We start from the raw sequence: 442,756 nt of genomic DNA on the forward strand, positions 1-442,756 counted from the left end.
CTGATGCCAGTACCCTACGTTAAAGAAAGTAGGTTGTGGAGAAAAAAGTAATGTCTGGACAGGTAATTTTATAACCGGGGGGATGCTTTAGCATCGCCCCGGAAAAAAATTAGAGGATGCGAGAAGCTAGAACATTTGTTCTTTTTGGCGGGAAATCTATTAAGGATAATAAAATTAAGAAAACAAAGGTATTAGACAGTGGAAAAATGGTGTTTTATAATAAGGATGTAAAAAAATAATGGGTTTAAAGTATGGTAGGAGGTAATCAATATGGCAGTAAAGCAAACAGCGGGACGCAGAGATCTTGGAGAATTCGCACCGAAATTTGCAGAATTGAATGATGATATTCTGTTTGGCGAAGTATGGAGCAGGGAAGAAAAGCTGTCGCTACGGGATCGTTCTCTTGTGACAGTGGTGGCATTAATGGCTCAGGGGCTTACGGATTCTTCTTTTCAATATCATCTGATAACAGCAAAGCAGAACGGCGTCACCCGGTCAGAGATTGCCGAGATTCTTACTCATGCGGCATTTTATGCGGGATGGCCGAAAGCATGGGCGGCGTTTCGAATTGCGAAAGAAGTATGGAAAGAAGAAGAGGATGAAAAGGGTGGGGGTCTGTTCGGACTTGGTGAGCCGAATGTGGCCTTTGCACAGTATTTTGTAGGCAAAAGCTATTTGAAGATGCTGACTACAGAAGGCGTTCCGGTAGCTAACGTGACATTTGAGCCGGGATGCCGAAATAATTGGCATATTCACAGAGCGGACAGAGGAGGAGGTCAGATTCTTCTTTGCACGTCCGGACGGGGATGGTACCAGGAATGGGGAGGGGAGGCCCGGGAACTGCATCCGGGCGATGTGGTAACGATTCCGGCTGGTGTTAAGCGCTGGCATGGAGCGGCAAAGGACAGTTGGTTTACCCATCTGGCAATAGAAGTTCCAGGAGAAAAGACCTCCAATGAATGGCTTGAAACGGTGACAGACAAACAGTATCAGATTCTGAAATAAGGCTAAAAAGGAATGATCCGGGCAGGCAGAGCAAAAACTCCGGTCTGCCCATTTTTCTAAAAAAATTGTTAAATCCACTGGTTTTTCACGGATATTTCATAGAAAAATTGCATTTTTATGTGCTTTCTGATATGATAAACTCCGTATGAGCGGTTGGGCCCTCCGGTGCAATCGCATAAAATCAGTGAAAATATAAACGAATGGATCAACATGGTTTCCGAAGAGGGAGAACTTCGGAGAAACATAGTGCAGGAGGTTTCGAGTAATGAATGAAAATCTGTCGGGGCTGTCGGCCCGGGAAGTAGAGGAGCGCAGGGCCCGTGGCGAAGGCGGTACGGGCGCCGCAAAGATTACGAAGACGAAGCCGCAGATTGTGCGGGAGAATCTTTGTACGCTGTTTAACTTTCTGAACTTTTTGATTGCAGTACTGCTGTTTCTGGTTGGGGCATACTCCAATATGCTCTTTATCGCCATTATCATTTTAAATATTGTGATCGGGATAGCGCAGGAGTTTAAGGCGAAGAAACTGGTGGACGAGCTGTCGATTCTGAACCGCCCAACGGTACGTGTACGAAGAGACGGTCGCGAAATGACCGTGGAGATGGAAGAGATTGTAAAGGATGATCTTGTAGTATTAGCAAGCGGGAATCAGATCTGTAATGATGCTGTTGTTGTGAATGGGATGCTGGAGGTCAATGAGTCTTTGCTGACCGGGGAGAGCGACGCGATTATTAAAGAGCAGGGAGCAGAGCTTTTTTCAGGAAGTTCAGTCATATCCGGAAAGGCATATGCCAAAGTAATCCATGTCGGAAACGAGAATTATGCGACCAAACTGGCAAATGAAGTGAAGCAGGAGAAACAGATTCATTCCGAACTGCTTGGATCCATGCGTAAGGTGACGAAGTTTACAAGTTTCCTTATCATTCCTCTTGGGATTATTTTGTTTCTGGAAGCATATTTCCTGCGGCAATCCCCGCTCGATGAATCCGTGATCTCCTCTTCAGCAGCTCTCCTTGGTATGCTGCCGAAAGGGCTGGTACTTCTGATTTCCGTTTCTCTTGCGGCAGGAGTGATCCGGCTTGCAAGGATGAAAATTCTTGTGCAGAATATTTATTCTCTTGAGACGCTTGCTCACGTGGACACGATTTGTCTTGATAAGACAGGAACGATTACAGATGGAAAGCTGAGAGTACATACCGTTTTACCGCTTTCTGATCTCACGGACGGGGAGGCGCTGGTGAAATCCTACATGGCAGCCAGTGACGACAATAATGCGACGTTCCAGGCGTTGAAGGTGAAGTTTGAGCCGGAGCCGAAGTATCGTCCGGAGCATAAAATTTCTTTCTCCTCTAAGAGAAAATGGGGATGTATCAGCTTTGAGGGCGCCGGAAGTATTTTCGTGGGGGCGCCGGAAAGATTGATGGATAAGCTGCCGGATCATCTGGAACAGGAACTGGAAAAGGGTCGCAGAGTGATTATTATTGGTTATTACGGACAGACATGGGAAGATGATGAGAAACTTCCGGAGGGTATTCGTCCGGTTTACAGTGTCGTGCTGGAAGATACGATTCGGAAAAATGCGGAAGAGACGCTTGGCTTTTTCCGGCGCGAGGGGGTAGACGTGAAAGTGATTTCCGGAGACCATGTAAAGACTGTGGCGATGATTGCAAAGCGTGCTGGCCTGAAACGATGGCAGGATGCTCTGGATATGTCTACGCTTGGGGAATCTCCTGACTACGATGCCCTTTGTCAGGATTATGCGGTGTTTGCCAGAGTGACTCCGAAACAGAAACAAGAGCTTGTAAAGGCTTTGCAAAGGCAGGGACACCAGGTAGCCATGACAGGAGACGGGGTCAACGACCTGCTGGCTCTCAGAGAGGCGGACTGTTCAATTGCGGTTGCGGACGGAAGTGACGCAAGCCGTCAGATTGCCCAGGTGGTGCTTCTGGATTCCGATTTCACCAATTTGCCGCATGTTGTGATGGAGGGCAGAAAGGTAATCAACAACGTGACAAGAACGGCCCAGGTCTTCTTTATCAAGACAATTTATTCGGTGCTTGTATCGTTCTTCTGCCTGTTCTCTAATCAGCCATTCCCGTTTATCCCGATTCAGGTGACATTGATTGATGCCTGCATTGAGGCATATCCGTCTTTCGTATCGATTGTGGAATCGGATATCCGGCGTATTCGGGGAAGATTTCTGCCGACAGCACTTTCCCATGCGGCTCCGTTTGGTATCACGGTTGCTGTTATGATCTCGGTGTTTTCGTTGCTTGCACCGTTTGGCGTGGAGCAGAGGCAGACAACGATGTATATGCTTTTGATTCTTATTTCTATGGGAGCTGTCATTAAGAGTTGTATTCCGCTCACTTGGCTTCGCACATTTGTGTGTGTGACTATGGTGGGAGGCACTTTCTTTGCGCTGGCGATTCTGCCGTCGCTGTTTGAGATCACGGCGATTACGATTCCGATGGCAACCGCGGTTCTAATTGGTGCGGCAGCTTGTCTTGTGGCGATTTTGATTCTGGAACAGGTGCGAAAGACGATGGTAAAATAAAAGTGGAATGTGTGTAAATTTGAAAGGGGAGAAAAAGGAAAAGACAGATGGAAATTATAAAAGCAGTCTTATTTGGAATTGTGGAGGGAATCACAGAATGGCTTCCGGTCAGCAGTACGGGGCATATGATCCTTCTGGATGAGTTTATACAATTAAAGGGGAACGAGGAGTTTATCAATGTATTTTTGGTGGTGATCCAGCTTGGAGCGATTTTTGCGGTTGTTCTTCAGTTTTGGAATCAGTTATTCCCGTTTCAGTGGAAAGATAAAAGAAAACCGTTTGTTGAGATGGATAAGATGATTCTCTGGGGAAAGATTCTGCTTGCCTGTATTCCGGCGGCGATCATTGGAATCCTTTTTGACAGTGTATTCGAAGAACTGTTCTACCATGCCGTTCCGGTTGCGGTTGCGCTGATTGTGTTTGGTATTGCTTTTATTATCATCGAAAGGTGGAATAAAGGCAGAAAGCCGAAGATTCGTACGGTCGATGATTTGACGGTTTCAGCAGTGCTGATCATTGGTGTGTTCCAGCTTCTGGCGGCGGTCTTCCCGGGGACGTCCCGTTCCGGGGCAACGATCGTAGGAGCCCTCCTGATTGGGGTTTCCAGAAAAGCGGCGTCAGAGTTTACCTTTTTCCTGGCTGTCCCGGTAATGCTTGGGGCAAGTCTTCTGAAAGTTCTGAAATATGGATTTGCGTTTAGTGGATCAGAGCTTTTAGTACTTGGAGTTGGTATGGTGACGGCTTTTTTCGTCTCCATCGTAGTGATCCGTTTCCTGATGGATTATATTAAGAAGCATGACTTTCAGGCATTTGGATGGTACCGTATTGCACTCGGGATTGTTGTGTTGATTGGCAGTATGGTAGGGCTTGTGCAGGTTTAATCGATGAAAATGAAAAGAAAGAATGAGGAAGAGAACTGATCGGTTTACTCTTCCTCATTTTTTGTACTGGCGACCGCATATAATCCAGGAATGTGCCTTTTGGCGCTTCCAATGATTAGAATGGTGCTTGACTTATAAATCTTACAAGTGTAATATTAAATCATCAAAACGTTTAAAAAGACAAAAGGGGAGAACAAAGTGAACTGGAAAAGATGGATGATAGCAGGACTTCTCATTATAGTTGTGGGAAGTGGCTGTGGGTATGGAGCAGAGAGAAGAACAGATCAGAAAACCGAGGAGATCAAAGAACCGGAATCTGAAGAGAATCGGAAAGAGGACTCCCTGCGGCTGGCTGAGAGACTAAAGGATCTTTATGAACAGGAAAAGGATACGGAAACGATTCAGGAAACTATCATCCGGGCGATTGGAGAGCAGGGATATGCGGCCGTGGATACGGACAATCAGATCAATATGGTGAATTATAGCCAGATGGAAACTTTCTGTCAACAAGCAGAAGAGGGGAAAAAGGCAAAGGCAACTCTGTTCTGTGTGACAAAGGAGGGGGGATGGATCCGTTATGATCTGGAAGCAGAGCAAGGAGGCTTAAAGGCAGCGGTGAGCTCTCTTCAATGGGGGGAAAAGCCGAAAATCAATTATTACAACGAGTTTGAAACAAACTCCTGGGAATATACTCAGAAAGGTTATCTCTTTCTGGAAGAGGCCCGACCTGCAGGGTACGACGGGCCGCCCGGACAAAAAGCTTTTCGAGTGAAACCACTGGATTCTGTGTGCAGGAAAGCCTGCCGCGTCTATGTGACACCGATAGGATATGACCGTAACAATCTATTGATTACGGATTGGAATGAAAAGGAACCGGAAAAGTTGGATTTTTACGATCTGTATGAACGGCTTTTTTATGTGAAATTCGGTGAGCCGGTTCCATATGAGGCTTCCTGGGGGGCGGAGTATCAGGTACCGGAACAGGAAGTAGAAGAAGTACTGCAAAATTATTTTTCGTTTCATACAGCCACCATCCGGGAAAACATGATGTATCAACCAGAAAGCGGAACATTTCTGTATCGTCCGAGAGGACTTAAGGATGGGGGAAGTCCTTACGGTCCATACCCGGAGGTTACCGGCTATGAAAAGCTGGATGATGGTACAATCCGTCTCACAGTGGAGGCGGTATGGACATGGAAGATGCTGGACTGTGCGGTAAAAAGCGAGCTGATTGTAAGACCTGGGCAGGAGGGAAGTTTTGATTATGTCTCCTGCCGGGTCCTGTCCTGGGACGAGCGAGTGACAAATTCATGGTATAAACCAAGATTTACAAAGGAAGAGTGGGAAGCATACTATGGAAAGAAATAGACATTGGAGACGCAACGTGGGGCTGCTGATTTTGCTCCTGATTGTCATTATTCTTGGAAGCCGGATTCTGGACCGGGAGGAATCACGTCCCGAGGATACGTCCGGGGAGAAGAAAAAGACATGGGAAAAGCAAAAGCTGCAGGGATACGATCTTCCGGTTGGTAAAAGAGAGAGGGAAGAGGCGGAAGCAGCTTGTAAAAAAGCAATGAATCTTACGGGGGCATGTTACCGTAAAGCAGAGAAAGGAGACGCGTCCAATGGGGTGCTCTCTGATGCAGATCTTATCAAAATGAAAGAAATCTTGAAAAAGAGTGGGCTGACCGTGAGTGGCGCAGATGCATATTCTACAATGGAACATTGGACAAAAATGGATCGATTTCTTTTAAACTGCCAGGATCAAAAAGCAGGGGAGATTGTTATGTATCAGATAAAAGCGGGCGGTGGATTAAACCGGATGAAATTTGTATTTGACGGGAAACAAATGGAGATTCTGGAGACGATCGCAGAATGGAGTCAGGAGGGAAAACCTGTAGTTACGGAAACGATCCGTACCCGCATCAAAAAATGGAATTATACTGAAAAAGGCTGGTTTTCTTATGAGTTATGTGCGCCTGAACCACCGGAAGTAAGTGAGGTGGTCGATGCGGGGACCATGATTCGGATCCGGCCCATGGACAAGAAGTGTAAAGAGTTATCTATCGCGTGTGTTGAGAAACTTGGATATCAGGGGAACAATCTTTTGTGTTCCCGCTGGAATTTATCAGATTTGTCAAAACTGGATTATAATGGAGTGTTTGAGTCGTTCTATGAGATGAAATACGGGAAGAAAATCGATTATGACCGCTATGCGGATGGGATTCCGGAGGAAGAGTTTGAAACTCTGATTATGGATTACATTCCGGTAACAAAAGAGGAGCTTCGTACATTTGCAGAATACGACAGGGAAAGACGGACCTACTTATGGGTACGTCTTGGAACCGGCAACTACGTTCCGACAACCTTCGGTACTTCTTTGCCGGAGGTCGTAGATGTGAAAGAAAATGCTGACGGCACCACAGCACTGACTATTGAGGCGGTATGTCTGGGGAGTGGAAATGACTGTGCTCTGCATCATACGCTGAAGGTACGATTCCGACAGAATGGAACATTCCAATATCTGGGAAATGAGATTTCGGATGAGGAACTGGGGAGGATTCCTCCTTATCAGTACCGATTAGGAACACAGTGGAAAGAAGCGGACAACGGGCAGTGAACCCGTAAGGTCCGCTTTTTCCACTGATTAGAGGGATGGATCCGTATAGATTCCACGATCCGATAAAATAGCAAGAGTCCGGGAGGCAGCCTCGCTGCCACAGGCGCCCTCCCCGGTCAGATTCATCGCAAAAAACACTGTATGTCCCGAAGATTCAACAAACCCGATAAACCAGCCATTTCTGTTTTCTCCATTGACCTGCCCGGTTCCGGTTTTTCCGTAAAGGGAACCGTCAGATGAAGAGGCAAGGCAGATGGCGTTTTTAACTGCTTTCACGTATTCCGGGTGCAGATTCCATTCATTGTGATAGAACCCGGTCAGTAGCTCTACCTGTTCTAACGGGGAAATCAAAAGGGAGGATTCCATCCAGTAAGAGTCAAGATTACCCTGCAAGGCTTCATTCCCGTATTCGATCCGCTGCAGCCAGGAACGAAGAGTGGATTTGCCCATCTGCTGGTCCAGCGCCTGGAAGTACCAGTTGACAGAGCAGGTCAAAGCACTTGATAGTGTTTGATCCCGGTTCCATTCGTCAAAAGGATATCTGGTACCGGACCAGGAAAGGGCCGAGTGCTCCGGAGTAATCAGACCTTCTTCTAGGGCAAATAAGGCGTCATAAATCTTGTAGGTAGAATCCGGGGAGACCCTTGTGCGGGCCAGAGTTTCATTGTATACGGTCCAGCCGTCCGTCTCCGAATCATAGAGGACGAAACTTCCATCATATCCGGTAAAATAAGCCGAAAGTCCTCCATCAGAATCAGAGTGTTTGCCAGGGCTTATACTGGAATCCCAACCGGAAGATGGGGTGGCAGAAGTACTTTTTCTGCCGGTGTCTATCGCGTTTGGAGACAGAGAAGCGGACGCAAAGGAGAGGAGAGGGACACATGCCATAAAAACGGGAACAATCAGAAAGCAGATGCATACAGATCGAAGCCGTATGGAAAAGCTGGGCTTTCGATAAGAGGCAATATGCTGGATGCGGGTTCGGATCTGCGGTCCTTTCTGTCCCAGTCCGGCGGCAAAAGGCAGGGAGGAGCCTTGAGCAAACCGGAGAAGTGTCAGTCCATAGTCTTCATAAGCTGTTTCTTCCAGAACAGACAGAACACGGGCATCGCACGCAAGTTCACGGTCTGTTCTCATGGCCCGCAAAGATACCCATACAAGCGGATGAAACCAGTATAGAGTTCCGGCCAGGTTCATCAGATAACCGGTGATCGCATCGAGATGACGGTAATGGGTGAGCTCATGGAGCAGAATGTACCGTAAATCTTCTTCATGATAATCGGAGAGCAGTCGAATCGGAAGATAAATCCGAGGTCGGAGAACGCCTGTCATCACAGGCGACCGTAAAAAGGCAGTACTGTACACGGCCACTGGTCTTTGAATATGCAGGGTGTCCAGGCAGGACTTGAAAAGTTCTCTGGCTTTTGGATGCTGGAGAGGAAGAGCCGAATAATGGAGAGTACGCAGTTTTAGTGCTGACCGGATCCCGGAAAGGAGGGCGAGTATGGCTCCGGTAGTCCAAATGATAAAAAGGAACTTCCAAAGAAACGCTGGTGTGCTTTTGCTAACAGACTCGGTAAAATCTTTCATCCAGACAGAGGCAGAGACCACTGTAGTATCAGCCTTGGTTTTCTGCAATCCGGAAATGGAAGATGAGATTTCCGGAGAAATGCAGGTCGGGTCTGCCAGGATGGGAAAAGAAGACTGTGGCAGAAAAGGAACCGCCAAAAGAATGAGCAGGAGGAGCCAAAGGCGGTACTGCAAATGTGCGCCCAACAATCTGCCCAAAAGCCTGCGGATGCCGAAGAATATACCAATGATTCCGCACAGCAAAAGGCTGCACAGCAGAAACCGACTCATAAATCCATTGATAAATTCTGTCATATTCAGTGTTCTCCTTTCTTTTGAGATAACAGCAAGCGAAGCTCTTCCAGTTCTTGATCGGAGAGTCGCTCTTCCTCAAGAAAGGATGAAACCATAGCCGTCAGATCACCGTGGTAAAAACGCTTTAAAAAGGAAGAACTTTCCTGTTCAATATATTCTTTTTCTCCGACCAGAGGGGTGTAGACAAAGATCCGCCCCTGCTTCTCATAGGAGAGGGCTCCCTTTGTGACAAGACGTTTGATTAAAGTGTGAATCGTTTTGGGACTCCATGTGGTCGCTAGCCTAAGCCGTTCTGTGATTTCATTGGTATTGATCGGCGCATACTTCCATACGATCTTCATTACCTCAAATTCTGCCTCGGAAATCTGTGGCAGATGATTCATAATCAATTCCTCCTTTTTTTCTTACACTTGTAATACCCAGTATAGAAAATCTGCCTGTAGTTTGTCAAGAACAGGTCCGGACAAGATTCGGGGAAAACTCCGCTCATCAGGCAGACGTTACAAAGTGTCGTCCAGAGCCAGGGATTCCTTCAGAATGGCAATAAACTTTTCTACCGGTTTGGAAAAGACCTGGTATTTTTTCCAGATGACAAACATTTCCGTTTCCAGTGGAGGATTCAGGGGCCGGAAACAAAGGGAACTGTCTCCGGAAGTATGAATGAGTTTGTCAAAAGCAAGTGCGTATCCTAACCCCTCGTCCACGAGCCGGGAAGCATTGTAAATCAAATTGTAGGACGCTGTAATGTGAAGCTTTGCAGGATCTCTTTTCAGCCACTGCAGCACCTGGCCTCCGGCAGACTCCTGCTGGGACACAATCAGCGGCAGATCCCACAGATCTTCCCGGCGGATCGACGTTTTTTCTGCGAGAGGATCGTCTTTTCGCATGAGGACGCCCCAGGTATCTGTCGCCGGAAGTTTCAAAGTGTGGTAGGAAGTCATATCCACCGTACCGAATATGATTCCAAAATCAATCAGCCCACGGTCCAGGGACTCTTTGACATAGACGGCATTTCCGCTGGAAATGTGAAACTGGATGCCTGGATAGCGGAGCTGCATCTGCTTTGCCGCCCGTGCGACCAGACGGATACTGTCTGTCTCTCCGGCACCGATGTAGATATCTCCCATAAGCATATCGTCCGATGAGGCAATCTCTGTCTCCGTCTTGTGAACAAGTTCCAGAATCTCTTCCGCACGTTTCCGAAGAATCATACCCTCCTCGGTGAGTGTGATCCGACGGGGACCCTTGCCACCTCGGATGAAAAGCTGTTTGCCGAGCTCTTCCTCCAGTTTTTTGATCTGCGTTGATAAGGTAGGCTGCGAAAGATGCAATGACTTTGCCGCCAGGACAATACTTTGTTCCCTGGCAACGGCAAGAAAATACTGAAGTACGCGAAGTTCCATCATTACCTCCTATATAAGAATGCTGAATCATATGTTTGATCATTACTATACCCCAAGGCTAAATAGGTTTCAACTATATATGTGAATAAAATATAAGTATTTGCGATTTTGATTCTGGTTTTCTATACTAGAATAAAAGGAATAGATAGAAGCAGGAATGAAAGTTCTACTGCCCGGATTACTTATCTATGAGATGAAACAAGAGAGGGGATTAAGATGAAAGAAGAAGAGACGATAGTACTGGAAACGTTTTTGGAGCATGTAAACAAGGGGAGGCCGGTGCGGGCAGATTCCCCGATGCAACAGTATATGACAAAGATGGCGTTTGAGGCGATGAAGATCACATTTGAATTAAATTCGTCCTTTCATACACCGGAGGAAATCCGGAAACTGTTCTTCCAACTGACTGGACAACCGGAGGAGGAGACTTTCCGCATGTTTCCTCCGTTTACTACAGACTGCGGCAAAAACATCCGTGTCGGTAAAAACGTGTTTATCAATTCCGGTTGCCGCTTTCAGGATCAGGGGGGCATTACTCTGGGAGATGAGACGTTGGTAGGACATAATGTTGTGTTTGCTACGCTGAATCACGGATTTGCACCGGAAGATCGGGGGACGACTTATCCAAAACCGATCCGTACAGGCAAAAAGGTGTGGATTGGAGCCAATGCGACGATTCTGCCGGGAGTGACGATCGGGGATCATGCCATTGTGGCGGCAGGCGCAGTCGTGACAAAAGACGTTCCTGCGAATGTGATCGTAGGAGGCGTGCCGGCAAAAGTGATTGGCATTGTTGGAGGAGGAGATAAAAAATGATGCAGAAAAAGGAAATCAATCAGAGCTATTTAGAAGGAGAACGTCCGCTTTTTCAAGGAAAACATCTGGAGATCCATGATACTATTTTTGCAAAAGGGGAATCACCGCTTAAGGAAAGCCAGGATATTTCACTTTATACCACCATATTTCAGTGGAAATATCCGCTTTGGTACAGCAGGCAGATTTATGCGGAGGACTGTACCTGGTTCGAAATGGCGAGGGCAGGTGTTTGGTATACCCAGGATATTACGGTCAAGCGGGCGCTCATTGAAGCTCCGAAAAACTTCCGCCGCTGTAGGGGCGTAGTGTTGGATGATGTGAATTTTCCGAATGGGTTCGAAACACTCTGGAGCTGTAGTGACGTGCAGATGGATCATGTCAAGGCAAAGGGTGACTATTTTGCCATGAACAGCCAAAATATGGTGATCCGTGATTTTCAGCTTGTGGGCAATTATTCCTTCGACGGAGTGAAAAACGTAGAGATCCATAATGCGAAAATGCTTTCCAAAGACGCGTTTTGGAACAGTGAAAATGTGACGGTCTACGATTCTTTTATTTCCGGGGAATATCTTGGATGGAATTCAAAGAATCTGACACTTGTGAATTGCACGATTGAGAGTCTTCAGGGGATGTGCTACATTGATAATCTGGTAATGAAAAACTGCCGTCTCTTAAATACGACATTAGCGTTTGAGTATGCGTCGGTGGATGCGGACATTCAAGGAAAGATCGACAGTGTGTTCAATCCGTCGGGCGGAACGATTCGGGCGGATGCAATCGGAGAGCTGATCCTGGAAAAAGACAAGGTGGACCCTGGAAAGACGAAGATCTGGTGCTCTGATATCCGGGTGACGAGTGAGAAATTCTGTGCATAGAGACAAGGGGGGACATCATGGATTATCAGTTTGACAAACCAATCAACAGACGGGGGACTCTGTCCATGAAATGGGAGGTGGGAGAGTCGGAACTACCGATGTGGGTTGCGGATATGGATTTTGAGACGGCCCCGGAGATCCACGAAGCCATTCGGAAACGGGCAGAACACGGGGTATTCGGCTACACAATCATTCCTGAAGAATGGTACGACTCTATCCGGGAATGGTGGAAGAAGCGCCACCACTTTCATCTGAAAAAAGAATGGCTGATCTTCTGTACCGGAGTGGTTCCGGCCATCTCTACAGCCGTGCGGAAACTCACGTCGGTGGCGGAAAAGATTGTCCTTTTGACGCCGGTCTATAATATTTTTTTCAACTCTATTGTCAACAACGGACGAAACGTGGTGGAATGTCCGCTTACTTATGATGGTGAGAGTTACGGGGTGGACTTTGAAAAACTGGAAAGGGTGCTTGCAGACCCTCAGACTACCATGCTGATCTTCTGTAATCCGCACAATCCGGTGGGAAAAATATGGGAAAAGGGAACGATGGAGCGGATCGGGGCGCTCTGTTGGAAACATCATGTGGTAGTCATTTCCGATGAGATTCACTGTGAACTGACGGATCCGGGGAAAGAATACATTCCCTTTGCCTCGGTATCGGAGGAGTGCAAAAAGAACAGTATCACCTGCATTGCCCCGACCAAGGCGTTCAACCTGGCGGGGATCCAGACGGCGGCCGTCATGGTGCCTGATCCTTACTTGCGGCATCAGATGGGGCGGGCGCTCAATACCGATGAGGTGGCAGAACCGAATGTTTTTGCCATGACTGCGGCGATCGCGGCCTACCGAGAGGGAGGACCATGGCTGGATGGGCTCCGGGCATATCTGTATGAGAATAAGCAGACGGCAAAAGCATTTCTGGAACAGGAACTTCCGGACATTCATCTGGTGGAGTCCGAGGCCACGTATCTTCTCTGGCTGGATTGTAGGGAGCTTGTGGAGGATACGGAGGAATTGGAACAAGTTCTCCGCAAGGAGACAGGGCTTTATCTCTCCAACGGAGGTCAGTACGGGGAGAGCGGCAAATCCTTTTTGCGGATGAATATTGCCTGCGCCCATACGGTTCTGGAAGATGGACTGGAAAGACTGAAAACAGGGGTGCAAGCCTGGAAGGATTGCAGAGCAGACGGACGGAATCCAGAACCTTACCTGGGGATGTGATATATTTTATAGATCACTTATACAGAAGCACAATCTTTTTATCATATTGTACAGAAAAAGCGCTCATGGATGGCGCTTTTTTCTATGCTCTGGTAAAATAATTGTATCAAACTATTCTAGGCATCATCCGTAATCCCAGAGATTATGGAAAAGGAGGTTTTCAATGAGCGAAGAAAAGCAGACAGTCTGCGGAGCCATCAGCAAAGTGACGTCCGCACAAAGAGACGCTGAAAGGCACCATATCGTGCAGGTGTCTTTTCAGGAAGGGATCCGGGGGACGATCACCTTTCTGGAAGAGAAGATTTTCCGCTATGACGTCAGCAGAGAAGGCAGCGTCTCAGAGTACGCTGCACCAAGAGATGAGGCGCATACGGCGAAGATCCAGCAGCGCCCGGACAGTTCGGACGCATATATGAAGCCGGAGGCAGAAGTTACAGAGGATCCGGTATCGGTATGCATCCGGTGCAAAGAGACATGTATTGTCTTTGAAAAAGAGACAGGCAGGATGACGATCTATGTGGGAAAGCGTAAGATTCTTGAAGAGGCCAAGCCACTGGAGTTTACGGGGGATGAGACGATCCAGACATTGGCGCGCCACGAGAAAGAGCAGTTCTACGGAGGCGGTACACAGAACGGCCGTTTCGTACATACTGGGAAAAAAATTCAGATTGTCAATGAGAGCGCCTGGATGGACGGAGGAGTAGCGTCCCCAAATCCATTCTACTATACGACAGCAGGATACGGGGTTTTGAGAAATACATTCTCCGATGGAACGTATGACTTTGGTGAGACGGACGAAGGGCTTGTCCTTGCGTCTCACAAAGAGCACCATTTCAGCGCATACTATTTCCTAACAGAAAAGGAAAACGGGCGCGAGTCGGCAAGGGCGTTATTGCGTGCGTATTACCATGTGACAGGAAATCCAATGCTGCTTCCGGAATACGGATTTTACGAGGGACACTTAAATTGCTATAACCGTGACGCCTGGTCCGATGAATCCGGGGACAAAGCCTGGACGGTCAAGGGAACGGACTCCCATCTCATGGAGGGAAAGACCCGTTATGAGAGCGGAATGGCGACCGGATATCGCCTGTCCGAGGGACAACATTCCGAATCGCTGAATGGGGAGGGACCGGTAGTTGGGGCAGAACATTATCCGGCAAACGTGGACACCCCGTATGAATATTCCGCAAGAGCGGTACTGGATGAGTATCTCCGGTACGATATGCCGCTTGGCTATTTCCTGCCAAATGACGGATATGGCGGAGGATATGGACAGAACGGGTACTATGTGCAGGGCGGCGTCAATGAGGACGGATCCAGTTCCGAAGAACGGATTGCGGCGGTGGACGCCAATGTAGAAAATCTGGCACGGTTTACTGAGTACGCCAACAGCAAAGGAGTGGCGTCCGGTCTCTGGACAGAAAGTAATTTAAGTCCGGATTCTGATGAGAAGACTTACTGGCATCTGCTCCGAGATTTTCGCAAGGAAGTAACAAAGGGCGGAGCGACGACACTGAAAACGGACGTAGCGTGGGTCGGTCCGGGGTATTCGTTCCAGTTAAACGGCGTCAAGACAGCCTATGATATCGTAACGACTTCAGAGAATTTCCGCCCGAATATTATTTCTCTGGACGGTTGGGCAGGTTCCCAACGGTTCAACAGTGTGTGGAGCGGGGATCAGACCGGGGGCAACTGGGAGTATATCCGGTTCCACATTCCGACCTATATCGGAAGTTCTCTGAGTGGGAATCCGAATATCGGAAGTGATATGGACGGAATTTTCGGCGGAAAGGCGCTGATTGCGGCGAGAGATTACCAGTGGAAATCCTTTACTCCGCAGATGCTCAATATGGATGGATGGGGCACATACATGAAAGCGCCATTTACCTTTGGAGATCCGTATACCGGGATCAACCGGATGTACATGAAGATGAAATCAAGATTGATGCCATATATTTATACATGTGCGGCAGCGGCAGCCAACCTGGATACCGGAAATGGCGATACTGGTCTTCCGATGGTAAGGGCCATGTTTTTGGAGTATCCGGAGGACGACTATGCGTACAGCCGTTCCATGCAGTACCAGTTCATGCTCGGTGAAAGCATCCTTGTAGCGCCGGTTTATCAGAATATAGACGGGGACGAAATGGGAAATGATGTGAGGAATCACATTTATCTTCCTGATTCCAATCAGATCTGGGTAGATTATCTCACCGGAGAGCTGTACCATGGAGGACAGGTGATCAATAACTTTGACGCGCCGCTTTGGAAGCTTCCTGTTTTTGTAAAACAGGGTGCCATTCTTCCAATGTACGAGGAAAATAACACGCCGGACGCTATCTGTAGAGAGAAGCGGCTGATTGAAGTGTGGCCGTCAGGAGAGACGTCTTATACGGTATATGAGGATGATGGAAAGTATATTTCCAATGAGACAGAGGAAGCGGAAGGATATGGAACGATCGATCACATTTCCTATGGGGATCATGTCTCCACCACATACACATCCAAAGTGGAAGGTGACAAGGCGATTCTGACAGCGGAAGTTTCCAAGGGGAATTATGAGGGATACAGTTCCCGTAGAGAGACGACCTGGATTGTGAATCTTTCCTGTAGACCGGAAGCGATTCTTGCGTCAAATGGAGAGAAAAGCCTGGTTGTAAAAGAAGTTATAGATCAGAAAAACTTTGAGGAGCAGATCCCGGCGCAGGGCGAAGCCTGGTTCTTCTATGATGAGGCTCCAAGACTTCGGACATACGCTTCAGAAGCGGAGACAGAGCTTTTGAAGATGACAGAAAACGTGCGGACAATGCCAAAACTTTATATCAAGATGGCAGCGGCGGACGCAAAGACAATGGCCCAGCGTGTGGAGATTCTGGGATTCATCTATAGAGCCAAGGAAAGAAAAGAACAGGAAAATGTCAAGCTTTCCGTACCGGAATTGACGATTCCGGAAGAGAAGAAAACATCTTCTTCCATCTGGCTTCATTGGAACAAGATAGAAGGTGCAGAGAGCTATGAGATGCAAATCGACGGACAGCTCTATACGATGGGAGATGCAGACTCCTATCTGCACGATGACCTGGAGTATCATTCTGAGCATTGTTTCCAGATCCGTTCCAGAAATGAAGAAGGATATTCTGCATGGAGCGAGATGATTACATCCATGACACTGTCTGATCCATGGAGAAATGAAATCGGCGCCGCGGGAACAGTAACCTGGACCGGCAGCGACGAGGCAGGCCCGATCAAATATGCGACAGACCATAGTTTCCGGGGACTCTTCTTCTCGGCAGACGACGTTGTCAAAGAGAAGACTCCGTTTATTTATGATTTTGGCGCGGCTTACGAGCTGGATAAGTTTGAATATTATCCAAGAGACAGCTACGGAAGCGGAACCGTGGAGAGGATGAATGTCTACTCCAGTATGGACGGCAGACACTGGAAACTGGAGTGGAACGGAGCCGAACAGGAGGTGTGGACATACAACACGGACCTGGATGTAGAGGACAATGGAAAGGCAGTATCGCTGAACGGTGTCCTCGCAAGATATGTGAAGCTGGAAGTTGTACAGTCGCGGAAAAACTATTTTGCGGCACACGAACTGCCAGTCTATAAGAAAGACGGCACGAAGCCGTTTGCGGTCGGAAGTACGAATAAGAACGAGGAAGTGGCAGAGGGCGATTACACCAACATGAAGAACTACCTCGGAACTTCTGTGAAAGACGGAGCCAACTTTGTGGATCAGATCCAGAAACGAGGCGGCGATATCAACATGAATGGCGTGTACGATGTTTACGACTATGCGTTCACAATGTTTAAGCTGGACGGCGGGACGAAGCAGACAGGAGCTGCGGCAGGAAGTGTACGTTTAGCACCGGAGAAAGAGGAAGTTAAAGCAGGAGAGACTTTCCGAATCTTTGTTTTGGCAGAACAGACAGAGAATATCAATGCATTTGGAAAGGTTATTGATTATGATCCGGAAAACCTGGAGTTCATATCAACGGAGAAAGCAGAAGGGATCGCCTCCATGGAAGATCTGACCGTCAATAAGATATACAGCGATGGTACGGCTTATGTCAACCTGGCATTTGCAAACCGTGGCGACAAACCATTATACCACGGAGACGGACAGCTTGCTGTTATCACCATGAAAGCACGGACCGACTTACGTCCGGCAGAGGAGATGGAGCTTGGAGATGTATTGATCCTGGGCCCAGATCAGATTCAGTAAAACAGATAGAAAAAGGGGCATGTTTCCGGTAAGATGGAAACATGCCCCTTCATATGTCATATAATAGAAAAGAATAAGTCGGTAATTAGCCCACAATCCGCCATTTCTTTTCTACAGAGTTCAAAAGCTCGTGTCCGTCTTCGGTTACGAGAACGAGATCCTCGATACGAACTCCGTATTTACCTTCAATGTAGATACCTGGCTCAATGGAGAAGATCATACCCGGCTCAGCCTCATTCTTGTTGATCGGACTGACGTCGCCGTATTCGTGGTCTTCCTGTCCGATAAAATGACCAAGACGGATCTTCCAGTATTCGCTATAGCCTTTTTCATCGATGTAATCCCTTGCCTGTGCGTCGATATCACAGAACTTAACTCCTGGTTTGATCACAGACTCGGCTCTTAACACAGCCTCGCGTACAATGTCGTGGATTTCCGTCTGTTCCGGATCTGCGGATTTGCAGTAAAATGTTCTTGTCATATCGGAGCAGTATCCCTGCCATACGCATCCCATATCGATCAGGACACATTCGCCAGCTTTCAGTGTACGGGTATCACTTGGCGTATGGTGCTGATCCGCGGCATTTGGCCCAAAGCATACGATGGTGTCAAAGCTTGTTCCGCTTGCACCTGCTTTGAGATACTCAGAATCGATAAAGTCTGCGATCTGCTTTTCTGTCATACCTTCTTTGATGTAATTCGCGGCCTTTTCCATCACCATATCGTTGATTTCGGAAGCTTTTTTCATAATAGCGATTTCTTCTTCATTTTTTACGGCACGAACACCATCTACACAGTCGGATCCCCAGACGGTCTTCAACTGTGGGAGTTTCTCCTGAAGCGGGATCAGGAAACGTGCCGGCCATGTCTTGTCGATACCAAGCGTCTGTTCCGGATCGATCTGGTCTGCGATAATGGAGATCTGATCTTCCATATCGGAGAACCATACTTCCTCAAACCCGGTATCCTTTACAAAGTAGAGATAGTTCAGAAGCATAGTGTGCTTTCCGCTCGTTCTGAGGATAAGGGCGTAAAGTCTCTCGCCCGGATTTACCATGATTCCTGTCAGGAACCGGATGCTCAGAGGATCGGAGACGATCAACTGTGTGAGGCCTTTCTCCTCCATTTTCTTTAATACACGTGAAATTCTGTCATTCATTGGTAAGATACTCCTTTCGTGTCTATAACATATTCTGGAAATAGTATAGCATAAATGGGGAAAATCTCAACTGTTTTTTGTGCAAATTGTTTATACTCTGGTATGAAATTCTTGAAGAATCCGCCGGAGGACTTTGCCGGTCTCATCTGGACTATAACAAAAGTTCTCTTTCAGATAAAGCAAAAAATCATAAAAGGACGACACGAGGTGAGATTCGGTGATGTCCAGGTAAATCTGTTCGCAGGAGTCCGCCTCATTGCAGACCGGTAGAAACAGGTAGCCGGAATGAGGCGAGGAAAAAATGCTGATGCTCCGGTTGGAATAAAAATAGTTTTTCTTCAGCATACAAAGCTGCTGTGGCAAACATTTTTTCATTATTTCCTGGATGAGAAACATCCGGTCCCGTATGGAAAACGGTGCGTACACATAGTCGGGATAGTCCGGGACACGTCCGGTTTCCAGAAAATCCCGGACACCTTGCTCGGTGAAAAGGAAGTAGGGACGCCGTTCCGAGAAAGAATCTTTCGTTCGGCGGATGAAGTCCGATAACATTCCCAGTACATGCTCCCGGCCCGGAAGATCCGGGTAGAGGTACCGGTCCAGAAATTCTTCTGGCAGACAGTAAGTCAGACACGGAAGAGGCTGGAAAATATAAATGTCTTTTTCCCCAAAATCAAAAGAAATCAGTCGCTGAATCTGGGAGATCACGTCCGTTACTTTATCGGCGAAAGAGGAGACGCTCGGATAAAAGCGCTCAAATATATTTCGGTAAAGCTGTACAGATGCACGGTTGCCAAAGAGAATTCCCTGGCTCCGGTCTCTGGTAAACAAAAGTGCATACCGGGACGTGATCAGCATCACGGAGAAAATTTCCAGAGTATTTTTTCGGGTGAACATTGTATCATAAAAATAATAAGCATTGTAAAGACACCCGCACGTGTAAAGCGGGAGGATCTGTTCCAGACAGTAGAGATTATAATTTTGTCCGTTATCCATCAACTGTTGGGTGTTATCCATGCAGAAGATATGCTCAATCTGCAGGCTGTGGTTCCGACAGCCAAGGGACGCCAGATAATCGATAATGGACGAAAAATCGGGATCCATGAAAATCTGGATCTTTCCCTGTTCCTCCTGTGCCTCTTGAGCGAGAATCTCAAACATACAGTTTGTAATTTGAGATTGTCCGTCCAGCACGGTCATTTCTGCAAGGGGGGGGGGGGTAGAATGGGCCCCTGTCTTTGTGAAATTGACAGGGAGAGCGCTGATATACTTTCCTGGATTTTGGAGGAATTTCCAGATGTATTTCCGCCGGAAATAGATTTCCGGGCCTACAAGGGAAATCCGGTACGCCTCTGAGAGAAGCTGGTATTCCGCCGGAGTCAGCAGCATAAAATCGGCCATCTTCCGGACAAGGGAGATGGAAGACGGGCGCCGTTTCCCATTGATAAACTTATACATGGTGGAACGATCCAAATCGCAGAACTGCGCCATGGAATATACATTCACATTTTTCTCGTGTATATAGTCGGATAGTACTTTTGCAAAATCAGGTATCATATTTTTGCACTCCTCTGAATGTAAATCAATTATGTGAAAACATTATATAAAAATATGTTCCGAAAAGCCAGCAGAAGAAAGCAAATAATTTGTCCACAAAAAGCGCCGCATATTGAGAAAAAGGAATTGAAACGATAAACTGAGTTTTAATGATTGTAAAAAAGTTGCGCTGCCAAAAGAAGCGCTTTGCAGAAAGAGGAGAAAAGATATGGGCAATCCAGAGGAAAACCGTAACCGGACCGGGAAGGGAACCGGTGAAATTCCTGATTTGAAACTGACGGCAAGGACAGACCGGTTTATTGGAAAGTATGGAAGAATGAGAGAGATCTATCTGCGGGAGCATGAGCCTGTATTTTACAGCAGGCTGGTGCTGGACGAGAAGATATATCCTTATTTAATTGAGACGGAACAGAAAGTACAGGAGCGTATGGATCATATATTGCCGGAACTGATGGAGGAAGCGGGGATTCAAGAAGGTGGGAAGTACAGTAATTCGACGGACTGGATTGAACGGATGGAGAAACTTCGGAGAGCTGCGGAAAAGCAGGCGGTGAGAGAACTCGTGTATTGCTAGAATACAATATAGAAAAAAGATGGCTGTTGGGGCGGCACTCATAAGACAGTATTAGAAATGTTTTCGGGAAACGGCGTAGCTTGCGGGCTATGCCGTTTCTCTATTTTGCAGCTCATTTAGTAAAGACGCGGGGAGTATTCCCACAAGGTCATAGGAAATGTCAATCTGCTGTTCCCTATATCCCTTTGACTTGTCCGGCGCGTGGACGTACACCGCTTTTACCATGTCGTTTAAAACAGCGGGCGTTAATTCGTCCAAGTTAAGATATTTCCGTACTTTGCTGATGAACCTGTCAATGTTCTCGGATTGTTCTTCCTGTTCGCTAATTTCTTCATTCAATCGCAACAGCTTTTCCCGCAGTTTTTCCTGCTCCTGTTCGTAATCGTCAGAGAGCATTTGAAATCTGCTGTCAGATAATTTCCCGCCTACGTTGTCCTCGTAAATACGCTTGAATAATCGGTCAAGTTCTTCTATCTGCCGTTCCGCCTGCGTCAGTTGCCGCCGCTTCGCCGCCAGTTCCTTTTTCGCTTCGGCTTTCTGCTTCGCGCCCATAGCTTTTCGGAATTGTTCTTCATGGTTAGCGACACAGGCAATCGTCAATCTCATGTGAGCGAGTACGCCCTGTTCCAAGACAACGGCGCGGATAAAATGAGTAGAGCAAACCGCTTTTCCTTTGAGCCTTGAAGTAGAGCAGACGAAATGGTCTTGCCTTGCTTCAAAGTTCTTGCTTGTGCAGTAATACAGCTTTTCCCCACAGTCGGCACAGCGCACAATACCGGAGAACATATTTGTCTTTCCCGTCCTCGTCGGGCGGCGTTTGTTCTTCCGCAATTCCTGTACTCGTTCCTATGTGTCAGCGTCAATAACCGCTTCATGGGTATTCTCAAACATAAGCCATTTTTCCTCTGGATTGTAACAGGTCTTTTTGCTCTTGTAGGATTGCTTATAGGTTTTGAAGTTTACCGTATGCCCTTGATATTCCGGTCGTTCCAAAATATCCGCTATGGTATCTCCTGTCCAGTTGTAGGGATTGTCCGGCGGCGCGTTCCTTGTTGTGCGTCCTATCTGCATGAAATGGATTGTCGGCGTTAAGACCTGTTCCTCTTTCAGAATACGGGCAATTTGTGTCGGACCGTAACCCTCTAAGCAGAGCGCAAAAATCCTTTTGACTACTTCGGCAGCTTCTTCGTCTACAACCCAACGCTTTTTATTGTCGGGGTCTTTCATGTAGCCATAGGGCGGATTGGTACAGAGGTGTTCCCCTGCTTCGCCTTTGGACTTCATCACAGCGCGGATTTTCTTGCTTGTGTCTTTCGCATACCATTCGTTGATGATATTCAAAAATGGAGTAAAATCGCTGTCCGTTTGGTTTACGCTGTCTATGCCGTTATTGATAGCGATAAACCGCACGCCTTTCTCCACAAACAGGACTTCCGTATAAAAGCCGACTTTCAGATAATCACTCCCCAAACGGGACATATCCTTGACAATCAGAACGCCGACCTTTTCATCTTCAATCAGAGCGACCAGTTCACTTCAAGAGGGACGGTCAAAGTTCGCCCCCGAATACCCGTCGTTCACAAAAAATTGAGGATTAGGAAAATGGTCTCCTTTGCGTATTTACTTAAAATCGCCTTTTGATTAACAATGCTGTTGCTGTCCCCCCCCTGTAATTCGTCGTCGCGCGATAAGCGGCAATAGAGGGCGGTAATTCTGTCAGACTGCCTTAACATAATTTCTGCTCCTTTCCCCGTCATAGCTGCCCGTAAAGCGATAAAGCGTCCTGCCGGATTTTATCGTTACTTCATGCGTAGGCAGTTCTTGAAACAGCGGATTTTTTACCACGATATGTCCGTCTTTGATTTTTTGTTGACCTTCCACTCTTTTCCCTTCCTTTCCGTATTTGATAAAGTGAGAAGTTTCGGAGCAAGCATAGGAAAAGAGTACCCTTTTCCGAAAATGTTCTGCATTTTGCTTGTTGGGAAGTATCCCAAACCCTCTGAAAATCCTTTCGATACCTACTACACCACACATGGCGATTTTGCCAAAGATTTCGGGGAGATTTAAGAAAAAATTGAAAATACCAAAGGCAAAAAATAGAAACACATTTGTGTAAGTTTGTCAAACATATGTTACACCATACTGAATAAATCCCTTGGGATAGTCTGTGGTGATTTCCAGCCTAACAGACGCATAGGGAACTGATTATAATCCTTATGATTGTATGTCTTGAGCTGTTTTGAAAAATCTTCAAAAGAGTAGAACGTATGGCTGGCATAGAAACGTTCGTTATCCTTGCGGTGGCTTCTTTCTACCTTCCCATTATGCCTTGGGGTAAATGGACGGATCAGTTTATGCCGGATTCCATATTCCTGTAAAACACGCTGAAATAAGGTCAAAGTCTCCTTCCTAGAAGTGGAAAACGCTTTGTAAACTCTGTCCCATTGTCTGTCTGGACACATTCAACAGGCATAGGAAAACGTTCCAGGAAATGGCGCAAAAATACCGCGGAAGAATAGGTGCTGTGTTCTTCAAAGGCTTCCACATACCGCCAGCGGGAATATTCATTAATAGCGGTATACTGATAAAAACGTTTGCCTTTTGCTTCATTGACCAGGCAGCAGGCGGGAACGAACCTTACGTCAATCTGGACTCTCTGTCCGGGATAGGACATCTGTTCATAAGGTTTGGGAATGTACTTAGGATTTGGAAGCTTTTGAGCAGTCATTCCTTGTTTCATAAGGAACCAATAAAGTCCTGGGATCGAGCGTTGATAGCCCCGCTGCATGAGCTTGCCCCAGAATACGACCGACCAGACCAGCATGAGGGTTACGCCTGCGCATATCCTGAATGAGCTTGATCTCAGCAAGGGTATGATGATTTGGATGAGAATGGGGACGTCTGGAGCGGTCTCTGAGGGAATCCCAGGAACCGTCATAGCGGTTCTTCCAACGATAGATAAACTGCCGATTTGTCTTATATTTTCTGGCAGCATTGGAAACACCAAAACGTTCAGTGTATTTAATCAGTGATAGACGAAATCTCATATCTTGTGTTATACTTGCCATGCGAGGAAGCTCCTTTATGTATTTTTGTTTTGTGGTGATTCAAATATAACACAAAGAGAGTCTATCCTCGCTTTTTAATTATTCAGTTGTAACACATGTATTGTAATCCTACAAAAGGAAAAAATAGAAACACATTTGCAGATTGATATACTTCTACAAAGGTGTTATAATTTTTTATATGTAATTGTCGCTATTAAGGCAGTTATCTAATACATAAGGAGGATTTGACGTGGCTTATTATGATAAAGAGCATAGAGATAAAATAGATTGTTTCAACGATATGTGGTCAAAACTTGACGATATAGAGGAATTAGCTAAAACTTATCAAATTGCAGATATAGCGCAAGACAACAATTTAAAGCTGCTGCAAACTTTGGTGCTATTCGATTTTGACAATCAGCCCGGTAGAGAGGGGAGCGATGCTATTGATAGATACGGTCATGCTTGGGAGCTTAAAACGGTTAATATAGATCTTACAAGCAGCTTTTCAACAAATCATCATACAAATTTAGAGCGTATCAATGTTTTTAGGCAAGAACGGTGGCTATTTAGTTCATATAAAGGAATTATACTACAAGAAGTTTACGTTGTAAATCCTCGACATCTTGAGACATATTTTTCAAAATGGGAACAGAGTGTTAAAGAAAAAATCGCAGCAAACATTGAAAATGCACATTTGAACAACCCTAAAATACCTCTCAAATATGTTAAAGAAGTCGGAACAAAAGTATATCCTATTTCTACACCTCTTGACCCTGCTGAAGTACTTAAAACCTTGTAGGCAAAGGGAATGTCTTGTAAGGCATTCTCTTTGCCTATATTAACAAGTCCTGCTTATCCATTATCTCATTAAAATATTGATTTGCCATTTCTACATTGTCAGCAAACCTAAACACACTACTAGCTACATACTCAAGGTTAAAGTCAATACTCAACCATTTTCTCCCTAAACATTCAGATGCTTGTCCCGTAGTATTTGAACCGCTAAATATGTCAACAACGAGATCGTTTTCATCCGTCAACATCTTAATAAAAAATTCTGGAAGCTTTAACGGGAATCTGGCGGGATGCCCTTTTATACCAATTATTTTACAGTATCTAAGATACTGACTATTACTTTCACTATTGCTAATTTGCAGCAAATTTGAGGGAATTGCTCCACCATTGTTTTTTGCCCAAGACTTCATTCCCATTACATGTCCTGATGGTCTAACTGTACCCTCCTGTTTCACAAAATCTTGAGGACGCTCTATTAGATTTTTCATTCGCGATGAATATGGGACAAGCACATTCTTTATATTAGATTTAGGACTATTTGTTTTACTAAACCACCATACGGTATTTACAGAAGTTTTACACCTTATCTTTCTTTTATTTACCCATTCAATAGGGGTAGGCAAAGCAGAAGGATTATGCCAATAGAAATCTTGCGCTAATTTATATCCTAATTCGTCACACATTCGTATCATAAATCTAAACGGATATAATGCCTTTATTGGTTGCCCTTTTTGGTATGCGCCACCAATATCAATAACAAAAGACCCCGTATCTTTTAGCTTACTATGTGCAATAGAGCCAAATTGCAAAAGCCAGTCCACATATTCGTTTTGCGCTACTTCGCCATAGCTTTTATGCCTTTGCAAGCTAAAAGGCGGGGACGTTATAATTAAATCTATACTATTATTTGATAAAGTATGTAGTATCTCTAAACTATCACCTTGAATACATTTACCTAATTTTGTAGAATATCCAGCCATATAAACACCTCAATAATGCTCAATTATATCTTCTACACCACATTCAAAGTAGTTGCATAAGCGGTCAATAATATCCATTGATACTTGTTCGCCGCGTCCCATTTTGTCCATAGTTGATTTAGAAATCCCAGTTGCTTGCATAAGTGCCTTTTTTGTCATTTCCTTATCAATCAACAATTTCCATAATGGTTTGTAAGAAAAAGACATATTTATCACCTCATTTAAAATATAGCACAAAAGTATTTAGAAGTCAATATTTTTATATTTATTTCTCGGGATATTAAATTGTGATAGCAAAAACAGAAAAACCGTCAAGGATAAAATGCACGCTTGCGCGTCCTTGACGGTTTTCTCTGCCTTTGCTGTTGGGCAGCTAAGAGAGCACAATCGGATAAACCGCTTACGCTCTCAATTCATTATGGAGTAATACGCGATAGAGTGCTTCTTTCGCTTGATTTAAGCGCATTTCAGCGACGATAAGGAGAGGGGGAAGGTTTTATACTCCCACCTTTCAAAATGGCGTTCTATTGCGTAACATAGCAAATGATATTTCTTTATGTCGCTATTTCCCTTCTATTTCCCTCCATTCCGACGGCTCTGCCGCTTTGCTCCAAAGGAGAGGGATTAGGGAAAGGATAGGAAGGGAATCGGTATTTGATTGAATCCGTATTTGATTTTTCTTTAGTTAGTTATATCTTTATTTAATTGCGTTGGATTTTCCAACGTAGGCTTTTCCAACATAGGGAAAACCGAGATAGACGGTCTATGCTCCCTCGGATAATTACCATCGTTTTGTTACGCAGTAGAAAGGTGTTTTTGAGGAAAAAGGTATAATTCCCTTGCCAAGCGAGAAACGCGCCCGCAAAGCCGCCTGTATCAATGCTTTTTCAGCCCCTACTGCGTAACAAAGGGCATGAAAAAAAGCGGGCAAGAAACGATTTGTTTCCTACGCGCCTTTTTCTACACCCTGCATGACAGCTACCCTATTTCAGTTTGTCGGTTGATACTGTTTTATAAGTAGCTACCCTTGGGGTCATCTTTTTCTATATCGTTTTTTACAGTGTCTTGCCTGTCAGCATCTCGTATCCCTGTAAGTAGATATCGATTGTTTTCTGTACAACGTCCTGCGGAAGTGTCCAGTTGTTATCCGGGTTCGCTTTCAGCCAGTCGCGGGCAAACTGCTTGTCAAAGGACGGCTGTCCATGTCCAGCCTCGTAGCCGTCAGCCGGCCAGAAGCGGGAGCTGTCCGGTGTGAGCATCTCGTCGCCAAGTACGATGTTGCCGTCTTCATCCAGACCAAATTCAAACTTGGTATCCGCAATGATGATGCCACGGGTTAAAGCGTAGTCAGCGCACTTTTTATAAAGAGCGATGGTATAGTCCCGAAGTTTTGCGGCATATTCTTCGCCTTTGCCCGGGAAATATTTCTCCAGGTGAGCAATGCTTTGTTCGTAGGAGATGTTCTCATCGTGCTCACCGATCTCAGCTTTGGTGGACGGTGTGTAGATTGGCTCCGGAAGCTTATCGGACTCTTTGAGACCTTCCGGAAGACGAATGCCGCATACGGTGCCGTCTTTCTGGTAACTTGCCCAGCCGCTGCCTGTGATGTAGCCACGGACGATACACTCAATCGGAAGCATGTTGAGCTTCTTGCACATCATGCTGTTACCGTCAAACTGCGGCTGGCGGAAAAATTCCGGCATATCTTTTACATCTGCGGAAATCATGTGGTTTGGCAGGATATCTGCTGTCATATCAAACCAGAACTTGGACATCTGAGTCAGTACAGTACCTTTCTTTGTGATCGTATTGTTTAAGATCACGTCAAAACAGCTAATACGGTCTGTGGCCACCATAATCAGGCTGTCGCCGTTATCGTAGATTTCACGTACTTTTCCTTCTTTGATCGGTTTCATTTCTCATACCTCGCTTATCTGATTTCGTTTTTGTAACTATTCAGCCATGCGTGAAGATTTAGCTGCGAATCTGAGCCGTATGACTGAATCGTTGCCAGTTTGTAGCTTTCATATAATAGGATAAGCAGAAACGATTAAAAAAGCAATCCTTTTTCTGGTTATTTTTATCGAGTCAGTTTTAATATACAACATGAGCGCTAAATAAACAGGTACAAGGCAGAGGCATGAGAAATACGATCTGCCTTGTAGGAAAGCGTAGAATATTATAAAGTCTTTAAAAAATTAAGCAGGGCGCTGTATTGTTCCGGACTAAGTTTTGCTGCATAGTCCAACAGTAGTTTTTGGCGTTCTGTAATATGAATAGTGTTTCCATCATCCTCAAGGAAAAACTGAGAAAGCGTAAGACCGAATGCATCACAAATTTTAATAAGTGAGGGAATTGTAGGCAGCATATTTTTACGATACCAGGTAGAAATCGTAGACTGAGTCAGACCGGATTTTTCAGCTAACTGATATTCGGACCAATTGCGTTCTAGGCAGAGCCAGGTTATTTTGTCTAATACATTCACAAGAAACACCTCCGAAAATGTGAGTCAATATTTTACCCAAAATTCAAATCGAGTCAATCAAAGATCTCAGAAAATACCAAAATAGTATTAAGCATTAATTCATTATACTGGAAATCTATATTGCAAAATGGTACGATAAAACGTATAATATTTTTATAAACCTAATGAAAATTTGAGAAAGGAAATGGGTGGAAAGATTTAATAATACGGCTCAGTTATTGACATGACTAAAGAAGTTTTTACGCAGTTAAATAATATTTTGATAGAATATTGTTCCGAATCAATCCACGATATGCTTCATGTATATCGTGTTTTATCATTTGTTTTAGATATTGCCCAGAATGAAAAAGAAATTGTTGATATGGATATTTTAATTACAGCAACACTTTTACATGATATTGCACGTGAAGAGGAAAGATTAGATCCATCTGTTTGTCATGCTAAGCGAGGTGCTGAGCTTTCAGAAAAAATTTTAAGTGAATTTTCATATACATCTGTACAAATCTCTCATGTTCAAGAATGCATCCGAACACATCGTTTCCGAGGGATGGAGCGACCAGAAAGTATTGAGGCTAAAATATTATTTGATGCAGATAAATTAGATGCGACGGGATGCATAGGAATTGCACGAACACTTATGTATAAAGGTATTATAGGAGAGCCTTTGTATTCTTTTGATATGGATTCTTTGGCAATAGATTATGATTCTCCTTCATTTATTCGAGAATACAATTGTAAACTTTCAAAAATTGGTCAACAATTATATACAAAACGGGCGCTGGAATTATGGGAAATGCGAAATAGTCATGCGCATAAGTTTTATGAAGAATTGCTTTTTGAAATACAAGAGATATCTGTGTTAAAAAATTTCCGTGAAAAATTGAACTAATGCAAAAGAACATATTGGTAAAAGAACTGTATATAAAATAGACTGCCAATCATTAAATGGCAGTATGTTTTGCAAATTGACAAAATTTTAGGGAGTATTCCAAAATGGATCTGTTGACAAATTAAAGAGAAATGGCTTCCTGTATGGTATACTTATTATATCCATTGCAGGAGGCTATTTTCCCAACAAACTCACTTTTTCAGTGTTTATTTCTGCATGTTTTCTTGAAATGCCATAAAACAGCTGGTAAATTCGGTTATTTAAACCGCTTTTACCAGCCGTTTTAGATTTAACGCCGTTGCCGATAAGAGGCATTCTTCTATCGCTTTCTGAAGGCCTCTTTTCTGGATTTTATTTAATTTATGTCCTCGTTTTAAAACTGCGAATGTTCCTTCTGCCCATATCTTCCTAAGCCTCATGACTCTCAGATAATCACTGGTCCCTACTTTCTTGCTATTTCGATAAAAAGAGGGATAATAAGCACTCGCATTGATTCTGACTGTACCGAGATCTGTGGCACAAGCTGAAAAATTCGGGCAGTTTTTACATTGTTTTTTTGAACGGCTATATAAACGGTAATAGTTCTCCGTTGACTTTTTATAAATTAATTTCTGAAATGCTAAATATTCTCCCTGTCTACATACAAAGCGGTCTGTTTCTTCCTCATAACAGAATCCTTTTTCATTGCATTGTTCTGATATTCACGTATCGCTGTATAACCTTGGACCCCTAATAACTCCAGCCCTCTGTGTACCGCTCCTATATCATATCCGCCATCTAATCCAATTTCCTGATAGTTTACAAGGCTGTCCTTTCAAATGTTCCAGGATAATATCACTTTTCCTCTGGTTAGCTGGATAACAGTCCACCCCCGTAATAATGCCATGCCTGGTACCCACTGTCATCTCCGTCAGATAACCCAGCCCCTTTTTACGAGCCTGGTGGATATAACCATACTCTGGATTTGTCCGCTTTGCTTTCCCATCATAAAAAATGACCTCCTGCAATTGATATAATAAGTATACCATATAGAAAGCCATTTCTCTTTAGTTTGTCAACAGGTTCATCTTGGGATACTCCCATAGTGATGGCTGTTGTAATCTTTCCAAATCAATCCCCCACCCCAAAATCGGTATTTTCATAAAGCACTTCGATGGATGGATCGTGTTCCAGTTCGCGGTATTCCTCCAGAAACCATTTCACCAGTTCTTCATCCCTTTTCACATCGGTGGAATTGTTGGTGAACACATTGATAGTGCCGAGCTTAAAAAACTGTTTTAAAAGTCTGATATCGTTTCGGATCATCTCTTTTGTCTGCCCCTGGATGCCGACCATCAGGCAAGGGGAGTCAAAGTAACGGCTCAGTTCCTCGGCATCACGAAAATCAGCGTGTTTATTCAGGTAGTGCTCCCGAAAATGATAGTCAAAAGTTTCGGCGCCGGTCTTGTATACAATCGGGATGCCGAAAAATTCTCTCATTTCATCCAGGCGGCTGCGGTAGATCCAGTGAGCCTCAAAAAACAGCTTTTGGATGTGCTTTTCCCGAACGACGGTACGGATGTCGGTAAGCGTTTCCTTTGGAAGCTCAAAACAGCTTCCGGAGTTTATCACTTCCAGTACGCCGAACTCTCCGGTGACGTGGGAGAGCACGTCCCGGTTTAGGGTAATCATCGACTCCCTGTCTCTGGAATTGTCCTCAATATAATCACAGAAGCGACACTTGCCCCAGGCACACGGAAGAGCTTTCAAAAGTACAATCTCCCGCTTATTTTTATTGGTGATCTTACTATATCGATCCATAAGTACGGTCTCCTTTCTTTAAAACAGTCAATACGGAAACGGGTAAAATATGCAGGACTGTCAGAGACAGGGCCAGCATGACGGTCCGGTCAATAAAATCGGTAACAAGCTGTACGCAAAATACGCTTACAGTAAGATTCAGTCCCAGATGATGAAAGAGTTGTACCATGACTGTGGAGCCGGATGAGGTAATTCCTTCAAATAAAAATGCCGTAATGCAGGAGGAAACAATCGTTCCCGGTAAAGTAACGACAAACGCATACAGCGGAATCCGGTATTTTCCGTTCCGAAATGATTTTTCATAGAAAAAGAGTCCGGCGGTCAGTCCGGTGAGGAGCTGGACCGGAAGATAAAACAGGGAATAAATATCCGTTGTCATTCCGGTCAGAATCCCACTTAAAAATCCCGGAACCATTCCGTAAAACGGACCGAACAAAATGGCGGCAAGGAAGGTTCCCAGTGTATCCAGATACAGTGGAATCCGGATCAGAAGGGCAAGATTTGCCCCGGCAATATTCAATACAGCGGCCAGTGCCAGAAACGACATCTGAAGTACAGTCAGTTTTTTCGGATATCTCATACTGTCACCTCCCCGGAAAGAATCTGGGGAAGAATCGATTCCGCCTGTGCCGGATTGGCACCGAGTACCTTACAGAAAAACATCAAGAAGAAGCGATAAGGATCTGTCTTGGTGAGAATGTGACTGTTATGTGGTTTCTTCCAGATTTCGTGGTCATCCACCAGTGTCTGTCCAAAGCTTAAGCCCTCTGTCTCCACAGAGGTGTAGGCGTCAAAGCCATCGCAGAGAGAAGGATCGGCAAAATAAGCAACAGCCAGCGGGTCGTTGATGACACATCCGATGATGCCCTCCTGTTCCCAGTGGAAATCCATATAGAACCGGGTGATCGATTCCATTACGGAACCAAGATGCGGATTGATCCGTTTCATGTAGGCTGCAAGATTTGGCGTCAGGACAATTTTACGTGTCACATCCAGTCCAATCATGTGGATCCTTTTTCCGGCAAGTTCCGGCAGAGAAGCATAGGCTTCATAGACAACGGCGGCGGCGTCAGGATCGCACCAGTAGTTATATTCGGCTACAGGGGAACAGTTTCCGTGGGCTTTGTATGTACCACCCATGGACACAAGATTATGAATACGCGCAAAGGCGTCCGGGTACTCCTGTCTGAGTCTGGCAAGATTTGTCAGTGGACCGAGCGCAATGACGGAAACATCGTCCTGTGACAGTAGAATGTCGGCAAGAAAACGGACAGCATCGCCCTTGGCCTGTCCCACTGTGGAGTCGGCTAGCCCTGATTCGCCAAGCCCGTCCCGGCCGTGGGTATCCATGGCATCGACATAAGGACGAATAAGCGGGGTTTCTTCCCCCGCATAGACTCCAATCTCTGTACGATTCATAAGTTCAAGGATTTTCAAAGCGTTTTTTACGCCCTTTTCGACGGGAACATTCCCGCAGACAACTGTGATCCCGACAACATCAAGTCCTGGAAGGGACAGAGCGAGCATCAGTGCAAGCGCGTCGTCGATTCCCGGATCGCAGTCCAGAATTACTTTTCGTGCATTCATTCTCCAATCTCCTTTGTATGTTTCATTTGAGATACTTGGTTTTTTATACTGGGAAGTTCACGAACCAGTCCGGGCGAAACACCCGATTGTATAAATGCAGAATCTAGTATAGCAGAAGACAGGTGGAAAGGGAAGAGAAACTTTCCACCTGCAGAGAATCTCTTAATTTAAGAAATAGATACCAAGATTCAGATATCCGGCAAATGTGATCCATAAAAGATAAGGGATCATCAGAGCTCCGGCGGTTTTGGAAGCCGACCAGAAGAGCCGGATGGTCTGGTAGACCAGAAGCCACAGTGCCACAAGCCAGATAAAGGAAAACAGGTAAAGATTAAGGTTGAAAAAGAGAATCGGCCACATAAAATTCACGGCAAGCTGGATACCATAGGCTTTCAGGGCAATATCGTCTGGTTTTCCGGAGGTTAGAACCAGATAGGACGCAATTCCCATCAGCACATAGAGAATGGTCCAGACGACAGGAAAGAGCCAGCCCGGTGGTGAGAGCGGCGGTTTGTTCACCATCTCAAAGGTCTCCATGCTGCTCTGAGTCAAAAGAGCGGACAGTCCGCCGACGAGAAGTGGTATGGCAATACAGATTATTAGTTTTTTCCATTGAATTTTCAAATCATCACCCCCTAGTACTGTATGTGAAAAACGTCTGTTTTATTCAGAAGAGCAAAAATGGCACATACATAAGTTATGAGACTGATGTATGTGCCAAAGAAACTATATAAACTTTTTGGAGGACATGTCTTTTACGGCCAGATCGCTCTCGCTGATTTTGCGTCAACGACGCGTTTGAGCGCGATCAGGTAGGCGCCCATGCGGAGTGTCGTATGCTTCTCCTGAGCCAGATCCCACACGGATGCGAAAGCAGCATCCATGATTTCCTTGAGCTTCTTGTTGACTTCATCTTCTGTCCAGCTTACGGACTGGATGTTCTGTACCCATTCGAAGTAGGAGACGACAACGCCGCCGGCGTTTGCAAGAATATCCGGTACGATCAGGATTCCCTTTTCGGCGAGAACCGGGTCGGCTTCGGAGGCGACCGGTCCGTTTGCGGCTTCAACGATCAGTTTCGCCTTGATCTTGTCTGCGTTGTCTGCATTAATCTGGTTCTCCAAAGCGGCAGGGATCAGGACAGTGACATCCAGTTCTAATAGTTCTTCATTGGAAATATGGATCGTGCCTTCTTCGTTGAAATCTTTCAAAAGGTTTCTGCGGTCTGCGGCAAGATAAGCAAGGATTGCTGGAATATCCAGGCCTTCTGGATTGTAGATACCGCCGGACACATCGCTAATGGCAACGACTTTCATTCCAGACTGATAAAGCAGTTTTGCGGTGACACTTCCGACATTTCCGGCACCCTGGACAGCGACGGTTGTACCCTCTGCCGAAATGTCGAGTTTGCCGAGGATATTGTGTGTTGTAAACATTACGCCGCGTCCTGTTGCGTCATTTCGTCCAAGTGCCCCGCCAAGTTCGAGAGGTTTTCCCGTGACAACGCCGTGGATACAGTGCCCTTTCAACATGCTGTAGGTATCCATGATCCAACCCATCACAGCCGCGTTGGTTCCTACGTCCGGCGCCGGGATGTCCTGCTCCGGTCCGATCAGTGGAGCGATGGCAGCTGTATATCTTCTTGTGATCGCGCGGATTTCGTTTTCGGTAAGCTTGGTCGGATCGCATACAACACCGCCCTTACCGCCGCCGTAAGGGATATTTACAACGGCACATTTGAAAGTCATCCAGGCGGCAAGCGCACGGACTTCGTCCGCGCTAACGTCTGGATGGAAACGGATTCCGCCTTTTGCAGGTCCGCGGGAAGTGGAATGTTGGATTCTGTAGCCCTGGAATACGTGGGTCGTTCCGTCGTCCATCCGAACCGGAATGGAGACTTTGAGTTCTCTTTCCGGATACTTAATGGCTTCGATATCGCTGTCGCTGTAGCCAAGAATATCAGCGGCCTGCTGTACTACCTGGAGTACGTTGTCATAAGGATTGTACGTCTGATTCATAATGTTTCTCCTTCTTTCTTGATCGTTCTATTTCGGCTGGATTCCCAGCTTGTTTTCAATATAGGCAAGTTTCACACAGAGTATTAGGATGTCCATAGCCTGGGACAGCTCCCCTACGGAAGGGTAGGATGGCGCGATCCGGATGTTGCTGTCTTTCGGATCCTTTCCATACGGATAAGAAGCTCCGGCTCCCGTGAGGGTCACACCGGCTTCTTTGGCAAGTGCTACTGTGCGTTTGGCACATCCCGGAAAGACGTTTAAAGAGACGAAGTACCCGCCTTTCGGATGGCTCCAGGAGGCAACGGGAGGGCTTGCTCCCAGACCGTCTTGCAGTTTTTGAAGAACAATGTCGAATTTTGGCTTCAGCAGAGCTGCAAGTTTTGTCATGTGGTTATGAATATTCTCCGATGTGCCGAAAAACTGTACATGCCGGAGTTGATTTAGCTTGTCGTGACTGATCGTCTGAGCAGACATATGCCCAAGCAGTTCTTTTACATTGTCCGGGCTTGATGCAATAAGCGATACGCCGGCGCCAGGGAATGTAATTTTCGAGGTGGAGAAGAAGTAATAGCACCGGTTTGGATATCCGGCCTTCTCACAGGCTTTCAGAATATTTTTCAGAGGAACTTCCTCGTATATATGATGTACTCCATAAGCGTTATCCCAAAAAATACGGAAGTCATCGGCTGCGGTCGTCATGGATGCCAGCGTGTCTACGGTTTTGTCACTGTAGCATACACCCTGAGGGTTCGAGTGGAGCGGCACACACCAGATTCCCTTGATTTGTTCATCTTCTTTCACGAGCCTAGTTACCAGATCCATATCTGGACCGTCGGAAAGCAGTGGTACTGGAATCATTTCCACGCCGAGTTCCTCGCAGATAGTAAAATGACGGTCATATCCGGGAACCGGACATAAGAATTTGACCGGGCGACCTTGTGCACGCTCATCTGCCCACGGTTTTTTCCCTTCTGTTCCAAAGAGCAACAGGAACGCAAGAGTGTCAAACATTAAATTCAGGCTTGCGTTTCCGCCCATAATGATCTGGTCTGCGGGAATATCAAGAAGATCGCCGAAGAGACGGCGGCACTCCCCAATTCCCTGCAGGACGCCATAATTTCTTGCGTCAGTGCCGTCCGCCAGTGTATAGGATTTGGGAAATTGGAGCAGTTCCATGGAAAGATCCAACTGTTCCGCGGACGGTTTTCCGCGGGACATATTCAGATGCAGGTCTTTTGTCTGTTCCTGTTTATAAGTGTTCCAAAGGGAAGAATGAAGATCTTCCAGATCTTCTTTGGAAAGTGTTGTAAGAGATGCCATGATCGTTTCCTCCTTGTTTCTGCCCTTATTATAAAAATCCAGCCTGAAAAAAACAAATATTTATATCTATATAAACTTTATAAGCTAAAAGTTATATAGAAGAATAGTATACAGAAAAATTCTGGAAAATAGGCAAAATTGTTTTGAAAAAAATACAGTTATCGAATATGATATAAATAAAAGATTATAGAATCTATATATACCCCTTATGAAAAGCTTATAATTATTGCTGCAAAGAAGGGGTGCAGGGCGTATGAGAGGAGATGGGAACGCCATGGAAGAAGAGAGAAAAAGAGAATGGTGCTATAGGATGATGACCAGTGATCCCAGACTTGCAAGAATGATCTTGACTTACTTTAACGAGGATGATTTTCAGAGGATTGAGGATCATAAGACCGGAGACGGCGTCATCGGCGGGAAATCTTGCGGATTTCTTCTGGTGGAGAAAATGATGGAAAAGCTTCTTCCTGAATACAGAGACAGATGGGAGCCATGTCCGTCCTGGTTTGTGGGGACAGGGATTTTCTGTCAGGTTCGTGATGGGAGACCGATTCGGGTGTTTGCGGAGGAGTTTCGGAAGATTCTCGACTATTTCGATGGCGCGCCGTTTATTGTGCGTTCCAGCAGTCTGATGGAGGACGGGTATGACAATGCGTTCTTTGGAAAGTACGAGTCTGTCTTTTGTGCTAACCAGGGTGCCAGGGAGGACTGTCTGGAGGCGCTTCTTTTGGCGGCTGGCCGGGTCTATGACAGCGTAAAGAATCAGGAGGCCATGGAGTACCGGAGAAAATGGCATCGGCCAGACCAGGAGGAGCAGATGGGTCTGCTGATTCAGAGAGTCGCGGGGGAACGGATCGGCGATCTGTATTATCCAGCGATTGCCGGTATGGGATGTTCCTACAATCCTTATAAATGGATGGAGCATATCAACCCGGAAGCCGGGATGCTTCGGATGGTGGCAGGACTCGGGACAAGGGCTGTTACGAGAACTCCGGGGGATTATCCAAGGCTTGTGGGATTGGACTGCGCCCAGGGTAATCTCTGGGGATCGGTCGGGGAGAAGCACAAGTATTCCCAGCGCCAGGTGGATGTGGTGGATCTGGCCAAAAAGGAGGTTTGTACAAAGCGGCTTTCGGAACTTATCGATGGGATGCCAAAGTCATACCGGAGGCTGATCCTGGAGCGGGATACGGATGCGGAAGAGATGCTTTCAAGGCGGGGTGATTACAGGAAGATCTACTTTGCGGACTGCCAGGGAATGGTGGAAGACCGGATTTTTATTCAGATGATGAAGAGACTGTTAAAGAGCCTGGAGGAGAATTATCATCAGCCGGTAGACATTGAGTTTGCCGTCAATGCCGTAGGGGACAAGGATTGGAGCGTCACTCTCGTACAGTGTCGACCGTTACGTTCCGGAATTTCGGATCAGGTTAAGATACCAAAAGACGTGGATGAGGAGTTTTTGTTTGATGTGCGCCGGACGTCCATGAGACGGTCTAAGGAGCAGAAACTGGATTATATTGTTTGGGTGGATCCACAGGCTTATTATGAGTATCCATATAAGAAGAAACCGGACGTGGGACATGTAATAGGAAAGATCAATCACTATCTGGAAGAGTCAGAGGAGAAAGCACTTCTTCTGGCTCCGGGGAGAATCGGGACTTCCTCACCGGAGCTCGGCGTCCCGGTGTCCTATGCGGACATCAGTAGTTTTGGCGCCATCTGTGAAGTGGCCTACGGAAAGGCCGGATATCGCCCTGAGCTGTCGTACGGGAGCCATATGTTTCAGAATTTGGTTGAGGCGGACGTCTACTACGGCGCTATCAACGAAAATAGTAAGACAAGAATCTACCGGCCGGAGATTCTGAAAGCATATCCTGAAGTGATGACGGAGCTCGTAGGAGAGATTACACAGGAATTGCTTCATATTATAAAAATATTCCGGGTGAAAGAGGCTGCCATTCTTTATCTGGACGCGGCGGATGGACGGGCTGTCTGCCGGCTGATAAAGACAGAAACAAAAGAATGAGAAGGGGAAAACGATGAAAGAAAATATGTTCGCGAACATGGATTATGTCTATGAGGTATATAAAGAGGGGAGTTTTTCCAAGGCGGCGGCCAATCTGTACATCTCACAACCGGCGTTGAGCGCAACGGTGAAGAAGATCGAAAAGAAAATAGGGATGCCGCTTTTTGACCGGAGCACAGTCCCTGTTCAGTTGACAGAGTGTGGGAAGAAGTATATGAAAACGGCGGAAAAGATCATGGATCTTGAGGAGGATTTTCAGTGTTATGTCGGCAATCTCAATGAACTGCGGACAGGGCGGCTCACGATCGGAGGAACGTATCTCTTTATCTCTTTTGTACTCCCGCCGATTGTCAAGAAGTTCAAGGAACGTTTTCCGAAGATTAAGCTGAATCTTGTGGAGGCAAATACCTCCCAGATTGAGAAGAAACTCTTCTCTGGAGAGATTGATCTGATGCTGGACAATTATCCGATGGATGAGGAGATCTATGATAAGAGGTTCTTTATGAAAGAAGCTTTGCTTCTGGCAGTTCCTGCCTCCTTTGAGAGTAACAAGGCAGCCGGTGCCTGGGGGATGACTTCCGAGGACATCAGACAGAATGTTCATCTGAACCCTGAAGTCTATGGCGTTGCGCTCAAACTGTTTGAGAACGATCCATTTCTGATGCTTCGCTCCCATAACGACACTCGGGAACGGGTAGACGCCATTTGCAGAAGAGCGGGATTCACGCCAAAAGTAGCCTTTAAGATGGATCAGATCTTGTCGGTACTATCTTATACAGAAAGGGAAATGGGGATTTCGATTGTGAGTGATACGGTAGTGAAAGGATTTCCTTATAACCGGAACATGATTTATTATAAAATCGATGACCCGGCGGCTCAGAGGAACGTTTACTTTTACTACAGAAAGAATAAATATTTCACAAAAAGCATGGCAGAATTTATGAAAGTTGCTGTGGAAGAGAAGGCAATTATAAACAAAAATATATAAATAGTATTTGAGAAACAAATAAAAAGCTCTGCAATATGATCGGACAGTTTGCGATCCTGATTTTGAGTATTGATGCTCCGCTCCGTATGCTGCTTGACAACGATCAGACAAAAGAGTTTATCCCGGAGAAACTTCGTAAGCAGAACAAATATGGTGCGTTTAGCAACGGAATCTGGCTGGTAGTGATTCTTTCCGGAGCGATTATTCTGATCCAGACAGTAATGCCGGGGGCGGCGTCCGTGCTCCAGCAGCTCACAAGACTCAATTCGGTTTGTATGCCTTTGCGCTATTTGTGGGTATTCGTAGCATATATTGCGCTGAGAAAGGCGATCAGGAAGATTGACGTGGAATACCGGTTTGTAAAAAATCAGAAAATTGCCTACTTTTTTGGCGGATGGTGCTTCCTTATTACCGCTGCTTGCTGTATCATGGGAATGTACAATAAAGATCCACTTACCATGGCGCTCAACATTATTACACCGATTGTGCTGACTGCGCTTGGTCTGATTCTCCCGATGATAGCAAAACGGGAGCAAAGAAAGGAAAGTTAGAAGATGGATAAGAAGGAAACAGTCAAATACAGGGAAGAAGCGATGGAACTTGCGGCATTTATTAAAGAGTCACCGACTCCGTTCCATGTGACCGCCAATATTGGAGTGATCCTGGAAAAAGAAGGTTTTATGCCGCTTCAGGAGAGCAGAAAATGGGAGATGAAAGCCGGCGGGAAATACTATGTGACACGAAATCATTCTAGTATCATCGCTTTTGAGATCGGGGAAGATCCGGCAGATTATAATTTTCAGATTGCTGCTTCCCACAGCGATTCTCCTACCTTTAAGGTAAAAGAGAACGCGCAGATGGAAGTCAGAGGCCACTATACCAAACTGAACACAGAAGGATATGGCGGGATGCTTTGCGGACCATGGTTTGACCGGCCGCTTTCTCTTGCGGGAAGGGCGGTTGTCAAAGAAGAGGGCGGACTCAAAGAATGTCTGGTGAAAATAGACAGGGATCTTTTGATGATTCCCAGCCTTGCCATTCATATGAACCGTCAGGCCAATGAGGGGCAGAGCTTCAATAAGCAGACAGATATGCTTCCGTTGATTGCCGGCCGCGTGTTGGAGGAAGGCGAAGTGAAGGCGGAGATCGCCGGAGAGATCGGCGTAAAGCCGGACGAAATTCTGGGGATGGATCTATTCCTTTATAACAGAATGGAGCCTTCTATTTGGGGAATGGATGAAGAGTTCCTCTCCTGTCCGCAGTTGGATGATCTCCAGTGCGCCTACGCTTCCCTGAAAGGATTCCTGGCAGGAAAGAACCCGAAAGGGGTGAATGTCTTTGCCTGCTTTGATAATGAAGAAGTGGGATCCGGGACGAAACAGGGTGCGGCTTCCACTTTTCTGGCGGATGTGTTAAAGCGTATCAACAGCGGTCTCGGAAAGACAGATGAGGACTTCTGCAGGGCGGCCGCGTCCAGCTTTATGATAAGCTGTGACAACGCACATGCGGTGCATCCAAATTACACGCAGAAGACAGACGAAGGAAACTGTGCTTACATCAATGAGGGGATCGTGGTCAAGTCCCATGCGGGACAGAAGTACACGAGCGACGGCGTGAGTATCGCGATCTTCAAGGCGATTTGTGAGAAGGCAGGCGTTCCTCTTCAGTATTTTGCCAATCGTTCTGATATGGCAGGCGGAAGTACCCTTGGAAATCTTGCGATGGCACAGGTATCTATGAAAGCGGTGGATATCGGACTGCCTCAGCTTGCAATGCACTCGCCGTTTGAAACGTCCGGGGTCCTGGATATCGAGTATCTGAAAAGAGCGGCAGAATGTTTTTTCCGGACTCACATACACGAGGATGCGGACGGGGCGATCCGGATGGAAACAGAGTAACTGTAGCTTTTTTGAAAAATATATTGACAACCATAAAAACCCATGCTATAGTTACGGAGTAACTGCCGAAGACAGTAGGTGCCGGATGGCATAAGGATTAAAACGCCTACCGAGGAAGACACAATTCATTACTTGAATGTTGACCTCTCTGCCTTTGTGCGGAGAGGTTTTTTCTGGCAGCTCACAAATACTACAAGGAGGTGCGTTAATCGTGGCAAAAGTGGAATTAAAACAGCCAATCGTGCAGGCGATCGCTGATGACATCAAAGACGCTCAGTCTGTTGTCCTCGTTGACTACCGTGGACTTACAGTAGCACAGGATACAGAACTGCGTAAACAGTTAAGAGAAGCAGGTGTCATTTACAAAGTCTGCAAGAACACAATGATGAAAAGAGCTTTTGAAGGAACAGAGTTCGCGGGCCTGGAAGAATATCTTGAGGGACCGAGCGCTCTGGTTGTATCCAAAGACGATGCTACAGCTCCGGCAAGAATCATCTGCAAGTTTGCTAAGACAGCAGAGGCTCTGGAAGTAAAAGCCGGCGTAGTAGAGGGTAATGTTTACGATGCGGCAGGAATCAATGAACTGTCCAAAGTTCCTTCAAGAGAAGAGCTTCTTTCCAAATTGCTTGGAAGCTTACAGTCACCTATCACAAATCTTGCTCGTGTACTTAATCAGATCGCTGAACAGGGTGGAGCAGGAGCATGTGAAGCAGCGGCTGAGGAAGCTCCGGCAGAAGAACCGGCTGAGACACCGGCTGAGTAATTAATTCAAAGAGAACAAACCGAAACAAAATATGGAGGTAAATGAAATGGCAAAATTAACAACAGCTGAATTTATTGAAGCTATCAAAGAATTATCTGTATTAGAGTTAAACGAATTAGTAAAAGCATGTGAAGAAGAATTTGGTGTATCCGCAGCAGCAGGCGTTGTTGTAGCAGCAGCAGGCGGAGAGGCAGCAGCGGCTGAAGAAAAGACTGAGTTCGACGTGGAGCTTGTAGCAGCAGGCGCTTCCAAAGTTAAAGTTATCAAAGTCGTTCGTGAAATTACAGGACTTGGATTAAAAGAAGCAAAAGACCTTGTTGACAACGCTCCGAAGGTAGTAAAAGAAGCAGTATCCAAAGAGGAAGCTGAAGAAATCAAAGCAAAACTCGAAGGAGAAGGCGCAGAAGTTAACGTTAAATAATTTTTGCAAAGCAATCAGGCAGGATTCCGATGGGATCCTGCCTCTTTTGGTTTTTAGACGGCCGGGGGCTGGTCAGAGTGGGCTGCTCCTGGTAAAATGGAAGAAAGGACCGATACTTCAGAAGGTCATAGGACGGTATAGGGAGGGCGAGATAAGATTGAGCAGAAACAGAAAGAAAAAGGCAGAATTCCGGTATTACCGGATGCCGGAAAACCGGACGGTAATGGCTCTTTTGGGAGAAAAGTGGCGTCAGAACTACGGGCGCGATATTGATTATCTCCATTTCCATAATTATCTTGAGATCGGCTATTGCCATGAGGGGAAGGGCGCAATGGTGATCGGAGATGACGAATATTATTTTGAAGGAGAAGGTGAACTGACGGTAATCCCGAGTAATTATCTGCATACAACCAACAGTGATCCGGGAAATATCAGCTATTGGGAGTATCTGTTTGTAGATGTGGAGCAGATGCTGAACAAGATGGTTCCCGGATCACCGAGGTACGTAGAGCAGATGCTGCACCAGGTCAACCAGAGGGCGATTTTTACTAACCGTGGTAAGGCCCCGGAACTGACGGAGAGTATCGAGAATATTATTGAGATTATGCGAAGAGGAGAGCCGTTTTATCAGGAAGAAGCAGAAGGGGAGATGCTTGCCTTTCTTTCCAAAATTGCAAGAGAAAATGGAAATATACAAGGGGGAGGAAGCGTAAATATGCGTGAGAAAGCCAAGATCAGCAATCTGGTCTCCAGATCCCTCGATTATATCAGTGATCATTACCGGGAGCAGATCAAGGTCGGTGATATTGCCAAGCGTCTTCACCTGAGCGAGACGCATTTTCGAAGGGTGTTCACACAATACATGGGCGTAAGCCCTCTGGAGTATATCAATATAGTGAGGATTCGGTCTGCGTGTGAATATCTGATCAAGACGGATGATTCGATTGCCGCGATCGCGGAGAAATGCGGATATTATACAAGCTCTACATTTAACCGCAATTTCCACAAGACCGTAGGGATGACGCCGGAAGAGTGGAGAAAGAAACCGGAAAATTTTGAACGGAAGCTGCTGGAATTCAACGTACATTCAGAGGAGGGATGGTAGCATGTATGCAATAAGAATAACAGAACAGGTGACAAGAAAGAAAAAGGCGGGGGCAGGTCTTTTGAAGGTGTTGATGATCGCCTTTGGTGTGTTTTTTGTGCTTTTGGGGATTGTTTTTTCCAGGGGATTTATGCTGTCGGGATTTCTGTTGATCTGTCTTTACCTGGCTTATGATTTTTTTAGCCAGAAGGAATATGAGTACACGATGGAAGGAACACATTTTTCGATTGATATGATTACAGGGAAGCGTCATCGCAGACAGATGCATGAACTGGATCTGAACAAACTGGAAGTTGTGGCTCCGCACTGGCATGACAAGGTTGCAAAGTACCGGAAAAAAGGTGGAACAGAGCACATTCCAAAGTATGATTACACATCGTATGATGATGATATCCCGTACTACACGATGATCATAGGGGAGGGGCGGGAGAAGGTGAAGCTTCTACTGGACTTAAATGACGAGATGCTGCGTGCATTAAAAACGCTTTTTCCTGAGAAAGTCTTTTTTGCATAAAGAAAAGGAAACGAATCGGATCCAAAAGATAAAAAAAACGGAAGATCAGATAAAAACAGAAAGAATATGAGGGGATAAGAAAATATTTTCAGCCTAATAGTGTGCAAAGTGGATAGAAAAAGCGGGAAAATGAAGAAAAAAGTGTACTGAGCAGACAAAAATGGTTGAAAATGCATAATATATGTGTGAATATGCGTAAATTGGGAAAGCGTGTCTTGATATAATTAATTTTAGGAGATGTCCGGAGAGACAGAACCGGACATGAAGATAGGAGGTAATATTATGAAAAGAAAGTGGCTTTCCGTTTTACTCGTTGGAGCAATGACACTGTCCCTTGCGGCTTGCAGCGGATCTTCTGACAGTAAAAAAGAGGACAAGAAAGGTAGCGAAGAAGGCGGACACAAATTATCAATTATGGCTTGGGATCCGGCGTTCAATATTCCGGCGATCCAGGCTGCGGCGGACGACTACAAAGAAAACGTAGACTCCGAGTTTGAACTGGAAATTCTGGAGCAGGCCGCATCTGAGGATATTGAAACGGCAATCACAACGGCCGGATCAGCAGGAGATTATTCCAACCTTCCAGACATCGTACTCTTCCAGGATCACTACATCCACAGATATGTAGCTGATTATCCGGACGCATGGACGCCGCTTGGCGACATCGATATCAATTGGGATGACTTCGCTGCGGAGAAGATTGACTACTCTACGATTGACGGGGAGCACTACGGAGTTCCGGTTGACAATGGAACTGTTGTATGTGCATACCGTACCGATCTTCTTGAGCAGGCCGGGTATACCATTGATGACCTGACAGGATGTACATGGGACAAGTTTATGGAAGTTGGTAAAGCAGTTAAGGAAAAAACGGGAAAAGCCCTGCTTTGTATGAATTCCGATGGTAATGACCTTCCTTACATCATGCTGCAGGCAGAGGGCGTATCCCAGTTCAAGGACGGCAAACCTTACATTACAGAGAACGAAACGCTTGTAACCATCGTCGAGAAGCTCGTTGAGATGGCAAAAGAAGGGATCCTTCTGATGCCGAACAGTTGGTCTGATTATACAGACAAGGCAATTCAGGGTGATCAGGTGGCCGGTATTATGAATGGTAACTGGATTCTTCCTACAATCGAAAAAGTAGAGGCAAACAGCGGTAAATGGGAAATCACTACCATGCCGACACTGGAAGGCGGAGAAGGATATGCAAGTAACGGCGGCTCATCCCTTTATATTACATCCAACTGTGGAAATGTTGATCTTGCAAAAGATTTCCTCGCTTATACATTCGGCGGAAGCACAACAACATATGACAATGCTCTGAGAGACGGCGGCGTGATTTCTACTTATGCTCCGGCAGGTGAGACAGAAGTCTACAATGAAGGTGTTGAATTCTTCAACAATCAGCCAATCTATGCTGATATCGTTGAGATGGGAACGCATGTACAGAAAGTAGAGCAGAGTGATTTCCACTATGCGGCACGTGATTATGTCGGATCCGCAATCGTAAAGATCATTAACGGAACAGATACGATGGATGCGCTGAAAGAAGCAGAAGATCAGTTGAACTTTGATATGGGCAACTAATCGTAGGCAATCATTGTAATAAAAAGTATCAGATAACGAGGGGCGAGTTTTCGTTCCTCGTTGTCATTGAAGCGAAGGAAAGGAAGGGACTCCAGTGAAATCGAAGAAAAAAATGAATCTGCTGGCAAAACAGTCGGCATCCGGATGGGTTTTCCTCACCCCGGCGACGATTTTGATCGCGGTCATGGCATTCTGGCCGATGATTCAGGCGTTCATTATGTCACTTCAGACCGGTTCCAGCGCGAACATGAAATGGTCTGATCCGATTTTTAACAACTACACAAGGATGTTTTCAGATAAGCTGTTTCTGACATCGGTAAAAAATACGTTTCTGTATCTGCTGATCCAGGTGCCGATCATGTTGGTACTCGCCATCCTGCTGGCTCAGCTTCTGAACAATAAGGATCTGAAGCTAAAAGGATTTTTCCGTACATGTATTTTCCTCCCATGTGCTACGTCACTGGTATCCTATTCTTTGATTTTTAAATCATTGTTTGCGACAGATGGTTTGATCAACTCTATTCTGGTTCATCTGGGAATTTTAGAATCCAACTATAATTTTCTCGGGAATGCGGCAAGCGCAAAGGTCGTTATTATTATCGCCCTGATCTGGAGATGGACTGGATACAATATGGTATTCTACCTTGCCGGCCTGCAGAATATCGAATATTCTGTGTACGAGGCGGCGAAGATTGATGGAGCTAACGGATGGAAGACGTTCTGGAACATCACTGTTCCGCTTTTGAAGCCGACGATTATTATGACATTTATTATGTCCATCAACGGAACTTTACAGTTGTTCGATGAGTCCGTCAACCTGACAAACGGCGGTCCGGCAAACGCAACAATTACAATGTCACACTATATTTACAACAGTACGTTTGGAAAGGGTGTCGCGAACTTCGGATATGCGACCGCAATGTCGTTCTTTGTATTTGTTATTGTCGCAATTCTGGCGTTGATCAATATAAAGGTAGGTGATACGCGTGACTAAGAAAAAGAATAGAAGTATGGTTCAGAGAAGATTGATTCCTACATATATATTCCTCGTTATTGTAGCGTTTTTCTCAGTTTTCCCGTTTTACTGGATGATTTCCGCAGCCACGAATGAATCTATCGATGTGGCCAGGGGGAAACTTGCGATTGGCGGACATTTCATGGAGAATTTCCACAATCTGGTATCTGGCAATGATCTGTGGGGCGCGATGGGAAATTCTGCGCTGTATGCGATTACCCAGACAGTGCTTGCTATTTTGATCTGCTCTCTGGCAGGGTTTGGATTTGAGCTTTACCACGATAAGAAAAAGGATATCCTGTTTTCGGTCCTGCTGCTTGCGATGATGATTCCGCAGGTCGCAACGATGATTCCTCTGTTTAAATTTTTATCCGGTGCTAAACTTTTGAACTCTGTATGGGGGTTTGTGCTTCCGTCTCTGTCGACGCCGTTTTTGATTATGATGTTCCGGCAGAATTCGCGTAATTTTCCGATCGATGTGATGGAAGCCGCGCGTATTGACGGCCTGAGTGAGATTGGTATTTTTGTAAAAATGTATATGCCGATGATGAAAGCGACTTATGCGGCGGCAGGGGTTATTACATTTATGAATGCATGGAATTCATATCTGTGGCCGAAGGTAATTATGACAACTCCGGATTCACAGACAATGCCGATGCTGATTGCGAATCTTTCGGGCGGTTATACGACGGATTATGGGGTTTTAATGGTAGGGGTTCTTTTCTGCTCTATTCCTACGATGATTGTTTTCTTCATTCTCCAGAAGCAATTTGCAGAAGGTATTACAGGAGCTGTAAAATAATAGACAGAGTACCCGCATAAAGCAGTAGGCTGCCGCAAATGCGGCGGCCTGTTTTAGTATAATAAGACACCATATATCATAGAAAAAGAGAGGTAAATATGAACAGACAATTTGATTACGCAAATGTAAAAAATCCGGAATATTTCTGTGACGGTAGAATGGAGGCTTATTCTGACCATGCATACTATGCGTCCGAAACCGATATGTTGGATGGGGAAAGCCTGTTTGCCGAAAGTTTAAATGGGATTTGGAAATTTCACTATGCGAGGAACTATGGCGCGGTGATCCGGGGATTTGAGAAAGAGGAATACTGTTGTTCATCCTGGGATGATATCCGGGTGCCGGCTCATATCCAGATGGAAGGGTATGACGTCCCACAGTATGCCAATACACAGTATCCATGGGAAGGCCGGGAGGATATCCGGCCGGGGGAGATCCCGGAATATTTTAATCCGGTGGCAAGCTATGTGAAATATTTCTCTGTCCCGGAACGGATGAAAGGGAAGAGGATCTTCGTTTCCTTCCAGGGAGCGGAAAGTGGTCTGGCAGTTTGGTTGAATGGAGTTTTTATAGGGTACAGTGAGGACAGTTTTACACCTTCTGATTTTGAGTTGACAGGCTATCTGAAAGAGGGGCAAAATAAACTGGCGGTTCAGGTATATAAGTGGACAGCCGGAAGTTGGTGTGAGGATCAGGATTTCTACCGTTTTTCCGGACTTTACCGGGACGTATTTCTGTACACTGTACCGAATGTACATATCCGTGACCTCAGGATCAGGGCAATTCCGGACGAGACACTTCAGAAAGCAGAATTGGAGATTGTTTCCTGCACCTGGGGAGAAGGAAAAGCGAGATTTGTCCTTTCGCGTCACGGAAAAGTATTTGTAGATGAGGAAAAAGAGCTGAACGGAGAAAACCGATTTGTGTGGGAGGTAGACCACCCTGCGCTCTGGAGTGCGGAAGTGCCGAATCTTTATGATCTGATGATTACAGTAACCGGAAAAGACGGGGCTGTGACAGAACTGATTCCGGAGAAAGTCGGATTTAGAAGATTTGAGATGAAAGACCACATGATGACTTTGAACGGAAAGCGGATTGTGTTTAAGGGAGTGAACCGCCACGATTTCAGTTCTGTCGGGGGACGTCATGTATCCGAGGAAGAGCTGCGGAAGGATCTCACAGTGATGAAGCAGAATAATATAAATGCGATCCGTACAAGTCATTATCCGAACGGTTCCCTGCTTTATCGTCTCTGCGATGAATATGGCCTCTATCTGATTGATGAAACCAATATGGAAACACATGGGAGCTGGGATACGGTTCGCGCAGATGGCGACGACGACTATATTGTACCAAATGACAGGCCGGAATGGCTGCCGCTTCTCCTGGACAGGGAGAATTCCATGTACCAAAGAGATAAGAACCATCCGTCGATTCTCATCTGGTCCTGCGGAAATGAGTCCTACGGTGGAAAAGATATTTACGAAATGTCACAGTTTTTCCGCAAGGAGGATCCGACCAGGCTGGTACATTATGAAGGTGTATTTAACGACCGCAGATATAATGATACGAGCGACATGGAAAGTCAGATGTATACTCCGGTGGAGAAAATCAAAGAATTTCTTGCAAAAGACAGGAGCAAGCCGTTTATCTGCTGTGAATATACCCATGCCATGGGGAATTCGTGCGGAGCAATGCATAAGTATACGGATCTGACGGACACAGATCCATTGTACCAGGGAGGCTTTATCTGGGATTATATCGATCAGACCATTTATAAGAAAGACCGGTATGGACAGGAATTCCAGGCGTATGGAGGAGATTTTGGCGAGAGGCCGACCGACTATAATTTCAGCGCGAACGGCATCGTCTATGGAGGAGACAGAGAGCCGTCCCCGAAGATGCAGGAAGTAAAATATAATTATCAGAATATTACGGCGAAGGTTTCCGAAAACAGGGTGACGATCATCAATAAGAATCTGTTTCTGAACACGAACGAATTCGACTGTGTTGTTCTCGTGGAGAGAAATGGAAAAGCGCTTCGACAGATCAAGATGGAGACGGAGGTAGAGCCGCTTGGTGAAAAGACCTATCCGCTTCCGTTTGCGAAGGAAACTCTGCCGGGAGAGTATACGGTTACCGTTTCTTTCCGGCTGAAGGAAGATCAGATCTGGGCAAAAGCCGGACATGAGGTGGCGTTTGGACAGTATGTCTACCGTAACCAGGGGGAGAAAAAGCTGTGTAAGCGTCCGGTTAAAGTGATCCGGAGTAAACATAATATTGGGGTCAGAGGTGAGTGTTTTGAAGTGATTTTCTCTGTTTTGGATGGTGGACTGGCATCCTACCGGTATGCCGGGAAAGAGATGATTAAAGAAATACCGAAGCCAAACTTCTGGAGGGCGCCTGTGGACAATGACCAGGGTAACCAGATGCCAAAACGTTATGCACAGTGGAAGATTGCCAGTATGTATGCCGGACACAAAGATTACCGAGGCGCTGACTGCTGTAAAGTCTTGGAGCCGAAAGTGGAGGTAAAAGAGTATTCGGTCCGTGTGACCTACACATATTTGATGCCGACGACCCCGGACAGTCAGTGTCAGGTGGCGTATGAAGTGTACGGAGATGGAACTGTGCAGACGACACTTTCTTATGATCCGGTAAAGGAGCTGGGCGATATGCCGGAATTTGGTCTGATGTTCAAGCTGGACGCGGATTATGACCATGTGACCTGGTATGGCTTGGGACCGGAGGAGACTTATGCGGACCGAAAGAAAGGGGCAAAGCTTGGAGTATATCAAAATCTTGTTCAGGATAATTTGGCAAGGTACATTGTGCCGCAGGAATGTGGGGCAAAAGAGGAAGTCCGTTATGCATCTGTGACAGACAGAAGCGGAAGGGGTATGCTGTTTGAGATGGACGAGAAGAGCGGACCGATGATGTTCTCCGCGCTCCCATATACGCCGCATGAAATGGAAAACGCGAAACATGTGTACGAATTGCCTCAGGTGCATTACACGGTGGTACGTGCGGCGCTCGGGCAGATGGGAATTGCGGGAGACGACAGTTGGATGTCCTTTACTCATCCGGAATACTTACTGAATGTAGAGGGAAAGATGGAATTTACGTTCCGTTTCCGTGGAATATAGGAATGACAGGGAGGACGATTGATGTTAGGTGGGAGAATCCTTTACGGGGGTGACTACAACCCGGATCAGTGGCTGGAACATCCGGAAGTACTGGAACAGGATGTGCGGCTTATGAAAGAATCGAAAGTCAACTGCGTAAGCCTGGGCATTTTTGCCTGGGCTGCGCTGGAACCGGAGGAAGGAGTCTATCAGATGGACTGGCTTGACCGGCTTATCACCAGAATGGAGGAGGAAGATATTCAGGTCATTTTAGCTACTCCATCTGCCGCCATGCCGCACTGGTTGACGCAGAGGTACCCGGAAGTAATGCAGGTACAGGCGGACGGCCGCCGCAACCTGCCGGGGAAACGTCACAATTTCTGCTATACTTCTCCTGTCATGCGTGAAAAGACGAAGGCGATAGACAGAGAACTTTCCAGGCGGTTTGGCAGAAGGAAGAATGTGATCTTGTGGCATATTTCCAATGAGCTGGGCGGAAATTTTGCGGACTCAGTCTGCCATTGTGAGTATTGTCAGGCTGCGTTTCGCAAGTGGCTGAAGAAAAAATATGGGACGCTGCAAAATCTTAACCAGGCGTGGTGGAATTATTTTTGGAGCCATAATTATACGGATTGGAAACAGATTCACAGCCCGGTGCCGAATGGGGAGACGACCAGCACGGCACTTCTGCTGGACTGGCGGAGATTTTCGACCGAGCAGATCCATGATTTTTATCAGATGGAAGTGCAGGCGGTCAGAGAATACTCGGAACTTCCGGCGACAACCAATTTTATGTATTTCTTTAAGGGGCTGGATTACAACAGGATGAAACACGGAGTGGACGTCATTTCTTGGGACAATTATCCGTTTTGGCATAAACGAAAGGATGAAGTGTCCGCTGCGGTGAAAGCGGCGGCCAATCATAATATCATGCGGGCGCTGAAAAGGCAGCCGTTTCTCCTGATGGAGAGCACGCCTTCGGCTGTAAGCTGGAGGGAGTACAATCCTCTGAAAAGGCCGGGTATGAATATGTTGGCCGGGATGCAGGCCATCGCTCATGGTTCTGATTCCGTTTTGTATTTCCAGTGGAGAAAGGGACGTGGAGGATATGAAAAATTCCACGGTGCGGTGCTTGACCATAAGAATGGGACAAATACGAGAGTATTCCGGGAAGTGACTGAGCTGGGAGAACGGCTTGCAGGATTGGGAGAAAAGATCCAGGGAACAGTCAACAGGCCAAAGGCCGCTATTCTTTTCGATTGGGAGAACTGGTGGGCGGTAGAGGACACTCAGGGACCGCGGTTGGATATCAAGTATGTGAAGACGATTCTTTCTCATTATCGTGCGTTCTGGGAGCAGGGGATTGAGGCAGACCTTATTGGGATGGATGAGCCGCTTGATGATTATCTTCTTGTATCGGCCCCGATGAATTATCTGTACAAAGATGGATATGCGGATCGTGTTCGTGCGTTTGTGGAATCTGGCGGCGTGTTTGTAACAACCTGTTTTAGCGGGATGGTGAATGAGACGGATCTTTGTTTTACAGAGCAGCATCCGCTGGAGGACGTGCTTGGCGTCATACAAGAAGAAATTGACGCACCGTCCGAGGAGTTTGAGAACAGCTTTTACTATGATGGAAAGACGTATCCGGCAAAATTCCTGTGTGAAATCTCGCATGCGAAAGAGGATACGGAGGTGCTTGCGTCTTACGAGGAAGATTTTTATGCAGGGTATCCGGCTGTGACCTGTCATCCGTTTGGAAAGGGATCTGCCTTTTATCTGGCGGCAGGTTCCGATCAGGAGTTTTTGAGGGTGTTTTACCGTGATGTGTTCCGAAAAGCCGGAGTGGAAAATGCCCTTCGGGCAAAGCTTCCATATGGGGTGACAACGGCAGAACGTATTGCGGATGATGGAACGAGGATTGTATTTGTGATGAATTTCAAAAATGAACCGGTCATCGTGGAAGATATCGGAATCTGGACAGATGCGGAAACTCAGGAACAGTATGAGGATGCTCTGCAGATGAAGCCATTCGAGTGCCTTGTACTGACAAAACAGAAAACGGATGGTAATTGAGCTTGATTGCAAAGAGAGCGTAAACATAATAAGATAGAATGACCAGGGAGACGTGTTCTGATGAAAAGGAGCGCGTTTCCCTGGTCTTTTCATTGGTGTGAGGGATGGATGAGTTAGATTACGGAGCCGAGGACTTCTTTTAATTCGGTAGCAGAGCTTTTGAGTTTTTCCAGCTCGTCCGTACTAAGGGGGATCTCAAGCACCTGTTCAGCCCCTTTTCCGGATACGATAGTAGGTACGCTGATACAGAGATCACGTAGACCATACTCGCCGTTTAGAAGACTGGAAACAGGGAGAACGGAATGTTCGTTGCGAATGATGGATTCGGCGATCCGGCTGACAGCCATAGCAACACCATAATAGGTAGCTCCCTTGCGGTCGATGATTTCATAGGCACTGTCACGGACCGTATGGTAGATTCGGTTCATGGCTTGTTCATGGTCGTAATGTCCCCGAAGTTCGCAGAAGTCGTTGATGCTGATGCCGGAGACATTGGAACTGCTCCAGACGGCAAGTTCACTGTCGCCGTGTTCGCCGATAATATAAGCATGGACACTGCGGCTGTCTACGGTGAGATGTTCGCTTAAGAGGTAACGAAAACGGGCGGAATCCAGGACAGTACCGCTTCCAAGTACCCGTTCTTTTGGGTAGCCGGAAAGCTTCAGGGCCGCATAGGTCAGGATGTCTACCGGATTGGCGACGATCAGCAGGATGCCTTCAAAGTCTCGTTTTGTGATCTCCGGGATAATGGTCTTGAAAATGGCGATATTTTTGTGGACAAGATCAAGCCTTGTCTCACCCGGTTTTTGATTGGCACCTGCGGTGATGATGATCAGAGCGCAGTCGCTGATATCATCATAGGATCCTGCGTAAATGTGCATTGGAGAAGTAAAAGGTCTGCCGTGGCTTAAATCCATGGCTTCACCCTCCGCTTTTTTTTGATCGGCATCGATAAGCACAAGTTCTGAAAATAATCCTTTGTGTACCAGACTGAATGCAGTGGACGCTCCCACAAATCCACACCCAATGATGGCGGCTTTTCTGATATTGATCATATGGTTGACCTCCTTGAGTATATTCATTGATAAAAACAATAATAGTTTCTGTTTCAAAGTAGCATAAAGGATAATGTAAGACAAGGGGGCAAAAAAAGAAAAAAATCCTTGACACACGGAAAGGGCTTGTGATACAATAAAATGCACTATTGTGGGGAGGTGGGCTGTAAAAAGGGCTGAGATAGCACTTTAACCCCCACAATATACTATGAAAACTGGTGATTTTCACGAGAATAATAATACAAGGAGTGAAACGTCAATGGAGAAAAACAGAATTCGTCCCATGAAAAGCGGAAGAAGTTCCCGGATGACCTATTCCAGACAAAAAGAAGTTCTGCAGATGCCAAATCTGATTGAAGTTCAGAAGGATTCTTATCAGTGGTTTCTTGATGAGGGTCTGAAAGAAGTGTTCGATGATATTTCACCGATCACGGATTACAGCGGACAGTTGAGTCTGGAATTTGTTGATTTTACATTATGCGAAGATGATGTGAAGTACACGATCGAGGAATGCAAAGAGCGGGATGCGACTTACGCAGCGCCTTTGAAAGTAAGAGTAAGGCTTTATAATAAGGAAACGGATGAGATCAACGAGCACGAGATCTTTATGGGCGATCTGCCTATTATGACAAAGACAGGCACCTTTGTTATCAATGGTGCGGAACGTGTTATCGTAAGCCAGCTTGTGCGTTCCCCTGGTATCTACTACGGAATCGCGCACGATAAGATTGGTAAAGAGCTCTATTCCTGTACAGTCATTCCGAACCGTGGCGCATGGCTGGAATATGAGACAGACTCTAATGACGTTTTCTATGTAAGAGTAGATAGAACAAGAAAGGTACCGATTACTGTGCTGATCAGAGCGCTTGGTGTCGGCACAAACCCGGAAATCCTTGAGATGTTTGGCGAGGAGCCGAAAATCCTTGCAAGCTTTGGCAAAGATACGGCAGAGAACTACCAGGAAGGCCTTCTTGAGCTCTACAAGAAGATTCGTCCGGGTGAGCCGCTTGCGGTAGACAGTGCGGAGAGCCTGATTACAAGTATGTTCTTTGATCCGAGACGATATGATCTGGCGAAAGTCGGACGTTACAAATTTAATAAAAAATTACTCCTTAAAAATAGAATCACGGGACAGATTCTCGCGAGAGAGGTGTTCAGTCCATTGACAGGTGAAATTCTCGCTGAGGCGGGAACTGAGGTGACAAGGGAACTCGCTGACACGATTCAGAACAATGCAGTGCCGTTTGTATGGATCAGCCGTGAAGGAGAAGACAGAGATATCAAGGTTCTTTCCAATATGGCGGTAGATCTGAAAGAAGCAGCCGGCATTGATCCTGAGGAAGTAGGCGTTTCCGAGCTTGTATACTACCCTGTCCTTGCGGACCTAATGGAAGAGGCGGCAGGTGATGCAGAGGAGCTTAAGGAAGCCATCAGAAAGAATCTTCACGAGCTGGTTCCGAAGCATATTACAAAGGAGGACATCTTCGCGTCCATCAATTACAATATGCATCTGGAATACGGCCTTGGAAATGACGACGATATTGACCATCTTGGAAACAGACGTATCCGGGCGGTTGGAGAGCTGTTGCAGAACCAGTACCGGATCGGACTCTCGCGTTTGGAAAGAGTTGTCCGTGAGAGGATGACGACCCAGGATCTGGAGGGAATTTCTCCACAGTCTCTGATCAATATTAAGCCGGTGACGGCTGCGGTGAAAGAATTTTTCGGTTCCTCCCAGTTGTCCCAGTTCATGGATCAGAACAATCCGCTCGGTGAGCTGACGCACAAGAGACGTCTGTCCGCACTCGGACCGGGAGGTCTTTCCAGAGACCGTGCCGGATTTGAGGTCCGCGACGTTCATTATTCCCACTACGGAAGAATGTGTCCGATCGAGACTCCGGAAGGTCCGAATATCGGTCTGATCAACTCCCTTGCGACATATGCCAGAATCAATAAATACGGATTTGTCGAGGCTCCGTACCGGAAGATTGACAAGACGAACCCGGAAAATCCGGTCGTAACAGACGAAGTAGTCTATATGACGGCGGACGAAGAGGATAATTACCATGTGGCTCAGGCGAATGAGCAGCTCGATGCGGAAGGACATTTTGTGAGAAAGAATGTTTCCGGTCGTTACCGGGAAGAAACGCAGGAGTACGAGAGAAGCAAGTTCGACTACATGGATGTGTCTCCGAAGATGGTATTTTCCGTTGCGACAGCACTTATCCCATTCCTGGAAAATGACGATGCCAACCGTGCGCTCATGGGATCAAACATGCAGCGTCAGGCAGTACCGCTCCTGACAACAGAAGCTCCGGTAGTCGGAACAGGCATGGAAGAGAAGTCCGCGGTAGACTCCGGTGTCTGCATTGTTGCGGAGGAGGCAGGCGTCGTAGAGAGAGCGGCTTCCACAGAGATCATCATTCGTCAGGACGATGGCGTGAAGAAAACTTACAAGCTTACGAAGTTTTTACGAAGCAATCAGTCCAACTGCTACAACCAGAGACCGATCGTATTCAAGGGCGACCGTGTGGAGAAGGGTGACGTTATTGCGGACGGACCGTCAACATCCAATGGCGAGATGGCGCTTGGAAAGAATCCGTTGATCGGATTTATGACATGGGAAGGATATAACTACGAGGATGCTGTTCTTTTGAGCGAGCGTCTTGTTCAGGACGATGTGTATACATCCGTTCATATTGAGGAATACGAGGCAGAAGCACGTGACACCAAGCTGGGACCGGAAGAGATCACACGAGATATCCCGGGCGTCGGCGATGATGCGCTGAAAGATCTCGACGAGAGAGGAATCATCCGGATCGGTGCCGAAGTGCGTGCCGGAGATATTCTTGTCGGAAAGGTAACTCCGAAAGGAGAGACCGAACTGACGGCCGAGGAGCGTCTCTTAAGAGCGATCTTTGGCGAGAAAGCCCGTGAAGTGAGAGACACTTCTCTGAAAGTACCTCACGGAGAATATGGTATTGTTGTAGACGCCAAAGTATTTACAAGAGAAAACGGAGACGAGCTTTCTCCAGGTGTGAACCAGGCAGTGCGTATCTACATTGCCCAGAAGAGAAAGATTTCCGTTGGTGACAAGATGGCCGGACGTCATGGTAACAAGGGTGTCGTTTCCCGTGTGCTTCCGGTAGAGGATATGCCATTCCTTCCAAATGGCCGTCCGTTGGATATCGTGTTGAATCCTCTGGGCGTACCTTCCCGTATGAATATCGGACAGGTGCTTGAGATCCATTTAAGCCTTGCGGCAAAAGCTCTTGGCTTTAATGTAGCGACGCCGGTATTTGACGGAGCAAACGAAAATGATATTATGGATACACTTGACCTGGCGAATGATTATGTCAATCTTTCCTGGGAAGAGTTTGAAGAAAAGCATAAAGAAGAGCTTCTTCCGGAAGTGATGCAGCATCTTTACGACAACAGGGAGCACAGAAAGCTATGGAAAGGCGTGCCGATTTCCAGAGATGGTAAAGTACGCTTAAGAGACGGACGTACCGGCGAGTATTTTGACAGTCCGGTAACGATCGGACACATGCACTATCTGAAGTTGCATCACCTCGTTGACGATAAGATCCATGCACGTTCTACAGGTCCTTACTCCCTTGTAACGCAGCAGCCTCTCGGTGGTAAAGCACAGTTCGGCGGACAGCGTTTCGGAGAGATGGAGGTATGGGCTTTAGAGGCGTACGGCGCTTCCTATACACTGCAGGAGATCCTGACAGTAAAATCCGACGACGTCATCGGACGTGTGAAGACATACGAAGCCATCATCAAGGGCGACAATATTCCGGAGCCTGGTATTCCGGAGTCCTTTAAGGTGCTCTTAAAAGAGCTGCAGTCTCTTGGCCTGGATGTCCGTGTACTCAGAGAGGACAATACAGAAGTGGAGATTATGGAGACCTCCGATTACGGCGAGACGAACTTAAACGCAATCATCGAAGGGGACAGAAGATACTCCGGCGACAGAGAATCCTACGGCGAGCATGGTTTCTCACAGCAGGAATTCCAGGGAGAAGAATTAGTTGACATCGAAGAAGGACAGGATGAGGAAGAACTGGATTTTAACGACGAAGACTTTACGATTGATTTTGACGAAATGTCAGACGAAGAATAGAAAGGGGTGCCGTAATGACGGGAAACAATAATGAAGCGACGTATCAGCCGATGACCTTTGACGCGATCAAGATCGGGCTGGCATCACCTGAAAAGATTCTGGAGTGGTCAAGGGGAGAGGTCACAAAACCTGAGACGATCAACTACAGAACCTTAAAGCCGGAGCGTGACGGACTGTTCTGCGAGCGGATTTTCGGGCCGAGCAAGGACTGGGAATGTCACTGTGGTAAATATAAGAAGATCCGTTATAAAGGTGTGATCTGTGACCGCTGCGGTGTTGAAGTGACGAAATCCGCAGTACGCCGTGAGCGTATGGGACATATTGCGCTGGCTGCCCCGGTATCCCATATCTGGTATTTTAAAGGTATCCCAAGCCGTATGGGACTGATCCTGGATCTTTCTCCGAGAACTCTGGAGAAAGTACTGTACTTTGCTTCCTATATTGTACTGGACAAAGGGGAGACGGACCTGCAGTATAAGCAGGTGCTCTCCGAGCAGGAGTATCAGGATGCGAGAGAAAAATGGGGAAGTGCTTTCCGTGTCGGTATGGGTGCGGAAGCAATTCAGGAGCTTTTAAGAAGTATTGACCTCGAGAAAGAATATCATGAATTAAGAGAAGGTCTGGAGGGCGCTACCGGACAGAAGCGTGCGAGAATCGTGAAGCGTCTGGAAGTGGTAGAAGCGTTCCGGGAGTCCGGAAACAAGCCGGAGTGGATGATTATGACAGTTATCCCGGTCATTCCGCCGGATCTGCGTCCGATGGTTCAGCTTGACGGTGGACGTTTTGCGACATCCGACTTAAACGACCTATACAGAAGAATCATCAATCGGAACAACCGTCTGAGAAGACTTCTGGAGCTTGGTGCCCCGGATATCATTGTAAGAAACGAAAAGAGAATGCTTCAGGAGGCGGTAGACGCCCTGATCGACAACGGCCGCCGTGGCCGTCCGGTCACAGGACCTGGAAACCGCGCTCTCAAATCTCTTTCCGATATGTTAAAGGGAAAGTCCGGACGATTCCGTCAGAATCTGCTCGGAAAACGTGTCGATTACTCCGGGCGATCCGTTATCGTCGTAGGACCGGAGTTGAAGATATATCAGTGCGGTCTTCCGAAAGAGATGGCAATCGAGCTGTTCAAACCGTTTGTAATGAAAGAGCTTGTTGCGAATGGTACAGCGCACAATATTAAAAATGCGAAGAAGATGGTGGAGAGACTTCAGACAGAAGTTTGGGACGTTCTGGAAGACGTGATCAAGGAACATCCGGTAATGTTAAACCGTGCCCCTACTCTGCATCGTCTGGGAATTCAGGCTTTTGAGCCGATTCTCGTAGAAGGAAAAGCGATTAAGCTTCATCCCCTCGTATGTACCGCTTTCAACGCGGATTTCGATGGCGACCAGATGGCAGTTCATCTTCCGCTTTCTGTAGAAGCTCAGGCGGAGTGCCGCTTCCTTCTCCTTTCACCGAACAACCTGCTGAAACCGTCAGACGGTGGTCCGGTAGCCGTTCCTTCCCAGGATATGGTACTTGGTATCTATTACCTGACACAGGAAAGACCAGGAGCCAAAGGAGAGGGCAAATCATTCAAGAGCGTAAACGAAGCGATTCTTGCTTACGAAAACCAGGCGATCACCTTACATTCCAGAATCAAGGTACGTGTCTCCAAGACACTACCGAATGGAACGGTGAAATATGGAATCGTAGAGTCTACACTGGGACGGTTCCTCTTCAACGAGATTATTCCGCAGGATCTTGGTTTTGTAGACCGTGAAGCAGAGGGTAATGAGCTGCTTTTGGAAGTCGATTTCCATGTCGGGAAGAAGCAGTTAAAGAAGATCCTGGAGAAGGTAATCAATACCCACGGCGCTTCTGCGACAGCAGAAGTACTTGACAATGTAAAAGCCATTGGATACAAGTTCTCCACACGGGCAGCGATGACGGTATCTATTTCTGATATGACGGTACCTCCGCAGAAGCCTGAGATGATCCAGCAGGCACAGGATACGGTGGATAAGATTACACGGAACTTTAAGCGTGGTCTGATTACCGAAGAAGAGCGTTACAAAGAAGTCGTAGAGACATGGAAAGCAACAGATGATGCCTTGACAGAGGCTCTGCTTTCTGGTCTGGATAAATACAACAATATCTTTATGATGGCGGATTCCGGAGCCCGTGGTTCTGACAAGCAGATCAAACAGCTTGCCGGTATGCGTGGTCTGATGGCAGATACGACAGGACGGACTATCGAGCTGCCGATCAAGTCCAACTTCCGTGAAGGTCTGGATGTACTGGAATACTTCATGTCGGCCCATGGAGCACGTAAAGGTCTTTCTGATACGGCTCTTCGTACAGCTGACTCCGGATACCTGACAAGACGTCTTGTTGACGTTTCCCAGGAGCTTTCTATCCGTGAAGTAGACTGTGTTGCCAAAGGAGAAGAAATTCCTGGTATGTATGTCAAAGCATTTACGGATGGAAACGAAGAGATTGAGAGCCTTCAGGAGCGTATCACAGGACGCTACTCCTGTGAGACGATCTGCGACAGTGAAGGAAATGTCATTGTAAAGGCAAACCACATGATTACACCGAAGCGTGCGGCGGCGATCGTCACAAAAGGTGTGGATGAAAACGGCGGCGAAATCAAGAAGGTGAAGATCCGTACGATCCTGACCTGTAAATCTCATCTTGGCGTCTGTGCGAAGTGTTATGGAGCAAACATGGCAACAGGTGAACCAGTCCAGGTTGGAGAGGCGGTCGGAATCATCGCCGCACAGTCTATCGGTGAGCCTGGTACACAGCTTACGATGCGTACTTTCCATACGGGTGGAGTTGCCGGTGACGATATCACGCAGGGTCTTCCTCGTGTCGAGGAGCTTTTCGAGGCAAGAAAGCCGAAGGGACTTGCAATCATCACAGAGTTTGCGGGAACCGCAACGATCAACGATACAAAGAAGAAGCGTGAGATTATTGTCACCAACAATGAGACAGGAGAATCCAAGGCATACCTGATTCCGTACGGTTCCAGAATCAAGATTCAGGACGGTGTGCAGCTGGAGGCCGGAGACGAGCTGACGGAAGGTAGTGTTAATCCGCATGATATCCTGAGAATCAAAGGACTGCGTGCAGTACAGGATTATATGATCCAGGAAGTACAGAGAGTATACCGTCTCCAGGGTGTAGATATCAACGATAAGCATATCGAAGTTATTGTGCGTCAGATGCTGAAGAAAGTCCGCATCGAGGAGAATGGAGATTCTGAATTCCTTCCGGGAACTATGGTAGATACCCTCGAATTTGAGGATAGAAATAAAGAGCTTGTGGCTGACGGAAAAGAGCCGGCGACAGGTGAGCAGATCATGCTTGGTATCACCAAGGCTGCGCTTGCGACGAATTCCTTCCTCTCCGCCGCATCCTTCCAGGAGACGACGAAAGTCCTCACTGAGGCGGCAATCAAAGGGAAAGTCGATCCGCTGATTGGCCTGAAAGAAAACGTCATCATCGGAAAGCTGATTCCGGTTGGTACGGGCATGAGCAAGTACCGTGACATCCGGCTGAATACCGACGCTATGATTGCGGCCAAGAAAGAAGAGGAGGAACGTCTTCGCCATGAAGCGGAAGAAAAGGCGGAATTCGAACAGGAGGCAGCAGTAGAGTCTGAGGGCGAGAATGCAGATGAGATAGAAGCAGCAGATACAGAGATGGAACTGACAGAAGAAATCTCTGAGGAAACAGAGGAAGATCTGGATGACATGTCCGGCGAGTCGGACGACGAAGATATGGAAAACGTCGAATCGGCGGAATAAAATCCGAAATAAGATCCGCAAGTTGAGTTGGAGATTATAATGTTAAGAAAATGGCTTACAGATTGTAAGCCATTTTCTATGTATAAATAGATTTATTTCCGTTCCAGTGTCGTCCCTTTGCGGAACCGTTCACAGGACTTCATGTACTTCATGCAGAAGTAGAATACGAGTCCGGTAGGTATGGTTGCGGTAAAGAAAGACACGTCAACATTAATCAGACCAATCAAAGCGCCGACAGCAATGGCGATGATTGCGGCCCAGTTGACGCCAGCATGATTGCCCTTTGGATCGTATAGATCCGCCAGAGCGGCGTCACTGTATTTCCTTTTGTGCAGAATGAAAAAGTCTGTAATCAGTACCGCAAAGATCGGTCCGAAGAATGCGGTGTAAATCTTACTGAACATGGCAAGGCCTGCGGCGGAACTGTCGTTTGTCAGAATCCACGGGCAGGTGCAGACAGCCAGAATACCAATGAGGATGACTGCTGTCCGGTGCTTCATCTTGAAAGCGTCCATAAATGCATAGGCCGGCGGGATGACGTTGCTGGCCAGGTTTGTGGTAAGCTGTGCAAAGATGATGAAGGATAGAGTGACGATCATAACGACCTTATTATCTACCATCTGCGCAAATGCGTTGATCGGGTTTGCCACTCCTGTTGCTGTAGAAGCCATGGCTCCAATGACACCAAGAAGGATCGTTGCAGGAACCATTGCCAGGAAGTAAGAGGCACCTCGTTTCATAACGGACATTCCTGACTTCATCTCACGAGAGTAGTCACCGGCATTGAGCATAACCGTCGTACTGTTTCCGAAGAAGGCGATGATTGCCGCTACAAACGGCATACCCCAGGTGCCGGATTTCTGCATCAGATTCTCGCTGACAACAGTACCGTACTGGGTGACGCACAGATAGAGAAGATATAACATGGCGATGGAGATGACAACGCCGCCAATATTACCGATCCATTTTGCGCCCTGGAATCCTTTAATGGAAAGGAGAATCTGGATGATCTGGAACACGAAGAACCACAGCCAGATATTGTCAAATCCAAAGAGGGCGATGGTGATATTGTTGATGGCCGCGCCGCCAAGCCAGGTCTGGTACCCATACCATACGATAGCAGGAAGTCCACGGATCAGACTTGGAACAACATTTCCCTTCGTACCGAACGCGCTTCGAAGCTGTACAGCGTACGGAGCGCCGGTCTTGTAGCTGAATTGATCGTTCAGCGCAATGCCGACGACCAGGATCAGGGAACCAATGGCAACAGCCAGAAACAACTGTGTCAGGTTCAGCCCAGCTTCAAGCTGTGCAGAACCCTGTGCCAGCGTACCAATAGAGATACAGCCGCCAAGCCAGAGCATTGTATTGGAGCCCCAGCTCATAATCCGTTTCTCCGCAGGAATCGGATTTAAGGAGGCACTTTCCTGCTTTACTTCATTATTTTTTTTTGCTTCGCTCATATTGTTTTTCCTTCCTTATGGTTGCTAATTAACAGGGGTGATGTATTCGCCGTACCCTATTGCGTCCGGAATGTAAGTCTGGCCGTCTGCCACAACTTTTCCGCGGATCACCGTGCATACAGGAGCGCCCTTTCCTTCCAGACCATCGAAACAGGATACGTGGCCCTTGGTGAGCAGCTTGCTCTGGTCACATTTCCATGATTTGTCCGGATCGACAATGACAACATCGCCGTCAAATCCAAGCTCAAACGCTCCTTTGCGTCCATAAAGCCCGAAGACTTTTGCAGGATTGTAGTCCATGACTTTGGCAATCAGGCTTGGGCTGAATCCTTTTTTATGTACGACCATATCGAACATCATTGGAAGGAAGAACTGAATGGAGTTCAGGCCACCCCAAGCGTGCCAGATATCTTTGGTGGCATTATCTTTCTCCTCATCGGCCGCCGGAGAATGATCGCTTCCGATACAGGAAAGTGTGCCATCCAGTACATAGTCCCAGAGCTTTTCCATTGCCTCTTTGTTTCGCATCGGGGGTGTGCATTTTGCGGGAGCGCCTTTCTCAAATACAAAATCCTCTGTAAAACCAAGATAATGCGGGCAGGTCTCAGCAGTGATCGGAAGACCTTCGTGGATGGCGTCCTTTACAACCTGGGCAACCATCGGGTGGCTGACATGGCAAATGTGGACACGTCCGCCGGTGGCCCTTGCCATATCAATCACATTCTTTGTCGCTACATATTCTGTCCAGACATCGTGAGAATCCAGAAAATCACGAATTTTCTCTTCGTTTGTGCGGTTCTCTTTGGACTTGGCTTCTTTTTCCCGTTCCAATACCTGTCCATATTCCTCGCAGTGGAAACCACAAAGTGCGTTGTACGGCTTCAGAATCTCGAGAGCTTTCCGCACATTTCCGAGGTTGACGGTAGGGAAGAGGTCCCCGTTCGGACAGGTGAATCCTTTGAAAGCGGCAACGCCACAGTTGTAAAGATCCACCAGATCGTTTATGTTGTTTTTGACGGAATCTGGCTTGTTGTCGTAATCTCCTACAAGTCCGCCCCACAATGCGTAGTCTACGAGGGAATGATGGCTGACTTTGCTTAGCTTCAAGTCAAAGATTTCCTTGTTCATCATGGACGGATCGTTGTTCAGCGGCATATCGATCAGACATGTACAGCCGGCAACAACAGCGGCACGGGAACCAGTCTCAAAATCCTCGCGGTACTCAAATCCAGGTTCGTTCAGGTGTGCGTGACAGTCGATAATTCCGGGGAAGACATAATTTCCTTTGGCGTCGATCACTTCTTTTGCTTCAGCCTCGGTGCCTTTTGCAAGAAAGGCCGCGTACTTGCCGTCCTGAATAGCAATATCTGCCTCGTAGATCCGATCCGGTGTTACAAGTTTTCCGTTTCTTACCAACAAATCGTACATACATTTTCCTCCTATAAATTTTCTGAATATTTTTTGAAACAGATGCAAATTCAAACAAATACAATGTTTCAAAATAATTATATAAACAATATATTATTCCAAAAACATAAAAAAAACAATGGAGGAAAATCGGGAAAATAAAAGGGAATTTTATCTATTATGTATAAAAAAGTTTTTATGGTTTTACTAAAATTGGTGAAAATGAAAAATATAAACTGTTGCCGGATAGGCATTGCGTCCGCTTATTTTTGTGTTATACTTAAAAACAAAGACAAAAATACGAGACAGAACAAATGAGAAAGGATGATGAAGTAATGAATCAGTTTCAAGGGTTGACGGCGGATGACCTTGCAGGATTTGAGGCAAAGTATATGGACAGTGCGCTCTGCCGCGCGATTACGAATGTACTTTATAAACATTCGGTAAAGGATGCGGCATTTTGCCATGAGGGCCTTGCGAAATCCCAATATGCTTTTTCCATAGACATCCCGACCATGCCAGTTACAAATCAGAAAGCAAGCGGACGCTGCTGGATCTTCTCTGCGCTCAACGTGCTTCGGGAAGTGACGGCAAAGAAATGCAATCTTGAGAAATTTGAGCTGTCCCAGAACTATACCGCATTCTGGGACAAGTTTGAGAAAGCCAATTATATGCTGGAGAGTATCATCAATTTAGCGGATCGTCCGGTGGATGACAGGATTGTCTGTCACGTTCTTTCCGAGGGTGTAGGTGACGGCGGACAGTGGGATATGTTTGTCAATCTGGTGGAAAAATACGGAGTTGTTCCAAAGAGCGCCATGGAGGAGACATACCAGAGCAGTAATACGAGAGATATGAATGGGCTGTTGAATTCCAAGCTCCGTCAATGTGCGGCCGCGCTTCGCCAGACTATCAGAGAGGGAGGCAACCCACAGGCGCAGAAAAAAGAAATGATGTCCGAGATCTATGGATTCCTCTGCATGTGTTTTGGAAAACCGCCGAAGAGTTTCGATTTTGAATATGTGGATAAAGATAAGAAATACCATGTAATACGTGGATTAACACCGCGGACATTCTATCAGGAATATGTGGGACTGAATCTCCGTGAGGATTATGTCAGCATTATCAATTCCCCGACGAAAGACAAGCCGTTTGGGAAGAGCTATACGGTGGATTACCTTGGAAATGTAGCTGAGGGTGCGCCGGTACGTTACTACAACATTCCAATGGACACATTAAAAGAACTGATTATCCGCCAGCTTTCTGATGGTGAGATCGTGTGGTTTGGAAGCGATGTTGGAAAATACGGGGAGCGTGATATGGGACTTTGGAGCACAGACTGCTATGACTTTGAGGGTACATACGGCATCCATTTTGATATGGAAAAAGGAGAAAGCCTGGACTACCGGGAGAGTGCCATGAATCATGCCATGGTGATTACCGGTGTGGATCTGGACGAGAAGGGCAAAGCCCTGAAATGGAAGATCCAGAACAGTTGGAGCGACGAGCATGGTGAGAAAGGCTACTATCTGATGGGAGCCGAGTGGTTCGATCGTTTTGTATATCAGGCTGTGATTCATAAAAAATATTTGACAGAGGCTCAGATTGCCGAGGCAAATGCGGAGCCGATCCATCTCAATCCATGGGATCCGATGGGAACACTTGCAAGGTAAAACAGCAGAACGAAATCAATAAAAATTTTTATGGCGCCGGAAAACTGATCCGGCGCTGTAAAGTTTAAAAATAAAAAAGCAGGAGGAGAGAATCATGGTGATGACACGTGAGAGGGCACATGAGATTTTACACAAATATATGGAAGGGGAGCGCTATCTGGAACATTCCTATGCGGTGGAAGCGATCATGCGTGGAGTCGCCGCAAAGCTGGCTCCGGACGAGGTGGAATACTGGGGGATTGTAGGGCTTCTCCATGATTTGGACGAGGAGCACTGCCCTTGGAAGGAGCATCCGGAGACACACGGACCGACATCGGTCGAGATCCTGAAAAAAGAAGGCGTTGAGGATCCGGTTCTGTTTGACGCCATTTGCGCCCACAATCCGGAGAGCGGAGTGAAGGCAAAGACAAAGCTGCAGTACGCAATTCTGGCCTGTGATCCGATGAGCGGATTTTTAAAAGCAATCGCCCAGATCTATCCAGACAAAAAGATCGCAAGCGTCAAGCACAAATCCGTGCAGAAACGATTTCGAGAGCACCGTTTTGCGGCAGGCGCTAACCGGGATTACATGGAAGCGATTGAGTTTACGGGAATGGATTTTGACGAGTTTATTGATATCGCGCTGGAAGCAATGCGGGAAATTGCGGACCAGATCGGGCTGTAGAAGGAGGGTTTTGCTTTCCGTATCAATCATCATTCTTTATATCATGGATTGCGGACTCAGAAGAGTCCGTTTTCTGTTTTGGACAAAAAAGTGGAGCGGCTGCTCTGGCAGATTACAGATCTACTGTAGCATCAGCCCCACCCGGTTTTATTGATCTAATTTTAAGCCATCTTTAAATGCTTCGCCAACTCGTTCGGTTACTTTATAGTATCCATGAGTATAAGGATCAAAAGCGATAGCGTTTACCAAAGTCATATCAGGCTTATCGCTAACCATAATGCGCTCATCAGCGGTAATATTGACAACTTTTCCAATCACACCGCATCCATATTCGTTTTTCTGGTATTCAATAAATTCGCACTCTAAGCAGATAGGAAATTCGTTGATGACAGGTGCGTCCACCATCTCGGCTTTACTTGTAGTCAGCCCGCTTTTTTCAAATTTATGTACGACTTTGTTGCCGGATACAACACCAAAATAGTCTGCCTCAACTACATGATCGGCGTCCGCGATACTAACTGTAAAAGAGCCTCTGGCCCGGATGTTTTTAACCGTTTTATGGGATTCTGTTAATTGAAGAGCCACGGTATTTCTGGACTGCATGGTTCCCCATGCGGCATTCATAACATTGACGCTGCCATCTTCGTTATAAGTGGTTACCATTAAAACAGGCATTGGAAAAATACCTTCCGTTAATTTTAATTTTTTTCTCATGCTGTCTGCCTCCTTGTCTGAAATTGACTTAAGTCCTAATCTTGCATATAATTATAGCAAGTAACAAAGAAAAGACAAGTACTGTCAAAAAAGACAGGTACTATTATTAAGGAAAGTATACATGATAAAAAAATACATTGAAAATTCAAATTTTGAAGAGACGGGATTTTATTACACGCTATCGCTGATTTCAGGGAAGCACAAGATGATTATTCTTTATTGTCTGATGGAATTTGAGGTTGTACGTTTCAACGAATTGAAACGCTATTTAAAAAAGATAACGGATAAAACTCTTAGCAATAATTTAAAAGAACTGGAAGCAAATCATCTTATCATTAGAAAAGAGTATCCTCAAATACCTCCAAAAGTCGAATATCGTTTGAGTGACAGAGGCAGGTCCTTGATGAAAGTATTAGATCAGCTATGTGTTTGGGGAGAAAATAACCGAGAAGAGTGAGTACGGGAATTCAAATTGGATGATTTTGCGGGCCGGAAAGCTGACAGAGAATGAGTAAGAGTGCTGTTTCGTGCTAAAATAGATGAAGCAGCATAACGGGGGGAACGGCAAATGGTTTTTGAAAAGATGCTGACGATGCAGGGGATAATGTTCTTCTTTGTGATCATTGGCTTTATTGTGAGAAAGAGAAGAATTGTAGGGACGACAGGTCGGCTCAATATGGTGGATCTGTGTCTTTATGTGTTGCTGCCTTTTAATATTTTTCATGCCTTTTTAGTACAGCCCCATCACGATGTGTGGGGACCGGTGGTGATTACGATACTGTTGTCTGTACTCTACAATGTAATCTCGGTGGCGTCTGCCTTTCTGCTTTACAAAAAGACGGACGAGGAGAAGAAAAAGCCGCTCCGTTACGGAACCATCGTTTCTAACGGGGGATTCCTTGGCAATCCGGTGATCGAGAGCATTTACGGAACGTCCGGGCTTTTGTACGCAGCGGTTTTCATGCTTCCAGTGCGGGTGGTGATGTGGTCGGTGGGCGTCTCCTGCTTCCTTCCGGGACAGAAAAAGAACGTGCTGAAAAAGGTGATCACTCACCCATGTATTGTCGCGATCTATCTGGGACTGATTGTGATGGTGCTCCCAGTGGCATGGCCAGATTTTTTCCTGAATGGGGTGGAGGGCTTAAGCAGCGCTAACACGCCGGTCAGCATGATGCTCATCGGAATGATGCTGGCGGAGATGGATCCGAGAGGGCTTGTCGACCGGACGATGGTATGGTATACGGCAGTGCGGCTGATCTTTATTCCGGCAGTTGTATTTGGGGTGACGGCGCCAATGACACTGGATCCGGTACTGAGGGGGATCACGGTGATTATGGCCGGGATGCCGGCTCCGGTGACGACAGCGCTTCTTTCCTCTAAGTACCATGGGGACGAGCGGTACGCAACCGGTATGATTTTTTTAAGTACACTTTCGTCTCTTGTGACCCTGCCGCTCTGGTGTTTGCTGCTCGGATAGGAGATAGAAAAAACTGATAAAGAGAAAGAAATTGTCTATAAAATAACTGATAAATTATTAACCGATAAGTTTATTTTTTAACGCTTGACGAAAGAAGGTGTGAATTTTATAATAAATTTAAAGTTGAATGAAGAATCTGTGAGATACCACTATGGTGCGATGTGCAGCACGGAAATGATAGCCGGAGCCGAAGGGGCATGCAAGAAACTCTCAGGCAAAAGGAACAGGTTCGGACAACACTCTGGAGAACAATATGATTGTACCGAAGAAGTAATCTGACCGGCAGCACAGCAACGTGTCAGATAATCTTTCAGGTAAAAGGACAGAGGCAGATTTGAGAACTTCTCGTAAAGAGGGAAGGCTCTTGATCTGTCTTTTTTGATGCGCCGGATTTTCGGCCGGAATCCGCTGTGGCAAAAAAGACATGGACAAGTAACAGTTCAGCCATAACCGTTCAGACATAACAGCCAGGACGAGCCGCTATGCGGCTTTTATCGCCACTTGCGTGGCTGAACTGTTGCCAGCATATTGATTGAGGAGGAATTACGAATGAGTATGGTAGACGATGTAACAACTTACATCAAAAAGTATGACCCTGAGGTCGGAGCGGCACTGGAACAGGAGCTGGGAAGGCAGAGACGGAATCTGGAGCTGATTGCGTCGGAAAATATCGTAACTCCGGTTGTAATGATGGCGATGGGGACGGTGCCGACGAACAAGTATGCAGAAGGATATCCGGGGAAACGGTATTACGGCGGATGTGAATACGTGGACGTGATTGAAAATCTGGCCATTGAAAGGGCTAAAAAGCTCTTTGGAAGCGAGCATGTATGTGTACAGCCTCATTCCGGAGCGAGCGCGAACATGGCAGTGTACCAGGCGTTTTTGAAGCCGGGGGACACAGTAATGGGACTTAACCTGGATCATGGAGGACACCTGACACACGGATCACAAGTCAATATGTCCGGGATTCTCTACCACTTCGTACCGTACAGCATCAATGACAAGGGATTTTTGAATTACGACGAAATCCGCCGCATTGCCAAAGAATGTCAGCCGAGGATGATCGTGGCAGGCGCGTCAGCTTATCCGAGGGCGATCCGGTTTGATTTGTTTGCGGAGATCGCAAAGGAAGTCGGAGCGATTCTCTTCGTAGACATGGCGCACATTGCGGGACTGGTAGCGGCAGGACTTCACCAGAGCCCGGTGCCATACGCGGATGTGGTGACAACGACGACCCACAAGACGCTGCGGGGACCAAGAGGCGGCATGATTCTGTGCAAGGAAGAACACGCAAAGGCAATCAACAAAGCGGTATTCCCAGGCACCCAGGGCGGTCCGCTGGAGCACGTGATCGCAGCCAAGGCTGTCTGCTTCGGGGAAGCGTTACGACCGGAATTTAAGACTTATCAGGAGCAGATCCTAAAGAACGCAAAGACACTTGCGGATGCGCTCATGGAAGAGGGATTCCAGCTTGTCAGCGGCGGAACGGACAATCATCTGATGCTGGTAGATCTCCAGAACATGGGAATCACGGGAAAAGAGCTTCAAAGACGGCTTGACGAAGTGTATATCACAGTCAACAAAAATGCGGTGCCGAACGATCCGGCAAGCCCGTTCGTGACAAGCGGAATCCGTATCGGTACTCCAGCAGTCACAACGAGAGGACTCAAAGAAGAAGAGATGAGAACGATTGCCAGACTAATTAAGATGGCTGTGACGGACTTTGATACAAAGGCGGATGAGATCCGTGGCACAGTAAACGAAATCTGTGGAAGATATCCGTTATACGAGTAGAAAGGAGTGAGGGGATGGAATTAAAAACACCACTTTATGAGGAACATGTAAAGGCGGGCGGCAAGATCGTGCCGTTTGCGGGCTACCTGCTTCCGGTTCAGTACCCGGCGGGAGTCATCAAAGAACATATGGCGGTACGTACCCAGGCCGGACTCTTTGACGTTTCCCATATGGGAGAAGTACTCTGCACCGGACCGGATGCCAAAGCAAACTTACAGATGCTTCTGACAAATGATTATACAAAGATCAAGGACGGGCAGGCAAAGTACAGCCCGATGTGCAATGAACACGGCGGCACGGTGGACGATCTGATCGTTTACCGCAAATCAGAGGAAGAATATCTGATTGTCGTCAATGCAGCAAACAAAGAGAAAGATTATCAGTGGATGCTGGATCATCAGTTTGGCAATGTGACGTTTACCGACGTCTCCGAACAGTATGCACAGCTTGCGCTCCAGGGACCAAAAGCGCTTGACATTTTAAGAAAACTGACAAAGGAAGAATGGATTCCGCAGAAATACTATCATGCGGTATTTGACGCCGAGGTGGCAGGCATCCCTTGCATTGTATCCAAAACCGGGTACACCGGAGAGGACGGTGTGGAACTGTATCTGGCGTCCGAATATGCGGCGCAGATGTGGAACGCCCTTCTGGAAGCTGGAAAGGAAGAAGGCCTCATTCCATGCGGGCTGGGAGCGAGAGATACCCTCCGGATGGAAGCGGCGATGCCATTGTACGGACACGAGATGAACGAGGAAATCAGCCCTGTGGAGGCGGGACTTACCTTTGCGGTGAAACTGGCAAAAAAGGACTTCATCGGAAAAAAGGCATTGGAAGAGGCAGGAGAGCCCAAGCGGGAGCGCATCGGCCTTAAAGTGACCGGAAGAGGCATTATCCGGGAAGAGCAGACCGTAATCTGTGCGGGAGAAGAGATTGGAACGACGACCTCCGGGACACATTGCCCATACCTGGGATACCCGATCGCCATGGCGCTTGTGCAGGCCGGTAAAGTAGCACCTGGGGACAAAGTAGAAGTCAATGTGCGTGGACGAAATGTTGAGGCGGAAGTAGTAGAACTTCCATTTTGTAAAAGAGCGAAATAAACAGAGAAAAGGAGAAGAATCATGGAAATCAGAGAAGAATTAAACTATGTCAAATCACACGAATGGGTAAAAGAAGAGGGAGAAGTCGTAACAATCGGTCTGACGGATTATGCACAGTCAGAGCTTGGTGACCTTGTTTTTGTCAATCTTCCGGAAGAAGGAGATGAAGTGAGTGTGGGCGAATCATTCGGTGATGTGGAGTCTGTCAAAGCGGTATCTGACGTTTATTCCCCGGTGAGCGGCGTTGTGTGCGAGATCAACGAGCGGCTCCTTGACGAACCAGAGTACATCAACGAAGCTCCGTATGACGCATGGTTTATCAAAGTCAAAGACGTCACCGAAAAAGAAGAGCTGTTATCAGGAGATGAATACAAAGCATTTGTAGAGAGCGAAAAAGAATAACGGAGAGGCGGTGAATTCGCATGGGCGGCTATGTACCAAATACAAAAGAGCAAAGACAGGACATGCTTAAGGCAATCGGACTGTCCTCCATGGAAGACCTGTTTGTGGATATCCCGCAGGAAGTCCGTCTCAAAGGAGAACTTGAGATCCCACAGGGCAAGTCCGAGCTGGAAGTGAAACGGGAGATGGAAGATCTGGCAGGCAAGAATCGGGTGTTCCGCACGATTTTCCGTGGCGCGGGGGCGTACCGTCACTATATCCCGGCAGCGGTCACAAGCATCATTTCCAAGGAGAATTTTCTGACGGCGTACACACCGTATCAGGCGGAAGTAAGCCAGGGCATCCTGCAATCGATTTTTGAGTATCAGACGATGATTTGTGATCTGACCGGGATGGACGCATCCAATGCGTCGGTTTATGACGGAGCATCTGCGGCAGCGGAAGGTGTTGCTATGTGCAGAGAGAGGAAGCGGGCGAAAGCGCTGATTTCGGGAGCGACGTCTCCGTATGTGATTCAGACCATTCAGACCTATTGCCATGGAAACGGAATGGAGATGGAAGTGATTCCGGAAAAGGACGGAAAGACCGATTGGGAGAAACTAAAGGCACGCCTGGATTCCGGGACAGCCTGCGTCTACATCCAGCACCCGAATTTCTACGGAAATCTGGAAGACGCAAAAGAGATCGGAGAGCTGACGCATGAGGCGGGAGCGAAATTCGTGATGGGCGTCAACCCGATTTCGCTTGGAATGTTAAAGACTCCGGCGGAGTATGGAGCCGATGTAGCAGTCGGAGAAGGACAGCCTCTCGGACTTCCACTGGCGTTCGGGGGACCATACATCGGATTTATGGCATGTACGGACAAGATGATGCGCAAGCTTCCGGGAAGAATCGTCGGGCAGACGAAAGACCGGAATGGAAAGACCGGATATGTGCTGACGCTCCAGGCAAGAGAGCAGCATATCCGCAGAGAAAAAGCGTCCAGCAACATTTGCTCCAACCAGGCGCTCTGTGCGCTGGCGGTGACAGTCTACCTTTCCTCCATGGGGAATGAGGGGCTTCGGGAGGCGGCTTTGCAGTCCGCATCCAAGGCACACTATCTGTCAAAAGAACTGGAAACCATCGGATATCACACAGAAAATCAGGGAACTTTCTTCCATGAATTTGTGACGACGTCAAAGGTATCCGCAAAAGAGACGTTAGACGCGCTGGAAGCGCAAGGGATTCTGGGCGGATATCCTCTGGATGAGCACCGGATTCTCTGGTGCTGTACCGAGGTCAATACAAAAGAAGAAATGGATGACGTGATCCGGATTCTGAAGGAGGTGCAGTCATGTTAGTGTTTGAAAAGAGCAGACAGGGACGCGGAAATGGGATGCTCCCGAAATGGGAAGGAGAAACCTTTGAACTCCCAAAGACAGAACAAAGACAGAAAAAGCTTCACCTGCCGGAGATTGCGGAGGGTGATCTGAGCAGACATTACAGTGAGCTTGCAAGAAAATCCCACGGAGTCAACGACGGATTTTATCCGCTTGGTTCCTGTACTATGAAATATAACCCGAAGATCAACGAGACGGCAGCGGCCCTTCTGGGATTTACAGAGATTCATCCGTTACAGCCGGAATATACGGTGCAAGGATGTCTGGAAGTGCTGAAAACAGCGGAGGAAACGCTGTGCACTATTACAGGAATGGACCATATGGTCTTCCAGTCGGCAGCAGGGGCCCATGGGGAATTTACAGGGCTGCTTCTGATCCGTGCCTACCATGAGAGCCGGGGCGACGTAAAACGGACGAAGATCCTCGTCCCGGATTCTGCGCACGGTACAAACCCGGCAAGCGCGGTGATGGCAGGATACAAGGTCGTCAGCGTCCCGTCTGGCTCGGATGGATGTGTGGATCTGGAAAAATTAAAAGAAGCTGCCGACGATGAGACGGCGGGCATTATGCTGACAAACCCGAATACCCTTGGGATTTTTGAGAAACAGATTCTTGAGATTACAGAAGTGATACATGGCTGTGGAGGCCTCTGTTACTATGACGGCGCCAACTTAAACGCTGTGATGGGAACGGTCCGTCCGGGAGATATGGGATTTGACGTGGTACATTTAAACCTCCACAAGACTTTCTCGACTCCACACGGAGGCGGTGGTCCGGGAAGCGGTCCGGTAGGATGCAAACAGATTCTGGCGGACTTTCTCCCGTCCATCCTGGTAGAGGGCGAGGATGTCTTACATATGAAGAAACCGGAGCACAGCATTGGAGAGATGAAAAGCTTCTACGGCAATTTCCTTGTTGTTGTAAGGGCGTTGGCTTATCTGAAATCCCTTGGAAAAGAGGGAATTCCGGAAGCAAGCCAGAATGCGGTGCTCAACGCAAACTATATGCTGCACGGTCTTGCAGATATCTTCCCGGCCGCCAATGGAACGAGGTGTATGCATGAATTTGTCATTAGCCTGTCTGGCCTGAAGAAGAAAACCGGCATTTCCGCCATGGATATTGCAAAAGGACTTCTGGACAACGGCATCCATCCTCCGACTATGTACTTCCCGCTGATCGTGGACGAAGCACTGATGATCGAGCCGACGGAGACAGAATCCAGGGAGACGCTGGATGAAGCCCTGGAAGTCTTCCGACAACTGTATCAGCAGGCAAAAGCACAACCGGAGCGCCTGCACCTGGCGCCTGTTAGCACACCGGTTACAAGACTTGACGAGGTGGAGGCGGCCAGACATCCTGTGCTGAAGTATGAATTTGAAGAATAGGGTGAAACGACATGTTGGAAAAGCTGACTTACATAGAAAGCAACACAACCAATCCATATCATAATCTTGCTCTGGAGGAAGCGCTTTTGTTCGGGTGCGGGAAGGAGGAATGTATCCTCTACCTCTGGCAGAACGAGAAGACCGTTGTCATCGGGAAAAACCAGAATGCCTGGAAAGAATGTCGTACGGAAAAACTGGAACGGGACGGGGGACACCTGGCACGGCGGCTCTCAGGGGGCGGAGCCGTCTACCACGATCTTGGAAATCTGAATTTCACCTTTCTCGTTTCCAGAGAGCATTACGATTTGGACCGGCAGCTTGCAGTGATCCAAAGGGCGCTGGAACATCTGGGACTTCGTGCTGAAAAGTCCGGGCGAAATGATCTTTTGATCAACGGAAAGAAATTTTCCGGAAATGCCTTTTACCGCCATGGAGACCACTGTTATCACCACGGAACCATCATGGTGGCGGTGGACAAAGAGAGGCTGGGTTCGTATCTAACGGTTTCTACGGCAAAGCTTCAGTCCAAAGGGGTGGATTCCGTACGCTCCAGAGTGGCGAATCTGACGGATTATCTTCCGAATCTGGCGATCGACAGCCTGAAAGAAGCGCTCCGGCAGGCGTTCGGGGAAGTTTACGGGCTCCCGGTAGAAGAAAGAAGCCAGGATGAAGAAGAACTTGCAAAACGGACAGAATTCTTTGGCTCCTGGGAATGGCTCTATGGACGGAGAATCCCGTTCCAGCACGAGAGAACGAAGAAATTCCCGTGGGGCGAAGTGACGATCCAGTTTGAAGTGGAAAAGGGCAGAATCCGGGAGGCGGCAGTCTATTCAGACGCCTTAAAAACCGGACTGATTGAGGTGCTGCCAGAATATCTGAAAGGAGTCCGCTTTCAGAGCAGCAGCATCTGGACTGAGCTCGGTCTCTACTGGTCTGCGGATCCGGAGGAAGAGCAGATGATGATGGATATCAGAAAATGGATGAAAGAAGAGGAATGGTAGATGGAAGGACAATTTGATCTGATTGTAATCGGAGCAGGACCGGGCGGCTATGTGGCGGCTATCAAGGCGGCAAAACTTGGCCTTAAGACTGCGGTCATCGAGAATAGGGAAGTGGGCGGAACGTGCCTGAACCGTGGGTGCATCCCGGCCAAGGCGATGATCCATGCGTCTTCTGTGTACCGGGAGATGCAAAGCAGTGAGGAAATCGGAATTTTCGCCTCACAGGTTACCTACGATTACGGCAAGATACTAGAATATAAAGAAAGGACGACCAGGCAGCTCGTCCAGGGAATCGGGCAGGTATTAAAGGCAAACAGCGTGGAGATCATCTGCGGAACCGGAACACTCCTTCCGGAAAATGAGGTGAAAGTTACCTCCGAAGAAGGAGAACAGATGCTGAAAGCAAAAGACGTTTTGCTGGCGTCCGGCTCCAAGCCGCTCCGGATTCCGATTCCTGGCATTGATCTGCCGGGAGTGATCACAAGTGATGACCTGTTCCGGATGAAAGAAGTACCGGAAAGCCTTGTTATTATCGGGGGAGGCGTCATCAGTGTGGAATTCGCAACCGTATACGCAGCCCTTGGGACGAAAGTAACGATTCTGGAAGCCATGCCGAGACTGATCCCGAATATGGATAAAGAAATTTCCCAGAATCTCAAGATGATTCTGAAAAAGCGGGGAATCGAGATCCACACTGCGGCAGCGGTGCAGTCCATTGAGCAGGACACAGACGGATATTTCTGTCATTATACAGAGAAAGAAAAAGCGCGGCAGGCGAAAGGCGCTTATGTGCTTTGCGCGGTAGGACGGTGCGCCAACACGGACGGCCTGCTTGGCGAAGACATGACTTTGGAGCTTGCAGGGGGCCGTGTCGTGGTAGATGAACACTTTGCCACGTCTATGCCACATGTCTATGCCATCGGAGATCTGATCGGAGGAGCGCAGCTCGCTCATGCGGCAAGCGCCCAGGGCGTTGCTGTGGCAGAGCGTCTGGCAGGAAAAGAGCGTTCCATCGATGTGAATGTGATACCGGGATGTGTGTATACAGATCCGGAGATTGCTTCCGCAGGTCTGACTGAAGACGAGGCGAAAGAAAAAGGAATCGAAGTAGAGACAGGTAAGTTTATTATGAGCGCCAACGGGAAATCTATCATCACAAAAGAAGAGAGGGGATTCATCAAGGTGGTGGCGAACAAGGAAAGTCATGTGATTCTCGGAGCCCAAATGATGTGTGCAAGGGCTACCGACATGATTGGGGAATTCGTGACCGCCATCACGAACAAGATGACGGTATCTCAGCTTCTGAAAGGTATGAGGGCACATCCGACCTACAATGAAGGGATCGGAGAGGCGTTGGAAGAGCTGGAAGGCGGCGCCATCCATGTCCTTCCGAAGAAAAAACGGTAAGAAAAAGAGACTTGTCAGATGTCGGAAAAAGAAGTAAAGTAATATGGAAATATACGAGGAAGATGAAAGAGGAAGAGATATGATTGATTACAAAAATGATGAAGCAAAACGTCAGAATGTGATTCAGTTTGTCAGGGCGACGCAGGAGATTATGGAGAAAGAAGGTATTAAAAAGGTTTCCATCCGTAAGATCGCGGCTGTTTCGGGCTTCCATAATTCTACTATTTATTTGTATTTTAAAGATCTGGACGAGCTTATAATGCTGTCGTCCATCAGACACTTTCAAAAATACAGCAGTGATCTGGAAAAATTAAGTAACCGACATGTTGACGCCTACGAAAATTTCTTCGCGATATGGGAGTATTTTGCGGATTCAGCCTTTCAATATTCATGCGTATTCTATAATTTCTTTTTCGGGAAATACAGTGATGATCTGACCGTTTTTTTGAACCGCTACTATGATCTGTTTCCGGAAGAAAAGAGTGCGCTCAGCGAGGAAATCGAAGCTATGTACCTGGGACGCAATTATCAGGAACGATGCATGAAGATCCTGGCGCCGTTGATCGGAGATCCGCGGACACGTGTGACAAAAGAAAACGCGGAGATTGTAAATGACATCAGCGTCTGCTTTTGTATGGATCTGCTCAATAAAAAGTGTGCGAATCCGGAAATGGATAATGAAGTATTGAAAAAGCATATGATGGATATGCTACGATTTATTATTGAAAAATAGAAGAATAGAAGAGTTGAAAAAGCCTTCCGTGGGAATCTGAATGGGATTCTTACGGAGGGCTTTTTTGCTGCTAACACAGTGAAGGTTTCACTTTTGGATGAATCGTTGTGCCTGAGATTGAAATAATCTATAAACCTATTGACAATAATCGCGATTAGTGATAAGTTAATCGTATAAATTATTAAATAATCGCGATTATAAAGAAACTATATTGTGCAAAATGCACAATTCATTTGTGCGCATTTTTTAGAAGGAGGATTTGAGATGAGACTGGAAATCGGGAATTTCTATGTGCGGAATATCATCTTTGGAGAAAAATTATCGTTTGAAAGTGGGATTCTAACGATCAATAAGGACGAAGCGCTTACCTATATCAGAGCAGATGAGCGCATCACAGAGGCGGAACTCTATATTGCAAAACCTGGGGATCCGATTCGGATATGTCCGGTAAAAGAGGCCATTGAACCTCGTGTCAGACCGGACGGGAGAGGCGTATTTCCGGGGTATACAGGAGATCTGGAGAGGGCCGGAAACGGTACCGTACATGCACTTAAAAATTGCAGCGTACTCGTCGTAGGCAGACACTGGGGAGGTTTCCAGGACGGTCTGATTGATATGAGCGGAGAAGGACAGAAATATACTTACTTTGGGCAGTTGAATAATATCGTCCTGGTGGCGGACACGAACGAGGTGTTTGAGCAGAGAGAGCAGCAGAAAAAAAACGACGCGCTCAGGAGAGCAGGGCATAAACTGGCGGAATATATTGCACAATGTGTAAAAGAACTCAAGCCGGAGGAGACGGAAGTCTACGATCTGGATGCCATGATCCGGAGAGGTGCGGATGTGGAAACCCTTCCATCTGTGGTCTATGTGATGCAGCCACAGTCCCAGATGGAAGAACTCGGATATAACGACCTTGTGTATGGCTGGGATATGAACCGCATGGTGCCGACTGTGATGCATCCAAATGAGATTTTGGACGGGGCTTTGGTGTCAGGAAGTTTCATGCCGGTTTCCTCCAAATGGTCCACTTATGATTTTCAGAATTGTCCGAATATCAAGGCACTTTACAGAGAGCATGGAAAGACCATCAATTTCCTTGGCGTGATTATGTCGAACTTAAATGTGGCGTTGGAGCAGAAAGAGCGGGCGGCGCTCTTTGTGGCACAGATTGCGAAAACACTGGGAGCGGATGGCGCTGTTGTGGCGGAGGAAGGATACGGAAACCCGGATGCTGATTTTGTAGGCTGTATCGTTGCTCTTGAGGATGCGGGAGTCAAGACAGTGGGGATTTCCAATGAATGTACTGGACGTGACGGACAGTCCCAGCCGCTTGTCACGCTGGATGAAAAGTGCGATGCCATTGTATCCTGCGGAAATGTATCGGAACTGATTGAACTTCCGCCGATGGAGATTGTGCTTGGGGAACTGGAGGCTCTTGGAAGAGACGGGTTATCCGGGGGATGGGCGACCGATGAGAAACTGGGGCCTTCCGTCAGAGAAGATGGATCGATCATTATGGAGAACAATTCCATGTTTTGTGGAGATCAGGTCTGTGGCTGGTCCCCGAAAACAATGAAAGAATTTTAAGGAGGTGCGGCAATGAAAAAGGCGATTTTATATATCAATCAGTTTTTCGGGCAGATCGGAGGAGAAGATCAGGCCGATTTTGCTCCGGCCATAAGAGAAGAAAAGATAGGTCCGGCGCTGGAGTACGCAAAAACACTACATGCGGAAATTACACATACTATTATCTGCGGCGATAATTACATGGGATCTCATACGGAAACGGCAGTCAATGAAATCCTTGAAATGCTGGCTGATAAAGAGTTTGACCTGTTTCTGGCAGGGCCGGCGTTCCAGGCAGGGCGGTATGGCGTGGCGTGCGGTACGATCTGTAAAGCAGTAAAGGACAGATATCACGTTCCAGTGCTGACTTCTATGAACGAAGAAAATCCGGGAGCGGAAATGTTTAAGCACGATATGTGTATTTTAAGAGGCGGTAATATCGCTTCCAAGATGCGAAAGGATGTAAAGACGGTCACTAGTCTGGCAAACAAAATTCTGGATGGAGAAGAAGTCGGAAGTGCGGAAGAAGAGGGATATTTCGGACGTGGTATTCGTAGACAGGTATGGAGAAAGGATGCCAAACCGGCGTCTGAGCGTATGGTGGAGATGCTTGTAAAAAAGCTAAATGGGGAACCGTTTGAGACGGAACTTCCGATGCCGAAACTGGACCGTGTACCGATTGCTCCGGCAGTCAAAGATCTGAAGAAAGCCAGAATTGCTCTGTTAAATACAGGAGGCATTGTTCCAGTTGACAATCCGGACAGGATTCAGTCAGCGTCGGCGACCCGGTGGGGTAGATACGATATATCCAATACAGACCGTCTGGAGAGCGGCGTGTACAAGACGATCCACGCAGGATTTGACCCGGCGGCAGCAGATGCGGATCCGAATGTGGTAGCACCTGTAGACGCATTGAAAGTACTGGAAAAAGAAGGTGCTTTTGGAAGCCTGCATCCGTATTTTTATACAACTGTGGGGACTGGTACGACACAGGCGGAGGCGCAGAGAATGGCAAGAGAAATCCTGCCGTATCTGATGGAAGACCACGTAGACGCTGTAATTATGGTTTCTACATGAGGCACTTGTACTCGTTGCGGCGCAACGATGGTAAAAGAAATCGAAAAAGGAGGACTTCCGATTGTACAGATGTGTAATCTGATTCCTGTTGCCAAGACGGTAGGAAGCAACAGGATCGTGCCGACAATCTCGATCCCGTACCCGCTGGGAGATCCGGCGACTTCCAAAGAAGAGCAGTGGAAACTCAGATATCACAGGACAAAGGTAGCGCTGGAAAGTCTGGCCACAGACATCAAAGAGCAGACAGTATTCAGAGTATAAGGAGGCGGATTATGGAGAAAAGAAAACAGAAGAACAGCGTGTTCTATATCTCTCTGATACTAATCGCGATCATGGCGGTCTGGTCGGTTGCCTTTAATGAAAGTTTTACAAAAGTTTCTGATGTGGCGTTCGCGTTTTTGACAACAGATTTCGGCTGGCTCTATCTCCTGGCAATGATCGTATTTCTGGTGTTCGTATTGTACGTGGCATTTGGCCGGTATGGGAAAATCCGGCTTGGAGGAGATGACTCCAGGCCGGAATATAGTAACCTGACATGGTTTGGACTGCTTTTCGGCTGTGGCATGGGGGTGGGGCTTGTATTCTGGGGAGTAGCAGAGCCTTTGACACACTACCTGAACCCAGTGGGCGTGGAGAGTGCAACGCCGGAAGCAGCGGATTTTGCAATGAAATCTTTCTTTATGCATTGGGGGATTCTTCCGTGGGCGAACTATGCTGTGATCGGTCTGGCTCTGGCTTACTTTATGTTTCGGAAGAACAAGAAAGGTTTAGTCAGCAGTATCCTGGAACCGTTATTAGGCGAAAAAATGACAAAAGGATGGCTGGGAAAACTTGTGGATATTCTGGCGGTTTTTGCTACAGTGGCAGGTATCGTAACGTCTCTGGGGCTTGGGACGATGCAAATTAATGCAGGATTTAATAAATTGTTCGGGATTCCGACCACATTACTTGTACAGATTGGAATTGTAGTGGTTGTTTCGATTCTCTATATCGGGTCCGCCGTATCCGGTATTGAAAAGGGAATCAAGGTGATTTCAGATACCAATCTATATGTAGCGATCGGTCTGTTGCTCGTATGTTTTCTGGTAGGGCCAAAGATAGAGATACTTGACAGCTTTGTTAATGGCATTGGACAGTATATCGGAGATTTTATTCCGGATGCTCTAAAAGTCGGGGCATACGGGGATAATAGCTGGCTGGGAAGTTGGAGACTGTTTTACTGGGCGTGGTTTATCGCATGGGCTCCGTTTGTAGGCGTTTTTATTGCCAGAATCTCAAAGGGAAGAACAATCAGAGAGTTTGTCCTTGGAGTCGTCCTTGTACCGGCATTTGCGTCCTGCATCTGGGGAGCGGTATTTGGAAGTCTTGGAATCAATCTGGGAGAGACGGGGGTTCTTAGTTTGGATGTATTAAATGAAGTGGCGGCTACGCCGGAAGTTGGACTTTTTGTAGTCCTTCAGAAATATCCGCTTGGTTTTGTACTTTGCATTGTGGCACTTGTATCTCTCTGCGCGTTTTTTATTACGTCGGCTAATTCCGGGGTATACGTTCTGTCCATGCTGACGACAGATGGGGAGATTAATCCGCCGAACAGTAAAAAAATTCTCTGGGGAATGATCCAATCGGTGATGGCGGTCGGTCTTCTGATGGCAGGGGGATTAAAACCGCTCCAGACAATCTCATTGGCTGCGGCATTTCCGTTTATTCTGATCATGTTTGCGGCGTGTGCGGCATTTATAAAAGCAATTAAGAAAGAAAAAATTTGATAACCCTCCTGAAAAATATTACGGCCTTTTTGCAAGGAGACCGTAATATTTTTCGTATTCTATAGGAAAGCCCTCGGGGTAGAATGGGCACACCGCAATCAGGGATATTACCGCTTTGTGGTATTACGGCGGTGTGCAAAGTGTTTAAGCCCGGGGATGGAGGAGAAAGAGACATTGAGGTGGGATTGCCTACTTCGCTTCTATGAGAAGGGAGAAACGATGGGATATCTGATTGGGTGGACGAGGCAGACTGCTGAAGTCCTCAAAGAATTGGAAACGACAGGGGAATACCGGGTGAAAGAGGAGTATATCCGGAAAAAGAACGGAGATATCGCAGGTTATTATCTGGAACTGTACCGGTGGTATACGGAAAAAAGCAGGGCGTATCTTCCGGCGGCCGTGGAGGGAGAATTTCCGATCTGGTTTTCCCTCAACAGTGATTACCGACTGCAGAAGACGGAGGGAACAGTGATCATCAGAGCCAGAATCCCCGGGGAAATGGCGCTTGTCATCGACGCTGGAAGATGGGACAGCAGGGGAAACCATATGTATATCTGCAAAAATGCCAAGGACAGGGCTGACTTTGAAAAGCTTTTGAACACCTACGGGATATATGACGAGACCATTCTGGTGGACAGGAAAGGGATTTTCTATCCGATGCTCAGAAAGAGAATGATGGAGAGCTGGGAGAGGCTCTTTACGATGCCGCCGGACAGACCGGAAAATGGATACGCTACTACATGGGTATTAAAACAGGAATGGATTGAGGAAATCATACTTTAAATAAAAATAAAAATCCTTTATTATAGAAGAAAAAGAATTTACAGGAGGGATTTTTATGTCAGAAATTACTTACAGAGACGCAAGAGTAGATGATGCAGAACAGATTGTCGCTTTCTACAATGAGGTGGGTGGAGAGACGAGTTATCTAAGCTTTGAAGCGGACGAATATCCAATGACAGTCAGTGAACAGAAAGACGAAATTCGTTCCCTGGAAGGAAACAAGACAAACCGGATGCTGCTTGCTATGGACGGGGATGAGATCGCGGGGATCGCAACGATCCATTCTTCCCATAAGATCAAGGCACGACATGACGGCGAGCTTGGAATCGTGGTGGCAAAGAAATATCAGAAGCAGGGCATCGGAAGTGAACTGATCCGGATACTGATTGACTGGTGCAAAGGAAACGGTGTGACGACAAGGATCAGTCTGGATACCCGCGCGGATAATATTCCGGCTGTTGCCCTTTATATGAAATTCGGCTTTGAAATCGAGGGATGCCGCAGAAATTCCACGCTTCTCAATGGCATGTACTACGATCTTTATGTGATGGGAATGATGATTGACGAAGCATAACGATTCAGCTATGCAGCTCAGATTTGCGGCTTGCGCCGCTTTTCCACTGCTAATACAGCTAAATCTTCGCTCATGGCGAAGCGCCATATGTCCGGGGACACGGGAAAACCATCTGCAAGCAAGCTTGCGCTGGATTTTCCGTGTCCCCGGCCGCATGGCTGAATCGTTCACATGAAAATTCCTGTAAAAACCCTTGACTTTTACGAATGGACGTAATACAATGACAAATGCGTGTGGAAATACGTGATATTTTTGCGTGCAAAAGAATTTTTTAAGCAAACCTATTAATTATTCGTAGGAGGTGAAAGGAATGCCAACATTCAACCAGTTAGTAAGAAAAGGACGTGAGGTTTCTGTAAAGAAATCTACAGCTCCGGCACTTCAGAAGGGATACAATTCCCTGAGAAAGAGACCTGTCGACGCATCCGCTCCGCAGAAGAGAGGAGTATGTACGGCGGTTAAGACAGCGACACCTAAGAAGCCAAACTCAGCTCTTAGAAAGATCGCCAGAGTTCGTCTGTCTAACGGAATCGAAGTAACAAGCTACATCCCGGGAGAAGGACACAACCTTCAGGAACACAGTGTTGTTCTGATCCGTGGTGGCCGTGTAAAGGATCTGCCAGGTACAAGATACCACATCGTCCGCGGAACACTTGATACAGCAGGTGTTGCTAAGAGACGTCAGGCACGTTCCAAATACGGTGCTAAGAGACCGAAAGACGCAAAAAAATAAGTAAAAGTTTTTAAGTAACAAAATCGTTATCGTATCACAGGACTATGAAATTAGTAGGTTGCGGATTGACATACACGGGTATGTTCCAGCCGCACGAACGCAAACTGTGAAGCGAGTACTGATGATTTAATCCAATTATGATTAAGGAGGGAAGGACCGTGCCACGTAAAGGACATACTCAGAAAAGAGACGTATTAGCGGATCCATTATACAATAACAAAGTTGTTACAAAGCTTATCAACAACATCATGTTAGATGGTAAGAAAGGTGTAGCACAGAAAATTGTATATGGCGCATTTGAGAGAGTTGCCGAGAAAGCTGACAAACCGGCGATCGAAGTATTTGAAGAGGCAATGAACAACATTATGCCTGTACTGGAAGTAAAGGCGAGACGTATCGGAGGTGCCACATATCAGGTGCCGATCGAAGTACGTGCAGACAGAAGACAGGCATTGGCACTTCGCTGGCTGACCATGTTCTCTCGTAAAAGAGGCGAGAAAACAATGGAGGAAAGACTGGCCAACGAAATTCTCGATGCTGCAAATAACACAGGAGCATCTGTAAAGAGAAAAGAAGATATGCACAAGATGGCAGAGGCAAACAAGGCGTTTGCTCACTATCGTTTCTAGGATCTTCCTGGAGACAGCTCTGCCGGATTTGGCAGGAAACAGTCGATCTTATTAGTTTAGGAGGAAAAAGTCTTGGCTGGAAGAGAATATCCATTAGAGAGAACAAGAAACATCGGTATCATGGCTCACATCGATGCTGGTAAGACGACGCTGACAGAGCGTATTCTCTACTATACCGGTGTAAACTACAAGATCGGTGATACACACGAAGGAACTGCTACCATGGACTGGATGGAGCAGGAACAGGAAAGAGGTATCACGATCACTTCAGCTGCTACCACATGTCACTGGACCCTGGAAGAAAAGACGAAACCGAAGGCGGGTGCTTTAGAGCACCGTATCAATATCATCGATACTCCGGGTCACGTTGACTTCACCGTAGAGGTTGAGCGTTCCCTGCGTGTACTTGACGGTGCCGTAGGTGTGTTCTGTGCAAAGGGTGGTGTAGAACCTCAGTCAGAGAATGTATGGCGTCAGGCAGACACATACAATGTACCTCGTATGGCTTTCATCAACAAGATGGACATCCTGGGTGCAGATTTCTACAACGCAGTTGAGCAGATTAAAACAAGATTAGGTAAAAACGCAATCTGTCTTCAGCTTCCAATCGGAAAAGAAGACGAATTCAAAGGTATCATCGACCTGATGGAAATGCAGGCATATATCTACAATGATGACAAGGGTGACGATATCACTGTCTGCGAGATTCCGGAAGAAATGAAAGATGACGCTGAGTTATATCATACAGAGCTCGTTGAAAAGATCTGTGAGCTGGACGACGACCTGATGATGCAGTATCTGGAGGGTGAAGAGCCGTCTATCGAAGATCTGAAGAAAGTGCTGAGAAAAGCAACTTGTGAATGTACGGCTGTCCCGGTATGCTGCGGATCTGCTTACAGAAACAAAGGTGTTCAGAAACTTCTGGATGCGGTTCTTGAGTATATGCCGGCTCCGACAGATATCCCGGCTATCCAGGGTGTTGACGAAGACGGAAATGAAATTGTGAGACATTCTTCTGACGAGGAACCATTCTCAGCTCTCGTATTCAAGATTATGACAGACCCATTCGTAGGTAAGCTTGCTTACTTCCGTGTGTACTCTGGTGTTATGAACTCCGGTTCTTACGTGCTGAATGCCACAAAAGGCAAAAAAGAGCGTGTCGGACGTATCCTTCAGATGCACGCCAACAAAAGAGCAGAGCTCGACAAAGTATACTCCGGAGATATCGCTGCCGCAATCGGATTCAAATTCTCTACAACTGGAGACACCATCTGTGATGAGCAGCACCCGGTAATCCTTGAGTCCATGGAATTCCCGGAACCGGTTATCGAACTTGCAATCGAGCCTAAGACAAAAGCTTCCCAAGGTAAACTTGGTGAATCACTTGCAAAACTTGCTGAAGAAGACCCGACATTCCGCGCTCATACAGATCAGGAAACAGGTCAGACTATCATTGCTGGTATGGGTGAGCTCCATCTTGAAATTATTGTAGACAGACTTTTACGTGAGTTCAAGGTGGAAGCAAATGTAGGTGCCCCGCAGGTTGCTTACAAAGAATCTTTCACAAAAGCAGTAGATGTGGACAGCAAGTACGCAAAACAGTCCGGTGGACGTGGACAGTACGGACACTGTAAAGTTAAATTTGAACCAATGGATGTCAATGGAGAAGAGACATACAAGTTTGAATCCTCTGTTGTCGGCGGTGCTATTCCGAAGGAATATATCCCGGCAGTAGGAGAAGGTATTGAAGAGGCTATGAAGTCCGGTATCCTCGGCGGATTCCCGGTTGTTGGTATCCACGCAAATGTATATGATGGATCCTACCATGAAGTCGATTCCTCCGAAATGGCATTCCATATCGCTGGATCCCTTGCGTTCAAGGACGCGATGGCAAAGGCAGCTCCGGTACTTCTTGAGCCTATTATGAAGGTTGAAGTAACAATGCCGGAAGAATATATGGGTGACGTTATTGGTGACATCAACTCCCGTCGTGGACGTATCGAAGGAATGGATGATCTTGGCGGCGGAAAGATTGTACGCGCATATGTACCGCTTTCTGAAATGTTCGGATACTCCACAGATCTTCGTTCTAGAACACAGGGACGTGGTAACTACTCTATGTTCTTTGAAAAGTACGAACCAGTACCGAAGAACGTACAGGAAAAGGTATTATCCAATAAAAAAGCCTAAAAAGGCTTGAAAATTCGGCGGATTTGAAATATAATCAAATGTAGCTGAGTAAACTTTTAAATTTAAGAAATTGCCCTGCTTGAGGGTAGAATTAAGGAGGATTATTCAAATGGCAAAGGCTAAATTTGAAAGAACAAAACCACATTGTAATATTGGTACAATCGGTCACGTTGACCATGGTAAAACTACTTTAACAGCTGCTATCACAAAGACTCTTGCTGAAAGAGTTGAAGGTAACGCTGCCGTAGATTTCGAGAATATCGATAAAGCACCGGAAGAAAGAGAACGTGGTATCACAATCTCCACAGCTCACGTTGAGTATGAGACAGAGAAACGTCACTACGCACATGTTGACTGCCCAGGTCATGCCGATTACGTTAAGAACATGATCACAGGTGCTGCTCAGATGGACGGAGCTATCCTTGTTGTAGCTGCTACAGATGGTGTTATGGCTCAGACAAGAGAGCACATCCTTCTGTCCCGTCAGGTAGGTGTACCTTACATCGTAGTATTCATGAACAAATGTGACATGGTAGACGATGAAGAACTTCTTGAACTCGTAGAGATGGAAATTCGTGAACTCCTTGACGAGTACGAATTCCCGGGAGATGACACACCGATCATCAAAGGTTCTGCTCTGAAAGCTCTGGAAGATCCGAACGGAGAATGGGGCGATAAGATTATGGAGCTTATGGATGCTGTTGACAGCTATATTCCGGATCCGGAACGTGACACAGACAAACCGTTCCTTATGCCAGTCGAAGACGTATTCTCTATCACAGGACGTGGTACTGTTGCTACAGGTAGAGTAGAGCGTGGTACACTTCATGTATCTGATGAAGTAGAAATCGTTGGTATCCACGAAGATACACGTAAAGTCGTTGTAACAGGTGTGGAAATGTTCCGTAAGCTTCTTGACGAAGCTCAGGCTGGTGATAACATCGGTGCTCTGCTTCGTGGTGTTCAGAGAACTGAAATCGAAAGAGGACAGGTTCTTTGCAAACCAGGTTCTGTAACATGCCATCACAAATTTACAGCTCAGGTTTACGTTCTGACAAAAGATGAAGGTGGACGTCATACTCCATTCTTCAACAACTACCGTCCGCAGTTCTACTTCAGAACAACAGACGTAACAGGTGTTTGCGAACTTCCGGAAGGAACAGAAATGTGCATGCCTGGAGATAACGTAGAAATGACAGTTGAACTGATCCATCCAGTAGCTATGGAGCAGGGACTTCGTTTCGCTATCCGTGAAGGTGGACGTACAGTAGGATCTGGACGTGTTGCTACAATCATCGAGTAATTGAAGATTGCGATAAATAAAGGGATTGCCGAAAGGCAGTCCCTTTTATGATACTATTTTGATACTAAAATTGAGTTTAAACGGTCGGAAACCTCACTTTGCTTATTCGGGTACAGATGCCCGTAAGTGTTATTTACCATTTGTACAGTGTCCCCGATTCTGTCAGCTATTAAATGCGGGGAAAAGCCCAATTCAATTAACAGTGAAACATGGGAATGCCGTTACGGTATAATAACGACAAACGGAAAAAGCCTTTATTTTCAAGGGGTTTGAGCGTTTGCCGTCATTTATTCAATTCCTTTTCCAAGTTGAAATATGACGAGAAAATTATCAAATAAAGGAGGCTGTTTCATTAACGACAAAATTTAATAGTGCCAGCGGTCCGGTATATTGCCGGATCGCTGATTGCCGTGGGCGTTTCACTTTTGCAGGTGGGCGCCCTTTTTTCATACCCATTTTCAGGAGAAAGGAGATTCACATGGAATTAAATGAAATGGAAAAACGGCTGCTGTTTCAGGTTGAGGGTGACTATCAATCCAAAGTCCTGAACGAGCTTTACATGACCGCCCGGTACACAAAGAATCCCGAACAGCGGAAGGCAGCGGAGAATCTGATGGCAAAGCTGCGCGTTCTGACGGATGCCGAGTGCATGGACATCGTGCGGGATATTCAAAAAAATTACCGTCTGCCTTACCCGCCCCGGACGATTGGGGAAAAGATTGCCGAGGCCAGGCAGCAATCCGGCGCGGAGAAATTGAAGGGACATGACATCATGGCGTTGGAACGCTTCGACCCGGAGGTACGCCACATGATCGTCTTTGATGTGCTGTCTTATGATTCCCCTGTGGGTGATAAGGGCGATAAGATGCGTCTGTTCCTTACGGATGTCGGCTATCAGAAATTTTTGGACAGCCAGGAACGGGGCGAAGTCAAACTGAAAAACCATGCGAAGGTTTCAGGCGGGCACCTCCACTATGACCGCAGGGACCGCGCCTTGTAACGAAATAACCGGAGAAAGGAGGCTGTGAAATGGCTGTATTCCGGGTAGAAAAAACGAAGGACTTCACGATCATGTGCAACCACCATCTGCGCAATACGGAACTGTCCTTAAAGGCAAAGGGGCTTCTCTCCCTCATGCTGTCGCTGCCGGAAGATTGGGACTATACCACAAAGGGACTCGCCCATATCTGTAAGGACGGTGTGGATTCAATCACTACCGCCCTGAAAGAGCTGGAGCGGCACGGGTACCTCACCAGGCAGCGCCTCCGCTATGAGAACGGGCAGCTCGGAGATATCGAGTATACGATCCACGAAAAGCCTGTAAATGCCGAAAAACAGGAGTATTCACCTAAACGGGAAAATCCAAGACAGGTAAATCCAGGACAGGCAAAACCTGAACAGGCGGAACCTGGACAGGAAAATCCCGCACAATTAAATACTAATCCACAAAGGACTAAAAAATCAAAAACGGATATATCAAGGACCCATCAATCAATCTATCCGGCAGAGCCGGAGGCGGCAGGCCGCCCGGATGGGATGGATCGGATTGGATTGATAGACGCATACAGCAAAATCATCAAAGAAAATATCGAGTATGACTGTATGGTCTCCCGGTATGGGAAGGAACGCTTAGACGAGACTGTGGAACTTATGCTTGAAGTGGTTTTATCCAAACGGCCATATATCCGTATCGCCGGGGATGATTTTCCCAGGGAGGTGGTAAAGAGCCGTTTCCTGAAGATCAATTCCGGCCACTTGGAGTATGTCTTTGACTGTATTGACAAGAACACCACAAAAGTCGGGAATATCAAGGCATACCTGCTGGCGGCGCTGTATAATGCCCCGGCAACAATGGACAGTTATTACCGTGCCGAGGTCAACCATGACCTGTACGGCTGTTAGGCGCCTCTGGGCGTCTTTTTCATCACGGAAAGGAGGCAACGCACGATGAAAAGAAATTCTGTGCCGGTATCATGCCCGGCGTAACCAAAGAACAGATTCAGGCGGCACGGGAGGCGGACCTTTTCGCATACCTGCAATTCCATGAGCCTGGGGTACTGAAACGGGACGGGCCCAATTACCGGCACAAGGAACATGACAGTCTGGTCTATGTGACCGGGAAAAGGTACTGGTACTGGAACAGCCGGGGCCGGAGTATCAACGCCCTGGATTATCTGATCCAGATTCGGGGCTACGGGCTGGTGGATGCGGTCCATACGCTGGTCGGCGGGGAAATCCAGCAGACACCGGCCTATCGGAGTACAACGATAACAGCCCATGTGCAGAAAGAATCGGAGAAGAAAACATTTTCCCTCCCTTGGGCCAGACGGTGCGCTACCTCTGCCGTCTCCTATTTGCAGCGGCGCGGGATTAGCCCTGATGTGATCAGCCGGTGTTTCCGGGAAGGGCTGTTCTACGAAGCGCGGTATCATGGCGAGCCGGTCTGTGTGTTTGTGGGAAAGGATGAAGCTGGTAAAGCGAAGTTTGCCTGTATGCGGAGCATTACCGGAAACCTCAGAAAAGATGTTTACGGCAGCAACAAGGAATATAGCTTCTGCTATCAACCGAAGAATCCGGGCAGCCGCCATGTGGCGGTGTTTGAGGCGCCCATTGACGCCCTCTCCCATGCCACGCTGCAGGAATTGGAAGGCTGGAAATGGGACGGCTACCGGCTATCGCTGGGCGGTACTTCCCATGTGGCGCTGATTGCATTTCTTAAGCGCCACCCGGAAATCCGGCGCGTCAATCTTTACATGGACAATGACCTTGGCGGCCTTAAAAATGCCAGGAGAATCAAGGCAATGCTCCATGAGGATCGGCGTTTCAAGCATATCCGTGTGGGGATCAACCCGCCCCGCACAGGGAAGGACTACAACGAAAAGCTGCTGCAGGTCAGGGAGCAGATACAGGAACGCCAGCAGCCACGCCGCCAGAAAGCGGCGGCTGTTTCTATTTAAGGGGGATTTGCTTATGAATGAAGCTCAGCAGATTTGCTTTACGGACAGCACAGGAAAAAAACTGTTTTCACTTCCAGACAACGGCGTACTCTGCCTTTCCTATGGGAACGGCGATACGCATTTTTCTCTCTGCCGGTTCCTGGACCAGACCCATGCGGAGATTGACGGAGTGAAATATGCCGTCCAGGATTTTGCCCGGAGGATGGAACACAACAAAATCAGCTTTGCCCCGGCTTAACAGCGAGGGGCCAGAAGAACAGGAGGAATTTACAATGACAAATACAGAAAATACCGCTTTACAGATGATTGCCGAAGCTGCCCGGTGCCCGGATTATGGCCCCGATATGGTTAAGGCGCTGATGAAAAAGCTGGATATGAACGAGAAAGGCTTTGCGCTTCTGATGAATGTTGCCCCTTCCACGGTCCGGCTCTGGACCAGCGGTGCCGCGCAGCCATGCGGAACGGCCAAGCGGCTCATGCAGATTTACGAGACCGGGCCGGAGATTGTCAGCAAGATTGCCGGAGGGCAGCCGCCGGCAGATGGGAGGAATCTATAAATGGCACAAGCCACAATGAAAGAGGACGCGCTTCCGCAGATTCACTTCGTCCGCGATACGGATTTAGGCGTGTTTGGCTATGAGCTTCATATCCTTGCCGGAGATTTTCTGCGGGAAAGTGAATTCAACCTGCACTCATTGGCAACCAACACCGGACCGGATTCGATTGCGATTATGGGAAAAAACCATATGTGGCTCTCGGATGCGCTGCTTGCCTACTGCCCTTCGGCGGAGCTTTACCGGATGGCTGTCACAACAGAATACCCCGCCGCCAGAGCTTTTCTGTTCCACACGGAACGCAGGGAGGACGGGCGCCTGTATGGGGACGTCCTGATGATGGACCTTGACACGCTGCGGCAGGATATAGAAAGAAATACCCTCTACCCTTACGGCGTCAGCATGGAATACCGGGACGGCACGAAGGCGGAGGCGGACATTGAAAAATGGGAATCAATGGAGCTGTGCGAAAAGGACGCCCTGAAAACCTGGCGATACCTTTATGCGCCGGAGCAAGTGACGGAATGGCAGTACCGCTATTCTAACCGGTTCAGCCAGTGGAAGGCGCAGGCATTTTCTTATATGCCGCAGGATTTGGAGGAACGGCTGAATGTGGAATATATGGAGGCCGCCCAGAATCCCGATATGGATATGTACCGCATACCGATGGAAACAGCCAAACAGATGCTTCTCTATGACGAGGCCCCGGTCTACCGGCTTCTCCCCGGAGGGCCGGAAAAGGTACCGCCGATTGCAGCGGTCACAGCGGGTCTCTGGTATGAGCATTACCGGGAGTTCGCCGTTACCCCGGAGGACCTGGGAGCACTTGACCGGCTGGTACGCAGGGAAACGGATCGGCTCATGGGAATACGCCCGCAACCGGATAAATCACAGGAACGCCGCCCTTCCCCGGAGCGGTGATTTTTTATGACAGACTGGAGGTGATATTGATTGGCGGATAACATACAGCATGAAGATTTCGGGGAAAAGATCGGCGGCGCGAAAAAGGATTTATGGAAGGACCGTGGACTTTATGTGAACGACCTGGACGCCATGAATGAGCGTGAAGCCGAGAAATTCGTAAAAAAAGATAATATCTGGAAGAAACCGGATTATGAGGCCATGCTGGAGGATGGGATTCCCCTTGGCGTGGTCTATTTCATTAAAAAGGCACGGGACGGATTAAATGCCTCCCCACAGTATTACCGCAGGGATGATACGCCGGAGAAACGCCTTGCAAGGCAGAAAGAATATATCCAGACAGTACGGGAGCTGCAGAGCGTGGTTTCGGAGGTTCGCACCGTGGAGGACGCCATGCAGGTCTATGACCGTTTCTTTGTGGAAAACGGATATTTGGAACAGGTGCAGGGCTGGGGCAGCGGCCCCCATTACCGGGCCACAGAAAAGGGCCAGGAGAACCCGGCCATTACAAACAAGCTGTCCAATGCCCTGATCATCCGCTCGGCAGGATATTTTGAGCGGAACTTTACACAGAAAGCAAAGGAGGAACAGTTTGGCGTTTCCAAAGACCAGAAGGTGCCGAAGGGCTATGCGATCCATTTCAACGATGGGAAGAATACCTATTCAAAAAACGACGACTGGAAACCCGGCACTTACTATGTGACAAAAGGCTATTCCATTCTGCAAAAGAACTTTGAAACGCGGGAGGCTGCCCTGAAATGGGTGCAGGCGTTGACAAAAGGGCGCAGCAAAAGCGGAAAGACGCGGTTTGTGCCTCCACAGCTTATCGCTGTGAGGCGGACCGGGCCGGATTACAGAAACGGCGCAGAGATTACCGGGCAGCACTACCTTGATACTTTCGGTTTCCGTGGAGGTGAGTTTGGAAACTGGATGAACCAGAATGACCGGCAGGCTTCCCTCAACATGGGTTTTGAAGCGCTCAAGGATTTGGCGGCTGCCCTGCAGATCAGCGATAAAGATATTGCCTATCAGGGAACGCTTGCTATCGCTTTCGGCGCCAGGGGCAGCGGTAACGCGGCAGCCCACTATGAACCGCTGCGCAAGGTCATCAATCTCACGAAGATGCACGGAGCCGGCTCTTTAGCCCATGAATGGTGGCACGGATTTGACGATTATCTGGGTACGAAAATGGGCGCAAAGGGGATGCTCTCAGAACAGCCCCGTCTCTATGCTCCATTCCAGAAACTAATTGAAACCATAAAATATAAGCCGGAGACACCGGAGCAGGCGGCGAAACGCACCGAAGCGCAGACAGAGCGCACCCGGAAAAATGCGGCAAGCTGGCTAGATTCGGCGGTACTCGGTTCCCTGAAACGGCATGGCAATGAGGCACAGATGGAAACCTACGCGGTTCTCAGGGAGGCATTTTTGTCCGGCGAGGCCGGCTCCGTGGAACAGTTAAACGCCTTTAAGAAATCTGTCACCGGGCGGGTGATCCCAAAAAGTGAGCGGGAACGGCTGGAAATATTCGAGCACATGCTGTCCGGGATGCAGGCACAGGAGGCCCCACAGATTGGGCGGGTAGAAACTGATTTCTACCGAAATTCCGTGCGCATGGGTAAGGAATGTGAAAAGGATGGCGGCTATTGGGACAGCAATACAGAAATGACTGCCAGGGCCTTTGCCTGTTACATCAAGGATAAGCTGCCCTACAATTCCGATTATTTGGCGGGCCATGCGGATTGTGCTGTTACCTTCGTGACAGATAAAAGCGGAGAAATGGAAGTTTTGAAAGCCTATCCTGAAGGTGAGGAACGCAGAGCCATCAATGCGGTGTTTGACGAGATCGTGGCAGACCTGAAACGGGAGCAGATACTTACCCATTCGGATGTGACGCTGCCCCTTCCGGTGCAGCCATTGGCGGAGAATGAGCAGATTTCCATATTTACAGAGGATCGGCCTTCGGTCATGGCGCAGCTTGCAGCGGCAAAACCGGCAGAAAAAACTTCTCCGGCACAGGCGGTTCCAAAAAAGAGCCATGCGCCGGAGATTTAAGGAGGTGTGAAAGATTTTGGAAGAAAATAAAGATTACCGCGCTTACCGGTACGGCGATCATTTAGAACCAGGTGCAGAGCTGAAAATCGAGCACAGTGTTTCTTGTGAAGATGTGGATATTTCCTCCCTGATTACAATGGGCGCCGAAAATCTGGAGGCCATGCGCCAGGGAAGTATCGACGGTGAACAGAAAGCCTATGAGATTGTGGTCGCGGCGGCAAAGCAATGGGAAAAACAGGCAGCCGCCACGCAGATGATCAACCGGGCGCTTTCTTACCTGCGAACCCCGGAGGTGACGCATACCGCAAATGAATGGCGCAAAACCGACAACTGGCGGAATGACGAAGAAATCAGTAACCGCGTCTACCGTATGAGCTGTGGCATTTGGGAAGATACCAAATATGACCGGGAAACCAAACAGAGCGTACCGGTTGCCTGGTATGTGACCTGGGATGTCTATGTGAACTCCCCAAAGCAGGGTTATGGCGAAAAGATTGCCGGGCAGAATCAGAAACGCTACACGGACAAAGCCGCCGCTGAAAAGTATCTGGAAGGCCGGAAAAAAGCCTACTCCCATTTATTCACGGAAATTTCCCCGCAGATACCAAAACAGTATGAGCGCCATTTTACCGTGTATGGAGCGCTCCTGCCAGGGTACACAGTGGAGGGCCAGGAACCGGTAAAACCAGAGCGCACCGCCGCCGAAGTTTCGGAGGGCGGTATTTCTATGCCTGAAAAGCCGGAGAAACCTTCGGTGCTGGGAAAGCTGTCTGCGGCCAAAACGCAGGAGAAAACACCTGCTGTTCCCGGTGCGGCAAATAAAAAGAAGGAGGATATGCAGCTATGAAGGTGTTAATGGTAGAGCCGGGCAAATCGCCCTATGAGACTGAAATTGAGGGCGGGCTGGAATCCTTGCAGGCTGCTGTCGGCGGAGATATTCAGGCAACTTATCCCTTTGATGATCTGGTTGGGCTGATCTGCAATGACGAAGGCAAGCTCTTAGGGATGCCCTTAAACCGGGCGCTTTATGATGATGAGGGCCATTTGTACGATATTGTTGCCGGAAACTTTTTGATTGTTGGGCTTGGAGAGGAAGATTTCACCGACCTTTCCCCTGAACTGATGAAGAAATTCAGCGAGCAGTTTAAGCACCCGGAGAAATTTGCCCGGATTGCCGGAGAGATCATTGCAGTCAAGCAGCCGGTCACAAATGAGCACCAGGAAAAAACGCCCAAACATTCCGGCATGGAATTGTAGGAAGGGAGGGATGGCATATGCTGATGGCAGTAGACGGCCCCTATGCGCTGATGGTGCAGCCGGACGATATTTTAATCTCTCCCCGTGAGGTAGACGAACATTTCGGGACAATGGCCTGCTTTCACTCCCGCTATGCGCTGGGTGACAGCCACAATTACATGGATAAAGACGATTTCCTGCGGGAGATGTATTTAGATACCGTGGGGCATGATGAAGCGGGTCTGAAACGCTATGAACACATGGTGAACATTGTGAGCAGCCGGTTCCAGCACGGACCAAAGACGGAGGAACGGGCGGTTGATGACGCCATGCTGAAGGTGATCTCCGAAAAATACATTACGCTGCCCCTTTATCTCATGGATCATAGCGGCCTTGCCATGCAGACCACAAGTTTCAATGATCCCTGGGACAGCGGGCAAGTTGGTTGGATTTATGTTTCCAAAGAGGATGCCCTGAAAGAGTTCGGCGGTGAAAAAATGACCGGCGCTATTCGGAAAAGGGCGGAGGATCTGATGCGCAGCGAAGTAGCGGCTTATGATTCCTACCTGCGCGGCGAGTGCTATGGATTTGAACTTTACAAAAACGGTGAACTCACGGATAGCTGCTGGGGCTTTATGGGAGACCTGGCCGATGTCTGTAAAGATATGGCGGATTACCTGCCGGACGAGTGCAGGGGCATGGTGGAACACCTGGAGGAACAGGATCACCCGGCGACCATCATTAAGACACTTCTGAAACATGCGAAAATCCAGGTAGACCAGGCGGCAAAAGCCTTTGAGCACGCCCCGCGCCAGCAGGTGATCGGGGATGCCCGTTAAACAGTTATTTCCTATTTATAATTACAGATTCTATCAGGAAGGAGGATGCTTATGCAGGAAGATTTGGAACAGCGGACCGTATCGGTCTCCATCCAGGCGGCAAAGCTGTCCGGGCGGGTGCTGCGTTCTGCGATTGCCGCCGTGCTCCGTAAGATGGAGCAGGAACGCACTACCCCGAAAGTCGGAAGGAACAGCATGAAACGGCTGACCTATAAAGACCCAGGGGCCAATACCATTGAAGTGTCCGGCAGAATCCGTTCTTTTGAGCGGTACGCCAGGAAACACCAGGTCCGCTACCATATTGAAAAAGAGCTGGGGACTGATCCACCGAAGTGGACAGTCTATTTCAAGGCGAACCAGGCGGACGCGCTGACAGCGGCTTTTAAGGAATATACGCAGAAAGACCTTACCCGCAGCACCAGGCCGTCGCTTCTTTCGCAGCTTCATAAGTTCAAGGAGCTGGCACAGGCGCTTGGCCGTGACCGGGTAAAAAACAAGGAACACGGAGGGCCAGAACGATGAAGATAGATACCGACACTCTGAAAAAGCAGGTGATCCTTCATCTGCCCTATCTTCTGTTCCTTCTGGTATTTGCGAAGCTGGGCGAGGCGGTGCGCCTTGCCCCCGGAGCGGACGCCTCACAGAAATTATTGGGGCTTTCCGAAGGCTTCTCACTGGCCTTTCAGAGTATGTGGCCCGGTGCAGCGCTGGACTGGCTGGTGGGATTATGCGGTGCGGTGATTGTGCGGCTGGCAGTCTATCTCAAAGGGAAGGACGCCAAAAAGTACCGCAAAAATGTGGAATATGGGAGCGCCCGCTGGGGTAACAAAACAGATATTGCCCCTTTTATGGACCCGAAACCGGAAAACAACATTATCCTGACGCAGACCGAGGGGCTTATGATGTCCGGCAGGCCGAAGAATCCGGCCCATGCCCGCAATAAAAATGTGCTGGTGGTCGGTGGTTCCGGCTCTGGCAAGACGAGATTTTTTATCAAGCCCAATCTTATGCAGATGCACTCAAGTTATGTCGTTACCGATCCCAAAGGCACGGTCTTGATTGAGGTGGGAAAGCTGTTAAGCCGCGGCACTCCCAAACTGGATAAGGACGGCAACCCGGTCCGGGGAAAGAATGGAAAAATCGTGTATGAGCCTTATAAGATCAAGGTATTCAATACGATCAATTTTTCAAAAAGTATGCACTACAACCCTTTTGCCTACATTCACAATGAGAAAGATATTCTGAAACTGGTAACGGTGCTGATCGCAAATACCAAAGGGGAAGGAAAATCCGGCGACGACTTCTGGGTCAAGGCCGAAACTTTGCTTTACACAGCGTTGATCGGCTATATTTATTATGAGGCCCCCACAAACGAGCAGAATTTTTCCACCCTGGTAGAAATGATAAACGCTATGGAGGTCCGGGAGGATGACGAAAGTTTCAAAAATGCCGTTGACCTTCTCTTTGACGCACTGGAACAGAAAGACCCGGATCACTTCGCCCTCCGGCAGTATAAGAAATACAAACTTGCGGCGGGCAAGACCGCAAAATCGATCCTTATTTCCTGCGGTGCCAGACTTGCCCCCTTCGACATTAAGGAAGTCCGGGAGATCACTATGTACGACGAGCTGGAGCTTGACCTGGTCGGGGATAGGAAAACGGCGCTGTTCTTTATTATCAGTGATACGGATGCGACTTTCAATTTCCTTGTCAGTATGGCTTATACTCAGTTATTTAACTTGCTGTGTGAGCGTGCCGATGACAAGTACGGCGGCAGGCTGCCGGTACATGTGCGGTGCCTGATTGACGAGGCCGCCAATATCGGGCAGATTCCGAACCTGGAAAAGCTGATGGCAACGATCCGTTCCAGGGAGATTTCGGCCTGTCTGGTCCTGCAGGCGCAGAGCCAGTTGAAGGCGCTTTATAAGGACAACATGGACACCATCATCGGCAACTGTGACGCTTCCCTTTTCCTGGGAGGCAAGGAAGAAACTACTCTGAAAAGCTGGAACTCCCTGCTTGGGAAAGAGACTATCGACATGTATAACACCAGCGTCACGAAGGGCACCCAGGAATCCCACGGCCGGAATTTCCAGAAGTTAGGAAAGGATTTAATGTCGGTGGACGAACTGGCCGTCATGGACGGCGGGAAATGCCTCCTGCAGATCAGGGGCGTCCGGCCTTTCCTCTCCCGCAAGTATGATATTACCAGACACCCGAACTATAAATATCTGTCGGATTATGCCCCTAAGAACGCTTTTGACATTGAAAAATTCTTATCTACAAAAATGCCGATGCGTCCTGACGAGCTGTACCGCAATTATGAGGTCACAGCGGAGGATTTGGAGGCTCCGGCTGCAGGATGATGTAGCTGCCTGTTAAAGTTTCTGGCTTTGACGGGTTTTTTCTTTTCACCGGAAGGAGGTTTTATTGAGGATTCGTGCCCCTCCCCTGACAACTGAATACTTTCCAGGTACGCCCTGGACTATGCCGCCCCTGTGCTTGATGTAAATTCTCTTGAAGCACAGGGGCGTTTTTTCGTTTCCGGCCTGAAACGGCCAGACCACAAAAACAATATTTCTTAAATTAAAGGAGGAACTATATGGCTTTTTTTGCAAGTGCGATTGATACCCTGAAAATCCTGGTTATTGCTCTGGGCGCCGGCCTCGGCGCATGGGGCGTCATCAACCTTCTGGAAGGTTATGGCAACGACAACCCTGGCGCCAAATCCCAGGGCATGAAACAGCTTATGGCTGGCGGCGGCATTGCGCTGGTGGGTGCCACGCTGATCCCGCTGCTCTCCGGCCTGTTCGGTTAATAGCCGATGGGCAGTCTGTTTGAAAGGATAACAGACTGGATTAAAGAGGGCTTAATCGAAGCGATTACAGGACAATACACCGGTATCTTTGAGTCCGTCAACAGCCAGGTCTCGGATGTGGCCTCGCAGGTAGGCCAGACGCCGCAGGGGTGGAATGGCGGCGTGTTCAGTATGATCCAGAATCTTTCTGAAACCGTCGTCATTCCCATTGCGGGAATTATCCTGACTTTTGTTCTTGTCTATGAACTGATTCAAATGATTCTTGAAAAGAACAACATGCACGATTTTGATACGTTCAACATCTTCAAGTGGATTTTCAAAACCTTTGTTGCCACATACCTGCTCACCAACTGCTTTACTATCGTCATGGCGGTGTTTGACGTCGCCCAGAATGTGGTGAGCCAGAGCGCCGGCGTGATAAACGGGAATCTGGACGTTACCGCTGCGCTGGCCGACCTGGAGACGCAGCTTGAAGCAATGGGGATGTGGGAGCTGATCGGCCTGTGGCTGGAGACCAACATCATCAACCTGTGCATGTGGGTGTTGTCCATCGTGATCTTTGTCATTGTGTATGGCCGTATGATTGAAATCTATTTGACGGTCAGCCTGGCACCCATACCCTTTTCCACAATGGCAAACCGTGAATGGGGGCAGATGGGGACAAATTACCTGCGCTCCCTGTTTGCTTTAGGTTTCCAGGGGTTTTTGATCCTGGTCTGCGTTGCAATTTATGCGGTGCTGGTCCAGTCGATCCCTTCCTCCGGCGACATTCACGGCGCGATCTGGGGTACGGCAGGCTATACGGTCCTGCTGGCCTTTGCCCTGTTTAAGACAGGCTCGCTATCCAAAAGTATTTTTAACTCGCATTAGCGTGTAACCAACCTACATTTTAACAAGAAGGAGGACTTTTCTATATGAGTAAGACAAACAACGAACCCATGCAGCCGGAGGCTCAGACGGGCGAAGGCTTGAAGCTGGATGTAAATGTACGCCCGATTGCCCCAATGGGGAACCTTCTGGCTTTCGCCAATGTGACGATTGGGGACTGTTTCAAGATTGACGGCTTCCGTATCTGCTCCGGTGAAAACGGCCTGTATGTCAACATGCCTTCCACCCAGGATAAGCAGGGAAAATGGAGGGATGTCTGCTGGCCGGTGACGGCAGATTTCCGCAGGCAGCTTAACGACGCCCTGATCGACGGGTACGGCCAGGCGATTGAAAATCTGCAGGCCACCCTTGAAGCGACAAAGGGAGCGGCGGAGAAACCTTCCCTGACCGGCGCCCTGAAGGATAATGCCGGCAAGGTCAAGACGCAGCCGGCAAAGCCAGCTCCCGCCAAGAATGAGCAGGCCCGATAATGCCGGAGGCCGGAAAATATGGCATCGTGTATGCGGACCCGCCCTGGCGTTATGACAGGAAACGCGGCAACGGGGTGGCGGAAAACCATTACCCTACCATGAGCATAGAAGAAATATGCGCACTGCCGGTTGCAGACCTTGCGGCCAAAGACAGTGCGCTTTTTCTATGGGCCACCTTCCCGCAGCTCAATGAAGCCTTCCGGGTGATCGAAGCATGGGGATTCAAATATAAAACACTGGCCTTCCTCTGGCTGAAACAGAACCGCAAGGCGGATTCCTGGTTTTATGGGATGGGGTTCTGGACCCGCTCAAACGCGGAGGTGTGCTTACTGGCGACCAGGGGACACCCGAAACGCCAGTGTGCGGGAATCCACCAGTTTGTGATCTCCCATATCGAACAGCACAGCAAGAAACCGGACGAGGTGCGGGATAAGATTGTGAAGCTCATGGGCGACCAGCCCAGGGTAGAACTGTTCGCAAGGCAGCAGACCCCCGGCTGGGATGTGTGGGGCAATGAAGTGGAATCCACGGTCACGATGCAGGAACGTAATCAGTAAGATACAGCATGCTAGGAGGTGAATTTACATGCCCTATGTACCCGTACCCAAAGACTTAACAAAAGTCAAGACCAAGCTGGCGTTTAACCTGACGAAGCGCCAGCTCATTTGTTTCAGCCTGGCCGCGCTGGTGGGGCTGCCGGTATATTTCCTTACCCGCGGCGCTATCGGCAACTCGGCGGCGGTGCTGTTGATGATCGGGCTTATGATGCCCTTTTTCTTTTTCGCCATGTATGAGCGGGACGGGCAGCCAGCGGAGAAACTTCTGAAAAACAGGCTCCGCTATAAGCTCTGGCCGAAGAAACGGCCATACCGGACGGAAAACCTGTATAAATCCATGTCAGAAAAGGAGGTTATGAGGATTGCCAAAAACCAAGCAGCAAGAGGCCCAGGAAAAACGTCTGCAAAGAAACATCAGGCAGGCAAAAAAGACCAGGGCCGACGCAAAGACAAGCGGAAATAAGACTGTCCGCACCAGGCCGCCTAAAAAGGGCGGCTTTTTTGCCGGGCTGAAAACGGACGCCCCGCAGACGGTCCAGCAGAGTATTCCCTATAAGGAAATGTACCGGGATGGAATCTGCCGGCTGAATGATAAGCTCTACACCAAGACGGTGCAGTTTTTTGATATTAACTACCAGCTTGCACAGGCGGATGACAAAGCGCAGATTTTTGAGGGCTACTGTGATTTCCTCAATTATTTTGACGCTTCGATCCATGTGCAGCTTACTTTCATCAACCAGCGGGCCAATATGCAGGATTTCGCCCGCAGTATCGACATTCCCATCCGCGGCGACGAATACGACGGAATCCGCAGGGAGTATGGGGATATGTTAAAGGGCCAGCTCCAAAAAGGCAACAACGGCCTTACCAAGCGGAAATATATCACCTTCGGCATTGAGGCTGACGACCTCCGCACCGCGAAGATGCGCCTGAAGCGGATCGAGGCCGACGTGCTGGCGAATTTCAAGGCCCTGGGAGCACAGGCAAAGCCATTAGACGGTCTGGAACGCCTGGAGCTCCTTCACAGCCAGCTCCACCCGGACGGGCAGGAAAAGTTTCATTTTACCTGGGCGGACCTGCCGAAAACCGGGCTCTCCACAAAGGATTTTATTGCGCCCTCCGGCCTGTCATTCTCGAATGACGGAAAGACCTTCCGGGTGGCCGACCATTCCGGGGCGGTGTCCTTTTTGCAGATTTTAGCACCGGAGCTGACGGACCGGCTGCTGGCGGAGCTTTTAGACCTGGACGATGCCGTGACGGTGAACCTGCATATCCAGTCCATCGACCAGGCCCAGGCGATCAGGAACATCAAGCGCAAGATGTCCGATTTGCAGAAAATGACCATTGAGGAACAGAAGAAAGCGGTCCGCGCCGGGTATGACATGGACATCATACCTACCGACCTTGCCACCTACGGCGAAGAAGCGAAGAATCTTTTACAGGATTTGCAGAGCCGGAATGAGCGTATGTTTTTAGTCACGGTACTGGTGGAGAATATCGCTTCCAAACGGCAAAAGCTGTTTAATGACATCCTTTCTGCTTCCGGTATTGCGCAGAAGTATAACTGTGCCCTGAAACGTCTGGATTACCAGCAGGAACAGGGGCTTATGTCCTCCCTTGCCTTAGGGTTGAACCAGATTGAGATTGAGCGGGGGCTTACGACAAGCAGCACCGCCATTTTCGTGCCGTTTACGACCTGCGAGCTGTTCCAGGAGGGCGAGGCACTTTATTATGGCCTGAACGCTTTAAGCAACAACCTGATTATGGCGAACCGCAAGAACTTAAAGAACCCCAACGGCCTGTTCCTGGGAACGCCCGGCAGCGGCAAGTCCTTCTCTGCCAAGCGTGAGATCGTGAACGTGTTCCTTTTAACGGAGGATGACATCATTATTGCAGACCCGGAAAATGAGTACGGGCCTCTGGTACAGCAGTTTGGAGATCAGGGGCAGGTCATTGACATTTCCCCGACTTCCACCAACTATATCAATCCGATGGACATTAACCTGGACTATTCGGACGATGAAAACCCCATCACACTGAAAAGCGATTTTATCCTGTCGCTGTGTGACCTGATTATCGGCGGCAAGGAAGGGCTTTCCCCGATTGAGAGGACCATCATTGACCGTTGCACGAGGCTTGTGTACCGGGATTATTTGCAGGACCCACGCCCGGAAAATATGCCGGTCCTGGGCGACTTGTATGAGCTGCTTTTGAAACAGGCGGAGCCGGAGGCGCAGAATATCGCTACGGCGCTGGAAATCTATGTCAATGGCTCCCTGAATGTGTTCAATCACCGTTCCAACATTGATATGAACAACCACCGGGTACTCTGCTTCCAGTTAAAGTCTCTGGGCAAGGCCCTGAAAGAGATCGGGCTTCTCATTATGCAGGATGCCGTGTGGAACCGTGTTACCGCCAACCGCTCGAAGCACAAGACGACCTGGTTCTATATCGACGAATTCCATCTCCTTTTGAAAGGCCAGACCGGAAGTTTCAGCGTGGAAATCTGGAAAAGATTCCGTAAATGGGGCGGCATACCGAGCGGCTTGACGCAGAATGTAAAGGATCTGCTGGCCTCCCGTGAGATTGAGAATATTTTTGAGAACTCGGATTTTATCTACATGCTGAACCAGGCACAGGGAGACCGGCAGATTTTGGCGAAGCAGTTGGGGATTTCCCCGCACCAGCTTTCCTATGTGACCCATTCTGGCCCCGGCGAGGGGCTTCTGTTCTTTGGGAATGTGATTATCCCCTTTGTCGATCATTTCCCGAAGGACACCCTGTTATACAGCGTACTTACAACACGGCCTGATGAAGTGGCAGGTGCGTAAATTCCCGAAAAATAAAAATGACTGGAGGTGATAACAGTGCCGCGGGAAAAAGAATTTCAGAGGAAAAAGAAAGATGCCCGGATGCCGGTCCGTGATTCCCATGCGGAGGAACGGATAGACACCCGGCAGAGCGAACAGGATTTTAACCTGCTGCGGGCCAGGGACGCCCCTTCTTCTCCGGGAACGGCCCGGAGCCGGAGGTATGAAACCGCAGCACAGCAGGCAGCGGATGATACACAGCCTTCCACAGCGGATATACCGCAGCAGACGGATATTTCCATACCGGAATACTCGGAAGGCAGGGATATGGATCATGAGCCGGTGCGGGCACCTGAAACACAGAACCATTTGGAACCGGGAACTTCTGCACCGGAACCGCGCCGGAAGGATTTCAGATATGAAGATTCCCGGTGTGCGGATTCTGACAGTGGCAATTCTGGTACAGAACGCCACACACAGGGAGAACCCGGTCAGGCAGAACGCCGCCACTGGATGCACCAGCACGGCAACAAATACCAGCAGCGTTTCCAGGAGGCGGCCAAAGCCGAGGAACCAAAGGAGAAACCACCGGAGGCAGTCGAAGGGGAACCGAAACGGCCTTCCAAGCTGGAATTTACCGCTGACGAGCTACCACCGGAAACAGCGGATAAAAAGCTCACCCAGGCAAGACGGAAAGCAGAACGGACAGCGGAAAAGCTGGAACAGGCGGAAAACCGCCTGCCTGCCCGCCGTAAGCTGCGGATGGAAACATCTTCTGACCCTGATACGGGTAAAGCAAAAAAACGCCTGAAATTTGAAAAAGCGGTGAAATCCCAGCGGACCCATGTAAAGGGTCCTGCTCCGATGCGCCCGGTAAAGGCCGGCGCAAATATGGTGGTTGGTTACGCCCATAAAAAAATCTACCAGACAGAGGATGAAAATGTCGGCATTAAAGCGGCCCACCGTACCGAGCTTGCGGGCGAAGGGGGTTTACGCTATGCCTACCATAGACATAAGACCTCACCATACCGCAGGGTGGCAAAATTACAGCAGAAATCAGCCAGGGCCAATGCCCGGCTTGCCTACCGGCAGGCATTACTGGACAACCCAGAGCTGAAGAAAAACCTTCTTGCCAGGATGTGGCAGAAACAGAAAATAAAACGCCAGTATGCCAAAGCAGCCAGAGAAGCGAAAAAAGCGGGAAAGTGCGCAAAGGACACCGCCGTTACAACAGAAAAGATCGCTGCCGGCGTGGTTCATGCCATCAAGCGCCACCCAGTTATATGCGGAATCGTGATCCTGCTCCTTTTGGTATTTTTCCTGATTACCTCCCTCTTTTCTTCCTTTTCTAATCTGGGAACCGGAGGGCTGGGGAGCCTTGCCGCCTCTACTTATCTGGCGGACGACGCGGACATCAATAATGCGGAGCTTGTCTATACCGAGTGGGAAACGGACCTGCAGATGCAGATCAACCGTGTGGAATCGGACCGGCTCGGTTATGACGAATACCGCTATAATATCGGTCCCATTGAGCATGACCCTTATGTTTTGATGGGGTATCTCACCTCTGCGTACCAGGATTTTACCTATGCACAGATCGAGAGCGTCCTCCGGGAGCTTTTTAACGGGCAGTATTCCCTATCCTTCACAGAGGAAACGGAAATCCGCTACCGGACAGAGACCCATGTGGACCCGGAGACCGGCGAGGAAACGGAGGAAGAAGTGCCTTATGAGTGGCACATCTTAAATGTAACGCTTACTTCCATGCCGCTTGAAAACCTGGTGGTTTCACGCATGGACGCAGACCAGAAGGAAATCTGCGAGATTTTATTGCAGACCAAAGGCAACCGGCAGTATGTGGAAAATGTATTCGGAACGAACTGGCTGCCCTATGTCACCAGCTACTACGGCTACCGGGTACACCTGATCAGTGGGGAAAAGAACTACCATACCGGCGTTGACATTGGGATGCCCCAGGGCACGGAGATTTTGGCCGGGCATGACGGCACGGTCACGCTGGCAGGAAACGCGGGCGGCTATGGCCTGTGCGTCGCCATTGAGGGCGAGGCTTATGAGGGGCACTCCCTTACCACCAAATACGGCCACTGTTCGCAAATCTTAGTATCTGCCGGACAGGAGGTAAAGGCCGGGGATGTGATCGCAAAGGTCGGCAGTACCGGAAATTCCACCGGGCCGCACCTGCACCTGGAGGTGCTGGTTGACGGCCAGTATATGAATCCCGTGTATTTTGCCGATACCGGCGATACCAGTGAGCGGCATTTGCCGGAGGTTTCAGCAGGAGGCGGCGGGAATTATTTCAATTATGATGTTCCACCGGAGGCCCTTGCGGATGAAAAATTTGCGGCTATGCTCGCGGAGGCTGAAAAGTATTTAGGCTATCCGTATGTGTGGGGAGGCGCAAGCCCTTCCACTTCCTTTGACTGTTCCGGCTATGTTTCCTGGGTAGTCAATCACTGTGGCGTGGGCTGGAACTTCGGACGCCTGACCGCAGACGGGCTTTTAGGCGTGTGTACTCCTGTATCAAGCGCGGATGCAAGGCCCGGCGACCTGATCTTCTTCCAGGGCACCTATAACACCAGCGGCGCAAGCCATGTGGGAATCTATGTAGGTAACGGGATGATGATCCATTGCGGGGACCCAATCTCCTACGCGAACATCAACACAAGCTACTGGCAGCAGCACTTTTATACATTTGGGCGTCTGCCCTGACAGATTGGAGGTAATAAATTGAACCCTAAGATTGAAAAACTGGAGAAAGAGATCGACAAGACGAAAAACAAGATTGCGGAGATGCAGGCCAGGCTCCGCGACTTGGAAAAACAGAAAACAGAACTGGAGAACACGGATTATGTGGCGATTGCCCGCAGCTTCCATCTGACGCCCCAGCAGTTGGCCGAATTTCTGAAATCGCAGCAGGCCGCTCCGTCCGGGGATGGCCCGCTTAAGAAACAGGAGGATAGGAATGAGGACTAAAAAAATTTCTCTGCTACTGGCGCTTGTGCTTGTCATAAGCGCCATCGCTTTGCCCCTGACGGCTTATGCCGCCGGGGACAAAGATACCACACCGCCGGAGCTTGCGGCTTCCCTGGACGGCGATACGCTGAAAATAGAAAGCAGCGACGACAATTCCGGCGTGGAGGCGGTCTTTGTGGACGGGAACCGTATCAATTCCCTAACCAATGGGGCGGCTTCCGTCACCTTAAAGGATTATGCCGGCACAGGAAAACAGGTAAGCGTGTACGCCCAGGATTATGCCGGGAACCGTTCAAAGACCGTGAAGTTTGAGAATCCCTATTATGAGGAACCGGCTCCCACGGAGAAACCTGCTGCCACGGTACCGCAGAACCAGAGCAGCACGCCGGTAAAACCAGCACAGGCCCAGGCTGCTTCTTCCGGCAGTACCAATCATAACGCCCAAAGCAGCAATTCAGGCAGTCATTCTTCCGGGAATGGCTCTAATGCGGGTACGAATACGGGCGCCAATGGCGGCAGCAATACAGCCTCCGGCACAAATAACGGCAGCTCCAATTCCCAGGAGGAAACAGGAACCACTTCCTCTATCCCGGCTGGCGCGTTTACCCCGGAGGGAACCGGCACAGTGCTGGATGAAGCTACCGGCGAGGGTGATGATAAGCAGTTTTATACCATTACCACCGAGACCGGGAATGTGTTCTATCTTATCATTGACGGCAAGCGTGACGACAACAACGTCTACTTCCTGAACGGTGTTACCGAGGCTGACCTGATGGCCCTGGCGGAAAAGAACGAGGGCACCATGAGCGTGATCCCGGCAGAGGACGTCTGCACCTGTACGGATAAATGCGAAGCCGGCGAAGTCAATACCGCCTGCCCGGTCTGCAAGAACGATCTGAAAGGCTGCACCGGAAAGGAAAAACCTGCGGAAACAGAGGAACTCGCACAGACCGAACCGCCGAAAAAGGACAATGGCAGCGTCGGCACGATTATCTTTATTATCGTTGCCCTGCTTGCGGTAGGCGGCGTTGGCTATTATGTGAAGATCGTCCGTCCGAAGCAGCAGGCAGAGGATGACGGGGATTTCGAGGATGACGGCTACGGCGAAGGCTTTGACCCGGATGAAGCCTATGGAGAGCCGGAATATCTCTCCGAAGATGATTTTGATGACAGGATTAATAAGGAACAGGAGGACGGCGAGTAAAGCTGTCCTTTACTATTTTAAGAAAGCGAGGATTTTTCATGGAGAAAACAAATACCCATTACCGCAGCGGCGTAAAGCGGCTGCTGGCATTTCTTCTCTGCGCAGTATGCGTCTTTGGGATGATCCCTACTCAGGCGTTCGCGTTTTCGCCTGGACAGAAAGCAAGCTCCTGGCTGGGCGATCAATATGTGGGGTCTGACGGACAGCATTATTACAGCCCGGCGCCTTATACCTACCTTGTTTACAATTCTGACGGAACGATGGATGTGCGTACCAGCTCCGGGGGCAACGCCTACCGGCATTACATGCTGACAGCTTCGGATGGGAGCAGCCAGCAGGTATATTGTGTGGAAAGCGGCATTGCCTATAACGCTTCCGACAATACCTATACGTCGGAAAGCGGCACCAACAGCAATTACTTAAACCTGCTCCCTTCCGAGGCAAGACGGGGGATCACCCTCACGGCGATCTACGGCTGGAAACCCGGCGCCTCCCTCCCTGTGTCCGGCATTAACGAGGACGATTATAAAATGGCGACGCAGATCATCCTCTGGGAATACCAGCAGCAGCTTCGCAGCGACCCATACAGCCGGCACGGGAACGGCCATGCAAACGCAGACCAGTATTTCAGCGTGATTGCCGGACGTCCTGCGGAAAAAGCCTACAACTGGATTTTGTCACAGGTTGCTTCCCATTCCACGGTTCCCTCCTTTACTTCCACAAAGAAAAGCAAAGCCCCGGAACTGGAACTGAAATGGGACACGGAGAAAAAAATTTATACCCTGACCGTCACGGACACCAATAACCTGAAAATCAATCTGGAGACTTTGAAAGGCAGTGGTGTTTCCGTCACAAGAAACGGGAACAAGTACACATTTACCAGTAAGAACATGATTATGGACCCGGTGACTTTTGAATTCCGAAAGGATATTCCGGTTGCCAACGATATGCTGATCTGGGGCCGTCCCGGTTATCAGACCATGATGACCGGTGCCAGCGACCCGGTTTCCTTCTTTGTAAAGATCAAGACCGAAACCTACGGCACCGCAAAGATCGTCAAGACCAGCGAGGACGGTATTGTGTCCGGGATCACCTTCAACATTTCCGGCACGGATATTCTGGGAAATAAAGTGGATGAAACCGTCACTACCGGAGAAAACGGGCAGATCAAAGAAAAGCTGCTGCCCGGCACCTATCTGGTGAAGGAGCTGCCGGTGGACCGCTATGTGGCCCCTTCCGCGCAGTATGTCACCATTGAAAGCGGACAGACCTCCACGGTGCATTTCAGCAATATCCTGAAAAAATTCCGTGTCCATGCGGTAAAGAGCGACGCTGATACCGGTACCGCCCAGGGCGACGCGACACTTGCCGGGGCAACCTACGGAATTTATAACAATGGCGAGCTGGTGGACACCTACACCACCGGGCCGGACGGCAGCTTTATGACCCGGTACTATGTCTGCGGTGATAACTGGACTGTCCGGGAGATTGATCCCAGCACTGGCTACCTCTTAAACGATACGGTCTATGAGGTGGGGGCTTCCCCGACCCTGTATGAAGTGGAACTGAACACCACCGAGAACCAGGTGACAGAAACAGTTATTTACGGAAATATCCAGCTCGTAAAGCATACGGACGACCTGGACCCGGATGTGTCCGGGGATGAAAATACGGACGAACCCAATGAGGGCGTCATTGAACGCCCGGAGGCCGGTGCGGTCTTTGAGGTTTACCTGAAGGCGGCAGGCAGCTATGATGCGGCAAAGGAAAGCGAGCGTGATCTGCTCACCACCGATGGAGACGGCTTCGCTTCCTCCAAAATGCTCCCTTACGGCCATTATACAGTCCACCAGGTTTCCGGGGAGGAAGGCAAGGCGTTTATCCCGGACTTTACGGTATTCATTTCTTCTAACGGTCAGACCTACAGCTATATCTTAAACAATCGCACCATCACGGCAAGGCTGAAGGTGGAAAAATGCGACGCGGAGACCGGAAACATTATTCCCATGACCGGCACGGGATTCCAGATCAAAGACCTCTCCACCGGGGAATTTGTCACCCAGGATATTTACTATCCGAACCCGGAAACCCTTGATACCTTCTATGTATCGGATGAAGGCTGGCTGATGCTGCCGGAGCCTCTGCACACCGGGGATTATGAGCTTTACGAGGTGGCGGCACCTTACGGGTATGTACTTTCCAGCGAGCCGGTGCCGTTTACCATTGACGGCAGCGAGGCCGTTGTCACGGTTACGCAGTACAATATGCCGCAGAAGGGGCAGCTTACCATCACCAAGACCGGCGAGGTATTCGCTTCCGTCCAGGAGAACGATGGCCTGTACCAGCCGGTGTATGAGGTCATGGGGCTGCCGGGCGCAGTCTATGACGTGATCGCGGATGAAGATATTTATACCGGTGACGGAACGCTCAGGGCGGCAAAAGATACCGTTGTGGAAACCCTTACCACCGGGGAGGATGGAACCGCCCAGAGCGGGCTTCTCTATCTGGGGCGCTACCGACTGGAGGAACGCCAGGCGCCGGAGGGGATGGTCTTAAACACCCAGCCGGAATATGCCGAGCTTACTTATGCGGGTGAAACTGTGGAAGTAACGCAGACCGCCATCGGACTTTATGACGAGCGTCAGAAGGTGGATGTGAGCCTGTTCAAAGCACTGGAAACGGACGATCTTTTTGGGCTTGGCATGAATGAGGAATACAAAGATATTTCTTTCGGCTTGTATGCTTCCGCAGACCTGACGGCTCTTGACGGCAGCGTAATTCCGGCTGGCGGGCTTTTAGAGGTGGTTTCCGTTGACCCGAATGAGGCGGGCGGCTATGACGCTTCCTTTGCTTCCGACCTGCCTTTTGGCAGCTACTATGTGAAGGAATGCACCGCAAACAACGCCTATATCCTCTCTGATACCGAATATCCGGTTGTCTTTGAGTATGCCGGCCAGGAGGCGGCGCTGGTGCAGATTCTTGTAAATGAGGGCGAGGCAGTTTCCAATGACCTGCTGCGCGGGCGTGTGGACGGCGTGAAAGTCGGTGAAAACCCGGAGGGCGGCGAAGATGTGAAGCTGTCCGGGGCACTGATGGGATTATTCAGGCCGGACACGGAAGAATTTACCGAGGAAAACGCGCTGCTTACTGTCACCACCGCCGAGGATGGCAGCTTTGCCTTTGAGAATATCCCTTACGGCCACTGGATCGTAAAGGAAATTTCCTCTCCGGCGCTTTATACGGTAAGCCCGCAGCAGCACCATATCTATATCGGTGTGGACGGCCAGCGCATTGAAATCAAAGTGGAAAATACCCTGATCCGCGGCAGCGTGCAGGTGATGAAAACCGAGGCAGTAGACGAGCCTTCTTCTGTGGAGAAGGAGGACAAAGATAACAACACCTTCCTGCGTTTCCTCTCCGGCGCGGTATTCGATCTGTATGAGGACACCAATGGCAACAAGGAATTTGATTCCGAAGATATGAAGATCGGTACCCTGAAAGAATCGGAGGCGGGCTACCACACCGCGGAGGGCCTTCTGGCAAAGGGCTACTTTGTGAAAGAAAGCAAGGCACCAGAGGACTACCAGCTTGACGAGAACGCCTACTACTTTGCCATCACAGAGGACGGCCAGGTGGCGGTTGTGGAAAACGGTGAGACCGGACGTGGCTTTACCAATGAGGCATACCGCGGAAATCTGAAAATCACGAAGGATTCCAGTGACGGGCGCAAGGATGGGTTTGCTTTTGAAGTTAAGAATGCGGACGGTTCCTACTGTGAGACTTTTACCAGCCCAAAATCCGGCGTGATCGAGGTCAAGGGGCTGCGCATTGGCATTTATACCGTAACAGAAATCTCCAACCGGGCAAGCAAGGACTATATCATTCCTGACGCTGCCACCGTGGAGATCAAGGCAGACGAAACCGCAACGGTCCAGTTCTTCAATGAAAAGCCAGAGAAACCGGCTACCCCGGATAACCCGGATAATCCGAAAACACCGTCCAATCCGTCCACACCATCTAACCCTGATAAAGCGGTACCGCAGACCGGGGATGACAATTTCATTTTCCTGTATGGCGGGCTCCTGGCGCTGGCTGTGATCGGCGGCGGGCTGTTTGCCGCAGCCTATTTCAAAAAGGGCAAGTACAGCAGAAATACCCCAAAGAGAAAAGTTGTTGGTATTGCGGTGGTTTCCCTCTGCGGGTTGTTGGCACTTGGCAGCGGGTTTCTGATGGTACGCGACCTTAACCAGTATTCCGAGAGCGCCGGGGCCTATGAGGACATCGCTTCCCATGTAGAACTGCCGGAGCAGACCGAAGCGCCGGAAGACGATAATACGGAAACGGAACCTGCCGGTGAGGACCCTTCTGTAGTCCTCCCCACAGTGGATTTTGATGCGCTCCGGGAAACCGGGCCGGACATCATCGGGTGGCTTACCCTTCCTGATACGGCCATTAACTACCCGGTCACGCAGACAGACGACAACGAGTATTACCTGCACCACCTGTATGACGGTACCTATAATAAGACGGGCTGCCTGTTTGCGGATTATGAAAATCAGGAGGATTTTTCGGACCGCAATACCATTATCTACGGCCACAATATGCGGGACGGCTCCATGTTCGCCACGCTGAATGAGTATGACGAACAGAGCTATTATGACGGACACCCGCAGATGTATCTTGTCACCCCTGACGGCGGCTATGTCGTGGAAATTTTCACGGCGTTTGTAGCAAAACCCAGCGAGTCCGGCAGCGACACTTCCCCCTGGAGGCTTAGCTTCAAGGATGACGGGGCCTACACCACATGGCTTTCTGAAATGGCGGGCCGTTCTGTCATTAAAACCGATGTTACGGTGACTTCCAGTGACAAGGTGCTGACCCTTTCCACCTGTACGCCCGGAGGCGCGAGCCGCTTCATTGTCATGGGAAAACTGGCGGCTGTAAACGATTAACAAGAATATGGGAAACCGGTGCGGGGGCTGTCTGCTCCCGCACCTGCTATTTAGGAGGATTTTTCTATGGTGAATGCCATTATTCCAATACCCGGCTACGTCCATCTGTACCGCTCCCTTTTGCGGTTCTATGATATGCCGGAAAATGAGGTCCGGGAAATGCTCTATCTTTTGAACACGGCAAACCTGGACTGCTACGAGTATTACCACCCGGAGCGTGATGTGATCCAGAGCGGGCCGGTAGCCTTTAGCAACTGGCTGGAACATATGAACTGCCGCCCTTACCGGACAGAGGTACAGCTTTATAAATCCCTGCTGTTCTTAAAGCGCAGCATTGACCGGGATCTGATTGTGACCTCACAGCGGGAGGCGCTACAGACACTCCGTTGTATCATTTCTAATCTGGAATACCGCTTCTATAAGGCGTATGGCATGGAGATTGAGGACAAACGGACCGTGTATGGGGAATGTACCTACCACATGGTTCCCAGGGAGGACGAACCCAGCGTTTGCCTGATGCATGACTGGATTTATCTTCCCAGCGCATAATGCCGGGAACTTTATGTAAATTTGTCCCGAATAATAGATAAAATTCGGGACGATCCATTTTTCAAAGGAGGGATGCCATATCACACAAAAGGAAGTCAATGCTGCCTTTGACGAGCAGGTGGCTTTATGCAGGGAAATCCTGCAACGGAAAACCAAAGAATATACCGGGGACGATACGGACCGGTTGGGGGCTTTTAAGGCGGCGGCAGCTTTGCAGCACACCACGCCGGAGCGTGCCCTTGCCGGGATGCTGGCGAAGCATATCGTCTCCCTGTATGATATGTGCTTTGATGGTGATACGGATTACGATATAAGCACATGGAATGAAAAGATTACAGACAGCCTCAACTATCTGTTCTTACTGAAAGCTATTGTAAAGGAGGGACATACCAATCAACCAAATTGAAGTGAAGATTTTGAACTGCCAGGCGGTTGCGGAGGCCGAGAAGAACATGGTCTTTGCCGCCCGGCTCACCCAAAGGGGCCACCGGATCGCCACAATGGACGACCTGATGGCTCTTTATGAAAAATCGTTCAGCGAGAATACCGTGGCGGCAATCAGCGGCCTTCCGCACCCAACGGTCCAGAAATTTGCGGTCATTACCGTTGCTGTTGTGGGAGCAAGCCGGCGTTTTCTGGCACAGATCACCAGACACCAGAACGAGGTAAAATTTATGAGTGCGTCCTTACAGTACAGCAATTATACGGGGCAGGCAGATTTTGCCGTACCTTATGAGATTCTGACCGCCCCGGCTGCGGTCAGGGAACTGTACTTAAAAAGCTGTCACGAAGGCATGGACTGTTACGAAAAGCTGTGTGCCGAGGGGATCGGCCATGACGCGGCGGGCTATGCCACACCCCAGGGGCTTCGGAATGTGCTGGTTATCAGCGCCACGCCCTATCAATGGAAACATATCATCGGCCAGCGGGTATGCCGGCGCAATACGGACGAGACCAGGATCGTGCTCTTGGAAATCTGGCAGGAGCTTTATACTTTAAGCCCGGCGCTGTTTGCCCCTGGCCTTACAGGGCCGTTCTGCCAGCAGGACAAATGCCTGGAGGGGAAAATGACCTGCGGCAGAAAAATAGGCGCGGACATGACGCCGGAGGATCTTCTGAAAGCGGACTATCCGGCACTTTTTGAAGGAGGCGGCACATGAAGATCAAACTGATTGACTTTGGCGTGCCGGAGAGCCGCCGTCCATTCCGTCCGCATGGGAACGATGCCGGCGCGGATGTTTATATGCCCTTTGACTGTACGTTGCAGCCGGGCGAGATCGCAAAGGTTCCTCTTGGGTTTGGAATCGAGGTGCCGGACGGATATGCGGGCTATGTGTTTCCACGCACCAGCATGGCGGTAAAAGGACTGGTCTGTGAACTGCCTCCTGTGGATTCCGGCTACCGTGGGGAGATTCATGCGATCATCAGTAATGTAAGCAATCAGACACAGGAGCTTTCCAAAGGCTCCCGCGTGGGCCAGCTTGTGATTACCCCGGTTGTGATTGCAGACTTTGTTTCGGAGCTTGGCGAGCAGCGCGGCAAAGGCGGATTTGGAAGTACAGGAAAATAAAAAAGTGACTTTTAGAGAGCAATTCGGGAATTATCGCCGGTAGTGAGATTGGGCATATCGGGAGGATTGCAGGGTACAATAAAAGAAAGGCAGCAAAAGGCGGTACACTGTCATAGCGTACCGCCCTGCTGCTTAAAACTGCTTTAATACGTCGTGATGCCCTACGTCCACCAGGATAATCATTTTGTCGCCTTCGTAATACCAGATAATGCGGATGTCCATGTTGACGCTGCACTCAAAAAGGTCTGTGGTTCCCTGGATGCGTTTGGTGCGCAGCGACGGGTGGGAAGGATTTTCGGCCAGAAGTTCCAGCTTGTTTTTAAGCTGCTTCTTCTCCTGTGCGGTCAGGCCCTTAAAATGCTTTTGGAAACGGGGCGTAAAGGTAAACTCATACGCCATCATTCCGCCTCCAATTTGTCAAACAGGGCGTCCACGCTGTCAAAGACAGGCTGCTCCCCGGATGCGATTTTTGCTTTTACATCCCCGATTTCTTCTTTAAGCTCGCTTAAATATTTTTTGGGGTAGACAACCACCGGCATGATGCAGATGGAACCGTCCTTCTCGAAGATGTCCAGTTTATCGCCTTCGGACAGACCGAGTTTAACGATGATTTCCTTTGGAATTGTGACCTGGGCTTTTTGACGCAATTCGGCCAGCATACGATCATCTCCTTTGTTTTGAGTTTGAAAGTAGGAAATTCTCACTTTCTCACTTATAGTATATCCACTTTGAGGGATTTATGCAAGGGGTACGAAAAAAATTTACAAATAAAGCGGCCAGCACCGTGACCGCTTACTTTCTGCTATTGAGTTCTTTCATAATACCGAGGATATACTGCATGGATTTGGAGTCGAGCTGTTTCGCCTCTGCGGTAAATTCCCGCAAGGCTTCGGGGCAGGTGTTACCCTCATCAAAGAATTCCTGCGGTGTTACGCCTAAATATTCGCAGATATAGAAGAAAGACTGCATGGCGGGAAGTGACTTTTTGTTTTCAATGTTATTGATGTAGTTGTTTGCCTGTCCTAACGATAAGGACATATCGCGCGCAGATACGCCTTTCTGTGTCCGCAGCTTTGCCAGCCGTTCCGGGACAAAATCTTCATACATCGCCTTCACCTCCCATTCTGTAATAGATTGTACCTCACACCCTTGTATTATTCGCAAAGGGAAAAGGGGTGTTTTCGTTGACTTGCTAAATTAAATCTATTACAATATGGAAAGTGAAGAATAACACCTATCGAATGGAGGAATAGAAATGGAAGGAAAGACTTGTTGTGTCACCGGGCACAGAGATTTACCACAGAAAGAGATTAACCATGTAAAGGCAGCCCTGCGGCGTGAAATTGATTCAGCGGTTGCGGACGGGTTTACCCGCTTTATGAGCGGTTTTGCTGACGGCGTGGACCAGTATTTTGCCGAGATCGTGCTGGAGAAGAAAAAGACAAATCCCGCGCTGGAGCTGATTGCTGTCATTCCCTATCAAAAGCGCCTGGACAGCCTGATGGCAAAGGGCCGGACTTATGAAATGCTGGAGGCTTGCGCGGATGTTGTTGTTATGCAGGAGAAATGCCACCCCAGCGTCTATTCCCACCGGAACCGCTACATGGTCGAACACTCAGACCGGGTGATCGCTGTGTATGACGGGAGGGAAAAAGGAGGCACGGTTAGGGCCATCCGGTTTGCGCATCAATTTCGGAAAGAACTGCGGGAAATACCCATAGGGCTGATCTTGGACAAAAACAGGACAAATCTTGGACAAAACCGGATATGAAAAAGTGGAGATACAGGCTGCTCTATGGTATAATGAATATTCAACTGTGAAGGCCAGTGACAAATTCGGTTGGACTTACAGAGAATTATAGATAACCTTTTGTGGAAATGGGAAACCACAGTTTGAAAGGAGTATTTGCATGAAACATGTATGTATGCTTATATCGGTGGCCGACATTAACGCCGCAAGAAAATTTTATGAGGATTTGTTTGGATTAGAGGTATTCCAGGATTATGGCAGAAACATTGCTTTTACCTGCGGCCTGGCATTGCAGCAGGATTTTGACTGGCTTGTAGATCTGCCAAAAGAAAAGATATTAAAGAAATCCAACAATGCGGAAATCGTCTTTGAGGAACAGGACTTTGACGGTTTTCTGAACAAATTGAAACACTACCCGGACATCGAATATCTGGGAGAAGTGATTGAGCATAGCTGGGGCCAGCGGGTGATCCGGTTTTACGATTTGGACGGACACATCATTGAGGTTGGCGAGGATATGAAAATGGTGATAAAGCGTTTTCTTGCTTCCGGCATGACAATGGAAGAAGTCTCTGTGACAATGGGCGCTTCTATTGAGGATTTGGCAAAACTCCTAAACAGCTAATATATGATAGACGAATAAACAAATTGGCGTTTGCATGTCATAAACTGCGTGAAAAAACAGCTAAACCAAAGGTTTATCTAATTAAACTGTTGGTCGGTTGTATAATCAGGGAAGAAGCGGTACAATGCAGGCATCAAAAAAAGAAAGAGAGCAAAAATAAATGAGTAAAAAAACGCTTGGAATGATGATTGCATCATTGAGAAAAGAAAAAAGGATGACACAGATTGAACTTGCTGAAAAAATGGGTGTAACAGATAAAGCTGTTTCAAAATGGGAAAGAGATCTTGCTTGTCCTGATGTAAGTACTTTGCCAAAACTGGCAGAAGTCTTTGATATCAGTGTGGATGAACTGATGCAGTGTAAGGCAGAGTCACAAAATGAAAAAAAGAAAGATTTTACGCCGATGATTCATATGATAATGAAAGCAGTAGCACTTGCTATGGGTGTCGGAGTTGTAGTTTTGTCCATATTGAAAGAGTTAGAAGTTGATTCTGGAATGGCGATGCTGGGAATAGGGCTGGCATGTCTTGCGATTGCTTCTTTAGCAAAGAAAGATGAGAGATAAATTCCAGTTTAAGGAGGAATAATTATGGAGCGTTTTAAAAAGATTTATCAGCAGGGAAAGATTGATGTGGTTGAAATTTGGGTTGATACACAAACTGGTGTAAACTATGTTTTTCATAGAAATGGAAATGCGGCAGGATTTACTCCATTGCTTGACAAAGATGGAAAGCCAGTAGTAAGTCAATAGTAACCTATAAGTTCCAGTTTATAGAATTGAACAAATCGGGATTTGGGGAGGAGATAAGAACATGATAAATAAGCCGTTAATAAAAAGGATTTCCTCGATTGTATTAATAATTCTTGGTGTTGTGTTCGGGGGTACTTGGGGTAGTATAGGGGTTTGCGTCGGAGATAATATATTTTCCGTATTTGGACTTTCAGCTTGGTCTAATGGCACAAATGGCACTCATTATCCAGCGATTGTTGGCATGATTATTATTTTAATAGGGATTGGCGTATTGAATACTACATTGTCAAAAAAAGCGCGATTGTGGGTATGGAGTATTGCCATTATACTTCTCGTTATTATGGGGCTTGCTTTCGCCCATGTGTGAAATGCAAATTGCCTTTGATAGCTACTAAGCACTTCCAGTTTGATGGAGATATTAGTATATGTGGAATAACAACTGATTTATAAAAAACAAAAAGAAATAACTTTTACTTTTTCGGACATAAGAATACATTATCAAAGAGTCAGACGTCTATGAAGGGATATAATGAAGTGGATAGATACATACAAGAAACGAATATGCTTGATTATTCAAATACCCATATTCAGAAGTTAATACAAAACAGAGGCTGGTTGGAATTATCTGATTTTGATCGTATAAAGGCAATCTATAACTATGTGAGGGACGAAATCCTGTTTGGATATAACATAGACGACAGTATTCCCGCATCCAAAGTTCTTGCTGACGGTTACGGTCAGTGTAATACAAAAGGCACTTTGTTTATGGCGCTGCTCAGAGCCTGCAATATTCCATGCAGGGTACATGGATTTACGATTGACAAGAAACTGCAAAAAGGGGCAATGACAGGATTGGTTTACAGGTCAGCTCCGAAGAATGTATTGCATAGTTGGGTAGAGGTATTCTTTGAAGATATTTGGTATGAATTGGAAGCGTTTATTTTAGACAACGAATATTTCTCTAAATTACAGCAGATACACAGCGATTGTGTCGGGGCATTCTGCGGCTATGGCGTTGCCGTAAAAGACTTTCAGCATCCTGTCATTGATTTTGACGGGAATAACACGTATATACAAAGTGAAGGTATCAATCAGGATTTTGGAATATATGACTGTCCGGATGATTTGTTGAAAGAGCACCGGCAGGAAATATCTGTTATAAAGGCATTTGCTTATAGAAATTTAGGACGCCATCTTATGAACAGAAATGTAAAGAAAATACGAAATTCCATTTGAATATAAATTTGTTTATTAGGAATTCCAAATCGGAAAATCAAAATTTGCAAAGGAAGTGAAAATGAAATGTGCGTGGAATGTTATGTTGATGAAAATAGAAAAACGCCATTGTTAAATCCATTGGATTGTTTAGAAAATCACACACAATACATTTGTGGTACTTGCGGGCGGTGCATTTGTATTGAACACGATCCCCATCGTGGATTACAACGATGGAATTTCCCTTTTAAGTCGTTAGAAATTGCAAAGTTGTACTTGCGTACTGCTGATTACAGTATGAAAAAGCCATGTGGTATTTATAAACTGAAAAGCGAAAATGGCAGATTTTCATACAAAATCTTTGCAGGCAACGAGGATTTGCAGTTATATCTAAAAAAGAATAAAGGAAAAACTTGTGAAGATATGAACCCTATTTTCATTGTTGAAGAATATAGAGAGTATGCAAATACGCGGATAAGAAAATTAACACCTGACGAAATACAGAAATATATGTCAGAGCGATAACTTCTCGTTTGTCGGGGAATAACACAACAGAAAAATAAATTAAAATTTAGGGAGGAATACTTATGGAGCGTTTTAAAAAGATTTATCAGCAGGGAAAGATTGATGTGGTTGAAATTTGGGTTGATACACAAACTGGTGTAAACTACGTTTTTCACAGAAATGGAAATGCGGCAGGATTTGCCCCTTTGCTTGACAAAGATGGAAAGTCAGTAGTAAGTCAATAGTACCTATAAGTTCCAGTTTATAGAATTGAACAAATTGGAATTTGGGGAGGAGAAATTATGCTTGAAAATATACCATCTCAGTCAATTATGACTGAATTGCTTGGACAGCCCTTGTATGAAATTTGGCAAGCGTTATGTTCGGCTATTGATGAAAAATACGATATGGAACGGGTATGGAATACCGGTGGAAAAAATTGGGCTTACGAGTATAAGTATCGCAGAGGTGGAAAAACCCTTTGTAGTTTATACGCAAAGAGTAATTGTGTTGGTTTCATGATTATTTTTGGAAAAGATGAGAGGGCAAAATTTGAAGCTATAAGAGATACACTTTCCAGTGCCATTTGTAGGCAATATGATGAAGCCCAAATCTATCATGATGGGAAATGGGTAATGTTTAAACCGACCAATACAACTGAATTTGCTGACTATATGAAATTGCTGGCTATTAAAAGAAAACCGAATCGGAAATAACCATTTCATTTTATCATTACACCGCTAATCCATGAAATAGTTTCCTAATCGAAAAGGACTCAATCAGCAGCAATTTTAGGTATAAGAAAGAGGGATGTTTTGATGATAGATAAAAATATGATAGCCTTTTGCGGTACATATTGCGGAGTGTGCGAATGGAAAGATAAAATCGGCTGTAAGGGATGTAAAGCCAATAAAGGAATTATGTTTTGGGGCGAGTGCGATAAAGCAAAATGCTGTATAGAAAAAGGTCTTGAGCATTGCGGAGAATGTTCAGATATGCCCTGCCAAAAGCTAAAAGAACTGTTTGATGACCCGGAGCATGGTGATCGTGGAGCAAGAATCCATAACTTGAATAATTGGAAAGCCGGAAACTATGTCTATGAAAAATTGGGTAATTCAGCACAAGAGAAGGCAAAAAGTTTGAATGAGGGGGAAGGATTTAATGAGGAAATTTAGTCGAGAAGCCGAACAGATCCTAATTGAACGCTTTGGAAAAGACGCAATTATAGCAATGGCAACAACAGAAAATGGAACGCCTTATGTGCGATATGTAAATGCCTATTACGAAGATGGTGCATTTTATATCATTACCCATGCCCTCTCAAATAAAATGAAACATATAAAAGATAACTCTGTTGTTGCAATCGCCGGCGAATGGTTTACAGCGCACGGGAAAGGTGTTAGCCTGGGTTATTTCGGAAAAAAAGAAAACTGTGTGATTGCTGAAAAGCTGAAAAAAGTCTTTGCAGAATGGATCGATAACGGCCATACTGATTTTGACAATGAAAACACCATCATTCTGTGTGTGGAATTAACAGACGGCCTGTTGCTCTCGCATGGTACAAGATATGAGTTTTAAGATTTCAAATTTTCTACTTTGCTATGTCGAGTATTATCAGAGCTTGTCTTGAATATTTGCAGGCAGGCTGTTTAAGGAGGTTCCATGAAAGGATTTAACCGACCAAATCAATTATTCGCTCTATGTGGGTTGAATTGCGGGCTTTGCCCCATGTTCTTGAATAAAAACTGCCCCGGCTGCGGCGGCGGTGAAGGAAACCAGTCGTGTAAAATTGCAAGGTGCAGTATGGAACATGGCGGTGTTGAATATTGTTTCCAATGCAGCGAATATCCCTGTGAAAAATACAGTCATATTGACGATTTTGATTCTTTTATAACACACCGAAACCGAAAATCCGATATGGAAAAGGCCAAACGATTCGGGATAGACGCTTATAATGCAGAGCAGGCGGAGAAGGCCAACATTCTGGAGGTTTTATTATCCAATTATAATGATGGCTGCAAAAAGACACTCTTTTGTGTAGCCGTCAACCTGCTGGAACTGCAAGAGCTGCAAACGGTACTTAGAGAAATTGATCGTAAACCTGATATGAAAACAATGACGATCAAAGAAAAAAGCGCATTTGTTGCCGGATTACTGCAGGATGCGGCGGCAGAGAAAAATATTGACTTAAAGCTCCATAAGAAAAAGGGATAATTTGAATATGCTATGATTTTTACACATGAATCAATGCTTATAGATCATCTAATCTTCCCTTCCCCCAATTAAATATCTTTGAAACTGCGCCACATATTTTTGGTGGCGCCTTTTCTTTGTAATAAAACGCAAAGGTGTTGAAAGCCTTTGCGTTTTTTATTAACCAAACTCAATAAGGAGGCGATTTTTATGTGGAACATGATTACACACTTTCTTACATTCACCGGAGGAATGTCTGCCGGCGTTGTGCTGATGTGTCTTTTGCAGACAGGAAAGCAGGCGGACGAAGAATTTGAAGATATGCAAAGGAGGTCTGAACATTGAAATTAGTGATTGCGGAAAAGCCCTCCGTCGCCATGTCGCTGGCGGCGGTTCTGGGTGCGAATGAGAAAAAAGACGGCTACCTGGAGGGCGGCGGGTATCTGGTGAGCTGGTGCGTGGGGCACCTTCTGGAACTGGCGCAGCCGGAGGCATATGGGGAACAGTATGCCAAATGGCGTTATGGTGATCTTCCAATCCTGCCCGAAGCATGGAAATATGAGGTGCCGAAGGACAAGAAAAAGCAGCTCGACCTTCTGTGCCGTCTGATGAAAGACAAGCGGGTGGATTCCGTGGTATGCGCTACGGACGCCGGGCGTGAGGGTGAACTGATCTTCCGTCTGGTCTATGAGCACGCCGGATGTAAGAAACCGATGGAACGCCTCTGGATTTCCAGTATGGAGGACGCGGCGATCCGTGACGGGTTTGAGCACCTGCGTCCTGGCAGCGACTACGATAAGCTCTATGACGCGGCGGTCTGCCGGGCCGGGGCCGACTGGCTGATCGGCATTAACGCCACCCGGCTTTTTTCTGTCCTGTATGGCGTCACGCTCAATGTGGGGCGCGTCATGTCACCCACGCTGGCCCTTCTGGTACAGCGGGAGGCAGATATTCAGGCATTTGCGAGCAAGTCTTTTTATGTGCCGGAGATCACCTGCGGCGGCTTTACTGCCTCCGGGGAAAAGCTGTCCGGGAAAAATGAAGCTGAAAAAATCCGCAGGGATTGTGACGGGCAGGATGTTTCTGTGCTGTCCGTGGAGAAGCAGGTCAAGACGGTGCAGCCGCCCCGCCTGTATGACCTGACAACTTTGCAGCGGGAATGTAACCGCATCTATGGCTATACGGCCCAGCAGACCCTTGACTATGTGCAGTCCCTTTATGAGAAAAAGCTGGCGACCTATCCCCGGACGGACAGCCAGTATTTGACCGAGGATATGCAGGCAACCGCCGCTTCCCTGGTTCTCTGGCTGCGGGAGCATATGCCCTTTGGGAAAGGCTGCGCCGGGGAACCTGATATTGACCGTGTAACGGACGGCAGCAAAGTCACCGACCATCATGCGATTATCCCTACGGTGGAGATTGCCCGGACGGATTTATCGGAGCTCCCTTCCGGGGAGCAGGATGTCCTGACGCTAATCGCCGCAAGGCTGCTCTCTGCCACGGCTCAGGCGCACCGGTTCGAGGCGGTGACGGCGGTTCTGGACTGCCAGGGTAATTCCTTTACAGCAAAGGGAAAAACCGTATTGCAGGCCGGATGGAAGGAAGTAGAATGTCTCTACCGCATGGGATTAAAAGAATTCAAGCCGGAGGATGACGGGAACACGGATGCCTCCCTCCCCGTACTGCAGGAGGGGCAGATTTTTGAAACGGTTTCTGCCAGCGTCCGGGAGGGCAAAACATCACCGCCAAAACACTATACGGAGGATTCCCTTCTGGCAGCTATGGAGACAGCCGGCGCCAATTACAGGGTTCCCACAAAGCGGACAGACTTTGTGGGAAAAGGAGGAGCAGCGGAGAGAGCGAGCTTTTCGCCTTTAGGGGGAAACGAGCGATGCGGAGCTTGTGACGACGCGCCGGAGGACGCCGAGCGCAAGGGGTTAGGCACCCCGGCCACCCGTGCGGCTACACTGGAAAAACTGGTCTCTGCCGGATTTGTGCAGCGGAAGAAAAAGCAGCTTATCCCTACGGAAAAAGGTACGAACCTGATCCGGGTCCTGCCGGACAATATCAAATCGCCTACGCTCACCGCAGAATGGGAATCCATGTTGAAGCAGGTGGAATGCGGCGAACTGGCTGCAGAATCCTTTATGGGGCAGATTGCGGATATGAGCCGGACGCTGGTAAAAGAGCATACCGCCCCGGAGGAACGCTTTGCCGGCCTGTTCCCGGATGCAAAAAGAAACGGGCGTGAGGCTGTCGGCACCTGCCCTCGCTGCGGCGGAGCCGTATATGAAGGCAAGAAAGGGTTCTTTTGTGATAACCGGGACTGTGCCTTTGCGCTGTGGAAAGACAATAAATTCTTTTCCGGCAAGAAAAAATCCATAACAAAGTCTGTGGCGGCGGCCCTTCTGAAAGAGGGCCGCGTTTCCATGTCCGGGCTTTACAGTGAAAAGACGGGAAAGACTTATGATGCCGTGGTGCTGCTGGATGATACCGGCGGAAAATATGTGAAATTCAAGCTGGAATTTCCGGCTAAGAAAGGCAGGAGGAAATGATCGGGCCGCCCTCACGGGAATTAACCAGGCAGGAACGGGCGGCGATCCGAAAGCTGGTAACAGACCTTTGCGCCAACTATGACAATCAGGAAAGGCTCTGTCTCCCCTTAGACTGCCCCTGTTATATGCTGCATAAATGGCGGACCGGCTCTTTCTGCCGGTACTTTCAGGAGGCGGTGCTGCCGGTGGACCCGGCGCTGGAATCTGCCATTACCGGCGAGGACACTTCCCTGAAACAAAAAACCTGCCCGGTCTGTGGGAAAGCCTATCTGCCTACTACCAGCCAGGCCTATTGTTCGGATTCCTGCCGCGCCTTTGCCAGACGGAAATCCGAGCGGGAACGCAAGCGCCGGATCAGGAAAAATTAAGGGTAATATGTCTGCAACTTAACCAAAAAGAGGCTTGATTTTCAAGGCTTTCGGAACCCGGTTTGAGGGGCGGCTGTATAAGAATACTCTGACGCCCTGAAACGGGTATAAGTTGCGGACAAATAAACAAATGGGAGGGATGCGGATAGAAAAGAAAGCGATTACAAAAGAGCTTATGCGGATTGATACCAGGAGGCAGATGATCGATATGCAGCAGATTGATAACCGGCGCTTTATGTATAACCCGAAAACCGGCATATTGGTCTTAGGTTATCAGTATGCAGCTATAAGTACAATGGTTTCCAGCCATGCCAACGAACTGGCCGACGCCGGGATCACAAAAGGCTATGACGATTTTGTCCGGGGCTGGATCGGCACTGGCGGGGACTATCCCAAAGGGGTGATCCACTTTGCTCCCTGTGTGGATAAGAGAAATATCACGCTGTTTGACCGGGCTTTTGACACACTGAAAATGTTTCAGGAAAACGGTGCGCTGGCGGGCACGGTGGTTCGTGGCTTCGGGGAAAGCTGGGAGCAGCCGTTATCCGATATTCTTACGGATATGCGGGAACCGGAGCAGAAACCCTCTGTCCGCAGGCAGCTAAAGAAACAGCCGGAGGCAAAAGCCACCCGGCAGAAAACGAATCATCAACAGGAACGATAGGAGGCGATTTTTTGAATATCAATGCGATCACAACCGATGACCTGCGGCGCATGGAAGGCAAAGACGGCCTGATCTTACAGGGCTGCGGCGGGGATTTGAAGGAATGGGTGGACGGAATCAATGAGATGTTCACCGAGGCGGGCATTTTGAAGGATGGCAGTAAATTTGAGGATGTTTCCACTTTCCAGTATGGGGAGCTTACCTGTCTGCTCTATCCTTTCGAGGATGTAAAGCTGGACATCGGAAAACTTGCTGTGTGGCGTTTGCAGACCCATGAGAATTTCGGGGGCACCTGGCTGTCCGATTTTGTACCGAACCGTTTGGGCGGTTTTATCGGGGAACCTTCGCCGGAGCCGGAAAAACCGGATTGTGCGCTGATCGGCCAGGACGGCAATATCTTCAATTTGGTAGGCATTGCGGCCCGTACCCTGCGTAAGCATGACCTAAAGGATCAGGCAAAGGAAATGAAAGACCGAGTGTTTGCCTGCGGCAGTTACGGGGAGGCGCTTTGTATCATTGGCGAGTATGTCAATATCACGGATTCCGAAGCGGAGCCGGAGCACAGACCTTCCCTCCGGCAGCAGATAAAAGACGCAAAGCACACGGAGACGCCCCAAAAGCAGAAACCAGCAAAACAGCAGGAACGATAAGGAGGATCAGAATGGAAAAAGAAACAACCTACGGCGTATGGGCGGTGCGCAGCGGCGCTTCTATCTTCGGCCATGCCGAGGCGTGGTGCAAGGAGGACGGAAAACCTTTGGAATTTGACACCCGCGAGGCTGCGGAGGCTTATGCCAGGGAAATGAACAGCAAAACCACCGCCAATGTCCATTATTACGCACAGGAGAAAGAACCGGAGCCGGGCGCCGTCAGAAAGACTTCCGCACAGGCACAGCCGGATTTGGATGCCCGCGCCCATGAGGAAATGACACCGAGAAATGACGGGGCAGAAAAGCAGAACGAGATTCCCGGCAGACAGGTCATGCCGGAGACGGACCCGCTAGTGGAAATCCGCTCTGCGGTCCACAGCAACTATGCGGGCATGGTCGCCATGCTGGGCGCGGATAACCGGGTGTACCTGGGGCGTGAGGAACGCTGCCACTACCAGGATATGCAGGCGTCTTATTATGACAATCAGGACGGCTCCCTGTGCTTTGTCTGCGATCAGCCGGACATGTACTATTTCCTCTATGGGGAGGGCTGGGCGCATACCCAGGGGGAAATGCTGGATCGCGGCCTTACCCTGCGCCAGTATGAGGAATTTGCAAGGCTTCGGGACGGCGTGCTCTCACAGTTTACACCGAACCGGGAAATCCTGTTCGCCGGACAGCCCTTCCAGCCGCCGGAGAGCTATCTGCATAATGCGGAGCTTTACGAGGAAGGACAGACCGGAAACTACAATATGCTGGATGGCAGGCTCAATAATGAGCCGCCGGAGCGCCCCGATCTAACGGACGGGCAGACGTATGAGGAAATCCAGGAGCTTGCCCCGGAGACGTTGCCGGAGGAAAAAACCTCCCTCATGGAAAAGCTGAAAGCAGACCGCCCGGAACATGAGGCCAGACAGGTTGCGCCTCCTGCGCCGGAAAGGGAACGCTGATGGGCACGATAAGGTTCGAGGGCGTGGACATACTGGACAGCCTGGAGCAGATCATGGAGCTACACACGCAGCATTATAAAGATGATTTTGACCTGGATAAAGAGCTGATTCCAAAGCTGGCCGTATCGGGAGAACCGGAGGACCGGCGCCTTCTCTGGCTGTCGCGGCCCTGCGGCACCTATACCCTGCGAGAATGGGAGGTCTATCTGGAAGGCAGCCATGCAAATAAAGTGTGGAATTTTTACCATGAACAGACAAAAGACCCGGTCCTTGCCTATGCCCTCTCTATCAAAGATGTGCAGGATGGAAAAGTGATCGGCAATATTTATCCGCTGGATTATGGGGCGCATGTGGAGCGGGTAAAGCTGCTGACCTGCCCTATTGGAAAAGTAGCCGTTTTGTTTGAGGACGGAGCCCGTATCAAAATTCCTTATCAGAACCAGAGCCAGCTTATAAATGAGCTGATGCCGGTACATGGGAAACCACAGTCAATAACCGGGTTGCCGGAAAGCGAGCGGGAGCTTGCCATAATTCTGAAACGGGAACGGCTCAAACGCTTTTACCATGCCACAAACGGTGACATAAAAGAGTATATTGACGGCCTGAGAAAAGGCACTTTGCGTGGAAAACTCAAAGAAACTCGGACGGCCGCCACATCCTCCCATAAGCCGCCCTCACATAAAAAGGAGCCGGAACGATGAAGGCCGGGCATAACAAAAAATCCGTCCGGGTGGAATTCGTCATGTCCGAACAGGAGGCAGAGCTGGTAAAGGGGCGCATGGCGGAACTTGGGATTACAAACCTTTCCGCATATCTCCGCAAGATGGCGGTGGACGGTTATATCATCCATCTGGATATGAGCGACATTCAGGAAATGATACGGCTCCTGCGTATCTGCTCCAATAACTTAAACCAATATACCAGACGCGCCAATGAGACCGGCAGTATTTACGCTGCCGACATGGACGATCTGCGCACCCGCCTGGACAGTTTGTGGGATGGCATGGATAAGCTGCTGCGGGGATTTGCGAACATTTCGTAAACAGGAAAAAACGCCGTTGCTTTCCGGCAGCCGGCACGGTAGAATTTTGATAGAGGGGCAAATATGTTTCTCTTTGAAACACCCTTTGGGCATACCGGAATGTCCTAAAAAACGGACATGGAAAAGGAAAGGAGGCGGGCGTATGCGTCTGATTGGTAAATTGCTGGCACTTCCCTTTGTACTGGTTACGGGGATTCTTTATCTGGTGTGCAAATTCCTTGTGGTGGTCTCCGGCGCTGTGCTGGGGATTCTATCGGGGATCGTATTTCTGGCGGCGCTGGCACTGTTCTTTGCAGCCGGATTCTGGCCGGGGCTTTCATGGCTGGGGATTGCGTTCATGATCAGCCCCTACGGTCTGCCAATGGCGGCGGCCTGGCTGGTGGGGATTATCGGCGGAGCAAACAGCGCGTTAAAGGATTTTGTATTTGGTTAAACAGTTTCGGCGGGGTTCGTTGGCAGCCCCGCCTTTTTTCTATAATTATGGCTGTCTGCTATGGCAGCTTTTTGATTGGAGGGATTTCATTGAAAGATACAACACCAATTTATTTTCATTCTGCCACCTATGCGCATGAGCATGGGGAACTGGATCAGTACCGTGCTTCCCACAAGGCAAACATTGCGTGTAAGGAGGCAATCGAACAGGCCATTGCGGACAACTACCGGGACAACCGCTTAGGCCCCGCATGTGTGCAGCAGGTCTTACAGAAATTTGATCCTGACCGGATTTTCTATGTCCTTGCCAACACGGTCCAGCAGAAAGATTATGACGGGCGGATTTCCCGTGATAACAAAGCGTGGGCGCAGACAATCCCGGTCTGTGAGGATAAGGATGGTTTCGGATATGACCGGAATGTTTGCTTTGTTGTTGACCGCAGCCATACGGGACTGATGGATTTGTTTCTCACGCAGGCAAGACGGGAGTATGCGCTGGCACAGGAGAAACCTTCTGTCCGTGACAGCCTGAATAAAAGTGTCGGGCAGCAGGCGGCTCACAGTGGTAAACCGAAAATGAAAAAAGAACAGGCACGATAACAGGGCCTGTTTTACAGTAAGGGGGTGATGGGATGGCGACCACACGGCTCATGCCGCTGCACGTTGGGAAAGGCCGGGATGTCTCCACGGCCATAGCGGATATTATTGACTATGTAGAGAATCCGCAGAAAACCGATTTTGGAAAATTCATTTATGGCTATGAGTGCGACACCCGGACCGCCGATGCGGAGTTTCTTTTATCCAAACGGCAGTATGCGAACCTGACCGGACGTAACCGGGGTGCGGATGATGTGATTGCCTACCATCTCCGGCAGGCGTTCAGGCCTGGCGAGGTCACGCCGGAAGAAGCGAACCAGATCGGGCGGGAGCTGGCATTAAAGCTGACGAAGGGAAACCATGCTTTTGTTGTCTGCACCCATGTGGATAAACACCATGTCCATAATCACATTATCATAAATTCTACCACGCTGGACTGCCAGAAAAAATTCCGCAACTTCTGGGGCTCTACCTGGGCGATCCGGCGCATGAATGACAAGCTGTGCCTGGAGCATGGGCTTTCCATTGTGGAGAATCCGAAACCCAGCCGCGACCATTACGGCACATGGATGGGAAGTCAGAAACAGCCTTCCCACCAGGAGCAGCTACGATGGGCTGTTGACGCAGCTCTGGAAGAAAAGCCGAAGGACTTTGAAGAACTTTTGAAGAAACTAGAGGCGGCTGGGATTGAAGTCAACCGGGAGCGGAAGTACCTCCGCTTTCGCCTGTCGCCGGAGGATCGATATACCCGGTGTGACACGCTAAAGGGCGACTATACCGAGCAGGCCATCAAAGAACGGATCGCCGGCACCCGGACGGTGAAGCCGCGCCGTACCTCTCCCCAAAAGCCGGTTTCCAAAGTCGGGCTGCTGGTGGATATTGAGGCGGCAATCCGTTCCGGCAAAGGTCCGGGGTATGAACGCTGGGCGAAGGTTTTTAACTTAAAACAGCTTTCCCAGGCGGTGATCTGGCTCAAAGAGCATGGCGATATGAGCTATGAGAATTTGCAGAAAAAATCAGATGCCGCTACCGCCAGCTTCAATGCGCTGACGGTACAGATCAAAGAATTGGAAACGCAGATGACCGCCAACGGGGAGCTGCAGAAACAGATTGTAAATTATGCCAAGACGCGGGCGGTCTATGTGGAATACCGGAAAGCCGGGTACAGCAAAAAATTCCGTGTGGCGCATGAGACGGAAATCCTTCTGCACCAGGCGGCGAAGAAACACTTTGACGAGCTGGGGATCACAAAGCTGCCCTCCATCAAATCTCTGCGGGAGGAATACGCCGGACTTCTGGAACAGAAACGAAAAGCCTATTCTTCTTATAAGCAGGCCAGAGCCGATATGAAAGAGCTTTATAATGTTAAAGCCAATGTGGACTATCTGTTGGGCGGGTCTGTGATGGAACGGGAGCGGGATAATGCACGCCAGTGATAGTTTTGTGTTTTTAATCAGACTGCCTAAATTATAATGCAATGTTCAGGAAAGAAATTTTTCAAAAACTATTGACTTTGACGTTCCGTCATACCGTAGAATAAGGTTACAAAATATTGAAAGGAAGTACAAAATATGAGCATCCTAAAAGTACAGGCCGTTCGCTCTGACGGTATCTACAGAAAAATCATGGAAGCGCCAGCTTCTAAAAAAAATGATATTTATCGCTATGAAATGATGAAGCCTTTTGAAAAGAAGTGGGCCTGCTACAATGTGCCAATGAAGGCTGCACAACCGAATGGCTATGATGTTATTATGGCAAGTGGTATGTTGGGCTTTCTTCTGCCAGAAAAAATTGATGAAACATGGGCCCAAAGTATTACACTGTTGGACGACAACCAATTTTGGGATAATTGTCAAAAGTCTATCGAGCGGTCATTAAAGTGTTTTTCCGATGCTGGAATAGAATTTCCTGTGAAAGAATATCTATACACTGTTTTGCTGGCTGACCCCCAAAATCCTTATTCGATAATGAATGACAATTACTGTGGAGATGGAGGTATTCCCGGCTACATTTTTACATGGCTTGTTCCATCTGAACACACTAAGAGCAGACTTCCCGTAGCGTTGGCACATGAAACAAATCATAATGTCCGTTTCCAGTTTATAAAATGGCACAATGACATTACTCTTGCTGAAATGATGATAAGTGAGGGCCTTGCTGAAAACTTTGCTACTTACCTATATGGTGAGGAAAATGTAGGACCGTGGGTAAGCAAGACAGATATGGAAACTTTGAACGGATATATTAAACCCATCATCCAGGAAGGGCTGGATGTACAAGGCTTAGATAACCTGACAGCATATCTATATGGTGATGAAATGGCTCAAATGCAAAATTATTTTCCTGTTGGTTTACCCTATTGTGCTGGATATGCTTGTGGCTATCATATGATAAAATATTATCTGAAAAAAACAGGAAGATCTATCATTGAAGCTACCATGACACCTGCTGATGAAATACTAAAAGAAGTGGAGGGATTTTGGAATGAATCCTAAAAAAATGATGATTCATGAGGTTGCAAAGCTGACCGGTATTACGATACGTACTTTGCATTATTATGATGAAATCGGTCTGTTGGAACCTACCAAAGCAGATAAGACAAAATATCGTTTATATTCCGAAAATGATTTAGAGAAGTTACAACAAATTCTATTTTACCGTGAAGTGGGGTTTTCTCTAAAAGAGATCAAGGCATTATTATCAGCACCCGTATATAATAAACGAGAAGCGCTAGAAAGACATTTAGAACTTCTCAATCTTAGAAAAAAGAAGATAGAGGGACTTATTTGCTTAGTCAACGATACTTTGGCCGGAAAGAGTGATTACTCGTTTACAGCATTTTCAAATGCAGAAATTTCTGCTCTACAAGAAAAATATAGGAATGAAGTTATCGGACGTTGGGGCAGCACCCATGAGTATCAAGAGTTTTCTTCTTTTTTTTCAGCCAGAGCCGAAAAAGAGAGAAATCAGAAGTGGAATGATTTTTTAATATATTCCCAAAATGTCTTTGAACGACTGGCGGAATATAAGGCAGAAACACCTACTTTACCCGCCGTCCAATCTATTGTTGCAGAGTGGCAAGAGTATATTTCTGAAAACTTCTATCCCTGTTCGGATGATATGCTGATGTATCTGGGCGAACTCTATCAAACAGACGAACGGTTTGCCGAGTACATCAACAGATTTGCTACATGGAATGTTGCAGAGTTTTTTGGTGAAGCAATTAAAGTCTATTGCTGTAATCGCTAATAACCTATTGTATCTACCTGGCGGTGGAAAAGAAAAACGTTGCTAAGCAGCTCCTTTCCCACGCTCCTATTACATTTTACTGACGGTAACTTTAAGAAATCAAGACCGCCATGCCGTTTTACTATAGCTATGATAAGGTTTTTTCTTTTTCTATCTTCATGTATAAAGATTTCAGCGTTCCAACGGAACGCGCAGCCATCACCGCAGGTGATGATCTCAGGGGTTTGGGGACATGTCACCAACAAGCATTTTGGCAGGAATACCGGAAACGGATTCCTGCCAAAATACGCAATCTTACGGAAGATTGCATTGCTTGCCATTTTGTGGTGACTAGGAAAAAGTTCTCATACTATGAACAGCATTGATAGACTAAACGAAAGACGGTACAATAAGGATGCAGCAAGTAACATATAAAGCTGTGATGAGATAAAAGTACAAATATAGTTGGAGTAGGTGGTGAAACGATGTTTCGGATAGGAGAATTTTCAAAGCTGACACAGGTATCTGTCCGTATGCTTCGATATTATGATGAAATGGAGCTTTTGAAACCGGCAAAGGTTGACAAGTGGACGGGACACCGGCTGTATTCGGTGGAGCAAATACCGCGTCTAAATAAAATCCTGTATTTGCGGGATAGTGGGCTGAATGTTTCAGAAATCGCGCTTGCCCTGACGATGGACGAGCAATCACTCCTTGCACAGCTCGACAAAAAGCACATAGAGATAGAAAATGCAATACAGGCCGAACGAGAAAAACTGCGTAAGATCGAACTTGCAAAAAGTGAAATACAGGGTGGTAAAGGAGAACTGCACTATAACATCTCCGTTAAGTCGATCCCGGCGTATCAGGTACTGTCCTTGCGGAAAGTTGTACCAAACTACTATTCCGAGGGCGACTTATGGAAAGAACTTACTGCTTTTACCGGTGCGCAAAAAATAGAAATAACGGGCAATACATTTTCCATTTATCACGATACCGAATTTCGGGAAACAGATGTTGATATTGAGCTATGCGCTCCGGTAAAGAAAATGGGAAAGGCAAAAGCTCCATTTTGTTTCCGTATGACAGAACCAGTCCCATATATGGCTTGCACAATGGTCTATGGAGATTTTGCAAATATAAAAGGAGCCTACCTTGCCTTTGCCGAATGGCTGCAGAAAAACAGCGGATACAAAATGGCTGACCCGATGCGTCAAATTGTGCATAGAGGCCCGTGGAATGAGAATGATCCTGAAAAATATCTGATTGAACTTCAAATACCGCTGGAATATATATGATTGTATAGGCTTTGAAATGTCCTGCTAAAAATACAGGGCATTTTATATTTTTCCCTGTTGCATCTCACATGGTGTGAGGTCTTATACTGGATTTACCAACAAATCTAGGAGGAAAATATGACCTATCAATTAAAAGCCATTGGCAAAGTAAAGAATGATGAAAACGGCACATTTATTCAGTTAAAACCGGAGTACATTCCCGGACTGCAAGCCTTAGAGGGCTTCAGCCATATCAATGTCCTTTGGTGGTTCAGCGATTGCGACAACGACGCAGACCGGAATGAATTACAGACAGAACAGCCCTATAAAGGCGCGCCCGAAGTCATGGGTGTATTTGCGACACGCTCTCCTGCACGTCCGAACCCCATTGCATTAACAGCATCCGAAATTATTAGCATTGATTTCACCAACGGCACGATTCGTGTTACATTCATTGACGCAAACGATAATACACCCGTACTCGACATCAAGCCTTACACACCGAGTTTTGACAGAGTTGAAACGCCCGGTGTTCCTGCATGGTGCAGAGAATGGCCGAAAAGTACAGAAGCGTCCGGCTGTTTCGATTGGGGACAGGTGTTCAACTTTTAAGGGGGCGGCTTATGAAATTACAGGATTTTGTTCAGGATAAACCTATTCTTGAAACGGGGCAACTTATCCTGCGCCCTTTGCGAAAAGAAGATGTTGCGGATTTGAAAGAATGGCTGGGAGACAGCTCCGTTTATCGGTATTGGGGCAAACGTCCCCGAAAAAGTGACTTAAATCCAGAATTACTTTTCCAAAAGCCGGAGAAACCTAAGAAAAGTTTTCATTGGGGTGTTGTACACAAACAGGATAATAAAGTTATTGGCGATATGTGGGTGTATCTCATTGAGAATGACCGCATGGCAAAAGTGGCATTTCGCCTTTCACCTGCCTATCAAGGCAACCGGTTTATGACAGAAGCGCTGGCGAGAGTAACTATCTTCTGCTTTGAAGAAACGGAATTACAGCGTTTATGGGCTGATGTTCATGTACAAAATATTGCATCGTATAAAACTTTGGAAAAGGCAGGCTTCAAGCGGGAGGGGCTTATCCGTGAGGGTAAAATGGTAAACATCTATTGCGATTACTATTTGTATGGTATGACAAAAGCCGATTATATTGAAATCACCGATAAGGGGCTGCCTCCTTACGAGCATTGTGAACGCTTTTTCCGAAAAAACTGAAACCATATAGACCCAATCTGAAGGTTGACGGCAAAAGAAAAAAGCCGTTGTCCGGCTTTATCTCATGTTCTGATTTTTACGGCGGCTTTGAACAATTTAAGGTTCCAATTAAGTCGATAGCATTTGAAAAATACTCTGTTTGACCTGCTTCTTGATGATCTCAAAATCTAACCCATTATGTGAAAAAGATGTTTTTTCCTGCCGTAGCGAGTCAATCAAAATACAAGAGATATATACTTTTTCAAATAGGTCAGCACAAATAATCCCTCTGGTTTTTAATATATTGGCTATATTCGAGAAATAGGTGTTCTCAAGTGCAGAAAAGTGATGGTTGATTTCTTTATCATCTGCTATCACTAAACGCAACTGGACAAGTGCAAGGTTAGATTTAGCGTATAGATCAATATAGACATCCATCCACTTTTCAATGAATGTGGACAATTCAAGAACCTCTGGTAAACTGATAAGCTGTTGTAATAATTCAGACGAAATTGCATCAAGATGCTGCTGAAATGCCTCTGTAAAGATTTGCCGTTTATCCTCAAAGTAGCTATATAATGCCCCGGTTGATACACCGGCGTATTTAGCAATTTCAGCAGTATTTGTTTTATAGTAGCCCTTTTCGCAGAAAAGATCAAAACCCGCTTTTACTATTTTCTGACGCTTTTCTATTGACCGTTTTTGTGTAGGCACTCTTGTCTTTGTCATCGTAACCCTCCTCCGTTTTTTTCATTATACCGGGGAAACATTGAAAGGTCAACACAAACAAGAAATTTTATTCGTATTTGTTGACGCAGCTACCATGTTGTGATAAGATAAGAATGTGACAAATTATTCTTGTTTGGAGGAAAGGAAAATGAAGTTTTTAGATTTGGCTAAGAGCCGGTGTACTACAAGAGGCTTTAACGATACTCCCATATCGGAAGAAGATTTACAAAAAGTATTATCGGCAAGTCGCGTAGCCCCAAGTGCTTGCAATCGCCAACCGCAAAGAATTATCGTTGTCCGTGAACCGGAAAACCTCTTAAAAGTTCAGAACGCATACAAAACCTTTGGATCGCCTTGTGTCTTAATCGTTTGCAGGGATAGGCGAAATGAACTGGTACGTCCCTTTGACAACAAATGTTCCGGCGATTTAGACATCGGTATTGTCTGCGATCACATGATGTTAGAGGCAAGAGAGTTGGGGCTTGGAAGTGTAATGGTTGGCCTGTTTGATCCTTCAATTATCAGAAAAGAGTTTGATTTACCAGAATACATAGAGCCGACTGCATTACTAATACTGGGCTATCCTGCAAACGGTTTTTTAAGTCCAGACCGTCATCATACTGAACGGAAACCTTTATGTGACACGGTTATGTTTGAGCGTTACAGTGAAAAATAAAGTAATGCTCAGCTTTTGAGCGCACAATAAAATAAATATCTATACTAACGGAGGGGATGATGACATGGGAATTATCTTCTCGATTCGCAAAAACAACAGAATAATCCCGTGTACAGCCCATTCGCCATTTCCGAAACTAATAAGGGGCAGATAACCATTGATGAACCGTTTACAGAGATTCAAATGGACGATTTATATTTCTGCCAGGAACAACGGCTTGTATGTGTTGACAAGCAGGTAATCAAATTAACGGCTAAGGAATTTGACATTCTTACTTTGTTGATCACTCACCCGAAACGGGTATTTACTTATGAGTTGATTATGGAATTGGTCTGGAATGAGGACTATTCCTACTACTCTCGTAAAGCAGTCAACAACCATGTGAGCAATCTGCGGAGTAAGCTGAAAGTTACGCAGGATTCCCCGGACTATATAAAAAGCGTTGTCGGCGTTGGTTACAAATTTGAAGTACCATAGAAAAGGTCACAGGGTAAGATTCTGCTTCCCTTGTGGCCTTTATTAGATACGGTAAGTGATGAAGAAACATTAAGGCGGCTCTACAGTCTGGGATACAAGAGAAAACTATCCCGAATTATTTTTCTAAAAGGCAAATTATAGAAATTGACAGTGTAAATGTCTAAAAAGTTATCACGAACATTTTTAAAGAAATGCCTCTATTACTGGCTTTCTATGAAGTATTCGGGATAATTTGACTTTTGGTATAGCCGGTAGTTTCAAAAACCTTTATTTAGGATATGTTCACAACGATGCCATTGCTATTATTCGGTTGACCGCCTATAATGGAGGTACAATTATCAACAGGAGGTTGGCTATGTTTGAATATATGACAGTACAAGAAGCTGCGAAGAAATGGGAATTGTCCGAGCGCCGGGTGCAGAAACTATGTGCTGAGGACCGGATTGATGGTGTAATTCACCTTAGTCGAATCTGGCTGATACCCCAAAGTGCGGAAAAACCGGCTGATAAAAGGAAAAAATAATTTTTCCGTGAGGTTTCTGTGGCATTTGGGTGCTACACTGAACATAAAGGAGTGTGATAGGATGCGTATTTTAGTAGTTGAGGACGACCACCTCTTGAACCATACCTTTTGCGGGATATACGGTGGATTCCGCATTGACAAAACAGAAGGCAGAAGATTTTCTGACGAAGCAGGACTATGATTTGATCGTGCTGGATGTAAACCTGCCGGACGGGAATGGTTTTGATTTCTGCCGGGAGACAAAAGAACGCCGCCCTGATACGGCGATTATCTTCCTGACCGCAAACGATATGGAAAGCGATATGCTCAAAGGCTACGAACTGGGCGCGGACGATTATGTGACAAAGCCATTCCCTATGAGCGTCTTTCAAAAAAAGCTGGCAGTGATGCTGGGGCGGCTTGAAAAGCAATCCAGCGGAGACTGTTATGAGGACGGTGCGCTTACAATCAATTTTCCGGAAATGACTGCTGCCCTTTCCGGCGAGCCATTGGTATTCACTCCATTGGAATACCGGCTCTTAAAGGTCATGACGAAAAATCCGCGGATTGTCTTGACCAGGCAGGTACTTCTTGAAAAGCTGTGGGACGCGGATGGCAACTTTGTGGACGAACATGCCCTAACATCTGCAATCAGCCGGGTACGGAACAAGATAGAAACAGATGGCCGCCAGTATATCAAAACCGTGTACGGCATGGGATATATGTGGATTGGAGGGTCACAGAAATGAATATGCGAAAGCTCTCCATCAATAAAGCCTGTGTTCTTTTAGGGGTTCTTCTACTGTTAGCAACAGGATTCATTTCTGCCTCTGTCTATATGCTGACCCGGAACACGGACGCCGTATGGTGTGTATTCCTGTTCAGCTTTTTTATACTGCTCTGCGTCATTTGCTTTGTGGTACTGATCCGCCGGAAGCTGGTAAAATTCTCCGATGCCTTTTGCGTTATGCTGGACGATATGCTGTCTGGGGCTGAGCAGCCACGGCAGAGCGTAGAAGAAGAAAGTCTGTTTTATAAAATAGGCTTCCGTCTTGACCGATTATATGAAGTCATGCAGGAAAATAAAAATAACATCGCAAAAGAGCGGGCCGACCTGCAGGAGTTGATTTCCGACATCTCCCACCAGGTAAAAACACCGATTGCAAACCTGAAAATGATTAACAGCACCCTGATAGACCAGGAGGTGCCGGTACAGAAGCAAAAGGAATTTCTGGCGGCGCAGACCAGCCAGCTTGATAAACTGGACTTTCTTATGCAGGCCATGATAAAGACTTCCCGGCTGGAAACGGGCGTTATCTCTTTGGAGAAGAAGGAGCAGCCAATCTATGACACCCTCGCCGCCGCATTGGGCGGCATTCTGTTGAATGCCGAAAAGAAGCAGATCGATGTTCAAGTAGACTGCCCGGAGCATTTGGAGGTGTGCCATGACCGGAAGTGGACAAGCGAAGCGCTATTTAACATTCTGGATAATGCTGTGAAGTACACACCAGAGGGCGGCGAAATCCAAGTGCGTGTAGAGTGCTGGGAAATGTATTTGAAGATTGACATTGCTGACACCGGCATTGGGATTCCAGAGCGGCACCAGGGAACGATCTTCAAACGGTTTTACCGGGAGGACGTCGTACATGATGTAGACGGGATCGGGATTGGGCTGTATCTGGCCCGTGAGATTATCTCCTTGCAGGGCGGCTATATCCGGGTGGCTTCGGAGACTGGGAAAGGTTCTGTCTTTTCCGTTTTCCTGCTCCGAAAGTAAGCCAGGAGCACCAGTATTTGAAATGTCACAGGATTGTGACATTTGGGGCCGGATTTTGCTGAAATTTTTGGTGGCTCGTGACATTTCTGCGAGGTTTGACCGTTACAATGGGTTTATCAAAAAGAAAGGATGGTGTTCTTTATGAGCATTTTGCAAACAACTGACCTCAAAAAATACTATGGTACAGAGCCGAACATCACGAAGGCCTTGGACGGTGTGACCCTCTCCATTGAGCAGGGAGAATTTGTCGCCATCGTCGGCACTTCCGGCAGCGGCAAATCCACATTACTGAATATGATTGGCGGGCTGGATGTGCCGACTTCTGGCAAAGTGATTGTAGACGGAAAAGAACTATCTGCATTAAACGATGAACAGCTCACCATTTTCCGCCGGAGAAAAATCGGCTTTATCTTCCAGAATTACAATCTCGTTCCGATGCTGAATGTTTACGAGAATATTGTGCTGCCCGTGGAACTGGATGGCGATAAGGCAGATAAAAAATTTATGGATGAAGTGGTACGGATGCTGGCGTTGGAGGATAAGCTGAACAATCTGCCGAATAACCTTTCCGGCGGCCAGCAGCAGCGCGTCGCTATCGCCCGTGCCCTGATTTCCAAACCTGCTATTGTCCTTGCTGATGAACCCACCGGAAACCTGGACAGCCGAACCAGCAGCGATGTATTGGGACTTTTGAAAGTTACCAGCCAGAAATTCCATCAAACCCTCGTGATGATTACCCACAACAGCGAGATTGCCCAGCTTGCTGACCGTATCATTCGGATCGAAGATGGCAGGATTGTGCTGTAAAGGAGGCAGGACTATGAATGACATTTTATTCGGCAATAACAATAAAGCAATCATCAAAAAACTGGCAAACCGCAGCTTCCGCAGCAACAGGATGCGAAATGTGATTGCAGTAATTGCGATTGCCCTGACAACCTTTCTCTTTACATCTGTCTTAACCATCGGTATGGGAACCAAAGGCACATTGGAATACAGTATGGCAAAGATGATGGGGTCCTCGGCGGATGTGCTGGTTCAGGGGCTTTCTGAGGAACAGTTGCAGCAGTTAAAAGAGAACTCTATGTTTGAAAAAGTAGGCCGCTGGATACCCATAGAGATCATGACTAACACCAACCGACGTGTTACAGAGGTTGATTATGCCGATCAGAACCAACTGGAACTTCGGCTTTTGACACCTCATACGGGCTCCACACCACAAAAAGCAAATGAGGTGTTGGTATCTGCCAACATACTGAAGGATCTGAATATCGAAGAAAAAGTCGGTGCAGAAATTCCTGTTGAATTCAAAAATCAAGGACAGCTTTACCATTTTGATATGGTCGTATGCGGTATTTATGACACGCCAAATGAAAAATCAGAATCGGTTATTGTTTCTGAAGCGTTTATTGAAGAAAATCAGGATTTGATGAATGCCGTTGCCGGGGAGCGTGCCGGCTGTGGTATTTATGCGGCCGATGTGGTAATGCGGGACAACTACATGGCAAAGGAGCGTATTTCAGAGTTTGTCCGTAGTATCGGAGGAAACCCGGATGACGCAAGCGCTGATAACGCTGTGCGTGTTGCGCCTAATCCTATCATGTCTAATGACGGCAATCTGGTGATCTGGCTGGCGGCCGCCGTATTTGGTGTCCTGTTTATGTTCTGTGGGTACCTGCTGATCTACAATGTATTTGAAATTGCTGTAACCAACGATGTTCGACAGTATGGTTTGCTGCGGACGGTTGGAACGACCTCCCGTCAGGTAAAGCATTTGGTCAACCGGCAGGCACTGTATCTATTCCTAATTGGTACACCATTTGGGCTGTTTTGGGGCATATTGCTTGGACGCGGCATTTTGCCCGCCGCAATTCAGACATTTGCTGTTGATTATAGCGGTGGAAACATTGAGGTTAGATCGCTTCCATATCTTGCTATTATTGCAGGCGCAATCCTGTTTTCAGGGCTTACCGTTTATATTAGCACCAGAAAGCCAGTAAAAAAAGCATCCCGTGTGTCACCTATAGAAGCAATCCGCTATGTAGAACAGGATGCTTTTTCTGTAAAACAGAAAAAGACAGACACCGGCGCAGTCATTCCCCGCATGGCGAAAGCCAATCTCCAGCGCAACAAACGCAGGACAGTTTTTATTGTGATTTCCCTAACCTTGAGTATTGTGCTTCTAAACTCGGTGTTTGTATTCAGTGGCAGCTTTGATGAAGGTACTTATATTGAAAAACAAACCCGAAGTAATTTTGTGGTTTACAATCCAGGTATTCAGGCAGCTTTTGGAGGTGAATTTGGGCACGAGAGCGCCCTTTCGGAAAAAGCAATAGAAGAAATTGAACAGCAGCCAGGAGTAATGAATGAAGTCCGTCTGTACCGCAATACTTTTGAGGACGACCATATCGCCTGTGATTGGGGTGATTCTTACTCGATTGATAATACAGATAAATATGCCTATCTGCTCCCTGATTCGTTAAATTTAGGATGGGGCAAGGATAAAAGTTATGCTGCGTTGACTACGGATAACCTGCCCCTGGGAAATGTGTTTGGCTTCTCTGAAAACCTCTTAAATAAAATGGATATGATAGAGGGAGAATCGGATCTGTCCGTTCTGAAAGACAAGCTGTGGAACGGCAATTATGTGATCCTGGTCGGCAAATATGATGACAGGGGAAACTTGAAGGGTGGTTTAGATAATCCTGCTTTTGCTGGGTTATCGGTTGGCGATATCATTCAGTTCTATGAAAATGGAACGCCGACGGAGGAATTTACTGTTGCAGCAAAAGCAGCGGTGACGGACAGTGAAATGACTTTGACCGGAGGCGGAGCCAATATCGCAACAGACATTGGCGGTCTGAATATCTATATGTCGGAAAAGAAGTTCAAAGAGATTTATGAATCCCCTACCTTGTACGGCTTTCTCTTTGATGTGGAGGCAAAGTACCAGCAGAAGATGGAAAACCATCTGGCGCAGGATACTGATATTGCCTATACGTCTATCTCGACACTGAAATCCAATGTTTCTGGCGTTAAAAATGTAGTTCTTCTGGTCGGCGGAGTGATTGGAGCCGTATTTGCCCTGGTGGGTCTGCTCAACTTCATTAATCTGGTAATGACCAACATCATTACCCGCCGTCATGAGTTTGCCACAATGCAGAGCATCGGCATGACAGACAACCAGCTCCGTAAGATGATGATCACCGAGAGTTTTTCCTATGTGCTGTTGGCAGGGATTGTCGGTACACTGACTGCGGGGGCGCTTGGCATAACATTGATAAGGGTCTTTATAGAGCAAGGCCCAACCAGCCTGATGATGTCATTCCAGATGACCTTGTTCCCGGCGCTGATAATGTTGGTTCTCTTTTTAGCTCTTGCGTTTATTGTCCCGATTGTTGCGCTCCGCTTCTTCAATAACCGAAGTGTTGTAGAGCGTCTGCGGGTGAATGAATAGTAAGAAGGCAGGGAATTATGTTTGTCGTATCTGCCATCTGTCTGATACATTACAGGAAAAAATATTCTTATTAAACAAGAAACTGTTTCCGTATTATAAGGGGATATGTTTTTATATAGTCAAGCTAACAGTGACGAATGACAACTTTATTCAGTCGAAATGAAAGCACAAATACCTACACTGATGGAGGTGACGACATGGGAAATTAGCTGTATTTGATATATCTGAACCGGGCGGCATAATTGCAGAAAAGCTGCTCATGTTATTAAGCGCCCGTCAGCGTCAGGAGTTAGTAAATTATCTTCTCGATTCTCAAAAGCAACAGAATAATCCCGTGTACAGCCCATTTGCCATTTCCGAAACTAATAAGGGGCAGATAACCATTGATGAACCGTTTACAGAGATTCACATAGGGGATTTATATTTCTGCCAGGAGCAACGGCTTGTATGTATTGGTGAGCAGATAATAAAATTAACCGCTAAGGAATTTGACATCTTTGCTTTGTTAATTACTCACCCGAAGCGGGTATTTACTTATGAACTGATTATGGAATTGGTCTGGAATGAGGATTATTCGCCCTATTCCCGAAAAGCAGTCAATAACCATGTGAGTAATCTGCGGAGGAAACTGAAAACTACATCTGATTCCCCGGACTACATCAAAAGTATTGTCAGCGTTGGTTATAAATTTGAAGCGCCATAGAAAAGGTCACAGGGTAAGATTCTGCTTTCCTTGTGGCCTTTATTAGATACGGTAAGTAATAAAGAAACATTAAGGCGGCTTTACAGTTTGTGACGCAAGAGAAAATTATCCCAAGTGTTTCTTTAAGAAATGCCTCTGTCGCTGGTTTCTATGAAATATTCGGGATAATCTGACTTTCGGTATAACCGGTAGTTTTGAGAACCTTTGTTTGGGATTTGTTCACAACGATGCCATTGCTATTATTCGGTTGACCGACTATAATGGAGATATAATTTTCAGGAGGTTGGTTATGTTTGAATATATGACAGTACAAGAAGCTGCAAAGAAATGGGATTTATCTGAACGTCGAGTGCAGAAATTATGTGCAGAAAATCGGATTGATGGAGTGGTCCATCTCAGCCGGGTATGGCTCATTCCCAAAGACGCACATAAACCGGCAGACAGTCGCAAAAAAGAAAATAGAATTTTTCGCTCATTGTAATAGTTTTCGGACATTTGCCTGTTATACTATCTGCAAATAGCAAAGGAAGTGAGGATATGAAGCAGATTTTAATTGTCGAGGACGACAGTTTTTTGAATAAGATGTTAGCCTATAACCTGACCGCAGACGGTTACGGTGTGACTTCTGCTCTAAATGCCAGAACCGCAGCCGAAGTCCTGCGACAGCGTGAGCTTGATTTGGTGCTGCTGGACATCAACCTGCCGGATGGGAACGGTTTTGAGTTGTGCAAGCTGATAAAACCCCAGTACCCGGACACCATTGTCATTTTTCTGACCGCCAACGATCAGGAGAGCGACCAGATACGAGGTTATGAGGTAGGCGCGGTGGACTACATCACAAAGCCTTTCGTGATTGGGGCTTTGCAGCGAAAAATCAAAGCTATGTTTGCTATGCTGGAACATCACAAACCGGCTAAGGATATTTACAACGATGGGCGGCTGTTTCTGGATTTTTCAGAACAGATAGCTTCTCTAAATGGTAAGCCCCTGCCCCTATCCCCGATGGAGTACAAAATGCTGAACCTGTTCCGCAAAAATCCAAAGCAAGTGTTGACCCGTGGGCAACTTTTGGAAAAACTGTGGGATATAGACGAGAAGTTTGTGGACGAACACACCCTGACAACCTCCATCAGCCGGATTCGCAGCAAGATTGAATCCGATGGCGGCGCACCCTACATCAAGACCGTTTACGGTATGGGCTATCAATGGACGGGAGGCGAGGCAAAATGAAGTTTAGGAACCTCTCGGTAAAGCGGCTGTTTGGCCGGGTGGCGCTGGGGCTTGTCCTCTCCATGTCCGGGATCACCATAGCCCTGTTTCTTGTGACAAAACAGACGGCGGCGCTGCTGACAGGCGGGGCGCTGCTGCTATGCGCCCTTGTGGGGATTTTTGTACTGACGCAGGCGTTTGGAAAGCGGCTGTCGCAGTTTACCACTGACCTGTGCCAGACCTTAGACCACATGATCGCCGGGAATGAAGCGCCCCAGCGGCCAGAGGACAGCGAAACCCAGCTTGCCAGAATTGGACACCGGCTGGCAAGGCTTTACCAGATCATGCAGGAGAACCGCCGCCGGGTGGACGAGGAACGGCAGGAGTTGCAGACCCTTGTATCAGATATTTCCCATCAGGTGAAAACGCCGGTAAGCAATCTGAAAATGGCGACGGACACCCTGTTGGAAAAGCCCATGACCGAGGCGGAGCGCACCGACTTTATCCGGGGAATCCGCAGCCAGACGGATAAGCTGGACTTTCTCTTTCAGGCCCTTGTGAAAACCTCCCGGCTGGAAACGGGCGCGATCCAGTTGGATAAGAAGCCGGGCCGCCTCTTTGATACCGTGGCACAGGCCATGAGTGGGATCGTATATGCAGCGGAGAAAAAGGAAATCGCCGTGTCCGTGGACTGCCCGGAGGATTTGACAGTTTCCCATGACAGCAAGTGGACAGCCGAAGCTCTTTTTAATTTACTGGACAATGCGGTGAAGTACACCCCGGCGGGCGGAAAAATCGCTGTGTCGGCGGTGCAATGGGAAATGTATGTAGAAATCAAAGTGGTCGACACCGGCAAGGGCATTTCCGAAAGCAATCAAGCCGCCATCTTCCGGCGCTTCTACCGGGAAGAAGAAGTACACGATCAGCAGGGCGTGGGTATTGGTTTGTATCTGGCACGCGAAATCATAACAATGCAAGGTGGTTATATCAAAGTGGTTTCGGAACCAGGACATGGTTCTGAATTTTCTATCATGCTTCCTGCAAAATAGAATGCGGCGGACGGCCATTTCCGGCTGCCACCGTAAATTTTTTTGAAATGTCCGAGCGTTGTAACATTTCACCCCGATTTTCGATGAAATTTTTTGGCCGCTGTAACATTTCGCGGACATTTGGGTTTTATAATACCCTTATCAACAGGCAGGAAGCCTTGAAAGGAGCTTTGAATATGAACGTTATGCAGACGATTGACTTGAAAAAGTATTATGGCACAAAACCAAACATCACCCGCGCCTTGGACGGCGTAAACTTCTCCGTAGACGAGGGCGAATTTGTGGCCGTTGTCGGAACATCCGGCAGCGGTAAATCCACCTTGCTTCACATGATGGGCGGGCTGGACACCCCTACTTCCGGCAATGTCATTGTCCGGGGTGAAGAACTGGCAAAGAAGAACGATGATCAGCTCACCATCTTCCGCCGCCGCAACATCGGCTTTATCTTCCAGAACTATAACCTTGTCCCCATTCTGAACGTCTATGAAAACATTGTCCTGCCTGTGGAGCTGGACGGCGATACGGTAGCTCAGAGATTCATGGACGAGATCGTGGGTATGCTGGCCTTAGAGGACAAGTTAAAAAATATGCCTAACAACCTCTCCGGCGGGCAGCAGCAGCGTGTGGCTATCGCCCGCGCCCTGATTACCAAACCCGCTATCGTTCTTGCAGACGAGCCTACGGGTAACTTGGACAGCAAGACAAGCGCCGATGTACTGGGTCTGCTGAAACGTACCAGCATGGAGTTTCATCAAACTATCGTAATGATTACCCACAACAACGAGATCGCCCAGCTTGCCGACCGCATTGTACGGATTGAGGACGGCAAAATTGTGGAATAAGGGGGTGACGGACTATGACTTGGCCTTTTGAAAATGATACCAGCGCCATTGTAAAGAAACTGGCAAGGCGCAGCTTCCAGCATGAACGGCAACGAAATTTGTTTGCTATTGTTGCTTTAGCACTAACCTCGTTTATGATAACCGCAACATTCAGCATTGGATTTAGCTACTTTGAAACCTACCAAATGCAGCAAACTCGGCTAATGGGTACTACTGCTGATGTCGGGATTACAAATGTAACGGAAGATCAGTTAGTTGAAATCGCAAAATCAAGCCTTGTCCTTGACGTGGGCATACAGCAGCGTTTAGGCAGCGTTGATACAGAACACCTGCAAAGTGCAAGATTAGGTATGGTATGGATAGACGATACAGAGTGGGAAGCCCACCGTCTGCCTACTATATCAGGTGTTGTAGGAAATTACCCGTCAAGCAAAAATGAAGTTATGCTGCCTACATGGGCGCTTGAACAGATGGGCATTTCTGATCCGCAAATAGGAATGGAAATTGCATTATCGTACCAAATCGGCAATAGCTACGATTATATTACCGATACTTTTTCGCTGTCAGGATATTATACAGACTACATTTCAACACGCACAAATAATCGTGGCTATGTTTATGTTTCAGCCGCTTTTAAGGATAGTCTAAATGTATCGCTGGACAATAGCGTTACCGCTATGCTCCGTTTCCAAGGTAATGATGATGTTGACAAAAACTGTGAGAGATTACAGCGCAAGATTGCCTTTACAGAAAAGCAAACATTTGAAATTGTACCATTAGGACAAGCAAATGGTGGGTCTATTGTTTTAGCTGTGATAGTTTTAGCAGTTTTTATTTCCTTTAGCGGCTACCTACTGATTTACAATATTCTCTATATCTCTGTCGCAAAAGATGTGCAATTTTACGGTCGCCTTAAAACGATTGGAACGACCAAGAAGCAAATCAAGAAAATAATTTATAAACAGGCCACAAAAATCTCTTGTATCGGTATTCCGATTGGCCTGTTGCTCGGCGCAGTTGTTTCTTTTGGTGTTGTTCCCTATTTTTTGAATATGATGTATTCAACAAACTCTGATGTAGGAACAAAAGTATCTTTTTCACCGCTTATCTTTATCGGAGCAGCTATATTCACGTTCATAACAGCTATGATTGCAAGCATGAAACCCGCCAAAATTGCCGGAGGCGTTTCACCAATAGCGGCACTTCGATATACAGCGGCCAGCACAAAGACCAGTATCAAAAATTGCGGCAAAATGAAGCTATCCAGAATGGCGTGGAACAATGTCTTTCGGAATGTTAAGAGTACCACCCTTGTTTTCGTGTCGCTGTTTTTCGGACTTTCTTTGTTCCTGGTCGTCACAGGGCTATTACATGGTTTAAGCCCGGAGAATTACGTGAGCCAATGGGGAGTGAGTGATTTTGCACTCACATACAGTATCCACGAAAATGAAGATTTAATTCCCAGTGAAATGGCTTCAGAAATCAGTCAGATTGACGGCATTGATAATTTGCGGCTGACCTATGCGCCTTATCCTCAAGTAACAGCAGAAGTTTTATACGATGATACCGTATTTCACGACTTCCTTATGTCGTTAGACGGAGTAAGCGACATTGATTTTTCTGATCCGGCAGAGTTAGAAAATTATCAGCAAAACTTTTTCAGCGGGATTTTTGGAATTGATAGCGCATATTTAGAAGAAATCAATAAAACCTTAAACACGCCTGTTGATATGTCTGCCTTTGAACAAGGAAATGTTGTGCTGCTGTCCCAAACGGTAGAGGGGCTTATTCAACCGGGACAGGAAATAACGATACAGACACAGAATGGACAACATTCCTTTGTTGTAGCAAATGGTTTTTTGGACGATGGCTTTCGAGCGGGGGGCGGCAATGAGCGTGGGACGGCACCTGATTTGTATATCAGTCAAGCGGCTTTGCAAGAGCTTTTCCCGCAGTATAGAATATTCCGGGTTGCCTTTGATACTGATGGGCAACAGGACGAAAATATACTGCAAGAATTGAAGCTAATCACCGCATCGCACTCTAATATTGATATTATATCCCGATATGAACGGCGAGAAGAAATACGGGATTATCTCGTTACAGCAAATGTTTTAGGAACAGGACTGTCCGTAATCTTGTTGCTGGTTGGGGTAATGAATTTCATCAATACAATGGTTGTCAATGTAAACACACGGCGCTATGAATTAGCTATCCTTGAAAGTGTTGGAATGACAAAGCGGCAAATCAAGCGGATGTTATCTATGGAGGGTTGCTACTATTGGGGCGTTTCTATTTTCCTTGTGGCAACTGTTGGAACGGCAATCTTCATCGTGCTATATGTAATATTTAGCAAAGAGGCCTCTTACGCTGTTTTCTCCTATCCTTTTATCCCGCTGATATTAGTAGCTGGACTGGTGCTACTTATCTGTCTTGTTGTGCCTATATGGGCATACATAACCGACACTAAACTATCGGTTGTGGAGCGATTGCGATTGACAGAGTAAGTTCGATTAAGCGGCAAAATATCGTTAGATTAAGGCGCAAGTCAGCTTTTTGTTCCCGACAATTACAATGAACCGGGGGTGTATAACTATGTCATTCAAGAAAAAATCCAGAATCATCGCATTGATTATGCTTGTTGTTGCAATCGCATTTTTTGCATTTACTATCTCTCATCCAACAGCAGGTTTCCCTTGGAGTAATGCCATAACATACTTCATTTATGCTGTTTACATTTTAATCATGGTGTTACTGTTTATAGCTCCTCATAAATGGGGAAAATGAATGCCACTGCGAATGAATATGCAAAGTGAAAGAAAGCACAAAAGTAAATTAGATGTTTAGTAAAATCAGTGGAGCGATTCATTAGCTGCTCCACTGATTTTTTGTTATTCCTTGATTAGATGTTTTGAAATGTCCGAGAATTGTAACGATTCAGCTTGCTTTTACCGGAAATTAGAGTCACCTCGGACATTTGTGTAATATTTGCAGTTCATACTTGTGGTAAATCAATATTGGGGGTGAGGACACATGAAAAGCTATTGAGAGTGTTGCCAGAATTGGTTGTAAATTTGAAGTATTCTAATAAAGACCACAAGGCAATTTTATTGTCTTGTGGTCTTTATCAGAATATGAGACTCTTTCATAAAATCCGTTCGAGACCGTGCTTACCTCAAAACACATTTTATATAAGCCTTACCAAAACTATGATGTTTCAGGAAAGAACATAGAATTTGCCCCTGTATAATCTCCCCAAAAGGAGGCTGATGAAGGATAAGCCTTCTGCGCTTCCTTTTCGGGGAGGGCTAATAAGTGCTGCCAAAGGGTAATATTCAACAAAATGGTTATTTTACATATAGGGCTTTATGCGCCGTAATCCATGTGGTATGGATTGCGGCGTTTTTAAGTCTGATCCCATTTGAGAAAATACATTATCATACATCTTCCTGCGCGCCCATTCTTTTATGGGCGCGTATTTCATATATAAGCGGCAGTTGCAATAAGGGTTCTCCGCGCTGCCGCTCCCCACCCTCTGATTTCGATTTTGCTTACCAATCTAAAAATCGAAATTGGAGGAATTACCCATGAAAGAAATTAACCTGCGGGATTATTACCCGTTTTATACGAAAGATACTGTTGTTGAAGTGCCTGACGAGGTGGCCGACCTGCTTCGGGAATATAAGCTGGCTGAAGCTGCCTATATTCTGCGTACATATCGGCACAAGGCATATTTTTCCCTGGACTACGATGCCAGCGTGGAGCGTGATGCGCTGGTGATCGTTCTGACACCGGCCGAAATGCTTGAACAGCAGGAGGAAAATGCCCGGCTGTATCAGGCGCTTGCTTCCCTGCCGGAGAAACAGCGAAACCGGATCACCTCGCATTTCCTGCTCGGCATGAGCCTTTCGGAAATTGCAAAGAGCGAGGGCTCCGGCGTCAGCTCTGTGCATGAAGGAATCCAGCGCGGACTTCGGCGTCTGAAAAAAGTTTTAGAAAAATTGGAAACAGACCCCGAAAATAATGCCCAAAAATGAAATGAATAATAGAGGGACATATTCGGCGGGACAAGCCTGACGGGTGTGGCCGTACAGCACATGCTCCGGCCCGCCCCAACTGAAATACTGTCATAACTGCCACGCCCCTCGCTTGCTCCTTGACAACCGAATATACGCTGTTACAGGTACTTCATTCTGTGTTCCGAGCGGCAGATGGGGCGGCGCGGCGACAGGCAGTCTAAGGAGGTGATGAATCCGGGCTGTCCGAGCGATAAACGCAACCCACGAAACCGGCTGTGGCAGGCAGGACGCGACGACGGCACAGATCACAATGGTACTTCTTCACGGCTCCCTAAGGACTTGGGGAGAGTTCCTGCGGCGTGCGCCAGCTCTGGCAAAGCGGCGGCGTATGCGGGGCTATGATGCGGTGACGCTATCCGCAGCCTGTAACAGCCCCGCCCTGGTAAATCAGGGCTTGCCGGGGGGCGTGGCAAATACGGCAGCTAATCGAAATCAGATACAATGGGCCGGGTCTGTGTCTGTATGGGCGCAGGTCCGACCTATTCATGTGGTTTTGATAACCAGGAATGTTCAGGAAGGAGTTGATATTATGGAACATGTAACTGCTGCTGGCGGAACCGGAACATTGGTAGATATTCGGGATGTTACGGTTGACAGGGAGCTTTCCCGTGAGGACCGGATTGCAGAATTTGTCCGTCAGATTAAAAACCCTTACCGCTTTAAGTGTGGGCGATTTACTGTCCACGCCAGTTTTGCCTCCGGCGGAGCCACCCTGGAGGAATGTATCAAAGGAATCCTCCGGTAAGCCGGATATTTTCCAGAAAGGGGCTGACTTTCCCGCGAAGTCGTGGTAGAATAAGAATCGGAAAAGGAATTGAATACGGCATAGCCACACTTCTTGAATTGCGGGGATTTTTCTGCGCAACGAAAGGAGTGTTTTTTATGCAGGTTTACAAAACGATTAAGTATATCCGTCTTTCTTATACGGATGACAAGTCAGTGGAAAGCGACAGCGTAGCCAACCAGCGGCGGCTGATTGATGACTACATTGCCCGGCACCCGGAGATTGAGGTTGTGGCGGAAAAGATTGACGATGGTTATAGCGGCGTTCTTTTTGATCGTCCGGCCTTTCAGGAAATGATGCGGATGATTGAGCAGGGAGAAGCCAACTGTGTGATTGTGAAGGACCTCTCCCGTCTGGGAAGGGAGTATATAGAGACTGGCCGTTATATGCGCCGGGTATTCCCGGCTTACGGCGTCCGGTTTATCGCCATCAATGACAATGTAGACACGGAAAATGACGCTGCCGATGACCTTACCGTCTCCGTCAAAAATATTATGAACGAGGCGTACAGCCGGGATATTTCCGTAAAGACCCGGAGCGCCCTGGATGTGAAACGCCGCAGCGGTGATTTTGTCGGAGCCTTTACCATTTACGGTTATGTGAAAACCGGCGACAAGCATAAGGGCCTGGAAGTTGACGAATATGCCGCGGGCGTGGTACGGGATATTTTCAGAAAGCGGCTGGAGGGGTTCAGCGCTTCCCATATCGCGGACGAACTGAACCGGATGGGCATACTCTCCCCTCTGGCTTATAAACGCAGCCACGGGATGCCCCATGCCAAAGGCGGCTATACGGACCGTAAGGACTGTAAATGGTCTGCGACTACGATTATCCGTATTTTGCAGGATGAAACCTACACCGGAACGCTGGTCCAGGGGAAACAGACGACGCCCCACTTCAAGCTGAAAGAGCGTGAGGACAAGCCTTCTTCCGAATGGATTCGTGTGGAGGGCGCCCATGAAGCAATTATCCAGAAACATGATTTTGACCTGGTGCAGAGGCTTCGCCGGATTGACACCCGGACTTCCCCAAAATCAGATAAGGTATATCTGTTCTCCGGCATTTTGATCTGTGGGTGCTGCGGCTGCCGTATGACCCGCAAGACGAACCGTTATAAGGATAAGGAATACCATTACTACTATTGTCCGACCGGTAAAAAGAACGGCTGCACTTCCTCCGTCATGCTAAAGGAAACGGACTTGATTGAGTGTGTGCAGGACAGTCTAAAGGGCCATATTGAAAATGTAGCTTCCCTGGATGCGCTGCTGTCCAGTATCAGCCAGGAGCGGATCAACCGGGAATTGGTTCAGGAATATACCGCGCAGATCAAGGCAAACGAAAGGCAGCGGGCGCAGATTGAGGGTTTCAAGACAAAGCTCTATGAAAACCTAGTAAGCGGGATTCTTACCAAAGAAGAATATCTTTCCTATAAGCGGAAATACAATGCCGACATTGAACTTCTGCAAAAAGCGATTGCAGAATGGGAAGAACGTCTGACGGATGTACTGGAGAACCACAGCGAGCGGAACCGCTGGATCAACCATTTTATGCAATTCTCAACGATGGAGGAAATTGACCGCCGTGCGGTCATGCAGCTTATCCGCAGTATTCGGGTGCTCGGCAAGGACGAATTACATATTGAATTCAACTACCAGGATGAATACAAAAAGGCCGTCGCACTGGCGGAGCAGATCGCGGAACAGGCCGCAGAAAGGAAGGTGAGCTAAATGGCAAGAAAAAGCAGGAAACAGACGGACGCTACTATGCCGGCGCCGTCCTTATATGTATATGTGGCGCTGTATATCCGGCTTTCTGTGGAGGATAACAAGAAACGCGGCTGTTCCGTGGAGAATCAAAAGCTGGTGCTGAATGATTATCTGGCGGATAAACCGGATTTTGTAGTTTATGACACATACATTGATAATGGCCTGACGGGTACGAATTTCCACCGTCCCGGATTCCAGCAGATGCTTTCGGATATTGAAGCAGGCCATATCAACTGTGTGATCGTCAAAGACCTGTCCAGGCTGGGGCGCAATTCTATTGATACCGGCTATTATATTGAGCAGTATTTTTACGCTCACAATGTCCGTTTTATTGCGGTCACAGATCAGTTTGACACGGCGGACCCCGGCAACCTTCACGGCGGCATTATGCTTCCCCTGAAGAATATGATAAACGAAGCCTATTCTCTGGATATTGGCAGGAAGATCAAGGCGCAGGCACGGCAGGCTATGAAAGACGGCGATTATATCGGAGGACGGGCGCCCTATGGCTACCGGAAAGCCCCGGATAACTGTCACAAGCTGCTGATTGACGAGGAAACGGCTCCGGTCGTGAAACAGATTTTTGACTGGGCTTATGAGCGTGTGGCGCTGAACCGCATCGTCCGTAATCTCAATGAAATGGGAATTGCGGCGCCAAGCCACTACAAGAAATCTACCGGCGAAATCACCAGCCCCGGCCTGATCGGCAGCGGAAAATGGCAGACCCGCACGGTAATGAAGATTCTGGAAAGCGAGGTTTATACCGGTGATTTGGTGCAGGGAAAAACAAAGACGGTGGACCACCAGCAGGTCAAGGCCGATGACGATAATCTGATTATTGCCCGACACACCCATGAGCCGATTATCAGCCACGAAGTTTTTGCGGCGGTACAGGAATACCGGAAACAGGTCTGTGAGGAAAGCAGGGCTGTTCCAAAGCGGCCCTATACTCCGAACATTTTCAAAGGGAAGGTGTTCTGCGCCGACTGTGGCAGGAGCCTCCACCGGCAGCGGGCGGAACGTAAGAAAGGCCCGGATATTTACTGGTTCCATTGTCTCACGAACAGCCGTGTAGCCAAAGATACCTGCAAAGGCGTGATGATGCAGGAGACAGAGCTGATTGCAACTGTCACCGCTATTTTAGAAAAAGAGCTTTCCGTTGCTTTGGGTATGTCTCTCCCTCTCTTTCAGTTGGAGGCAAGGCAGAAACAGAAAAAAGACAGTCTGAAATCCCAAGTGTCTGCCAAACGGCAGGATATAGAGAAACAGCGGCGTCTGATCCGCGGGCTGTATGAAAACTTCGTACAGGGCATTTTAACCAGCGAGGAATATTTTGAACTGAAAGCAGATTATGAGGAATCCATCACTGCTCTTTCCAATGATATTGAAACGCTTGAAAAAGGTATGGATGCCCTGGACGACCAGCTTGTACGCTACCGTGCAATGGAAAAAGACGCAAAATCACTGGCGCAGGACCATGTACTGACGGCGGAGCTGATTGACCGGCTGATTGACCGGATCGAGATCGACCACGAGCGGAATATCCGTGTTTCTTTCCGGTTTAAGAGCGAATTTCAGGGGGAGGCGGTAAAATGAAGCAGAAATATGTGATTGCCCTTTATATCCGCCTGTCTGTGGAGGACTTCAAGACGGAAAGTTTGAGTATTCCCAACCAAAAGCTGCTCCTTCGGGAAAAGGCCATGTCGCTGCAGGAATGGGATAACAGCGAAGTCCTGGAATTTGTTGATAACGGCCATACAGGAACCAACTTTGAACGTCCGGCAGTACAGGAGCTTTTGACAATGGTACAGGCCGGAAAGATTGACTGTATCATCGTGAAAGACCTTTCCCGATTTGGCCGCAACAGCATTGAGACCGGCTATTTCATTGAGCGGGTGTTTCCCCTCTACCATACCCGGTTTATCTCTGTGAGCGACGATTTTGACACCGCCAATTTCAAAGGAGATACCGGAGGGATCGACATAGCTTTTAAGTATCTTATCAGCGAGTGTTACAGCCGGGATATGTCCATGAAAACGAAAAGCGCTAAATACGCAAAAATGCGCCGGGGCGAGTACCAGAGTGTTATTTGCCCTTATGGCTACCGCAAGAGCATAGACGGGCGCATGGAGCCGGACGAGGACGTGGCGGGGATTGTCCGGCAGATATTTGAATGGGCGGCTGACGGCAATACAGCCGCAGAGATCACGAGGAAACTGTATGCCCTGAAGATTCCTACGCCCGGAGAATACCGGAGGGATAAAGGCAAGGATCACTACAATGTCTCCCGGACGCACGGCGTTTGGAGCAGTTCTACGGTCCTGCGTATGCTGGAGGACCAGCGGTATATCGGCACCTATGTGATCGGCAAGCGCAAGGTACAGGAGATTGGCAGCCGCCGCATGAAGCTAAAGGATGAAAGCGAGTGGTTCAAAATCCCAGACCATCACCCGGCAATCGTAAGCAAGGAACTGTTTGAGAAAGCCAATGCTTCAATTAAGCGGTTCTCCCTTCCAAATAAAAAGCGGCGTGACTACCTTCTCCGTGGAAAGGTATTCTGTGGATGCTGCGACCATGCCATGTCACTCAGAAATGATGTCTGGTTTTACTGCCGTCATTCCGAAGTGGCAGAAAATCTTCCTTGTCACGGGGTAAGGGTAAAAATGGTTGATCTGGAGCAGGCGATTTTTGAAATAATCCGGGCGCAGATGTGTCCAGCGCTGGGAATTGACAGCAGCAAAGACAAGCTGGATTTGCAGACGGTTCAGCAGGCCGAGCATGAAGATAAGCTGCGCTCTATCCAGGACAGCAAACGGCAGCTCTATGAACAGTATGCGCTTGGAGAGATTGACCTGGAAACCTACCGGGAGCGGAAAGCGGTATATGATGCGGAGCTGGTACAGGCAAAGAATGTCCATGCTGCTATTACCGCACAGACTAAACAGATACAAAGCGATTACGAGGCAAGGCTGAAACAGCGTGAAATCGTTCAGGAAGTAGGCAGCACCGACACTCTGACGCAAGCCCTGATTGACCGGCTTATCAGTAAGGTCTATATCTTTCCGGGAGACCGGATTGAGATTGAATATGTGACGCAGGATGTTTTTGGTGTTAAAGAAACGGAGGAATCAGACTATGAAGGCAGCATTTTATTATAGACAGGGCAGTAAAAGTTTTGGCTGCCTTTTACCTGATGAAAAAGAAAAATTGAAGGCTTTTCTTGATACTGAACAGAAACACAAGCCTGAAGAAAAGCAAAGAAATAATCGCCGATTAAACTTTGAAAAAGGATAAAATTTTTTTGTCGTGGGCTTGACATACGGGTGCCTTAAATCGTGTATGCGAATATAAGGCTCATTTGCCGCCGCTGAGCATCTTCTTATTGTGTTACTGATAAAAGTTTTTGTAAAGGGGAAAATGCGCTGGTGTGGTTGTATTCCGTATATTTTCCCAATGTACGCTTTTAACTCCTCCATAATAGCAGTCGGCATATTTACTGTACGGATTCCGTTTTCAGTCTTTGGTGGCGTATAGATATCTTTGCCGCCTTTCCGTTGCATGGACTTTGTGATGCTGATAGTATTTGCATTAAAGTCTAGGTCAGCAGGGTGCAGAGCGAGCAGCTCCCCGAAGCGTATACCTGAATAAAAAAGAATCTGAATAGCGGTATGAGCCATTGTATCGTTAATATATTGCAGGACATTTTGATACTGTTCCAATGTCCAGAACTTCATTGATCTTGTCCGTTTCCCCATATGTCCGGCTTTGTCACATGGATTTTGAGGAAGATTATAGTACTTTACTGCATAATTCATTATCGTTGTGAGTGTGTTCTGTATTCGGTCAAGATATGCGTCAGAATATCCGGCCTGTATGTGTGCGTTTTGCCAGTTCCTGATATCAACCGCCGTTATTTCATTTATTGGCTTGTCTTTAAAGTACGGAAGAATTCTGTTTTTGAAAATATTCTTTTTTCCGTAAACACTGTTTTCCCGTAGTCTGTGACTGATATCCTCTAAATATAAGTCATATAAAGACTGAAATGTCATATCAGGCGTTCCTTGCAGTTTTTCCAGGAATTGCCGCTCCCAGTCCTTAGCGTCTCGTTGCCGTACAAATCCCCTCTTTAATTTCTGCCTACGTTTTCCAGTGTAGTCTGTGTAATAGAATTTGCAATACCATGTACCTGTTTTTTCATCCTTGTAAGTTGGCATCTTTATCATTCTCCTTTTCTTGACCGGCCAGGGCGTGGATCAGGAGATGACATTGTGTGGTTATTTCTTGTCTTTGCGTTGGCTCTTAACAAACTCTGCAAACTTCTTAATTTGTTCCAGTTCTTCTTTTGTGTATTCATCACCGTCAAAGTGTGCGGCAACTGTGTCTATATTTTTGCTTTTGAAGTATTCTTTCATGGCTTCTGCATTCGTGATCGGGCCTTGTGGAGTATCCTTGAATTCGTAGTTATGTTGCATAAATTCACTTATAGTCATGTCGAGCCCATTGGCTATTTTATTTATTAGTTCAAGTTTTCCAGTGTCACTATCTCTCTTTATAAATGAATATAGCGTAGTAGGTGGGACCCCTATTAGATTTGCAAATTCTTTAACTGTAATGTTCTTTTCATGTAATAAATCTTTTAATCTTTTTCCGAGTGCCATGTTTTTCTCACCTCCAGTATTATTAAAACACGAAAACGAATATATGTAAACAACAATTACGAAAAAGAGTATTGACAAGAGTTACTAAAAGAAGTATTATGATAATGCGTAATACGAAAAATAGTAATACGAGAAAAAATAATGGGGAGGGGAGGTGATAAGAAATGAGAATCGACAACACAAAATTTGAAATCGCTTTGGCGAGAAGCGGCTTGACTATCGGACAGGCAGCGGAACGGGCAGGAATCAGCAGACAGCGTTTTTCCGTGATTCTGAACCAGAAGAATGCGACACCAAGAGCGGTAGGCAATATCGCTAGAGGTGTAGGCGTGGATGTAACTGAGATCATAGAAACAGAAGACCATTAACACACCGGCCAGGGCGTGGATCAGTGGATGAGGAAAGGAAGTGAACGGAATGAAGCTTACACCAATGAAAGCGATTCGGGCAAAGTGCCTTGATTGTTGCAACGGGCAGAGAAGTGAAGTCAGGCTTTGTGCGGCGAAAAGGTGTCCTCTTTACCCGTATAGGCACGGACATAGACCGAAAGACGATGAATTTACCATTAAAGAAGATTCGGATTAAAAACCCTTGCGTATAGCGGGAGTTTTTGGAGAGGAGATGTGATGATGACGAGACAGGTATTGACAGCGAAAGATATTTCGGAAATCTGCAATATATCCGAGAGCAAAAGCTATCAGGTAATTCGGCAACTCAATGAAGAATTGAAAAAAGCCGGCTATCTTACATTTCGTGGAAGAGTAAGCAGCGCTTTCTTCTATGAAAAAATGTACGGCATGAGGGAGAAGGACCATGAAAGCTCCTGATAATGTTTTCACTCAGTTTTGCACGGAACTGGAAGCAGCGAAGCAGTTCGGGAAGCTGGGAAAAAACACATTCAAGAAAATCCTTGGGTATGACATGACGTGGCCGGGATTTGCCGAGGATGCGCTCACACGTCTGGAAGAACTTGGATGCAGTCGGGCGCGGGAATATTATGAGGTTGTAAAATTAGAATGGCAGCAGGGACACGAGCAACAGATGAAGAATGTTGCGGCGTGGTATGTAAAACAAAATTTCGATAGGCGGGAGGTGAGGGAGTCACGGAAGCGGCAAGAAGTGGAACAACTGAAAGCGGACTTACAGCAGAGGAGCGACAAAGAGCTATTGATCTTATTGCAGAGGCTGAGGAAGAGCGGAGAGTAGACGGTAATATAGTTTATGACAAAGGAAAGCCCAGGCAGCTCAAGAAGGCTCCGGAGATCGCTAAGGCCAGTAGCGTAATAATAAAAGAACCGGAATGGCTGGTACCGGGGTACATACCAAAGTACGGAATTACAACGATAGCAGGAGAAGGCGGTGTCGGTAAGACATCAATCTGGTGTTCTTTGGTAGCAAGCATTACGACAGGAAAACAATCTTTTCTTCTGGGAGGGCAAATTCCATTTAACGATAAGCCGGAGAACGTTCTTGTGTTATCTGCTGAGGATTCATGGTCTTATGTGTTAAGAGCGCGGTTGGAGGCCAACGGGGCAGATCTAGAGCGTATAAGTTACATATCTCCAGAAGATGACAGGTTCGTTGATCTGAATTTTGATGGGGATCTTCTACGGGATGTTATCGAGACTGTTCGACCAAGTGCTGTTATATTTGATCCACTGCAGGCTTTTGTTCCGCCTAATTTACGGATGGGAGACAGGAATGCAATGCGAAAGTGCTTTTCTCCGCTGATTGGATATGGCGAAAAGTACGGACTAACATCGATTATTATCGCCCATGCGAACAAACAGTCTGGCGTGTGGGGAAGAAAAAGAATCGCAGACAGTTCAGACATATGGGATTCTTCCAGATCGGTGCTAATGGTAGGCGCAACAAAAGATAGTGACGTCCGTTATATATCACATGAAAAATCAAATTGGGGAAAGTTGGAAAAAACCGTCTTGTATACCCTCGATAAATGCGTCCCGGTATTTAAGGCATACACTCCAAAGAAAGACCGAGAATTCATCCAAGAAGATTCACGGGAACGTAATATCCGGCCAGTGGTGGAAGATGCGAAGGATTTCATTATTGAAACGCTTACAGAGCATAAACAGATGGAAGTTTCGGAACTGGACGAGTTGGCGGCGGCTAACAGTATCAGTAAGAACGCTTTGAAAGATGCAAAAGCGGCACTCAAGAAAGAAGGGCTAACCAGAGTGTGGAATGTTGGATATGGAAAAACAAAAAAATTCGTTATGGAGCTTAAAGACGCTGAAAAATCCAACGAGTAAAGAGAAAATCCAGTATTTAAAAGGGGTTGCTTTATTTGAGGATAATCAACGAATAAACGAGAAAGACGCTTATTTACTGGTTGGCACCAACGAGTAAAGCAAGGCCAGTATTTACAAGGAATTGAGCTTTACCGGTGGAATTTCCAGGCGTATATAGGACGGTCAACGAGTAAGAAAGGAGAAGCAAAAAAATGACTAACGAAGAAATGATGAAGCAGGTTATTGAGGATGACAATAAAGAGTTTAAGAAGTATGCAGAGGATAAGCTGCGCAGAGTGGATATCCTGCGTGAGATGGGATACACGGCAGACCAAGCTATAAAACTTATGACATATTTCTGTTTGGAAGAGATTGTGAATGTTTTGGTATCGCCAGAAGCTGAGACAGTGGCCGAGTGCCTGGGCGCCCTTGCCGGGTGTGTATGCGAGGTTCCACTGACCACTTACGCTCCCGGATATACATTCTTCCGAATCGGCGGAAGCGTGGATACTGACACATTGTAACAAAAAGACCCCATAGGGAGCGGGAACTCCCCACAGGGCAGATGTATCTTTCACGGCTGCGGGGCTGTGGAAAGGATACAGGTACATAATAACAGAGATTCAGAGGAAAGGACAAGTGAAAATGAAAAAAGATATGAGTATATTGGAAATCAAGAGAGAGTTGGACATGAAGCCGTACTTAATGGAGTTCATGAAAGCGGTGATAGAGCTGAATGATGAGGAAAGGAAACAGCTTTTGACAATTATGCAGAAAGGGGAATAGTCGTGGTGAGAAAAAATTTGAATCAATTGCAAGCTGAGATAATCGGAGTATCTGCCATTGTGGCGGCTATCAGGGGACAATTTGATAGTGATAACGGGACGAAGTTATGTGATGAGTACATAGAAGCAGCGCTTTATGGCGTGGAAAACCATCTGGATCGAATTGTGGAAGATTTAGAGGAGTTGGACGAGCGGCTTGTGGAAAGGGGGTGATGGCGTGAGTGTGAAGGTTAAAGTGTCATATGAAAGTGGTAAGGATTTGGAAAGGTTAAAAAGAGAAGCTCCGTAGAATAACTACGGAGCTACCCATCGAGACAATTAACTCTCTGAACACATTACAATTAAAAAAATTATTAATTGTTACATGACAACTATAACATAAAAGCAAGGGGAGGACAAGAAGAAATGAAGAAAATTTTACATACCGTAAACGAAATCTTTCAAACGCTGGGCGCTTCGGCCGTGATCTTCGCCCTGCTGTTCTTTCTGACAGAATGGGACGTAGCGGCGATACTGGCAATATCCGGCATAATGGGCGGTGTTTTGACGGTGGTGATGGATGAGGAGGAAGCATGAGCGCAAGAATCACAATCAGTTATGAGACAGAGCAGGAGCTTAGGGAATTGACTAATATTCTGTCTCCTGTTATGAAAAAATGCAAGATTTCAAAACAAAATAACGGAGGATACCGGAAAGCGTATATTGAACTGAAAAACGTACTGGAAAGAAATAAAGTAAGTGAGAGTGGCCGGGAGACAGAGAAGATTTAGGGGCTTGGTGTTAGTGAAAATCCTTATGGATCTGAAAAATCAAATAATCTACTTGAACAATCCTGTGATTAATGTTATAATTGTTTTATAACTAATATATCATAGTACCGCACTCGTTAGAGTGTAAGCCAGTTTAATTGTTAATTCGTTCATAGGCGTGGGAATGACTTAAAGACAGAAATGTCTAAAAGTTGTTTCCACGCCTTTTCCTTTTGGCGTGAGAAATGGATATCGAAAAAAATCAAAATTGGAGGTAGAAAAAATGCAGTTGAAAATCAATGGTAAGGAGTATGAGTTTAAGTTTGGAATCGGTTTTGTCAATGAGATGGACAAGCGGGCATCTGTACAGGCAGAGAATGGCGTGAAGTTTGGTCTTGGTATCGAGGTACTTGTTGCGAAATTGAAAACGTGGGACGTTTTAGCGCTGTGTGATGCGCTGATTGCGGCAAATAAAACAGAGAATCCTAAGATCTCGGAAAAAGAACTGGAGACATATATTGAGGACGAAAATACAGATATTGACCAGTTGTTTGAAAGTGTGATTGAGGGTTTAAAAAAGTCAAATGTTACACGGAAGAAAGTACAGGCGCAGCTCCGGGAGATGGAGGAAGTACAGGGGGATCTAAAAGAATAACTTACGATGACATTCTTGTTCGTTGTATGCGGACATTGGGAATAGACGATTTTCTTACGATCAACCGGATGACAATACCAGAATTTGAACTTCGGATGAAAGCGGCAGAGCTAAAGCAGCTTGACCGGATCCATGAACTTCATATTCTTGCCTGGGCGATTAACCAGGCGAGGGCAACAAAGAGGAATGGTCGACCAGTGTTTAGGACGTTCCGAAGTTTCTTTGATTTCGAGAAGCAGGAGAAAAAAATTCTGGAATATGGGAAGAAGTCGGAACTGTTAAGCCGATACATCCAGAGGAAAAAGGAGTACATGAGCAGGAGGGAGGCGGAAAAACGTGGAGAGCTATAGCGTAAAAGCGATATTGTCAGTTTATGATAAGAGCTTCACATCTGGAATGAATAAAGCGTTATCAACGATCGAGAACGTGGTTAAGAGGACAAATAAGGCGGCCGGGTCCGTAAATAAACTGACAACGAGCTTCAAATCGACAGCGGCGGCTATCGGAGTGATGCAGGTCGCAAGTAAAGCGGTGGATATGTTGGCCGGATCTCTTGACGGGGCAATATCCAGATACGACACGTTGAACCGGTTCCCGAAAGTATTACAGCAGATTGGCTTCTCTGCTTCAGATAGCAAACAGTCTATCAAAGAATTGTCAAAGGGGATTCAGGGGCTTCCGACAACCTTAGATGACGTAGCGGCGACAACACAACGCATCGCCACAATGACAGGAGATCTAAAGAAGGCAACGAAAACAACACTTGCATTAAATGACGCATTTTTGGCAAGTGGAGCCAGTACAGAAGACGCATCCAGAGGGCTGACGCAGTATATTCAGATGCTTTCCAAGGGCACAGTCGATTTGCAGTCTTGGCGTTCTCTTCAAGAGACAATGGGGGTTGCGCTGAACGATGTAGCAAAGGCGTTTGGGTTCGCTGGAGCTTCTGCACAGAATGACTTGTATAAAGCGTTACAAGATGGGAGCATCACGTTCGACCAGTTTAATGACAAGCTTATAGAACTTGATGGCGGTGTAAATGGGTTTGCATCCAGAGCCAAAACAGCATCGGACGGTATTGCAACAGCGATGACAAATGTCCGGACGGCTGTGATAAGGGGAATGACTGGTATCATCGAGGCCATAGATAATGTACTTGCCAGCAACGGACTTCCAACGATTCAGACGAGCATAGAACGGATAGGAACTGCAGCAGAATCGGCCTTAGATGGTGTGAGCCAGTTTATCAGTCTTTTTCAGAAAACAGAAGATCCGGCAAAAAACCTCCAGAACATGCAGAAAGCAATAGAATCGATTGCGCCGATTATGGCAGTAGTGGGGGCTGGCGCTGGACTGGCGGGGATGCTTCCTGTTGTGGATGCAATAGGAGATGGATTTACGGAAGCTTCTCAAAAAGGCGAGCAAATGGCGGGATCCCTTACGAAGGCAAAGGACAAAGCACTGTTGTTCGGAAAAGCTTTGAAAGGCGGGGTAGATCCGGGGAGCGAAAGCTTTAAGAAGTTGAATTGGCAGTCTAAGTTATTTGTAGAACGTGTCACAGGAGTAAAGCAGATTTTAAAAGGGAGCTTTGACCCTGATTCTGCCGGGTTCTCCAAATTTAACAAGTCTTCAAAGGAGTTCCTGTTAAATCTGGACAGGATAAAAAAGAAGACAGTCGATACACGAACAACACTCAAGAATTTTTCAAAAACGGTTGGCGAGACAATCAAAGGTATTCCGGGAAAAGCGTGGAATATTTTACCTGATAATACGAAAGAAAAGCTAACAGAAGTCAGTGATATTATTTCAGGAACTGTAATTCAAGCACAGAATCAATTCTCTAAGCTTAGAAAATCCTTTACGGATGCTTTTTCAAAGGAATTCTCTAAGGGGAAAAGTAAAATTATACAGTTGGGCGATTCGCTAGGAGAGTTGTCATTTAAATTCGGAGCTATGACAGGGCGATTTTCTAAAGACGCACCTCTTGCATGGAAAGCTTTTGACGGATTAAAAACGAAATTAAATGGAATCCCACAAATGTTTGATGGAATTAAGTCAAAAGTGGAGACATTTATTCCAGTTTTTGAAAAGGTCGGTGCTGGAGTTGGGAAGGGGTTAAAACTCGGAGCAGAGACAGGAATGTCGGCTTTTAACAAGATGATTGCTGCTCTTGGTTCGGTATTTAAGGCAGCGATGCTTTCGGTTGGCCCTGCGGCCATTTTGGGGCTTGTAGTGGTAGGACTTGGACTTGTGAATCAAGAGTTTGGTACAGAGATCAATAAAATACTTACTATGGTTCAGAAGAAGGGGCCTGAGATCATCACAACGCTTGCAAATGGGATTGTGTCAAAGATCCCAGAGCTTGCAAATACGGGCTCGGTTCTGCTAAGTCAGATCCTTACTACAATAGCTGGATTACTGCCGTCCATTACTACAGCCGGATTAAATATACTAAATGCCTTGATTGGTGGTGTAACGTCTAACATGGATGTGATCTTGCAAGGGGTTATAAGCTTAATCGGAAGTATTGCAACATCGATTGTGCAACTAGCACCAAATATAATGATGGCAGGGCTTACGATCCTTCAATCATTGATTCAGGGAATCTTGAACAATATGCCGACCATCATACTCGGAATTCAAGGATTATTCGCACAGATCAGCACAGCGATTCAGACGTATTTGCCACTGATGATAACGAAGGGCACGGAGATACTACAAAATCTTGCGACTGGTATTTCTCAGATGCTTCCAGTTATTATAAGATCTGCAATCGAAACAGTTACGAAGTTTGTCTCTACACTTAGTTCTAATGCGGATAAAATACTATCTTCTGGAGTTGAAATTACTAAAACAGTAGTACAGGGAATCACAAAAAAATTGCCCGATATATTGAAGTCCGCAGTAAAACTGATTGTCACTATCGTTGAAGGAATTGGAAGCAATTTGCCACAAATACTTCAATCTGGTATAGAGATTATTGGTGAACTTATTGCAGGGCTTATTAAGGCAATTCCCGATCTTTTAGGGGCGGCTGTTGATTTGGTAGGACAATTAGGAAGGAAATTTCTTGATACAGATTGGGCTTCTGTTGGTAAAGATATTATATCGGGTATCGCAAAAGGAATTAGCGGAGCAGCAGAAGCGCTCTGGAGAGCTGCCAAAAGCGCCCTTGGAAGTTTTAAAGATAAAGTTTTAGGATTTTTCGGAATTCATTCCCCTTCCAGATGGGGTATTTATGTCGGAAAGATGGTCGACTACGGGGTCGTAAAAGGTCTTGATAAGTTTGGTGGGAAAATTGGACAGCAGGCACAGGGAATTAAAATGCTGATGGAAAGAGAATTGGACGATATGGCGCGCGGTACTTTTTCTTTCCACCCACAGCCGGAATTTGCTTACAGTAGCTCGTCAGTCGTTGAATATAGAGATAGACAGATAGGATCATCTGGCGGTGGAAACGGACGGATCTATCATATCGATAACACGATTGAGATAGACGGAAAACAGGTTGCAAAGTCTACCGCCGTATATACACAAAAAGAGCTAGAAAAACTTGAAAAACGAAATAACAGAAAACTAGGAATCAGATAGGAGGATATGAAAACATGCTGTTAGATGAAAAAGACACGGAAGTTATTAAGAAGATTATTCAGGAAGCATCAGAAGCGCAAAGAAAAGATTTTGTGGAAATGTTAAAAGGGGCCGTAAAAGATGGTGTGAATGAGAGCAAGAAGGAGCCGACAAAAGAGGGTATCCTTGCAATCAAGGATCCGTACGAACGGCAAAAAATGATTGCGAAACACATGGATTTATTCAGAAAATAGGAGGTACAGTATGCAGTCTATAAATGATGTGAAAGTTGGTAAGAAAAATGAGCGAATCGTTGTTTACCCAACAGAAATGTGCAAAGTACTTGTTGGAGGAACGAACTATATCGTCCCGTATAATGTGGCAAAACTGATTTCTGATCTTTCCGAGGAATTGGATCATGAACAGCGCAGAAGGAGAAAAGACAATGAAGAAATCATGTCATTCTTAAAAAAGCAGTGTTGGCATATTGCGTATGCTTTAGGAGGAGGGGACAAAGACAGCGTGGCGTATTACGGTGAAAATCTCTTGAGCCATTCCATTGATTTCAAAGTTCCTCTCCCGGCAGGGTATGAGTTTGACGATGGAACAAGAGAAGAAAGTTTTCAGAGTGTTGTGGCAAAACGAATTTTTGAGGCATTACACAGTGCAAGATCAGCAAGAGGAGAGATTATGAAAAGCCTAGATGGAAGTGTTCCATCTGACATCTGTTTATAATTTGTTGCTATGCCATAGATTACTAGAAAACTAGATTAATGGCACGATAATATGACGAGGGATGGTGCGGAGTTTGTCGAATGAAGAACTTGTGATTCTGATAAAAACGGGGAAAAACGAATCTAACAATATGCTTCGGCTCTGGGAACAGAATAGCGGATTGGCCTACAAGATCGCAAAGAAATATACAGGATTTGCGGAACTCTGTGACCTCATGCAGGAAGCATATCTGGGACTGTGTGAAGCTGTGAGATTCTTTGACTGTTCTAAAGGCTCCGCATTTGTAACATATCTCGGATATTGGATAAAAAACAAGATCATACGTTATATTGAAGAATGTTGCCAGACGGTCCGTCTTCCTTCGCATACCGCAGGCATGATCTTGAAATACCAGAAGGCAAGAACCGAGTATGAAAAACGCTTCGGGGAAGAGCCGTCAAAAGCGGAAATCTGCTCGATTCTTGGCATAGGGTATGAAAGATATGAGCAGTTGCAGAAAGATATTAGGATCGGGCAAATAGGGAGTCTGGATGCCCCTGTTGAGGGTGAAGAAGAACCTATGTCCATTCTTGATGTACTCTCCTCTTCTGAAGATTTAGAAGAGGATGTAATAAGGGCGGTTGATGCGGAACGAATGGCAAGAGAAGTGTGGATTGCTGTAGATGACCTTCCAGAGAAGCAGGCCGCGGCCATCCGTTTAAGGTTTCAAGATGGGATGACACTGAAAGAAGCAGGCAGCGTGATCGGAGTCAGTACAGACCGGGCAAGGCAGATACAGAACGAAGGAATCCGAAAATTACGTCAGAGATCCAGGCATTACCATTATCGGCGGTATTATGAAGAATATCTGTCTCCGGCTCCGATCCATCATGTAGGATTAAGCAGGTTTCGCCAGACATGGACAAGTGAGGTTGAACGGGAGGCGTTGGGCTATTGATGAAGAAGGAGTATTCGGACATTTCGGACACCCTAAAAAGGGGAAAGCGAAGAAGTAGTAAAAGATTTCTCGAACAGTACCGAAAAGCATGGCACATAGGCCTTTCAGCAGAAGTGCGGAATGGGAATGTGGAAAGCTCGATTTCGGCCATCCAAGAGCTTATGAAATACAATAAGGCATATGAGCAAAAAGGCAGCTTAAAACAGCTTTTGGAGGACGGCAGAAAGCTTTTAGAACAGCTTGAGGAAGAACGAAGATTCTCTGAGAACATAACGAGAGCAATCCGTGACATAATCGGGAAAGTGGAAGATCCAGAAGAAAGAGAAGTACTTTACTGTGTATATGTAACCTATATGGAACCTATGACATGGGAAAGAATAGCTGACCGGGTGGGATGCTCCAAAACTCGTGTTATGGAAATCCATAGCAACGCACTTGTGAGCCTATCAGACTTGATTCCATGAACAAGAGATCGACAAGGCTTTGTAGAAATGGCACCCTTAAAAACCCTAAGAATACTAAATAATACTAAAAAACAGATATATAGAAAACCTGTCAAAACCGTCTATTTCCACATATATAGCAGGGGTGTAAGTTTCGCCAGCGTACTTTTAAGTACACCGTAGATTAGAGAATGAAAACCTTAAAAAACCTAATGTTCTTGAGTATATAGCAGAGCGCCAAAACTTAGAAAAACTTAGTGTTTCCGTCTATATAGAAGAACTTGCCAAAACTTAACATTTTCTGCATATATAGCAGTACCCTAAAACTACCAAAACGGTACTTTTGAAATTCCAAAACATATAAATGTTGATTATTCAACACCGTACAAAAAAGTACGGGTTCAAATCGAAGATAAAGGGGCCGGCGAAATACAGCCCCCCGGCAGAACTCAGGATATGACAATCGCCCCGTTATTATTAATTTCGGAGGTTGTAGATGTACACCCTCCAGGGGCGTCCATTTCGTTCATCCCTCTATCTTCGTCCATGACATGATGCTATTGAGCATAGGCAATTTAATGACACGATTACGCACGCGAAGCACCGGAGTAAAGGTAGCAAAGTACGACCTTTGGCCTACCAGATCGGGGAGTTGCCGGGGTTCCTAATGTTACGGAAATAGTATATTGTACATGGTTTGTGCTTGTGGTAGTATATAGAAAGGAACAACTGCGTTGCAGGGTGGCTGACCTCTATTCTACATAGAATGGGGGTGGTGCTGATGGACAATAACAAGAATCATTTTGATTTCAAAGACCTTATGGCCTTTGGTATGTTCATTCTGTCACTGCTGACATTCATTTATTTGATTTGTCACTGATGATATAAGGCATAGAAAAAACCACCCCGAAACTTTGGCCGGTAGCAGGGTGGCAATTCTATGTGTCACTAATGTTTTAAGGTCAACCACTTTGTGGGCGGTTGTTCCTTTTTCTATTTACAATATAGCACATTGGTGGGTTATGTTCAAGGGAAATTAGAGGAAACCGTTGTGATTCCTGGTGATACTAAAACGATACTAATATTTTGCGTAAAGAGTGAAATAGAGCATATTTCTATTAGATTTAGGCTCTATAAGTACTGAAAACACTGAGAAAAGTACATGAAAAATCTATGCGTAAAGTGTTGCTACAATCATCGAGTAATTGCTAAAAGCAGATTTTATAGGACTTTCTGAAATTTCAGAAAGTCCTATTTTGCTAAAGTCATAATCTTGATTTCAATTAAATGACCCTTTTCTTTTCTGACTGTGGCAGATAAGAGTAAGTAGGGATAACTCTACCCGTATTCAATCGTTTGAAATCTTAATGAGGTTACTGGGTTATGGTCTTTTCCCCGTAAGTACATCATCATAAAATTTCTGCTTTGTGTCGATATATTCGATACTATTGTTTATTTCCTGCAATTTTTCCAATAATATCTTTTTTCTATGATGAAGCATTAGTTTTCTTTCGGGGATAGTTTTTTCCCCTTGCAGGCATAATGCTACATACTCTTTCATTTCCGCAATGCTCATACCACATTTTTTTAAGCAGGAAAGACTTTTTATCCATGCGATATCTTCATCATCAAAAACACGATAATTGTTACTGTTTCTCTTGACGTTTGGTACAAGTCCTTCGTTACAGTAAAATTTTAAGGTTTCATAAGGCATATTCGTTTCCTTACATACTGCTTTCATAGAATACATGTTTTCAACTCCTCAAATCTTTTCAGAAATTTCAAAAAATGCTTGACCGGTAGTTACTACCGAGTTTTACAATCTGATTGTATTCTGAAGAACACAAGATGTCAAGGAGGTTATGATTATGGAGTATATAACATTAAATAACGGAGTAAAAATGCCAAAACTCGGTTTTGGTGTATTCCAGATTGCAAAGGAAGATTGTGAAAGATGTGTGTTAGACGCTATAAAGGTAGGCTATCGTCATATCGACACAGCACAGTCTTATTTTAACGAAGAAGAAGTCGGAAACGCCATCAGCAAATGTGGATTGCCACGAAAAGATTTGTTTATCACAACGAAAGTATGGATTGACAATTATGGGTATGAACAAGCCAAAGAATCCGTCTTGAAATCTATGAAGAAGCTGAAAGTCGATTATCTTGATTTAGTCCTTTTACATCAGCCGTTTAGTGATTATTATGGTGCTTACAGAGCTTTACAGGAGTTATACAAAGAGGACAAAATCAGAGCTATAGGCGTAAGCAACTTTGCACCCGATAGGCTGACAGATATGATTGCTTTCAATGAGATACCGCCACAGGTTAATCAAGTAGAAGTCAATCCATTACATCAGCAGATACCAGCACAGGAAAACATGGTAAAACGTCATGTCCAAATGGAAGCGTGGGCACCGTTTGGCGAGGGAAAAAACAATATGTTCCATAATCCTGTATTGTTGAATATTGCTGAAATGTATCAGAAATCAACGGCACAGGTTATGTTACGCTGGCTCATGCAAAGGGATATTGTCGCTTTAGCGAAATCAACCCATATCGAGCGAATGAAAGAAAATATTGAAATTTTTGACTTTTTTCTTTCTGATGAAGATATGAAGAAAATTTCAGAATTAGATACCATGGAAAGTTTGTTTTTCGATCATCAGACACCGGAAACGGTTGATATGTTTGTTGGAATGGTTAGTGACAGAAAGGGGAAAATTTAATGCGAAAACGAATCAGCTTTTTATAGCTGTTCTTTGCTGTATTGGTCTTACAGCTTGCGGTACAGATAAAAGGGATAATACCGACACACTATCTTCCCAAAATGAACAGGCTATATCTGTTTCAAGATAAGAGGTGCTAAAGTTCGTACAGACCTTATGTTTTGTACAGGCTTTTTCCCGATTCTATAATTCAGTTCTTTTGCAGAAAGAGGGGATTATGAAGCTATCTTCTTTTGGGGAAGTCATCAAAGCAATGCAACTATAAAAATTTTATTTGCAGAAGATAAAAAACTATTGACGAACACATGTTCGACTGTTATAATACGAATTACAGAACAGATTTAACTGGCCAGAATCTGGTATCTGTAAGAGTTTCGGCAAAGCAGGATTTCAGCAGAGCGACTCTGTCGGGCAGCACAGAGCTGTATCAACGGTTTTCTTTCCCTTATCCGTGATGCTGATGATGATTTTGCGATTACCCGGAGGGTGAAGATAGGGATGAGTTTGATGTCAAATAAAGAGTTGAAAGTAAGCGCGCAGCAAACTGAGGATGCAGTCTGTTTATGGAATGCAGTATGTGAAATTACTGAGCGAGGAAACAATGCGGAGATTAAACGAAAGAAGGACGGGAGTTTTACCGTATATGAAGTCAAAAAGAAGATAGTGGCAGTTTGATAAATCGGTATCGAACGAAGGACTGATAGGAGTCAGAAATCAACAGAGTGAAGAATGTGGTTTCCGGCTCCTTTTTATGATCCGCAGGATTGGTAGTGTAACAGAGAAAAGAAAGGAAGGTGTGAAGATGGAAGCAGGGGAAGTAGTTCAATTAATGAAGTTAAACGATTTTACACAATTTAAGAATCAGGACGTCTTAACTATTATAAAAGGCTGCCACGAAAAAACAAGAAGTACTTTTTTCGGAGATGCCGGAAAAGTTGCAGATGTTGATAAAACGTGGGTGAAAGTAGCAATCAATCTTCTACTATTTGCGATCAGCCAGACAGGCAACAACATGTACGGCACGACAGAGGGAATCCGGGACATGAAATACAGGGATAAAGTCGGCAGGCTATTTGAAGGGAATACGTCGCTATGGAAAGATGTGTTTCAGAGATACTTGTCCCACATTGGTGTGAGTGTAAATGAACAGTTGATGGAGAGTTTTTATACAGAGACTTCCAAATTAAACTTTATCATGGGAATGAAAGAGCAGCAAATGGAGGAATGTATTGGACTTTGTTTTGCGCTTGTCCGAATTTACTATGAAAAAGCATTTTCTTTATATTGTCAGAAATGGGAGGATGTCTTAGGAAATGAAATCGTAAGTTCCTACACCGGTGAACAAACTCTATATGAATATGTAGAATCACCAGTTCTGGAAGATGCGGTGCGCCTTTACGTAGAAAATGCAATTCATACTGTTACAGACAGTAAAAACTGGGTTTCCCAGGAGAAAAGAAACCGGGGCATTGCCACAGCGACACACGATGTATTTGTCGTGCATGAGGTAAGAGAGGTCTATCATAGCGAGTATGATCAGGGGAGGGCCGTTTGGAGCTGGCTCCAGGATCAGGAAGTGAAAAGCTGTATCCCTGAAATGAAAAACATTCCGGATTGTCATATTCACAATCAGTCTTATGGAAACTGGTACGATGCTCCCCGCCCAAGTGGAGGGTGTGTGACAGGGGACACGAAAATTTGTCTGAGTGATGGAAGAGAGATTCCCATTTCGCAGATTCGAGAAGGTATGGAAGTGCTCAGTGAAAATGGAACGGTTTCTGTTACTTCGGATGAAAAAGTAATCAACAGGCATATAACCTGTCTATACGGGATCAATGATATTCCGCCGTTTATGTCTTTGGAACATGCTGTTTTGACGGAGGAGGGATGGAAAAGCCTTGACCCGGAAACGACGAACAGCATCAATTCTTTTTACCATGCGGCAAAATTGCAGGTAGGGGATGTCGTATATACGCTCAAGGGCAAGGAAATTGTAAGGAAAATAACGAAGCAGTATGCGGATATTCAAAGCAGGGAAACTTTTACCGGATATGATCTGCATTTCAGGCAGGGATACCAGTCCTATTATGCCAATGGAATTCTGGTGCTGTTGAATTATCCAGAGATCACGATTGCCAGAATAAAAAGGGTTCTGGACAGTATGAGTTTTCAAAAACAAAAGAGGTTCCGGCACATGATAGAGCAGAACTATGATATTTTCAGCGACATGTTTGGAGAATTATCTATGTCACAGTTACAAGAGGAGGTTTTGAAATGAAAATTAAAAAAGTATTGACCCAGCAGTTAAATGTCCTTTCTCTTCCTGAAATCAGGATAGAGGCAAAAAGTAATGATATGGGGCTGGAAAGAAAGTATTCTATTCTGGGTGGGGTTTTATATATTGATGAAAAACCGGTTCATCATTATTTTTCAAAAAATATGTTCTTTTATGAAGATGGGGAGGAGCAGGGGAGCATTTTCCTTGCCCACCACGGTCTGACAGCAGATGTGATAATTAGAAAAAATGGAAAAACGACATTATGTAAAGCATCTTCCCTGCTCCATTATGAAATGACCTATCAGGCTGAGGGGAAAGAAAAGAAACTGGATGCGGCATTTGGTATGGGAATAGACAGTAGCAGGAAGTCTTATTTTTACTGTGGATTGAAACAGAACGGAGAAGAGATCATACCGGTTCCTTCTGGAGAAGAGGAGCAGAAAAACCAGGGAATCCTTTCGGTATCATACGATGAAAAAACAAGGAATCTCATCACCAACTGGAAGACCGACGCCTATGCGATTTTAAAGGATGATAAGGGGCAGCCTGTTTATCCGGAGTTTCATATCCTGTCAATAAAAATGATCTTTGATTCCTTGTACAGAACGTGCGAGGCCACCGTACAGGAGGGGGAACAGCATATTTGTTCCTACGAGGCTTCTGAGATTTCGGTTCACGACAGAGGAACAACCCCGGAGTGTTTTCAAGGAGATTATCGGATTGCCTATCGTACGGAGGAGACGGATACGGTCATTGAGTTGTATGATATAGACTGCATTGTGGAAGAGGATTCATCGGGCAGCCGAAAAAAATATTATTACTGTGGTATAAAATGGAACGGAGAGACGCTGATTCCTGTTCCGGAGACCCGGGAGGAAAGAAAATCCCAGAATTTCCTTGGAATGTTCAAGATGGGGACAGGATGGATGCTGCATCTGGATGGGATCCGTGTTAATGAATACCTTGAGAATCAGGCCGGTTCTAAAGAGAAGTTGTATATACATTCCATCACCCTTTCTGGTTCTCAGGGAAGTATTATAGAAAACAGAAGCAGGGAGGTTTCATATACTGCAAAGGGGAAACTTGTTGTGCCAAATGGATTGGATGAGGCAAGAAAGAGATTCAGACAGAACGCTGTGATTTCAGAGAGCCTGAAAGGCAGATGCAGGGAACTGCACATGGATAAAAAACCTCTAACATTGGAGCAGCTTTGCGGGATCAGACCGCCTTCCGTCATCATATCGACTCAGGACGAGCAGGGGAAAATCGTGGAAACGACATTCGATGGGCAGCAGTACTGTTCGTATAAAACATCAGAACTTCTTATGGATCTGGTTAATTATTATGGCGGAGATATCTCAAACTCAGATAAAAGTATGAAATTTGCGGATATTTTTGGGAAGACAACGGCCGCAAGCCTGGAAGCAATCAATCAGGTAAGCAGGAATATCATTACGGAAATTGAAGAGGCTGAAGATCCGGAGCATAAACTCAGGAAGGGGTATCTTCCTGAATTTCTACGGAAACTGGCTCCCATCATACTGACCAGTACACTTGCAAAAAGAACGGATGCGGAGATTATAAAAGGGTTTGGCGGAAGAGAAAAAGAGGATGAGGCTCTCATAAAATCGAGGTTCTACCTGTCTTACATTCCAGAGGAGGTGAAAGACGGGGACACGAGCAAGAAGGAAAATGATAACAAGAAGCAAGTGTTATCTTCACAGACGGAGTATCATCATCTGACGGCCATCATTGATAAGTACGTGTATTTGTCAATTAATCCGGACCTGAGAGATTATTTGGAGGATCCTACTACAAATTATGAGGGTCAGAAGGAAAATCAGACGGCCCGTGAGTATTGGGCAGAGCGGATGTACTATAATTATGTGGAGACAATACAGCTTCTACATCTGAATTACGCGATAGATCCAGCATGGGTAACAAATATTATCAAGGTACTGGGAATTCTGGATTCCGGAAACCATGACATAAAAGATAGTATCAATGGTACTGTTTTGACGGACTCCGATGGAAATGTTTTTCAGTCCTCCTACTCTCTGGCACTGTATGCCAAGCTTGCGGATTACAATATGATTCAGATGATTGACACGTTTAAAGGAGCGGAAGATTACGAGAATTATTGTAAGTTGTTAATAGCACTTTATGGAAGCTTTTATGATAAATTTAAAAATAAAGAGATTACCATCCCCAAAGATGTAGAAGAAGCAATGCAGAAGTTTTTAAAGGAATCAAAAGAGATCTTTGTACAATGGTCTGTTCTTCAGGCTCAGGAGTTAATGCAGTTTATGATAGCAGGTGGAAGCATGTCCTCCGCTCTCCTGACGTACAATCCCACAGTTCCTGCGGTTTCTAAGTTTTTCTCTGCTGTGAACATACTGGTTGGAGCAGCCTCGTTTGGAAATATTTTTATGAATTGGGATAATCTGACTACATTTCAGAAAGCAGAATCCATTTTGTCTGTGCTTCAGGCGGGATTTTCAATAGCCAGAAATTTTGTGCTGTGGAGAACGGTCAATACTATTTTTGATATGGCGGCATCTCCGGCTGAGAGGATGAATGCGTTTTACCGTTATCAGGTTGGAGGAGGAAGCTTTGATACATTGGAGAGTGTTTCCTTTCACAGTGGAGATTCCTTTGATCTGAAGAGTAATGTGGAGGAGAATGCGACAAGATACGCAAGAAAGGTAAACGAGGGAGAGTATTCAACAATGACGCTGGAAAAGAGCAGCCGGTGTTTTGTGGTGACAGAAGTTATTTTCCAGGCGTTTAATGTAGCTCTTATGGGAATTGCGTTTGTGGCTGAAATTATGGAACTAAATAAAATGTTCCAGAATCCGGGATCTTATTCCGATGTGGAGAAAGCGTTGTCTGTGATCAATACAATATTTACAGGGGTTGCGGTGGTTCTTGGAGTGGCAGAATTTGCTCTGGGCTTTACCGCTTTGTCCGGTTCCTTTGCCGTGGCGACAGTACTTCCGATTGTTAATACTGTATTAATGGGAGCAATGTTTGTCATTTCCATTGTGATGCTCATTATTCATAAAGATCCGGTGGCGCCGATTACACTGCTGATTCAAGAAAAGATTTCCGGTGCGGTTCAGGGGTTGGCGAAGCCAAGTCAGGAATGGATCGATGCTAATACACCAAAGCAATGTTTCCTGGGAGCGTAGGAGAAAGTGATTTTATATGAGTAATTCCAGTAAGGTGTTCTCCGTTTGACAAAGCCATGATACACTGCTAGAAAGGCTACAGCCTTTCTAGCAGAAGCGGATGTAAGGACAGCGATCGTCAAATGTGGCTAGCGGAATACCCAAAGGTTCTTAATCTGTCCGCTGATCCGATCATAGTCCCAAAGCTTTTCAGAGTTCTCCCTGCTGTTGGGATCGTTCACCTTGATTTGCCCGTCCTGATATGCGGTGAGGACAATGAAATGTCCGGTAGTGGTAAAGTCCCCAGGGCCTAACACGGCGACAATCGGGTTTCCAACCTGGAGATTATCTATGATACGTTGTTCATCCAGAGGAATTTCCGTAACGTCAAGTCCCAGGGAGGAGCCACCTTCGGAGAAGAGGGACCAGTAAGAACCGTTTCCATCCGAAGCGTAGCCGTGGGAGGCGGCAAATTCTGCCATCCATGCCGGAGTGCGGTCGGTATTCCCGGTGAGGTAGATAGTGACCATGGAAAGGCAGGTAGGTCCGCAGCCGCTGAGTCCGAAGAGATCCCCTGCGTACTGCTGATATCCCCAGCGCTGGTCCCATTGCATGAGAAGTGGGACAGTACTGGTATTGAGGTCACTTAAGTCAATGGGCGGGGTCTTGGATTTCTTCATCGGATACTCAAAGACGAAGTCTTTTGTCTCCAGGTTCCGGTCATACAGGTCGATCAGGGACTGGGGATAGTCGCTGATATCATATCCGTGGGAGGAGGCGTAGTGGCTGATTTCATCCCGCGCGGAGCCATGGAAGAGAGAAGAGATTGGAGAAATGACGTCAAGTCCCGCACCTGCTCTGTTCAGTATATAGGATGCCAAAGTGCATAGCAAAAGGATAAGACACAGCATCGGAAGAATAAAATGAAGCAGATGTCCGGTACGCTTTTTTCTTGATCGGCCGTGTTTTTGTTGTCGTGCATGTATGTTTCGATAGGTATTCATGGAAATTCACTCCTTTTTCTGTTACAATTTGTGAGTTTACAATCAAAAAGCGTGTCGGAAAATCGAAGCCGATTGTCCTGGCACGCTTTTACTATACCAAAAGGCAATAGAATGTTTTCTCGGATTTCGGAACAGAAATCCTCTTTTTCTCACACAAAATTCTAACGATTTCCTGATGAATACGGGAGATCCACCTGAAAAATTACGTGGTTGTCATGGCTTTCGGCAGAAATTTTACCACCATGAAGTTCGACGATCTCCTTGGCGATGGCAAGACCAAGGCCTGCACCACCGTTTCTGGAGGCTCTGGAAGAGTCCAGACGGAAGAATTGCTCGAAGATCCGTTCCAGTTTTTCCGGCGGAATGGTAGAGCCTTCGTTTTCCACGATCAAGGTCAGGATTCCCATATCCACATAGAGGCGGATCTTTATGACTGATTCCGGAAAGCTGTAGTTGACGGCATTTCTAAGCAGATTATCGAGGACACGCTGAAGCTTGTCTGGATCGCAGAGAAAATAGAGATCCGCAGGAACCTGGACGGATGTATCCAACTGTTTCTCCGCAAACATCGGGGCGAACTCGTATAATGTCTGTTCCAACATCCGTGTCAGATTGATCCGGCTCACATCCAGAGTCAGATGAGTCAGGTTGAACCGGGTGATGTCAAAAAATTCATTGATGAGATCTTCCAGACGTTCTGCTTTCTCCAGCGCAACGCCTAAGTATTTCTCCTGCAGGGCAGGGGAGATCTCCTTTTCATCGTGCAGCAGCGTCAAATATCCGATCACGGAAGTGAGAGGTGTTTTCAGATCATGGGCCAGATAGACTACCAGATCATTTTTGCGCTGTTCCGCCGCTTCGGCCGCTTTCTGACTTTCAATGAGATTCAGCCGTACCTCATTCATATGCAGAGCAGCTTCCCGTAAATCAGCCGACATGGTAACTGTATCTTCCTGGTGTTTCCAAAGGCTGTCTGAGGCAGTCAGAAGCTCATCCAGATAGGTGCAGGATCTGGACAAATACCGGTAGCCGCAAATAAGCGCTCCGGCCAACATATAAAAGATCAAAAAGATCACGTGAAACTGATTGATAAAAGTGGTAATCTGATAAAACCATTCATAACCGTACCAAATCTGCGTATGATAATACCAGTACACGAGAAGGAATAAAAAGCCGCCGATCCCTACATAGAGCAGGTAGGAGAAAAAGAAGCGGCGCAAAAGCTGTTTCCGCAGTTGTTCAGAAAGTTGATTGCCTGTCTGTTTATTCAATTTGATACCCCACTCCCCATACGGTCTTGATGTATTTAGGCCTGCGGCCGGAATCTTTCATCTTTTCCCGGAGCCGCCCGATGTGAGCCATAACCGTATTATTATTATCCAGAAATTTTTCTCCCCAGACCTGCTCAAACAGCTCTTCCGAGGATATGACCCGTCCTTTATTCTCGCACAGATACCACAAAATAGAGAACTCCCGCGGAGTCAATGAAAGCGTGCTTCCGTTGAGGGAACATTTGTGGGAATCCCGGTCAATGGTAAGTCCCCTGATGTCGATGCAGGAATCCCGCTCCGGCTCCGCGGCAGATGATGACTGGACGCCTGCCGGGAGCAGATGATTGTACCGTTCATATCTGCGAAGCTGTGTCTTGACTCGGGCTACCAGCTCCAGCGGATTAAAAGGCTTGGTAATGTAGTCGTCCGCGCCGATGGTAAGTCCCAGGATCTTGTCTGTGTCCTCGGTCCGGGCAGTCAGCATGATGACAGGATAAAAATGTTCCTTACGGATCTCCTGGCAGAGTTTGTAGCCGTCAATATCCGGAAGCATGACGTCCAGGACCGCCAAGGAGAGATCTTCCTTTTTGATACAATCCAGGGCATCTTGTCCGTTATAACATTTCAGAACTTCCATCCCTTCGTTGGAAAGATAGACTTCAACCAGATCAGCGATGGACTGTTCGTCGTCCACGATTAATATTTTCCTTTTCATAACATTTACATCTCCTGTGTTAAGTACTGTTAAAATCCTTGCACAAAATGAGACAACTGTCAAGTAGGCAGAGGGAAATACTGATTCCATAGAAAATGATAACGAAAACGAGAAAGTGGTACCTAAAACAGTGAAAAAACATAGTTGTTTTGCACAAAATATGAGGAATAAAATTGTGAAAAATCACGTTAATTAAGAAAAAGAGACTTTAGTCCTTTTGGGGAGGAGAATTTACGAGTAAGATGCAAGTAGAAGAAGTGTAGAGGGGACAAACAAGGCTTCTTGATCTGTCAAAAGGGCAGATGATCCGGCATAACAGGGAAAGTGAGGTAGGATGATGAAGTATTCAGAGGATGCGAGCAAGCAGTATCATATTCAGGTTGGGAAAGGGGATGTCGGACAATATGTGATTCTTCCGGGAGATCCGAAGCGGTGCGAAAAAATCGCGAAATATTTTGACGACGCCGTGTTGGTGGCGGACAGCCGGGAGTTTGTCACATACACAGGATATTTGGACGGCGTGAAAGTGAGTGTGACGTCTACGGGAATTGGGGGACCGTCCGCGGCTATTGCTATGGAAGAGCTGGCAATGTCCGGAGCGGATACCTTTCTTCGGATCGGAACCTGCGGCGGGATGCAGCTTGATATTAAAAGCGGAGATGTGGTGATCGCAAACGGCGCAATCAGAATGGAAGGGACGAGCCGGGAGTATGCGCCGGCGGAATTTCCAGCCGTGGCGGACGTTCATGTGACCTATGCGCTGATGCGGGCGGCTGAGGAGCTAAAGCAGACATACCATGTAGGAATCGTACAGTGCAAGGACTCTTTCTATGGACAACATTCCCCGGAACGGATGCCGGTGAGCTATGAGCTTTTAAATAAATGGGAGGCGTGGAAACGACTGGGATGTCTTGCTTCCGAAATGGAATCGGCAGCTCTTTTTGTAATAGCAAGCCACTTAAGAGTCCGGGCAGGGTCCTGTTTCCTTGTTATGGCAAACCAGGAGAGAGAAAAGGAAGGACTGGAAAATCCGGTTGTACATGATACGGATATGGCGATACGAGTGGCAATACAGGCAATTCGCAAGCTGATAAAAGAGGATAAACAGGCAGGAAAATAAGGAGGAAACGCTATGACAGAAAGAAAAATAAAAGAATTGATTGAGATCGCCATCGGGCAGCTTGCATATTCCTATACGCCGTATTCCCACTTTCGGGTGGGAGCCGCTTTGCTTGGAAAAAATGGAATGATCTATACCGGATGTAACATTGAAAATGCGGCGTATACTCCGACGAATTGTGCGGAACGAACCGCTTTGTTCAAGGCAGTCAGTGAGGGGGTACATGATTTTGAGGCAATCTGTATTGTAGGAGGACCGAATGGAAGGATCGAGGATTTCACACCTCCTTGCGGAGTATGCAGACAGGTGATGATGGAATTTTGCTTGCCAGAAGAGTTCCAAATTATATTGGCAAAGGGGACAGAAGACTATCGGATTTTTAAACTGAAAGATTTCATGCCAATGGGATTTGGACCTGGAAATCTGGAAGAAAGGCAGGAGAAGAATGAGACGGCAAAAACGGATATTTGTTATTGTAATTGATTCCCTGGGAATCGGCGTCATGCCGGACGGGGAGAGGTTTGGAGATATTGAAGTTAATACACTGGGGCATATTTCGGAATCAGTGGAAGATTTTCAGATTCCCACGCTTCAGAAACTGGGACTTGCGAATCTGACACCGCTTCGGCAGGTGCCGGAAGTGGCACGTCCTCTTGGCTATCAGGCGGTATTGAAAGAGAAAAGTAACGGAAAAGATACGATGACCGGACACTGGGAAATCATGGGGATTGAGACAAGAAAGCCGTTTAAGACTTTTACAGAACATGGATTTCCCAAGGAACTGATCGGAGAGCTGGAAAAAAGAACAGGACATAAAGTGATCGGAAACAAGAGTGCCAGCGGGACGGAGATCATCGAAGAGCTGGGTGAGGAGGAGATCGCAACCGGACATATGATCGTATACACATCGGCGGATTCGGTAATGCAGATCTGTGGAAATGAGGAGACATTCGGTCTTGAGGAGCTGTACCGCTGTTGTAAGATCGCAAGAGAACTTACTATGAGAGAAGAGTGGAGGGTCGGCCGGGTGATAGCAAGACCGTATATCGGAAAGAAGAAAGGCGAGTTCGAAAGGACAAGTAACCGACACGACTATGCGCTGAAACCTCCGATGCGGACAGCGCTTGACGTACTCCAAGATCATGGATTTGATGTGATCTCTGTAGGAAAGATCCGGGACATTTTTGACGGGGAGGGAATCACAAAAGCATATAAATCGAAGTCTTCCATTCACGGGATGGAGCAGACAAACGAGATCGCGGGGAAGGATTTCCACGGGCTGTGCTTTGTCAATCTGGTGGATTTTGACGCAAAATGGGGGCACCGCAGGGATCCGGAAGGCTATGCAAAAGAACTGGAACAGTTTGATAAAGGGCTTTCGGTACTTCTGGAAACGCTAAGAGAAGATGACCTCTTGATTATCACTGCGGACCACGGGAACGATCCGACCTATATCGGGACTGACCACACAAGGGAAAAGGTGCCGTTTCTGGCCTATTCCAAGAGTATGGAAGGCGGCGGAAGGTTGTCGGAGCAGGATACATTTGCGGTGATTGGGGCTACTATCCTTGATAACTTTGGACTCTCCATGCCGGAGGGAACAATAGGCGCTTCCCTGCTCGGAGAGCTAAAGTAAGGATCTACTACAGAAAAGAAGCTACCATCACGCTGTGATAAAGGGCAGCGGCAAAAAATGAAGGAAGAGGAAAATAGCAGGTGTGGCGGAGCATCCGTAGAAAAGGAGGGAAAATAAATGGAGAAAAAATTAAAGACCTGTCTTACAAGTATCCGGGGGAAAACGGATTTCAGCCCCAAGGTGGCTCTGATTCTGGGGAGCGGGCTTGGAGATTATGCGGACGGGATTCATATCGAAACGACGATGGATTACACAGAAATCGAAGGATTTCCAGTTTCTACAGTGAAGGGACATAAAGGGCGCTTTGTGTTTGGGTATGTAGGCGAGGTGCCGGTTGTCATTATGCAGGGCCGGGTCCACTATTATGAAGGGTACCCGATGACTGACGTCGTCCTTCCAACCAGACTGATGGGGCTGCTGGGTGCGAAACAGTTGATTTTGACCAATGCGGCCGGAGGTATCAATGGAACATTCTGTCCAGGAGATTTTATGATGATTACTGACCACATTGCGGTCGGTGTGCCAAGTCCGCTGATCGGGCCAAATCTGGATGAGCTGGGGCCAAGGTTTCCGGACATGAGTGAGGTGTACAGTACCCGGATTCGGACTGTGATCAAAGAGGCGGCGTCTGCCTGTCAAATGAACCTCAAAGAAGGCGTCTATGTGCAGCTTACCGGGCCGAACTATGAGACGCCGGCGGAAATACGAATGTGCAGAAGCTGGGGCGGTGACGCAGTCGGTATGAGTACAGCCTGCGAGGCCATGGCAGCCCGTCATATGGGCATGGAAATCGGTGGGATTTCCTGTATTACGAATCTGGCAGCCGGTATGAGCAAACAAAAATTGGATCATATGGAGGTGCAGGAGAGTGCAGACCGGGTTTCCAAGGACTTTAAACGCTTGATAACCCGCATTATTGAAACTATCTAAAAAGAAGACAGAAAGAATACGAAAGGCGGGAGATTATGAATATCGCAAACCTTCCTAAATTGGATCTCCACTGTCATCTGGACGGTTCTCTGACAAAGGACATCATTGAGGGGCATTTGGGAAGAGCTGTGTCTGATGAGGAGCTGACGATATCAGAGCAATGCCGGAGCTTAACCGAATATCTGAAAAAGTTTGACCTGCCTGTGCAGTGCCTCCAGGATGCGGCAGGGCTTTCGGATGGAGCCTATCGTTTTGTAGAAGAGATTGCAAAAGAAAAGATCGAATATATTGAAGTGAGGTTTGCCCCGATGCTCTCAGCCCATGACGGACTGCCTTGTGCTCAGGTCATTGAGGCGGTGAGGGACGGTATGGAGCGGGCCAAAGAAGCTTTTCATGTCAGGTATGGTATCATCACCTGTGCCATGCGGCACCACAGTGAGGAACAGAATCTTACAATGTTACGGTGTGCCAGAGAGTATCTGGGGATGGGCGTATGTGCGCTGGATTTGGCGGGGGATGAATCGGCGTTTCCGACAAGATGTTTCCGGCCCCTATTTGAGGAGGCCAGACGTCTTGGTATGCCGTTTACCATTCACTCAGGTGAGACAGGGAATGTGGAAAATGTCCGGGAGGCTTATGAACTGGGAGCCAGACGGATCGGGCACGGGATCGCGCTTCGGAAAGATCCGAAGCTGATGAAAGCCTATGCAGAGGCTGGAATCGGTGTGGAAATGTGTCCGACAAGCAACTTCCAGACAAAGGCGGCCGCCGGATGGGAAGCGTATCCGCTCCGGCAGTTTGTAGACGCCGGAATCAAGGTGGGCATCAACACAGACAACCGGACAGTCAGCGGCACAACCATGACAAACGAATTGACAAAAGTATACGAGCAGTACGGCCGGGACGATGGGTTCATTTTCACGTTACTACGAAATGCCGCCCAGACGGCATTTGACCCGGAAATCAAAGATATCCTGGAACAAAAGTGGGCCAGGACAGGGGAGGAATAGAAGATGCAAAAAAAGATGGAAGCAAAAGAGATTTTAACCCATGTAGATCATACGTTACTTACACAGACTGCAACCTGGGAGGAGATCCGACAGATCCTGGATGACGCTATGAAATACGATACCGCTTCTGCTTGTATTCCGGCTTCCTATGTGAAAGCAGCGGCCGAATATGTAGATGGAAAACTTCCGATCTGTACCGTCATAGGATTTCCGAACGGATACAGCACCATGGCAGCGAAAGTCTTTGAGACGAAAGACGCCATCGCAAATGGGGCTTCTGAGATCGATATGGTCATCAATATTGGGCACTTAAAAGACGGAAAGTACGAGGAAATCGAGGATGAGATCCGCCGAATCCACGAAACGTGCAATGGCCGGATCTTGAAAGTAATCATTGAGAACTGTCTGCTGACTGAGGAAGAAAAAATCAAAATGTGCGAGATTGTTACGAAAGCCGGCGCAGAATACATCAAGACGTCCACTGGATTTTCTACTGAGGGAGCGACGTTTGCGGATGTGAAGCTGATGAAAACCCATGTAGGGAAGAACGTCAAAGTCAAGGCAGCGGGAGGCATTTCTTCCTTTGATGATGCGGAAGAGTTTATTCGCCTGGGTGCGGAAAGACTGGGAACAAGCAGACTGGTCAAACTGATGAAAAACAGTCCGGACAAGAAGCCGGACATTAGAAAACAAAAACAGTGATGAAAAATGGATGGTCCCTAAATGGGGATGTGACAGACAGGCATACCGAAGGTACGCCTGTTTGTCTGCAAAGGCAAGAGATTGCCGGTATTCTGACATTGTTCCGTTGGCTGAGACATGATACAATAGAGAAGATAGATTAAAATTACAAAATGTTAGTAATATTGTCTGATAAGAGTAAAAACGGAAAATGACTTTCCCATGGAATTTGGAGGAATTAAGATGAATACAAAAGATTATGAAAAGTTTGGAGTTTGAACTTAATAATTTATATCAGAAAGTTAGAATTTATTCCCAAAAGAATGATTATATTTACACAAAGATTTATGGGGCCTGGATTAAAGAATATAATCAGTTGTTGGATAAATATAATACCTTCACTAAACTTCACATCAGTCATCTCTCTTACGCATCCCATGACTTATCCTCTACGCAAAAAACAGTAAGAGCCGAAACAGTGGAATGGTTTTTGAATACTGTGAAAAACCTGATTGAAAAGGTGAAGTCAGAAATCAATGAAGAAAGAGAAAAAATGACGGAAGAAGAAATTCCGGCTCATCAGATGAGAAAATGTTTTAAAATCGGATCTCAAAGATGCCCGAAGCGGCCCGATTATGAAAGGAATAAGGTCTTTATTGCTATGCCATTTTCAGACGATTATGTAGACAGCTATTTATATGGGATTGTGCCGGCTTTGAATGCAGCCGGATTTCAGCACTATAAGGCGGACGAAGAGATTACATGTAAGGATATCATGTGTAAAATTTGCGAGCAGATTCAGGCGTGCAGAATGGCGATCATTAATATATCCGGACTGAATCCGAATGTGATGTTAGAATTAGGGCTTGCATACGGATTAGGAAAGCCAGTGTATATTGTAAAAGATAAGGCAACAAAGGCTATTAGTGATTTGGGAAGTATCGAGTATATTGAGTATAGTCATGCGACGGATCTTAGGAATAAACTGGTTCAAGCTTTTGAAACAGAAAAAGCAATATAGAGAAAACAGAAAAAGCAGGTGGGCAGATGTCACTAGAAGCAGTGAAACAATATTTCAAAGAGCAGGACATGGAGAGTCGGGTCATGGAGTTTCAACAGTCCAGCGCTACAGTAGAGGAAGCCGCTGCGGCGATTAGATGTGAACCACGTCAGATTGCAAAGACGATGTCTTTTTATGTGGATGATGCGCCGATTCTCATTGTCCTGGCGGGAGATACGAAGATTGATAATAAGAAATACAAGGCAAAATTTCAGCAGAAAGCAAAGATGATTCCCCGGGCTCAGGTGGAAACCGCTACCGGTCACCAACCGGGTGGTGTTTGTCCTTTCGCTACAGGACAAAGATTCACGGTATATCTTGATGTATCTCTAAAACGGATGGAACGAGTGTTCCCTGCAGCCGGAAGTGGCCAAAGTGCCGTAGATTTGACAGTGGAGGAGCTGGAGAGGTATTCGGGCTATATGGAGTGGATTGATGTGGGAAAAGTGCAGTAAGCGGAGAAAATCCACTTGTAAATCGCAGGGGGCTATTTTATAATAGAAGAACCACAAAGGAAAAGAAGGAGGAAAACCCGTGAAAAACGAATTAGTAATCGTGCTTGACTTTGGCGGACAATACAATCAGCTTGTAGCAAGACGTGTTCGTGAATGTAATGTATATTGCGAGATCTATTCCTACCGAATTGATATTGAAAAGATCAAAGCAATGAATCCAAAGGGAATCATCCTCACCGGCGGCCCAAATAGCTGCTATGAGGCAGATTCTCCAACATATACAAAAGAATTATTTGAGCTTGGTATTCCGGTTCTCGGACTTTGCTATGGGGCACAGTTGATGATGCATGTGCTCGGTGGAAAGGTGACAAAGCCAGAGGTCGGAGAATATGGTAAGACAGAGGTTCTGATTGATAAAAAAGATTCCAAAGTGTTTGAAGGAGTGGAGTCTTCTACAACTTGCTGGATGAGCCATTTTGATTATATTGAGCGGGTGGCGCCTGGATTTGAGATTGCAGCGCATACGGCGGACTGCCCGGTCGCAGCCGCTGAAAATGCAGAGAAAAAGCTATATGCAATTCAGTTCCATCCGGAAGTACTTCATACAGTTCGAGGAAAAGAAATGCTCTACAATTTTGTACGCGGTGTATGTGCATGTTCCGGTGATTGGAAGATGGATGCTTTTGTAGAAAATGCGGTTGCAGATATTAGAGAAAAAGTAGGAGACGGTAAAGTTCTGCTGGCTCTGTCCGGTGGAGTGGATTCTTCCGTAGCAGCAGGTCTGCTTTCCAGAGCCATCGGAAAACAGCTTACATGTGTGTTCGTCGACCATGGACTTCTTCGCAAAAATGAGGGGGATGAAGTAGAAGCGGTATTCGGACCAAAAGGAAACTTTGATTTGAACTTTATTCGTGTCAACGCGCAGGAAAGATATTACAGCAAACTAGCCGGAGTGACAGAACCGGAACAGAAACGCAAAATTATCGGTGAAGAATTCATCCGTGTATTTGAAGAAGAAGCAAAGAAAATTGGAGCTGTTGATTTCCTTGCCCAGGGAACCATTTATCCGGACATTGTAGAGAGTGGTCTCGGTGGAGAGTCCGCAGTAATCAAATCTCATCACAATGTAGGGGGACTTCCGGACTACGTTGATTTCAAGGAAATCATCGAACCGCTCCGGGATCTTTTTAAGGATGAGGTTCGAAAAGTCGGATTGGAGCTTGGTATTCCGGAAGATCTGGTATTCCGTCAGCCATTCCCGGGACCAGGACTTGGTATCCGGATCATTGGCGAAGTGACTGCGGAGAAAGTGCAGATCGTGCAGGATGCAGATGCAATTTACCGGGAGGAGATCGCGAAAGCTGGACTGGACAGGGACATCAATCAGTACTTTGCGGCGTTGACAAATATGCGTTCCGTAGGAGTTATGGGAGATGAGAGAACTTATGACTATGCGGTGGCGCTTAGAGCAGTGAAGACTATTGATTTTATGACAGCCGAGGCGGCTGATATTCCGTTCGAAGTACTGCAGAAAGTAATGAGCAGGATCATCAATGAGGTAAAGGGAGTCAATCGAGTATTCTATGATCTGACGAGCAAACCACCAGGGACGATTGAATTCGAATAGTACGGGTATGTATCGTAGTCTTTTCTGTGACAGGTAGTCTTTAAGATTGCCTGTCATATTTATATTATTCACATTATCCGTATTTGAAAATGTTTTTGGTTCCAATGAATGAATCTTGGATTTCTTTATAGCTTATATTAAAGTATGATGAAAAGAAACAAATGAAGGAGAAATTGAAAATGGAGAAATCAAGATTTATAACAGCGGAAGAAATGGCGAAGGATTTATGTGTATCCAAGGCTCATGCATATAAGTTGATTAGGAAAATGAATGATGAATTAGAGTCAAAAGGATATCTTACGATTGCAGGGAGGGTAAGTAGGAAGTATTATGAGGAAAGATTTTATGGTGTACAATAGAAACGATAGATTATAATATGATTTATGATATGGCCTGAACTTTATGATATTTCTAGATTTTTTGAATATAATAAAATATACATAGAGTAACAAATGGATTAACGCCATAAATAGATGTGACGGCATTGAAAAATCTGTTGCATTTTCGGCAGATTTTGCTATACTATGAATAGAAGTAAATGTTTGCCGTTTGTTATGCGACGGGGTATTAAGAAGCATAATGTGTAGTTTTGCCACTTGCCGATGGTGTGGGGTATAAATAATTCGGTGTGTAAATAATTGCCACTTGCTATACAGGTGGGATAAAAGTAGTATAGTTCGTCAATGAATCCCCATCAGTTTCTGGTGGGGATTTTGCATAGGGAGAAATTATGGAAGTGACGCAAGGATACTCTTATCATATCAAGGATGAATTTTTTGATGAGATTCAAGACAAATACTTGATGAGTAATAAAGAAAATGGAAATTATTGTCCTCATTTTTTGGCAATTCGAGATAGTAAGAATAGGGAATTGTACTGGATGATTCCAATCAGCTCACAGGTAGATAAGTATAAGATTATTATAGAAAAGAAAATAAAACGGTATGGGAAATGCAATACGATCATTATAGGGAAGTTTGCTGGGAAAGATAATGCTTTTCTGATATAAAATGCCTTTCCTATATTAAAGAAATATTTTGATCATGTGCATACTGTTGAGGGCAAGACAGTGGTTATACATAGTAAATTGAATAGGGAACTGACTGTCAATTTACGAGAGGTTCTTGCTATGTATAGACGGGGGATTCGTTTGATATTTCCTGATATTGAGTATATACAGAGGAAAATGGAAGATGAGTTGGACAAGTAAATTAATGGAAAGGGTTGAGATAATAGCCACAATAAAAATATTTGAAAAAATAGAAGAAGGCTAAGTGATGGACAAAGACGAATAAAAGAGGGTAGTGACCGTTTGCTCTTTAATCAGTGCAAGCGGTTTTTGTTGTAGCATTTTGGTTTTGTTAAGGCGTTGCAGAGATGTTATATATGGTAAAAAATAGTATTTAATGTTATAATTATCTGCATATAAGATATTGTGGATAGGGGGGAAAAGAATTGGATACTTATACATCGGATAAAAGCGGAATAAATAGTTTAGGTGGTTTTGCTTATCAAATAAAAGTGTTTGTGTCATATATGTTGTCAATGGATGAAAATATGCAAGCTGAGTTTGAAACAGTAGATGATGTATCCATTAAAAAAATAACCCCTGATACAATAGATGATAATGAGGATAAATTTAGAAATTTAATTGTTTCCCCCAAAGGAACTAAAGCAATTCAGGTTAAGAGAACAACTATTACTGAGAAAATTGCAAAACAAGTATTATTAAATTGGATATTATTGGAGGGGTCAGATGAGAATGTAACAGATTATATTCTTTTTACTGATAGTTCATATGAAAATAGCGATATTGTTTTTGAAGTTTCGGCAGAAGAGTTGTATTCAGAGGTATTAGATACTAAAAAGACTCAAAAAGCGACTATTGCTAAAGTGAAGAAAAAATATGAAAAAGATAAGCAAGGGTTTATTGATGTATATGACGCAGTAAAGAATAAGTATACTTTTGTATCTGCCAATAAAATTGATGATGAAATCAATGAAAAATGCAAGGTGCTTTTTAAAAAAGCCGGTGTAAATACAATTACATATTATAATCGAATTGAGGAACTGTTAAAGCATATTACTTTTGAAATTATAAAAAGTATTAATGAAAAGACCCCTTTTGTTATTAGTTATAGGGAAATGATAGCTTATTCAGAAGACATATGTGCTAGATTTACTGACCAATATATGTATCCTGTATATTCGGAATTTAAAAAACTGAATAAAATTGACTTTGCTGATTTGAAAATTGCACAGTCAAGGGAATATAAACAGTTATTAGCATGTAAGATGCCGCAGAAACTGATAGAGACGCATTTACAATATAGTAGCTATTATCAAAATGTATGTTATAAGTATTTGGAATTAAACAAAATAAGCAAGATACGAGATATAGAAGTAACAACATTTGATAATTTTGAAAATGTTAAATTTATGCTTCAAACTGAGGGCAAAGATACTCCTGTGCAGCGTCTTAGTGAAACCAAAAAACAACCTAACTCGTATGCGGATAGTGAACAAATTAAATATGGAGCTGGAATATATCTGACAAGGGAAGATGAGGTGGAACATCAAATATCATGGGAGGACGAAGATAATGCAGAATCTTGAGTTAGAAGCTGAAACTATTCAGATTAGTATATATACAAATATTGTTTTAAATATATTAAAAACACATGGGGAATTGTCGGTTAATAAAACATTACTTTTTTCGTATTTGGTCAAAAAAGAAAAATTCAGACTTGGGAAAGTATACACTGCAAATAACACGCAGGATGTTGTCTGCAAAGCAATTTCGTTGCTCTCTGGTGAATATGCGGAATATTGCGAAAATATAAAGTTTATATTGAAGTCTATTCATTTATTGATAATTGGTAAAAGAATTGAATTGAATGGCTATTTGCTTTCTTGGATTAATGAACAGGAAGTTGAAAAGAGTTTGTATCAAGAGTCACCATTTATTGAAAAAGCTATTGAAGAAAGTAAGAAAATGTCAGACAGACAATTTATGAAAGAGGTAACTGCTAATGTTTAGGATAAATAAATTGACAATGTATAGTTTCGATGAGAAAAAATACACATATCAGTTTAGTTCAGGGTTAAATTATTTTAAAGGTAAAAATAGTTCAGGCAAGACGGAGTTTTACAAATTTTTGGATTTTATGTTTGGCTCATCAGAAGACATCCGGAAAAAACCTTGGTATAGAGATACTTTAAAAAAAGCTTCAATGGAAATTCAGGTAGATAATATAATATATATATTGACGCGTTCGTATGATCCGTCTCAAAACTATTTATCTTATGCGGATGAAGAGGAGAGGGAGATCATTGACCAAAGAGAATATAGAGAGAAATTAAATTCTATATTTGCTAAAGATATGGAATTGCTAAAAAATATTCGTGAGTTTACAGAAGAAGAACTGACTTTTAGAACCTTTACGATGTTTAATTTTTTGGGAGAAAAGCGGCAAGGGGCGATTCATGATTTTTTTGATAAATGTAGTGATATAAAATACTCTGTAAAATTAGTACCAATACTAAACTTTATCTTTAATAATAATCTTGAGAAAATATATTGGTTACAAAGAGAACTTGAACAGTTGCAACAGGAATTAAAGGACTTGGAAGTAACATCTTCAAGGTATGATTTTATTTGTACTCAGGTTAATAGAAATATACAAAAGTTGGGGTCTAATGTTTGGTACACTGGTCGGAATGCAGATGATATCAGAAAAAATCTAAAAGAAATAAAAAATATGGAAGAACCTAAAAAGAAAGGAAGTGATAGAAATATAGCAGACTTGGAAGTAATGTATAGCAATATTTCTGAACAGATAAAAATATATGAGAATTCGATCTCTGATGCAAAGCAATTTGAAAATGATAATTCAAATAGAAAGATGTTGTTAGAAAATTTGGAACAATTATTGGCGGAAAATAATGTATTTGCATATCTTGTGGAACCATTAAAGCAACTGGTAAATGAACTTGATAATACTATATCATTTAGTCAATATACGATAAATGATAAAACAATTGCGGAATTAAAGCGACAGAGAATTGCATTAAAAACGGCAATAAAACGAAATGATTCAAGGTTCCAGTGCTATACTATGGAGGAAAAAGCGAAATCTATTGCATTAATTGAAGAATATCTGTCGGCAGATATTCGTGATTGTAGCGGGGACTTGAAAGAAATAAAAAAGAAAATACGTGAGATAAAAGAAGAATTGAAAGCACTTCAAAACTCAGATGACATAGCGAAAATACGGGGACTTTCGCAGTTTATTACTTCGTTGTATAAATCTGCGAGTGGGATATCTTCTGTTGTAGATGATGACATATTGCAAGAAGGATTCAAAATACAGTATTTTAAGCGTGGTAATATATTACAGCCAATGGTTCAGGTTAAAGAAAAGGATGAAAATGACATAGAGCAAAAAAAGGAAGTAAACTATTACATTGGAAGTATGGCAAGACATACTCTTATACAGCTATGTGGATATCTAGGATTTTTGAAAATTCTTTTGGCTGAGGACAAATATCCAATTATTCCAATATTAGTGATAGATCATATTTCCAAACCATTTGATACAAGCAATTCACGCGCTATTGGTCAGGTAATAAATAAAGCGTATGAGGAAATTGGAAAAGAGAATCTACAAATATTTATGTTTGACGATGAGGAGCATACGACATTAGCATTACAACCAGAGCATTCAGAAAACTTAGTTAATGATGAAAAAAGTGGTTTTAATCCATTTTACTATTTGGCTTCAGAAAACGAGGAGGAAACTGATTGAGGGAGTGTCAACTTGTTGTAATCAACTTATTAGAAAAGCATTAACATAGATATGTCAAAGGTTAAGGAATATATAAGTGGAACTAAAATGGTACTAAACCGTATTGATACTCAAAATAGTATCAAAAATCTGTATAATATGAATACGAAAACAAAGGAAAATGTGGCTGAAATACTACGATTGCACATTCCCTTTGGGGAGTTTGAGTGATGAAATGAGTTGTAAGAATCCAGTGTTTATGTGGGTTTCAAACAAATTTGTTTAAGTGCTGGCAACGATTTGGCAACATTTCGGGTATCATTCACTGAATAACAGAATACTTCAATAACAGAAAAACCTTGCTGATTTTCAGAAATGAAGTTGAAAGTCGGCAAGGTTTTTTGCGTGAATAAAGAACTAACAGGCGGTAGAGATAGTGTGTGTTTTAAGGTTGAAAATCAATTAGTTTCGTCTTTTAAAGCCTGTGTAATCAAGTCACTTAATCCTTGTGAGGGTACAGTTTTCTTCCAGTGATTTGAAGTATCTAATTCGGGATATTTGTATCGCCATTGGTCGTATTCCTCTTTGGTTATCTCTCCCCGTTCCAGACGGGCAGCCTGCTCCTGCCATGCGTGGAACATATCAAACATAGTGGAGTAGGTGGAGCCGGTGGATTTATCCAGCCGCAGGCATACTTCTCCATCAATCTTTCCGATTTTCAGCCCGTACATATCTTCCAGTGCAAAGAGCGTGTGCATAAGACCTATATAGCTGTCTATTTCTGGGACAGTGATTGCGCGAGGACTTACATCAAGGATATGAGCCATTTCTTTTACAAGGTCTTGTTTAGGCGTTCTGGCTTCTGATTCGTACTGTGCCATACGAACATCAGAGGTTTTTCCGAGAAAACCGAGGATTTCGCCTAACTGCTTTTGCGTCATGCCTTTCCGATTACGGAAAAAGCGGATTCGTTTGCCGATTGCCATAATAAAACCTCCGTTGTAGTTATAGTGATACAACCATTCTTGACTTAAACATTTCTGTTGAAGTTAGTATAACATGGTGCAATAGGAATAGCAAGAGGAACTTAAATAAAAAAAGTTAAGATTTTTCTGCAAACCACTTGACTTAACGGAATTTATTTAGTATTATAGATATAACTTAAACAAAAATAGTTAAACTGAGAAAGGGGAGGATAACGGAATGGCAGAAAAATCATTTATGACTGTGGAGGAAGTGGCAGCGGAACTGCGGGTGTCAAAGTCAAAAGCCTACCAGATTGTGCGGGAACTGAACGCAGAATTACAGAAACAGGGCTATCTGACGGTGGCTGGTCGTGTGAACGCTACATTTTTTCATAAAAAGGTCTGTTACAGCGATTAAACGGAAAGGAGATGATTTGAATGGCTGTATACAAAGACAATGCTACAGGAACGTGGCGGGTAATCTATCGTTTCACAAATTGGAAAGGGGAGCGGAAGCAGACCCAGAAACGGGGATTTGCTACGAAGCGGGAAGCACAGGCGTGGGAGCATGAAGCCATGCTGAAACAGGGTGCAAAGCTGGATATGACGTTTGCCAGCTTCTTTGAAGTTTACGAAACCGACAAGAAACAGCGTGTCAAGGAAAGCACATGGGAATCCAAAAGCCATGTAATCCGCACAAAAATTTTACCGTATTTCGGAAATCGGAAGATAGCGGAGATTGAAGCGAAGGACATTATCGCATGGCAGAATGAACTCATGGCGTACCGGGACGAGAAAGGGAAGCCTTATTCGGCGGATTATCTGAAAACCATACACGCCCAGCTTACGGCGATTTTCAACCATGCTGTGAACTTCTATAACCTGCCCTACAATCCGGCAAGGCGGGCCGGCACAATGGGAAATGAGGTTCCGAAAGAAATGGACTTCTGGACAAAAGAGGAATACCTTAAATTCTCCGAAGCCATGATGGATAAGCCCCGTTCCTATTATGCCTTTGAAATGCTTTACTGGTGCGGAATCCGCTCCGGCGAGCTGCTGGCGCTCACTCCGGCTGATTTTGATTTTCAGAAACAGACGGTCACAATCAGCAAGACATTTCACCGATCTAAAGGGCGGGATATTATCACAAGCCCGAAAACGAAAAAGAGTAACCGTACAATCAAAATGCCGCCATTTCTCTGTGAGGAAATGCAGGAATATATCAAAATGCTGTATGACATTCAGCCGAACGAGAGGCTGTTTACGGTCACAAAATCCTATCTCAACCATGAAATGGAGAGAGGGGCGAAGCAGGCAGGAGTGAAAAAGATTCGTGTGCATGATATTCGGCATAGTGCGGTTTCCTTGTTAATAGACATGGGATTTTCGGTGCTGGCGATTGGGGAGCGCATGGGGCATGAAGCGGAGAAAATCACTTACCGCTACGCCCACTTATTCCCTACGGTGCAGACGGAAATGGCGGAAAAATTGGAAATGGAGCGAATGACAAAGGAGGATGCAAATGGAAAGAACACTTGATTATAAAGGGCGGTGGCGCAATCATACAGTAGCGTTTCGGGTATCGGACGAAGAAGCGAAGCTGCTTAACGATTTGGTGGCATTGTCGGGCTTGACAAAGCAGGACTATATTACAAGGCGGCTACTATGCCGGGACGTGGTGGTACAGGGCAATCCGAGGGTGTATAAGGCTCTGAAAAATCAAATGGTAGCTATCTACGAGGAATTGAAGCGATTGGAGGCATTAAGCCCGGACAATGACGAACTACTCTACACGTTGCAGGTAATCGCAATCACATTAGATGGTCTGAAAGGAGAAGATGAATGACAGAAAAAATGAAAACGACTGCTCCCGTATTATCTGTTGGCGCAGATAGGGCGCAGCCGCAATTAAAAAATCACAATGAAATTATAGCAAATGAAACAGCACAAATCAATCTGCAAGCCGCACAAAACCTGAAGAAATCCGGGAGCGGCGGGCTTCAAACCGTTTCCATGACGGAACTGTATGATACCGTCTATCTGCCGAGAACGCCGATTGTAGAGGGATTTCTCTACGGCGGCACTTACCTTTTTGTAGGTGCGCCGAAAGTTGGAAAATCGTTCTTTATGGGACAGCTTGCCTATCATGTGGCAATGGGACTTCCGCTGTGGGATTATCCTGTCCGAAAGGGTACGGTGCTGTATCTTGCACTGGAAGATGATTATGCAAGGCTTCAGCGGCGACTCTCCGGTATGTTCGGCGTGGAATGTGCGGATAACCTGTACTTTGCGACACAGGCAAAGACCTTGAATGAGGGCTTAGACAGGCAATTAGAGGAATTTCTGAAAGCGCATACGGACGCAAGGTTGATTATCATTGATACGCTTCAGAAAGTGCGTGAGGTCGGCGGGGACAGGTACAGCTATTTCAGCGATTATGAGATTGTGACAAAGTTAAAATCGTTCAGCGATAAATACGGTATCTGCCTGCTGGTGGTTCATCACACACGCAAGCTGGAATCCGAGGACAGCTTTGATATGATTTCCGGCACAAACGGGCTGCTTGGAGCGGCAGACGGGGCGTTTATCATGCACAAGAAAAAGCGCACTGACAATGAGGCGGTCATGGATATAGTGGGGCGTGACCAGCCGGATCAGGAACTGACTATAGAGTTTGACCGGGAGCGCTGCGTCTGGAAATTCAAAAAGGCAGAAACGGAACTGTGGAAACAGCCGCCGAATCCCCTGCTGGAAGCAATCAACAATTTTCTGACAGAAGATAAGCCGGAATGGGAGGGGACAGCAACAGAACTTGTGAGCCAGTTGCCGGATATGCAGATACAGGCAAACGTGCTTTCCAGAAAGCTGAATGTAGTCAATAGCCAGTTGCTTAATGACTATGGAATTTTCTATGACAATAAGCGGGGACATGAAAGGAAGATTATTCTGAAACGGCTTGAGCCGAGAGAGTAAAAGCGACGATATGCGTCGGTTGCGACGGTATTTTTTACAGCGGGCTGGTATAGAAAATATCGACGCTATCGACGCAAACCGACGCAGAAAGGATTAAGTGATGAAAAACGTGCAAATTCCTTATGAATTGTTTGTATCTCTGCTCCGCTATCATCTAATGGAAGATGATGATTGTCTGAATAAAATCCGGCAGGGATTGGAGCAGAAATTGGATTCGCTGGTGCTCCATGAATTATATGCGAAATATAAGACTGCGCCCACACAGGAAGAACGGGAAAAAGCCAAACAGGAATATCTGGAAAAACGTGGAGTGCCGGATGGCTTCCGCTGGTATTTTCCTTTGATGATAACAGACAGGAGCGTGTCACGCTCCTGTGGATAGCAGACAACGAGAAAGGTGTGATTTGATGATAATTCAGCCAGAATGGGGAACCCGGAACGTGAACAAATATTTTTACGAAAGTGAATCCCGGAGAATTGCCGCACTCAATGAAATCTTTGGAGATGTGGAATTGACTGTGGCAGAAATGCGGACGCTGGTATGGCTGTGCGGGTGGGAGGAATGTACGGTAGAAAACGTACTTTCCGCTATCCGAAAAGCTATGGCAGCGGAAGCAAAGCGGCGGGAACAGCCGCTCCGTCCGTAGGACGGAAAAGCCCCCGGCAGGGCGCAAAGGCAGCTTTTGATGGACGGAACGGCTGTCAAAAGTGCTTTTGCGTTACTTTCGACGAAAGTAACAAAGCCTATGCGCCGTATCCGGCGCTGATTACCCGGACAGGGAGAAAGGATATTGATTGAAGCGAACTATCAGCTTTATGACAGGGAAAGGCTCTGTCAATCATAACAGCAGAAAATTCCATGCAAAGAATACTGACCCGGAAAGAAGCTGTCTGAACGTGGAATACTGCAACGAAAATATTAAGGACGTATATCACGAATTGTTTGATGAAGCACTCGCCCGGTACAATGAGAAGCAGACTAGAAGTGACCGCCGGATTGATGATTATTATGAGAAAATCCGTTCCGGCAAGCAGGAAAAACCATTCCATGAGATTATCCTGCAAATCGGGGATAAGGACAACATGGGAGCGAAAACGGAGAACGGACAGCTTGCGGTAAAGGTGTTGGATAAATATATGCAGGACTTTCAGCGGCGAAATCCTACGTTGAGGGTGTTCAGTGCCTATCTTCATATGGACGAAGCAACGCCCCACTTGCATATAGATTTTGTACCGTATACGACAGGAAGCAAGCGGGGACTTGATACAAGAGTTTCTTTGAAACAGGCGTTATCTGCTCTCGGATTTAAAGGCGGCACAAGACGGGAAACGGAATTAAATCAGTGGGTGGCTTATGAGAAAGAACAGCTTGCCGCCGTCATGCTGGAACATGGGATTGAGTGGGAGAAGAAAGGCACACATGAAAAGCATTTATCTGTCTTAGATTTTGAGAAAAAGGAGCGGGCAAAGGAAGTTGCAGAACTGGAAGCAAAAAAGGCGGAATTGCAGGAAGAAAACGCTACTTTTCAAGAAATCAACGAAGATTTGCATGAACAGTTGTTACAGGTTGATGATGAGATTCGTTCCTTACAGGAAGATTTGCAGGAGTCTCGGCAGGAAGCAGAGAAAGCGCAGAAACAGGCGGACAAATACCAGAAACGCATGAATGAACTTGCCCCTATGGTAAAGAACATGGAGAAGCTGGCCGCAGACTTTTCCGCAGACCCGGAGCAGACGCTTCCAGAAGCGGCGGTTATGGAATCTGCAAAGTCGTATCGGGAGAAGAAAGCAAAACCGCTGGTAAAGAAAATCGTACAAGTTATGCGCTCTGTTTATTCGGCATATCTGGATATTTCAAATAAGTTTACAAAGCTGCAAGCGGCATATAACAGGGAACGGAGTGGAAATGAGCGGCTGACAAACAGGCTGGAAGAAGTCTTGGCGGAAAATCGGGAACTGCGGATAGTGGCGGTGGATTTTGGACGTATAAAGGCTGTGGTTGGCGCTGAACAGGTAAACGTTGTGATTAACCGGGCGAGGCAACAGGAACGGATAGAAGCTGAACAGAAATGGGTTGCAAGGAGAAAGCATAACAGGGACGCTCGATGACAGGAGAGGGCTGTTTAAAGCCCTCTTAGCTGCCATAAAGCTAATCCTCATCAATTAGTCAATAGCAGCGCAGTCGTTCAGTTTACTGTTGACTGGATGGTGGGGATTTGATATTGTCAATCAACAATAAAGAGAAACATATGTTTGACAAAAACTCAGCTTTTTGTGAGATTATCTTGATATATAATTTGAAATGTGATATACTGATACAAGTTGATAGAGGACATAGAGTGTTGGGAGAAATAATATGTCGGTATGTTATGATAAATTATGGAAAATGTTGATTGATAAAAGAATGAATCGAACTGATTTAAAAGAAATGGCTGGAATTAGTTTTAATGTATTGGCAAAAATGGGAAAAGGAGAAACGGTTTCTCTGGAAAGCTTGCATAAGATATGTATTGTCTTAAATTGTAATATTGGTGATATTATGGAGTTTGTTGATGAAACTGAAAAATGATTTATAACGAAATAGAGAAAGGGGTAAACAAAATGCGATATGAGGATATGACTTTTAAAATACCAGTAGAATCACCTACTTATAAAGCGGACAGTGAATTTGTGATTGAGCAAATGAATTTAATTCTTGATAGACAAAAAGAACGAGGTGATAATAAAATTATCATCAATACTAACCTACGCATGGGCCTTCCATTGGAAAATATAAATAAAATTGCAGGGCCTATGATTGAAGCTTGGGCAGGAGAAGTCTTTGCAGGGATAAGAGATGATATGGATAATCCGTATCGCCTTATAAATGTAGAAGCTCAAGAACGTCTTGGAATAGCTGATATAATATTACAATTTAAAAAGGATGATAGGTCAGTAACGGGAAATGTGGACGTAAAAGCAACAGCAAATGACATTCCTAATAGTGGTAAAGGGCCAAATATCACGAGCTTTAGCAGAATAAGAACTGCTTATGTTAAAGACCCGGATTTTATGTTTATAATTTTATCAATCAAGCATAAAGTATATGTTCAAAGGAATGAGCGTACAAGATTGATGGATGGAATTATGGAAATTGTGGATTATAATGCCTATGATTTAAAATTTATTAGTGATGCAGACATTAATTATAATCCGGCATTAGGAACGGGGCAAATTCAGATTAAGGATATACACTATGTTACATATCAATATAGGACAACTTGGGAAATGTGTAAATTATTAGATAGCAAGTATCTGCATAGTTCAAGAAGAAGCATTGAGGATTTTTATAGAGAGGCTCAAAAAAATAAATGGATAAAAGACTAAATGCAATTTGCGGCGATGCTATTGAAGAACTTAGCAAATTAGAAAATGGTATTGTAGACTTAATTGTGACAGATCCACCATATAATTTAAATAAAAATTATGGAACAAGTCAAGATAAACTGGAATTTGAAGAATATCTTGAGTTTAGTAGAACATGGCTAAATGAAGCAAAAAGAGTTTTAAAGCCAGATGGAACGATATATGTTTTTATGGGTATGAAGTATATTTCATATATTTATACAATTCTGGAACAAGAGTTGGGTATGACATTTAATAGTTGGATTACATGGTTTTATACACAAGGAATCGGAAAAACTAAAGGATTTAGTCCCAGACATGATGATATATTAATGTTTACAAAAAATCCTAAGAAGTTTTTCTTTGACTTAGATTCGATTCGGGTTCCACAGAAATATTATCGTTCGGTTAATAATATGCGTGGGGCTAATCCGGGAAATGTGTGGGAATTTTCTCATATGCATTATTGTAATAAAAATAGAAAAAAACATCCAACTCAAAAACCGGAGGGACTATATGAAAGAATGATTTTAGCATCAAGTAAAGAGGGGGATTTGGTTGTAGATCCATTTGTTGGTTCGGGGACTTGCTTGAGAGTTTGCCAACAACTGAATAGAAGAAGTATAGGGGTTGATATTAATCCTGAATATATCCAAATGACTAAAGAACGATTAAATGAGCCGTTTTCGGGATTCGATAGTATTGATGAAAAGATGAAAAGGTGTCCTAATGATTTGAATGATGCTCAAATCAGAATTGACTATATCGAAAATCATATAGGATGGTTTTTAAAAAATCATCCAGATGCAATCAGTGAGTTTTTGGAAGAAGTAAAGGAAAAATATCTAGTTAAGATGATAGAAACTGGTCAAACATGGATTTTTGAACAATATGGTGTAGCTTTATAGAAATGTTAGAGTATAAGGTAAACATATCGCAGAGCAAATGGTCTTTATATGAGGGTGAATGTTATAGAAGATTATAATAAGTTGCCAGACTTATTATAAGAAAATATACATTTCATAATAAATGTTTTGATGGGGTGATTATGAAAAAAATATATAATTGGTATATCAATCTTTCACGACAAATCCGAGATAGTATCACTGCTTCAGTTACGACAGTAGGTCTAATTTCCACAATTCTTTCTGTGCTAGGTATTTCGCTGGGAGATTGGAAGGATTCAAATGTTTGGATGAGGATTGGGGTTGTTTTGGTAATCTTTGTGGTGATTTATAGTCTCATTTATTTTGCTATTGGCAGGATTTTTAGAGATTCTGTAAACCTTACAATTCGACAGACGCAAGTAGTTATTAGCTGTGGGGACATATTTGAAGCTTCTGGTTGGAAGATTATTGGATGTGATACGCATTTTGACACTAGAGTTGACGATATTGTAATATCGAAGAAGTCATTGCATGGCCAATTAGTCTTAAACCATGGAAAAAAGGAGGAAATTGAAGCGGTTGTAGAGAATGAAGCAAAGAGGCTTGGTCTCCAAAAGAAGAATGATGGATTGTATGAGTTCCCGCTTGGAACAGTAATTCGTTATGATAGTAGTGTAGATAATCAGACGTATCTTATGTTAGCGATGACAGAACTAAATATACAACATGAAGCTCATACTAATATGGCAAAGTTTGAACTTATGCTCATGAAGATGTGGACAGAGATAGACAGGGTGTATGCGAGTAATGATATTGTACTTCCCGTACTTGGTACGGGAATATCTAGATTTGATGATGGCCCGAAAGATAGAGAAGCACTACTAAGATGTATGCTATGTACATTAAATAGTAGCGGAGTAAGCCTTAAATCTAAAGTAGATATTATAATCTATGGCGATGTTAAGGATATTCCGATGTATGAATATAAAAATATGTTTCATATGACATTAAGGAGGTAAAAATGGCAAATAGGACAGCAAATTATGCGGCATTTTATGTGAGTGAACCTTTTAGTGAATCAAATTTAGGAGCTAATGCCACACCAGATTTTCTTTATTACAATCAGCTTCGTGCATGGAAAGGAGCAGATAGTTCTTTTCCTTTTGTGGATGCTCATGCAAAAACATATAATGTTCGAGATAATAGCTCATGGGAAACATTAAAGAAAAGATTGCATGATAGGCTTGATGTATCAAAAAATATTATTCTGTTTTTGAGCAATAATACAAAGAATAGTCAAGCATTACGGGAAGAAATTGAATATGGAATTAACACAAAAGGACTTCCGGTAATCGTTATTTACCCTGATTTTAAGGAAAAATCAGATATTTGGTGTTCAACGGGAATGAGAAAACAGGTTAAGGATCTTTGGGATAAGTTACCGAAATTCAGAGACAATATGGATAAAGTTGCCACATTACATGTTCCATACAAAAAGAATTTAATTGTGAGCGCTTTAGAAGATCCTGATTTTAAGGTACAAACAATGACTAATGCTGGGCAGTATCATTATAAATTGGATTGACAGTAAGTTTGGCAACATTTTGGCAACAGAAAATCAGCAAGCCAGAGTAATTGGTGTAATTGAAGTAAATATCGGCGTGAATTTACAGAAAACTTAAATAAATATAGTTAAGAGCAACAAAGGACACGCCGAGTTTGAGTGATGGAATATAATATGAGTTATTTTAAATAGCAGGTAGTCTATAAGATTGCCTGCTGTTTTGTATTATCCCTATTTTGAATCCTATTACTGTAATTTGTTATTAATCTGTCAATGTCAAAATTCAATTGCGAATTCATTTGTTAGAAGGTGTGTGGTATACTTCAATTATAAATAAGTATCTAGGATAACGTATAATTAATTTCGCAAAATCAATTTCATAAAAATAGACTTGGTCTATAGACGTTCGATAAAATTAACTCATCACAACCAAATCTACCAAAAGAGGATGATGAATTAGTTAACGCCAAAAAGTATAAGCGTTTCTCTGAGCGCCAGAGATGTTGTTTCTTAGCTCTGCTATATAATAAATAACAAAAATATGTTATAATAAATCTACTTACGGGAATGAGGAGAAATTAGATGAAATACGAACGAAATTATGGCATAGATCTTTTACGTCTGGTTTTGATGTACATGGTGTGTATGTTACATACTTTAGGACAAGGGGGAATCTTAGGGGTATGCCAAGCCGGAACAGTGGAGTATAAGGCTTTTTGGTTTTTAGAGATTTTATCATATTGTGCGGTGGATGGATTCGCGATTATCAGCGGATATATGGCCGTGGACAGACCACGCAAATACGAAAAACTGGTGGATATGTGGTTTCAAGCTTTTTTCTATTCTTTTGTGATTACGATGCTGTTCACTCTGGCAGGATGTAATCCAGTCTGGGAAAAAGCAGATATGATCAGATGCGCGTTTCCTGTTACATTTGGGAAATTCTGGTATTTTACAGCTTTCTTCGCGCTCTTTTTTGCAATTCCTATTTTAAATAAATTTATGTTTACGGTAGAGGAACAAAGTGCGAAAATTGCGTTTCTCATACTGATTATTTTATTTTCATGTATGGGGCTGTTTGCGGATGCTTTTAAAACACAAGGTGGCTACTCAACTTTATGGCTCATCATCTTATATTGCATAGGAGCATTGGCAAAGAGAGGCAAGGTCTTTGAACAGAAGAAGTCGTTCACTCTCATTATTATGTGGGCAATTTGTATTTTTTGGACATGGGCCGCACACGTTTTTCAGGGAAATGAGCAGCTAACGAATTTTGTGTCTCCCACAATCCTGCTGAGTGGATTACTAATGGTCATTCTTTTTTCAAGGATTCGTTTGAAGGGCACGGTGATAGCAAAGCTTTCTCCGTTAGCCTTTGGTATCTACTTATTTCAGCTCAATCAGGTAATATGGAATAATTATCTGAGAGGTGCTTTTACATTTGTAGCAGAAACCAATATTATTTTAGGGGTTGTGTATGCGTTTGCTTGTGCCGCGTTGATTTTTATTTCCGGGTTAGTCGTTGAATTTCTGAGAACTAAGATTGCAAAAGTTATAAAGATTCCTGAATTAAGTAAAAAAATAGTAAGTGTGTTTCATTGGATGTTGAAAAAAGTATGCGTCATTCTAAAATAAGTAAAGGTAAACTACTGTATTATTCTATGTCCTTCCCTGCAAGGTGGAGGACAATTTTTTCTACAAAAAATTATGAATTGTAATTCATAATTGACATTATGAGACAAAAGTGATATATTTCAATTATGAAATATAGGTAGAAAGGAGGCGGCGTATGCGGGAGACGCAAATGTTTGAAGAAATCTGGAAGGAGTTTCAACGGGAGATATCGGAAGAGCAGGCTTTTTCGTTGTCTTTACTAATGGCTTTTTCCTGGCATTACGGAGAATGGCAGGATGATTTTGGACTGGATATTGGCAGTGGTGCCATGGTTTCGCAAGGTTCCCTCATTGAGAGCATTAAAGGAATTCAGGGATATGATGTGCGTGAGGCATTCAGCAGGTTATCTGAAAGAATAAACTGGCAGACGGTAGAGCAAGAAGCAGTTCAGAGGCTACTGAAAAAAATGATAGACTGTTTTGTATGGTATGGCAAAAAGGGGGAAGACCCCAGAGAGGTGTTTGCTTTGATACTGGACTTGATGGGTCGGGACGGAAAATGTGTGTTGACGCCACCAGGGGTAAGGAGAGTGATTGTGGAGCTTCTCAGTCCACGGAAGGCAAAGCATCTCGCGTCCAGTTGTTGTGGAGGTGCCGGACTGGGCTTGGAATTATGGGATTACCTGAGGCTGCGGAATCCAGAGATCTCATTCTGCGGGGAAGAACAGAGTCGTGAGCTTTGTGATGTGGCGAATTTGTACAGCTACGCCTATGGAGTTTCTGCAGGGGAGATTGTAGAGAGGGATGTGTTGACGATACCGGAGGAACGGGAACGGCAGCGGTACGATATGATCGTGATGGATGTTCCAAGGGGAAGAAATGTTACGGAGCTCTGCCAGAGTACAGATCCAAGACTTTACGGCTTTACGAAACGTAATATTTATGCCGACTGGATTTTTATTCAGGATGCTTTGTACCGTTTGAGCGAACATGGCTCTGCGGCGGTGATTGTGACTCCAGGTTCCTTGATTCGGAGAAACGAGGTGAGTCTAAGAGAGCAGATTGTAGTAAATGACTGGTTAGAAGCTGTGATTACGTTTCCAAACAATTTGTATCCGAAAGATCATACCGGGAGAGAGCTGCTCATTTTTAACAAAGCGAAAAAGAGAAAGGGAAAAACAATATTCCTTGATATCAGCGGATATTGTCAGCGGACAGGACGGAATGTTCATTCTCTGACAGAGGAGGGAATCAAACTGGCGAAAAAAGTGTTTGATTCTGCGGAGCAGATTCCCGGAGTGAGTGCAGTCTGCGGTAGGGAAGAGATTGGGGAGAATGCATTTTCTCTGAAACCTCTTCAATATATCCGCCGGACCGGGGAAAAAGAGATACAGTCAGGTATCACTTTGGAGGAGATTGCGCAGATCGTCAGGGGATCACAGCTTCTGAAGAAATCGGACATTACGGAAAATGGAGCAGCGTTTTTTATTAATATCAAAGATATTCAGAACGCTCGGCTGGAGTTTGGACAGGCCGACCGGATTCAGAGAACAAGCTCTGTGTGCAAGGCAAAATTTCGGATCAGTAAGGACGACATTTTACTTACGTCAAAGGGTGCGGTTTTGAAAGCAGCCATTGTGGAGGCAAATCCACCGGAAGCGTATATTAGTGGAAATATCACGATGATCCGGGTGGATCAGAGGAAATACGACCCGTATGTATTGTTTGAATTTTTAATTTCAGAACAGGGACAGATTGCATTGGAGCGTATCCAATCGGGGACTACAATCCGGATAATAAGCAATGCGAGTCTGCAAACGCTGAAAGTTCCGAATTATGACCTGGCTAGAATGAAACAGATCGGCGGACAGCTCAGGAGAAATCAGGAGAGATACTATCGGGAAATTACAGAAGCAACAACTCGTTTTCAAAAGGAAAGGGGACGGCTTCTGGATGAATTGGAGGAATTAACATGAAAAAGGTGTTTATCAGTTTTAGTTCTAAAAATCAACAACTGGCAGAAAAATTCCTTGAGTTTTTGCAGTTGGGAATGGGATTGCGAAGAAGAGATGTGTTCTGTACGGCGTTTCCGGAAAAGCTGCAAACAGGTGAAAATTTTATTGAAACAATCAGACAGCAGATGCAGGAATGTGATACGGTCATTTCTCTCATTACAGCCGAATATTTACAGAGCCCGTTCTGTCTGGTGGAAATGGGAGCTGCGTGGGCTTTGTGCAAGCAGTATTTCCCATTATTGACTGTAAAATATGAAGAATTGGACAGGACTCCTTTGAAGGGGATTCAGATGAGAAAGCTGGACGAGCAGGAAGATCTGAGTGTGGTATACGATGAATTACATCGATGCAAAGTTCTGGAAGGTCATAGTACGGCGGAGTTTTACAGAAGAACGGTGGAGTTTGTTTCTTATGTAAAAAAGTGGATAGCGGGTGATTATGTACTGCACCCAGATGAAGAGGGGTACTATGAGACGGTGATTGAATCGGTCCGGGAGCTGTCGCAGAAGCAGTACCGTTGTTACGGGATCAAGGGGCACCTTGATAATCCGCCGGACGGCGAACAGGCGAACAGTGACTGGCTGTTTTATTGGGGCAATACGTTTCCGGATCTGGTACCGGGAGACCGGGTCAGATTTAAAACGTCAAAATCAAAAGTAAATGTATTCCAGGATCTTGGACGTGCCAGAAATATATATCCAGATGATCTCAGAAAGGTATAAAGGTGGGGGATTCCATTAAGGATATACCGAAAGCTGTATACCAGTTGGGAAAGTAACCGGATGTACGGCAAAGAGAAAAAGACAGTCCTGTGAAAAGTTAGGTTTGGAAAATCTAAGGTTCACGGGACTGTCTTGACTTATGGGAACAAAAATTTTAGTTTATTTTCTTACCGTCCTGATAAACGGCTTCTACTCGCTTCAGAGCAGAGAGGTCTTCCAATGGATTCCCATCCAGTGCTACCAGGTCAGCAGCCATTCCTTCAGTGATAGAGCCGGTTACATTGTCCACATGGCACAGTTTGGCGGCATTTACCGTAATTCCGGCAAGGACATCTTGATTGGAGGCGCCTAGTGATGAGATATAAATGGCCTCTTGTGCAAGTCCCTGGTGGATTCCGTCTGTACCGATACCAAATTTCAGTCCACCTGAGATGGCGCCTTCCAGGCATTTGCAGATGATTTCTTTTTCTTTCAGACTCCCATCTTTGTCCTTCGGAGAAAACTTGAAGAGAAGATCATCGTTTAGTGCATAACTTGGCGTGTATACGACCCATCGGTCTGCGTTCTTCACTTTTTCAACCTGGCGTTCTGAGATGTAATATACGTGTTCCAGACAGTCGATTCCCGCATCAATGCAGTCATCAAGACCCTGTCCTCCTGAGCAGTGACATGCAGTGGTAATTCCTACACTTCTTGCCTCCTGGACGACTGCCCGAAGCTCTTCAGGGCTCATAAAATGATAGATAAAAGATGTTGCGTTGATGACCTTTGTCATAAATACTTTCAGAAAATCAACACCATGGAGGATATTTTCGCGGGCCTGCCGGCGAAATTCTTCCGGTCCGTCAAATGGCATTCCTACATACCCATGACCGTGAGAGGCGCGCATGCCAATGCCGCTGACAACAAGTTTTGGACCGGATATCCGTCCTTCTTTCTGTGCTTTTTTACAAGTGACATCAATATAAAAACGATCCCCCAGACATCTTGCAGTGGTTACTCCGGCATGAAGATCATCGTTCATCGTCTTTAAGGCCCGGATAGTCTGTTCACATTCACAATCATTCATTTTCACAAGATGATGTTCAATGCGCGTATCCAATGCAAGGTGATTATGACAATCGATCATTCCGGGAATCAGAGTTTTGTCGCCCAGATCTGTCACGGTAATATGTTCGCCGGAAGGTATCTGAGAAGCATGATTATAAATGCGGGTAATCTTTCCGTCCTCAATCTGAATTGCTCCGCGTGTCATTAAGGTAAGGTCTTTTCCGGTAATGATCTTGTCTGCTTTAATAATATGAATACTCATTGATGAATCAGTCCTTTCCAAATCAGTTTTCTTTGTCTTCTAAGGAAGATGCAGCCGCTTTGAGAGCGAGTTTTTTTGAGGCTCTCCGGCTTACCCATCCCGTTAAGATAGGAGTGAGAATTGCAGTGATAACGACTGCGGCAGCCGTCTGGGCAGTGGCAGATTCTACATATGGCTCCAACGATGGGTCCGCCATTGCAACGGATGCAGGAGTAGCAACTGCATTTCCGCCTACAGTGCCGATAGCCATTCCCATTGGATCTGGTTTTCGGCGGATTGCACTGTAAATAATGTATGTGAGCACACCTGTTGAGAATACGGTGATAAGTCCAAGAAGTATCCCAGGAACGCCGGCCTTTGCTATGTCAACAAGACTCATATTAGCGCCGAATACAAAACCATTCACTGGAAGAATCATATTCAGGCCTTTGGAAAGAAGATCACGGAAGTCGGAATCCAGATTTCCGAGGATCATACCAATAATCAGTGGTATGATTGCAGCTACAATGGAGAGTACAGGAATGGAAGCGAGACCTGTCGTCCCAAGAGCAATCATAGTAAGGAAAGGCCCGTCATTTAATGACAGAACTGCAATGGCGCCGACATCTGTATCATCTCCAAATTCTTTTGCAAGTGCGGTATAAATTGCTCCATTTGAGTTTGTAACTGCAGAAATAACCGCAAATGGGGTGAGACCAAGAATACCTGCAGGACCAAATATAAGATTGAGCAAATAACCAATAATGACACCAATTACTAATTTTAAAATGGTAAGAACTGCGCCTTTATATAGTGGTTTTCCTACTTGTTTCACGTTAATTGTAGCTCCGCTGCAGAAAATGAAGAGCCCTACCAGAGTCGACTGGCCGCTTTTAAATAAAGCTGTTGTAAATCCACCGATTTCCAGGCACTGGGGAACAAACGTATTGACTGCACAACCGATCAATAATGGAATTACCATCATTCCGCCGGGAAATTTTTTCATTGTCGCACATATTTTCATAATGATACTAACCGTCCTTTCCAGTCAATGTGATTAGACATTGATCATGTGTTCTCTGCTGCGGCCGCACAGCATGTGATTTTACATAAAGTAATCAGCAATTTGTGTGCCATCTTTGTAAAAATAGCCAAAGAGCCGGTTTCTGGTCTTCATTTATGTTTTCCTGAACTTGTTTTCAATAGATTTTAAAATAAAATGTTGCACGCGTTGCATATGGTGCAAAGCTGTGCAACATTATGATTCTTTTCGGTTAAAACTACTTTTAATCCCCATAAGTTCTCTGTATTTGGCAACAGCCCTTCTTGACAGGAAGATGCCGTCCCCTTCGAGCAGTTCTTTCAGTTTTTGATCACTGTATGGACTTCTCTTGTTTTCTTCACTGATCCGTCTTCGTATCATTTCCTGAATCTCTTTTGCATTTCGGGTAGTTGATCCGGATATTCCTGATACACTCTGTGAAAACAGGTTTTTCATAGGTACAGTCTCCTTGGGATATTGGATATACTTTCCCTTTACGGCACGAGAGACAGTTGAAGGGTGAATCCCCAGTACTTGGGCGGCTTCTGCCATTGTCATTGGGTGAAGGGGGCCCGTCCCTTCAAAATAGGGGAGCTGTTGGTCTAATAAAAATTGTGTAACATTCATCAGTGTTTTTCGTCTCTGTTCCACATTTTGAAGGATAAATGTTGCGCGGGAGGCTTTTTCACGGAAATATGCTCGCAGTTCATTATCCTTGGTTTTGAGTATCATATTCTGGTAATAATCGTTGATCTGATAGTTTCCCATCCAACCGTCATTCAGTTGAATTTCCCAGTCTTCCTCCTTTTTTATGATGATATCTGGAACAATGTATTCTGTTTTTTTAATACCAAAGCCTGTGGAAGGACGGGGATTTAATGTGCCAATCATTAGCATGTACTTGCGAACCTGAGATGTTGGGATCTTCAGAGATCTGGAGATATGTCCAATGTTCCCATGAGCTACATCTTCCAGATGCTCTTTGATCATCTGTTTCAACAGAGGGTCTCCAGATCCAAGGGCCTCTAACTGACGAAGGAGACATTCTTTCAGATCCGAGGAAAAAACACCTACCGGCTCCAGGAGTTTCAGTTCATCCAGGCAATTTGTCACTGTCTCTTCTGAAGTGTGAAAATATCCGGCGACTTCCTTGGTAGATAGTGTGAAGTAACCAGAATCATCCAGACATTCGATTAGATATTTTTGTAAACTTTCATATGGCTCATCGTTGTTGCCAATGTTGAGCTGACTTCTTAGATATTCTTTCAGATCCTTACTTTCTTCCATCTGATGATTCCATTTTTTATCATCCTCAGATGGTAGAACAGGAAGGGATTCATAAACCGTTTCCGGAGACTGACCATTGATTTCCAACATAGGATTATCGAGGTATTCTTGTCTTAAAAAGCAGTCAAGTTCTACATTATCCATTGCAAGAATCGTCAACGACTGTATCTGCTTTTGTGTTAAAATCTGTTTTTGCTTTTGTAGAAGTTCCAATGTCTGTTCCATGGGCAGGCCTCCTTCCTGGTACTTTCTTTGATGTTAATATTATTATGTGTGCTGGAATGTCCACGCAATCTTGCAGCTTTCTTCCAGTTCCTCCAGACCGAAAAAGGTCTCCATCAATGATGTTCCGCCAACAACAGGCCCATGATGAGCAAGGATAAAAGCATCACTGAATGGCGCGGCTTTTTCAAAATAACCAAACAGTTCGTTACTGCCGGGTTTCGCATAGGGAACAAGGCCTATAGTTCCTACTTTCATTTTCAAATAAGGTGTATAATCCGGAACAATGTCAGTTTTGTCCGGGTGGTCCAGAAAGGAAAAAATGGTAGCATAAAAACTGTGGACATGAATGACTGCCTGGATTTCTTCCGATTTTTCGTAGTATAGTTTATGAAGAGGAAGTTCTTTACTTGGATTGATCCCTGCAAGGTGCTGCCCCTGGAAAGATACTTCTGAGAAGCTTTCAGTGGTCAGATTTCCGAAGCAGGTGCCACTTCCTGTAATATAGATATGACCGTCATGGAGAAAACTTAAGTTTGCTGAGGAACCGGTAGCTTTCCCACGGTCAAATAATTCTTTTGCGATCCAAATGGCATCATTCATTTTTTGTTCAAGTGTGTTCATCGTTCATTACCTCGTCATTTCAAGAGCCCGTGTGAAAAAATCAACTTGTCCAAAATTACCGGATTTTAACACGAGGCGGATGTGCTTGTTTTGTACTGGTATCATGATCGGGACGCCAGGTGCCACAGAGTCACCTATTTCGAATACATCATAGCCAAGAACTTTTGTTACAGCACCGGAAGTTTCACCACCGGCAACTACAATGCGCCCATACCCTTTGTGTAACAGAGCGTTGGCAACACTGCCAAGTGTCCTTTCAATCATTGCTGCCACTATTTCAGTTCCGAGTTTCTGCACTTCTTTAATTTTTTCAGAAGTGTCGGATGAATAAATCAGAACTTCATCATCCGGATGGCTCAGAACAAAATCGATGATTTCCTGTTTTGTCTGTGTTCCATTATATAATGCAAAAGGATCAATCCGAAAGGAAGGATGCCCTTTTTCTTGAAAATCCTGAATCTGTGCTAAAGTAGCAATAGAGCAGCTTCCGGCAATCACGACGCCTTTGCTATCGGCTGCTTCTGAGTTCTCAGGTATGGTTCTGGTACGGATGCCGGCGTCTTGTAAGATCCGGATACCCAGGTGCGTCAGGATTCCAGAACCTCCGGTAAGAAAGCGGAGATGACCAAAAAGATCCGCAATCTTCTGACCATCTTGTTCACATGTATAATCTGGAACAATATAAAAATGATCTTCAGGAATTTCCAGACATTTTTTACGAAGCAGCTCAGCACTTGTGTTAAGATCTGTAGTGTCCCATTCGTAAGCGTGATATTTACTTTGCGTTTCGATCAGGGCTTTAATCCGGCTGTCCCACATAGGAGTAAGCGGATGATTTTTCATAGGACTTTGATCGAGAGGCACTCCATTCACATACAATTTTCCACTTCTTACGATTCTACCGTTTACCGGAAGGGCAGGACACAAGATGGTGCATGTTTCCCCAAGATATTCCATAATTGCATCTGCAACAGGACCGATATTCCCCTTTTTTGTAGAGTCGAAAGTGGAGCAGTATTTAAAATAGAATTTCTCGGTCCCCTGGTTTTCCAGCCACTTAATTGCTTCCAGAGTGCTGTGTACAGCAACATCGGTCGCTTCCGTGCGTGATTTTAGGGCAATTACGACTGCGTCAGTCTGTTCAGGGACCGGAAAATCCTTTTGAATTTCGTTCATAAGTAATGTTCGCAGTCCGGCATTTCTCAGAAAACTTGCGGCGTCGGACGCACCTGTAAAATCATCCGCCACACATCCCAGTAATATCCGGTTTTTTGGTTTTTCCATATTCTTCTTATCATTCCTTTCTGGTCGCTTTCATTCATTGCAGATTTTTTTCAGAAAGCGAAATTGCTTCTATAAAAAAATAAAAGCAATTTTTGTGCCAACTTATTCTATATGATAAGATTTCATTTTTCGCCAGAGTGTGGAGCGATCCATTCCGAGAAGTTCAGCAGCTCGTGTTTTCTTTCCGCCCGTTTTCCTTAACGCTTCTCGAATCTGTTCTTCTTCGATAGAAACGTTTGGAGATATTGTATTCTCTTCATGGAGCACTGAATCATTATCAGTTCTCTTGCGTTCGGATGAAGAAAAGACATCCTCCGGGTACAGCGCAGTCTCCATCAGATGCTTGTCTATGGTATCATGTTCACACATAACAGAAACCCGTTCTGCAATATTGCGTAATTCTCGGATATTTCCTTCGAAATGATAGTTGCGAAGCATTTTTTGTGCTTCTGGTGTAAGCCCTGCAATATCTTTTCCAAATTTGTTGTTATACTTGTTAAGAAAATAAGAGAACAGGGGGAGAATATCTGCTGTCCTTTCTCTCAAAGGCGGAATATATACTTTCAAAACATCCAGACGGTATAAAAGATCCTGCCGGAATTCATGGTCTATCACCATCTGGCGTAGATTTCTGTTTGTAGCGGCAATAATTCGGGTGTCTACATCAACGACTTTGTCATCACCGATTCGGCGTATCTGACGTTCCTGAAGTGCCCGAAGAAGTTTCCCCTGAAAATTGATGGGGATTTCTGATATTTCATCCAGAAACAGAGTTCCCCTATGAGCCTGCTCAAAAAATCCCATTTTCCCACCGCGCCGGCTTCCGGTAAATGCACCGTCTGCATAACCAAACAGTTCACTTTCCAGAAGATTTTCCGGAAGTGCCGCGCAGTTGACGGCGACAAAGGGTCCGTTGCTCCGTTCACTGGCATTGTGGATACTCTGAGCCATTAATTCTTTTCCGGTTCCTGTTTCGCCAACGATCAGAACATTCGAAGATACGGCAGCAAACTTACGTGCGATAGTAACTGTGCTTTCCATAAGATCACTTTTTCGTATCATATCAGAGAATGTATAGGCGGCGACAAGACCTTTTTCGGAAAGTTTTTTTCGTATTTGTGATTCAATCTGCTGAATTTTTTTGACCGTCTGGCAGGTAATGACTACACCTGCAGCTTTATCTCCTACGATCACAGGTACATAATCTATAGTAAAAGTTGTGTTGTCTACATTTTGGACAGCGTTATAAACAGGTTGTTTCGTCTGAATGGCTTCTGCACATTTTTCTTCAAAGAAAGGATATACCTCATGTAATTGTTTCCCACGTATCAATCCTTTATCCGTGTAAATCATCTGTAGCATTTTTTTGTTTACGAGTGCAATTTCTTTTTTACCATTTACATAGATAATTCCCTCTTTCGATGTCTGCGTGATGGTTTCATAGATTTTTCTTCTTTCATGTTCCTGGTAGATTGTTCCCATCATACGAGCCGCTTCGTGTAAAATTTGGATCATTGCTTCTTCTCCCGTTTCAACGGTAATTGCATTCATATGTTTTCTGAGCGCTTGTGAAGTGACAGAATATCCACCCACCACGGCATCATAGTTGTTTTGCTTTACATCTTCTATGATTTCGGATACACGTTCAAAATCCTGGCATGTTTTTACTGATACCTGTGCTCCCAGAATAGAGCTTAAAATAGTTTCGTCATGGGTTTGAGCAGAGGAAACAATGACGGCAATCCGGGTAGCATGATACTGTTCTTTTGCTTTTAAGAGAGCACGAAGGATGTCATATCCGGTAATTGGAATTTCAAGAACCGGAACTTGATTGTCTTTTTGCTTTAATATGGCAGCGCTATGACCACGGCCAATTACAAGGTCATAAGCTTCATCCCATGGCATATGCTTTATTTCTTCCGCTTGTATCACGCGAATATCAACTTCAAATTCTGTGTCACGAAAGTATTCTTTGTAAATTTTTTTTACGGTTTGTTCTAGTTTGGGATAAGGGACAACCAGCAAAACTCGAAACATAATCTTCTTTCTCCCTTCATTTTTTTCAAAAATTATTTTCTTCTATTTTATAATGTTCTGGCTTTTTTGTAAAACGGGTTCTTTCATCTGTATCTTCTGTATTGACACAGAAATACAGACCGACATAATGCACAAGGGAATATGACGGTCTGTGGTATGAGGATGATATCTGATGAAATTATAATTCGGTACCTTTTTTGTATAAGTCAAAAGTTGGAAGGTCGGAAAGATCTACATGTTCGAGTGTAACAGGCTCTCCCTTTTTTACATCTTTCAGGAGCACTGCTCCATTAAGCAGATAGAACGGAGCAGCATTTTTAGCGGTGTTTTGCTCCAGAAGTTCTGGAACAAGACCATCGATGGAGTGATGATGACCGGCCACTTTTAACTGTGTTCCTTTTGGAATATCCTGCTTTGCGACACCGGCAAGGACGGATACCTGACGGCATTCCGCATGTGTTCCTATATTCATAAAATCACCAAGAAGGATGGAAGCTGGTGTTTCCAGTCCCATATAATGGTACGGATAGTAAATACATGCATAGTTATCGTTGTGGCTTATGATATGTCCTTTACTTTTCAGGATGTCCCACATTTTTTTGTTTTCACAGCGCACGATGATGAATTCCCCGCCACAGAAACTGGCCTCATCTTCTTCCCGCAGATTGTAAAATACATCAACGACACCGGTTTTTTTCAAAATACCACCATCTTCTTCCGGAATAAAAATGTTTGCAAGCTCACTCGTCTTTGCTACAGGATAATTCAGGAAAGGTGAGGATGGTACAAGGCCGGTTACATTGGAGACGAGATTCATCTCACAGAGATCAGCAGAAATCACTTCGGTGTAGTTCTTTAAAAGATGTTTTCTTGCATCGAGCGTTTCTTTTCCGTGATATCTCCAACAATCAATGATCTCCGGCATGGATTCAGGTTTGCTGTTTCCATCGGTATAAGTAAGCATACCCGTTTCACGGTTCCAGACGAAATCATATTCGCTGGCTTTTCCTGCCGCAATAATTTCCAGACCAAGAAGGTTTGCCCAAGAGCATATATCAAGAAGATTCCTTGGCTGATCTCCGTTTACAAGAGAATAAACGGCTCCATTTTCAGCGGCAGTCTGATTTAGCATTGGCCCACATACACTGTCAGTTTCTTTAGAGACCATATACACATTAATTCCTCTTTTTAATGCAGTGAGAGCCGCATCTGCGCTGACTGTGGTGTTTCCGGTACATTCTACCAGCGCTGTAATTCCACATTCCGGCATCAGACGGTAGTCGCTTACGATTAAAACAGCATCCTCATCTGCGCTGTGAATTGCTTCTTTTGTTTCACAATATACTATTTGGTTTTCCTTATAACCGATTTCTTTTAGTACCGCCTGACATTCATCCGGATGTCTGGAACAGATGACCCGGAGATCCATCAGTTTGACTTTTGGAATCTGTGCAAGAAGAGTATAACCATACCCTCTGGTTGCTCCAATGATTCCGACTTTTGATTTTTTTCCGGAGCTGTCGTTAAGCAAATTCGTATAATCCATATCTACATTCTCCTTTTTGAAAATTTGCAGAATCTTTCGACATTAAATCTGTCCGGTAGGACGCTGCATCAATCTTTTAACCATATATATAGCAAGTGATGTGCCAAATCCAATAAACTGATTGTAACAGTTTAGTCACGCAGCGGCTAATCCGAGCTGTGATGGCTGAACTGTTACAACTGATTTCAGATTCTAATCTATGTATGCGGCATGTATATGTAAATAGGGATATTTTGGAACTTATGGATGATGGTTATGTTATGAAATGTTGCAAAACGTTGCAACGACGTTGATGCAGTCAAGGGGCTCTTGGGCTTCAGAATGTGAGGATATCATTTTTAATGATACATTTGTCCGGGAGAAGAAGTTTCAGTCTCTTGACAGAGAATGAGAGCCTGTTATAATTCGAATTAAAAGTATAAAAAACTATAAGGTGATACGAAAAGGAGAAAGAAAATGTTAGATGCGAAAGTTGCAGAATTATTAAACACACAGATCAATAAGGAGTTTTATTCCGCCTATTTATATTTGGATTTTGCGAATTATTATACGGAAGAGGGGCTTGACGGTTTTGCCAACTGGTACAATATCCAGGCGCAGGAGGAGCGAGATCATGCTATGCTCATTCTGAAATACTTACAAAATAACGGCTGTAAGGTGACATTGGAGGCGATTGATAAACCGGATAAGAGGTATCATTCTTTTGCGGATCCGCTGCACGCGGGCTATGAGCACGAAAAGTATGTGACAAGTTTAATTCACAATATCTATGATGCGGCAAATCAGGTGAAGGATTTTCGTACCATGCAGTTTCTGGACTGGTTTGTAAAAGAGCAGGGGGAAGAAGAGACGAATGCGGAAAATATGATTAAGAAATACGAACTGTTCGGTTCAGATCCGAGAGCGCTTTATATGCTGGATGGAGAACTTGGTGCACGTGTTTATACAGCACCGTCTCTTGTATTATAAGATTAAGAAAAAAGAAGAAAGTCGGAGGCGGCAGAACGGGGGAAGAAACATCCTATGTGCAGCGTGTTTTATGTTGGCGAGAATATGATACAGAAGATGAAACATCTGACCCAGGAGATTGATAAGGAAGCAGAGAAGGTGAAGCTGGAGCGGGATATTCATCCCACAGATCAGGCGTTGATTTTGCGGTGGGGCGATCACAAGATTAGACTGTCAGGAATGAAATGGGGATATCCGGTGATACATGGATCAGGGGTACTGATCAATGCGAGAGCTGAGTCCGTGATGGAAAAAAGGACGTTTGCGGAGGGAATCCGATACCATAGGGCGGTCATTCCTGCGAGCCATTTTTACGAATGGAATTCGAAAAAGGAGAAATATACATTTCAAAGGAAAGACAGGAGCGTCCTCTATTTAGCAGGTTTTTTTGATCTTATTGATAACGAAGAATGTTTCATCATATTGACGACAGAGGCCAATGCATCGATGAGGGCTGTCCATGGCCGGATGCCGCTGATTCTGCAAGAAGATCAGATTGAGGACTGGCTCCGGGATGGAAAGGTGACGGAGGAGATCCTGCGTCAGGTTCCGATGGAGCTGGTTCGAACAGCGAAATACGAACAAATGACGCTCTTTCCGATGTAAATAGAATGGAACCGATGGAGGGGGAAACAAAATGAAAATCGAAATGCACGTTCACACAAGTGAGGGAAGTTCCTGTGCGAAGGCAGAGGCGCAAGAGATTGTCAAAGCATACGGCGAAGCCGGCTATGATGCGATTGTCATTACAAACCACTTTGATCCTCTTTTGCTTCAGGAATTTGGGGAGACGGATGAGCAGAAGATCGAACGGTATCTGCTTGGTTACCGTAAGGCGAGGGAAGCCGGAAAACGATATGGAGTTAAAGTGATGTTTGGCGTTGAGATTCGGCTGGAACCAGGGGTAGAAGATTTTCTGATTTATGGAATTGATGAGGAGTTTTTATTCCAAAATCCCAATCTTTGCTTTTTGAGCCAGAGTGAAGTGTTCAACCGATGTCATGCCTACGGAGCAGTCTTTTATCAGGCGCATCCGTTTCGGGAGCCGTGTGTTCCACAGCGTCCGGAATATCTCGACGGTGTGGAGTATAACCAGCGCCCGAACAGTGGGAATCACAATGAAAAATTGGATGTGTGGCGGAAGGACTATCCGGAGTTAAGGCTTATATCTGGAAGCGACTGTCATGACCTAGATCAAGTAGGATATGGAGGCATTGAGATAGAAGAGAATGTAGACAATATCAAAGAGATTGTCGCAATCATGAAAAAGGGAAACTATCGTTTGATTACAACACCAGTTTAATAACAGAAAAAAGAGACTTTTCATCTCTTTTTCTACCATTATAATACCACAAAATGGCCGAAAAATCAAGTCTGGCAATGCTATGCGCCCGGTGCTATACTTGGCTCTCAAACGATAAAGGAGGCATGTGCATGGAACAGAACTGGATGCAGTTACTGGATCAGCAAAATCAGCTATCCAGAGTGATGGAGACCAACCGTACGGCACAGACCTATGGTCTTATGCTAAGTGAGCAGGATGCTAAGTTGCTTTTGAAGGAGAGGGGCAGAGCGCTTAAGAAGGAGAAGAGAGTGGAATTCGGCGAGGGAATTCTGCCTAAGATGATCTATGAATTCTGCGATTGCCCATATCTGAATCAGGAGCATTATGTGGAGACCCTAGTACGATTGCAGGATATCTTTTATCTCTATAAGAATGAGATGCTGGATGAGATTACGGATGATGAGCTTCTGAATTTTATGAGAGAGCAATATGAAACTGTCTGTTTTGGGGATCTGGACTATCTGGAGGGGACTTGTCTGGATATTTTCGCACAGGCGATCCGGGCCGGATACAGGGGATATCGGGTGACGGATGGAAGAAGTGAGTATGGACAGTTTGATGAAGTGAAGCGTTGGGATTATGAGCTGTATCTGGAGGCGCTTCAGGATCTTTGCTGGAGGTGATGTCTGTGTGGTATGAGATGGAAGAGCTTGTGCCAATCGTTGGCAGACTGGCACGGAAGTATACGTCAGGAGACAGTACCTCTATTTCCTATGAAAAGGCAGAGCAGTTGATGGGAGCAGTTCTGTACTGTATCCGGGAAGCCGGAGCACAGAGAAAATGGGCTGTTGCGGACAGGGAGAATCTGACGGCAGAGACGGCGTATCTTACGGGGGCAGCGTGCGTGGAGAAAAAGACGAAAAGAGCATTGAGACTATATCACCAGATATTAAAGAATTTTGATTCCTATGAGCAGCACTGTCTGAATGAAACAATCACAAAAGGAATGCCAGAATATTTCCGGTGGTACGATCCCATTTTCGCACCACAGGAGACGCTTCTGACACTGGACTATCCGGTGCTGGAAGATTTGAAGGATTATACGGGAATTGACTGTGTAGAGCGATGGCTTTCCCGTGTGAAACAAGAGCAGCAGTTTCTTCATTGCTTTCCAAGGGCCGATTTGATCTGGATGCTGGAGGAATATGATGAGGACTACCGGGATGGAATGGATAATCTGTGCGAGATGGTTTTAAGTGTCTGTGTGAAACAAGTTCTTGCCGGGAAATCCTTGGCAAACCGGGTATTTGGCCGGGAAGAGGAAAATCGGATTCGGGAAACGCTTGAGCAGGGAGGAGCTCGGCTTCTGGATGAAAAGATTTATCCGGTTTTGCGAAAGCTTGTGTCGAAAGCAGGGAGGGATGCAGATGCTTTGTGGTTTTATCTGTTTCCGGCCATCGATTCTGCTTTTGTACGGATACAATACACCGCTCGTCATAAAGGACAGGAGGCAGATGATCGGGTGATAGAAATAGAGTTACAGAGGGAGGTTACATATGAGACAGAGACAACAACTGCCGGATTACAGAGACAGTCTGCCGAACCTGGCACAGTCGATTTTGCGTGAATTTGGTATTACAGAAGTTGGAAGGGAGAGTTTGAAAAGTCTGGATCCATATTTGGGAAAAGGTTATCAAAATATCGTTGTCCTCTTACTGGACGGGATGGGGTCAAAAGTTATGGAGAGAAGTCTGGAGGGGGATGGATTCTTTCTCAGACGCAAAAAAGCAGACTATCATTCGGTATTTCCACCGACTACGGTTGCGGCCACCACATCGATCCGGAGTGGGCTTCAGCCGTGTGAGCACAGTTGGCTTGGATGGGACTGCTACTTTCCGCAGATCAATAAGAATGTGACCGTCTTTACAAATACAGAGACTGGAACAAGCACTCCGGCGGCAGACTACCATGTAGCACAAAAATACTGCGGATATGAGACCGTGGTAGAGAAAATCAACCGACACGGAGGGCAGGCTTATGAAGTCATGCCGTTTGAGGAGCCATTTCCTCAGACAATGGAGGCGATCTGTGAGAGAATCGAGGAGCTTTGCCGGAAACCGGGAAAGAAATACATTTATGCATATTGGAATGAGCCAGACAAGACAATGCATGAGACCGGATGCTACAGTGAAGAGACGAAACGAGTTGTCCGTGGACTGGAAGAACAGGTGGAGACATTATGCAGGAAGCTCAATGATGCGCTTGTGATCGTGACGGCGGATCATGGGCTGGTGGATACAAAAAATGTTTCCCTTACGGACTATCCAAAGATCTGTGAGTGTCTGAAGTGGCTTCCGTCCATCGAACCACGGGCTTTGAATCTGTTTGTAAAAGAAGAAAAGAAAGATCAGTTTGAGCAGGAATTTGAAAAAGCTTTTGGAGGACAGTTTCTGCTGATGACAAAAGATCAGGTTCTGGAGAGTCAAATCTTCGGGGATGGAACAGAACATCCGAACTTCCGGGGAATGATTGGCGACTATCTGGCAATCGGAACAGGTGATGTGACGATTTTTTCTGACAGAGAAGAGGCGGAAAGCATGAAGGGAGTCCATGCGGGACTTCTGGAAACGGAGATGCAGATTCCGCTTATTGTGGAAGAACGGGCGTAGCATGAAGATGGTGGATGTACTTATGCCATATCTGCCGCGAGGGGGCGCCTAGCTGAAAATAAAAGGGATGTACCACGGAAAGGATCTGTGGACATCCCTTTTCGTATCTGATAAATCTCAGATCATACATGTTAGACGACTTTTGGCAGGGGGGATCACTCCGCTTTCATTGGCAGCAGGAAGGTAAATATGCTCCCTTCTCCTGGCGAACTTTTTACCGAGATAGTTCCGCCGTGAGCTTCGACAATCCACTTGACCATGGAGAGCCCCAGACCGGAGTGGCCCGATGCACTTCGTGAGGAATCCACCCGATAGAAGCGCTCCCAGATGTGAGGCAGATCCTCTGCCGCAATGCCAATGCCGTCGTCCTCTACCTGGCCTACGAAGAAACCGCTCTGTTCATAGCAGGAGACGAGGATATGGCCGCCGGCCTTTCCATAAGAAATTGCGTTAGATATGAGGTTGACAAGCATCCGGATATAAAAGGTCTCATCTACCTTTACGAAAAGATCCGGTTCGATCTGTGTGGTGATGGCAATCTTCTTTTCCTCAGACAGCATAGCCTGTTCTTCACAGACCATCTCGGTGAGTTCACTGAGATTCAAAAGCTCCGGCTGTAATTGCTGTCTTCCTTGGTCTGCCCGCGAAAGCAGGAGAAGCTGAGAGATCATCTGCGCCATGTTCTGCGCTTTTTTCTGGATGAGTCCGATCGAAACACGCTGTTCGGCCGGTAGGGACGCATCAGATAATATTGCGTCACACTGGGCAAGAATGACCGTCACCGGGGTGCGGAGTTCGTGGGAAACGTCGGAGGTAAACTGTTGTTCTCGCTGAAAGGCGCTCTCGATCTTGGTAAGAAGCTGATCAAAAGTATCCGCAAGCTGGTAAATCTCATCCTTTCCTTTTCCAAGTTCTACCCGGCGGGACAAATCCTGGTCACCTTGAATCTGACGCACGGTTTCAGTGATCCGGCGGACAGGCCGAAGGGTCCTTCTCGTAAACAGATAGCCGATCACGGCCGTCAGTACAACCAGAAGGGGAAGAACAATGACAGCGAACCTCAGAGTAATCCGAAAACTGGACTCCGCATCCGTGACAGAAGAAATGCCCCGGACAAATACAAGACCGTAGCCGTTCAGCCGATAGGAAAGATCATAGATATACCACTGTTTTTCGGCGTCGGACAGGGTTTGGATTTGCCCATCGGAAAAATCAGGATGCAGGGAAAATCCATAAGGTATCCGGCCAAATAGAAAGTCGCCATTTTCTGTGTAGAGTGAGAGGTATACCCCTCCATCCAGATTGTAGAAATCAGAATCCAGATCAAAAGAGCCGTCTTCCCACTCGATATCTTTCAGGCTTTCGTGAAGCTGCTTCTTTAACGTATTCTGAGTGGAGGCCAGAATCTCTTTGTTGCTCAGAGAGAAAAGAATCGCAAGGGCCGCACACGTCAAAAGCGTCATAAAAAAGGAATATAATAACGTAAGTTTTAATTTTAAGGAAAGTCGTTTCATATTGCCACCTTCAGAACATAGCCGGCGCCCCGCACCGTATGAATTAGCTTTGGCTCAAATCCATCATCGATCTTTCGACGGAGATAGCGGATGTAGACATCGATGACATTGGAGCCTCCAGTAAAATCATAATTCCAGATGTGCTGTTCCAGCTTATCCCTGGAAAGCACGATTCCTTCATTTTGCATCAGGTAGCGAAGCAGGGAGAATTCCTTTCCTGAGAGATGGATTTCCGTGTCGCCGCGGAACACCTGATGGGTATCAAGAAGGAGCTTCAGATTTGCGGTCTGTAGACAATTAGAAGGAGCTTCGGCAGGTTTCCTTAAAAGGACCCGGATTCTTGCCAGAAGTTCCTCAAAGGCAAAGGGCTTCACGAGATAATCGTTGGCCCCGGCGTCCAGTCCGGCCACACGATCCTCAATACTATCCTTTGCGGTTAAGAGGAGTACGGGAACCGCACAGCCCCGGCGGCGGATGGACTTAAGGACGCTCAGTCCGTCCAGCACAGGCATCATAATATCCAGAATGAGGGCGTCATATTCCGCGCCGGCCATATACTCCAACACCTCCTGACCGTTTTTACAGGAATCCACACTGTAGTGTTCGGCCTTTAAACGCGCAGTCAAAATCCGGTTAAGATCTTTTTCATCTTCTGCAATTAAGATACGCAAATAGATCACCATCCTTATCGTTACTATTTATCAGTATGTGACTGTTCACGGAAGCGCCATTCGTAAAACGCACTACATGCTTATCGTGGCTGTTGCCACTGATTTATTCAGGGAATGGTACTTCCTTTGTCTGCATGAAGGCCAGATGTCCCTTGTACTGGCATAACATCCGGCATTAGGCATACGGGTGAACTGTAACATCAGTATAAAACATAATAAAAAAGAAAGAAAGAAAAACTTGACACTACCAGGGAAGCGAAGTATGATAAGGAAGAAATCGGTAGGTGAGGTTACCACAGGGATTTGGGCCACCTAAGATTGCTGCCGCTAAATTGTGGAGACACAATGCGCTGGTTAACAGGTCATGTCGCCGATAAGGCATAACCTAACGCAATTATTATGCCCTGTGATACTAAAGCTTGGACGTAGGAAAGTTTGAGGTAGATATGATCTCCGGTTTTGTGCCGGAGATTTTTTTCTTCTATAGGATAGGCGTCTGAAGAACGATCCTATAGAAAAAAAGGCCCTCCGGGTAGAACCGCGGAAAGGAAAGGCAGGTGAGGCGCAATGGATGCTGGAGGCAGTTATGACTCGTTTTGTTACATGAAAACATGGATAAGAGAAAGTAGGGATTGCTATGAACAGACAGATTTTAACAGATCTTTTAAGGAAGAGAGACTTCAAGGCAGTCAGAAGTATTCTGGAGGTCATGTACACCGTAGACATTGCGGCTCTCCTTGCCGAGTTGGACGATAAAGAGATGATTCTGGCGTTTCGCCTGATTGAAAAGGCCAAGGCGGCAGAAGTTTTTGCAGAGATGAGCAGCTCCATGCAGGCCTATCTGGTGGAAATGTTTACGGAAAAAGAATTAAAAGAGCTTTTGGATGAGCTCTATATGGACGACACAGTGGATTTGCTGGAGGAACTTCCGGCAAACCTGGTGACACGGATTCTGGAGCAGGTTGACAGGGAGAAAAGGGCGCAGATCAACACGATTCTCAACTATCCGGAGGACAGCGCCGGAAGCATAATGACGACAGAGTATGTGGATCTGCGTCGTACCACCACAGTTCGGGAAGCAATGGAACACATCAAACAGACCGGGATTCATAAGGAAACGATCTACACCTGTTATGTCCTGGAAAACAGGAAACTGATCGGGATTGTCTCAGCCAAGGATCTGATGACGATGGATGATGACCTGACGATGGATGAGCTGATGGAGAAGGAGATTATTTCCGTGACGACTCATACAGATCAGGAGGAGGCGGTGCGCCTGTTGTCACGATACAATCTTTTGTCCCTGCCGGTGCTGGATCAGCAGGGATATATGGTTGGAATCGTGACGATCGATGATGCGATGGACGTCCTGGTAGATGAAACCACAGAAGATATGGAGATTATGAACGCATTAAGTCCGAGCGAGCAGCCATATTTTGAGACAGGTGTGTTTCGGCATGCAAAAAATCGAATTGTATGGTTATTATTTTTGATGTTATCCGCCACACTCACCCAGACGATTATTGCACACTATGAGGCTGCGTTTACCGCGGTTCCGCTCCTTGTTTCCTTCATTCCGATGCTGACGGATACAGGCGGAAACTGCGGTTCCCAGAGTTCTACGCTGATTATCCGGGGACTGGCGCTGGATGAAATCCATTTTGGGGATATCTTCAGGGTTGTTTTCAAGGAATTCCGGGTGGCGATTCTGGTGGGCGCCGCACTGGCTATTGTCAATGGCGTATACATGGTGATTCGTTATCGGGACCCAATGTTGGCGCTTCTTGTATCCATCTCCCTGGTAGCCACTATTTTGATCGCCAAAATGATCGGATGCGTGCTTCCGTTGTTTGCCAAGAAGCTTCACATGGATCCGGCTATTATGGCGGCGCCGCTGATCACAACGATTGTGGACGTCTGCTCCATCATGGTGTACTTTCAGGTGGCGACCCATCTGCTGGGACTGATTTAAGAAAAGAGAAAATGAATATATGACAAATAAGAAGGACTGATTATGGGTATTCAGATTCAGCAAAGATATGATATCCATGATTAGTCCTGTTTTTATGAAAGTATGACAGAAAAGAGGTAAAGGTATATAGGGTAAAACTCATGGACTCAAAATAAAAACTGATGGACAAAGTGTTGAAAAGAAACTGGGAAAATAGTAGTTTGTTTGTATAAAGTGATGAAAAATAAGTGTGAGTGCAAAGAAAGGAAAGAATATGAAAGAAGTTAATAAAGAACCATTTATACATTTATTTTCTTGTTCTACCGGATATTATTTGTATGATGTCAATACAGATTCTATTTTGAAGGTCACTCCGGATACTTATCAAAGGTTAGAGAAGCGAGAGAATATTGAGGAAAATGAGCAAATTCGCAAATTAAAGAAATATGGGTACTTAAAAACTTCACATGTCCAAATATCAGAGCACCCGGTCACGAAACTTTTGCCATCGCTGTACGAAAATAGAATCGGGAATCTCACTTTACAGGTAACACAACAGTGCAATTTACGATGTGATTACTGTGTGTATTCTGGCAAATATTATACCAGAACCCATTCAAATAAGAGAATGAGTTTTGAAATGGCAAAAAAGGGATTGGATTTTCTGCTGTCGCATTCTTCTGCCTGCGAAGAACTTCGTGTGGGATTTTATGGCGGAGAACCATTACTGGAATTTGAGTTAATCAAGAAATGTGTAGAATACATGGAAACACAGACCAAAGATAAAGCAATCCATTATCAGATTACAACAAATGGAACCTTATTGAAAGGCGAAATACTTACTTATCTGATAGAGAAAAAGTTTGAAATCACGATTAGTTTTGACGGACCTAAAGAGATCCACGACAGATACAGAAAATTTGCTGGAAGTGACAAAGGCAGCTATGACACCGTGATGCAAAATGCACGTTATATCAAAGAGCATTATCATAACTTCTTTATTTCTAATGTTACCTTTAATACAGTCATCAGTCCGGAAGAAAGCTATAGCTGCATTGGAAATTATTTTAAAGGGGAAGAACTGTTTCAGGATGCGGTTTTTACATCCGGACTAGTAAAAGATGAGGGGAAAAAAGAGAAAAACACAGTATCAGACCGTTTTTCAGAAGAATATCAATACGAATATTTTAAACTTTTAATGAGTAAGCTTGGAAAAATAAGAAAAGAGAATACTTCAGTTCTCGGAAGGGAGCAGGTAGAATTCTTGAAAATGCTAAGAGGAGGGAAACAGCAGGACGAGGATATCGAGCTTCCAAAAAAATGGCATCATGGTGGCCCATGTATACCAGGGATCAGAAGTCTATTTGTGACTGTCGAGGGAGACCTATATCCTTGTGAAAAGGTATGTGAAAATGTGGAACTTGCCAGAATGGGTAATATCAACTCTGGGATTGATATTCAAAAAGCGTCCCAGATTCTGAACATCGAGGACATAACATCCGGTCAGTGTAAGGACTGCTGGGCATATCGGTATTGTGATTTTTGCATCCGATATGCGGAAAAAGAAAAAGAAGAATTAAAAACATGTCTATTAAGAAATTGTGCAGATATGAGAAAAAAGATAGAACATGTTTTTAAAGATTACTGCGTGTTGAGAGAACTGGGATATGATTTTGAAACAGACTCTCTAAGGAAGGGAACAGAAAATGGAAGAAAATAAAAAGGAACTATTTGACATAGATACTTCGGTGATGTATATTCTTGGAATTTCGGAGGCACTTTTCGATTTTCAGTTATTAGTACAAATAAAAGCGTGCTTTGAAAGAAAACAATATAGCGTGGCGATTGTTACGGATATGGAAATGGAAGAGGAGAAGGAAGATATCTATAGTGTGTATGACTATTTTAGCCCGGAATTGTCCAGTGAAAATCTGATAAAGGCAAATCATTATATTAAGGAAATAGAGCTGAATAAGGAGTATGATTTGTTCTTGGTCGGCATGAAAAAGGGTTCCGTTTCATTCGGAAGAGAAATTCCGGAAGATTTAGGACTTTCTGTTTACGGAATTTCAAGAATCCTTCATCCGGACTGTGTTTTATTACAGGTTTTCTGGGGAGATTATCAGGAGACAGATTTACATAATATGGGGAAAGAAACAGAGCAAATCATAGGGGAAGAAATTGACTTTTTCTGTATTCAAAACAATACAGTTGATATGTATTCCTCTCTTAATCAACACAAAATCATTTCATCTGAGATAGAAAACACAGTGGTGGAATCGACAATCGACGGTTTGGAAAATAGCTATATTTTTTCTTTAAACAGTGAGAAGGAAATAGAACGATTAACAGAAGCAGCGATCGAGAAGTTACAAAGTTATGCAGAAATAGAGAGAATGTGAATAGGAATGAAAGAAGAAATCAGTAAAAAGTTGAACCAGATTCTTTTAAAGAGAACAGGAATCGATTTTCAGAAGCAGGAAGAGTTACAGACAGAAGATTTCTTTGGAGGAAAAATAAAAATTCCAGCCAGAGAGCTTGTTTTGATCTGCTTTGACATCGAAAACGAATTCTCAATCCAGATTCCGGAACGTGAATTGCTTGCGGGAAGCGTGAAAAATTATGTGAGAATGAAACATATGGTGGAAAACTTGTTAAGACTTTTATAGATTAACAGTTGAAATCACAGGAAGAAGGAGGTGAAATATATGCAGAAAAGATTAGGCAAAAAAGTATACCGAAAAATGCCTACGATGCAGGTTTTAGCAGGGTGTGCTTGTATATCACTTTGCAATGCTTCTGGAAGCAGTATGTCAAAGATGCTTTCTATTATGATCGCACCGTAAGGAAAATGGAGAGGAGATTACAGCAACGTAATCTCCTCTTCGTCATAAGATAATAAAGGGATATCGGAGAATGGATGCTTTAAAGTATGATTTGAAACAAGTAATATTCATATGCAAAAGGCAAGTACTTTTACTTTTTGTATGTATTATAATAGAAGGATGTATGACCTATGCCCAACCGTTGCTGCTGACAAAGATTACTGACCAAGGGATTCTTGGGAAAAACTTAACAGCACTTCTTTCATCGGTACTATTTTTTGTCGCCGCGAAAGTGAGTGTAGCGGGAATGGGAGTTTTGCGATCCTATGAATTCGTGAAAATACATAATCAGATGTTTGGCAGATTAAATGAAAAGGCATTTGCTAAATTATACAGAATTCCAATCAGCATGTATAAAGAGAAAAATGGAATGCAGATTCTTCAGGCCTTGCAGACAGACATCCAGTCTCTTTCTTCCATTTTTGATGAAATAGCAGCATTGTCAGTAGGAGCGGTTTTTCAGGTGATTGCAGGTGCAGTCGGGCTGTCTGTAATTAGTCCTCAAATGACAATTTTGTTATTTGCGATGATTGCGGCAAAATTTATTATCGTTGTTTTTTTCTCACAAAGAAAGAAAGAAGTTGTTAAAGAAAATTTATTGATGAATAATCAATTTATGGCTTGGTTGGAAGAACAGATTAGTGGGATTCGGGAGATGAAACTTTGGAATCTTTATACGTTTCAGAATAACGAATTGAAAAAATTACAGAAGAAGCTGCTGCAGTCTTATCAAAAAAGCGCCATGTGGGATCAGAAGTATTCTTTTTGTGAAGTGAGTGTAGATACACTGATTATGGGATTTTTGTATCTTCTGGGAGGGTATCTGGTAATCATGGGAAAAACGACCGCAGGCAGTCTATTAGCGTTTATTACTTACTGTAGTAATATAACAGGATCGATCACGTTGCTGATCGATGTAAGATACTATTTTGCCAGAATCAAACCTTCAGCAGAGCGGTTTTATGAATTTTTAAATGGGAAAGAGGAAAAGGCATTATTTTCAAAAAAGGTGTGCTATAATGAAAATGATAAGGAGCTTATCCCCGTGATTGAGTTTTGTGATGTGACGTTTTCGTATCATGGGCAGAAGCCTGTTTTAGATGGGATATCTTTCCAGATCTATCAAGGGGAGAAGGTTGCCATTATCGGCAATAATGGAGTTGGAAAATCAACACTTTTTGATTTGATTACAGGGCTATATCAACCGGACCAAGGAATCATTAAAATAAAAGGAAGAGATATTCGTGAACTTGGTTTGGAAACGATACGAGGGGAGATTGCTGTAGTCAGCCAAAATCCGTTTTTTTATAATACGTCTGTTATTGATAATATCGATCTTGGAAGGCGAAATAACATGGAGGACGTGGTACAAGTTTGTCGTTTGAGCGGAGCGGATTCCTTTATTTCTCAGATGGAGGAAGGATATGAAACGATGCTTGGTAATCGCGGATTGAAACTTTCGGGCGGCGAGAGACAAAAGATAGCGGTGTCGAGGGCGCTGTTAAAGAAAGCTGAAATAGTTCTTCTGGATGAAGCGACGACAGGATATGATGTGGATTCCAGAAAACATACCATGGAAAGTTTGTTTTCAAAACAGACACTTGTTAAAGTCACGCACCAGGAGGAAGAGTTAAGAGGGATGGATTCCATCTACCGCTTACATCGAGGGAAACTGGAACGAATACGAGGAGGAGAGGGGAAATGAAAAGAAAAAGAGCACTTGACAGGTTTACTGCGATCCGACTGATTGCCGGAATAGCAGCACTTTTGACGTTCTGTCTGGTAAAATTCTATATTGATGGAGAATTTCGGACATGGATGGAAGTACTGGAAAGACTGACCAAGGGAGCAGGGATTACACCAGAATATATTCTGTTTTTTATTCCTTTCGGATTCGTGCTGCTCTATCTTATTCGGGAACTTTTGCTTCTGGCAGGGAAGTGGTGGCGATGGTTTTCCTGGCTTCCGGCGCTGGGATCTATTACGTTTGCAGGAGTTTTGGCATTTATAACGTATTCGGCCGATATACTCCTTTATGCGAAGATTCCGTTATATTATCTTGCCATGTTTACCGTGGAGTTTATAAGTATTAAATACCTGGAACAGAGAGAAGACCTGAACGAGCGGTATGAGGAGATCAAGGCGCGAGAGAAAAAAGATAAGGAACATCGGAAAAAGGCCAACCATTTTCCAGGCAAATATCCGCCGGAATTTTATGAAGTGATTCGCCAGAATTTCCGTTATCACTGGAAGGAGCAGATCGTTTTTCTTATTTCCGGAATTCTGCTCGCCGCAATCTGCTATATTGTTTTTGCCATATATTTTATGACAGATCGGATTTACGGAGGTAAAGGGAAGACGAGTTTCATGTTTGGTCAGGGAATCCATGGGATTTTTCAGAGTCTTGCCCTCATTCTGGGCGTGTTAAGTGTTCTGATGATGGTGCTGATGATTTCCTGGTACATTAAGGAGCAAAAAAAAGAATACCGGCTGATGGTGATTCTCGGAATCCGAAAGAATACTGCATACCGCATCTTTCTGGTAGAATTTTCGATCAATGTGCTGGCGGCTGCGGTAATCGGTTTTCCGATTGGAATGATTGGGGCAGCTGTCCTGCGAAGAGGATTTGCAAGGAGCTTTCAGGGACACATAGAGTTACCATCTGTCGTCAGTGTTTCCCAGGTTCTGATCGGTTTTGCAGCTTATGTGATGTTGATGATTCTGGCGCTTGGCTTTAACCAGGAAAACTTTATTTCCCTTGGAAACTCCACAGAATTAAATGAAGAACGGAAAAAAGAGAGAAAGCCTGAGAGACGACTGGCTCTTTGGATTGTATCGGGAATTGGTTTATATGTCCTCGCAATCAAATGGATTACGATTCGTGGCTGGACGGAGATGAAGTTTATCTATTGTCTGCCGGCGCTTGGAATTTTCTTTTTGCTTTCCGGTGGGATGGCGCTATGGCTGAAAAAGCGGAAGAACGGGGCGGGCTATTACAAACACCTGTTCCGGTGGAATCCGTTTTACTATCGGTTTTGGAAGAACGTTATGGTACTGTTTTATCTGTCCGTTGTCCAGTTTTTGCTCCTGGCGCTGTTTTCTACACCCTTTATCACGTCTAATATGAGGCAGGATATCCCAGCTATGTATCCGTACGATATCGTGTGTACGGCATATGAGACGGATCTTTCGGAACTGGAGCAGATTGCGGCAGACGCGGACGCCACAGTTTACCAGTATCCAATGGTGCGGATGACGTCGCTGTATGGAAGTGATACAGTTCCAAACTGGAATGGTTCTACACGTCCGGTTCAATGGCCACAGGGACAGCATATCGCAATCTCTGAGTCGACCTACAATCAGATGCGGAAAAACGCGGGGCAGAAGCCTCGGAAACTGGGATTGAAGGGGAAAGAGATGCATGCCGTCTACCAGCAGGATCTGTCGGTCAAAGCAAATGTTCTGGATTGGGATACGACCAGGTTCAGCGTACATCTCCGATTTGGGCAGCCGCTTGAGTATTATGATACAGCGGGATATTGGAATGTATTTCCTGAACGGGAAATTGTAAGTGAAGAGAGAAACAGTCTGATCGGAGCGTTTCAGCAGGGGAAACAGGAAAATCTGATTGTGCTGTCGGATGCATATTTTGAAGAAGTCTGGAATCAGATCAGTACACAAAACCGGGAGAACTGGGCCAAAAGGGAAACGATTTCAAAGGCGGAGTGGAAATTTTATTCGGCTGTCCACGAAGGGAATCTGACAGAGGGACCTACGATGCTGTACTGCATGAATGTACCGGACGGGAAATCAGCAGAGGTGGCAGAGAATCTGGAATATTTAAAGGAGAAACACAGCCTGGATCGTGTCTGGGACCGTTCTATCCAGCCGTTTTATGAGAGGACGCAGATGATCCGGAATACGGAATCCGAAATCCTTCTCGCACGGACAGCCAATGGATTTATTCTTCTGGTACTGGTGATTATGGCAGCATTCCAGTATTTTCTTTATGTAAAGCAGGAAGAAGATACATGGAAATGGGAAGATACATTCTTGGAAAAGATTGGTATGAGGAGAAAAGAAAGGGCAAAGAAAATAGGATTTCAGCTTCGTTTCTTTATGCTGCTCCCGATGATCCAGGCAGTAATCGGCGGAATTTTCTTTATTGGAATTACTTTAAAGGCCAGGTTGTTTACGGTGTCAGAAGTCCTGAGATATGGAAGGTTTATGGGTATCATGTATGCAATCTATATATTGTTTTGGCTTTTTATCTACTCGATGATGCAAAGATATGTCCTAAAACGTCTGCAAAAGGAGAATAGTTAAAAGTAGAAGAAATGATTGTGGCACACAGAGCAATCATAATTTCCAACAGCAAATCGGGCGAAACCCTTCCGTAAGAGACGGCCTATGCCGTTTCTATCATTAGGGGCTCCGCCCGGTTTGATGTTACTGTTTGTTTTTTGAGTTCTTTTTTCGGTATTTCACACACTCAGTTAAAAGATATTCGATCTGCCCGTTCATGGAACGGAAATCATCTTCTGCCCACTGGGCAATTTCATTGTAAAGGCTTTGCGAGAGCCTCAAAGGGACTTGTTTTTTGGCCTTTCCCTTTTCCGCTGTATTTTTTTCCAAAATGTGTCCCACCTTTTTTCTGGATTTAGTAGATGGTACCGCTATTTACAATCGGCTGTGCATCCTTGTTTCCACACAACACGACAAGTAGATTGCTCACCATGGCGGCTTTCCGTTCCTCATCCAGCTCGACAATCTCGTTTTCGTTTAATTTATCCAACGCCATCTGCACCATGCCGACAGCGCCTTCCACGATCTTCTGACGTGCATCGATGATAGCTGCCGCCTGCTGTCTCTGCAACATGGCGGATGCGATCTCCGGTGCATATGCCAGATGCGTGATACGGATGTCAATAATCTGGATACCGGCGTCAGCAACTTTCTCCTGAAGTTCCAACTGCATAATATCCGCAATTTCCTGGCTACTGCCACGAAGTGACTTTTCGTCTCCCTGCTCGCTTGTATCATACGGGTAGATGCGGGCTGTGTTTCGGATGATAGCGTCGCATTGAATGGAGAGATAATTTTTATAGTTCTCTACATTGATGACCGCCTGCGTCGGATTGATGACTTTCCAGATGACGATAGCTCCGATTTCTACCGGATTTCCAAGCTCATCATTGACTTTCTGCTTACCATTGTCAAGCGTCATAGTCTTGAGGGAAATCTTTTTCGTGCCCGTTGTGACCGATGTATGACCGTTTGCTCCCATGGTGAAAGAATTCTTTGAACCGATCGGGTTGATCGGGGAGCAGAATGGATTGATCCAGAAGTAACCAGGCTTTTTCAGTGTGCCATAGTATTTACCAAAAAGGGCAAATACAAGGGCTTCGTTCGGATTTAAGATTTTCAGTCCGCAGTACAGAATGATGGACACAATGAAAAGCACAAGACCAAGAGCGATGAGGAATCCGCAGAGCCCGCCCGAAATGCGGTCCATACCGGAAAGAACCGGACCCAAGATGCACATGGCGATGCTGGCAGCCAGCAGCAGTGTGCTGACAAATAACATAAGAAATCCATTTTTCGCATTGATAATGCGTTCTTCGTGAACCAAAGATTGTTTTGTCTCCATAACTCTTCCTCCTTCAGTCTTACATGAGTTAAAGTGATATTATTTTGATATCATAATAGATCTAAAGCAGAAAATTGTCAAGAGAAAATCAATATATTTTTTCGGAAGGGAAATAGGGGTAACCCTTGGAAAAAGTACATAAAAGGATTATAATAATAGTAGAAATCTTTGACATACATTCCGCTGATGTAAAGGAAAAGAGGTGTTTGTATGAGAGCAGCAAGACAGGAAAGTGTGGAGGCTATGCGTCCGGTCAGTATTTACACCGCAGGGGATCGGATTGAGGCCGAGATGCTTTTAGAGGCACTTCAGAGAAACGATATTCAGGGCTTCCGGGAGGCAAGGGGTTCCGGAGGGGTCATGGATGTCTATACGGGGAATTCTATTTATGGAGAGAAGATTTTTGTAGATGAAAGGGATGCACAGGAGGCAAAGGAGATTATCGATTCGATTCTGGCTCAGACGGAGCTTGAGGTGGAGCCGGAAGATGAGATTACCGATCAGACTGTGAAGAGTCCGAGGTGGCTTAGGAGCAGTATGGGAGTTCTGCTTGCTCTTTTACTTGCGTTTTTGATCGGAGGAACTGTGCTGAGTATATTTTTCTAAGATAAAGAGGCGGTATCGTCTCCGGAGAGATTCTGTCGTAATGAATCAGACAAGAGAGCTGAATCGTTACACGTTCGGAGGGGATACCGCTTTTTAAATGCGTTGCTTTGTGATACACTGTAAGGGTAAGAGCTGATGACAAATACGCCTGAGTACAGGAGGAAGAACATGAGATTTAATACGCAAAAATACAGACAACTGGAATTGTTTATTAAGACAGAACCTGGGGAGACAGGCAGACTTTATATGGTTTCCGGAAGTGCGCGCAAAATGTTTCAGATCAGTCAATACAGAAAGTGGCTGAAAATTACGGTGAATCCGGGGACGACCTATGAGGTGTCGGCTGAGAACTGCGAGATTTCCTATGCCTATTTAAGCGGCTGTGAGCAGATGCTGGAGAGAGGCATCTGCATGATCCAGGACGGAAGATTTTATGACAGGAGTCAGTGGGGTGAATGGTATGACACGCCCATCCGTAACCAGTACCACCTTTCCCCACCAAAGGGATGGATGAATGATCCGAATGGATTTTGTGTTTATCATGGGTATTATCATCTGTTTTACCAGTTTCACCCATTTTCTGAGGAGTGGGATAATATGTACTGGGGACATGCGGTAAGCCAGGATTTAATCCACTGGGTACATCTTCCGGTGTGTATGGAGCCGCAGCAGGAGATTTTGAACTATCCGGAGCTGGTGGGCGGCGCTTTTTCAGGGACGGCATTGGTTGACGAGGAGCAGAAGCTCAGACTGTTTTTTACGCGCCACATCGGAAAGAGAAGAGATAGGACAGCTTTCAGGGAGTATCAGGTGATGACGGAGAGCCGGGACGGCCTGAACTGGGAGCGGGAGAGCCGGATTATTGAAGGCCCGGAGGGCCGGGATTTCCGGGACCCGAAAGTATTTTATGAGAATGGAGAATATAAGATGCTTATCGGTATCAGGGGTGAAGAGCATCCGGCCATATCCCTTTATAAATCCTACAATCTGGCGCAGTGGACGTACTGTGGCGAGATTTTTGAGGAACAAAAGGAGGAGGAGAATTTTCCTCTGGAATGTCCGGATCTCTTCCGTCTTGACAACCAGTGGGTATTGACTGCCGGATACTGCGGGCATGTGGACGGGCACGGAAGAAAAAACAGCATCTATTACCACATCGGAGAATGGTATCAGGATCAGTTCCATGAGGAGGCCAGAGGGCTTTATGATTTTGGCGCAGATTTCTATGCGGTGCAGACTATCGATACGGAGACCGGACGGGTGGCTGTCGGCTGGATCAGCGACGTGGCAAAGGAGCACGTCAAATCGCCAAACGGTGCGTGCGGAAGTATGAGCATTCCGAGGGTACTTCACATCAAGGACGGGAAACTTTACCAGAATCCGGTTCAGGGAATCTACCGGCTTATCCGCTACCCGGTCTACGAAGGATGCGGGGAGGACGTGGAGGTTACCGGAATTGAGGGCAACACCTACTATGTCAAATTAGAGATGGAGAAACCATCAGATTTTCGAATGACACTTTATAAGTGGAAAGACAGGAAGCTGTATCTGGAGCAAAAAGATGGCCAGTGCCGTTTCCGGACCGTGGGAGAAGGAGCAAAAAATATTCTCTATCCGGCGGAAATCAGTGATGTTACCACGGTAGAAGTATTTGTGGACCGGAACGTGTGCGAAGTATTCTTAAATGACGGACAGGCAGCGGGGGCGAAGAAATTTTACCAGCAGTCAGAGACCGGAAACTTTGAGTTCCACGTACAGGAGAAAGGCACAGTGAAGTCTCTGGTAGTAGAGAAAATGGAGGGAATTTGGAAACAGTGAGAAAGATCAGGGCAGTATTATTTGATATGGACGGCGTGCTGATTGACACAGAAAAATATCTGACCCGCTTCTGGAGACAGGCTGCGGCAGAGGCGGGGCTTCTTTTAAGTCTTGAAGAGTGTTATGCGTTCCGGAGCTTTGCCGGGAAATATGCGGCGCCCTGGTTTGCCGAAAAATATGGAGAGCAGTATGACTACTGGACAATTAGGGAGCGGAGAAAGGAACTGATGCAGGAGCATATCCGGGTACACGGAATAGAGAAAAAGGATGGCGTGGAAGAGGTGCTTCAAGTCCTTAGCCAGGAAGGATACCAGACGGCGGTGGTGACGGCGACAGATGAAACGAGAGCGAGACAGTATCTAAGAGATATTGGAATTTTAGAGTTATTTGATGCTGTCATCTGTGCGAATATGGTAAAGCGTGGAAAGCCGTTCCCGGATGTGTACTTGTACGCCTGTGAAAAGATTCAGAAAGAACCGCAGGACTGTGTGGCGGTGGAGGATTCTCCAAACGGAATCCGGGCGGCGTATGGCGCCGGATGTCATGTGGTGATGGTGCCGGATTTGACGCAGCCGGACGAGGAGAGCCAGAACCGGATCGAGAGAAAGGCAGCATCTATCCGGGATATTCCCGGAGTTGTCCGGGAAATCAGCAGAGGAAAATTGCAATACGGGAGGTAAAGATGGGAATATTTCGGATTATCAGGGGCGATATTACACAGTGCAAGGTGGATGCGATTGTCAATGCGGCAAATCCGTCCCTCTTAGGGGGAGGCGGTGTGGACGGCGCTATCCATGCGGCGGCAGGGCCGGGACTTCTGGCGGCGTGCAGGAAACTTGGCGGATGCACACCTGGAGAGGCGAAGATTACGGAGGGTTTTCACCTTCCTGCCAGATATGTGATTCATACGCCTGGACCGGTCTATCAGGGCGGAACAAAGGGTGAGGAGAAGATTCTCGCGTCCTGCTATCAGAACAGCCTGAAGATTGCGGCTTCTTATGGACTGAAAACGGTGGCGTTTCCGTCCATCAGTACAGGAATCTACGGGTATCCGGTGGAGAAAGCTTCCAGAACGGCGGTTCGTGAGATCCTCACCTTTCTTCGTACCCAAAGTATGATAAAAGAGGTGACGATGATCTGTTTCGATGCCGGTACGCAGAAAGCTTATGAGGAGGCATGGAGAGAGATCAACGAGGTAGATTTTACGATTCAGAAAGCAGAGGAATCCGATCTGGCGGATATCCGTAAGCTGATGAAAAAGACCGTGGTTCATATGGAGAATTCTGACTGGTTTTATGACGGAGGAAAGGATTTCCTTGTGACCTGCTTAAAGGAGGATGAGACGACCGGATTTGCGGTTATAGCACGGGTAAAGGGTGGCACGAAAAAGGGTTCTCTGGCCGGATGTTTCCTTGTGGAGATTCCAGGAGATGTAGAGTACAACCTTGGAAAGGATCTCGGATTTTCTAAGGAACAGTTACTTGTCAGTGCCCATATGGACACAGCGGTAGTGGATCCTCTATACCGGGGGCATCACCTTCAGGATCGGATGATGGAAGCATGCGAGAAGGAAATGAAGAAGCGTGGCATCCACTATCTTCTTGTAACCGTCCACCCGGACAATCCGTACAGCCTTTCCAATGTACGGAAAAGAGGGTACCAGATCCGGAAAACCAAGGAGAAGTACGGTGGAACGCTCCGTCATATTCTGTGTAAGGAAGTCTGAAGATATGGCAGTGTTATAAGATGGCGGCGCCGAGGAGAGAGAAGAAAAAACGTTGACGAAGGAGCGGTTTTCCGTAATAATGAAAGGTGCCTGAAAAAAGTATGGAAAATAATACAAAGGAGAGAACATGATGAGTCAACATCAGGAACAAGGTACGAGAAAAAGAGGCGGCTTTGGACTTTTGAAATTTTATCTTTCACAGAAAATCATCAAAATCCTTTTGATTCTTGTTGTCGTGGCGGTAGTGATTTTCGGCGTCCGCAAAACGTTCTTCACGGAGAGTAAGACAACAAAGCTTGGATTTGAAGATATCGGAGAGCTGGCGACTCAGTGTGCCTACACGACGGAAGTTGGGGTGCAGGAGGGATCCAGAGAATTGTTTGGTATCCAGATTCCGTTTACACAAAGCAAATATATTTACAGCATGGATTTCGAGATCAAGGCGGGAATTGATTTTGGGGACATTGACTGGGATCTCAAGGATAAGATAATCGAAGTACGGCTGCCCGAGGCCAGGATCTTAAGCAGCGAGATGAAACAGGATTCCTTCCAGGTTTACCACGAGGAGGAGAGTATTTTTCGGCAGATCAGACTGGAGGAGATCAATGATGGATTTGAGGATATGCAGAAGCAGGCAGAAAAAGACGCTGTCAGTAACGGACTTTTGGAAAACGCAAAAAGCAATGCAGAGACGATCCTCAAGGAGTTCTTCGCAAAAGAATATGACCTGAAAGAATATAAGATTACGTTTCGTGAGAAATAACAGGAGTGAAAAAATGAAAAAGAAGATTCTTACAGTACTTGCCGTTGTTGCAGCGGCTATTTTCATTTTCTATTTTATTTTGTTTCTGACTGCATAGGGTTCCGATGCGACGGAACCCGGCCAAAAGGTTGTAATTATTCAGAAACAATGAAAAAATTCTCAATGACATGTAGTACCCCGTCTTCGTCGTTGGACAATGTAATGTAATCTGCCGCTTCTTTCACGGCAGTCTGTGCATTTGCCATAGCGACACCAAGGCCGGCGGTTTCAAGCATTGTGATGTCATTACAGCCGTCTCCGCAGCAGACCATCTGCTCTGTGGTGAGTCCGATACTGGAAAGGAGTTTACACAAGGAGTGTGCCTTATCGATATTCTGCGGCATGATCTCCAGAAAGAACGGATCGGAACAGTAAATATTTAGAAGTCCGTGAAAGTAAGGAATCAGCCGTTTTTTTACCATGGCGATATCGTCCGGGTTTCCGGTAATAAGAAATTTATTATTCTCCTGTTCAACAGAAGCCGGAAAGTTATCTACATGGATAACAGGGAGCCCGTTGATTGTGGACTCCAATTTGGTGTACTCATTTGTCTGAAGTCCGGAGAGGATACCACGGCTGGAGTAACCGACAATGTCGACCGGAGCGTCTTTGATTAGTTCAAAGAGGGGCTTTGCCACATCTTTTGGCAGAAGACGATTGTAAACAGTCTGACCGCTTCGACAGTCAGTAATTTTTCCTCCGTTGAAGGAGAGGATGTAGCTTCCGAATCGTTGCAACTGCAGTTCTCTGGCAAGGGGAAGCACCCCGGTTGTCGGACGTCCGCTTGCCAGGACCACTTTAATTCCGGCTTCCTGAATCCGGATTAACGCCTCCCGTGTGGGAGGCGTGATTTGTTTTTGGGAGTTGGTGAGTGTTCCGTCCAGATCCAGGGCAAGAATCTGATAGTCTATCATTGTTTGGCTCCTTTTTCTATCTCATCTTTCGTGTTAGCTTCGAATTCGGTGAGCGCCTCCACGATTTCCGAAAACTTCATACTATTGGACGCTTTTACAAGAACAGTATCCCCGGCCTCAAACAAGGACGGAAGATCGTGTAAAAATTCCTTCTTGCCGGTATAGTGAAGAACTGTATTGCCGGAAGCAAGATTCTTGGCTCCAAGGTACATCTGACAGGCCAGCGGTCCAATACAGACGATAGTGTCAATGCCCTTTCTGGCGGCATACTCTCCGGTCTCAAAATGAAGCTGCTCCTCATTCTCTCCCAGCTCCTTCATATCCCCCATGACCGCGACTCTACGACCTGTGGCAAGTGCAAGGACGTCGAGGGACGCCCGCATGGATGCCGGGTTGGCATTGTAACAGTCGTCCAAAATCATCAGGGTGTCCGTTTCAATGAGATGGTTACGCCCGGTCACCGGCTGAAGGGAATGGATTCCTGTCTCGATCTCCTCTGGGGAAAGTCCAAAGAGGTGCCCGATGTAGGCGCCTGCGAGCGCATTGTACACCATATGTTTGCCCGGAATCGGGATGTCAGCCTGGATGGTGGTCTCAGAAAAGTCTCCACATGCAGGAAGCTGGATGGTGCAGAGCGTCCCTTTTAACCCTCTGTTTTCGATGTGGGAGGCAAAGACCGGGGCGGCGGAATCGATGCCAAAGAAGACCGGTTTTTGTCCGTGCACATCGGCCACCGTGCGGAGCATATCGTCGTCCCCGTTTAAAACAACCGCAAACTCCGGCTGTAAATGTTCGAACATTTCCGTTTTTGCCTGTAAAATTCCTTCTCGTGATCCGAGATTTTCCAGATGCGCGTATCCGATATTGGTAATGACACAGACGTTTGGGCGGGCAATATCAGCCAGACGGTGCATTTCCCCGAAATGGTCGATTCCCATTTCCAGAACAGCAATCTCATCTTCCTCGGTCAGACGGAAAATCGTCAGTGGGAGTCCGATTTCATTATTATAATTCCCCTCTGTTTTCAGCACCCGATATTTCTGTTCTAGGACAGAAGCGATCAGCTCCTTGGTACTCGTTTTTCCCACGCTTCCAGTAATTCCGATGACTTTCAGATCAAGCTGACTTCGATAAAAGTGTGCCAGATCTTTTAAAGCCTGCTCGGTGGAGTTTACAAGGATATAAGGATACCGCGCCCCGGTAAGCGGATGCTCGGATAAGGTGCAAAGAGCCTCCTTTTCCATGACCTGTTCAATAAAGTCGTGTCCGTCCACCCTTGCGCCCTTGATTGGGACGAAGAGGAAGTCCTTTTCGATTTTGCGGCTGTCGATGGCCACTCCTGTGATTTCCCGGTTTCGAGCGTCCTCAGAACCCCTATATGTACCGCCGCAGGCGGAGGCAATATTTGCCAGTGATAACCCTTTCATATGTTTTCTCCTGTCTTTGGTGATTACCCGCAGTAACGGGCGTCCATCGATTTTTCAATCAGCAGTTCACAGAGCTCTCCAAACTCAATACCGGCGGCCTTTGCCTCTTTCGGAAGAAGACTTGCGGCCGTCATGCCCGGAAGGCTGTTATACTCCAGACAATAGATGTTGCCGTCCTCTGTCAGAAGGAAATCCGCACGGGCATAGACATCGAGCTTGAGTGCTTGAAACGCATGCTCGGAAATTGCCTGGATTTTCTTTGCTGTCTCTTCCGGGATACGGGCAGGGCAGATCTCCTCTGTCATGCCGTCTTGGTATTTATTGGCATAGTCAAACCATCCGGTTTTCGGACAGATTTCGATGACCGGAAGGGCCTTTCCGTCGATCACACCGCAGGCGAGCTCTCGACCTTTGATATATTCTTCAATAATGATCTCATCCTCATAGCGGAAGGACTCTTTGACTGCTTTATCAAACTCCTCCTCCGTCTGTGTAATGTAGACTCCGATACTGGAACCACCAGAGCAAGGCTTTACAACAAGCGGAAGCGGAAGTCCGGTGGAGGCAAGGGAGTGATCCGCGGTGGACCGTTTCATCCAGGTTCCCTTTGGAGTCGGAATATGATTTGCCTCGAAAATCACCTTGGTGATCTCTTTGTCCATGGACAGGGCACAGCCAAGGGAGCCAGACCCTGTGTAACGGATACCAAGGACGTCAAAGGCAGCCTGAAGCTTTCCGTTTTCACCTACATCACCGTGCAGTCCCATGAATACGATATCCGCGAGACGGCAAAGTTCGATGACATTGGCTCCGAAAAAGCAGTCGGATTTGTCTTCTCTGGAAGCTTTCACCGCTTCCAGATCCGGCTCTGTAGAACGGATGCCTGATGCAAGGGAAAGCCCCGCATCAGGTCTTGTAAAGACTGCTTCCAGATTGTCTCCCGCGTCCGGAAGTCCCAGAAACGGATCCAGAAGAAAAGCGTCGTGTCCTTTTTCTCTTAATGTACGGCATATACCGGCGCCGGAACTAAGGGAAACGTCCCGCTCCGTGCTGAGTCCTCCTGCCAAAACAATGATTCTCATAGTCTTCGATTCCTCCTTATAAATTATCCATACTCATCTGGTCCAAAAGCTCTTTCTTAACCTGATATAAGCGATCTGAAAGATCCACATACACATTGTGCGGGTAGAAGAGACGCTTCGTCTCATCCCACAGAGTATCTTTTTCCTGACGGCAGTATTCAGCGATTTCCATGACGGACGGCGAGTGATAGACACATTCTCCGTTTATGAAAACCGGGACGAGCATCTCACGCATTGTATAGGTGCCGCCCTTCATCCGCGTTTTTTTCCATGTCTCGATGGGGTCAAAGAGCAGAAGATCGTCATTTTCATCAAAAGTCTCATCCGCAAAGCAGATCAGGTCAGCCTTGATCTTTCCGGTCTCCTTTTCGTAAATCCTGTAGATTGTTTTGTTGCCCGGATTGGTAATCTTTTCCGTGTTCTCGGAGAGCTTGATCTTTGGTACAAACACACCGTTTTCATCTTGGATGGCGGCCAGCTTATAGACGCCCCCAAAGGACGGGCAGTCCTTAGACGTAATCAGGTGGGTTCCTACACCCCAGACATCGATGGCGGCACCCTGCTGTTTCAGGTCGTGAATCAGGTATTCATCCAAATCGTTGGAAGCAGAAATTTTCGCGTCTGGGAATCCCGCATCGTCTAACATCTTGCGAGCCTTCTTAGAAAGATATGCAAGATCCCCGCTGTCCAGACGGATTCCAAAGCTTTTGGACCGGATTCCCTCTTCCCGCATCTCACGAAAGACGCGGATGGCATTCGGCACACCGGATTTCAATGTGTCGTAGGTATCCACGAGAAGGGTACAGGAGTCCGGATACATTCTGGCATAAGCTTTAAATGCCTGGTACTCATCCGGAAAACTCATAATCCAGCTATGGGCGTGCGTGCCCATGACCGGAACATGAAACATCTGTCCGGCCAGTACATTAGACGTGCCGACACATCCGCCAATCATGGCAGCTCTCGCCCCGTAAAGTCCGGCGTCCGGCCCCTGGGCCCTGCGAAGACCGAATTCCATGATACCTCCATCGTTTGCCGCATAAACGATGCGGGCGGTCTTGGTGGCTATGAGGGACTGATGGTTGACAATATTTAAGATTGCGGTTTCCACAAGTTGTGCCTCCATGATTGGGGCCACCACCTTGATGAGAGGTTCCCTTGGGAAGATCACACTTCCCTCCGGAATGGCATAGATATCACCGCTGAAATGATATCCACTTAGATAATGAAGAAAGTCTTCGTCGAAGATGTGAAGACTTCTGAGATAGTCCACCGCCTCATAGGAAAAATGAAGTCCCTTGATATACTCAATCACCTGGTCGAGTCCGGCTGCGATGGCGTAGCCGTTGTTACATGGATTGGCACGATAAAAAACGTCAAAGACAACAACTTTGTCGTGATCCTTCTCCTTAAAATATCCCTGCATCATTGTCAACTCATACAAATCTGTCAATAATGTTAAATTACGTTCCAGCATTGGATACACTTCCTTTCGCTGTGCGGCCTGACACACAGCCTGTATTATAAAATAGCGATGGGCCAAAGTCTGGGCATGATGTGACCTTGGCGACCGCGTATCAACCCGAAATGTGCCTTTTGGCACTTCTGGTGATTCAGCATAATGCTGGAAACATTATAGCACTCATCCGGGCAAAGGGGAAGAAAAATCCGTGTTGAAATTGAAAGGCCGGGAGAAGTAGTATATAATAGATGTAAAAAAAGGACATTTCCAGATGGAAGGAGGAGTCAATATGACCAAACGAAACGTGACAGCAGCAGATTTTGGAAGCAGATATGAGGCTCCGGGGGCCGAACTGGTTCGTATTGCATGCCAGTTCCAGAGCCGGATCTTACTGAAGAGCGGGGAGATGCAGGTCAACGCAAAGAGTATTATGGGAATGATGGCATTTCAACCGTCAAAGGGAATGGAAATTGAGATCACAGCTGAGGGATGCGACGAAGAGCAGGCTGTTCTCGAAATAGAAGCTTTTTTGAAAAATGAATAGAGTACATAAAAACGGGTGGAGACATACAAATTTCCACCCGTTTATTTCTATACGATTTCTACATTTTTCTGAATGGTCTCTTTGATGATCTGCTCAAAATACGGGGCGAGATGCTTTCTTGTCTCCTTGTCAAGATCCTTCGGGTAGACCGGAGCGCCGTACTCGATGACGACGTGGGTCTTTTTGATCTTAGGAAAGTGAGCCTCAAACATCTCTGCGGTATTGTTGAGACTGATCGGGACGATGGCGCACCCGGTTTTCTCGGCGATCTTAAAAGAGCCCTCCTTAAAAGGAAGAAGGCTTAACTCCTCTCCCGAATTTCTCGTGCCCTCCGGGAAGATGCAGATCGAGATACCGCGTTTGATATAATCAATCGCTGTCAGGATTGTCTTCATCCCTTGCTTCGGGTCGTGACGATCCAGAAACAGGCAGTAAAGATACTTCATCCACGTGGAGAGCAACGGAATCTTCTCCATTTCCTTCTTGGCAACATAGCCGGTCAGACGCTTGCAGCGGGAGTAAGTCAGAAGAATGTCAAAATAGCTTCTGTGATTCCCGATAAAGAGTACCGGTTCATCCGGCACATTCTCAAGGCCGATCACTGTAGTCTCTACGCCAGCGATCCGCAGGATACAACGAAATCCCCACTGGACAATCCGCAGGGAAGAAAAATCCCTCGTTTCCCGGTTTTTCTTTCCGATCAGCCATTCCACGAAGAAGACCGGAATGGAAAGAATCAGGAAGACCACCAGAAAAATGGTGACACAGATAAAGCGAATCATAGGATTAGTTCCTTTCCAAAAAAGTTTAATAGACAACATGTCGAGAAACGACATATCAACAAAGTACTATCATTATACTATAAAAATGCTGGAAAAGAAATCCGGTTTTGTCATTTTTTTCAGGAACTTTGTGTAAGATGATAAAGAGAAAAAGCAGGATCGCATCGTATGGGCAAAAAAGCAGGAAATTTCCGAAAAATCATCTTCTCCTGTACTGCGATACTTTTCCTTTTTTTGGTGGCCGGGTGCTCGGTTACGGATCTTGGAGGGGAGAAGAAGCAGGAACTGGATTTTACGGTCCTGGAAAAGGAAGACATACCAGAGGAACTACAGGCAACGATTGAGGAGAAAAAGGACGAACCGATGAAACTGACATATACAGATCAGGGACAGATGGTTCTCGTCAGAGGATACGGGAAGAAGGAAAGCAGCGGGTACAGCATTGAGGTGAAAGAACTTTACGCAACGGAAAATGCCGTACATATTCGTACCGAGCTTAAAGGACCGGGAGAAAAAGAGCAGGTGATCGAGAAATCGACGTGGCCTTATATTGCTGTCAAACTGGATTATCATAACAGACATGTTGTCTTTGAAGAATGAGGAGGTTCCCTATGGAGTTGGTGAAAAAACAGATTGTAAAACAGTGGAGTGGAAAACCGGTTACGGACCAGTTTCTGATTGATGAGGACTACAATGTGCCGGATAATAAAAAGGATATCAAAAAGGTGATGATCAGTGAGGGCGAGCTGCGGATCGAAGAAATCCGCAAGGTGGATAACTATGTGAAAGTCCACGGGAAACTATTGTTTCACATTCTTTACGTCACGGACGAGGCGGAAGAAAAGATGGCCGAATTGTCCGGTCAGTTTCCGTTTGAGGAGATGGTTTATACCGAGGAGGAGAGGGGTGACTGGCTGATCCGAAGCACCCGGACGGATGTGACGGCGGTGATGATCCACTCCCGGAAACTCAATATCCGCACGATGGCGGAAATGGTTCTTGTACCGGAGACAGGAGAAGAGGGGGAACTGACCGTGGATGTGGAGGGCGTTGACCGATGTTATAAGAAAAAGGCTGATAGGCGGGTTCTGAAAATGCAGAATACTCTTCGGGATACCTACCGCATCAAGGAAGAGATCCGGCTCCCAAAAGGAAAGGAAAATATCGCCGCCCTGCTGTGGACGGATATGAAACCACAGCGGCTGGATACGAAGCTGGTGGCAGACAGCCTCATCGTGGAGGGCGAGCTGTTGGTATTCTGTTTCTATGAAACGCCGGATGAGACACTGAACTGGATCGAGGAACCGGTGCGCTTTGAAGGCAGGATCCCGTGTCCGGGGGCGGATGAGACGATGTACCACCAGATTGACACTGCCTTTACGGATGAGAATGCAGAAGCAAGACTCGATGAGGACGGGGAAATGCGGATCATCGGAATCGAAGCGTCCCTGGAGGTGAAAGCGTCGGTTTTTGAAGAGGAAGAGGTGGAGCTTCTGGAGGATCTTTATTCTTTAAGCTGCAATCTCACCGTCCAGAAAGAAATGCAGGAGTGTGAGCAGCTTGTCATGCAGAATCATCTCAAATGCAGCGTCAGTGAGACACTCTCTCTTCCGGAGCTGAAAGACAATATTTTTCAGATCTGCCATACATCGGGCAGCCTTGAGATTGTCAGAACCGAAGCAAAAGAAGAAGGAATCCAGGTAGAGGGCATCCTCCATATCGGATTTTTGTATGTCAAACCGGATGATGATATTCCGTTTGATACTTGGCAGGGTATGGTACCGTTTACCTGTGTGCTGGAATGTAATGAGATGTACCCGGATGTACGCAGCTCGTTAAACGGCTACATCGAGCAGCTCTCCGTGAATCTCCTGGGTCAGGGAAAAGCTGAGGTCAAGGCGACGGTCTCTTTTAGGGCGTTGGTGCGGCGTCCGGTGTCGATTGAGAATATCGCTGGACTGACTGTGGAGGAGAGATCCATGGAAGAGCTTGCAAAGCGGCCGGGAATTGTGGGGTATGCAGTCAAGGATGGAGATGATCTTTTTGGACTTGCAAAACGCTTTGGAACAACGGAGGAGAGTATCTGCGAGGTGAATGGAATCGAGAAGGAAAAAGGGCTCCAGCCAGGTGAGAGGATATTGATTTTTAAGGAGAATTTGAGTATACTATAAAGAAATGTATACAAAATACATAGTGTCCCATTGGGGCAGAAGAGAAAAGAGTGAGAACAAGGAGAGATTGGATGGAACGGATTCAGCTAAAAGCACTTGGGAAGATTAATCTGGGGCTTGATGTACTTGGAAAAAGAGAGAACGGTTATCACGATGTCAGGATGATTATGCAGACCGTTTACCTGTATGATGAGGTGACGCTAGAGAAACGGCAGGAACCGGGCATCACCGTGTCCACCAATCTCATATATTTGCCGACAGATAAGACAAATATCGCATACCGCGCGGCGAAGATTCTTCTGGATGAATTCGGTGAGAGGCGCGGTGTGGCGATCCACTTGAAAAAGCATATCCCGGTTGCGGCTGGGATGGCGGGCGGGAGCGCAGACGCTGCCGCAGTGCTCTTTGGCATGAACCGGATGTTCGGGTGGAAGTTAAGTGAAAAAGAACTGATGGAACGGGGCGTGACCCTTGGCGCGGACGTCCCGTACTGCATCATGCGCGGGACTGCGCTTGCGGAAGGGATCGGGGAGAAGCTGACCAGACTCCCTGCCATGCCAAAGTGCCATCTGCTCATCGCAAAGCCGCCGATTTCCGTGTCCACAAAGCTCGTCTATGAGAAACTGGACGCATTGGCGATCGTAGACCATCCGGATATAGACGGGATTATCGAAGGTTTAAAGGACCGGGATCTCATCCGGGTGGCCGGATCCATGGGAAATGTCCTACAGAATGTGACAGAGACAGAGTATCCGGTGATTACACAGATCAAGGAGAAAATGATCAAAGGCGGAGCCATCAATGCGATGATGAGCGGAAGCGGTCCGACCGTATTTGGTCTTTTCAAAGAACGAAGTATGGCAAAGAAGACGGCGGAACAGATTCGACAGTTGGGACTTGCAAGACAGATTTACACGACAACCATTCACAATGTACGAAAGAACAGGAGGAGCGATGAATGGAAGCAGATTTCGGAGCAGAAATGAATGAGTATCTTCCGCTGCGAGACGTGGTGTTTCAGACACTGCGTCAGGCGATTTTACGTGGCGAACTAAAGCCGGGAGAGCGACTGATGGAAGTGCGCCTTGCAAAAAAGCTCGGCGTCAGCCGGACTCCGATCCGGGAGGCGATCCGGAAGCTGGAGCTTGAGGGGCTGGTGCTGATGATCCCAAGACGGGGAGCGGAGGTCGCGGAGATCACAGAGAAGAGTATGAGGGACGTGCTTGAAGTCAGAAGAGCCCTGGAGGTGCTGGCGGTAAGCTTAAGCTGCGACCGGATTTCCGGGGAGCAGATCGAAGCGCTCAAAGAGGCGGCAGAGGAATTTGACCGGTCCCTGACCTCGGATGATGTGACAAGGACCGCAGAAGCAGATGTCCATTTCCATGATATTATTTACCGCTCGACAGACAATCAGAGGCTGATCCAGCTTCTGAGCAATTTGGGTGAGCAGATGTATCGTTACCGGGTGGAATACTTAAAGCACAGGGAGTTTCACCCGCAGATTTCCAGGGAGCACAAGGAGCTCATCAGCTATCTGGAAGCTGGACAGAAGGGGCAGGCGGAAGAAAAGATCGCCGTCCACATTGACAAGCAGGCCCAGGCCGTCCTGGAGACGATCCGCCGGAACAGAAATCCGGAAAAAACAGAATAAATCCCGGAGATCCGGCAATACTCCTGTTAAATTTCAGATGAAAGTAACGGGAGGAAAGTTTGGATGATGACGGAGAGAAAACGAAAATGGGTGATGGCAGTTTCGGCTGTCATCCTTTCTGCGATGCTGACTGCCTGTGTCTGGCGTACGGAGACGGTCAGTGCTAAGATGGAAACGGCACAGAAGCACATGGCGGAGGAAGTGCTGCGCTTCCATGTGCTTGCAAACAGCGACAGCAAAGAGGATCAGGAGCTGAAGATGACAGTCAAGGATGAGGTTGTATCCTGGCTCGAAGCAAAGATGGACTGTAATAGCCTGGAAGAGACCAAGAACTTTATCCGAAGCCATTTAACCGGGATTGAGGAGGTGGCCGAGGAGACGGTTCGAAGGGAAGGATATTCCTATCCGGTGCAGGCAGCTTTGGAGTGGACAGACTTCCCTGAGAAGAGCTATGGGGACGTCACTTTTCCGGCAGGTTCCTACGAGGCACTCCGAATCCAGATTGGGGAAGCCAAAGGCCACAACTGGTGGTGTGTGCTCTACCCGAATCTTTGTTTTATCGACAGTGTCCGGGCAGTCGTACCCGAAAAAGGGAAAAAGCAGCTCAAGCATGTTCTGACAGACGATGAGTACGATATGGTAACGGCGACCTCAAAATTCAAAGTGAAATGGTTTTTCTTTGGGTCGTAGGAGGGGCTCTAAAGCTTCAGAACAAAAGACGAAAGGGAAAAGGAATGACAGAATTTTTAGTAAGACGGTTTGTCAAAAACTATGAACATACAGAGACAGTAGCAGTACGTACAGCATACGGCGTACTGGCGAGTATGGTGGGGATCTTTTGCAATGTCTTTTTATTCCTTGTGAAAGGAGCGATCGGCATTGTGCTTCACAGTATCTCTGTCACGGCGGACGCCTTCAACAATCTCTCGGACGCAGGCTCGTCGATTATCGGGCTTGTAGGCGTCAAGATGGCGGAAAAGCCAGCCGACGAGGAGCACCCGTTTGGACACGGACGGATCGAGTATATTGCGGCGCTTATTGTGGCTTTCATTGTTCTGGAGGTAGGATTTACCTTTCTAAAAGACGCCATTGGAAAAATCCGGCAGCCGGAGATCCTGAAATTTAACACAGTGTCTGTGGTGATCCTGATGTTTTCCATCGGAGTTAAGATCTGGCTTGCTTTCTTTAACAGGAAGCTGGGCAAAAAGATCAATTCCAAAGTGATGATGGCGACGGCAGCCGACGCAATGGGTGATGTAGCGACGACGACGGCTACGATCCTGTCCGTTTTATTTTTCCGGGTTACGGGAATCAATATTGACGGCTTTGTAGGGATTGGCGTCGCTCTCGTCGTGATGTGGGCGGGCGTTGGTATCGCAAAAGATACTCTGGAACCCCTCATTGGTGAGGCAGTGCCGCAGGAGACATGTGACGAAATTACGAAATTTGTGGAATCCTACGATGGAATTGTAGGGACCCACGATTTGCTGGTACATAATTACGGACCGGGCAGAAGCATGGCGTCTATTCACGCGGAAGTACCAAACGACGTCAATATTGAAGTGTCTCACGAGGTCATCGATAAGATTGAGCGGGATGCCAGAAAATATCTTGGGACCTATCTTCTGATTCATATGGATCCTATAGAGACAAAAGATCAGGATGTAATTAAGGTAAGAAAAAAAGTGGAGGATATCGTAACACAGGCAGATCCGGATGCAAGCATCCATGATTTCCGTATGGTCTCAGGAGAACACCGTATCAATCTGATCTTTGACATGGTGCTTCCTCACGGGTATGATAAAGAAGAAGAGAACACATTGCAGCGTCTGGTGACAGAAAAAATCCATCGTCTGGACGAGCGCTATCAATGTGTCATTACAATGGAAAAGAGTTTTGTGGCAGAATCAAAAGAAAAGTAAGAGAGGGATCATATGTACGAGATTAAAACAAGGGTACGGCTTAGCGAAGTATCGGCGGACGGATGCATGACTCTGCCGGGGATCATCAATACATTTCAGGATGCCAGCATCTTCCAGTCGGAGGATCTGGGTGTGGGGACGAAATATCTTGAGGAACACAAAAAGGCATGGGTACTTTCTTCCTGGCAGGTAGAAGTACGACGCTACCCGAAACTGGGGGAAACCGTCAGCACATCTACATGGGCCAGTGGATTTCATGGATTTTTTGGAGACCGGAATTTTATTATGCAGGATAAAGATGGTGAAGTCGTGGCATACGCCAATTCGATCTGGGTCTATATGGATCTGGAGGGCGGCCGGCCGACCAGGCCATCTGAGGAAGAAGTCACCCGCTACGGAATGGAAGAGCCGTATCCAATGGAGTACGCGTCCCGGAAAGTAGCGATGCCCCAAGAAGGAATTAAAGGCATTCCGGTCAAAGTCCGGAAGTACCATATTGACACAAACCATCATGTTAATAATTGTCAGTATGTCCAGATGGCAGTGGAGCTTCTGGAGGAAAACGGCGTGGAGACGGACTTTCAGAGTCTGCGCGTAGAATATAAGAAATCAGCTGTTTACGGAGATATCCTTTATCCTGTGTACACGACAGAAGGCGGCGCGGCAACGGCAGCGTTGTGTGATAGGGATGGGAAACCATATGCGGTGATTGAGCTAAAGCATAAAGGAGAACAAAAGTGATGAAATTGGGTGAAAAACAAGTATTGATGATGGAGAAGGAAGTGGATTTCGGCGTATATCTGGGGACGGAGTCAGAGCATGTCCTCCTCCCGAAAAAGCAGGTGCCAAGGGGGCTGGAGCCCGGAGATCCGGTGGAAGTATTTTTATATAAAGATTCCCGCGACCGGCTGATCGCGACAACCAACGAACCGAAGCTCACTCTCGGCAGACTAGCAATACTGGAAGTCATCGACACCGGGAAGAATGGAGCATTCCTCGACTGGGGACTGGAGAAAGATCTTTTCCTCCCGTTCCGTGAGCAGACGACACCAGTGAAAAAGGGCGACAGCATACTCGTAAGTCTCTACATTGACAAGAGTGCGCGTCTCTGTGCGACTATGAAAGTGTATGAGAAACTTTCCTGCGATTCTCCGTATCAGAAAGACGATATGGTAGAGGGAATCGTATATGAACTCAGTGACCGATTCGGTGTGTTTGTGGCTGTGGACGGCAAATATTCCGCACTGATCCCGAAACGCGAAGTTTATCATACATACCGGGTGGGCGAGACGATCCGGGCGAGAGTAGCCGCAGTCAAGGACAATGGAAAACTTGATTTAAGCGTGCGGGAAAAAGCCTTTATCCAGATGGATGTGGATGCGGCAAAACTCGTGGAATACATGGAAAAGAACGGTGGACGTATTCCATTTACAGACAAGGCGTCTCCGGAGACAATCCGCGGCGAATTTGAGATGAGCAAAAACGAATTCAAACGTGCGGTGGGACGGCTCCTCAAGGAGAAAAAAATCGAAATCCGTGAAAAGGATATTGTAATTGCAGGAAAATAAGCTATACTAAAGATAGACAAAATAAAAAAAAGGAGATCATCGCTTACGAAAAAGAAGATATCGATAAGCTCGTATCCTTTATGATTTAAGGCTTTGAAATCATGGCGAATTTAGTCTTAGAAGAACAGCAGATCATACTATAAGGCGAAAGGCGAAACTTTCGCCTTTTGTCGTTCATGGGGACGATAGAAATGATTTCTGTCGTAGCTTTCTAAAAGGAATTCAGGGACAAAAAATGGTAATTCATGGTCAGAAAGACGAAAATACTCGAAAAATGTAGTACAATCCCCCATGGGGGAAAAGGGAAATGGGAGGATAAAAGATAGTTAGCCCTGGGAGAAGGAGTAGACAGAATGAAAGAGACCAACGTGGAAGTCGAAGGGATCAAATTGGCTGTCTCAATGTTCCGTAAGACAGATCCGAAGCGATGCCGGGAAGTCCTTCTTGAGAGTATCCGATGGCTGAAAGACCGTTACATACGTCTGGGAGAAAAGGAGGATCTGCAAAAAGCCCTTCTCCATATTCAGGCATACGGTGATCTGGGATTCCCATATCAGGATGTTGAGACAGATCTGTTAGAGATCTTTGACAGCCTGGGGGCTAAAAAGGAGGTGAGAAAGGCGTTCCGGAAGCTGTTCTGTGAAACGATTGTCATTAATAAAAGCGTAATCAACCGGCTCCTTGGGAGCTGGAATCCGGCCCGACAATCTATGCGTATTGGGGATGCGGTCAATGACATTATTCAGAAGGTGACGAAAAAAGAAGAAGGCACCTATTTGTATCATTGCGGAAAACAGCTTGCACAGAACGGGGAAGACGGTCTGTGGGAGCATACATTCCGACTCAGGATACAGGATGGCGAGGCCATTTTCCACAATGTAAATCAGAACAGATATTATCTGCTGATAAAGGAGGGAAAATAAGATGTTTAAGATCGTGATCGTTGATGATGACAGACAGATGCAGGCTATCATTCGGGACAAAATCAAAGAGAAAACAGATGCATTCAGAGACGCAAAAATTCAGATCTTTTCTTCTGCGGAAGCCTTTCTGGCAGAGGCCAAACAGGAAGAGCACGGAGAAGAGGGCGATCTGTTCTTTGTAGATATTGAGCTTGGAGACGGCATAACAGGACTGGAGTTCGGACGAATCCTCCGGAAGAAATATCCGAACCGTGGACTAGTATTCCTTACATCTCATAAGGAATTTGCCATGGAAAGCTATGAGATTGAGGCGGACCAGTATATCCTAAAAGAGCAGATGGACAAACGACTTCCTGGAATTCTGGAAAAGTTGATGTACCGTCTGGGTGCTGAGAGAAATCAGTACAGGATGCTGCGGAACGAGGACGGAGAACAGAAAATCTATTTCCGTGAAATGATCTGTATACACAAAAGAAAGATGGGAAAATATGCTGAATTTGAGATGTTCCAGGGTACCTTTCGGGAGAGGATCTCTCTTGACCGGCTTCTGGAAGAACTGGACAGCAAGGAATTCTTTCTCGCAGACAGAAGTAATATAATCAACCTCCGCAATGTCCAAAGTATAAGGGACAATGTTATCTGTCTGGAGGAAGGACACACCTTGGAGCTGAATCAGTACCGGATAGAAGCCGCGAAAAAGAGGATCGAGGCTTACTGGAGGGAAAGAATATGGAACGAGCAACCCACATCATAATCTTGACTCTGATCTCATGCTTTGAGATCTGGATGTGTTATCAGATCCTGTACCGGACTGTGCTGGAGAAACGGTATTTGCAGACCTGGCAGAAAATCCTCATCTGGGGAAATATCCTGGGGATGGGGATTGTGCTGGGTGTAAACAGAGGAATATTTTTCTTATCAAGTGCTATATTGTGGCTTTGCATTTTCTATACAATAGTAGTAGCAGTGATTTTAAATGTGAAGAGATGGCATCTTATTGTAGAAATTGTAGGAATTTATTATCTGTTTGTAGCATTATTAGACCTTTTCTTTGCTTTTTGCGGAATAGCGATTGGAAATGATTTTTATCAAGTGTTTTCTGCATATAACTATTCTGGAGAAAAGTGCATACTTTTCATTTTGTCCCGAATAAGCATTATATCTATTTTGATTTTCTTAAAGAAAGAGAGAAAAGGCGAAATTATAGTTGAAAAAGCACAAACATTTATGCTTGTTACTATGGGGATTCTAGTGGTTATTGTAACAGGATATCATTTCCTGATTTATGATATTTTGAACGGATTGTCAGATGTTAGTGGATGGAGTGCGGCCTGCTCCTTACTTGCGATCTTTGTCGTTGTTGCATTTTGCTTAGGAATTAGTTGGAAAAACCAGAGTCTGAAACAGGAAAATCAGATTCTGGAAGTCAGAGAAAAACTGGAACTGGACAATATGCGGGATATGATGAAAGCATTAGAGCAGAACCGGATTCAGGTACACGATATGCGTCACCATATGATTATTCTGAGAGAATATGCATTGAAAAAAGAGTATGAAGCGATCGAAACCTATCTGGATCAGTTACTGGAAAGCTATGTAGAAGTTCAGGAGGAAAGATGGACAAGAATCCGGAATCTGGATATTCTGTTAAGTGAAAAGAAGAAGGAGGCTAATTTGGAGAACATCCGGTTTCAGATTGAAGCGGATGTCCTCCAAAGTCTCCCATTCAAGGAGACAGAAACGAGTGTTCTCTTTGGAAATCTTCTGGACAATGCAATAGAAGCATGTAAAAAGATGAAGACAGAAACAAGATGGATCCGGGTGGAAATCAGACAGAGGAAAGGATTTCTGTTTTTTACGATTGCTAATTCGATCGGGAAACGTCCGCAGGAAAAGGATGGGGAATTTGTCTCTGATAAAGAAGACAAAAAAGTTCATGGTTATGGATTGAAAAGTATCCGACGTATTGTGAAGAAATACGATGGATCCTTTCAATGTGATGTAGTAGAAGAAGAGGTCAAGATCTCGATTTCTTTTTCCAATAAGTAAAGAGAGAATAGGAGAGAACCTATGAAAGAAAACAAAAATTTAGAATTTGCAGGAGATTTATTGGTTGAGATGCAGGAAGTGCAGAAAATAAACTGCTCAGATAATGTAGTAGACAGAGGAAGAACATATACACTTCAATGTACAGCCTTTTTAACAATCTTTTGCTGCTAGTCAAACAAAACAGGATGTTCCTTGGGGCATCCTGTTTTTTAAAACAAAGGAGGTGTAAAAGTGTCGGATACCTATTTATCAGAACGTATTTATCAAAATATAGATTCCAGTAAACCAGAAAATGTAGAACGGACGCAGTACTGGAATCACCTTCTGGGAGAGACGACGGTGGAGGAACTCCGGGAACATAATAGGGCGTTTGTGATGTATCTACAGGATGCTCCATTCGAAGAAAAACAGGAGGTGGACAGAGGATTCCTGCACATTTCGTTTCAAGAAGAAAGAGGAAATGCGGATTCCGTACGCAGAGAGATCGGGGAGAAAAAGCTGTTCTTTGCAGAATTTTATAAAACTTTTTTAAAAATTGGAAAACGTGAGTTGGAAAGCAGATGGAGTTGGCTGGGAGAAGAAGTGGAGGAAATGTTGTATGAAGCATTTGAAGATGTACTGGCGATTCGGTTACAGAACATTGCTCTTCGCACACTGATTGCTGAATTACATTCCTACAAACAGAAAGGAAACTTGAGCGGAGAAACTTCTGAACAGGAGTATGAGAGCTTTTGCAAGATTTGTGGAAGCCGTGAGTTTTTCGGCCATATTTCGGAGACGTATCCGGTTCTTATCAGATGTCTGAAAGAATGTACAGAAAAGACGATCTGTTATTATGAACAGGTAATGCGATGGGTCATTGAAGATCGAGAGAGTCTGTCCTGTTTGTTTGGGAAAGAGAAGGATTTGGGGAGTATTGTAAAGGTAGAGTCCGGCCTGTCCGATTCCCATCACGGCGGGAAAGAGGTATTAACTATCTATTTTGCAAACGGAAGTCAGATCCTGCTCAAACCACGTTCTATGGAAAACGAACAGTTTTATCAGAAATTACTGGATTGGATCGGAGAGCGAACAGGGACAGATCAGTACTTTTATCCGATTTTGTCCGGCAAAGATCATAGTTGGTGCCAGATTGTGGAATACAAGCCGTGTAATTCGGAGGCAGAGTTGCACCAGTATTATCAAAGACTTGGCGAACAGCTTTTTCTCGCCTATCTCTTGGGAACAAATGATATTCACTTTGAAAATCTGATCGCCTGCGGGGCATATCCAGTTATGATCGATCTGGAAGCCCTGGTTCATAATTCCAGAGGGCGAAGTGAGGAGTCTATTCGGGATACAGTACAATCCCATCTCTGGGAGTCTGTATTAGCTACCGGAATTCTCCCTTCCTACACATGGAATAATGAGGGAGAAGGGATTGATGGAAGCGCTATTCACAGCAAAAAAGGGCAGAAGCTTCCTTTTAAAATTCCAACCGTCGCAAAAGGAGAGACCTCTGAAATGTATGTCACTTATCGGGAAGGCCATTCCTCAGAAGGAAAAAACCTAGCCCATGCAAAAGAGGGAATGGAAGATCTGGTGCTGTATGTGAATGATATTTTGGAGGGATTTTCCACAGCGTATCAAGCCGTGGAAAAAGAACGAACGATTTTTGAAAAGGAGCTTCGGAAAGGAACAGAGATTCAAAGCCGTACAGTGTTGATGCATACACAGCGGTATACGATGCTGCTGAACAGTTCTTACCACCCGGCGCTTTTAATGGACGGAGCGGATCGTGAGATTTTCTTGTCTGCTATTGGTCAGGGACGATGGGAGCAGGACGAGGAAATTGTAAAGGAAGAAATCGGTTCTCTGCTTCGGGGAGATATCCCATACTTTTCCTTTGCTATGGGAGAGAAGGATTTGTCGGCGGATGGGAGAATTTGCGTGCGGAATCTGTATGACAAAACTGCCTGTGATCGGATCGTAAAGCGATTGCAAGGTTTATGTGGCAAGGATCGAAAGAGGCAATGCGATTTTATTCAGACGTCTGTGGAATTGATTCCGGAAAACAGAAGTGGATTTTCTAATAAAATTTATCCCGCAAGCAAGAGTCCTGCAAAAAGTCAAAAAGATATGATCCAGGAAAATATAAAAGAGCTGACTGAACGACTTTGTGATTATGCGATATGGAATCCCCGGAGAACAGAAGTGAGCTGGTATGCACTTCGGTTTGCAAGTTCCGGAAATTATGCATGGGAAATAGAACCGATGGGCGTCTATTTTTACGATGGATGGAGCGGACTGTTACTTTTGACGACAATGATCCAGGCAAATCAAAAATTAAAACGGGTTGAAGAAATCCAGACAGCGTTGAAGAAGCAGGTCTTTCAATACACGGACAACGGGCTGGTATCATTGAATCATTTACAGTCTCAAAATACCGGAGCATATACCGGGGAAGGATCTTTGATTTATGCTTATCTGAATTTATATCGACTGACAAATGAGAAAGTATACCTGCAATATGCCGTTAAACACGCTGGAATTGTGTCGCAAATTCTGGAAGAAGATTCCTGCTCAGATTTATTAGGAGGAAAAGCGGGAGCGGCATGGGTGTTTCTGCAACTCTATCAAGAGACACAAAACCAGAGGTATATCCAGGAAGCGGAGCGCGCTATCTGTTTGATGTTGCCTCAAATGATTAAGACTGAGTGTGGAGTTGGTTGGAATCCGGAGAGTGTCGATGTCCCGATCGGAGGAATGGCGCATGGAAATGCGGGAATTCTGATGCCGGTCCTTGTTTTATGGGAACTTACAAAAAAGAAAGAGTACGGATGGCTGGCAGAAAAGATCTGGGAATACGAAGAGTCGTTGTATCGGGAGGAGACCGGAAACTGGATGGATATCAGGGATCATAGCGATGAGGGGGAAGATACCGTTGCATGGTGCCACGGGGCAGCGGGGATTTTGTTGTCAAGACTCTGGTGCTACGAAAAAATTACCGATTCAAAGTGGAAAAAGCGTTTAAAAAAAGATATAGACAGAGGGTATCAGAAAACGTCCGCGTTCTGGAAACGGGACAGTTGGAGTTTGTGTCATGGGAACAGTGGAAATCTATGGATTCTGAACCTGGCAGATCAGGTGTTGGGAAAGAAGAGAAAAGAGAGGGGAAACTATGAAAAAATCCGGCTTCTCCCACAGGAAAGGATGAATCCAGGACTAATGGGAGGATATGGGGGAGTATTACTGCATTTGTTAGTTAAATTAATAAGATAAAATTTAATGGACTGAAAAAATAGAATCATGGTCATGAAATTGACAGATAATAATGCGGAATGTAAAATTTAACTATAATATTAAGAACGGGGAATGATAGATGGGAAGAGGAGGAGAAGCCAATGGTTTTGTAAAGAAAGGTAGGATAATGGGAACGAGATAAAGAAAGGAGATACAATTTATGAAAAAGAAGTTTAGAAAAGTAGTTGCTGTGATTTCAGCAACTGTAATGGTTCTGGCTATGGGAGTTGTTTCCGTTAATGCATCTGATATTCAGCCGAGGGCAATGCTTTGTCCGAATTGTGGTTCGGCAATGACAAACGTACGTGAAGTTTTTCAGACACGTGTTATAGAAGTTAAGTGTACACATGGATATCTGCATGGTACGGATAGCCTTACTCAAAGGAAATATCAAGATACACCAACCTGTCCTACCTGTCATTTGAGAGGGAATCCTTCCTATACAGGGTTTATTACTGTATCAACAAAATGCGGTGGTTATAATTAAGCCTATTATTTGCAGTAAAAAGTACTAATTTAAGGAGTTGTCTGTTTTTAACAGACAACTCCTTGCTTGAAGAAAGGATTAAAAGGGGGTGATTTTATGAGAAAAACCGTTCTTACGCTTGCTTTTTTTATTATATTATCATTGAGCTTATCGGGATGTGATGAAAAGAAGGAAGAAAAGCTTGTTCTGACAATTTTGACAGAAAGGGAGTATGAGGACCAGGTAAAGGTAGCACGTCATGGATTTAATGAGAAATATGATGATGTGGAAGTAAAAATTCAGACGCTCTCTGAGGAACCTGAAACGAGAGAAACACAGATTCAGAAGCTAAGAACACAGATTGTAGCAGGAAAAGGGTACGACGTATATATTTTAAACAATTTACGCTATGGATCCGGAGAACCGTTGGATGAACTGCCTTTGTTTGACAATCCTTATAAAACAATGCAAAGTGGCGTCTTTTCGCCTTTAAATGATAATATGAATCAGGATAGTTACTGGAAAGGAACAAGCTACTTTGATCCTCTTTTAAAGGCTGGGCAGTATGAGGGCAAGCAGTATATTCTTCCACTTTCTTTTGAGTCAGAGCTGTTTCTATCAAATACAGAGGGGACAGGAAATCTGAATGGGAAAACGCTTTTAGAATGGTTGGAATACGCCGACAGCTCGCAAGATCTGGATTTACGGGGGACGATGGCGCAGCAAGCTTTACATGTGAAGGGGTGGTATCAGCCGGCGGCAGATTATGAGAAGAAAGCCATACTTTTTGACGAAAAACAGTGGGCGGATTTTTTTGTTTTAATGGAACAATTCTGTACAGAGTATTTTTCGGAATCGGTCGACTGGTATGGTGAAATGACAGTAAAGGGTATTACGAATGAAATCAAGAGAATGGAAATTGTGCCGGATTTGCAAGGGAACCGGATAATGGAGGTTCAGGCCTTCGGAGCCGTTGGCATGTCAAGTGACACTAAACAGGACGCATACCGGTTTTTGATGCTGTTTTTGAACCGTCAGACAGAAGGATTGGAAGATGGAATAGGAGGGCGTGATAATCCGGCTGACCAGGAGGCCATAAAGTGGATGCTGAAAAGATCAGGCTTATCTGATGAGACGATAGAAGAGACGATGAAGATACTGTCACAATTCAATCTGGCCTATTTTTCCACGAAAACAGAAAGTATGCTACAGACTTCTGTAGATCAAGCGGAGCGGGAGAAAAGATGGGAGGTCACCAAAGACTGGGAAGATTGTAAAAAAACAGGTGCGGAAATTGCGGAGAAAGGACGCAGGAACTACGAAACACAGGTGAAAGAGTAAAAGCAGGGGGGGAACAGGTAAGCGATATTCATAATCGTTTAACTGACAGGGACAAAGGAAATAGAGATGATTTTGTTAATGAACTCACCAAAATGTAAACCCCCGGATGGTAGTCCGAGGGTTTTTATTTCTTCACGGTGGAATCACGCTGAGGTTAGTGGTAATTGCCATCGCTGTCTAATCATTTGATGATAAAAATCCACCGCCATCCTTTCCAACAGAGGGAGGGTTGGGATCTTATTAAGTACCCCAATAACTCAAAAATTAATTTGTATATAAATGATTTTTATTATGTAGATGTAAAATTTAAATATAGAAAAGATATTGACATACATAAATAGTTAGTTAATAATAGTATAAATAGAACAATATAACACTCAATTATGTAGATAAACAAGATTTACCTGAAAATTATTAGAGAATTAGGAATTGATATATGGAATATAAGTGGCAGACTGATACCATATATAAAAATACCAAGGAGGAGACGGTAAATGAGGAACAATAAGGGAATAAGAGTGTTAATGATTTGTGTATATTTGGCTTTGGTAATGACTGGATGCATGGGGAGAAGCACACGGATAAAAAGGCAACATTGACCGTACTTACGGAACAGGCATTTGAAAGTACAGTACAGATGCGGGCGAGCGCAATGGAGGATGAGAATGAAAATCTGGATATTCAGGTTGAGGTATTGCCTCTGGATATGACAATCCGTGAAAATGAAATTCAAAAATTGCAAATTGAACTTATGGCTGGGAAAGGGCCGGATCTCTATGTGCTGACTGCTCCTATGGAGATGTCAACAGTGGAACCTGATTTGTTCGATAATCCGTATCAGATTATACAAAGTGGTGCGTTTGCCCCGTTGGACTCCTATATGGATGAGGATTCCTATTGGAAAGAGGGAAGTTATAAAAAGAATTCTTGGAGGTCGGGAAACATGGCGGCAAGCAATATCTGCTTCCCCTTACCTGTTCCTATTACGTTCTGGCAGGAATACAGGATATCGATATTCTAGAGGGGAAATCGCTTGGAGAATGGCTGGAGTACGCAAAACTATCTGAAAATCTGCCATTGAGACAGTGTATCATAGAGGGACTGTCACAATTTGGAGGACGTTGGTTTCAGCCGGCAGTGGATTATGAGACGGGACAGGTACGATTTGACAAGGAAAAATGGAAACAATTTGGTGAAACATATTTTGTGGCACTGAAGAAATTCCGGTAGCAAGAACAATATACCGAAGAGCCGACGTACCGAATCAGCCATATGAACGAAGTGGATTTGAGCAGCGAGGAAACCCATTTTCAAGTGATGCCGGATCTAGATGGGCGAAAAATGGCGGCGGTGTCCGCTTATGGTGCGGTTGGTATGTTAAGTAATAAGAAAGAAATCGGCTATAACTTTTTGATGGGATTCTTATATAATAAAACAGAAGATGGGAAATGGACAGAAGAGGCAAAATTACAGGGAATCCCAGTACAGGAGGACTGTCTTAATTTCATGCGGTTTCCGGATGAACAGATGGAGGCTGTACGGAAAGGGTTTCGTGAGATGGAAGGAGCGTATTTTATTACGAATGTGGAAAAGAACATGCGGGATGCACTGGTAGAAGAAAATCAAGTGGGACTGCCGGAATGGGATTAAAGGAATTTGTCAATCGTATTGCTGAACAGGCATGGACGGGCTTTGAAATCCAAGTGAAGGAATAACCGTATAGGGGTCAGGAGATTAAAAGGTTTTAAACCCCTGATATAAATTTGTAAAAAGTTATATATGTAAATTGTTGAATAAGTATATGTAAAATTTCTTGTTATAATTTGTACACGAATATATAATATATGTAAGGAAAATGGGGGATTTGTTTTTGGAAGATAAATATAAACATTTGGAAATGATACAAAATATTATACAAAGAATGGCTACTAATTCTTTTATGCTTAAAGGGTGGGCGGTTACGCTTATAGTAGCTATTTTTGCTCTTGCAGACAAAGATATGAATCAGAATTATTTTGGGCTTACATATATTCCAGCTATAACTTTTTGGTTTTTAGATTCCTATTATTTGCAGTTAGAAAGAAAATTTAAAATGCTTTACGATATTGTTCGACAGAAGGCAGTAGTGGAGTTTGATTTGAATATACAGGATATAAATTATAAGAAGACAAAAGATAAAAAATTAAGGTATTTAAACTGTTTATTTGCTACTTGTGAGTGGTTATTTTATATGCCGTTAATGATAATATTGACATTTATATTTCAACAGCCGATATTATCATTTCTGAAATGATAAATAGCAGGGAGGATGAAATTGTGAAAAGTACATGCTATTTTTCGTACTGTTGGGATAATTCAACAGAAATAATGGAATATCTAAAAAAAGAAGTAGAAAAAAAGTCTGGTGGGAAAGTACAAGTTATTTTCGATAAAAAAAGTTTTATGTGTTCTGAAGATTTTATTAAGAGAGAAAAAGAAATAATTTCATGTGATTCTGTAGTTGTTTTCTTTTCACCAGAGTATAAGAAAATAATTGATAAAGGGGACATAACAAGAGGGGTTTATCGGGAATATCAACTGATCAAATCTAAGTTGAAAAAAGAAGAAGATTCGATTTTGGAGGTTTTGATTAAAGGAACTCTAAAAACGGCAGTAACAGAAGATTTCAGTAGCAAAATAGCGGTAGATCTTTCTAAGGGGAATGTCATTATAAAAGCAAAAAACGGGAAAAAAGTAGTTAATACTATGTATAGGACAGAAATGACTAATTTAGTATCAACTATTATAAGCAAAACATTTTCAGCAAGTAGAAGAAAAGATTATGATTTTAAATCAAAAGAAGAAATGTATGAAAGTTTGTTTTGTGATACGAAATCTAATGGTAAATTGCCAAAAGAATGTATGTTCAAAACAAATGCATATACAAGTATAATGTCTCAGAGATGTACATTTATTATCGGGAGAAAAGGAAGTGGAAAAACTACTTTTTTTGAAATTCTTGAGAAGTATGATGAAGGAGAAGTTAAATTCGCAGATAAATATAAAATATTAAAGCCTATTAGTGCGGATTGTATTGATATATATCAAGTGTATTCAGTTTTAGAAAAATATAAAGATGATAGAAGACTTTTTTCAAGATCTAAAATGTTGCAGTTGTTTTGGAATGTATACATCTATTTGTGTGGTATATACATAGTCTGTCTGGAAGAAGAAGAGTGCAATATCAATGATGATAGGCAGCCTATTTTTCATCAAGTGGGAAATAAACTGAAAAGGATTTTTAATATTAATAGTTTTGAAGAAGATAATATTCAGGAAACTATATTTACACAATGCGTGACTTTTTTTGAAGAGTTCATTAGTAAATATATCATAGATTATGCGACACCAGAGGCATTTGAGGCCTCTATGGTAGCTAATTTTACTGTTCAAAATGTATTTAGAAAATTTTTAGGAAAAAAACTGTTTTCAAATTTTCAATTAGCTATAGCAAGATGCAAAAAAAGGATTATGATTGCTTTAGATGGATTTGATACTTTAAGTGAGGATTTTCGTATAGAGACAAATTTCTTATTACAAAAAGAGAATGAAAAAGATAGAATAGAAGGTGAAAAAAGGGCGGAATTTGAAAGACTATTTTATAGAAGTATGGTTAGAGCTGTAGAAATTATGAAATGTTCAAAAGATCCATTAGTACAAGATATACATTTTTGTATTGTTTTACCTAAAGATAGGTTGGATCAAATTGAAACGGCAGATCGGGATATTTCTAAAGTTAATTTTACAGATTTATCTTGGGACGCAATTGAGTTGCTGGAGGTTGTAGTTCTCAGATTAGAATATATTTTTAGTATTCCCCATAGATCAGATATGGACTTATGGGAAAGGCTTTCAGTTATAATGAAGAAACATCTACCGGCGATACCTGAGGAGGTAGGTATAGAGATCAATGGAGCAGTGATAAATATTCCCCTGTTTGAATATCTGTTAAGGGTATCTTTTTGGAGACCAAGGGATATTCTGAAATATTATGCTTTATTATACAATGCTAATCAGAATATGGCTAATCCAGAAGCGAATAAGATTGATATGCAAACAATCAAGCTGATTATAAACAATAAGGCTGATGATATTATTAAAACAGAATTTCTATATGAGTATGATAAGGTGTTCCTAAATATTAGTAAAGTTTTACTTGAATTTAATGGAAAAAATATTATTTTAACAGGAAAAGAGTTATTTGATGTGTTGTCAAAGGTATCATTTATTACGACGTTTGCATTTGACTGTGAACAGATACTTAACAAGATTAGCTGATTGTATGAACTAGGGGTGTTGGGACTGAAAATTCCTGCAAAATTGATGAGAATGAGAGGCATAGGAAGTGAATGGTGCTTTTCGTTTAATGAGGGCTTAAAGCCTTTGGAATTATTAGAATATGGATTTTCGCCAGAAAATACTGAGATTAAATTTGTATTAAACCCTATTTTTAGTAAAAAATTGGCATTGGTATTTAATACTAATGAGGTTGTAGGCGTATTTGGCAAGGAATATCTTGTAGATAATCATGCAAGGAAAATGGCAATTAAAAGATTTTAGTAAATTGTCATTGGCGTTTATTTAGGAGGAAAAGCAGGTAATGCATGTATTAGAAGTAAAAAATTTAATTCGGAATTATCAGAAATCAGCACAGAAAAAGAGCGGGGAGGATATCAAGGTTCTGAAAGGGCTGAATTTTGCTGTAGATGAAGGAGAATTTGTCGGCATCATGGGGAAATCCGGTTGTGGGAAGACGACCCTGCTGAAAGTTCTGGGTATGATCGACAAGCAGACAGACGGAGAGGTTTTCTTCATGGAGCAGAATACGACAGAACTTTATGGGGATAAGCTGGCGGATATCCGCAGGACGCAGATCGGATTTATTTTCCAGGATTTTTACCTGATGGACAGTCTGACAGTGGAAGAAAATATCATGCTTCCGATGATCCTGGGGAAAGAGAGCGTGGATGTGATGACAAAGGCTGCCGCAAAGTACGCGGAGCAGTTTGAGATCTCCCATCTGCTTAAGAAGAATCCATACGAATTGTCCGGTGGGGAGAAGCAGCGGGTGGCCATCTGTCGTGCGCTGATCAATGATCCAGACCTGATACTGGCGGATGAGCCGACCGGAAATCTGGACTCTAAATCAGGGAAAATCGTAATCAATGCGTTGAACCGGATCAACCGGGAGTTTGGCAAGACCATCGTCATGGTAACACATGATCCGCAGATGGCAAGTAACTGTAGCCGGATCATCCTCTTAAAGGACGGAGTGATCCTGGATAATTTGGAGCGCGGAGAGGATCAGGAAAAGTTTTATCAGGAAATCATCGGCCGGATGGCGGATTTATAATATCAGAAATTATACAGTATACGACGGGAGATGGTGTACGTGCTGAACAGCATCTCCCGTCCTTTCTGTGGGGCGGATTAGAGATTCGTACTCATATCATAATCTTGCTGAATTCCTTACAGAATTCTTTTTGTCTCCTGTTTCCGGTGCTTCTTTTTTCTGCTATAATAATACCGGAAAAGGAGGAAAACAATGAGTTTTGTACATTTGCATGTTCATACAGAATATAGTTTGCTGGATGGTTCCAATAAGATCAAAGAGTACGTGGCAAGGGTCAAAGAGCTTGGCATGGACAGTGCCGCCATTACAGACCACGGCGTCATGTACGGAGTGATCGATTTTTATAAAGAAGCAAAAAAGGCAGGGATCAATCCGATCCTGGGGTGCGAGGTTTATGTGGCGCCGGGATCCCGGTTTGACCGGGAGACCGGACACAGTGAAGATCGTTACTATCACCTTGTTTTGTTGGCCGAAAATGAAGAGGGCTACCACAATCTGATGAAGATTGTGTCCAGGGGATTTACCGAGGGGTACTATTATAAGCCACGTGTGGACAAGGAGATCCTCAGACAGTACAGCGGCGGGCTGATTGCGCTGAGTGCCTGTCTTGCCGGGGAAGTACAGAAGAATCTGGTACGGGGACTCTACGAAGAGGCAAAGCAGGCGGCCTACGAATACCAGGATATTTTTGGGAAAGGGAATTTCTTCCTTGAATTGCAGGATCACGGTATAAGTGAGCAGCAGACGGCGAATCAGGGGCTTTTGCGTCTTGCAAAGGAGACGGGGATTGAGCTGGTGGCGACCAACGACTGCCACTATACGTATGCGGAGGATGAAAAGCCGCACGATATTCTGCTCTGTCTTCAGACAGGGAAGAAGCTCTCCGATGAGAACCGGATGCGTTATGAGGGCGGGCAGTACTATGTCAAGAGCGAAGATGAGATGCGGGGGCTGTTTCCGTATGCTTTGCAGGCGCTTGAGAATACTCAGAAGATTGCTGATCGATGCCATGTGGAAATCGAGTTCGGTGTGACAAAGCTTCCGAGATACGATGTGCCGGACGGCTATACATCCTGGGAATATTTGCAGAAGCTTTGCTTTGACGGATTAAAGGAACGGTATCCAGGAAGTCCGCAAGAGCTCGTAGACCGACTTGGTTATGAGCTGGAGACAATCCGCACCATGGGGTATGTGGACTACTTCCTGATTGTATGGGATTTTATCAAATACGCCAGAGACCACGAGATTATGGTGGGGCCGGGGCGTGGATCCGCGGCGGGCAGTATTGTGGCATACTGCCTGGGAATCACGAATATTGATCCGATCCGTTACAACCTGCTTTTTGAGAGGTTCCTGAATCCGGAGCGAGTAACGATGCCTGATATTGACGTGGATTTTTGTTTCGAGAGGCGGCAGGAAGTCATCGATTACGTTACAAGAAAATACGGCCCCGATCGAGTAGTGCAGATCGTCACTTTCGGTACTCTGGCGGCCCGTGGTGTGATCCGGGATGTGGGGCGCGTGATGGATCTTCCGTATGCTTTTGTAGACGGGATCGCCAAGATGATTCCGACGGAGCTGAATATCACGCTGGACCGGGCGCTTACGATGAACCCGGAGCTGAAGAAAGTTTACGAGACGGATGAGCAGGTGAAAGAGCTTATTGATATGAGTAAGCGTCTGGAGGGTCTGCCAAGACATACATCCATGCACGCGGCCGGAGTTGTCATCAGTCAGAAATCCATCGATGAGTACGTGCCGCTTTCCCTTGGGTCGGACAATTCTCCGGTTACTCAGTTTACTATGACGACGCTGGAAGAGCTGGGACTTCTGAAAATGGATTTCCTGGGATTGCGGACACTGACTGTTATTCAGAATGCCGCGCGGCTGGCGGAGGACAGTACGGGGAAACCTCTCGACATGGCGAAGATAGACTACGACGACAAGGCGGTTTTCGACTCCCTGTGCAGCGGACGCACGGACGGGGTGTTCCAGTTGGAAAGTGCCGGGATGAAGAGCTTTATGAAGGAATTAAAGCCAAGGAATCTGGAGGATGTGATTGCGGGGATTTCACTCTACCGTCCGGGGCCGATGGATTTCATTCCCCAGTATGTGAAGGGGAAGAACCATCCGGATCAGATTGTGTATGATTGCCCGCAGTTAAAGCCGATTTTGGAGCCGACCTACGGATGTATCGTGTATCAGGAGCAGGTCATGCAGATCGTGCGGGATCTGGCAGGATATACACTTGGAAGAAGTGACATTCTAAGAAGAGCCATGTCCAAGAAAAAAGGCGACGTCATGGAACGGGAGCGCCAGAATTTTGTCTATGGAAATCCGGAAGAAGGGGTGCCGGGGTGTCTGGCTTGTGGGATTGATGAAAAGACGGCCAATAAGATTTACGATGAGATGATCGATTTTGCCAAATACGCATTTAACAAATCCCATGCGGCGGCTTATGCGGTTGTTTCCTACCAGACCGCATGGCTGAAATACTACTATCCTGTGGAATTTATGGCGGCGTTGATGACTTCGGTAATCGACAATCCGGGAAAGGTGGCGGAATATATCTATTCCTGTAAAGAAATGGGTATAAAACTGCTTCCTCCAGACATAAATAAAGGATACGGAAACTTTTCTGTAGATGATGGCAGCATCCGCTATGGACTTGCGGCGATCAAAAGTATTGGAAAACCAGTAATTGATGATATCATTGCTGAGCGGGAGCGAAACGGGCTGTTCCAGAATCTCCGGGATTTTGCGGAGCGTATGTCCGGAAAGGATATTAATAAGAGGACGATTGAAAACTTTATCAAGTCTGGGGCATTTGACTGTTTTGACGGGACAAGAAAACAGCACATGATGGTCTATATCCAGATTCTGGATCAGCTCAGCCAGGAGAAGAAATATTCGATGGCAGGCCAGATGAGTCTGTTTGACATTGTGGATGATGAGCAGAAGAAGGAGTTTGATATCCGGCTTCCGGAAGTGGGAGAATACGAGAAGGAGACAAAGCTGGCCTTTGAAAAAGAAGTGCTGGGTGTTTATGTCAGCGGTCATCCTCTGGAGGAGTATGAGGACAGATGGAAGAAATCTATCACAGCAACGACCCATGACTTCCAGTACGATGACGAGACAGGGCACACCAAAGTGCGGGACGGAGCCAAGGAAACCATTGGGGGTATGATTACAGCCCGCACGATCAAATACACAAAGAACAATAAGGTGATGGCGTTTATCACGATTGAGGATCTTCTTGGGACTGTGGAGGTCGTCATCTTCCCACGGGACTATGAGAGGAACCAGCAGTATTTGGAAGTGGACAGGAAAGTCTTTGTAAGGGGGCGGGTGTCCGAGGAGGACGAAAGCGCCAGCAAGATGATCTGCGAGACGATTATTCCGTTCGAACAGACGGAAAGCGAGCTCTGGATCCAGTATCCAGATAAAGCATCTTTTCTCCAGGAAGAGCAGCTTCTTTATTCCATGCTCCATATGAGCGAGGGTGAACAGAAAGTGTTTATCTATTGTCAGGCAGAGCATGCCGTAAAGCAGCTCCCGGCAGGACGAAATGTAGAAATTTCTGAGGAACTCCTTGGCAGATTGACGAACTATTTTGGCAAAGAGCGGCTAAAAGTAGTCGAAAAGTCGAAGATATAGGAAAGATATTGAAAAACGAAATTAAATAGTTTAGTATATTACATGGTTAGAATATTCACAAAAAAGGCACATTCAGGGATCAGGGAACGACCTAATGGAGGTAGGAATCATGGCAAAAGAAATCAGAACAATTGGTGTTTTAACAAGCGGTGGAGATGCACCGGGAATGAACGCGGCGATCCGTGCGGTTGTAAGAACAGCGCTTGGGAATGAATTGAAAGTACGGGGGATCCGAAGAGGATATTCAGGACTTTTGAATGAAGATATTATTGATATGACTGCACGGGATGTTTCTGATACAATTCAGCGTGGAGGAACGATTCTTCAGACCGCAAGATGTCAGGAGATGTGCACAGAGGAAGGACAGCAGAGAGCAGCGGCGATTTGTAAAAAATATGAGATTGACGGGTTGATTGTGATTGGCGGAGATGGTTCTTTCAAGGGAGCCAGAGCGTTGTCCAATCTTGGCGTCAACACAATCGGTATTCCGGGGACGATTGATTTGGATATTGCGTGTACTGAGTATACGATCGGATTTGATACGGCAGTCAATACAGCGATGGAAGCGATCGACAAGGTACGTGATACGTCCACATCCCACGAGCGCTGCAGTATCGTGGAGGTTATGGGACGTGACGCCGGTTATCTTGCGTTGTGGTGCGGAATTGCCAATGGGGCGGAGAGAATTCTGCTTCCAGAGGAGCATGATTATAATGTAGATAAGATTATAGAGGACATCCGGTTAAACAGAAAGCGTGGAAAGAAGCACTACATCATTATTAATGCAGAAGGTGTAGGAAATTCCGTTCAGATCGCAAAGACCATCGAGGAGGCTACCGGCATGGAGACGAGAGCAACGATTCTCGGACACATGCAGCGAGGGGGAAGCCCAACGGCAAAAGACCGTGTTTACGCATCTATCATGGGAGCAAAGGCAGTGGATCTTCTTGTTGAAGGAAAGACAAACCGTGTTGTGGGCTATAAGCATGGCGAGTATGTAGACTTTGACATTGATGAAGCGCTGAACATGGAAAAAGGGATTCCGCAGTACCAGTATGATATTGCGAAAGAACTTGCGCTTTAATTACGAAAGATACAAAAAAGCAGGGAATTTCCCTGCTTTTTTGCTACCCATATCTGTAAGGGGATTACAGGTGGTTTTGCCCCAGAAGGATTTCTACTTGAAAAGCAAAAAGAGAAATTGTACAATGATAAGACAGAAGGTAAAAAGGAGACAGGAATTGTGAATATCAATAAAAAGACGGATCCGATCGGCGTATTTGATTCCGGGGTGGGAGGATTGACGGTTACACGGGAGATTATGCGGCAGCTTCCGAATGAAAATATGGTATATTTTGGGGACACAGCCAGGGTCCCTTATGGAAGTAAATCAAAAGACAATATTATCCGATACAGCCGGCAGATCATCCGGTTTCTCCAGACAAAGCAGGTGAAAGCGATTGTCATTGCCTGCAATACGGCGAGCGCGCTGGCGTTGGATGTGGTCAAAGAGGAGACGGATATTCCGGTGATGGGCGTGATTGCCCCAGGTGCGGCGGCAGCCGTGCGTGTCACCAGAAATCAGAAGATCGGCGTGATTGGAACGGAGGCAACCATTCGAAGCCACATGTATTCTAAAGTAATGGAGGAGATGATGCCAGGGGTGGAGGTAATTGGTAAGCCATGCCCGCTTTTTGTCCCGATCGTGGAAGAGGGATTTGCCAAGCACCATATTGCGGAGGAAGTCATTGATTACTATCTGGCATCAATGAAGGAATCGGATATCGATACGATGATTTTGGGATGTACCCATTATCCACTTCTGCGCTCACGGATTATGAAGTATTTGGGGGATGGAATCGAGCTTGTAAATCCCGCGTACGAGACAGCTATGGAGCTGCGTAAGCTTTTAAAAGGAATGGATCTGTTAAACGAAGGAGGAAGCCGCGGCAAAGAAACAAAAGGGGAGGAACAGAAAGGTCCTGCATGCGCAAACGGCTCTTACGAGTTCTATGTGAGCGATACGGCGGACAAGTTCAAGCAGTTTGCCAATTCCATCCTTCCTTATGATATCCGCACGACACAGCGAATCAATATCGAAGAATATTAAAATAAAATCAGAATACGATGTAGAGGACGGCAGGAACTGGATATGGAAAGAGAAATATTACTGGGAATTACAGGAACACAGTGGGAGATGTTGGATGATGGAGGACAGGGACCGAAAGATGCTGAGGCAGTGGAAATGCTTACTTCTGCTGATTATTTCTTTAAAAATGGAAAGCATTATTTCGTGTATGAAGAGGCGTCTGAAAGCGGCAGAAAATCTGGGAAAAGTAAGATCAAAATCACAGGAGACCGAAGTGTAGAGATTATGAAAGCGGGAGAGATGCGAGGGAGCCTTTTTTTTGAGAAAGATAAGCGCACTCTTTCCTGCTATGAGACGCCGTACGGACAACTTCATTTTGGAGTGTGGACGACGGGAATTGATCTGGATGTAAAAGAAGATGAGATTTTTGCGGAAATTCGTTATCGGATGGAAATGGAGGATCATCCGATGGCAGACTGTTGTGTAAAAATACACGCCTGTACTAAAGGTGAAAAATCCGCTCAGATGGTAAAAGCGATGATGGAGCGCCAAAAGAAGGAATTGTCTGAGGAATGAGAAGCTTCGGGATTCATTTAGAGTATATGGAGGAAAACATATGAAAGAGGCAAAAATGACGGAAAAAGAACTTGACTGTCTGACGATACCGGGATTTTCCAAAGATGGGAACTGGTATAAAGGCAATCTTCACAGCCATACCATTCATTCAGACGGTCATTTGACGCCGGAAGAGGCAGTAAACATATACAAAAAACACGGTTACCATTTTCTTTGTTTTTCCGAACATGATCTGTATACCGATTACCGCTCCCAATTTGACTGCGAAGATTTTATTATTTTGCCGGGAATGGAGGCGTCCGCGGTTTTATTTGAGTCGAAATCCTCTCCTTTTGGGAAAAAGGTACACCATATCCATGGGATTCTCGGTACGGAAGAGATGCAGAAGCAAGCGGCTCTCCCGTTATACAACCATATGGAAGGCCACGCTGTCAGAAAATATTATGGAGAGTGGGACGGTGCGGGTGTAGCTCAGGAGCTTGCGGATGAGATGACTTCCAGAGGACTGATCGCTACATATAATCACCCGGTCTGGTCCAGAGTGCGAGAGGAAGAATTCATTCATACGAGAGGAATCTGGGCGTTGGAAATCTATAATTACGGTACAGAGAATGAAAGTGCGACCGGATATGATGAGGCCAGGTGGGATGTGATGTTAAGAGAAGGAAAACAGATTTTCGCGTTTGCCTCGGATGACAATCACAACAACGAAGAGGTGGAAGACACGTTTGGGGGCTATATTGTCGTGAAAGCACCTAAGCTTTCCCACGAGGAGATCGTGAAAAATATGCTGGCCGGAAATTATTATTCTTCCTCGGGGCCGGAGATCTATGACTGGGGCATCAGAAACGGTCAGGCGTACATAAAGTGCAGCGCTGTAAGGCGAATAGACTTTATTACGGGGAATCGTATCAATGACGGGAGGTCTATTTTAAGCAAATCTTTGGAGGAGACGATTCAAACAGCAGCCTATCTGCTGAAAGGGCACGAAACTTATGTGCGTGCTGTCTGTACGGATCGATACGGAAGAAAGGCATGGAGTAATCCGATTTTTTTGGATGGATGGCAGTAAAGAATATAAGAATTGAAAAATCGCCAGAACCGACATGTGCCGGAACTGGCGATTTTTAATGAGCATCCTTTTCGTGCTCTCCTTACGGTTTTTATTTCTTTTTTGATTTGGAAGCATTCTCCATTGCGGCTTTCTTTGCGGATTCCTTCGCTCTTGCGAGAAATCCTTTTTTCTTCTTCGGCGCCTCAAGAGGACCTCTCACGCCTCTGACTGCTGTGATGTAGATACCGCTTACAGTTGCTTTGACTTCCTTTTTTACAGGAATCAGCGGAAATACTTTGTCATCACACATGAACGTCATAATCTTCGGTCCGACTTTTGCCTTTACGACATAAACTTTGGATCGGCGTAAATATTTTGGCGTGCTTTCCAGTACAATAGAAGGGAAACCAGCCTCTTTGAGTTTCATGCGTCCCTTGTCTATGACAAGTATGGAAACGGTCTGTGCCATAGCGTCGATCTTTTCCTGCTGTTCTTGCTGCTTTTTCTGGGCGCGCTTGCCAAGAAAATAAAGAACAATCAGAGCTACAACCAGAATAACAAGAATCACGAGTGATACGATAAAAAACGGACTCATCTGAATAACTCTCCTCCAATCTTTTGTTACACATGTTGTATTGTAGCATTGTTTCCAAGGAAGCGCAAGTGGTTTAAAGGCAGTTTTCCGGGAGTTTGCGTCTTCGCTTGCGGCTGAATGGTTACGGTACTTTTTGGGTGGGTTGCATCTTTTTTTTCGTACAAGTATAATAGGGGCAGGAAACGAGGTGAGAAAGCATATGGAAATGTTATGGGATATTACAAAAGCATTGTTTCTATGGATTTTGGATAATCTCGTCTTCATCAACATTATTCTGTCCATCCTGATTATTTTCTTTCAGCGGAGAAATCCGACGGCAGTCTGGACCTGGCTTCTGGTTCTCTATTTCATTCCGATCGTCGGTTTCCTTCTCTATTTGGTAGTAGGCCAGGACTACAGAAAGAGCAGGATGTTTAAGATGAAAGAGATCGAAGACGAAATCAAATATGCGGTAAGAAGGCAGGAGGAATCCATTTACAGGAGGAAGCTGAGGCTGAAAACGCCCGAGATGGAGCGGTTTCAGAGTTTGATCCTTTATAATCTGAATACGGCCGAAGCCGTGTTGACGGACAATAATGATATCCGGATTTTTACAGACGGTCGGGAGAAATTCGATGCCCTCATGGAAGAGATGAAAGGCGCAAAAAATTATATTCATCTGCAATATTACATTATTCGAGACGATGAGCTTTGGAAGGAAATCGAGGAGATACTGTTAAAAAAGGCGGCAGAGGGCGTGGAAGTAAGGGTACTCTTTGACAGTATGGGATGCCGGAAAATGCGGGAAAAGTCATGGAGACGGCTGGAAAAAGGCGGCGTGGAGGTGGCCGAGTTTTTTCCGGCGTTTCTGGGACAGTTCCAGTTTCGGGTCAACTACCGTAATCACAGGAAGATAGCGGTCATCGACGGCAGAGTCGGTTTTGTGGGTGGTTTTAATATCGGAAGAGAGTACATCGGACTGGACACGAAAAAGTTCGGATACTGGAGAGATACCCATCTTTGCATCGAGGGATCCGCTGTGACTTCCCTGGCAGTCCGATTCGTTCTGGACTGGAACTATGCGGCTAAGGAGAATCTCTTTCTGGAGGACCGGCTGTTTGAGATTCCGGAGTACGAACGGGATGGAAGATCTCTTGTTCAGATTGTATCCAGCGGCCCGGACTCCAAATATGACAGTGTCCGTGATAACTATTTGAAAATGATTCAAATGGCAGAACATCATATTTATTTGCAGACGCCGTATTTCATTCCGGATCAGGCAATCTTGGACTCTCTCAAAATCGCAGCAAAGTCCGGCGTTGATGTCCGCATTATGATCCCTTGCAAGCCGGATCATCCGTTTGTTTACTGGGCCACTTACTCTTATCTCGGAGAGATGGCGGCTGCTGGCGCAAAATGCTACACATATCAGAATGGCTTTCTCCATGCCAAGACATTGACGATCGATGGACTTGTTAGCTGCGTCGGTACGGCCAACATGGATATCCGAAGTTTTCAGCTCAACTTTGAAGTCAATGCCACAATCTACAGCGAACGGACCTCACAGAAACTTAGAGACGCCTTTGAAAATGATATGCTGCATTGCCAGGAAGTGACAGAAGAAAGCTATCGGCAAAGAGGCCTTTCCATAAGAATCCGGGAACAGATCTCCCGGCTGTTCTCTCCGCTTTTGTAGTTTTCATTGGCGGGGAGACGGGAACGAAACGAAAGAGATGGATGCACGTCAGGTCGGAGAGATGCCTTGTCAAAAGAGTGGAAGTATGATATAAATGGTAGGAGATAACAGCAAAGGAGACCGGGGAGAATGAGGAATAGAAAAAGCGCTCTGATTGCCGGAGTGTGTACAATGGTGTCTGTATTCTGGCTGGCAGGATGCGGACCGAAAGAGATTGAAAATGAATATGTCAAAATTAATCGATATACAGGGCTTGAAGTGAATGAAATAACGGAAAGCAAGGTGACTGACGAGACGGTAGATTCTCAGATGGAGCAGATCCGCGGGAATTATGCGACGTACAAAGAGATCATAGACCGTCCGGCTCAGAAAGGAGATAGGGTAACGATTGATTATTCTGGAAAGGTGGATGGGGTTGCCTTTGATGGGGGTACGGCATCCGCACAGCAACTGGAATTAGGAGCGGGCGGATATATTGATGGATTCGAAGATGGAATTGTAGGACATTCGGCCGGAGAGACTTTTGATATTAATACGACGTTCCCAGATCCATATCAGAATAATCCGGACCTGTCGGGAAAGGATGCGGTCTTTACAATCACGCTTTCTAAAATCGAGGAAGTCACTCTTCCGGAAATGAATGATGAGTTTGTAACTATGGTAAAGGGAGAGGATACGACTGTTGAGCAGTATACGAAAGAGATACGCGGGACACTGGAGAGTCAGGCTGTAGTTCAGAACCAATCCGATAAAAAGTCGGTGATCATGGACGAGTTGATGAAACATGTGGAACTGCTTAAGTATCCGAAGAACAAGGTCCAGAAATATAAAGACCAAATGACTGAGCAGTATCAGCAGATTGCGACATCCCTAAATATGGAGTTTGCGGATTTTTTGGAGCAGTATATGGGAATGGACGAGGATACTTTTAAGGAGGAGCTGGATTCGCAGATCAAAGAGTATGTCAAACAGCAGGAAGTGCTGGATCTGATCGCGAAGGAAGAAAAGATCACTGTTTCAGAGAATGAGATCAGCGAGTGGCTGGATGAGAACGCACAGGCGCAGCAGATGACAGTGGATGATCTGAAAAGTCAGTATTCAGAGGACGAGATAAAGGATCAGGCGCTGGCGAACAAAGTGATTTCCTGGTTGTGGGACAAGGCCGAGGTGACAAAGAGCGATTCAGCTAAAGAATAAAGAGATCAGAAAAGGGCACGGTAGTTTTCCAGGGGAAAATTGTCGTGTTTTTTCTGTTTATAGATAGAAGATCCTTCTGGCATCTTGGCATCCGCATGGAAATTCATTGGCTTCAAAGGGAAAATCAGAGTGGAAAAGGATGAAAATCACAAGAATCTGTTGCGTAAAGTGGGGAAACATATGATAATATGAAGTGAGGAGATGAATTATTCCATGGGCTTTCGGAGTCAGGTAGAGTGGTTTGACCGGATTACCGGAGGCACAGGAAATGGCTGAAGAACAATGCATGGAAAGTTGAGTGGGAGCAGATATGAAAGAAAGTTTAAAGTTGGCAGTGGAGCTGGCCAAGAGAGGCGAAAGCGAGGGAATCGGTACGGTCTACCGGGAAACCTGTGCGGATGTCTATTTCCGGGCCAGACTGATGATGGGAAACCGGGGTGAGGCAAGAGAGCTGGTTCGTCAAGTCTATCTCGTTGTATTCCGGACGATCAGCACTCTGCAGGATACGACGAAGATGGAGAGATGGCTCTATACAGTTCTTTATAAGCTTGGTGAACGGGAATGTCGTAAGAAGGGGATCATTCTGGAAGATGAGAAGACGGCTCCATCCTGGGAAGGACAGGAGGCACCGGAGACGCCGGCAGAGCGTCAGCAGATTGTCCGGATTTTAAAGTCCAGTTACAAGCAGATTGGAACAGCGGGACGGCTTGTCTGTCTGGCGCATTACTACGAGGGATGGAGCATGGAAGAGCTTTCCCGCCTATGGAAATGTCCGGTCGAAAAGCTGCGGGGAATCCTGGAGTACGCGAGAATTGAGCTGGGACTCATGTGTACACAGGCAGGATACCTGCATGTGGATATTTCCTTTGATATGATGGTTCTCATGTTTGAGCTTTTGAGAGAAGACGCGGAAGAAGAGATCCGACAGGCCAGACTGGGAAAGATCTATGAGGATCTGGTAGAAAAGCTCGAGATGGAGGACGGGGATGAGCCGGCCGAGGAGAAATCCTTCTTTCGAAAATGGTTCGTGATGATTATTGTTGCGGCAGTCGTCCTCATCGGGCTTGCGGCGGTGGGCGGCAATTACCTTGGCAAGATGGTGACGAGTAGGGAACATGAGCAGGAGGAAGAGCAGGTAGAAAGAGAGGAGAAGAAGGAGTCCTCCTGGAGTCTGAAAAACTATAAAGGAGCATGGTGTGACGAGGCGAATGTGGAGTCGGAAGTGATGTCCACAGACGGCATGTGTGAAGTCAAGATTAAGAGCGCGGCGGATCAGAGAGTCGTCTTTGATATCAGAAAAACCTACGGAAACGATGAGGATTATGTGTTCCGGGGAGCAAACGATGTGACGGGAGTCGTAACGGATAAGATAGCTTCTTTTACTTTTTCCGATGAATACAGTAACCGGATGGAAGGGACGATTGAGTTCCAGGACGAGGCATTAAAAGTAGTGGTTAAGAGAGCGTCCGGCGGGCAGTCTGAGGGGCTGACGGCTGAGATGGACTGCACGATGAAGAAAGATCCGTATTCCGATACGAGAACGAAGCCGCAGAAGGAAGAGGAGCATGAGGACTACATCTTCCCGGAAAGCGATAAACGACTTCTGACAGAGAGAGATTTTGAAGGTAAAACAAAAGAGGAGCTTCGGTTTGGAAGAAATGAGATTTTCGCGAGGCATGGGAGAATTTTCGAGACAGAAGATCTGAACGCATGGTTTTCATCGAAAGAATGGTACAGACCAAAATATACTGCAAATGAATTTTCGCAATATGTGCAGCTCAATCAGTATGAGAGACAAAACACCAATCTGATTATGGCTCAGGAGAAAAGAGCGGATTAGGAATGAACTTAGGACAGGACTCCTGCATATGTATGTAAAAACGACATATGCAGGAGCTTTTATGGCAGTTTCTATTATGCTGGATGCCGGACATGGGGGAAGAGATCCGGGAGCGGTTTACAAAGGAAGACAGGAAAAAGACGATACACTTCGGATGGTACTGGCAATTGGAGAAATTCTGGAGAACAGAGGGATTGATGTACAGTATACAAGAACCACAGATATTTATGAGACTCCATACCAAAAAGCAATGGAAGCGAATGAGGCCGGGGTGGACTATTTCGTTTCCATACACCGCAATTCGTATCCGATTGACAATGCGGTATCCGGAGTAGAGAGTCTGGTGTATGATCTTTCGGGTATCAAATACGAGATGGCGGAAGATATCAATGACCAGTTGGAGACGATCGGTTTCAGGAATCTGGGTGTGAAAGCCAGACCGAATCTGGTGGTGCTCAAGCGGACAAAGATGCCGGCAGTCCTAGTAGAGCTTGGGTTTATCAATTCCGACACGGATAATCAGCTCTTTGATGAAAATTTTGACGCCATAGCCCTGGCGATCGCCGAAGGAATTCTTGATACACTGATGCAAAATCCTGTTGTTGACATGGACAGCGTCCCGGATGTCATGCCGGAGCTGACTCCGGAAGTGGAACCGGAAGAAGAAGAGGCACCGCCGCGTTATCACATTCAGGTTGGAGCCTTTAGAAATATGGAAAATGCCGAACGGCTGAAAGAAGAACTTCTGGCAGATGAGTTTCCGGCCTTTGTCAACCGCATCGGCCCATATTATAAGGTTCTGGTGGGGCAGTTTACATCTGTTGACAATGCTGCAAGCACAGAACAGGCGCTGCGAAGAGCGGGATACCAGACGGTGGTCATTTCGGGAGACTGATCCCGTAAGAACCCGATACAGGAATGAAAAAGAAAAGGAGAAATACAGATGGCAGACAGACTGGAATTTCAGGGAAAACTTGGATGGATTCTGGAGGAAGCAAAGGAGCATGCTAACAGGATCCAGAAAGAAGAAATCGAAAGATATTTTGAGAATGATGATTTAAGTGACGAACAGATGGAGCTTGTATACGACTACCTTTTGTCTCAGAAGGTAGCCGTATCAGGATACGAAAGAAAGCATGGAAGAGTCTATGCGGCGGAAGAAAAAGAAAGTACCCTGACGCAGGAAGAACAGACGTACCTACAGAACTACGAGAGAGAGCTTCAGACGCGAGTCGGCGCAGAACAGGGAAGTTTTCTGCCATTTTTGGAACGTGTGCTGGAAATTGCAAAAGAGCTTCACGACGGAAGCGTCTTTCTGGGCGATCTGGTTCAGGAAGGAAATGTCAGCCTGATGCTTGCGCTTAAGGAGTCAGGAGAGGAAGAGAAGATTCTGAACGCGGTTCGTGAGGGAATCGAGGCATTCCAGGAGGAGCAGCGGGACGTCCATGTCCGTGACCGCAAGATGGTGGAAAAGGTGGACGAGCTGGATGGACAGATCAAAAAGCTGAAAGAGGAGATGGGGCGCAAGATTACCCTGGAGGAACTTGCGCTCTATACAGACAGAAGCGAGGAGGAACTCCGTTCGGTATTAAAACTGGCCGGTGAGGAAGTAGTGGATGCCAACGAAGAGGGTTAAATCATTACCGGAAGTGCGAAAGCTGCATTTGGGAATTGGCAATATAAAAAGGAGAACCGGATGCGCCGGTTCTCCTAAGTGCGTTTTAACAGAAACGCATGGAGGTTTTAGCAACTTAATTCTCTTCCTTATCCGGGTGTACCCAGTCTGGAGGAAGGTAAACATGTACACTTTCAATACGATTTTTATCCAGTTTTTCTACAACTAAACGGACCCCGTCCGATGTTGTAACTTCGTCGCCTTCTGAAGGGAGTCGATCTAGCTTTTCAATGATAAAGCCGCCCAGCGAATCGTAATCATCAGATTCCATTTGAAGTCCCAGCTCATCATTTAAATCGTCCAGATTGGTGGAACCTTCCACGATATACTCATTAGTGCCAAGCTCTCTGACGTCATCTTCTTCATCCTCATCATACTCATCGTGGATTTCCCCGACGATCTCCTCCAAAATATCTTCCAATGTAATAAGCCCCGCCGTTTCACCATACTCATCGAGAACAATGGCAATATTAAATTTAGCTTCTCTCATCTCTACGAGAAGCTCGGAGATGTTTTTGTACTCGTAGGTAAAGTAAGCGTCGCGCAAAATATCACGGATATGAAATTCCTTCGTGTTGTCATATAACAGAAGATCTTTCATATTAATAGTACCAACCACATTATCCGTTGTGTCTTCGTAGATCGGAAGACGGGTGAATTTATCTTCCCGGAAGATATTAATCAGTTCGTCGTAGGTGCTGTTGATATCCGCAAAGGTCACATGTACTCTTGGCACCATGACGTCCTTTGCCTTGGCGTCTCCTAGATCAAAGACGTTGTAAATCATTTCCTTTTCCTCGGATTCGATCACACCGTCTTCGTGGCTTACATCCACGATAGTCCGAAGTTCGGACTCTGTCATTGTACGGCTCTGAGCGCTGGGATCAATGTGAAGCAACGCCAGAACTCCCCTGGAAAGAAGGTTGATCAAAAAGATCAGCGGAGTCATAATCCGGGTGAATGTCTTGATGATCGGAGAATAAATCAGAGAGACTTTTTCCGGATAAAGGGTAGCCGTCGTCTTCGGTGTGATTTCCCCGAAGAGGAGAATCAGGATTGTAATTGCGGCATTGGCAATGACGATAGCAGAGCCGCCGAATTTGTAAGCAATACTGGTCGTAAGGGATGATGCGGAAAGATTGACAACATTATTCCCGATCAGAATAGCAGTTAACATTTGGGAGGAATGTTCGGAAAGCCAGAGTACCATCTTGGCACGTTTATTCCCCTCGTCCGCAAGAGAACGCATGCGGATCTTGTTCGCCATCGTAAGGGAAGTTTCCGCGGAAGAAAAGAATGCGGAAAGTGCTAATAAACATATGAGAATCACAATTTGTATGACTGTTGACGAGTCCAATGAAAAGTTCACTCCTTTTGATAAATATAATAAATGATACTGCTTTCTATATTATCGTATTTTAACCGATTTTGCAAGAGTTCATTGAATTTGGACAGCCTTTGATGTATGATAAGACAATAAACTGGAAACAGAATAGTATCAAAGAATATTTGGAGAATAGATATGAACAGAGAGTTTTATGAAAAACTGTGCGGATGCATGGAACAGGAACGAGTGAAAGTGCAGGAACCGATGGCAAAGCACACGACCTTCCGGTTGGGAGGAACAGCGGATTACTATGTGATGCCGAAGTCAGAGGAAGAAATTCGGGCACTGATCAGTCTATGCAGGAGAGAAGAGGTGCCATATTATATTGTAGGAAACGGGAGTAATCTCCTGGTAAGTGACGCAGGGTACCGGGGCGTCATTATTGCGATCGGGAGGGAAATGGCGGTTATCGAAGTGCATGGATGTACGATCCGGGCACAGGCCGGAGCTCTGATGAGCCAGATCGCTTCGGCGGCACTTGAGCATAAGCTTGCGGGATTTGAGTTTGCGTCCGGTATTCCGGGGACGATTGGCGGAGCTGCCGTGATGAATGCGGGAGCCTACGGCGGAGAGATGAAAGATGTGATTGAGAAAGTGACAGTGCTCGATCAGGATGGACGATCCCTCGTCCTTTCAGGGGAGGAGCTGGAGTTTGGATACCGGACAAGCCGGATTATGAAGCAGGGCTACATCGTAGTGGCAGTGTGTCTGCGGCTTCAGAAGGGGGATCGTGAGGACATTGCGGCAAAGATGGAAGATTTCAAGAGAAGACGGACAACGAAGCAGCCGCTGGAATATCCGAGTGCGGGAAGCACGTTTAAGCGTCCGGAAGGGTATTTTGCGGGCAAGTTGATTCAGGACACAGGGCTTAGAGGCTTTGCGGTTGGAGGAGCTCAGGTATCGGAAAAGCACAGCGGCTTTGTCATTAATAAAGGGGGGGCTACAGCGGAAGATGTTAATCGTCTTATGCAGGAGGTTTCCGACCGGGTGTATAAGAAGTTTGGCGTCCGGCTGGAGCCGGAAGTACGCCGTCTTGGAGATTTCGGACCTAAAAAGGATTAGACAGGACAAAAGAGACAGACACAATAAGAAAAGGCGGTATGGAATATGCGGATTGTAATTGTAACAGGAATTTCGGGAGCAGGAAAATCAACGGCACTCAAGATGCTGGAGGATGCGGGATATTTCTGCGTAGACAATCTTCCGGTCCCACTTCTGCCGAAGTTTATGGAGATGCTGATTCTGCCAGGATCAGAGTACACGAAAGTAGGGCTTGGAATCGACATCCGGAGCAGTCAGAAGTTCGGACAGCTCCGGGAGACCCTGGAAACTCTGAGAAAGAAAGACGTCAAGTTTGAGATTCTCTTTCTGGACGCTTCGGATGAAGCGCTGATCAAGCGATACAAAGAGACGAGACGGAGCCACCCGCTTGCGGGGGATGGCCGGGTTGATAAAGGGATCGATGAAGAGCGCAGGAGGACGATCTTTTTAAAGCAGCAGGCAGATTACATCATTGATACGAGTCAGATGCTGACAAGAGAACTGCGTTCTGAGATATTGAAAATCTTTGTGGAGAATAAAAATTATAAAAATCTTTATGTTACGATTTTGTCTTTTGGATTTAAGTACGGTATTCCGGGGGATGCAGATCTGGTATTTGACGTCCGGTTTTTACCGAATCCATACTATATCCAGGAGCTTCGTCCGATGAGCGGCAATGACGCTCCAGTCAGGGACTACGTGATGAGCAGTGAGACAGCCCGCAAGTTTCTGGATAAGCTTGTGGATATGGTGCAGTTTCTGATTCCGAATTATGTGGCTGAAGGTAAGAATCAACTGGTCATAGGTATTGGATGTACAGGCGGCAAGCACAGGTCAGTCACCCTGGCAAACGCGCTATATTATGCTCTGGAGCAGGAGGAGGGCTATGGTCTGAAGATTGAGCACAGGGACATTGAAAAAGATGCGAGAGTGAAAGGAATATAAGTACATGTCATTTTCGGGAAACGTAAAAGAAGAACTGGCGGGGCAGATCAGCAACGCCAGACATTGCCAGATCGCGGAATGTGCGGCAATTCTGTATTTTTCGGCGGGCGCGGCTATGGAAGAGGAGGAGCATCCCGTCTTAAAGCTCAGTACGGAAAATATTGCAGTTGCAAGAAAGTACTTTACATTATTGGAAAAAGCGTTTAATATAAAGGCTGAAATTTCTATCCGTAGAAATCAGGACAAAAAAAGTATTTTATACTTGATCGCAGTCGGTGGTCGGAAACAGACAGAAAGGATTCTTCAGGCTGCAAAGCTGGTTCTGGATGAACCAAAGCATGGAGGATTTCTTGGAGTCAGCAGCCTTGTTTACCAGAATGGATGCTGCAAGAGGGTTTTCTTTCGGGGAGCTTTTCTGACGGCCGGATCGATGAGTGATCCCCACAAATCTTATCATTTTGAAATTGTATGCGCGTCTGAGGAGAAAGCCGAGCTTTTGAAGAAGCTGATACAGGGATTCGAGATGGATGCGAAAGTGGTGAAACGGAAGAAGTCGTTTGTCGTATATTTAAAGGAAGGCACTCAGATTTCACTGGCACTGAATGTGATGGATGCGCCGGTTGCCCTGATGGAGTTTGAGAATATCCGCATCTTAAAGGAGATGAGAAATACGGTCAACCGAAAGGTGAACTGTGAAACAGCCAATATCCATAAGACTGTCTCAGCGGCGGTCAAGCAGATGGAGGATATCACATACATCAAAGACTGTATAGGATTTGAGAAGCTTTCTGACGGATTAAGGGATATGGCGATGGCCCGTCTGCAATATCCGGAAGCGACATTAAAAGAGCTTGGAGAGCTGATGCCGGAGCCGGTAGGAAAGTCCGGGGTCAATCACAGGCTGCGCCGTCTAGGCGAAATTGCTGAGGAATTAAGAAAAGCAAATGGAGTTCAAGGAGGTACAAAATGATTAAGAAACCATTGAAGATCAAATGTGACGACGGATTGGATGCAAGACCGATCGCTTTGCTTGTACAGGAAGCAAGTCAGTATGAAAGCCGCGTGTTCATTGAGATCGGAAGCAAAAAGATTAATGCCAAGAGCATCATGGGTATGATGAGCCTGAAGTTAAGCGGCGGCGAGGATCTGACAGTGGTTGCGGAAGGCGTCGACGAGGAAGCGGCGGCAAAAGGCATTGAGAAGTTTTTGGAACATGCGAGATAAGTTCCGATACGTACATAGAGAGTAGAGTGTAAAAGGGTGTTACCACGAGGGAGGTGAACATCCTTTTCCTGTCATAACAGGAAAGGAAAAGGCGCGACCGAGAGGAGGAATGTAAATATGAAAAAGATTTTGTTCATTTACAACCCGAACGCGGGGAAAGGGCTTTTAAAGCCAAAGCTTTCCGATATTGTGGATCTTTTTGTAAAAAGCGGATGCGAGGTAGTCATCTATCCGACCCAGAGTTACCATGATGCTTATAAGAAAGTAAAACGATACGAGGAAGATTATGATATCGTTGTGTGCAGCGGGGGAGATGGGACGCTCGATGAGGTAGTGACCGGCATGATGAAGCGTGGGGGAAAGACTCCGGTTGGCTACATTCCGACAGGGACGACGAACGATTTTGCCAACAGTCTGCATATTCCGAAAGATCTTCTGAGCGCAGCGGACGCAGCGGTCAATGGAAAGCCGTTTCACTGTGATATCGGACAGTTTAACGACGATTATTTCGTCTATGTGGCAGCGTTCGGTCTTTTCACAGATGTCTCCTATCAGACCAAACAGGAGATGAAGAATATGCTTGGGCACCTGGCTTACGTCATGGAGGGGGCAAAGCGGCTTTTCGATATCCCATCCTACCACGTCAGAGTAGAGTACGACGGCAATGACATTGAGGATGACTTTGTATTTTGTTCCGTCACCAACTCCAGATCTATGGGCGGATTCCGCAACATGTTTGGCCATGAGGTAGAATTCGATGATGGAGAATTTGAAGTGACACTTGTCCGGTCGCCGAAAAACCTGCTGGAGATGCAGAGTATTGTGACTTCGCTGATGAGTAAGGAAAAGAATTCCGATTATATATATAATATCAAAGCCAGGGAGATTTCATTTGAGTCCCTGGAAGAAATTCCGTGGACGCTAGACGGGGAGTTCGGGGGAGAGTTTGACAAAGTCCGCATCCAAAACCGTCAGCAGGAGCTATGCATCATGGTACCGGAGGAAAAGGCATATGAGCTGATTCACCATCCATATAAAGAAAGCCTGAAAAGGAGGGCTTTAGAGGAACTGGATGAAGAGGAGGAAAAGAAATTTTAAAAAATTGAAAAAAAGACTTGTATATTTTGGGCAGATAGTATACAATAAGCGAGTGAGGTAACACGGATGTGTTTCTTCACTGGCACATGGCCCCCTGGTCAAGCGGTTAAGACGCCACCCTCTCACGGTGGAATCAGGGGTTCGATTCCCCTGGGGGTCATATCTTTGAAAATGGAGGAGAGAATATGTTAGTATCAGCAGCAGAAATGTTAAAGAAAGCAAAAGCAGGACATTATGCGGTGGGTCAGTTCAACATTAACAACCTGGAATGGACAAAAGCGATTCTGACAGCAGCAGAGGAGACAAAGTCCCCGGTGATTCTTGGAGTATCCGAAGGCGCAGGAAAATACATGGCTGGTTACAAGACTGTGGTTGGAATGGTCAATGGTATGCTTGAAGAGATGAAGATCACGGTTCCGGTTGCTCTTCATTTAGACCATGGTACTTATGAAGGATGCCAGAAGTGCATCGAAGCAGGATTCTCTTCCATTATGTTTGATGGTTCTCATTATCCGATTGAGGAGAATGTGGCTAAAACAAAAGAACTTGCGGCAATCTGCAAGGAAAAAGGAATGTCTCTGGAGGCAGAGGTCGGATCTATCGGCGGCGAGGAAGACGGAGTTGTCGGAGCCGGTGAATGTGCGGACCCGAATGAATGTAAGATGATTGCTGATCTGGGTGTTGATATGCTTGCTGCAGGTATCGGAAACATTCATGGGGTGTATCCGGAGAACTGGCAGGGACTTAGCTTTGAGACTCTTGACGCGATTCAGGCTCTGACGGGAGATATGCCACTTGTACTTCATGGAGGCACAGGTATTCCGGATGACATGATTAAAAAGGCAATCAGTCTTGGCGTAGCAAAGATCAATGTTAATACAGAATGTCAGCTTGTATTTGCTGAAGCTACACGCAAGTATATTGAAGCAGGTAAGGATAAAGAGAAAAAAGGCTTCGATCCTCGTAAATTATTAAAACCAGGTGCAGAAGCTATCGTTGAAAAAGTAAAAGAAAAGATGGAATTATTCGGTTCCGTAGGAAAAGCAGAATAATTCATAAAAAGAGAATACAAGGCATTCCACTTGCATGGAGTGCCTTTTTCTGTATAAAGAAACGGAGGAAAACAAATGGAGGAGAACAAAAGGGATATCAATGTGGCTGAGATTTTCGGAGAGAACGTATTTAATGATACTGTGATGCAGGAGCGTCTGCCGAAGAAGATTTACAAGGAATTGAGACGTACAATCGAGGAGGGCAAGGAGCTGGATATCAATACGGCGGACGTCATTGCCCACGAGATGAAAGAATGGGCGATTGAGAAGGGCGCCACTCATTACACACACTGGTTCCAGCCTCTCACCGGCGTGACGGCAGAGAAACATGATTCATTCATCTCTGCACCGATGGCAAACGGTAAGGTGTTGATGAGTTTTTCCGGAAAAGAGCTGATTAAGGGAGAACCGGACGCCTCCTCCTTTCCGTCAGGAGGGCTGAGAGCGACATTCGAGGCACGGGGTTATACAGCATGGGATCCAACTTCTCCGGCTTTTGTAAAGAAAGATGAAAATGGCTGTATACTCTATGTGCCGACCGCGTTCTGTTCCTACACGGGAGAAGCATTGGATCAAAAGACTCCTCTTCTGAGATCTATGGAGGCGATTAATAAGCAGGCGCTCCGCTTCCTCCGTTTGTTTGGAAACACCACCTCAAAGCGCGTGAAACCTTCTGTAGGAATTGAACAGGAATATTTTCTTGTAGATCGGGAGAAATATCTGAAACGGAAAGATCTTGTATTTACCGGACGTACTTTGTTTGGGGCAATGCCGCCAAAAGGACAGGAATTAGATGACCACTACTTTGGAAGTATCCGGGCACGGATCGCGGCATTTATGAAAGAGGTCAACGAGGAGTTATGGAGACTTGGTGTGACGGCGAAAACGCAGCACAATGAGGTGGCTCCGGCTCAGCATGAACTGGCCCCGATCTTTGTAGAGTGCAATGTGGCGGTAGACCACAACCAACTGATTATGGAGACTTTGAAAAAGGTAGCGGAAAAGCAGGGCCTTCATTGCCTGCTCCATGAAAAACCGTTTGCCGGCGTCAATGGTTCCGGAAAACATGATAACTGGTCTCTGACGACAGACGACGGGAAGAATCTTCTCGACCCTGGGAAAACACCGCATGAGAATATCCAGTTCCTTTTGATGCTGCTCTGCGTGTTGCGGGCTGTTGACAGACATGCGGATTTACTCCGGGAATCTGCCGCGGATCCGGGAAACGATCAGCGTCTGGGTTCCAGTGAGGCTCCGCCGGCTATCATTTCCGTGTTCCTTGGAGAACAATTAGAAGATGTATTGGAGCAGCTTGTTGTGACAGGAAATGCGACCCATAGCATCAAGGGAGGTAAGCTTCAGACAGGGGTGAAAGCTCTTCCTGGATTGAATAAGGATGCGACCGATCGAAACCGGACGTCGCCGTTTGCTTTTACCGGAAATAAGTTTGAATTCCGTATGCTTGGATCAAGAGATTCGGCTGCGGCGCCAAATATCGTTCTGAACACCATTGTGGCTGAGGCGCTCTGCGAGGCTTGCGATACGCTGGAGCAGGCGGAAGATTTTGAGCAGGCATTGCATGATCTGATCAAGTCCTATGCGACTGAGCATCAGAAGATCGTGTTCAATGGGAACGGCTACTCCGATGAGTGGGTTGAGGAGGCAAAGAGACGGGGACTCCCGAATCTTCCATCCATGGTAGATGCGATTCCTGCACTTGTGGAGGAAAAGAGCGTGGAACTCTTTGAGAAGTTCCATGTCTTTACAAGGGCAGAGCTTCATTCCCGTGCGGAGATTAAGTATGAAGCTTACGCGAAAGCGATCAATATTGAAGCACGCACAATGATTGATATTGCAAGTAAGCATATCATTCCGGCTGTGATCCGTGGGACAAAGGCACTGGCAGATACGGTCAATGCAGTGGTACAGGCTGGAGTGGACGCGGAGGTACCAAGAGGGCTGCTTGTGGAGACAAGCGGACTCTTAAAGGAGACAAAAGAGGCTCTTGGGCGGCTGGAACAGGTAACGTCGGAAGCTGCTTTCAAGGCAGAAGGACAAGCACAGGCCGAGTATTTCTATAAGGAAGTAGTTCCGGTGATGGAGGCACTTCGTACACCGGTGGACAGACTGGAAATGATTGTGGACAAGGAAATCTGGCCGATGCCATCTTATGGAGATCTGATTTTTGAGGTATAGAATATGAATCGAAGCGAGTTTTTAGATAAGCTGAGAGAAGCCCTGGAAAATGATTTGAGCGGTCCGGTAGTTAGGGAAAATATCGAGTATTATGATTCCTATATCCAAAGCGAGGTGCGAAATGGAAAGACAGAGCAGGAAGTCCTGGATATGTTGGGAGACCCGTGGATGATTGCCCGAACGATTATCGATACCGATGAGAACGAGCGGGAGTACTATGGTTCCGCCTCCGGTACGTACAGTTCCGTACAGAATACCTACACGGAAGAAGAGGAGGAGCAGAACAACAGTCATCCTATTCTGCATTTGATTGGAATCGACACCTGGTGGAAGAGGATTTTGTTTATTGTGGGCATTGTGATTGTCCTCTTTATCATTGTAGCTGTAATTACTGGACTGATCGCTGCGGTACTGCCGTTTGCGCTGCCGCTTTTGATACTGGTGCTGATCCTGCGTATGATGAGTGGACGTTAAAGGAAGGAGGTGTTGTCCTGATGAAGGCAGCACCTCCTCTTTTCGTACCGGCGACGAGACAAAGTCCAAAGGCGGCTAAAATTCTGGCAGCCACCTATGATGCTGGAACGTGCATAAGTAAAAGACCGATGGGGGAGCCATCGGTCTTTTGAGGGGAGTATAAATAATTAATAAGGGGTGTAGAAAGCCTGCTTTCTACAAAAATTAGTATAATATATGATAACCAAAAAAGCAAGTAAAATGTTAAAAAATGCTTAAATTTTGGAAGAAAATCTTATTTTTGGAAGACCACTTTTTGGAAAAAGAATGGCGTATAAATCGGCCCGATAAGAGCATACTAACAGCGTACCATAATTCAAAAGGAGGACATGGAAATGGCAAAAAATTATAACAACACAAATAATACGAACAAAAACAGCTCTTACAATTCTTCTTACGCAAATGAGCAGCAGAACAGCAAAAATGCAGAGCGCGCGAAGAACACTACGAAGAACAAGAACATGAACAAGACATCCGACTGCCATACCAAGGACTATAGCGATTACAACAACGGCAACTACTAAGGAATATGGTCACTGACAAGGACCTCCTCGCTTTCCAAACTAAGAAAGCGGGGAGGTTTTTGGCTATAAAAAATAAAAAGAAGGATATGAAGATGTAAAACAGAAGAGACAAAAGACCTGGAGCCAAAGACTTTATTGACAAGAGGGCGGTCAGCACGTAAGATATAGGAAGAACAAAATCGGGAATGGAGATACGAAATGCAGATAGAATACGTTGTACCGTGCCACTTTGGCCTGGAGGCGGTACTCAAAAGAGAAATCCAGGATCTGGGATACGACATTGCACAGGTGGAGGACGGCAGAGTTTCATTTTATGGGGATGAGCTGGCGCTATGTAGAGCAAACCTGTTCTTACGTTCCGCAGAGAGGATACTTTTAAAGGTGGGAGAATTTGAGGCTCGGACCTTTGAGGAGCTCTTTCAGAGGACGAAGCAGATTTCGTGGGAGCGCTACATACCAAAGAACGGAAAGTTCTGGGTCACCAAGGCGGCGTCTGTGAAGAGTAAGCTCTTTAGTCCATCTGATATACAGTCAATAATGAAAAAGGCGATGGTGGAGCGGATGAAGGAGCATTATCATCAGAAGTGGTTTCCCGAGGAAGGGGCAGAGTATCCGGTTCGCGTATTTATTAAAAAAGATGTCGTTACTGTAGGGATTGACACCACTGGCGAGTCCCTGCACAAGAGGGGATACCGCCCTCAAAGCGGGAAGGCTCCAATCTCTGAAACATTGGCGGCGGCTCTGGTTCTCCTGACACCATGGCGGCGTGACCGGATTTTAGTGGATCCGTTCTGTGGGAGTGGGACGTTTGTGATCGAGGCGGCCATGATGGCGGCGGATATGGCTCCGGGTATGAACCGCGAGTTTACCGCTGAGAATTGGGACAATCTGATCCCGAGAAAGACCTGGTACGAAGCGGTGACCGAGGCTCAAGATCGAATACGAAACAATATTACAACGGATATCCAGGGATATGATATTGACGAGAATGTCATCCGGATAGCAAGGAAAAATGCGGTTCAAGCAGGAGTGGATCATTTGATCCATTTCCAAAGACGTCCGGTTAAGGAGTTGAGGCATCCGAGGCCTTACGGTTTTATCATCACCAATCCACCATACGGCGAGCGACTGGAGGAGAAGGAGGCACTGCCGGAGATTTACCGAGATTTTGGCGATAGTTTTCGTGGATTGAAAGACTGGTCAGCCTACATGATCACGAGCTATGAGGATGCCGAGAAATGGTTTGGAAGAAAGGCGGATAAGAACCGTAAGATTTATAACGGCATGATTAAAACGTATTTCTATCAATTTATGGGGCCGAAGCCTCCGAGAAAGAAGGGAAAAGATGAGTAGAATTATTTTTGCTACAGGCAATACAGATAAAATGGCAGAGATCCGGGAGATTCTGAAAGATCTTGGGATGGAGATTCTTTCCATGAAAGAGGCAGGCGTCAACCCGGAGATCGTAGAGAATGGGAAGACATTTGAGGAGAATTCACTGATTAAAGCGCGGGCTGTCCATGCACTTTTGCCGGATGATATCGTAATGGCAGATGATTCGGGGCTGGAGATCGATTATCTGAACAAGGAACCCGGAATTTATTCCGCAAGATATATGGGAGAGGATACTTCTTATGATATCAAGAACAATGAAATTCTGAGAAGGATGGATGGAGTACCGGATGAGAAGCGTACAGCCAGATTTGTCTGTGCTATTGCCGCAGTCTTTCCAGACGGAGGAGAGGAAGTGACCCTTGGCGTGATCGAAGGCAGAGTGGCTTATGAGATAAAGGGAGAGCATGGATTCGGATACGATCCGATTTTCTATCTTCCGGAGTATGGCTGTACTACAGCAGAGCTACCGCCGGAAAAGAAAAATGAGATCAGCCACAGGGGCAGAGGATTACAGCAAATGAGGAAACGGATCGAGGAGAGGTAGCCTATGAAGAAACAGAAAATTCTTGTAGTAAGCGATACCCATAAAATGCATGTCAATTTTGATCTTGTCTTGGAAAAAGAGAAACCGTTTGACGTTCTTTTTCACGCAGGAGATGTTGAAGGACGAGAGTGGGAAATTGAGTACGGAAGCGGCTGTCCGGCCTACGTGGTGGCAGGTAACAACGATTTTTTCGGACAACTTCCGCCTGAGGTGGAAATTAAGATGGGGCCGCATAAGATCTTTATGACCCACGGGCACCATTACTTTGTCTCTATGACACTCGATCACCTGAAGAGAGAAGCAAGAGCCAGGGGAGCGGATATTGTGATCTTCGGGCATACACATAAGCCATGTCTGAAATTCGAAGAGGACATGATTATTATAAATCCTGGGAGTCTGACCTATCCACGCCAGGAGAACCGACTTCCAAGTTATATCGTTCTGGAGATGGATGAGGAAGGCAAAGTGGAGGGCGAGATCAGATATGTGTAACAGTTCAGCCATGCACAAAGTCACAAAAATGCGAGTTCAAACTTGTTTGAAAACGAAGATTTTTTGTGTACTTTGTATATGGCACTCTGCCATTAGCGAGGATTTCGCCACGTAAGTGGCGAGAAAAGCCGCATAGCGGCTAATCCGAGCTGTTATGGCTGAACTGTTAGAGATATGTAGAAAAAAACAAAAAAAGTTGTTGACAAATATCAGGAGTTCCTATATAATAACTTTTGTCGTCAGGAAAATGATGAATTGAGAACGGGGTGTGGCTCAGCTTGGCTAGAGCGCCTGGTTTGGGACCAGGAGGCCGCAGGTTCGAATCCTGTCACCCCGATTCCTGATAATAACAGGAATCCATATTGTGATCTGCGGGTGTAGTTCAATGGTAGAACACCAGCCTTCCAAGCTGGATACGTGGGTTCGATTCCCATCACCCGCTTTCTTAAAGCAATCGAGGCTTTGAGATTCAAAACTATGTGTCTGTAGCTCAGCTGGATAGAGCAACGGCCTTCTAAGCCGTAGGTCCTGGGTTCGAATCCCCGCAGGCACGTTCATGGTGGATATAGCGCAGTTGGTTAGCGCGCCAGATTGTGGCTCTGGAGGCCCAGGGTTCGAATCCCTGTATCCACCTTAGTCCCAATATGGGCTGTTGGGCTATCGCCAAGCGGTAAGGCACAGGACTTTGACTCCTGCATTCGTTGGTTCGAATCCAACTAGCCCAGGTTAGATTTATATTACGGGCGTGTAGCTCAGTCGGTAGAGCACTTGACTTTTAATCAAGTTGTCCGGGGTTCGAATCCCCGCACGCTCACTTTAGGCAAGCAGAATTGCTTGTCTATTCTTTTATCGGCAGGGGAACGCTGATAATCAAATATGCGGATGTGGCGGAACTGGCAGACGCGCCAGACTTAGGATCTGGTGTCCATGACGTGCAGGTTCGATTCCTGTCATCCGCAGTCAGAAACGGCAAAATACGCTAAAATAGCGGATTTTTGCCGTTTTTTTGCGTTTTACCTGCATTTAATGTGGATTTGATATGAACCATGAGCAACTGTGCTATTCTATTTCTTGTTGCAATGTTTATATACTCAAACAGAAACTAGAAATTGATTTTTGAGGAAAAGGGGTATATGATGAAAAGAGAAAAACGCAGTAGAAAACAGATTAGAAACGACATGGTAGTCCGTTATTATTGTATGGAAACCAAGGTGGACAGGAATGCGAAAAAGGTATTCCGCAGTGTTCCATACAGGAACTGCCATGAAAGAAACATACTGTAGAAAAGGAATGAAGGAGCGGGTAAAATTTATGGCAAGCCAATATATGAACCGGGAGCTTTCATGGCTGAAATTTAATGAAAGGGTGTTGGAGGAGGCCGAGGATAAATCCGTACCGCTTTGTGAGCGGTTCACGTTCGTATCGATTTATCAGACGAATCTGGATGAGTTTTTTATGGTTCGTGTGGGTTCTTTGTATGACCAGACACTGCTGCCGCAGGAGATCAGGGATAATAAAACGAAGATGTCCTCTCAGGAACAGATCGACGCGATCCTTGCAGAGACAAGAAAGCTGAATAAGAGAAAAGAAAAAGTATATCAGAAACTGATTGAAAAGGTTGCAAAGGAAGGAATTCGCCTGTATCGGGCAGATCAGCTTCCGGATGAGAAAAAAATGGAGCGTTTTTTCCAGTCAGAGATTCTCCCTTTGATTTCGCCAACAGTAGTGGGCAGAAGGCAGCCATTCCCATTTTTGAAGAATAAAGAGATCTATGCGGTCGTAGCGCTTACAACCAAAAGCAGCAAAAAGGTACGTCTTGGTATTGTGCCGTGTACGAGCAATATTTTTCAGAGGATGATTGAGATACCGGGAGAAAAAGGCGCTTTTATCCTTTGTGAGGATTTGATTCTTCATTTTATCTCCAAAGTGTTTCCTGGTTACCGGATACAGGGTAAAGCACTGATCCGTGTGACGAGAAATGCTGATATTGACGCGGACGCCCTCTACGATGAGGACCTGGATTATCGGGAATTTATGGCAGACTTGATGAAACAGAGAAGAAAGCTTGCGCCGATTCGCCTGGAGATGTCAGGAAATCTGGATATTGGAAGTGTGATGATGCTGGATAATTATCTGGGGTTGGAGGAGAAGTATGTATTCCACTCTTCGGTTCCGCTTGACTTTTCTTTTGTGTTCCAGATTCAGGATATGCTTCGGAAGAATGAGAACCTGTTCTACGCAAAGAGGACGCCGCAGAAGTCCACGATGTTCCAGGATGGCAGAAGTATGATTGAGCAAATCAAGGAGGGTGACAAGCTCCTTTCTTATCCGTATGAATCCATCCGGCCGTTCCTGCGGCTTCTGACTGAAGCGGCGGAGGATGAGAATGTCGTTTCCATCAAGATGACGCTTTACCGTCTGGCAAAGCAAAGTAAGGTGATTGAGGCGCTGATTGAGGCGGCAGAAAACGGCAAGGAAGTTGTGGTTCTGGTAGAACTCAGAGCCCGGTTTGACGAGGAGAATAATATTGAATGGTCCCGGCAGTTGGAAAATGCGGGATGTCAGGTGATCTACGGACTGGACGGTTACAAGGTACATTCCAAGCTTTGTCTGATTACGAGAAAGACGGATACGCAGTTTGAATGTATTACCCAAATCGGAACAGGAAATTACAATGAAAAGACATCCCGTCTGTATACGGACCTTTCACTGATGACGGCAAATACCGACATCGGGGTTGAGGCGGCCAAGGTATTCCGTGCACTTGCAAAAGGTGAGGTGGTTGACAATACAGAGTATTTGCTCGTTGCGCCGAAGTGTCTCCAAAATAAGATACTGGATATGATGGATGTGGAGATCAATCATGCGAAGAACGGTGAGCCTGCATATATTGGCATCAAGATGAATTCACTGACGGATAAGAAGATTATCGACAAGCTGGTGGATGCGTCCTGTGCGGGCGTGAAGATAGAGATGATGATCCGGGGAATCTGCTGTCTGGTGGCCGGTGTGAAAGATAAGACGGAAAACATCCGCGTTACCAGTATTGTGGGGCGATTCCTGGAACATTCCCGTATTTACATGTTTGGGACGAAGGAGAGGAGGAAGTATTATATTGCGTCCGCGGATTTTATGACAAGAAATACGGTGAAGCGTGTGGAAGTTGCGGCGCCGGTTTATGATCCTATCATTCAGGAAAAGCTGGAGCATATTTTTGATACTATGAGCCGGGATAATCAGAAGGCACGGGAACTGAGAGGGGACGGACTCTACTATAAAGTACAGAATGAAGATGAACCGCTTAATTCCCAGGAGCAGCTCTACGAGGAGGCTTATAACCGATAGGAAACAGGTGGGAAGGTTCTTTTTTGACTCCCTTTACGCCCTGACTTTCTGCTTGACAGAGATGATATAATTATGGATAATTTTATCAGTATGAACTGGCAAAAGGGAGGGAGAAGTGAAATGCTGACAGAGGAGATTCTCAAGGACGCCCTGCACTATGGAAAGGCATTTACAAAGCTGGGAAAGACGGCGCAGTATATTCCACAGCTTAAGGAAGTGAATAAGTATTATCTGGGCGTTTGTGCTATGGATCTGGATGGGAAGGTGCTGGAGGCGGGAGATACGAGAGTTCCGTTTACCATTCAGAGTATTTCTAAGCTGGTGTCCTTGATTCTGGCGATCCGGGACTGTGGCGCAGACCATCTTTTCCATGAAAAGGTTGGAGTCGAACCGACGGGAGATCCGTTTAACTCTATCGTAAAACTGGAGACAAGAACCCGGCCGTTTAACCCGTTTATCAATGCAGGAGCGATTACAGTGGCAAGCTGCATTAAGGGGAAGGATGCGGATGAGAAGTTTGGGCGGTTTCTGGAATTTACGAGAAAGCTCTGTGATAATGATGCCATTGAACTGAATCACCCGGTCTATGAGTCCGAGCGTGCGACCGGGGATCGAAACCGGGCACTTGCCTATTATCTGAAGGCATCCGGGATACTGGAGGGAGATGTGGAGGAATGTTTGGACTTCTATTTCCGGATGTGTTCTGTAGATGTGACGGCGCATGATATCGCCCATATGAGTCTGGTACTTGCTAATCACGGTGCAGATCCCGAAGACCAGGAGGAGTTGATTGAGCCGCAGTATGCAAAGGCGATTCGGGCACTGATGTTGACATGCGGTATGTATGATGGTTCAGGAGAGTTTGCCATGACAGTCGGTTTTCCAGCAAAGAGCGGCGTAGGCGGAGGGATTGCAGTACCTTTGGTGGATCGGATGGGGATCGGTGTTTTTGGTCCGGCCCTGGATGAGAAGGGCAACAGCGCCGGGGGGATAAAGATCTTGGAATATCTCTCCAACAAAATGGATATTTCCCTATTTTAATTACGAAAAGAAACAAACAAAACAATGCTTTTCGGAAGGAGGGAAAGAGATGAAGCGTAGGAAGCGATTCCAAGTAAGATGTGTCCTCATACTGATTTTGTCGCTGCTTCTTACAGCCTGTGAGTCCGGTAAATCCAGTGAAAAGAAGGAAGAAGATAAAAAGAAAGAGAATGTGTCCGAGGCTGGAGAGGTCAGCAAAGAGGCGCAGGCAGTGATTGAAACTATGATGACGGCGCCCAATCCGGATCTGCTTTTTACGCCAAGTGTAATCGGAGAAGGTGTGGAAGAAGAGGTGGGAACCTATTTTGCGGAAGGGCAGTTGGAGAACTTTCTTTCTTCCGGCCCCGCACTGGTTTACCTTTTGGAGGCAGAAAATGATGGGCTTAACATCAAGGTAAAAGAAATGACGCCGGGGGAGAAGGGCGAGGATAAGGAACAGGTAATAGTCCGTTACGAGAAAGGGGATCAGGAGACGGAAACTGTACTGAACTTTGAACGGGATTCTGATGGCAAGTTTATAAGAGTGGCAGAAGAACGGGATACATCACATACATAGACATTCAGAGATACGAACCGGAGAGAATTACGAGGGAAGAATTTTCTGCTATCAGACAGAAAAGAGGGGGATGCAGTTTATCTGTATCCCCCTCTTTTGTGTACTCTACTCTTATAAAGAATTCTTTCTGACAGCAGACTGCTAGATTGTATCTCCGCGCTTGATGTAGCCAGGGGCATCCGGACTTCCTGTCAGACTGGAGACATGGCGGATGTCCGCGTTCTTGTCAATGACATAATTCTCTACCGTAATATTCTTGCCGATGGAAGCGCCAGGAAGGATGACACTGTTCTTTACGACAGCGCCTTTCTTCACTATGCAGCCACGGCCAATGACGGAATTCTCCACTGTTCCTTCAATCAGGCAGCCATTGGAGACAACGGAATTTTTCACAGATGCCGTCTCGAAATACTGGGTAGGACAGGAATCATTGGTCCTTGTGTAGATCGGCCAATTTTTATCAAAAAGGCTTGCTGCTGCCTTTGCATTAATCAGCTCTGTATTCGCATGATAGAAACTCTTAAAGTCTGTTATAGAAGCGAAGTATCCGTGATGAGATACGCCGCGCACATCCAGCTCGTCGCACTCAAAGTTGACGATTTGTGCCAGGGTATAGACGGAGGAGAGCTTTCTTGCCTTGGCGATCAGTTCAAGGAACAGCTCTTTCTTCATCACGTAAGTATCCATGAAAATGTTCCGATTCTTGGCGTTTCCATTATTGTGCTCTATGGATAGGACTCCCTTCTGCTTGTTCAGCGTCAGGATGTTGCAGCTCAAGAACTCTTCTTTTGCGGTATCGACTGTATGGTAGAGCAGTGTAATATCAGCGCCGGAATCAATATGATTCTGAAGCAGAGTGCTGAAATTCTCTGAGTAAACCATATAGCTTGGAGCAAGGATTACATATGGATATGGCGCATCCTCGATGCACTCAAGATTGTTCAGGTAAGCGGCGATATCAGTATTGTAGACGTCGTTGTCTGAACTGAACTCAGTAAACAAAGTGAGAAGCTTGCCTCTCTTGGAGTTCAGATTGTAATGACGTCCGGTTCCCATGTGTTCAACAAGGGAACGAGGTTTTCTTCTTACGTATACGTGGATATGGTCGATTCCACTGTTTGTCATATTTGAGATCGGGAAGTCGATGACACGGTATCTTCCGAGGAAAGAGAAGGCTCCAATCGGGCGATAATCGTTCATCCCGTCTACCCAGATATGATTTCCGGCAGAGTTTACAATTCCAAATGCTCTACTCATATTATTCAATCCCCCTTACGTTTTTCGCCACTAATTCAATGTGCTCGCTGTCAGCGTTTCCGACAACAGCATCTTTGCCGATCTTAACACCATCGGCTACAAGAGCCCGTGTTACAACAGCTCCTTCCGCAATCTCGGCGTCCGGCATAATGACGCTGTCTATGATTTTTGCACCTGCGCCAATCTTAGCCCCGGTGAACAGGACAGAATTCTTCACGATTCCTTCGATGGTACAGCCCTGGGTGATAAAGGCACGTTGAATCTCCGCGTCAGGTCCTACATAGTGAGGAAGTGTGGTTGCGTCTTCTGTATAAATCTTCCAGGAAGCATCATTCAGATCGAGCTCATTGTTTGCGTTGAGCAGATCCATGTTTGCCTCCCAAAGGGAGTCGATAGTTCCAACGTCTTTCCAGTATCCTTTGAATTTGTAAGCGAACAGACGCTTGTCATCCGCAAGGAGCTGAGGAATGATGTCCTTACCAAAATCGTGATTGGAATCCGGATCCTTTGCGTCTGCAATCAGAAGTTTCCGTAACAGCTTCCAGTTGAAGATGTAGATACCCATGGATGCCAGAGTGCTCTTCGGATGCTCCGGTTTTTCCTCAAATTCGTAGATGCGTCCGTCATCCTGCGTATTCATAATACCAAACCGGCTGGCTTCTTTTAATGGTACTTCAATGACCGCGATGGTTGCATCCGCATTACAGTCGTTGTGGTAAGCGAGCATTTTTGCATAATTCATTTTGTAAATATGATCTCCGGAAAGTACGAGAAGGTATTCCGGAGCAAAGGTGTCGATGAAATCGATGTTTTGTGTAATGGCGTCCGCGGTTCCTCTGTAAACATCCAGATTGGCATCGGCTTTTTCACGAGGCGGAAGTACATAGACCCCGCTGTTCTTTGCGTCAAGTCCCCAACGGCGGCCTGCCGCAACGTAGCTGTTCAGAAGGATGGATTCGTACTGAGTCAGAACCCCAACCGTATCAATGCCGCTGTTTGCACAGTTGCTCAAAGGGAAATCGATGATACGGTATTTTCCGCCATATGATACGGCAGGCTTTGCTACTTTTGTAGTCAGGTCATGCAGACGTGACCCTCTCCCACCAGCTAAAATCATTGCTAACATACTGTTTTGCTTCATTGTGAGTCCTCCCTTTTCTTTTGCTCTGCAATTATTATACAATTATATCCGAATTCTTTCCATATTTTTTGTGCAAATAAATGAAAAAAATTGCAGACTTATTAGGAATAAAGCCAATTTCAGGATTAATACGGTGGATGTTTTTGTGCAAGATTTTTGAACAAGTTGAAAAGAAGAGCAGTGAGCATGTAGATTTTGTATACGGATGTGGAAAACAGGGGACGGTGATGCATAAAGAGGTGGAAAAAGCGATACAGTGTCATAGAGAAATCGAAAAGGAAAAGAAAAAATGGAATTACAACTGCTGAGGCTTCTCTCCCGGTTCGGGTATCCGGGAATGTTTCTGCTTCTTACGATTGAGAGCATCTTTCCGCCTATTCCATCGGAGGTGGTGCTGACTTTCGGAGGCTTTATGACTGAGCATACAAGCCTGACCCTGACAGGAATGGTGATTGCGGCGACGGCAGGCTCCACAGCGGGGGCAATGCTTTTGTATCTGGCGGGACGGCTCATTCCGCTTGAACGTCTGGAGCGTATTCTGTCTAAACGATGGATTCAGAAAATCGGATTCAAAGCAGAAGATCTCAAAAAAACACTAAACTGGTTTGATAAACATGAAAATACAGCCGTACTGATTGGCAGATGTGTGCCTGTCATACGAAGTCTGATTTCCATTCCGGCCGGAATGACAAGGATGCCCCTTGCAGGTTTCCTCATTCGCACGGTGATCGGAAGCAGTGTCTGGAATCTTCTTTTGCTTAGTCTTGGAAAGAAGGCCGGGAGCTCCTGGTATCAGATCACAGCGGTCTTTGAACGCTATTCAATTGTTATCGTTACAATCCTTTTGTTGGCACTTTTACTGTATGTGGCATATAAGCAAAAGGGGGATGCAGCCAGATAAGCCCAGTCCAATATGCCAACTCAATAGGCCTAGAGCAATACCCCGGGTTCGCTTGAAAACGTGTTTCTATTATTGTGAGCGTCTTGACATCTCTCATAAGTGAACATACAATAATTGTATATGCAACTATTGAATGGAGGTGCGGGCATTGCTGAGGAGAATTTTCTCTTATATGGGAAAGTATAAAAAGTATGCGGCCCTGGCGATCGCATGCGTGGCGGCGGAGTCGATGTTTGAACTCATTGTGCCGCTCATTATGGCGGATCTGATTGATGTTGGCGTGGCGAATCAGGACCGCCATTATATCTATATGAAAGGATTTCAGATGGTGATCTGTGCTGTGCTGGCCCTGCTTCTGGGAATCGGAAGCTCCAGGTTTTCAGCACTTGCAGGGCAGGGGCTTGGAGCCCAACTGCGCAAAGCAGAGTACGAAAAGCTTCAGGGTTTTTCCTTTGCTAATATTGATCATTTCCGGGTGTCGTCTATTGTGACGAGACTGACAAGTGACGTGACAAATATCCAGAATTCGGTATCAACGGGGCTTCGGCCATTTTGCAGGGGGCCGGTGATGCTGGTGGCGGCGACAGCAGTGGCCTTTTCTATAAATGCCAAGCTGGCGTTGGTATTTCTTGTGGCACTTCCGGTTCTGGCGGTCATGCTGTTTACGATTGTGGGACATGTGCAGCCTCTTTATAAGAAGATGCAAAAAGCGATCGATCTGGTAAACCGGATCATCCAGGAAAACCTGACGGCGATCCGGGTGGTGAAAGCCTATGTCAAAGGCGAATATGAAACGGAAAAATTTGAGGAAGTCAACGACAATCTGAAGAATCAGTCAGAGCGGGCGTTTCGTCTGGCGGCTTTAAATATGCCTGCTATGCAGATTGTAATGTATGGGACGATTTTAAGTATCATATGGTTCGGGGGCAGAATGATTCAGACCGGTGGGATGCAGGTCGGAGAGCTGACAGGGTTTCTAAGTTATGTGATGCAGATTTTAAATTCGTTGTCCATGATCTCCAATGTGTTTTTGACGCTGACAAGGTCTATGGCATCTGGCAGCCGGATTCTGGAAATTATTGATGAAGAAGTGGATATTACGGATCGAGAGGCAGAAGACTATGATGTCAAATGTGGAGAGATCGAGTTTGACCATGTTTACTTCCGGTACCGTAAAGATGCCCCGGAGGATGTGCTGACAGATATTTCTTTGACAATTTCGGCAGGCAGTACCTTTGGGATCATTGGGCAGACCGGGTCGGCCAAATCCACTCTGATCCAGTTAATTCCAAGACTTTATGACGCGACAAGAGGAGAAGTACGGATTGACGGGATTCCGGTACGGAAGTATCCGATGGAGCATTTGCGGGATGCCATTGCGGTTGTCTTACAGAAGAATACTCTTTTCTCCGGTACCCTTTTGGAAAACCTCAGATGGGGTAAGGAGGATGCTACGATGGAGGAAATAAAAAAGGCATGTCGCATTGCCTGTGCGGATGAGTTCATCGACCGCCTTGCGGACGGCTACGAGACAGAGATGGGACAGGGTGGTGTGAATGTATCAGGAGGCCAGAAGCAAAGAATCTGTATTGCAAGAGCCATCTTAAAACAGCCGAAAGTATTGATTCTGGATGATTCAACCAGTGCCGTTGATACGGCGACGGAGGCAAGGATCAGAACTATGCTCAAAGAAGAACTGCCGGAGATGACAAAAATCATCATCGCCCAGAGAATTTCCTCTGTGCGGCATGCGGATCAGATTCTGATTCTCGATGACGGCAGGGTGTCGGATATCGGAACTCACGAAGAGCTGCTCGCACGGAACAAAATTTACCAGGAAATCTATGAATCTCAGAAGGAAGGGGCGGAGTTGTAATGGCGAGATATCTCGGATATAAGAAACCAAAAGATCTAAAACGGACTATGAGACATCTGACGCACTATCTTGGCGGACACAAGTGGATGTTCCTTCTGGTGGCGCTTTTGGTGCTGATCAGCACCGGAGCTAATATTCTGGGGACTTATCTGTTGAAACCGGTCATCAACCGGTTTATCCTGCCGGGAGATGTAAAAGGTCTTCTGACGGCGGTGGCAGGAATGGGGATCCTTTATCTGTGTGGAGTGGCGGCGACTTTTGGCTACAATCAGCTTATGGTAATGACGGCACAGAAAGTGATCAAGGAGATTCGCCACGATTTGTTTGCCCATGTACAAAAGCTGCCCCTTAAATATTTTGATGCTCACACTCATGGAGAACTGATGAGCCGCTTTACCAATGATGTGGATACGGTACAGGAGGCTATGAACAGCAGTTTCGCCATGCTGATCCAGAGTTTTCTGATGCTTGTGGGGACGATCAGCATGATGCTCGTGTTAAGTGTACGGCTGACCCTCATTGTTGTAGTATTCCTGCTTCTGATGGCGGCTTTCATCAAATTTAATGGCAGCAGAAGCCGAAAATATTTTACAAGGCAGCAGGAGGAGATCGGGAAGATTAACGGATTCGTGGAAGAGATGGCGGCTGGCCAGAAGGTGGAGAAAGTATTCAACCACGAGAAAGTAGATTTTAAAAAATTCTGCGAACTGAATGAAACTCTCCGGCGGGAATCTACCAACGCCCTGACATTTGCAGGAATGATGATACCGACCATTGTAAGCCTTTCCTTTGTCAATTACGCGGTTTCCGCATGCGTAGGAGGCCTCTTTGCCCTGTCAGGGCTTCTGGATATCGGAAGTCTTTCTTCCTATCTGGTGTATGTGCGGCAAAGCGCCATGCCGATGAACCAGTTTACACAGCAGGTGAACTTCCTTCTGGCGGCCCTCTCCGGTGCGGAACGGATTTTCCAGATGATGGAAGAAGAGCCGGAGATCGACGAGGGAATGGTCACGCTTTCCAATGTCAAAGAGGAGAATGGGATCTTGACAGAGTGTGAAGAGAAAACGGGAATTTATGCCTGGAAGGAACAAAGGGATGGACGGACAGTGCTGACTCCTCTGACAGGGGATGTGCGGTTTGAAAATGTAGTATTTTCTTATGTGAAAGGGAAGACTATCCTAAACGGGATTTCTCTCTATGCAAAGCCGGGACAAAAGATTGCTTTTGTAGGGTCCACCGGGGCGGGAAAGACGACGATCGTCAATCTGATTAACCGGTTTTACGAAATTGAGAGCGGTACAATTACCTATGACGGAATCGATATCCGGCATATCCGAAAGGATGACCTGCGGCGATCTCTTGCCATGGTCATTCAGGACACCCATCTGTTTACAGGGACGATTGCGGACAACATTCGTTACGGAAATCTGGATGTCACGGATGAAGAGGTGACGGAGGCCGCGCGGATCGCTAATGCGGATTCTTTTATCCGTAAACTTCCGCTGGGGTATGAGACCATGCTTTATGGGGATGGCAGCAACCTTTCCCAGGGACAGCGGCAGCTCCTGGCGATCGCAAGAGCCGCTGCCGCAAAGCCTCCGGTGCTTGTTCTGGATGAGGCGACAAGTTCCATCGATACTCGGACTGAACGGCTGATCGAGAAAGGGATGGATGCTATTATGGAGGGTCGAACTGTCTTTGTCATCGCCCACCGGCTTTCCACGGTACGCAACTCCAAGGCTATCATGGTGCTGGAAAAAGGAGAAATCATCGAGCGGGGAGACCACGAGGAACTTCTGGAACAAAGAGGACGGTATTATCAGCTTTATACAGGGCAGTTTGAACTGGAGTAGAGGAATATGGATAAATGTAAGATCAGAGAATTATGGTTTCAGGTCAATACATTGCGGCGGGCAGCGCTGAGGCCGTATTTTCAGGAAATTGGACTGACGGTGGGGCAAGGCCAGCCAAGAATTTTGAATTCTCTCAGAAAATATGGTACTATGACACAAAGAGAACTTGCGGATTGTTGTTTTGTCGATGTTACGACGATTTCCCGTACGGTGGATCGTCTGGTGGCGGCGGGTCTGCTTTCCAAGCAAATTGACCCGGAATGCAGACGGTCCTGTCTGATTAGTCTGACGGAAGAAGGAAGAAAAAAAGCTGTGCAGGTACAGCATATCTTTGAAAAGGGAGATGAAATCTGGTGGAAGTCGTTCGACGAGGAGGAGCTGGAGAGGTTATACCAGTATCTTCTGAAGATGGAACAGAGTCTGAAAGGAGATCAGGGAAAATGAAAACGCTTTATACGAGATGGGGGAAGGAATTGGATCCGGAGCATGTCCTTTCAGAGTATCCGCGGCCGATGATGCGGCGGAAAAGCTATGTGAACTTAAACGGATACTGGGACTACCGGATTTGTAAGGAGATGAAAAGACGCCCGCCCGCTTCTTATGAGGGACAGATCCTTGTCCCGTTTTCACCGGAGAGTCCGCTTTCCGGAGTGAACAGAAGACTTGGACCAAAGGAGACGCTCTGGTATCACCGTACTTTTAAGAATCCGGCCGTTTCCGGGGAACGAGTCCTGATTCATTTCGGGGCGGTGGATCAGATGTGTGTCGTATATGTAAACGGACATCGGGCCGGGTGCCACAAGGGAGGCTATCTTCCTTTTTCTGTAGATGCGACGCCGTATCTTGGAAGCGGGATGAATGATCTTTGCGTGCGGGTTCGGGATCTCTCAGATCAGGCATGGCATGCAAAAGGAAAACAGAAAATCAAAAAAGGCGGTATGTTTTACACCCCGCAGAGCGGAATCTGGCAGACTGTCTGGATGGAGGCGGTGCCGCACAATTATATCCGGGAGATCAAATGTACGTCCCTTTACGATACTGGGGAAGTGGAGATTACAGTGTTTGCCAATGTCTGCAAAAGGGTTAAGATCATTTTGGAAGAGCGGGTCTGCGAAGCCCGTACGAATGAGAAAGTGCGGATTCGTCTGCGGGCACGCAGAAGCTGGACTCCATGGGATCCGTATTTGTACCGGTTCGAGGTACGGATGGGAAAAGATAAAGTGAAAAGCTATTTTGCCATGCGATGTGTCACGGTAGAGCATGATAAAAAAGGAGTTCCGAGAATCTGTCTGAACCACGAAGTCTTGTTTCAGAAAGGACTTCTTGACCAGGGATACTGGCCAGATGGTCTTTATACAGCGCCGTCTGACGAGGCGATGATCTTTGATATCCGGGAGGCAAAGCGTTTAGGATACAATATGCTGCGAAAGCACTGCAAGATCGAACCACAGCGTTGGTATTACCACTGTGACCGATTGGGAATACTCGTCTGGCAGGATATGGTAAACGGTGGGGAGACTTACCATCACTGGTATGTGACTTATGGGGCTACCGCTATGAGTATTTGGCATCTTCCAGTCACGGACCGGGTAAGACGTCTGCTTTCCCGGAAACGGGAGAGGGGGCGCAGGGAGTTTGAACATGAAATGCGAAGGACAGTCCGCACGCTCTACGGGCATCCATCCATCATTCTCTGGACTTTATTTAATGAAGGATGGGGGCAGTTTGACACAGTAAGGCTTACGAAAGAACTGAAACAGCTTGATCCTACAAGACTGGTGGATGCGGCAAGCGGATGGTTTGACCAAAGATGCGGGGATGTGAGAAGTACGCACAACTATTTCTTTCGCCTCGGGGTAAAGCCTGAGAAGGAACGTGCCTCGGTGCTTTCGGAGTTTGGCGGTTTTTCCATGAGAGAAAAGGGACACAGTATGTGTCCGAAAGTATACGGATACCGGATCTATACCGGGCGTAAAAAGCTGCGTCATGCCTATGAGAACATTTGGGAAGAGGTCCGGGAACTGGAGCGGAAAGGTCTGTGCGCGGCAGTATACACCCAGCTTTCCGATATTGAAGAAGAGGTCAACGGACTGTGGACCTATGACAGGGAGATTTTGAAAATTGAGGAATAAAAGGAGGATGTACAGATGAGGATCATCAATTTTGGCTCGCTGAATCTGGATTACACATACTCGGTGGATCATATTGTGGAGCCCGGAGAGACTCAGGACACGAAAGAGCGAAAAATCTTCTGTGGCGGTAAAGGACTGAATCAGTCTATCGCACTTGCAAGGGCGGGGATGGACGTCCACCATGCCGGGATGATCGGTGAGGACGGAGAGATGCTCGTGAATCTCTGCCGTCAGGAAAACATTCACACCCATTATATATGGAAAGTGGCGGGACCGTCCGGTCATACCATTATCCAGGTAGATGAGACAGGCCAGAACAGTATCCTGCTCTATGGCGGCGCCAACCGGAAATTTTCAAAAAATTATATCGATGAAGTGTTGGCGGATTTTGGGGAGGACGACATTGTGCTTCTGCAAAATGAGATTAATCTGGTGGATTATGTCATTGAGGCAGCAGCGAAAAGGAAGATGCGGATCGTGCTGAACCCATCTCCATATAATACCCAGATCGATTCCTGTGACCTTTCCAAAGTCAATCTTTTCCTCGTAAATGAGATTGAGGGAGCACAGATGACAGGAAAGGAAGATCTCTCTGACATCCTTGACGAGATGATTACAAGATATCCGAAAGCAGGCATTGTGATGACGCTGGGCGGGGACGGTTGTGTCTATCAGGACGCACAGAGACGGTTTTATCAGGACAGCCTGCATGTGCCCGTGAAGAATACAACGGGAGCAGGGGATACTTTTACCGGATACTTTCTCGCTTCCCTTGTTTCGGGGATGGATGTGCGGGAGTGCCTGATGGTTGCCACCAGGGCGGCGGCTATAGCGGTCACAAGAGAGGGGGCGGCCGACTCCATCCCAACGAGACAGGAAGTACGGGAGATTGATCTGGACTTTGAGCGCCCACAGGAACATGGGATGGAATCTGGAGATTAGATTTTGGCTTACAGCCATGATAGAAAGAGCTTTGTGCGGACAGGAAAATTACCAATCGCACAAAGCTTTTTACTGCTTTTTCGAGTTACAAGTCCGATGCCCCGTTGATTACAGCGGAGCATTTGATTTATCAGGAAGAACGTCAGGAATCGGAAGATCGATCCTGCGGTTCCGGTAATAGTACTCCCGATCGTGTTCGCTGACTTCACGGAGCACCCGGCACGGATTCCCCACGGCAACAACATTGGAAGGGATATCCTTGGTCACGATGCTTCCGGCGCCAATGACAGTATTGTCCCCAATGGTAACGCCCGGTAAAATGACAGCCCCCGCACCAATCCAGACATTCGTCCCGATATGGACATCCATATTAAACTGCATCTCTAAATACCGGAGGTTTGGCTCGATGGGATGTCCGGCGGTAGCAATGGTGACATTCGGTCCGATCATTGTCTTGCTTCCCACATAAATATGTCCGTCATCTACCAAAGTCAGGTTGAAGTTGGCATAGACATGATCTCCGAAGTGAGTGTGGTATCCGCCCCAGTTAGATCGAAGAGGCGGTTCAATGTAGCACCCTTCCCCCAGCTTGGCAAACATGTCTTTTAACATGGAAGCCCGGAGCTTTTGGTCATGGGGTCTGGTCTGGTTGTAATCATAGAGCTTTTCCAGACAGTCAAACTGTTTTTTCATAATCTCTTCGTCGGACGGAAGATAGAGCCGTCCCTCCTCCATTCTGACAGCAGCTTCCTGTGAATCCATCTGAAGTTCTTTTGCGTATTCCATTTGTTTCCTCCTTATAAATGCTCTTGCTGCATCTACTATATTATAATCCGAAAACCGTGACAAGACGAGAGTTTCTTTTTTTATCACATTTTTTGCACAGAATGGTCACAATTTCCTGTTAAGGTGGTGCATAGACTAAAACAGAGGAGGGAAGTACATTGATCGAAGTTAAGGGATTAGTGAAGAAATACGGCAGTCACACTGCGGTAGACCATCTGAACTTCCGGATAGAAAAGGGGCATATTTACGGCCTGCTCGGACCGAATGGGGCGGGTAAATCTACGACCATGAATATTATGACCGGGTATCTTGGCGCCACCGAAGGGGAGGTTCTGATTGACGGCCATGATATTTTAAAAGAACCGGAGCTTGCCAAAAAGTCGGTGGGATATCTGCCCGAGATGCCGCCGCTTTACATGGAAATGAAGGTAGAAGAGTATCTGATGTTTGCGGCAGAACTAAAGAAGGTGGCAAGGAACAGCAGAAAGGCGGAAGTCAAAAAGATTATGAAGATGGTGAAGATCTACGATGTCCGGGAGAGGCTGATTAAAAATCTGTCCAAAGGATACCGCCAGAGAGTAGGATTGGCACAGGCAGTCCTGGGATTTCCGGAAACGATTATCCTGGATGAACCGACCGTCGGACTGGATCCAAAGCAGATTATAGAGATCAGAGAACTCATCAGGGAGCTCGCAAAAGATCACACGGTCATTTTGAGCTCCCATATTCTTGCGGAAATCCGGGAGGTATGTGACTACATTATCATCATCTCTCAGGGAAAACTTGTGGCCAGCGACACACCGGAGAATCTGGAAAGACAGTTTGCGGGGAATGAACCTGTAGAAATAGAGACAAGGCTTTTGCCGGAGCGCACGGAAGAGATTTTGTCAGGGATTTCCGGAATACAGAAGGTGACGTACTTATCCGGAGATCCTGGAATCACAAAAGCCGTAATTGAGACGGATGAAGATACGGATATCCGGGAAGAGGTTTTCCAAGCGTTCGCGCGAGAGGACTGTTCTTTGATTTCCATGTACAAAAAACAACACACGTTGGAGGATATCTTCCTCCGGCTGACCCAGGAAGGAGGACGTCCACATGCTGGCAATTTATAAACGGGAATTCAAATCCTATTTTTATTCCATGACGGGGAGTATTTTTATCGCCTTTTTAACGTTTATGACGGGAATCTATTTCATGGCTTATAATCTGCACAGCGGATATCCGTATTTCTCTTATTCTTTGGAGGGGGTCATGTTCGTATTTCTGGTGGCGATTCCGGTGCTCACGATGCGGAGTTTTTCCGAGGAGCGTAGAAGCCGGACGGATCAGCTCCTTTTGACGTCTCCTGTGAGCGTAGGGAAGATGGTGATCGGGAAATATCTTGCAATGGTGAGTGTCTTTCTTATCCCATGTATGTTGTTCTGTGCTTATCCGCTGATTATCAGTACACAGGGGAAGGCGTATTTTAAGGCGGACTACGCGTCCATTCTGGTGTTCTTCCTTCTTGGGTGTGTATACATTGCCATCGGAAGCTTCATCTCCGCCATGACGGAGAGCCAGATTATTGCGGCGATCGGTACTTTTGGGGTATTGATGGTTGTATATTTGTGGGACGGACTGCTGGGATTCCTGCCGTCTTCCGCGTTTGGCGGCATGGCGGGTATCTGGATGATTCTGACACTTTGCGTTTTGTTCATCTACAACATGACGAAAAACGGCGTGCTTGCAGGTGGTCTGGAACTGATCGGAACCATCATCCTGGTGGTGCTTTATTTTGTGAAATCTTCCCTCTATGAAGGTCTCCTTTCGACAATTTTTGGGAAATTCGCGCTTGTCTCTACCTTTACCAGTGCGGCGGAGAACAGTTTGCTGGATATCGGAGGGATTGTGATGTATCTGACATTGATCGGGGTATTTTTATTCCTGACCGTACAGTCCATACAGAAAAGAAGATTCAGTTAGGAGGGGGAGACATGAAGAAATTACTGAAAAAATTCCGGAGTGTGCAAACCCGCCATGGATTTTACAGTGTGGGTATGATCGCGGTCGTGATAGTAATCGCAGTGGTTGTTAATCTCATTGTGGGCCAGCTTCCGGAGAAATGGAAACAGGTGGATGTCAGCAATAAGAATATTTACGGAGTGTCCAAGACGTCGAAAAAACTTTTGAAAAATCTGGGACATAAGATCAAGTTTACAGTTTATGCAGACAAATCTACCACGGATGAGCGGATTAAGACATTTTTAGACCGCTATACGGCTCTTACGGATCAGATTGGTGTAGAATGGATTAATCCGGTAGACCATCCGCAGGCACTTCAGGAGAACAAAGACGCACAGTCAAGCTCGATCGTTGTGTCTTGCGAGGATACGGGAAAGTCGGTAACAGTACCGTTTAGCGATATTATTGTACAAGATTACAGTTCCTACTATACGTCAGGTTCCACGTCCGAATCGGAATTTGACGCGGACGGCCAGCTTACAAGCGCCATTAACCAGGTGACGACAGATGTAAGCAAAAAGTTGTACTATACAACAGGACATGGAGAGACAACACTGTCCACAGAAATGACAGATGAACTCGAAGGATCCAGTGTGACAACGGAAGAGCTCAATCTTTTGATGGTGAAAGAGATGCCGGCAGATTGTGACCTGCTTCTCATCGATGCTCCGTCCGGAGACTTCTCGGAGCAGGAAAAGACGATGCTTCTTGAATACCTTTCAGGAGGAGGCAAAGTGATCTATGTCATGGGAGACGCTATGTCAGATACGCCGAATCTGGACGCGGTGATGGATCAGTATGGCATGACAAAGACGAAAGGATACATTGCGGATACGCAGAGAAACTATCAGGGTAATTACTACTATATTTTCCCGGAAATCTCGGCATCCGGAGACCTTGGTGACGGACTGGAAAACAATATGGTACTTCTTGTAAATTCCGCAGGCTTTACGGTCAAGGAGGATCTCGGAGATACGTTGACAGTGGATGAAGTGATGACAACATCCCCGGATGGGTACGCGGTTACGGAGAATGAACAGACTCAGGGCGAATACACGCTTGCCGCAGTAGCCGAAGAGGGAGAGGCAAAGCTGACAGTGATTGCTTCGGAGAGTATGATCAATTCCCAGATTACAGATTATTTTTCCAATCTGGACAATAAGAGACTTTTTGTAAACATGGTATTGAACAATTTTGACGATGTGGAAAATCTCTCCATTGACCCTAAGAGTTTGTCAGTTGAGATGAACACAGTGCAGCATGCGGGTTCCATCAGTACAGCGCTTATTTTCGGTGTGCCTGCGGTCGTGCTGATCGGTGGATTTGTCATCTGGATGAAACGCAGAAAGGCATAGGTGGATAAAAATGAGACAGAAAAAAGGTCTGATCATACTCGTAGTGATTCTGCTTGCTCTGTGCGGTGTGTATTTCGGACTGAAAAGCTACAATAAATCACAGGCAAAAAAAGAGGATCAGAAAGAAAAAGAGAAGACGATACAGGTCCTGGATATTAAGAACCCGGTGGAAATCACCTACAGTGCCGATGATGGAAGCAGTATGTCCTTTGTCAAGGAGGACGGCACCTGGTATCTGAAAAACGATAAGGAAACAGCCCTTGTGCAGGATACAATCCAGGATATCGCAGATACGGTATCTGATGTAAAGGCCGAAAAGCAGATCAAAGATCCGGATCCACTTGAGAGCTACGGACTGAATGAAGCATCCTATACCATCATAGTGACAGGGGAGAATGGAGACACAGGAACGCTCTATATCGGAGATGGAGCTGACTCGGATTACTATCTGACAGACAAGGAAAAGCAGAACGTCTATCTCGTTTCTTCCGAGTTGCCAAATGTGCTTGATTTTGACAAGGACAATCTGAAACAGACGGAAAAAGAGCAGGAATAGTTTTTTTTTCATTCAGAAACATAGCGGACGGCGTATGCCGTCCGCTATTATAATATTTTTGGTACTTGACAATGTATAGTAGTGGGTATAGTATAATAACAAAGGGGGGATGAGATGAATCCACAGTTTAAAAAAGGAGTTCTGGAGCTGATCGTCCTGAAATCGGTCCGAGACCGGGATATGTACGGATATGAGCTTGTGACAGAAGTATCTAAGGTGATCGACGTCAATGAGGGGACCATCTATCCGCTCCTGAAGCGATTGACAAACGAGCACTACTTTGAGACATACCTGAGGGAGTCCACAGAAGGACCGCCCAGGAAGTATTATCATCTGACTGCGGCCGGGATCCTGTATGGGGATCAGTTGGAAGCAGAGTGGAATGAATTTCAGGAGCGGGTCTGCCGCTTCTTAAAGGAGGGAAAGCATGAATAAAGAAGGGTTTTTAAAAGAACTGGAGAGTCATCTGAGGGTTCTGGATGATAAGGAACAGCAGGACATTCTCGATGAGTACGCTCAGCACATTGACCTGAAGATGAAGAGCGGATTAAGCGAAGAGGAAGCGATTCGGGATTTTGGCAATATTGGAGAGCTGGCGGCGGATATATTGGAGGCTTACCATGTGGATCCGCGATTTGAGGAGCGCAGGAAAGGCATCACAATCCGCAAGCCGGATATGGAGAGTGTATCCGAGGGGAGTAAGAAGCTGGCCGGAAAGATCGGAGGCTGGCTTGCTGGGATGAAAGACTCCATCCATCATATGTGGGAGGCAATGAGAAGAGGATGGAGGGCATTCCGGGGAACGACGCAGGAGGGCGTGCTTCAAAAGAAGAAAGCCAGGGCGGTGAGAGGGGAGCGATATTTCTGGGATACGAGTAAACGGATTGCCTGGAATTTCTGTATTCTGATCTGGAATCTTACCTGGATTCTGATCACCTGTTTGCTGATTGGACTGGCGGCATGCTGCTTGTTCGGCTTTGGTATCTTGCTGATTTTGGTGTTTGGAGGGTATCCGCTTCTGGGAGCTGAGCTCTTCTGCTTTGGTGCCGCCATGTCAGGAGGCGCTCTTGGAATCCTGACCTTTGGCCTTAGGAAGAAGTATCGGAAACGGGTGCCAAGAAAAGAGACTGTCCCGGTAGAGGCAGAGGAGGTGGAGTAGATGCGGGAGAAGAGAAAACTGCTGGCGCTGATTTTTGTGGTTGGTGTTCTGATCAGTGGAATCGGCGCAGGCATTGGACTTATGGAGTTTTTTTCACTTGACTATGTAGGAGAGCGTATCGTAGGGGAGACTGAGATGGCCACCATGGAAGGAGAAGAAGAGCTGGCATATTTGTCTGAGGGAGAGGACATCAGATTCTATTTGGGCTATGGAACCCGTTATCTGAACCTTAACTGGGATGATTCCATACCGGAAAACACAGTCAGGTACCGTATCCAGTATAATAAGAAGAAAGTCAAGCCGAAGTTTTGGCAGCACGATGCAGCGGTCGGATTTGATTATCCAGATTCGGATGAAGATAGAGACGAGATGAAGGAAGTGATGGAACTTCGTGATATGATTTTGAAAGATCTGAAAAAAAGTGAGATCGGAAGCTATCAGAGCAGTCCATGGATAGGATCCTTAGATCTTTATCTGAATCCGAAGAACCAAGATGACATTGAAATTATGGAAATATGGTAACATGGGGGCCGGAAAAGAGATTTTCCGGCTTTTTTGTCGAAAAGAAATGTAAAATCAATGTAAAATTCATGTAAAATCGTGTTAATTGTTGGGATACCTATTGCGTAATTCCGCTTTTTCTAGTAAATATATAAATAGAATGTTAAAAATAAGTTAGCATTTTGTAAAATCAAAGAGGAAAATTCTTTTTTATGGAGGAAAAGAGAACATGAAGTTGACAGACTTTTTTGGCCTGCTGGGGGGACTTGCTTTATTTCTTTACGGAATGCAAATGATGAGCTCCGGACTTGAGGCAGCGGCCGGAAACAAGATGAAACGGATTCTGGAGAGACTGACTGCTAACCGCTTTTTAGGAGTTCTTGTAGGTGCGGGGGTTACGGCTGTGATTCAGTCATCTTCAGCGACCACAGTTATGGTGGTAGGGTTTGTAAATTCAGGAATGATGACACTCAGGCAGGCAGTGTGGATCATTATGGGAGCCAATATCGGTACGACAATTACGGGACAGCTGATTGCTCTTGATATCGGGGCGATCGCTCCGTTGATTGCGTTTATCGGAGTAGCGCTGATTATCTTTCTAAAGAGTCCGAAAGTACATAATTATGGGCTGATTGTAGCGGGACTTGGCGTACTTTTTCTCGGTATGGAGATGATGAGTTCATCGATGATGCCGCTTCGTGATTCAGAAGCGTTTGTAGGTCTGATGACGAAGTTCTCCAATCCGGTGCTTGGAATTCTGGCTGGTGCGGTATTTACAGCGATTATTCAGTCTTCTTCCGCGTCCGTCGGTATTTTGCAGGCTCTTGCGTCCAATGGATTGATCGGACTTCCAAGTGCGGTGTTTGTCCTTTTCGGACAGAATATCGGAACCTGTATCACGGCGGTACTGGCGTCTATCGGAACAAGCAGGAACGCAAAGCGGACGACGATCATCCATCTGACATTCAATATGATCGGGACGGTGATCTTTACGACCGTCTGTATCCTGACGCCGCTGACCGCTCTAGTGGAAAGCTGGACGCCAACCAACGTGGCAGCCCAGATCGCCAATATGCATACATTATTTAATATTGTTACTACGGTTCTTCTGATTCCATTTGGAAACTATCTTGCATCGTTTGCGGAACGGGTGCTCCCGGACAAGAAGGAAGAGACACTGGAAGGGATGCATCTGGAGTTCATTCGTCCGGTGGATACAAAGAGAGAGAACCATATCGGTACATCCGCCATTGTTCTGACAGGAGTGCGCAAAGAGGTAGGCAGAATGCTTCAGATGACAAAGGAGAACGTAAGCCTGAGTTTCGACGCAGTGCTGGAGAGTTCCTCTGAGCTGCTGAAGAAAGTGGATGAGAAAGAGGAGTATATTGATTTTCTCAACAAAGAGATATGTAAATATATCTCCAAGGTCATTGTCAATGAGACGAACCGTAAAGACGCGAAATATATGAGCGCCCTGTTTAAAGTATGCGGCAATCTGGAACGGATCGGGGATCATGCGACGAATCTTTGCGAGTACACGCAAATGATGGGAGAAAAAGGGATCTCTTTTTCGCAGACAGAGATGGATGAGATCCGGCAGATGAAAGAGGCGAGTCTGAGCGCATTGAATATCTTAAGTGATATTGAGAAGGGAGATAAGGAGCTCGTGAAACGCATCGAGAAAGCAGAACAGCAGATCGACGACATGACCGAGATGTTCCGCCAGGGACAGATCGACCGTATGCAGCAGGGCAGGCAGGACGAGGAGGTTAGTATTCTCTACTCCGAAATGTTGACGGACTTTGAACGAATCGGAGACCATATTCTCAATATCGGACAGGAAATGGGACTTGGAAAGGTCGGAGCGTAAGCTTTGTTTGAAGGAAGTCCAGATTTTGCAAACTAAAATAGAAAAATGAAACGGAAAGAGATCACTCTTGCAGAATTCAGTACCCTAGGATGGACAGAACTTTGCAGGGGGGTCTTTTTTTAATCAGATGAAAGATTATGTTTGATTCATTTGTCTGAGGACAGGGGTAACTGAAATCCCAAAAGACATATTCCAAGATTACAGGTGGCCACCAAGGATCCGGGTAGGCTTGGATTCTAATCTTCCCTCAACACAAAAAAAGGAACGATGATAATCGTTCCTTTTCATCTATGCGGATAGCAGGACTTGAACCTGTACCCCCTCGCGAGGACTAGAACCTGAATCTAGCGCGTCTGCCTATTCCGCCATATCCGCTTGACAAAAGATACTATATCATATAATTGTTTTTTTTGCAAATACTTTTTACAGAATTAATCAATTTTTTTCAAATGGTTATTTTTTACTTTATTCTGCGCCTGCTCGGGGCAAAATGCGTTGCCCCGAGTATAGCGCATTGTAGTTACGTATCTGTTATTATTCCCTTTCCGGTTCGTTTGGCAGAAATGGCTTCATACTGTAAATACTGACTGCCATGGTAGACAGATTATGTAAGAGGGCGGAGGAGGCAGGACCCAAAAGTCCCAGGATTCCTCCGGCGATCAGACTGGTGTTAAAGCCCAGAATGAACCGGTAGTTTTGGTGAATCCGGCTCATCAGCGCCATACTGAGTCGCCGCAAAATGACGAGACGGTGGAGATCTTTGGAGAGCAGGGCGATGTCCGCGACTTCCCTGGCGATATCTGATCCGTCTTTCATGGCCACGGAAGCATCCGCAGCGGAAAGTGCCGGTGAATCGTTGATTCCATCACCTGTCATAACGACGGTGTGTCCTTTTGCTTTCAGCTCCTGAATAATAGAAGCTTTATCCTCCGGAAGTACTTGAGAGCGATATTCCGTAATCCCCAGGAGGCGGCAGGCGGCAATGGCGGCATGTTCGCTGTCCCCGGTCAACATCATCACATGGCGGATCCCAAGGTCTTTTAGCGCTTGAATGACTTCTCTCGCTTCCGGGCGTACCGGATCTTCTATGCAGATGATTCCTGCAAGCTTGTTTCCGATGGCGAGAAAGATCGTGGAGTAGCCGTTCGTCTCGGTATCGATGATCTTTTGCTCGGATTCGCTGAGAGGAATCTGCTCATCGTCAAAGACAAAATGCGCGCTCCCGATTAGAACCTGTTCCCCGTAGAGTGTGGAAGCGATGCCATGGGCTACCACATATTTTACTTCAGCATGTTCTTCACGGTGAGCAAGATGTTCAAGTTCGGCCTGCCGGACGATAGCCTTTGCCATGCTATGAGGGAAGTGCTCTTCCAGACAGGCGGCAATGCGCAGGATCTCCTGACGCTCGTATCCTTCCATCGGAATGACTTTGGCTACCTGCGGACAGGCATCTGTGAGAGTGCCGGTCTTGTCAAAGACAATGGTATCCGTACGAGAGAATGTTTCTAAAAACTTCCCTCCTTTTACCATCATATTGTGGTTCGCCGCCTCATGCATCGCAGAGATCACGCAGATCGGGGTAGAAAGCTTCAAGGCACAGGAATAATCCACCATTAGGACGGAGGAGGCTTTGACCGGGTTTCTTGTGACGGCTAAAGTCACAAGAGAGCTCAGAAGGCTGAATGGAACGATCCGATCCGCCAGCCGCTCCGCATGGGACTGTACGCTGGCTTTGAGTGTCTCGGAGGTGTCAATCATGGAGGCGATTTTTGTAAGCCTCGTATCGTTGACCAGTGTCCGTACCCGGATACAGAGGGTTCCCTCCTCTACAACTGTTCCGGCATAGACGCTGCTGTCCACCGATCGCAGAACGGCCAGAGGCTCGCCTGTCATGGAAGATTCATTGACCATGGCTTCTCCGTTTGTCACTTCTCCGTCCAGAGGAATTACGGAGCCGCTACGGACACAGATCTCATCCCCCGGCTGGATGGTGGAGATCGGGACAGATTTTTCCTGCCCGTCTTTTACAAGCCAGACACGGTCGATGTTCAGCGCCAGACTCTGGGAAAGGGCAAGCCGTGTCTTCTTTCTCGTGTAGTCCTCCAAAAGTTCAGAAACTCCAAGGAGCATCATAATAGAAGCAGCCGTGGAGTAGGACCGCTGTATAAGAGAGGTACCAATGGAGGCGGCGTCCAGGACTGCCACATTGAGATGCCCGTCCAGAAGAGCTTCCAAGCCATCTTTGATGTAGCGTGCTGCCCGAAACAGAATCAGGGCAGTCCGTACAGGAGCCGGAAACAGAAGTTTTCTTAGAAAATGTCGTCCCACATGTGCGATGAGCTGATCCTGAAATTCATTGGAGGCTTCACGAAGCTTAACACTATCGTCAGGCTTCCCTTTTGGAAGCGTAGGAAGAGTACAGATGTGATCCAGTGTCATCAGGATTTTTCTGCGCCCACTTTTCGGATAGTAGATGAGGACACTGCCGTTGATCGGGAAAGTTTCTGCCTGGATGGCGTCTGCCTTTTGCGTGAGAAGGGCGGCGATGCCATAGCCCTCCTCACGGTTAAAAGAATTTGGACCGAAGCGTACTCGAACCCGTCCCGGCCGGTCGTGAATGATCTGGTAGTTCATCCTTATGCCTCGTCACAGGATTCGGCGCCGTTTGCCTCCTGTTTTGCGTCGTAGCAGATATCCTGTGCCTCTTCTTTCATATTCTGAAGCGTTACTTTTGCGTCTTGCTGTAATTTCATACCTTTTGCCAGTCCTTTGACACATATGGTACGTGTTTTCTCGCTTCTTGCCAGTTTCATGCTTGCAAAGGCAGCTACGGCTCCGCCAAGAAAACAAAGTGTTTTTTCATTTTTTAACCAGTTACAAATCATTTGTATCTCCTTCTTTCCTTAAAATATAGTACAGTTAGCAATATCTAACTATACATAAGTTAGCATCAACTAATTATAAAGTCAATAAAAAAGAGGAAGAGTTTCCTATTTTTTCCGGGTTCTGATAAGGAAGAGATACTGCCAGAACAGGTGGAGCAGAGCCCCTCCCAGAAGAATGACCGCAAGATAACAGAGAATCCGCAGAGGATTCGGAAGGGCGGCCGTCAAATCTGAAATAATGATCTGTGACATTGGATAGTAAGGGCTGATATAAAAGAGGTCGATGGTATGAATGCGCCCAATAATGAGATTGAGTATGGTAGCCGCGCCGCAAAGGGCGGCAAAGAGCACTGCCATCAGACGGAATCCTCTCCACGTGTAGTCGGAAATTCCTGAAAAACCGCAGATGATCCCAATGGTGATGAGTAGGATATGCCACAGATAAGAGTGACAGGTGAGAAACGGGAGAGGATAGTGCATTCCGCTTGTGTCAAGAAATGCGCCGATTCCACTGAGCAGGCCAATATCCATCAAGAAGGTACAAAAAATCCTTTTGACGTGGGAGGCATGGAACACAGGAAACAATAAAAGGAGGTACATCGGGACGGAGCAAAGCTGGAACGGAAAATACCACCAGTTGTAATGACCGCCGCCAAGGACGAATGTGAGTGTCCACTGTTTCCAGATTTCGCTTGCACCCATGAAAAGTCCTGTACAAAACAGAAAACGTTCTAATCGTTCCAGCCCCCGTATATTTCGCATGATCGTTGTCCTCCTGTTTGATTTTACCATTTTAGTATGAATTTATTTTACCACAAATATGTAACGATTCAGCCATACAGCTCAGATTTGCGGCTTACGCCGCTTTTCCGCTGCTAACGCAGCTAAATCTTCGCTTATGGCTAAACGCCATATGTCCGGAAACAATAGGCCTTTTGCAAGCAAGCTTGCTGCAGGCTCTATTATTTTCCGGCCGTATGGCTGAATAGTTACAAAAATATGTAAAAACAGGCTTGACAATTTTGAATCAGTGCAATATAGTTTGAATATCAAAGTATTTGAAGTTCAAAATAAAGGTTTGGAGAAAACAGATGATAGGAAAAATATGTGGGACGGGGTCGTATATCCCGCCTAAAATTTTGAGCAATGACGATCTCTCTGAGATAGTAGAGACCAGCGACGAGTGGATTCGGGAGCGGACCGGCGTCAGAAACCGCCATATTGCCGGGGAGGAAACGTCGTCTTTTATGGCGTCTGAAGCGGCAAAGCGGGCGGTGGAGAATGCGGGCATCAGCCCGGAAGAGATTGACCTGATTCTTGTCGCTTCCTCTTCCCCGGATGTGATCTTTCCGAGCGTGGCCTGCGAAGTGCAGAAGGCGATCGGGGCGGTTCATGCTTCAGGATACGATATGCAGGCGGCTTGTACCGGATTTGTCTTTGCGTATCAGACTGCACAGGCATATATTGAGGCGGGGTTTTATAAAACGATTCTGTTGATCGGAAGTGAAGCTCTTTCTACGATGGTAGACTGGACGGACCGGGGCACCTGTATTCTGTTTGGAGACGGCGCCGGCGCCGCCATTTTATGTGCGGCCGAAGGAAAGACGTATCCTCCGGCGGCGCATATGGATGGTAGAAAAGGGGAGGCCCTTGTTTGCAGAAGCCGGTTTTCGGACCGTTTCCTGGAGAAATACCAAAATACCGGGAAGGTTCCTGGAGATACCTATATCAGTATGGACGGGCGGGGCGTATTTCAGTTTGCGGTGAAAAGCGTGCCGCAGGTTGTGACGGAAGTCCTGGAAAAGGCATTACTTACAACGGATGACATCGACTGGTTTATTCTGCATCAGGCCAATCAAAGAATTGTGGAGTCTGTCGCAAAAAGGCTGAAGACAGATATTGAGAGATTTCCGATGAACCTGCAGGAGTACGGGAACACCTCCTCCGCAAGTATCCCGATTCTTTTAGATGAAATGAACCGGGACGGAAGACTGAAAAGAGGACAGAAGATCATCATAGCCGGATTCGGCGCTGGTCTTGCATGGGGCGCGTCCATCCTCGAATGGTAAATGGTAATTCCCGGCATGGGCCGGATTACATAGAAACATAAAAAAGAAAAGTAAAAGGAGATTATTACCATGTTAGAAAAAGTAAAAGAAATCGTAGCAGAAAATCTTGGAGCAGATATCAACACATTGACAGAGGAGACTTCTTTCAAGGATGATCTTGGAGCGGATTCCCTGGATCTTTTTGAGATGGTTATGGCTCTGGAAGAAGAGTACGGCAAAGAAATCCCGACAGAAGATCTGGAAAAGCTTACAACAATCGGAGAAGTTGTTGAGTATCTGAACAAATAATAAGAAACAGGACGTATTCTGCATGGCCATCCGTTTTGCCGCTGTTTTTGCCGGGAGAGCGGATGGCAGAAATATATTGCTGTAAAATGAAGGAAGGGATTTTAGAATGAAGACAGAAATTACAGAAATCCTTGGGATTGAATATCCGATCATCCAGGGAGGAATGGCCTGGGTGGCTGAACATAAACTTGCGGCGGCAGTATCGAATGCCGGCGGACTTGGCCTGATCGGCGCGGCCAGCGCTCCGGCAGACTGGGTAAGAGACCAGGTCAGAAAAGCGAAAGAACTGACTGACAAACCGTTTGGTGTCAACATTATGCTGATGAGTCCGTATGCGGATGAGGTAGCGAAGGTCATCGTGGAAGAAGGAGTAAAGGTTGTAACAACAGGTGCCGGAAGCCCGGAAAAGTATATGAAAATGTGGAAAGAAGCGGGCGTAAAAGTGATTCCTGTTGTGGCAAGCGTGGCTCTGGCAAAGAGAATGGAACGCTGTGGGGCCGACGCCCTGGTGGCAGAAGGCACCGAAGCCGGTGGACATATCGGTGAGAATACGACGATGGTACTCGTGCCTCAGGTGGTGGACGCGGTCCATATTCCGGTGATTGCCGCCGGCGGAATTGCGGACGGACGTGGAGTCGCGGCAGCTTTCATGCTGGGAGCAAGAGGCGTACAGCTTGGAACCGGATTTGTTGTTACGGCGGAATCCCAGGTTCACGACAATTATAAAAACAGTATCATCAAAGCAAAAGATATTGACTCCCGTGTTACAGGACGTTCGACAGGGCATCCGGTGCGTGTGCTGAGAAATCAAATGGCGAAGGAATATATCAAGAAAGAGCAGGAAGGAGCTTCTTTTGAAGAGCTCGAACAGATGACGCTTGGCGGTTTAAGAAGAGCGGTCGTAGACGGAGACGTTGTGACAGGAAGTGTGATGGCAGGACAGAGTGCGGCCATGTTCAAGGAAGTCCTTACCTGTAAGGAATTCATCGAGAAGCTTGTGAAAGAGACAGACGCACTGATTAAAGGAGCGGGATTCTATGAGTAAAATCGCATTTATTTATCCGGGCCAGGGAGCGCAGAAAGCCGGTATGGGTCAGGATTTTTATGAAAACAGCAAAAGCGCGAAAGCGGTCTTTGACAAGGCGTCTGATATTCTCGGCCTGGATATGAACGCACTGTGTTTTGAAGAAAATGATAAACTGGATCTGACAGAATATACCCAGGCGGCGCTTGTGACGACCTGTCTTGCCATGACAAAGGTGGTAAGAGAAAAAGGTATCCATCCGGATGTGACAGCAGGATTAAGTCTTGGAGAGTACTGCGCGATCGCTGAGGCGAAAGCGATGTCAGAAGAAGACGCGATCCGCACAGTCCGCAAGAGAGGAATCCTCATGCAGAATACCGTACCGGCAGGCGAGGGAGCTATGGCGGCGGTACTTGGCATGGAAGCGGAGGTGATTGAGAACGTGATCGCACCGATCGAGGGCGTGACCATCGCAAATTACAACTGTCCGGGACAGATTGTGATCACCGGAGTGACTGCCGGGGTAGAACAGGCAGCAGAAGAGCTGAAAACAGCGGGAGCAAAGAGACTTGTGATGCTCAACGTCAGCGGCCCGTTCCATTCTCCCCTTCTGAAGCCAGCCGGGGAAGAGCTGTTAAAGGAGCTGGAAAATGTAGAAATAGGGAAGCTTGAGATTCCGTATGTAACAAACGTGACTGCGGAATATGTGGAGAACGAAGACGAGATCAAAGAACTTCTCGGAAAACAAGTATCCTCTTCCGTAAGATGGGAGCAGAGCATCCGCAAAATGATCGAGGAAGGTGTGGACACCTTTGTTGAGATTGGACCGGGTAAGACGTTGGCAGGATTTATGAGAAAGATCAGCCGTGACGTTTCCATGTACAACATTGGTACATGGGAAGATGTGGACAAAGTGGCAGAGGCGCTGAAATAGGCTCAGATCCGGGAAGGATCTGAAATATGGAGATACATAAGGAGTATGGAGTATGACAGAGCAGAAAGTAGCAGTAGTGACAGGAGCATCAAGAGGCATTGGGAAGGCAATCGCGATGGAGCTTGCAAGAACGGGAGCGCTTGTGATTGTCAACTACAACGGCTCCAGGGAAAAAGCGGAGGAAGTAAAAGCACAGATCGAAGCAGAAGGAAATCAGGCTGAGATCAGACAGTGTAATGTCGCTGATTTTAAGTCCTGTGAGGACATGTTCCAGGAAATCATTTCCGCCCACGGACGGGTGGATATCCTGGTAAATAACGCGGGAATCACAAGGGACGGACTTTTGATGAAGATGAGCGAAGAAGACTTTGATGCTGTTGTAGACACGAACCTGAAAGGAGCGTTCAACTGTATCCGGTTTGCTTCCCGACAGATGTTAAAGCAAAGAAGCGGACGGATCATCAGTCTTTCCTCTGTCGTAGGGGTGTATGGAAATGCGGGACAGGCGAACTATGCGGCATCCAAGGCAGGCATTATCGGGCTTACAAAGGCATGTGCAAAAGAGCTTGCTTCCCGTCATATCACGGTCAATGCCATCGCGCCGGGATTTATTGAGACAGAAATGACGGAAGTATTGTCGGAGAAAGTAAAAGAAGCAGCGAAAGCGCAGATTCCGTTCGGTACATTCGGACAGCCGGAAGACATTGCCAAGACAGCAGCCTTCCTGGCATCGGATGACGCGCGGTATATCACCGGACAGGTCATCTGTGTAGACGGCGGAATGTAAAAAGCGAAGAAGGAGACGAAATATGAAAAGAAGAGTAGTTGTAACAGGATTGGGAGCTATTACTCCGATTGGAAACAGCGTACCGGAATTCTGGGAAGGAATCAAAACGGGCAAGGTAGGGATCGGTGAAATCACCAAATTTGATACTTCTGACTATAAAGTAAAGATTGCGGCTGAGGTCAAGGATTTTGAGCCAAAGAACTATATGGATTTCAAGGCAGCCAAGAGAATGGAACCATTTTCCCAGTATGCGGTCGCGGCGGCTATGGAGGCAAGCAAGGATGCGGGAATCGACATGGAACAGGAAGATCCGTTTCGTGTAGGCGTTATCGTAGGCTCCGGAATCGGAAGTCTGCAGACGGTGGAAAGAGAATACACGAAGATCGTGGAGAAAGGGCCGAACCGGGTTCATCCGTTGATGGTACCGCTGATGATCTCCAATATGGCGGCCGGAAATGTTTCGATTCAGCTTGGAGCAAGAGGAAAATGTACCAATGTCGTGACAGCGTGCGCTTCCGGCACCCACTGTATTGGAGACGCGTTCCGCGCGATCCAGTACGGGGATGCGGAAGTGATGTTCGCGGGCGGTACGGAGAGTGCGATCTGCCCGACCGGAGTAGCAGGATTCACGGCGCTGACAGCTCTTACGACGTCCACTGATCCGATGAAAGCATCTATTCCATTTGACAAAGACAGAAATGGGTTTGTCCTGGGAGAGGGAGCCGGAATCGTGGTACTGGAGGAACTGGAACATGCGAAAGCAAGAGGAGCAAAGATCTATGCGGAGGTTGTAGGATATGGAGCAACCGGAGACGCATACCACATTACCTCTCCAATTGAGGATGGAAGCGGAGCGGCTCGCGCGATGACAGACGCCATGAATGAGGCAGGAGCAAAACCGGAAGAGATCACCTACATCAACGCACATGGAACGAGTACCCACCACAACGACCTTTTTGAGACAATCGCTATCAAGTCCGCTCTCGGAGAGGCTGCAAAAGATGTTGTTGTCAATTCCACCAAGTCCATGATCGGGCATCTTCTTGGAGCGGCAGGCGGAGTAGAGTTTGTGACGATTGTAAAATCTGTGGAGGAAGGATTCATTCACCAGACGATGGGAACAGAACATGTTGACGAGGAATGTGATCTGAACTATGCAGTCGGTGCTCCGGTGAAGAAAGAAGTACAGTATGCTATGAGCAATTCTCTGGGATTCGGCGGACACAACGCAACCCTTTTGATTAAAAAATACGAAGAATAGGAGAATGTAAAAATGGAACTGGAACAGCTTTTAACACTGATTCAAACAGTTTCGGATTCGAAGCTTACAGAATTCAAATATGAGACAGAAACACTTTGCGTCAAGATGGGAAAAGAAAGTAGTGTGAAAGTCGTAACTGCTGACCCACAGATGATGGCAGCAGTTCCGGCGGCTTCCGCGGTAGCGGAAGCTCCGGATACAGAAGAGGAGAAAGCACAGGAAGGAAAGATTGTGGCATCCCCTCTTGTAGGTACGTTCTATGCAGCTCCGTCCGAGGACGCTGCTCCGTATGTACAGGTCGGAGATGCTGTAAAGAAAGGCCAGGTTCTTGCCATTGTGGAGGCAATGAAGCTGATGAATGAGATTGAAAGCGAATACGACGGAATCGTTGAGGAGATTTTGGTGGAAAATGCCCAGGGCGTAGAGTACGGCCAGCCGTTATTCCGCATCAGATAATAGAGGAGAAACAATATGAAACATCTGGGAATCAAAGAGATAGAGGAAATTTTACCGCACCGTCACCCGTTTTTGTTGGTAGACTATATCGAGGATTATGAACCGGGTGAGTATGCGACAGGGTATAAATGTGTAACTTTCCGGGAGGACTTTTTTCGCGGTCACTTCCCACAGGAGCCGGTGATGCCGGGGGTTCTGACGATCGAGGCACTGGCTCAGGTCGGTGCGGTAGCGATTTTAAGCAAAGAAGAGAATAAAGGCAGGATCGCGTATTTTGGCGGCATTAACAAGTGCAAGTTTAAAGGAAAAATTGTTCCGGGAGATAAAGTGAAACTGGAGACAAAGATTATCAAACAGAAAGGACCGCTGGGAGTCGGTGAAGCGATTGCGAGTGTAGACGGAAAAGTGGTTGTAAGTGCGGAACTCACCTTCATGGTCGGATAGGCACGAAAAAGACAAAAATGAGGTCGGAGGCAGATATGATGAAAAAGGTTTTGATTGCAAACAGGGGCGAGATCGCTGTACGGATTATCCGTGCGTGCCGGGAGATGGGCATCGAAACGGTTGCGGTATATTCAGAAGCGGACAAAGAAGCACTGCACACACAACTTGCGGATGAGGCAGTCTGTATTGGTCCCGCACCATCGGCAGAGAGCTATCTGAGCATGGATAAAATTTTGAGCGCGACGATGATTACCGGGGCAGATGCCATTCATCCGGGATTTGGATTTCTCTCCGAGAACAGCAGATTTGCAGAGCTTTGTGAGAAGTGCAACATTACATTCATCGGGCCTGGGGCAGAAGTGATCGAAAAGCTTGGTAATAAGTCCGAGGCGAGAAATACAATGATATCTGCCGGTGTTCCGGTCATTCCGGGAAGTACGGAGCCGGTATTTGATGAAGAGACGGGAGTAAAAGAAGCGGACCGGATCGGATATCCTGTCATTGTAAAGGCAGCTCTTGGCGGCGGCGGAAAAGGAATGCGTGTGGCGAAGACCAGGGAGGAGTTTGCTCAGGCGTTTTCGACAGCTCAGAAGGAGGCCAAAGCAGCTTTTGGGGACGATATGATGTATATCGAGCACTTTGTAGAGCACCCGAGACACATTGAATTCCAGATTCTGGCGGATCGTTATGGAAATGTCATCCACCTGGGGGAGAGAGACTGTTCCATTCAGAGAAACCATCAGAAGATGATCGAGGAGTCCCCGTCGGCAGCCCTTGGTGATGAACTGAGAAACAAGATGGGGGAGGCGGCCGTCAAGGCAGCCAAAGCCGCACATTATGAAAATGCGGGAACGATCGAGTTTTTGCTTGAAAAGAACGGGAATTTCTATTTTATGGAGATGAATACAAGAATCCAGGTGGAACATCCTGTAACCGAGTGGGTGACGGGAATCGACTTGATTAAGGAGCAAATCCGCATTGCGTCCGGCGAGAAAATAAAAATCCACCAAGATGAGGTAAAGCTGACCGGACATGCGATCGAGTGCAGGATCAATGCGGAGAACCCGGCAAAGAACTTCCGCCCGTCACCAGGGAAGATCACGGACATCTACCTTCCGGGTGGAAAAGGAGTGCGGATTGACTCTGCGATTTACAGTGGATATACAGTACCGCCGTATTATGATTCCATGTTGGCGAAGCTGATTGTCCATGCGAAGACGAGACGGGAAGCCATCAATAAGATGAAGAGTGCTTTGGGGGAGGTCATCATTGAAGGGATCGACACGAACATCGATTATCTGTATGAGCTGATTAATCATCCGGATTATCAGAGCGGAAATGTCGATATCGAGTTTATCGAGCGTTTGTAGGGGTGAAAAAACATGAAATTATCCAATATGTTCAAAAAGACAGATCGAAAAAATTATATTACGATCCATACGTCAGAGAAAAAGGGCAAACCGGAAGTTCCAGAAGGACTGCTGAAAAAGTGTAATGCCTGCAAGGCAGCCATTGTGACGGAGGACGTTCAGAACAACGATTATATCTGTCCGAAATGCCACAACTATTTCCGGGTTCATGCCAGAAGAAGGGTGGAGATGATCGCGGACGAGGGGAGCTTTGAAGAGTGGGATGCTGACCTGATTGCAGGGAATCCGCTCAGTTTTCCGGGCTACGAGGAGAAGATCCAGTCACTTCAGGAAAAGACCAATCTGAAGGAAGCGGTTGTGACAGGGAAAGCAAGGATCGATGGACAGGACGTTGTGATCGGCGTGTGTGACGGCAGGTTTATGATGGCGAGCATGGGCTGGGCAGTCGGGGAGAAGATCGCCCGGGCTGTGGAGCGTGCCACAAAAGAGCGGCTTCCTGTGATTCTCTTTGCCTGCTCCGGGGGAGCAAGAATGCAGGAAGGGATTGTCTCTCTGATGCAGATGGCAAAGACGTCAGCAGCGTTAAAGAAACACAGCGACGCAGGACTTTTATATATTTCTGTATTGACGAATCCGACCACAGGCGGTGTGACGGCAAGTTTTGGAATGCTTGGCGATATTACCCTTGCGGAACCAAAAGCGTTAATCGGATTTGCGGGGCCACGAGTCATCGAGCAGACCATCGGACAGAAGCTTCCGGAAGGATTCCAGAAATCCGAGTTCCTGTTGGAGCATGGATTCATCGACCGGATTGTGGAGAGGGAAGAGATGAAAGACGTTCTTTCTTCTATCCTCAGTATGCATCAGACAGGTACGGGAGTGGAAAGCTGGAAGCAGGAAGTCTGCCGGGAAACAGAGGAGGAAAAGCGTGCCCCGTATAAGGGACTGACTTCCTGGGAGAGAGTTCAGATTTCCAGAAAGAAAGAGCGTCCTGTGGGGAGTGATTATATCCGCACGATGTTTACGGATTTCATCGAGTTTCATGGAGATCGTTATTTTAAAGACGATAAAGCCATCGTGGGCGGGATCGCGAAATTCCATGGAATTCCGGTAACGGTCATCGCTCAGGAAAAAGGAACGTCCACCAAGGACAATATTTTACATAACTTTGGGATGCCGTCTCCGGACGGATACCGGAAAGCACTCCGGCTTATGAAGCAGGCGGAGAAATTCCACCGTCCGGTGATCTGCTTTGTAGATACGCCGGGGGCGTTCTGCGGTCTGGAAGCAGAAGAACGGGGGCAGGGGGAGGCCATCGCGAGAAATATCTATGAGATGTCCGGCTTGAAGACTCCGGTAATATCCATTGTCATTGGAGAAGGCGGGAGCGGCGGAGCACTTGCTATGGCGACAGCCGACGAAGTCTGGATGCTTGAGAATTCCATTTATTCCATTTTGTCGCCGGAAGGCTTTGCTTCCATCCTCTGGAAGGACAGCAAACGAGCTAAGGAGGCGGCCGGAGTGATGAAGCTGACGGCGAACCACTTAAAGAGTATGGAGATTGTAGAACAGGTCATTGCAGAACCGGAAGATTTTACAACGGCAAACCTGCATGAAGTGACAGACAGACTGGATAAGAATCTGAAGAAATTTATATGCGAGTACATGGAGATGGATACAAGCGCTCTGGTAGAAAAAAGATATCAGAGATTCCGTCGGATGTAAGAAAGGAACAGAAAGTGAATACAAAATGGCCGCCGATTCAGTTAGGCGAGAAACAAATCAGAATTCCTCTGATTCAGGGAGGTATGGGCGTCGGGATCAGTTTGGGAAGGCTGGCCGGCGCAGTTGCAAAAGAAGGAGCGGCAGGGATCATTTCCAATGCGCAGATCGGATTTAGGGAGCCGGATTTTGAGGAAGATCCCTTCCGTGCCAACTTGCGGGCAATGGAGAGCGAATATAAGAAGGCAAGGAAGACCTCTCCGGACGGCGTCATCGGCTTCAATATTATGGTAGCGTTAAACCACTACGAAGAATATGTCCGCCATGCGGCGTCCCTGGGGTGTGACCTCATTATCTGCGGGGCGGGACTCCCGACGGAACTGCCACGTCTGACAGAGGAAACGGGTGTGAAGATCGCTCCGATTGTCTCCACGGACAAATCGGCGAAAGTCATCCTGAAATACTGGGACAGAAAGTACAAAAGGATACCGGATCTTCTTGTGATCGAAGGCCCCAAAGCGGGCGGACATCTCGGCTTTACCAAAGAGCAGCTTGAGATCTTTGATGAAGAGACATATCGGTCGGAAGTACAGGCAATCTTAAAAACGGTACAGGGTTACGGGGAACAATATGGGAAAAAGATTCCGGTTGTCCTGGCCGGAGGCATCGACACGAGGGAGAAAGTGGAAACTGCCATGGCTCTCGGTGTAGACGGGATCCAGGTGGCAAGCAGGTTTGTGACGACCGAGGAGTGCGACGCGGATATCCGCTATAAGGAAGCATACATCAAAGCGGCAAAAGAGGAGATCGCTATCGTAAAAAGTCCGGTGGGGATGCCGGGGAGAGCAATTTTAAACCCGTTTATGAAACGGGTTATGGACGGGGAGAAATTCACCCCGAAGAAATGTCTGGGATGTCTCCATAAGTGTGAGCCGGCGAAGATTCCGTATTGTATTACGGAGCGGCTCGTGGCAGCGGCAAAAGGCGAGGTGGAGGAAGCGCTTCTTTTCTGCGGAGAAGGGGCGTACAGACAGCAGGAAATTACGACGGTAGGAGACGTGATCCAATCACTGATGGGAGAAGAAAAGAGACAGGACGAAAGATAGACAGGTAAAGGAGCAGAAAAAGCGTGGACGCATACAGGGCAATCAATGAAATCCTGGTTCATTTGTTCAATGAGATCTGGGAACTGGAAGAAAAGGCAGTCATTACAGATGAGTACAAAGATATTACGAACAATGACATGCATATTATCGAGGCGGTGGGACTTGGAAAAGGCAACAATATGACGGCCATCGCAAAGAAACTGAAAATTACAGTCGGATCTCTTACGACATCTATGAACAGTCTTGTCAACAAAAAATATGTGGTTCGGGAACGGAGCGCCGAGGACAGGCGGGTTGTCAATATTCGTCTGACAAAAAAAGGGGAGAGGGCATACCAACACCATGCGGATTTCCACCGGAAAATGACGGATGCGGTCGTTTCTGCCCTTCAGGAAGAAGAAATTCCGGTACTCGTAAAAACACTGGACAGCCTTTCTGCCTTTTTTAAATCTTACAGGGAAGAAGATTGATACAGTTTCATTTTGAAACAAAAAACAGCCGCAGGCAGCTTTTTAGAGCTGTTTTGCGGCTGTTTGCGAAACATCAGGCAGAAGCCTTTCTGTTTCGGTAGATTTTATTACTGGAAAATCCATGGCCTTTGACTTCATTGACACGGGAAATAATCATAAAGGCTTCCGGATCGATCTTATTTACTTCCTGGTTCAGCTTGGAAAGTTCCCGGTTGGAGATGACGGTCATAATCACAGGCTGATCCACATGGAGATATCCGGTCTCTCCGTAAAGCAAGGTGGAGCCACGGTCGAGCTTCTGGACGATCATTTGGTTGATCTCTTTATGCTTTTTGCTGACGATTTTGACCTGGGTCTGGGCGTGTCCGGTCAGAAGCACCTTGTCAAGGACAACGGTGTAGATCAGGACGAGCAGAATACCGTAGATGATCTGCTCTTTGTCGGAGAAGAGCATCTGGAGTATCAGGATCGTAAAGTCAAATACATAGAGCATCACGGACACTGGAAGACCGAATTTCTTGTTCAGGACCAGTGGAGGAATATCCATACCTCCGGTAGAGGCGCCGGCCCGGATGACGATGCCGATGGCAAATCCTATCATCAGTCCGCCGGAGATTGTGGCGAGCATCCGGTCGTTTGTAATCTGGCCAAGCTGCGGGATATTTTCAAATACACCTAGGATGATCGGGTAGAAGAAACTGCTGATGAGCGTGGTCAGAGCGAACATCTTTCCCAGAACGACGGCCCCAAGAAGGAACATGACGGCATTGAAGCAAAAGACAAAAGCGGAAATCGGAATATCAAAATAATGTTCAAACGCGATTCCAAGACCTGTCGTTCCCCCGGTGATCAGATCGTTTGGAAGAATAAAGACGGCAACTCCAAGGGCATAGATGGCGTTGCCGGCCAAAATAGTAAGAATGTTCCAAGCTTTTTTAGATACACTCTCATTCATACATACCAGTCCTTTCTATGTTCAGATAGGAACAAGTATACAGGATGACAGGAAGGGGAACAAGAGATTTCACAAAAATGGAGAAATCTTATCAGCATGATGAAACTGTGCTATACTAAAGAGAAAGAAACGGACGGGAAGGAGAAAATGAGATGGAAGAGATCAGAAAGCTTCAGGAGATGATCGACAAAAGCAGCAATATTGTATTCTTTGGAGGGGCCGGGGTTTCTACGGAGAGCAATATCCCGGATTTCCGCAGTGAGGACGGTTTATATCATCTGAAATATGATGTTCCGCCGGAAACGATCATCAGCCACACCTTTTTTCTGAGACATCCGGAGGAATTTTACCGGTTTTATAAAGAGCGGATGCTTTGTCTGGATGCCGAGCCCAATCCGGCACATCGAAAGCTTGCCAAGCTTGAGGCGGCGGGAAAGCTTACAGCAGTTGTCACCCAGAATATTGACGGCCTGCACCAGAAGGCGGGCAGTAAGACCGTGTACGAGCTCCATGGCAGTATCCGCCGGAACTACTGTATGAGGTGCGGGAAATTTTATGACGCAGAGTATATCCGGGACAGCGAGGGGATTCCGAGTTGCGGCTGCGGCGGGGTGATCAAACCGGACGTCGTGCTCTATGAAGAAGGACTTGACACACGGATCATCCAGAATTCTGTGGAGGCGATCGCCGGAGCGGATATGCTGATCATCGGCGGCACCTCACTTGTCGTTTACCCGGCCGCAGGGTTCATCGACTATTTCCGTGGAAAGTATCTGGTACTCATCAACAAGGCGGAAACCGGACGCAGCGTGCAGGCAGATCTTGTGATACGGGAGCCGATCGGACAGGTGATGGCACAAATCACTTGCAATCCCGGGGAAAATTCGCTAAAATAATGAAGTTAGCATGTTGATATCAAGTTAGGAAACAATTCATATAAAGGAGAAAATGTATGTGCGGATTTGCAGGTTATGCGGGAGAGAGAGAGTACGACACTTCCGTAATACGGAAAATGACGGATAAGATTCGGCACAGAGGACCGGACTCACAAGATGCTTTCGTAGAAGGAAAGGTCGGACTGGGGTTTGTACGTCTGAGCATTATCGATCTGGAAGGCGGATCTCAGCCGATGTTCAATGAGGACAAGAATCTGGTGCTGATTTTTAACGGCGAGCTTTACAATTTTCAGGATATTCGGAAAGAGCTGGTCGAGGCAGGACATGTATTTACAACGCATACTGATTCCGAGATCCTGCTCCACGGTTATGAGGAGTGGGGAAAGGAAGGGCTGCTCGGACGCCTGAGAGGGATGTTCGCTTTTGTCATCTTTGACCGGACGAAGAAGACGCTTTTCGGAGCCAGAGACCATTTCGGAATCAAGCCGTTTTACTATTATCACAAGGACGGAACGTTCCTCTTTGGATCGGAGATCAAGTCGTTTCTGGCTCACCCGGATTTCCAGAAGGAGCTTTTTGAGGAGAAGCTGCCGGACTTTATGACATTCGGATGTATTCCGGGAGCGGAGACGTTTTTCCGGAATGTGTACAAGCTTCTGCCGGGACATTACTTCACATACGAGGAGGGAAGGCTGACAGTAAGCACCTACTGGGAGCCGACCTTTGATATCAATGAGAATCAAACCATCGAGAGTGTGGCGGACAAGCTGGACGGTGTGCTGGAGGATTCTGTAGACAAACACATCATCGCCGACGTACCAGTCTGCTCTTTCCTTTCAAGCGGCGTGGATTCCAGCTATGTGGCATATGAGCTGAAAGACAAGGTAGATCTGACGACTTTTACGATTGACTTTGTGGAGCAGAAGTACAGCGAGGCGCCGCACGCCAAAGAGCTTGCGGACGAGCTTGGCATCCGCAATATTGGGCGGAAAGTGTCTGCCGACGAGTATTTCCATGACGCGGAGAAGATTCAGTACTACATGGACGAACCGCTGGCGAACCCAAGCGCGAATCTTCTGTACTATATCGCGAACCGCTGTGCCGAGGACTTCAAAGTTGCCCTATCCGGGGAAGGCGCTGATGAGATGTTCGGCGGGTACAACATTTACCACGAGAATATTTCTCTTGGCAATTATCAAAAGCTTCCGAAGTGGTTTAGAAAAGCAGTGGCAAAAGCCGTGTCCCCACTTCCAAAATTCAAAGGGAAAGGCTTCCTGATCCGTGGCAGTAAGGACGTGGAGGAGCGTTACATCGGAAACAGCAATGTCTTCAAGTACGAGGAGAGAGATTCCTTCCTCAAGAAGAAATATAAGAGCAGAAATCCTCTGGATATCGCGAAAGAGTTTTATGACAAGGTTCCGGATCTGGATGACGTGTCCAAGATGCAGTACCTGGATTTCAATATGTGGCTGCGACAGGAGATTCTTCTGAAAGCAGACAAGATGTCCATGGCGAATTCCCTGGAACTTCGTGTTCCGTTCATGGATATCGAGGTGTTTCAGACAGCCCGCACGATTCCGGCCAAGTGTAAGGTAAACGATGCCAACACCAAGCTTGCGTTTCGAGCTTTGGCAGACCGGAAGTTCAGCAAGAAGAGCGCCGAGCGTAAGAAGCTCATGTTTCCAAGTCCGCTTCCGAACTGGATGAGGGAAGATCAGTACTATCAGATGATCAAGAAAGAGTTTGAAGGCGAGACCGCCGCCAAGTTTTTCAACCAGAAGAAGATTCTCGCCCTTTTGGAAGAGCACAAAGAAGGAAAGGTGACTCATTCGATTCAGATCTGGGTTGTCTATACATTCCTGATGTGGTACCGTGCGTACTTCATTAACAATGGAGATTTTGAGAAAATCGAGGCCGACTGTGCCCGCTAAGAATCATAAATAAAAAGAACCGCTTCGTCTTCAGCAAAGAAACTGCAGGATGAAGCGGTTACGTTTTTGTATGGATCGTCTTATGATAGCCTTGGAATCGTCACTCCGAATCCGGTGTTTGGATGGATGAGAGAAAGGATCACATCTGTCAGAAAGAAGCAGACCAGACTGACACAGAGCACAGTCTTAAATCCTCCTGGAAGTTTCTGGTACCAGCGGTTTAATTTCGGAGCAGCCAGATAAAGGATCAGAAGCCCACCCGTGCCAAAGAGGAGGAGACCCTTCAGACAGACAAACCCTTTTAGATGAATCAGGGAATCCCGATAGTCCCACCAGCGCATCTGATAGACTTCCCAAAGGATTGTTCCGGTCACAAATTCTATCGTTCCGGCAATCAGCATTGTCATCAGAAAAACATGATGCGGCTTTTTGGCAAAACGACGGAGCAAAAAGAGAATCAACACGCCGCCGAACCCGTAGATGGGAAGCCACGGGCCGTAGAGGACGCCGCGGTTTACAAGAGCATGATCTAAATATACATGCAGAAAGACTTCCCACAGCCACCCTGCAAAAGAAAATGTAAAGAAAAACAGGATGTAGGAAGAGAATGAATAATGGTTCATACTCTGTTCAATCAACTCCGTCTTTTCTGCCGTATAAAAATGTTTCGCCAGTATATATTTATGTAACATAACTTTTTCGCCCCTCTTTCCTTTCCTGTTTCTGATTCTATTGTAAAGCATAAAACGGAAAAACAGTGAAAGCCGCTCTTAGGATATTTTGAAGATTTTTCATGGAAAGTTAAGAAATTATGAAGAAATACCAGACCGTTGAATATTTTGTGAAATCCCTTTTGGGGATGATAGAAATATGTTATATTAAGAAAAGCAAAGAAAGGAACCGGAGGATGAAGGTATGAAATTTTTGAGTATTTTTGATGTTATCGGTCCGAATATGATCGGGCCGTCCAGTTCACATACGGCGGGAGCATGTTCCATGGCGCTTCTGGCATGTAAGATGTGTCCGGAGCCGGTAAGAAAGGTTGTCTTTACACTGTACGGATCGTTTTCCAAGACTTACCATGGACATGGGACCGACCGGGCGCTTCTGGGGGGGATCCTTGGCTTTCATACGGATGACGCCAGGATCCGAGATGCCTTTGAATGGGCCGAAAAGATGGGAGTAGAGTATGAATTTGTCATCGATGAAGAAACGAAGACAGATCATCCGAATACGGCGGATATGGACATTACGGGAGTGAACGGATATCGTCTGTCTGTCAGAGGTGAGTCCATCGGGGGCGGCAAGATCAAGATTGTCCGGATCAACGGAATCGATGTGGAGTTCACAGGTGAATACAGCACATTGATCGTCAGACAGATTGACAAGCCGGGTGTGGTGGCGCATATTACCCAGTGTCTGAGCAAAGAGGAAGTCAATATCGCGTTTATGCGGCTATTCCGTGAGGATAAGGGCGCCACTGCCTTTACAGTGGTGGAGTCGGACGAGCAGATACCGGAAGAAATTCTGGCGGAAATTCAGAAGAATGAACATGTACAGGATCTGATGCTTGTACAGATGTAGGAGGGGCAAATATGGATTTTATTTCAGGACAGACACTTCTGGAAGTGTGTGAAAAAGAAAAGCTTCCGATATCGGAAGTGATGAAACAAAGAGAGATCACCTGCGGCAAGATGCCGGAAAAAGAGATCAGGGAGAAGCTTTATGAAGTACTGCGTATTATGAAAGAGGCAGTGGAGGAGCCGATCCGGCAACCGAAAAAGTCCATGGGAGGGCTGATAGGAGGAGAGGCAAAGCTGGTGGCAGACCATGAGGGAACGGCCTCCTCTGTCTGTGGGACTCCACTCTCGAGAGCGATTTCCTACAGCATGGCAGTACTGGAAGTCAATGCGTCCATGGGACTGATTGTGGCGGCACCGACAGCGGGATCAGCAGGAGTCCTTCCGGGGGTCTTGCTTTCCATAAGGGACACGAAGCAGGTGGATGATGAGATGCTCTTGAAAGGCGTGCTGAATGCTTCGGCAGTCGGATATATTCTGATGAGAAATGCTTCCGTCTCCGGCGCGGAGGCAGGCTGTCAGGCAGAGGTAGGAGCGGCGTCCGCGATGGCGGCGAGTGCGGTCGTGGAAATGATGGGAGGCACTCCACAGATGTGTTTGGACGCGGCGTCTATCGCCATGGCAAATCTTCTTGGCATGGTGTGCGATCCGATTGCCGGACTGGTAGAAGCACCATGTCAGAGCAGGAATGCTATTGGTGTGGCGAATGCACTGACCTGTGCGGAGCTTGCGCTAAGTGGTGTGAAGAGCGTGATTCCATTTGACGAGATGGCAGAGTCGATGTACCATGTAGGAAAGAGCCTTCCGTTTGAATTGAGGGAGACAGCCATGGGCGGATGTGCCGGAACACCGACCGGATGCAGTCTGGGCTGTGAGATCTGCGGCAGATAAAGAAAAGCGCAGGAGGGAGTTTGCATGGGATAAGGACGGGGGAGTATCCTCCCCCGTTTTGAAATTTGGAAAGAAGGGGTAACGATGAACAGACAAACAAAACCATTAAAACCGTACCATGGTGTGATTGTACTGCTTCTGACCGCGGTCTGCGTCTTTGCGGTCGGGCCGGCTCTTAGCAGCAGGATGGGGCTTTACGGGACATTCTTCAGTGAGCTTTTGATGCTCGGCATCGCGGTGGGATGTACCGTATTATTTCGTGGAAATCTGAAATATGTATTCCCGGTCCACAAGCCGACATTTCCCGGACTGTTTGGCACGTTCTTGTTCTGGATGGGAACGATGGGGATTGCCATGATTCTGACGATGGTGATGACATACTTTTTCCCACAGCAGGTTCTGGGGACGAGCGAGGGGCTGTCCTACGCGTTTTTCAGCGTTCCGGCTCTCGTCTCGATTCTGATCGTATCGGTAACGCCGGCCATCTGTGAGGAGGCGGTCTTCCGGGGCGTGGTATTTAACAGCTTCTGGCCGATCGGAAACAAGTGGATTGTCATTGTGCTGACGGGATGTATCTTCGGGGCATTTCACGGGAGTATTTGGCGTTTTCTGCCGACAGCGATTCTTGGGATCGCGATGGCATATCTGTTGGCGGAGACCGGAAATATGGTTTACAATATGCTTTTCCATGCGGTCAACAATCTGTTGCCGCTCGTACTGCTCTTTGGCTTACAGTGGGTAACTGAGTGGGTTTACAGTACAGATGAGGCAGCGACCTATACACAGACGTCTGCGGGCGGTCAGGTGTATTCTCTGGCGGCGCTTGGAATTTATGTTGCCGGGACCGGAGTTGCCCTTCTACTGTTGTATGCGGGAAATTATCTGATTCATATGGGAAGAAAAGGATACGAAGGAAAACTCTTTGGAGGCCGCCGGAAGAAGCATCTTTATATTCTGATCGGAGTATCAGCGGGCTGCTTCGTTCTTGGATGCCTGCTTGTCATTGCGGCCGCTGCGGCCGGAACGATCGGCCGTATGATGCACTAGTCACGGTTCGTGGAGCAAGGATGGAAGAAGAGGAGTCGAAGATTATGGGATTGAAACAGGATTTTGTACTGAGAAGACTGGAGGATCAGGGGCGGTTTCTGGCAAGGCTGATTCTTGGAAAGGATGAGGCACACTATGAGCTTCCGGAATACGAGGCCATGGACAACCGGGCGGACGCACTTTACAGGAAACTGCTGGCTCTTGTGGATGACGGAGAGATCAACGAGGCGGAAAACATCCTTCTGGATGAACTGGATACCGGAGATTTGAACATGTTTGAGATGGCGCTTTGCTTTTATCTGTATCTTGCACATCTGGATGAAGATTTTCTGGAGGAGCACCGATACACGAGGGAGGAAATCGGAGAAGGCATGGAAGCTCTGGCGGAAGACTTTGGGGTGAGCGGATTTGAGATCAGTATGGGAAAATAAAGGAGGAATTGTCCGGGTGATCAGTTTCACTAAGGCAGGACACGCCGAAAATGAGAGACTGAAACCCCTCATTGCAGGTGAGGGCCTTCCCTGGGCCGGATACCGTGCGGGGACGGCGCCGGGAGGAGAAGCCCTCCTGAAAGTTGAAAAAATCCGGGACTGGGTTCGTGATGGATGGGGAAAAGACGCCTATCTCTTTATCGGAGCCGCAGGCATTGCGGTACGTAGCATCGCCCCATTTGTAAAGGATAAGCTTACCGACTCGCCGGTTCTTGTGATGGATGAGGACGGATGTTTTTTGATCCCGCTGCTTTCCGGCCATCTGGGAGGGGGCATGGAGCTTGGCGGCAGGATTGCCAAATGCAGCGGCGCAAGGCTTGTTGTGACGACGGCGACAGACCGGAAAGGAAAGTTTGCGGTAGATCTCTTTGCCAGGGCAAACAGGATCAAGCTTACCGGCAGAGTACTTGCAAAAGAGATTTCCGCCCGGATCTTACAGGGAGAGACTGTAGGCTTTTATTCGGATCTTCCGGTGGACGGGGAAGCGCCGGAGGAACTGGACATCAAGACAAGCTATCAGCAGCTTTTAGAGGGAACCGGACAGAAGAGTCCTGGTATTGCGGTTCTGACAAGGGAGCCGGAAGAAAAGAGAGACCATATCTTATATCTGTATCCAAGGATCTGCAGTGTCGGGATCGGATGCAGAAGAGGAGTCGGAAAGGAAAAGATCGAGGAGGTTATCTGTCAGGTTTTTAGAATTTACGGATGGCGGATTTCACAGATCTTTGCACTTGCAAGTATTGACAGAAAGGCAGATGAGGAAGGAATCCTTGCCTTTGTAAAGAAACATGGACTTCCGTTTCTGACTTACACGGCCGAAGAACTGAATATGGTAGAAGAAGAGGTATCTGCTTCTGATTTTGTAAAGAAAACAACAGGCACGGATAACGTCTGCGAGAGGGCGGCCCTTCTTGCAGGGGGTGGCGGCAGCCTGATCCATAGAAAAGAAACTTTTGAGGATATGACACTGGCGGTCGTGCAGATGGAAGCGCGGCTTACATGGGATGTAAGACCGGGGAAAAAAGGCGGCGGCCGGGACGGCAGCGGAAAGGGGGAAGACTGATGAAACATATTTTAATCTTTGCGGGAACGACCGAGGGCAGAGAATTGATGGAAAAGATCAAGCATTTCCAGGTGGAGGTGTTTGTCAGTGTGGCGACAGAGTATGGAAAAGAGTGCCTGTTAAAGGAGCCGGAAAAAGAGCGGACCGTGAGTACAAAGCACGGGGAAGTGCAGGCAGGGAACCTTAATATTATTGCGGGCCGGATGAAAGAGGTTGAGATGAAGCGCTATATGGAGAAGCAGGCGATTGATCTCGTAGTGGACGCGACCCACCCGTTTGCCCGGGAAGTGACAAAAAATATCCGGACAGCCTGCCGGGAAGCAGGAATCTCTTATCTGAGGCTTTTACGAAATCCATCGGAGAAAGATGAGGGAATCTGCTACGTTTCTTCCGTGGAGGAGGGAGTACGGTTCCTTGATAAGACGGAGGGCAAAATCCTGATTACAACGGGAAGCAAGGAGCTTTCAACGTACACAAAGATCCGGGACTATCAAGACCGTTGTTACGCGAGAGTCCTGTCGACTAAGGAAGCTGTGGAGGAGAGCGTGAAGCTTGGATTTGAGGGAGATCATCTCATTGCCATGCAGGGTCCCTATTCCGAGGAGATGAATACAGCACTGCTTCATCATGTACAGGCGGACTTTTTGATTACGAAAGAATCCGGAAATGCCGGAGGGTTTGAGGAGAAAGTAAGAGCGGCGGTGAAGACAGGCACGACTCTTGTGGTGGTAGAGCGGCCGGAGGAAGAGGGCGAAAGCTTTGAGGAAGTCATTGAGAGGGTTCGTCAATGGTCGTTACAGTAACCGGGGGCAGCGGAAGTGGAAAATCCAGGATGGCGGAGGAGATTTCCCAGGCGCTTTGCGGCAGACGAAAGCTCTATATAGCTACGATGATTGTCTGTGATGAGGAGAGCAGAAAACGGATGGAACGCCACCAAAGGCAGCGGGCCGGAATGTATTTTGAGACGGTAGAACGACCATTCGGGCTTGAAAGACTGACATTTAAGGAGAAGGAGCGGCTGATTATTCTGGAATGTATGTCAAATCTGATTGCCAACGAGCTGTATGGTGGTGAGAATTTTGCCATGCGGGATCCGAAAGAGACGAAAGAGACGATCATCCGGGGCATCGGACACTTGAGAGAGCATGCGGAGCACCTGGTTGTTGTAAGCAATGAAATGTTCCGAAACGGAACATATAGTGTAGAGATGAATGATTATTTGAAAGTGGCTGGTCAGGTAGACCGGTATCTTGCCGGCTGTTCGGATATTGTGATTGAGTCTGTGTTCGGAATTCCATATTTCTGGAAACGGGAGAAGAGACTGTGGTTAGAGAAAGGAAAGTGGTTATGGGACAAAGAGGAATGATTCACGTATACTGCGGGGATGGGAAAGGAAAGACAAGCGCGGCGTTAGGATTGATGATCCGGGCAGCAGGGCGGGGGAAGAAGATCCTGTTTGTCCGCTTTTTGAAAAACGATGACTCCGGAGAAATTGCCGTTTTGGAACAGATTTCCTCCATATGTCAGCTTCGGATGCCGAAAGTGCCCGGATTTTACTGGACGATGACAAAGGATCAGAAAGAAGAGCTGAAAAGAGCATACACAAGGGTCTGGGAGAGCATCGAGGAACAGGCAGGGGAGTTTGACGTGCTCGTAATGGATGAATTCACCTCCACATTCCGCTATGGGCTGATTCCAAATGAGCGGGTGCTTTCGTTTCTTGGAAAGGAAGGAGAGCGGCCGGAAATCATTTTGACCGGACGGGATCCGGACGGGCGTGTCCTTGAGATGGCGGACTACATTTCCGAGATCAAGGCGGTACGCCATCCATTTGAACAAGGGATTCCGGCAAGGGAAGGGATTGAGTATTAGAGGAGGGCAAAGGAAATGAGACTGATGCATATTTCGGATCTCCACCTGGGGAAACGGGTCAATGAGTATTCCATGCTGGATGATCAGGCCTACATCCTGGATGAGATCCTCAGAATCGCGAAGGAAGAAGAAGTGCAGGGAGTTTTGATTGCGGGCGATGTGTATGACAGACCGGTTCCCCCATCCGGTGCGGTGAGGATTCTGGACGACCTGCTGGATCAGTTTGCGGACCGGAATGTTCCGGTCTTTTTCATAAGCGGAAACCATGATTCCAGGGAACGCCTTGCTTTTGGGGCGGCGCTCTTTGAAAAAAGCGGCGTGTATATGGCGGGTGAAGAGCTCTGCAAAAAGATCCGCTGGAAGGATGAATATGGGGAGTTAAATATCTGGCTGATGCCGTTTTTAAAGCCTGCCGAGGTCCGCATGGTATACTCGGAAAAAGAGATCAGTACCTATACGGATGCGGTACGGGCAGTGCTGGAAGGAATGGAGATTGATCCGGACGTCCGCAACATTCTGGTTGCCCATCAGTTTGTGGCGGGGGCGGTCCAGTGCGAGTCGGAGGAGATTTCCATCGGGGGACTCGACCAGGTGGATGTCTCCGTTCTGGAGAGATTTGATTATGTGGCGCTGGGGCATCTCCACAGGCCGCAGTCTGTAGGGAGAGAGACGATCCGCTACTGCGGAACGCCGCTGAAGTATTCCTTCTCTGAGGTCCATGACCGGAAATCCGTGACTATCGTAGAGATGCGGGAAAAAGGCGACGTGGAGATCCACACGGTGGAGCTCCGGCCATTGCGGGATATGAAGGAATTAAAGGGGACCTACTTACAGCTTACGAGCCGTCCATTCTATGAGACACAGGATGTAAACTCCTATTTCCATATCATTCTCACAGATGAGGAGGACGTAATGGACGCTCTGGGAAAGTTGAGAATGATTTATCCGAACTTGATGAAGTTAAGTTATGACAATGCGAGAATCCGTACCGAGTCACGGTATGATGAGATTGAGGCGGTGGAAAGGAAACGGCCGGAAGAAGTGGTGGAAGATTTCTACCTGCTTGTAAACGGAACTGAGCTTTCCGAAGAGCAGAAGAAGCTGACAAAAGAGATTATGGAAGAAGTATGGGAGGGTGAATGATGAGACCGGAAAAGCTGATTTTGTCCGCGTTTGGGCCGTATGCCACCCGGCAGGAGATCCCGTTTTCCAGGCTGGGAAAGCAGGGACTCTATGTGATATCCGGGGACACCGGCGCGGGGAAGACGACGATTTTTGACGCGATTACATTTGCGCTTTACGGGGAGCCAAGCGGCTGCCACCGGAAGGCGGACATGATGCAGAGTAAGTACGCGAAGGACGGGGAGGAAACCTATGTGGAACTTACCTTCTCCGTGGGGAATCTAAGTTACAGGGTCCGCCGGAATCCGGAATATCAAAGACCTAAGCGCCGGGGTGAAGGGTGGATCACCCAGAAAGCGGACGCTGAGCTCATTTTGCCGGATGGTAAGGTGGTCACAGGATCACGGAATGTGACGGAAACATGCGAAGAGATCCTGGGACTAAAAAGGGAGCAGTTCACCCAGATTGCCATGCTGGCGCAGGGAGAATTTCAGAAGATGCTCTTTTCCCAGACGGAGGAGAAAAGTCGGATTTTCCGGATGCTGTTTCATACGGCTCCATACCAGGTATTTCAGGAAAAGATGAAGGAGAAAGCCGCAGGATTTCGAAAATCGTATGAGACGCTGGAACAGAGTATACAGCAATATGCAGACGGCGTGACCGTTCCGAAGGGAGAAGAGGAACTTTGGGCAGCATGGGAAGAAAGCCGGAAACGCCCGGATAAGGGAGAGTGGCTGGAAATGCTTTCCAATCTCATCGGAACACTGGAAGAAGAAACGAAGAGGCTGGACGCGCAGATCCAAAAGGCAGAAGAGGATGTACAGCAGTATAGTGACCGGGTGCGGGAGACGGAGCAGGAGCTTGGCGCTAAGCAGGAGGAAAAAACGCAGCAGGAGAAGCTCGAAAGATTAAAGCAGGAGCAGGGCAAGTGTGTGGAAAGACGGGAAAGAGCAAAGGAACAGTGTGCGGGTAATGAAAAGCTTCAGGAGCGGATCACCAGAGAATCTATGCAGCTTGCCGGCTATCAGGAAGCGGAGAACAGGCGGGCAAAGTGGAGCCAGGATAAGCAGAAAGAGGAAAAGCTTCTTTCCTATCTGGAAGAGGCCAGAAAGGCACAGGAGCAGGAACGAAAGGAACTGGAACAGTGCCGGGAGGAGATTCTTGCGATTCCGGATCAGGAAGAGGCAAGAGCATCGCTGTTAAGGCAGCGGCAGGAGACAGAAAACCGGCATGAAAATCTGCGTGCGTTTTTACAAAGCTTAAGACAGTATCAGGAAGCAGAAAAGCAGCAGAAAGACGCCCAGGCAGAGTATAGGAAGATCCGTGAGAAAAGTCTTGCCATGCAGGAGGAGTACACGGCCTTGCAACGGGCTTTTCTGGACGGGCAGGCAGGTATCCTGGCGGAGACGCTAAAGGAAGGAAAGCCATGTCCGGTATGTGGTTCCCTGCACCACCCGGAGAAAGCAAAAAAGCCGGATGAGATCCCGGATGAACAGGCGTTGAAAGAGAAAGAGAAAGCGCTTGCCATGGTGCAGGAAGAAGAGAAGGTAAAGAGCCGGAGGGCGGGCGAGATCCAGGGAAGAGCCCAGGCGGCGGCCGCAAGTCTGAAAGAAAAGGCAGCGATTCTCTGGCCGGGGGAGGAGCCGGAATCCTTGGGGGAAGCCTACCATCGGATGAAAGAGGAAGGGTGTCTCTTAGAAGAAAAGCAAAAGGAACTGTTGCGCCGTGAGAACGAGCTCCAAGTGAAAAAGGAGCAGAAGCAGAGACTGGAGAAGCGAAGAAAAGAGCTGGAAGACCAGGCTCAGGAGCGTGCACAGAGGATTCTTGGACTGGAGCGTCAGGCGGCTACCCTTGGAGCAGGGCTTGAGGCGGAAGAAAAGCGTCTCCGGGAGATCCAGGCGACTCTTACTTATGGCTCCTTCCGGGAAGCAAAAGAAGTCATCGTCAGGATGGAGAAAGAAAAGCAGGAGAAAGAGACGGCGCTTGAGGAGGCAAAGGCAGCGTGCCAGAGTGTGGAAAATGACATTTCCGCCTGCGAAGCGTCTATTCGGATCTGGACGGGGCAGCAGAAGAAAAGGGAGGCGTCAGAGGAAAGCCTGCGGTTGGAAAAAGAGGAGCTTACGAGGAACAGACAGGCATCCATGCAGCAGAAGCAGAATCTGATGATGAAAAAGGAGCGGCTGATCCCAGCCTTGAGTGCGGATCAGACGGCATATAGGAACATGAGGGAGGCGATCCGGCAGCAGGAAGAAGCCGAGCGGCAATACCGGATTGCGGGCTCTCTTTCCGATACGGTCAATGGGACACTCGGCGGAAAGGAAAAGGTCATGCTGGAGACGTATGTGCAGATGGCGTACTTTGACCGGATTCTTGTCCGGGCGAATCGAAGACTTCTCGTTATGACCGACGGGCAGTATGAGCTTGTCCGCAGGCAGACGGCAGACAATCGCCGCAGTCAGAGCGGGCTTGAGATGGACGTCATTGATCACTATAACGGGACAAAACGAAGCATCCATACCCTGTCGGGAGGGGAGTCTTTCCAGGCATCTTTATCTCTGGCGCTCGGACTTTCCGATGAGATTCAGGCCATGTCCGGAGGCATCCGTATGGAAGCGATGTTTGTGGACGAGGGGTTCGGAACTCTGGATGACGAGGCGCTTGAGAAGGCGGTCCGGGCTCTTGCGTCTATCAGCGAGGGCAACAAACTGGTAGGTATCATCTCTCATGTGGCGGAGTTGAAAGACCGCATTGATAAGAAAATCCTCGTGGAGAAAGAAAAGGCAGGGGAGAGCAGGGCCTATGTCGTCATAGGATGATACTGCCTCTTTCCCGTCCTGGAAACGGAGACACTGCTGTCGGCCGTCCCCTTGACCGGGCGGTTGACAGCATGTTTGGGCGATGGTATTATGGACTGGAATCAAACAATCATTTAAAAGTACCTTGGAAAAGGAGTAAAAGGGAATCCGGTGAGAATCCGGAACAATACCCGTTGCTGTATGAGGGGAGCGTTCTCTGGTAAGCCCACTGTGCGGATGCATGGGAAGGGGGGAGAAAGGCAAAGATCCTTAAGTCAGAATACCTGCTTTTAAATGTGTCGGAAAGGTTACGGGATTATGACAAGTACGAGACAACATGGAGCCATCAAAGGGAAAAATAAAAGACGGATATGGAAGAGTGGGCAGAAAGAAAGCTGCCTGTTTTTTCATATCCGTTTTTCATGTCATTCGTCAGAGTCAGATCCGCTCGGGAGGACAATATGAAAAAAGCGATTTTGACGGTGAGCTTTGGGACAAGCCACCTGGATACACTGGAAAAAACAATCGGAGCCATCGAAAGGGAGCTTGCGGAAGCATTTCCGGACCGGACGCTCTACCGGGCGTTTACAAGCGGCATGGTCATCGAAAAATTAAAGTTGGACCATAAGCTTGTGATTTTCCGGGTGGAGGAGGCCATGGAGCAGATGTACCGGGACGGCGTCCGGGAGGTGCTGGTTCAGCCGACCCACATCATTCACGGGCTGGAATACGAAAAGATGAGAAGTCAGCTTGCGCCATATCAAGAGCGGTTCTCGCAGGTGCGGATCGGGGCTCCGCTTTTGGAAGCGACAAAGGACTATGAGGAAGCGGCGGGACTGATTATAGAAGACGTCAGACCGGGCGACGGGGAATCCCTTGTACTTATGGGGCATGGGACGGAGCATCATACCAATGCGGCTTACCCGGCGCTTGACTACACATTCTGGGCAAAGGGCTATAAAAATGTGATCGTCGGTACAGTGGAAGGATTTCCGGAGATGGATGAGGTGCTCAAAAAGTTGAAAGAGCAGCAGACAAAGCGTGTACTTCTCATGCCATTTATGGTCGTAGCAGGAGATCATGCCAGAAACGATATGGCAGGAGAGGACGAGGACTCTTGGAAATCCATTCTGACTGCCCGTGGATACGAGGTACGTCCGGTAATCAAGGGGCTCGGAGAAATTCCCGGGATCCGGCAGATGTTTGTCCGTCATGCAAGAGAAGCAAAGGAAGGATCCGGTGAGTCGGTCAGATGAAATGCGAAGATACAGTTATCAAGGGACAAAAAAAGCTGAGAAAAGGATACACCACAGGAACATGCGCGGCGGCAGCGGCAAAGGCAGCGGCCTGGATGGTGCTTTCCGGCGAGGAGATCCGGGAGGTGAAGCTGACGGTACCGGCGAAAGTAACGCTGTTTCTTGAAGTGGAAGAGATCAGGCGGGAAAAGGACGTGGTTTTTTGTGCGGTTCGTAAAGACGCCGGAGATGACCCGGATGTTACCCATGGGATTCTCGTCTGCGCTGAAGTGCGAAAAGAGACTAAGAGCCATGCAAAGATGCGGGAAGTGCAGGTTCGCCTGAAAGGAGGAGAGGGCGTCGGCCGGGTGACAAAGCCGGGGCTGGAACAGCCTGTAGGTGAATACGCGATCAATCGGACGCCGCGGATGATGATTGCAGAAGCGGTGAAGGAGATGGCAGAGGAACAGGGATTCTTTGGGACGCTTACGGTGACAATCTCCATACCTGAGGGCAGAGAAACTGCCAAAAAGACAATGAATCCAAGACTTGGGATCGTGGACGGGCTCTCGATTCTTGGCACTACGGGGCTGGTGGAGCCGATGAGCGAACAGGCGCTGACACGAACGATTGAGCTGGAGATGAACATGCGAAAAGAGGATGGGGCAACGGTGCTCTGTCTCGTGCCTGGGAACTACGGGAGTGAGTTCCTGGAAGAAAAACTTGGCATCCGCCCGGAGTATGCGGTCAAATGTAGCAATTATGTGGGTGATGCCCTTGATATGGCGGTTGTACTGGGCTTTCAGAAGGTGCTTTTAGTAGGGCATATCGGAAAATTCGTCAAGCTTGCGGCTGGGATCTGGAATACCCACTCACGGATTGCGGATGGGAGAGTGGAAATTTTTCTCTCCGTGCTGGCGGAGCTTGCCTGGGAGAGAGGGAAGAGGGATCCGGAGGGAGCGTTAGACCTGCTTTCCCTCGTGCCGGAGTTTCGGGAGAGTGTCACGACGGATGAAATGCTTAGCATATTGGAGAGAATCGGAATGAGAGAGTCCATTTTGGAGCGGATGATGGAGCGGATTACCTGGAATCTGGGACAGAGGACAAGAGGACAGATTGAGACCGGGCTTGTGATGTTCTCAAGGGAGCGGGGCCTTCTGGGGCAGACCGGACCTGTGGAAGAACTGATTGGGGACATACAGACAAAGGAAAAAGGAGGATGGCGATGAGCGGAATCTTATATGGGACAGGCGTTGGACCGGGGGAATCCGGACTTTTGACATTAAAGGCAGTGCGAATCATACAGGCAAGCGACTTGATTGTGGTACCGGTATCGGCGGAAGACTTTCGTAGGCCGTGTCTTTTGGAGGAAGAGTCTATCCATCTGAAACGGTGCAAGGCGTATCAGATTGTGCGGGAAGAAGTGCCGAAGATCCGGGAAAAACCGGTGCTTGGACTTCCGATGCCGATGAGAAAAGAAAAAGAAGCGCTAAAGAAGATCCATGATGAAGGAGCGAAGCAGGTGGAAGCCTATCTTAATCAAGGGAAGCAGATCGCCTTTCTGACGATTGGCGATCCAAGCGTTTACTCCACCTATTTGTATATTCACAGGCGGGTGCTGCGGGACGGATATGAGGCGAGGATCATTCCGGGGGTACCGTCTTTCTGTGCGGCGGCAGCGGCTTTGAACCGGGGACTTGCTGAGAACCGGGAGGAGATTCACATTTTGCCGGCCTCGTACGGAATCGAAGAGGGACTGACGCTTCCGGGGACAAAGATCCTGATGAAGGCAGGAAAAAAGATGCCGGTGATCAAGGATATGCTCCGGGAAAGTGGGGAGTGGTTTGCGATGGTGGAAAACTGCGGAATGGAGGGAGAACGGATCTATGAGAATCCAGACGATGTTCCGGACCATTCCAGTTATTATTCTTTGATTGTGATAAAGGAGGGATCCTGATGGTACATTTTGTAGGGGCAGGGCCGGGAGCAAGCGACCTGATTACGGTTCGGGGAGATCGTCTTCTAAGAGAAGCAGACGTGGTGATTTATGCCGGGTCCCTTGTAAATCCGGAGCTTTTGAAGGGATGCAGAACGGATTGCGCGGTTTATGACAGTGCCTATATGACGCTGGAGGAGGTGCTGGAGGTGATCCGGGATGCAGAACGCCGGGGAGAGATGACAGTCCGGCTTCATACCGGAGACCCGAGTATCTATGGAGCAATTCGGGAGCAGATGGATGCGCTGGATCGGATGGGAATCGCTTATGACGTCTGTCCGGGTGTCAGTTCTTTTTGCGGTGCTGCTGCCGCATTGAATCTGGAGTACACTTTGCCGGAAGTATCCCAGTCAGTCATTATAACCCGTATGGAGGGCAGAACAAAGGTTCCGGAAAAAGAATCGATCCAAAGCTTTGCCGCCCACCAGGCGACGATGGTACTGTTTTTAAGCACCGGGCTTTTGGAGGAACTTTCCGGGGAACTGATTGTGGGTGGTTACAAAGAGGACACCCCGGCGGCCATTGTCTATAAGGCAAGCTGGCCGGAAGAGGCGGTTTACCGATGCACCGTGGGCACACTGGCGGCGACGGCCAGGGAGAAGGGAGTCGCCCGGACGGCGCTGATCGTCGTCGGACGGGTGCTGGACACAGGAAAAGACAGCGGGTATGAGCGGTCGAGGCTTTATGCGCCGGAATTTGATACGATGTTTCGGAATGGATCCGGGAAGGAGGGGAAATAAGATGGAACAGAAAGTCTATGTCATTGGGATCGGGCCGGGAGCCTATGAGGAGATGACGATTCGTGCCGTGAAGGCATTAAAGGAGTGCGATGTGATTATAGGCTACACGGTTTATGTGGATCTTGTGAAAGAGCATTTTCCCGGAAAGCGTTTTCTTACCACGCCTATGACTTGGGAGGTAAAGCGCTGTGAAATGGCCCTTCGGGAGGCCGAGGCCGGACAAGTGACGGCTATGATCTGCAGCGGTGACGCAGGGGTGTACGGGATGGCAGGACTCATGTACGAAATGCGTGAGCATATGGAGCTTGGCGGGGTGAAGATCACGGTGATTCCGGGGATTACTGCGGCTACTGCGGGAGCCGCGCGGCTGGGCGCGCCGCTGATTCACGATTTTGCGGTGATTTCGTTAAGCGACCTGTTGACGCCATGGGAGCAGATTGAAGAGCGTCTCCGGGATGCGGCAAAAGGAGACTTTGCCGTCTGTATTTACAATCCATCCAGCAGAAAGCGTGCGGATTATCTGCGCCGTGCATGTGATATTATGCTGGAATATCGAAGCCCGGATACGGTATGCGGCTATGTGCGTCAGATCGCAAGGGAAGGAGAAGAACAGCATCTGATGACTCTTGCACAGTTAAAGGACACAACAACGGATATGTTTACAACAGTGTTTATCGGCACGTCCCGGACCAGACGGATCGGGGAGGCGATGGTGACACCGAGGGGATATCACTATGGAACGAACGATTAATCTGATCGGAATCGGAACAGATGGGGATCGCAGTCTTACTCAGGAGGCAAAGCAGTTGATCGGGGAGAGTACTGTTCTCATCGGGGCCAAGCGGATGCTGAAAAGTACGAAGAAGTATCAGAAAGAGAATGTACTCCGCTATGAGAAATACCGGCCGGAGGAGGTCTTACATATTTTGGAGACAGTACCGGACGGGAAGATTTCTCTTCTATTCTCCGGAGATCCGGGATGTTACAGTGGAGCAGAAAAGATGACAGAAGAGCTTTGTCGGGCAGGCTGGAGGGTGAGGATCTGTCCTGGCATTGCTTCCGTGATTGCTATGGCGGCACGCTGTCAGGTTCCATGGGAGAGGGCCGCTTTTGTAAGCCTTCACGGGACAGACCAGAATGTGATTCATGCGATCTCCACACATGAGCACACGTTTATTCTGCTGGGAGGAATGATGACAGCGGAAATTTTTTTGGAAAAGATGGCATGGTATGGACTCGATGATCTAAAAGCGGCGGCAGGACGGAATCTTTCCTATGAGGACGAGGTATTTTACAGCGGAGCGGTTCGGGATATGACACCGGAGATGCTTTCAGGACTGACAGTTTTATGGGTACATCATCCAGAATATGACGCCAGGGTGGGGCGTCATCTGGAGGACGGGGAATTGATTCGTGGAAGCGTGCCGATGACGAAGTCTTCCGTCCGGGCCATGGCCATTGCGGCACTTCGGCTTCAGGAAGATTCTGTCGTCTATGACATTGGGGCCGGAACCGGCAGTGTGGCAGTAGAGACTGCCATGCAAGGCGGAGGAATACGGGTTTATGCGATCGAGCGTAATCCGGAGGGCGTCCGGCTCGTTCAGGAAAATAAGAGACGGTGGAGAACGGACAATGTGACCGTAGTGGAGGGTGACGCACCGGAGGCGCTTCACGATCTTCCGGCTCCGACCCACGTGTTTATCGGTGGAAGCGGCGGCAGACTGCGGGAGATGATAGACGTCTGCCTTTCGAAATCTCCGAATGCGCGGATTGTCGTGACAGCGGTCAGCCTGGAGACGGTTCAGGAGATGGCAGGACTTCTTCAAGAGGAGCGGTGGAAGGAGACGGATGTGATACAGATACAGACGGCGTGCAGCAGAAAGTTGGGAGATTATCATATGATGATGGGGCAAAATCCGGTCTGGATGGCCGTGCTGCAAGGGGGAGGAGAGGACAGCGATGAATAATACAACGGGTCGGATTCTGATTGCCGGGACCGCAAGCGGCTGCGGCAAGACGAGCGTAGTCTGCGCGCTCCTGCGGGCCTTTCAGAAAAGAGGGCTTTCCCTTGCCGCCTGCAAATGCGGGCCGGATTACATTGACCCTCTCTTCCATGAGAGGATTCTGGGAATTCCGTCAGAAAATCTGGATCTCTTTTTCCATACACCCAAGGTACAGCGGCGGCTGTTTCAGAAGCATGGAGAAGGGAAAGATCTGGTAGTGGCAGAGGGCGTCATGGGATACTATGACGGGCTGCGTTGCTCGGATCCGGAAGGGAGTACCAGCGAGATTGCGGCGGCTCTTAATCTTCCCGTCGTCCTTGTCCTTCCTTGCCGGGGAATGGGACATTCGGTACTGCCCCTTTTGAAGGGGTATCTGGATTACGAGAGAACCAGGCAGGTTCGGGCGGTGGTCTTCAATGGGATGACCGGGCGGACATATGGGCAGCTTGCCCCGGTGGCAGAAGCATGGCTTGCAAAAGAAGGATATGACGTCCGGCTGGCAGGGTATTTCCCGATTCTTCCAAAAGCCGCTCTTCCGGGGCGGCATCTGGGACTTTTGCTTCCAGGGGAAGTAGAATCTTTGGAAAAGAAGCTGGATCTTCTGGCAGATCAGGCAGAGCAGACACTGGATCTGGATTTGCTGTATAGGATAGCAAAAGAGGGGACAGATGCAGGAGACAGAGAAGACCTTCTTATGGAAACAGGGAAGTCTGCCGGAACCGTCCGCCCGCCAGTACGGATCGCGGCGGCAAAGGACGAGGCCTTTTGCTTCTATTATAAAGACAATCTGGAACTTCTGCGGGAACTTGGGTGTGAGATCCTGTATTTTTCTCCGATTCACGACATGGCTCTTCCGGACGGGACGGAAGGGATCTTGCTGTCAGGAGGATATCCGGAGCTCTACGCAGAAGAGTTGGCAAAAAACAAAGGGATCCGTCAGGATATTTTCAAGAGTCTGGCGGCTGGGATGCCATGTCTTGCCGAGTGCGGCGGGTTTCTCTATCTGAAAGAGGAGCTGGAAGCAGAGGACGGAAACTTCTACCCCATGACTGGATTTCTGGAGGGGAGAGGCTACCGGACAGAGAGCCTGGGAAGATTCGGCTATGTGACGTTGGAAGCAAAATCGGATCTTGTGTATCTGAGACAAGGGGAGACGATCCGGGGACATGAATTTCATTACTGGGACTGTACAGAGAATGGAAGCCGTTGCCGTGCGGTGAAGCCCGACGGAAAGCGAAACTGGGACTGTGTGGAGCAAAAGGAAGCGGTGTTTGCCGGGTTTCCTCATATCAGTTATGATTCCTGCCCGGACTTTGCAAAGCGGTTTGTGAAAGTTTGTCTGGAAAGGAGAAAAACGTGATATGCAAAAAGAAAACTGGAACGATGCAATCAAGGACATCACTTTGCCGGATGAGGAGGTAAGACAGGCAGCGCTTGCCAGGTGGAACCAGCTTGCCAAGCCTTTGCATGGGATGGGGAAACTCGAAGAGACCATTGCAAGGATCGCCGCGATCCAGGGGACCATCCACCCGTTGATTGACAAAAAAGGAATTGTGATTCTCTGTGCTGACAATGGGATTGTGAAAGAAGGAGTTTCCCAGACAGGAGACGAGGTGACGGCCGTCGTAGCGGGGAATTTCCTTTCCGGGCAGACGAGCGTCTGTAAGATGGCAAAAGCGGCAGGGGCGGACGTTCTGCCCTATGATATCGGAATCAGAACGGATGTGAAGGGTCTGACCCGTACTCCGTATAAGATCTCCTGCGGCACGAACAATTTTCTGCGGGAGCCGGCCATGACAAGAAAGGAGACGATCCAGGCCATCCATATCGGGATGCAGATCGTAAAGGAACGAAAACAAGAGGGATATGAAATCCTGGCTACCGGAGAGATGGGGATTGGGAATACGACTACCAGCAGTGCCGTAGCCTGTTCGCTTACCGGGGAACCGGTAGAAGTAATGACCGGGAGGGGAGCAGGACTATCGGACAAGGGACTCACCCGGAAAAAAGCCGTGATCCGAGAAGGACTTGATAAGTGGCGGCCGGATCCGTCCGATGTGGTGGACGTCCTTTCCAAGGTAGGAGGACTTGACCTGGCGGGTCTTGCCGGCGTGTTCTTAGGATGCGCCAAATATCAGATCCCGGCAGTACTGGACGGCTTTATTTCTTCGGTGGCGGCTCTTGCGGCGGCGAGGATTCATCCGGCAGTACGGAACTATCTATTTGCTTCTCACTGCTCCAAGGAACCCGCTCACGCAAGGATTCTTAAGGAGCTTGGCATGGAAGCGCCGCTGTGTCTTGAGATGGCCCTTGGGGAAGGAACGGGCGCCTGCGCGCTCTTTCCGCTTCTTGATATGGCGATGGCCGTCTATGAGGAGATGAGCTCTTTTGACGATATTCAGATTGCACAGTATGAGGAGTTTACGACATGAAATGGATTCATTCTTTAGGGATCGCGTTTTCCATGTATTCTAAAATCCCGGTCCCGAAAGTGCGCTGGACAAATGAGGCGATGCAGTACACATTCTGCTTCTTCCCACTGGTGGGAGTGGCAGAGGGCGCGCTTTTGTGGGGGATGGGAATGGTTCTGTATGGTTTGCGGGACAGGAACAGACTTCCGGCTATATTCGTGGCTATCGTCCTTACGATTCTGCCTCTTCTTGTGACAGGGGGGATCCATATGGATGGCTTCCTGGATACGACGGATGCCAGACGTTCCTACCAAGAGCCGGAGAAAAAGCTTGCCATCTTGAAAGACCCGCACACCGGGGCGTTTGCCTTGATCGGTCTTGGCGTCTATCTTTTGTGGAGCGTGGCTGTCTGGTCTGTGGCAGATCGGGCCGTGCTTCCGGGGATGGCCTGCGCCTTTGTCCTTTCCAGGACACTAAGCGGTCTTTCGGTGACGCTTTGCAAAGGAGCAAAAAAGGACGGACTGGCGGCGGCTTTTCATAAATCCGCCAGGGAACGGGCAGTATGCGTTTCCACCGTATGCTATCTTGTCGGGTGCGCGGGTGTCTTATGTTTGACATCGGGTGTGCTGATACTTGCGTTGCTTACCCTGACTTTGGCGGCCGTTTTTGGTTGGTATCTGTGGATGGCTGACAGAGAATTCGGAGGAATTACAGGGGATCTGGCAGGCTATTTTCTCCAGGTCTTTGAGCTGGCGGCTCTTACGGTGCTCACAGCGGCATACTGGTTCCCGGCATGTTAGATGGGAACCGGAAACAAATAGGATACATGAAACGAAAGGGAAAAAACAGATGGAGATACTGATGTTCCGGCATTTTGCGACAGCCGGGAACCTGGAAAAACGCTATATTGGAACAACAGACGAGCCGATCCTTCCGGTGAGCAGTGTTTCCGGTGTGCCGGAAGTTGAGATTGTTCTGGCAAGTCCGCTCTTACGGTGCCGGGAAACGGCAGGACTTCTTTACCCGAGATTGGATCCGGTTCTTATCGAGGGATTCCGGGAGTGTGATTTCGGAGCCTTTGAGGGAAAGAATTACAGGGAACTGACCGGGGATCAGGACTACCAGGCGTGGATCGATTCCGGCGGCATCCTCCCGTTTCCCGGCGGGGAATCCATGGCTTCTTTTACCGCGCGGACAAAGGAGGCCTTTCAAAGAGCGGTGGAAGATCTGATGGCAGGAGAAATCCGGCGGGCGGCAATGATTGCTCATGGAGGGACGCTGATGGCGATTCTCTCCTCATGCGGCATCCCGAAACAAGAATATTACGAGTGGAATTGTGGAAACGGATGTGGATATCGGGTCCGTATCGAGGAAGACTTGTGGAAAACAGGGAAGAAAGAGTGTAAGGTGGAAGAACAGCTATGTGTATTTTAACGGCCTGTACGGCAGGATTTCTTTTGGATCAGCTTTTGGGAGATCCGGCGTGGATCTATCATCCGATCCGGATGATTGGCTATCTGATCTCCTGGCTCGAGAAAAAACTGTATCGGGAGGGCGGTTCTGCCAGGACGCTTAGAAGAAGAGGAACGATGCTCTGGGTTCTAACGGTGGGGATTTCCACCACTGTTCCGTGCCTGCTTTTGTTTGTGGCGTCCCGCATCCATCCGGTTTGCACCTGGATGCTTGAGACATTCTGGTGCTGGCAGCTTCTGGCAGCCCGTTCCTTAAAAGCAGAGAGCTTGAAAGTACAAGAAGCCCTTACTTACGGTACTCTGGACGACGGCAGGAGAGCCGTCTCCATGATCGTCGGTAGAGATACCGGACATCTGACGGAAGAGGGAGTGGTGAAAGCTGCCGTAGAGACGGTGGCGGAAAATACGTCGGACGGCGTGATTGCGCCTCTCTTTTATCTGATGATCGGGGGAGCGGGCCTGGGATTTTTCTACAAGGCGGTCAACACGATGGACTCTATGATCGGATACCGCAATGACCGGTATCTGGACTTTGGGCGGACGGCGGCCAGAATGGACGACCTGTGCAACCTGATACCAGCACGGATTTCCGCGATTCTGATGATGGGGGCGGCCGGAATTCTGGGAATGAGCGACCGGGCGCATTATAGTTTGCAAAATGCCTGGAGGATTTACCGGCGGGACCGACACAATCACAAGAGTCCGAACGCGGCTCAGACCGAGGCTGTCTGTGCGGGAGCGCTGATGGTACGGCTTGCCGGAAATGCATGGTATTTTGGGAAGCTGTATGAGAAACCGTCCATTGGGGACGCCATACGAAGTGTAGAACGGGAGGATATTCAAAGGGCGTGCCACCTTTTGATGGGAACGTCATGGCTTGGCCTGCTCTTCTTTGGGCTGGCGAGGTTGTTGTTCCTATGGTAAGGCAAAAAGAAAGCGAGGTGAACGACATGCAGGAGCATGGCGGCGATATCTATACAAACGACGGATTGTTTGATTTTTCTGCAAATATCAATCCTCTGGGGCCGGGAGAAAAGGTTATGAAGGCATTGCAGGAGAGCATTTTGAAAGTGACGGCCTATCCGGATCCTCTTTGCAGAAAACTGCGGGAGTCGGCGGCAAAACGGGAGTCGGTTCCTCCTGACTATATTGTCTGTGGAAACGGGGCGGCGGATCTGATTTATACGCTGGTACTTGCGGAAAAACCAAAGCAGGCGCTTCTGTGTACTCCCTCTTTTTCGGAATATGAGAAAGCGCTGCGTACAGTCGGCTGTAAGATTCGTTTCCATAAAAAGCGGGAGGAGGATCATTTCACACTGACGTCCCGGTATCTGGAGGAACTGACCGGGGATCTGGATCTGGTGTTTTTGTGTTCCCCGGACAATCCGACGGGACAGTGCATCGATGAGATATTGCTTCGGGAGATTATAGAACGATGCGAGAAGAATGGGATCCGGCTTGTACTGGATGAGTGCTTTTTCGATTTTACAGAGGATGCCCCTTGGATTCACCATGAGTTTTTTGTGAAAGATCACCGGATGCTCTTTTTACTGCGGGCCTTTACAAAGATGTTTTCCATTCCGGGAGTCCGCAGCGGATATGGCGTCTGTTCGGATACCGCATTGTTAGATCGGATGAAAGAAGCAAGACAGCCGTGGCCGGTGTCCATCCCGGCACAGGAGGCGGGAGTGGCGGCGCTTAAAGACGACCTGCTTCCGGCGGCCACAAGGCTTTTGATTGCGGAAGAGCGAAGACACCTCATGGAAGAATTCGGCCGACTGGGGATTCGTTACTATCCGGCTGATGCCAATTACATTTTATTTTACAGTGAGATCGATTGGTACGAGGAGATGAAGCAGGAAGGATTTCTCATAAGGGACTGCTGTAATTACCGAGGACTTGGAAAAGGATATTACCGCATCGCGGTCAAAGGAAGAGAAGACAACGAGAGGCTGCTTGCGGCATTTCGCAGGATTCTGAAACGATATAAAGGAGAGGGAACATGGCAAAGCCGATTATGATACAGGGAACCATGTCGAATGCCGGAAAGAGCGTGCTGGCGGCAGGTCTTTGCAGGATTTTCAAGGAAGACGGGTACCGGGTGGCGCCGTTTAAATCTCAGAACATGGCGCTGAATTCTTTTATTACAGAGGATGGTCTGGAAATGGGACGCGCCCAGGTCATGCAGGCAGAGGCGGCGGGGATCGCTCCGTGTGTGGAGATGAATCCGATTCTGTTAAAGCCTGCCAGCGATATGGGGTCCCAGGTGATTGTGAATGGAAAAGTCCGGGGCATGATGCCTGCCAGGGAGTATTACCAGTATAAGAAAGCATTGATTCCGGATATTCTGAAAGCTTATGAGACGCTCTCGGACCGGCACGATATTGTGGTGATCGAGGGAGCGGGAAGTCCTGCGGAAATCAATCTGAAACAGGACGATATCGTCAATATGGGACTGGCGCAGATGGTAAAGGCGCCGGTTCTTCTGGTGGGGGACATTGACCGGGGCGGTGTGTTCGCACAGCTTGTCGGGACCCTGGCGCTTCTGGAAGAACAGGAGCGGGAGATGGTCAAAGGATTTGTCATCAATAAATTTCGGGGAGATGTGGAGATCTTAAAGCCGGGACTTTCCGTATTGGAGGAACGGACCGGAAAACAGGTGCGGGGTGTGATCCCATATGTAACGTTGGAGCTGGATGACGAGGACAGTTTAAGCGAGAGGCTTGAGAATACAAAAGGGAAGGGAAGGGTTGACATTGCTGCCATCCATCTTCCGAGGATTTCCAATTTCACCGATCTGAACGTCCTTTCCTGCTACGAGGACATCTCGGTGCGTTATGTCCGGAGTCTTTCCCAGTTTGGAGAGCCGGATCTGATCGTACTGCCGGGGACAAAAAATACGCTGGAAGACCTGAAATGGCTGAAAGAAAGCGGTCTGGCGGCAAAGATCCAAAGAGCGGCAGGTCGTGGAGTTCCGGTCATCGGTATCTGCGGGGGATACCAGATGCTGGGAGACATCCTCGTTGATCCTGCGGGATCGGAGGCAGGAGACGGTATTCCCCGAACAATGGAAGGGCTTGGCTTACTTCCGGTACGGACGATGTTTACCGGACGGAAGCGAAGGACAAGGGCTGAGGGAACGATCACATGCAAAGAGGGATTCTGGGCGGACCTTGAGGGCTGTACGCTGGAAGGGTATGAAATCCATATGGGAGAGACTACTTTGACGGGCGGAGAGGCATTTACGAAGATTTCTACCTTGCAGGAGGAAGGCTGCCGTCTGGAAGGATGTGCGTACGGTTCGGTGTGCGGCACTTATGTTCACGGATTCTTTGATTCGGGTGACGTCTCTGGAATGATCACCCGCCGTTTATTGGAACGGAAAGGATATCGTCAGGGGGAGTGCAGGCCTCTGGATCTTAGAGTTTACAAAGAGGAACAGTACACAAAGCTTGCAAAGGTGATCCGGGAGAATCTCGATATAGGAGCGGTCTACCGGATTCTGGAAGAAGGAGTATAACAAGATGAGTATGGAATTGGAACAGGTTCTGCCGGGAGAGATCGAGCGCAGGAGCTTTGAGATCATCACGGAAGAGCTGAAGGGAAGAAGATTTGACGTAGGACAGGAGGACATCATCAAGCGGGTGATCCACACAACGGCGGATTTTGAATATGCAGATACTATGACCTTCTCACCGGATGCGGTGAAGTGTGCGCTTGAGGCGCTTCGAGACGGTGGGAATACAGTCATTGTGACGGATACCAATATGACAAAGGCTGGGATTCACCGGACGTCCCTGGAAAAACTGGGAGTGGAAGTACACTGCTACATGGCAGATCCAGACGTGGCGAAAACGGCAAAGGAACAAGGGCTTACAAGGGCATATGCAAGTATGGAAAAGGCGGCTCGTATGGCAAAGGAGACTGGAAAACAAGTGATCTTTTCCGTGGGGAACGCACCGACGGCGCTGATAGCCATTGAAACACTCATGCAAAAGGGAGAAATTTACCCGGCCCTTGTGATCGGCGTCCCGGTCGGGTTTGTCAATGTCGTTGAGGCAAAAGAACGGATTATGGCCGCAAAGGTTCCGTATATTGTAGCAAAAGGGAGAAAAGGAGGAAGTACGGTTGCGGCGGCGATCCTGAATGCATTATTATACAAGATAGATAACGAGCGATAAAAGAAGGATAAACATATGAAGACACACATAAAGATCGGCAGCAGGGAAAGCGCGCTTGCGGTAAGACAGGCGGAAATTGTAAAAGAAATTCTGGAGAAGAAAGCTCCGGGACTGACGGTGGAGATCATAACAATGAAAACAACAGGAGATCGAATTCTCCATAAGAGTCTGGAAAAAATCGGAGGAAAAGGTCTCTTCGTAAAGGAACTGGACCGGGCGCTTCTGGATGGGACGATCGATCTGGCGGTCCACAGCCTGAAAGATATGCCCATGGAGATTCCAAGAGATCTTCCGGTAGTAGCATATACAAAACGGGAGGATCCAAGGGACGCTCTGATCCTGAAAGCGGGAAAAATCAGCTTAAAGCAGGGAGGCGTGATCGGCTCCTCCAGCAGAAGAAGGTCCTTGCAGGCGGCAAAGCTGTATCCTCGCTGTGTGTTTAAAAATATTCGGGGCAATGTCCAGACCCGGCTGTTTAAGTTGGAGCACGAAGACTATGACGCCACGATACTGGCACTTGCAGGACTGAAGAGACTTGGCATGGAAGGCTGCGTTTCCCGGATCTTTTCCGTGGATGAGATGATCCCGTCCGCAGGCCAGGGGATTCTGGCTGTCCAGGGGCGAAAGGGGGAGAAGATTCCGGGGGTTGAGGCATTGGATGATGATAAGAGCCGGATAGCGGCAAAAGCGGAGCGAGGATTTGTCCGTTACCTGGATGGAGGATGCACATCCCCGGTGGCGGCGTATGCTGAGATTGCCGGGAGAGAGGTTCGGATCCGGGGGCTTTATTATCACGAGGAGTCGGGGCAGTTTACGGCGGGCACGATCTCGGGAGAGGCACACCAGGGAGAAGTGCTGGCAAAACGGCTGGCGAAAAGCTTGAAAGGGAGATTTTAGCAGATGAAAAAGGAAAAAAAGGGGAAAGTATGGATTGCCGGGGCCGGACCGGGGGATGCGGGACTTCTCACGGTACGGACAGCTCATCTGATGCGGCAGGCGGATGTAATCGTCTATGATGCCTTGATCAGTGCGGAGATTTTAAGCCTGATTCCGCCGGATACCAGGACCATCTATGTGGGGAAGCGGTCGGACCATCATCTTGTTCCTCAGGAAGAGATTAACCAGATTCTCGTTCGGGAGGCCGAGCTGGGTAATCATGTGCTGCGGCTCAAAGGCGGTGATCCCTTTGTATTTGGCAGGGGAGGCGAGGAGGCTCAGACGCTTAGAAATGCCGGTATTGACTTTGAGATTGTGCCGGGTGTGACTTCCGGTGTGGCAGTTCCGGCCTATGCGGGAATTCCTGTTACCCACCGGGACTATACGTCCTCCTTTCATGTCATCACGGGACATACCAGAAAGGGAGGCTTAACCCGAATCGATTATAAAGCGCTGGTAAGGCTCGGAGGAACCCTGATTTTTCTGATGGGTGTGACGGCGCTTCCTGAGATCTGCACGAAACTAAGAGAGGCCGGGATGCCGGGGGAGACGCCGGCGGCGGTGATCCAGGACGGAACCCTCGCCTGTCAGAAGAGCGTACGGTCAGATCTGATCCATCTTCCAGAGCATGTCCTGGAGGAGAAAATCAAAGCGCCGGCCATCATTGTAGTAGGTCAGGTCTGTGCCCTGGGGGATGAATGTTCCTGGATGAAAAAGCGTCCCCTTGGAGGCAGGCAGATTCTGGTGACACGCCCGGAAGAACGAAACAGGAGTTTTGCCGAAAGTCTTCGTAGTCTGGGAGCTCAGGTCATCGGTCTCCCGGCCATCCGGACAAAGGAACTGAAAAAGGAAGAAGACCGGGAGCGGATTCGTAAGGCAATCTCCCGGATCAGTAAACGGGCCGAGGCGGGAACAGCGTGGATTGTCTTTACAAGTGCTGCCGGCGTGGACGTATTTTTTTCCTTTCTGAAAACAGAACGGATCGATGTGCGGAGTCTCTGGAGGGCCAGATTTGCCGTGATCGGTACAGGAACCGGGAAAGCATTGGAGAGAAAAGGGATTCTGCCGGATCTGATACCGGATGTTTACGAGGCACGGGAGCTTGGGAATACGCTGGCAAAAAAGGTGACGAGAGGGGATCTGGTGGCGGCATTTCGGGCAAGGGAAGCATCAGAAGAGCTGTTTCCACCGATACGTGAACAGGGGGCGGACTGTCTGGATATTCCTGTCTACGAGACGTTCGCTGGAGTGACACCTGCATGGGTGGAAAGAATTCTGGCACAGTTTGAAGGGGGAAAGATCGACGCGGTGACATTTACAAGCGCGTCCACGGTGCGGGGATTTGTGAACATGATGGATGGACGGATGAATCTGAAGCATGTCCGGGCACTCTGTATTGGGCGAAAGACCGAAGAGGAAGCCCGGAGTTTTGGAATGTGGACCATCACATCTCAGGAAGCTACCGTGGAGAGTATGATCGAAACGCTTCTCGAGGCGGAAACAATATAAAAAGTTCTAACGTGCAACATTCAGAAACGTATCTGGATGTTGCCTTTTTTTATTTCTAAGAGCGGTTCGGCTCAAAATCAAACGTTTATTGTGTAAAAAGGTTACATTGGAAGAGAAAATTAACTAGTAAAATAGAAAACAATTTACTGTAAAAAGATGTGCAATTAATAAAAAAACAGAGAAACTATTATATATAATGCACAAAAAAAGATAGGTAAAAATGTAAATAATAGAGAAAATAAGCGGGGGGGGGGTAAAAAGATATTTACTTTACTAAGTAAAAATAGTAAAATAAAACTACCTAAAAGAAGTGAAAGAGAGGAAACAACATGAAAAGAAAACTTGCAGTCGTTTGTATCATGGCTCTGTCTGCTACAGCGATCCTTTCCGGATGCGGCAGAAGCGACAAGTCCGGTGACGGAAAGACAAAGATCCGCTTCGCGACATGGGATGTAGCAGAAGACGTGGACAAACAGCAGGAACTTGTGGACAAGTTCAACGAGGAGCATGATGACATCGAAGTGACACTGGAAGCGTATGGGAGTGACTTTGATACAAAAATCAGTGCCGGAATGGGATCCGGGGATACTCCGGATGTGATGTATATGTGGAACTATCCATCTTACTATGATGGGCTGGAGCCGCTCGATGAGTATATCTCCAAAGAGGGAGATGAGTACAAATCCAACTTCTATGATACACTCTGGGATTACAACACAATGGACGGCAGTATTTATGGTATTCCGGTAGGTTTCACGACACATTGTCTCTTCTATAACAAAGACATCTTTGATGAAGCGGGTATTGACTACCCGACGGCGGACTGGACATGGGACGATCTCCAGAAAGCGGCAAAGACAATCTCTGAGAAGACAGACGCGAAAGGATTTTCGTTCCAGATGAAACCGGATCCATACGATTTTGAAATGTATCTGTGGAGCAATGGCAGTGCGTACTGTTCAGAGGACGGAAAGATGGACGGGAACCTCAATTCTGACAAATCCAAAGAAGTTTTTGAGATGTTCCAGAAGATGGAAAAAGACGAGTACGCGACAGCCACGGAAAAAGATGGTACAGATGAATTCCGTGCCGGCAATACAGGAATGTATGTGTATGGTTCCTGGGCGATCGATACACTGAATGAGGACGGAGTGAATTATGGTGTGACAACAATTCCGGCATTTGCAGACGCGGGACAGGATTCTGTCAGCATCTTAAGCTCTTCCGGACTTTCTATGTCCAAAGACAGCAAGCACAAAGACGCCGCATGGGAATTCATTAAATACTGGACCAACGAAGAGTGTAATAAAGCAAGAATCGGAACGGAACTTCCGGTACTCAACAGTGTGGTAGAATCAGAAGGCATTATGGATCAGGAAGAATATGCGCCGTTTTACACCATGCTGGAGCAGAGTAAGGGACATACACCGGCAAGTTTCCTTATGGACAGTTGGTCCGAGGTTTCCGAAAACCTGTCCTTAACGTTTGAACAGATTTTCAATCCGAGTTCCTTACAAGATGCAGGGAAAGCTCTTGACGGAGCAGTAAAATAAGGTGATACATCAGCAGGGAGGAGATACTTCCTCCCTGAATTTAGGAGAGATTTCATATGAAAAAAAAGAAGTTTTTTAAAACAGCGACTCCTTATTTCTTTATCCTGCCATGGATTGTCGGGTTCCTTGTGTTTACGTTGGGGCCATTGATCTTATCCCTGATTATGAGTTTTTTTGATTGGCCGTTGACAGGAGAGAAAATGTTTGTCGGTCTTGGGAACTACATGGAAATGTTCACGAAAGACGATCAGGTTCTGAAATCTTTGGGGATCAGTTTACGGTATGCCGCAATCTTTGTGCCGCTGAATCTGATCATGGCGCTGTTCCTGGCGATGCTGATTACTCAGCCGCTTCGTGGCGTCAAAGTCTATCGTACGATTTTCTATATTCCGGCTGTTATCTCCGGTGTAGCAGTGTCCATTATCTGGAGCTGGATTCTCAACAGTGATTACGGAGTTTTAAACTATCTGTTGTCTTTGATCGGAATCGAAGGGCCGGACTGGCTGGTAGATCCGGCGTGGGCGTTGTTTGCCGTGATCCTTGCCAGTGCGTTTGGCGTCGGAACGATGATGTTGATTTTCTACACGGACATGAAAAATATTTCTACTGAGATTTACGAGGCCGCGTCTCTGGATGGGGCGGGTCCTGCAAGAAAGTTTTTCAGTATCACGCTGCCCATGATCACACCGACCTTGTTGTTCAACCTGATTACATCCATCATCAGCTCGTTCCAGCAGGTAACGCTCGTGATGCTGCTGACCGGAGGCGGACCATTGCAGTCTACCTATTTCTACGGTCTGATGACATACAACAATGCGTTCAAACATCACAAGATGGGATATGCCAGCGCCAATGCGTGGGTTATGTTCATTATTATCCTGCTTCTGACAGCCCTGGTATTCAAGTCTTCCTCCGCATGGGTGTTCTATGAATCCGAAGTAAAGGCGGACAACAAAAAGAAGAAAAAGGGAGGTAAATCAGTATGAAGATGTCAAAAAAATCAAAAGTGATTCTTTATATCCTTTTGACCATCGTAGCCGTTTACTTCCTGGCGCCATTTGTCTACATGCTGCTTACGACCTTTAAGACAGAAGGAGAGGCCATCGCGTATCCTCCAAGTCTTTTTCCAAAAGACTGGCATTTTGAAAATTACGCTGAGGCATGGAGCTCACAGCCGTTCGGAACCTATTTCCTGAACTCAGTTCTTGTAACGGTGCTGACGACGGCAGGAACGATTTTATCCAGTTCCCTTGTAGCTTATGGATTCGCACGGTTCAGATTCAGGGGCAAAAACATTTTATTTATGATCCTTCTTGCGACAATGATGATTCCGTGGGATGTTACTATGATCCCGCAGTACATGGAATTCAATCTCTTCGGATGGATCAACACCCTGCTGCCGCTGATTGTTCCGACCTGGTTCGGATCGGCCTATTATGTATTCCTGATGAGACAGTTCCTCATGGGAATACCAAAAGACTATGAAGAAGCGGCGCGCCTGGACGGCGCGAACGCGTTCCAGATTTACTGGAAGATTTTCATGCCGATCCTGAAGCCATGCTTGATTATGGTGGGGGTACTCAACATGCTGACCGTATGGAATGACTACCTTGGACCATTGATTTTCCTGCAGGACAGAACCAAGTACACACTGGCGCTTGGTCTTGCATCCTTCAAGGGCGTACACACAACGGCGATTATTCCGATGCTGTGTATTACGGTGGTTATGATTATTCCGCCGATTCTCGTTTTTATTTTTGCACAGAGATATATCGTGGAAGGAACAAGTGGTTCCATCAAATAGCAGTTTCATAACAAAAAAGCAGTCAGATAGATACGCTTGTAAAGGCAGGCGTTTTGTCTGGCTGCCTTGGCATATTATAACAGACAAGGAGTAGAAACAGATGACACAGAGAAAAAAGAAAAGATGGGAGAATCAGGAGCTGACGGCGATCGGAAGAAGAGAGGCGAGGACGGCTTTCTACGAAGATTCTTTCTCCAGGATCAGCCTGAATGGAAAATGGCAGTTTCTGTATCTGGACGCGCCGGAACTTTCTCCGGCAGGATTTGAAGCCCCGGGGGCAAAAGAGGGATGGGATACCATCGATGTTCCTTCCGTATGGCAGCTTCGGGGATACGGGCAGATGCATTATACAGATGTATTGTATTTGTTCCCTGTGAATCCACCTTATGTTCCGACAGAGAATCCGACGGGTATCTATAAAAAAAGCATCTGTCTTGATCAGGAGTGGCTCAAAAATGATACGATTCTGAAATTCCACGGCGTGGACAGTGCCTTTGATGTATGGGTCAACGGAGAACATGCAGGCTACGGGAAAATCAGCCGTCTGCCTTCGGAATTTGATATCACTTCCTATATAAAAGAAGGAGAAAATGACATCACTGTGCGGGTATACCGTTGGTCAGACGGTACCTATCTGGAGGATCAGGATATGTGGTGGATGTCGGGCATTTACCGGGATGTGGAGCTTATAAACGAGCCAAAGCAGGCTGTTTTGGACTGCCAGGTGGGAGCATCTTTGGATGACGATATGGAGACAGGGCTTTTTTCCGTGGATCTCACTTTCAAGCAGAGTGAGGCCAGAGGAAGCTGGATGCTTTCTTATGAGGGGGAGGAAGTAAAGACCGGAACCTTTGAGACCAAAGAGGGAACAGTACATGTGCAGGAAAAGCTTCCGAACGTCCACAGATGGACGGCGGAGACACCGCATCTTTACGATCTTCTTGTGACGCTTGGGGACGATACGATACGGGTACGGCCTGGATTTCGCCGGATTGAGATCCGGGATCAGCAGTTTCTCGTAAACGGTCAGGCAATCCTTTTAAACGGTGCCAATCATCACGACTATGACCCGGAAGAAGGACGGACTGTCAGCTACGAGAAAGTGAAGGAAGATCTGCTTCTGATGAAGCAGCATAATATCAATGCAGTGCGCTGTTCTCACTATCCGGCAAACGAGTACTTCTATGATCTGTGTGACGAGTACGGCCTTTATGTGATCGATGAGGCTGATCTGGAATGTCATGGATTTGAATGGACAGGAAATTATAGATGGATTTCCGACGACCCGTCCTGGAAACATGCCTATGTGGAGCGGAGTATTCGCATGGTGAAACGAGACCGGAACCATCCTTGCATCATCATGTGGTCCATGGGAAATGAGTCAAGTTTTGGCTGTAATTTCCGTAGTACGGCAGAAGAGATCCGGAAGCTGGATCCGACGCGGCTGATTCACTACGAAGGGGACTTCGAGGCGGAAGTGACAGATGTATACTCCACCATGTATACGAGGATCAAGGGAATGAAACAGATCGGCGAATCCGAGATGAAAGGGAACAAGCCTCATGTGCTGTGTGAGTATGGCCATGCCATGGGAAACGGACCGGGAGGACTGAAAGCCTACCAGAACCTGTTCCGTAAATATAAACGTCTTCAGGGAGGTTTTATCTGGGAGTGGTACGATCACGGAATCCGTGCGGAAAAAGACGGAGAGATATATTATAACTACGGCGGATGTTATGGGGATTTTCCTACCAATGGAAACTTCTGTATTGACGGCGTGCTGATGCCGGACAGAACGCCGTCCCCGGCGCTTCTGGAATATAAGCAGGTCATTGCTCCGGTAGAAATCACCAAGGTGGCGGGAAGCCGGACGAAGATTGAGATTAAGAATCATTATGATTTCTTATCTTTAGACCAGGTGGTGCTTTACTGGTCGCTGGAGGAGAACGGAAAAGCAATCCAGGAAGGAAACATCGAGACGTTATCCGCTCTTCCGCACGAGGCGGAGCAGGTGGAAATCCCACTGACTGTCTTTGCGGTGAAGAAAAATACGGACTACTATCTGCGGATCCGTGTCTGTCAGAAATATGAGACAAACTATGCGCCGGCGAGACACGAGATTGCCATGAAGCAGTTTGATCTTGGGATCCGACAGGATGAACTGGAAGTAAGAATACCGCAGGAGGAGCTGGAGGTCACAGAAGAGAATGGAATCCTGACTGTAAAGAATCCGCGTATCTGTGCGAAATTCCACACAGTATTCGGGAATCTGGTTTCCCTGGAACGGGATGGAAAGATGTATCTGACCCAAGGACCGGTGATGAACCTGTACCGGGCGACGATTGACAACGATATGTACAAAAAGGACGATTGGATGAACAAGTATTTTATCCAGAAAGGCAGCGAACAGACGGAAAGCTTCTCCTGGGAGAAAAAGGGCGGTGCGGCTGTGATAACGATGGAAAAGTATTTTGGATGTCTCAATCAGTCCTGGGGATTTCATTGTACTTATGTATACACCGTCTATTCAGGAGGTCAGGTAAAGGTGCAGCTTACCGGAAAGACGATCCAGAACGGAAAGGAAGAGCCGGAGTTCCTGCCTCGGATCGGTGTGGTGATGAAAGCGGCAGGATCTTTACAGAAGACAGCGTGGTATGGCCTGGGACCGCAGGAAAATTACCCGGACAGCAAGGAGGCTGTCTCCATGGGCGTTTATGAGAGCACGGTGGACGGCATGGGAACAAACTATGTCTTTCCACAGGAAAACGGACACAGGGAGCAGGTGAAGTGGTTTGCCATTTCCGACGGAGATCAGGCGCTCCTTTGCCGGATGCCTGAGGGGCTTGGGATGAATCTTGCCAATTATACGGACGAGAGCCTGGAGAAAGCACGTCACCCGCATGAAATCGAACGAAGCGGTGACGTCATCATTCATCTTGACTTTCAACATTCTGGACTTGGGAGCAATAGCTGCGGAGAGGAACAGCTCCCGGAATATAAGGTAAAACGTCAGGATTTTTCTATGACCTTTACCTTAGAAATCACAAAAGCCTGTCAGGCCGCGGAAGAAACAACGAGACAATATCTGGATTAGAAAAGGGGAAAACAACGATGATCAGAGACCGATTTTCAGAGAACATCAAAAAAGACATGAGCACAGAGGAATGGCTGATTTGTCAGGATACATACGACCCGCAGGAGAATCTGAAAAATGAGAGCCTGTTTGCCCTGTCAAACGGGTATCTTGGGATCCGCGGAAGCTTCGAGGAGGGGACGCGCGTTACCCTCCCGTACCTCTACGTCAACGGTGTATTTGACAAATCCGAGACATTTATGAGAGAGCTTGCCGCCCTGCCGAACTGGCTTGGCGTCCGTCTCTATGTGGAAAAGGAGCTGATCGGTATTGAAAACTGCGAGATTCTGGAGTTTTCCAGAGTCCTCGATATGAAGCATGCCGTACTGTACAAGCAATATGTGCTGAAAGATAAGAAGGGCCGTGTTACCAAAGTGGAGGGGCGGCGTTTTGTCAGCCGTCACAATGTACACCGGATGGCAATCGAGCTGTTTGTGACTCCGGTAAACTACGACGGCATCATTGAGGCGGAAAACATCATAGACGGAACCATCGTCAATTTCTATGACGCGCCACGGTTTAAAGTAAAACATATGTATCTTACCGCCAACGAAACGCTCGGAGAACACGGCGTCTATATAGAATCTGCTACGAGGGACCGTCATCTCCATGTGGGGACCGGATGCGTGCTGGAAGCTTACAAAGACGGCAGACCCGTGATGAGAAACCGCATGTTCCATGCCTTTGGGGAGCAGGCAGTGGAATTTGGAGATGTTCCAGTGACAGAAGGGGAGACAGTGCGTCTGGTAAAATACGTCTCCATGTACACGGAGAGGGAATGTCCGGCATATGCGCTCCATACGACGATCAAAGAGGAGGTCGACCACTTTATGGAGGACGGTCTGGAAACAGAACTTCGTTTCCATGAGAACGTATATGACGCAATGTGGGAAGAAGCGGACGTCTGCTTTGAAGGCGATCCGGAGCTGAACCGGGCGGTGCGTTTTAATATTTTTCACCTGATGAGTACAGGAAACGAGACGGACGACCGGGTGAGCGTAGGAGCAAAGCTTCTGACCGGAGAAGAATACGGCGGACATGCGTTCTGGGATATTGAGCTGTTTATGCTCCCGTTCTTTTCTTATGTGTTCCCAAAGATGGCACAGAATATGGAGAATTACCGCTATTATCTTCTGGATGCGGCAAGAGAGAACGCAAAGAAAAACGGTTATAAGGGCGCGCAGTATCCATGGGAGTCCGCGGACGATGGGACAGAGCAGTGTCCGGACTGGACCATTGAGCCGGACGGCACCTGCTACCGCTGCTATGTGGCAATGTACGAGCACCATGTGACGGCGGATGTGGCCTATGGAATCTATGACTATGTACGCATTACAAAGGATCTGGACTTCCTCTACGGAAGAGGAGCGGAAGTTCTCACGGAGACAGCCAGATTTTGGGCAAGCCGCTGTGAATATGTGGCGGAAAAAGACCGCTATGAGATCAATCAGGTGACAGGTCCGGATGAGTGGCATGAGCCGGTGAACAACAACCTGTACACAAATTATTTTGCAAGATGGAACCTGCGCTATGTGATGTCCCTGATCCGGACGATGAAAGAAGAGCGCCCGGACGACTACGAAGCGCTGATGAAAAAGACCGGACTTAAAGAGGAAGAGCTGGAATTCTGGAACACCGTACAGAGCAAGATCTATCTTCCGAGAAAAGAGGGAACCAACCTGCTGGAGCAGTTTGAAGGATATTTCCAGTTAAAGGATGTGGTGATTGACCAGTATGATGAAAACGACTGGCCGATCCGTCCGGAGGCATTAAAGACCTGTAAAGCCAGGGAGACCCAGATCCTGAAACAGCCGGATGTTGTGCTTTTACTTCACCTGCTGGGAGAAGAATTTGAGCCGGAATTGATGAAAGAAAATTATGATTACTATGAGAAGCGTACTCTCCATGGATCGTCATTAAGTCCAAGTATTTATTCGGTCATGGGACTGAAAGTAGGAGACGATTCTAAGGCGTACCGATATCTGAAACGTGCCGCGCTGATCGACCTTCTGAATTTGCAGAAGAACACAAGAGAGGGAATCCACGCAGCCAATGCAGGAGGCGTATGGCAGACGATCGTCTTCGGATTTGCGGGCGTATCGATTGGAAAAGACGGTATTTTAAACGTGAAGCCGAACATGCCAAAAGAGTGGAGCAGCCTGACATTCCGTCTTCACTATGACAACGCGTGGCTGGAAATCCGGACAGACGGTAATAATCAGGCGGAAGTACGAAGACTTGACGGCGCTCCGGTGGGCATATGGATCAATGGTGAGAAAAAAGAGATTTAGGAGGGAACCAAGATGAAGTATCAGGCCGTGATATTTGACCTGGATGGCGTGATCTGTTCCACGGACCAGTATCATTACCAGGCATGGAAAGCAGTTGCGGATGAGCTGAACATTCCATTTGACGAGACGGTCAATCACAGACTGCGCGGCGTCAGCCGGATGGAGAGCTTTGAAATTATCCTGGAAAAATACGACGCAGAGATGAGCCGGGAGGAAAAGGTCTCCTGGACGGAAAAGAAAAACACGATTTACAAAGAGCTGTTAAAAAATATGAGAACGGCGGATCTCTCCGAAGAGGTAAAAACCACTTTGGATACGCTGAGGGCGCAGGGACTTCTGCTTGCCATCGGGTCTTCCAGTAAAAACGCAGGCTTTATTCTAAAGCAGATCGGGCTTGGAGATTACTTTGACGCAGTATCGGACGGAAACAATATTACGAAGTCCAAGCCGGATCCGGAAGTGTTCTTAAAAGCAGCAAAGTATCTGGGGAAAGAGCCAAAGGACTGTCTTGTTGTGGAGGACGCGAAGGCGGGCGTGCAGGCGGCAAAAGCCGGAGGAATGGACTGTGCTGCAGTCGGGGAAGCGGTAAAGTGTAAACTGGCAGACTATCAGTTGTCCACTTTCTCACAACTTCTGGAGGCGGTGAAAAATTCTACCAAGGGAGCGTGTACGAAAGAATGGAAACAGAATTTTTAAAGAACATCTTAAAGAGTATTTCCGTGTCCGGATATGAAGAGCCGTTGCAGAACATTGTCCGGGAGGAGATGCAAAACGTTGCGGATGAGATCCGGGAGGACGAGATGCACAATCTGGTCTGCGTCGCCAACCCGGACAGCCCGGTGCGGATTCTGCTTTCTGCCCATGCGGACGAGATCGGACTGATGATCTCCAATATTACTGAGGATGGCAGACTTCAGGTAGTGGACAGAGGAGGCGTTGTCGTTCCTACTTATCCGGGACAACAGGTGATCGTAAAGACAAAGGAGAGGGAGATACCGGGCGTTGTGGAGGCATATCGGGGACTTTTTGAGAAACAGGGGATGAGTACAAAGGATTTGAAAATTGACATCGGAGCGAAAGACCGCAAGGATGCTCTGCGCTATGTGAAGCCGGGAGATCCGGTAGTGCCGGACACCCATATCCGGACGCTCGCGAATGGGAGGATTACGTCCAGAGCGCTGGATGACCGGATTGGCGTCTACATTATTATGGAAGCATTGAAGCGGGCAAAAGAACGGGGATGTACGTCTGGTATTTATGCTGCCTCTACGACCGGAGAGGAGACGACAAAGACCGGGGCATACTGGTGCTCCGCACGGATCCATCCAACGCTTGCCGTAGTAGTGGATGTGACGTACACAAGCGACTGCCTTGGCATGGACCCGGCGGAAATGGGCCAGGTGGAGCTTGGAAAAGGACCGGTGCTCTGCTACAGCCCGATCGTGGCGAAAGAACTCAATGAAAAGATGGAGCGCACGGCAAAGAAGGCGAATATTCCGGTACAGTGGGAAGTAGCCAGTAGATTAAGCTATACTGACGCGGACAAAATTCACTTTTCCAATGAAGGCGTTCCGGTCGTGCTTGTGTCCGTGCCGCTTCGCTATATGCATATGCCGTGCGAGGTGGCGGATTTATCGGATGTGGAACATTGCATTGAATTGATTGCCCGTTTCCTGGCATGATACGGGACAAAAGGTGAAAGCCGCTGAATCGTGAAAGTGAAAAGGACATAAAAAGGACGGTTGTGACTAAAAAACAGATGTGTTAGAATAAATAGAAGTGCATAATCAGAGGGGGATTCAAGAAATATGGCTACGATAAAAGAGATAGCTGAACTCGCTGGAGTCTCTGTCACAACCGTCTCTCGTGTTCTGAATTTTGACGATACATTGAATGTGCAGGATGAAACGAAACGTAGAGTATTTGAGGCGGCTGACAGGCTGGAGTATCAGATCAAGGATAAAAAGAGGAAGAAGAAAAAGCTGAAACTGGGACTTTTTTGTTCTTATTCACCGGAAGAAGAGCTGGAAGATACGTTCTATCTGTCTATTCGCATTGCTGTGGAGAAAAAGCTGGACAAAGAAGGGTTTAAAAAAGTGATTGTCACCTCGGAGGATACGGCGGATAATTTGGCGAAGCTGGATGGTATCATCTGTCTGGGGACATTCAGTAAAGGTATTGTGGAGAGAATCCGGGGATTTCATAAGCCGGCTGTTTTCATCGACGCGGTCGGAGACGTGGAGCTCTTTGATTCCATCGTGGTGAATTTAAAACATGCAGTCACGAAGGTAATGGATTATCTGGTGGACGCAGGCCACGAAAAGATTGCTTTTATCGGAGGACGAGACGTGGATTCCGATGGAAAAGAGATCGTGGACATGCGGATGCCGATCTATTCGCACTATTTAGAGGAGAAGAATCTTTTCCATGAAGAATATATCCAGATCGGAGGCTTTACGCCAAAGCACGGGTATCGAATGGGGAAGGAATTACTGGCCTTAGAGGATCGGCCGACAGCCATTTTCTGCGCAAACGATTCACTGGCAATCGGCTGCTATAAGGCGGTTCAGGAGGCCATGCTCCGGGTTCCGGAAGATATCAGCGTCGTCGGGTTTAACGATATTTCTATGACAAAATATCTTGTTCCGCCGCTTACTACGGTTCATGTGCCGATGGATTTTATGGGCGAAGAGGCAGTGAATATGCTTGCGGAGCGTATCTATACGAACCGGGAAATCAGTATGAAAGTTTCTGTACCTGCCAAACTGGTTATCAGAGAAAGTGTAAGTAGGAGAAAGGATGAAAACAACATATGAAAACACATAAAGTGAGAAATTCCCTGCTGCTGCTTCTGACAGCATTGATCTGGGGAACGGCTTTTGTGGCACAGAGCGTAGGGATGGACTATGTAGGTCCCTTTACATACAGTTGTGTCCGTTCCCTGATCGCGGGGATCATGCTGATCCCCTGTATCGCCTTTTTAAACAAGGTGAATCCGAATCAGGAGGAAAAAGAAATCTGCCGGGATGAGAGCAGGAGAAAGGCTTATCAGAAAAAACTTCTGATCGGAGGAATTTGCTGCGGACTGGCCCTTGGTGTGGCAAGCTGTCTTCAGCAGATTGGGATTCAGCATACGACGGTAGGAAAAGCAGGATTTATTACGACCTTTTATATTATCATTGTACCGATTATCGGACTGTTCTTTAAGAAGCGGTGCGGGCTGAATGTCTGGGCGGGCGTCGTATTAGCCCTGGCAGGACTGTATTTCCTCTGCATCACGGAAGGATTTTCTATAGGATACGGCGATACAATGGTTTTTTTATGTGCGCTGGCATTTTCCATCCATATCCTTGTGATTGATCACTTCACTGAGCTGGTGGATGGGGTAAAGATGTCCTGTATCCAGTTTTTTGTGGCCGCTATTGTAAGCGGTGTGGGGATGCTCGTGATGGAACAGCCGGATATTCACAATATTCTGGCGGCATGGCTGCCGATTCTCTATGCCGGAGCTCTCTCAAGCGGTGTTGGATACACTCTCCAGATTATCGGACAAAAGGGGATGAATCCGACCATCGCGTCGCTGATTTTAAGTCTGGAGTCGGTGATTTCTGTTTTGGCAGGTATGGTGATTCTGGATGAGCAGTTAAGCAGCCGGGAGATCCTGGGGTGTGTACTCATGTTCATCGCCATTGTGCTGGCACAGCTTCCGGAGAAGAAAAAAGCGGTTTGATACAGCGGCGTGACGATTCAGCCATGACAGCTCGGATTTGTCGCAGCACAGCTTATGGCTGAACTATTCTTATAGATTTTACGTAAATTTTACATAAATTTGAAAAAATATTGACACTCCAGTTCCTTTTCCGATACAATGAAAAATAGTGCGGTATCAGAGCAAACGCTGCACGAGGAATAATATCAGGAGGAACATTACAAATGAAACCGGAATATGTCTTTATGCTGCTCGGAGGACTCGGCCTCTTTCTGTGCGGGATGCAGATGATGAGCAGCAATCTGGAGGCAGTCGCAGGGGACCGACTAAAAGGGATCCTGGAGAAACTGACTTCCAACCGGATCCTTGGAGTACTTGTCGGAGCCGTCATCACAGCCGTCATCCAGTCGTCATCCGCTACTACCGTGATGGTGGTGGGCTTTGTTAATTCAGGACTGATGACTCTCAGACAGGCTGTGTGGATTATTATGGGAGCCAACATCGGAACGACGATTACAGGACAGCTTGTCGCCCTGGATATCGGAACCATCGCCCCACTGTTCGCGTTCGCAGGGATTGCGCTTGGTATGTTTTCCAAGAAGCGCAATGTTCAGAATATCGGAAGCATCATTGCGGGACTTGGGGTACTCTTTATCGGACTTGGTATGATGAGCGACGCCATGGTGCCGATGAGGGATTCGGAAGTCTTTGTCAATGCACTGACAAGTTTTTCCAATCCGATTATCGGAATCGTAGTAGGAGCGATTTTTACAGCAGTGATTCAGTCATCGTCCGCTTCGGTTGGTATTTTGCAGGCGCTGGCTTTAAGTGGTCTGATCGATATTCACAGTGCGGTTTTTGTACTGTTCGGACAGAATATCGGGACATGTATTACTTCTCTGATTGCATCCGTGGGAATGAACCGGAATGCGAAAAGGACGACAGTGATCCATTTTATGTTCAATATGATCGGAACCGTCTTATTCGTTATCCTTTGTCTTGTGACTCCACTGACAGATGCGGTGGCAGGTCTGACACCGGCTCATCCGGCGTCACAAATTGCCAATATGCATACCTTGTTCAATGTAGTGACAACAATTATTCTGATACCATTTGGAACAGGGCTGGCGGCTCTGGCTGAGAAGATCCTTCCAGATAAAAAGGAAGAGATCAGAGTACAGCCGGACGACGACCAGTGGCTGAAGGAGATTATGAGCTCCCAACATGTACTTGGATCTTCCGCGATCGCAATCAGCAGTCTGATGGAGAATGTCGGCAGTATGTACAGCCTTGCAAGAGAAAATGTGCTGAAGGGGTTTGATATGATTCTTTCCGGTGACGACACCCGGTTTGCCGAGGTGGAAGAGACGGAGAATACCATTGATCTTTATAATATCAGTATCTCCAGACGGCTCTCCAAGGTCCTTACGATTGAGCACGGACCTGCGGAGACAAAGCGCCTGAACAGCATTTTCCAGATCACGGGGAATGTAGAACGTGTGGGGGATCATGCAATGAACTTTGCGGAGCACGCCGTTTTTATCCGGGAAAAGGGACTGAAGCTTTCCAAAGAGACGATTGAGGAGCTGAAAGAAATGCGGGAGCAGTGCCGAAAAGCGTTTGAGCGGATGGAACTTTCCGCCCAGACAGACCCGACCCAGCTTCTGGTGGATGCGGTCAGCTTTGAACGTGCAGTAGACGATATTACAGAGCGGTGCAGGGATAAGCAGGTAGAGCGGATTAATAACCGTGCATGTGAGATTGAGAGCGCGGTACTCTATTCCGAGATCCTGATCGACTATGAACGAATTGGCGATCATATGAGAAATATTGCGGAAGCCTATGCGGAGCAGAATATATAAGATAATATATAATTAAGAAGAAATACGGTGCGGACGCCGAAAAGGAAGAGGGAGATGCGAGTTTCAGAAAAGAAACGGCATCTTCCTTTTTGAATTATACCAAAGATTAGGGAAGCGTCATTTTGACCACATATATAAATAGTATAAATAAATCTTATGATTTATACAAAATATCGATTAGACAATAAACGACAGAAATGATATAAGTTTTATGTATTTGGCTAGGAAATAAAACGGGCATAAAATACGGGTCTTATGGCAAAGGAGAAGGAGAAAAGATGGGTAAAAAATTCAAGACAAAGGAAATTGTAGTTGTTGCAATGATATCAGCCGTCATAGGTGTGATTTTTACACTGCTTGACTGGGCGTATATGCCGATGTCCGCTGTACTTGGAACGGTATTTATGGAGATCACATTCGGCGTGTACATGCTTTCGGCCGCATTACCGATGTATATTGTGCGTAAACCGGGATTTGCGGTCTTCGGCGCGCTTGTAGCAGCAGGAGTCAACCTTCTGATGGGGAGTCCATACGGTCTTCAGCTTGTTTTGGCAGGTTTTCTGGAAGGGCTCGGAGTAGAGATTGGATATGCGATTCTTGGAAAATATGAAGGAAACCTGAAAAATATGATTTCAGGTCAGATCTTGGGAGCGGCATTTGTGTTTTTAAGAGACGGATTTTTCTGGGGAACGCCGATGAGCTACGGGACGACGGTAGCGGTAGGAGTAATTGCCGTTCGTTTTCTGAGTTCTGTGGTGATAGGAATTATTTTGGTAAAGATGATTACGGCAGCTTTGGAAAAAACAGGAGTATTGAAAGGATTCAAATGTATCAGAGTATAAAAGAAATGGATAAAAAGGCGATTTTGGAAATCAGACATGCGTCATACTGCTATGAAGGAGAGAAGCTTCCGGTGTGGGAGCATCTCTCCTGTCGTTTTTTTGAAGGGAAGATCCATGTGGTAACAGGGCCGAGCGGTTGTGGAAAAAGTTCAGTTTTGTATCTTCTCGATGGTTTGATTCCACATGTATATGAAGGGAAAGTGGAAGGGGAGGTACTGCTGGATGGGACGGACATCACGGCGGTGCCGCCAAGAGAAAGATGTGGTAGCATGGGATTTGTTATGCAGAATCCGGAAAGTCAGTTCTGCACATTTACGGTAGAGGAAGAACTGGCTTTTGGGATGGAAAACATGGGAATGGATCCGGAAATCATGTCAGTGCGGATCAAAGAAGCTTTGGAATTTGTTGGGATGCCCGGTTATGAGAAAACAGAGCTTGTCCATCTGTCAGGAGGAGAAAAGCAGAAGATCGCGATTGCGTCTTTGATTGTAATGAAGCCCCGGATTCTGCTTCTGGATGAACCGACTGCCAATCTGGATCCTAAAAGCAGAAAACAAATTTTTGACCTGATTGTCAGGCTGTCCCGTAAGGAAGGGATGACGATTGTTCTTGTAGAACATAATATCGAAGAGATCAAAGAGGAAGTAGATTACTTCGTATCACTGGACAGAAACGGGAATGTGATTGATAATGCAAAGAGGATTCGGGGAGATGACGGCGAGAAGCGGGAGGAGACATTCTTTTTTGAGCAAAGGGGAAAGCAGCATAAAGAAAGCGGAGAAACAAAGGAAGAAGTTTTGAAAATAGAGGATCTGTATTTCTCATATTCGTCTCCGGGGAAAAAGGAAAAAACAAAAAAGAAAGAAATTCTGAATGGGTTGAACCTGACAGTGCGTAATGGGGAGTTTGTGGCGATTGTTGGGGAGAACGGTGTTGGAAAAACGACGTTGATGCGCCTTATTTTCCGGATTTGTGTACATGACAGGGGAAAGATCACATTATTTGGGAAACCGGTGGAAGCGTACCGGAAGAAGGATCTGTACCATATGATCGGGTTGGTATTCCAAAATCCGGAGAGCCAGTTCGTGAAAAATACAGTCTATGATGAATTGATGTTCAGTTTGAAAAAGGTAAAGATTTCCCAGAAGGAAAAGGAGGAACGGGTTTCGGAGATGCTGAAGCGGTTTCACCTTGAAAAAGAGAAGGACAAAAGTCCATTTGTGCTAAGTCAGGGACAGAAACGCAGACTGAGTGTTGCAGATATGCTGCTTACACATCAAAAGATTTTATTTCTGGATGAACCTACTTATGGACAGGACTTTGAAAACAGACAGGAACTGATGAAAGATATGCGAAGGCTGACAGAAGAGGGAATCACTATCGTGATGATCACACATGACCTGGAGCTTGTCAGACAATACGCTAAGAGAGTAGTGGAGATCGGGCAGGGAAGGGTGCAATGTGATCTTTCCACCGGGGAATACTTCGCATGGAAAGAAAAAGGAGGAGCGGACAGATGTTTGACTATATAGAACAGGATTCATTTCTTCACAGGAGAAATCCGGTAATCAAGCTGGCGATGATTGCGGTTATAACGGTCATCGTCTGCCTATCCTATTTCCCGGTTCTCCCAGCGGTTACTTTTCTAGTATTCTTTTTCGGGACATGGATCGCCGGACGTATTCCGATGAGAAACCTTTTGCGAAGGCTTCTGGTATTTCTTATAATAAGTATACTGTTTATGATCTCCATGCTGCTTTTACGAGGATTGAACGAAGAATCGGAAATTGTAGTGCGTTTCTGGATTTTTGGATGGACGAGAAGAGATTTTGTTCATGCTGTGACATTAGGATTTCGGATACTTGCGTTGATCACAATGTCTATGGGGTTTGTACTGACGACAAGACCAGGGGATCTTTTACTGAGTCTGATTATGCAGTGCAGACTTTCAGTTGTACATGGCTATGCGGCGATGGCGGCTTACCGGTTTCTTCCGGAACTTCAGGAACAGATTGATGCAATTCATTTGGCGCAGGAAATCAGAGGGATTCCCTGGAACAAAGGGATTGGGTCGAGATTCACATCACCGTTCCGAGTGCCGCTGCCCCTCTTATGTATAGCGGCGAGACGCGGGGAAAGAGTGGCCTGTGCAATGGAGAGCAGAGGTATGGGAAGGAAAACAAAGCGTACGTTTTACAAAAAGATGAAGACAAATCGGGCAGACTGGTTGTTTTTGCTGTTATCTGTACTGGGGTATGCGGTGATTGTATGGATTTTGATAAAATTTAATGCGTATCGGTTTAGTTTTGCGTCGATCCAGTAAAGCAATCCTAAGCCGGGATAAAAGGAGGAGAACAAAGATGCCGTTTAAACATAAGAATATAGAATATGGGCTTCCACATGAACAATATCCACAGGAGGAAATCAATAGATGCATTGATATCTGGAAAGAGGTACTTCTCCTGCAGAGCGAACCGGTGGCGATTACGCTTTTGTTTACAAAAGAGGATTATGAAGCTTATCCGGCCAAGGAAACGACAGTGTCCATGCCATACTGTGTTATGGTCAAGCAGGCAGCCGTAAAAGAAAAGGGGATTAAGAGTAGACAGCCACATCACCGGTGCGACGGGGCAACAACAGCGCTGGCTCTGGATCCGAGTACAGAAAAGATAGAAAGCGGACATGAGTATTTTTCCTATAAGCTGTACTCTTCCAATGCAGCGGCTCGTCGGATGCGTGAGCAGGTGAAAAGCCTGCACCGGATGCCGGTGAAAACTTATGGTGTGGCAGTAGTGCCGTTGAAAGACTGTTCGAGGACACCGGATGTTGTGATTGTGATGACAAACGCATGGCAGTCCATGCGGATCGTACAGGGGTACGAGTATCATATGGGGAAAAAGCCGGTAATCGATATGGGGGCAATGCAGGGAATGTGCTCTGAGCTGACGGTTTCGCCGTATTTGACAGGCGAGCTGAATATCAGCGTGCTTTGTCCAAGTACCAGAATGTTGTGCCGGTGGAGTGAAAATGATATGGGAGCAGGACTTCCTTATGAGCTTTTTCAGACAGTTACGTCCGGGATTGTGGCTACGAAGCCAAATTATGAATAGAAAAAAGGTGGAAAACGGATCTGTGATAATTCGTGAAATTTTTCTCAATTTTGATTGATAAAATCTTGACGACTTCTTCGTCAACTGCTATAATTGAACCAAGGTTTGAACTTTAGTCTAAAACAGAAGCAAAAGGGGAAGAAAAGAAATGACACCACTGGTAACGAATATTCAGAAATATTCGATTCACGACGGAGATGGGATCCGTACGAGCGTATTTTTTAAAGGCTGCCCGCTTCGGTGCGTCTGGTGCCACAATCCGGAAACGCAGAAGTACGCGAATCAGCTTCTGACAAGTAATGAGAAGTGTACCGGATGTGGATACTGCGTGCCGGCCTGTCCGAATCATGCGATCCGTATCGTGGACGGAAAGTCTCAGACAGATATGTCGCTTTGTAAGGTATGTGGGAAATGCACCGAGGTCTGTCCGCAGAATATCCGCGAGACAGCGGGGAGAGAGTATACGGTTCCGGAGCTTGTAAAAGAGCTGAGAAAGGACGAGATGTTTTACGAAGAATCTGGCGGAGGCGTGACCCTTTCCGGCGGAGAGGTCATGGCGATGGACATGGATTACATCGAAGCGCTCGTAAAGAAACTGTACCGGTTTGGCATTACAGTTACAATCGATACATGTGGATATGCATCGTATGAGAATTACCAGAGGATTCTTCCATTTACAGATACATTTTTATACGACGTCAAGGTGATGGATCGGGAAAAACATCGAAAATATATTGGAGCGGACAATACGCTCATTCTGGAAAATTTGGAGAAGCTGAGCGCAGACGGGGCAAGGATTTATATCCGGATCCCAACGGTGAAGGAAGTCAACGGGACAGATGAAGATATGCGGCAGATTATTGACTATTTGCTGGAGAAGAAAATCCGCGTCGCACAGATCAATCTGCTCCCGTACCATAATACCGGATCGAGTAAGTACGCGAGACTGGGGGAACAGTATGAGGGAAACGGTCTTACGGCTCCTTCCAGAGAAGAGATGGAACACTTTGTTGGCTTGTTTGAAAAAGCCGGATTTCATAATACAAAAATAGGAGGTTAATGTAATGGAAGAAAGAGGCATGAACGCAAGGATCAAAGCGTTGAGAAAGCTGAGTGAAAACACACAGGCACACATCGACATGGAGCGTGCGAAGAGTGAGACAGAGACTTACAAAAAGTATGAAGGAGAGCTGTCCATTCCGGAGCTGCGCGCCCAGGTACTGAAAGACTACTTCTCCACAAAATCCCTTTACATCGGGGACGGGGAGCTGATTGTCGGAGAAAAGGGAAATGAGCCGTGGGCGGCGCCGACATTCCCGGAACTATGCTGCCACACAGTAGAAGACATGCATGTTATGAACGACCGTGACTTAATCAGCTTCAAAGTGAAAGAGGAAGACTACAAATATCAGGAGGACGTGATTATTCCTTACTGGGAGAAACGTTCTATCCGGAAGAAAATCCTGGACAACATGACGCCGCAGTGGAAAGACTGCTATGAGGCGGGGATCTTTACCGAGTTCATGGAGCAGAGAGGACCGGGACATACGGTAGGATCTGTGAAGATCTACGAAAAAGGTTTCCTGGATTATAAAGAGGACATCCAGAAAGCACTGGAAGCACTGGACTTCCAGAACGATCCGGAAGCATTTGAAAAGCAGAACCAGTTACGCGGAATGTCCATCGCATGTGATGCCGTCATGGTTCTTGGAAAGAGATATGCAGAATACGCAAGAGAGCTTGCGGAGAAAGAGACCGACGAAAAGAGAAAGGCAGAGCTTTTACAGATCGCAGCCAACTGTGACGTGGTACCGGCTCACAAGCCGCAGACATTCTGGCAGGCAATCCAGATGTACTGGTTCGTACATTTAAGCGTAACAAGCGAGCTGAATCCGTGGGACGCTTATTCACCGGGACGCCTTGATCAGCACCTCAATCCATTCTACGAAAAAGACGTAGAAGAAGGAATCCTGGACGACGAGAAGGCGTTGGAGCTTCTGGAATGTCTCTGGGTGAAGTTCAACAACCAGCCGGCTCCGCCGAAGGTAGGTATCACCTTAAAGGAGTCTGGAACATATACGGATTTTGCGAATATCAATACAGGCGGTATCACACCGGACGGAAAGAACGGAGTCAATAATGTCAGCTACCTGATTCTGGACTGTATGGATGAGATGAAACTTCTTCAGCCAAGTTCAAACGTACAGATCAGCCGAAAAACTCCGCAGAAGTTCCTGAAACGTGCCTGTGAGATCTCCAGAAAAGGATGGGGACAGCCGGCGTTCTACAATACGGAGGCGATTGTTCAGGAGCTCTTAAATGCAGGAAAATCTTTGGAGGACGCAAGGAAAGGCGGAACGAGCGGATGTGTAGAGACAGGGGCGTTCGGAAACGAAGCATATATTCTGACCGGATATTTCAATCTGCCGAAGATTTTTGAGATCACACTGAACAATGGTTTCGACAAGCGCACCGGGAAGCAGATCGGGCTTGAGACCGGAAAGGCAACAGATTTTACTTCCTACGAAGATCTGTATGAAGCGTACAAGAAACAGGTGAAACATTTTATCGATATCAAGATAAGAGGAAACAACGTCATCGAAAAGATCTATGCGGACTACATGCCGGCTCCGTTCCTTTCCATCATTACAAACGACTGTATTTCCAAAGGAAAGGACTACAACGCAGGCGGAGCAAGATATAATACCAAGTATATCCAGGGGGTTGGTATCGGAACGATCACAGACTGCCTGTCATCTGTAAAATACAATGTCTTTGATAAGAAGACGATGACAATGGCGCAGCTTATGGAAGCACTGAATGATAACTTTGAAGGACACGAGGATATTCTCAACCTTGTAAGAAACAAGACTCCGAAATACGGCAATGACGATGATTATGCAGATGATATCATGCAGGATGTCTTCCACTATTATCAGAAGGAAGTATCCAGCCGTCATAATATGAATGGCGGAATGTACCGTGTCGATATGCTTCCGACAACCTGCCATGTATACTTTGGTGAAGTGATGGGAGCAAGCGCAAACGGACGTCTTGCGGAGAAGCCGGTATCCGAAGGTATCTCTCCGGAAAAGGGAGCGGATACAAACGGACCGACCGCAGTTGTGAAATCCTGTGCAAAGATGGATCACTTACAGACAGGCGGTACACTTCTGAATCAGAAGTTCACCCCGAATGTCGTAGCAGGAGAGAACGGGCTTGATCAGATGGCGAACCTGATCCGCACCTACTTCAATATGGACGGGCATCACATCCAGTTCAATGTCATCGATAAGCAGACGCTGATTGAGGCTCAGAAACATCCGGAAGACTACAAGGATCTGATTGTACGTGTCGCAGGATACAGCGATCACTTCAGAAATTTAAGTAAAGCGCTTCAGGATGAAATTATCGAGAGAACAGAGCAGAGCTTTAACTAATGTTTGTTATAGAGTTGTCGAAATCAATCATTCTCTGACAAACAGACAATCATAAATAATATTTTTAAAGGCTGTCACACGAAAAGAATAAGTGTGGCAGCACTTTTTATTTAATCTGAAACAGTGCGGTTCGGACTCTGGTTTTTGTGATGATGTGCATAGTAAGGCTGTTACGAAAATTAATCAATTCTTCATATTGTTTTTATGGTATTTATCGTTTCTGAGCGTATAATAGAACCATGAGAGTGGAAAGAGAAAACGAAAGAAGAGACGAGAAGGAGATACAGAATGATAGAACGACTTGCCGGAATACGAAGGAAAAGACAGGAAGAGGATACGGAGTATGAGCCGGAGCGTCTTCCGATCCGAAGGTGTATACCGGATTATCATATGGGGCTTTATGAAGAGGAGATTTTAGAACGTGAGGAGGGCGGATGGACGAACCTTCCGGTGGATCCTCCGTCAAAGACGACAAAGGAGATTATTCACGACAATATTTTTACATATTTTAACTTGATTTTTGCGATTCTTGGTCTGCTTCTGATCCTTGTGGGCGCGTTTCGGGATCTGACATTTTTGCCGGTGATCATTTTGAATACATTGATCGGTATCGTCCAGGAGGTCCGGGCAAAGAATGTACTGGACAAGATGACGATGCTGCATGCTCCGAAGGCGACGGTAGTCCGTAATGGCCGGAAGAGGGTGATTGCGGTGGAGGATCTGGTGATCGATGACATCGTAATCTTTAAGGCGGGCAATCAGATCTGCGCGGACGCTATTGTGGAGCACGGTGAGGTTCAGGTCAATGAATCCCTTCTGACCGGTGAGGCGGACGAGATTACAAAGCACAAAGGTGATATGTTGATGTCGGGAAGTTTCATTGTCTCCGGGGAGTGTCATGCGAGACTGGAGAAGGTGGGCGCGGATTCCTACATATCCCGCCTGACTTTGGAGGCCAAGGCAATGAAAGATGGAGAACAGTCGGAGATGATCCGTTCTCTGGACAAGCTCGTCAAATGTGTCGGCATCGCTATCATTCCGATCGGTTTCATCCTATTTATCCAGAGTTTCTTTTTGAATGACGAGGGCTTTCGTTCCAGTGTGACGGCTATGGTAGCGGCAGTGATCGGTATGGTACCGGAAGGGCTCTATCTGCTTGCGAGCGTGGCCCTTGCGGTGAGTGCCGTGCGTCTTGCCAAGCAGAAAGTACTGCTTCACGACATGAAGAGTATTGAAACACTGGCACGGGTCAATGTACTATGCGTGGACAAGACCGGAACGATCACAGAGAATACAATGAAAGTTCAGGGACTTCGTGCCACCAGACATTACAATAAAGAAACGATGCCGCCGTTAAAGGGTCTGATCGGGGATTTTGCACATGCCATGAGCAGGGACAATATCACCATGGAGGCGGTACAGGCCTATTTTCAAAAGAGTACTGGGAGAAAGGCGCAGAAGATCACGTCGTTTTCCTCCGAATATAAATATAGCAGTGCTACCTTTGAAGAGAGCTCCTATGTGCTTGGTGCTCCGGAGTTTGTCCTGCGGGACGATTATCCGGCATATGAGGAAGAGATTGAAAAGGAAGCTTCCAAAGGCTATCGGGTACTGGTGTTTGGAAACTGTGAAGAGACACCGGACGGCAGGGCGCTTCGTGGGAAAGTGACGCCACTTGCCTATATTATGCTTGCAAACCCGATCCGAAAGGAAGCGCCGCAGACCTTTGCTTATTTTGAAGAGCAGGGGGTAGAGGTCAAGGTCATCTCGGGTGACAATCCGGTGACAGTATCTGAGGTGGCAAAGAAAGCCGGTATTGCGGGTGCGGATGACTTTGTGGATGCGGCCACGCTGACGACAGAAGAAGAGATCCGTCAGGCAGTTCAGAAGTATACGGTCTTTGGACGTGTCACACCGTCCCAGAAGCGGCAGTTTGTCAAGGCGCTTAAAAGTGCAGGTCACACGGTTGCCATGACAGGGGACGGAGTCAACGACGTACTGGCGTTAAAGGATGCGGACTGCAGTATTGCTATGGCGTCCGGAAGCGATGCGGCGGCGCAGGCGTCACAGCTCGTGCTTCTGGAGTCGGATTTCTCCTGTATGCCAAGCGTCGTGTTGGAAGGACGGCGGGTTGTCAATAATATCCAGAGATCCGCAAGCCTTTTTCTTGTGAAAAATATGTTTTCCTTCCTACTTGCGATCTTTTCGGCAGTCTTTATGATTACTTATCCACTGGAGCCGTCGCAGGTATCCCTGATCAGTATGTTTACGATCGGTGTACCGGCCTTCTTCCTGGCGCTGGAGCCGAACAAGAGTATGATCAAAGGGCATTTCCTGACGAATGTCTTTTTAAAGGCACTCCCGGCGGCGCTGACAGATGTACTGGCAGTCGGGGCGCTCGTTGTTTTTGGAGAAACATTCGGCGTCAACGCAACGGATATTTCAACGGCTGCGACAATGCTTCTTGCGATCGTGGGATTTATGATTCTCTACCGGATCAGCCGGCCGATGAACAAGATTCGTGTGGCGGTATTGCTACTGTGTATCTGCGCTCTGCTGTTCTGCAGCACGGTGCTGAACAAGCTCTTTGCCATTACCGGAATGTCGGCGGAATGTATTATGCTTTTTGTAGTATTCTCTATTGCTACAGAGCCGGTGCTTCGTTATCTGACCATGTTTGTCAGAAAGCTGAAATATTTTTATGACCGGATTCGGAGAAATCTGGTTTTGGGTAAGGAAGCAAAGGAAGAAGGATAGGAGGGGTGCTTATGAGAATCCAGGGACTTCAGAAGCTGACACTTTTGGATTATCCCGGAAAGACAGCGTGTACCATTTTCCTTGGAGGATGTAATTTTCGCTGCCCGTTCTGCCATAATGCGGCACTGGTGACAGGAGTAGAGGATCATGAAAATTTCTCTGAGGAGGAGCTGTTTGATTTCCTGAAGAGACGGCAGGGGATTTTAGACGGTGTCTGTATCAGCGGGGGAGAGCCGCTCATCTGTCCGGATTTGGATGAGCTTCTGAAAAAGATCCGGGATATGGGGTACTTGATCAAACTGGATACGAACGGCAGTTTTCCGGAGCGGCTGATCCGTCTTGTGGAAGAAGGACTGATCGACCAGGTGGCCATGGATCTGAAAAATTCCAGAGAAAAGTACGCACGGACAGTGGGGCTTGGGCAGTTTGACGTTCGGCCCATTGAGGAGAGCGTGGAGTATCTGCTGGAGGGGCATGTGCCGTATGCGTTCCGGACGACAGTGGTACGGGAATTCCACCAGAAATCGGACTTCGAGGAAATGGGACGGTGGATTCGGGGGGCTGCGACTTATTATATCCAGCAGTTTGAAAATTCCGGGGGACTGATTCGTGAGGGCCTGCATGCCTACGATGAACCAGTGCTTTTACAGGTAAAGGCGATTATGGAGAATTACGTAGGCGAGGTAGAAATCCGGGGAATATAGAGAAAAAGAAAAAACAACATCTTGTTGAATGTTTAGTGTTAAACTGCTAAAAACAACTAGATGTTGTTTATTGCGTTGACGGTAAAAGAAGAAAAGTGATATAATGGGGACATCGACACGAATGGGAAAGGAAGTATGACAAATGTATCAGGTAGTAAAGCGGGACGGCCAGATTGCAGAGTTTGACATTCATAAGATCGGCGCTGCGATTCAGAAAGCATTTGAGGCATCAGGAAAGAATTTTCATCCTAGTGTCATTGATATGCTTGCTTTGAAAGTAACGGCGAATTTTGAGCCGAAGATAAAAGATGGAAAGATTAAGGTGGAGGAGATCCAGGATAGTGTGGAGGAGGTCTTGAGTCAGGCAGGATATGCGGACGTTGCCAAGGGCTACATTCTCTATAGAAAGCAGAGAGAGAAAATCCGGAACCTGAAGTCCGCGACCTTAAATTATAAAGAGCTTGTCAACAATTATCTGCAGGTCAACGACTGGAGAGTCAAGGAGAATTCTACAGTGACATACTCGGTTGGAGGGCTGATTCTGAGCAATTCCGGAGCGATTACGGCCAATTACTGGCTGTCCGAAGTGTATGACCGGGAGATTGCAGAGGCTCACCGCAACACGGACATTCATCTGCATGACCTTTCCATGCTCACCGGATACTGCGCAGGGTGGTCTCTACGCCAGCTCATTCAGGAGGGGCTCGGTGGAATTCCTGGGAAGATTACTTCAGCTCCGGCCAAACATCTGAGTGTTCTTTGCAACCAGATGGTGAATTTTCTCGGTATCATGCAGAATGAATGGGCGGGGGCCCAGGCGTTCTCATCCTTTGATACATATCTTGCTCCGTTTGTGCGGACGGACCATTTAAGCTATACCGAGGTAAAGAAGTGTATTGAATCTTTTGTGTACGGTGTCAATACACCGTCCCGGTGGGGTACTCAGGCTCCATTTACGAATATTACTTTGGACTGGACGGTTCCGGATGATCTGAAGAAGAAACCGGCCATTGTAGGCGGCAGGGAGATGAACTTTACCTACGGTGACTGCAAAGAAGAAATGGACATGGTAAACAAGGCGTTCATTGAAGTGATGATTGAAGGCGATGCACAGGGCAGAGGATTTCAGTACCCGATTCCGACTTATTCCATCACCAAAGACTTTGACTGGTCCGATACGGAAAATAACCGCTTGCTTTTTGAAATGACATCCAAATACGGGACGCCGTATTTTTCTAACTATATCAACAGCGATATGGAGCCAAGCGACGTCCGCAGTATGTGCTGCCGTCTAAGACTTGATCTGCGGGAGCTTAGAAAGAAAGCGGGCGGCTTCTTCGGAAGCGGCGAAAGTACAGGTTCTATCGGTGTGGTTACGATCAACCTGCCCCGGATGGCATACCTCGCAAAGGATGAGGAGGACTTCTTTAAGAGACTGGCACATATGATGGATATTGCAGCCAGATCCCTTCACATTAAGAGACAGGTGATCTCCAAGCTTCTGGACGAGGGACTTTACCCGTACACGAAGCGGTATCTTGGCGGATTCGGAAATCATTTTTCTACCATTGGTCTGATCGGCATGAATGAGGCAGGACTCAATGCGAACTGGCTAAGAAAGGACATCACTCATAAGGAAACTCAGAAATTTGCGGTGAAGGTGCTGAACTTTATGAGAAACCGGCTTTCTGATTATCAGGAAGAGTACGAAGAGCTTTTCAATCTGGAGGCGACACCGGCGGAGTCCACCACATACCGGTTCGCGAAGCATGACAGGGAGCAGTTTCCGGATATCATCACAGCATCCGAGGGGAATGGCACTCCGTACTATACGAACAGCTCTCATCTTCCGGTTGGATTCTCCGATGATATCTTCGACGCGCTGGATATCCAGGATGAGTTACAGACTCTTTACACCTCCGGGACAGTATTCCATGCGTTCCTCGGCGAGAAGCTTCCAGGATGGAAAGAATCGGCTCTCCTTGTACGGAAGATTGCGGAGAATTATAAGCTTCCGTATTATACGATCTCTCCGACCTACTCCATCTGCCAGGATCACGGCTATATCGACGGGGAGCAGTACACCTGCCCGCATTGCGGCAGAAAGACAGAGGTCTACAGCCGGATCACCGGATATTACCGTCCTGTACAGAACTGGAACGACGGGAAGATTCAGGAGTTTAAGGATAGGAAAGAGTACGACATTGAACATTCCGTGATGAAGAAAAAGAAAACAGAGGCACATGTCTAAGAAAATAAAGAGAACCGGCATACGAAAGATAGCATCGTATGCCGGTCTTTTTGTATTAGCGACGAGACAAATTTCCAGTCTGCCAGGGATCCTGGCGGCCGCTTACAATTCGGTCTGCGACTTTTGACACTTTTGGTAGTTGCTGTCGGATGCCGAAAAAAACATAGGTTGCAAATTTGTAAGATAAGAAGCAGAAAATGTAAGATGATTCGATGGAAAGCAGGAAACGGGTTTCCTATAATAGAAAGCAGAAGGAGGAATCTGGGATGTCAGTCATAAGAAAATGGGTGTCGGCGGCAACGGCAATGGCAGAAGTTTGTTTTCTTCTGGCTTTATCTGTGGCCGTTGCCGTCATAGGACTTTTTATTTTTTTAAAGCGCTGCTTTTGCCGATCATAAAGTGATCGTTTCTTAAAATTTCATAGGCTTTTTCGTACTGATCAGACCGCATGTAGCGGATCATCTTTTTCAGATTTTCATTGGCTCTGCTGATGTGAAGACCATTCCGGACGGAATACAACCCCATGCGGATGACCTCGTTAAGGTACATTTCGTAGATACGATTGATCCGCTCATTGTCAAATACGCTGACAATCTCCATGTGCATCTGGGTGTCCGCCAGTTCCCAGTGGTAGATATCCCCGGCACACGCACACATCCGAACGACACGCTCCTCGATCCGGTAGGAAAACTCATCAGCTCTGCCGCTTGTAAAGATCTCCCGGAACGCGGCTCCCTCCAGAAGCTCACGAAGCTGGTAAATCTCCTCGATATCCTTGTCTGTGATCTCTTTTACAATAATCGATTTATAATAATCCCGGACAACGAGACCCTCGGCATGAAGCGTCTTTAAGGCGGTTCGGATCGGATTTCGGCTCATATTCAGTTCTTCGGCAAGCATCGTTTCCGTGAGTTGCATTCCCGGCGGATAAGTCAGATTGAGAATCCGCTCTTTCATTGTATGATATGCCTGGTCGGCCAGGGAAATTTTCTCAGCCACGCAGATCACCCCTTTGTATACTAATAACTTTATTGTATACAAATAGAAACAAAATTACAAGGAAAAATGGAAGAAATGTCATAAGAATGATTGACAAGGACGATACATAGTGATATTTTATAGGTATGAATTGTATACAAATGATTTGAGTGTATACAAAATGATTCTTAGCGGAAAAGGAGTGTAACACATATGAAATTAGGATTTATCGGATGTGGAAATATGGCTGGCGCCATCATGGGAGGCATCATTAAAAACCAGGTATTTAAGCCGGAAGAGATCATTGGTTCCGACGTTTTCGTACCGACCAGAGAAAAGGCAAGAGACCAGTACGGGATCCAGATTACAGACAGCAACCTGGAAGTAGTAGAAAAGTCAGAAGTGATTGTTCTTGCTGTGAAGCCACAGTTCTATGAGTCTGTCATCACAGAAATCAAGGACAAGGTGACAGAGGACAAGATCGTAATCACCATCGCACCTGGAAAAACACTGGCATGGCTGGAAGAGAAATTCGGCAAGAAAGTAAAGATCGTAAGAACGATGCCGAACACACCGGCTATGGTGATGGAGGGCATGACAGCAGCATCCCCGAATCCATACCTGTCTGAAGAAGAAGTGAAGTATGCGTGTCATATTCTGGAAAGCTTTGGTAAGGTAGAGGTTATTCCTGAGCGCCTGATGGATGCGGTCGTATCCGTAAGCGGAAGCTCCCCGGCTTATGTATTCATTTTGATCGAGGCTATGGCAGACGCGGCGGTAGCGGACGGAATGCCAAGACCGCAGGCTTACAAGTTCGCGGCACAGGCTGTGATGGGAAGCGCGAAGATGGTATTAGAGACAGGAAAGCATCCGGGCGAATTAAAAGATATGGTATGCTCCCCTGCAGGTACGACTATCGAGGCAGTCAGAGTACTGGAGAGAACCGGATTCAGAAGCTCTGTGATTGAAGCTATGAAAGCGTGCGCGGATATTGCAAAGAGAATGTAAAAAAGGTATACTGTAGAAGTACATGAATTGAGACGGCTCAGTTGTAAAAGTACAGCTGAGCTGTTTTTATTCCATTTGAAAGGACATGGAATGAGATATGCAGTGTGGTCTGACGTGGACATGGCTGCTGATCAGATACAGGAGAAAGGAGCAGGGAGGTAACAATGGAAGAGAAGAAGAAGCGGGTCAAGGACCGGATTGTATCTGCGGCCTGGGAACTGTTTTATGAAAAGGGATACGACGCGACGACGGTGGATGATATTATCCGTCTGTCAGACACGTCCAAGGGATCCTTTTACTATTATTTTGATGGGAAGGACGCTCTGTTGAATACTCTGTCGACAGTGCTGGATGATCTGTATCTGTCTTTGAAAGAGGAGATGGATCCGTATATGGACAGCTTTGAGAAGCTGATGTTTCTCAATTACAGATCTCACCTGTTTATGGAGCGGAGTATCAAGGTTGATCTGCTGGCGTCCCTGTATTCTACCCAGCTCATCTCGAAAGGAGAGAGAAGTCTTCTGGATCAGAATCGGGAGTACTATAAGCTGATTTCCTCCGTTATGGAAGAGGGCCAGAAGCGTGGGGAAATCAACCGGAGAAAAAGTGTCTCCGAACTTTTGAAATACTATTCTCTCTGCGAGCGGGCGCTTGTCACAGACTGGTGCTTGAACAAAGGCAGCTATTCCTTGGCAGAATACAGCAGGGAATATATGCCGATTATGATGGAGAGTTTCAAAGGAAAACAGCTATGATAAACAATATGGAAAGAAGAGAGGCATTGCGGGGGGCCTGCATCGCCGTGATCGGCGGGATTTTCTGGGGACTTGCAGGTGTGTTCGGGCAGTATCTTTTTGCGTACAAAGGTCTGAACGCAAGATGGCTTGTCAGTGTCCGTCTGGTGCTGGCGGGTCTGCTTCTGCTTACTACGGTGTATCTGAAACAAGGAAGAGAGATGTGGAAGATCTGGAAGGATAAAAAGGATGTATTCTGGCTGATTTTATTTGCCATCTTCGGGATGGCCGGATGCCAGCTTACCTATTATTCCTCTGTGGAATTATCTAATGCCGGAACTGCGACAGTGCTGCAATACACAGCTCCGGCTATTATTATGCTCTATACCGCCGTGCGGGCGAAAAAGATGCCACGTCTTATGGAAATAGGAGCCTTGGTACTGGCTCTGTTCGGAACTTTTGTTCTTGCAACCCACGGGGATCCAAACTCTCTTGCCATCTCCGAGGCGGCACTTGCTTGGGGGCTGACTTCTGCCGTTATGATGGCGGTCTACAACCTGCTTCCACTGCAACTGATGAAAAAGTATGGCACGTTCTGTGTGATCGGGTGGGGGATGTTGATTGGAGGTATCCTGATGTGCGTGTTTACGAAGCCGTGGCATGTGATTGGAACATGGGATTTCCAGGCAGTTGGCGCAATGGCCATGGTTGTGGTAGTCGGGACGGTTCTGTCTTTTTCCTTTTATATGGAGGGGGTCCGTATCATCGGAGCCACCAGGGCAAGTCTCTTTGCCTCTGTGGAACCGGTAACAGCGACGGCGGCTACTGTCCTGATGATGCATACTGCCTTTACGTTGCCGGACTTTTTTGGAATTCTCTGTATTATGGCAGCGGTTCTGATACTGTCAATTAAGAAATAGATGAACACCCCGGAGTTACCACTCTGGGGTGTTCGCCTGTCAATCGTGGATCAATGATACTCTTTAAACGGATTGCTCTATTCTATCTTTCAGGCAGGCGTTTACGGATCTGCGGTCCGACCAGGATAGCAAGTACGATTTTCAGCGCGTCGCCCGGGAGGTATGGAATCACGCCTGTAAAGAGTCCCTGTACAAAGGTCAGATTCATCTGAAATGTGAGCCATGCGGTTCCGAAGAGATAAGTAATCACGGAGCCAAGGATCATCCCTGCCAGAATGAATAAGATGCGATAACGGCCGGAAGCCTTATCCATGAAAATCCCGGCGATCACGATCAGGAACAGAAAGCCGGCCAGATAACCGCCTGTCGGGCCAATCAGCTTTCCGAGTCCGCCGGAAAATCCGGAGAATACCGGAAGACCGCAGATTCCAAGAAGCATGTATACGACATAGCTTAGGAACATCTGCTTCCATGGCAGAAGAAACAGTCCGAAATAGAGGACCAGGTTTGTCAGGGAAATCGGCACCGGACTTACCGGGATCGGAATGGACATCGGTGCCAGAATACAGAGTACGGCTGTCATTAGCGCTGTTGACACAAGGTAACGTGTTGAAACAGAAGCCTTTGTTGTTGTATTGTTCATCTCAAGTTCTCCTCTCTTGTTGTCTAGGTGATAGTATACCGTCTCAGGAAATAATTGTCAACCAAAAATAAAAACTAAGTTTACAATTAGAAACAAAGGTTTCCGAAGCCTTCCGTTGTCAATCCGCCCCTGCCTGTGGTATAGTGAAAGCACATTGTTAAAGGAGGAATCATATGAAATATCGGATTCTGTTGGTGGAAGATGATGAGACGATGGTGGATATCTTAAAGAGAAATCTGGAGAAGTGGGGATATCTTGTCCATGTGGCTGAGGATTTCCAGAACGTAATGCAAGAATTTCAGGACTTTGAGCCGCAGCTTGTTCTGATGGATATTTCCCTTCCTTTCTATAATGGGTATTATTGGTGTGGGGAGATCCGAAAGGTCAGCAAAGTGCCGGTGATTTTTTTGTCCTCCTCCGGGGACGACATGAACCTGGTGATGGCCATCAATCTGGGGGCGGATGATTTTGTGGCAAAGCCGTTTCGGATGGAAGTGCTGACGGCCAAGATCCAGGCGGTTCTCCGCAGGACGTATACCTTTGGAACAGTCAGTCCGTCCGTGCTGACCCACAAGGGACTCACCTTGAATCTGGACACTTCGGTGTTATCCTATGGGCAGGAAAAGCTGGAGCTTGGGAAAAATGAATTCGGAATTTTACGGACACTGATGGAACATCCGGGCAAAATTATTGAGCGAAGTGTGCTGATACGTAATCTCTGGGAGACGGAAAGCTTCATCGATGACAACACGCTGACCGTGAATGTCACCAGACTCCGGCGGAGGCTGGAGGATATCGGGCTCAAAAACTATATTCTCACCCGGAAAGGTATGGGATACTATGTGGAAGAATAACTATTTTGCAGCCTACATCCGGGCGAAGCGTGACATGGAAGTACTGTTTTTTGGTATTCTTGCGCTTGAGGCAGTGATCTATTCTCTCTATGGACTTCCGTGGGGACCGTCATTTTATACGATGATCCTTTCGGCGGCCCTGTTTTTTCTGATTTGGGGGCTGGGGTACGCTTCCTACCGGAAAAAATGTATCCGGCTTATACAGATGCAGGAGAAAGAGGAGATTGAAAGCAACTATTTTCCAAAGACAACCGACAAGATGGAACTACTCTATCAGGAGTTACTGAGAAAGCGTGAAAGGGCGTGGAGCATCCACCATGCCGTTGAGCAGGAGAAGAGAAAGCAGGAGGATGCCTACTATACGAAGTGGAGCCATCAGATCAAGACGCCGGTGTCGGTGTTAAGGCTTTTGCTTCAGGAGGAAGATCCGGACACGGAGACGATGCGTCACGAGCTGTTCCAGATCGAACAGTATATTGCAATGGCGCTGGATTATCAGAAACTGGAAAAGGGTGTGAAAGATCTGAGTCTGGGACATTTCCGGGCGGCGGATCTGGTGAAGCAGGCGATCCGCAACCTGTCGGAACTTTTTATTCATAAGAAGATTTCCATTCAGATCGGGGAAGATCTCGACTTTACGATCCTGACGGATGAAAAATGGTTCGTGTTCATGTTGGAGCAGATTCTCACTAATGCGGTCAAATATACGAAAAAAGGGTATGTATCCGTGTGCCGTCAGGGTGAGGGGGAGATTGTCATTATGGATACCGGGATTGGAATTTTACCGGAAGATCTGCCGCGGGTGTTTGAGTGGGGATACACCGGTTACAATGGAAGACTGGACAAACGGTCCACCGGAATCGGACTGTCCCTTGTGAAATCAGCGGCCGATCTTCTGGGACATCCGGTCAAGATTGAATCCGAGCCGGGAAAAGGGACAAAAGTGTGTATCGATACGAGGAGGCCGAAGCTGAATACAGGCTGACAGAAAGGAGAGCGAATGAAGAAGTTTACTGAGCAAAGAGTCTTGATTGGAAGAGCTGTGATCGGACTGATTGGGGTGCTATTTCTCATAGCTGGCATTTTTCAAGGAGAATTTCATACGACATGGAGTAAGGCAGTCCGAATCTGTTTGGAGTGTATCGGCATTGGATAAGAGGAAACTTCCGATGAAGCGGAGATGGATCCAGCTTGCCAGCGCTTTGATCTATAACGCGAATCTAAAAGGGTTTGGGGAGGCCGCTATTTATCAGGGGAAAACAAAGGGCGTCTGTGTTCCGGGCTTAAACTGCTATTCCTGTCCGGGGGCCATTGCCGCCTGTCCGCTTGGGACGCTGCAAAATGCACTGAGCAGTGCGCCAGTTCGTTTCCCATTTTATATTCTCGGCTTTTTGATTCTTTCCGGATTGTTCCTGGGGAGAATGATTTGCGGCTTTTTGTGTCCCTTTGGATTGATTCAGGAATTGCTTTACAAGATCCCGGTGCCAAAATACAGGAAAAACCGGATAACCCGGATACTTTCCTGGCTGAAATATGGAATTCTTGCTTTGTTTGTGATTTATATTCCACTGTATTTTGCCTTCCGGAACGGATTTCCACTGCCGTCATTTTGCAAATATATCTGTCCGGCGGGGACGCTGGAAGGTGGACTGACATTGGTTCTTGGCAATCCGTCTCTACGGGCGGCGGCAGGTGTGCTCTTTGACTGGAAAGTACTGGTGCTTTTGCTGTTTTTGGTAAGCACCTGTTTTGTTTATCGTAGTTTTTGTCGTTTTTTCTGTCCGCTCGGAGCAGTTTATTCGCTGTTCTCCCGGATTTCCATTCTGGGAATTGAGGTGGATGAGGGGAAGTGCACTCACTGTGGCCAGTGCGTGCGTCAGTGCCGCATGGATATGAAAGCGGTCGGAGATAGGGAATGTATTCAGTGTGGAGAATGTAAACAGGTCTGCCATGTTGGAGCGATTGAATGGAAACACAGGAAATGGAGGAGGTTCTGATGAGAAAAAAAAGAATGGGAATGTTACTTTGTATGATATTAATGGTAGCAGCGCTTTCTGCCTGTGCGGGGAAAACGGATGACAAGAAGCAGGGTACAAAAACAGCCGGCACGAAAAAGGACGAAAGCAAAGAGGAGCGGACAGCAAAGGGGGAATCGGAGAAAGGGATGACAGCTCCGGACTTTGAGGTGACGCTTCTGAGCGGCAAGACTGTCAAACTGTCTGATTACAGGGGGAAAAGGGTCCTTTTGAATTTCTGGGCGACCTGGTGCGGCCCGTGCGTTCAGGAAATGCCGGCATTTCAGCGGCTGAGCGAGGACTATCCTGATGATGTGGTAATCCTGGCGGTCAACTGCGGGGAGAGCAAAGAAGAGGTCGAAAACTTTGTACAGAAGAATGGTTATACATTCCCGATTGCGCTGGATGAAAATTTGGAGGCGTCTAATTTGTATCCGGCAACATCCATTCCGTTGACTCTCATTGTGGATGAAGAAGGAGACATCGTCTATTCCTCCTATGGAGCCAGCGACGCAGATGCGATGTACGCGCACTATAAAGAAGAACTGGGACTGTGACAATCTTACACCGACGTAAGAATACGAAGAGAAAGTGTAAGCCGAATCGATGGCGGACACTTTCTTTTTTCTGTACAATAAAGGCAGAACAAAAAGAAAGGGAGTCGATGATTATGGCATTATTGGAAGTCAGACATCTGAAAAAAACATATACAAACCGGTTTGGAACAAACCAGGTGGAGGCGTTGAAGGATGTGACCTTTTCGATGGAAGAAGGAGAGTATACGGCAGTGATGGGAGAATCCGGATCCGGAAAGACGACACTTCTGAACCTGCTGGCGTCGTTTGACCGGCCGACTTCGGGTGATATTATCCTGAACGGCCTCCCATTCCGGAAGATCCAGGACAAGGATCTGGCAGTCTATCGGAGGAAGAACCTCGGGTTTGTATTCCAGGATTTCAATCTGTTGGATACGCTCTCAGTCAGGGACAACATTTTTCTCCCTCTCGTGCTTGCCGGGGAAAAGACAGAAGAAATGAAAAAACGGCTGTCACCTCTTGTCAAGGTGCTTCGGATCTCCGATCTGCTGGACAAATTTCCGTACGAAATTTCCGGGGGTCAAAAACAACGGACGGCGATCGCAAGAGCACTTATTACAGAGCCCAAGCTCATTCTGGCGGATGAACCGACCGGGGCTTTGGATTCCAGGGCCTCCCATGAATTGTTGCATATGTTTGAGCAGATCAATCAGGCGGGGCAGACAATCCTTATGGTGACTCACAGTACGACGGCCGCAAGTCATGCCAAGAGAGTACTGTTTATCAAGGACGGTACCGTGTATCATCAGATTTACCGGGGAGATAAAAGCAGGGATGAGATGTTCCGGAAGATCTCCGAGACTCTGACTGTGATGGCGTCAGGAGGGAAAGAGTATGCATAATGCTTTGTATTTTACACTGGCAAAGTCGAATCTCAAAAAGAACCGGGCAATCTACCTGCCTTATCTGCTGGCAAATGTACTGATTGTCAGTATGTACTATATCCTGACGAGTATCCGTTCTATGATGCAGACTTACGAGACGACACAGGGCTCCAATACGGATCTGATGCTTCGGTTCTGCACGGTGGTTGCCGTTATCATGGCCTTCATCATCCTGTTCTATGTCAATAGTTTTGTGATTCGGCAGAGGAAGAAAGAGATCGGGTTATACTGCGTCCTTGGGATGGAGAAGCGCCATCTCTCCGTGATGATGCTATGGGAAGTGGTATTGACCTCTCTTGGGGGAATTGTGGGCGGAATCGTTTCAGGCGCCCTGTTCAGCCAGCTTGCGTTTCTCGTCTTTTTAGCGCTTCTTAGAATCCCGTCGGATTTGCGGTTTGAGATTCCACTGGGTGCGGTAGGAAACACATGTGCAGTATTTGGCGTCTTATACCTGCTCGTCCTTTGCTACAATCTGCTCTCGATCCTGCGAACTAGTCCGATTTCCTTTTTGCAGGGCGCGAAAGAGGGAGAGAGGGAACCGAAAGTGAAAAAGATTCCTGCGGTGCTTGGCGTGATCTTTCTGGCAACAGGGTATGGCCTCGCACTGTTTGCAGATGGCATTTACGAGACAATCAAAGTGTTCCTTCCTGCGGTGCTGCTGGTGATTTTCGCCACATATTTCCTCTTTTTGGCGGGCAGTATCGCTTTGTTGAAATGGATGAAACGGCGGGAGCGGTTTTACTACCGTCCGAAAAATTTCATTACCGTATCCGGGATGCTTTACCGGATGAAGCAAAATGCGGCAGGGCTTGCGACGATCTGTATTTTGTCCACCGCCGTGATTGTGTCGGTCTCCACCAGCTTCAGTCTGTACCTGGGGGAAGAGGACATCCTGAAACTGCAGTTTCCGAGAGATTATCATGCAAGTTGTATACTCGAAAAGGGCGAGGAAGAGACGGCGGATCTTCAGGCGGGAATTGAGCATCAGGCAAAGGAGAACGGCGTCGCCATGAGAGACGATTTTGGTTATAAACAACTCTGGATGGCAGGACTTGCTGCGGGAGAACCAGGAGAATTTACCCTCTCCGACGGGGAGCAGATTTCTCCGGAAAATCTGTATATTTTTGCTTTTTTGACCGAGGATGACTATAACAAAAATACCGGAGCAGACCTGAATCTTGGGGACGATGAGGTGGCTGTCTATGAAAAAGAGGAAGAAAGCGTGGGGCAGTCGCTGAAGCTGGATGAACTGAGCTGGAAAGTCAAATCCAAAGTCGAGGATCCCGGAGTCTGGAATCAGGCACTTTATCTGACAGAGACACATTACATGGCGGTCATTGTACCGGATATGTCGGCTCTGCAGGAGATCCGGGATGTATACAACGAGAAGTATGCAGGAACACAGACAGGCTACCGGGTCATCACCTACGAATATTATTATAATATAGAAGGAACGAGGAGTCAGAAAGCAGATTTCATAGAGACTCTCCGAGATACATTGATCCAATACGTTGAACATCCGATGGCAGTGGGAAATGTAGAGCTGTCAAGGACGGACTACTATGAGCGGTTCGGCTCCTTCCTCTTTATCGGACTGTTTTTGTCCATCCTCTTCTTGCTGGCGGTATCTCTGATTATCTATTATAAACAGATCACAGAGGGTCTCGACGACAGAGAGCGGTTCCAGATTATGAAGAAAGTCGGAATGACGGACGACGAAATCCGTTCTACCATCCGGCGGCAGATCCTCCAGGTATTCTTCTTGCCCCTGGCAATGGCGGCTCTGCACACCGCGGCGTCCTTCCCGGCACTGGTAGACCTGATGCGGGCAATGAACCTCATCAATCAAGAGATTTTCGTACGGTGTACCATCGGCGTTGTACTTACCTTTGCGGTCGTGTACTTTATTATTTATACAATCACATCGCATACTTACTACAAAAAGGTGCAGCAAAATGAATAAAAAGAAAAGGGCTGATGCAGAATGTGCGTCAGCCCTTTCCAATGGTGCTGTAAAAAATACCAATTCCACTTATTATCAGGGCGAACTGCCCAAATATTTGACATTATGACATATTATTTGGTCATTCTGCCATTCAAGCTTTCTTTTCCAAACAGTATAATTACAGACGAAGAAGAGAAGTACTATTTGTTTTCAGAAAAACCGGTTTTATGTTTTCGATATGCAGACGGAGAATATCCGGTCGCATTGCGGAACATTTTTGAAAATGCAAGAGAATCTTCATATCCCACAGCATGGGCAATATCTTTGATAAAAATATCGGTGGAACCGAGCAGCTCCTTTGCCTGCTGGAGCCGGTAGTTCAAAAGATATTTTTGTGGAGACATGCGCAGCTTTTTATTAAAAATATAAAAAAGGTATGATCGTGTGATGCCAATATAGTCGGCGATATCCTGAATATGGATATTTTTGCCGTAATGAAAGTGGATATACTGTATTGCATGCTCAAAATAGGTTTCAGGCAGGTAATCATGGTGATCCTTCGTATAATCTGAGGACATCTGATAGGAGTCTGTCAGTAAGGAAAAGAGGGAAAAGAGCAGACTGACGCGTTTCAGCTCATTGGTAATGGTCAGTTGGTGTGTTTTTAACATTTCCCGGATGATAGATACATATATCTCCGGATCTTTAACACAGTCGCGGATATATGGGCAATCCCCAAAGCCGGCCTGTTGTATGTACTGTGCCGATTTATTCCCTTGGAAACTGATGAAGGCATAGGTCCAGGGATTCTGGGAGTCTGGGTAGTAGCGTGATACTGTATCAGGGGGGATGAGAAAAATCTGGCCTTGTTTCAGATGATGGATCTGATGGTTGATTTCAAAATATCCGCTTCCCTCCAGAATAAAATGCATATGGTACTGCGGACGCTTTTTCGGACCCCATACATAACCAGGTGAAGGCTGGTGGATACCGCATCTTGTCAGATAGAGATCGTTTGTTTGATGTTCAATCTGGTCGAGACATTGAAAATCCACACGGTCATAGTATACGTTTGTTTCCATAGCAATGAGTCCCTCCTTTGAAAGTGCAGCTCAAAGTTGAATATAGCATATAAAGATTTGATAGAAAAGTCAAGGCAAGGAGAGAAAAATGAGGATAACAAGTAATATAAAAGCAAATATAAGACAGACATTAAGGGACCTTCCGGATGGCAGACAGGTATATGACATCATATTGGATCAGATTCCATCCCAGGAGGATGAGATCACCATTACTTGTGAATGGGATTTCCCGATCTGTAACATTGCGGGAAGATGGCATCCAAATTGCAGATATGACAGAACGCTGAAAGCGGACTGGGCACATGGGGAAATTTCTATGAGTTCTGTGTCAGCGCCGTTGAATGTATTTTTCAGTACTGACGGGCGAAATATTAAGACCATAGCTGTCTCAGAAGCAGAGAAAAAAGTCAATATGAATGTGGGAGTCCATGAGGAAAATGGAACGATGAAATGTCGTGTGAAAGTTTTTGCCGGAGCGGTAGAAACGCCGGCATACAAAGTCAGGATTCTTCTGGATGACCGGGACGTCCGGTATGAGCAGGCGATTGGGGATGCGGTAGACTGGTGGGAAACAGACTGTGGATTTCGTCCGGCATTTGTACCGGATGAGGCCAGAGATCCGATGTATTCTTTCTGGTATTCCTATCATCAGGAGTTCACGGAAGAAGACGTCGAAGCAGAGTGCCGGCGTGCGGCCGAGCTTGGATTTCGGACTGTGATCGTGGACGATGGATGGCAGACGGACGATACGAACCGGGGCTACGGATATTGCGGGGACTGGGAGGTCACTGAAAAGAAAATCAAAAATATGAAAGATCACGTAGATCGTATTCACAAGCTGGGGATGAGATACCTGCTGTGGTTCAGCGTACCTTATGTCGGAATGTATTCCAAAGTATGGAATCTGTTTCATAATAAACTGATTGCAGTGGATGAAGAGCAAAAGACGGGAATTCTGGATATCCGCTATCCGGAAGTGAGGTCGTATTTGAAAACTATCTATGTAAATGCCGTAAAGGACTGGGGACTGGACGGCTTGAAACTGGATTTTATCGATGAATTTTATGAGAGAGCAGATACCCCGAAAGTGAATGAAGATATGGACTGTATCTGCTTGCAGGCAGCCCTTGATAGACTTCTTGGGGAGACGATGGCAGAGTTAAAACAGATAAAACCGGACATCCTTATCGAATTCCGACAGCGGTATATCGGGCCGTTTATCAGGAGATATGGCAACATGTTAAGGGTCTGTGATTGTCCGGAATCGGGGCTTGCCAATAGGGTAGGAAGTATCGATCTGCGGCTGATGAACAGATATACGGCGGTACACTCTGACCCAATCGTCTGGAACGAAAGAGAGACACCGGAGACAGCGGCTCTTCAGATCATCGATACGCTTTTTTCAACGATGCAGTTTTCGGTGAAAATGGAATACCTGACAGCAGAACACCGCAATATGGTGGAGAATTACATGGATCTGATGAGGAGATATCGAAGACTGCTTCAAACGGGCCCGATTAAAGCAGAAGAGCCGCAGAATCTCTATCCGCAGGTCAGTGTCAGAGACAACGATACGGAGATTACAGCAGTATACTCAGCGGGAAGAGTCGTTACTATCGGAAAACAGCAGAAAGAAACCATCATTATCAATGGTACAAAGGCAACAGAAATCTATATCAAAGCAGAAAACGAAACTCCTGCCAAAGTGATTCAAAAAGATTGTTATGGGGAGATTGTGGAAGAAAAGGACGTGATTCTTGCTGGAATTACAGAGCTTCCTTGCACGGCGGCGGGACGATTGGAAATTATCAAACAAATGTGAAAGGTGGAGGTCAGTATGAAAAAGAGAATGAGAAGACTTGCGGCAGTTGGTCTGGTAACTGTAATGACAGGTTCCATGCTGCTTGGATGCGGAGGAGAAAAGGAGAAGGAAGATGGAAAGACAAGTGATGGAAAAGTCCAGCTCCGTTTCGCAACCTGGGATGACGCAACCGCATTGGACAGCCAGCAGGAATGTGTCGATAAATTTAATGAGAGCCAGGATAAGATTGAAGTTGTACTGGAAGGATGGGGATCTGATTTTGATACAAAGATGACGGCCAGCATGGGAGCGAAAGACGCTCCGGACGTGATGTACATGTGGGATTATCCAACCTATTCAGAAAGTCTGGAACCACTAGACGAGCGGATTGAGGCTGAGGGAGAAGAATACAAGAATAATTTCTTTGAGGCACTCTGGCCGTACAATTCCAATGACGGGAAGATTTACGGTGTTCCGGTCAGTGTCGTAACATCTTGCCTGTATTATAATAAAGATTTATTTGACCAGGCCGGAGTGGAATACCCGTCAGATGACTGGACCTGGGAGGATGTGGAAAAAGCGTCAAAAGAAATTCAGTCCAAGATCGACGGTGTCAATGGATTTACCTTTCCGATTGGCACGCTGCCTTATACATTGGAAATGTACTTATGGAGCAATGGAACTGCGTTTGTGGATGAGGACGGTAAACTGGATGGTAATATCAACAGTAAGAAATCCATTGAAGTGTTTGAAAAGTTCCAGGATATGGAAAAAGACGGCGTGCTGTATGCGTCCGAAGAAAGCGGACAAAGCGAAATGCTGGGCGGCAAGACGGCAATGTATGTCGATGGAACATGGCCGATCAAGCAGTTTGAAGAAGAAGGACTCAATTATGGTATCGCACAGATTCCGAAATTTGAAGGGACCGAACATTCCATCAGTGTCATCAATACGTCTGGTATCGCAATTTCCAAAACCAGTAAACACAAAGATGAGGCATGGGAATTCCTGAAATACTGGACAGGAGAAGAGATGAATAAGTACCGGATCGAAACGGAACTCCCGGCATTAAAATCGGTAGTAGAGTCTGAAAATCTTAGAGAAAATCCAAACTGTGCTCCATTCTATACAGCGCTTGATAACTGTGCAGGCTATGCACCGGCAAGTTTCATTGCGGACGGCTGGACCGAGATTGACGCCGATGTACAGCTTGCATTTGAAAGTATCATCAATCCAAGCAGTTTAGCGGATCCGAAAGAAGCTTTGAACGAGGTTGTAGCAAACCACGAATAGTTGCCGTAGATCAGCGATCGATATCGATTGTGCAAGAGAAAGAGGGGGATCTTCCCCCTCTAAATCATAAGGAGAGAGTTACATGAAAAAATGGAAGACCATAACGCCCTATCTGTTTATCACACCGTGGATTATCGGATTCCTTGTTTTTACACTTGGACCACTGATCTTTTCTCTGTGCATCAGCATGTTTGACTGGCCGGTAGTCGGGGAGAGAACTTTTGTAGGGCTTGGAAATTATATAAAAATGTTTACTGAGGACAAGCAGGTGCTGAAATCTCTGGTGATCAGCATTAAATACGCGGCAATTTTTGTACCGCTTAATATCTGTATTGCTCTGTTCCTTGCGATGCTGATCAGCCAGCCGTTGAAAGGGATCAAAATATATCGGACGATATTCTATATTCCGGCTGTAGTCTCCGGTGTTGCGACATCCGTAATCTGGAGCTGGGTGCTAAACGGTGATTATGGTGTTTTGAACTATCTTTTGTCTTTCATCGGCATTGAAGGACCAAAATGGCTTGTAGACCCTTCGTGGGCGATTCTGGCGGTCGTTATCGTTAGCGCTTTCGGAGTCGGGACTATGATGCTTGTATTCTATACGAATATTAAGGGGATACCGGCAGATCTTTATGAAGCTGCGTCTCTTGACGGAGCCGGACCGGCACGGCAGTTTTTTAGTATCACTCTGCCGATTATCACGCCGACATTATTGTTTAACCTGATTACCTCGATTATCAGTTCTTTCCAGCAGGTTACGCTTGTCATGCTTCTGACTGCGGGCGGACCGATGAAGTCTACCTATTTTTACGGACTGATGACTTACGAGAATGCGTTTCGCCATCACAAACTTGGGTATGCCAGCGCCAACGCCTGGGTGATGTTTGTCATTATTCTGTGCCTGACGGCATTGGTTTTCAAATCCTCTTCTATGTGGGTATTCTATGAAAGTGAAGTCGGCGGTTCTAATAATAAGAAGAAAAGGAGGAAAAAGTAATGAGAATGTCTAAAAAAACGAAGGTAATTCTGTATGTGATCCTGACATTACTTGCGGTTTACTTTTTGTTTCCTTTTGTATATATGTTTTTCTCCACATTTAAAACAGAATCAGAGGCGGTAGCATTTCCACCGAAATTCCTTCCTGACATCTGGAATTGGCAGAATTATGTGGACGCATGGAATGCCCAGCCGTTTGCGACATTTCTGAAAAATTCCGTGACAGTTACCGTACTGTCGGCGCTGGGATCCATGGTATCGGCTGCACTTGTAGCCTACGGGTTTGCAAGATTTCAATTCCGGGGAAAGAATGTACTGTTCATGTTGCTGCTTTCTACTATGATGATTCCGTGGGATGTTACGATGATCCCACAGTATATGGAGTTCAACGCATTTGGATGGCTGAATACTTTAAAGCCACTGATTATTCCGTCCTGGTTCGGATCAGCATATTATATCTTCCTGATGCGCCAGTTCTTGATGGGCGTGCCGAAAGATTTTGAGGAGGCGGCCCGGATCGATGGGGCAAACTCATTCCAGATCTTTTACAAAATTTATGTGCCGATTATGAAGCCGTCCCTGATTCTCGTCGGTGTACTGAATATGCTGTCTGCATGGAACGATTATCTGGGACCATTGATTTTCCTGCAGGAAAGATCCAAGTATACACTGGCTCTAGGACTGGCTTCGTTCAAGGGGGTTTACTCTGAATCCATTGTTCCGATGCTGTGTATCACAGTGATTATGATCCTACCACCGATTTTGATTTTCTTATTTGCGCAGCGGTATATTATAGAAGGAACCGGAGGGGCGATCAAATAACACGGAAAGGGAATCTTTTGCTATGAAAAGATTCTCTTTTTTGGTAAAATATAAGAAAAGTACATGGAAAAAGGAGACGAATATGGCGATTAGATTTCATCAGACTTCAAAAGAATTTCATCTTTATAATGAAAAGATCAGTTATATCATTAAAATTCTGGAAAACGGGCAGTTAGGGCATGTCTATTATGGCAAGCGCATCACAGATCGGGAGGATTTCGGGTATCTTGTCGAGTATGTGTCCAGAGATATGGCTCCGTATCCATTTGAGGGCAGGAGCAATTTTTCTCTGGAACATTTAAAACAGGAGTATCCCGCCTTTGGCTCCGGGGATACGAGGTATCCGGCTTTTGAACTGGAGAGTGGGGACGGCAGCAGGGTAGTGGATTTCAAATATCAGTCCCATGAGATCTATGCCGGGAAGAAAGGGATTGAGGGTCTGCCATCAGTCTATGTGGAGAATGAAAATGAGGCGGATACTTTGGAGGTTGTGTTGGAGGATGCTTTTTTAAAAACACGTATCATACTGTCATATAGCATCTTTTCGGACCGTCCGGTGATTACCAGACATGCGAAGTTTGCATGTGAGAAAGAAGATGGCATCACTCTTCTGAACTGTATGAGCGGTTGTCTCGATTTGCCGGATATGGAGTACGAGATGGTGGAGCTGGCGGGAGCGTGGGGCAGAGAACGGTATCCGCAGACCAGAAAGCTTGGCTACGGTACACAGGCCGTGTACAGTATGCGGGGGTGCAGCAGCCACCAGTTCAATCCGTTTCTTATGTTAAAGCGGTCAAATACCGATGAGCACCAGGGAGAGGCGATCGGATGCAGTCTGATCTACAGCGGTGATTTTCTCGCCCAGGTGGAGGTGGACAACTTCGATGTGACACGGGTTGTGATGGGAATCCACCCGAATGAATTTCGTTGGGAGATGGCAAAGGGTGAATCCTTCCAGACCCCGGAGATGGTGATGGTCTACTCGGACAGGGGGATGAACCAGATGAGCCGGACGTTCCACGATCTGTACCGGACCCGGCTTGCGAGAGGCGTATGGAGGGACAAGGCAAGGCCGATCCTCATCAATAACTGGGAGGCGACCTATTTTGATTTTAACGAAGAAAAGATTTTGCGGATTGCCGAAAAAGCAAAGGAGATTGGCGTGGAGCTCTTCGTCCTGGACGACGGATGGTTTGGAAAGCGCAATAAGGATAACGCTTCCCTGGGTGACTGGTACCCGAATCTTAACAAGCTGCCGGGAGGTATTACCGGGCTTGCCAGAAAGATTGAGGAGATGGGGATGAAATTCGGGCTCTGGTTTGAACCGGAGATGACGAATAAGGACAGTGCTCTCTTCCGGGCGCATCCAGATTGGCTGCTGGCAGACATTCGCCGGAATTATTGCCACAGCAGGAACCAATACGTGCTTGATTTCTCCAAATCGGAGGTGGTGGATTACATTTACGGACAGATGAGAAAAATCTTAACGGAGGCTCCGGTTTCCTATATCAAGTGGGATATGAACCGGGCGTTCTCAGAAGTCTTTTCCAATGGAAACGATAGAACGTACCAGGGGAAGGTACGGCATAACTATATTCTTGGGGTGTACAGTCTTTACGAGCGGCTGATTCAGGAATTCCCGGACGTGCTCTTTGAGTCCTGTGCAAGCGGCGGAGCCCGCTTTGATCCGGGAATGCTCTACTATGCTCCGCAGGCATGGACTTCGGATGATACGGATGCGGTAGAGCGGATTAAAATCCAGTACGGTACATCTTACGTCTATCCCCTGTCCAGTATGGGAAGCCATGTGTCCGCGTCACCGAACCACCAGATTTTCCGCAGCACGTCTCTGGAGACGAGAGGAAATGTGGCGTACTTTGGAACTTTTGGTTATGAACTGGATATCACGAAGCTTACGGAGAAAGAACTGGAACAGATGAAGGAGCAGATCACATTTATGAAACAGCACCGGGATCTCATCCAGAAAGGAGAATTTTACCGCCTCGAAAGTCCGTTTAAGGGTAATCAGGCGGCCTGGGAGGTGGTCGCAAAGGATGGAAGCGAAGGACTGATGGCGTATTTTCGGGTACGGCAGCCGATCCAGGGTAAGCTGGAACGCATCTATTTCAGTGGTCTGGAAGAGACAAAAGCTTATGAAGTGCGGGAATGTTTCGGGGAGAAGACAGATTTCGGCGTTCATTATGGGGACGAGCTCATGTATGTGGGATTTAGCGTTTCAGACTGCTCCAGCGGGCTTGTGGGAGTAGCAAGAACGGGACAGGGAGACGGATACTCCAGACTCTTCCATTTCCGGAAAGTAAACTAAGTAAAAAAGAGAAAAAGCAGACCGTAAGAAACGGTTTGCTTTTTTTGGCGTAAGAAACTATAATAATACAGGAACAATTTTGAAAGAAAGGGGAAAGATGATGCTGAAAGGAAAGACAGTGGTTCTTGCTGTGACAGGTAGTATCGCGGCCTACAAGATCGCGTCGCTTGCGAGCACTCTGAAAAAGCTGGAGGCGGACGTCCATGTACTGATGACTGAGAATGCGGAGAATTTCATTCATCCTATTACGTTTGAGACTCTCACCGGCAATAAGTGTCTGATTGATACATTTGACCGGAATTTTCAGTACAGTGTGGAGCACGTGTCCCTTGCTAAGCTTGCGGACGTGGTGATGATCGCACCGGCCAGTGCTAATGTGATCGGAAAGGTCGCAAATGGCATTGCAGACGATATGCTCACGACGACGGTGATGGCCTGCCGATGCAAGAAAATCGTCGTCCCGGCCATGAACACGAATATGTTTGTCAATCCGATCGTTCAGGACAATCTGGACAAGCTTCGCCACTTCGGCTACGAGGTGGTAGATCCTGTCACCGGATATCTGGCGTGCGGGGATACGGGCCAGGGCAAGATGCCGGAGCCAAAGCTTCTTCTGGAGTATATTTTAAAAGAGATCCAGTATGAAAAGGATCTTGCCGGGAAGCGAGTACTGGTCACGGCAGGGCCGACTCAGGAGGCCATTGATCCGGTGCGGTTTCTTACGAACTATTCCACGGGTAAGATGGGCTATGCGCTGGCTACAGTCTGCATGAGGCGGGGAGCCGACGTGACTTTAGTCACAGGACCGACCCAGACAGAGAAGCCAAAGTTCGTCCGGATGATTCCGGTTCGTACGGCAAAGCAGATGTTTGATGCTGTGACAGAATATGCCGGTGATCAGGACATCATTATCAAAGCCGCTGCTGTGGCGGACTACCGCCCGAAGTACCAAAGTGATGAGAAGGTAAAGAAACAGGACGGAGAGCTTGCTATCGAGATGGAGCGTACTGATGATATCCTGCAATACCTTGGCGACCACAAAAAAGAGGGGCAGTACCTCTGCGGATTTTCCATGGAGACAGAGCAGATGATGGAAAACTCCCGCAAAAAGCTGAAGAAGAAACATCTGGATATGATCGTGGCAAACAATCTGAAAGTAGAGGGCGCCGGATTCGGCGGCGACACCAATGTCGTCACGATGATTACGGACGATGCGGAGATTTCACTCGGAAAGATGACAAAGGAGGAGACAGCCGCACATATCATCAGCCAGATTTTAAAGGAACAAGAGAAACGAAAATAGGGAAACAGAACATGATTTCTGTGCCGTAACGTATTGTATCTCGTAAGAGAATGATAACAAGGAGGCAATCATTATGTATCAGACAGGAAAAAGCAATAGTAGAAACAGCGCACTCAGCGTAAGGAGCATGACCCAGGTGGCATTATTCGGAGCAATCATTGTGCTTTTGGCATTTACCCCTTTTCTCGGATATATTCCGCTTGGATTTACAAGGGCAACCATCATCCACATCCCGGTCATCATCGGATCTCTTCTGATGGGACCGAAAAAGGGAGCGGTACTTGGACTTGTCTTTGGAGCGACCAGCTTTATAAATAACACGATGAATCCGACCGTGACGTCCTTTGTATTCACCCCGTTTTACAGCCTGGGAGAGTTCAGCGGAGGAATCGGAAGCCTTGTGATCTGCTTCATTCCGCGGATACTGGTCGGTGTTGTGCCACACTATGTGTATAAGGGCGTCCGGTCCTTATCCAAAAATGAAAAAGTTTCGTCAGCAGGATTGATTCTGGCTGGGATGTCGGGAGCCCTTGTCAATACCCTGCTTGTGATGAATCTGATCTTCGTGTTTTTCCGTGACGCCTATGCGCAGGCAAACGGGGTCGCAGTCAATGCGGTGTACGCATTTATTCTCTCCGTCATCGGGACGAACGGAATTCCGGAAGCCATAGTGGCGGCAGTATTTACACTTTGTATCGGAAAGATTTTGATGAGGAAAAATATCAGAGACAGACTGGGAGTTTAAAGTATGATTTTAGCGATTGATATAGGAAATACCAATATTGTGATCGGATGCATGGAGGGAGACAAATGCAGTTTTATCGAGCGGCTCTCCACAGTCCGCACGAAGACGGAACTGGAGTACGCCATTGACATAAAAAATGTCCTTGATATCTACCAGGTTGATCCGGCAGCTCTCCAGGGCGGGATCATATCGTCTGTTGTGCCCCAGATTACAAAGATTTTCCAGCTTGCGGCAGAAAAGATCCTGAAAAAGGAGATTCTGATCGTTGGGGCGGGTATCAAGACCGGACTGAATATCCGCATGGATAATCCGGCTTCTTTAGGCGGCGATCTGGTGGTGAACGCAGTGGCAGGAATCAAGGAGTACGAGGCGCCGATGCTGATCTTTGACCTCGGTACGGCGACGACAGTCAGTGTCATCGATAAGGACCGCCGCTATCAGGGCGGCATGATCTATCCGGGTGTAGGGGTCTCCCTGGATTCTCTGACCGCAAGGGCGGCGCAGCTCTCCGGTATCAGTCTGGAGGCGCCGGAGCATCTGATTGGAAAGAATACGATAGAATGTATGAAAAGCGGTGTGATTTACAGCAGCGCAGCGGCCATTGACGGTATTATCGACCGGATGAAGGAGGAGCTTGGGGGCAAGGCGACGGTCATCGCCACCGGAGGTCTTGCAAAGAAAATCGTTCCGCATTGCAGGCGAGATGTGATTCTGGACGACGATTTGTTGTTAAAAGGACTTTCGATTTTATATTATAAGAATAAAAAATAAGGTTCCACCAAAATCCGGCGGAGTATAAAGGAGAGTACCAAAGAGGGGGATGCAGATCATTGAAAAAGAACAAGTACGAAATTGATATGTGTAACGGGACGATCATGGACAAGCTGATTTCATTTTCCTTCCCACTGATGTTGACAAGTATTTTGCAGTTGATGTTCAATGCTGTGGATATTATTGTTGTGGGGAGGTTCAGTGGAAGCCAGTCTCTGGCGGCAGTGGGTTCTACGACGGCCCTCATCAATATTTTTACGAATCTGTTTATCGGCATTTCCCTTGGAGCCAACGTGCTTGCGGCCCGCTACTATGCGGCCGGAAGAGACAAGGAGATGTCAGAGGCCGTCCATACGGCGATCTTTCTGGCGCTGATCAGTGGTCTTATCATGGCTGTGGTAGGCATCGGCGCCTCCCGGTTTGCATTGACGCTGATGGGAACGCCGGACGACGTGATCGATCTGTCCGTCCTCTATATGCGGATTTACTTCATGGGGATGCCATTTTTCATGCTGTATAATTACGGGGCGGCAATTTTACGGGCGGTGGGAGATACGAAGCGCCCACTGTTTTATCTGATTGCGGCAGGACTTGCCAATGTCATACTGGATCTGCTTCTTGTCATTGTGATCCCCCTGAATGTGGCAGGAGTGGCGGTAGGAACAGTGGCATCTCAGATGGTGTCCTGTATTCTGGTGCTTCGATGTCTGTACCGGACAGAGGGAAGCTATCAGCTCCGCTTCTCCAGACTGACCATCAAATCGGAGCATTTAAAAATGATCTTTCAGGTGGGAGTTCCGGCGGGCATCCAGAGTACGGTTATCAACTTTTCCAATGCGCTGCTGCAGTCCTCGGTCAATTCTTTTGGATCGACGGCTATGGCGGGCTATACGGCAGCCAATAATATTATCGGATTCTTGTACTCTGCAGTCAATGCGGTTACTCAGGCGTGCATGAGCTTTACGAGCCAGAACTACAGTGTCGGTAAGCCAAAGCGGATGGATCGGGTGCTTGTGAACTGTATTATCCTGACGGTCAGCGTCTCGGCGGCTATGGGAATCGGAGCCTATGCTTTTGGAGGGCAGCTTTTGAAGATTTATACCTCGGAGGCTGACGTGATCCGGTGCGGCTTGGAAGTGCTTTCCATCACCACGGTGCCGTATTTTCTTTGCGGGATTATGGATCTTTTCCCTGGAGCTATGCGGGGAATGGGGCACTCCGGAGTACCGATGATCCTTTCCGTGATTGGAACGGTAGGAACGAGAATCGTATGGGTTTATCTGTTATTTCCGCACCACAGATCCCTGTATTTTCTGTTTATTTCCTATCCGGCGTCCTGGATTCTTACGATCATCATGCAAGCAGTCTGCTTTTATTTTGTGCGGAAACAGTGCAGAATGGAGATGCATATTCTTGGCGGCGAGTAAGAGAAAGGGCTGATACGAAAACAGATACATAGGAAGTATAAAAAAGCTCCTTTCGGGATGATGGCTTTTTGCCAGTCTCTCGAAGAGGAGCTTTTATTATGAGATCTTAGAAAGGATCTGTAGTGGTCTTGATATTGTTCCCATATTTTCGGAAGATGTACCGAAGCATCAGAATCGCGCAGACGCCAAGAATCAACTCGGCTGTAAACTGTGCATAAGCGAGTCCGTAAAGTGGGAAGATGGCGTTTAAAATCAGCAGCGCCGGGATTTCCAGCACGAGTTTGCGCATCACTGCGAAAAGCAGAGCATATTTTCCGAATCCAAGGGACTGGAACACACCGACTGTCAGAAAGTCCAGACTGAGGAAAGCCAGTCCAAGACTGAAGCCCCGTAGAAATCTGCTTCCGTAAGCGATGATGGATTCATTTTTCATAAACAGGCTGATCAGTTCACCTGAACCGATATAGTAAAGCAAGGTGACGACAGCCAGGGCCGGGACAACCAGCTTAATAGCAAAGAGAATCGACGCTTTCATGCGTTTTCGATCCCCGGAGGCAAAATTGTAGCTGACTAACGGCATGATCCCCTGAGAGAATCCCATGGACACCTGCATTGGCACCATGTAGATTTTGTAGGAGATTCCCATAGCAGCTACTGCGTCGGCGCCGTACGCGGAGGTGAAATTGTTGAGAATTGTCATCCCGGTTACGTTGAGCAAATTCTGGATGGAGGCTGGTATGCCAACGCCGCATACTTCCATGACAATCTCCTTTTTGATCCGGAATTTCCGCGGATTGATACAGACAAACGTATTTCCACGTTTCACATATAGGAGGACGAAGAAATACAGACAGGCAACACAGTTGGATAAAAAAGTAGCGCATCCGGCGCCCGCAGCCCCCATACCAAGTCCCCACGGCATAATGAAAATCGGATCCAGAATCATATTCAGGAAACAGCCGCTCATCGTTCCAATGCTGGCGTGCAGAGCAGCTCCTTCCGAGCGGACAAGGTACGCCATCACGACATTTAAGATAGCCGGTGCAGCTCCAAGGAAAACGGTCCAGAAGAGATAGCCCTGCGTGGCGCTCCTGGTTGTGGCGTCCGCACCGATCAGGGACAGGAGCGGATTCTGCAGCAAACAGCACAATATTCCGAAGAGTACACCGCAGATGAGCGAACAGTAAAATCCAAAAGCAGAGCTTAACGATACAACCTCGTAGTCTTTCCGGCCAAGAGCGCGGCTCATCATGCTGGACGTACCGACGCCGAAAAGATTATTGACGGCGTTGAAAGCAAGCAGAACCGGGGCAGCAAGAGAGACTGCTGCGTTTTCCACCGGCTGATTCAGCATTCCCACAAAATAGGTGTCCGCCATGTTGTAGAGAACCATGACGAGAGAACTTAAAATCATCGGGATGGAAAGCTTTGCAACGGCCGACGGAATGGACGCCCTCTCAAACAATTCTATTTTCTTATCATCGTGCATCTGAAAATCCCTCCTATTCTGTCGGAAGCCACAAAAAAGCGGCAGATCACCGAATTCGTAATTGTGCACAATACTTTTAGTATAGCACAAAATCGGCGGGAAGGGGAGAAAAAAATCCCTTGGAAGATGATCGGGAAGTATCGACTTCGACTCCTTTCTGTGATATCATTATGTTTATGCAACGATAGAATAGAAAGGGGTATTCTCGTGGAAGATACGTCTGAAAATACAAGACTTTCCAATCAGATTTGTCTTGGTCTGGTCGCCCACGTAGATTCGGGGAAAACGACGTTGGCTGAAAGTATTTTATTTCAAAGCGGACGCATCCGCACCATGGGGAGGGTGGATCACAAAGATGCGTTTCTGGATACCTATGAGCTGGAAAAGAGCAGAGGAATCACGATTTTTTCCAAGCAGGCGCAGACGAATATCGGAGAGAAGCAGGTGACTCTTTTGGATACACCGGGTCATGCGGATTTCTCGGCGGAAATGGAGCGGACGCTCCAGGTGCTGGACTATGCGGTGCTTGTGATCAGCGGACCGGACGGCGTACAGGGTCAGGTGCGCACACTTTGGACATTGCTGGACCGGTACCGGATTCCGGTCTTTCTTTTTGTAAACAAAATGGATCAGCCGGGGACGGACCGGGCGAAGATTCTTCGGGGACTGAAAGAAGAGCTGGATGAACGGTGCGTGGACTTTGGAAGTGATCAGGACAAGGACCTCTTTTTGGAAAACATCGCGGTATGCGAGGACTCGCTTCTGGAGAGTTATCTGGAGACCGGAGAGATTGAGGAGGAGACGGTACGGATTCTTGTTCGTGAGAGAAAACTGTTTCCATGCTGTTTTGGGTCCGCACTGAAAATGCAGGGCGTCGAAGAATTTCTCGGGGTTCTTGATACATACATGGCGATACCGCGGTATCCGGAGAAATTCGGGGCGAAGGTCTATAAGATCGCAAGAGATCAGACAGGAATCCGGCTGTCCTATATGAAAATCACGGGAGGGACGTTACGTGTCAAAGATGTTCTTTCCGGGCAGCAAAAGGATTATCCTGATAAGACTTGGGAGGAGAAAGTTCATCAGATCCGGATTTATTCCGGATCTGCGTTTCAGAGTGTGGAGGAAACTGGGGCAGGAAGTATCTGTGCCATTGCAGGTCTTGATTCTACATGGTCCGGTGAGGGAATTGGTGTCGAACCGGATGCTCAGGTGCCAATACTGGAGCCGGTGCTTTCTTATCAGGTACTCTTTCCGGATGGAGAGGACCTCCACCTCATGCTTTTGAAACTGAGAGAGATTGAGGAGGAAGTGCCGGAGCTTCATATTGTATGGAATGAACAAACGGAAGAAATTCACGTCCAGGTCATGGGAGAAGTACAGATTGAGATTTTGCAGAACATGATTTCAGAGCGGTTCGGTGTCCGCACGGAATTCAGTTCCGGAAGTATTGTATATAAGGAAACAATCACAAAGAGAGTGGAAGGCATCGGCCATTTCGAGCCACTGCGCCATTATGCGGAGGTCCATCTGATTCTGGAGCCGGGGGAGCGGGGAAGCGGGCTGGTACTGGAGAATCAATGCAGCGATGACATGTTGGATAAAAACTGGCAGCGCCTGATTATGACCCATCTGGCGGAACGGAAACATCCGGGCGTTTTGACCGGATCGGAGATCACAGATTTGAAAGTGATATTGGCGGCCGGGAGGGCACATATAAAGCACACGGAGGGTGGTGACTTCCGGCAGGCAACGTACCGGGCGGTGCGTCAGGGACTGATGAAAGCAGAAAGTATTCTTCTGGAACCGGTGTACGATTTTGTCCTGGAAGTGCCTCAGGAAAATGTGGGTCGTGCAATGACTGATATCCAGAAGATGGGCGGTACATTTGCACCGCCGGAACAGAGCATGGACCAGACAATCCTGAGGGGGAGTGTTCCTGTATCCGAGGTTCAGGACTACCAGATGGAAGTGGTAGCATATACAAAAGGCCAGGGTCGGATGTCCTGTACACTGCGGGGGTATGAACCATGTCACAATAGCGAGGAGATTGTAGAGGCCACAGGATACTGTGCCAAGAACGATTCGGACAATCCGGCCGGATCGATATTTTGCTCCCACGGTACAGGGTTCTATGTGGAATGGGACGAGGTCGAAAAACACATGCATGTGGAACGTGTTCTGAAAGAAGAAAAGCCGGAAGTAAAAACGGAAACAACACCAAGATCTTATACGCTGACTTCCAGTTATGGGTGGGGAGATGAAAAAGAGCTGGAAGAAATTTTTAAGCGGACTTATGGGTCCGGGCAGGAGCGGAAATACGGGTACCAGAAGCAGAGGACGGCTGCTTTGGCACCGAAAACAGTTTCAGCCAGAAAAAAGGAGGAGTCAGAAGAATATCTCCTGGTGGATGGGTACAATATTATCTTTGCGTGGGAGGAACTAAAAGAGCTCTCAAAGGTGAATATTCAGGCGGCCAGGGACAAACTGATGGATATACTCAGCAATTACCAAGGGTATAAAAAGCAGACGCTAATCCTTGTTTTTGACGCATACAAAGTAGAGGGGCAGATGGGTGAAGTACAGAAATACCACAATATTTATGTCGTCTACACGAAAGAGGCGGAGACTGCGGATCAGTATATCGAAAAGACAGTACATAAGATCGGCAGGACGCATCAGGTGACGGTTGCAACCTCGGATGGTCTGGAACAGATTATTATCATGGGTGCGGGGGCAAGGAGATTGTCAGCAAAAGGGCTGAAAGAGGACATTGAGCAGGCGAACATCGATATCCGGGAAAATTATCTGGGACAGTACGAGCGAAAAGGGAAAACGTACCTTTTTGACCAGCTTTCCGAGGAGATGACTGATTTCATGGAAGAAATTCGAAAAGGACGCAAACAGTTCCAGGGTTTCAAAAAATAGTCAAAAAAGAGAAAAAGGACTGAACCAATTAAGAAAATGGTTCAGTCTTTTTAGTTTACGGTAAACTGTGCAGTAAGAGTAAATGAGAGAAACTTTGCTAATACTAAAGAAAAACCACAGTAAGGGAGGAACCGATTTATGGAAAAAAGCGTGACAGGGAGATCGCTGAGACAGTTTCAGACTTTTTTGATTCACGAAGAGAAGAGTCCGGCAACTGTCCAAAAGTATATGCGGGAATTACAGAGGCTTACCGTATTTTTAGATGGTATGAAGATTTCCAAACAGAAGATACTTGAATACCGGGAAAAACTGATGGAAATATATCAGCCTAAGACCGTCAATACCAAGCTGTCAGCAGTCAATGCGTACCTCGAATTTTCCGGGCTTTCAGCCTGTACCGTAAAACTTCTGAAAATTCAGCGGCAGGCATTTGCGGATGAGGAAAAAGAACTGTCAGAACAGGAATATCGTCGTCTTTTACAGGCGGCAAAACGTAGGTCGAATCATCGTCTGTACTATGTGATTCTTACTATTGGAGGGACTGGAATCCGGGTAAGCGAATTGAAATTTATTACAGTGGAGGCATTGAAAAACAGAAAAGTACAGATTCATTTAAAGGGGAAAGACCGTACCATTTTGCTCCCCCAAAAACTGCGGAAAAAGCTGAATCAGTATGTAAAAACACAGTCTATCCATCAGGGGCCGGTATTTCAGACCAGAAGCGGAAAACCATTGGACAGGAGCAACATCTGTCACGAGATGAAGGAGATCTGCCAGGAGGCGGACGTGGATCGAAAAAAAGTCTTTCCTCACAATCTACGGCATCTGTTCGCCCGGTGCTTTTATGCGGTGGAGAAAAATCTGGCGCTTCTGGCAGATATTCTCGGACACTCTTCGATTGAAACGACACGGATTTATGTAGCGGAGGGGGCTAGAAAACATGAACGAATCCTGAAAAAGATGCACTTAATAATCTGAAAATACCACAGAATGGTTATTTTGCGGTAGAAAATAGATACCACAGAATGGTTATTCCGTGGTAAAAAAATACATAATGAGACATCCTTATCTAGCATGTTTCATTTTAATATTATAAACGTAAGAAGTCAATAGTTTTTTTGCATACAAAGAAGCCCGTTTAAATTTTAAGAAAGCGGGCCTTTTTACCTGTACGCTTTTTTTAAAGAAAGAAGGGTGAATCGTCAGATTCAGAAGGACAAAACAAGGGAAAAGCCCTTGTTTTCTTGTTGTTTTGGGTTTGTTACCACAGAATAACCATTCTGTGGTATAGCGGACGCATAAAAAAGCAGGTGGGATGGCAAGTGAAGGAAATGATAAAATGTCTGGTTTGCAGACCAGAAAAAGTAACTTTTGGAATGAAAGAATTTCTGATCTGGGAAAGAGACCTGGATGAGAAACTGACGTGCCGCACGATTCCTTATGACACTATGGTGCTTGCCTATCCGGAAGCGTACGACGAAAAGACCGGAGAGATGACAGCGCCGGAGATTCAGGAGATTACCGGAAGTATGAAGGGGAATTTAATTATCTGGGACAGACAGCGCACGATGTTTCGGGTTGAGCTTTTCGACTACGAGGAGGACGTAGGGAGCATCTTTATGCGGCTGGCGGATCAGATTCCCTTTGCATTTCTGGGATCTACACCCTGGATGCAGATTCAGGATGATCAGGACTTTGCGGAAATGCTGAGGATGATTTCTTTATATAAGAATTTGAATCCACAATGTTATGACTGAATCGTCCTTTATCTTATATATGCGGATGCGCCAGAAACTATGATACAAACAAAGATAGCGGATTGAAAATCCGGGAAAAGGAGTGGATGCCTATGAAACTGAAGGACGGGTTGATTCTGCGGGAAGTGGCGGGGCAGTTTGTAGTGGTGCCTACGGGAAAGAGAGTGCAGGAAGTGACATCCATTGTATACATCTCTTCTTCGGGCGCATACCTTTGGGATTACATGAAAGACCATGAATTTCAAAAAGAAGATCTTGTAAAGAAGATTCTGGAACATTACACCGGGGTGACCGGAGAACAGGCGGCGGTTGATATTGAGAAATTTTTGAAGACGCTTGCCGACAACAACATTTTAGATGATGGAAAAATTCGGGGGCAGGTTTTTGTAAAAATGCCGAAAGGAACTGGGAAAGATGGGGTATGAGTTTGAATCGGCCTGCAGCAGAATGGAATGGCTGGATCCTTTCTACAAGGCAGTCTGGGAAAAAGCCTTTGTGGATGCTATTCCGATTTCCGGAACCTTTGAATTGACTCCCAGGTGTAATTTTCGCTGTCGGATGTGCTATGTTCATCTGGAACCGTCGGAAATCCCGAAATATGGGAAAGAATTGACGGCCAGGGAATGGATCCGTATAGCAAAAGGAGCCAAAGAGGCCGGGACGACATGGCTTTGCATTACCGGCGGGGAGCCGCTGATGCATCCGGAATTCAGGACGATCTGGAGAGAATTGTCGCAGATGGGATTTTTTATTACTCTTCAAACAAATGCGTCCATGATCGACGGAAAGTTTGAAAAATTGTTGGAAGCCTTTCCTCCCCGGCAAGTCAAGATCACCCTCTACGGCACCAACAATGATGTTTACGAGCAGGTCTGCCGGATTCCCGGCGGGTTTACGAAGGTAGATAGGGGGATTCAGAGGCTAAAAGAGATGAGGATTCCGATCCAGCTTGTCAGTACCATTATTCGGCAGAATGAGGAAGACGTGAAACGGATGGCGTTCTATGCCTATTGCAATCAGCTTCCATGGACAATGACGGCAGGAGTCAAATCCTCAGTTCGAGGTGCTGACAATGAAGCAGGGGATGTCCGTATTCAAGAAAGGCTGGACGAACAAAAAAAGAAAGAGATTCAATATTTGCTGAAGAACAGGCCTGTTGAGATTGAACGAAAACCATGTACCTATTGTAAAGATTACCGGATAGGCTACTGGATTACATGGAACGGAGAAATACGGTTTTGCAGCTTTATGAATGAACCGCATATCAAGATAAGAGAGCAGGCATTTCGGGAGGCGTGGGAAAAGCTGATCCGGTACGAAGAAGAATTGGACTGGCCGGAAGAATGTAAGACCTGCAAGGCACAGAAAGGATGTTTCAAATGTGCCGGGATGTTGAATGCGGAATGTGGAAGTCCGCATAAGGTGACGGAAGAGTTTTGCGACAGAGTAAAAAGATGGCTTGATGAAGGGAAAGGAGAATGGAGGATATGACACAGACAGTATATGTACCAGTGGAAGCATCGGGTGTAAATACTTATGCAGTAAATATACCATCGGGTGCTGATACAACAAGCGGATATTATCTCAGCTATAACGTTGGGGGTGAAAACTCAGGATTTACGGGCATTAGTTGGTACTTAGATAAACCTGGAAACCCGTTTTCGGGATTTCAAGGAATAAGTAATGAGCAAGACATAATCGAATATTACGAGAGCAACCAAAATTTGAATGCCGTATTTTCAACGTGGATCAATCGAGTTGGCGAGGTTGCTGTCAGTGATTTTTGCAATGATTTGATGCATGGTGAAGCATACAGTAATGGATGTATAACAATGGCTCGCTAGCGGCAAACAATATGGAAGTAAAGTATAAGATTATTGAAATAACATTTGTTTCACAATTTAGAATCCATTCATTGGATGAGAAATTTATATCAGAAAGTGAGCAGAATATAGATTTTCTAATTAAGGAGTTTGATGAGGAAGATTCGGGAAGTTTATTCAGGAAATATAAAATACAGCCTAAAGGCCAGTACATAATTACCTATGAAAAAGAAATAGCCATTGTTGATAAGGAATGGAAGACAGTACAGTGTCTGCCCCAAAATTATCAAGAATTTGAACTGTTATTACTTCAAATATTTCGAATCCACGCTGTCCAGCGACATATGATCCAATTCCACAGCTCTCTTATCGACTTTGATGGACATGGCCTGATGTTTCTTGGTCCTTCCGGGATCGGGAAGACTACCCAGGCAGAGCTGTGGCATACATATCGTGACGCTGTTATTATCAACGGCGATATTGTGTTTGTGCAGGAGACAGAAGGGAACTTCCTTGGATGGGGCACGCCATGGCATGGTTCCTCTCCTTACTGTGAAAATGCCAGTGTTCCGGTGGATGCTCTCATCATTTTAAAGCAGGCTCCCAAGAACCGGATTCGGAAACTGGAAGGTTTTGAAAAGGTCTCCGCGGTTTCCGGCAGTATCTTCTACCCTCGCTGGCTGGAAAATGGAATGGAGCTGTGCTTGGAGACGTTGAATCATTTGTTGTGTGCGCTTCCGGTTTACGAGCTGTCCTGCCGGCCGGACGAGGCGGCAGTGGAGCTGGCGGAGAAAACCGTTTTTGGCGGGGAGAGATTCTGAAGATACCATGAGTGAGATTAGACGAGTCCTTCAAAAGGTCAGGGAGGGGAAGTTAAAGCGCCTGATTACGGAACTGCTCTGGATGTATGCCTATGTGCGGAAGTACTGGCTGTTGATCGGCGTGTATATCCTTCTGGGAGCGTCCGGGTCGGTACTGTCCTTGGGAACATCCGTTGTCAGCCGGGATCTGGTAGATGCAGTGACCGGAGTGAATTCTGCTGAGATTATACAGGTTGCGGTTGTCTATGTGGGCGTCGGCGTATCACAGATTTTTATCAATGCTGTGAAAACAAGTTTATCACTGAGAGTCCGGCTGAAGGTCACAAACGAGATCCGGAGCGACATCTATCAGCAGATCCTTCAGACGAATTGGGAATCCCTGGCGAAATACCGGTCTGGTGATCTTTTATACCGGGTTAACGGGGATGCGAGTGTGGTGGCGAATACGATCCTCACCTTTCTCCCGAATGTGGTGACGACACTCATTAGCTTTGGGGGGGCATTTGTTATTGTGGTGAGACATGATCCGGTTATGGCTGCGATTGCGCTGATGGGAGCGCCGGTTTCCTTTTTGACATCCCGGTATTCTATGAGGAAGATGCGGGATTTCCAAAAAGATAATCAGGAAGTTGCCAGCAACCGGACGGTGTTTGACCAGGAAACCTTTCAGAATCTTCAGTTTATTAAAGCTTTTGGTTTGGTAGACCGGGTTATGGAAAAATTCCACAGCATCCAGAAAGAAACGGTGGCCGTGGCGCTGACGCAGAATCATTTCCAGCAGTGGACGACGATTATCACATCTCTGGTAGGACAGGCGGTAGGGTATGCATGTTACGGATTTGCGGCGTACCGGCTCTGGAAAGGAGACATCAGCTACGGTACCATGACAATGTTCGTTTCCATGGCAGGCTCTTTGCGTGGGTCATTCAGCGGGATTATCAGTCTCATGCCGACGGTGATCCGGGCGGGAATCAGTGCAGAGCGCATCATGGAGGTGACAAGTCTTCCAAGAGATTCTATGGAACAAAAAGAAGAGGCGGACGAGACCAAGCGACGAAGCCGGGAAGAAGGAATTACTCTCAAAATGGAGCATGTAGATTTTGCGTACGAAGGGAATCAATGGATTTACCAAAATGTAGAATTCTCCGCCAACCCGGGAGAGATTGTGGCTCTGATCGGGCCATCCGGTCAGGGAAAGACGACGACACTCAATCTTCTTCTGGGACTGTATCATCCACAGAAAGGCCGGATTCTTCTTGGAAATCCAGGGTGGCCTTCTATAGAAGCCTCCTCCGCCACACGTTGCCTGTTCAGCTATATTCCGCAGAATAACACTCTTTTTACCGGAACGATTGCGGATAATTTAAGAATGGTCAAGCCGGGGGCGGATGACAAGGAGATCCGGCAAGCTCTGGAAACGGCCTGTGCCTGGGAATTTGTTGAAAAGTTGGAGGACGGTATGAATACCCAGGTCCGGGAGAGAGGGAGCAGATTTTCTGAGGGACAAAAGCAGAGACTTTCGATTGCGAGAGCGTTGCTTGCGGACGCACCGGTGATGATATTGGATGAAGCCACAAGTGCTCTCGATGTGGCGACGGAACGGCGGGTACTGAGAAATATTATCAAAAAAGAACCAAATAGAACCATTCTGGTGGCGGCTCACCGGCCAAGCGTATTTTCCATGTGCAGCCGGGTGTATAAGATTGAGAACCGGGCCATGATTCAGGTAGACGAAGAAGGAATCCGCGAATTCCTCGACACATTCTGACAAATCCACAAGACAGGAGAAAGCAAGATGAGATATATACGAATACTGGTTGTGATCCTATTTATGGCAAGCCTTGGACTCTGCGGAGCCGCAAAAATCCGGGAACGTGCCGGGGAAGATCCTACGAAACCAGTGATAACAAACGAGACCGGGGAGCTTGAGATTTCCACATCCTACGAAGAAAGCGACCTGCTGGAGGGGCTGAAGGCCCAGGATGAAAAGGACGGTGATCTGACAGATCAGATCATGGTGGGCAATTTTTCCCAGTTCATCGAACCTGGAGTGTGTAATCTGTCCTATGTGGTCTTTGATTCTTCTAATCAGGCGGCCACATTGACGAGAAGGGTAAAATTTACCGACTATCAGTCGCCGGAATTTTCCCTCTCAAGCCCACTTGTATTTGCGGAGAGCAGGGAGGATAACGCTATGGATTATATTCGGGCGGGCGACCAGATTGACGGGGATATTTCAAGTCTTGTAAAACTTCTGGACAGCAGTATCAATTACCGGACCGCCGGAGATTATGAAGTCCATGTACAGGTGACAAACAGCTTGGGAGATACCGTGGAAGCAACACTTCCGGTTCACATTGTGGAGGCGTCTCGGATCAGTACGGAAATCCATCTGATACAGGGAATTGCCTACATAAAGAAAGGAGACGAATTCCACCCGGAAGATTACATTGATTATATCGAAGATATTGACGGAAATCGTCTGGATACGGACACGGTTTCCATTGCCTCCGGAGTCAACACCGCGGAGGGAGGCACTTATGAGGTGCATTATCAGACAGAAGGAGACGCAGGCAGAGGGGAGACCTGGCTGACCGTCATCGTTAGGGGATAGAAGGAGAGACACCAGATGAATGAAGCAAGAGAATTCAAGTTTGATGAGATCAGCGTCTTTTGTATCATAAGAGACCTGCTGAAGAATCTATGGGTGATTCTTCTGGCGGCAGCGGCAGCGTGGCTTGCGGTGACGGGCATGATGAGTTTCCGGTATGTACCGGAATATACGGCCCAGGCGACCATGGCGGTCAACGCAAAAGGTAGCAGCAGCGCCTACTCCTCTCTCTCCCTGACAAACCAGATGGCGGGTGTATTCAGCGAAGTCTTTGACAGCAATGTTCTGAAAAAAAAGATTGCCAAGGATCTTGGAGAGAAGTCGATTGACGAATCCATCCGGGCAAGCGTCATCGAGGAAACGAACCTCATTACCTTGCAGGTGACGAGTGAAAATCCACGACAGGCATACATGGTGATCCAGTCGGCCATTGAGAATTACGGGGAGGTATCGGATTATCTGTTTTCCAATGCAACCCTTCGAATTGTGCAGGAGCCGGCGGTTCCTTACGCACCGTCCAATACGATGAATATTTCCCGGATACAGAAGATCGCCGGACTGTTTGGAGCGGCAGCAGTTGCCGGAGCCATTGTTCTGTTATCCGTTCTGCGGTTTACAGTCAAGACAAGAGAAGGCGGCAAGCGCAGCCTGGACGGCCGGATTCTGGAGGTGATTCCTTACGAGCGGAAGAATAAGACGGTCCGGGGAGTACTGAAAAAGCTGAACAAATCCATTCTCATTTCGTCCGCACTGGTCAGCATGTCTTTTTGTGAGGCGGTCCGCAAAACGGCGACACGTCTGGATCATCATATGCAACGTAGAGAGCAGAAAGTTCTGATTGTCACGAGCGTGTCCGAGAACGAGGGGAAATCTTCAGTGGCAGCAAATCTGGCGCTTGCTTTGGCGGAGAAAGGCAGAAAAGTGCTTCTGATCGACGTGGATCTGAAGAAACCTGCTCTTTATAAGGTGTTTGAAAAACAGCAGGAAAACCGGAAATATCTTTCCGATTACCTGGAGAAAAAGGCGGGTGTCAAGGACGTGCTCTTCTACGAGAAGAAAGAACGGATTTACACCGTGTTTCAGAAAAAGGGTATTCACAATGCGGCAAAGTATCTGGATTCACCAGAGATGGGTGCGCTCATTGACGCAGGCCGGAAAAAAATGGATTACGTGATTTTGGACACACCGCCCATGTCCGTCTCCAGCGATGCGGAGCTGATGCTGAAAATGGCTGACAATGCGGTACTGATTGTACGTCAGGACTGGACTGATGTACGGGCAACAAACGATGCTTCCGACACCATCCGTCAGACGGGCGTTGATTTCACAGGCTTTATTCTAAACGCTTTTTTCAGAGAAAATTTGTGGAATTCGTTTCGGGAGCACTCTTATTACGGCTACAGCAGAAACGATGACAGCGGGGAGGTGTAAGGATGGCAGAGAAAAATGGATATCAAAAGGTGGACTCGGGCTCATACCGGAAACTCGATGGGGATGACGTTATCGATTTGGGGACCTTGTTTTGGAACATCATCCAGGGGTTTCTGAAATTCTGGTGGCTCGTGATTCTGCTTATGGCCATCGGAGCAGGTGCATTTTATCTGAAAGCGTCCCGGATCTTTTATATGCCGATGTACCAATCGTCCGCCACTTTCACCGTGCTGACGGGTGGAGCGTCCACGGCGGATTCCGGTAACGGTACGTACAACTTTTATTATGACACGACAACGGCGGGGCAGCTTGCCAGGACCTTTCCTTACATTCTGAGCAGCAGCCTTCTGACGGATGCTATCAAGGAAGATCTGGGAGTCGAGGCGGTCAACGGCAGCATTTCCGCCCAGGCTATCTCCGAGTCCAACATGATTACCATGAGCGTGATAAGTCAGAGTCCGGAAGATGCCAAAGCCATTCTGGAGTCTGCCATCAAGGTGTACCCGGATATTGCCAGGTTTGTCATCGGAGATACGAGATTCAACATCATCGACGAGCCTACAATGCCGGATGAGCCGTACAACAAACCGAGCTACCGGGCACAGATCAAAAAGGGCGGACTCTACGGTGCGGGAGCAGGAATTCTTCTGATCTGTCTGTATGCTTTTTTTAAGAAAACGGTGCAGAAGCCGGAGGAATTAAAAAGCGCTATGAGCCTGACCTGTATCGCCAATATTCCAGAGGCGCCAAGGAAGCTTCGGAAGCAGAAAGATCAGAGATGGATAAGGATGAAAGACGATCGCACGCCCCAGGCATTTAAGGAAAATATTCAAAGTCTGCAGATCCGGATTTCCAGGGAACTGGAGGAACGGGGCGGAAAGCTTCTTCTGATTACCAGTACCATGCCGGAAGAAGGGAAATCCACGCTGGCCTATAATCTGGCGGCAGCGGCGGCTTCCCATGGGGTGAAAGTTCTCTTTGTGGACGCAGATCTCAGAAAACAGGAAGACCGGAAACATTTGACAGGGGAAATCGGAAGAGGGCTGGCCTCCGTGGTGACTGGAAAATGTACATTAGAAGAAGCGGTACGAAACGAGGAAGAAACCGGGATTGACTTCCTGGGGGGCAGCCGCCCGATCAAAAAGGTCCAGCAGATCCTCAATCACAGTCGTTTTGAGGCAGTGTTGCAGGAGATGAAAGAGAGATGGGATTTGATTATTCTGGACGCCCCTCCTGCGGAAATGTTTGAGGACGCCAGTATTTTAGCGGAGCGTGCGGACGGCATTTTGTATATCATTCGTTATGACATGGTGCAGAAACGCCGGATACTGGATTGTATCCAGGGACTCGAAGACGCAAAAGCGCCGCTCCTTGGTTATGCGTTTAACGGTATTCCGGTTCACCGTGGCGGCTACGGATATTATGGATATGGAAGGTACGGCTACGGTTATTATGGCTACGGCTCTTACAGTTACGAAGACCGAAAAAAGAGGGGAGCACATGATTGATCTGCACACTCATCTGCTTCCCGGTCTGGACGACGGCGCAAGATCCTGGGAGGAGGCGTCGGAAATGGCACAGACTGCGGCAGAGTCTGGAATCAGTGTTGCCGCAGCCACCTGTCACGCGAATCTTCCAGGAAGAGAGACGTCAGGTCTGGTAAGAGAATACCGAAAACGTCTTGAGAAACTAAAAGAATTACTCAGAAAGTATCGGACTCCATTGGAGCTGGTGGAGGGGATGGAAATCATGGACGGACCCGAGCTGATCCGGAAATTGAAGCGGGGTGATCTGCTGACAATCAACCAGACCAGATATGTGCTTGTAGAAGTTTTGCCAGACGCCCCGGCTTGGCAGGTATACCGGATGCTGGATCACCTGCTGGAAGAAGAATACTATCCTGTTCTGGCACATCCGGAGCGTTACCGCTGCGTACAAAAGACACCAGCTCACACGAAAGAGTGGGCGGATATGGGATGCACCCTCCAGATCGACAAAGGGAGCATCTTCGGCAGGTTTGGGGAAGCGGCTATGATTACCGCAGAATATCTTTTGCAGAGAAGACTCGCTCATCTGGCGGCCTCCGACGCTCATCGGGCGGATTACCGTACAATGGAGCTGGCGGCTCTGCGGGATTTTCTGGGAAGACACTATGGTAGCGAATGTCCGGAGCTGTTGTTAAGAGAAAATCCAGGAAGGATACTGAGGGGAAAAGCTGTGATCCGGCTGTAACAAGAAAGGATAGAGATCATGTACAAGAAACATTCTAAGGGATGGTTAAAACACAGCGATTTTGTCCTGCTGGACCTGATCTGTATGCAGGCAGCATTTATCATTGCCTATCTGCTGAGGCATAAGTCTGGAAATCCATACGAAACACAACTGTATCTGAATATGGCGATCTTTCTGGAAATGGCGGATATTGTTGTACTTTTTTTCTTTGAAACATTCAAAAGTGTCCTGAAAAGAGGATATTATATGGAATTTGCCAAGACGCTGAAACACGTTGTACTGGTGACGCTGTTGGCGGTTCTCTATTTATTCACCATACAGGAAAGCGGCAATTTCTCCCGTATCGTACTTTATCTGACAGGAAGCATCTATCTGTTCCTGACGTATGCGGTGCGACTGCTTTGGAAGAGACGACTACGAAAGAAAATGAAAGAGGGCGGCGACCGGTCGCTCCTGATTGTGACAACAGACCGGGCTTCTCTCGACGTCGTACTGAGTATCCGGAACCACAATTACGAAATGTATAACCTGGCGGGACTGGTCATTGCAGACCGTAATATCGTAGGTCAGGAGGTGGGTGGGATTCCCGTGGTGGCAAACGTAGATACTGCGCCGGAGTACGTGTGCCGTGCCTGGATCGATGAAGTGCTTCTGATTCCGGGGGATGACGAAACGCTGCCCCAAAGTCTGGTGGACAAGCTGGTGGAAACTGGAGTCACAGTACATTTCCACATTTCCCAGGCAGAAAATAAGGTGGGAAAACGGCCGTTGGTCGAGAAAGTAGGAGAATATCTGGTACTTACAACCAGCATCAATTATACGACAGATAAGCAGGCATTTCTAAAACGGTGTCTGGATATCCTGGGAGGATTGACCGGGTGTGTTCTGACAGGAATTCTGTTTCTGATCATTGCGCCGATGATCTACATTCAGTCACCGGGACCCGTTTTCTTCTCCCAGATCAGGGTAGGAAAAAACGGAAAAAGATTTAAGATGTATAAATTCCGAAGTATGTATCTTGATGCTGAGGAACGAAAACAGGAACTGATGAAAGAAAACCGTGTCAAAGACGGCATGATGTTTAAAGTGGATTTTGATACAAGAATCATTGGAAACAAAATTCTGCCCGACGGCAGGAAAAAGACCGGAATCGGAAATTTCATCCGGGTGACGTCGATTGACGAGTTCCCACAGTTTTTCAACGTGCTGAAAGGGGATATGTCGCTTGTGGGGACACGACCGCCGACGCTGGATGAATGGGAAAAATACGAACTGCACCACCGGGCAAGACTTGCCATCAAACCCGGAATCACCGGAATGTGGCAGGTAAGCGGAAGAAGCGAGATCACGGACTTCGAGGAAGTCGTCCGGCTGGATACGAACTACATCACGGAATGGAGCGTGGGGATGGATTTCAGGATCCTTTTCAAGACAGTGCTGGCGGTGGTGAAAAAAGAAGGGTCGATGTGATGGGGAAAAGAGAAAAGGAATCCATGCAGGAAAATAGAATACAGCATATCTTTCTGGTCGGGGCAAAGTCATTAGGTGCATATGGCGGTTACGAGACTTTCATTAATAAATTGACTGAATATCATCAGAACAATGAAAGGATCCAATATCATGTAGCATGTAAAGCAAATGGCGATGGTTGCATGAATCCTCATAAAACAGAGAATGCACAGATAATTAACAGTCAAGAATTTAAATACCATAATGCCCGTTGCTTCAGAATAAAAATCCCGGAAAAGCTGGGACCGGCTCAAGCGATATATTACGATGTAGCTGCATTAAAGGAGTGTTGTAAGATCATCAGACGAGATCATATTCAAAATCCGATCGTCTATATTATGGCGTGTCGCATTGGACCTTTTGCAGAACATTTTTATCGGGAAATTCATAAACTGGGTGGAAAGATATACTTAAATCCAGATGGACATGAGTGGAAAAGAGCGAAGTGGCCGGCGTTTGTACGAAAATACTGGAAGGTATCAGAAAGCATGATGGTAAAGTGGTCGGATTTAGTCATCTGTGACAGCAAAACCATTGAGAAATATATCCATATATGTTACGACGGAAAAGGAATAAAAGGAAGGGATCCGAGGACAATATTTATCGCTTATGGCGCGGAAACCAGAAAAAGTAAGCTGTCAGATGCCGACCCCGTTTTCAAAGACTGGTGTTCTGAAAAGGGAGTGAAACCATTCGAATACTATTTGGTAGTTGGACGATTCGTACCGGAAAACAACTACGAAATAATGATTCGGGAATTTATGCACAGCCACAGTAAAAAAAATTTTGCTATTGTCACCAATGTGAATAAAAAGTTTTTAGATGAATTGGAACAGAAACTTCATTTTAAGAACGATAAGCGAATCAAGTTTGTCGGAACAGTATATAACCAGGAATTACTAATGAAAATCAGAGAAAACGCATACGGGTATTTCCATGGGCATGAGGTTGGGGGAACGAATCCAAGCCTTTTAGAAGCACTTGGTAGTACGAAGCTGAATTTATTGTTGGATGTTGGATTTAATCGTGAGGTTGCAGAGGGTAATGCTCTTTATTGGACCAAAGAAAATGGAAATTTGTCCGGATTAATTGAAAATGCAGATGAAATGACATTTGAAAAGATTGAAGAGTTTGGCCGCAAGGCAAAAGAACGCATAGCACAAAATTATAGCTGGCAAGATATCGTGGATCAGTATGAAGAGATATTTCTAACACAAAAGGAAAGAATAAAATGAGAATTTTACATTATGCATTAGGCTTTCCACCATGGCGGACAGGTGGCCTGACAAAATATTGTGTTGATCTTATGCTGACACAAAAAGAACAGGGATATGAAGTCGCGCTATTATGGCCCGGGCGGATAGGATTAATAGATAAAAGAGTGCGTATTCGAAAGAGAGAAAATTGGAAAGAAATTGGAAGTTACGAATTGGTAAATCCGTTGCCGATAGCTTTAGATGAGGGTATTTTAAACTGTTCTGCGTATACGGCTGCGGTTGATTTGAAGGTTTACGCTCGGTTTTTAGAAGATTTTCGGCCTGATACCATTCATATTCATACGTGGATGGGGTTACATAGAGAGTTTTTAGAGGTAACAGAAGAGATGGGGATTCGTACTGTGTTTACCAGCCATGACTACTATGGTCTTTGTCCCAAGGTCACGTTATTTCATGGAGGGATGACCTGTGACGAGGATCACAACTGTGCGGACTGTGTGCGATGTAATCAAACTGCACTTAGTTTGAAAAAGATTACACTCATGCAATCTCCTCTATATCGTCGATTGAAAAACACCCATTTACTAATAAAGATACGTCAAAAACACCGGAAGGAATTTTTTGAAGAATCGTCAGATCGGGGATGTAGAGTTACCGATGGAAATGCCGCAGAGTATCGGAAACTGCGGGAATATTATATTTCTATGCTCGAAAAGATAAGCTTTATTCATTTTAACAGTACGGTAGCAGAACAGATATATCGTAGATATATGACTCCGAAAGATAGTGCGGTGATTTCGATTACTCATAGGGATATTAAAGATCATCGGAAGAAAAAAAAGTTTGACCATGAAACTCTTAGACTAACCTATCTTGGCCCTGCAAAACCATTTAAGGGGTTCCCATATTTGATTAAGACATTGGATGAATTATGGGCAGATGATGTTAAAAATTTTGAATTACATATTTACTCTTCAACTTCGGTTACTCGTCCCTATATTACGGTGAGACAGGAGGGGTATCTATATGGCCAGCTTGAGGAAATATTTGGTGATACAGATTTACTGGTCGTACCAAGCCGATGTTATGAGACTTTTGGGTTTACTGTTTTAGAAGCATTGAGTTATGGAGTGCCGGTTCTTGTCAGTGAAAATGTAGGGGCCAAAGATTTATTAGATTCAGAATTTATATATTCGGATCTCAAAACAAGTCTTAAAGATATTATAATGGATAGACAAATTTTGATATATGAAAATATGCGAATATTATCCATGAAACTTCTATTGCAAGATGTTACAAAAATATATAAGGAGAATTTGAAATGAGTATTCCCAAAATAATACACTACTGTTGGTTTGGACCAAACCCCATTCCTAAAAATGAGCAGATATATATAGAAAACTGGCAAGTGAAACTACCGGAATATCGGTTTGTGTTCTGGAATGAAGAAAGTTTTGATGTGCAAAGTGTAAGATATGTAAAACAGGCATATGATCAGGGAAAGTATGCCTTTGTTTCTGATTATGTAAGGATTTATGCATTAAATAAATATGGTGGAATTTATTTAGATACGGACGTAGAAGTTTTAAAAGATTTCTCACCATTTTTAGATCATAACACTTTTCTGGGTTTTGAAAATCGAACGATGGTCGGGACAGGGATAATTGGAACACAAAAAAATAATCCTCTTTTTTTGAAATTGCTAAGATATTATAATTCTCACGATTTTATTAATAAAAATGGAGTGGCAGATACTACAACAAATGTAAAGATATTAAATAAACTATTAGTCGAAAAAGGCCTCACTCCACGAAACAGTAAGCAAATAGTCTCGGGAATCCATATTTATGACAGAAGTGTTTTTTGTCCCAAAAAAAAGAATGAAAATGAGTTTCTTATTTCCAAAGATAGTGTCACTATTCATCATTTTGATGCTAGTTGGCTTACTGAAAGAGAAAGAAAACGTGGGAATAGTTTAATATGGAGAAATATCTTCCGCCCGTTTCTAAGAAATGCAAGAAATTTTTTAGAAAATGTGATTGGGGAAGAACGTACAAAGCTATTCGAGGCAAAACTGCGCGACAAAATAAAATAAACCATAAGATTAAAAGAGAGGTTTTTTTATGCAAATCCAATATAAATGGGATAAAAGACATTCAAAGATATTACATGAATATTTATCTATATTAAAAGATAGGCAAATAGAGTACTTTATTTTGAGAAATTATGAAGGATTACCTGAAAAAAACGAATCAAAAGATGTTGATATAATAATAAATCCTAATAAGTATAGAAGTGCGGCAGAGTTGTTTATTAAAGTATTAAAAGAAAACAATGTTCCAAATTATTATGTTGTTCAATTTGAAAGAGCACATTGTTGGATTGGGTTAGATCTTTCTTCTGATTTTTATATTCATGTAGATCTTATAGCCGGATATCTAAATAAAGGATTTGAAATTTTTGACTTTCACGAACTTTACAAAAATACGATTGAATATCACGGCTATACAGTATTGAGCCCATCTTATGATATAGTAATGCTTTTGCTATATAAAGTGATAGGATGCAGAGAACTAAAAAAGAAATATAGAGATAAAATATCGGAAAGATTTTTGCAAAATCGATTACATATCCTTAAAATCTTAGAAAAAGTGTTTGATAAAAATATGGCAGATATAATATGTGCTCATTTAGACCAGTCTGATTTTGAATGGATCATTCAAAATGCACGATGCCTTTCCAAACACTCGAAGGTCAATGCGTTTAAGAAAAGACCGATATACACAACCAGAAATGTTATCAGTTTTTTTAAAGAAAAGGTATATCGTATTGCTGTTTGTCCCCGTAAGATAAGAAAAATGATAGCTGTGGAGGCACCGGATGGAACAGGAAAGACAACATTTATCGATCTATTAGCAGTAAAGTTAGCAGAATGTTTTGTTACGGATATCTCAAAAGTACATATCTATCATTTTAGACCTACGCTTATTCCCAATTTGGGCGAATTAGGTGAGAGAGCAGGCATAATGGAACAGGATAAGGAATTTACAAAACCGCATAGAGGGAAAAAAACAAATACAGTTAGTTCATTAATAAGAATCATATACTATACGGTTGATTATATTTTGGGTGGATTTGTAAATATACGAAAAGATGTTCAGTTTGATAAATTTACAGTTTTTGATAGATACGCCTATGATTTTTTAGTAGATCCGAAAAGATCAAAAATAAACTTACCATTTCAAATAAGAAGGTTTTTTTGCAGAATTGTTCCACAGCCTCAAATTACTTTTGTGTTAAATGCTGATCCTACTGTCGTCTTTTCTAGGAAGCAAGAGTTAACATTAAATGAAATAAAGCGTCAGATGATAGAATTTAATAAATTAAAGGATATAGCAAAAGGATATGTAAAGTTAGATGCAAATAAGACACCAGAAGAAATTACGGATCAGGCCCTATCTGTTATAATTGATTACTATACTAATAAAACGAATGATTATATAGCATAAAAGAAGGATAGAGGAAATGCATAATATATTAGTGAGTGCATATGGATGTGAGCCCTTTGTTGGTTCCGAAGCTGGAGTAGGATGGAACTGGGTATTGCAAATGGCGAAAAATAATCGGTTGCATGTGATTACAAGAGAAAATAATAGAGAAAAAATTGAAATAAATTTACCAGTGAACTTAAGAAAAAATATTAAATTCTATTATTATGATGCTCCGGCATATATTAGAAAACTAAAGCGTAGAGAAAAGGGACTTTATTTGTATTATACAATATGGCAATTCAATATAATTAAAATTATAAGAAAAATTATAGAAACAAATGATATTGATTATACCATGCATTTAAGTTTCGGAAGTTTCTGGATGCCTACATTTTTGCCTTTTTTTAAAACTCCATTTATATGGGGACCGTTAGGCGGTGGGGATTGTGTCCCTAAAAGTTTTTTAAATACATTACCTTTAAAGGATCATTTGGTCCAATCATTCCGGTATTTTTTGAAAAAAAGCGCATTTATAAATCCATTAGTGGCGTATCCTTCCAAAAAAGCGGCGGCAATATTAGTAAGAACCTTTGATTCAGCATAAACTATTCCGGACAAATATAAAGATAAAGTTCATATTGTACTTGAGACAGCAATAGAGGAAGAAATATTTAGCCTGCACAATCAATGTGAAAAATCAGATGTAACAGAATTAATATACACAGGACGTCTGATCCCGATTAAAAATGTAATGTCTCTTGTAAAAACTGTAAAATTATTACCAGATTGTAATATTCATCTCACATTAGTTGGGAGAGGAAATGAAAAAGATCATCTTATTTCTTTTATAAACGAAAATGGTCTTCAGAAAAAAGTGACAATACTGGATGAAGTTCCCAGAACCAAGGTCCTGGAATTGCTATCTCAAGCAGATATTTATTTATTTCCAAGTTTGCATGAAGGTGGTTCCTGGGCTCTTATGGAAGCCATGGCACTGGGGCTGCCTGTAATATGTCTGGATTGCACAGGGATGCACACAATTACAAATGACCAATGTGCCATTAGAATTAAACCACATGGGTCAAAAAAGTTTGTACAAGATATGGCAAAAGCAATTCAGTATTTGATAGACCATCCTGATATTCGGAGAATGATGGGAGAAAATGGCCGCAAAAGAATATGGGATAATTTCAGATGGAAAGACAAAAGCATATTTATAGAGCGGATACTTACTGTATTAGACGAGGTAGTGATGAAAGAGTGATATGAATGTTCAAAATAGGTATATACTAAAAAATAATATTGATACAGCGTCGATGCCATTATTTTTTACTTTTACAAATCGTGAAGGAAAAATGTGGAGTATCCCCTACAAAAACACATCCATTGGCTTTGAAATTTATGAACCATCGGGGAAGAAAGGGATACTATTAAAAAAATATAATTGTCTTTTAAAGAGCTCAGTTTTTAGACTGTTTTTTAAAATAGAATTAGAAAGGATTGAGCTAACTGATTCACTTATGAATATCCTACAAAGATATTATGGTGAGAATTTTGAATACTCAATTTTTTATGGAACTCCTTCTGTAGACCAGAAGATTACGATTCAAATCTATAGAGGAAACAGCATATTAGGTTACTGTAAAATTGGACAATCAATGAAAGTACAGAAGTTATTTGAATATGAAGCTTCCATGCTTGAGTTTTTGAATAAAAAGGGAGTCAAAAATATTCCAAAGAAAACATTTGAAGGCAGAGTTGGGAAAGAAAACGTTTTTTTGCAGTCTACGCAAAAGCAAAAAGGTGCCAGAACTCTACATAGTTTTGGAAAGCATCATAGAATCTTTATTCAAGAGCTTTACACAAAAACTCACGAAAAATGTAAATTTGAAAACACGAGACTATACAAATATATTGAGTTTCTTAATAAAAATACGGGTAAATTGGATGTAATCTACCGTAAAAGCATATTAAAAGCGGTGAAAAGTATTATGGACGTGTATTCGAACCAATTAGTTGATTGGGGATGTGTACACGGAGATTTTACGCCGTGGAATACCTGTATAAATAAAAATATTTTTTTTGTCTTTGATTTTGAGTATTCTCTTAAAAATGCACCTTCTGATTTCGATTATTGGCATTTTGTTTTGCAGACTCTTATATATGAGAAAAAATTATCTTATGATAAGATTATCAACTATATAAAAAATTTATTTTCCGTAACTGCTTTTAAAGAGGAAACGATTAGAAATTTGATTTTATATTTACTTTATATAATAAGTTTCTATTTGATGAGAGGAGGTAGTGGAGATTTGGAAATAGCAGGTTTTAGAGCTAGGATCCTTTTAGGAGTAATGGAACTAGAAAAGAGATTAGAAGAGGAGCAATAATTTTATGGAAACGATAGATAATGAAAACTTGGTGGTTGGGGTAATCCTGAATTATAATACAACAGCAGATACAAAAAAATGTATTAACTTTTTACTTCAGCAAAAGTATGAAAACTTTATGATCATTGTTGTAGATAATTTTTCATCCAACAGGACGCAAGTTGAAAACTTAAAAAAGTTCTGTCATGAACAGCAGATTATCTTTCTTCCATCTGATAAAAATGGTGGATTTTCTTACGGCAATAATATTGGAATAAAAAAAGCAATGCAACTGAATGCATCGTGGGTTTTGATTATTAATCCGGATGTGGAGATAAGAGACCCTGGATACATTGACTTTATGGTAAACGAAAGTTGTAAATGGAATAATATAGGGGCGATGGCGTCGAGAGTTTTATTACCAGATGGAGAAAACCAAAACCCTATGAGAGAATTAACAGCATTAGAAGAGATACTTTATCCTATAGAATACATGAAGCAGAAGCTAAAAATAGGGGGAGGTTATAAAACGGAGGAAAGGACAGGCTATTGTGAAAAATTCTCCGGCTGCTGCTTTTTTTTATCCAAATCTTTTATAAAAAAAGGGAATCTGCTTGATGAAAATGTATTTATGTATTGTGAAGAGCCTATTTTAGCTAAAACTTTGCAAAATAAAGGTTATAAAGCTCTTTACGTAGATGAAGTAACCGCATATCATCAACATATATCTTCGCAGAAACCTAGCAGTAATGCGGCAAGAATGATTGCGTTTTTGAAAAGCCGTAAATATTATATTAAAAATTATAGTGGCTATAATTCTTTAGAATGTATACTGGCTATATTTATAAGAAATTTACAGCTTATCATTTGGAAGGTGAAAGAAAAATATGGAATACATAAAAAAACCCACTAATGTATATTGGGATTTATTGGTTATTTTACTTTCAGGAACCATTATTTTTAGCCAGACAGTTTTTTTCCTGGTTTCTACTGTTTACCTTCTCATATTGATACAGAAAAATCATTTTAAAATACTATTACCTAAAATAGGAGGATTAAAATTATATATTTTCTTGGTCGTATGGGGAGGTGTTCTAGGTTATTATCTCTATCCTATTAGGAATGTGGCAAGAGATATTTTTTATTTTACATCTACATTATTATGGATTTTGATAGGTGCTAACTTTATAAAAAATAAAAGGGGAGCCTCTCTTTTAAAGACCTTATATATATACGCATTTATAGTTTCAATTTATTGCTTTTATATTTTTTTGATAAATGGAAATTTTGATTTTAACGGCATACGGCTGAATTTTGTAACGGGTGTGTATGATATTGGATTTATTTTACCTATTATGATCCTTAATTCATTTTTTAATAGGCATTTTGTGTTTTCAAAAAAATTAGATACATTAATTATTATTATAGTTTCCGCACATGTATTTCTTTCGCTTGGACGTATATCCATATTTGTGCCGTTAGCATCCATACTTTTAGTTGCGTTTTTAGTGCTAATATATAAAAAAAATCGTAAAAGAAGCTTCTTGCAAGTATTTACTTTACTAGTATTATTAATACTTTTGGCCGTAGTTACTGTGACTATTATTCCTAAAGATGTTTTGAATTTTTTTTCAGGGAAAGTCGGAGAATCCCTCAATGAACTGGACAACTCTCAGATTATTGATTCTACGGAAAGTGCGATGAATAATTGGAGAGCTTACGAAATGCAAGCTGCTATAAAGCAATGGATTAGCAGTAACTTTTTTGAAAAAATAATAGGAAGTGGATTAGGAAGAGGAATTCACATCGATTATATCCCATATTCCTGGTCAGAAATGGTTGAAAATAACCAAATTCCACTATTACACAATGGCTACTATACAGTATTAATTAAAATAGGAATATTAGGAGTGCTGGCTCTCTTGACGATATTCCTCAGCTCCTTAAAAAAAGGAATAGCAGGAATCAAAAGAAGAAATAGAGAAATGAACGTATATATCCTATTAATTATTATTTCTTTTGGAGGAATTTTGTACACATATACGATAAGGGGACCTGTGCAAGAAGGAGCATTTCTGATCTGGGGATTCTTAATGGGGGTTTTGAATACTAATTTTTACAGTCCTTTTAAGGAAGAATTAAGTTATGAAATTGGTAGTGAAAGAGGGGATATAGATGATAGTAAAGAAGAAAAAACATCGTTTATGTAAAAAATATTATTTTTCATATCAATAATCTTAGAGAGAAAATAACCTTATTTGAAAATGAGGAGTATTAAATTATGACAATTCTTTCAAAACTGACTTCCAATGGGAATGAAAACACCGTAAATGTGCTAAAAAACATAGCAAATGCCGTAGTAATCAAGGGCGGTGGTATTATTGTCGGTTTACTAACAACGCCTGCCTACATGGATTATTTCAGTAAAAACGAAATATTAGGTATTTGGTTTACGATTTTGTCGGTGGTTACTTGGATGTTAAATTTCGATTTAGGTATAGGTAATGGACTCAGAAACCGTCTGGTAGAGGAATTTGCATGTAGTAATGATCAAAAAATAATCAAATGCTTAATATCTTCTGCATATGGTTTTTTATTAAGCATTTCCGTCTTAGTTGGCACAATCGTGTTGTATTGTACTAATTTCATTGACTGGACAGAATTTTTTGGAATTAACACAAACACTGTTTCTAATGCAGAATTAAATACAGCGATGCGAATTGTGATTTTTAGCATATTTCTACAGTTGGTGCTTCGACTATCGACCTCCATTGAATATGCATTACAAAAGTCTTATATCGCCAATCTTCTTGTACTTGTAACGAATACAATGATTCTAATCTATGTTTTAGGGGCAAATTTCTCAGGATATAACAATAATATCGTTATATTGGCTATTGCATATATGCTTGCGGTAAATATACCGCTTATATGTATAACAATCGTACTGTTTTCTGGAAAAATGAAGTTTGCCGTACCAAGTATAAGGTACTGTAAAATTAAATATGCCAAAGAAACATTAAAGTTAGGAAGTTTGTTTTTGATTATACAATTAGAGACAATGTTACTTAATAATAGTAATGCTATTTTAATTACTAAATTATGTGGAGCAGATAGAGTAGTAGAGTATAATGTATATTTTAAAGTATTTTCCCTGGTTAATACGTTTTATGCACTAATTACAATTCCAATATGGTCCGCTGTAACAAAGGCGATGGCTGGAAAAGATTTTGTCTGGATAAAAAAGGCATTAAGAGGCTTACAATTAGTTGCGGTCTTATTTTCAGTAGGGCAGGTTGCAGTATTTCCCATTATGCAGATAGTTTTTGATGTTTGGTTAGGCAGTAAAACATTTGCAGTCAGCATACCACTTATGTTTTGCTTTGCCTTGGAACAGTTTTTTATGGTATGGTCCAATCTAAATGGTTCTATCGCAAATGGACTTAGTGAATTGAAAATTCAGACAGTTCTTATGAGCATTGGAGTGTTTTTATTATTTGGCGTTAGCGTTTTGCTTACACATATAAGCAGGAATTATTGGATTATACTTGTTTCACATTGTTGTGCATTAGCGCCTTACTGCGTTATACAAAGTCTGTGGATTGAAAAATATCTTAAAATGCATAATAAATCTGAACCATTTTTGTCATGTATGAAATAACAAGAGTTTTGAACAAATTTAAGAGGTGATCCTTATTTCCATTATACAATCCATCCTCACGAACATCCTCAAAGCCATCTATGAGCCGTTTGGTTTTGCACTTCTTCTCGCCGTTTTTTTCATGTTCTTTTACCTGTTTGCAAAAGCAACGAGCTGGACGAAAGCGGTGAAAATCTGGTGGGAAATGTTTCGGAAATCGAAGAGATTCCGTCATCTGTTTTTGTTGTCTTTTTATGTGGCGCTGATGCTGTTCCGGACACTTTTAAATAGAAGTATCTGGAGTAATCCTCTATCGAATATTTTGGGCGGCTGGGGACTTTATGGGGACGATGGCGAGATGACGACAGAAGCCATTGAAAATATAGCGTTATTTCTCCCGTTTACTGCGCTGTTGTACTGGACCTTTCCGGAAAAATTTGTGGATCACAGAAGTACGGTGCGGATGATCGGAAGAGCTCTGGTGATCAGCTTTAGTGTTTCACTTGGAATCGAGAGCCTTCAGCTTCTGTTTTGTCTTGGGACGTTTCAGTTATCCGATCTTTGCTACAACTCGATTGGAGGAACGGTGGGCGGTTTGGTGTATCTGGTGTTTCGAAAAGGATACAAAGTGTGGAGAAAAAAACGGTGCGGGGAGAATGAGTTATGAATACACAGGAACGAGATTTTTTAAAAATAATTTCAGCGGCGCTGACCGGACAGACGGCAGAATTTACGGGATATCGGACAGAGGAAGAATGGAAGTGTCTTTATAAAATCAGTGTCCATCAAAACTTATGGCCCATGATCTATGAACAGATCTATCGTCTGGCTCTTTATACGGTTGTTGCGCCGGATATTCGGAATCAGTGGATGAGTGAGACAGTAGCGGCTGCCGGCCGTCAGATTGTGCAGACTGAGCGTTTCGCCAAGCTTTGCGAAACGCTTCAGGAACATGGAATTCGCTATGTGGTTCTGAAAGGGATTTCCTGCAAAATCTGGTATCCCAAGTCAGAGTTGCGGCCTTCTGGAGACGAAGATATATTGATCGATCCTGGAGATTTGCAAAAAGTGGATGAGATTTTGAAAACACTTCATTTTATAAATGAAGAGAGCATCCATGTACCCGACGTGAAAGACGAGCAGGAGATCAGCTACCTTGCACAGGATAATTCCCTGTATGTGGAAGTTCATCTGAATGTCATTGGAAAGGAAAATCAGATGCAACGGCATCTGAATTCACGATTTTATGATAGCTTGGATCAGACGGAGGAAATTATGTTTGAAGGGCATCGATTTTTTGTTTTGGAGCCGACGACACAGATGATCCAGCTCATGTCCCATTTCTACAAGCATTTTTATGGTTCCGGGGTGGGCGTCCGTCAGATGATAGATCTGATTCTGGGGACACAAAAGCTTTCCGGGCGGATAGACTGGAAACAGTTCGAAAAGTTTCTCGAGGAGAGTCATATGAGAAAACTCTTTGCGGCCATTTTGAATGCAGGAACGGATTATCTCCACCTGGATCTTTCCATGGTGCCTAAGGGATTCGTGAATAAAAGTGTGCGTCCGGAAATTTTGATGGAAGATATGTTTACCGGAGGAATTTACGGCTTTGGTGAAAACAATGACCGAAAACTTGCCGGGTTTTCTGCGGTAGCAATAGATTCCGGGGAAAGCAAATGGAAACGGATTCTGTTTCCGTCCCGTATTCGGTTGGGGAGCCGTTATCCGAAGCTTCGTGAGAAGCCGTTTCTCTATCCCTGCTACATCCTTAGAAGATGGTGGGAGCTATTTGGAGAATATGGAACAGGACGTGAGAAAAGGAAGCTTTTGAAAAAGCGGATGACAATCGCCAAGAAGCGAGACAAGGTTTTGAAATATTATCGTTAAATGAGGATGTTATATGGAGCTGTGGCGTAAAGGAACCGGAAAGCTCGGAAAATGTATTTGATTTTCCAAAAAGCGACTGGTAAAAGAATATCATGGAATATGAAAGAGAAACCCATGAAAGAAAGGCTGGTTGTTTATGGAAAGAAAAAGCATTACAAAGAAGTCACTGGAAAATTATGAATCTTTCTTGAGACAGGAAGAGAAGAGTCAGGCCACGGTTGAAAAGTATCTGCGTGAGATCCGGGTACTTTCGGTATTTATGAAGGGCGCAAAAATTTCAAAGCCAAAGATTCTGGAGTACCGGGAACGGCTGATCGAGACATATCAGCCTAAGACGGTCAATACGAAGCTTTCAGCAATTAATTCGTATCTTGAATTCTCTGGGCTTTCCTCCTGCGTGGTGAAGTTACTGAAGATTCAGCGGCAGGCGTTTGTAGATGAGGAAAAAGAGCTGACAGAAGAGGAATACCGCCGTCTGCTTGAGGTGGCAAAAAAAAGACCTAATCTGCGGCTTTATTATGTGATTCTCACGATTTGCGGAACTGGAATCCGGGTAAGTGAATTGAAGTTTATAACGGTGGATGCGCTGAAAAGTGGAAAAGTACAGATCCACTTAAAGGGGAAAGACCGTACTATTTTGCTTCCCCAAAAACTACGTGGAAAACTGAATCAGTATGTGAGTATTCAGTCCATCCGTAAGGGGCCGGTTTTCCAGACAAGAAGCGGAAAACCACTGGACCGCAGTAATATTTGCCACGAGATGAAGCAGATCTGCGAGGAGGCAAAAGTGGACAGGGAAAAGGTCTTTCCACACAATCTGCGCCACCTGTTCGCAAGGTGTTTTTATGCGGTAGAGAAAAATCTGGCTCTTCTGGCAGATATACTCGGGCACTCTTCGATTGAGACGACACGGATTTATGTGGCAGAGGGGGTCAGGACACATGAACGGATTTTGAAAAAGATGAGGCTGATTGTATAAAATACCACAGAATGACGATTCTG

Annotated in this window: 421 protein-coding genes, 9 tRNA genes, 4 pseudogenes, 4 riboswitches and 1 other annotated feature; of the genes and pseudogenes, 365 read left to right on the top strand and 69 right to left on the bottom strand. The window is 46.3% G+C overall.

Annotated features, from left to right (window positions below; all coding sequences use genetic code 11):
- Positions 1 to 270 precede the first annotated feature (270 nt).
- The 5 genes from AOA56_RS07425 (at position 271) to AOA56_RS07445 (ending at position 7,063) form a co-directional block, all read left to right on the top strand.
- Positions 271 to 1,005, top strand: coding sequence for a carboxymuconolactone decarboxylase family protein (locus AOA56_RS07425; RefSeq protein ID WP_053769305.1), 735 nt, complete (start codon positions 271 to 273; stop codon positions 1,003 to 1,005).
- A 265-nt stretch (positions 1,006 to 1,270) separates the two neighbouring features.
- The gene (locus AOA56_RS07430) at positions 1,271 to 3,562 is read left to right on the top strand and encodes a cation-translocating P-type ATPase (protein ID WP_034594956.1); all 2,292 of its coding nucleotides are present in this window, start codon (positions 1,271 to 1,273) and stop codon (positions 3,560 to 3,562) included.
- Positions 3,563 to 3,609: 47 nt separating this feature from the next.
- Positions 3,610 to 4,443 carry an undecaprenyl-diphosphate phosphatase gene (locus tag AOA56_RS07435; protein WP_024733784.1) on the top strand — a complete coding sequence of 278 codons (834 nt, stop codon included), beginning with the start codon at positions 3,610 to 3,612 and terminating at the stop codon, positions 4,441 to 4,443.
- 198 nt (positions 4,444 to 4,641) lie between these two features.
- Positions 4,642 to 5,811 carry a DUF6070 family protein gene (locus AOA56_RS07440; protein ID WP_053769306.1) on the top strand — a complete coding sequence of 390 codons (1,170 nt, stop codon included), beginning with the start codon at positions 4,642 to 4,644 and terminating at the stop codon, positions 5,809 to 5,811.
- Entirely contained in the window at positions 5,798 to 7,063 is a 1,266-nt protein-coding gene (locus AOA56_RS07445) for a DUF6070 family protein (RefSeq protein WP_156316917.1), read from the top strand. The genes AOA56_RS07440 and AOA56_RS07445 overlap by 14 nt, the downstream gene beginning before the upstream one ends.
- A gap of 27 nt (positions 7,064 to 7,090) precedes the next feature.
- Here AOA56_RS07445 and AOA56_RS07450 read toward each other — a convergent pair whose 3' ends face one another.
- From AOA56_RS07450 to AOA56_RS07460, 3 genes are all read right to left on the bottom strand, one after another.
- Entirely contained in the window at positions 7,091 to 8,947 is a 1,857-nt protein-coding gene (locus tag AOA56_RS07450) for a M56 family metallopeptidase (protein ID WP_053769307.1), read from the bottom strand.
- A gap of 2 nt (positions 8,948 to 8,949) precedes the next feature.
- Entirely contained in the window at positions 8,950 to 9,330 is a 381-nt protein-coding gene (locus AOA56_RS07455) for a BlaI/MecI/CopY family transcriptional regulator (protein WP_024733782.1), read from the bottom strand.
- A gap of 117 nt (positions 9,331 to 9,447) precedes the next feature.
- On the bottom strand, positions 9,448 to 10,350 hold the full coding sequence (locus tag AOA56_RS07460; protein WP_024733781.1) for a LysR family transcriptional regulator: 903 nt from the start codon (positions 10,348 to 10,350) through the stop codon (positions 9,448 to 9,450).
- 216 nt (positions 10,351 to 10,566) lie between these two features.
- Here AOA56_RS07460 and AOA56_RS07465 point away from each other — a divergent pair, with 216 nt between their 5' ends.
- The 4 genes from AOA56_RS07465 (at position 10,567) to AOA56_RS07480 (ending at position 17,498) form a co-directional block, all read left to right on the top strand.
- A complete protein-coding gene (locus AOA56_RS07465) occupies positions 10,567 to 11,166 on the top strand; it encodes a DapH/DapD/GlmU-related protein (RefSeq protein WP_034594955.1) in 600 nt (199 codons plus the stop codon).
- Positions 11,163 to 12,041: a DUF3737 family protein gene (locus AOA56_RS07470; protein WP_053769308.1), complete on the top strand. Its 879-nt coding sequence runs from the start codon at positions 11,163 to 11,165 to the stop codon at positions 12,039 to 12,041. Before AOA56_RS07465 ends, AOA56_RS07470 begins: the two co-directional genes overlap by 4 nt.
- 17 nt (positions 12,042 to 12,058) lie before the next feature.
- The gene (locus AOA56_RS07475; RefSeq protein WP_053769309.1) at positions 12,059 to 13,264 is read left to right on the top strand and encodes a MalY/PatB family protein; all 1,206 of its coding nucleotides are present in this window, start codon (positions 12,059 to 12,061) and stop codon (positions 13,262 to 13,264) included.
- Positions 13,265 to 13,427: 163 nt separating this feature from the next.
- Positions 13,428 to 17,498, top strand: a complete 4,071-nt coding sequence (locus AOA56_RS07480) for a TIM-barrel domain-containing protein (RefSeq protein WP_082349897.1) — start codon at positions 13,428 to 13,430, stop codon at positions 17,496 to 17,498.
- Between the two features lie 85 nt (positions 17,499 to 17,583).
- Here the strand turns inward: AOA56_RS07480 and AOA56_RS07485 are convergent, their stop codons facing one another.
- Positions 17,584 to 18,657 (bottom strand): M24 family metallopeptidase, encoded by a 1,074-nt coding sequence (locus tag AOA56_RS07485; RefSeq protein WP_048621092.1) that lies wholly within the window; start codon positions 18,655 to 18,657, stop codon positions 17,584 to 17,586.
- Between the two features lie 90 nt (positions 18,658 to 18,747).
- Positions 18,748 to 20,214 (bottom strand): transcriptional regulator, encoded by a 1,467-nt coding sequence (locus tag AOA56_RS07490; protein ID WP_053769310.1) that lies wholly within the window; start codon positions 20,212 to 20,214, stop codon positions 18,748 to 18,750.
- 208 nt (positions 20,215 to 20,422) lie between these two features.
- Here AOA56_RS07490 and AOA56_RS07495 point away from each other — a divergent pair, with 208 nt between their 5' ends.
- Positions 20,423 to 20,788, top strand: a complete 366-nt coding sequence (locus AOA56_RS07495) for a TnpV protein (protein ID WP_024733773.1) — start codon at positions 20,423 to 20,425, stop codon at positions 20,786 to 20,788.
- Between the two features lie 87 nt (positions 20,789 to 20,875).
- On the opposite strand, the gene AOA56_RS16330 is transcribed toward AOA56_RS07495, so the two are convergent.
- From AOA56_RS16330 to AOA56_RS16350, 6 genes and pseudogenes are all read right to left on the bottom strand, one after another.
- Positions 20,876 to 21,619: a DUF4368 domain-containing protein gene (locus AOA56_RS16330; protein ID WP_242843441.1), complete on the bottom strand. Its 744-nt coding sequence runs from the start codon at positions 21,617 to 21,619 to the stop codon at positions 20,876 to 20,878.
- Between the two features lie 15 nt (positions 21,620 to 21,634).
- Positions 21,635 to 22,267, bottom strand: a complete 633-nt coding sequence (locus AOA56_RS16335; protein WP_238117743.1) for a recombinase family protein — start codon at positions 22,265 to 22,267, stop codon at positions 21,635 to 21,637.
- Between the two features lie 237 nt (positions 22,268 to 22,504).
- Positions 22,505 to 22,669 (bottom strand): hypothetical protein, encoded by a 165-nt coding sequence (locus tag AOA56_RS16130; RefSeq protein ID WP_167337749.1) that lies wholly within the window; start codon positions 22,667 to 22,669, stop codon positions 22,505 to 22,507.
- Between the two features lie 251 nt (positions 22,670 to 22,920).
- Entirely contained in the window at positions 22,921 to 23,187 is a 267-nt protein-coding gene (locus AOA56_RS16340) for an integrase core domain-containing protein (protein ID WP_034594952.1), read from the bottom strand.
- On the bottom strand, positions 23,184 to 23,612 hold the full coding sequence (locus AOA56_RS16345; RefSeq protein ID WP_238117744.1) for a DDE-type integrase/transposase/recombinase: 429 nt from the start codon (positions 23,610 to 23,612) through the stop codon (positions 23,184 to 23,186). Before AOA56_RS16345 ends, AOA56_RS16340 begins: the two co-directional genes overlap by 4 nt.
- 79 nt (positions 23,613 to 23,691) lie before the next feature.
- Positions 23,692 to 23,856: pseudogene (locus AOA56_RS16350) on the bottom strand (helix-turn-helix domain-containing protein); the annotation flags it as partial.
- A gap of 229 nt (positions 23,857 to 24,085) precedes the next feature.
- Here AOA56_RS16350 and AOA56_RS07520 point away from each other — a divergent pair.
- Entirely contained in the window at positions 24,086 to 24,637 is a 552-nt protein-coding gene (locus tag AOA56_RS07520) for a PDDEXK family nuclease (RefSeq protein ID WP_024733770.1), read from the top strand.
- A gap of 34 nt (positions 24,638 to 24,671) precedes the next feature.
- Here AOA56_RS07520 and AOA56_RS07525 read toward each other — a convergent pair whose 3' ends face one another.
- The 4 genes from AOA56_RS07525 to AOA56_RS07540 form a co-directional block, all read right to left on the bottom strand.
- Complete coding sequence (locus tag AOA56_RS07525) at positions 24,672 to 25,613, bottom strand: DNA-methyltransferase (RefSeq protein ID WP_024733769.1); 942 nt, start codon at positions 25,611 to 25,613, stop codon at positions 24,672 to 24,674.
- Positions 25,614 to 25,622: 9 nt separating this feature from the next.
- A complete protein-coding gene (locus AOA56_RS07530; RefSeq protein ID WP_024733768.1) occupies positions 25,623 to 25,820 on the bottom strand; it encodes a helix-turn-helix domain-containing protein in 198 nt (65 codons plus the stop codon).
- An 848-nt stretch (positions 25,821 to 26,668) separates the two neighbouring features.
- Complete coding sequence (locus tag AOA56_RS07535; protein WP_024733767.1) at positions 26,669 to 27,529, bottom strand: phosphoribosylaminoimidazolesuccinocarboxamide synthase; 861 nt, start codon at positions 27,527 to 27,529, stop codon at positions 26,669 to 26,671.
- Positions 27,530 to 27,792: 263 nt separating this feature from the next.
- A complete protein-coding gene (locus AOA56_RS07540) occupies positions 27,793 to 28,098 on the bottom strand; it encodes a helix-turn-helix domain-containing protein (RefSeq protein ID WP_053769311.1) in 306 nt (101 codons plus the stop codon).
- A 223-nt stretch (positions 28,099 to 28,321) separates the two neighbouring features.
- On the opposite strand from AOA56_RS07540, the gene AOA56_RS07545 reads away from it, so the two are divergent.
- On the top strand, positions 28,322 to 28,987 hold the full coding sequence (locus AOA56_RS07545) for an HD domain-containing protein (RefSeq protein ID WP_053769312.1): 666 nt from the start codon (positions 28,322 to 28,324) through the stop codon (positions 28,985 to 28,987).
- Between the two features lie 260 nt (positions 28,988 to 29,247).
- On the opposite strand, the gene AOA56_RS16725 is transcribed toward AOA56_RS07545, so the two are convergent.
- The 8 genes from AOA56_RS16725 to AOA56_RS07580 form a co-directional block, all read right to left on the bottom strand.
- Positions 29,248 to 29,688 (bottom strand): transposase, encoded by a 441-nt coding sequence (locus tag AOA56_RS16725; protein WP_082349900.1) that lies wholly within the window; start codon positions 29,686 to 29,688, stop codon positions 29,248 to 29,250.
- 63 nt (positions 29,689 to 29,751) lie between these two features.
- Positions 29,752 to 30,015 (bottom strand): hypothetical protein, encoded by a 264-nt coding sequence (locus AOA56_RS07550; protein WP_156316918.1) that lies wholly within the window; start codon positions 30,013 to 30,015, stop codon positions 29,752 to 29,754.
- Between the two features lie 82 nt (positions 30,016 to 30,097).
- Positions 30,098 to 30,787, bottom strand: coding sequence for a radical SAM protein (locus AOA56_RS07555; protein ID WP_053769314.1), 690 nt, complete (start codon positions 30,785 to 30,787; stop codon positions 30,098 to 30,100).
- Positions 30,774 to 31,367 carry an ECF transporter S component gene (locus tag AOA56_RS07560; RefSeq protein WP_053769315.1) on the bottom strand — a complete coding sequence of 198 codons (594 nt, stop codon included), beginning with the start codon at positions 31,365 to 31,367 and terminating at the stop codon, positions 30,774 to 30,776. Before AOA56_RS07560 ends, AOA56_RS07555 begins: the two co-directional genes overlap by 14 nt.
- Entirely contained in the window at positions 31,364 to 32,374 is a 1,011-nt protein-coding gene (locus tag AOA56_RS07565; RefSeq protein WP_053769316.1) for a nucleoside hydrolase, read from the bottom strand. Before AOA56_RS07565 ends, AOA56_RS07560 begins: the two co-directional genes overlap by 4 nt.
- A gap of 29 nt (positions 32,375 to 32,403) precedes the next feature.
- A riboswitch (PreQ1 riboswitch) is annotated at positions 32,404 to 32,448 on the bottom strand.
- A gap of 88 nt (positions 32,449 to 32,536) precedes the next feature.
- Positions 32,537 to 32,998: a TspO/MBR family protein gene (locus AOA56_RS07570; protein WP_082349902.1), complete on the bottom strand. Its 462-nt coding sequence runs from the start codon at positions 32,996 to 32,998 to the stop codon at positions 32,537 to 32,539.
- A gap of 131 nt (positions 32,999 to 33,129) precedes the next feature.
- Positions 33,130 to 34,392 (bottom strand): Glu/Leu/Phe/Val family dehydrogenase, encoded by a 1,263-nt coding sequence (locus AOA56_RS07575; protein ID WP_053769317.1) that lies wholly within the window; start codon positions 34,390 to 34,392, stop codon positions 33,130 to 33,132.
- A gap of 27 nt (positions 34,393 to 34,419) precedes the next feature.
- Positions 34,420 to 35,712: an aspartate aminotransferase type Ic gene (locus tag AOA56_RS07580; protein WP_053769318.1), complete on the bottom strand. Its 1,293-nt coding sequence runs from the start codon at positions 35,710 to 35,712 to the stop codon at positions 34,420 to 34,422.
- A 253-nt stretch (positions 35,713 to 35,965) separates the two neighbouring features.
- On the opposite strand from AOA56_RS07580, the gene AOA56_RS07585 reads away from it, so the two are divergent.
- The 13 genes from AOA56_RS07585 to AOA56_RS07645 all read left to right on the top strand — a co-directional run bounded on the left by AOA56_RS07585 (position 35,966) and on the right by AOA56_RS07645 (position 52,038).
- Positions 35,966 to 37,741, top strand: a complete 1,776-nt coding sequence (locus AOA56_RS07585; RefSeq protein ID WP_048621075.1) for a PEP/pyruvate-binding domain-containing protein — start codon at positions 35,966 to 35,968, stop codon at positions 37,739 to 37,741.
- A gap of 13 nt (positions 37,742 to 37,754) precedes the next feature.
- Positions 37,755 to 38,729 carry a LysR family transcriptional regulator gene (locus AOA56_RS07590; protein ID WP_238117745.1) on the top strand — a complete coding sequence of 325 codons (975 nt, stop codon included), beginning with the start codon at positions 37,755 to 37,757 and terminating at the stop codon, positions 38,727 to 38,729.
- A 35-nt stretch (positions 38,730 to 38,764) separates the two neighbouring features.
- Entirely contained in the window at positions 38,765 to 39,280 is a 516-nt protein-coding gene (locus AOA56_RS07595) for an amino acid permease (RefSeq protein WP_024733756.1), read from the top strand.
- A 3-nt stretch (positions 39,281 to 39,283) separates the two neighbouring features.
- Entirely contained in the window at positions 39,284 to 40,627 is a 1,344-nt protein-coding gene (locus tag AOA56_RS07600) for a M18 family aminopeptidase (protein ID WP_024733755.1), read from the top strand.
- A 47-nt stretch (positions 40,628 to 40,674) separates the two neighbouring features.
- Positions 40,675 to 40,809: a sequence feature (ribosomal protein L10 leader region), on the top strand.
- 29 nt (positions 40,810 to 40,838) lie between these two features.
- The gene (rplJ, locus tag AOA56_RS07605; protein ID WP_024733754.1) at positions 40,839 to 41,390 is read left to right on the top strand and encodes a 50S ribosomal protein L10; all 552 of its coding nucleotides are present in this window, start codon (positions 40,839 to 40,841) and stop codon (positions 41,388 to 41,390) included.
- Positions 41,391 to 41,436: 46 nt separating this feature from the next.
- Complete coding sequence (gene rplL / locus AOA56_RS07610) at positions 41,437 to 41,811, top strand: 50S ribosomal protein L7/L12 (RefSeq protein ID WP_048621073.1); 375 nt, start codon at positions 41,437 to 41,439, stop codon at positions 41,809 to 41,811.
- Positions 41,812 to 41,968: 157 nt separating this feature from the next.
- On the top strand, positions 41,969 to 42,916 hold the full coding sequence (locus tag AOA56_RS07615) for an AraC family transcriptional regulator (protein WP_024733752.1): 948 nt from the start codon (positions 41,969 to 41,971) through the stop codon (positions 42,914 to 42,916).
- A gap of 1 nt (position 42,917) precedes the next feature.
- Positions 42,918 to 43,430, top strand: coding sequence for a hypothetical protein (locus tag AOA56_RS07620; RefSeq protein ID WP_024733751.1), 513 nt, complete (start codon positions 42,918 to 42,920; stop codon positions 43,428 to 43,430).
- A 282-nt stretch (positions 43,431 to 43,712) separates the two neighbouring features.
- Positions 43,713 to 45,020 (top strand): ABC transporter substrate-binding protein, encoded by a 1,308-nt coding sequence (locus AOA56_RS07625; protein WP_024733750.1) that lies wholly within the window; start codon positions 43,713 to 43,715, stop codon positions 45,018 to 45,020.
- Positions 45,021 to 45,132: 112 nt separating this feature from the next.
- Positions 45,133 to 46,014: a carbohydrate ABC transporter permease gene (locus AOA56_RS07630; protein WP_082136387.1), complete on the top strand. Its 882-nt coding sequence runs from the start codon at positions 45,133 to 45,135 to the stop codon at positions 46,012 to 46,014.
- Positions 46,015 to 46,030: 16 nt separating this feature from the next.
- Positions 46,031 to 46,837 (top strand): carbohydrate ABC transporter permease, encoded by an 807-nt coding sequence (locus tag AOA56_RS07635; protein WP_053769319.1) that lies wholly within the window; start codon positions 46,031 to 46,033, stop codon positions 46,835 to 46,837.
- Positions 46,838 to 46,935: 98 nt separating this feature from the next.
- Positions 46,936 to 49,983 carry a beta-galactosidase, LacZ type gene (lacZ, locus tag AOA56_RS07640; RefSeq protein ID WP_053769320.1) on the top strand — a complete coding sequence of 1,016 codons (3,048 nt, stop codon included), beginning with the start codon at positions 46,936 to 46,938 and terminating at the stop codon, positions 49,981 to 49,983.
- Positions 49,984 to 50,004: 21 nt separating this feature from the next.
- A complete protein-coding gene (locus tag AOA56_RS07645) occupies positions 50,005 to 52,038 on the top strand; it encodes a beta-galactosidase (protein WP_024733748.1) in 2,034 nt (677 codons plus the stop codon).
- 113 nt (positions 52,039 to 52,151) lie between these two features.
- On the opposite strand, the gene AOA56_RS07650 is transcribed toward AOA56_RS07645, so the two are convergent.
- Positions 52,152 to 53,093 (bottom strand): L-lactate dehydrogenase, encoded by a 942-nt coding sequence (locus AOA56_RS07650; RefSeq protein ID WP_024733747.1) that lies wholly within the window; start codon positions 53,091 to 53,093, stop codon positions 52,152 to 52,154.
- Positions 53,094 to 53,352: 259 nt separating this feature from the next.
- Here AOA56_RS07650 and rpoB point away from each other — a divergent pair, with 259 nt between their 5' ends.
- The gene (rpoB, locus tag AOA56_RS07655) at positions 53,353 to 57,222 is read left to right on the top strand and encodes a DNA-directed RNA polymerase subunit beta (RefSeq protein WP_053769321.1); all 3,870 of its coding nucleotides are present in this window, start codon (positions 53,353 to 53,355) and stop codon (positions 57,220 to 57,222) included.
- 14 nt (positions 57,223 to 57,236) lie between these two features.
- The gene (gene rpoC, locus AOA56_RS07660) at positions 57,237 to 61,025 is read left to right on the top strand and encodes a DNA-directed RNA polymerase subunit beta' (RefSeq protein WP_053769322.1); all 3,789 of its coding nucleotides are present in this window, start codon (positions 57,237 to 57,239) and stop codon (positions 61,023 to 61,025) included.
- Positions 61,026 to 61,117: 92 nt separating this feature from the next.
- Here the strand turns inward: rpoC and AOA56_RS07665 are convergent, their stop codons facing one another.
- The gene (locus AOA56_RS07665) at positions 61,118 to 62,488 is read right to left on the bottom strand and encodes an NCS1 family transporter (RefSeq protein WP_053769323.1); all 1,371 of its coding nucleotides are present in this window, start codon (positions 62,486 to 62,488) and stop codon (positions 61,118 to 61,120) included.
- A 24-nt stretch (positions 62,489 to 62,512) separates the two neighbouring features.
- Positions 62,513 to 63,916, bottom strand: a complete 1,404-nt coding sequence (gene allB / locus AOA56_RS07670) for an allantoinase AllB (RefSeq protein ID WP_053769324.1) — start codon at positions 63,914 to 63,916, stop codon at positions 62,513 to 62,515.
- A 293-nt stretch (positions 63,917 to 64,209) separates the two neighbouring features.
- On the opposite strand from allB, the gene AOA56_RS07675 reads away from it, so the two are divergent.
- Entirely contained in the window at positions 64,210 to 65,568 is a 1,359-nt protein-coding gene (locus tag AOA56_RS07675) for a C1 family peptidase (RefSeq protein WP_205694928.1), read from the top strand.
- A 94-nt stretch (positions 65,569 to 65,662) separates the two neighbouring features.
- On the top strand, positions 65,663 to 66,232 hold the full coding sequence (locus AOA56_RS07680; protein ID WP_034594948.1) for an HD domain-containing protein: 570 nt from the start codon (positions 65,663 to 65,665) through the stop codon (positions 66,230 to 66,232).
- Between the two features lie 147 nt (positions 66,233 to 66,379).
- On the opposite strand, the gene AOA56_RS07685 is transcribed toward AOA56_RS07680, so the two are convergent.
- Positions 66,380 to 66,946, bottom strand: a complete 567-nt coding sequence (locus tag AOA56_RS07685; protein WP_053769325.1) for a flavin reductase family protein — start codon at positions 66,944 to 66,946, stop codon at positions 66,380 to 66,382.
- Between the two features lie 121 nt (positions 66,947 to 67,067).
- On the opposite strand from AOA56_RS07685, the gene AOA56_RS07690 reads away from it, so the two are divergent.
- The 45 genes from AOA56_RS07690 to AOA56_RS07915 all read left to right on the top strand — a co-directional run bounded on the left by AOA56_RS07690 (position 67,068) and on the right by AOA56_RS07915 (position 115,628).
- Entirely contained in the window at positions 67,068 to 67,403 is a 336-nt protein-coding gene (locus tag AOA56_RS07690; RefSeq protein ID WP_024733739.1) for a winged helix-turn-helix transcriptional regulator, read from the top strand.
- A 111-nt stretch (positions 67,404 to 67,514) separates the two neighbouring features.
- Positions 67,515 to 68,423, top strand: a complete 909-nt coding sequence (locus AOA56_RS07695) for an AEC family transporter (protein WP_053769326.1) — start codon at positions 67,515 to 67,517, stop codon at positions 68,421 to 68,423.
- A 231-nt stretch (positions 68,424 to 68,654) separates the two neighbouring features.
- A riboswitch (glycine riboswitch) is annotated at positions 68,655 to 68,759 on the top strand.
- Positions 68,760 to 68,978: 219 nt separating this feature from the next.
- Entirely contained in the window at positions 68,979 to 70,220 is a 1,242-nt protein-coding gene (locus AOA56_RS07700; protein WP_053769520.1) for a serine hydroxymethyltransferase, read from the top strand.
- A gap of 14 nt (positions 70,221 to 70,234) precedes the next feature.
- Complete coding sequence (gene gcvT, locus AOA56_RS07705; RefSeq protein WP_053769327.1) at positions 70,235 to 71,323, top strand: glycine cleavage system aminomethyltransferase GcvT; 1,089 nt, start codon at positions 70,235 to 70,237, stop codon at positions 71,321 to 71,323.
- 21 nt (positions 71,324 to 71,344) lie between these two features.
- Complete coding sequence (gene gcvH, locus AOA56_RS07710) at positions 71,345 to 71,725, top strand: glycine cleavage system protein GcvH (protein ID WP_053769328.1); 381 nt, start codon at positions 71,345 to 71,347, stop codon at positions 71,723 to 71,725.
- Positions 71,726 to 71,745: 20 nt separating this feature from the next.
- Positions 71,746 to 73,065: an aminomethyl-transferring glycine dehydrogenase subunit GcvPA gene (gene gcvPA / locus AOA56_RS07715; protein WP_053769329.1), complete on the top strand. Its 1,320-nt coding sequence runs from the start codon at positions 71,746 to 71,748 to the stop codon at positions 73,063 to 73,065.
- The gene (gene gcvPB, locus AOA56_RS07720; RefSeq protein WP_053769330.1) at positions 73,059 to 74,489 is read left to right on the top strand and encodes an aminomethyl-transferring glycine dehydrogenase subunit GcvPB; all 1,431 of its coding nucleotides are present in this window, start codon (positions 73,059 to 73,061) and stop codon (positions 74,487 to 74,489) included. Before gcvPA ends, gcvPB begins: the two co-directional genes overlap by 7 nt.
- Before the next feature lie 11 nt (positions 74,490 to 74,500).
- The gene (locus AOA56_RS07725; protein WP_053769331.1) at positions 74,501 to 75,490 is read left to right on the top strand and encodes a lipoate--protein ligase; all 990 of its coding nucleotides are present in this window, start codon (positions 74,501 to 74,503) and stop codon (positions 75,488 to 75,490) included.
- Positions 75,491 to 76,897 carry a dihydrolipoyl dehydrogenase gene (gene lpdA, locus AOA56_RS07730; protein ID WP_053769332.1) on the top strand — a complete coding sequence of 469 codons (1,407 nt, stop codon included), beginning with the start codon at positions 75,491 to 75,493 and terminating at the stop codon, positions 76,895 to 76,897. It begins immediately after the preceding gene.
- A gap of 79 nt (positions 76,898 to 76,976) precedes the next feature.
- On the top strand, positions 76,977 to 77,630 hold the full coding sequence (locus AOA56_RS07735) for a TetR/AcrR family transcriptional regulator (RefSeq protein ID WP_048621315.1): 654 nt from the start codon (positions 76,977 to 76,979) through the stop codon (positions 77,628 to 77,630).
- 264 nt (positions 77,631 to 77,894) lie between these two features.
- Complete coding sequence (locus AOA56_RS07740) at positions 77,895 to 79,220, top strand: glycine/sarcosine/betaine reductase component B subunit (protein ID WP_053769333.1); 1,326 nt, start codon at positions 77,895 to 77,897, stop codon at positions 79,218 to 79,220.
- Between the two features lie 12 nt (positions 79,221 to 79,232).
- The gene (gene grdH / locus AOA56_RS07745; protein WP_082349903.1) at positions 79,233 to 80,537 is read left to right on the top strand and encodes a betaine reductase selenoprotein B; all 1,305 of its coding nucleotides are present in this window, start codon (positions 79,233 to 79,235) and stop codon (positions 80,535 to 80,537) included.
- Between the two features lie 11 nt (positions 80,538 to 80,548).
- The gene (locus AOA56_RS07755) at positions 80,549 to 82,042 is read left to right on the top strand and encodes a BCCT family transporter (protein WP_053769335.1); all 1,494 of its coding nucleotides are present in this window, start codon (positions 80,549 to 80,551) and stop codon (positions 82,040 to 82,042) included.
- A gap of 219 nt (positions 82,043 to 82,261) precedes the next feature.
- A complete protein-coding gene (locus AOA56_RS07760) occupies positions 82,262 to 82,825 on the top strand; it encodes a DUF3841 domain-containing protein (protein WP_024733726.1) in 564 nt (187 codons plus the stop codon).
- A 55-nt stretch (positions 82,826 to 82,880) separates the two neighbouring features.
- A complete protein-coding gene (locus AOA56_RS07765) occupies positions 82,881 to 83,399 on the top strand; it encodes a GNAT family N-acetyltransferase (RefSeq protein WP_048621053.1) in 519 nt (172 codons plus the stop codon).
- A 310-nt stretch (positions 83,400 to 83,709) separates the two neighbouring features.
- The gene (gene rpsL / locus AOA56_RS07770) at positions 83,710 to 84,132 is read left to right on the top strand and encodes a 30S ribosomal protein S12 (protein WP_048621052.1); all 423 of its coding nucleotides are present in this window, start codon (positions 83,710 to 83,712) and stop codon (positions 84,130 to 84,132) included.
- 158 nt (positions 84,133 to 84,290) lie between these two features.
- Positions 84,291 to 84,761, top strand: a complete 471-nt coding sequence (rpsG, locus tag AOA56_RS07775) for a 30S ribosomal protein S7 (protein WP_024733723.1) — start codon at positions 84,291 to 84,293, stop codon at positions 84,759 to 84,761.
- Between the two features lie 72 nt (positions 84,762 to 84,833).
- Complete coding sequence (gene fusA, locus AOA56_RS07780) at positions 84,834 to 86,951, top strand: elongation factor G (RefSeq protein WP_024733722.1); 2,118 nt, start codon at positions 84,834 to 84,836, stop codon at positions 86,949 to 86,951.
- Between the two features lie 109 nt (positions 86,952 to 87,060).
- A complete protein-coding gene (gene tuf, locus AOA56_RS07785; protein ID WP_024733721.1) occupies positions 87,061 to 88,254 on the top strand; it encodes an elongation factor Tu in 1,194 nt (397 codons plus the stop codon).
- Between the two features lie 478 nt (positions 88,255 to 88,732).
- A complete protein-coding gene (locus AOA56_RS07790) occupies positions 88,733 to 89,254 on the top strand; it encodes a DUF5720 family protein (protein ID WP_053769336.1) in 522 nt (173 codons plus the stop codon).
- Positions 89,255 to 89,283: 29 nt separating this feature from the next.
- Entirely contained in the window at positions 89,284 to 90,156 is an 873-nt protein-coding gene (locus AOA56_RS07795; RefSeq protein WP_053769337.1) for a DUF6017 domain-containing protein, read from the top strand.
- Positions 90,157 to 90,227: 71 nt separating this feature from the next.
- The gene (locus tag AOA56_RS07800) at positions 90,228 to 91,211 is read left to right on the top strand and encodes a toprim domain-containing protein (RefSeq protein ID WP_053769338.1); all 984 of its coding nucleotides are present in this window, start codon (positions 90,228 to 90,230) and stop codon (positions 91,209 to 91,211) included.
- A gap of 13 nt (positions 91,212 to 91,224) precedes the next feature.
- Positions 91,225 to 91,449 (top strand): hypothetical protein, encoded by a 225-nt coding sequence (locus AOA56_RS07805; protein ID WP_053769339.1) that lies wholly within the window; start codon positions 91,225 to 91,227, stop codon positions 91,447 to 91,449.
- 34 nt (positions 91,450 to 91,483) lie between these two features.
- Positions 91,484 to 91,768 (top strand): helix-turn-helix domain-containing protein, encoded by a 285-nt coding sequence (locus AOA56_RS07810; RefSeq protein WP_053769340.1) that lies wholly within the window; start codon positions 91,484 to 91,486, stop codon positions 91,766 to 91,768.
- Complete coding sequence (locus AOA56_RS07815; protein WP_242843442.1) at positions 91,769 to 92,686, top strand: hypothetical protein; 918 nt, start codon at positions 91,769 to 91,771, stop codon at positions 92,684 to 92,686. It begins immediately after the preceding gene.
- Between the two features lie 30 nt (positions 92,687 to 92,716).
- Entirely contained in the window at positions 92,717 to 94,741 is a 2,025-nt protein-coding gene (locus AOA56_RS07820) for an LPD1 domain-containing protein (RefSeq protein ID WP_053769341.1), read from the top strand.
- Between the two features lie 16 nt (positions 94,742 to 94,757).
- Positions 94,758 to 95,588, top strand: a complete 831-nt coding sequence (locus tag AOA56_RS07825; protein ID WP_053769342.1) for a hypothetical protein — start codon at positions 94,758 to 94,760, stop codon at positions 95,586 to 95,588.
- A complete protein-coding gene (locus AOA56_RS07830) occupies positions 95,585 to 95,998 on the top strand; it encodes a DUF3846 domain-containing protein (RefSeq protein ID WP_053769343.1) in 414 nt (137 codons plus the stop codon). The genes AOA56_RS07825 and AOA56_RS07830 overlap by 4 nt, the downstream gene beginning before the upstream one ends.
- Positions 95,999 to 96,015: 17 nt before the next feature.
- Positions 96,016 to 96,816, top strand: a complete 801-nt coding sequence (locus AOA56_RS07835; RefSeq protein WP_053769344.1) for a hypothetical protein — start codon at positions 96,016 to 96,018, stop codon at positions 96,814 to 96,816.
- Positions 96,817 to 96,867: 51 nt separating this feature from the next.
- A complete protein-coding gene (locus tag AOA56_RS07840) occupies positions 96,868 to 97,338 on the top strand; it encodes a PcfB family protein (protein ID WP_053769345.1) in 471 nt (156 codons plus the stop codon).
- On the top strand, positions 97,335 to 99,182 hold the full coding sequence (locus AOA56_RS07845) for a VirD4-like conjugal transfer protein, CD1115 family (protein WP_053769346.1): 1,848 nt from the start codon (positions 97,335 to 97,337) through the stop codon (positions 99,180 to 99,182). Before AOA56_RS07840 ends, AOA56_RS07845 begins: the two co-directional genes overlap by 4 nt.
- 236 nt (positions 99,183 to 99,418) lie before the next feature.
- A complete protein-coding gene (locus AOA56_RS07850) occupies positions 99,419 to 99,634 on the top strand; it encodes a Maff2 family mobile element protein (RefSeq protein ID WP_006861290.1) in 216 nt (71 codons plus the stop codon).
- A gap of 6 nt (positions 99,635 to 99,640) precedes the next feature.
- On the top strand, positions 99,641 to 100,504 hold the full coding sequence (locus AOA56_RS07855; RefSeq protein ID WP_029467777.1) for a VirB6/TrbL-like conjugal transfer protein, CD1112 family: 864 nt from the start codon (positions 99,641 to 99,643) through the stop codon (positions 100,502 to 100,504).
- Positions 100,505 to 100,548: 44 nt separating this feature from the next.
- Positions 100,549 to 100,992 carry a SpoVG family protein gene (locus AOA56_RS07860; RefSeq protein WP_053769347.1) on the top strand — a complete coding sequence of 148 codons (444 nt, stop codon included), beginning with the start codon at positions 100,549 to 100,551 and terminating at the stop codon, positions 100,990 to 100,992.
- Positions 100,992 to 101,549: an MT-A70 family methyltransferase gene (locus tag AOA56_RS07865; RefSeq protein WP_053769348.1), complete on the top strand. Its 558-nt coding sequence runs from the start codon at positions 100,992 to 100,994 to the stop codon at positions 101,547 to 101,549. The genes AOA56_RS07860 and AOA56_RS07865 overlap by 1 nt, the downstream gene beginning before the upstream one ends.
- A gap of 28 nt (positions 101,550 to 101,577) precedes the next feature.
- Positions 101,578 to 102,012: a PrgI family protein gene (locus AOA56_RS07870; protein WP_053769349.1), complete on the top strand. Its 435-nt coding sequence runs from the start codon at positions 101,578 to 101,580 to the stop codon at positions 102,010 to 102,012.
- Positions 101,951 to 104,380 carry a VirB4-like conjugal transfer ATPase, CD1110 family gene (locus AOA56_RS07875; protein WP_405561943.1) on the top strand — a complete coding sequence of 810 codons (2,430 nt, stop codon included), beginning with the start codon at positions 101,951 to 101,953 and terminating at the stop codon, positions 104,378 to 104,380. The genes AOA56_RS07870 and AOA56_RS07875 overlap by 62 nt, the downstream gene beginning before the upstream one ends.
- An 81-nt stretch (positions 104,381 to 104,461) precedes the next feature.
- Complete coding sequence (locus AOA56_RS07880; RefSeq protein WP_053769523.1) at positions 104,462 to 107,089, top strand: CD1108 family mobile element protein; 2,628 nt, start codon at positions 104,462 to 104,464, stop codon at positions 107,087 to 107,089.
- 18 nt (positions 107,090 to 107,107) lie between these two features.
- Entirely contained in the window at positions 107,108 to 107,353 is a 246-nt protein-coding gene (locus AOA56_RS07885) for a DUF4315 family protein (protein WP_053769350.1), read from the top strand.
- Entirely contained in the window at positions 107,343 to 108,557 is a 1,215-nt protein-coding gene (locus tag AOA56_RS07890; protein ID WP_053769351.1) for a DUF4366 domain-containing protein, read from the top strand. Before AOA56_RS07885 ends, AOA56_RS07890 begins: the two co-directional genes overlap by 11 nt.
- Before the next feature lie 38 nt (positions 108,558 to 108,595).
- Positions 108,596 to 113,509 carry a class B sortase gene (gene srtB / locus AOA56_RS07895; RefSeq protein WP_053769352.1) on the top strand — a complete coding sequence of 1,638 codons (4,914 nt, stop codon included), beginning with the start codon at positions 108,596 to 108,598 and terminating at the stop codon, positions 113,507 to 113,509.
- 66 nt (positions 113,510 to 113,575) lie between these two features.
- Complete coding sequence (locus AOA56_RS07900; RefSeq protein WP_053769353.1) at positions 113,576 to 114,058, top strand: hypothetical protein; 483 nt, start codon at positions 113,576 to 113,578, stop codon at positions 114,056 to 114,058.
- A gap of 118 nt (positions 114,059 to 114,176) precedes the next feature.
- Positions 114,177 to 114,464 (top strand): hypothetical protein, encoded by a 288-nt coding sequence (locus AOA56_RS07905; RefSeq protein ID WP_082349906.1) that lies wholly within the window; start codon positions 114,177 to 114,179, stop codon positions 114,462 to 114,464.
- Positions 114,465 to 114,510: 46 nt separating this feature from the next.
- Positions 114,511 to 115,218 (top strand): FAD-dependent thymidylate synthase, encoded by a 708-nt coding sequence (locus AOA56_RS07910; protein ID WP_053769524.1) that lies wholly within the window; start codon positions 114,511 to 114,513, stop codon positions 115,216 to 115,218.
- On the top strand, positions 115,215 to 115,628 hold the full coding sequence (locus AOA56_RS07915; RefSeq protein ID WP_053769355.1) for a dUTP diphosphatase: 414 nt from the start codon (positions 115,215 to 115,217) through the stop codon (positions 115,626 to 115,628). The genes AOA56_RS07910 and AOA56_RS07915 overlap by 4 nt, the downstream gene beginning before the upstream one ends.
- Before the next feature lie 132 nt (positions 115,629 to 115,760).
- Here the strand turns inward: AOA56_RS07915 and AOA56_RS07920 are convergent, their stop codons facing one another.
- The 3 genes from AOA56_RS07920 to AOA56_RS07930 all read right to left on the bottom strand — a co-directional run bounded on the left by AOA56_RS07920 (position 115,761) and on the right by AOA56_RS07930 (position 116,735).
- Entirely contained in the window at positions 115,761 to 116,030 is a 270-nt protein-coding gene (locus AOA56_RS07920) for a type II toxin-antitoxin system RelE/ParE family toxin (protein ID WP_330376454.1), read from the bottom strand.
- Positions 116,027 to 116,287, bottom strand: a complete 261-nt coding sequence (locus AOA56_RS07925) for an AbrB/MazE/SpoVT family DNA-binding domain-containing protein (RefSeq protein ID WP_033143531.1) — start codon at positions 116,285 to 116,287, stop codon at positions 116,027 to 116,029. The genes AOA56_RS07920 and AOA56_RS07925 overlap by 4 nt, the downstream gene beginning before the upstream one ends.
- Before the next feature lie 133 nt (positions 116,288 to 116,420).
- Positions 116,421 to 116,735 carry a helix-turn-helix domain-containing protein gene (locus tag AOA56_RS07930; RefSeq protein ID WP_053769357.1) on the bottom strand — a complete coding sequence of 105 codons (315 nt, stop codon included), beginning with the start codon at positions 116,733 to 116,735 and terminating at the stop codon, positions 116,421 to 116,423.
- A gap of 148 nt (positions 116,736 to 116,883) precedes the next feature.
- Here AOA56_RS07930 and AOA56_RS07935 point away from each other — a divergent pair, with 148 nt between their 5' ends.
- The 28 genes from AOA56_RS07935 to AOA56_RS08070 all read left to right on the top strand — a co-directional run bounded on the left by AOA56_RS07935 (position 116,884) and on the right by AOA56_RS08070 (position 135,658).
- Complete coding sequence (locus AOA56_RS07935) at positions 116,884 to 117,399, top strand: SLOG family protein (protein WP_053769358.1); 516 nt, start codon at positions 116,884 to 116,886, stop codon at positions 117,397 to 117,399.
- 139 nt (positions 117,400 to 117,538) lie between these two features.
- Positions 117,539 to 118,003 (top strand): VOC family protein, encoded by a 465-nt coding sequence (locus AOA56_RS07940; protein WP_053769359.1) that lies wholly within the window; start codon positions 117,539 to 117,541, stop codon positions 118,001 to 118,003.
- Positions 118,004 to 118,163: 160 nt separating this feature from the next.
- The gene (locus AOA56_RS07945; RefSeq protein ID WP_053769360.1) at positions 118,164 to 118,568 is read left to right on the top strand and encodes a helix-turn-helix domain-containing protein; all 405 of its coding nucleotides are present in this window, start codon (positions 118,164 to 118,166) and stop codon (positions 118,566 to 118,568) included.
- A gap of 24 nt (positions 118,569 to 118,592) precedes the next feature.
- Positions 118,593 to 118,754, top strand: a complete 162-nt coding sequence (locus AOA56_RS07950; RefSeq protein ID WP_053769361.1) for a DUF6440 family protein — start codon at positions 118,593 to 118,595, stop codon at positions 118,752 to 118,754.
- A 61-nt stretch (positions 118,755 to 118,815) separates the two neighbouring features.
- Positions 118,816 to 119,121: a hypothetical protein gene (locus AOA56_RS07955; protein WP_053769362.1), complete on the top strand. Its 306-nt coding sequence runs from the start codon at positions 118,816 to 118,818 to the stop codon at positions 119,119 to 119,121.
- A 194-nt stretch (positions 119,122 to 119,315) separates the two neighbouring features.
- Complete coding sequence (locus AOA56_RS07960; RefSeq protein WP_205694930.1) at positions 119,316 to 119,990, top strand: transglutaminase-like domain-containing protein; 675 nt, start codon at positions 119,316 to 119,318, stop codon at positions 119,988 to 119,990.
- 66 nt (positions 119,991 to 120,056) lie between these two features.
- Entirely contained in the window at positions 120,057 to 120,494 is a 438-nt protein-coding gene (locus tag AOA56_RS07965; protein WP_053769364.1) for a hypothetical protein, read from the top strand.
- Between the two features lie 62 nt (positions 120,495 to 120,556).
- A complete protein-coding gene (locus tag AOA56_RS07970) occupies positions 120,557 to 120,718 on the top strand; it encodes a DUF6440 family protein (RefSeq protein WP_053769365.1) in 162 nt (53 codons plus the stop codon).
- A 57-nt stretch (positions 120,719 to 120,775) separates the two neighbouring features.
- Positions 120,776 to 121,189 (top strand): DUF3788 domain-containing protein, encoded by a 414-nt coding sequence (locus tag AOA56_RS07975; protein WP_053769366.1) that lies wholly within the window; start codon positions 120,776 to 120,778, stop codon positions 121,187 to 121,189.
- Positions 121,190 to 121,291: 102 nt separating this feature from the next.
- Positions 121,292 to 121,648: a DUF3795 domain-containing protein gene (locus AOA56_RS07980; RefSeq protein WP_053769367.1), complete on the top strand. Its 357-nt coding sequence runs from the start codon at positions 121,292 to 121,294 to the stop codon at positions 121,646 to 121,648.
- Entirely contained in the window at positions 121,635 to 122,051 is a 417-nt protein-coding gene (locus AOA56_RS07985) for a pyridoxamine 5'-phosphate oxidase family protein (RefSeq protein ID WP_053769368.1), read from the top strand. Before AOA56_RS07980 ends, AOA56_RS07985 begins: the two co-directional genes overlap by 14 nt.
- 84 nt (positions 122,052 to 122,135) lie before the next feature.
- Positions 122,136 to 122,687, top strand: a complete 552-nt coding sequence (locus AOA56_RS07990; protein ID WP_053769369.1) for a DUF3795 domain-containing protein — start codon at positions 122,136 to 122,138, stop codon at positions 122,685 to 122,687.
- A 189-nt stretch (positions 122,688 to 122,876) separates the two neighbouring features.
- On the top strand, positions 122,877 to 123,011 hold the full coding sequence (locus AOA56_RS15550) for a DUF3789 domain-containing protein (protein ID WP_082349908.1): 135 nt from the start codon (positions 122,877 to 122,879) through the stop codon (positions 123,009 to 123,011).
- Positions 123,008 to 125,221: a DNA topoisomerase gene (locus tag AOA56_RS07995; RefSeq protein ID WP_053769370.1), complete on the top strand. Its 2,214-nt coding sequence runs from the start codon at positions 123,008 to 123,010 to the stop codon at positions 125,219 to 125,221. Before AOA56_RS15550 ends, AOA56_RS07995 begins: the two co-directional genes overlap by 4 nt.
- Positions 125,218 to 125,589 (top strand): cysteine-rich VLP protein, encoded by a 372-nt coding sequence (locus AOA56_RS08000; protein ID WP_053769371.1) that lies wholly within the window; start codon positions 125,218 to 125,220, stop codon positions 125,587 to 125,589. The genes AOA56_RS07995 and AOA56_RS08000 overlap by 4 nt, the downstream gene beginning before the upstream one ends.
- Positions 125,590 to 125,728: 139 nt before the next feature.
- Positions 125,729 to 126,253, top strand: a complete 525-nt coding sequence (locus AOA56_RS08005) for a hypothetical protein (protein WP_053769372.1) — start codon at positions 125,729 to 125,731, stop codon at positions 126,251 to 126,253.
- An 11-nt stretch (positions 126,254 to 126,264) separates the two neighbouring features.
- Positions 126,265 to 126,903 carry a hypothetical protein gene (locus AOA56_RS08010; protein ID WP_053769373.1) on the top strand — a complete coding sequence of 213 codons (639 nt, stop codon included), beginning with the start codon at positions 126,265 to 126,267 and terminating at the stop codon, positions 126,901 to 126,903.
- Between the two features lie 11 nt (positions 126,904 to 126,914).
- Entirely contained in the window at positions 126,915 to 127,853 is a 939-nt protein-coding gene (locus AOA56_RS08015; RefSeq protein ID WP_053769374.1) for a DUF4316 domain-containing protein, read from the top strand.
- Positions 127,853 to 128,554 carry a hypothetical protein gene (locus AOA56_RS08020; RefSeq protein ID WP_053769375.1) on the top strand — a complete coding sequence of 234 codons (702 nt, stop codon included), beginning with the start codon at positions 127,853 to 127,855 and terminating at the stop codon, positions 128,552 to 128,554. Before AOA56_RS08015 ends, AOA56_RS08020 begins: the two co-directional genes overlap by 1 nt.
- Positions 128,551 to 128,895, top strand: coding sequence for a plasmid mobilization protein (locus tag AOA56_RS08025; RefSeq protein WP_053769376.1), 345 nt, complete (start codon positions 128,551 to 128,553; stop codon positions 128,893 to 128,895). The genes AOA56_RS08020 and AOA56_RS08025 overlap by 4 nt, the downstream gene beginning before the upstream one ends.
- Before the next feature lie 142 nt (positions 128,896 to 129,037).
- Positions 129,038 to 129,328, top strand: coding sequence for a CD1845 family protein (locus tag AOA56_RS08030; protein WP_053769377.1), 291 nt, complete (start codon positions 129,038 to 129,040; stop codon positions 129,326 to 129,328).
- 89 nt (positions 129,329 to 129,417) lie between these two features.
- Positions 129,418 to 129,927 carry a DUF3849 domain-containing protein gene (locus tag AOA56_RS08035; protein WP_053769378.1) on the top strand — a complete coding sequence of 170 codons (510 nt, stop codon included), beginning with the start codon at positions 129,418 to 129,420 and terminating at the stop codon, positions 129,925 to 129,927.
- Between the two features lie 32 nt (positions 129,928 to 129,959).
- Positions 129,960 to 131,360 carry a relaxase/mobilization nuclease domain-containing protein gene (locus AOA56_RS08040; protein ID WP_053769379.1) on the top strand — a complete coding sequence of 467 codons (1,401 nt, stop codon included), beginning with the start codon at positions 129,960 to 129,962 and terminating at the stop codon, positions 131,358 to 131,360.
- A gap of 135 nt (positions 131,361 to 131,495) precedes the next feature.
- Positions 131,496 to 132,419: a DUF2268 domain-containing putative Zn-dependent protease gene (locus AOA56_RS08045; protein ID WP_053769380.1), complete on the top strand. Its 924-nt coding sequence runs from the start codon at positions 131,496 to 131,498 to the stop codon at positions 132,417 to 132,419.
- Positions 132,409 to 133,173 carry a MerR family transcriptional regulator gene (locus AOA56_RS08050; protein ID WP_053769381.1) on the top strand — a complete coding sequence of 255 codons (765 nt, stop codon included), beginning with the start codon at positions 132,409 to 132,411 and terminating at the stop codon, positions 133,171 to 133,173. Before AOA56_RS08045 ends, AOA56_RS08050 begins: the two co-directional genes overlap by 11 nt.
- Positions 133,174 to 133,637: 464 nt before the next feature.
- The gene (locus AOA56_RS08060) at positions 133,638 to 134,450 is read left to right on the top strand and encodes a MerR family transcriptional regulator (RefSeq protein ID WP_053769383.1); all 813 of its coding nucleotides are present in this window, start codon (positions 133,638 to 133,640) and stop codon (positions 134,448 to 134,450) included.
- 117 nt (positions 134,451 to 134,567) lie between these two features.
- Positions 134,568 to 135,041 carry a tRNA (N6-threonylcarbamoyladenosine(37)-N6)-methyltransferase TrmO gene (gene tsaA, locus AOA56_RS08065; RefSeq protein WP_053769384.1) on the top strand — a complete coding sequence of 158 codons (474 nt, stop codon included), beginning with the start codon at positions 134,568 to 134,570 and terminating at the stop codon, positions 135,039 to 135,041.
- Positions 135,042 to 135,052: 11 nt separating this feature from the next.
- Complete coding sequence (locus tag AOA56_RS08070) at positions 135,053 to 135,658, top strand: GNAT family N-acetyltransferase (protein WP_053769385.1); 606 nt, start codon at positions 135,053 to 135,055, stop codon at positions 135,656 to 135,658.
- A 108-nt stretch (positions 135,659 to 135,766) separates the two neighbouring features.
- Here the strand turns inward: AOA56_RS08070 and AOA56_RS08075 are convergent, their stop codons facing one another.
- The gene (locus AOA56_RS08075) at positions 135,767 to 136,366 is read right to left on the bottom strand and encodes a TetR/AcrR family transcriptional regulator (protein ID WP_053769386.1); all 600 of its coding nucleotides are present in this window, start codon (positions 136,364 to 136,366) and stop codon (positions 135,767 to 135,769) included.
- 148 nt (positions 136,367 to 136,514) lie between these two features.
- Here AOA56_RS08075 and AOA56_RS08080 point away from each other — a divergent pair, with 148 nt between their 5' ends.
- From AOA56_RS08080 to AOA56_RS08170, 19 genes and pseudogenes are all read left to right on the top strand, one after another.
- Entirely contained in the window at positions 136,515 to 137,042 is a 528-nt protein-coding gene (locus AOA56_RS08080; protein WP_053769387.1) for a nitroreductase family protein, read from the top strand.
- A 183-nt stretch (positions 137,043 to 137,225) separates the two neighbouring features.
- Complete coding sequence (locus AOA56_RS08085) at positions 137,226 to 137,519, top strand: winged helix-turn-helix domain-containing protein (protein ID WP_167337750.1); 294 nt, start codon at positions 137,226 to 137,228, stop codon at positions 137,517 to 137,519.
- A gap of 355 nt (positions 137,520 to 137,874) precedes the next feature.
- Positions 137,875 to 138,042 carry a MerR family transcriptional regulator gene (locus AOA56_RS08090; RefSeq protein ID WP_053769388.1) on the top strand — a complete coding sequence of 56 codons (168 nt, stop codon included), beginning with the start codon at positions 137,875 to 137,877 and terminating at the stop codon, positions 138,040 to 138,042.
- 61 nt (positions 138,043 to 138,103) lie between these two features.
- Positions 138,104 to 138,770, top strand: a pseudogene (locus tag AOA56_RS08095) (response regulator transcription factor).
- Entirely contained in the window at positions 138,767 to 139,798 is a 1,032-nt protein-coding gene (locus AOA56_RS08100) for a sensor histidine kinase (protein ID WP_053769389.1), read from the top strand. Before AOA56_RS08095 ends, AOA56_RS08100 begins: the two are co-directional and overlap by 4 nt.
- 141 nt (positions 139,799 to 139,939) lie before the next feature.
- Positions 139,940 to 140,605, top strand: coding sequence for an ABC transporter ATP-binding protein (locus AOA56_RS08105; protein WP_053769390.1), 666 nt, complete (start codon positions 139,940 to 139,942; stop codon positions 140,603 to 140,605).
- 13 nt (positions 140,606 to 140,618) lie between these two features.
- The gene (locus AOA56_RS08110; protein WP_053769391.1) at positions 140,619 to 143,255 is read left to right on the top strand and encodes an ABC transporter permease; all 2,637 of its coding nucleotides are present in this window, start codon (positions 140,619 to 140,621) and stop codon (positions 143,253 to 143,255) included.
- Between the two features lie 334 nt (positions 143,256 to 143,589).
- Positions 143,590 to 143,958 carry a helix-turn-helix domain-containing protein gene (locus AOA56_RS08115; protein ID WP_330376459.1) on the top strand — a complete coding sequence of 123 codons (369 nt, stop codon included), beginning with the start codon at positions 143,590 to 143,592 and terminating at the stop codon, positions 143,956 to 143,958.
- Between the two features lie 289 nt (positions 143,959 to 144,247).
- Positions 144,248 to 144,439 carry a helix-turn-helix domain-containing protein gene (locus AOA56_RS08120; protein WP_053769393.1) on the top strand — a complete coding sequence of 64 codons (192 nt, stop codon included), beginning with the start codon at positions 144,248 to 144,250 and terminating at the stop codon, positions 144,437 to 144,439.
- 56 nt (positions 144,440 to 144,495) lie between these two features.
- The gene (locus tag AOA56_RS08125; RefSeq protein WP_053769394.1) at positions 144,496 to 145,188 is read left to right on the top strand and encodes a response regulator transcription factor; all 693 of its coding nucleotides are present in this window, start codon (positions 144,496 to 144,498) and stop codon (positions 145,186 to 145,188) included.
- The gene (locus tag AOA56_RS08130) at positions 145,185 to 146,216 is read left to right on the top strand and encodes a sensor histidine kinase (RefSeq protein WP_053769395.1); all 1,032 of its coding nucleotides are present in this window, start codon (positions 145,185 to 145,187) and stop codon (positions 146,214 to 146,216) included. Before AOA56_RS08125 ends, AOA56_RS08130 begins: the two co-directional genes overlap by 4 nt.
- Before the next feature lie 176 nt (positions 146,217 to 146,392).
- The gene (locus AOA56_RS08135) at positions 146,393 to 147,058 is read left to right on the top strand and encodes an ABC transporter ATP-binding protein (RefSeq protein ID WP_053769396.1); all 666 of its coding nucleotides are present in this window, start codon (positions 146,393 to 146,395) and stop codon (positions 147,056 to 147,058) included.
- Positions 147,059 to 147,072: 14 nt separating this feature from the next.
- Entirely contained in the window at positions 147,073 to 149,565 is a 2,493-nt protein-coding gene (locus AOA56_RS08140) for an ABC transporter permease (protein WP_053769397.1), read from the top strand.
- A gap of 88 nt (positions 149,566 to 149,653) precedes the next feature.
- Positions 149,654 to 149,845, top strand: a complete 192-nt coding sequence (locus AOA56_RS08145; RefSeq protein ID WP_053769398.1) for a hypothetical protein — start codon at positions 149,654 to 149,656, stop codon at positions 149,843 to 149,845.
- Between the two features lie 800 nt (positions 149,846 to 150,645).
- Complete coding sequence (locus AOA56_RS08150; protein WP_053769399.1) at positions 150,646 to 151,095, top strand: sigma-70 family RNA polymerase sigma factor; 450 nt, start codon at positions 150,646 to 150,648, stop codon at positions 151,093 to 151,095.
- A 370-nt stretch (positions 151,096 to 151,465) separates the two neighbouring features.
- Positions 151,466 to 151,882: a DUF6870 family protein gene (locus tag AOA56_RS16640; protein ID WP_330376461.1), complete on the top strand. Its 417-nt coding sequence runs from the start codon at positions 151,466 to 151,468 to the stop codon at positions 151,880 to 151,882.
- 137 nt (positions 151,883 to 152,019) lie between these two features.
- On the top strand, positions 152,020 to 153,648 hold the full coding sequence (locus AOA56_RS08160; protein ID WP_053769526.1) for a recombinase family protein: 1,629 nt from the start codon (positions 152,020 to 152,022) through the stop codon (positions 153,646 to 153,648).
- On the top strand, positions 153,649 to 155,283 hold the full coding sequence (locus AOA56_RS08165) for a recombinase family protein (protein ID WP_053769400.1): 1,635 nt from the start codon (positions 153,649 to 153,651) through the stop codon (positions 155,281 to 155,283). It abuts the gene before it with no gap.
- Positions 155,280 to 156,845 (top strand): recombinase family protein, encoded by a 1,566-nt coding sequence (locus AOA56_RS08170; protein ID WP_053769401.1) that lies wholly within the window; start codon positions 155,280 to 155,282, stop codon positions 156,843 to 156,845. Before AOA56_RS08165 ends, AOA56_RS08170 begins: the two co-directional genes overlap by 4 nt.
- Here AOA56_RS08170 and AOA56_RS08175 read toward each other — a convergent pair.
- Both AOA56_RS08175 and AOA56_RS08180 read right to left on the bottom strand, forming a co-directional pair.
- On the bottom strand, positions 156,840 to 157,901 hold the full coding sequence (locus AOA56_RS08175) for a site-specific integrase (RefSeq protein ID WP_053769402.1): 1,062 nt from the start codon (positions 157,899 to 157,901) through the stop codon (positions 156,840 to 156,842). The two genes, AOA56_RS08170 and AOA56_RS08175, sit on opposite strands and share 6 nt — an antisense overlap.
- Positions 157,902 to 157,961: 60 nt before the next feature.
- A complete protein-coding gene (locus AOA56_RS08180; RefSeq protein WP_053769403.1) occupies positions 157,962 to 158,345 on the bottom strand; it encodes a helix-turn-helix domain-containing protein in 384 nt (127 codons plus the stop codon).
- 164 nt (positions 158,346 to 158,509) lie between these two features.
- On the opposite strand from AOA56_RS08180, the gene AOA56_RS08185 reads away from it, so the two are divergent.
- The 17 genes from AOA56_RS08185 (at position 158,510) to AOA56_RS08250 (ending at position 168,492) form a co-directional block, all read left to right on the top strand.
- Positions 158,510 to 158,713 (top strand): helix-turn-helix domain-containing protein, encoded by a 204-nt coding sequence (locus tag AOA56_RS08185; protein WP_053769404.1) that lies wholly within the window; start codon positions 158,510 to 158,512, stop codon positions 158,711 to 158,713.
- A 49-nt stretch (positions 158,714 to 158,762) separates the two neighbouring features.
- The gene (locus AOA56_RS15845) at positions 158,763 to 158,930 is read left to right on the top strand and encodes a hypothetical protein (RefSeq protein WP_156316920.1); all 168 of its coding nucleotides are present in this window, start codon (positions 158,763 to 158,765) and stop codon (positions 158,928 to 158,930) included.
- Positions 158,931 to 158,971: 41 nt separating this feature from the next.
- Complete coding sequence (locus AOA56_RS08190; protein ID WP_242843443.1) at positions 158,972 to 159,172, top strand: hypothetical protein; 201 nt, start codon at positions 158,972 to 158,974, stop codon at positions 159,170 to 159,172.
- On the top strand, positions 159,159 to 159,551 hold the full coding sequence (locus AOA56_RS08195) for a hypothetical protein (RefSeq protein ID WP_053769406.1): 393 nt from the start codon (positions 159,159 to 159,161) through the stop codon (positions 159,549 to 159,551). Before AOA56_RS08190 ends, AOA56_RS08195 begins: the two co-directional genes overlap by 14 nt.
- Before the next feature lie 56 nt (positions 159,552 to 159,607).
- Positions 159,608 to 160,618, top strand: coding sequence for an AAA family ATPase (locus AOA56_RS08200; RefSeq protein WP_278277146.1), 1,011 nt, complete (start codon positions 159,608 to 159,610; stop codon positions 160,616 to 160,618).
- A gap of 191 nt (positions 160,619 to 160,809) precedes the next feature.
- Positions 160,810 to 161,121, top strand: a complete 312-nt coding sequence (locus AOA56_RS08205) for a hypothetical protein (protein WP_053769408.1) — start codon at positions 160,810 to 160,812, stop codon at positions 161,119 to 161,121.
- A 121-nt stretch (positions 161,122 to 161,242) separates the two neighbouring features.
- A complete protein-coding gene (locus tag AOA56_RS16000) occupies positions 161,243 to 161,383 on the top strand; it encodes a hypothetical protein (protein WP_162224692.1) in 141 nt (46 codons plus the stop codon).
- 5 nt (positions 161,384 to 161,388) lie between these two features.
- Positions 161,389 to 161,595 carry a hypothetical protein gene (locus tag AOA56_RS08210; protein ID WP_152334134.1) on the top strand — a complete coding sequence of 69 codons (207 nt, stop codon included), beginning with the start codon at positions 161,389 to 161,391 and terminating at the stop codon, positions 161,593 to 161,595.
- Positions 161,596 to 161,787: 192 nt separating this feature from the next.
- Positions 161,788 to 161,958: a hypothetical protein gene (locus AOA56_RS15850; RefSeq protein WP_156316921.1), complete on the top strand. Its 171-nt coding sequence runs from the start codon at positions 161,788 to 161,790 to the stop codon at positions 161,956 to 161,958.
- Positions 161,955 to 162,152: a hypothetical protein gene (locus AOA56_RS08215; RefSeq protein WP_053769410.1), complete on the top strand. Its 198-nt coding sequence runs from the start codon at positions 161,955 to 161,957 to the stop codon at positions 162,150 to 162,152. The genes AOA56_RS15850 and AOA56_RS08215 overlap by 4 nt, the downstream gene beginning before the upstream one ends.
- Before the next feature lie 262 nt (positions 162,153 to 162,414).
- On the top strand, positions 162,415 to 162,786 hold the full coding sequence (locus tag AOA56_RS08220) for a tail assembly chaperone (RefSeq protein ID WP_053769411.1): 372 nt from the start codon (positions 162,415 to 162,417) through the stop codon (positions 162,784 to 162,786).
- A gap of 35 nt (positions 162,787 to 162,821) precedes the next feature.
- Complete coding sequence (locus AOA56_RS08225) at positions 162,822 to 163,136, top strand: hypothetical protein (protein ID WP_205694931.1); 315 nt, start codon at positions 162,822 to 162,824, stop codon at positions 163,134 to 163,136.
- On the top strand, positions 163,123 to 166,377 hold the full coding sequence (locus AOA56_RS08230; RefSeq protein ID WP_053769412.1) for a tape measure protein: 3,255 nt from the start codon (positions 163,123 to 163,125) through the stop codon (positions 166,375 to 166,377). Before AOA56_RS08225 ends, AOA56_RS08230 begins: the two co-directional genes overlap by 14 nt.
- A 14-nt stretch (positions 166,378 to 166,391) precedes the next feature.
- Complete coding sequence (locus AOA56_RS08235) at positions 166,392 to 166,610, top strand: hypothetical protein (protein ID WP_053769413.1); 219 nt, start codon at positions 166,392 to 166,394, stop codon at positions 166,608 to 166,610.
- Positions 166,611 to 166,620: 10 nt separating this feature from the next.
- On the top strand, positions 166,621 to 167,091 hold the full coding sequence (locus tag AOA56_RS08240) for a hypothetical protein (protein ID WP_053769414.1): 471 nt from the start codon (positions 166,621 to 166,623) through the stop codon (positions 167,089 to 167,091).
- A 73-nt stretch (positions 167,092 to 167,164) separates the two neighbouring features.
- Complete coding sequence (locus tag AOA56_RS08245) at positions 167,165 to 168,028, top strand: sigma-70 family RNA polymerase sigma factor (protein ID WP_162224693.1); 864 nt, start codon at positions 167,165 to 167,167, stop codon at positions 168,026 to 168,028.
- A complete protein-coding gene (locus AOA56_RS08250) occupies positions 168,028 to 168,492 on the top strand; it encodes a sigma factor-like helix-turn-helix DNA-binding protein (RefSeq protein ID WP_053769416.1) in 465 nt (154 codons plus the stop codon). The genes AOA56_RS08245 and AOA56_RS08250 overlap by 1 nt, the downstream gene beginning before the upstream one ends.
- A 1,360-nt stretch (positions 168,493 to 169,852) precedes the next feature.
- On the opposite strand, the gene AOA56_RS08255 is transcribed toward AOA56_RS08250, so the two are convergent.
- Complete coding sequence (locus AOA56_RS08255; protein WP_053769417.1) at positions 169,853 to 170,221, bottom strand: MerR family transcriptional regulator; 369 nt, start codon at positions 170,219 to 170,221, stop codon at positions 169,853 to 169,855.
- 118 nt (positions 170,222 to 170,339) lie between these two features.
- Here AOA56_RS08255 and AOA56_RS08260 point away from each other — a divergent pair, with 118 nt between their 5' ends.
- The 3 genes from AOA56_RS08260 (at position 170,340) to AOA56_RS08270 (ending at position 176,669) form a co-directional block, all read left to right on the top strand.
- Positions 170,340 to 171,200: an aldo/keto reductase gene (locus AOA56_RS08260; protein ID WP_053769418.1), complete on the top strand. Its 861-nt coding sequence runs from the start codon at positions 170,340 to 170,342 to the stop codon at positions 171,198 to 171,200.
- A gap of 802 nt (positions 171,201 to 172,002) precedes the next feature.
- The gene (locus AOA56_RS08265) at positions 172,003 to 173,478 is read left to right on the top strand and encodes a hypothetical protein (RefSeq protein ID WP_053769419.1); all 1,476 of its coding nucleotides are present in this window, start codon (positions 172,003 to 172,005) and stop codon (positions 173,476 to 173,478) included.
- Positions 173,475 to 176,669 (top strand): hypothetical protein, encoded by a 3,195-nt coding sequence (locus AOA56_RS08270; protein WP_053769420.1) that lies wholly within the window; start codon positions 173,475 to 173,477, stop codon positions 176,667 to 176,669. Before AOA56_RS08265 ends, AOA56_RS08270 begins: the two co-directional genes overlap by 4 nt.
- A 128-nt stretch (positions 176,670 to 176,797) precedes the next feature.
- Here AOA56_RS08270 and AOA56_RS08275 read toward each other — a convergent pair whose 3' ends face one another.
- The 3 genes from AOA56_RS08275 to vanR all read right to left on the bottom strand — a co-directional run bounded on the left by AOA56_RS08275 (position 176,798) and on the right by vanR (position 179,638).
- On the bottom strand, positions 176,798 to 177,652 hold the full coding sequence (locus AOA56_RS08275; protein ID WP_053769421.1) for a C39 family peptidase: 855 nt from the start codon (positions 177,650 to 177,652) through the stop codon (positions 176,798 to 176,800).
- Positions 177,653 to 177,813: 161 nt separating this feature from the next.
- Complete coding sequence (locus AOA56_RS08280; protein ID WP_390499151.1) at positions 177,814 to 178,923, bottom strand: sensor histidine kinase; 1,110 nt, start codon at positions 178,921 to 178,923, stop codon at positions 177,814 to 177,816.
- Positions 178,916 to 179,638: a VanR-ABDEGLN family response regulator transcription factor gene (gene vanR, locus AOA56_RS08285; protein ID WP_053769422.1), complete on the bottom strand. Its 723-nt coding sequence runs from the start codon at positions 179,636 to 179,638 to the stop codon at positions 178,916 to 178,918. Before vanR ends, AOA56_RS08280 begins: the two co-directional genes overlap by 8 nt.
- A 334-nt stretch (positions 179,639 to 179,972) precedes the next feature.
- Between vanR and udp the strand changes: the two genes are divergently transcribed.
- The 14 genes from udp (at position 179,973) to AOA56_RS16215 (ending at position 192,965) form a co-directional block, all read left to right on the top strand.
- Positions 179,973 to 180,758, top strand: coding sequence for a uridine phosphorylase (gene udp, locus AOA56_RS08290; protein WP_053769423.1), 786 nt, complete (start codon positions 179,973 to 179,975; stop codon positions 180,756 to 180,758).
- A 12-nt stretch (positions 180,759 to 180,770) separates the two neighbouring features.
- Positions 180,771 to 181,241, top strand: a complete 471-nt coding sequence (gene cdd / locus AOA56_RS08295) for a cytidine deaminase (protein ID WP_053769424.1) — start codon at positions 180,771 to 180,773, stop codon at positions 181,239 to 181,241.
- Positions 181,204 to 182,394 (top strand): phosphopentomutase, encoded by a 1,191-nt coding sequence (locus AOA56_RS08300; RefSeq protein ID WP_053769425.1) that lies wholly within the window; start codon positions 181,204 to 181,206, stop codon positions 182,392 to 182,394. The genes cdd and AOA56_RS08300 overlap by 38 nt, the downstream gene beginning before the upstream one ends.
- Positions 182,395 to 182,511: 117 nt before the next feature.
- Positions 182,512 to 183,324: a purine-nucleoside phosphorylase gene (locus AOA56_RS08305; protein WP_024733704.1), complete on the top strand. Its 813-nt coding sequence runs from the start codon at positions 182,512 to 182,514 to the stop codon at positions 183,322 to 183,324.
- Positions 183,325 to 183,359: 35 nt separating this feature from the next.
- Positions 183,360 to 184,334, top strand: a complete 975-nt coding sequence (add, locus tag AOA56_RS08310) for an adenosine deaminase (RefSeq protein ID WP_053769426.1) — start codon at positions 183,360 to 183,362, stop codon at positions 184,332 to 184,334.
- Between the two features lie 15 nt (positions 184,335 to 184,349).
- On the top strand, positions 184,350 to 185,036 hold the full coding sequence (deoC, locus tag AOA56_RS08315) for a deoxyribose-phosphate aldolase (protein WP_024733702.1): 687 nt from the start codon (positions 184,350 to 184,352) through the stop codon (positions 185,034 to 185,036).
- A 457-nt stretch (positions 185,037 to 185,493) separates the two neighbouring features.
- Positions 185,494 to 186,036: a nucleoside 2-deoxyribosyltransferase gene (locus AOA56_RS08320; RefSeq protein WP_162224694.1), complete on the top strand. Its 543-nt coding sequence runs from the start codon at positions 185,494 to 185,496 to the stop codon at positions 186,034 to 186,036.
- 26 nt (positions 186,037 to 186,062) lie between these two features.
- On the top strand, positions 186,063 to 186,530 hold the full coding sequence (locus tag AOA56_RS08325) for a YbaK/EbsC family protein (RefSeq protein ID WP_053769428.1): 468 nt from the start codon (positions 186,063 to 186,065) through the stop codon (positions 186,528 to 186,530).
- A gap of 79 nt (positions 186,531 to 186,609) precedes the next feature.
- A complete protein-coding gene (gene guaA / locus AOA56_RS08330) occupies positions 186,610 to 188,157 on the top strand; it encodes a glutamine-hydrolyzing GMP synthase (RefSeq protein WP_024733699.1) in 1,548 nt (515 codons plus the stop codon).
- 179 nt (positions 188,158 to 188,336) lie between these two features.
- A complete protein-coding gene (locus AOA56_RS08335; RefSeq protein ID WP_053769429.1) occupies positions 188,337 to 188,516 on the top strand; it encodes a hypothetical protein in 180 nt (59 codons plus the stop codon).
- 371 nt (positions 188,517 to 188,887) lie between these two features.
- Positions 188,888 to 189,166, top strand: a complete 279-nt coding sequence (gene cptIN, locus AOA56_RS16360) for a type III toxin-antitoxin system CptIN family toxin (protein ID WP_242843445.1) — start codon at positions 188,888 to 188,890, stop codon at positions 189,164 to 189,166.
- A gap of 446 nt (positions 189,167 to 189,612) precedes the next feature.
- Complete coding sequence (locus AOA56_RS16365; protein WP_242843446.1) at positions 189,613 to 190,773, top strand: hypothetical protein; 1,161 nt, start codon at positions 189,613 to 189,615, stop codon at positions 190,771 to 190,773.
- Positions 190,760 to 191,197, top strand: coding sequence for a hypothetical protein (locus tag AOA56_RS08350; RefSeq protein WP_053769430.1), 438 nt, complete (start codon positions 190,760 to 190,762; stop codon positions 191,195 to 191,197). Before AOA56_RS16365 ends, AOA56_RS08350 begins: the two co-directional genes overlap by 14 nt.
- The gene (locus AOA56_RS16215; RefSeq protein WP_181966388.1) at positions 191,190 to 192,965 is read left to right on the top strand and encodes a hypothetical protein; all 1,776 of its coding nucleotides are present in this window, start codon (positions 191,190 to 191,192) and stop codon (positions 192,963 to 192,965) included. The genes AOA56_RS08350 and AOA56_RS16215 overlap by 8 nt, the downstream gene beginning before the upstream one ends.
- 437 nt (positions 192,966 to 193,402) lie before the next feature.
- On the opposite strand, the gene AOA56_RS08360 is transcribed toward AOA56_RS16215, so the two are convergent.
- A complete protein-coding gene (locus AOA56_RS08360) occupies positions 193,403 to 193,930 on the bottom strand; it encodes a helix-turn-helix domain-containing protein (RefSeq protein WP_053769431.1) in 528 nt (175 codons plus the stop codon).
- 217 nt (positions 193,931 to 194,147) lie between these two features.
- On the opposite strand from AOA56_RS08360, the gene AOA56_RS08365 reads away from it, so the two are divergent.
- The 15 genes from AOA56_RS08365 (at position 194,148) to AOA56_RS08435 (ending at position 207,067) form a co-directional block, all read left to right on the top strand.
- Complete coding sequence (locus AOA56_RS08365; protein WP_021869173.1) at positions 194,148 to 194,327, top strand: MerR family transcriptional regulator; 180 nt, start codon at positions 194,148 to 194,150, stop codon at positions 194,325 to 194,327.
- Between the two features lie 20 nt (positions 194,328 to 194,347).
- Positions 194,348 to 195,448: a site-specific integrase gene (locus tag AOA56_RS08370; protein WP_053769432.1), complete on the top strand. Its 1,101-nt coding sequence runs from the start codon at positions 194,348 to 194,350 to the stop codon at positions 195,446 to 195,448.
- On the top strand, positions 195,432 to 195,755 hold the full coding sequence (locus AOA56_RS08375) for a plasmid mobilization protein (protein ID WP_053769433.1): 324 nt from the start codon (positions 195,432 to 195,434) through the stop codon (positions 195,753 to 195,755). The genes AOA56_RS08370 and AOA56_RS08375 overlap by 17 nt, the downstream gene beginning before the upstream one ends.
- Positions 195,752 to 196,882 (top strand): AAA family ATPase, encoded by a 1,131-nt coding sequence (locus tag AOA56_RS08380; RefSeq protein WP_053769434.1) that lies wholly within the window; start codon positions 195,752 to 195,754, stop codon positions 196,880 to 196,882. The genes AOA56_RS08375 and AOA56_RS08380 overlap by 4 nt, the downstream gene beginning before the upstream one ends.
- Before the next feature lie 100 nt (positions 196,883 to 196,982).
- A complete protein-coding gene (locus tag AOA56_RS08385; RefSeq protein WP_053769435.1) occupies positions 196,983 to 197,264 on the top strand; it encodes a hypothetical protein in 282 nt (93 codons plus the stop codon).
- A gap of 25 nt (positions 197,265 to 197,289) precedes the next feature.
- The gene (locus AOA56_RS08390; RefSeq protein ID WP_053769436.1) at positions 197,290 to 197,529 is read left to right on the top strand and encodes a hypothetical protein; all 240 of its coding nucleotides are present in this window, start codon (positions 197,290 to 197,292) and stop codon (positions 197,527 to 197,529) included.
- A gap of 169 nt (positions 197,530 to 197,698) precedes the next feature.
- On the top strand, positions 197,699 to 198,991 hold the full coding sequence (locus tag AOA56_RS08395; RefSeq protein WP_053769437.1) for a plasmid recombination protein: 1,293 nt from the start codon (positions 197,699 to 197,701) through the stop codon (positions 198,989 to 198,991).
- Positions 198,992 to 199,238: 247 nt separating this feature from the next.
- Positions 199,239 to 199,451: a helix-turn-helix domain-containing protein gene (locus AOA56_RS08400; protein ID WP_053769438.1), complete on the top strand. Its 213-nt coding sequence runs from the start codon at positions 199,239 to 199,241 to the stop codon at positions 199,449 to 199,451.
- A complete protein-coding gene (locus tag AOA56_RS08405; RefSeq protein WP_205694932.1) occupies positions 199,448 to 200,248 on the top strand; it encodes a hypothetical protein in 801 nt (266 codons plus the stop codon). Before AOA56_RS08400 ends, AOA56_RS08405 begins: the two co-directional genes overlap by 4 nt.
- Entirely contained in the window at positions 200,233 to 201,174 is a 942-nt protein-coding gene (locus AOA56_RS08410; RefSeq protein WP_053769439.1) for a DNA-methyltransferase, read from the top strand. The genes AOA56_RS08405 and AOA56_RS08410 overlap by 16 nt, the downstream gene beginning before the upstream one ends.
- A 140-nt stretch (positions 201,175 to 201,314) precedes the next feature.
- Complete coding sequence (locus tag AOA56_RS08415) at positions 201,315 to 202,172, top strand: macro domain-containing protein (protein WP_053769440.1); 858 nt, start codon at positions 201,315 to 201,317, stop codon at positions 202,170 to 202,172.
- A 2-nt stretch (positions 202,173 to 202,174) separates the two neighbouring features.
- On the top strand, positions 202,175 to 202,738 hold the full coding sequence (locus AOA56_RS08420; RefSeq protein ID WP_053769441.1) for a TIR domain-containing protein: 564 nt from the start codon (positions 202,175 to 202,177) through the stop codon (positions 202,736 to 202,738).
- Between the two features lie 561 nt (positions 202,739 to 203,299).
- Entirely contained in the window at positions 203,300 to 204,352 is a 1,053-nt protein-coding gene (locus AOA56_RS08425; RefSeq protein WP_024733685.1) for an acyltransferase family protein, read from the top strand.
- A 154-nt stretch (positions 204,353 to 204,506) separates the two neighbouring features.
- Complete coding sequence (locus AOA56_RS08430) at positions 204,507 to 206,306, top strand: N-6 DNA methylase (protein ID WP_238117663.1); 1,800 nt, start codon at positions 204,507 to 204,509, stop codon at positions 206,304 to 206,306.
- Positions 206,303 to 207,067: a toll/interleukin-1 receptor domain-containing protein gene (locus AOA56_RS08435; RefSeq protein WP_053769442.1), complete on the top strand. Its 765-nt coding sequence runs from the start codon at positions 206,303 to 206,305 to the stop codon at positions 207,065 to 207,067. The genes AOA56_RS08430 and AOA56_RS08435 overlap by 4 nt, the downstream gene beginning before the upstream one ends.
- Positions 207,068 to 207,221: 154 nt before the next feature.
- Here the strand turns inward: AOA56_RS08435 and AOA56_RS08440 are convergent, their stop codons facing one another.
- The 7 genes from AOA56_RS08440 to AOA56_RS08470 form a co-directional block, all read right to left on the bottom strand.
- A complete protein-coding gene (locus tag AOA56_RS08440) occupies positions 207,222 to 208,379 on the bottom strand; it encodes an amidohydrolase family protein (RefSeq protein WP_053769443.1) in 1,158 nt (385 codons plus the stop codon).
- A gap of 22 nt (positions 208,380 to 208,401) precedes the next feature.
- Entirely contained in the window at positions 208,402 to 209,382 is a 981-nt protein-coding gene (locus AOA56_RS08445) for a 2-keto-3-deoxygluconate permease (protein WP_053769444.1), read from the bottom strand.
- A 234-nt stretch (positions 209,383 to 209,616) separates the two neighbouring features.
- On the bottom strand, positions 209,617 to 210,912 hold the full coding sequence (rpoN, locus tag AOA56_RS08450) for an RNA polymerase factor sigma-54 (protein ID WP_053769445.1): 1,296 nt from the start codon (positions 210,910 to 210,912) through the stop codon (positions 209,617 to 209,619).
- A 42-nt stretch (positions 210,913 to 210,954) separates the two neighbouring features.
- The gene (locus AOA56_RS16370) at positions 210,955 to 211,533 is read right to left on the bottom strand and encodes a class II aldolase/adducin family protein (RefSeq protein WP_048621027.1); all 579 of its coding nucleotides are present in this window, start codon (positions 211,531 to 211,533) and stop codon (positions 210,955 to 210,957) included.
- Between the two features lie 6 nt (positions 211,534 to 211,539).
- Positions 211,540 to 212,817, bottom strand: coding sequence for a 3-oxo-tetronate kinase (gene otnK, locus AOA56_RS08460; RefSeq protein WP_053769446.1), 1,278 nt, complete (start codon positions 212,815 to 212,817; stop codon positions 211,540 to 211,542).
- 102 nt (positions 212,818 to 212,919) lie between these two features.
- Entirely contained in the window at positions 212,920 to 214,854 is a 1,935-nt protein-coding gene (locus AOA56_RS08465; RefSeq protein WP_053769447.1) for a sigma 54-interacting transcriptional regulator, read from the bottom strand.
- Positions 214,855 to 215,032: 178 nt separating this feature from the next.
- Entirely contained in the window at positions 215,033 to 216,400 is a 1,368-nt protein-coding gene (locus AOA56_RS08470) for a homoserine dehydrogenase (protein ID WP_053769448.1), read from the bottom strand.
- Positions 216,401 to 216,856: 456 nt separating this feature from the next.
- On the opposite strand from AOA56_RS08470, the gene AOA56_RS08475 reads away from it, so the two are divergent.
- From AOA56_RS08475 to AOA56_RS08500, 6 genes are all read left to right on the top strand, one after another.
- Entirely contained in the window at positions 216,857 to 217,369 is a 513-nt protein-coding gene (locus AOA56_RS08475) for a ferritin (protein ID WP_024733678.1), read from the top strand.
- Positions 217,370 to 217,423: 54 nt separating this feature from the next.
- Positions 217,424 to 218,014, top strand: a complete 591-nt coding sequence (locus AOA56_RS08480) for an SOS response-associated peptidase (protein WP_024733677.1) — start codon at positions 217,424 to 217,426, stop codon at positions 218,012 to 218,014.
- A gap of 31 nt (positions 218,015 to 218,045) precedes the next feature.
- Entirely contained in the window at positions 218,046 to 218,711 is a 666-nt protein-coding gene (locus AOA56_RS08485) for a PHP domain-containing protein (protein WP_053769449.1), read from the top strand.
- Positions 218,712 to 218,842: 131 nt separating this feature from the next.
- On the top strand, positions 218,843 to 219,376 hold the full coding sequence (locus tag AOA56_RS08490; RefSeq protein ID WP_024733674.1) for a DUF6323 family protein: 534 nt from the start codon (positions 218,843 to 218,845) through the stop codon (positions 219,374 to 219,376).
- 5 nt (positions 219,377 to 219,381) lie between these two features.
- Positions 219,382 to 220,320 carry a DUF6179 domain-containing protein gene (locus AOA56_RS08495; protein ID WP_147323254.1) on the top strand — a complete coding sequence of 313 codons (939 nt, stop codon included), beginning with the start codon at positions 219,382 to 219,384 and terminating at the stop codon, positions 220,318 to 220,320.
- On the top strand, positions 220,250 to 221,362 hold the full coding sequence (locus AOA56_RS08500) for an alkaline phosphatase family protein (protein ID WP_053769451.1): 1,113 nt from the start codon (positions 220,250 to 220,252) through the stop codon (positions 221,360 to 221,362). The genes AOA56_RS08495 and AOA56_RS08500 overlap by 71 nt, the downstream gene beginning before the upstream one ends.
- 155 nt (positions 221,363 to 221,517) lie before the next feature.
- On the opposite strand, the gene AOA56_RS08505 is transcribed toward AOA56_RS08500, so the two are convergent.
- Positions 221,518 to 222,876, bottom strand: a complete 1,359-nt coding sequence (locus tag AOA56_RS08505; RefSeq protein WP_024733672.1) for a sensor histidine kinase — start codon at positions 222,874 to 222,876, stop codon at positions 221,518 to 221,520.
- The gene (locus AOA56_RS08510; protein ID WP_053769452.1) at positions 222,873 to 223,547 is read right to left on the bottom strand and encodes a response regulator transcription factor; all 675 of its coding nucleotides are present in this window, start codon (positions 223,545 to 223,547) and stop codon (positions 222,873 to 222,875) included. The genes AOA56_RS08505 and AOA56_RS08510 overlap by 4 nt, the downstream gene beginning before the upstream one ends.
- Positions 223,548 to 223,816: 269 nt before the next feature.
- Positions 223,817 to 223,986: riboswitch (M-box (ykoK) riboswitch) on the top strand.
- Positions 223,987 to 224,184: 198 nt separating this feature from the next.
- On the opposite strand from AOA56_RS08510, the gene mgtE reads away from it, so the two are divergent.
- From mgtE to AOA56_RS08540, 8 genes and pseudogenes are all read left to right on the top strand, one after another.
- Complete coding sequence (mgtE, locus tag AOA56_RS08515; protein ID WP_053769453.1) at positions 224,185 to 225,519, top strand: magnesium transporter; 1,335 nt, start codon at positions 224,185 to 224,187, stop codon at positions 225,517 to 225,519.
- A gap of 253 nt (positions 225,520 to 225,772) precedes the next feature.
- Positions 225,773 to 227,218 carry a Cys-rich peptide radical SAM maturase CcpM gene (ccpM, locus tag AOA56_RS08520; RefSeq protein WP_082349916.1) on the top strand — a complete coding sequence of 482 codons (1,446 nt, stop codon included), beginning with the start codon at positions 225,773 to 225,775 and terminating at the stop codon, positions 227,216 to 227,218.
- Complete coding sequence (locus AOA56_RS08525; protein ID WP_024733668.1) at positions 227,205 to 227,900, top strand: hypothetical protein; 696 nt, start codon at positions 227,205 to 227,207, stop codon at positions 227,898 to 227,900. The genes ccpM and AOA56_RS08525 overlap by 14 nt, the downstream gene beginning before the upstream one ends.
- Positions 227,901 to 227,906: 6 nt before the next feature.
- Complete coding sequence (locus tag AOA56_RS08530; RefSeq protein WP_024733667.1) at positions 227,907 to 228,167, top strand: hypothetical protein; 261 nt, start codon at positions 227,907 to 227,909, stop codon at positions 228,165 to 228,167.
- A gap of 39 nt (positions 228,168 to 228,206) precedes the next feature.
- Positions 228,207 to 228,344, top strand: a complete 138-nt coding sequence (locus AOA56_RS15860; protein WP_155200474.1) for a hypothetical protein — start codon at positions 228,207 to 228,209, stop codon at positions 228,342 to 228,344.
- Between the two features lie 70 nt (positions 228,345 to 228,414).
- Positions 228,415 to 229,266: pseudogene (locus AOA56_RS16805) on the top strand (ABC transporter transmembrane domain-containing protein); the annotation flags it as partial.
- Between the two features lie 225 nt (positions 229,267 to 229,491).
- Positions 229,492 to 230,088, top strand: a pseudogene (locus AOA56_RS16810) (ATP-binding cassette domain-containing protein); the annotation flags it as partial.
- On the top strand, positions 230,085 to 232,709 hold the full coding sequence (locus AOA56_RS08540; RefSeq protein ID WP_053769456.1) for an ABC transporter permease: 2,625 nt from the start codon (positions 230,085 to 230,087) through the stop codon (positions 232,707 to 232,709). The pseudogene AOA56_RS16810 and the gene AOA56_RS08540, both read left to right, overlap by 4 nt.
- 123 nt (positions 232,710 to 232,832) lie before the next feature.
- On the opposite strand, the gene AOA56_RS08545 is transcribed toward AOA56_RS08540, so the two are convergent.
- A complete protein-coding gene (locus tag AOA56_RS08545; protein WP_024733664.1) occupies positions 232,833 to 233,018 on the bottom strand; it encodes a type II toxin-antitoxin system antitoxin in 186 nt (61 codons plus the stop codon).
- A 25-nt stretch (positions 233,019 to 233,043) separates the two neighbouring features.
- Positions 233,044 to 234,033: an SPFH domain-containing protein gene (locus AOA56_RS08550; protein ID WP_053769457.1), complete on the bottom strand. Its 990-nt coding sequence runs from the start codon at positions 234,031 to 234,033 to the stop codon at positions 233,044 to 233,046.
- A 210-nt stretch (positions 234,034 to 234,243) separates the two neighbouring features.
- Between AOA56_RS08550 and AOA56_RS08555 the strand changes: the two genes are divergently transcribed.
- The 5 genes from AOA56_RS08555 (at position 234,244) to AOA56_RS08575 (ending at position 238,946) form a co-directional block, all read left to right on the top strand.
- The gene (locus AOA56_RS08555; protein WP_048621010.1) at positions 234,244 to 234,639 is read left to right on the top strand and encodes a putative signal transducing protein; all 396 of its coding nucleotides are present in this window, start codon (positions 234,244 to 234,246) and stop codon (positions 234,637 to 234,639) included.
- Positions 234,640 to 234,807: 168 nt separating this feature from the next.
- A complete protein-coding gene (locus AOA56_RS08560; protein ID WP_053769458.1) occupies positions 234,808 to 236,457 on the top strand; it encodes a GH32 C-terminal domain-containing protein in 1,650 nt (549 codons plus the stop codon).
- Complete coding sequence (locus AOA56_RS08565; RefSeq protein ID WP_242843449.1) at positions 236,454 to 237,137, top strand: HAD family hydrolase; 684 nt, start codon at positions 236,454 to 236,456, stop codon at positions 237,135 to 237,137. The genes AOA56_RS08560 and AOA56_RS08565 overlap by 4 nt, the downstream gene beginning before the upstream one ends.
- Before the next feature lie 2 nt (positions 237,138 to 237,139).
- Positions 237,140 to 238,183 (top strand): O-acetyl-ADP-ribose deacetylase, encoded by a 1,044-nt coding sequence (locus tag AOA56_RS16875; RefSeq protein WP_162224695.1) that lies wholly within the window; start codon positions 237,140 to 237,142, stop codon positions 238,181 to 238,183.
- A gap of 127 nt (positions 238,184 to 238,310) precedes the next feature.
- A complete protein-coding gene (locus AOA56_RS08575) occupies positions 238,311 to 238,946 on the top strand; it encodes a DUF4230 domain-containing protein (RefSeq protein ID WP_048621007.1) in 636 nt (211 codons plus the stop codon).
- A gap of 134 nt (positions 238,947 to 239,080) precedes the next feature.
- Here AOA56_RS08575 and AOA56_RS08580 read toward each other — a convergent pair whose 3' ends face one another.
- The 4 genes from AOA56_RS08580 to AOA56_RS08595 are packed head-to-tail and all read right to left on the bottom strand — an operon-like array spanning position 239,081 to position 243,885.
- Positions 239,081 to 239,896: a Cof-type HAD-IIB family hydrolase gene (locus tag AOA56_RS08580; protein ID WP_048621307.1), complete on the bottom strand. Its 816-nt coding sequence runs from the start codon at positions 239,894 to 239,896 to the stop codon at positions 239,081 to 239,083.
- Positions 239,896 to 241,326 (bottom strand): UDP-N-acetylmuramoyl-tripeptide--D-alanyl-D-alanine ligase, encoded by a 1,431-nt coding sequence (locus AOA56_RS08585; protein ID WP_053769460.1) that lies wholly within the window; start codon positions 241,324 to 241,326, stop codon positions 239,896 to 239,898. Before AOA56_RS08585 ends, AOA56_RS08580 begins: the two co-directional genes overlap by 1 nt.
- Before the next feature lie 23 nt (positions 241,327 to 241,349).
- Complete coding sequence (locus AOA56_RS08590) at positions 241,350 to 242,408, bottom strand: D-alanine--D-alanine ligase family protein (protein WP_024733655.1); 1,059 nt, start codon at positions 242,406 to 242,408, stop codon at positions 241,350 to 241,352.
- Positions 242,409 to 242,424: 16 nt separating this feature from the next.
- Positions 242,425 to 243,885, bottom strand: a complete 1,461-nt coding sequence (locus AOA56_RS08595) for a nicotinate phosphoribosyltransferase (protein ID WP_024733654.1) — start codon at positions 243,883 to 243,885, stop codon at positions 242,425 to 242,427.
- 274 nt (positions 243,886 to 244,159) lie between these two features.
- Here AOA56_RS08595 and AOA56_RS08600 point away from each other — a divergent pair, with 274 nt between their 5' ends.
- A complete protein-coding gene (locus AOA56_RS08600) occupies positions 244,160 to 244,414 on the top strand; it encodes an HPr family phosphocarrier protein (RefSeq protein ID WP_053769461.1) in 255 nt (84 codons plus the stop codon).
- A 47-nt stretch (positions 244,415 to 244,461) separates the two neighbouring features.
- Here AOA56_RS08600 and AOA56_RS08605 read toward each other — a convergent pair whose 3' ends face one another.
- Entirely contained in the window at positions 244,462 to 245,196 is a 735-nt protein-coding gene (locus AOA56_RS08605) for a lysophospholipid acyltransferase family protein (protein ID WP_053769462.1), read from the bottom strand.
- 168 nt (positions 245,197 to 245,364) lie between these two features.
- On the opposite strand from AOA56_RS08605, the gene AOA56_RS08610 reads away from it, so the two are divergent.
- The 27 genes from AOA56_RS08610 to AOA56_RS08730 all read left to right on the top strand — a co-directional run bounded on the left by AOA56_RS08610 (position 245,365) and on the right by AOA56_RS08730 (position 273,355).
- Complete coding sequence (locus AOA56_RS08610) at positions 245,365 to 245,796, top strand: protease complex subunit PrcB family protein (protein WP_024733652.1); 432 nt, start codon at positions 245,365 to 245,367, stop codon at positions 245,794 to 245,796.
- 11 nt (positions 245,797 to 245,807) lie between these two features.
- On the top strand, positions 245,808 to 247,367 hold the full coding sequence (locus AOA56_RS08615) for a DUF3794 and LysM peptidoglycan-binding domain-containing protein (RefSeq protein ID WP_053769463.1): 1,560 nt from the start codon (positions 245,808 to 245,810) through the stop codon (positions 247,365 to 247,367).
- Positions 247,368 to 247,438: 71 nt separating this feature from the next.
- Entirely contained in the window at positions 247,439 to 248,353 is a 915-nt protein-coding gene (gene ispE, locus AOA56_RS08620; RefSeq protein WP_053769464.1) for a 4-(cytidine 5'-diphospho)-2-C-methyl-D-erythritol kinase, read from the top strand.
- Positions 248,326 to 249,018: a GntR family transcriptional regulator gene (locus AOA56_RS08625; RefSeq protein WP_024733649.1), complete on the top strand. Its 693-nt coding sequence runs from the start codon at positions 248,326 to 248,328 to the stop codon at positions 249,016 to 249,018. Before ispE ends, AOA56_RS08625 begins: the two co-directional genes overlap by 28 nt.
- Before the next feature lie 123 nt (positions 249,019 to 249,141).
- Entirely contained in the window at positions 249,142 to 249,708 is a 567-nt protein-coding gene (gene spoIIR / locus AOA56_RS08630) for a stage II sporulation protein R (RefSeq protein WP_405561937.1), read from the top strand.
- 44 nt (positions 249,709 to 249,752) lie between these two features.
- Positions 249,753 to 250,940, top strand: a complete 1,188-nt coding sequence (locus tag AOA56_RS08635; RefSeq protein WP_048621305.1) for a cation diffusion facilitator family transporter — start codon at positions 249,753 to 249,755, stop codon at positions 250,938 to 250,940.
- A gap of 12 nt (positions 250,941 to 250,952) precedes the next feature.
- On the top strand, positions 250,953 to 251,681 hold the full coding sequence (locus AOA56_RS08640; protein WP_053769465.1) for an acyl-[acyl-carrier-protein] thioesterase: 729 nt from the start codon (positions 250,953 to 250,955) through the stop codon (positions 251,679 to 251,681).
- Positions 251,681 to 252,508, top strand: a complete 828-nt coding sequence (locus AOA56_RS08645) for a CvfB family protein (protein ID WP_048620998.1) — start codon at positions 251,681 to 251,683, stop codon at positions 252,506 to 252,508. Before AOA56_RS08640 ends, AOA56_RS08645 begins: the two co-directional genes overlap by 1 nt.
- Before the next feature lie 353 nt (positions 252,509 to 252,861).
- Positions 252,862 to 253,431, top strand: a complete 570-nt coding sequence (locus tag AOA56_RS08650) for a hypothetical protein (RefSeq protein WP_048620997.1) — start codon at positions 252,862 to 252,864, stop codon at positions 253,429 to 253,431.
- Position 253,432: 1 nt separating this feature from the next.
- Positions 253,433 to 254,185, top strand: coding sequence for a LytR/AlgR family response regulator transcription factor (locus AOA56_RS08655; protein ID WP_053769466.1), 753 nt, complete (start codon positions 253,433 to 253,435; stop codon positions 254,183 to 254,185).
- Positions 254,161 to 255,480, top strand: a complete 1,320-nt coding sequence (locus AOA56_RS08660) for a sensor histidine kinase (RefSeq protein WP_053769467.1) — start codon at positions 254,161 to 254,163, stop codon at positions 255,478 to 255,480. The genes AOA56_RS08655 and AOA56_RS08660 overlap by 25 nt, the downstream gene beginning before the upstream one ends.
- Positions 255,481 to 255,501: 21 nt before the next feature.
- Positions 255,502 to 255,651 (top strand): hypothetical protein, encoded by a 150-nt coding sequence (locus AOA56_RS15865; protein WP_156169244.1) that lies wholly within the window; start codon positions 255,502 to 255,504, stop codon positions 255,649 to 255,651.
- A gap of 60 nt (positions 255,652 to 255,711) precedes the next feature.
- On the top strand, positions 255,712 to 258,741 hold the full coding sequence (gene lanM / locus AOA56_RS08665) for a type 2 lanthipeptide synthetase LanM (RefSeq protein ID WP_053769468.1): 3,030 nt from the start codon (positions 255,712 to 255,714) through the stop codon (positions 258,739 to 258,741).
- A 181-nt stretch (positions 258,742 to 258,922) separates the two neighbouring features.
- Positions 258,923 to 259,249 carry a hypothetical protein gene (locus AOA56_RS08670; protein WP_024733638.1) on the top strand — a complete coding sequence of 109 codons (327 nt, stop codon included), beginning with the start codon at positions 258,923 to 258,925 and terminating at the stop codon, positions 259,247 to 259,249.
- A 96-nt stretch (positions 259,250 to 259,345) separates the two neighbouring features.
- Positions 259,346 to 260,569 (top strand): type 2 periplasmic-binding domain-containing protein, encoded by a 1,224-nt coding sequence (locus tag AOA56_RS08675; RefSeq protein WP_024733637.1) that lies wholly within the window; start codon positions 259,346 to 259,348, stop codon positions 260,567 to 260,569.
- 529 nt (positions 260,570 to 261,098) lie between these two features.
- A complete protein-coding gene (locus tag AOA56_RS08680) occupies positions 261,099 to 261,590 on the top strand; it encodes a type 2 periplasmic-binding domain-containing protein (RefSeq protein WP_062304309.1) in 492 nt (163 codons plus the stop codon).
- A 56-nt stretch (positions 261,591 to 261,646) separates the two neighbouring features.
- Positions 261,647 to 261,799, top strand: coding sequence for a hypothetical protein (locus AOA56_RS15870; protein ID WP_156316925.1), 153 nt, complete (start codon positions 261,647 to 261,649; stop codon positions 261,797 to 261,799).
- A gap of 42 nt (positions 261,800 to 261,841) precedes the next feature.
- On the top strand, positions 261,842 to 262,219 hold the full coding sequence (locus AOA56_RS08685) for a hypothetical protein (protein WP_117533763.1): 378 nt from the start codon (positions 261,842 to 261,844) through the stop codon (positions 262,217 to 262,219).
- A gap of 220 nt (positions 262,220 to 262,439) precedes the next feature.
- Positions 262,440 to 262,862 carry a hypothetical protein gene (locus tag AOA56_RS08690; protein WP_024733635.1) on the top strand — a complete coding sequence of 141 codons (423 nt, stop codon included), beginning with the start codon at positions 262,440 to 262,442 and terminating at the stop codon, positions 262,860 to 262,862.
- Between the two features lie 23 nt (positions 262,863 to 262,885).
- On the top strand, positions 262,886 to 264,886 hold the full coding sequence (locus tag AOA56_RS08695; protein WP_053769471.1) for a P-loop ATPase, Sll1717 family: 2,001 nt from the start codon (positions 262,886 to 262,888) through the stop codon (positions 264,884 to 264,886).
- An 18-nt stretch (positions 264,887 to 264,904) separates the two neighbouring features.
- Positions 264,905 to 265,168 (top strand): hypothetical protein, encoded by a 264-nt coding sequence (locus AOA56_RS08700; protein WP_147323252.1) that lies wholly within the window; start codon positions 264,905 to 264,907, stop codon positions 265,166 to 265,168.
- A gap of 40 nt (positions 265,169 to 265,208) precedes the next feature.
- Positions 265,209 to 265,961 carry an ABC transporter ATP-binding protein gene (locus AOA56_RS08705; RefSeq protein WP_053769473.1) on the top strand — a complete coding sequence of 251 codons (753 nt, stop codon included), beginning with the start codon at positions 265,209 to 265,211 and terminating at the stop codon, positions 265,959 to 265,961.
- A 192-nt stretch (positions 265,962 to 266,153) separates the two neighbouring features.
- Positions 266,154 to 269,618: a DNA polymerase III subunit alpha gene (locus tag AOA56_RS08710; RefSeq protein WP_053769474.1), complete on the top strand. Its 3,465-nt coding sequence runs from the start codon at positions 266,154 to 266,156 to the stop codon at positions 269,616 to 269,618.
- A gap of 109 nt (positions 269,619 to 269,727) precedes the next feature.
- A complete protein-coding gene (gene pfkA, locus AOA56_RS08715; protein WP_024733633.1) occupies positions 269,728 to 270,702 on the top strand; it encodes a 6-phosphofructokinase in 975 nt (324 codons plus the stop codon).
- A gap of 159 nt (positions 270,703 to 270,861) precedes the next feature.
- A complete protein-coding gene (gene murI, locus AOA56_RS08720; RefSeq protein ID WP_024733632.1) occupies positions 270,862 to 271,728 on the top strand; it encodes a glutamate racemase in 867 nt (288 codons plus the stop codon).
- A gap of 42 nt (positions 271,729 to 271,770) precedes the next feature.
- Entirely contained in the window at positions 271,771 to 272,283 is a 513-nt protein-coding gene (locus AOA56_RS08725) for a YwiB family protein (protein WP_024733631.1), read from the top strand.
- Between the two features lie 40 nt (positions 272,284 to 272,323).
- Entirely contained in the window at positions 272,324 to 273,355 is a 1,032-nt protein-coding gene (locus AOA56_RS08730) for a PHP domain-containing protein (protein WP_330376466.1), read from the top strand.
- 91 nt (positions 273,356 to 273,446) lie between these two features.
- On the opposite strand, the gene AOA56_RS08735 is transcribed toward AOA56_RS08730, so the two are convergent.
- Complete coding sequence (locus tag AOA56_RS08735; protein ID WP_024733629.1) at positions 273,447 to 273,932, bottom strand: hypothetical protein; 486 nt, start codon at positions 273,930 to 273,932, stop codon at positions 273,447 to 273,449.
- Positions 273,933 to 274,131: 199 nt separating this feature from the next.
- Here AOA56_RS08735 and cls point away from each other — a divergent pair, with 199 nt between their 5' ends.
- The 5 genes from cls (at position 274,132) to AOA56_RS08760 (ending at position 280,280) form a co-directional block, all read left to right on the top strand.
- Positions 274,132 to 275,607, top strand: a complete 1,476-nt coding sequence (gene cls / locus AOA56_RS08740) for a cardiolipin synthase (RefSeq protein WP_330376467.1) — start codon at positions 274,132 to 274,134, stop codon at positions 275,605 to 275,607.
- Between the two features lie 129 nt (positions 275,608 to 275,736).
- Positions 275,737 to 276,804 carry a trigger factor gene (gene tig / locus AOA56_RS08745; protein WP_053769475.1) on the top strand — a complete coding sequence of 356 codons (1,068 nt, stop codon included), beginning with the start codon at positions 275,737 to 275,739 and terminating at the stop codon, positions 276,802 to 276,804.
- Between the two features lie 310 nt (positions 276,805 to 277,114).
- Entirely contained in the window at positions 277,115 to 278,644 is a 1,530-nt protein-coding gene (locus AOA56_RS08750) for a YARHG domain-containing protein (protein WP_147323251.1), read from the top strand.
- Between the two features lie 61 nt (positions 278,645 to 278,705).
- Entirely contained in the window at positions 278,706 to 279,539 is an 834-nt protein-coding gene (locus AOA56_RS08755) for an N-acetylmuramoyl-L-alanine amidase (RefSeq protein ID WP_024733625.1), read from the top strand.
- A 48-nt stretch (positions 279,540 to 279,587) separates the two neighbouring features.
- A complete protein-coding gene (locus tag AOA56_RS08760) occupies positions 279,588 to 280,280 on the top strand; it encodes a hypothetical protein (RefSeq protein WP_024733624.1) in 693 nt (230 codons plus the stop codon).
- 115 nt (positions 280,281 to 280,395) lie between these two features.
- Here the strand turns inward: AOA56_RS08760 and AOA56_RS08765 are convergent, their stop codons facing one another.
- Positions 280,396 to 281,676, bottom strand: coding sequence for an HlyC/CorC family transporter (locus AOA56_RS08765; protein WP_024733623.1), 1,281 nt, complete (start codon positions 281,674 to 281,676; stop codon positions 280,396 to 280,398).
- 165 nt (positions 281,677 to 281,841) lie between these two features.
- Between AOA56_RS08765 and murB the strand changes: the two genes are divergently transcribed.
- The 24 genes from murB to AOA56_RS08880 all read left to right on the top strand — a co-directional run bounded on the left by murB (position 281,842) and on the right by AOA56_RS08880 (position 297,672).
- Positions 281,842 to 282,768: a UDP-N-acetylmuramate dehydrogenase gene (gene murB / locus AOA56_RS08770; RefSeq protein WP_024733622.1), complete on the top strand. Its 927-nt coding sequence runs from the start codon at positions 281,842 to 281,844 to the stop codon at positions 282,766 to 282,768.
- Positions 282,769 to 282,813: 45 nt separating this feature from the next.
- A complete protein-coding gene (rapZ, locus tag AOA56_RS08775) occupies positions 282,814 to 283,692 on the top strand; it encodes an RNase adapter RapZ (RefSeq protein WP_024733621.1) in 879 nt (292 codons plus the stop codon).
- Positions 283,693 to 283,696: 4 nt separating this feature from the next.
- Positions 283,697 to 284,662, top strand: a complete 966-nt coding sequence (gene whiA, locus AOA56_RS08780) for a DNA-binding protein WhiA (protein ID WP_053769477.1) — start codon at positions 283,697 to 283,699, stop codon at positions 284,660 to 284,662.
- Complete coding sequence (locus tag AOA56_RS08785; protein WP_024733620.1) at positions 284,659 to 284,916, top strand: HPr family phosphocarrier protein; 258 nt, start codon at positions 284,659 to 284,661, stop codon at positions 284,914 to 284,916. Before whiA ends, AOA56_RS08785 begins: the two co-directional genes overlap by 4 nt.
- A gap of 117 nt (positions 284,917 to 285,033) precedes the next feature.
- The gene (locus AOA56_RS08790; protein WP_024733619.1) at positions 285,034 to 286,014 is read left to right on the top strand and encodes a diacylglycerol/lipid kinase family protein; all 981 of its coding nucleotides are present in this window, start codon (positions 285,034 to 285,036) and stop codon (positions 286,012 to 286,014) included.
- Positions 286,015 to 286,102: 88 nt separating this feature from the next.
- Positions 286,103 to 286,174: transfer RNA gene (locus tag AOA56_RS08795), tRNA-Glu, on the top strand.
- Between the two features lie 25 nt (positions 286,175 to 286,199).
- On the top strand, positions 286,200 to 287,066 hold the full coding sequence (gene fba, locus AOA56_RS08800; RefSeq protein ID WP_024733618.1) for a class II fructose-1,6-bisphosphate aldolase: 867 nt from the start codon (positions 286,200 to 286,202) through the stop codon (positions 287,064 to 287,066).
- Positions 287,067 to 287,141: 75 nt separating this feature from the next.
- On the top strand, positions 287,142 to 289,262 hold the full coding sequence (locus AOA56_RS08805) for a glutamine synthetase III family protein (protein WP_024733617.1): 2,121 nt from the start codon (positions 287,142 to 287,144) through the stop codon (positions 289,260 to 289,262).
- Positions 289,263 to 289,265: 3 nt separating this feature from the next.
- Positions 289,266 to 289,736: a DUF1700 domain-containing protein gene (locus tag AOA56_RS08810; RefSeq protein ID WP_024733616.1), complete on the top strand. Its 471-nt coding sequence runs from the start codon at positions 289,266 to 289,268 to the stop codon at positions 289,734 to 289,736.
- Positions 289,737 to 289,756: 20 nt separating this feature from the next.
- The gene (locus AOA56_RS16500) at positions 289,757 to 289,888 is read left to right on the top strand and encodes a hypothetical protein (protein WP_270672200.1); all 132 of its coding nucleotides are present in this window, start codon (positions 289,757 to 289,759) and stop codon (positions 289,886 to 289,888) included.
- 222 nt (positions 289,889 to 290,110) lie between these two features.
- Positions 290,111 to 290,299 carry a hypothetical protein gene (locus AOA56_RS08815; RefSeq protein WP_024733615.1) on the top strand — a complete coding sequence of 63 codons (189 nt, stop codon included), beginning with the start codon at positions 290,111 to 290,113 and terminating at the stop codon, positions 290,297 to 290,299.
- 198 nt (positions 290,300 to 290,497) lie between these two features.
- Positions 290,498 to 291,652, top strand: coding sequence for a THUMP domain-containing class I SAM-dependent RNA methyltransferase (locus AOA56_RS08820; protein WP_024733614.1), 1,155 nt, complete (start codon positions 290,498 to 290,500; stop codon positions 291,650 to 291,652).
- Positions 291,645 to 292,238 (top strand): RdgB/HAM1 family non-canonical purine NTP pyrophosphatase, encoded by a 594-nt coding sequence (gene rdgB / locus AOA56_RS08825; protein ID WP_024733613.1) that lies wholly within the window; start codon positions 291,645 to 291,647, stop codon positions 292,236 to 292,238. Before AOA56_RS08820 ends, rdgB begins: the two co-directional genes overlap by 8 nt.
- A gap of 3 nt (positions 292,239 to 292,241) precedes the next feature.
- Complete coding sequence (locus AOA56_RS08830) at positions 292,242 to 292,730, top strand: metallophosphoesterase family protein (RefSeq protein ID WP_024733612.1); 489 nt, start codon at positions 292,242 to 292,244, stop codon at positions 292,728 to 292,730.
- A gap of 262 nt (positions 292,731 to 292,992) precedes the next feature.
- A tRNA-Pro gene (locus AOA56_RS08835) sits at positions 292,993 to 293,067 on the top strand.
- A gap of 34 nt (positions 293,068 to 293,101) precedes the next feature.
- A tRNA-Gly gene (locus AOA56_RS08840) sits at positions 293,102 to 293,172 on the top strand.
- 37 nt (positions 293,173 to 293,209) lie between these two features.
- Positions 293,210 to 293,283: transfer RNA gene (locus tag AOA56_RS08845), tRNA-Arg, on the top strand.
- A gap of 6 nt (positions 293,284 to 293,289) precedes the next feature.
- A tRNA-His gene (locus tag AOA56_RS08850) sits at positions 293,290 to 293,363 on the top strand.
- A gap of 20 nt (positions 293,364 to 293,383) precedes the next feature.
- A tRNA-Gln gene (locus tag AOA56_RS08855) sits at positions 293,384 to 293,455 on the top strand.
- Positions 293,456 to 293,471: 16 nt separating this feature from the next.
- Positions 293,472 to 293,544, top strand: a tRNA-Lys gene (locus tag AOA56_RS08860).
- A gap of 64 nt (positions 293,545 to 293,608) precedes the next feature.
- Positions 293,609 to 293,689: transfer RNA gene (locus AOA56_RS08865), tRNA-Leu, on the top strand.
- Between the two features lie 352 nt (positions 293,690 to 294,041).
- The gene (gene ppk1, locus AOA56_RS08870; protein WP_034594977.1) at positions 294,042 to 296,075 is read left to right on the top strand and encodes a polyphosphate kinase 1; all 2,034 of its coding nucleotides are present in this window, start codon (positions 294,042 to 294,044) and stop codon (positions 296,073 to 296,075) included.
- 72 nt (positions 296,076 to 296,147) lie between these two features.
- Complete coding sequence (gene glsA, locus AOA56_RS08875; RefSeq protein ID WP_330376470.1) at positions 296,148 to 297,116, top strand: glutaminase A; 969 nt, start codon at positions 296,148 to 296,150, stop codon at positions 297,114 to 297,116.
- Between the two features lie 49 nt (positions 297,117 to 297,165).
- Entirely contained in the window at positions 297,166 to 297,672 is a 507-nt protein-coding gene (locus AOA56_RS08880) for a hypothetical protein (protein ID WP_024733610.1), read from the top strand.
- A 141-nt stretch (positions 297,673 to 297,813) separates the two neighbouring features.
- Here AOA56_RS08880 and glgD read toward each other — a convergent pair whose 3' ends face one another.
- Both glgD and AOA56_RS08890 read right to left on the bottom strand, forming a co-directional pair.
- Entirely contained in the window at positions 297,814 to 298,929 is a 1,116-nt protein-coding gene (gene glgD, locus AOA56_RS08885; protein WP_024733609.1) for a glucose-1-phosphate adenylyltransferase subunit GlgD, read from the bottom strand.
- A 1-nt stretch (position 298,930) separates the two neighbouring features.
- Complete coding sequence (locus tag AOA56_RS08890) at positions 298,931 to 300,070, bottom strand: glucose-1-phosphate adenylyltransferase (protein WP_024733608.1); 1,140 nt, start codon at positions 300,068 to 300,070, stop codon at positions 298,931 to 298,933.
- 143 nt (positions 300,071 to 300,213) lie between these two features.
- On the opposite strand from AOA56_RS08890, the gene AOA56_RS15875 reads away from it, so the two are divergent.
- The 7 genes from AOA56_RS15875 to AOA56_RS08920 all read left to right on the top strand — a co-directional run bounded on the left by AOA56_RS15875 (position 300,214) and on the right by AOA56_RS08920 (position 307,774).
- Positions 300,214 to 300,378 (top strand): hypothetical protein, encoded by a 165-nt coding sequence (locus AOA56_RS15875; RefSeq protein WP_155200467.1) that lies wholly within the window; start codon positions 300,214 to 300,216, stop codon positions 300,376 to 300,378.
- A complete protein-coding gene (locus AOA56_RS08895) occupies positions 300,360 to 300,971 on the top strand; it encodes a DedA family protein (protein WP_024733607.1) in 612 nt (203 codons plus the stop codon). The genes AOA56_RS15875 and AOA56_RS08895 overlap by 19 nt, the downstream gene beginning before the upstream one ends.
- Positions 300,972 to 301,122: 151 nt before the next feature.
- The gene (locus AOA56_RS08900) at positions 301,123 to 302,847 is read left to right on the top strand and encodes an ABC transporter ATP-binding protein (RefSeq protein WP_465243914.1); all 1,725 of its coding nucleotides are present in this window, start codon (positions 301,123 to 301,125) and stop codon (positions 302,845 to 302,847) included.
- Positions 302,847 to 304,700 carry an ABC transporter ATP-binding protein gene (locus AOA56_RS08905; protein WP_024733605.1) on the top strand — a complete coding sequence of 618 codons (1,854 nt, stop codon included), beginning with the start codon at positions 302,847 to 302,849 and terminating at the stop codon, positions 304,698 to 304,700. Before AOA56_RS08900 ends, AOA56_RS08905 begins: the two co-directional genes overlap by 1 nt.
- 6 nt (positions 304,701 to 304,706) lie before the next feature.
- Positions 304,707 to 305,144: a MarR family winged helix-turn-helix transcriptional regulator gene (locus AOA56_RS08910; protein ID WP_024733604.1), complete on the top strand. Its 438-nt coding sequence runs from the start codon at positions 304,707 to 304,709 to the stop codon at positions 305,142 to 305,144.
- On the top strand, positions 305,141 to 306,832 hold the full coding sequence (locus tag AOA56_RS08915; protein ID WP_024733603.1) for a glycoside hydrolase family 2 protein: 1,692 nt from the start codon (positions 305,141 to 305,143) through the stop codon (positions 306,830 to 306,832). Before AOA56_RS08910 ends, AOA56_RS08915 begins: the two co-directional genes overlap by 4 nt.
- A gap of 15 nt (positions 306,833 to 306,847) precedes the next feature.
- On the top strand, positions 306,848 to 307,774 hold the full coding sequence (locus tag AOA56_RS08920; RefSeq protein ID WP_024733602.1) for a ribokinase: 927 nt from the start codon (positions 306,848 to 306,850) through the stop codon (positions 307,772 to 307,774).
- A gap of 108 nt (positions 307,775 to 307,882) precedes the next feature.
- Here AOA56_RS08920 and AOA56_RS08925 read toward each other — a convergent pair whose 3' ends face one another.
- Positions 307,883 to 308,560 (bottom strand): sugar O-acetyltransferase, encoded by a 678-nt coding sequence (locus AOA56_RS08925; RefSeq protein ID WP_242843447.1) that lies wholly within the window; start codon positions 308,558 to 308,560, stop codon positions 307,883 to 307,885.
- 158 nt (positions 308,561 to 308,718) lie between these two features.
- Here AOA56_RS08925 and AOA56_RS08930 point away from each other — a divergent pair, with 158 nt between their 5' ends.
- The 8 genes from AOA56_RS08930 (at position 308,719) to AOA56_RS08965 (ending at position 316,005) form a co-directional block, all read left to right on the top strand.
- Positions 308,719 to 309,675: an ABC transporter ATP-binding protein gene (locus AOA56_RS08930; RefSeq protein WP_024733601.1), complete on the top strand. Its 957-nt coding sequence runs from the start codon at positions 308,719 to 308,721 to the stop codon at positions 309,673 to 309,675.
- Positions 309,659 to 310,525 carry an ABC transporter permease subunit gene (locus AOA56_RS08935; protein WP_024733600.1) on the top strand — a complete coding sequence of 289 codons (867 nt, stop codon included), beginning with the start codon at positions 309,659 to 309,661 and terminating at the stop codon, positions 310,523 to 310,525. Before AOA56_RS08930 ends, AOA56_RS08935 begins: the two co-directional genes overlap by 17 nt.
- Positions 310,526 to 310,536: 11 nt before the next feature.
- The gene (locus tag AOA56_RS08940) at positions 310,537 to 311,919 is read left to right on the top strand and encodes a GldG family protein (protein WP_024733599.1); all 1,383 of its coding nucleotides are present in this window, start codon (positions 310,537 to 310,539) and stop codon (positions 311,917 to 311,919) included.
- Positions 311,920 to 311,929: 10 nt separating this feature from the next.
- Positions 311,930 to 312,475 (top strand): DUF4340 domain-containing protein, encoded by a 546-nt coding sequence (locus AOA56_RS08945; RefSeq protein WP_024733598.1) that lies wholly within the window; start codon positions 311,930 to 311,932, stop codon positions 312,473 to 312,475.
- A 114-nt stretch (positions 312,476 to 312,589) separates the two neighbouring features.
- Complete coding sequence (locus tag AOA56_RS08950; protein ID WP_024733597.1) at positions 312,590 to 312,910, top strand: PadR family transcriptional regulator; 321 nt, start codon at positions 312,590 to 312,592, stop codon at positions 312,908 to 312,910.
- Entirely contained in the window at positions 312,903 to 313,634 is a 732-nt protein-coding gene (locus AOA56_RS08955) for a DUF1700 domain-containing protein (protein WP_024733596.1), read from the top strand. The genes AOA56_RS08950 and AOA56_RS08955 overlap by 8 nt, the downstream gene beginning before the upstream one ends.
- Complete coding sequence (locus AOA56_RS08960) at positions 313,635 to 314,156, top strand: hypothetical protein (RefSeq protein ID WP_024733595.1); 522 nt, start codon at positions 313,635 to 313,637, stop codon at positions 314,154 to 314,156. It begins immediately after the preceding gene.
- Between the two features lie 208 nt (positions 314,157 to 314,364).
- Positions 314,365 to 316,005 carry a Na/Pi cotransporter family protein gene (locus tag AOA56_RS08965; RefSeq protein WP_024733594.1) on the top strand — a complete coding sequence of 547 codons (1,641 nt, stop codon included), beginning with the start codon at positions 314,365 to 314,367 and terminating at the stop codon, positions 316,003 to 316,005.
- Positions 316,006 to 316,296: 291 nt separating this feature from the next.
- On the opposite strand, the gene AOA56_RS08970 is transcribed toward AOA56_RS08965, so the two are convergent.
- The 4 genes from AOA56_RS08970 to AOA56_RS08985 all read right to left on the bottom strand — a co-directional run bounded on the left by AOA56_RS08970 (position 316,297) and on the right by AOA56_RS08985 (position 319,652).
- Positions 316,297 to 316,380: transfer RNA gene (locus AOA56_RS08970), tRNA-Leu, on the bottom strand.
- A gap of 159 nt (positions 316,381 to 316,539) precedes the next feature.
- Positions 316,540 to 318,639: a heavy metal translocating P-type ATPase gene (locus AOA56_RS08975; protein ID WP_024733593.1), complete on the bottom strand. Its 2,100-nt coding sequence runs from the start codon at positions 318,637 to 318,639 to the stop codon at positions 316,540 to 316,542.
- Positions 318,640 to 318,641: 2 nt separating this feature from the next.
- Positions 318,642 to 318,890 (bottom strand): DUF1294 domain-containing protein, encoded by a 249-nt coding sequence (locus AOA56_RS08980; protein ID WP_034594937.1) that lies wholly within the window; start codon positions 318,888 to 318,890, stop codon positions 318,642 to 318,644.
- Positions 318,891 to 318,995: 105 nt separating this feature from the next.
- A complete protein-coding gene (locus AOA56_RS08985; RefSeq protein ID WP_024733591.1) occupies positions 318,996 to 319,652 on the bottom strand; it encodes a TMEM164 family acyltransferase in 657 nt (218 codons plus the stop codon).
- 329 nt (positions 319,653 to 319,981) lie between these two features.
- Here AOA56_RS08985 and AOA56_RS08990 point away from each other — a divergent pair, with 329 nt between their 5' ends.
- From AOA56_RS08990 to AOA56_RS09045, 12 genes are all read left to right on the top strand, one after another.
- Positions 319,982 to 320,959: a beta-ketoacyl-ACP synthase III gene (locus AOA56_RS08990; RefSeq protein ID WP_053769478.1), complete on the top strand. Its 978-nt coding sequence runs from the start codon at positions 319,982 to 319,984 to the stop codon at positions 320,957 to 320,959.
- Positions 320,960 to 321,028: 69 nt separating this feature from the next.
- On the top strand, positions 321,029 to 321,247 hold the full coding sequence (gene acpP / locus AOA56_RS08995) for an acyl carrier protein (RefSeq protein WP_024733589.1): 219 nt from the start codon (positions 321,029 to 321,031) through the stop codon (positions 321,245 to 321,247).
- A gap of 106 nt (positions 321,248 to 321,353) precedes the next feature.
- Entirely contained in the window at positions 321,354 to 322,292 is a 939-nt protein-coding gene (gene fabK / locus AOA56_RS09000; RefSeq protein WP_024733588.1) for an enoyl-[acyl-carrier-protein] reductase FabK, read from the top strand.
- Positions 322,285 to 323,205: an ACP S-malonyltransferase gene (gene fabD, locus AOA56_RS09005; RefSeq protein WP_024733587.1), complete on the top strand. Its 921-nt coding sequence runs from the start codon at positions 322,285 to 322,287 to the stop codon at positions 323,203 to 323,205. Before fabK ends, fabD begins: the two co-directional genes overlap by 8 nt.
- Before the next feature lie 52 nt (positions 323,206 to 323,257).
- A complete protein-coding gene (gene fabG / locus AOA56_RS09010) occupies positions 323,258 to 323,992 on the top strand; it encodes a 3-oxoacyl-[acyl-carrier-protein] reductase (RefSeq protein WP_024733586.1) in 735 nt (244 codons plus the stop codon).
- 22 nt (positions 323,993 to 324,014) lie between these two features.
- Positions 324,015 to 325,253 (top strand): beta-ketoacyl-ACP synthase II, encoded by a 1,239-nt coding sequence (gene fabF, locus AOA56_RS09015; RefSeq protein ID WP_024733585.1) that lies wholly within the window; start codon positions 324,015 to 324,017, stop codon positions 325,251 to 325,253.
- Between the two features lie 12 nt (positions 325,254 to 325,265).
- On the top strand, positions 325,266 to 325,709 hold the full coding sequence (accB, locus tag AOA56_RS09020) for an acetyl-CoA carboxylase biotin carboxyl carrier protein (protein WP_024733584.1): 444 nt from the start codon (positions 325,266 to 325,268) through the stop codon (positions 325,707 to 325,709).
- Positions 325,710 to 325,724: 15 nt separating this feature from the next.
- Positions 325,725 to 326,153 carry a 3-hydroxyacyl-ACP dehydratase FabZ gene (gene fabZ / locus AOA56_RS09025; RefSeq protein ID WP_024733583.1) on the top strand — a complete coding sequence of 143 codons (429 nt, stop codon included), beginning with the start codon at positions 325,725 to 325,727 and terminating at the stop codon, positions 326,151 to 326,153.
- A 35-nt stretch (positions 326,154 to 326,188) separates the two neighbouring features.
- Positions 326,189 to 327,523: an acetyl-CoA carboxylase biotin carboxylase subunit gene (locus AOA56_RS09030; protein ID WP_024733582.1), complete on the top strand. Its 1,335-nt coding sequence runs from the start codon at positions 326,189 to 326,191 to the stop codon at positions 327,521 to 327,523.
- A gap of 12 nt (positions 327,524 to 327,535) precedes the next feature.
- Positions 327,536 to 329,248 carry an acetyl-CoA carboxylase carboxyl transferase subunit gene (locus AOA56_RS09035; protein WP_051411930.1) on the top strand — a complete coding sequence of 571 codons (1,713 nt, stop codon included), beginning with the start codon at positions 327,536 to 327,538 and terminating at the stop codon, positions 329,246 to 329,248.
- 14 nt (positions 329,249 to 329,262) lie between these two features.
- Complete coding sequence (locus AOA56_RS09040; protein WP_034594970.1) at positions 329,263 to 330,351, top strand: NAD(P)H-dependent flavin oxidoreductase; 1,089 nt, start codon at positions 329,263 to 329,265, stop codon at positions 330,349 to 330,351.
- A 23-nt stretch (positions 330,352 to 330,374) separates the two neighbouring features.
- Positions 330,375 to 330,821, top strand: coding sequence for a MarR family winged helix-turn-helix transcriptional regulator (locus tag AOA56_RS09045; RefSeq protein ID WP_024733579.1), 447 nt, complete (start codon positions 330,375 to 330,377; stop codon positions 330,819 to 330,821).
- A 73-nt stretch (positions 330,822 to 330,894) separates the two neighbouring features.
- On the opposite strand, the gene AOA56_RS09050 is transcribed toward AOA56_RS09045, so the two are convergent.
- On the bottom strand, positions 330,895 to 331,776 hold the full coding sequence (locus tag AOA56_RS09050) for a YitT family protein (protein ID WP_024733578.1): 882 nt from the start codon (positions 331,774 to 331,776) through the stop codon (positions 330,895 to 330,897).
- 152 nt (positions 331,777 to 331,928) lie between these two features.
- Here AOA56_RS09050 and AOA56_RS09055 point away from each other — a divergent pair, with 152 nt between their 5' ends.
- Both AOA56_RS09055 and asnB read left to right on the top strand, forming a co-directional pair.
- Positions 331,929 to 332,672: an NAD-dependent protein deacylase gene (locus AOA56_RS09055; RefSeq protein ID WP_024733577.1), complete on the top strand. Its 744-nt coding sequence runs from the start codon at positions 331,929 to 331,931 to the stop codon at positions 332,670 to 332,672.
- 56 nt (positions 332,673 to 332,728) lie between these two features.
- Complete coding sequence (gene asnB / locus AOA56_RS09060; RefSeq protein WP_024733576.1) at positions 332,729 to 334,603, top strand: asparagine synthase (glutamine-hydrolyzing); 1,875 nt, start codon at positions 332,729 to 332,731, stop codon at positions 334,601 to 334,603.
- 80 nt (positions 334,604 to 334,683) lie between these two features.
- On the opposite strand, the gene AOA56_RS09065 is transcribed toward asnB, so the two are convergent.
- Positions 334,684 to 335,295, bottom strand: a complete 612-nt coding sequence (locus tag AOA56_RS09065) for a putative ABC transporter permease (protein ID WP_024733575.1) — start codon at positions 335,293 to 335,295, stop codon at positions 334,684 to 334,686.
- Between the two features lie 223 nt (positions 335,296 to 335,518).
- Here AOA56_RS09065 and sdaAB point away from each other — a divergent pair, with 223 nt between their 5' ends.
- The 45 genes from sdaAB (at position 335,519) to AOA56_RS09295 (ending at position 389,403) form a co-directional block, all read left to right on the top strand.
- On the top strand, positions 335,519 to 336,187 hold the full coding sequence (gene sdaAB / locus AOA56_RS09070; RefSeq protein ID WP_024733574.1) for an L-serine ammonia-lyase, iron-sulfur-dependent subunit beta: 669 nt from the start codon (positions 335,519 to 335,521) through the stop codon (positions 336,185 to 336,187).
- An 11-nt stretch (positions 336,188 to 336,198) separates the two neighbouring features.
- Positions 336,199 to 337,074 carry an L-serine ammonia-lyase, iron-sulfur-dependent, subunit alpha gene (sdaAA, locus tag AOA56_RS09075; protein ID WP_024733573.1) on the top strand — a complete coding sequence of 292 codons (876 nt, stop codon included), beginning with the start codon at positions 336,199 to 336,201 and terminating at the stop codon, positions 337,072 to 337,074.
- A gap of 84 nt (positions 337,075 to 337,158) precedes the next feature.
- Positions 337,159 to 338,121 carry a CPBP family intramembrane glutamic endopeptidase gene (locus tag AOA56_RS09080; protein WP_024733572.1) on the top strand — a complete coding sequence of 321 codons (963 nt, stop codon included), beginning with the start codon at positions 337,159 to 337,161 and terminating at the stop codon, positions 338,119 to 338,121.
- Positions 338,122 to 338,165: 44 nt separating this feature from the next.
- Positions 338,166 to 338,552, top strand: a complete 387-nt coding sequence (locus tag AOA56_RS09085; RefSeq protein WP_024733571.1) for a DUF6483 family protein — start codon at positions 338,166 to 338,168, stop codon at positions 338,550 to 338,552.
- Positions 338,553 to 338,568: 16 nt separating this feature from the next.
- Positions 338,569 to 339,675 (top strand): cobalt-precorrin 5A hydrolase, encoded by a 1,107-nt coding sequence (locus AOA56_RS09090; protein ID WP_024733570.1) that lies wholly within the window; start codon positions 338,569 to 338,571, stop codon positions 339,673 to 339,675.
- Positions 339,675 to 340,478, top strand: coding sequence for a precorrin-6A reductase (cobK, locus tag AOA56_RS09095; protein ID WP_024733569.1), 804 nt, complete (start codon positions 339,675 to 339,677; stop codon positions 340,476 to 340,478). The genes AOA56_RS09090 and cobK overlap by 1 nt, the downstream gene beginning before the upstream one ends.
- Positions 340,463 to 341,041 carry a bifunctional adenosylcobinamide kinase/adenosylcobinamide-phosphate guanylyltransferase gene (locus tag AOA56_RS09100; protein ID WP_053769479.1) on the top strand — a complete coding sequence of 193 codons (579 nt, stop codon included), beginning with the start codon at positions 340,463 to 340,465 and terminating at the stop codon, positions 341,039 to 341,041. The genes cobK and AOA56_RS09100 overlap by 16 nt, the downstream gene beginning before the upstream one ends.
- The gene (locus tag AOA56_RS09105) at positions 341,023 to 341,547 is read left to right on the top strand and encodes a cob(I)yrinic acid a,c-diamide adenosyltransferase (protein ID WP_024733567.1); all 525 of its coding nucleotides are present in this window, start codon (positions 341,023 to 341,025) and stop codon (positions 341,545 to 341,547) included. The genes AOA56_RS09100 and AOA56_RS09105 overlap by 19 nt, the downstream gene beginning before the upstream one ends.
- A gap of 15 nt (positions 341,548 to 341,562) precedes the next feature.
- A complete protein-coding gene (locus AOA56_RS09110) occupies positions 341,563 to 342,690 on the top strand; it encodes an exonuclease SbcCD subunit D (protein ID WP_024733566.1) in 1,128 nt (375 codons plus the stop codon).
- Positions 342,687 to 345,485 (top strand): AAA family ATPase, encoded by a 2,799-nt coding sequence (locus AOA56_RS09115; RefSeq protein WP_082349923.1) that lies wholly within the window; start codon positions 342,687 to 342,689, stop codon positions 345,483 to 345,485. Before AOA56_RS09110 ends, AOA56_RS09115 begins: the two co-directional genes overlap by 4 nt.
- A gap of 100 nt (positions 345,486 to 345,585) precedes the next feature.
- Positions 345,586 to 345,770: riboswitch (cobalamin riboswitch) on the top strand.
- Positions 345,771 to 345,925: 155 nt separating this feature from the next.
- Positions 345,926 to 346,720: a sirohydrochlorin cobaltochelatase gene (locus tag AOA56_RS09125; RefSeq protein ID WP_024733563.1), complete on the top strand. Its 795-nt coding sequence runs from the start codon at positions 345,926 to 345,928 to the stop codon at positions 346,718 to 346,720.
- Positions 346,717 to 347,928 carry a cobalt-precorrin-5B (C(1))-methyltransferase CbiD gene (cbiD, locus tag AOA56_RS09130; protein WP_024733562.1) on the top strand — a complete coding sequence of 404 codons (1,212 nt, stop codon included), beginning with the start codon at positions 346,717 to 346,719 and terminating at the stop codon, positions 347,926 to 347,928. Before AOA56_RS09125 ends, cbiD begins: the two co-directional genes overlap by 4 nt.
- Positions 347,925 to 348,656 carry a precorrin-2 C(20)-methyltransferase gene (gene cobI / locus AOA56_RS09135; RefSeq protein ID WP_024733561.1) on the top strand — a complete coding sequence of 244 codons (732 nt, stop codon included), beginning with the start codon at positions 347,925 to 347,927 and terminating at the stop codon, positions 348,654 to 348,656. Before cbiD ends, cobI begins: the two co-directional genes overlap by 4 nt.
- Positions 348,656 to 349,435: a precorrin-4 C(11)-methyltransferase gene (gene cobM / locus AOA56_RS09140; RefSeq protein ID WP_053769480.1), complete on the top strand. Its 780-nt coding sequence runs from the start codon at positions 348,656 to 348,658 to the stop codon at positions 349,433 to 349,435. Before cobI ends, cobM begins: the two co-directional genes overlap by 1 nt.
- A 1-nt stretch (position 349,436) precedes the next feature.
- Complete coding sequence (cobJ, locus tag AOA56_RS09145) at positions 349,437 to 350,186, top strand: precorrin-3B C(17)-methyltransferase (protein ID WP_024733559.1); 750 nt, start codon at positions 349,437 to 349,439, stop codon at positions 350,184 to 350,186.
- Positions 350,170 to 351,402, top strand: coding sequence for a precorrin-6Y C5,15-methyltransferase (decarboxylating) subunit CbiT (gene cbiT / locus AOA56_RS09150; RefSeq protein WP_053769481.1), 1,233 nt, complete (start codon positions 350,170 to 350,172; stop codon positions 351,400 to 351,402). The genes cobJ and cbiT overlap by 17 nt, the downstream gene beginning before the upstream one ends.
- On the top strand, positions 351,395 to 352,798 hold the full coding sequence (locus tag AOA56_RS09155; RefSeq protein ID WP_024733557.1) for a cobyrinate a,c-diamide synthase: 1,404 nt from the start codon (positions 351,395 to 351,397) through the stop codon (positions 352,796 to 352,798). Before cbiT ends, AOA56_RS09155 begins: the two co-directional genes overlap by 8 nt.
- A gap of 1 nt (position 352,799) precedes the next feature.
- On the top strand, positions 352,800 to 353,870 hold the full coding sequence (gene cobT / locus AOA56_RS09160) for a nicotinate-nucleotide--dimethylbenzimidazole phosphoribosyltransferase (RefSeq protein WP_024733556.1): 1,071 nt from the start codon (positions 352,800 to 352,802) through the stop codon (positions 353,868 to 353,870).
- Positions 353,867 to 354,649 (top strand): adenosylcobinamide-GDP ribazoletransferase, encoded by a 783-nt coding sequence (locus AOA56_RS09165; RefSeq protein WP_053769482.1) that lies wholly within the window; start codon positions 353,867 to 353,869, stop codon positions 354,647 to 354,649. The genes cobT and AOA56_RS09165 overlap by 4 nt, the downstream gene beginning before the upstream one ends.
- Positions 354,650 to 354,698: 49 nt before the next feature.
- The gene (locus tag AOA56_RS09170; protein ID WP_048620948.1) at positions 354,699 to 355,283 is read left to right on the top strand and encodes a histidine phosphatase family protein; all 585 of its coding nucleotides are present in this window, start codon (positions 354,699 to 354,701) and stop codon (positions 355,281 to 355,283) included.
- Positions 355,271 to 356,245, top strand: coding sequence for an adenosylcobinamide-phosphate synthase CbiB (gene cbiB / locus AOA56_RS09175; protein ID WP_053769483.1), 975 nt, complete (start codon positions 355,271 to 355,273; stop codon positions 356,243 to 356,245). The genes AOA56_RS09170 and cbiB overlap by 13 nt, the downstream gene beginning before the upstream one ends.
- Positions 356,239 to 357,342 (top strand): pyridoxal phosphate-dependent aminotransferase, encoded by a 1,104-nt coding sequence (locus AOA56_RS09180; protein WP_238117665.1) that lies wholly within the window; start codon positions 356,239 to 356,241, stop codon positions 357,340 to 357,342. Before cbiB ends, AOA56_RS09180 begins: the two co-directional genes overlap by 7 nt.
- Positions 357,324 to 358,841: a cobyric acid synthase gene (locus AOA56_RS09185; RefSeq protein ID WP_053769484.1), complete on the top strand. Its 1,518-nt coding sequence runs from the start codon at positions 357,324 to 357,326 to the stop codon at positions 358,839 to 358,841. Before AOA56_RS09180 ends, AOA56_RS09185 begins: the two co-directional genes overlap by 19 nt.
- 4 nt (positions 358,842 to 358,845) lie before the next feature.
- On the top strand, positions 358,846 to 359,502 hold the full coding sequence (locus AOA56_RS09190) for a precorrin-8X methylmutase (RefSeq protein WP_024733550.1): 657 nt from the start codon (positions 358,846 to 358,848) through the stop codon (positions 359,500 to 359,502).
- Positions 359,503 to 359,517: 15 nt separating this feature from the next.
- The gene (gene hemC, locus AOA56_RS09195) at positions 359,518 to 360,399 is read left to right on the top strand and encodes a hydroxymethylbilane synthase (protein WP_024733549.1); all 882 of its coding nucleotides are present in this window, start codon (positions 359,518 to 359,520) and stop codon (positions 360,397 to 360,399) included.
- Between the two features lie 3 nt (positions 360,400 to 360,402).
- The gene (gene cobA, locus AOA56_RS09200) at positions 360,403 to 361,947 is read left to right on the top strand and encodes a uroporphyrinogen-III C-methyltransferase (protein ID WP_053769485.1); all 1,545 of its coding nucleotides are present in this window, start codon (positions 360,403 to 360,405) and stop codon (positions 361,945 to 361,947) included.
- A 329-nt stretch (positions 361,948 to 362,276) separates the two neighbouring features.
- A complete protein-coding gene (locus AOA56_RS09205; protein ID WP_053769486.1) occupies positions 362,277 to 363,500 on the top strand; it encodes an ABC transporter substrate-binding protein in 1,224 nt (407 codons plus the stop codon).
- 56 nt (positions 363,501 to 363,556) lie between these two features.
- A complete protein-coding gene (locus tag AOA56_RS09210) occupies positions 363,557 to 364,486 on the top strand; it encodes a carbohydrate ABC transporter permease (protein WP_024733546.1) in 930 nt (309 codons plus the stop codon).
- Complete coding sequence (locus AOA56_RS09215; protein WP_053769487.1) at positions 364,483 to 365,304, top strand: carbohydrate ABC transporter permease; 822 nt, start codon at positions 364,483 to 364,485, stop codon at positions 365,302 to 365,304. Before AOA56_RS09210 ends, AOA56_RS09215 begins: the two co-directional genes overlap by 4 nt.
- A gap of 100 nt (positions 365,305 to 365,404) precedes the next feature.
- A complete protein-coding gene (locus AOA56_RS09220) occupies positions 365,405 to 368,398 on the top strand; it encodes a glycoside hydrolase family 2 TIM barrel-domain containing protein (RefSeq protein ID WP_053769488.1) in 2,994 nt (997 codons plus the stop codon).
- A 17-nt stretch (positions 368,399 to 368,415) separates the two neighbouring features.
- Positions 368,416 to 370,728 (top strand): glycoside hydrolase family 65 protein, encoded by a 2,313-nt coding sequence (locus AOA56_RS09225; protein ID WP_048620941.1) that lies wholly within the window; start codon positions 368,416 to 368,418, stop codon positions 370,726 to 370,728.
- Between the two features lie 12 nt (positions 370,729 to 370,740).
- Positions 370,741 to 371,424, top strand: coding sequence for a beta-phosphoglucomutase (pgmB, locus tag AOA56_RS09230; protein ID WP_053769489.1), 684 nt, complete (start codon positions 370,741 to 370,743; stop codon positions 371,422 to 371,424).
- A complete protein-coding gene (locus AOA56_RS09235) occupies positions 371,406 to 372,410 on the top strand; it encodes a M20/M25/M40 family metallo-hydrolase (protein ID WP_053769490.1) in 1,005 nt (334 codons plus the stop codon). Before pgmB ends, AOA56_RS09235 begins: the two co-directional genes overlap by 19 nt.
- A gap of 126 nt (positions 372,411 to 372,536) precedes the next feature.
- Positions 372,537 to 373,544: a LacI family DNA-binding transcriptional regulator gene (locus AOA56_RS09240; protein ID WP_053769491.1), complete on the top strand. Its 1,008-nt coding sequence runs from the start codon at positions 372,537 to 372,539 to the stop codon at positions 373,542 to 373,544.
- Positions 373,541 to 374,458, top strand: a complete 918-nt coding sequence (locus tag AOA56_RS09245; protein ID WP_048620938.1) for a DMT family transporter — start codon at positions 373,541 to 373,543, stop codon at positions 374,456 to 374,458. Before AOA56_RS09240 ends, AOA56_RS09245 begins: the two co-directional genes overlap by 4 nt.
- A 203-nt stretch (positions 374,459 to 374,661) precedes the next feature.
- Complete coding sequence (locus AOA56_RS09250; protein ID WP_024733541.1) at positions 374,662 to 376,299, top strand: Na/Pi cotransporter family protein; 1,638 nt, start codon at positions 374,662 to 374,664, stop codon at positions 376,297 to 376,299.
- A 278-nt stretch (positions 376,300 to 376,577) separates the two neighbouring features.
- Positions 376,578 to 377,141 carry an ECF transporter S component gene (locus AOA56_RS09255; RefSeq protein ID WP_053769492.1) on the top strand — a complete coding sequence of 188 codons (564 nt, stop codon included), beginning with the start codon at positions 376,578 to 376,580 and terminating at the stop codon, positions 377,139 to 377,141.
- Positions 377,126 to 378,673, top strand: a complete 1,548-nt coding sequence (locus AOA56_RS09260) for an ABC transporter ATP-binding protein (RefSeq protein ID WP_053769493.1) — start codon at positions 377,126 to 377,128, stop codon at positions 378,671 to 378,673. The genes AOA56_RS09255 and AOA56_RS09260 overlap by 16 nt, the downstream gene beginning before the upstream one ends.
- A complete protein-coding gene (locus AOA56_RS09265) occupies positions 378,658 to 379,464 on the top strand; it encodes an energy-coupling factor transporter transmembrane component T family protein (protein ID WP_053769494.1) in 807 nt (268 codons plus the stop codon). Before AOA56_RS09260 ends, AOA56_RS09265 begins: the two co-directional genes overlap by 16 nt.
- Positions 379,465 to 379,501: 37 nt before the next feature.
- Positions 379,502 to 380,251: a DUF169 domain-containing protein gene (locus AOA56_RS09270; RefSeq protein ID WP_053769495.1), complete on the top strand. Its 750-nt coding sequence runs from the start codon at positions 379,502 to 379,504 to the stop codon at positions 380,249 to 380,251.
- 148 nt (positions 380,252 to 380,399) lie between these two features.
- Entirely contained in the window at positions 380,400 to 381,311 is a 912-nt protein-coding gene (locus tag AOA56_RS09275; protein WP_053769496.1) for a trans-4-hydroxy-L-proline dehydratase activase, read from the top strand.
- A 4-nt stretch (positions 381,312 to 381,315) separates the two neighbouring features.
- Positions 381,316 to 383,691, top strand: coding sequence for a trans-4-hydroxy-L-proline dehydratase (hypD, locus tag AOA56_RS09280; RefSeq protein WP_053769497.1), 2,376 nt, complete (start codon positions 381,316 to 381,318; stop codon positions 383,689 to 383,691).
- Positions 383,692 to 383,979: 288 nt separating this feature from the next.
- Positions 383,980 to 386,448, top strand: coding sequence for a cation-translocating P-type ATPase (locus tag AOA56_RS09285; protein WP_034594931.1), 2,469 nt, complete (start codon positions 383,980 to 383,982; stop codon positions 386,446 to 386,448).
- A gap of 11 nt (positions 386,449 to 386,459) precedes the next feature.
- Positions 386,460 to 387,152: an anaerobic ribonucleoside-triphosphate reductase activating protein gene (locus AOA56_RS09290; protein ID WP_024733538.1), complete on the top strand. Its 693-nt coding sequence runs from the start codon at positions 386,460 to 386,462 to the stop codon at positions 387,150 to 387,152.
- 142 nt (positions 387,153 to 387,294) lie between these two features.
- A complete protein-coding gene (locus AOA56_RS09295) occupies positions 387,295 to 389,403 on the top strand; it encodes a ribonucleoside triphosphate reductase (protein WP_238117666.1) in 2,109 nt (702 codons plus the stop codon).
- Between the two features lie 363 nt (positions 389,404 to 389,766).
- Here the strand turns inward: AOA56_RS09295 and AOA56_RS09300 are convergent, their stop codons facing one another.
- Positions 389,767 to 390,402 (bottom strand): GntR family transcriptional regulator, encoded by a 636-nt coding sequence (locus AOA56_RS09300; RefSeq protein WP_024733537.1) that lies wholly within the window; start codon positions 390,400 to 390,402, stop codon positions 389,767 to 389,769.
- Between the two features lie 192 nt (positions 390,403 to 390,594).
- Here AOA56_RS09300 and proC point away from each other — a divergent pair, with 192 nt between their 5' ends.
- The 3 genes from proC to AOA56_RS09315 all read left to right on the top strand — a co-directional run bounded on the left by proC (position 390,595) and on the right by AOA56_RS09315 (position 393,043).
- Positions 390,595 to 391,389: a pyrroline-5-carboxylate reductase gene (gene proC, locus AOA56_RS09305; RefSeq protein ID WP_024733536.1), complete on the top strand. Its 795-nt coding sequence runs from the start codon at positions 390,595 to 390,597 to the stop codon at positions 391,387 to 391,389.
- Between the two features lie 164 nt (positions 391,390 to 391,553).
- Positions 391,554 to 392,144, top strand: coding sequence for a TetR/AcrR family transcriptional regulator (locus AOA56_RS09310; RefSeq protein WP_053769498.1), 591 nt, complete (start codon positions 391,554 to 391,556; stop codon positions 392,142 to 392,144).
- On the top strand, positions 392,141 to 393,043 hold the full coding sequence (locus AOA56_RS09315; protein WP_180214157.1) for a DMT family transporter: 903 nt from the start codon (positions 392,141 to 392,143) through the stop codon (positions 393,041 to 393,043). The genes AOA56_RS09310 and AOA56_RS09315 overlap by 4 nt, the downstream gene beginning before the upstream one ends.
- Positions 393,044 to 393,125: 82 nt before the next feature.
- Here the strand turns inward: AOA56_RS09315 and AOA56_RS09320 are convergent, their stop codons facing one another.
- A complete protein-coding gene (locus tag AOA56_RS09320) occupies positions 393,126 to 393,686 on the bottom strand; it encodes a biotin transporter BioY (RefSeq protein ID WP_024733533.1) in 561 nt (186 codons plus the stop codon).
- Positions 393,687 to 393,859: 173 nt separating this feature from the next.
- Here AOA56_RS09320 and AOA56_RS09325 point away from each other — a divergent pair, with 173 nt between their 5' ends.
- The 7 genes from AOA56_RS09325 to AOA56_RS09350 all read left to right on the top strand — a co-directional run bounded on the left by AOA56_RS09325 (position 393,860) and on the right by AOA56_RS09350 (position 399,998).
- Complete coding sequence (locus AOA56_RS09325; protein ID WP_053769499.1) at positions 393,860 to 394,540, top strand: response regulator transcription factor; 681 nt, start codon at positions 393,860 to 393,862, stop codon at positions 394,538 to 394,540.
- A complete protein-coding gene (locus AOA56_RS09330) occupies positions 394,527 to 395,525 on the top strand; it encodes a sensor histidine kinase (protein WP_024733531.1) in 999 nt (332 codons plus the stop codon). Before AOA56_RS09325 ends, AOA56_RS09330 begins: the two co-directional genes overlap by 14 nt.
- 15 nt (positions 395,526 to 395,540) lie before the next feature.
- A complete protein-coding gene (locus AOA56_RS15880) occupies positions 395,541 to 395,696 on the top strand; it encodes a CD1871A family CXXC motif-containing protein (protein ID WP_152334161.1) in 156 nt (51 codons plus the stop codon).
- Between the two features lie 13 nt (positions 395,697 to 395,709).
- Positions 395,710 to 396,537 (top strand): 4Fe-4S binding protein, encoded by an 828-nt coding sequence (locus AOA56_RS09335; protein ID WP_053769500.1) that lies wholly within the window; start codon positions 395,710 to 395,712, stop codon positions 396,535 to 396,537.
- Positions 396,537 to 397,112 carry a TlpA family protein disulfide reductase gene (locus tag AOA56_RS09340; protein WP_053769501.1) on the top strand — a complete coding sequence of 192 codons (576 nt, stop codon included), beginning with the start codon at positions 396,537 to 396,539 and terminating at the stop codon, positions 397,110 to 397,112. Before AOA56_RS09335 ends, AOA56_RS09340 begins: the two co-directional genes overlap by 1 nt.
- Before the next feature lie 113 nt (positions 397,113 to 397,225).
- Positions 397,226 to 397,993 (top strand): ABC transporter ATP-binding protein, encoded by a 768-nt coding sequence (locus tag AOA56_RS09345; protein ID WP_024733528.1) that lies wholly within the window; start codon positions 397,226 to 397,228, stop codon positions 397,991 to 397,993.
- Entirely contained in the window at positions 397,986 to 399,998 is a 2,013-nt protein-coding gene (locus tag AOA56_RS09350; protein WP_053769502.1) for an FtsX-like permease family protein, read from the top strand. The genes AOA56_RS09345 and AOA56_RS09350 overlap by 8 nt, the downstream gene beginning before the upstream one ends.
- A 182-nt stretch (positions 399,999 to 400,180) precedes the next feature.
- Here AOA56_RS09350 and AOA56_RS09355 read toward each other — a convergent pair whose 3' ends face one another.
- Positions 400,181 to 401,062, bottom strand: a complete 882-nt coding sequence (locus AOA56_RS09355; protein ID WP_053769503.1) for an AraC family transcriptional regulator — start codon at positions 401,060 to 401,062, stop codon at positions 400,181 to 400,183.
- Positions 401,063 to 401,150: 88 nt separating this feature from the next.
- Here AOA56_RS09355 and AOA56_RS09360 point away from each other — a divergent pair, with 88 nt between their 5' ends.
- The 9 genes from AOA56_RS09360 to AOA56_RS09400 all read left to right on the top strand — a co-directional run bounded on the left by AOA56_RS09360 (position 401,151) and on the right by AOA56_RS09400 (position 412,546).
- Positions 401,151 to 402,884 (top strand): glycoside hydrolase family 36 protein, encoded by a 1,734-nt coding sequence (locus tag AOA56_RS09360; protein WP_053769504.1) that lies wholly within the window; start codon positions 401,151 to 401,153, stop codon positions 402,882 to 402,884.
- A 15-nt stretch (positions 402,885 to 402,899) separates the two neighbouring features.
- Positions 402,900 to 404,156: an ABC transporter substrate-binding protein gene (locus AOA56_RS09365; RefSeq protein ID WP_048620927.1), complete on the top strand. Its 1,257-nt coding sequence runs from the start codon at positions 402,900 to 402,902 to the stop codon at positions 404,154 to 404,156.
- Positions 404,157 to 404,238: 82 nt separating this feature from the next.
- Complete coding sequence (locus AOA56_RS09370) at positions 404,239 to 405,153, top strand: carbohydrate ABC transporter permease (RefSeq protein WP_024733524.1); 915 nt, start codon at positions 404,239 to 404,241, stop codon at positions 405,151 to 405,153.
- Positions 405,153 to 405,974 carry a carbohydrate ABC transporter permease gene (locus tag AOA56_RS09375; RefSeq protein ID WP_053769505.1) on the top strand — a complete coding sequence of 274 codons (822 nt, stop codon included), beginning with the start codon at positions 405,153 to 405,155 and terminating at the stop codon, positions 405,972 to 405,974. The genes AOA56_RS09370 and AOA56_RS09375 overlap by 1 nt, the downstream gene beginning before the upstream one ends.
- An 82-nt stretch (positions 405,975 to 406,056) precedes the next feature.
- Entirely contained in the window at positions 406,057 to 408,300 is a 2,244-nt protein-coding gene (locus tag AOA56_RS09380; RefSeq protein WP_053769534.1) for an alpha-galactosidase, read from the top strand.
- A gap of 100 nt (positions 408,301 to 408,400) precedes the next feature.
- A complete protein-coding gene (gene coaBC, locus AOA56_RS09385) occupies positions 408,401 to 409,603 on the top strand; it encodes a bifunctional phosphopantothenoylcysteine decarboxylase/phosphopantothenate--cysteine ligase CoaBC (protein ID WP_053769535.1) in 1,203 nt (400 codons plus the stop codon).
- 73 nt (positions 409,604 to 409,676) lie between these two features.
- The gene (locus tag AOA56_RS09390; protein ID WP_024733520.1) at positions 409,677 to 410,348 is read left to right on the top strand and encodes an ECF transporter S component; all 672 of its coding nucleotides are present in this window, start codon (positions 409,677 to 409,679) and stop codon (positions 410,346 to 410,348) included.
- Positions 410,349 to 410,351: 3 nt separating this feature from the next.
- Complete coding sequence (locus tag AOA56_RS09395; protein ID WP_048620924.1) at positions 410,352 to 411,119, top strand: type III pantothenate kinase; 768 nt, start codon at positions 410,352 to 410,354, stop codon at positions 411,117 to 411,119.
- Between the two features lie 86 nt (positions 411,120 to 411,205).
- Positions 411,206 to 412,546 (top strand): MATE family efflux transporter, encoded by a 1,341-nt coding sequence (locus tag AOA56_RS09400; RefSeq protein WP_053769536.1) that lies wholly within the window; start codon positions 411,206 to 411,208, stop codon positions 412,544 to 412,546.
- A gap of 106 nt (positions 412,547 to 412,652) precedes the next feature.
- Here AOA56_RS09400 and AOA56_RS09405 read toward each other — a convergent pair whose 3' ends face one another.
- Positions 412,653 to 414,035 (bottom strand): MATE family efflux transporter, encoded by a 1,383-nt coding sequence (locus AOA56_RS09405; RefSeq protein ID WP_024733517.1) that lies wholly within the window; start codon positions 414,033 to 414,035, stop codon positions 412,653 to 412,655.
- Between the two features lie 207 nt (positions 414,036 to 414,242).
- Here AOA56_RS09405 and AOA56_RS09410 point away from each other — a divergent pair, with 207 nt between their 5' ends.
- From AOA56_RS09410 to AOA56_RS09535, 26 genes are all read left to right on the top strand, one after another.
- Positions 414,243 to 416,963: a translation factor GTPase family protein gene (locus AOA56_RS09410; RefSeq protein ID WP_053769506.1), complete on the top strand. Its 2,721-nt coding sequence runs from the start codon at positions 414,243 to 414,245 to the stop codon at positions 416,961 to 416,963.
- Positions 416,964 to 417,101: 138 nt separating this feature from the next.
- Positions 417,102 to 417,941 carry a tyrosine-type recombinase/integrase gene (locus AOA56_RS09415; protein WP_024733516.1) on the top strand — a complete coding sequence of 280 codons (840 nt, stop codon included), beginning with the start codon at positions 417,102 to 417,104 and terminating at the stop codon, positions 417,939 to 417,941.
- A gap of 344 nt (positions 417,942 to 418,285) precedes the next feature.
- Positions 418,286 to 418,720 carry a hypothetical protein gene (locus tag AOA56_RS09420; RefSeq protein ID WP_048620920.1) on the top strand — a complete coding sequence of 145 codons (435 nt, stop codon included), beginning with the start codon at positions 418,286 to 418,288 and terminating at the stop codon, positions 418,718 to 418,720.
- A gap of 92 nt (positions 418,721 to 418,812) precedes the next feature.
- Complete coding sequence (locus tag AOA56_RS09425; protein WP_048620919.1) at positions 418,813 to 419,145, top strand: PqqD family protein; 333 nt, start codon at positions 418,813 to 418,815, stop codon at positions 419,143 to 419,145.
- On the top strand, positions 419,135 to 420,211 hold the full coding sequence (locus AOA56_RS09430) for a radical SAM protein (protein ID WP_053769507.1): 1,077 nt from the start codon (positions 419,135 to 419,137) through the stop codon (positions 420,209 to 420,211). The genes AOA56_RS09425 and AOA56_RS09430 overlap by 11 nt, the downstream gene beginning before the upstream one ends.
- Positions 420,208 to 420,564 (top strand): hypothetical protein, encoded by a 357-nt coding sequence (locus tag AOA56_RS09435; protein WP_024733512.1) that lies wholly within the window; start codon positions 420,208 to 420,210, stop codon positions 420,562 to 420,564. The genes AOA56_RS09430 and AOA56_RS09435 overlap by 4 nt, the downstream gene beginning before the upstream one ends.
- A gap of 11 nt (positions 420,565 to 420,575) precedes the next feature.
- Positions 420,576 to 421,364, top strand: a complete 789-nt coding sequence (locus tag AOA56_RS09440; RefSeq protein WP_024733511.1) for a hypothetical protein — start codon at positions 420,576 to 420,578, stop codon at positions 421,362 to 421,364.
- Between the two features lie 7 nt (positions 421,365 to 421,371).
- Positions 421,372 to 423,132, top strand: coding sequence for an ABC transporter ATP-binding protein (locus tag AOA56_RS09445; RefSeq protein ID WP_053769537.1), 1,761 nt, complete (start codon positions 421,372 to 421,374; stop codon positions 423,130 to 423,132).
- A gap of 27 nt (positions 423,133 to 423,159) precedes the next feature.
- Complete coding sequence (locus AOA56_RS09450) at positions 423,160 to 423,978, top strand: bacterial Ig-like domain-containing protein (RefSeq protein ID WP_024733509.1); 819 nt, start codon at positions 423,160 to 423,162, stop codon at positions 423,976 to 423,978.
- Positions 423,979 to 423,993: 15 nt separating this feature from the next.
- On the top strand, positions 423,994 to 425,406 hold the full coding sequence (locus tag AOA56_RS09455) for a polysaccharide biosynthesis tyrosine autokinase (protein WP_024733508.1): 1,413 nt from the start codon (positions 423,994 to 423,996) through the stop codon (positions 425,404 to 425,406).
- Positions 425,407 to 425,408: 2 nt separating this feature from the next.
- Positions 425,409 to 426,914 (top strand): tyrosine-protein kinase domain-containing protein, encoded by a 1,506-nt coding sequence (locus tag AOA56_RS09460; RefSeq protein WP_053769508.1) that lies wholly within the window; start codon positions 425,409 to 425,411, stop codon positions 426,912 to 426,914.
- Positions 426,907 to 427,638, top strand: a complete 732-nt coding sequence (locus tag AOA56_RS09465) for a tyrosine-protein phosphatase (RefSeq protein ID WP_024733506.1) — start codon at positions 426,907 to 426,909, stop codon at positions 427,636 to 427,638. The genes AOA56_RS09460 and AOA56_RS09465 overlap by 8 nt, the downstream gene beginning before the upstream one ends.
- An 18-nt stretch (positions 427,639 to 427,656) precedes the next feature.
- Entirely contained in the window at positions 427,657 to 429,108 is a 1,452-nt protein-coding gene (locus AOA56_RS09470; protein WP_053769509.1) for a sugar transferase, read from the top strand.
- Positions 429,108 to 430,382, top strand: coding sequence for a beta 1-4 rhamnosyltransferase Cps2T (cps2T, locus tag AOA56_RS09475; protein ID WP_051411925.1), 1,275 nt, complete (start codon positions 429,108 to 429,110; stop codon positions 430,380 to 430,382). The genes AOA56_RS09470 and cps2T overlap by 1 nt, the downstream gene beginning before the upstream one ends.
- Complete coding sequence (locus tag AOA56_RS09480) at positions 430,379 to 431,689, top strand: glycosyltransferase (protein ID WP_053769510.1); 1,311 nt, start codon at positions 430,379 to 430,381, stop codon at positions 431,687 to 431,689. Before cps2T ends, AOA56_RS09480 begins: the two co-directional genes overlap by 4 nt.
- Positions 431,686 to 432,459, top strand: a complete 774-nt coding sequence (locus AOA56_RS09485) for a glycosyltransferase family 32 protein (protein ID WP_053769511.1) — start codon at positions 431,686 to 431,688, stop codon at positions 432,457 to 432,459. The genes AOA56_RS09480 and AOA56_RS09485 overlap by 4 nt, the downstream gene beginning before the upstream one ends.
- A 28-nt stretch (positions 432,460 to 432,487) precedes the next feature.
- Positions 432,488 to 433,873, top strand: coding sequence for a nucleoside/nucleotide kinase family protein (locus AOA56_RS09490; RefSeq protein ID WP_053769512.1), 1,386 nt, complete (start codon positions 432,488 to 432,490; stop codon positions 433,871 to 433,873).
- 16 nt (positions 433,874 to 433,889) lie between these two features.
- On the top strand, positions 433,890 to 434,459 hold the full coding sequence (locus AOA56_RS09495) for a hypothetical protein (RefSeq protein WP_053769513.1): 570 nt from the start codon (positions 433,890 to 433,892) through the stop codon (positions 434,457 to 434,459).
- Positions 434,460 to 434,531: 72 nt separating this feature from the next.
- The gene (locus AOA56_RS09500; protein WP_278277147.1) at positions 434,532 to 435,119 is read left to right on the top strand and encodes a glycosyltransferase family 4 protein; all 588 of its coding nucleotides are present in this window, start codon (positions 434,532 to 434,534) and stop codon (positions 435,117 to 435,119) included.
- A 1-nt stretch (position 435,120) separates the two neighbouring features.
- On the top strand, positions 435,121 to 436,245 hold the full coding sequence (locus AOA56_RS09505; RefSeq protein ID WP_053769515.1) for a hypothetical protein: 1,125 nt from the start codon (positions 435,121 to 435,123) through the stop codon (positions 436,243 to 436,245).
- A gap of 4 nt (positions 436,246 to 436,249) precedes the next feature.
- Complete coding sequence (locus tag AOA56_RS09510; protein WP_053769516.1) at positions 436,250 to 437,137, top strand: glycosyltransferase; 888 nt, start codon at positions 436,250 to 436,252, stop codon at positions 437,135 to 437,137.
- Positions 437,112 to 438,434, top strand: coding sequence for an O-antigen ligase family protein (locus AOA56_RS09515; protein ID WP_024733495.1), 1,323 nt, complete (start codon positions 437,112 to 437,114; stop codon positions 438,432 to 438,434). The genes AOA56_RS09510 and AOA56_RS09515 overlap by 26 nt, the downstream gene beginning before the upstream one ends.
- 71 nt (positions 438,435 to 438,505) lie before the next feature.
- Positions 438,506 to 439,885 carry a lipopolysaccharide biosynthesis protein gene (locus AOA56_RS09520; protein ID WP_024733494.1) on the top strand — a complete coding sequence of 460 codons (1,380 nt, stop codon included), beginning with the start codon at positions 438,506 to 438,508 and terminating at the stop codon, positions 439,883 to 439,885.
- Positions 439,886 to 439,910: 25 nt separating this feature from the next.
- Positions 439,911 to 440,531, top strand: a complete 621-nt coding sequence (locus tag AOA56_RS09525) for a VanZ family protein (RefSeq protein ID WP_053769517.1) — start codon at positions 439,911 to 439,913, stop codon at positions 440,529 to 440,531.
- A complete protein-coding gene (locus tag AOA56_RS09530; RefSeq protein ID WP_053769518.1) occupies positions 440,528 to 441,754 on the top strand; it encodes a nucleotidyltransferase domain-containing protein in 1,227 nt (408 codons plus the stop codon). The genes AOA56_RS09525 and AOA56_RS09530 overlap by 4 nt, the downstream gene beginning before the upstream one ends.
- A gap of 136 nt (positions 441,755 to 441,890) precedes the next feature.
- Positions 441,891 to 442,733: a tyrosine-type recombinase/integrase gene (locus AOA56_RS09535; protein ID WP_051411923.1), complete on the top strand. Its 843-nt coding sequence runs from the start codon at positions 441,891 to 441,893 to the stop codon at positions 442,731 to 442,733.
- Positions 442,734 to 442,756: the final 23 nt, after the last annotated feature.

The sequence above is a fragment of the Sellimonas intestinalis genome (assembly GCF_001280875.1).
Lineage (GTDB): Bacteria > Bacillota > Clostridia > Lachnospirales > Lachnospiraceae > Sellimonas > Sellimonas intestinalis.

Coding starts and splice junctions, on each gene's coding strand:
- AOA56_RS07425 (WP_053769305.1), top strand. CDS start 271: ATGGCAGTAAAGCAAACAGCGGGACGCAGAGATCTTGGAGAATTCGCA.
- AOA56_RS07430 (WP_034594956.1), top strand. CDS start 1,271: ATGAATGAAAATCTGTCGGGGCTGTCGGCCCGGGAAGTAGAGGAGCGC.
- AOA56_RS07435 (WP_024733784.1), top strand. CDS start 3,610: ATGGAAATTATAAAAGCAGTCTTATTTGGAATTGTGGAGGGAATCACA.
- AOA56_RS07445 (WP_156316917.1), top strand. CDS start 5,798: ATGGAAAGAAATAGACATTGGAGACGCAACGTGGGGCTGCTGATTTTG.
- AOA56_RS07450 (WP_053769307.1), bottom strand. CDS start 8,947: ATGACAGAATTTATCAATGGATTTATGAGTCGGTTTCTGCTGTGCAGC.
- AOA56_RS07455 (WP_024733782.1), bottom strand. CDS start 9,330: ATGAATCATCTGCCACAGATTTCCGAGGCAGAATTTGAGGTAATGAAG.
- AOA56_RS07460 (WP_024733781.1), bottom strand. CDS start 10,350: ATGGAACTTCGCGTACTTCAGTATTTTCTTGCCGTTGCCAGGGAACAA.
- AOA56_RS07465 (WP_034594955.1), top strand. CDS start 10,567: ATGAAAGAAGAAGAGACGATAGTACTGGAAACGTTTTTGGAGCATGTA.
- AOA56_RS07470 (WP_053769308.1), top strand. CDS start 11,163: ATGATGCAGAAAAAGGAAATCAATCAGAGCTATTTAGAAGGAGAACGT.
- AOA56_RS07475 (WP_053769309.1), top strand. CDS start 12,059: ATGGATTATCAGTTTGACAAACCAATCAACAGACGGGGGACTCTGTCC.
- AOA56_RS07480 (WP_082349897.1), top strand. CDS start 13,428: ATGAGCGAAGAAAAGCAGACAGTCTGCGGAGCCATCAGCAAAGTGACG.
- AOA56_RS07485 (WP_048621092.1), bottom strand. CDS start 18,657: ATGAATGACAGAATTTCACGTGTATTAAAGAAAATGGAGGAGAAAGGC.
- AOA56_RS07490 (WP_053769310.1), bottom strand. CDS start 20,214: ATGATACCTGATTTTGCAAAAGTACTATCCGACTATATACACGAGAAA.
- AOA56_RS07495 (WP_024733773.1), top strand. CDS start 20,423: ATGGGCAATCCAGAGGAAAACCGTAACCGGACCGGGAAGGGAACCGGT.
- AOA56_RS16335 (WP_238117743.1), bottom strand. CDS start 22,267: ATGTCCCGTTTGGGGAGTGATTATCTGAAAGTCGGCTTTTATACGGAA.
- AOA56_RS16345 (WP_238117744.1), bottom strand. CDS start 23,612: ATGCTGGTCTGGTCGGTCGTATTCTGGGGCAAGCTCATGCAGCGGGGC.
- AOA56_RS07525 (WP_024733769.1), bottom strand. CDS start 25,613: ATGGCTGGATATTCTACAAAATTAGGTAAATGTATTCAAGGTGATAGT.
- AOA56_RS07530 (WP_024733768.1), bottom strand. CDS start 25,820: ATGTCTTTTTCTTACAAACCATTATGGAAATTGTTGATTGATAAGGAA.
- AOA56_RS07535 (WP_024733767.1), bottom strand. CDS start 27,529: ATGAAACCGATCAAAGAAGGAAAAGTACGTGAAATCTACGATAACGGC.
- AOA56_RS07545 (WP_053769312.1), top strand. CDS start 28,322: ATGACTAAAGAAGTTTTTACGCAGTTAAATAATATTTTGATAGAATAT.
- AOA56_RS07550 (WP_156316918.1), bottom strand. CDS start 30,015: ATGGTATACTTATTATATCAATTGCAGGAGGTCATTTTTTATGATGGG.
- AOA56_RS07555 (WP_053769314.1), bottom strand. CDS start 30,787: ATGGATCGATATAGTAAGATCACCAATAAAAATAAGCGGGAGATTGTA.
- AOA56_RS07560 (WP_053769315.1), bottom strand. CDS start 31,367: ATGAGATATCCGAAAAAACTGACTGTACTTCAGATGTCGTTTCTGGCA.
- AOA56_RS07565 (WP_053769316.1), bottom strand. CDS start 32,374: ATGAATGCACGAAAAGTAATTCTGGACTGCGATCCGGGAATCGACGAC.
- AOA56_RS07575 (WP_053769317.1), bottom strand. CDS start 34,392: ATGAATCAGACGTACAATCCTTATGACAACGTACTCCAGGTAGTACAG.
- AOA56_RS07580 (WP_053769318.1), bottom strand. CDS start 35,712: ATGGCATCTCTTACAACACTTTCCAAAGAAGATCTGGAAGATCTTCAT.
- AOA56_RS07585 (WP_048621075.1), top strand. CDS start 35,966: ATGAGAGGAGATGGGAACGCCATGGAAGAAGAGAGAAAAAGAGAATGG.
- AOA56_RS07590 (WP_238117745.1), top strand. CDS start 37,755: ATGAAAGAAAATATGTTCGCGAACATGGATTATGTCTATGAGGTATAT.
- AOA56_RS07595 (WP_024733756.1), top strand. CDS start 38,765: ATGATCGGACAGTTTGCGATCCTGATTTTGAGTATTGATGCTCCGCTC.
- AOA56_RS07600 (WP_024733755.1), top strand. CDS start 39,284: ATGGATAAGAAGGAAACAGTCAAATACAGGGAAGAAGCGATGGAACTT.
- rplL (WP_048621073.1), top strand. CDS start 41,437: ATGGCAAAATTAACAACAGCTGAATTTATTGAAGCTATCAAAGAATTA.
- AOA56_RS07620 (WP_024733751.1), top strand. CDS start 42,918: ATGTATGCAATAAGAATAACAGAACAGGTGACAAGAAAGAAAAAGGCG.
- AOA56_RS07625 (WP_024733750.1), top strand. CDS start 43,713: ATGAAAAGAAAGTGGCTTTCCGTTTTACTCGTTGGAGCAATGACACTG.
- AOA56_RS07630 (WP_082136387.1), top strand. CDS start 45,133: ATGAATCTGCTGGCAAAACAGTCGGCATCCGGATGGGTTTTCCTCACC.
- AOA56_RS07635 (WP_053769319.1), top strand. CDS start 46,031: ATGGTTCAGAGAAGATTGATTCCTACATATATATTCCTCGTTATTGTA.
- lacZ (WP_053769320.1), top strand. CDS start 46,936: ATGAACAGACAATTTGATTACGCAAATGTAAAAAATCCGGAATATTTC.
- AOA56_RS07645 (WP_024733748.1), top strand. CDS start 50,005: ATGTTAGGTGGGAGAATCCTTTACGGGGGTGACTACAACCCGGATCAG.
- AOA56_RS07650 (WP_024733747.1), bottom strand. CDS start 53,093: ATGATCAATATCAGAAAAGCCGCCATCATTGGGTGTGGATTTGTGGGA.
- rpoB (WP_053769321.1), top strand. CDS start 53,353: ATGGAGAAAAACAGAATTCGTCCCATGAAAAGCGGAAGAAGTTCCCGG.
- rpoC (WP_053769322.1), top strand. CDS start 57,237: ATGACGGGAAACAATAATGAAGCGACGTATCAGCCGATGACCTTTGAC.
- AOA56_RS07665 (WP_053769323.1), bottom strand. CDS start 62,488: ATGAGCGAAGCAAAAAAAAATAATGAAGTAAAGCAGGAAAGTGCCTCC.
- allB (WP_053769324.1), bottom strand. CDS start 63,916: ATGTACGATTTGTTGGTAAGAAACGGAAAACTTGTAACACCGGATCGG.
- AOA56_RS07675 (WP_205694928.1), top strand. CDS start 64,210: ATGAGAAAGGATGATGAAGTAATGAATCAGTTTCAAGGGTTGACGGCG.
- AOA56_RS07680 (WP_034594948.1), top strand. CDS start 65,663: ATGGTGATGACACGTGAGAGGGCACATGAGATTTTACACAAATATATG.
- AOA56_RS07685 (WP_053769325.1), bottom strand. CDS start 66,946: ATGAGAAAAAAATTAAAATTAACGGAAGGTATTTTTCCAATGCCTGTT.
- AOA56_RS07690 (WP_024733739.1), top strand. CDS start 67,068: ATGATAAAAAAATACATTGAAAATTCAAATTTTGAAGAGACGGGATTT.
- AOA56_RS07695 (WP_053769326.1), top strand. CDS start 67,515: ATGGTTTTTGAAAAGATGCTGACGATGCAGGGGATAATGTTCTTCTTT.
- AOA56_RS07700 (WP_053769520.1), top strand. CDS start 68,979: ATGGTAGACGATGTAACAACTTACATCAAAAAGTATGACCCTGAGGTC.
- gcvT (WP_053769327.1), top strand. CDS start 70,235: ATGGAATTAAAAACACCACTTTATGAGGAACATGTAAAGGCGGGCGGC.
- gcvH (WP_053769328.1), top strand. CDS start 71,345: ATGGAAATCAGAGAAGAATTAAACTATGTCAAATCACACGAATGGGTA.
- gcvPA (WP_053769329.1), top strand. CDS start 71,746: ATGGGCGGCTATGTACCAAATACAAAAGAGCAAAGACAGGACATGCTT.
- gcvPB (WP_053769330.1), top strand. CDS start 73,059: ATGTTAGTGTTTGAAAAGAGCAGACAGGGACGCGGAAATGGGATGCTC.
- AOA56_RS07725 (WP_053769331.1), top strand. CDS start 74,501: ATGTTGGAAAAGCTGACTTACATAGAAAGCAACACAACCAATCCATAT.
- lpdA (WP_053769332.1), top strand. CDS start 75,491: ATGGAAGGACAATTTGATCTGATTGTAATCGGAGCAGGACCGGGCGGC.
- AOA56_RS07735 (WP_048621315.1), top strand. CDS start 76,977: ATGATTGATTACAAAAATGATGAAGCAAAACGTCAGAATGTGATTCAG.
- AOA56_RS07740 (WP_053769333.1), top strand. CDS start 77,895: ATGAGACTGGAAATCGGGAATTTCTATGTGCGGAATATCATCTTTGGA.
- AOA56_RS07755 (WP_053769335.1), top strand. CDS start 80,549: ATGGAGAAAAGAAAACAGAAGAACAGCGTGTTCTATATCTCTCTGATA.
- AOA56_RS07760 (WP_024733726.1), top strand. CDS start 82,262: ATGGGATATCTGATTGGGTGGACGAGGCAGACTGCTGAAGTCCTCAAA.
- AOA56_RS07765 (WP_048621053.1), top strand. CDS start 82,881: ATGTCAGAAATTACTTACAGAGACGCAAGAGTAGATGATGCAGAACAG.
- rpsL (WP_048621052.1), top strand. CDS start 83,710: ATGCCAACATTCAACCAGTTAGTAAGAAAAGGACGTGAGGTTTCTGTA.
- tuf (WP_024733721.1), top strand. CDS start 87,061: ATGGCAAAGGCTAAATTTGAAAGAACAAAACCACATTGTAATATTGGT.
- AOA56_RS07790 (WP_053769336.1), top strand. CDS start 88,733: ATGGAATTAAATGAAATGGAAAAACGGCTGCTGTTTCAGGTTGAGGGT.
- AOA56_RS07795 (WP_053769337.1), top strand. CDS start 89,284: ATGGCTGTATTCCGGGTAGAAAAAACGAAGGACTTCACGATCATGTGC.
- AOA56_RS07800 (WP_053769338.1), top strand. CDS start 90,228: ATGCCCGGCGTAACCAAAGAACAGATTCAGGCGGCACGGGAGGCGGAC.
- AOA56_RS07805 (WP_053769339.1), top strand. CDS start 91,225: ATGAATGAAGCTCAGCAGATTTGCTTTACGGACAGCACAGGAAAAAAA.
- AOA56_RS07810 (WP_053769340.1), top strand. CDS start 91,484: ATGACAAATACAGAAAATACCGCTTTACAGATGATTGCCGAAGCTGCC.
- AOA56_RS07815 (WP_242843442.1), top strand. CDS start 91,769: ATGGCACAAGCCACAATGAAAGAGGACGCGCTTCCGCAGATTCACTTC.
- AOA56_RS07830 (WP_053769343.1), top strand. CDS start 95,585: ATGAAGGTGTTAATGGTAGAGCCGGGCAAATCGCCCTATGAGACTGAA.
- AOA56_RS07835 (WP_053769344.1), top strand. CDS start 96,016: ATGCTGATGGCAGTAGACGGCCCCTATGCGCTGATGGTGCAGCCGGAC.
- AOA56_RS07840 (WP_053769345.1), top strand. CDS start 96,868: ATGCAGGAAGATTTGGAACAGCGGACCGTATCGGTCTCCATCCAGGCG.
- AOA56_RS07845 (WP_053769346.1), top strand. CDS start 97,335: ATGAAGATAGATACCGACACTCTGAAAAAGCAGGTGATCCTTCATCTG.
- AOA56_RS07850 (WP_006861290.1), top strand. CDS start 99,419: ATGGCTTTTTTTGCAAGTGCGATTGATACCCTGAAAATCCTGGTTATT.
- AOA56_RS07855 (WP_029467777.1), top strand. CDS start 99,641: ATGGGCAGTCTGTTTGAAAGGATAACAGACTGGATTAAAGAGGGCTTA.
- AOA56_RS07860 (WP_053769347.1), top strand. CDS start 100,549: ATGAGTAAGACAAACAACGAACCCATGCAGCCGGAGGCTCAGACGGGC.
- AOA56_RS07865 (WP_053769348.1), top strand. CDS start 100,992: ATGCCGGAGGCCGGAAAATATGGCATCGTGTATGCGGACCCGCCCTGG.
- AOA56_RS07870 (WP_053769349.1), top strand. CDS start 101,578: ATGCCCTATGTACCCGTACCCAAAGACTTAACAAAAGTCAAGACCAAG.
- AOA56_RS07880 (WP_053769523.1), top strand. CDS start 104,462: ATGCCGGTCCGTGATTCCCATGCGGAGGAACGGATAGACACCCGGCAG.
- AOA56_RS07890 (WP_053769351.1), top strand. CDS start 107,343: ATGAGGACTAAAAAAATTTCTCTGCTACTGGCGCTTGTGCTTGTCATA.
- srtB (WP_053769352.1), top strand. CDS start 108,596: ATGGAGAAAACAAATACCCATTACCGCAGCGGCGTAAAGCGGCTGCTG.
- AOA56_RS07900 (WP_053769353.1), top strand. CDS start 113,576: ATGGTGAATGCCATTATTCCAATACCCGGCTACGTCCATCTGTACCGC.
- AOA56_RS07910 (WP_053769524.1), top strand. CDS start 114,511: ATGGTCTTTGCCGCCCGGCTCACCCAAAGGGGCCACCGGATCGCCACA.
- AOA56_RS07915 (WP_053769355.1), top strand. CDS start 115,215: ATGAAGATCAAACTGATTGACTTTGGCGTGCCGGAGAGCCGCCGTCCA.
- AOA56_RS07920 (WP_330376454.1), bottom strand. CDS start 116,030: ATGATGGCGTATGAGTTTACCTTTACGCCCCGTTTCCAAAAGCATTTT.
- AOA56_RS07925 (WP_033143531.1), bottom strand. CDS start 116,287: ATGCTGGCCGAATTGCGTCAAAAAGCCCAGGTCACAATTCCAAAGGAA.
- AOA56_RS07930 (WP_053769357.1), bottom strand. CDS start 116,735: ATGTATGAAGATTTTGTCCCGGAACGGCTGGCAAAGCTGCGGACACAG.
- AOA56_RS07935 (WP_053769358.1), top strand. CDS start 116,884: ATGGAAGGAAAGACTTGTTGTGTCACCGGGCACAGAGATTTACCACAG.
- AOA56_RS07940 (WP_053769359.1), top strand. CDS start 117,539: ATGAAACATGTATGTATGCTTATATCGGTGGCCGACATTAACGCCGCA.
- AOA56_RS07945 (WP_053769360.1), top strand. CDS start 118,164: ATGAGTAAAAAAACGCTTGGAATGATGATTGCATCATTGAGAAAAGAA.
- AOA56_RS07950 (WP_053769361.1), top strand. CDS start 118,593: ATGGAGCGTTTTAAAAAGATTTATCAGCAGGGAAAGATTGATGTGGTT.
- AOA56_RS07955 (WP_053769362.1), top strand. CDS start 118,816: ATGATAAATAAGCCGTTAATAAAAAGGATTTCCTCGATTGTATTAATA.
- AOA56_RS07960 (WP_205694930.1), top strand. CDS start 119,316: ATGCTTGATTATTCAAATACCCATATTCAGAAGTTAATACAAAACAGA.
- AOA56_RS07965 (WP_053769364.1), top strand. CDS start 120,057: ATGTGCGTGGAATGTTATGTTGATGAAAATAGAAAAACGCCATTGTTA.
- AOA56_RS07970 (WP_053769365.1), top strand. CDS start 120,557: ATGGAGCGTTTTAAAAAGATTTATCAGCAGGGAAAGATTGATGTGGTT.
- AOA56_RS07975 (WP_053769366.1), top strand. CDS start 120,776: ATGCTTGAAAATATACCATCTCAGTCAATTATGACTGAATTGCTTGGA.
- AOA56_RS07980 (WP_053769367.1), top strand. CDS start 121,292: ATGATAGATAAAAATATGATAGCCTTTTGCGGTACATATTGCGGAGTG.
- AOA56_RS07985 (WP_053769368.1), top strand. CDS start 121,635: ATGAGGAAATTTAGTCGAGAAGCCGAACAGATCCTAATTGAACGCTTT.
- AOA56_RS07990 (WP_053769369.1), top strand. CDS start 122,136: ATGAAAGGATTTAACCGACCAAATCAATTATTCGCTCTATGTGGGTTG.
- AOA56_RS15550 (WP_082349908.1), top strand. CDS start 122,877: ATGTGGAACATGATTACACACTTTCTTACATTCACCGGAGGAATGTCT.
- AOA56_RS08000 (WP_053769371.1), top strand. CDS start 125,218: ATGATCGGGCCGCCCTCACGGGAATTAACCAGGCAGGAACGGGCGGCG.
- AOA56_RS08005 (WP_053769372.1), top strand. CDS start 125,729: ATGCGGATAGAAAAGAAAGCGATTACAAAAGAGCTTATGCGGATTGAT.
- AOA56_RS08015 (WP_053769374.1), top strand. CDS start 126,915: ATGGAAAAAGAAACAACCTACGGCGTATGGGCGGTGCGCAGCGGCGCT.
- AOA56_RS08020 (WP_053769375.1), top strand. CDS start 127,853: ATGGGCACGATAAGGTTCGAGGGCGTGGACATACTGGACAGCCTGGAG.
- AOA56_RS08025 (WP_053769376.1), top strand. CDS start 128,551: ATGAAGGCCGGGCATAACAAAAAATCCGTCCGGGTGGAATTCGTCATG.
- AOA56_RS08030 (WP_053769377.1), top strand. CDS start 129,038: ATGCGTCTGATTGGTAAATTGCTGGCACTTCCCTTTGTACTGGTTACG.
- AOA56_RS08040 (WP_053769379.1), top strand. CDS start 129,960: ATGGCGACCACACGGCTCATGCCGCTGCACGTTGGGAAAGGCCGGGAT.
- AOA56_RS08045 (WP_053769380.1), top strand. CDS start 131,496: ATGAGCATCCTAAAAGTACAGGCCGTTCGCTCTGACGGTATCTACAGA.
- AOA56_RS08050 (WP_053769381.1), top strand. CDS start 132,409: ATGAATCCTAAAAAAATGATGATTCATGAGGTTGCAAAGCTGACCGGT.
- AOA56_RS08060 (WP_053769383.1), top strand. CDS start 133,638: ATGTTTCGGATAGGAGAATTTTCAAAGCTGACACAGGTATCTGTCCGT.
- tsaA (WP_053769384.1), top strand. CDS start 134,568: ATGACCTATCAATTAAAAGCCATTGGCAAAGTAAAGAATGATGAAAAC.
- AOA56_RS08070 (WP_053769385.1), top strand. CDS start 135,053: ATGAAATTACAGGATTTTGTTCAGGATAAACCTATTCTTGAAACGGGG.
- AOA56_RS08075 (WP_053769386.1), bottom strand. CDS start 136,366: ATGACAAAGACAAGAGTGCCTACACAAAAACGGTCAATAGAAAAGCGT.
- AOA56_RS08080 (WP_053769387.1), top strand. CDS start 136,515: ATGAAGTTTTTAGATTTGGCTAAGAGCCGGTGTACTACAAGAGGCTTT.
- AOA56_RS08085 (WP_167337750.1), top strand. CDS start 137,226: ATGGACGATTTATATTTCTGCCAGGAACAACGGCTTGTATGTGTTGAC.
- AOA56_RS08090 (WP_053769388.1), top strand. CDS start 137,875: ATGTTTGAATATATGACAGTACAAGAAGCTGCGAAGAAATGGGAATTG.
- AOA56_RS08100 (WP_053769389.1), top strand. CDS start 138,767: ATGAATATGCGAAAGCTCTCCATCAATAAAGCCTGTGTTCTTTTAGGG.
- AOA56_RS08105 (WP_053769390.1), top strand. CDS start 139,940: ATGAGCATTTTGCAAACAACTGACCTCAAAAAATACTATGGTACAGAG.
- AOA56_RS08110 (WP_053769391.1), top strand. CDS start 140,619: ATGAATGACATTTTATTCGGCAATAACAATAAAGCAATCATCAAAAAA.
- AOA56_RS08120 (WP_053769393.1), top strand. CDS start 144,248: ATGTTTGAATATATGACAGTACAAGAAGCTGCAAAGAAATGGGATTTA.
- AOA56_RS08125 (WP_053769394.1), top strand. CDS start 144,496: ATGAAGCAGATTTTAATTGTCGAGGACGACAGTTTTTTGAATAAGATG.
- AOA56_RS08130 (WP_053769395.1), top strand. CDS start 145,185: ATGAAGTTTAGGAACCTCTCGGTAAAGCGGCTGTTTGGCCGGGTGGCG.
- AOA56_RS08135 (WP_053769396.1), top strand. CDS start 146,393: ATGAACGTTATGCAGACGATTGACTTGAAAAAGTATTATGGCACAAAA.
- AOA56_RS08140 (WP_053769397.1), top strand. CDS start 147,073: ATGACTTGGCCTTTTGAAAATGATACCAGCGCCATTGTAAAGAAACTG.
- AOA56_RS08145 (WP_053769398.1), top strand. CDS start 149,654: ATGTCATTCAAGAAAAAATCCAGAATCATCGCATTGATTATGCTTGTT.
- AOA56_RS08150 (WP_053769399.1), top strand. CDS start 150,646: ATGAAAGAAATTAACCTGCGGGATTATTACCCGTTTTATACGAAAGAT.
- AOA56_RS16640 (WP_330376461.1), top strand. CDS start 151,466: ATGCGGGGCTATGATGCGGTGACGCTATCCGCAGCCTGTAACAGCCCC.
- AOA56_RS08160 (WP_053769526.1), top strand. CDS start 152,020: ATGCAGGTTTACAAAACGATTAAGTATATCCGTCTTTCTTATACGGAT.
- AOA56_RS08165 (WP_053769400.1), top strand. CDS start 153,649: ATGGCAAGAAAAAGCAGGAAACAGACGGACGCTACTATGCCGGCGCCG.
- AOA56_RS08170 (WP_053769401.1), top strand. CDS start 155,280: ATGAAGCAGAAATATGTGATTGCCCTTTATATCCGCCTGTCTGTGGAG.
- AOA56_RS08175 (WP_053769402.1), bottom strand. CDS start 157,901: ATGCCAACTTACAAGGATGAAAAAACAGGTACATGGTATTGCAAATTC.
- AOA56_RS08180 (WP_053769403.1), bottom strand. CDS start 158,345: ATGGCACTCGGAAAAAGATTAAAAGATTTATTACATGAAAAGAACATT.
- AOA56_RS08185 (WP_053769404.1), top strand. CDS start 158,510: ATGAGAATCGACAACACAAAATTTGAAATCGCTTTGGCGAGAAGCGGC.
- AOA56_RS15845 (WP_156316920.1), top strand. CDS start 158,763: ATGAAGCTTACACCAATGAAAGCGATTCGGGCAAAGTGCCTTGATTGT.
- AOA56_RS08190 (WP_242843443.1), top strand. CDS start 158,972: ATGATGACGAGACAGGTATTGACAGCGAAAGATATTTCGGAAATCTGC.
- AOA56_RS08195 (WP_053769406.1), top strand. CDS start 159,159: ATGAAAGCTCCTGATAATGTTTTCACTCAGTTTTGCACGGAACTGGAA.
- AOA56_RS08205 (WP_053769408.1), top strand. CDS start 160,810: ATGACTAACGAAGAAATGATGAAGCAGGTTATTGAGGATGACAATAAA.
- AOA56_RS16000 (WP_162224692.1), top strand. CDS start 161,243: ATGAAAAAAGATATGAGTATATTGGAAATCAAGAGAGAGTTGGACATG.
- AOA56_RS15850 (WP_156316921.1), top strand. CDS start 161,788: ATGAAGAAAATTTTACATACCGTAAACGAAATCTTTCAAACGCTGGGC.
- AOA56_RS08215 (WP_053769410.1), top strand. CDS start 161,955: ATGAGCGCAAGAATCACAATCAGTTATGAGACAGAGCAGGAGCTTAGG.
- AOA56_RS08220 (WP_053769411.1), top strand. CDS start 162,415: ATGCAGTTGAAAATCAATGGTAAGGAGTATGAGTTTAAGTTTGGAATC.
- AOA56_RS08235 (WP_053769413.1), top strand. CDS start 166,392: ATGCTGTTAGATGAAAAAGACACGGAAGTTATTAAGAAGATTATTCAG.
- AOA56_RS08240 (WP_053769414.1), top strand. CDS start 166,621: ATGCAGTCTATAAATGATGTGAAAGTTGGTAAGAAAAATGAGCGAATC.
- AOA56_RS08250 (WP_053769416.1), top strand. CDS start 168,028: ATGAAGAAGGAGTATTCGGACATTTCGGACACCCTAAAAAGGGGAAAG.
- AOA56_RS08255 (WP_053769417.1), bottom strand. CDS start 170,221: ATGTATTCTATGAAAGCAGTATGTAAGGAAACGAATATGCCTTATGAA.
- AOA56_RS08260 (WP_053769418.1), top strand. CDS start 170,340: ATGGAGTATATAACATTAAATAACGGAGTAAAAATGCCAAAACTCGGT.
- AOA56_RS08265 (WP_053769419.1), top strand. CDS start 172,003: ATGGAAGCAGGGGAAGTAGTTCAATTAATGAAGTTAAACGATTTTACA.
- AOA56_RS08270 (WP_053769420.1), top strand. CDS start 173,475: ATGAAAATTAAAAAAGTATTGACCCAGCAGTTAAATGTCCTTTCTCTT.
- AOA56_RS08275 (WP_053769421.1), bottom strand. CDS start 177,652: ATGAATACCTATCGAAACATACATGCACGACAACAAAAACACGGCCGA.
- vanR (WP_053769422.1), bottom strand. CDS start 179,638: ATGAAAAGGAAAATATTAATCGTGGACGACGAACAGTCCATCGCTGAT.
- udp (WP_053769423.1), top strand. CDS start 179,973: ATGATGAAGTATTCAGAGGATGCGAGCAAGCAGTATCATATTCAGGTT.
- cdd (WP_053769424.1), top strand. CDS start 180,771: ATGACAGAAAGAAAAATAAAAGAATTGATTGAGATCGCCATCGGGCAG.
- AOA56_RS08300 (WP_053769425.1), top strand. CDS start 181,204: ATGAGACGGCAAAAACGGATATTTGTTATTGTAATTGATTCCCTGGGA.
- AOA56_RS08305 (WP_024733704.1), top strand. CDS start 182,512: ATGGAGAAAAAATTAAAGACCTGTCTTACAAGTATCCGGGGGAAAACG.
- add (WP_053769426.1), top strand. CDS start 183,360: ATGAATATCGCAAACCTTCCTAAATTGGATCTCCACTGTCATCTGGAC.
- deoC (WP_024733702.1), top strand. CDS start 184,350: ATGGAAGCAAAAGAGATTTTAACCCATGTAGATCATACGTTACTTACA.
- AOA56_RS08325 (WP_053769428.1), top strand. CDS start 186,063: ATGTCACTAGAAGCAGTGAAACAATATTTCAAAGAGCAGGACATGGAG.
- AOA56_RS08335 (WP_053769429.1), top strand. CDS start 188,337: ATGGAGAAATCAAGATTTATAACAGCGGAAGAAATGGCGAAGGATTTA.
- cptIN (WP_242843445.1), top strand. CDS start 188,888: ATGGAAGTGACGCAAGGATACTCTTATCATATCAAGGATGAATTTTTT.
- AOA56_RS08350 (WP_053769430.1), top strand. CDS start 190,760: ATGCAGAATCTTGAGTTAGAAGCTGAAACTATTCAGATTAGTATATAT.
- AOA56_RS16215 (WP_181966388.1), top strand. CDS start 191,190: ATGTTTAGGATAAATAAATTGACAATGTATAGTTTCGATGAGAAAAAA.
- AOA56_RS08360 (WP_053769431.1), bottom strand. CDS start 193,930: ATGGCAATCGGCAAACGAATCCGCTTTTTCCGTAATCGGAAAGGCATG.
- AOA56_RS08365 (WP_021869173.1), top strand. CDS start 194,148: ATGGCAGAAAAATCATTTATGACTGTGGAGGAAGTGGCAGCGGAACTG.
- AOA56_RS08370 (WP_053769432.1), top strand. CDS start 194,348: ATGGCTGTATACAAAGACAATGCTACAGGAACGTGGCGGGTAATCTAT.
- AOA56_RS08375 (WP_053769433.1), top strand. CDS start 195,432: ATGGAAAGAACACTTGATTATAAAGGGCGGTGGCGCAATCATACAGTA.
- AOA56_RS08380 (WP_053769434.1), top strand. CDS start 195,752: ATGACAGAAAAAATGAAAACGACTGCTCCCGTATTATCTGTTGGCGCA.
- AOA56_RS08385 (WP_053769435.1), top strand. CDS start 196,983: ATGAAAAACGTGCAAATTCCTTATGAATTGTTTGTATCTCTGCTCCGC.
- AOA56_RS08390 (WP_053769436.1), top strand. CDS start 197,290: ATGATAATTCAGCCAGAATGGGGAACCCGGAACGTGAACAAATATTTT.
- AOA56_RS08395 (WP_053769437.1), top strand. CDS start 197,699: ATGACAGGGAAAGGCTCTGTCAATCATAACAGCAGAAAATTCCATGCA.
- AOA56_RS08400 (WP_053769438.1), top strand. CDS start 199,239: ATGTCGGTATGTTATGATAAATTATGGAAAATGTTGATTGATAAAAGA.
- AOA56_RS08405 (WP_205694932.1), top strand. CDS start 199,448: ATGATTTATAACGAAATAGAGAAAGGGGTAAACAAAATGCGATATGAG.
- AOA56_RS08410 (WP_053769439.1), top strand. CDS start 200,233: ATGGATAAAAGACTAAATGCAATTTGCGGCGATGCTATTGAAGAACTT.
- AOA56_RS08415 (WP_053769440.1), top strand. CDS start 201,315: ATGAAAAAAATATATAATTGGTATATCAATCTTTCACGACAAATCCGA.
- AOA56_RS08420 (WP_053769441.1), top strand. CDS start 202,175: ATGGCAAATAGGACAGCAAATTATGCGGCATTTTATGTGAGTGAACCT.
- AOA56_RS08425 (WP_024733685.1), top strand. CDS start 203,300: ATGAAATACGAACGAAATTATGGCATAGATCTTTTACGTCTGGTTTTG.
- AOA56_RS08430 (WP_238117663.1), top strand. CDS start 204,507: ATGCGGGAGACGCAAATGTTTGAAGAAATCTGGAAGGAGTTTCAACGG.
- AOA56_RS08435 (WP_053769442.1), top strand. CDS start 206,303: ATGAAAAAGGTGTTTATCAGTTTTAGTTCTAAAAATCAACAACTGGCA.
- AOA56_RS08440 (WP_053769443.1), bottom strand. CDS start 208,379: ATGAGTATTCATATTATTAAAGCAGACAAGATCATTACCGGAAAAGAC.
- AOA56_RS08445 (WP_053769444.1), bottom strand. CDS start 209,382: ATGAAAATATGTGCGACAATGAAAAAATTTCCCGGCGGAATGATGGTA.
- rpoN (WP_053769445.1), bottom strand. CDS start 210,912: ATGGAACAGACATTGGAACTTCTACAAAAGCAAAAACAGATTTTAACA.
- AOA56_RS16370 (WP_048621027.1), bottom strand. CDS start 211,533: ATGAACACACTTGAACAAAAAATGAATGATGCCATTTGGATCGCAAAA.
- otnK (WP_053769446.1), bottom strand. CDS start 212,817: ATGGAAAAACCAAAAAACCGGATATTACTGGGATGTGTGGCGGATGAT.
- AOA56_RS08465 (WP_053769447.1), bottom strand. CDS start 214,854: ATGTTTCGAGTTTTGCTGGTTGTCCCTTATCCCAAACTAGAACAAACC.
- AOA56_RS08470 (WP_053769448.1), bottom strand. CDS start 216,400: ATGGATTATACGAATTTGCTTAACGACAGCTCCGGAAAAAAATCAAAA.
- AOA56_RS08475 (WP_024733678.1), top strand. CDS start 216,857: ATGTTAGATGCGAAAGTTGCAGAATTATTAAACACACAGATCAATAAG.
- AOA56_RS08480 (WP_024733677.1), top strand. CDS start 217,424: ATGTGCAGCGTGTTTTATGTTGGCGAGAATATGATACAGAAGATGAAA.
- AOA56_RS08485 (WP_053769449.1), top strand. CDS start 218,046: ATGAAAATCGAAATGCACGTTCACACAAGTGAGGGAAGTTCCTGTGCG.
- AOA56_RS08490 (WP_024733674.1), top strand. CDS start 218,843: ATGGAACAGAACTGGATGCAGTTACTGGATCAGCAAAATCAGCTATCC.
- AOA56_RS08500 (WP_053769451.1), top strand. CDS start 220,250: ATGAGACAGAGACAACAACTGCCGGATTACAGAGACAGTCTGCCGAAC.
- AOA56_RS08505 (WP_024733672.1), bottom strand. CDS start 222,876: ATGAAACGACTTTCCTTAAAATTAAAACTTACGTTATTATATTCCTTT.
- mgtE (WP_053769453.1), top strand. CDS start 224,185: ATGAACAGACAGATTTTAACAGATCTTTTAAGGAAGAGAGACTTCAAG.
- ccpM (WP_082349916.1), top strand. CDS start 225,773: ATGAAAGAAGTTAATAAAGAACCATTTATACATTTATTTTCTTGTTCT.
- AOA56_RS08525 (WP_024733668.1), top strand. CDS start 227,205: ATGGAAGAAAATAAAAAGGAACTATTTGACATAGATACTTCGGTGATG.
- AOA56_RS08530 (WP_024733667.1), top strand. CDS start 227,907: ATGAAAGAAGAAATCAGTAAAAAGTTGAACCAGATTCTTTTAAAGAGA.
- AOA56_RS15860 (WP_155200474.1), top strand. CDS start 228,207: ATGCAGAAAAGATTAGGCAAAAAAGTATACCGAAAAATGCCTACGATG.
- AOA56_RS08540 (WP_053769456.1), top strand. CDS start 230,085: ATGAAAAGAAAAAGAGCACTTGACAGGTTTACTGCGATCCGACTGATT.
- AOA56_RS08550 (WP_053769457.1), bottom strand. CDS start 234,033: ATGGAGACAAAACAATCTTTGGTTCACGAAGAACGCATTATCAATGCG.
- AOA56_RS08555 (WP_048621010.1), top strand. CDS start 234,244: ATGAGAGCAGCAAGACAGGAAAGTGTGGAGGCTATGCGTCCGGTCAGT.
- AOA56_RS08560 (WP_053769458.1), top strand. CDS start 234,808: ATGAGATTTAATACGCAAAAATACAGACAACTGGAATTGTTTATTAAG.
- AOA56_RS16875 (WP_162224695.1), top strand. CDS start 237,140: ATGGGAATATTTCGGATTATCAGGGGCGATATTACACAGTGCAAGGTG.
- AOA56_RS08575 (WP_048621007.1), top strand. CDS start 238,311: ATGATGAGTCAACATCAGGAACAAGGTACGAGAAAAAGAGGCGGCTTT.
- AOA56_RS08585 (WP_053769460.1), bottom strand. CDS start 241,326: ATGAAAGGGTTATCACTGGCAAATATTGCCTCCGCCTGCGGCGGTACA.
- AOA56_RS08590 (WP_024733655.1), bottom strand. CDS start 242,408: ATGAGAATCATTGTTTTGGCAGGAGGACTCAGCACGGAGCGGGACGTT.
- AOA56_RS08595 (WP_024733654.1), bottom strand. CDS start 243,885: ATGCTGGAACGTAATTTAACATTATTGACAGATTTGTATGAGTTGACA.
- AOA56_RS08600 (WP_053769461.1), top strand. CDS start 244,160: ATGACCAAACGAAACGTGACAGCAGCAGATTTTGGAAGCAGATATGAG.
- AOA56_RS08605 (WP_053769462.1), bottom strand. CDS start 245,196: ATGATTCGCTTTATCTGTGTCACCATTTTTCTGGTGGTCTTCCTGATT.
- AOA56_RS08610 (WP_024733652.1), top strand. CDS start 245,365: ATGGGCAAAAAAGCAGGAAATTTCCGAAAAATCATCTTCTCCTGTACT.
- AOA56_RS08615 (WP_053769463.1), top strand. CDS start 245,808: ATGGAGTTGGTGAAAAAACAGATTGTAAAACAGTGGAGTGGAAAACCG.
- ispE (WP_053769464.1), top strand. CDS start 247,439: ATGGAACGGATTCAGCTAAAAGCACTTGGGAAGATTAATCTGGGGCTT.
- AOA56_RS08625 (WP_024733649.1), top strand. CDS start 248,326: ATGGAAGCAGATTTCGGAGCAGAAATGAATGAGTATCTTCCGCTGCGA.
- spoIIR (WP_405561937.1), top strand. CDS start 249,142: ATGCTGACTGCCTGTGTCTGGCGTACGGAGACGGTCAGTGCTAAGATG.
- AOA56_RS08635 (WP_048621305.1), top strand. CDS start 249,753: ATGACAGAATTTTTAGTAAGACGGTTTGTCAAAAACTATGAACATACA.
- AOA56_RS08640 (WP_053769465.1), top strand. CDS start 250,953: ATGTACGAGATTAAAACAAGGGTACGGCTTAGCGAAGTATCGGCGGAC.
- AOA56_RS08645 (WP_048620998.1), top strand. CDS start 251,681: ATGAAATTGGGTGAAAAACAAGTATTGATGATGGAGAAGGAAGTGGAT.
- AOA56_RS08650 (WP_048620997.1), top strand. CDS start 252,862: ATGAAAGAGACCAACGTGGAAGTCGAAGGGATCAAATTGGCTGTCTCA.
- AOA56_RS08655 (WP_053769466.1), top strand. CDS start 253,433: ATGTTTAAGATCGTGATCGTTGATGATGACAGACAGATGCAGGCTATC.
- AOA56_RS08660 (WP_053769467.1), top strand. CDS start 254,161: ATGGAACGAGCAACCCACATCATAATCTTGACTCTGATCTCATGCTTT.
- AOA56_RS15865 (WP_156169244.1), top strand. CDS start 255,502: ATGAAAGAAAACAAAAATTTAGAATTTGCAGGAGATTTATTGGTTGAG.
- AOA56_RS08670 (WP_024733638.1), top strand. CDS start 258,923: ATGAAAAAGAAGTTTAGAAAAGTAGTTGCTGTGATTTCAGCAACTGTA.
- AOA56_RS08675 (WP_024733637.1), top strand. CDS start 259,346: ATGAGAAAAACCGTTCTTACGCTTGCTTTTTTTATTATATTATCATTG.
- AOA56_RS08685 (WP_117533763.1), top strand. CDS start 261,842: ATGAACGAAGTGGATTTGAGCAGCGAGGAAACCCATTTTCAAGTGATG.
- AOA56_RS08705 (WP_053769473.1), top strand. CDS start 265,209: ATGCATGTATTAGAAGTAAAAAATTTAATTCGGAATTATCAGAAATCA.
- AOA56_RS08710 (WP_053769474.1), top strand. CDS start 266,154: ATGAGTTTTGTACATTTGCATGTTCATACAGAATATAGTTTGCTGGAT.
- pfkA (WP_024733633.1), top strand. CDS start 269,728: ATGGCAAAAGAAATCAGAACAATTGGTGTTTTAACAAGCGGTGGAGAT.
- AOA56_RS08725 (WP_024733631.1), top strand. CDS start 271,771: ATGGAAAGAGAAATATTACTGGGAATTACAGGAACACAGTGGGAGATG.
- AOA56_RS08730 (WP_330376466.1), top strand. CDS start 272,324: ATGAAAGAGGCAAAAATGACGGAAAAAGAACTTGACTGTCTGACGATA.
- AOA56_RS08735 (WP_024733629.1), bottom strand. CDS start 273,932: ATGAGTCCGTTTTTTATCGTATCACTCGTGATTCTTGTTATTCTGGTT.
- cls (WP_330376467.1), top strand. CDS start 274,132: ATGGAAATGTTATGGGATATTACAAAAGCATTGTTTCTATGGATTTTG.
- tig (WP_053769475.1), top strand. CDS start 275,737: ATGAGGAATAGAAAAAGCGCTCTGATTGCCGGAGTGTGTACAATGGTG.
- AOA56_RS08750 (WP_147323251.1), top strand. CDS start 277,115: ATGAAAGAAAGTTTAAAGTTGGCAGTGGAGCTGGCCAAGAGAGGCGAA.
- AOA56_RS08755 (WP_024733625.1), top strand. CDS start 278,706: ATGGCAGTTTCTATTATGCTGGATGCCGGACATGGGGGAAGAGATCCG.
- AOA56_RS08760 (WP_024733624.1), top strand. CDS start 279,588: ATGGCAGACAGACTGGAATTTCAGGGAAAACTTGGATGGATTCTGGAG.
- murB (WP_024733622.1), top strand. CDS start 281,842: ATGAACAGAGAGTTTTATGAAAAACTGTGCGGATGCATGGAACAGGAA.
- rapZ (WP_024733621.1), top strand. CDS start 282,814: ATGCGGATTGTAATTGTAACAGGAATTTCGGGAGCAGGAAAATCAACG.
- whiA (WP_053769477.1), top strand. CDS start 283,697: ATGTCATTTTCGGGAAACGTAAAAGAAGAACTGGCGGGGCAGATCAGC.
- AOA56_RS08785 (WP_024733620.1), top strand. CDS start 284,659: ATGATTAAGAAACCATTGAAGATCAAATGTGACGACGGATTGGATGCA.
- AOA56_RS08790 (WP_024733619.1), top strand. CDS start 285,034: ATGAAAAAGATTTTGTTCATTTACAACCCGAACGCGGGGAAAGGGCTT.
- fba (WP_024733618.1), top strand. CDS start 286,200: ATGTTAGTATCAGCAGCAGAAATGTTAAAGAAAGCAAAAGCAGGACAT.
- AOA56_RS08805 (WP_024733617.1), top strand. CDS start 287,142: ATGGAGGAGAACAAAAGGGATATCAATGTGGCTGAGATTTTCGGAGAG.
- AOA56_RS08810 (WP_024733616.1), top strand. CDS start 289,266: ATGAATCGAAGCGAGTTTTTAGATAAGCTGAGAGAAGCCCTGGAAAAT.
- AOA56_RS16500 (WP_270672200.1), top strand. CDS start 289,757: ATGAAGGCAGCACCTCCTCTTTTCGTACCGGCGACGAGACAAAGTCCA.
- AOA56_RS08815 (WP_024733615.1), top strand. CDS start 290,111: ATGGCAAAAAATTATAACAACACAAATAATACGAACAAAAACAGCTCT.
- AOA56_RS08820 (WP_024733614.1), top strand. CDS start 290,498: ATGCAGATAGAATACGTTGTACCGTGCCACTTTGGCCTGGAGGCGGTA.
- rdgB (WP_024733613.1), top strand. CDS start 291,645: ATGAGTAGAATTATTTTTGCTACAGGCAATACAGATAAAATGGCAGAG.
- AOA56_RS08830 (WP_024733612.1), top strand. CDS start 292,242: ATGAAGAAACAGAAAATTCTTGTAGTAAGCGATACCCATAAAATGCAT.
- ppk1 (WP_034594977.1), top strand. CDS start 294,042: ATGGCAAGCCAATATATGAACCGGGAGCTTTCATGGCTGAAATTTAAT.
- glsA (WP_330376470.1), top strand. CDS start 296,148: ATGGATAATTTTATCAGTATGAACTGGCAAAAGGGAGGGAGAAGTGAA.
- AOA56_RS08880 (WP_024733610.1), top strand. CDS start 297,166: ATGAAGCGTAGGAAGCGATTCCAAGTAAGATGTGTCCTCATACTGATT.
- glgD (WP_024733609.1), bottom strand. CDS start 298,929: ATGAGTAGAGCATTTGGAATTGTAAACTCTGCCGGAAATCATATCTGG.
- AOA56_RS08890 (WP_024733608.1), bottom strand. CDS start 300,070: ATGAAGCAAAACAGTATGTTAGCAATGATTTTAGCTGGTGGGAGAGGG.
- AOA56_RS08895 (WP_024733607.1), top strand. CDS start 300,360: ATGGAATTACAACTGCTGAGGCTTCTCTCCCGGTTCGGGTATCCGGGA.
- AOA56_RS08905 (WP_024733605.1), top strand. CDS start 302,847: ATGGCGAGATATCTCGGATATAAGAAACCAAAAGATCTAAAACGGACT.
- AOA56_RS08910 (WP_024733604.1), top strand. CDS start 304,707: ATGGATAAATGTAAGATCAGAGAATTATGGTTTCAGGTCAATACATTG.
- AOA56_RS08915 (WP_024733603.1), top strand. CDS start 305,141: ATGAAAACGCTTTATACGAGATGGGGGAAGGAATTGGATCCGGAGCAT.
- AOA56_RS08920 (WP_024733602.1), top strand. CDS start 306,848: ATGAGGATCATCAATTTTGGCTCGCTGAATCTGGATTACACATACTCG.
- AOA56_RS08925 (WP_242843447.1), bottom strand. CDS start 308,560: ATGGAATACGCAAAAGAACTTCAGATGGATTCACAGGAAGCTGCTGTC.
- AOA56_RS08935 (WP_024733600.1), top strand. CDS start 309,659: ATGCTGGCAATTTATAAACGGGAATTCAAATCCTATTTTTATTCCATG.
- AOA56_RS08940 (WP_024733599.1), top strand. CDS start 310,537: ATGAAGAAATTACTGAAAAAATTCCGGAGTGTGCAAACCCGCCATGGA.
- AOA56_RS08945 (WP_024733598.1), top strand. CDS start 311,930: ATGAGACAGAAAAAAGGTCTGATCATACTCGTAGTGATTCTGCTTGCT.
- AOA56_RS08950 (WP_024733597.1), top strand. CDS start 312,590: ATGAATCCACAGTTTAAAAAAGGAGTTCTGGAGCTGATCGTCCTGAAA.
- AOA56_RS08955 (WP_024733596.1), top strand. CDS start 312,903: ATGAATAAAGAAGGGTTTTTAAAAGAACTGGAGAGTCATCTGAGGGTT.
- AOA56_RS08960 (WP_024733595.1), top strand. CDS start 313,635: ATGCGGGAGAAGAGAAAACTGCTGGCGCTGATTTTTGTGGTTGGTGTT.
- AOA56_RS08965 (WP_024733594.1), top strand. CDS start 314,365: ATGAAGTTGACAGACTTTTTTGGCCTGCTGGGGGGACTTGCTTTATTT.
- AOA56_RS08975 (WP_024733593.1), bottom strand. CDS start 318,639: ATGAACTACCAGATCATTCACGACCGGCCGGGACGGGTTCGAGTACGC.
- AOA56_RS08980 (WP_034594937.1), bottom strand. CDS start 318,890: ATGATTTGTAACTGGTTAAAAAATGAAAAAACACTTTGTTTTCTTGGC.
- AOA56_RS08985 (WP_024733591.1), bottom strand. CDS start 319,652: ATGCGAAATATACGGGGGCTGGAACGATTAGAACGTTTTCTGTTTTGT.
- AOA56_RS08990 (WP_053769478.1), top strand. CDS start 319,982: ATGATAGGAAAAATATGTGGGACGGGGTCGTATATCCCGCCTAAAATT.
- acpP (WP_024733589.1), top strand. CDS start 321,029: ATGTTAGAAAAAGTAAAAGAAATCGTAGCAGAAAATCTTGGAGCAGAT.
- fabK (WP_024733588.1), top strand. CDS start 321,354: ATGAAGACAGAAATTACAGAAATCCTTGGGATTGAATATCCGATCATC.
- fabD (WP_024733587.1), top strand. CDS start 322,285: ATGAGTAAAATCGCATTTATTTATCCGGGCCAGGGAGCGCAGAAAGCC.
- fabG (WP_024733586.1), top strand. CDS start 323,258: ATGACAGAGCAGAAAGTAGCAGTAGTGACAGGAGCATCAAGAGGCATT.
- fabF (WP_024733585.1), top strand. CDS start 324,015: ATGAAAAGAAGAGTAGTTGTAACAGGATTGGGAGCTATTACTCCGATT.
- accB (WP_024733584.1), top strand. CDS start 325,266: ATGGAACTGGAACAGCTTTTAACACTGATTCAAACAGTTTCGGATTCG.
- fabZ (WP_024733583.1), top strand. CDS start 325,725: ATGAAACATCTGGGAATCAAAGAGATAGAGGAAATTTTACCGCACCGT.
- AOA56_RS09030 (WP_024733582.1), top strand. CDS start 326,189: ATGATGAAAAAGGTTTTGATTGCAAACAGGGGCGAGATCGCTGTACGG.
- AOA56_RS09035 (WP_051411930.1), top strand. CDS start 327,536: ATGAAATTATCCAATATGTTCAAAAAGACAGATCGAAAAAATTATATT.
- AOA56_RS09050 (WP_024733578.1), bottom strand. CDS start 331,776: ATGAATGAGAGTGTATCTAAAAAAGCTTGGAACATTCTTACTATTTTG.
- AOA56_RS09055 (WP_024733577.1), top strand. CDS start 331,929: ATGGAAGAGATCAGAAAGCTTCAGGAGATGATCGACAAAAGCAGCAAT.
- asnB (WP_024733576.1), top strand. CDS start 332,729: ATGTGCGGATTTGCAGGTTATGCGGGAGAGAGAGAGTACGACACTTCC.
- AOA56_RS09065 (WP_024733575.1), bottom strand. CDS start 335,295: ATGTTACATAAATATATACTGGCGAAACATTTTTATACGGCAGAAAAG.
- sdaAB (WP_024733574.1), top strand. CDS start 335,519: ATGAAATTTTTGAGTATTTTTGATGTTATCGGTCCGAATATGATCGGG.
- sdaAA (WP_024733573.1), top strand. CDS start 336,199: ATGGATTTTATTTCAGGACAGACACTTCTGGAAGTGTGTGAAAAAGAA.
- AOA56_RS09080 (WP_024733572.1), top strand. CDS start 337,159: ATGAACAGACAAACAAAACCATTAAAACCGTACCATGGTGTGATTGTA.
- AOA56_RS09085 (WP_024733571.1), top strand. CDS start 338,166: ATGGGATTGAAACAGGATTTTGTACTGAGAAGACTGGAGGATCAGGGG.
- cobK (WP_024733569.1), top strand. CDS start 339,675: ATGAAACATATTTTAATCTTTGCGGGAACGACCGAGGGCAGAGAATTG.
- AOA56_RS09100 (WP_053769479.1), top strand. CDS start 340,463: ATGGTCGTTACAGTAACCGGGGGCAGCGGAAGTGGAAAATCCAGGATG.
- AOA56_RS09105 (WP_024733567.1), top strand. CDS start 341,023: ATGGGACAAAGAGGAATGATTCACGTATACTGCGGGGATGGGAAAGGA.
- AOA56_RS09110 (WP_024733566.1), top strand. CDS start 341,563: ATGAGACTGATGCATATTTCGGATCTCCACCTGGGGAAACGGGTCAAT.
- AOA56_RS09115 (WP_082349923.1), top strand. CDS start 342,687: ATGATGAGACCGGAAAAGCTGATTTTGTCCGCGTTTGGGCCGTATGCC.
- AOA56_RS09125 (WP_024733563.1), top strand. CDS start 345,926: ATGAAAAAAGCGATTTTGACGGTGAGCTTTGGGACAAGCCACCTGGAT.
- cbiD (WP_024733562.1), top strand. CDS start 346,717: ATGAAATGCGAAGATACAGTTATCAAGGGACAAAAAAAGCTGAGAAAA.
- cobI (WP_024733561.1), top strand. CDS start 347,925: ATGAGCGGAATCTTATATGGGACAGGCGTTGGACCGGGGGAATCCGGA.
- cobM (WP_053769480.1), top strand. CDS start 348,656: ATGGTACATTTTGTAGGGGCAGGGCCGGGAGCAAGCGACCTGATTACG.
- cobJ (WP_024733559.1), top strand. CDS start 349,437: ATGGAACAGAAAGTCTATGTCATTGGGATCGGGCCGGGAGCCTATGAG.
- cbiT (WP_053769481.1), top strand. CDS start 350,170: ATGGAACGAACGATTAATCTGATCGGAATCGGAACAGATGGGGATCGC.
- AOA56_RS09155 (WP_024733557.1), top strand. CDS start 351,395: ATGAATAATACAACGGGTCGGATTCTGATTGCCGGGACCGCAAGCGGC.
- cobT (WP_024733556.1), top strand. CDS start 352,800: ATGCAAAAAGAAAACTGGAACGATGCAATCAAGGACATCACTTTGCCG.
- AOA56_RS09165 (WP_053769482.1), top strand. CDS start 353,867: ATGAAATGGATTCATTCTTTAGGGATCGCGTTTTCCATGTATTCTAAA.
- AOA56_RS09170 (WP_048620948.1), top strand. CDS start 354,699: ATGGAGATACTGATGTTCCGGCATTTTGCGACAGCCGGGAACCTGGAA.
- cbiB (WP_053769483.1), top strand. CDS start 355,271: ATGTGTATTTTAACGGCCTGTACGGCAGGATTTCTTTTGGATCAGCTT.
- AOA56_RS09180 (WP_238117665.1), top strand. CDS start 356,239: ATGGTAAGGCAAAAAGAAAGCGAGGTGAACGACATGCAGGAGCATGGC.
- AOA56_RS09185 (WP_053769484.1), top strand. CDS start 357,324: ATGGCAAAGCCGATTATGATACAGGGAACCATGTCGAATGCCGGAAAG.
- AOA56_RS09190 (WP_024733550.1), top strand. CDS start 358,846: ATGAGTATGGAATTGGAACAGGTTCTGCCGGGAGAGATCGAGCGCAGG.
- hemC (WP_024733549.1), top strand. CDS start 359,518: ATGAAGACACACATAAAGATCGGCAGCAGGGAAAGCGCGCTTGCGGTA.
- cobA (WP_053769485.1), top strand. CDS start 360,403: ATGAAAAAGGAAAAAAAGGGGAAAGTATGGATTGCCGGGGCCGGACCG.
- AOA56_RS09205 (WP_053769486.1), top strand. CDS start 362,277: ATGAAAAGAAAACTTGCAGTCGTTTGTATCATGGCTCTGTCTGCTACA.
- AOA56_RS09210 (WP_024733546.1), top strand. CDS start 363,557: ATGAAAAAAAAGAAGTTTTTTAAAACAGCGACTCCTTATTTCTTTATC.
- AOA56_RS09215 (WP_053769487.1), top strand. CDS start 364,483: ATGAAGATGTCAAAAAAATCAAAAGTGATTCTTTATATCCTTTTGACC.
- AOA56_RS09220 (WP_053769488.1), top strand. CDS start 365,405: ATGACACAGAGAAAAAAGAAAAGATGGGAGAATCAGGAGCTGACGGCG.
- AOA56_RS09225 (WP_048620941.1), top strand. CDS start 368,416: ATGATCAGAGACCGATTTTCAGAGAACATCAAAAAAGACATGAGCACA.
- pgmB (WP_053769489.1), top strand. CDS start 370,741: ATGAAGTATCAGGCCGTGATATTTGACCTGGATGGCGTGATCTGTTCC.
- AOA56_RS09235 (WP_053769490.1), top strand. CDS start 371,406: ATGGAAACAGAATTTTTAAAGAACATCTTAAAGAGTATTTCCGTGTCC.
- AOA56_RS09240 (WP_053769491.1), top strand. CDS start 372,537: ATGGCTACGATAAAAGAGATAGCTGAACTCGCTGGAGTCTCTGTCACA.
- AOA56_RS09245 (WP_048620938.1), top strand. CDS start 373,541: ATGAAAACACATAAAGTGAGAAATTCCCTGCTGCTGCTTCTGACAGCA.
- AOA56_RS09250 (WP_024733541.1), top strand. CDS start 374,662: ATGAAACCGGAATATGTCTTTATGCTGCTCGGAGGACTCGGCCTCTTT.
- AOA56_RS09255 (WP_053769492.1), top strand. CDS start 376,578: ATGGGTAAAAAATTCAAGACAAAGGAAATTGTAGTTGTTGCAATGATA.
- AOA56_RS09260 (WP_053769493.1), top strand. CDS start 377,126: ATGTATCAGAGTATAAAAGAAATGGATAAAAAGGCGATTTTGGAAATC.
- AOA56_RS09265 (WP_053769494.1), top strand. CDS start 378,658: ATGTTTGACTATATAGAACAGGATTCATTTCTTCACAGGAGAAATCCG.
- AOA56_RS09270 (WP_053769495.1), top strand. CDS start 379,502: ATGCCGTTTAAACATAAGAATATAGAATATGGGCTTCCACATGAACAA.
- AOA56_RS09275 (WP_053769496.1), top strand. CDS start 380,400: ATGACACCACTGGTAACGAATATTCAGAAATATTCGATTCACGACGGA.
- hypD (WP_053769497.1), top strand. CDS start 381,316: ATGGAAGAAAGAGGCATGAACGCAAGGATCAAAGCGTTGAGAAAGCTG.
- AOA56_RS09285 (WP_034594931.1), top strand. CDS start 383,980: ATGATAGAACGACTTGCCGGAATACGAAGGAAAAGACAGGAAGAGGAT.
- AOA56_RS09290 (WP_024733538.1), top strand. CDS start 386,460: ATGAGAATCCAGGGACTTCAGAAGCTGACACTTTTGGATTATCCCGGA.
- AOA56_RS09295 (WP_238117666.1), top strand. CDS start 387,295: ATGTATCAGGTAGTAAAGCGGGACGGCCAGATTGCAGAGTTTGACATT.
- proC (WP_024733536.1), top strand. CDS start 390,595: ATGAAATTAGGATTTATCGGATGTGGAAATATGGCTGGCGCCATCATG.
- AOA56_RS09310 (WP_053769498.1), top strand. CDS start 391,554: ATGGAAGAGAAGAAGAAGCGGGTCAAGGACCGGATTGTATCTGCGGCC.
- AOA56_RS09315 (WP_180214157.1), top strand. CDS start 392,141: ATGATAAACAATATGGAAAGAAGAGAGGCATTGCGGGGGGCCTGCATC.
- AOA56_RS09320 (WP_024733533.1), bottom strand. CDS start 393,686: ATGAACAATACAACAACAAAGGCTTCTGTTTCAACACGTTACCTTGTG.
- AOA56_RS09325 (WP_053769499.1), top strand. CDS start 393,860: ATGAAATATCGGATTCTGTTGGTGGAAGATGATGAGACGATGGTGGAT.
- AOA56_RS09330 (WP_024733531.1), top strand. CDS start 394,527: ATGTGGAAGAATAACTATTTTGCAGCCTACATCCGGGCGAAGCGTGAC.
- AOA56_RS15880 (WP_152334161.1), top strand. CDS start 395,541: ATGAAGAAGTTTACTGAGCAAAGAGTCTTGATTGGAAGAGCTGTGATC.
- AOA56_RS09335 (WP_053769500.1), top strand. CDS start 395,710: ATGAAGCGGAGATGGATCCAGCTTGCCAGCGCTTTGATCTATAACGCG.
- AOA56_RS09340 (WP_053769501.1), top strand. CDS start 396,537: ATGAGAAAAAAAAGAATGGGAATGTTACTTTGTATGATATTAATGGTA.
- AOA56_RS09345 (WP_024733528.1), top strand. CDS start 397,226: ATGGCATTATTGGAAGTCAGACATCTGAAAAAAACATATACAAACCGG.
- AOA56_RS09350 (WP_053769502.1), top strand. CDS start 397,986: ATGCATAATGCTTTGTATTTTACACTGGCAAAGTCGAATCTCAAAAAG.
- AOA56_RS09355 (WP_053769503.1), bottom strand. CDS start 401,062: ATGGAAACAAACGTATACTATGACCGTGTGGATTTTCAATGTCTCGAC.
- AOA56_RS09360 (WP_053769504.1), top strand. CDS start 401,151: ATGAGGATAACAAGTAATATAAAAGCAAATATAAGACAGACATTAAGG.
- AOA56_RS09365 (WP_048620927.1), top strand. CDS start 402,900: ATGAAAAAGAGAATGAGAAGACTTGCGGCAGTTGGTCTGGTAACTGTA.
- AOA56_RS09370 (WP_024733524.1), top strand. CDS start 404,239: ATGAAAAAATGGAAGACCATAACGCCCTATCTGTTTATCACACCGTGG.
- AOA56_RS09375 (WP_053769505.1), top strand. CDS start 405,153: ATGAGAATGTCTAAAAAAACGAAGGTAATTCTGTATGTGATCCTGACA.
- AOA56_RS09380 (WP_053769534.1), top strand. CDS start 406,057: ATGGCGATTAGATTTCATCAGACTTCAAAAGAATTTCATCTTTATAAT.
- coaBC (WP_053769535.1), top strand. CDS start 408,401: ATGCTGAAAGGAAAGACAGTGGTTCTTGCTGTGACAGGTAGTATCGCG.
- AOA56_RS09390 (WP_024733520.1), top strand. CDS start 409,677: ATGTATCAGACAGGAAAAAGCAATAGTAGAAACAGCGCACTCAGCGTA.
- AOA56_RS09395 (WP_048620924.1), top strand. CDS start 410,352: ATGATTTTAGCGATTGATATAGGAAATACCAATATTGTGATCGGATGC.
- AOA56_RS09400 (WP_053769536.1), top strand. CDS start 411,206: ATGTGTAACGGGACGATCATGGACAAGCTGATTTCATTTTCCTTCCCA.
- AOA56_RS09405 (WP_024733517.1), bottom strand. CDS start 414,035: ATGCACGATGATAAGAAAATAGAATTGTTTGAGAGGGCGTCCATTCCG.
- AOA56_RS09415 (WP_024733516.1), top strand. CDS start 417,102: ATGGAAAAAAGCGTGACAGGGAGATCGCTGAGACAGTTTCAGACTTTT.
- AOA56_RS09425 (WP_048620919.1), top strand. CDS start 418,813: ATGAAACTGAAGGACGGGTTGATTCTGCGGGAAGTGGCGGGGCAGTTT.
- AOA56_RS09430 (WP_053769507.1), top strand. CDS start 419,135: ATGGGGTATGAGTTTGAATCGGCCTGCAGCAGAATGGAATGGCTGGAT.
- AOA56_RS09435 (WP_024733512.1), top strand. CDS start 420,208: ATGACACAGACAGTATATGTACCAGTGGAAGCATCGGGTGTAAATACT.
- AOA56_RS09440 (WP_024733511.1), top strand. CDS start 420,576: ATGGAAGTAAAGTATAAGATTATTGAAATAACATTTGTTTCACAATTT.
- AOA56_RS09445 (WP_053769537.1), top strand. CDS start 421,372: ATGAGTGAGATTAGACGAGTCCTTCAAAAGGTCAGGGAGGGGAAGTTA.
- AOA56_RS09450 (WP_024733509.1), top strand. CDS start 423,160: ATGAGATATATACGAATACTGGTTGTGATCCTATTTATGGCAAGCCTT.
- AOA56_RS09455 (WP_024733508.1), top strand. CDS start 423,994: ATGAATGAAGCAAGAGAATTCAAGTTTGATGAGATCAGCGTCTTTTGT.
- AOA56_RS09460 (WP_053769508.1), top strand. CDS start 425,409: ATGGCAGAGAAAAATGGATATCAAAAGGTGGACTCGGGCTCATACCGG.
- AOA56_RS09465 (WP_024733506.1), top strand. CDS start 426,907: ATGATTGATCTGCACACTCATCTGCTTCCCGGTCTGGACGACGGCGCA.
- AOA56_RS09470 (WP_053769509.1), top strand. CDS start 427,657: ATGTACAAGAAACATTCTAAGGGATGGTTAAAACACAGCGATTTTGTC.
- cps2T (WP_051411925.1), top strand. CDS start 429,108: ATGGGGAAAAGAGAAAAGGAATCCATGCAGGAAAATAGAATACAGCAT.
- AOA56_RS09480 (WP_053769510.1), top strand. CDS start 430,379: ATGAGAATTTTACATTATGCATTAGGCTTTCCACCATGGCGGACAGGT.
- AOA56_RS09485 (WP_053769511.1), top strand. CDS start 431,686: ATGAGTATTCCCAAAATAATACACTACTGTTGGTTTGGACCAAACCCC.
- AOA56_RS09490 (WP_053769512.1), top strand. CDS start 432,488: ATGCAAATCCAATATAAATGGGATAAAAGACATTCAAAGATATTACAT.
- AOA56_RS09495 (WP_053769513.1), top strand. CDS start 433,890: ATGCATAATATATTAGTGAGTGCATATGGATGTGAGCCCTTTGTTGGT.
- AOA56_RS09505 (WP_053769515.1), top strand. CDS start 435,121: ATGAATGTTCAAAATAGGTATATACTAAAAAATAATATTGATACAGCG.
- AOA56_RS09510 (WP_053769516.1), top strand. CDS start 436,250: ATGGAAACGATAGATAATGAAAACTTGGTGGTTGGGGTAATCCTGAAT.
- AOA56_RS09515 (WP_024733495.1), top strand. CDS start 437,112: ATGGAATACATAAAAAAACCCACTAATGTATATTGGGATTTATTGGTT.
- AOA56_RS09520 (WP_024733494.1), top strand. CDS start 438,506: ATGACAATTCTTTCAAAACTGACTTCCAATGGGAATGAAAACACCGTA.
- AOA56_RS09530 (WP_053769518.1), top strand. CDS start 440,528: ATGAATACACAGGAACGAGATTTTTTAAAAATAATTTCAGCGGCGCTG.
- AOA56_RS09535 (WP_051411923.1), top strand. CDS start 441,891: ATGGAAAGAAAAAGCATTACAAAGAAGTCACTGGAAAATTATGAATCT.